Annotated in this window: 385 protein-coding genes, 3 tRNA genes, 1 other RNA gene, 1 pseudogene and 1 riboswitch (2 of these 391 cut by a window edge); of the genes and pseudogenes, 156 read left to right on the top strand and 234 right to left on the bottom strand. The window is 63.2% G+C overall.

Annotated elements, in window-relative coordinates; genetic code table 11:
• The 4 genes from AT302_RS17885 to AT302_RS17900 all read right to left on the bottom strand — a co-directional run.
• Positions 1-389, bottom strand: the 5' end (the start) of a protein-coding gene (locus tag AT302_RS17885) for an MFS transporter (RefSeq protein ID WP_058379592.1). Its footprint begins 949 nt before the window's first position; only the first 389 of its 1,338 coding nucleotides appear in the window; the start codon lies at positions 387-389; the stop codon falls past the left edge of the window.
• 153 nt (positions 390-542) lie between these two features.
• Positions 543-1,709 carry a DUF5624 domain-containing protein gene (locus tag AT302_RS17890; protein WP_058379593.1) on the bottom strand — a complete coding sequence of 389 codons (1,167 nt, stop codon included), beginning with the start codon at positions 1,707-1,709 and terminating at the stop codon, positions 543-545.
• A 12-nt stretch (positions 1,710-1,721) separates the two neighbouring features.
• Positions 1,722-2,609 carry an amidohydrolase family protein gene (locus AT302_RS17895; RefSeq protein WP_058379594.1) on the bottom strand — a complete coding sequence of 296 codons (888 nt, stop codon included), beginning with the start codon at positions 2,607-2,609 and terminating at the stop codon, positions 1,722-1,724.
• Positions 2,610-2,660: 51 nt separating this feature from the next.
• A complete protein-coding gene (locus AT302_RS17900) occupies positions 2,661-3,449 on the bottom strand; it encodes an HpcH/HpaI aldolase family protein (RefSeq protein WP_058379595.1) in 789 nt (262 codons plus the stop codon).
• Between the two features lie 134 nt (positions 3,450-3,583).
• Here AT302_RS17900 and AT302_RS17905 point away from each other — a divergent pair, with 134 nt between their 5' ends.
• The 3 genes from AT302_RS17905 (at position 3,584) to AT302_RS17915 (ending at position 7,942) form a co-directional block, all read left to right on the top strand.
• Positions 3,584-4,549: a LysR family transcriptional regulator gene (locus tag AT302_RS17905; RefSeq protein WP_058379596.1), complete on the top strand. Its 966-nt coding sequence runs from the start codon at positions 3,584-3,586 to the stop codon at positions 4,547-4,549.
• A 186-nt stretch (positions 4,550-4,735) separates the two neighbouring features.
• Positions 4,736-7,426 (top strand): autotransporter family protein, encoded by a 2,691-nt coding sequence (locus AT302_RS17910; RefSeq protein WP_058379597.1) that lies wholly within the window; start codon positions 4,736-4,738, stop codon positions 7,424-7,426.
• A 192-nt stretch (positions 7,427-7,618) separates the two neighbouring features.
• Complete coding sequence (locus AT302_RS17915; protein ID WP_237171955.1) at positions 7,619-7,942, top strand: type II toxin-antitoxin system HicB family antitoxin; 324 nt, start codon at positions 7,619-7,621, stop codon at positions 7,940-7,942.
• 70 nt (positions 7,943-8,012) lie between these two features.
• On the opposite strand, the gene AT302_RS27685 is transcribed toward AT302_RS17915, so the two are convergent.
• The 10 genes from AT302_RS27685 to fdnG all read right to left on the bottom strand — a co-directional run bounded on the left by AT302_RS27685 (position 8,013) and on the right by fdnG (position 19,836).
• Positions 8,013-8,090 (bottom strand) — tRNA-OTHER (locus AT302_RS27685).
• Positions 8,083-9,648, bottom strand: a complete 1,566-nt coding sequence (locus AT302_RS17920) for a T6SS phospholipase effector Tle1-like catalytic domain-containing protein (RefSeq protein WP_084656310.1) — start codon at positions 9,646-9,648, stop codon at positions 8,083-8,085. The genes AT302_RS27685 and AT302_RS17920 overlap by 8 nt, the downstream gene beginning before the upstream one ends.
• Position 9,649: 1 nt before the next feature.
• Positions 9,650-10,180 (bottom strand): DUF3304 domain-containing protein, encoded by a 531-nt coding sequence (locus AT302_RS17925; protein WP_058379599.1) that lies wholly within the window; start codon positions 10,178-10,180, stop codon positions 9,650-9,652.
• A gap of 276 nt (positions 10,181-10,456) precedes the next feature.
• A tRNA-Sec gene (locus tag AT302_RS27690) sits at positions 10,457-10,552 on the bottom strand.
• Between the two features lie 93 nt (positions 10,553-10,645).
• Positions 10,646-12,556 (bottom strand): selenocysteine-specific translation elongation factor, encoded by a 1,911-nt coding sequence (selB, locus tag AT302_RS17935; protein WP_058379601.1) that lies wholly within the window; start codon positions 12,554-12,556, stop codon positions 10,646-10,648.
• A complete protein-coding gene (gene selA / locus AT302_RS17940; RefSeq protein ID WP_058379602.1) occupies positions 12,553-13,983 on the bottom strand; it encodes an L-seryl-tRNA(Sec) selenium transferase in 1,431 nt (476 codons plus the stop codon). The genes selB and selA overlap by 4 nt, the downstream gene beginning before the upstream one ends.
• Before the next feature lie 4 nt (positions 13,984-13,987).
• Positions 13,988-15,055: a formate dehydrogenase accessory protein FdhE gene (gene fdhE / locus AT302_RS17945; protein WP_237171956.1), complete on the bottom strand. Its 1,068-nt coding sequence runs from the start codon at positions 15,053-15,055 to the stop codon at positions 13,988-13,990.
• A gap of 42 nt (positions 15,056-15,097) precedes the next feature.
• Positions 15,098-15,802, bottom strand: coding sequence for a formate dehydrogenase subunit gamma (locus AT302_RS17950; RefSeq protein ID WP_237171957.1), 705 nt, complete (start codon positions 15,800-15,802; stop codon positions 15,098-15,100).
• A gap of 2 nt (positions 15,803-15,804) precedes the next feature.
• Positions 15,805-16,758: a formate dehydrogenase subunit beta gene (gene fdxH, locus AT302_RS17955; RefSeq protein ID WP_058379604.1), complete on the bottom strand. Its 954-nt coding sequence runs from the start codon at positions 16,756-16,758 to the stop codon at positions 15,805-15,807.
• Between the two features lie 9 nt (positions 16,759-16,767).
• Positions 16,768-19,836 carry a formate dehydrogenase-N subunit alpha gene (gene fdnG, locus AT302_RS17960; protein WP_157125824.1) on the bottom strand — a complete coding sequence of 1,023 codons (3,069 nt, stop codon included), beginning with the start codon at positions 19,834-19,836 and terminating at the stop codon, positions 16,768-16,770.
• A gap of 259 nt (positions 19,837-20,095) precedes the next feature.
• Here fdnG and AT302_RS17970 point away from each other — a divergent pair, with 259 nt between their 5' ends.
• From AT302_RS17970 to AT302_RS17985, 4 genes are read left to right on the top strand one after another with little or no spacing between them, the layout of a single operon-like run.
• Positions 20,096-20,719: a paraquat-inducible protein A gene (locus tag AT302_RS17970; RefSeq protein ID WP_237171958.1), complete on the top strand. Its 624-nt coding sequence runs from the start codon at positions 20,096-20,098 to the stop codon at positions 20,717-20,719.
• Complete coding sequence (locus AT302_RS17975; RefSeq protein WP_058379608.1) at positions 20,716-21,360, top strand: paraquat-inducible protein A; 645 nt, start codon at positions 20,716-20,718, stop codon at positions 21,358-21,360. Before AT302_RS17970 ends, AT302_RS17975 begins: the two co-directional genes overlap by 4 nt.
• Positions 21,353-23,023, top strand: coding sequence for a PqiB family protein (locus tag AT302_RS17980; RefSeq protein ID WP_058379609.1), 1,671 nt, complete (start codon positions 21,353-21,355; stop codon positions 23,021-23,023). Before AT302_RS17975 ends, AT302_RS17980 begins: the two co-directional genes overlap by 8 nt.
• Positions 23,020-23,694: a PqiC family protein gene (locus AT302_RS17985; RefSeq protein WP_084656312.1), complete on the top strand. Its 675-nt coding sequence runs from the start codon at positions 23,020-23,022 to the stop codon at positions 23,692-23,694. Before AT302_RS17980 ends, AT302_RS17985 begins: the two co-directional genes overlap by 4 nt.
• A gap of 85 nt (positions 23,695-23,779) precedes the next feature.
• Here AT302_RS17985 and AT302_RS17990 read toward each other — a convergent pair whose 3' ends face one another.
• The gene (locus AT302_RS17990) at positions 23,780-24,724 is read right to left on the bottom strand and encodes a M14 family metallopeptidase (RefSeq protein WP_058379611.1); all 945 of its coding nucleotides are present in this window, start codon (positions 24,722-24,724) and stop codon (positions 23,780-23,782) included.
• A 194-nt stretch (positions 24,725-24,918) separates the two neighbouring features.
• On the opposite strand from AT302_RS17990, the gene AT302_RS17995 reads away from it, so the two are divergent.
• Positions 24,919-26,166, top strand: a complete 1,248-nt coding sequence (locus AT302_RS17995) for an ABC transporter substrate-binding protein (RefSeq protein WP_058379612.1) — start codon at positions 24,919-24,921, stop codon at positions 26,164-26,166.
• A 97-nt stretch (positions 26,167-26,263) separates the two neighbouring features.
• On the opposite strand, the gene mdtD is transcribed toward AT302_RS17995, so the two are convergent.
• The 5 genes from mdtD to AT302_RS18020 all read right to left on the bottom strand — a co-directional run bounded on the left by mdtD (position 26,264) and on the right by AT302_RS18020 (position 32,890).
• Positions 26,264-27,676, bottom strand: a complete 1,413-nt coding sequence (mdtD, locus tag AT302_RS18000) for a multidrug transporter subunit MdtD (protein WP_058379613.1) — start codon at positions 27,674-27,676, stop codon at positions 26,264-26,266.
• A 135-nt stretch (positions 27,677-27,811) separates the two neighbouring features.
• Complete coding sequence (locus AT302_RS18005) at positions 27,812-28,414, bottom strand: FlxA-like family protein (protein ID WP_058379614.1); 603 nt, start codon at positions 28,412-28,414, stop codon at positions 27,812-27,814.
• A 204-nt stretch (positions 28,415-28,618) separates the two neighbouring features.
• Entirely contained in the window at positions 28,619-30,484 is a 1,866-nt protein-coding gene (locus AT302_RS18010) for a glycoside hydrolase family 15 protein (RefSeq protein ID WP_058379615.1), read from the bottom strand.
• A gap of 386 nt (positions 30,485-30,870) precedes the next feature.
• On the bottom strand, positions 30,871-32,109 hold the full coding sequence (locus AT302_RS18015; RefSeq protein ID WP_058379616.1) for a CaiB/BaiF CoA transferase family protein: 1,239 nt from the start codon (positions 32,107-32,109) through the stop codon (positions 30,871-30,873).
• Position 32,110: 1 nt separating this feature from the next.
• Positions 32,111-32,890: an enoyl-CoA hydratase-related protein gene (locus AT302_RS18020; RefSeq protein ID WP_058379617.1), complete on the bottom strand. Its 780-nt coding sequence runs from the start codon at positions 32,888-32,890 to the stop codon at positions 32,111-32,113.
• A gap of 206 nt (positions 32,891-33,096) precedes the next feature.
• Between AT302_RS18020 and AT302_RS18025 the strand changes: the two genes are divergently transcribed.
• Complete coding sequence (locus AT302_RS18025; RefSeq protein ID WP_058379618.1) at positions 33,097-33,771, top strand: GntR family transcriptional regulator; 675 nt, start codon at positions 33,097-33,099, stop codon at positions 33,769-33,771.
• 10 nt (positions 33,772-33,781) lie between these two features.
• On the opposite strand, the gene AT302_RS18030 is transcribed toward AT302_RS18025, so the two are convergent.
• Complete coding sequence (locus AT302_RS18030; RefSeq protein WP_084656627.1) at positions 33,782-34,510, bottom strand: GntR family transcriptional regulator; 729 nt, start codon at positions 34,508-34,510, stop codon at positions 33,782-33,784.
• 312 nt (positions 34,511-34,822) lie between these two features.
• Between AT302_RS18030 and AT302_RS18035 the strand changes: the two genes are divergently transcribed.
• Both AT302_RS18035 and AT302_RS18040 read left to right on the top strand, forming a co-directional pair.
• Positions 34,823-35,590, top strand: a complete 768-nt coding sequence (locus AT302_RS18035) for a 2-keto-4-pentenoate hydratase (RefSeq protein ID WP_058379620.1) — start codon at positions 34,823-34,825, stop codon at positions 35,588-35,590.
• Positions 35,591-35,618: 28 nt separating this feature from the next.
• Positions 35,619-36,131 (top strand): cupin domain-containing protein, encoded by a 513-nt coding sequence (locus AT302_RS18040; protein ID WP_058379621.1) that lies wholly within the window; start codon positions 35,619-35,621, stop codon positions 36,129-36,131.
• Positions 36,132-36,174: 43 nt separating this feature from the next.
• Here AT302_RS18040 and AT302_RS18045 read toward each other — a convergent pair whose 3' ends face one another.
• From AT302_RS18045 to AT302_RS18060, 4 genes are all read right to left on the bottom strand, one after another.
• The gene (locus AT302_RS18045) at positions 36,175-37,422 is read right to left on the bottom strand and encodes an MFS transporter (protein WP_058379622.1); all 1,248 of its coding nucleotides are present in this window, start codon (positions 37,420-37,422) and stop codon (positions 36,175-36,177) included.
• A gap of 328 nt (positions 37,423-37,750) precedes the next feature.
• Positions 37,751-39,196: an FAD/NAD(P)-dependent oxidoreductase gene (locus AT302_RS18050; protein ID WP_058379623.1), complete on the bottom strand. Its 1,446-nt coding sequence runs from the start codon at positions 39,194-39,196 to the stop codon at positions 37,751-37,753.
• Entirely contained in the window at positions 39,193-39,501 is a 309-nt protein-coding gene (locus tag AT302_RS18055; RefSeq protein ID WP_058379624.1) for a (2Fe-2S)-binding protein, read from the bottom strand. The genes AT302_RS18050 and AT302_RS18055 overlap by 4 nt, the downstream gene beginning before the upstream one ends.
• The gene (locus tag AT302_RS18060) at positions 39,479-40,582 is read right to left on the bottom strand and encodes an NAD(P)/FAD-dependent oxidoreductase (RefSeq protein ID WP_058379625.1); all 1,104 of its coding nucleotides are present in this window, start codon (positions 40,580-40,582) and stop codon (positions 39,479-39,481) included. Before AT302_RS18060 ends, AT302_RS18055 begins: the two co-directional genes overlap by 23 nt.
• 199 nt (positions 40,583-40,781) lie before the next feature.
• On the opposite strand from AT302_RS18060, the gene AT302_RS18065 reads away from it, so the two are divergent.
• Positions 40,782-41,732, top strand: a complete 951-nt coding sequence (locus AT302_RS18065; RefSeq protein WP_064675107.1) for a LysR substrate-binding domain-containing protein — start codon at positions 40,782-40,784, stop codon at positions 41,730-41,732.
• Between the two features lie 119 nt (positions 41,733-41,851).
• Here AT302_RS18065 and AT302_RS18070 read toward each other — a convergent pair whose 3' ends face one another.
• The 5 genes from AT302_RS18070 to AT302_RS18090 all read right to left on the bottom strand — a co-directional run bounded on the left by AT302_RS18070 (position 41,852) and on the right by AT302_RS18090 (position 46,270).
• Positions 41,852-42,835, bottom strand: coding sequence for a LysR family transcriptional regulator (locus AT302_RS18070; RefSeq protein ID WP_058379627.1), 984 nt, complete (start codon positions 42,833-42,835; stop codon positions 41,852-41,854).
• 92 nt (positions 42,836-42,927) lie between these two features.
• Positions 42,928-44,367 (bottom strand): NAD(P)(+) transhydrogenase (Re/Si-specific) subunit beta, encoded by a 1,440-nt coding sequence (locus AT302_RS18075; protein WP_058379628.1) that lies wholly within the window; start codon positions 44,365-44,367, stop codon positions 42,928-42,930.
• A 1-nt stretch (position 44,368) separates the two neighbouring features.
• Positions 44,369-44,707, bottom strand: a complete 339-nt coding sequence (locus AT302_RS18080; protein ID WP_058379629.1) for an NAD(P) transhydrogenase subunit alpha — start codon at positions 44,705-44,707, stop codon at positions 44,369-44,371.
• A gap of 15 nt (positions 44,708-44,722) precedes the next feature.
• On the bottom strand, positions 44,723-45,853 hold the full coding sequence (locus AT302_RS18085) for an NAD(P) transhydrogenase subunit alpha (RefSeq protein WP_058379630.1): 1,131 nt from the start codon (positions 45,851-45,853) through the stop codon (positions 44,723-44,725).
• A 42-nt stretch (positions 45,854-45,895) separates the two neighbouring features.
• The gene (locus AT302_RS18090; RefSeq protein ID WP_058379631.1) at positions 45,896-46,270 is read right to left on the bottom strand and encodes an HAD family hydrolase; all 375 of its coding nucleotides are present in this window, start codon (positions 46,268-46,270) and stop codon (positions 45,896-45,898) included.
• Between the two features lie 197 nt (positions 46,271-46,467).
• On the opposite strand from AT302_RS18090, the gene AT302_RS18095 reads away from it, so the two are divergent.
• Positions 46,468-47,445 carry a LysR family transcriptional regulator gene (locus AT302_RS18095; protein WP_058379632.1) on the top strand — a complete coding sequence of 326 codons (978 nt, stop codon included), beginning with the start codon at positions 46,468-46,470 and terminating at the stop codon, positions 47,443-47,445.
• A gap of 128 nt (positions 47,446-47,573) precedes the next feature.
• Here the strand turns inward: AT302_RS18095 and AT302_RS18100 are convergent, their stop codons facing one another.
• The 7 genes from AT302_RS18100 to oxlT form a co-directional block, all read right to left on the bottom strand.
• Complete coding sequence (locus tag AT302_RS18100) at positions 47,574-48,344, bottom strand: fumarylacetoacetate hydrolase family protein (RefSeq protein ID WP_058379633.1); 771 nt, start codon at positions 48,342-48,344, stop codon at positions 47,574-47,576.
• Positions 48,345-48,423: 79 nt separating this feature from the next.
• On the bottom strand, positions 48,424-49,671 hold the full coding sequence (frc, locus tag AT302_RS18105; protein WP_058379634.1) for a formyl-CoA transferase: 1,248 nt from the start codon (positions 49,669-49,671) through the stop codon (positions 48,424-48,426).
• A 15-nt stretch (positions 49,672-49,686) separates the two neighbouring features.
• Entirely contained in the window at positions 49,687-49,830 is a 144-nt protein-coding gene (locus tag AT302_RS27695; RefSeq protein WP_157125825.1) for a hypothetical protein, read from the bottom strand.
• A 414-nt stretch (positions 49,831-50,244) separates the two neighbouring features.
• Positions 50,245-50,694: a PAS domain-containing protein gene (locus AT302_RS18110; protein WP_058379635.1), complete on the bottom strand. Its 450-nt coding sequence runs from the start codon at positions 50,692-50,694 to the stop codon at positions 50,245-50,247.
• Between the two features lie 168 nt (positions 50,695-50,862).
• Positions 50,863-52,113 carry a formyl-CoA transferase gene (frc, locus tag AT302_RS18115; RefSeq protein WP_058379636.1) on the bottom strand — a complete coding sequence of 417 codons (1,251 nt, stop codon included), beginning with the start codon at positions 52,111-52,113 and terminating at the stop codon, positions 50,863-50,865.
• 25 nt (positions 52,114-52,138) lie between these two features.
• On the bottom strand, positions 52,139-53,929 hold the full coding sequence (gene oxc / locus AT302_RS18120; protein WP_217426772.1) for an oxalyl-CoA decarboxylase: 1,791 nt from the start codon (positions 53,927-53,929) through the stop codon (positions 52,139-52,141).
• Positions 53,930-54,077: 148 nt separating this feature from the next.
• On the bottom strand, positions 54,078-55,424 hold the full coding sequence (oxlT, locus tag AT302_RS18125; protein ID WP_058379637.1) for an oxalate/formate MFS antiporter: 1,347 nt from the start codon (positions 55,422-55,424) through the stop codon (positions 54,078-54,080).
• Positions 55,425-56,165: 741 nt separating this feature from the next.
• Between oxlT and AT302_RS18130 the strand changes: the two genes are divergently transcribed.
• The 7 genes from AT302_RS18130 to AT302_RS18160 all read left to right on the top strand — a co-directional run bounded on the left by AT302_RS18130 (position 56,166) and on the right by AT302_RS18160 (position 64,791).
• Positions 56,166-57,179: a 2-dehydropantoate 2-reductase gene (locus tag AT302_RS18130; RefSeq protein WP_058379638.1), complete on the top strand. Its 1,014-nt coding sequence runs from the start codon at positions 56,166-56,168 to the stop codon at positions 57,177-57,179.
• A 587-nt stretch (positions 57,180-57,766) separates the two neighbouring features.
• Positions 57,767-57,985: a hypothetical protein gene (locus AT302_RS18135; protein WP_058379639.1), complete on the top strand. Its 219-nt coding sequence runs from the start codon at positions 57,767-57,769 to the stop codon at positions 57,983-57,985.
• 29 nt (positions 57,986-58,014) lie between these two features.
• Positions 58,015-58,728, top strand: coding sequence for a GntR family transcriptional regulator (locus AT302_RS18140; protein WP_058379640.1), 714 nt, complete (start codon positions 58,015-58,017; stop codon positions 58,726-58,728).
• 673 nt (positions 58,729-59,401) lie between these two features.
• A complete protein-coding gene (locus AT302_RS18145; RefSeq protein ID WP_058379641.1) occupies positions 59,402-59,869 on the top strand; it encodes a formate dehydrogenase subunit gamma in 468 nt (155 codons plus the stop codon).
• Positions 59,866-61,467 carry a formate dehydrogenase beta subunit gene (locus tag AT302_RS18150; protein ID WP_058379642.1) on the top strand — a complete coding sequence of 534 codons (1,602 nt, stop codon included), beginning with the start codon at positions 59,866-59,868 and terminating at the stop codon, positions 61,465-61,467. The genes AT302_RS18145 and AT302_RS18150 overlap by 4 nt, the downstream gene beginning before the upstream one ends.
• A 13-nt stretch (positions 61,468-61,480) precedes the next feature.
• Complete coding sequence (fdhF, locus tag AT302_RS18155) at positions 61,481-64,345, top strand: formate dehydrogenase subunit alpha (RefSeq protein ID WP_087688431.1); 2,865 nt, start codon at positions 61,481-61,483, stop codon at positions 64,343-64,345.
• 212 nt (positions 64,346-64,557) lie between these two features.
• Positions 64,558-64,791, top strand: coding sequence for a formate dehydrogenase subunit delta (locus tag AT302_RS18160; protein ID WP_058379644.1), 234 nt, complete (start codon positions 64,558-64,560; stop codon positions 64,789-64,791).
• A 54-nt stretch (positions 64,792-64,845) separates the two neighbouring features.
• Here the strand turns inward: AT302_RS18160 and AT302_RS18165 are convergent, their stop codons facing one another.
• Both AT302_RS18165 and AT302_RS18170 read right to left on the bottom strand, forming a co-directional pair.
• Positions 64,846-65,694: an EamA family transporter gene (locus tag AT302_RS18165; RefSeq protein WP_058379645.1), complete on the bottom strand. Its 849-nt coding sequence runs from the start codon at positions 65,692-65,694 to the stop codon at positions 64,846-64,848.
• Positions 65,695-66,111: 417 nt separating this feature from the next.
• Positions 66,112-66,594, bottom strand: a complete 483-nt coding sequence (locus AT302_RS18170; RefSeq protein WP_058379646.1) for a hypothetical protein — start codon at positions 66,592-66,594, stop codon at positions 66,112-66,114.
• 309 nt (positions 66,595-66,903) lie between these two features.
• Between AT302_RS18170 and AT302_RS18175 the strand changes: the two genes are divergently transcribed.
• Positions 66,904-67,482, top strand: coding sequence for an SLOG cluster 4 domain-containing protein (locus tag AT302_RS18175; RefSeq protein WP_058379647.1), 579 nt, complete (start codon positions 66,904-66,906; stop codon positions 67,480-67,482).
• Here AT302_RS18175 and AT302_RS18180 read toward each other — a convergent pair.
• From AT302_RS18180 to AT302_RS27875, 5 genes are all read right to left on the bottom strand, one after another.
• Positions 67,466-68,713 (bottom strand): ShlB/FhaC/HecB family hemolysin secretion/activation protein, encoded by a 1,248-nt coding sequence (locus AT302_RS18180; protein ID WP_157125826.1) that lies wholly within the window; start codon positions 68,711-68,713, stop codon positions 67,466-67,468. The genes AT302_RS18175 and AT302_RS18180 overlap by 17 nt on opposite strands.
• 574 nt (positions 68,714-69,287) lie before the next feature.
• Positions 69,288-70,913 carry a bifunctional aspartate transaminase/aspartate 4-decarboxylase gene (locus AT302_RS18185; protein WP_058379649.1) on the bottom strand — a complete coding sequence of 542 codons (1,626 nt, stop codon included), beginning with the start codon at positions 70,911-70,913 and terminating at the stop codon, positions 69,288-69,290.
• A gap of 111 nt (positions 70,914-71,024) precedes the next feature.
• Positions 71,025-72,710, bottom strand: coding sequence for an aspartate-alanine antiporter (gene aspT, locus AT302_RS18190; protein WP_058379650.1), 1,686 nt, complete (start codon positions 72,708-72,710; stop codon positions 71,025-71,027).
• A 295-nt stretch (positions 72,711-73,005) separates the two neighbouring features.
• A complete protein-coding gene (gene aspT / locus AT302_RS18195) occupies positions 73,006-74,694 on the bottom strand; it encodes an aspartate-alanine antiporter (RefSeq protein WP_058379651.1) in 1,689 nt (562 codons plus the stop codon).
• A gap of 841 nt (positions 74,695-75,535) precedes the next feature.
• On the bottom strand, positions 75,536-75,859 hold the full coding sequence (locus AT302_RS27875; RefSeq protein WP_058379652.1) for a YXWGXW repeat-containing protein: 324 nt from the start codon (positions 75,857-75,859) through the stop codon (positions 75,536-75,538).
• A gap of 238 nt (positions 75,860-76,097) precedes the next feature.
• On the opposite strand from AT302_RS27875, the gene AT302_RS18205 reads away from it, so the two are divergent.
• Entirely contained in the window at positions 76,098-77,438 is a 1,341-nt protein-coding gene (locus tag AT302_RS18205; RefSeq protein ID WP_058379653.1) for an MATE family efflux transporter, read from the top strand.
• Here AT302_RS18205 and hisN read toward each other — a convergent pair.
• Positions 77,426-78,232, bottom strand: coding sequence for a histidinol-phosphatase (gene hisN, locus AT302_RS18210; protein WP_058379654.1), 807 nt, complete (start codon positions 78,230-78,232; stop codon positions 77,426-77,428). The genes AT302_RS18205 and hisN overlap by 13 nt on opposite strands.
• A gap of 267 nt (positions 78,233-78,499) precedes the next feature.
• Here hisN and rarD point away from each other — a divergent pair, with 267 nt between their 5' ends.
• The 3 genes from rarD to AT302_RS18225 all read left to right on the top strand — a co-directional run bounded on the left by rarD (position 78,500) and on the right by AT302_RS18225 (position 80,454).
• Positions 78,500-79,420 (top strand): EamA family transporter RarD, encoded by a 921-nt coding sequence (gene rarD / locus AT302_RS18215; protein ID WP_058379655.1) that lies wholly within the window; start codon positions 78,500-78,502, stop codon positions 79,418-79,420.
• A 93-nt stretch (positions 79,421-79,513) separates the two neighbouring features.
• Entirely contained in the window at positions 79,514-79,795 is a 282-nt protein-coding gene (locus tag AT302_RS18220) for a hypothetical protein (protein WP_237171959.1), read from the top strand.
• Positions 79,796-79,992: 197 nt separating this feature from the next.
• Complete coding sequence (locus AT302_RS18225) at positions 79,993-80,454, top strand: universal stress protein (RefSeq protein WP_058379657.1); 462 nt, start codon at positions 79,993-79,995, stop codon at positions 80,452-80,454.
• 105 nt (positions 80,455-80,559) lie between these two features.
• On the opposite strand, the gene AT302_RS18230 is transcribed toward AT302_RS18225, so the two are convergent.
• The 14 genes from AT302_RS18230 to AT302_RS18295 form a co-directional block, all read right to left on the bottom strand.
• Positions 80,560-81,468, bottom strand: coding sequence for a carbohydrate ABC transporter permease (locus AT302_RS18230; protein WP_237171960.1), 909 nt, complete (start codon positions 81,466-81,468; stop codon positions 80,560-80,562).
• Positions 81,465-82,340 (bottom strand): carbohydrate ABC transporter permease, encoded by an 876-nt coding sequence (locus AT302_RS18235; protein WP_058379658.1) that lies wholly within the window; start codon positions 82,338-82,340, stop codon positions 81,465-81,467. Before AT302_RS18235 ends, AT302_RS18230 begins: the two co-directional genes overlap by 4 nt.
• Positions 82,341-82,428: 88 nt before the next feature.
• Positions 82,429-83,733 (bottom strand): ABC transporter substrate-binding protein, encoded by a 1,305-nt coding sequence (locus tag AT302_RS18240; protein WP_058379659.1) that lies wholly within the window; start codon positions 83,731-83,733, stop codon positions 82,429-82,431.
• A 92-nt stretch (positions 83,734-83,825) separates the two neighbouring features.
• Complete coding sequence (locus AT302_RS18245; RefSeq protein ID WP_058379660.1) at positions 83,826-85,031, bottom strand: ABC transporter ATP-binding protein; 1,206 nt, start codon at positions 85,029-85,031, stop codon at positions 83,826-83,828.
• 137 nt (positions 85,032-85,168) lie between these two features.
• Entirely contained in the window at positions 85,169-86,038 is an 870-nt protein-coding gene (locus tag AT302_RS18250; RefSeq protein WP_064675108.1) for an alpha/beta hydrolase, read from the bottom strand.
• Between the two features lie 2 nt (positions 86,039-86,040).
• Positions 86,041-86,922: a DUF4118 domain-containing protein gene (locus AT302_RS18255; protein ID WP_084656314.1), complete on the bottom strand. Its 882-nt coding sequence runs from the start codon at positions 86,920-86,922 to the stop codon at positions 86,041-86,043.
• Positions 86,923-87,193: 271 nt separating this feature from the next.
• On the bottom strand, positions 87,194-88,012 hold the full coding sequence (locus AT302_RS18260) for a M55 family metallopeptidase (RefSeq protein ID WP_058379663.1): 819 nt from the start codon (positions 88,010-88,012) through the stop codon (positions 87,194-87,196).
• A gap of 92 nt (positions 88,013-88,104) precedes the next feature.
• Positions 88,105-89,226, bottom strand: a complete 1,122-nt coding sequence (locus AT302_RS18265; protein ID WP_058379664.1) for a DmpA family aminopeptidase — start codon at positions 89,224-89,226, stop codon at positions 88,105-88,107.
• 19 nt (positions 89,227-89,245) lie between these two features.
• Positions 89,246-90,151 carry a glutathione ABC transporter permease GsiD gene (gene gsiD / locus AT302_RS18270; RefSeq protein ID WP_058379665.1) on the bottom strand — a complete coding sequence of 302 codons (906 nt, stop codon included), beginning with the start codon at positions 90,149-90,151 and terminating at the stop codon, positions 89,246-89,248.
• Between the two features lie 10 nt (positions 90,152-90,161).
• Complete coding sequence (gene gsiC / locus AT302_RS18275) at positions 90,162-91,082, bottom strand: glutathione ABC transporter permease GsiC (RefSeq protein WP_058379666.1); 921 nt, start codon at positions 91,080-91,082, stop codon at positions 90,162-90,164.
• Between the two features lie 138 nt (positions 91,083-91,220).
• Complete coding sequence (gene gsiB / locus AT302_RS18280; RefSeq protein ID WP_058379667.1) at positions 91,221-92,780, bottom strand: glutathione ABC transporter substrate-binding protein GsiB; 1,560 nt, start codon at positions 92,778-92,780, stop codon at positions 91,221-91,223.
• Between the two features lie 137 nt (positions 92,781-92,917).
• Complete coding sequence (locus AT302_RS18285; protein ID WP_058379668.1) at positions 92,918-94,804, bottom strand: dipeptide ABC transporter ATP-binding protein; 1,887 nt, start codon at positions 94,802-94,804, stop codon at positions 92,918-92,920.
• Positions 94,805-94,899: 95 nt separating this feature from the next.
• Positions 94,900-95,880, bottom strand: a complete 981-nt coding sequence (locus tag AT302_RS18290) for an isoaspartyl peptidase/L-asparaginase family protein (RefSeq protein ID WP_058379669.1) — start codon at positions 95,878-95,880, stop codon at positions 94,900-94,902.
• Positions 95,877-97,037 carry a MurR/RpiR family transcriptional regulator gene (locus AT302_RS18295; protein WP_058379670.1) on the bottom strand — a complete coding sequence of 387 codons (1,161 nt, stop codon included), beginning with the start codon at positions 97,035-97,037 and terminating at the stop codon, positions 95,877-95,879. The genes AT302_RS18290 and AT302_RS18295 overlap by 4 nt, the downstream gene beginning before the upstream one ends.
• Positions 97,038-97,548: 511 nt before the next feature.
• Between AT302_RS18295 and AT302_RS18300 the strand changes: the two genes are divergently transcribed.
• Entirely contained in the window at positions 97,549-97,812 is a 264-nt protein-coding gene (locus tag AT302_RS18300; protein ID WP_058379671.1) for a hypothetical protein, read from the top strand.
• Positions 97,813-97,851: 39 nt separating this feature from the next.
• On the opposite strand, the gene AT302_RS18305 is transcribed toward AT302_RS18300, so the two are convergent.
• The 3 genes from AT302_RS18305 to AT302_RS18315 form a co-directional block, all read right to left on the bottom strand.
• Positions 97,852-98,409, bottom strand: a complete 558-nt coding sequence (locus tag AT302_RS18305; RefSeq protein WP_058379672.1) for a YggT family protein — start codon at positions 98,407-98,409, stop codon at positions 97,852-97,854.
• A gap of 64 nt (positions 98,410-98,473) precedes the next feature.
• Positions 98,474-99,595 carry an enoyl-CoA hydratase/isomerase family protein gene (locus AT302_RS18310; protein WP_058379673.1) on the bottom strand — a complete coding sequence of 374 codons (1,122 nt, stop codon included), beginning with the start codon at positions 99,593-99,595 and terminating at the stop codon, positions 98,474-98,476.
• 83 nt (positions 99,596-99,678) lie between these two features.
• Entirely contained in the window at positions 99,679-100,812 is a 1,134-nt protein-coding gene (locus AT302_RS18315) for an acyl-CoA dehydrogenase family protein (RefSeq protein ID WP_058379674.1), read from the bottom strand.
• Positions 100,813-101,244: 432 nt separating this feature from the next.
• Here AT302_RS18315 and AT302_RS18320 point away from each other — a divergent pair, with 432 nt between their 5' ends.
• From AT302_RS18320 to AT302_RS18330, 3 genes are all read left to right on the top strand, one after another.
• Positions 101,245-102,906 carry an acyl-CoA synthetase gene (locus AT302_RS18320; RefSeq protein ID WP_058379675.1) on the top strand — a complete coding sequence of 554 codons (1,662 nt, stop codon included), beginning with the start codon at positions 101,245-101,247 and terminating at the stop codon, positions 102,904-102,906.
• A 68-nt stretch (positions 102,907-102,974) separates the two neighbouring features.
• Positions 102,975-103,742 (top strand): 3-hydroxyacyl-CoA dehydrogenase, encoded by a 768-nt coding sequence (locus tag AT302_RS18325; RefSeq protein WP_058379676.1) that lies wholly within the window; start codon positions 102,975-102,977, stop codon positions 103,740-103,742.
• A 120-nt stretch (positions 103,743-103,862) separates the two neighbouring features.
• Positions 103,863-104,873, top strand: a complete 1,011-nt coding sequence (locus AT302_RS18330) for an AraC family transcriptional regulator (RefSeq protein WP_058379677.1) — start codon at positions 103,863-103,865, stop codon at positions 104,871-104,873.
• Between the two features lie 76 nt (positions 104,874-104,949).
• Here AT302_RS18330 and AT302_RS18335 read toward each other — a convergent pair whose 3' ends face one another.
• The 3 genes from AT302_RS18335 to AT302_RS18345 all read right to left on the bottom strand — a co-directional run bounded on the left by AT302_RS18335 (position 104,950) and on the right by AT302_RS18345 (position 108,592).
• Positions 104,950-106,311: an MFS transporter gene (locus AT302_RS18335; RefSeq protein ID WP_058379678.1), complete on the bottom strand. Its 1,362-nt coding sequence runs from the start codon at positions 106,309-106,311 to the stop codon at positions 104,950-104,952.
• Positions 106,312-106,347: 36 nt separating this feature from the next.
• The gene (locus tag AT302_RS18340) at positions 106,348-107,430 is read right to left on the bottom strand and encodes a porin (protein ID WP_058379679.1); all 1,083 of its coding nucleotides are present in this window, start codon (positions 107,428-107,430) and stop codon (positions 106,348-106,350) included.
• Positions 107,431-107,788: 358 nt separating this feature from the next.
• The gene (locus AT302_RS18345; RefSeq protein ID WP_058379680.1) at positions 107,789-108,592 is read right to left on the bottom strand and encodes an IclR family transcriptional regulator; all 804 of its coding nucleotides are present in this window, start codon (positions 108,590-108,592) and stop codon (positions 107,789-107,791) included.
• A 361-nt stretch (positions 108,593-108,953) separates the two neighbouring features.
• On the opposite strand from AT302_RS18345, the gene AT302_RS27705 reads away from it, so the two are divergent.
• A complete protein-coding gene (locus tag AT302_RS27705) occupies positions 108,954-109,727 on the top strand; it encodes a transposase (RefSeq protein WP_141118733.1) in 774 nt (257 codons plus the stop codon).
• A 203-nt stretch (positions 109,728-109,930) separates the two neighbouring features.
• On the opposite strand, the gene AT302_RS18355 is transcribed toward AT302_RS27705, so the two are convergent.
• The 8 genes from AT302_RS18355 to AT302_RS18390 all read right to left on the bottom strand — a co-directional run bounded on the left by AT302_RS18355 (position 109,931) and on the right by AT302_RS18390 (position 118,005).
• Positions 109,931-111,043, bottom strand: a complete 1,113-nt coding sequence (locus AT302_RS18355; RefSeq protein ID WP_058379681.1) for an NAD(P)/FAD-dependent oxidoreductase — start codon at positions 111,041-111,043, stop codon at positions 109,931-109,933.
• 122 nt (positions 111,044-111,165) lie between these two features.
• Positions 111,166-112,098 carry an electron transfer flavoprotein subunit alpha/FixB family protein gene (locus tag AT302_RS18360; RefSeq protein WP_058375461.1) on the bottom strand — a complete coding sequence of 311 codons (933 nt, stop codon included), beginning with the start codon at positions 112,096-112,098 and terminating at the stop codon, positions 111,166-111,168.
• A gap of 12 nt (positions 112,099-112,110) precedes the next feature.
• Complete coding sequence (locus tag AT302_RS18365; RefSeq protein WP_058379682.1) at positions 112,111-112,860, bottom strand: electron transfer flavoprotein subunit beta/FixA family protein; 750 nt, start codon at positions 112,858-112,860, stop codon at positions 112,111-112,113.
• Positions 112,861-112,935: 75 nt separating this feature from the next.
• The gene (locus tag AT302_RS18370) at positions 112,936-114,165 is read right to left on the bottom strand and encodes an MFS transporter (protein WP_058379683.1); all 1,230 of its coding nucleotides are present in this window, start codon (positions 114,163-114,165) and stop codon (positions 112,936-112,938) included.
• An 82-nt stretch (positions 114,166-114,247) separates the two neighbouring features.
• The gene (locus tag AT302_RS18375; protein WP_058379684.1) at positions 114,248-115,138 is read right to left on the bottom strand and encodes an amidohydrolase family protein; all 891 of its coding nucleotides are present in this window, start codon (positions 115,136-115,138) and stop codon (positions 114,248-114,250) included.
• A gap of 134 nt (positions 115,139-115,272) precedes the next feature.
• On the bottom strand, positions 115,273-116,694 hold the full coding sequence (locus tag AT302_RS18380; protein WP_058379685.1) for an FAD-binding oxidoreductase: 1,422 nt from the start codon (positions 116,692-116,694) through the stop codon (positions 115,273-115,275).
• An 81-nt stretch (positions 116,695-116,775) separates the two neighbouring features.
• Positions 116,776-117,510, bottom strand: a complete 735-nt coding sequence (locus AT302_RS18385; protein WP_058379686.1) for a FadR/GntR family transcriptional regulator — start codon at positions 117,508-117,510, stop codon at positions 116,776-116,778.
• Positions 117,511-117,705: 195 nt separating this feature from the next.
• The gene (locus AT302_RS18390) at positions 117,706-118,005 is read right to left on the bottom strand and encodes an antibiotic biosynthesis monooxygenase family protein (protein WP_058379687.1); all 300 of its coding nucleotides are present in this window, start codon (positions 118,003-118,005) and stop codon (positions 117,706-117,708) included.
• A gap of 407 nt (positions 118,006-118,412) precedes the next feature.
• Between AT302_RS18390 and AT302_RS18395 the strand changes: the two genes are divergently transcribed.
• Positions 118,413-119,615: an ammonium transporter gene (locus tag AT302_RS18395; protein WP_058379688.1), complete on the top strand. Its 1,203-nt coding sequence runs from the start codon at positions 118,413-118,415 to the stop codon at positions 119,613-119,615.
• A gap of 96 nt (positions 119,616-119,711) precedes the next feature.
• On the opposite strand, the gene AT302_RS18400 is transcribed toward AT302_RS18395, so the two are convergent.
• The 4 genes from AT302_RS18400 to AT302_RS18415 form a co-directional block, all read right to left on the bottom strand.
• Positions 119,712-120,317 (bottom strand): hypothetical protein, encoded by a 606-nt coding sequence (locus AT302_RS18400; RefSeq protein WP_157125828.1) that lies wholly within the window; start codon positions 120,315-120,317, stop codon positions 119,712-119,714.
• Between the two features lie 75 nt (positions 120,318-120,392).
• Complete coding sequence (locus AT302_RS18405) at positions 120,393-121,466, bottom strand: M14 family metallopeptidase (RefSeq protein ID WP_322788712.1); 1,074 nt, start codon at positions 121,464-121,466, stop codon at positions 120,393-120,395.
• A 27-nt stretch (positions 121,467-121,493) separates the two neighbouring features.
• A complete protein-coding gene (locus AT302_RS18410) occupies positions 121,494-122,684 on the bottom strand; it encodes a M20 aminoacylase family protein (protein WP_058379691.1) in 1,191 nt (396 codons plus the stop codon).
• Positions 122,685-122,872: 188 nt separating this feature from the next.
• Complete coding sequence (locus tag AT302_RS18415; protein WP_064675109.1) at positions 122,873-124,216, bottom strand: MFS transporter; 1,344 nt, start codon at positions 124,214-124,216, stop codon at positions 122,873-122,875.
• A gap of 207 nt (positions 124,217-124,423) precedes the next feature.
• Between AT302_RS18415 and AT302_RS18420 the strand changes: the two genes are divergently transcribed.
• Positions 124,424-125,278 carry a LysR family transcriptional regulator gene (locus AT302_RS18420; RefSeq protein ID WP_237171961.1) on the top strand — a complete coding sequence of 285 codons (855 nt, stop codon included), beginning with the start codon at positions 124,424-124,426 and terminating at the stop codon, positions 125,276-125,278.
• Between the two features lie 43 nt (positions 125,279-125,321).
• On the opposite strand, the gene AT302_RS18425 is transcribed toward AT302_RS18420, so the two are convergent.
• The 3 genes from AT302_RS18425 to AT302_RS18435 all read right to left on the bottom strand — a co-directional run bounded on the left by AT302_RS18425 (position 125,322) and on the right by AT302_RS18435 (position 127,041).
• Positions 125,322-125,684 (bottom strand): nuclear transport factor 2 family protein, encoded by a 363-nt coding sequence (locus tag AT302_RS18425; RefSeq protein WP_058380412.1) that lies wholly within the window; start codon positions 125,682-125,684, stop codon positions 125,322-125,324.
• Positions 125,685-125,768: 84 nt separating this feature from the next.
• The gene (locus AT302_RS18430) at positions 125,769-126,191 is read right to left on the bottom strand and encodes a DoxX family protein (RefSeq protein WP_058379693.1); all 423 of its coding nucleotides are present in this window, start codon (positions 126,189-126,191) and stop codon (positions 125,769-125,771) included.
• Positions 126,192-126,264: 73 nt separating this feature from the next.
• The gene (locus AT302_RS18435; RefSeq protein ID WP_058379694.1) at positions 126,265-127,041 is read right to left on the bottom strand and encodes a pirin family protein; all 777 of its coding nucleotides are present in this window, start codon (positions 127,039-127,041) and stop codon (positions 126,265-126,267) included.
• 185 nt (positions 127,042-127,226) lie between these two features.
• Here AT302_RS18435 and AT302_RS18440 point away from each other — a divergent pair, with 185 nt between their 5' ends.
• Positions 127,227-128,135, top strand: coding sequence for a LysR substrate-binding domain-containing protein (locus tag AT302_RS18440; protein WP_058379695.1), 909 nt, complete (start codon positions 127,227-127,229; stop codon positions 128,133-128,135).
• A 32-nt stretch (positions 128,136-128,167) separates the two neighbouring features.
• Here AT302_RS18440 and AT302_RS18445 read toward each other — a convergent pair whose 3' ends face one another.
• Positions 128,168-129,673 (bottom strand): hypothetical protein, encoded by a 1,506-nt coding sequence (locus AT302_RS18445; protein WP_157125829.1) that lies wholly within the window; start codon positions 129,671-129,673, stop codon positions 128,168-128,170.
• A gap of 547 nt (positions 129,674-130,220) precedes the next feature.
• Here AT302_RS18445 and AT302_RS18450 point away from each other — a divergent pair.
• The gene (locus AT302_RS18450) at positions 130,221-131,189 is read left to right on the top strand and encodes a flagellar brake protein (RefSeq protein ID WP_058379697.1); all 969 of its coding nucleotides are present in this window, start codon (positions 130,221-130,223) and stop codon (positions 131,187-131,189) included.
• Positions 131,189-131,974: an IclR family transcriptional regulator gene (locus AT302_RS18455; RefSeq protein WP_058379698.1), complete on the top strand. Its 786-nt coding sequence runs from the start codon at positions 131,189-131,191 to the stop codon at positions 131,972-131,974. The genes AT302_RS18450 and AT302_RS18455 overlap by 1 nt, the downstream gene beginning before the upstream one ends.
• Before the next feature lie 115 nt (positions 131,975-132,089).
• Here AT302_RS18455 and dmpG read toward each other — a convergent pair whose 3' ends face one another.
• Together dmpG and AT302_RS18465 are read right to left on the bottom strand one after the other, a co-directional pair.
• Positions 132,090-133,109: a 4-hydroxy-2-oxovalerate aldolase gene (gene dmpG, locus AT302_RS18460; RefSeq protein WP_058379699.1), complete on the bottom strand. Its 1,020-nt coding sequence runs from the start codon at positions 133,107-133,109 to the stop codon at positions 132,090-132,092.
• A 32-nt stretch (positions 133,110-133,141) separates the two neighbouring features.
• Positions 133,142-134,023, bottom strand: coding sequence for an acetaldehyde dehydrogenase (acetylating) (locus AT302_RS18465; RefSeq protein WP_237172201.1), 882 nt, complete (start codon positions 134,021-134,023; stop codon positions 133,142-133,144).
• A gap of 742 nt (positions 134,024-134,765) precedes the next feature.
• Between AT302_RS18465 and pagP the strand changes: the two genes are divergently transcribed.
• A complete protein-coding gene (gene pagP, locus AT302_RS18470; protein WP_058379701.1) occupies positions 134,766-135,461 on the top strand; it encodes a lipid IV(A) palmitoyltransferase PagP in 696 nt (231 codons plus the stop codon).
• On the opposite strand, the gene AT302_RS18475 is transcribed toward pagP, so the two are convergent.
• The gene (locus AT302_RS18475; protein WP_084656315.1) at positions 135,437-136,765 is read right to left on the bottom strand and encodes a sugar MFS transporter; all 1,329 of its coding nucleotides are present in this window, start codon (positions 136,763-136,765) and stop codon (positions 135,437-135,439) included. The genes pagP and AT302_RS18475 overlap by 25 nt on opposite strands.
• A 315-nt stretch (positions 136,766-137,080) precedes the next feature.
• Between AT302_RS18475 and AT302_RS18480 the strand changes: the two genes are divergently transcribed.
• The 10 genes from AT302_RS18480 to AT302_RS18525 all read left to right on the top strand — a co-directional run bounded on the left by AT302_RS18480 (position 137,081) and on the right by AT302_RS18525 (position 144,975).
• A complete protein-coding gene (locus AT302_RS18480; protein WP_058379702.1) occupies positions 137,081-138,115 on the top strand; it encodes a hypothetical protein in 1,035 nt (344 codons plus the stop codon).
• 303 nt (positions 138,116-138,418) lie between these two features.
• Positions 138,419-138,883, top strand: a complete 465-nt coding sequence (locus AT302_RS18485) for an HU family DNA-binding protein (protein ID WP_058379703.1) — start codon at positions 138,419-138,421, stop codon at positions 138,881-138,883.
• A 211-nt stretch (positions 138,884-139,094) separates the two neighbouring features.
• Positions 139,095-139,772 (top strand): amino acid ABC transporter permease, encoded by a 678-nt coding sequence (locus tag AT302_RS18490; protein ID WP_058379704.1) that lies wholly within the window; start codon positions 139,095-139,097, stop codon positions 139,770-139,772.
• Positions 139,773-139,793: 21 nt separating this feature from the next.
• The gene (locus AT302_RS18495; RefSeq protein ID WP_058379705.1) at positions 139,794-140,447 is read left to right on the top strand and encodes an amino acid ABC transporter permease; all 654 of its coding nucleotides are present in this window, start codon (positions 139,794-139,796) and stop codon (positions 140,445-140,447) included.
• 92 nt (positions 140,448-140,539) lie between these two features.
• The gene (locus AT302_RS18500) at positions 140,540-141,466 is read left to right on the top strand and encodes a transporter substrate-binding domain-containing protein (RefSeq protein ID WP_407668787.1); all 927 of its coding nucleotides are present in this window, start codon (positions 140,540-140,542) and stop codon (positions 141,464-141,466) included.
• Positions 141,463-142,263, top strand: a complete 801-nt coding sequence (locus AT302_RS18505) for an amino acid ABC transporter ATP-binding protein (protein WP_084656316.1) — start codon at positions 141,463-141,465, stop codon at positions 142,261-142,263. The genes AT302_RS18500 and AT302_RS18505 overlap by 4 nt, the downstream gene beginning before the upstream one ends.
• A 260-nt stretch (positions 142,264-142,523) precedes the next feature.
• Positions 142,524-143,183, top strand: a complete 660-nt coding sequence (locus tag AT302_RS18510) for a PadR family transcriptional regulator (RefSeq protein WP_058379706.1) — start codon at positions 142,524-142,526, stop codon at positions 143,181-143,183.
• The gene (locus tag AT302_RS18515; protein ID WP_058379707.1) at positions 143,183-144,022 is read left to right on the top strand and encodes a siderophore-interacting protein; all 840 of its coding nucleotides are present in this window, start codon (positions 143,183-143,185) and stop codon (positions 144,020-144,022) included. Before AT302_RS18510 ends, AT302_RS18515 begins: the two co-directional genes overlap by 1 nt.
• Before the next feature lie 62 nt (positions 144,023-144,084).
• A complete protein-coding gene (locus AT302_RS18520) occupies positions 144,085-144,435 on the top strand; it encodes a cupin domain-containing protein (RefSeq protein WP_218918967.1) in 351 nt (116 codons plus the stop codon).
• A 192-nt stretch (positions 144,436-144,627) separates the two neighbouring features.
• Positions 144,628-144,975: a hypothetical protein gene (locus AT302_RS18525; protein ID WP_058379709.1), complete on the top strand. Its 348-nt coding sequence runs from the start codon at positions 144,628-144,630 to the stop codon at positions 144,973-144,975.
• 128 nt (positions 144,976-145,103) lie between these two features.
• Here the strand turns inward: AT302_RS18525 and AT302_RS18530 are convergent, their stop codons facing one another.
• Positions 145,104-145,859: an SDR family oxidoreductase gene (locus AT302_RS18530; RefSeq protein WP_058380416.1), complete on the bottom strand. Its 756-nt coding sequence runs from the start codon at positions 145,857-145,859 to the stop codon at positions 145,104-145,106.
• A gap of 421 nt (positions 145,860-146,280) precedes the next feature.
• Here AT302_RS18530 and AT302_RS28480 point away from each other — a divergent pair.
• The 8 genes and pseudogenes from AT302_RS28480 to dxs all read left to right on the top strand — a co-directional run.
• Positions 146,281-146,994: pseudogene (locus AT302_RS28480) on the top strand (CDP-alcohol phosphatidyltransferase family protein); the annotation flags it as partial.
• A gap of 15 nt (positions 146,995-147,009) precedes the next feature.
• Positions 147,010-147,816 carry a HalD/BesD family halogenase gene (locus tag AT302_RS27715; RefSeq protein ID WP_150790265.1) on the top strand — a complete coding sequence of 269 codons (807 nt, stop codon included), beginning with the start codon at positions 147,010-147,012 and terminating at the stop codon, positions 147,814-147,816.
• Positions 147,817-148,839, top strand: a complete 1,023-nt coding sequence (locus tag AT302_RS18540; protein WP_058379710.1) for a flippase-like domain-containing protein — start codon at positions 147,817-147,819, stop codon at positions 148,837-148,839.
• Between the two features lie 15 nt (positions 148,840-148,854).
• The gene (locus AT302_RS18545; RefSeq protein ID WP_058379711.1) at positions 148,855-149,619 is read left to right on the top strand and encodes a phosphocholine cytidylyltransferase family protein; all 765 of its coding nucleotides are present in this window, start codon (positions 148,855-148,857) and stop codon (positions 149,617-149,619) included.
• Entirely contained in the window at positions 149,616-151,313 is a 1,698-nt protein-coding gene (aepX, locus tag AT302_RS18550) for a phosphoenolpyruvate mutase (RefSeq protein WP_058379712.1), read from the top strand. Before AT302_RS18545 ends, aepX begins: the two co-directional genes overlap by 4 nt.
• Positions 151,306-152,484: a phosphonopyruvate decarboxylase gene (gene aepY, locus AT302_RS18555; protein WP_058379713.1), complete on the top strand. Its 1,179-nt coding sequence runs from the start codon at positions 151,306-151,308 to the stop codon at positions 152,482-152,484. The genes aepX and aepY overlap by 8 nt, the downstream gene beginning before the upstream one ends.
• A 40-nt stretch (positions 152,485-152,524) precedes the next feature.
• Positions 152,525-153,598, top strand: a complete 1,074-nt coding sequence (locus AT302_RS18560) for a 2-aminoethylphosphonate aminotransferase (protein ID WP_058379714.1) — start codon at positions 152,525-152,527, stop codon at positions 153,596-153,598.
• Between the two features lie 22 nt (positions 153,599-153,620).
• Positions 153,621-155,537: a 1-deoxy-D-xylulose-5-phosphate synthase gene (gene dxs / locus AT302_RS18565; protein ID WP_058379715.1), complete on the top strand. Its 1,917-nt coding sequence runs from the start codon at positions 153,621-153,623 to the stop codon at positions 155,535-155,537.
• 126 nt (positions 155,538-155,663) lie between these two features.
• Here dxs and hpnN read toward each other — a convergent pair whose 3' ends face one another.
• A complete protein-coding gene (gene hpnN, locus AT302_RS18570; protein WP_058379716.1) occupies positions 155,664-158,291 on the bottom strand; it encodes a hopanoid transporter HpnN in 2,628 nt (875 codons plus the stop codon).
• 281 nt (positions 158,292-158,572) lie between these two features.
• Between hpnN and AT302_RS18575 the strand changes: the two genes are divergently transcribed.
• The 5 genes from AT302_RS18575 to AT302_RS18595 all read left to right on the top strand — a co-directional run bounded on the left by AT302_RS18575 (position 158,573) and on the right by AT302_RS18595 (position 163,857).
• A complete protein-coding gene (locus AT302_RS18575; RefSeq protein ID WP_058379717.1) occupies positions 158,573-159,220 on the top strand; it encodes an MlaC/ttg2D family ABC transporter substrate-binding protein in 648 nt (215 codons plus the stop codon).
• 337 nt (positions 159,221-159,557) lie between these two features.
• On the top strand, positions 159,558-160,517 hold the full coding sequence (gene ispH / locus AT302_RS18580) for a 4-hydroxy-3-methylbut-2-enyl diphosphate reductase (RefSeq protein WP_058379718.1): 960 nt from the start codon (positions 159,558-159,560) through the stop codon (positions 160,515-160,517).
• Positions 160,518-160,540: 23 nt separating this feature from the next.
• Positions 160,541-161,662 carry an adenosyl-hopene transferase HpnH gene (gene hpnH / locus AT302_RS18585; RefSeq protein WP_058379719.1) on the top strand — a complete coding sequence of 374 codons (1,122 nt, stop codon included), beginning with the start codon at positions 160,541-160,543 and terminating at the stop codon, positions 161,660-161,662.
• Entirely contained in the window at positions 161,663-162,658 is a 996-nt protein-coding gene (hpnA, locus tag AT302_RS18590; RefSeq protein ID WP_058379720.1) for a hopanoid-associated sugar epimerase, read from the top strand.
• Positions 162,655-163,857: a glycosyltransferase gene (locus AT302_RS18595; RefSeq protein WP_058379721.1), complete on the top strand. Its 1,203-nt coding sequence runs from the start codon at positions 162,655-162,657 to the stop codon at positions 163,855-163,857. The genes hpnA and AT302_RS18595 overlap by 4 nt, the downstream gene beginning before the upstream one ends.
• Before the next feature lie 83 nt (positions 163,858-163,940).
• On the opposite strand, the gene AT302_RS18600 is transcribed toward AT302_RS18595, so the two are convergent.
• The 4 genes from AT302_RS18600 to hpnD form a co-directional block, all read right to left on the bottom strand.
• Positions 163,941-164,633: a phosphorylase gene (locus AT302_RS18600; protein WP_058379722.1), complete on the bottom strand. Its 693-nt coding sequence runs from the start codon at positions 164,631-164,633 to the stop codon at positions 163,941-163,943.
• A gap of 118 nt (positions 164,634-164,751) precedes the next feature.
• A complete protein-coding gene (shc, locus tag AT302_RS18605) occupies positions 164,752-166,725 on the bottom strand; it encodes a squalene--hopene cyclase (RefSeq protein WP_058380418.1) in 1,974 nt (657 codons plus the stop codon).
• A 136-nt stretch (positions 166,726-166,861) separates the two neighbouring features.
• Positions 166,862-168,115 (bottom strand): hydroxysqualene dehydroxylase HpnE, encoded by a 1,254-nt coding sequence (gene hpnE / locus AT302_RS18610; RefSeq protein ID WP_058379723.1) that lies wholly within the window; start codon positions 168,113-168,115, stop codon positions 166,862-166,864.
• Positions 168,115-168,963 carry a presqualene diphosphate synthase HpnD gene (gene hpnD, locus AT302_RS18615; protein WP_058379724.1) on the bottom strand — a complete coding sequence of 283 codons (849 nt, stop codon included), beginning with the start codon at positions 168,961-168,963 and terminating at the stop codon, positions 168,115-168,117. Before hpnD ends, hpnE begins: the two co-directional genes overlap by 1 nt.
• Before the next feature lie 336 nt (positions 168,964-169,299).
• On the opposite strand from hpnD, the gene hpnC reads away from it, so the two are divergent.
• The 3 genes from hpnC to AT302_RS18630 all read left to right on the top strand — a co-directional run bounded on the left by hpnC (position 169,300) and on the right by AT302_RS18630 (position 172,583).
• Positions 169,300-170,166: a squalene synthase HpnC gene (gene hpnC, locus AT302_RS18620; RefSeq protein ID WP_058379725.1), complete on the top strand. Its 867-nt coding sequence runs from the start codon at positions 169,300-169,302 to the stop codon at positions 170,164-170,166.
• Between the two features lie 164 nt (positions 170,167-170,330).
• Positions 170,331-171,308, top strand: coding sequence for a DMT family transporter (locus tag AT302_RS18625; protein ID WP_237171963.1), 978 nt, complete (start codon positions 170,331-170,333; stop codon positions 171,306-171,308).
• An 81-nt stretch (positions 171,309-171,389) separates the two neighbouring features.
• Entirely contained in the window at positions 171,390-172,583 is a 1,194-nt protein-coding gene (locus AT302_RS18630) for an NAD(P)H-dependent flavin oxidoreductase (RefSeq protein ID WP_058379726.1), read from the top strand.
• Here the strand turns inward: AT302_RS18630 and AT302_RS18635 are convergent.
• The 8 genes from AT302_RS18635 to AT302_RS27355 form a co-directional block, all read right to left on the bottom strand.
• Positions 172,502-173,194, bottom strand: coding sequence for a hypothetical protein (locus AT302_RS18635; protein ID WP_157125830.1), 693 nt, complete (start codon positions 173,192-173,194; stop codon positions 172,502-172,504). The two genes, AT302_RS18630 and AT302_RS18635, sit on opposite strands and share 82 nt — an antisense overlap.
• 121 nt (positions 173,195-173,315) lie before the next feature.
• Positions 173,316-174,281 carry a LysR family transcriptional regulator gene (locus tag AT302_RS18640; protein WP_058379728.1) on the bottom strand — a complete coding sequence of 322 codons (966 nt, stop codon included), beginning with the start codon at positions 174,279-174,281 and terminating at the stop codon, positions 173,316-173,318.
• A 2-nt stretch (positions 174,282-174,283) separates the two neighbouring features.
• Positions 174,284-174,664, bottom strand: coding sequence for a cytochrome o ubiquinol oxidase subunit IV (cyoD, locus tag AT302_RS18645; protein ID WP_058379729.1), 381 nt, complete (start codon positions 174,662-174,664; stop codon positions 174,284-174,286).
• Positions 174,661-175,302 carry a cytochrome o ubiquinol oxidase subunit III gene (cyoC, locus tag AT302_RS18650; protein WP_058379730.1) on the bottom strand — a complete coding sequence of 214 codons (642 nt, stop codon included), beginning with the start codon at positions 175,300-175,302 and terminating at the stop codon, positions 174,661-174,663. The genes cyoD and cyoC overlap by 4 nt, the downstream gene beginning before the upstream one ends.
• A complete protein-coding gene (gene cyoB / locus AT302_RS18655; RefSeq protein ID WP_058379731.1) occupies positions 175,302-177,308 on the bottom strand; it encodes a cytochrome o ubiquinol oxidase subunit I in 2,007 nt (668 codons plus the stop codon). The genes cyoC and cyoB overlap by 1 nt, the downstream gene beginning before the upstream one ends.
• 3 nt (positions 177,309-177,311) lie before the next feature.
• On the bottom strand, positions 177,312-178,241 hold the full coding sequence (cyoA, locus tag AT302_RS18660; protein ID WP_237172203.1) for a ubiquinol oxidase subunit II: 930 nt from the start codon (positions 178,239-178,241) through the stop codon (positions 177,312-177,314).
• Between the two features lie 269 nt (positions 178,242-178,510).
• Complete coding sequence (locus tag AT302_RS18665; RefSeq protein ID WP_237171964.1) at positions 178,511-179,185, bottom strand: hypothetical protein; 675 nt, start codon at positions 179,183-179,185, stop codon at positions 178,511-178,513.
• A 906-nt stretch (positions 179,186-180,091) separates the two neighbouring features.
• On the bottom strand, positions 180,092-180,724 hold the full coding sequence (locus AT302_RS27355; RefSeq protein WP_084656319.1) for a hypothetical protein: 633 nt from the start codon (positions 180,722-180,724) through the stop codon (positions 180,092-180,094).
• A gap of 366 nt (positions 180,725-181,090) precedes the next feature.
• On the opposite strand from AT302_RS27355, the gene AT302_RS18670 reads away from it, so the two are divergent.
• On the top strand, positions 181,091-181,693 hold the full coding sequence (locus tag AT302_RS18670; RefSeq protein WP_058379732.1) for a response regulator transcription factor: 603 nt from the start codon (positions 181,091-181,093) through the stop codon (positions 181,691-181,693).
• A gap of 108 nt (positions 181,694-181,801) precedes the next feature.
• On the top strand, positions 181,802-183,337 hold the full coding sequence (locus AT302_RS18675; RefSeq protein ID WP_058379733.1) for a sensor histidine kinase: 1,536 nt from the start codon (positions 181,802-181,804) through the stop codon (positions 183,335-183,337).
• 28 nt (positions 183,338-183,365) lie between these two features.
• Here AT302_RS18675 and AT302_RS18680 read toward each other — a convergent pair whose 3' ends face one another.
• Genes AT302_RS18680 through macA form a run of 3 tightly spaced genes read right to left on the bottom strand, consistent with a single transcriptional unit; the run spans position 183,366 to position 188,169 of the window.
• Positions 183,366-184,808, bottom strand: a complete 1,443-nt coding sequence (locus AT302_RS18680) for an efflux transporter outer membrane subunit (protein ID WP_058379734.1) — start codon at positions 184,806-184,808, stop codon at positions 183,366-183,368.
• A 38-nt stretch (positions 184,809-184,846) separates the two neighbouring features.
• Positions 184,847-186,907, bottom strand: coding sequence for a MacB family efflux pump subunit (locus AT302_RS18685; RefSeq protein ID WP_058380422.1), 2,061 nt, complete (start codon positions 186,905-186,907; stop codon positions 184,847-184,849).
• A gap of 59 nt (positions 186,908-186,966) precedes the next feature.
• The gene (macA, locus tag AT302_RS18690) at positions 186,967-188,169 is read right to left on the bottom strand and encodes a macrolide transporter subunit MacA (protein WP_058379735.1); all 1,203 of its coding nucleotides are present in this window, start codon (positions 188,167-188,169) and stop codon (positions 186,967-186,969) included.
• A gap of 416 nt (positions 188,170-188,585) precedes the next feature.
• On the opposite strand from macA, the gene AT302_RS18695 reads away from it, so the two are divergent.
• Entirely contained in the window at positions 188,586-189,221 is a 636-nt protein-coding gene (locus AT302_RS18695; protein ID WP_058379736.1) for a trimeric intracellular cation channel family protein, read from the top strand.
• Between the two features lie 68 nt (positions 189,222-189,289).
• Here AT302_RS18695 and AT302_RS18700 read toward each other — a convergent pair whose 3' ends face one another.
• The gene (locus tag AT302_RS18700) at positions 189,290-190,612 is read right to left on the bottom strand and encodes a citrate synthase (RefSeq protein ID WP_237171965.1); all 1,323 of its coding nucleotides are present in this window, start codon (positions 190,610-190,612) and stop codon (positions 189,290-189,292) included.
• Positions 190,613-190,838: 226 nt separating this feature from the next.
• On the opposite strand from AT302_RS18700, the gene AT302_RS18705 reads away from it, so the two are divergent.
• The 3 genes from AT302_RS18705 to AT302_RS18715 all read left to right on the top strand — a co-directional run bounded on the left by AT302_RS18705 (position 190,839) and on the right by AT302_RS18715 (position 194,079).
• Positions 190,839-192,203 (top strand): MFS transporter, encoded by a 1,365-nt coding sequence (locus AT302_RS18705; RefSeq protein WP_058379737.1) that lies wholly within the window; start codon positions 190,839-190,841, stop codon positions 192,201-192,203.
• Positions 192,204-192,273: 70 nt separating this feature from the next.
• Positions 192,274-193,263: a substrate-binding domain-containing protein gene (locus tag AT302_RS18710; RefSeq protein WP_058379738.1), complete on the top strand. Its 990-nt coding sequence runs from the start codon at positions 192,274-192,276 to the stop codon at positions 193,261-193,263.
• Between the two features lie 48 nt (positions 193,264-193,311).
• A complete protein-coding gene (locus AT302_RS18715; RefSeq protein WP_084656321.1) occupies positions 193,312-194,079 on the top strand; it encodes a class II aldolase/adducin family protein in 768 nt (255 codons plus the stop codon).
• A gap of 42 nt (positions 194,080-194,121) precedes the next feature.
• On the opposite strand, the gene AT302_RS18720 is transcribed toward AT302_RS18715, so the two are convergent.
• From AT302_RS18720 to AT302_RS18745, 6 genes are all read right to left on the bottom strand, one after another.
• The gene (locus tag AT302_RS18720) at positions 194,122-194,679 is read right to left on the bottom strand and encodes a TetR/AcrR family transcriptional regulator (protein WP_058379739.1); all 558 of its coding nucleotides are present in this window, start codon (positions 194,677-194,679) and stop codon (positions 194,122-194,124) included.
• Between the two features lie 86 nt (positions 194,680-194,765).
• Positions 194,766-195,191: a type VI secretion system baseplate subunit TssE gene (gene tssE, locus AT302_RS18725; RefSeq protein ID WP_058379740.1), complete on the bottom strand. Its 426-nt coding sequence runs from the start codon at positions 195,189-195,191 to the stop codon at positions 194,766-194,768.
• A gap of 24 nt (positions 195,192-195,215) precedes the next feature.
• Entirely contained in the window at positions 195,216-197,996 is a 2,781-nt protein-coding gene (gene tssH / locus AT302_RS18730; RefSeq protein ID WP_058379741.1) for a type VI secretion system ATPase TssH, read from the bottom strand.
• Positions 197,997-198,132: 136 nt separating this feature from the next.
• Positions 198,133-198,630: a type VI secretion system tube protein TssD gene (tssD, locus tag AT302_RS18735; RefSeq protein ID WP_058379742.1), complete on the bottom strand. Its 498-nt coding sequence runs from the start codon at positions 198,628-198,630 to the stop codon at positions 198,133-198,135.
• Between the two features lie 9 nt (positions 198,631-198,639).
• A complete protein-coding gene (locus tag AT302_RS18740; protein ID WP_322788713.1) occupies positions 198,640-200,472 on the bottom strand; it encodes an OmpA family protein in 1,833 nt (610 codons plus the stop codon).
• Entirely contained in the window at positions 200,469-200,834 is a 366-nt protein-coding gene (locus tag AT302_RS18745) for a DotU family type IV/VI secretion system protein (RefSeq protein ID WP_084656628.1), read from the bottom strand. The genes AT302_RS18740 and AT302_RS18745 overlap by 4 nt, the downstream gene beginning before the upstream one ends.
• A gap of 14 nt (positions 200,835-200,848) precedes the next feature.
• On the opposite strand from AT302_RS18745, the gene AT302_RS18750 reads away from it, so the two are divergent.
• From AT302_RS18750 to tssJ, 8 genes are all read left to right on the top strand, one after another.
• Entirely contained in the window at positions 200,849-201,946 is a 1,098-nt protein-coding gene (locus AT302_RS18750; RefSeq protein WP_058379744.1) for a hypothetical protein, read from the top strand.
• A 71-nt stretch (positions 201,947-202,017) separates the two neighbouring features.
• Entirely contained in the window at positions 202,018-202,275 is a 258-nt protein-coding gene (locus AT302_RS27360; protein ID WP_084656322.1) for a PAAR domain-containing protein, read from the top strand.
• Between the two features lie 3 nt (positions 202,276-202,278).
• The gene (locus AT302_RS28165; protein ID WP_058379746.1) at positions 202,279-203,424 is read left to right on the top strand and encodes a hypothetical protein; all 1,146 of its coding nucleotides are present in this window, start codon (positions 202,279-202,281) and stop codon (positions 203,422-203,424) included.
• The gene (locus AT302_RS18765) at positions 203,408-206,647 is read left to right on the top strand and encodes an ImcF-related family protein (RefSeq protein WP_058379747.1); all 3,240 of its coding nucleotides are present in this window, start codon (positions 203,408-203,410) and stop codon (positions 206,645-206,647) included. The genes AT302_RS28165 and AT302_RS18765 overlap by 17 nt, the downstream gene beginning before the upstream one ends.
• Positions 206,647-208,257: a type VI secretion system protein TssA gene (tssA, locus tag AT302_RS18770; RefSeq protein WP_058379748.1), complete on the top strand. Its 1,611-nt coding sequence runs from the start codon at positions 206,647-206,649 to the stop codon at positions 208,255-208,257. Before AT302_RS18765 ends, tssA begins: the two co-directional genes overlap by 1 nt.
• Entirely contained in the window at positions 208,257-210,065 is a 1,809-nt protein-coding gene (gene tssF / locus AT302_RS18775) for a type VI secretion system baseplate subunit TssF (protein ID WP_058379749.1), read from the top strand. Before tssA ends, tssF begins: the two co-directional genes overlap by 1 nt.
• Positions 210,062-211,165, top strand: a complete 1,104-nt coding sequence (gene tssG, locus AT302_RS18780; RefSeq protein ID WP_058379750.1) for a type VI secretion system baseplate subunit TssG — start codon at positions 210,062-210,064, stop codon at positions 211,163-211,165. The genes tssF and tssG overlap by 4 nt, the downstream gene beginning before the upstream one ends.
• Positions 211,158-211,736 (top strand): type VI secretion system lipoprotein TssJ, encoded by a 579-nt coding sequence (tssJ, locus tag AT302_RS18785; RefSeq protein ID WP_084656323.1) that lies wholly within the window; start codon positions 211,158-211,160, stop codon positions 211,734-211,736. Before tssG ends, tssJ begins: the two co-directional genes overlap by 8 nt.
• 7 nt (positions 211,737-211,743) lie before the next feature.
• On the opposite strand, the gene AT302_RS18790 is transcribed toward tssJ, so the two are convergent.
• Complete coding sequence (locus AT302_RS18790) at positions 211,744-212,409, bottom strand: HAD family hydrolase (protein ID WP_058379751.1); 666 nt, start codon at positions 212,407-212,409, stop codon at positions 211,744-211,746.
• 59 nt (positions 212,410-212,468) lie between these two features.
• Positions 212,469-212,828, bottom strand: a complete 360-nt coding sequence (locus tag AT302_RS18795) for a winged helix-turn-helix transcriptional regulator (protein ID WP_058379752.1) — start codon at positions 212,826-212,828, stop codon at positions 212,469-212,471.
• A gap of 60 nt (positions 212,829-212,888) precedes the next feature.
• On the opposite strand from AT302_RS18795, the gene AT302_RS18800 reads away from it, so the two are divergent.
• Positions 212,889-213,653, top strand: a complete 765-nt coding sequence (locus AT302_RS18800; RefSeq protein WP_058380426.1) for a sulfite exporter TauE/SafE family protein — start codon at positions 212,889-212,891, stop codon at positions 213,651-213,653.
• 52 nt (positions 213,654-213,705) lie between these two features.
• Here AT302_RS18800 and AT302_RS18805 read toward each other — a convergent pair whose 3' ends face one another.
• Positions 213,706-214,869 (bottom strand): enolase C-terminal domain-like protein, encoded by a 1,164-nt coding sequence (locus AT302_RS18805; RefSeq protein ID WP_058379753.1) that lies wholly within the window; start codon positions 214,867-214,869, stop codon positions 213,706-213,708.
• Here AT302_RS18805 and AT302_RS18810 point away from each other — a divergent pair.
• Genes AT302_RS18810 through AT302_RS18835 form a run of 6 tightly spaced genes read left to right on the top strand, consistent with a single transcriptional unit; the run spans position 214,868 to position 219,739 of the window.
• The gene (locus AT302_RS18810) at positions 214,868-215,866 is read left to right on the top strand and encodes a helix-turn-helix domain-containing protein (RefSeq protein ID WP_167365813.1); all 999 of its coding nucleotides are present in this window, start codon (positions 214,868-214,870) and stop codon (positions 215,864-215,866) included. The genes AT302_RS18805 and AT302_RS18810 overlap by 2 nt on opposite strands.
• Complete coding sequence (locus tag AT302_RS18815) at positions 215,863-216,327, top strand: Dabb family protein (protein ID WP_064675112.1); 465 nt, start codon at positions 215,863-215,865, stop codon at positions 216,325-216,327. Before AT302_RS18810 ends, AT302_RS18815 begins: the two co-directional genes overlap by 4 nt.
• Positions 216,328-216,357: 30 nt before the next feature.
• Complete coding sequence (locus tag AT302_RS18820) at positions 216,358-217,344, top strand: ABC transporter substrate-binding protein (RefSeq protein WP_058379755.1); 987 nt, start codon at positions 216,358-216,360, stop codon at positions 217,342-217,344.
• A complete protein-coding gene (locus AT302_RS18825) occupies positions 217,341-218,228 on the top strand; it encodes an ABC transporter ATP-binding protein (protein ID WP_322788714.1) in 888 nt (295 codons plus the stop codon). The genes AT302_RS18820 and AT302_RS18825 overlap by 4 nt, the downstream gene beginning before the upstream one ends.
• Positions 218,225-218,977 (top strand): ABC transporter permease, encoded by a 753-nt coding sequence (locus AT302_RS18830; RefSeq protein WP_058379756.1) that lies wholly within the window; start codon positions 218,225-218,227, stop codon positions 218,975-218,977. Before AT302_RS18825 ends, AT302_RS18830 begins: the two co-directional genes overlap by 4 nt.
• A gap of 15 nt (positions 218,978-218,992) precedes the next feature.
• Complete coding sequence (locus AT302_RS18835) at positions 218,993-219,739, top strand: ABC transporter permease (RefSeq protein WP_058379757.1); 747 nt, start codon at positions 218,993-218,995, stop codon at positions 219,737-219,739.
• Between the two features lie 10 nt (positions 219,740-219,749).
• Here the strand turns inward: AT302_RS18835 and AT302_RS18840 are convergent, their stop codons facing one another.
• The 7 genes from AT302_RS18840 to AT302_RS18870 all read right to left on the bottom strand — a co-directional run bounded on the left by AT302_RS18840 (position 219,750) and on the right by AT302_RS18870 (position 227,314).
• Positions 219,750-220,694 (bottom strand): NAD(P)H-dependent flavin oxidoreductase, encoded by a 945-nt coding sequence (locus AT302_RS18840; RefSeq protein WP_058379758.1) that lies wholly within the window; start codon positions 220,692-220,694, stop codon positions 219,750-219,752.
• A 104-nt stretch (positions 220,695-220,798) separates the two neighbouring features.
• Positions 220,799-221,353, bottom strand: coding sequence for a MarR family winged helix-turn-helix transcriptional regulator (locus tag AT302_RS18845; protein WP_084656325.1), 555 nt, complete (start codon positions 221,351-221,353; stop codon positions 220,799-220,801).
• Between the two features lie 66 nt (positions 221,354-221,419).
• A complete protein-coding gene (locus AT302_RS18850; protein ID WP_058379760.1) occupies positions 221,420-222,802 on the bottom strand; it encodes an MFS transporter in 1,383 nt (460 codons plus the stop codon).
• A 48-nt stretch (positions 222,803-222,850) separates the two neighbouring features.
• On the bottom strand, positions 222,851-224,530 hold the full coding sequence (locus AT302_RS18855) for an AMP-binding protein (protein ID WP_157125832.1): 1,680 nt from the start codon (positions 224,528-224,530) through the stop codon (positions 222,851-222,853).
• Entirely contained in the window at positions 224,523-225,308 is a 786-nt protein-coding gene (locus AT302_RS18860) for an enoyl-CoA hydratase/isomerase family protein (protein WP_058379761.1), read from the bottom strand. The genes AT302_RS18855 and AT302_RS18860 overlap by 8 nt, the downstream gene beginning before the upstream one ends.
• Positions 225,309-225,359: 51 nt before the next feature.
• Positions 225,360-226,553, bottom strand: a complete 1,194-nt coding sequence (locus AT302_RS18865; RefSeq protein WP_237171966.1) for a CaiB/BaiF CoA transferase family protein — start codon at positions 226,551-226,553, stop codon at positions 225,360-225,362.
• Complete coding sequence (locus tag AT302_RS18870) at positions 226,550-227,314, bottom strand: enoyl-CoA hydratase/isomerase family protein (protein ID WP_058379762.1); 765 nt, start codon at positions 227,312-227,314, stop codon at positions 226,550-226,552. Before AT302_RS18870 ends, AT302_RS18865 begins: the two co-directional genes overlap by 4 nt.
• Before the next feature lie 248 nt (positions 227,315-227,562).
• Between AT302_RS18870 and AT302_RS18875 the strand changes: the two genes are divergently transcribed.
• The 3 genes from AT302_RS18875 (at position 227,563) to AT302_RS18885 (ending at position 230,020) form a co-directional block, all read left to right on the top strand.
• A complete protein-coding gene (locus tag AT302_RS18875; protein ID WP_058380431.1) occupies positions 227,563-228,501 on the top strand; it encodes a hydroxymethylglutaryl-CoA lyase in 939 nt (312 codons plus the stop codon).
• Positions 228,498-228,905, top strand: a complete 408-nt coding sequence (locus AT302_RS18880; RefSeq protein ID WP_058379763.1) for a PaaI family thioesterase — start codon at positions 228,498-228,500, stop codon at positions 228,903-228,905. Before AT302_RS18875 ends, AT302_RS18880 begins: the two co-directional genes overlap by 4 nt.
• Positions 228,906-228,967: 62 nt before the next feature.
• Positions 228,968-230,020, top strand: a complete 1,053-nt coding sequence (locus tag AT302_RS18885; protein ID WP_058379764.1) for a porin — start codon at positions 228,968-228,970, stop codon at positions 230,018-230,020.
• A 25-nt stretch (positions 230,021-230,045) separates the two neighbouring features.
• Here the strand turns inward: AT302_RS18885 and AT302_RS18890 are convergent, their stop codons facing one another.
• Both AT302_RS18890 and AT302_RS18895 read right to left on the bottom strand, forming a co-directional pair.
• Positions 230,046-231,329 (bottom strand): Zn-dependent hydrolase, encoded by a 1,284-nt coding sequence (locus tag AT302_RS18890; protein ID WP_237171967.1) that lies wholly within the window; start codon positions 231,327-231,329, stop codon positions 230,046-230,048.
• Positions 231,330-231,349: 20 nt separating this feature from the next.
• Positions 231,350-232,705, bottom strand: coding sequence for a dihydroorotase (locus AT302_RS18895; RefSeq protein WP_058379766.1), 1,356 nt, complete (start codon positions 232,703-232,705; stop codon positions 231,350-231,352).
• A gap of 112 nt (positions 232,706-232,817) precedes the next feature.
• Between AT302_RS18895 and AT302_RS18900 the strand changes: the two genes are divergently transcribed.
• From AT302_RS18900 to AT302_RS18940, 9 genes are all read left to right on the top strand, one after another.
• On the top strand, positions 232,818-233,762 hold the full coding sequence (locus AT302_RS18900; protein WP_058379767.1) for a LysR family transcriptional regulator: 945 nt from the start codon (positions 232,818-232,820) through the stop codon (positions 233,760-233,762).
• A 133-nt stretch (positions 233,763-233,895) separates the two neighbouring features.
• Positions 233,896-234,987, top strand: coding sequence for a DUF917 domain-containing protein (locus AT302_RS18905; protein WP_058379768.1), 1,092 nt, complete (start codon positions 233,896-233,898; stop codon positions 234,985-234,987).
• Between the two features lie 10 nt (positions 234,988-234,997).
• Positions 234,998-236,656, top strand: coding sequence for a urocanate hydratase (locus AT302_RS18910; protein WP_058379769.1), 1,659 nt, complete (start codon positions 234,998-235,000; stop codon positions 236,654-236,656).
• Positions 236,657-236,778: 122 nt separating this feature from the next.
• A complete protein-coding gene (locus AT302_RS18915; protein ID WP_058379770.1) occupies positions 236,779-237,822 on the top strand; it encodes a porin in 1,044 nt (347 codons plus the stop codon).
• Between the two features lies 1 nt (position 237,823).
• Positions 237,824-239,242, top strand: a complete 1,419-nt coding sequence (locus tag AT302_RS18920) for a UbiD family decarboxylase (RefSeq protein WP_058379771.1) — start codon at positions 237,824-237,826, stop codon at positions 239,240-239,242.
• A gap of 143 nt (positions 239,243-239,385) precedes the next feature.
• Positions 239,386-240,714 carry an MFS transporter gene (locus AT302_RS18925; protein WP_058379772.1) on the top strand — a complete coding sequence of 443 codons (1,329 nt, stop codon included), beginning with the start codon at positions 239,386-239,388 and terminating at the stop codon, positions 240,712-240,714.
• Positions 240,715-240,834: 120 nt separating this feature from the next.
• On the top strand, positions 240,835-242,007 hold the full coding sequence (locus AT302_RS18930) for a CaiB/BaiF CoA transferase family protein (RefSeq protein WP_058379773.1): 1,173 nt from the start codon (positions 240,835-240,837) through the stop codon (positions 242,005-242,007).
• Positions 242,008-242,053: 46 nt separating this feature from the next.
• The gene (locus AT302_RS18935) at positions 242,054-243,250 is read left to right on the top strand and encodes an acyl-CoA dehydrogenase family protein (protein WP_058379774.1); all 1,197 of its coding nucleotides are present in this window, start codon (positions 242,054-242,056) and stop codon (positions 243,248-243,250) included.
• Positions 243,251-243,257: 7 nt separating this feature from the next.
• The gene (locus AT302_RS18940; RefSeq protein ID WP_058379775.1) at positions 243,258-244,382 is read left to right on the top strand and encodes an acyl-CoA dehydrogenase family protein; all 1,125 of its coding nucleotides are present in this window, start codon (positions 243,258-243,260) and stop codon (positions 244,380-244,382) included.
• A gap of 89 nt (positions 244,383-244,471) precedes the next feature.
• On the opposite strand, the gene AT302_RS18945 is transcribed toward AT302_RS18940, so the two are convergent.
• From AT302_RS18945 to AT302_RS18955, 3 genes are all read right to left on the bottom strand, one after another.
• Positions 244,472-245,650 (bottom strand): GGDEF domain-containing protein, encoded by a 1,179-nt coding sequence (locus tag AT302_RS18945; protein WP_058379776.1) that lies wholly within the window; start codon positions 245,648-245,650, stop codon positions 244,472-244,474.
• Positions 245,651-245,779: 129 nt separating this feature from the next.
• Positions 245,780-246,682, bottom strand: coding sequence for a pirin family protein (locus AT302_RS18950; protein ID WP_058379777.1), 903 nt, complete (start codon positions 246,680-246,682; stop codon positions 245,780-245,782).
• Between the two features lie 6 nt (positions 246,683-246,688).
• Positions 246,689-247,444, bottom strand: a complete 756-nt coding sequence (locus tag AT302_RS18955; protein ID WP_058379778.1) for an isochorismatase family protein — start codon at positions 247,442-247,444, stop codon at positions 246,689-246,691.
• Between the two features lie 207 nt (positions 247,445-247,651).
• On the opposite strand from AT302_RS18955, the gene AT302_RS18960 reads away from it, so the two are divergent.
• Positions 247,652-248,569 (top strand): LysR substrate-binding domain-containing protein, encoded by a 918-nt coding sequence (locus AT302_RS18960; protein ID WP_058379779.1) that lies wholly within the window; start codon positions 247,652-247,654, stop codon positions 248,567-248,569.
• A gap of 45 nt (positions 248,570-248,614) precedes the next feature.
• Here AT302_RS18960 and pgm read toward each other — a convergent pair whose 3' ends face one another.
• The 5 genes from pgm to pgi all read right to left on the bottom strand — a co-directional run bounded on the left by pgm (position 248,615) and on the right by pgi (position 256,027).
• Complete coding sequence (gene pgm, locus AT302_RS18965; RefSeq protein WP_237171968.1) at positions 248,615-250,312, bottom strand: phosphoglucomutase (alpha-D-glucose-1,6-bisphosphate-dependent); 1,698 nt, start codon at positions 250,310-250,312, stop codon at positions 248,615-248,617.
• A complete protein-coding gene (tkt, locus tag AT302_RS18970; protein ID WP_058380432.1) occupies positions 250,309-252,471 on the bottom strand; it encodes a transketolase in 2,163 nt (720 codons plus the stop codon). Before tkt ends, pgm begins: the two co-directional genes overlap by 4 nt.
• Before the next feature lie 25 nt (positions 252,472-252,496).
• A complete protein-coding gene (locus AT302_RS18975) occupies positions 252,497-253,198 on the bottom strand; it encodes an HAD family hydrolase (RefSeq protein WP_058379781.1) in 702 nt (233 codons plus the stop codon).
• A gap of 24 nt (positions 253,199-253,222) precedes the next feature.
• Complete coding sequence (gene gnd, locus AT302_RS18980) at positions 253,223-254,296, bottom strand: phosphogluconate dehydrogenase (NAD(+)-dependent, decarboxylating) (RefSeq protein WP_058379782.1); 1,074 nt, start codon at positions 254,294-254,296, stop codon at positions 253,223-253,225.
• 69 nt (positions 254,297-254,365) lie between these two features.
• Complete coding sequence (pgi, locus tag AT302_RS18985) at positions 254,366-256,027, bottom strand: glucose-6-phosphate isomerase (protein ID WP_058379783.1); 1,662 nt, start codon at positions 256,025-256,027, stop codon at positions 254,366-254,368.
• 262 nt (positions 256,028-256,289) lie between these two features.
• Between pgi and AT302_RS18990 the strand changes: the two genes are divergently transcribed.
• Complete coding sequence (locus AT302_RS18990) at positions 256,290-264,995, top strand: GH36-type glycosyl hydrolase domain-containing protein (RefSeq protein ID WP_064675114.1); 8,706 nt, start codon at positions 256,290-256,292, stop codon at positions 264,993-264,995.
• Positions 264,996-265,034: 39 nt separating this feature from the next.
• Here AT302_RS18990 and AT302_RS18995 read toward each other — a convergent pair whose 3' ends face one another.
• The 9 genes from AT302_RS18995 to AT302_RS19035 form a co-directional block, all read right to left on the bottom strand.
• Positions 265,035-266,063 carry a zinc-dependent alcohol dehydrogenase gene (locus AT302_RS18995; protein ID WP_058375342.1) on the bottom strand — a complete coding sequence of 343 codons (1,029 nt, stop codon included), beginning with the start codon at positions 266,061-266,063 and terminating at the stop codon, positions 265,035-265,037.
• A gap of 45 nt (positions 266,064-266,108) precedes the next feature.
• Positions 266,109-266,798, bottom strand: a complete 690-nt coding sequence (locus AT302_RS19000; RefSeq protein WP_058375343.1) for a DUF4286 family protein — start codon at positions 266,796-266,798, stop codon at positions 266,109-266,111.
• Positions 266,799-266,839: 41 nt separating this feature from the next.
• Complete coding sequence (locus tag AT302_RS19005) at positions 266,840-268,210, bottom strand: MFS transporter (RefSeq protein ID WP_058375344.1); 1,371 nt, start codon at positions 268,208-268,210, stop codon at positions 266,840-266,842.
• A gap of 41 nt (positions 268,211-268,251) precedes the next feature.
• Complete coding sequence (locus tag AT302_RS19010; protein WP_058375345.1) at positions 268,252-269,394, bottom strand: porin; 1,143 nt, start codon at positions 269,392-269,394, stop codon at positions 268,252-268,254.
• Positions 269,395-269,586: 192 nt separating this feature from the next.
• Entirely contained in the window at positions 269,587-270,498 is a 912-nt protein-coding gene (locus AT302_RS19015; protein WP_058375346.1) for a LysR family transcriptional regulator, read from the bottom strand.
• Between the two features lie 54 nt (positions 270,499-270,552).
• Positions 270,553-271,710: an acetylornithine deacetylase gene (gene argE, locus AT302_RS19020; RefSeq protein WP_058375347.1), complete on the bottom strand. Its 1,158-nt coding sequence runs from the start codon at positions 271,708-271,710 to the stop codon at positions 270,553-270,555.
• Positions 271,703-272,380 (bottom strand): DUF1028 domain-containing protein, encoded by a 678-nt coding sequence (locus tag AT302_RS19025; protein WP_058375348.1) that lies wholly within the window; start codon positions 272,378-272,380, stop codon positions 271,703-271,705. Before AT302_RS19025 ends, argE begins: the two co-directional genes overlap by 8 nt.
• 44 nt (positions 272,381-272,424) lie before the next feature.
• On the bottom strand, positions 272,425-272,862 hold the full coding sequence (locus tag AT302_RS19030) for a RidA family protein (RefSeq protein WP_058375349.1): 438 nt from the start codon (positions 272,860-272,862) through the stop codon (positions 272,425-272,427).
• Between the two features lie 10 nt (positions 272,863-272,872).
• Positions 272,873-274,138, bottom strand: a complete 1,266-nt coding sequence (locus tag AT302_RS19035) for a flavin-containing monooxygenase (protein ID WP_058375350.1) — start codon at positions 274,136-274,138, stop codon at positions 272,873-272,875.
• Between the two features lie 190 nt (positions 274,139-274,328).
• Between AT302_RS19035 and AT302_RS19040 the strand changes: the two genes are divergently transcribed.
• From AT302_RS19040 to AT302_RS19065, 6 genes are all read left to right on the top strand, one after another.
• Positions 274,329-275,294, top strand: a complete 966-nt coding sequence (locus AT302_RS19040) for a LysR family transcriptional regulator (RefSeq protein WP_058375351.1) — start codon at positions 274,329-274,331, stop codon at positions 275,292-275,294.
• Positions 275,295-275,464: 170 nt separating this feature from the next.
• Positions 275,465-276,607 (top strand): aromatic ring-hydroxylating oxygenase subunit alpha, encoded by a 1,143-nt coding sequence (locus tag AT302_RS19045; RefSeq protein WP_058375352.1) that lies wholly within the window; start codon positions 275,465-275,467, stop codon positions 276,605-276,607.
• 46 nt (positions 276,608-276,653) lie between these two features.
• Complete coding sequence (locus AT302_RS19050) at positions 276,654-277,862, top strand: ABC transporter ATP-binding protein (protein ID WP_058375353.1); 1,209 nt, start codon at positions 276,654-276,656, stop codon at positions 277,860-277,862.
• A gap of 1 nt (position 277,863) precedes the next feature.
• Complete coding sequence (locus AT302_RS19055) at positions 277,864-278,910, top strand: ABC transporter substrate-binding protein (RefSeq protein ID WP_058375354.1); 1,047 nt, start codon at positions 277,864-277,866, stop codon at positions 278,908-278,910.
• 27 nt (positions 278,911-278,937) lie between these two features.
• Positions 278,938-280,191: an ABC transporter permease gene (locus AT302_RS19060; RefSeq protein ID WP_058375355.1), complete on the top strand. Its 1,254-nt coding sequence runs from the start codon at positions 278,938-278,940 to the stop codon at positions 280,189-280,191.
• A 27-nt stretch (positions 280,192-280,218) separates the two neighbouring features.
• The gene (locus AT302_RS19065; RefSeq protein ID WP_058375356.1) at positions 280,219-281,052 is read left to right on the top strand and encodes an ABC transporter permease; all 834 of its coding nucleotides are present in this window, start codon (positions 280,219-280,221) and stop codon (positions 281,050-281,052) included.
• Positions 281,053-281,068: 16 nt separating this feature from the next.
• Here the strand turns inward: AT302_RS19065 and AT302_RS19070 are convergent, their stop codons facing one another.
• Together AT302_RS19070 and argC are read right to left on the bottom strand one after the other, a co-directional pair.
• Positions 281,069-281,533, bottom strand: a complete 465-nt coding sequence (locus AT302_RS19070; RefSeq protein WP_058375357.1) for a YaiI/YqxD family protein — start codon at positions 281,531-281,533, stop codon at positions 281,069-281,071.
• A gap of 72 nt (positions 281,534-281,605) precedes the next feature.
• The gene (gene argC, locus AT302_RS19075) at positions 281,606-282,532 is read right to left on the bottom strand and encodes an N-acetyl-gamma-glutamyl-phosphate reductase (RefSeq protein WP_058375358.1); all 927 of its coding nucleotides are present in this window, start codon (positions 282,530-282,532) and stop codon (positions 281,606-281,608) included.
• A gap of 129 nt (positions 282,533-282,661) precedes the next feature.
• Here argC and AT302_RS19080 point away from each other — a divergent pair, with 129 nt between their 5' ends.
• Positions 282,662-283,597, top strand: a complete 936-nt coding sequence (locus AT302_RS19080; protein WP_058375359.1) for a LysR family transcriptional regulator — start codon at positions 282,662-282,664, stop codon at positions 283,595-283,597.
• Here AT302_RS19080 and AT302_RS19085 read toward each other — a convergent pair.
• From AT302_RS19085 to AT302_RS19110, 6 genes are all read right to left on the bottom strand, one after another.
• Complete coding sequence (locus AT302_RS19085) at positions 283,555-284,397, bottom strand: intradiol ring-cleavage dioxygenase (protein WP_058375360.1); 843 nt, start codon at positions 284,395-284,397, stop codon at positions 283,555-283,557. The two genes, AT302_RS19080 and AT302_RS19085, sit on opposite strands and share 43 nt — an antisense overlap.
• A 204-nt stretch (positions 284,398-284,601) precedes the next feature.
• Positions 284,602-285,615: a proline racemase family protein gene (locus tag AT302_RS19090; RefSeq protein ID WP_058375361.1), complete on the bottom strand. Its 1,014-nt coding sequence runs from the start codon at positions 285,613-285,615 to the stop codon at positions 284,602-284,604.
• 44 nt (positions 285,616-285,659) lie between these two features.
• On the bottom strand, positions 285,660-286,448 hold the full coding sequence (locus AT302_RS19095; RefSeq protein ID WP_058375362.1) for an ABC transporter permease: 789 nt from the start codon (positions 286,446-286,448) through the stop codon (positions 285,660-285,662).
• Positions 286,445-287,341 carry an ABC transporter permease gene (locus tag AT302_RS19100; RefSeq protein ID WP_058375363.1) on the bottom strand — a complete coding sequence of 299 codons (897 nt, stop codon included), beginning with the start codon at positions 287,339-287,341 and terminating at the stop codon, positions 286,445-286,447. The genes AT302_RS19095 and AT302_RS19100 overlap by 4 nt, the downstream gene beginning before the upstream one ends.
• Positions 287,338-288,408: an ABC transporter ATP-binding protein gene (locus AT302_RS19105; RefSeq protein WP_058375364.1), complete on the bottom strand. Its 1,071-nt coding sequence runs from the start codon at positions 288,406-288,408 to the stop codon at positions 287,338-287,340. The genes AT302_RS19100 and AT302_RS19105 overlap by 4 nt, the downstream gene beginning before the upstream one ends.
• A gap of 14 nt (positions 288,409-288,422) precedes the next feature.
• Positions 288,423-289,511: an ABC transporter substrate-binding protein gene (locus AT302_RS19110; protein ID WP_058375365.1), complete on the bottom strand. Its 1,089-nt coding sequence runs from the start codon at positions 289,509-289,511 to the stop codon at positions 288,423-288,425.
• A gap of 215 nt (positions 289,512-289,726) precedes the next feature.
• Between AT302_RS19110 and AT302_RS19115 the strand changes: the two genes are divergently transcribed.
• Entirely contained in the window at positions 289,727-290,815 is a 1,089-nt protein-coding gene (locus tag AT302_RS19115) for a GlxA family transcriptional regulator (protein WP_084656328.1), read from the top strand.
• A gap of 94 nt (positions 290,816-290,909) precedes the next feature.
• On the opposite strand, the gene mctP is transcribed toward AT302_RS19115, so the two are convergent.
• The 10 genes from mctP to AT302_RS19165 all read right to left on the bottom strand — a co-directional run bounded on the left by mctP (position 290,910) and on the right by AT302_RS19165 (position 301,079).
• Positions 290,910-292,403 carry a monocarboxylate uptake permease MctP gene (gene mctP / locus AT302_RS19120; RefSeq protein WP_058375366.1) on the bottom strand — a complete coding sequence of 498 codons (1,494 nt, stop codon included), beginning with the start codon at positions 292,401-292,403 and terminating at the stop codon, positions 290,910-290,912.
• Complete coding sequence (locus AT302_RS19125; protein ID WP_058375367.1) at positions 292,404-292,583, bottom strand: DUF3311 domain-containing protein; 180 nt, start codon at positions 292,581-292,583, stop codon at positions 292,404-292,406.
• A gap of 227 nt (positions 292,584-292,810) precedes the next feature.
• Complete coding sequence (locus AT302_RS19130) at positions 292,811-294,004, bottom strand: M20 aminoacylase family protein (RefSeq protein ID WP_058375368.1); 1,194 nt, start codon at positions 294,002-294,004, stop codon at positions 292,811-292,813.
• Positions 294,001-294,489: a 6,7-dimethyl-8-ribityllumazine synthase gene (locus tag AT302_RS19135; protein ID WP_058375369.1), complete on the bottom strand. Its 489-nt coding sequence runs from the start codon at positions 294,487-294,489 to the stop codon at positions 294,001-294,003. The genes AT302_RS19130 and AT302_RS19135 overlap by 4 nt, the downstream gene beginning before the upstream one ends.
• Before the next feature lie 89 nt (positions 294,490-294,578).
• Complete coding sequence (locus tag AT302_RS19140; protein ID WP_058375370.1) at positions 294,579-296,054, bottom strand: sodium:solute symporter family protein; 1,476 nt, start codon at positions 296,052-296,054, stop codon at positions 294,579-294,581.
• Positions 296,055-296,056: 2 nt separating this feature from the next.
• The gene (locus AT302_RS19145) at positions 296,057-296,236 is read right to left on the bottom strand and encodes a DUF3311 domain-containing protein (RefSeq protein ID WP_407668790.1); all 180 of its coding nucleotides are present in this window, start codon (positions 296,234-296,236) and stop codon (positions 296,057-296,059) included.
• 170 nt (positions 296,237-296,406) lie between these two features.
• On the bottom strand, positions 296,407-297,840 hold the full coding sequence (locus tag AT302_RS19150) for an NAD-dependent succinate-semialdehyde dehydrogenase (RefSeq protein ID WP_058375372.1): 1,434 nt from the start codon (positions 297,838-297,840) through the stop codon (positions 296,407-296,409).
• Between the two features lie 48 nt (positions 297,841-297,888).
• On the bottom strand, positions 297,889-299,127 hold the full coding sequence (locus tag AT302_RS19155; RefSeq protein ID WP_058375373.1) for an MFS transporter: 1,239 nt from the start codon (positions 299,125-299,127) through the stop codon (positions 297,889-297,891).
• Positions 299,128-299,140: 13 nt separating this feature from the next.
• Positions 299,141-299,656, bottom strand: coding sequence for a flavin reductase (locus AT302_RS19160; RefSeq protein ID WP_058375374.1), 516 nt, complete (start codon positions 299,654-299,656; stop codon positions 299,141-299,143).
• A 46-nt stretch (positions 299,657-299,702) separates the two neighbouring features.
• Positions 299,703-301,079 carry an LLM class flavin-dependent oxidoreductase gene (locus AT302_RS19165; protein WP_058375375.1) on the bottom strand — a complete coding sequence of 459 codons (1,377 nt, stop codon included), beginning with the start codon at positions 301,077-301,079 and terminating at the stop codon, positions 299,703-299,705.
• 212 nt (positions 301,080-301,291) lie between these two features.
• Between AT302_RS19165 and AT302_RS19170 the strand changes: the two genes are divergently transcribed.
• Both AT302_RS19170 and AT302_RS19175 read left to right on the top strand, forming a co-directional pair.
• Positions 301,292-301,858, top strand: coding sequence for a helix-turn-helix domain-containing protein (locus tag AT302_RS19170; RefSeq protein ID WP_058375376.1), 567 nt, complete (start codon positions 301,292-301,294; stop codon positions 301,856-301,858).
• Positions 301,859-301,901: 43 nt separating this feature from the next.
• A complete protein-coding gene (locus AT302_RS19175; protein ID WP_058375377.1) occupies positions 301,902-302,600 on the top strand; it encodes an aspartate/glutamate racemase family protein in 699 nt (232 codons plus the stop codon).
• Positions 302,601-302,666: 66 nt separating this feature from the next.
• Here AT302_RS19175 and AT302_RS19180 read toward each other — a convergent pair whose 3' ends face one another.
• The 5 genes from AT302_RS19180 to AT302_RS19200 form a co-directional block, all read right to left on the bottom strand.
• A complete protein-coding gene (locus AT302_RS19180; protein ID WP_058375378.1) occupies positions 302,667-303,161 on the bottom strand; it encodes a hypothetical protein in 495 nt (164 codons plus the stop codon).
• A gap of 118 nt (positions 303,162-303,279) precedes the next feature.
• Entirely contained in the window at positions 303,280-303,867 is a 588-nt protein-coding gene (locus tag AT302_RS19185) for a TetR/AcrR family transcriptional regulator (RefSeq protein ID WP_058375379.1), read from the bottom strand.
• A gap of 175 nt (positions 303,868-304,042) precedes the next feature.
• Complete coding sequence (locus AT302_RS19190; protein ID WP_058375380.1) at positions 304,043-304,678, bottom strand: flavin reductase family protein; 636 nt, start codon at positions 304,676-304,678, stop codon at positions 304,043-304,045.
• A 9-nt stretch (positions 304,679-304,687) separates the two neighbouring features.
• Positions 304,688-305,575, bottom strand: a complete 888-nt coding sequence (locus AT302_RS19195; protein WP_084656329.1) for a GntR family transcriptional regulator — start codon at positions 305,573-305,575, stop codon at positions 304,688-304,690.
• Positions 305,576-305,642: 67 nt separating this feature from the next.
• Entirely contained in the window at positions 305,643-306,620 is a 978-nt protein-coding gene (locus tag AT302_RS19200) for a polysaccharide deacetylase family protein (RefSeq protein WP_058375381.1), read from the bottom strand.
• A 542-nt stretch (positions 306,621-307,162) separates the two neighbouring features.
• On the opposite strand from AT302_RS19200, the gene AT302_RS19205 reads away from it, so the two are divergent.
• Genes AT302_RS19205 through AT302_RS19220 form a run of 4 tightly spaced genes read left to right on the top strand, consistent with a single transcriptional unit; the run spans position 307,163 to position 313,481 of the window.
• On the top strand, positions 307,163-308,314 hold the full coding sequence (locus AT302_RS19205) for an ABC transporter substrate-binding protein (protein ID WP_058379786.1): 1,152 nt from the start codon (positions 307,163-307,165) through the stop codon (positions 308,312-308,314).
• 57 nt (positions 308,315-308,371) lie between these two features.
• The gene (locus AT302_RS19210; protein ID WP_058375382.1) at positions 308,372-309,250 is read left to right on the top strand and encodes a branched-chain amino acid ABC transporter permease; all 879 of its coding nucleotides are present in this window, start codon (positions 308,372-308,374) and stop codon (positions 309,248-309,250) included.
• Positions 309,247-311,844: a branched-chain amino acid ABC transporter ATP-binding protein/permease gene (locus AT302_RS19215; RefSeq protein WP_084656330.1), complete on the top strand. Its 2,598-nt coding sequence runs from the start codon at positions 309,247-309,249 to the stop codon at positions 311,842-311,844. Before AT302_RS19210 ends, AT302_RS19215 begins: the two co-directional genes overlap by 4 nt.
• Entirely contained in the window at positions 311,841-313,481 is a 1,641-nt protein-coding gene (locus tag AT302_RS19220; RefSeq protein WP_058375384.1) for a gamma-glutamyltransferase family protein, read from the top strand. Before AT302_RS19215 ends, AT302_RS19220 begins: the two co-directional genes overlap by 4 nt.
• A 27-nt stretch (positions 313,482-313,508) precedes the next feature.
• Here AT302_RS19220 and AT302_RS19225 read toward each other — a convergent pair whose 3' ends face one another.
• The gene (locus AT302_RS19225; RefSeq protein WP_058375385.1) at positions 313,509-314,228 is read right to left on the bottom strand and encodes a response regulator; all 720 of its coding nucleotides are present in this window, start codon (positions 314,226-314,228) and stop codon (positions 313,509-313,511) included.
• A 233-nt stretch (positions 314,229-314,461) separates the two neighbouring features.
• On the opposite strand from AT302_RS19225, the gene AT302_RS19230 reads away from it, so the two are divergent.
• The 7 genes from AT302_RS19230 (at position 314,462) to AT302_RS19260 (ending at position 320,996) form a co-directional block, all read left to right on the top strand.
• Positions 314,462-315,097: an energy transducer TonB gene (locus tag AT302_RS19230; RefSeq protein WP_058375386.1), complete on the top strand. Its 636-nt coding sequence runs from the start codon at positions 314,462-314,464 to the stop codon at positions 315,095-315,097.
• Positions 315,098-315,189: 92 nt separating this feature from the next.
• Positions 315,190-315,966 (top strand): MotA/TolQ/ExbB proton channel family protein, encoded by a 777-nt coding sequence (locus tag AT302_RS19235; protein WP_407668852.1) that lies wholly within the window; start codon positions 315,190-315,192, stop codon positions 315,964-315,966.
• 4 nt (positions 315,967-315,970) lie between these two features.
• On the top strand, positions 315,971-316,405 hold the full coding sequence (locus AT302_RS19240) for an ExbD/TolR family protein (protein WP_058375387.1): 435 nt from the start codon (positions 315,971-315,973) through the stop codon (positions 316,403-316,405).
• Positions 316,406-316,436: 31 nt separating this feature from the next.
• Complete coding sequence (locus AT302_RS19245; protein ID WP_058375388.1) at positions 316,437-316,865, top strand: ExbD/TolR family protein; 429 nt, start codon at positions 316,437-316,439, stop codon at positions 316,863-316,865.
• A gap of 57 nt (positions 316,866-316,922) precedes the next feature.
• A complete protein-coding gene (locus AT302_RS19250; RefSeq protein ID WP_058375389.1) occupies positions 316,923-318,275 on the top strand; it encodes an MFS transporter in 1,353 nt (450 codons plus the stop codon).
• A gap of 6 nt (positions 318,276-318,281) precedes the next feature.
• Positions 318,282-319,298, top strand: a complete 1,017-nt coding sequence (locus AT302_RS19255) for a dipeptide epimerase (protein ID WP_058375390.1) — start codon at positions 318,282-318,284, stop codon at positions 319,296-319,298.
• 15 nt (positions 319,299-319,313) lie between these two features.
• Complete coding sequence (locus tag AT302_RS19260; RefSeq protein WP_167365814.1) at positions 319,314-320,996, top strand: serine hydrolase domain-containing protein; 1,683 nt, start codon at positions 319,314-319,316, stop codon at positions 320,994-320,996.
• Positions 320,997-321,081: 85 nt separating this feature from the next.
• On the opposite strand, the gene AT302_RS19265 is transcribed toward AT302_RS19260, so the two are convergent.
• Positions 321,082-322,716, bottom strand: coding sequence for a serine hydrolase domain-containing protein (locus AT302_RS19265; protein WP_058375392.1), 1,635 nt, complete (start codon positions 322,714-322,716; stop codon positions 321,082-321,084).
• A 29-nt stretch (positions 322,717-322,745) separates the two neighbouring features.
• The gene (locus AT302_RS19270) at positions 322,746-325,034 is read right to left on the bottom strand and encodes a TonB-dependent receptor (protein WP_237171969.1); all 2,289 of its coding nucleotides are present in this window, start codon (positions 325,032-325,034) and stop codon (positions 322,746-322,748) included.
• Positions 325,035-325,317: 283 nt separating this feature from the next.
• On the opposite strand from AT302_RS19270, the gene AT302_RS19275 reads away from it, so the two are divergent.
• Together AT302_RS19275 and AT302_RS19280 are read left to right on the top strand one after the other, a co-directional pair.
• Entirely contained in the window at positions 325,318-326,430 is a 1,113-nt protein-coding gene (locus AT302_RS19275) for an ATP-binding protein (protein ID WP_237171970.1), read from the top strand.
• Between the two features lie 119 nt (positions 326,431-326,549).
• Positions 326,550-328,007: a M81 family metallopeptidase gene (locus AT302_RS19280; protein WP_058375394.1), complete on the top strand. Its 1,458-nt coding sequence runs from the start codon at positions 326,550-326,552 to the stop codon at positions 328,005-328,007.
• Positions 328,008-328,166: 159 nt separating this feature from the next.
• Here the strand turns inward: AT302_RS19280 and AT302_RS19285 are convergent, their stop codons facing one another.
• Positions 328,167-329,399: an NAD(P)/FAD-dependent oxidoreductase gene (locus tag AT302_RS19285; RefSeq protein WP_058375395.1), complete on the bottom strand. Its 1,233-nt coding sequence runs from the start codon at positions 329,397-329,399 to the stop codon at positions 328,167-328,169.
• 1 nt (position 329,400) lies between these two features.
• Positions 329,401-329,754, bottom strand: a complete 354-nt coding sequence (locus tag AT302_RS19290) for a RidA family protein (RefSeq protein ID WP_058375396.1) — start codon at positions 329,752-329,754, stop codon at positions 329,401-329,403.
• A gap of 198 nt (positions 329,755-329,952) precedes the next feature.
• On the opposite strand from AT302_RS19290, the gene AT302_RS19295 reads away from it, so the two are divergent.
• Positions 329,953-330,594, top strand: a complete 642-nt coding sequence (locus AT302_RS19295) for a helix-turn-helix domain-containing protein (RefSeq protein WP_058375397.1) — start codon at positions 329,953-329,955, stop codon at positions 330,592-330,594.
• An 8-nt stretch (positions 330,595-330,602) separates the two neighbouring features.
• Here the strand turns inward: AT302_RS19295 and AT302_RS19300 are convergent, their stop codons facing one another.
• Both AT302_RS19300 and AT302_RS19305 read right to left on the bottom strand, forming a co-directional pair.
• Positions 330,603-330,941 (bottom strand): hypothetical protein, encoded by a 339-nt coding sequence (locus AT302_RS19300; RefSeq protein WP_157125833.1) that lies wholly within the window; start codon positions 330,939-330,941, stop codon positions 330,603-330,605.
• Positions 330,942-330,946: 5 nt separating this feature from the next.
• Positions 330,947-331,990 (bottom strand): alcohol dehydrogenase catalytic domain-containing protein, encoded by a 1,044-nt coding sequence (locus AT302_RS19305; protein WP_084656331.1) that lies wholly within the window; start codon positions 331,988-331,990, stop codon positions 330,947-330,949.
• 127 nt (positions 331,991-332,117) lie between these two features.
• Here AT302_RS19305 and AT302_RS19310 point away from each other — a divergent pair, with 127 nt between their 5' ends.
• On the top strand, positions 332,118-333,023 hold the full coding sequence (locus tag AT302_RS19310) for a LysR family transcriptional regulator (protein WP_058375399.1): 906 nt from the start codon (positions 332,118-332,120) through the stop codon (positions 333,021-333,023).
• 60 nt (positions 333,024-333,083) lie between these two features.
• On the opposite strand, the gene AT302_RS19315 is transcribed toward AT302_RS19310, so the two are convergent.
• The 3 genes from AT302_RS19315 to AT302_RS19325 are packed head-to-tail and all read right to left on the bottom strand — an operon-like array spanning position 333,084 to position 335,180.
• Positions 333,084-334,088: a CobW family GTP-binding protein gene (locus AT302_RS19315; protein WP_058375400.1), complete on the bottom strand. Its 1,005-nt coding sequence runs from the start codon at positions 334,086-334,088 to the stop codon at positions 333,084-333,086.
• Positions 334,058-334,378: a hypothetical protein gene (locus AT302_RS27720; RefSeq protein ID WP_167365815.1), complete on the bottom strand. Its 321-nt coding sequence runs from the start codon at positions 334,376-334,378 to the stop codon at positions 334,058-334,060. The genes AT302_RS19315 and AT302_RS27720 overlap by 31 nt, the downstream gene beginning before the upstream one ends.
• Before the next feature lie 28 nt (positions 334,379-334,406).
• A complete protein-coding gene (locus AT302_RS19325; protein ID WP_058375402.1) occupies positions 334,407-335,180 on the bottom strand; it encodes a GntR family transcriptional regulator in 774 nt (257 codons plus the stop codon).
• A 115-nt stretch (positions 335,181-335,295) separates the two neighbouring features.
• On the opposite strand from AT302_RS19325, the gene AT302_RS19330 reads away from it, so the two are divergent.
• The gene (locus AT302_RS19330) at positions 335,296-336,693 is read left to right on the top strand and encodes a dihydroorotase (RefSeq protein ID WP_058375403.1); all 1,398 of its coding nucleotides are present in this window, start codon (positions 335,296-335,298) and stop codon (positions 336,691-336,693) included.
• Between the two features lie 88 nt (positions 336,694-336,781).
• On the top strand, positions 336,782-338,248 hold the full coding sequence (locus AT302_RS19335) for an MFS transporter (RefSeq protein ID WP_084656335.1): 1,467 nt from the start codon (positions 336,782-336,784) through the stop codon (positions 338,246-338,248).
• A gap of 65 nt (positions 338,249-338,313) precedes the next feature.
• Here the strand turns inward: AT302_RS19335 and AT302_RS19340 are convergent, their stop codons facing one another.
• From AT302_RS19340 to AT302_RS19385, 10 genes are all read right to left on the bottom strand, one after another.
• Positions 338,314-338,844 carry a hypothetical protein gene (locus tag AT302_RS19340; protein ID WP_058375405.1) on the bottom strand — a complete coding sequence of 177 codons (531 nt, stop codon included), beginning with the start codon at positions 338,842-338,844 and terminating at the stop codon, positions 338,314-338,316.
• A 381-nt stretch (positions 338,845-339,225) separates the two neighbouring features.
• Complete coding sequence (locus AT302_RS19345) at positions 339,226-351,489, bottom strand: filamentous haemagglutinin family protein (protein ID WP_058375406.1); 12,264 nt, start codon at positions 351,487-351,489, stop codon at positions 339,226-339,228.
• A gap of 173 nt (positions 351,490-351,662) precedes the next feature.
• Positions 351,663-352,685 (bottom strand): FecR family protein, encoded by a 1,023-nt coding sequence (locus AT302_RS19350; protein WP_058375407.1) that lies wholly within the window; start codon positions 352,683-352,685, stop codon positions 351,663-351,665.
• Between the two features lie 117 nt (positions 352,686-352,802).
• Positions 352,803-353,315, bottom strand: coding sequence for an RNA polymerase sigma factor (locus tag AT302_RS19355; RefSeq protein WP_058375408.1), 513 nt, complete (start codon positions 353,313-353,315; stop codon positions 352,803-352,805).
• On the bottom strand, positions 353,312-354,088 hold the full coding sequence (locus tag AT302_RS19360) for a TonB family protein (protein ID WP_157125834.1): 777 nt from the start codon (positions 354,086-354,088) through the stop codon (positions 353,312-353,314). Before AT302_RS19360 ends, AT302_RS19355 begins: the two co-directional genes overlap by 4 nt.
• Positions 354,089-354,371: 283 nt before the next feature.
• A tRNA-Ser gene (locus AT302_RS19365) sits at positions 354,372-354,462 on the bottom strand.
• Positions 354,463-354,563: 101 nt separating this feature from the next.
• Positions 354,564-355,868, bottom strand: a complete 1,305-nt coding sequence (gene serS / locus AT302_RS19370) for a serine--tRNA ligase (protein ID WP_058375410.1) — start codon at positions 355,866-355,868, stop codon at positions 354,564-354,566.
• Positions 355,869-355,981: 113 nt separating this feature from the next.
• On the bottom strand, positions 355,982-357,424 hold the full coding sequence (locus AT302_RS19375) for a replication-associated recombination protein A (RefSeq protein WP_084656336.1): 1,443 nt from the start codon (positions 357,422-357,424) through the stop codon (positions 355,982-355,984).
• A gap of 92 nt (positions 357,425-357,516) precedes the next feature.
• Entirely contained in the window at positions 357,517-358,167 is a 651-nt protein-coding gene (gene lolA / locus AT302_RS19380; RefSeq protein ID WP_058379790.1) for an outer membrane lipoprotein chaperone LolA, read from the bottom strand.
• Positions 358,168-358,172: 5 nt separating this feature from the next.
• Positions 358,173-360,494, bottom strand: a complete 2,322-nt coding sequence (locus tag AT302_RS19385) for a DNA translocase FtsK (protein WP_058375411.1) — start codon at positions 360,492-360,494, stop codon at positions 358,173-358,175.
• A 362-nt stretch (positions 360,495-360,856) separates the two neighbouring features.
• Here AT302_RS19385 and trxB point away from each other — a divergent pair, with 362 nt between their 5' ends.
• The 3 genes from trxB (at position 360,857) to AT302_RS19400 (ending at position 363,327) form a co-directional block, all read left to right on the top strand.
• Positions 360,857-361,813, top strand: a complete 957-nt coding sequence (gene trxB, locus AT302_RS19390) for a thioredoxin-disulfide reductase (protein ID WP_058375412.1) — start codon at positions 360,857-360,859, stop codon at positions 361,811-361,813.
• 88 nt (positions 361,814-361,901) lie between these two features.
• Positions 361,902-362,585, top strand: coding sequence for a Smr/MutS family protein (locus tag AT302_RS19395; protein WP_058375413.1), 684 nt, complete (start codon positions 361,902-361,904; stop codon positions 362,583-362,585).
• Positions 362,586-362,703: 118 nt separating this feature from the next.
• Positions 362,704-363,327 carry a trimeric intracellular cation channel family protein gene (locus AT302_RS19400; RefSeq protein WP_058379791.1) on the top strand — a complete coding sequence of 208 codons (624 nt, stop codon included), beginning with the start codon at positions 362,704-362,706 and terminating at the stop codon, positions 363,325-363,327.
• 147 nt (positions 363,328-363,474) lie between these two features.
• Here the strand turns inward: AT302_RS19400 and AT302_RS19405 are convergent, their stop codons facing one another.
• The 5 genes from AT302_RS19405 to AT302_RS19425 form a co-directional block, all read right to left on the bottom strand.
• Positions 363,475-363,813, bottom strand: coding sequence for a P-II family nitrogen regulator (locus AT302_RS19405; protein WP_058375414.1), 339 nt, complete (start codon positions 363,811-363,813; stop codon positions 363,475-363,477).
• A 129-nt stretch (positions 363,814-363,942) separates the two neighbouring features.
• Complete coding sequence (locus AT302_RS19410; RefSeq protein ID WP_058375415.1) at positions 363,943-366,063, bottom strand: NAD(+) synthase; 2,121 nt, start codon at positions 366,061-366,063, stop codon at positions 363,943-363,945.
• 91 nt (positions 366,064-366,154) lie between these two features.
• Complete coding sequence (locus AT302_RS19415) at positions 366,155-367,285, bottom strand: GNAT family N-acetyltransferase (protein ID WP_058375416.1); 1,131 nt, start codon at positions 367,283-367,285, stop codon at positions 366,155-366,157.
• 228 nt (positions 367,286-367,513) lie between these two features.
• Positions 367,514-368,041, bottom strand: a complete 528-nt coding sequence (gene ppa / locus AT302_RS19420) for an inorganic diphosphatase (RefSeq protein WP_058375417.1) — start codon at positions 368,039-368,041, stop codon at positions 367,514-367,516.
• A gap of 103 nt (positions 368,042-368,144) precedes the next feature.
• A complete protein-coding gene (locus tag AT302_RS19425) occupies positions 368,145-369,320 on the bottom strand; it encodes an alpha-hydroxy acid oxidase (RefSeq protein ID WP_157125835.1) in 1,176 nt (391 codons plus the stop codon).
• A gap of 83 nt (positions 369,321-369,403) precedes the next feature.
• On the opposite strand from AT302_RS19425, the gene AT302_RS19430 reads away from it, so the two are divergent.
• Entirely contained in the window at positions 369,404-370,249 is an 846-nt protein-coding gene (locus AT302_RS19430; RefSeq protein WP_058375419.1) for an IclR family transcriptional regulator, read from the top strand.
• Positions 370,250-370,388: 139 nt separating this feature from the next.
• Here AT302_RS19430 and AT302_RS19435 read toward each other — a convergent pair whose 3' ends face one another.
• The 5 genes from AT302_RS19435 to AT302_RS19455 form a co-directional block, all read right to left on the bottom strand.
• The gene (locus AT302_RS19435) at positions 370,389-371,294 is read right to left on the bottom strand and encodes a dihydrodipicolinate synthase family protein (protein WP_058379792.1); all 906 of its coding nucleotides are present in this window, start codon (positions 371,292-371,294) and stop codon (positions 370,389-370,391) included.
• Between the two features lie 91 nt (positions 371,295-371,385).
• On the bottom strand, positions 371,386-373,110 hold the full coding sequence (locus AT302_RS19440) for an ABC transporter permease subunit (protein WP_058379793.1): 1,725 nt from the start codon (positions 373,108-373,110) through the stop codon (positions 371,386-371,388).
• Between the two features lie 105 nt (positions 373,111-373,215).
• Positions 373,216-374,319 carry an ABC transporter ATP-binding protein gene (locus AT302_RS19445; RefSeq protein ID WP_058375420.1) on the bottom strand — a complete coding sequence of 368 codons (1,104 nt, stop codon included), beginning with the start codon at positions 374,317-374,319 and terminating at the stop codon, positions 373,216-373,218.
• A gap of 45 nt (positions 374,320-374,364) precedes the next feature.
• The gene (locus tag AT302_RS19450) at positions 374,365-375,408 is read right to left on the bottom strand and encodes an ABC transporter substrate-binding protein (RefSeq protein ID WP_058379794.1); all 1,044 of its coding nucleotides are present in this window, start codon (positions 375,406-375,408) and stop codon (positions 374,365-374,367) included.
• Between the two features lie 269 nt (positions 375,409-375,677).
• The gene (locus AT302_RS19455; protein ID WP_058375421.1) at positions 375,678-377,114 is read right to left on the bottom strand and encodes an FAD-binding oxidoreductase; all 1,437 of its coding nucleotides are present in this window, start codon (positions 377,112-377,114) and stop codon (positions 375,678-375,680) included.
• 321 nt (positions 377,115-377,435) lie between these two features.
• Between AT302_RS19455 and AT302_RS19460 the strand changes: the two genes are divergently transcribed.
• From AT302_RS19460 to AT302_RS19485, 6 genes are all read left to right on the top strand, one after another.
• Positions 377,436-378,875, top strand: a complete 1,440-nt coding sequence (locus tag AT302_RS19460; RefSeq protein ID WP_058375422.1) for an aldehyde dehydrogenase family protein — start codon at positions 377,436-377,438, stop codon at positions 378,873-378,875.
• Between the two features lie 136 nt (positions 378,876-379,011).
• Positions 379,012-379,770 (top strand): SDR family oxidoreductase, encoded by a 759-nt coding sequence (locus AT302_RS19465; protein ID WP_058375423.1) that lies wholly within the window; start codon positions 379,012-379,014, stop codon positions 379,768-379,770.
• A 143-nt stretch (positions 379,771-379,913) separates the two neighbouring features.
• Positions 379,914-381,230, top strand: a complete 1,317-nt coding sequence (locus AT302_RS19470) for an MFS transporter (protein ID WP_058375424.1) — start codon at positions 379,914-379,916, stop codon at positions 381,228-381,230.
• Between the two features lie 196 nt (positions 381,231-381,426).
• Positions 381,427-382,941, top strand: coding sequence for an MDR family MFS transporter (locus AT302_RS19475; protein WP_058375425.1), 1,515 nt, complete (start codon positions 381,427-381,429; stop codon positions 382,939-382,941).
• A 146-nt stretch (positions 382,942-383,087) separates the two neighbouring features.
• Complete coding sequence (locus AT302_RS19480) at positions 383,088-384,395, top strand: hypothetical protein (protein ID WP_157125836.1); 1,308 nt, start codon at positions 383,088-383,090, stop codon at positions 384,393-384,395.
• Positions 384,396-384,493: 98 nt separating this feature from the next.
• A complete protein-coding gene (locus AT302_RS19485; protein ID WP_071358932.1) occupies positions 384,494-385,657 on the top strand; it encodes a hypothetical protein in 1,164 nt (387 codons plus the stop codon).
• 43 nt (positions 385,658-385,700) lie between these two features.
• On the opposite strand, the gene AT302_RS19490 is transcribed toward AT302_RS19485, so the two are convergent.
• Genes AT302_RS19490 through hemC form a run of 4 tightly spaced genes read right to left on the bottom strand, consistent with a single transcriptional unit; the run spans position 385,701 to position 389,925 of the window.
• The gene (locus AT302_RS19490) at positions 385,701-386,873 is read right to left on the bottom strand and encodes a heme biosynthesis HemY N-terminal domain-containing protein (RefSeq protein WP_058375428.1); all 1,173 of its coding nucleotides are present in this window, start codon (positions 386,871-386,873) and stop codon (positions 385,701-385,703) included.
• 10 nt (positions 386,874-386,883) lie between these two features.
• A complete protein-coding gene (locus tag AT302_RS27370) occupies positions 386,884-388,029 on the bottom strand; it encodes a uroporphyrinogen-III C-methyltransferase (RefSeq protein ID WP_058375429.1) in 1,146 nt (381 codons plus the stop codon).
• Positions 388,016-388,966 (bottom strand): uroporphyrinogen-III synthase, encoded by a 951-nt coding sequence (locus AT302_RS27375; protein ID WP_058375430.1) that lies wholly within the window; start codon positions 388,964-388,966, stop codon positions 388,016-388,018. Before AT302_RS27375 ends, AT302_RS27370 begins: the two co-directional genes overlap by 14 nt.
• Complete coding sequence (gene hemC, locus AT302_RS19500) at positions 388,966-389,925, bottom strand: hydroxymethylbilane synthase (RefSeq protein ID WP_058375431.1); 960 nt, start codon at positions 389,923-389,925, stop codon at positions 388,966-388,968. The genes AT302_RS27375 and hemC overlap by 1 nt, the downstream gene beginning before the upstream one ends.
• An 82-nt stretch (positions 389,926-390,007) precedes the next feature.
• Between hemC and ppc the strand changes: the two genes are divergently transcribed.
• From ppc to argH, 3 genes are all read left to right on the top strand, one after another.
• Positions 390,008-392,980, top strand: coding sequence for a phosphoenolpyruvate carboxylase (gene ppc, locus AT302_RS19505; protein WP_058375432.1), 2,973 nt, complete (start codon positions 390,008-390,010; stop codon positions 392,978-392,980).
• A 157-nt stretch (positions 392,981-393,137) separates the two neighbouring features.
• On the top strand, positions 393,138-393,998 hold the full coding sequence (aroQ, locus tag AT302_RS19510) for a gamma subclass chorismate mutase AroQ (protein ID WP_058375433.1): 861 nt from the start codon (positions 393,138-393,140) through the stop codon (positions 393,996-393,998).
• Positions 393,999-394,191: 193 nt separating this feature from the next.
• A complete protein-coding gene (gene argH / locus AT302_RS19515) occupies positions 394,192-395,589 on the top strand; it encodes an argininosuccinate lyase (protein WP_058375434.1) in 1,398 nt (465 codons plus the stop codon).
• A gap of 99 nt (positions 395,590-395,688) precedes the next feature.
• Here argH and gltS read toward each other — a convergent pair whose 3' ends face one another.
• The 4 genes from gltS to apbC all read right to left on the bottom strand — a co-directional run bounded on the left by gltS (position 395,689) and on the right by apbC (position 401,544).
• Entirely contained in the window at positions 395,689-396,918 is a 1,230-nt protein-coding gene (gltS, locus tag AT302_RS19520; RefSeq protein WP_058375435.1) for a sodium/glutamate symporter, read from the bottom strand.
• Between the two features lie 436 nt (positions 396,919-397,354).
• Positions 397,355-399,649, bottom strand: a complete 2,295-nt coding sequence (locus AT302_RS19525; protein WP_058375436.1) for an arginine/lysine/ornithine decarboxylase — start codon at positions 399,647-399,649, stop codon at positions 397,355-397,357.
• 106 nt (positions 399,650-399,755) lie between these two features.
• Entirely contained in the window at positions 399,756-400,325 is a 570-nt protein-coding gene (gene dcd / locus AT302_RS19530; protein ID WP_058375437.1) for a dCTP deaminase, read from the bottom strand.
• Between the two features lie 136 nt (positions 400,326-400,461).
• Positions 400,462-401,544, bottom strand: coding sequence for an iron-sulfur cluster carrier protein ApbC (gene apbC / locus AT302_RS19535; protein ID WP_058375438.1), 1,083 nt, complete (start codon positions 401,542-401,544; stop codon positions 400,462-400,464).
• A gap of 273 nt (positions 401,545-401,817) precedes the next feature.
• On the opposite strand from apbC, the gene AT302_RS19540 reads away from it, so the two are divergent.
• Positions 401,818-402,474 (top strand): OmpA family protein, encoded by a 657-nt coding sequence (locus AT302_RS19540; RefSeq protein ID WP_058375439.1) that lies wholly within the window; start codon positions 401,818-401,820, stop codon positions 402,472-402,474.
• Between the two features lie 348 nt (positions 402,475-402,822).
• On the top strand, positions 402,823-404,931 hold the full coding sequence (metG, locus tag AT302_RS19545; RefSeq protein ID WP_058375440.1) for a methionine--tRNA ligase: 2,109 nt from the start codon (positions 402,823-402,825) through the stop codon (positions 404,929-404,931).
• A gap of 129 nt (positions 404,932-405,060) precedes the next feature.
• Here metG and AT302_RS19550 read toward each other — a convergent pair whose 3' ends face one another.
• Both AT302_RS19550 and AT302_RS19555 read right to left on the bottom strand, forming a co-directional pair.
• A complete protein-coding gene (locus AT302_RS19550; protein WP_058375441.1) occupies positions 405,061-405,789 on the bottom strand; it encodes a class I SAM-dependent methyltransferase in 729 nt (242 codons plus the stop codon).
• Positions 405,790-405,836: 47 nt separating this feature from the next.
• Entirely contained in the window at positions 405,837-406,298 is a 462-nt protein-coding gene (locus tag AT302_RS19555; RefSeq protein ID WP_058375442.1) for an Lrp/AsnC family transcriptional regulator, read from the bottom strand.
• Between the two features lie 117 nt (positions 406,299-406,415).
• Here AT302_RS19555 and AT302_RS19560 point away from each other — a divergent pair, with 117 nt between their 5' ends.
• Complete coding sequence (locus AT302_RS19560; RefSeq protein ID WP_058375443.1) at positions 406,416-406,661, top strand: DUF6356 family protein; 246 nt, start codon at positions 406,416-406,418, stop codon at positions 406,659-406,661.
• Between the two features lie 76 nt (positions 406,662-406,737).
• Here AT302_RS19560 and bamE read toward each other — a convergent pair whose 3' ends face one another.
• The 3 genes from bamE to AT302_RS19575 form a co-directional block, all read right to left on the bottom strand.
• Entirely contained in the window at positions 406,738-407,274 is a 537-nt protein-coding gene (gene bamE / locus AT302_RS19565) for an outer membrane protein assembly factor BamE domain-containing protein (protein WP_058379795.1), read from the bottom strand.
• 147 nt (positions 407,275-407,421) lie between these two features.
• Positions 407,422-411,654, bottom strand: coding sequence for a translocation/assembly module TamB domain-containing protein (locus AT302_RS19570; protein ID WP_084656341.1), 4,233 nt, complete (start codon positions 411,652-411,654; stop codon positions 407,422-407,424).
• Positions 411,654-413,384 (bottom strand): autotransporter assembly complex protein TamA, encoded by a 1,731-nt coding sequence (locus AT302_RS19575; RefSeq protein WP_058375445.1) that lies wholly within the window; start codon positions 413,382-413,384, stop codon positions 411,654-411,656. Before AT302_RS19575 ends, AT302_RS19570 begins: the two co-directional genes overlap by 1 nt.
• Positions 413,385-413,761: 377 nt before the next feature.
• Between AT302_RS19575 and AT302_RS19580 the strand changes: the two genes are divergently transcribed.
• From AT302_RS19580 to panD, 4 genes are all read left to right on the top strand, one after another.
• A complete protein-coding gene (locus tag AT302_RS19580; RefSeq protein ID WP_058375446.1) occupies positions 413,762-413,944 on the top strand; it encodes a DUF3460 family protein in 183 nt (60 codons plus the stop codon).
• A 238-nt stretch (positions 413,945-414,182) separates the two neighbouring features.
• A complete protein-coding gene (locus tag AT302_RS19585; protein ID WP_084656630.1) occupies positions 414,183-415,085 on the top strand; it encodes a segregation and condensation protein A in 903 nt (300 codons plus the stop codon).
• Positions 415,086-415,348: 263 nt separating this feature from the next.
• Entirely contained in the window at positions 415,349-416,185 is an 837-nt protein-coding gene (gene panC / locus AT302_RS19590) for a pantoate--beta-alanine ligase (RefSeq protein WP_058375447.1), read from the top strand.
• A 147-nt stretch (positions 416,186-416,332) separates the two neighbouring features.
• Entirely contained in the window at positions 416,333-416,746 is a 414-nt protein-coding gene (gene panD / locus AT302_RS19595) for an aspartate 1-decarboxylase (protein ID WP_058375448.1), read from the top strand.
• Positions 416,747-417,148: 402 nt separating this feature from the next.
• Here panD and AT302_RS19600 read toward each other — a convergent pair whose 3' ends face one another.
• Positions 417,149-417,772, bottom strand: coding sequence for a ParA family protein (locus tag AT302_RS19600; RefSeq protein WP_058375449.1), 624 nt, complete (start codon positions 417,770-417,772; stop codon positions 417,149-417,151).
• Between the two features lie 101 nt (positions 417,773-417,873).
• Positions 417,874-419,385: a cobyric acid synthase gene (locus AT302_RS19605; protein WP_058379797.1), complete on the bottom strand. Its 1,512-nt coding sequence runs from the start codon at positions 419,383-419,385 to the stop codon at positions 417,874-417,876.
• A gap of 40 nt (positions 419,386-419,425) precedes the next feature.
• On the opposite strand from AT302_RS19605, the gene cobU reads away from it, so the two are divergent.
• The 4 genes from cobU (at position 419,426) to AT302_RS19625 (ending at position 422,550) form a co-directional block, all read left to right on the top strand.
• Positions 419,426-419,977 carry a bifunctional adenosylcobinamide kinase/adenosylcobinamide-phosphate guanylyltransferase gene (cobU, locus tag AT302_RS19610; RefSeq protein ID WP_058375450.1) on the top strand — a complete coding sequence of 184 codons (552 nt, stop codon included), beginning with the start codon at positions 419,426-419,428 and terminating at the stop codon, positions 419,975-419,977.
• Between the two features lie 6 nt (positions 419,978-419,983).
• On the top strand, positions 419,984-420,964 hold the full coding sequence (gene cbiB, locus AT302_RS19615) for an adenosylcobinamide-phosphate synthase CbiB (RefSeq protein WP_058375451.1): 981 nt from the start codon (positions 419,984-419,986) through the stop codon (positions 420,962-420,964).
• 71 nt (positions 420,965-421,035) lie between these two features.
• Entirely contained in the window at positions 421,036-422,055 is a 1,020-nt protein-coding gene (gene cobD / locus AT302_RS19620; protein WP_058379798.1) for a threonine-phosphate decarboxylase CobD, read from the top strand.
• 273 nt (positions 422,056-422,328) lie between these two features.
• Positions 422,329-422,550, top strand: a complete 222-nt coding sequence (locus tag AT302_RS19625; protein ID WP_058375452.1) for a hypothetical protein — start codon at positions 422,329-422,331, stop codon at positions 422,548-422,550.
• Positions 422,551-422,725: 175 nt separating this feature from the next.
• Here AT302_RS19625 and AT302_RS27725 read toward each other — a convergent pair whose 3' ends face one another.
• The gene (locus AT302_RS27725) at positions 422,726-422,905 is read right to left on the bottom strand and encodes a hypothetical protein (RefSeq protein ID WP_157125837.1); all 180 of its coding nucleotides are present in this window, start codon (positions 422,903-422,905) and stop codon (positions 422,726-422,728) included.
• Positions 422,906-423,238: 333 nt separating this feature from the next.
• Here AT302_RS27725 and AT302_RS19630 point away from each other — a divergent pair, with 333 nt between their 5' ends.
• A complete protein-coding gene (locus tag AT302_RS19630; protein ID WP_237171971.1) occupies positions 423,239-424,120 on the top strand; it encodes a cobalamin-binding protein in 882 nt (293 codons plus the stop codon).
• 4 nt (positions 424,121-424,124) lie between these two features.
• On the opposite strand, the gene AT302_RS19635 is transcribed toward AT302_RS19630, so the two are convergent.
• The 7 genes from AT302_RS19635 to AT302_RS19665 all read right to left on the bottom strand — a co-directional run bounded on the left by AT302_RS19635 (position 424,125) and on the right by AT302_RS19665 (position 431,388).
• Positions 424,125-424,730 carry a histidine phosphatase family protein gene (locus tag AT302_RS19635; protein WP_058375454.1) on the bottom strand — a complete coding sequence of 202 codons (606 nt, stop codon included), beginning with the start codon at positions 424,728-424,730 and terminating at the stop codon, positions 424,125-424,127.
• Positions 424,721-425,596 (bottom strand): adenosylcobinamide-GDP ribazoletransferase, encoded by an 876-nt coding sequence (locus tag AT302_RS19640; protein WP_084656346.1) that lies wholly within the window; start codon positions 425,594-425,596, stop codon positions 424,721-424,723. The genes AT302_RS19635 and AT302_RS19640 overlap by 10 nt, the downstream gene beginning before the upstream one ends.
• 18 nt (positions 425,597-425,614) lie before the next feature.
• A complete protein-coding gene (cobT, locus tag AT302_RS19645) occupies positions 425,615-426,703 on the bottom strand; it encodes a nicotinate-nucleotide--dimethylbenzimidazole phosphoribosyltransferase (RefSeq protein ID WP_084656347.1) in 1,089 nt (362 codons plus the stop codon).
• Between the two features lie 69 nt (positions 426,704-426,772).
• Positions 426,773-427,432 (bottom strand): cob(I)yrinic acid a,c-diamide adenosyltransferase, encoded by a 660-nt coding sequence (cobO, locus tag AT302_RS19650; RefSeq protein WP_058379801.1) that lies wholly within the window; start codon positions 427,430-427,432, stop codon positions 426,773-426,775.
• 96 nt (positions 427,433-427,528) lie between these two features.
• Positions 427,529-428,377 carry an ABC transporter ATP-binding protein gene (locus AT302_RS19655; RefSeq protein ID WP_058375455.1) on the bottom strand — a complete coding sequence of 283 codons (849 nt, stop codon included), beginning with the start codon at positions 428,375-428,377 and terminating at the stop codon, positions 427,529-427,531.
• Positions 428,374-429,369 carry a FecCD family ABC transporter permease gene (locus AT302_RS19660; protein ID WP_058375456.1) on the bottom strand — a complete coding sequence of 332 codons (996 nt, stop codon included), beginning with the start codon at positions 429,367-429,369 and terminating at the stop codon, positions 428,374-428,376. Before AT302_RS19660 ends, AT302_RS19655 begins: the two co-directional genes overlap by 4 nt.
• Before the next feature lie 27 nt (positions 429,370-429,396).
• Positions 429,397-431,388, bottom strand: coding sequence for a TonB-dependent receptor plug domain-containing protein (locus tag AT302_RS19665; RefSeq protein ID WP_058375457.1), 1,992 nt, complete (start codon positions 431,386-431,388; stop codon positions 429,397-429,399).
• A 167-nt stretch (positions 431,389-431,555) separates the two neighbouring features.
• A riboswitch (cobalamin riboswitch) is annotated at positions 431,556-431,807 on the bottom strand.
• An 88-nt stretch (positions 431,808-431,895) separates the two neighbouring features.
• Here AT302_RS19665 and AT302_RS19670 point away from each other — a divergent pair.
• From AT302_RS19670 to ssrS, 3 genes are all read left to right on the top strand, one after another.
• Complete coding sequence (locus tag AT302_RS19670; RefSeq protein WP_058375458.1) at positions 431,896-432,207, top strand: hypothetical protein; 312 nt, start codon at positions 431,896-431,898, stop codon at positions 432,205-432,207.
• Positions 432,204-432,515 carry a cell division protein ZapA gene (locus AT302_RS19675; protein ID WP_058375459.1) on the top strand — a complete coding sequence of 104 codons (312 nt, stop codon included), beginning with the start codon at positions 432,204-432,206 and terminating at the stop codon, positions 432,513-432,515. Before AT302_RS19670 ends, AT302_RS19675 begins: the two co-directional genes overlap by 4 nt.
• Before the next feature lie 45 nt (positions 432,516-432,560).
• Positions 432,561-432,741: non-coding RNA, 6S RNA (gene ssrS, locus AT302_RS19680), on the top strand.
• Between the two features lie 143 nt (positions 432,742-432,884).
• Here ssrS and AT302_RS19685 read toward each other — a convergent pair.
• The 3 genes from AT302_RS19685 to AT302_RS19695 all read right to left on the bottom strand — a co-directional run bounded on the left by AT302_RS19685 (position 432,885) and on the right by AT302_RS19695 (position 436,600).
• Positions 432,885-434,666 carry an acyl-CoA dehydrogenase gene (locus AT302_RS19685; protein WP_058375460.1) on the bottom strand — a complete coding sequence of 594 codons (1,782 nt, stop codon included), beginning with the start codon at positions 434,664-434,666 and terminating at the stop codon, positions 432,885-432,887.
• A gap of 239 nt (positions 434,667-434,905) precedes the next feature.
• Positions 434,906-435,838 carry an electron transfer flavoprotein subunit alpha/FixB family protein gene (locus tag AT302_RS19690; protein ID WP_058375461.1) on the bottom strand — a complete coding sequence of 311 codons (933 nt, stop codon included), beginning with the start codon at positions 435,836-435,838 and terminating at the stop codon, positions 434,906-434,908.
• Positions 435,839-435,850: 12 nt separating this feature from the next.
• Positions 435,851-436,600 (bottom strand): electron transfer flavoprotein subunit beta/FixA family protein, encoded by a 750-nt coding sequence (locus AT302_RS19695; protein ID WP_058375462.1) that lies wholly within the window; start codon positions 436,598-436,600, stop codon positions 435,851-435,853.
• Positions 436,601-436,998: 398 nt separating this feature from the next.
• Between AT302_RS19695 and AT302_RS19700 the strand changes: the two genes are divergently transcribed.
• Complete coding sequence (locus tag AT302_RS19700; RefSeq protein WP_058375463.1) at positions 436,999-437,895, top strand: alpha/beta hydrolase; 897 nt, start codon at positions 436,999-437,001, stop codon at positions 437,893-437,895.
• Between the two features lie 101 nt (positions 437,896-437,996).
• On the top strand, positions 437,997-438,770 hold the full coding sequence (locus tag AT302_RS19705) for a ferredoxin--NADP reductase (protein ID WP_058375464.1): 774 nt from the start codon (positions 437,997-437,999) through the stop codon (positions 438,768-438,770).
• Between the two features lie 29 nt (positions 438,771-438,799).
• Here AT302_RS19705 and AT302_RS19710 read toward each other — a convergent pair whose 3' ends face one another.
• A complete protein-coding gene (locus tag AT302_RS19710; RefSeq protein ID WP_058375465.1) occupies positions 438,800-439,600 on the bottom strand; it encodes an enoyl-CoA hydratase in 801 nt (266 codons plus the stop codon).
• A gap of 185 nt (positions 439,601-439,785) precedes the next feature.
• Positions 439,786-440,709 (bottom strand): histone deacetylase family protein, encoded by a 924-nt coding sequence (locus AT302_RS19715; protein WP_058375466.1) that lies wholly within the window; start codon positions 440,707-440,709, stop codon positions 439,786-439,788.
• Between the two features lie 531 nt (positions 440,710-441,240).
• Between AT302_RS19715 and mltB the strand changes: the two genes are divergently transcribed.
• The gene (mltB, locus tag AT302_RS19720) at positions 441,241-442,395 is read left to right on the top strand and encodes a lytic murein transglycosylase B (RefSeq protein WP_084656631.1); all 1,155 of its coding nucleotides are present in this window, start codon (positions 441,241-441,243) and stop codon (positions 442,393-442,395) included.
• A 114-nt stretch (positions 442,396-442,509) separates the two neighbouring features.
• Here mltB and cysM read toward each other — a convergent pair whose 3' ends face one another.
• From cysM to cmk, 10 genes are all read right to left on the bottom strand, one after another.
• Positions 442,510-443,412, bottom strand: a complete 903-nt coding sequence (gene cysM / locus AT302_RS19725; protein WP_058375468.1) for a cysteine synthase CysM — start codon at positions 443,410-443,412, stop codon at positions 442,510-442,512.
• 216 nt (positions 443,413-443,628) lie between these two features.
• A complete protein-coding gene (locus AT302_RS19730; RefSeq protein WP_058375469.1) occupies positions 443,629-444,453 on the bottom strand; it encodes a ComEA family DNA-binding protein in 825 nt (274 codons plus the stop codon).
• A 422-nt stretch (positions 444,454-444,875) separates the two neighbouring features.
• Positions 444,876-445,880, bottom strand: a complete 1,005-nt coding sequence (rfaD, locus tag AT302_RS19735) for an ADP-glyceromanno-heptose 6-epimerase (protein WP_058375470.1) — start codon at positions 445,878-445,880, stop codon at positions 444,876-444,878.
• Position 445,881: 1 nt separating this feature from the next.
• Positions 445,882-446,865, bottom strand: a complete 984-nt coding sequence (gene rfaE1 / locus AT302_RS19740) for a D-glycero-beta-D-manno-heptose-7-phosphate kinase (RefSeq protein WP_058375471.1) — start codon at positions 446,863-446,865, stop codon at positions 445,882-445,884.
• 25 nt (positions 446,866-446,890) lie between these two features.
• Positions 446,891-448,264 carry a UDP-glucose dehydrogenase family protein gene (locus tag AT302_RS19745; protein WP_058375472.1) on the bottom strand — a complete coding sequence of 458 codons (1,374 nt, stop codon included), beginning with the start codon at positions 448,262-448,264 and terminating at the stop codon, positions 446,891-446,893.
• Between the two features lie 21 nt (positions 448,265-448,285).
• Positions 448,286-449,461 (bottom strand): lipopolysaccharide assembly protein LapB, encoded by a 1,176-nt coding sequence (lapB, locus tag AT302_RS19750; protein WP_058375473.1) that lies wholly within the window; start codon positions 449,459-449,461, stop codon positions 448,286-448,288.
• A gap of 67 nt (positions 449,462-449,528) precedes the next feature.
• The gene (locus AT302_RS19755; RefSeq protein WP_042115054.1) at positions 449,529-449,822 is read right to left on the bottom strand and encodes a LapA family protein; all 294 of its coding nucleotides are present in this window, start codon (positions 449,820-449,822) and stop codon (positions 449,529-449,531) included.
• Positions 449,823-450,057: 235 nt separating this feature from the next.
• On the bottom strand, positions 450,058-450,351 hold the full coding sequence (locus AT302_RS19760) for an integration host factor subunit beta (protein WP_017232087.1): 294 nt from the start codon (positions 450,349-450,351) through the stop codon (positions 450,058-450,060).
• A gap of 12 nt (positions 450,352-450,363) precedes the next feature.
• On the bottom strand, positions 450,364-452,067 hold the full coding sequence (gene rpsA, locus AT302_RS19765) for a 30S ribosomal protein S1 (protein WP_058375474.1): 1,704 nt from the start codon (positions 452,065-452,067) through the stop codon (positions 450,364-450,366).
• Between the two features lie 116 nt (positions 452,068-452,183).
• Positions 452,184-452,879, bottom strand: coding sequence for a (d)CMP kinase (gene cmk / locus AT302_RS19770; RefSeq protein WP_084656348.1), 696 nt, complete (start codon positions 452,877-452,879; stop codon positions 452,184-452,186).
• Positions 452,880-452,989: 110 nt separating this feature from the next.
• Between cmk and AT302_RS19775 the strand changes: the two genes are divergently transcribed.
• Complete coding sequence (locus AT302_RS19775; RefSeq protein WP_058375475.1) at positions 452,990-454,306, top strand: Nramp family divalent metal transporter; 1,317 nt, start codon at positions 452,990-452,992, stop codon at positions 454,304-454,306.
• Positions 454,307-454,341: 35 nt separating this feature from the next.
• Here the strand turns inward: AT302_RS19775 and aroA are convergent, their stop codons facing one another.
• The 6 genes from aroA to gyrA all read right to left on the bottom strand — a co-directional run.
• Entirely contained in the window at positions 454,342-455,664 is a 1,323-nt protein-coding gene (gene aroA / locus AT302_RS19780) for a 3-phosphoshikimate 1-carboxyvinyltransferase (RefSeq protein ID WP_058375476.1), read from the bottom strand.
• Complete coding sequence (locus tag AT302_RS19785; RefSeq protein WP_058375477.1) at positions 455,664-456,536, bottom strand: prephenate dehydrogenase; 873 nt, start codon at positions 456,534-456,536, stop codon at positions 455,664-455,666. The genes aroA and AT302_RS19785 overlap by 1 nt, the downstream gene beginning before the upstream one ends.
• Positions 456,537-456,557: 21 nt before the next feature.
• Positions 456,558-457,640 (bottom strand): prephenate dehydratase, encoded by a 1,083-nt coding sequence (gene pheA / locus AT302_RS19790; RefSeq protein ID WP_058375478.1) that lies wholly within the window; start codon positions 457,638-457,640, stop codon positions 456,558-456,560.
• Positions 457,641-457,744: 104 nt separating this feature from the next.
• On the bottom strand, positions 457,745-458,860 hold the full coding sequence (gene serC / locus AT302_RS19795; protein ID WP_058375479.1) for a 3-phosphoserine/phosphohydroxythreonine transaminase: 1,116 nt from the start codon (positions 458,858-458,860) through the stop codon (positions 457,745-457,747).
• 282 nt (positions 458,861-459,142) lie between these two features.
• Complete coding sequence (locus tag AT302_RS19800; protein ID WP_058375480.1) at positions 459,143-459,736, bottom strand: DUF2059 domain-containing protein; 594 nt, start codon at positions 459,734-459,736, stop codon at positions 459,143-459,145.
• Positions 459,737-459,892: 156 nt separating this feature from the next.
• On the bottom strand, positions 459,893-461,373 hold the 3' portion of the coding sequence (gene gyrA, locus AT302_RS19805) for a DNA gyrase subunit A (protein ID WP_058375481.1). It continues 1,141 nt past the right edge of the window; only the last 1,481 of its 2,622 coding nucleotides appear in the window; its start codon lies off the right edge, out of view; the stop codon is at positions 459,893-459,895.

A 461,373-nucleotide genomic window follows, 5' to 3' on the forward strand; every position in this document is an offset into this window, starting at 1 on the left:
GGAATCGCGCCGCCCATGCCCAGTCCTCCGAGCAGGCGAAGGATCGACAATTCCGTGGCCGACGTGGCCCATGCGCAAGCCAGCGTGAATACGCCGGTCATGATCAGCGCAGCGACCAGCGTCGGGCGGCGGCCGAAGCGGTCGGCGAGCGGTCCTGCGATGAGCGAGCCGACGACCGTGCCGATAAAGCCCGCGCCAAAGACCCGCCCCAGCGACGCCGGGTCGATATTCAATGACTTGGACAGCAACGGTGCGACGAAGCTGAGCATCAGCGTGTCGAAGCCGTCGATCATCGAGACGGCGAAGCACACCAGCGTGATCGCGACGATCCGTCGTACGGGTAGCGCAGCGGAGACACTGGGTGTCCCCTCGTTCTGCATCAGATTCATGGTTGTCTCCTGATGGGGCTATTTGATTTCGTGTTTAAACCGTCTTGAAGCGGTCCCTTCGGACAATGAACGGTGCAGCGCCCCTGCGGCCCGTTTCTCGTTTTGTCCGTAGTTGTCTCTTTGGGTTAATCAGCTCATGCGCCAGCGCGTTTTTCAACGAACGCGCACCGGGTAATTCACATGCGTAAATCCGGGGATGACCGCGCGCGACGGGTCGTTATCGCAGCGGGCTAACTCATCGACGATGTAGTCGGCCACGCAGTTGGAGAGCAGTTGCGCCGGGTCTTCCATGATGCGACGCAGTCGTGCCACCATGACGTTGCGGTCCTGTGCGTCGGCCAGCGGCGGCATGGCTTCGTCAGGCGACGGCGCGAATGAAAACCCGGGCGCTTCCGGAAACATCTTGCGAGCGACTTCAATGCTGGCGCGTGTGTTGTGCCACAGCTCGCGGTACCCCGCCTCAAGGGATTTAAGGTCGTCTGCCGTCCCGAGGTTCGCCACGGAAAAGCCCGGTGCGTGCGGTGCCACTAGCAGGCGCTCGGGCGGCAGTTGTTCGCCTGAAGCCCGCCAGATGAGATGGCACATATTGTTCGACGACCATGTCGCCCCCGCCGTCGGACGGCCCGAGCGCCCCGAGACGATGACCATCGCGCGCGACCAGTCGATCGGTTGCGCGCGCAGCCAGTTGCCGATGCGATAGACAATGTCGAGATACGCAAGACCGAAGGTCGCAAACATCACGTCGTTCATCGGCACCGGCAAGTCGCTGCCCGGTGCTGCCTCGAAGTAGTCTGCGACGAGGCGGTCGAAATCCAGCCGAGCCGGGTCGGCCAGTGCTTGCGTGAGCCAGCGAATGGAAACGTCGCACGTGTAGTCGATCAGATCGACCAGCCGGGCTTCGTTGCCGCGCAGACTCTGCACGGCAACGACGTCGCGCCAGTGCGCCAGGGTATTGGCCTCGCGCACGTGTCCGGCATGTTCGATCAATCGCTTCGCTTCGGCGCGCCATGCGGCCGCTTCGCTGTCGCCCTGCCTTTCGTCGTCCAGTTCGCGCAACCGGGCGAGATAGGCCAGCGCCAGCGGCAGATGCGAGACCGCCGTCAGCTCGATGAACCCCCGCGTCGACTTACGAAAACTCTCGATCTGCGCAGGTGCGCCAGCGCCCGGGAACAGCGCGATATCCGAGCCGGTTGAGACCAGCAGCGGCAGTGCTGCGTCGCGTGCCGACATCGTCTTCGCCAGCCGGTTGCCAAGGCTATTCGGGTCGGAGGTGAAAGCGTGAAACAGCCCGGCGAAGGCGGAATGAGGTTGATAGCTCATGAGCAAGCTCGATCAGAAATCGTAGAGGCGGGCCGGATTATCGACGAGGATCCGGCGACGCGTCACGGCGTCTGTCGTCCAGTCACCCAGCAGGTTCAGCAATTCACCGGTATCGCGCTCACCCATCGGGATATGTGGCCAGTCCGATCCCCAAATGACCTTGTCAGGTGCGGTCTCGATGATCGCCTTTGCCATCGGCGCGACCGAGGACAGCGGTCGCCCTTTGGCCACGCGATACGGTGCCGACAGCTTGAGCGTGCAGTTGCCGTCCTTCAGCAGTTGAAGCAGGCGCGTGAAGTCATCGCTCGTGAGCCCGTCTTCCTGCGTCATGTAGCCCATGTGGTCGATCACGAACGGTGTGCGCACGTCGGCCAAAAACGGAATCAGGTTTCGCACGATCGGACCCGGCGCGTAAAACTGGAGATGCCAGCCGAGGCTTTCGCACAGCGCCGCCATGCGGGTGATATAGGCCTGAATTTCTTGCGTGGGTTGTTCCGCTCGCGAGAACAGATCGAGCCGGATGGCCCGCACGTTGGCGCGATGCCATGCATCGAGCGTGGCGGCGGGCATCCCCTCCTCGATCATCACGACGCCACGTGCGGCATCGCCCGCTTTGGCCAAGGCGTCGAGCAGACAACGATTGTCCGTGCCGTAGAAGCTGGGCTGGACGATGGCGAAGCGGCGAATCGAGAGCGCATCCATCACTTCGCGGTACTTGTCGAGCCCGCCATCGGGCAAGGTGTATTGCGGATTGCCCACGCTCGGATATTGCGAGAGCGGCTCGAATACGTGCATGTGCGCGTCGCAGGCGTTCTCGGGCATGTCGAATGCGGGGCGGGTCAGCGAGCTTGCGGCGCGCATCGGGGTAGAGGTCAGTTGGCCGGCGTATTGGGTTGCCATGTGAGTGAGTTCTGTGGGGTTGGCAAAAAGGGGATCGGGTGAGGCGACCGCTCAGGCGGGCGTCAGCGCGTTGCGATCGGCCGCCACGCGACGCCGCATCGCGTCGAGAAACAGGTCGCCGTCGATGCCACTGAAAACGAACGGCGCAGCGCCGTCGGCACGCAGTTGCGTCAGGGCCTCGCCTTCCGGCATGCCGCCGACGATGGCGATCTTGCCTTGGGCGCGCACGGCGGCCACGACTTGGCGGCAGGCCGCCAGCACATCGGGATGAGTCGGATTTCCGGTATGGCCGAGGTCGGCGGACAGATCGTTGCAGCCGAGAGCCACGATGTCGACGCCGGGCACTGCCGCAATCGCCGCAGCGTTTTCCACGCCTGCGCGGCTTTCGATCAGCAGCTTGACTGCGGTGACCGCGTTCACGCGGCGATTCATTTCGGCAGCCGGCAATTTCTCGTAGCCGACGAATGGGAGCGTGGCCAGTTGGGAGCGTTGACCGTGCGGGGCAAAGCGGCTCGCCGTGACGATTTCGCGGGCCTGTTCGGCGGACTCGATACGGGCAGCGATGATGCCCAGTGCGCCGCCGTCTAGCACGCGGTTGATCATGCCGTAGTCGCGCTCCGGCACGCGCACCCAAGGCATCAGGCCGAGATCGACCGCGCACAGGCAAAGCTGCGAGACGGTGTCGACCGGCATCGGGCTGTGTTCCATGTCGATCCACACCGTGTCGTAACCGGCGGCGCGCGCCCAGCGCACAACGTCGGGTGAGCGTGCGGCGCGCATGCCCAGTGCAAATACGGGTTGACCGGCGCGCAGGCGCGCCATGAGTTCGGTACTTTCCATGCTGTCTCCGAAGCCCTTGGGGCTTGGTTTCGTTTGAGTGGTTTCGTGACAGTATGGCCCCGCCAATCGATTTCATTTATTCTTTGAAATCACGTTAATGATTTGCAAATCAAATCAATGAAAGGCACCGGGCGATGATGAATATTCGGCATCTGGAGTACTTTGCGGTGCTGGCGGAGGAGCTGCATTTCCGGCGCAGTGCCGAGCGGCTGGGGATAACACAGGCACCGCTGAGTCTGGCGATTCAAGCGCTTGAAGAATCGTTGGGAGCGCGGTTGTTTCACCGCACCCGGCGCTCGGTCTCGCTGACCGAGGCGGGTATTGCGCTGGCGGCGCAGGCACCGGCGATCCTGGCGCATATCGAACATGCGCGTGAGTCGGTGTGGCAGACGGTGAGCGGAGAAGTGGGCCGGTTGCGCGTGGGGTTCACGAACGCGTCGTCGCTGTCGCCCGTGTTTCCGCAATTGATTCACGCCTATCGCAAGCAACGGCCGAAGGTGCAGGTTCAGTTGCACGAGTTGCCGTCGTCGCGACAGCTTGATGCGCTGGAAGCGCGCGAAATCGACGTTGCGTTGTTGCGTCTCGATGCGCAGCAACCGGCGCCGTCGTCGTTAGTGCTGACGCCGCTGGTCGTCGAGCCGCTGGTGTTGGCAATGCACGCCGGACACCCGTTGGCAAAGGCGGCCAAGGTGCGCATTGCCGACTTGCGCGACGAGGCGTTCATCGCCTATCCGCGCTCGGCGGGCGTGGTGATGTTCGCGCAGATTCATGCGCTGTGCGCGAAACGCGGGTTCGAACCGAAGATCGTGCAGGAGGCGCAGCAGGCCTCGACGCTGATCGGGCTTACGGCAACCGGGCTTGGCGTCACCATCGTGCCCGCGTCGCTGAACGCTATCGCAGTCCCCGGCGTCGTGTTTCGCGATTTTGCGGATACGGACACGACGACGACGCTTTACATCGGCCATCGGTATGGCGACGCAAACTCACGGGTGAAATTGTTCGTGGAGCTGGCGGGGACATTGCGGGAGCAAGGGGCTGGTAGCCCGCCAGCGACGATGGGGAAGAAGGTGTCGGCGAGGAAGCGCAAGGTGGGTGGGTGAGGACGTTTCCAGTGAAGTGTGAGTGGCCAATTACTTCAAGACGGCATCGGCATCAAGGCAAAAATCGAGGTAAAAACCACCTGTGACACGGACACAACAGGATATTGAAATTGGCGCGCGCACGGCATAGATTTCAGCCACGGGGACTGCTTCTTCAATTAAGAAAATTGTCCTGGGAGCGTGCCTATGAATGCCACGGCGCTTGCAAACCGTACCTGCCCTGCCCCCTTAAAACCGCTTCTCTTCGCCATACCGCTTTGCACGCTCGGCACCGCCCATGCCGCTTGCGACAATCTGAATCCGTCCAGCAACACCACGGTCACCTGTACCGGCAGCGGCGGCGCGGTCCTCGCGCAGAGCGGCAGCACTAACGTCACCGTCAACGTCACGCCGGGAAGCACCGTTTCCCTGATTCGTGGCACCCCCAATCTCGCGATCATCACGGTCGACACCGCCAGCACGATCTCCAACGCCGGCGCACTCAGCCTGTCCGGCTCATCGTCGTCGGGACGTGGTGCCGCGATGCTGGGCCAGAACAACGGCAACACCCTCGTCAATACGGCAACCGGCACCATTACGACCAGTGGCGCCAACAACGACGCCATGGCGCTGAACGGCAACAACGGGTCGATCACGAACAACGGGACGATCACGCTCTCGGGCCCCGGCAGCTATGGCATGACGGCGTCATGGGGTCAGGCGTCGTCGCTCGGACAGTTCACGACGTTCTTGAACACCGGGACCATCACCGCCACCGGCTCAGGCAGTCGCGCGATGAGCTCGACGGGCGGGCAGAGCACGCTGACCAATACCGGCACGCTGATCACCACGGGCGGCACGCCCTCCAGCCGGTCGTTCACCGTCTTCATGCAGGGCAACAACATCACGTTCACCAACAGCGGTTATGTCGAAGCGCGAGGCATCAACAGCGACGCGGTGGTATCGAATACCGGCGGGGGTTTCACCGGCACTATCGTCAATCAGGCGGGCGGACAGATCATCAGCCAGCAGGGTTACGGTGTGCGCACGGTCAACGGCACGATTTCGATCACCAATGCCGGCCTGATCCAGAGCAACGTGGGGACCGCCATATTCATGAACCCGGCGGCCCGCTCGAACACGCTGACGTTGCAAACCGGCTCGCAGATCGTCGGCACCGCGGATGGGGGTGCAAGCGCCGTGAGCACGCTCGTGTTGCAAGGCACGGGGACGGCCAGTAATCCGTTCATCAATTTCGGCACCCTGCTCGCGCAAGGCGACAACTGGACGTGGAGCGGCAGCGGCAACTTCAATAGCGCCCAACTGCAAAGCGGCATCTTCAACCTGACCGGTACGTTGGGTGGCGCGACGACGACGGTCGCGTCGGGTGCCACCCTCACGGGCACCGGCACCCTGACCGGCAACGTCACGAATCTGGGCACCGTCCATCCCGGCGATGGCGCGGGCAACGGCACGCTGACCATTGCCGGCAACTACACCGGTCAAGGCGGCAAGCTCCTCGTCGACTCGGTGCTTGGCAACGACAGTTCACGTGTTGCGCCGCTCACGGTCAGCGGGGGCACCATCGGTGGCAGTACGACCGTTGCCATCAATAATCTCGGCGGTCTTGGTGCGCTCACCACCGGCAATGGCATTCCCGTCGTGCAGGCCGTCGGTGGCACCACGTCGTCAGGCTCGGCTTTTTCATTGGGTGCGCCGGTCAGCGCGGGTGCCTACACGTACTTTCTCTATAAAGGCGGCACTACCGCCAACAGCACCAACAGCTGGTATCTGCGCTCGACGGTCCCTACGTCTGAGGAAGTCGTCGTGAACGTCATCGATCCCGTCACCGGAGAACCGGAAACCGAAGTCGTTCCGCCCCCGACGGCAGCCGTTGGCACCCCACCGACCGCGACGCTACAGCCGGGTGATGATCCTCTGCCCATCTATCGGATTGAAGTCCCCGTGTACTCGATGATGCCGGAGTTGGGCAGAACCGCAGGCTTCGCCCAACTGGCGACATTCCACGAGCGGCAGGGCCAGCAAGGATTGCTCGACGAGCGTGGGTGGCTGACCGATGGCTGGGCCCGCGTCTGGGGCCAAACCGAGCAGCTACGCACGAAAGGCGACGTGACGCCCCAGTTCGACGGCAATATCGGTGGCGTACAGATCGGGCACGACCTCTTTGCCGGACGCAGCGACACGGGCCATGCCGATCACGTCGGCGTGCTCGGCGGATGGACTCGCGCGTCGGGCGACGTTCAAGGGCTGGCGCTGGGCATGCCCGACACCCACGCGGGCACGCTGGCGCTGGACATGTACAGCGCTGGTCTTTACTGGACGCACGTCATGCCGGGCGGTGCCTACACGGACGCCGTGGTCCTCGCATCGGCGATGCAGTTTCAGTCGAAACCGATCAGCGGACTCAACCAGAGCGTTCACGGCAAGGGGCTCGCGGCCTCCCTCGAAACCGGATGGCCGATGGCGCTGACCGAGACGTTGGCACTCGAACCGCAGGCGCAAATCGTCTGGCAGCGTCAGGCAATCGACGATTTCAACGATGGGATTTCGACCGTTGGATTCAACAACGTGAATAGCTGGCTGGCCCGCATCGGGGCGCGGCTGGAGGCAAACTACGACGGTGCGCGGGGTCTGCTGCGGCCGTATTTGTTATTCAATTTGCTGCACGCATTCGGCAACGACGGCCGCGTTCTCTTTGGCGGCACGACGCCGGTCGTGACGAGCGCCAACAGCACGTCAGCGCAATTCGGAATCGGCGTGGCAGGCCGCTTCAATAAAGCCGCCAGCGTCTACGCCACTCTTGCCTACCTGACACAACTCGACGCGACGAGACAGCAGTCGGTGTCCGCCACGCTTGGTCTGCGTTGGACGTGGTGATGCAGGGTGAGTGACTACGGGAGATCACCACAAACCCGGGGCACCCGCTCGATAAGCGCCCGTGTCGATAGACGCGAGGCGTGCAGCATGCGATGTACCCGGGTATGAACTGTCTGATGCTACGCGCGCCGAAGATCGCCGCGCGATTCTCAAATCTGCCTGACCAGCGCCGCGTTCCCGGATCTTCCCGGCGTGAACACCGCCGCCGATACGCTCGACGAGCTTGAGCGCATGGCGCAGGAAGCCGTCGAGCTTATGTACGAGGACAGCAGCGATGCTATCCCGGCACCGACCTATGACATCCACAAGCTGCACGCGCACGAAGTGGACGACGGCACCGGCTGCTGGATGTTCGTTGACATTGATCTTGCGAAGGTCAGCAGCAAGGCTATTCGCTTGAACATCAGTCTGCCCGAACGGCTCGTGCATCAAATTGATGCTGTGGCCGAGAAGCGCCAAATGTCGCGCTCGGCATTCCTGGCCATGGCGGCTCAGCGCGAGATGGAACACGCGTGAAGCGCTAGGTATTGAATCACGACTGACACATACGACCGAGGCCGGGATAGGTGAACCGCCGGAAGCCCTATGGCGGAAAGCAGCAGGAGTCGAACCTACCTGGGAACGGCTGACGCCCCCGTGACCGCCCAATGCGCACATCAAATCCCTATCGAATTGGCGGTGCCGATTCGAGACATGGACGTAGCGGACCATCCTGGCGACAGCGCCGTTTCAGGTGAACTGCCAGCTCGACGAACGGCTTCCGATGCCGCGTCTGGATTCGCGGCTGGCGTGATATCCCACGGCACATCCATGATCCGGCGTGGCCGCAGGTAGCCGCTCGAGTCGACGTCAAGGAATCCCGCCCGAGAATCGTGCATATATCGATCAAAGAATCGGAGAAGATTTGGGGAGAGCGCCGGGGGATTGAGCCAGGCGTTCCAATAAGCTAGCTGCTTTTCATCGAGTGGCTTGTTGAGCGGGTGCTCGCCCCCGGCCCCGTCGATCGTACGCCCGTACTCATCTCGATCTGTGTGCCAAAGATGCGTGAGCCAAGCGCGCCAATTCATCGTCTTGGACTCATTGGTCATGCGCCCATGAAGCTGTCGAATCCGTTCGAGTTCTGCATCGATGGTGGGATTGACGCAGCTCACGCCCTTGTAAATGTCGAACGGACTGTGACCGAAACGAATCTTCAACCAAGCGTAGTAATACCGCATGTGCTCGAAAACCTGCTGCTCTAGACTGCCCGCAGCCCCCACCGTACGCATGTACTCGTCGAAGAGCGATTTGACTTCTTCGTCGTACTCGAACAACTCCGATAGCCCCGCCTTCTCGGCCTGCTTAGGCGAATGAAATTTCACGCCACTGATGATCGCTTCCAGTCGCATCTTATTCAGCGGAATTCGCGCGTAAAGGTCTGAACGCGCCTGCTCTTCGGGGCGATAGCCACCACCGACATCCGAATGCACACCAGGCATCACGATCTCTTCGTATGTCGCGTCGGCGCCGCGCACCGGTGTGAGGGGAAAACACGCCCGAAGTTCGTGAGCAGCCACAATGTGAAAACATCGCTCGACCTGAGGAGGCACATGCGTTTGCATGTCGGAGAGGTTGCTCGCAGGTAAACCCACCGATTCGACCGTATCGAAGATTCCCAAGAAGCGGAAATGGAGTGGTGCGGACTCTCCATCGACAGCTGTCGGACAAGGCCAGTGGGGAACGCCGTCCTTCATCGTGCATTTGTCCAGCAGTCGATTCACGAACGCTCGGGCTAGCGTCGCGCCCCGTGAAAAACCAAAGACGGCAATGTCGATTCGACTCACTTTTCGGTTGTACTTCAAAAGGTCTCGAAAATCGCCCTCAGCCTTGGACAGGCGAGCATCCCATCCCAGGCCAGCACCTCCACCCAGTGCTTCACTGTCGCGCAGCTTCTCCCACCAGCCAGCGTTGCTCGCGTCAAGCGGAGTGCCGACCCCCGGATAGTACTTCGGGACGATCAGTGGAGACTCGTCACGATGCGCCCAATATAGTCGGGCGATGTTCGACAGCTTCTTCGGTTTCTCATCGCGTTCCAGATTGTTACCCGTTCCGTCAAAGAAGAAACTAAACCAAGGTTGCTGTTCGCAAGTTGAACAGGTCAGGAAATTTTCCTTGTAAAGCCTAGTTCCATTCTCGAGCATGCGAAGCAGGTTCATCGGGTCGTCAGTGATCAAATCCTGCATGTCACTCCCCCTTGTGACGCATCACTCGCTCGCCCGTGAATAGCCTGTCCACGCGCGGATTCTTTGGATCGAAATCGTCACCCGAAAACAATTCGGCTTCTACCTCGTACCCCGGGAAAAACCTCACAAGAAGATAATGGTGTCGGCGCAAATCCGTCGGCATCACCCCGGATATTTCAACGTTGCGGCTATGGACCATCAACTGACGCTCGCTGCCCTCAATCGTCGCTATCCGCCAAACAACCTGGACAGTCTGCCCGACGCCCCGGATGGGGGCGCAGCACTGAGTTTTTCCGGTTCCTCCGTCTGAGAACTCCTTGACCTGAAATCCCGCTACGCCGGTGCGCTTGCCATCCAATGTTCGAATCGAAAAGTCATGAATGTAATCCTCGGTGTAGTTCGTACTCCACGCGGAGACGTCCACGTTGCCGTTTGATATCAAACCGCCTGCACATCCCCCCAGCGCGCCCAGCATCGCTGCGAAACAAATCACGCGTATCCACTTCACTGTTACTTCTCCCTTGTGATCCATTCCCGCGTACGGTGTGTACGAGACACGTGAAGGTACGCAATGCGCGCTTCGCCAGCAATGAGCAAAGGCCCAAAATGAAGTTTGGGAAGTTAAACAGATTCAGCGTTGATTGCCTTGCAGCCGACACGAATGCTATGGACTTGATTTGCCTCACCGTCCATAGACCGCAGGGCGAGCTTAATTTCGACAAGCGACACATCTACGTGTCGGGAGAGTTGGTGGTTCAGCAAACAGGACGAAGCTGAAGTTGCGAAGAAGAAGCCACAGAAAGCCTTGTGGCGGAAAGCAGCAGGAGTCGAACCTACCTGGGAACGGCTGACGCCCCCAACCGGGTTTGAAGCCCGGCCGCATCACCGGATACGGATGCCTTCCTTCGTGCAACGAAATGACTGTCTAACGATTACGTATCGATATCGCGTTGATCTCGATAAAAACGCCACGCGAAACCTCGCGTGGCGTTTTTTGCTATGCCGTGCCCCAAACCACGCCGGGACGCCGCACATGCGTATCGCCAACGCGGCGAGTATAGCCCGCGCGGTCGAAGAATTCCAGAATCTGCACCGCCCGTTTGCGCCCTAAACCTGTCGCATCCCGGAACCCGCCCGCTTCGATCCGGCCATCACCCTGCGCTACCAATTCGGCTAGCGCCTGCACGCAGGCATCGTCATAAAACAGATCCTTGACGATCTGATGCACCCGCCCCTGTCGCGCCAATTTGCGCAGCACCGCGCGCACCCGCTCTTCCGGCGCGCTCACGTCGCGCCCGAGATCACGCACCCACGGTGGATCGAATCGGCCCTGCGCAATGCGCGGCAACAACGCCTCTGCCAACGCCGTCTCTTCCGCACTCATCTCCACGCGGTGCGTCGGCAAATGCAACCATGCGCCGGTACGTGTCAACGAGCCGTCCGCCACCAGCGCCTGCACGATCGCACGCCAACGCGTCGCCTCCAGCGCAGGCCATGTCATCCGCCCCAGACGCGCCGCATCAAGCCCCGGCTCGTCGGACAATCGCGCATGATAGTCGCGCAGCACGTCGAGCACGCGCGTGCGCATCGCCTCCCACGGCTGCGGCGCAAACGCCAGCGACTCGCCGTCTGCCGCCGCCAGTACCACGGCATCCGACGGCCATTGCCACGTCGTCGATGACAACCCGGTCAGCGCCGTCACCTGTGCACTCGTCAGCCCCTGCGGCGACTGCGCCAGCAACCCTGAGAGCCCTTCTCCATCCAGCGTTCTCGCCATGGCATCGAGCCACGCCAGCCGCGCCACCGACCGCCGCTTTCGCTCCGGCCCCGCCGGATCCAGCACTCGCCCGCCACCCACGGTCGCCGTCGCCTGCGGATTGCGCACAATGAACCGGTCACCCGGCATGGTGCACACCGGCGTGTCGAACACCAGTTGCACCCGCATCGTGCCGCCCGGCGCAAGCGTGTCGCCATCGAGCAGTACCGTACGTGCCTGCACGTGGGTCGTGCCCAGATGTACGTGCAGCGGAAACCATTGCGTCAGCGGCGCATTACCGTCGAGCCAATGCAACTCGACGTCCACATGCGTAGAAGGTGCCGAGAGTCCCGGTGCGACGATCCAATCGCCACGGTTGATCTGATCGCGCTCCACGCCCGCCAGATTCAACGCGCAACGCTCCCCTGCCCGGCCGGCTTCGACGGCACGATTCTGCGCATGAATGCTACGCACGCGTACCGGCAAGCCCTGCGGCATCAGCGTCAACGTATCGCCCACACGCACGGTTCCGGCGAACGCGGTGCCGGTGACCACCGTGCCATGACCCGCCAGCGTGAATACCCGGTCGACGGCCAGACGAAACAACGCGTCGTCACGGCGCGCCGCATTGCCCGCCGCCTTCAATGCCTGCGCCGCGTGCGTCAATTGATCACGCAACACCGCGACGCCCGCATCGCCCGGCGTGGTTGCTGACACCGGTACGATCTGCGCGCCCGCCAGCGGTGTGTTCGCAAGCCACTGCGTGATCTCGCGTTTGACCCTGCCCAGGCGGGGGATATCGACCCGATCCATCTTCGACAACGCCACCACGCCCTGACGTACGCCCAACATCGTGAGAATCGCCAGATGCTCGCGCGTCTGCGGCATGACGCCGTCGTCCGCCGCAATGACCAGCAGCGCAAAGTCGATGCCGACCGCACCCGCCGCCATCGTATGAATCAACTTCTCGTGGCCCGGAACATCGATGAAGCCGAGGACTTCACCATCGGGCAGCGGTGTATACGCATAGCCCAGTTCGATGGAAATGCCACGCGCCTTTTCTTCTTTCAGACGATCGGTGTCAACGCCGGTCAGGGCACGCACCAGACTCGTCTTGCCGTGGTCGATATGACCCGCCGTGCCGACGATCATGCGCGCAACTCCGCGAATTGCAGCGTCAGGCACGCCTCGTCGCTCGCCTCAAGGCAGCGAAGATCGAGCCACAACGTCTGGTCGGAAATGCGTCCGATGACCGGATACGGCAGCCCGCGCAACGCCGCCTCAAGCTTGGCCAACGCGCGTCCGCTGCCGCGCTTGCCACCACCCGCCGGGGCAATCGCCAGTCCATAGCTCGGCAGTTGTTCAACAGGCAGCGCACCACTGCCGATCTGACTCACCATCGGTGCGGCGGCAACGGTATAGGCGTCGCCCAGCGACTGTGCCAGCACCGGCGCGAGCCGCTCGGCCTGCGCCGCCATTTCAGCGCGCGTACGTGTCAGCAAACGCAGCGTCGTCAGGCGCTCGGGCAGATGTTCAGGATCACGATACAGACGCAACACCGGCTCAAGCGCCGCCAGCGTGAGCTTGCCCACGCGCAACGCCCGCTTGAGCGGGTGCTTCTTAATTTTGGCGATGAGATCTTTGCGGCCTACGATCATGCCCGCTTGCGGACCACCGAGCAGTTTGTCGCCCGAGAACGTCACCAGATCGGCACCGGCGGCAATGGTCTCCTGCACCGTGGTTTCATGCGGCAGGCCCCAGCGCTCGAGAGGCGTCAGGGTGCCGCTGCCCAGATCCACCGCCACCGGAATGCCATGCGGCTTCGCAATGGCTGCGACTTCCGCGACCTCCACGCTCTTGGTGAAACCCGTGACCTCGTAGTTGCTGCAATGGACCTTCATCAGCAGCGCCGTCTTCTCGCCGATGGCGTTGCGATAATCCGCCGCGTGCGTGCGATTGGTCGTGCCGATTTCAACGAGCTTGGCGCCCGCGTGGGTCATGATGTCGGGAATGCGGAACGCACCGCCAATCTCCACCAGTTCGCCGCGCGACACGACGACTTCGCGTCGCTTGGCCAGCGTCGCCAACATGAGCAATACTGCCGCCGCGTTGTTGTTGACCACCGTGGCCGCTTCACCGCCTGTGAGCTCGCAGAGCAGCGGCGAGATCAGATCGTCGCGATCGCCCCGTCCGCCCGTCGCCAGATCGAATTCAAGATTGGCAGGCGACGTCAGCGCCTGCATGACCGCGTCGACCGCAGCCTCAGGCAACAACGCGCGTCCAAGATTGGTGTGCAACACCGTGCCCGTCAGATTGAACACCGGACGCAACGTCGCACGATTGCGTGCGACCAGCGTTCGCGTCACACGCGCGGCAAAGGCTTCGGGCGCCAATGCATCGCGCGCCAGCGTTCCCGCGAGCGCTTCGGTGCGGCAAGCGTCCAGATCGGCACGCAGTGTTGCAGTCACCTGCGTGCGTCCGAAGTCGGCGAGCGCCGCCTGAAAGTCGGGCATGCCCAGCAACCGGTCGAGCGACGGCAACTCTGCCGCGCCTACCGGCGCAAGATCGTCCTCGGCCATGTCGTTACTCCTCGGCGTTTTGCCAGAGCAGCGGATTGCCGTTGGCGCGTGCGTAGCCCGCTTCGCCCATCAACACGTCGAGCGCCAGGCTCGCCAAGTCGTCGGCAACCGGTTCCACGAACGGGTCTTTGTCCTGATAGAAAATCTTGCGGTAGCTGTGACAGTCGTCGCATGACTCGGCACGGCTCGGCGACGACGCCACGCGCTTGGCGGCTTCGTCGAGTTTGGGCCGGCCGGATTCCGTCAACTCGGGGGCTTGGGCCGCGCCAGCCACATCGTCGGCAGCCTGCGCCGGATGGGCTGCCTGCGCGAAAAGATCGGCCTTGGCACTGGCTTCGCCCTGCTTGTCGACCACGTGATACGCCACGTGCTCGCTCGCTTCGCAATGCGTACATTTCACGCGCACCATGTGCCATTCGGTCGAACACAGACCACACGCGAGATAGCGATAACCTTCGTGAGCGCCGCCAATGCGCACCACGCTCGCCACCGGCAGCGTGCCGCACACGGGGCAGATATTCGGCACGTCGAGCATCGGCACCTCGCCGGCATCGAACGTGCTCGCCACACCGGTCCACAGCACTTGCAGCGCCGCCATCAGAAACGGTGCGCTCGCGGCATCCACGCCCTTGCCATGCCCGGCCAGCAGCGACTGTGCGGCGGTGTCCAGCGTGGCGGCGTCAGCGTTGCGAATGCGATCGAGCACGCCGCGCACCGCCGGCGGCGAGTCGGCTTGTGCAGCCACCGCGTCGAGCAGCGGCGTGAGCAACGGCTTCCAGCGGCCGACTTCATAGCCGCTATTGGCCGGCACGAGCGGCATGCAATGCTGCTGCGCCTGCGCAATCGATTCCGCGGACGGACGTTCCGCCACGAAGTTCTCGATCTCGCTGCGCTGCGCGTCGACCAGTGCGGCCATTAGCCGCAGGTAGTCGCCCAGCGGATGCCCCTCGGCAAGCTGACGCAAACGCGCCGCACGCGTCGAAAAAATCTCGGCGCGTTGCGGCATGCGAAGACGGGGGATAGCGGTGCGATCGAGGGACTCGATCTGTCCGGGTTGAAGGATGCGTTGCAAGGTGGCTGGCCTCGTAGGAGCGTCCAGCCACCGGGGCCGGACTTACTTGTTGAGCTGCTTGTACCAGGCGCGATGGTGTTTCCACGCCCAGCCGCGAGTCACGGTGCCACGTGTCATGGCACCCACGGACCCTTTGATCCAGATCGCCGCGTAGATGTGCGTAATGATGCCGCAAATCAATACGAATGCACACACCGCGTGCACGTCGGAGGCGAGTCGAATCACCCAGATCGGGAAGTAGAACGCGAAGTACGCACGCCAGATCACGATCCCCGACGCGAGCAGTCCGAGCATGCACAGCACCATCACGTAGAAGAGCAGCTTCTGCCCGGCGTTGTAACGCCCGACTTCCGGCAGATTCTCCTCGCGATTGTTCAGCACATCGCCGATCTTCATCATCCACTCGCGGTCGCGCGTCTCGAACTTGTTGTAGCGGGCAAGCCGCAGTGCGAGCCACACAAAACCGGCAAACATCACCAGACCGACAAAGGGATGCAGAATCCGCGTCCACGGCCCGCCACCGAACAGGTTGGTGAGCCAGAACATCGACGGATGGAACAGCGCCAGTCCGGACAGCGCGAGCAGGATAAACGTGCCCGCGACAATCCAGTGGTTGATGCGTTCCGCCGCGTTGTAACGCTGAATCAGATCGTCCTTCGGATGGCGTTCATGCCCGGTGTACGACGGATGACCCTCATGGTCCGGCTGACCCGGACGGACCTCACGTTCGCTAGGTTCGTGCGACATCGTCAGACCTCCTCGTGCGTGGCAACACCCTTCGGACCGTTGCCGGGGTCATCGCCCTTGCGGGACGCATCGTACCGGCGGGCTTCCTCTTCATCCTCTTCGGTCGTCTCGTTCGGACCGGTCTTGATGTAGTGGAAGAAGCCGGCAATCGCGGTGAACGCCATCGCGGCCACGCCCAACGGTTTCGCAATGCCCTTCCAGAACGTAACCATCGGGCTGATGCGCGGATTATCCGGCAGGCCGTGATACAGCGACGGCTTGTCGGCATGGTGCAGCACATACATCACGTGCGTGCCACCCACCCCAGCCGGGTCGTACAACCCGGCGTTATCGAAGCCACGTGACTTCAGGTCTTCGATGCGCTCTTCCGCCTGATCCTTCATGGCGTCTTTGGTGCCGAACATGATCGCGCCGGTCGGACACGTCTTCACGCACGCCGGCTCAAGCCCCACGGACACGCGGTCGGAACACAGCGTGCACTTGTACGCCTTGTGGTCCTTCTGCGAGATGCGCGGAATATTGAACGGACACCCGGTGATGCAGTAGCCGCAGCCGATGCAGTTCTCTTCGTGAAAATCGACGATGCCGTTGGCGTACTGCACGATCGCCCCCGGCGACGGGCAGGCCTTCAGGCAGCCCGGGTCCTCGCAGTGCATGCAGCCGTCCTTGCGGATCAGCCATTCGAGGTCGCCCTTCGGGTTTTCGTACTCGGTGAAGCGCATGAGCGTCCACGAGTCTGCCGACAAGTCGCGCGGGTTGTCGTACACGCCCACGTTCTCGCCGACTTCGTCACGCAGATCGTTCCACTCCATGCACGCGGTCTGGCAAGCCTTGCAGCCGATGCACTTCGAGACGTCGATCAGTTTGGCGACGTCGCCCGTGTGCGATTCACGCACCGAGGGCGACGGCAGCGTGGTCGCCGAGCGCCGTTTGATATCAAGTGATTGCAATGCCATGGCGCCTCCCTATGCCTTCTCGACCTTCACCAGGAACGACTTCACTTCCGGTGTCTGCGAGTTGCCGTCGCCGACGATCGGAGTGAGCGTGTTCGCAAGGAAGCCCGGTTTGGCAACCCCCTTGAAGCCCCAGTGAATCGGAATGCCCACGTGATGGACGGTCTTGCCGTCGATCTGGAGCGCCCTCAACCGCTTGGTCACCACCGCCTTGGCCTTGATGAAGCCGCGGTTGGACGACACCTTGACCGTGTCGCCCGCCACCACCCCGACCTCCTTGGCCAGCGCTTCGCCAATTTCGACGAATTGCTCGGGCTGGATGATCGAGTTGAGCAGCGCGTGCTTGGTCCAGTAGTGGAAGTGCTCGGTCAGACGATAGGTCGTCGCCACATACGGGAATTTATCCGCAGTCCCCATCGTCGCCAGATCGTCCGGGAACACGCGGGCGCCCGGGTTGCTGGTGACCTTGGGGTTCTTCGGATGCAACGGGTTGTAGCCCAGCGGCGTCTCGAACGGCTCGTAGTGCTCGGGGAACGGCCCTTCGGCCATGCCCGCCTTTGCGAAGAAGCGCGCCACGCCTTCGGGGTTCATGATGAACGGGCCCATGCCGCCGGCCGGATCTTCATCCACCTTGAAGTCGGGCACGTCGGCGCCCACCCACGACTTGCCGTTCCACGAAATCAGCTTGTGCTTCGGGTTGAACGGCTTGCCGGCCACGTCGGCCGAGGCGCGGTTGTACAAGATGCGCCGGTTGGCCGGCCATGCCCACGCCCAGTTCAGCGTCTGGCCGATGCCGGTCGGGTCGCTGTTGTCACGGCGCGCCATCTGGTTGCCAGCCTGCGTCCACGAGCCCGCGAAGATCCAGCAGCCCGACGACGTACTGCCGTCGTCCTTCAACTCGGCGAAACCGGCCAGTTGCTCGCCAGCCTTGCGCGTGACCTTGGTCGGGTCTTTCGGATCGACCAGATCCTTGAGCGCTTTGCCGTTGTACTCCTTGGCGATTTCTTCAGGCGACGGGCTCTCTGCCTGTGCATACGGCCACGAAAGATTGACGATCGGGTCGGGATACTTGCCGCCCTGCGTCTTGTACATCTCGCGCAGACGCAGGAACAGGCCCGACATGATCTCGATGTCGCTGCGTGCCTCACCCGGCGGCTCGGCACCCTTCCAGTGCCACTGCAACCAGCGCCCGGAGTTGACGAGCGCACCGTCTTCTTCCGCGAAACAAGTCGTCGGCAGCCGGAACACCTCGGTCTGGATCTTGCTCGAATCGACGTTGTTGTGCTCGCCGAAATTCTTCCAGAACTCGGACGTCTCGGTCGCGAGCGGGTCCATGATGACCAGGAACTTGAGTTGGGCCAGTGCGGAATCCCACTTGACCTTCGCCGGGGCCGCCGCAATCGGGTTGAAGCCCTGTGCGATGTAGCCGGTGATCTTGCCCTTGTTCATCAACTCCAGCACTTGCAACAGATCGTACGGCTTGTCGAGCTTGGGCAGATAGTCGTACGCCCAGTTGTTCTCGGCCGTGGCCGCATCGCCCCACCACGCCTTCATCAGGCTGACGTGGAACTTCGGGTAGTTCTGCCAGTAGCTGAGCTGGTTCGGGCGCAGCGGTTTCTGCGTGCGCGCCGTCAGGTACGTCTCAATCGACTGCTCGGCCTGCTTGGGCAACGACATGTAGCCCGGCAGCAGGTCGGTCATCAGCCCCAGATCGGTCAGCCCCTGAATGTTGGAGTGACCGCGCAGCGCGTTCATGCCGCCGCCCACCGCACCAATATTGCCCAGCAGCAACTGCACCATGGCACCGGTACGAATGATCTGCGAGCCGATCGAGTGCTGCGTCCATCCCAGTGCATACAGGATGGTCATCGTGCGCGTAGGCGTCGAGCACTCGGCAATCTGCTTGAAGATGTACTCGACCTTGTCGGCCGGCGTGCCGCACACCCGCTCGACCATTTCGATCGTGTAGCGCGAGTAGTGCTGCTTCATCAGTTGGAAGACCGTGCGCGGGTGTTGCAGCGTGGGGTCGGTGAGCACGAAGCCGTCCGCGCCCTTCTGGTAATCCCAGGAGCTGCGGTCGTAAGTGCGCTTCTCGGCGTTGTAGCCGGAGAAGAGCCCGTCTTCGAACTGAAACTCGTCTTTCACCAGGAAGGTGAAGTCGGTGTAGTTCTTGACGTATTCGTGTTGAATCTTGTCGTTCGTGAGCAGGTAGTTGATCAACCCGCCGAGGAAGACGATATCCGTGCCGGTACGAATCGGGGCGTAATAATCCGCGACCGATGCCGAACGGTTGAAGCGCGGGTCAACGACGATCAGGCGCGCTTTGTTGTGCGCCTTCGCCTCGGTCACCCATTTGAAACCGCACGGGTGTGCCTCGGCTGCGTTGCCGCCCATGATGAGAACCAGATCCGCGTTCTTGATGTCGACCCAATGGTTCGTCATCGCTCCACGGCCAAACGTCGGGGCAAGACCTGCCACCGTCGGGCCATGTCAGACACGTGCCTGATTATCGAATCCCAGCATCCCGGTACTGCGGATGACTTTATGAGTGAGATAACCGACTTCGTTGCTCGACGCCGACGCGGCCAGCATGCCGGTCGTGGTCCAGCGGTTGACCGTCATGCCGTCGTCGGTTTTCTCGACGAAATTGGCATCGCGGTCGGCCTTCATCAGCTTGGCGATGCGATCGAGCGCGTCGTCCCAGGAGATGCGTTCCCACTTGTCGGAACCGGGCTTGCGGTACTCGGGGTACTTGAGGCGGCTCGGACTATGGATGAAGTCGATCAGGCTGGCACCCTTCGGGCACAGGGTGCCGCGATTAACCGGGTGATCGGGATCGCCTTCGATGTGGAAAACGCTCTTCTTCGCGTTCTTGGCACCGTCGCCGTAGCTGTACATGAGGATGCCGCAAGCGACAGAACAGTACGGACAGGTGTTGCGGGTCTCGGTCGCACGCGCGAGCTTGAACTGGCGAACTTCGGCCAGCGCAGCGTCGGGTGCGAACCCGAGCATTGCCAGGCTGGACCCTGCCAGCGTTGCGCCACTCACTTTGAGGAACTGGCGCCTGGACATATTAAGCATGGGGGAATTCTCCTCAAATCTTTGGAAACTTTGCGGGAGTTTGTTGAGTATAGAGCAAAGTGTTGAGCGTTTTCCGTGACTTAGCACAAACCATGCCGAAAATGTCGTTGCAGTGCACAACGTGGGAACTTCCCCAACAATTTGGTATTCTGAGCGTCACTTTGGTCACCGTCCCCCGAAGGTAATGGATACATTGCCCCCTGTAGATGATGTGACGGACCTGATCGCCTGTCCCAATTGCGACACGCTGCACCGTCGCATGGATCTCCCGCCGCACGAGACCGCCCGCTGCGTACGCTGTCACTCGGTGCTCTATCGCTCTCCCGACCTTCGCCTGTCGCGCGTGCTCGCGCTCACGGTGACGTGTCTGATCGTCTTCGCCATTGCCAATGCGTTCCCGATCGTCGAGATCGAGGTGCAAGGCATCTATACAGAGACCACGCTCATCGGCGCCGCCTGGGCGCTCTATCGCGAAGGCATGTGGCTGGTGGCCCTGCTCGTGTTCGCGACGACGGTGCTGTTTCCCCTGTCACAGCTGCTCGCGCTCGTGCACCTGATCGCACCACTCTCGGTCGGCCGCCGGCCGCGCGCCGTGTTTGCCGTGATGCGCGCCATCGAGTTCTGCCGTCCGTGGGGCATGATCGAAGTCTTCATGCTCGGCGTGCTGGTGTCGCTGGTGAAGCTCTCGGCCATGGCGAGCGTGTTGCCGGGCATCGCGCTCTGGGCCTTCTGCGCGCTCACCGTATTTCTCGCGATGGTGCTGTCGTACGACCTGCGCAATCTCTGGCAGTTGATCGACCGCACGCCGGACCCTGTTGCCCAGGACGCCCACGCCAAGGCCATTGCCCGTTCCCGCAACGATCGCGGGACGGTGCCCCGATGAAGTACCTCACCGCGAAAGCGGCCGGGTTGGTGGCCTGCCACGTCTGCGGCCGGCTCGCACGCGAAGTCAAAACGGTGGAAAAGGAGCGCTGCCCGCGTTGCGGCGCGGTGCTGCACCAGCGCAAGGTCGACAGTCTGGCGCGCACCTGGGCCTTGCTGATCGCGGCGGCCATCCTGTACATTCCCGCCAACCTCCTGCCCATGATGCAGACGCGCTCGCTGCTGGGTAACTCCAGCGACACCATCATGAGCGGCGTGATCTATTTCTGGACCAGCGGCGAATACGATCTGGCCATCGTGGTGTTCACGGCCAGTATTCTGGTGCCCATGCTCAAGCTCATTGCGCTGTCGCTGCTGTGCTTCACGGCGCAGCGCGGTGCCCGCTGGAAACCGCATCAACGCACGAAGCTCTATCACATGGTCGAATTCATCGGCCGCTGGTCGATGCTCGATGTTTTCGTCGTGGCACTGATGGTCGCGCTCGTGAATATCCAGTCGCTGGCCGTGATTCAGGCTGGCCCCGGCATCGTGGCCTTCGGCTCGGTGGTGGTGCTGACCATGCTGGCCTCCATGCAGTTCGACCCGCGCCTGATCTGGGACCAGATCCGCGACGACGACACCGAACAGGACGACCATGACTGACCCGAAAGACGAGAAAAACAACAGCGACGCGAAGCATCCGCCGGCCGGTGCCGACGATTTGCCCACGCCCGCCATCGAGCGGCGCAAGCGCTGGGCCCCGTCGCTCGTCTGGTTGATCCCGCTCGTGGCCGCCGTAATCGGGCTCTCGCTGGTGGCCAAGGTCATCGTCGAGCGCGGCCCGACGGTCACCATCGACTTCAAGACGGCTGAAGGCCTGGAAGCCGGCAAGACCAAGGTCAAGTTCAAGGAAGTCGATATCGGCACGGTGAAAAACATCGAGCTCTCCGACGACCTCTCGTATGTGCGCGTAACGGTCGATCTCACGAAGAACGCCAAGCGCTTTGCCGTCAAGGATTCGCGCTGGTGGGTGGTGCGTCCGCGCGTGGCCGGCGGCAGCGTCTCGGGCCTCTCCACACTGCTCTCGGGCGCTTACATCGGCGCCGACGCCGGCAAGACGAAAGACACGGCGGATCACTTCGTCGGCCTCGAAGTGCCGCCGGTCGTATCGAGCGGTCAGCCCGGCAAGCCGTTCATTCTGCACGCCGCCGATATCGGCTCGCTCGACATCGGCTCGCCGATCTACTACCGCCGCATTCAGGTCGGGCAGGTCGAAGCCTATTCGCTCGACGCCGATGGCAAGGGCGTCACGCTGCGCGTCTTCGTGCAGGCGCCTTACGATCAATATGTGGGCACGAACACGCGCTTCTGGCATGCCAGCGGCATCGATCTGCGACTCGATTCGAGTGGCTTCCAGGTGAACACGCAGTCGCTCGCGTCGGTCGTCATCGGCGGCATCGCCTTCCAGGCACCGTCGGACGCCGGGGCAGGCGTGATGGCCAAACCGGGGCAGGAATTCCGCCTCGCGCCGGACGAATCGACCGCCATGAAGGCACCCGACACGCATCCGGTGCGCGTGGTGTTCCGCTTCCAGCAATCGCTGCGAGGCTTGGCAGTGGGCGCGCCGATCGACTTCCGGGGCATCACGCTCGGTGAAGTCACTTCCATCGGCGTGGAATTCGATCAGGCCACCAAGCGCATCGCCATGCCGGTGACAGTCGAGTTGTATCCGGACCGCTTGCGCCGTCGCGACGCGAAGAACAACCTGCCGCAAAACGAACTGGCGAGCCATCAGATTCTCAACGCGCTGGTGGCGCGCGGCCTGCGCGGTCAGCTGCGCACGGGCAACCTGCTCACCGGCCAGTTGTACGTGGCGCTCGACTTCTTCCCGAATGTCGCGCCCGCCAAGGCCGAGGATGTCGACGGCGTGCTCGTGCTGCCGACGGTGCCCAACACGCTCGACCAGTTGCAGCTTCAGATTGCCGACATCGCCGGCAAGCTCGACAAGATTCCGTTCGACACCATCGGACAGAATCTCAACTCGTCGCTGGCCAAGCTCGACAAGACGCTCGACAGCGTGCAGGGCCTGTTCAAGCAACTCGATACCGAGATCGCGCCGGAAGCCAAGGCAACGCTGGGCGAAGCGAAGAAGAGTTTCGGCGCCGCCGAGCGCACGCTGTCCGAAGACGCCCCGGTGCAGCAGGATGTGCGTCAGGCCATGCAGGAACTGACCAAGACGCTGCGCTCGCTCAACACGCTCGCCGACTATCTGCAACAGCACCCTGAAGCGTTGTTGCGCGGCAAACCGAAGGATCCGCAACCATGATGAGGCCGACCGATATGTTCCGTAGCTCCCGAAGCATGTTGGGTCGCCGCGCCGTTGCGTCGGCTGCCACCGTCACGACGGTTGGGCTGGTGCTGGCGATGGCGGGTTGTGCGTCGCCAACGCCGAGTTTCTACACGCTTGCGGGCGCAGGTGGCGCGTCGAACACAGCCAATGTGGGAACCAACGCGCCCGCGACGCCGTATGCCCTCGAAGTGTCACCGGTGGCGGTGCCCGAGCAGGTCGACCGCCCGCAGATCGTCGTGACCAAGGGCGGCGGACAAGTCGATATTCTGGAAGCGTCGCGCTGGGCGGCACCGCTCAAGAACGAACTGACGTCGACGATCTCGCGCGGCTTGACGCAACGTCTTGGCGCAATGGATGTGTATGGGCTGCCGCGCGCCGACGGCGTGACGGTCTATCGCCTGTCCACGTCGGTGCAACGCTTCGAGTCGGTGCCCGGCGAACAGGCTGCGCTCACCGCCGTCTGGACGGTGCGCCGTGTGCCAGGCGACGTGGTGCTGACCTGCCGTTTCAACGGCACTGAGCCCGCATCTGGCGGCATTCCCGAGGTGGTCGCCGCGCAGCGCAAGCTGGTCGGCCAACTGACGGACAGCATCGGCCGCGCCATCGCCACCAGTGCGCAAGGGACGACGCCCCGCTGCGACGGGTAATACCGCCGAAGCACACTAGAAATGAAGCGCAGGGCATCGGAAATATCCGATGCCCGGCAAACTCCATCGGCGCATCACGCGTCGCTCAGACGCGCTCACGCGCCAGATACATTGCTTCACGGCCCACGATGGGCTCACGCGTCGGCATGATGACCGTGCAGCCATCGAAAGGCGCGACAATCTGCTTGTCGCCGTCCGTCGCCACTAGTTCATCTTTGCCGAACACTTCGAACCCGATGACCGGGCGCGCGAAGCGAAACTCCGGCGTCTGCACCACGTGCGTCTCCACCAGTTCGAAACGGCGTCGCGCGCTCGCTTGGGGCTCGGCGTCGCCTGCCTCACTCGCTTCAATGAGCCCGAAGTGCGTGAGGAATTTCGTCGCGGCGGCAATAGCAACTGCGGCGCTCGAAGGCTTGAAGTGTTGCCCGCACTCGATCACGACGGCGGCGCCCGCTGTTGAGGCTGCCTCGCCAAATCGCCCGAACTGGATCAACGGCGTGCCGGACCCAAGCCCCTTGGGCATGATCAGATGCAAGCCGCACACGTCGATGGCTTCGGCCAGCGTGCTGTTGCGTTGCGCGTCCGGGTACACCCAGAACGGCGGAACATCGAGCGACGTCGAGTGAATGTCCAGCACGTGATCTGCCGCGTCCACGAACGGGGCCAGTTCTCGCATGCGCCGGATTTCCGGGCTATCCGATTCCCCCTGCAAATACTCGTCGGACCAGATCCGGTTCAGGTTATGCACGAGTTGACGGCTCGCGAAGGGTTTCGATTCGTCAAAGCTCTCGTAGGCTTCGACGTTGGCGAAAAGCAACGTCAGTTTGCCCCGCGCCGGACGCACGCCCCGGTCGAGCAAATGCGTCACGGCATGCATGCCGCAAAACTCGTTGCCGTGCACGAGCGAACTGATCAGCAAATGCGGCCCGGGCAGCCCCGAATCGAAATGATGAACGTAGTCGGTGCCCGTGTTCCCCGCTTTGTACGCGGAGATATCTCGATACATTGCCTTGCTGTTTTGTGTGTCCATGGTGACCAGAGTGCCCGACGAATCGACGGCATTATAGGGTGCAACAGGTCACGGCCGGGCACTGCACCCGCCTTGCAACGCCTAGAAAATTTACGGATTGCGCAATCGATTACGAGATGTTTAAGATATTCGAGACCTTGCCCGCATCACGACGGTGCGGCGGGTCGACATAACTCGAATATCGGAGACAAGCCATGCCCACCCTTATCCGGCGCGCGATTGCGTGTGCCGCTTCTGCGCTCGCCCTCGGCGCATTCACCGCCAGCTTCGCCCCGGCTGCCCACGCGGCAGCCATTTCCGACGGCGTCGTCAAGATCGGCGTGCTCACCGACCTGTCCGGCGTGTCGAGCGATAACGCAGGCAAAGGCAGCGTGCTTGCCGCCACCATGGCTATCGACGACTTCGCCAAGGACCACAAGGTACTCGGCGCGCCCATCGAACTCGTCTCGGCCGACTCGCAAGGCAAGACCGACACGGGCGCGACCATCGCGCGCGAGTGGTACGACCGCGACAAGGTCGACATGATCACCGACCTCACCTTCTCGAACGTCGCCCTCGCCGTCGACCGCATCGCCGACGAGAAGAAAAAGATCGCCCTGGTCACGGGCGCCGGTTCGTCGGCCATCAGCAACGAGCAGTGCACGGCGCATAGCGTGCAATGGATGTACGACACGTACGCGCTGGCCAACTCCACATCGCAGGCATTGCTGCGCCGAGGCCTGAAGTCGTGGTACTTCATCACCGCCGACTACGCCTTCGGTCAGGCACTGGAAAAAGACGCTAGCGAAATCCTCACGCGGCAGGGCGGCAAGGTCGTCGGCTCGGTCAAACACCCGGTCAACTCGCCCGACATGTCGTCATACCTGCTGCGCGCGCAAACCTCGGGCGCTCAGGTCATCGCACTGGCCAACTCGGGCACCGACACGCTCAACACGGTCAAGCAGGCGTCGCAATTCAACATGATTCAGGGCAGCAAGCAGGTCTTCACGCCGCTGCTCTCGCTCATTACCGAAGTGCACGGCATGGGCCTGAAGAACGCCCAAGGCATGATTCTGACGAACGGCTATTACTGGGATCAGGACGACCGCTCGCGCGGCTTCGCGCAGCGCTTCTACGCGCAGCACAAGAAGATGCCGACGATGATGCAGGCAGCCGTCTACTCGGCGGTGCTCAACTATCTGAAGGCGGTTCAGGCGGCCGGCACCGACGAAGCAGACGCCGTGATGGCCAAGCTCAAGACGATGAAGATCGACGACCCAGTAATTCGCAACGGGCATATCCGTGCGGACGGCAAGCTCGTGCACGACATGCTGCTCGTGCAGGTCAAGACGCCCGCAGAGTCGAAGGGGGACTGGGATCTTTACAAGATTCTCGAAACGATTCCGGCCGATAAGGCATTCGCGCCACTGGCCGAATCGAAGTGCTCGCTGGTGAAGAAATAAGCCCGGCGTGACCGGTCCGCTGTGCGCCGTTGCAGCGCACAGTGCGACGCACGGGCAGTCATCGCTGTGATGACTGCCCGGGGTACTGCGCTATCCGTTACTGCCCTGCCACACCCGCGACTGCCGGACGTTGCTCCTCCACCCGGCGGAACACCAGCGCCGAGGCCAGTGTAATCAGGCCGACGCACACGAACGTCATCCGGAAGCCAGCCACGGTGCCGCCCACGCCAAGCTCGCCCGCCTCGCCCGCCAGATGGCCGAAGAGTGCCAGCAGTTGACCACCGATGGTCACACCCAGCCCTAGTGCGAGCATTTGCGCCATGGAGAACAGGCCGTTGCCCGCGCTGGCACGACGCGCGCCGAGATCCTTGAGCGTCACACTGTTCATGGCCGCAAACTGCATCGAGCCCGCGCCGCCGAACACAGCCAGTTGCACGATGCCCAGCCACATCGGCCAGCCCGGCCCGAACAGCGCGAAACTGGCAATCGAGCCGCCCACCACGGCCGTGTTGACCATCAGGAAGCGCGTGTAGCCGTAGCGCTTGACCAGCGGCGTGACCATCCGTTTGACGACAATTCCGGCGAGCGCCATGGGCAACATCGTGAGGCCCGAGATGAGCGGGCTGTAGCCCATGCCGACCTGCAATAACAGCGGCATCAAAAACGGCACGGCGCTGCTGCCGATCCGTGCGACCAGATTGCCGAGCAGCCCCAGACTGAAGCTACGTGTCTCGAAGAGTTCCAGCGGAAACAGCGGCGCGGCACTACGGCGCGCGTAGGGCCAGTAGCCGACGGTCGTCGCCACGCACAGCAGCGCCAAGGCCACAGACGGCGCCCAGCCAGCTTGTGGAAACGGATGATCGAGCGCCAGCGTGAACGACACCATGGCCACCGACAGCATGGCGAAGCCAATCCAGTCGAAGCCGGTCTCGATGACATCTTCCTTGGCAGGTCGTGGCAGATAGCGCCGCACTGCCAGACTGCCGATGACGCCGATGGGCACGTTGATCAGGAAGATCCAGTGCCACGACGACACCTCGACCAGCCAGCCGCCCAGCACCGGCCCCATCATCGGGCCGACCTGTCCGGCAATCGACACAAACGCCAGCGCGGCGAGATATTGCTCGGCGGGAAAGGTGCGCAGCACGGCGAGCCGGCCGATCGGCAGCAGCATCGAGCCGCCTGCGCCTTGCAGCACGCGCGCGACAACCAACTGCGGCAGCGTGTGCGCCATGGCGCAGCAGATCGAGCCCAATACGAAGAGAAGAATCGCCACGAAGTACACGCGGCGTGTGCCGAAGCGGTCAGCAAGCCAGCCCGACGCGGGCGTGAGCATGGCCATCGTGAGGGAATAGGCGACCACCACAGGCTGCATGCGCAGCGGGTTCTCGCCGAGGCTGGCGGCCATGGCCGGCAGCGCCGTGTTGACGATGGTGCCGTCGAGCGCCTGCATGAAAAAGCCCGCCGCTACGATCCACAACAGGGCGGTGAGTGACTTGTCTTGCTTCATGCGGCGAGGGGAGAAGGCTGGGACGGCACGCGCGAAGGCCGTGCCGTCTCAAGAATTAAGCGAAAGCCGAATTCTATCGCGCCAAATCTCCCGGGGACAGGGGAAAAGACGGGGGGAAAGGACGGGGGAAGTCTGTCAGGCCGTGGTGTTCACGCGCGTGCCGGTGGTCTTGCTCGGGTCCATCAACGTCTGGATCTGTGCGCGAATCGTCATCGCCTGTGCCGACAGCGTCTGCACTTCCGCCATCTTTTCTTCCGGCGGGATCGAGTCGTTGTTGCGCACGGCTTCGAGTTGCGCCATCACCTTGGCCAGCATGTCCTTGAGCTTCTGGATGGTCTGCTCGACGATGCCGTTGGCGGCAGGGCCAGCGTTGCCCGCACCACCCGCCGCGCCTGCCCCACCGGCCGCTGCGCCGCCGATCGCCTTCGCGGCATCGCTGGCGTCGCGCACGGACTTCACCATATCGGCGTCGATCTTGCGCGAACTCGTACCGTTATTGTTGGCGTCAGGCGTGGTGGTGGACGCCACCGGCGCCATCGTCGTGCTGCCGTCGGCGGGCTTTGCCGCCTTGTCAGACGTGCTGGAAGTATTGGCCGTGGCAGCCGTCCCGGCCTTCTGACCGGCGACGTTTCCGCCCCCCGCCGCCTGCGCCTTTTCGGCCTGTTGCGACTGGATGTGGGCTTGCCAGACGTCGAGCAGGCTGGAAGTCGAGCTGTTCTTGACCGCGATGATAGTCATGGAGAGGGGGGCACTCCGCAAGGAAAAATGGTAAGGATTCGAAAGTTATTACGGCATCCTTTACGAATACCTTTAGCGATTCGTTATTCCCCTGTGAGATTTCGCAGTGCGCGCCGAAATCCACCTGCATGCTGCCTGCATGCCCCCTACATGACACGGGCCCGTGCGAACACGGGCCCGGCAACGGTAAAGCCAGAGGTTCGATCAGGCGCGAACCGCCCGATACCCCACATGCTCGTAATGCGCCTCGTCGTCGGCGTCCTCGGCATCGTTATCGGCCCGGTCGTCATCGGTGAGCGCTTCGAGCCGAATCGCAGCATGTACCAGCGCGATATGCGAAAAAGCCTGCGGGAAGTTGCCGACCTGACGCTTGTGGTGCGTGTCGTACTCCTCAGCAAGCAACCCGACGTCATTGCGCAAGGACAGCAATCGTTCGAACAGCTTGCGCGCGTCACCCTGACGGCCCAGCATCACCAGACAATCGACCATCCAGAAGCTGCACGCGAGAAACGCGCCCTCGCCCGCCGGCAAGCCGTCGTCAACGCGGCTGGTGCGGTAGCGCTGCACCAACCCGTCGCGCATCAACTCGCGCTCCACCGCCTCGACCGTCCCGATGACACGTGGGTCGTCCGGCGGCAGAAACCCCACCAACGGAATCATCAGGGCACTGGCGTCCATCTCGTCGGAGCCATACGCCTGCATGAAGGCGTTGCGCGTCTTGTCGAAGCCATGCGTGCAGACGTCCGTGTGAATCTCCTGACACAACTTGCGCCAGTGGTCGACCGGCCCCGGCAGATTGAAACGCTCCGCCGATTTGATCGCGCGGTCGAACGCTACCCACGCCATCACCTTCGAGTAAGTGAAATGCTGGCGCCCGCCACGCACTTCCCATATGCCTTCGTCGGGCTTGCGCCAGACCGTCTCAAGATGCGCGACCAGCTTGGTCTGCACCTCCCATGTCGCGTCGTCCGGCGTCAGCCCGCCAAGGCGCGCCTGATGCAGCGCGTCCATGACTTCGCCGTACACGTCGAGCTGAAGCTGGCCGACCGCGCCATTGCCCACGCGCACGGGTTTCGCACCCTCGTAGCCGGGCAGCCAGTCCACTTCCCACTCGGGCAGCCGCCGCTCACCTGACAGCCCGTACATGATCTGCACCTGCGACGGCGCGCCCGCCACGGCGCGCACCAGCCAATCACTCCAGTCGTTGGCTTCCGTGTAGTAGCCGCCGAGCATGAGCGCCTGCAACGTCAGCGTGGCGTCCCTGAGCCAGCAATAGCGGTAGTCCCAGTTGCGTTCGCCACCGAGTTGCTCGGGCAGTGACGTCGTGGGCGCGGCCACCACGCCGCCCGTCGGCACGAACGTCAGCGCCTTAAGGGTGATGAGCGAACGGCGGATCGCGTCGGTCCAGCGGCCGTCCAGTTGGCAGCGTCCCGCCCAAGTACGCCAGTAGCGCTCGGTATCGGTGAGCGCCGCCAACGGGTCGATCTCGCGCGGATCGGCGTGATGCGAGGCCACCCGCGACAACACGAATGGCACGGTCTCGCCGGCCTTCACCTGAAAACTGGCCCGCAAACTGCCCGGCACATCCTGAATGGGAACCGGTGTGCGCAATACCACCTTGTCAGGCCCGGCGATCAGGCGCATGCCCGGGCCGGTGGCGTCGTCTTTGTCCAGCGGGCGTGCCCACGGCACCGATGCGCCGTAGTCGAAGCGCAGAATCAGTTCCATCGACATGGTGATCGTGCCGTGGATGCCTTTGACTAGCCGCACCAGATCGGCCGCGCCATCGCGCAATGGCATGAAGTCGATGATCGACACGCAGCCTTCGCACGTTTCAAAACGTGTTTCCAGAATCAGGGTGTCGTCGTGATAACGGCGTGTGACGGTGGCCTTGGGATCGTCGGGGGCGAGTTTCCAATGACCGTGCTCGGGACCGCCGAGCAACGCCGCAAAACAGGCGGGAGAATCGAAATATGGCCAGCAGAGCCAGTCTATCGAACCGTCGCGCGCGACCAGCGCAGCGCTTCGGCAGTCGCCAATCATGGCGTAGTCTTCGATGCGTGCCGGCATGCTCACCTCGCGAACGTCGATACGTGAAGCCCAATGGTACGCGCGTCGTTCTCGCGCGACCACCCTCCTGCAAAACGGCTTTTACATCGCTTGCGCCGTTCATGAAACCCGTTGCCAGCCCTGCTCAACTGCATGCGATCAGTCATCCCTTCCCTCCTTACGGCCTTGCCGTGTGGTGAGGTTCGTCGGTGGCCCGTGTTGCGCCAATGAATGCCCGGCTAACGATCAATTCACAATCCGTTAATGACCGACCGGCCCATCCGAGGGAAGTTCGGATCAATTTTCGTCGCGACGCGAATTAGCGCCGTAATTCCACTTCATGAAAAAACGCCGGGCACCTCGGCGGTGCACGGCGTTTCTGATGATTTTCTACGTGGTCTCAAATATCAAGCTGCGGTGGCGCGCTCCGCCGCCAACGCATGAATCGCGCCCTGCGCCAGCAGGTCACGGATTTGCGCAGCGTCATAGCCATATTCACCGAGCACATCGAGCGTGTGTTCGCCCAGCCTCGGTGCCGGGCCGCCGGTCTGCTTGGGCGTTTCCGAGAAACGGATCGGCAACCCGATGCTGCGCGTGGGCCCATCGAGCGGATGCACCGTCTCCACAACCATCTCGCGCGCGACGATTTGCGGATGCACGGCGGCCTCCGAAATCGGCAACACCGGCCCGACGGGCAACCCGACGGCGTCGAGCCGTTCGACCCATGCCTGCGTCGTGTCGCGTATCAGATATGTGGTAATCCGCTCGACGAGTTCCGCGCGATTCGCCGTGCGGCCGGCGTTCGTGGCAAAGCGCGGATCACCCGCGATCTCGGGGGCATCGAGCACTTGCAGCAGCCGCTCGTAGTTGGCCTGATTTGCCGCACCGATGTTGATCCAGCCGTCTTTCGTGCGAAACGCCTGATACGGCGTGCTGGTCGGGTTGGCCGAGCCGAGTTTCGGCGGATTCTCGCCACTGGCGAAGAAATTGGCCGCTGCCCAGTACATTTGCTGAAACCCCGCCTCAAGCAGCGACGTGTCGACCACCTGCCCCTGCCCCGTGCGCAACCGGTGCGCATAGGCGGCCGAGATGCCGAGCGCCGCCAGAATGCCCGCATTGATGTCGGCAATCGGTGAACCTGCCTTAATGGGGGCCTGCCCCGGCTCGCCCGTCACGCTCATCAGACCCGAAAGGCCCTGCGCGATCAGATCGAATCCGCCCTTGTCTGCATAAGGTCCCGTGCGGCCGTACCCGGAGATTGCGCAGTAGATCAGCGCCGGGTTGGCCTCGCGCAGCGTCTCATAGCCGAGCCCCAGCTTCTCCATCGTGCCTTTGCGATAGTTCTCGGTCACCACGTCAGCCGTGGCCAGCATCTTGCGCAACACCGCCTTGCCACCCTCGGTTTTGAGATTGAGCGCGATGCCGCGCTTATGGCGGTTGAGCATCATGAACGATGCCGATTCGCCATGCGAGAGGATGGGCGCAAAGCGGCGCGCATCGTCGCCTTCCATCTTCTCGACCTTGATGACGTCGGCGCCCATGTCGGCCAGCATCATGCCGCACACGGGGCCCGACATGATGTGGGACAGCTCGATCACCTTCACGCCCTGCAACGGGCCACCCTTGGGTTGAACGGTCTCGGTCATCTCAGCGCCCCTCGAACACCGGGGCCGTCTTCGCGAGAAACGCGCGATAGCCCGTCTGGAAATCGGCCGTGCCGAAGCACGCAAAGCCCTCGTCGATCTGTGCCGCCGTCAGCGGCTCGCCGCTCGCCAACTCACGCACAAACCGCTTGTGCCAGCGCGCCACCAGCGGTGCTCCGGCAGCAATGCGCTCGGCACTGGTCAGGGCTTCCTCTGTGACTTTCGAATCAGGGACCACGCGAGTGACGAGGCCAATGCGCTGCGCTTCCTGTGCATCGAAAATTCGCCCTTCCAGCAAGATTTCCAGCGCGCGTGTGGGACCGAGCAGTCGCACCAAGCCCGACAACTCCGCATGCGCCATCACCAGCCCCAGCTTGTTGATCGGTGCACCGAAGCGGCTCGACTCGCCACAGATGCGCACGTCGCACGACGCGGCGATTTCCATACCGCCGCCCACGCAAATGCCATGAATCATGGCCACGAGCGGCACCGGGCAATTGGCCAGCGCGTCGAGCGTTCTGTGCATCAGTGCGCCGTACGCCCGGGCCTGTTCCACGTTGGCACGATCGGTCTCGAACTCGGCGATGTCGTTGCCGGGCGCGAACGATTTTTCGCCCGCACCGCGCAGCACGATGCAGCGCACGCCGGGCGCCTCGGACAGCGTAAGAATCGTGTCGCCCAACGCCTGCCACATCGGCTTGGTCAGCGCGTTGAGTTTCTCGGGACGGTTGAGCGTCACCAGCGCCACTGCGCCGCGTTGCTCGGTCAGAACGGTCGATGTCACATTGCCTCCTTCTTACGCCGGCTCGCACCCCATGTGTCGAAGCCATTTTGGTATACCAATTTTTGTTAACGATAGAAGTATTGATGTAGAACTGGCAAGTGATAACCGTATAAATCAGGGTTAACGTGTGATTTACCGCCCTAAGCGATTGACGGAACACTTCACCCCAATCAGAATTGGCATTCCATTTCAGAAATCACCGGCTCATGGACACGTCAGCATCGCTCAACGCCACCGCTTACGAAGCGCTCAAGGCGCGCATCGTCCGTGGCGAACTCCGCCCGGGCGCGCCGCTGTCCGAGCGGGCGCTGTGCGACGAACTGGCGGTATCGCGCACGCCGCTGCGCGAAGCGCTCAAGCGGCTGGCGAACGAAGGACTGGTGGAAATCTCGGAGACGCGCAGGGCCCGCGTGGCGCGCGTGAGTGTCGACGAGGTGGTGAATCTGCTCGCGGTGATGGCGGTGTTGGAGGGACTGTCAGGTGAACAGGCCTGCGAGAAGGCGACGGACGCCGATCTCGATGAACTCGCCCGCCTGCAAGTTGAGATGGAAGCGGCCTTTGCACGCACGGATCATGAAGCGTATTTCTCGCTCAACCAGCAAATTCACCTGAGCATCTTGCGCATCGCCGATAACGGCCCGCTGGCGGAATACTTCCACAATCTGAACGCGCGGTTGCGGCACGTGCGTGAGCGTCTGACGCCCACGCCCGAGCGCTGGCGGCAAGCGGTGGATGAGCACGCGGAAATGCTCTCGCTCATGCGCCGGCGCGACAGCAAGCGGCTGCGCACGCTCATGGAGACGCATCTGCGCAGCAAGACCGACGCCTATGTCGCGGCCATGCTCAATGAAGGACTGGTGAGTATGAGTCGCGCAGCTTAAGCGCGACTTGTCAGGCGGCGGCGCGTACGTGGGCCAACACGACGTCGCACTTGGCCATCAGATGCGCGCGCAGCAGGCGGCCGAGCGTGACGCCGTCACGCTGATGCAACGCTTGCAGCATGGCATCGTGTTCCGCGATGGCGCGCTCCCACTTGCCCGCATGCAGGTTCGAACGAAAACGAAGCGCCTGCAAGCGCCGGTTCACGGCCTGATACATCTGCATGAGCGACGGATTGCGCGCGGCGGCATTGATACGCTCGTGAATGCGCCGATTGCATTCGAAGTAACCGGGCAGATCGCCGTGCGCGTGGCACACGCCCATGGTGGTGTGCAGCGCTTGAATCTCGTCAATTTCCGCCTGCGTGATGCGCTCGCAGGCCAACTCCCCCGCCAGCGCCTCAAGGCCGCTGAGCAGTTCGAACGCGTCCGCAATGTCGCCAGCCGAGAGCGTCACGACGCGGGCACCGCGATTAGGCAGTAATTCGATCAGGCGCTCGACGGCCAGCGCCTTGAGCGCCTCGCGCAGCGGTGTGCGCGATACGCCGAGTTGTTCGCACAATGCGCGCTCGTTCAGATGCGCGCCCGGCACCAACACTCCCTCGGTGATCATCCTGCGCAAGCGGTCCCCGACCGCGAGATGCAGCGCCTGACGGCTGATCGGCAAGTTCACGGCAGCCTCAGTGACAGGCGGGCCATGGGACGCGTGATCCGGAAAAACATTCAACGGGACAGAGTGCATAGGCTCGGCAAGGTCGCTCGCTTTTGGAAGAATGTTATCGACACCAGGCACGGCACTTTCGTGGGTGGCGGCGTAGCTCGCCAAGGACTTGTTGCAACGGACTCCACGAAATATTACGAACAATTACACGAAACTGATTCTCGCAGATCGATGTCACTTTGACTACGTTGACTGTTGTTTTCGCGCGGTAGACACCACGTTCGCTGCACTGCGCCATTGGCGTTGAATTATGTATACGATTCGTCTGTCAGACACACCGGCGTTCGCCCGACATACGGGCATCGCCCGCCCCATACACCGGAGACCTGCTTCATGCCCGACACCCACGATACGCAAGCTGCCGTCGAGTCCCTCGCCCGTCTGTTGGCGGATACGCGCCGTGGCGACACGCCCATCGATTCGCCCGCGGCCGAGTTGCGCCCCATCGACGCCAACGGCGCTTACGCCGTGCAGTTGCGCACGCTCGATCTGCTCGGCGAGACGATTACCGCGTGGAAAGTGGGCGCCAAGGCACCGACCGATCTGCCGAACTGCGCACCAATTCCCGCGTCCGTCGTCAGCGAAGCCGGCGGCTCGCTCCCGCTGAACGATTTCTTCCGCCCGGGTCTGGAACTGGAAATTGCGTTCCGTCTCTCACGCGATATCAAGCCGGGCCGTCACGACGAGCGCGATATCTTCATGCACGTGGGCGAGACGCTGGTGACCATCGAAATCACCGACAGCCGCTACGCCGCAACCGGGCTCGATTCGCGTTTCGTGCTCGCCGATTTGCAGAACAACGGCGCATTGGTGATCGGTAGCGGCCGTGATTACAGCGCGTCGCTCAACTACGACTCACCGAAAGTGACTTTCACACTCGACGGCAACAACATCGCCCCTGCCCGCACGCGCAACCCGGCGGGCGATCCGCGCGCATTGCTCACGTGGCTCGTCAATCACAACGGCAAGCGCGGTATCACGATGCGCGCCGGTGCCGTGATTACGTGCGGCTCCTATGTCGGCATGATTCCCGCCAATAGCACCGGCGTGTTGCGCGGCACCATCGACGGGATCGGTGAAGCATCGATCACGTTGCGTTAAGTTTCCCCGGATCTTTCAGGAATCCGCCATGCCGTCTGCCGCTGAACTCGTCACGTCGCTGGGGCTACAGCCGCACCCGGAAGGCGGGCACTACCGCGAAACCTACCGCGCCGCCGACACCATTGCGGCGCAGGCGCTGCCGCCCGGTTTCTCAGGCGCGCGCAACATTTCCACGGCGATTTTTTATTTGCTCGAAGCCGGTGATTTCTCTGCGTTCCATCGGATTCGCAGCGACGAGATCTGGCATTTCCATCTCGGCGGCACACTCTGGATTCACGAGATCGACCCGGCGGGCAAGTTGACGACGACATGCCTCGGTGCCGATGTCGTGAACGGCGAGCATCTTCAGCACGTGGTTCGCGCCGGGCATTGGTTCGCGGCGCAGCCCGCACCTTCGACGAGCTACTCGCTGGCGGGATGTACCGTCGCGCCCGGGTTCGCGTTCGAGGACTTCGAGATGGCCGACCCGGCGACGCTCGCCGCGCAATGGCCGGCGCACCGCGCGCTGATCGAGCGCCTTGGGCGCGGCGCACCTGCGTAACCTCAATGCGACGCGTCGGGCATCGCAAGACTTCTGAATGACGTCAGTGCTGTGCGGTGCGCCCATCGGCGCCCGCCAGCATCTTCGGTGCGAGCAACGCAATCGGCACGATACACAGCAGGCCCGCAGCCAATGCCACCGGCAGGCTGATGCCATGTGCGATCGCCCCGATGAGCACCGGCCCCACGAGCAGGCCGAGATAAGCGAGCCGCGCCATCACGGCAATCGCTTCGGCGCTCGCCATCCCCGCGCCGCGCGCCACTTCACCCGACGCCGCAAACATCACCGGCATCACATTCGACAGGCCCAGTCCGGCCAGCGCAAAACCGGCCACGGCCGCCGCAGGTTCGCGCCAGACCAGCGCGAGCATCACCCCGCCGACACACAACAAGCTGCTCACGCGCAACAGGCGAGCGCCGCCCATGCGCGCCCGCACTGGGTCACCACCGAAGCGCCCGCCCGCCATGCCGAGTGAGAACGCGGCATAGCCTGCGCCAATCCATGCACCCTGTGCGGCCACCACTTCGCGCATGTAGACCGCTGTCCAGTCGTACATCGCGCCCTCCACCACCAACCCGAGAAACGCGAGAATGCCGAAGCCGGTCAGGCGGCGATGCAACTTGCGGCGCGACGCGTCGTCGAGCGCGGGCGGCGGAACCGCTTTGCGCGATGAATCATCCGACGACGCAGCCACCGGCGCCTCGCCCGGCAACATATCGGGTTGCATGAAGCGCGCGCCGACCAGCATCACGACCGCGCAGCCCATCGCCGCCAGACCGATATGCCACTGCGGCGAACCCTGATGCGCGAGCCATGCACCGCCCACGAGCGCGCCCGACATTCCGCCCAGACTGAAACACCCGTGCAGCGATGCCATGATCGGCTTGCGGTAGCGCGCCTCCAGCGTGGCGGCCTGTGCGTTCACGGCGACGTCATAGGTGGCGTTTGCTGCCCCATACAACGCGAGCCAGCCCACGAGGCCCCAGTAGTTCGGCATCGACAGAATGAACGCGCTGGTAACGGCCAGCGCCATGCCCGACACGAGGCTGGCGCGCTGGCTGCCCGCGCGACCGATCCAGCGGGCCATGCGCGACATCGTGACGATGGCCCCGCCCGCGATGGCAAACATCGCCACCGACAGGCTGGCATCGTTCAGATCGAACATCGCCTTGACCGTGGGCACGTGCACGCCCCACGTCGCATAGAGAAAACCGCTGCAAAACAGTAATGCCATCGTCGCCGCGCGCGCAGGCCAAAAGCCCGAGCGTGGCTTCGCAGATGCTGAAGTCATGGGAGTCTTGAAACTTGGGGGTGACACGGCGCAGTTGTCTGCCGTGTCATGACGAGAAGAGAGATCGTCAGGCCGTCGGCGTATAGCGCGGCCTGCGAATGAAGGGAATTCTAGCGCAACCTCGATGACATTGCAGTGAACCGCCCCGGCAATGCCACGGCGTCCGAAGCATCAACGCTTCACTGAAAAAAGCTGGCCGCCGCGACGCGCCGGTCAAGTACGCGGGCGGCAGCCAGACAGGGGAAATAGTTCAGTGCGGGTTCAGTGAGGATTCAATACGGATTTGGTGCGCGATCAATGCCGCATTTAACGCATTCGCCCCCCAAACTCAGCGCGGAAACTCCTGCCGCTCGGCGGGTTGTGTCGGCGCGGGTACGGCCGTCGCCAGATCGCCAAGCATCACAGGTTTGAGTGGCGCACGGATGCGGTAATAGCCCACGTCCGCCACATCGCGCCCTTGCGCCTGCGCGAGCAGTTCAGCCACTGTCAGGCCGCACAGGCGTCCCTGACAAGGCCCCATCCCGCAGCGTGAGAATGACTTCGTCTGGTTCGGCCCCACGCATCCCAGCGCCGCCATGTGCCGCACGTCGCCCGCCGTCACCTCTTCGCAGCGGCACACCACCGTGTCATCTTCGGCGGGCCGGCGCAAAGCATCGGATGGCCGATAGTACGCATCGAGAAACGGCCGGATCGCCGTGTGGCGAGCAAGATCGCGTCGCAACGAGAATGCCGCCGAATCTCGACGTGACGTGTCGATGCGGCCAAGCGTATGTGCCGCTTGCAAGGCAGCAAGCCGCCCCGACGGTTCCGCAGCGCGCGCCCCGGCAATACCACCGCCATCGCCTGCCACGAAGATGCGCGGCACGCTCGACTCACCCCACGCATCGGTACGCGGCACCCAGCAAAGTTGTGCGTCGTGCCACACGTGCTCGCACCCAATCGAGCGTGTGATCTGCGTGTTGGGCACCACGCCCTGATGCAACAGCACCATCGGCGTGTCGATGCGCTTTGATTCGCCAGAGACCCCGGCCACGCGATATTCGATGGCTTCCACCCGGTCTCCGCTCGCGCTGCCGAGCACTCGCAGGGCGTCTACATCCTTCACGTGCTCGACACCCGCTGCCCGGATGGCACGCAGCAACTTGATGCCCTTGGCGAGATACCCCGGCGCACGCAATGCGCCGCCAAGATGACGCAAAGCTTCGCGTCGGGCACGGCGTTGTGTCGTATCGAGGATGGCGCGAACGGGTACGCCAGCGCGCAACAACTGCCACGCAAACAGGTAGAGCAACGGCCCGCAACCCGCGAGCACGGCACCGTGTTGCGGCGCAAGCGCCGCCGACTTGAGCAGCGTTTGCGCGGCCCCCACGCCCATCACACCGGGCAGCGTCCAGCCGGGAATCGGAAACGGACGCTCCATCGCACCGCCCGCCAGCACAATCGCCTGCGCGTCGATCTGCCACGTGCCCGCGCCTTCGCGGGTCGCAAACACGCGCCGGTCTTGTCCGATCTGCCATACCAGCGTGCGCGGCCAATAAGCGATGTCCGCGTCTTCGAACGCCTGCACAAGCGTGTGGCCGTACAGATAATCTTCGCCGAGCAACTCGGGGTCGGCCAATGGCGACGCGCTGACATTGCGATAAATCTGTCCGCCCGGCAGCGGGTTCTCATCGATTACCAGCGGCGTGAGGCCGTGGCGCTTGGCTTCCAGCGCGGCCGCCAGCCCCGCCGGGCCCGCACCGACGACGAGCAGGTCAACTGTCTTCACCGTCATGCCAGTTCCCTCGCGCCTTGCATGCGACGCACGCGCATGCCATCGCGCACGGGCGTCATGCAGCCCTGTCGATTGGGCACGCCGTCGATTTCCACCAGACAGTCGAAACACACGCCCATCAGGCAATACGGTGCGCGCGGCGCGCCCGTCACGGGCGTGGTGCGGCAAACGGTATCGCCTGCGGCCAGCATGGCGGCAGCCACGTTGACACCGGCCGGGGCATCGTACGGCGTGCCGTCGATGACGATGCGCACCGTCGCGCCATCGCGGCGCGCGAGCGACTTAAACAGCGAATCGCTGGGCATGAAATGGCTCCAGAAGGTCGGGGCGCTCGCCGCCCATGATCCACGGCACGATTGTGTCGCAGTGCGCTGCGGCCAGCGTCACGCCGCTATGGCAGGTGGTGAGAAACGCGCCGGGGCAATCGCGCGACGCTTCGTAAATCGGCAGGCCATCGGACGTCATGACGCGCAACGCGCCCCACGCACGCACGACACGCACGTTGCGCAGCAGCGGAAACGGCGAGATGGCGCGGCGCGCGATATCGGCGATGACGTCTGGGGTTACCCCGTCGTCGAAGCCCACGTCTTCCGCCGAGTCGCCCAGCATGACCGAGCCTTCGACCGTCTGTCGGACATAGATCGTGGGGTTCGATAAGAACGGCGCGACGCGCTCCGTCACAAGAATCTGCCCGCGCATCGGGCGCACCGGTGCCGACAGCCCGACCATTGGCGCGAGATCGCGATTGGCGAGACCCGCCGCGAGCACGACGCGACCGGCATCGAGCGTACGGCCGCCTTCGATATCGAGCCGAAACGCACCGGCACGCGGCGTGATGTTCGTCACACGGGCATTCGGCACATACGTGCCGCCCGCCTGCGCGAAGGCAGCAAAGAGCGCGCGCAAGGTGTAGAGCGGACTGACGTGGCCATCGTGCGGCGAGTAGATCGCTCCGGCGACGTGATCGCCAATCGCAGGAATGCGTTCGGCGAGCGCGTCGTGATCGAGCACGTCGTAGGTCAGCGCAGGCTCGCTGGTTTTGAGTTGCTGCATGACGGCGGCCTTGGCCGCCAGTTCCTGCGCCGTCTCGGCGATGTTGAAGCCCCCCGGGCGCTCGAAGCCGACCGACACACCCGTGCGGGCTTCCAGTTCGTCGGCGAACGCTTGCCAGCGATTGGCTGAGTGCAACGACCAGCGGGCATAAGACGGGCAACTCGCACCCTTGCCCTGCACCCACACGAGCCCGAAGTTGCCACGCGCGGCACGCAGCGCATCGTCGGCACCGTCGAGCACGACGACCGACTCACCACGCCGGGCCAGCCCGTACGCGATGGCCATGCCGACCAGCCCGCCGCCAATGACGGCAATCTCGCTTGTCTTTTGCATCGATGGGGAAACGACCGGCAACATGGGCAATGCCAGATGTTATGACTTGCCGATGCCGCAATATTGCGCGCGGGCGTCTTGATTTATTTGAGAGTACCCAAGAATCGCTGACGCGCGCGAGCCCGTCAAATCACATTTTCTGCGACCAGTATGTTTGTATATTATGGCGACGTCGCCGCCTCCCCCGCCCCCGCCGATCATGAAGATTCGCCAACTTGAAGCCTTTCGCGCCGTGATCCTGCGCCAGACGGTCACGCGCGCCGCGCAGATGCTGCATGTCTCGCAGCCCGCCGTCACACGACTGCTGAACGATCTCGAAGCCGATGTCGGATTTGCCCTCTTCGACCGGAGCAACGGACGTTTGCAACCGACGCCCGAAGCGCTGGTCCTGTTCGATGAAGTCGAGCGGTCGTTCGCCGGAATGGAGCGCATCGCGCAGACGGCGGAGCAGATCAAGTCGCTGCGGCGCGGCTCGCTGCACATCGCTGGCGCGCCCGCGATTGCACTCGACTTTCTGCCCATCACGCTCACGCATTTTCTGCGCGACCACCCGGGCATCAACACCACCCTGCTCGTGCATGCGTCGAACATCGTGGTCGACATGGTGCTCGGCCGCCGTTGCGATGTCGGCTTCGTTGCGCACCCGCTCACCCGTCCGGGCTTGCAAGTGCAGCCGTTGCTGCGGGTACCGATGCGATGTGTGCTGCCGAAGGGGCATCCGCTCGCCGCGCACGACGTCATCACGCCGGAAGATTTGCGTGGCGAAGCGTTCGTGTCCTATCCCACCGAATCGGATGCGCGGCTCGATATCGACCGCGTGTTTGCCGAACATGGTGTGGATCGCGTCATGAATGCAGAGTCGCAACTCTCCGCCGCCATTTGCACGCTCGTGGAGCATGGCGCAGGCGTCTCGATCATCGATGGCATCACGGCGTCGTTCGCGACGCAGCGTGTCGAAGTCAGACCGTTTGCCCCGCAGGTCCTGTCGACGGTCTCGGCCGTGACCTCGCTTCAGCACCCGCCGTCGCAACTCGCGCAGGCGTTCGTACAGCAGGTTCGCGCAGCACTCGAAGCGCGAAGCTTATCCACAGATTTTGTTCACAAGCCTGTGGACAACCCAACACAAAGCGATGGCAAATCGTTGATTTAATTAGGAATGCGGGTGGAATGCGCGGCCGCGGTCAGCCTGACGCCACCGACGTCATCGAAGTGTTCGCTAACTTTCAGCGGAAGTGGCGCGCAGAACACGCGCCACGACAGATGAAGTTTTCAGGCCTTGCCACCGGCGGCTTCAGCAGCCGTCGCGGCAGTGGCAGCCGTCGCAGCGGTCACAAACGCCTGAGCGTCGCCACGCAGTTGCCCATTGCGTTCGCGTACGACGCGATGGATCAATTCCCAGGTCGTCTGCGCGACCGGCGAGAGCGAGCGGTTCTTGCGGCGTGCGAGCACGATGGCCCGCTCGAATGCCGGCAGCAGCGGCCGCACGGCCAGCGTCGAATTCTCCGGCAGCGGCAGCGCAAACGGCGGCAGGATGCTGACACCCAGCCCTTCCTGCACCATGCGGAAGATGGTGCTCACATGCCCCAGCTCCTGCGTGATGGTGCCCTGCACTTTCTGCGTCGTCAGTGCGCGGTCGATCAGCGGACGACTGCCCGAGCCCTGATTGAGCAGCACCAGATTTTCACCTGACAACTCCGACCAATGCACCGCCGCCTGCGTCGCGAGCGGGTGATCGGTGCGGCACACCAGACAGAACGGCTCGCTCATGAGCAGTTCGGTGTAGAGATCGTCGGCGCCTTGCGGGGCGACGACAATGCCGAAGTCCACATCGCCCGCGCGCACGCTGTCGAGCACCGCGCGTTGCATCTGGTCGACGAGTGCGAGCGCGATGTCCGGATACGTCGCCTGCGAGGCGAGCAGCACACGCGGCATGAGCGTTGCGGAAATCGTCGGTGCGGCGCCGACACGGACCCTGCCCGTGGTGCGGGCTTCGGCACCGTGCGTTTGCAGCAGTGCAATTTCCAGTTCGTCGAGTACGCGATCGAGACTGCCCGCGAGCGTCACACCGGCGTCGGTCAGCGAAACTTCTCGCGTGGTGCGATCCACGAGCCGCAGGCCCAGTTGCGCTTCCAGTTCGTTGATGCAACGGCTGATGGCCGGTTGTGTCAGGCCGATCTCGGCGCCCGCGCGGCTAAAGTTCTTGCTGCGCGCCACGACCATGAAGACCTTGAGTTGTCTCAGCGATACGTTCATGTGCTAGTGCCCTGCCAGTAAGTAAGCAAACCAGCCACCGCAGTGGCGCTGGCGCGCCGTTGAAGCCGGCGCGCCCCGAGACCCCTGCTGCGTCAGGCCGCCGCCTTGACCATCTCCTCCACCACCTTCTTCGCGTCGCCGAACACCATCATCGTCTTGTCGAGATAGAACAGTTCGTTGTCCAGCCCGGCGTAGCCGGCGGCCATCGAACGCTTGTTCACGATGATCGTCTTGGCCTTGTAGGCTTCGAGAATCGGCATACCGGCAATCGGCGATTGCGGATCGTTCTTGGCCGACGGGTTCACCACGTCGTTCGCGCCGAGTACCAGCACCACATCGGTCTGGCCGAACTCACCGTTGATCTCGTCCATTTCCAGCACTTGATCGTAGGGGACTTCAGCTTCCGCGAGCAGCACGTTCATGTGGCCCGGCATACGGCCCGCAACCGGGTGAATGGCATAACGCACGGTCACGCCCTTCTCCACCAGCTTGTCGGTCAGTTCCTTGAGCGCGTGCTGGGCACGTGCAACTGCCAAGCCGTAACCCGGCACGATCACGATCGATTCTGCGTTGCTCATCAGGAACGCGGCGTCGTCAGGCGAACCTGATTTCACCGGACGTTGTTGCTGTTCGCCGCCTGCCGCTGCTGCGCCTGCCTGTGCACCGAAGCCGCCGAGAATCACGTTGAAGAACGAGCGATTCATCGCCTTACACATGATGTACGACAGAATCGCACCCGACGAACCCACCAGCGAGCCTGCAATGATCAGCATCGGGTTGTTCAGCGAGAAGCCGATACCTGCCGCTGCCCAACCCGAGTACGAGTTCAGCATCGACACCACCACCGGCATGTCGGCACCGCCAATCGGGATGATGATCAGCAAACCCAGCACGAACGCGATGGCCGTCATGGCGACGAACGGCGTCCAGCTTTGCGACACAAAGAACGCACCGCCGAAGGCCAGCATCGCGATCGCCAGCGCCAGATTCACCATGTGCTGGCCTTTGAAGACCACCGGTGCGCCTTGGAACAGACGGAACTTGTACTTGCCCGAGAGCTTGCCGAACGCGATGACCGAACCCGAGAACGTGATCGCGCCGACAAACGTGCCGATGAACAGCTCGATGCGGTTACCCGGCGGCAACGCTTCACCCGCGGCCACGATACCGAACGCTGCCGGTTCTGCGACTGCCGCAACCGCGATACACACCGCCGCCAGACCGATCAGCGAGTGCATGGCCGCGACCAGTTCCGGCATCTTCGTCATCTCGACCTTGCGAGCAACGTAAGCACCGATACCGCCACCCACCACGAGACCCGCGAGGATCAGGCCGAGGCCCGAGTAGTTGCCGTTCGAGAGCTTGCGCAGTTCGAAGATCAGCGCCAGCGTAGTGAAGGCCGCGATAGCCATGCCGATCATGCCGAACGCGTTACCGCGTCGCGCCATGCGCGGATTCGACAGGCCCTTGAGCGCCTGAATGAAACAGATCGACGCGACCAGATACAACAGCGTCACAAGATTCATGCTCATGTCAGTGGGCTCCCTTAGCTGCCGAATCATTGGCAGCCTTAGCAGGTGCCTTGTCTTTCTTCTTGAACATCTCAAGCATGCGCTGCGTAACGAGGAAGCCCCCGAACACGTTCACCGCTGCCAGTGCCACGGCGATGACACCCATCGTCTTGCCGAGCCCGCCTTCGGTCAGACCAGCGGCGAGCATGGCGCCCACGATCACGATGGCCGAAATGGCGTTCGTGACCGCCATCAGCGGCGTGTGCAGTGCCGGTGTGACGTTCCACACCACGTGATAGCCGACGTACACCGCCAGCACGAAGATGATCAGATTGATCACCGTGTGATTGATCATTTCCATTGTTGTGTCTCCCCCTTAAGCGGCGCGCAGGACTTGGCCGTCGCGGCACATCAGGCACGCGGCGACGATGTCGTCGTTGGTATCGATGACGAGCTTGTTTTCCTTGTCGATCACCAGCTTGAGGAAGTCGAGCACGTTGCGGGCATATAGGGCTGACGCGTCAGCGGCGACCATGCCAGCCAGATTCGTGTAACCGGCAATCGTCACGCCGTGTACCTTCACGATTTCGTCGGCCACCGACAGCGGGCAATTGCCGCCGCCGTTTGCACCACGCCCAGCGGCCAGATCGATGATCACGGAACCGGGCTTCATGGCTTTGACCGTGTCTTCAGCGATGAGCGTCGGCGCAGCACGCCCCGGAATCAACGCGGTGGAAATGACGATGTCAGCTTGCGTCAGACGCGTGTGCACGAGCTGCGATTGACGTGCGAGCCAAGCCGCAGGCATCGGGCGAGCGTAGCCGCCCACACCCTTGGCAATCTCACGCTCTTCGTCGGTTTCGAACGGCACGTCGATGAACTTCGCGCCAAGCGATTCGATCTGCTCGCGCACGGCCGGACGCACGTCCGACGCTTCGATCACCGCGCCGAGGCGCTTAGCCGTAGCAATCGCTTGCAGGCCTGCAACGCCAGCGCCCAGAACAACGAGGCGCGCGGCTTTGACCGTACCGGCTGCCGTCATCAGCATCGGCATGAAGCGCTGATACAGATTCGCGGCAAGCATCACGGCTTTGTAGCCCGCAATGTTGGCCTGTGAAGACAGCACGTCCATGCTTTGCGCACGCGTGGTACGCGGCGCGGCTTCCAGTGCGAAGCCGATGATGCCAGCGGCCGCCATGCGGGCGTTGTTCTCGGCATCGAACGGGTTGAGCATGCCGACCACGGCCGCGCCACGCGCGATCTGGCCGACTTCGGCAATCGACGGCGCACGTACCTTCAGCACCAGTTCCGCGCCGAATGCGTCAGCTGCGCTACCGGTGGCGGCACCCGCAGCGACGTAGGCCGCATCGGGGACGCTGGCCGAATCGCCTGCACCTCGCTCTACGGTGACGCGATGCCCTGCGCCCACCAGCTTCTTCACCGTTTCCGGTGTGGCCGCGACGCGGGATTCGCCGCCGACCGTCTCCTTCGGAATGCCAATATGCATGGTTATTGTCTCGGGGTCTGGGCCCCTGTCGTGTTGTAAAACTCAGGCCAGCACGGAGCGCGGCGGTTGCATCGAACGTCCTTCATTGGCCGCTTCGAAGCAGCGCACCTTCGTGCAGTGAATCAGGTCACACAGAAATTCCGGCTCGTAGGCACGCAGCAGGTGCGGCTGATGCCCATCGAGATACGCGCCGATCAGCACAAGCTCGGCATGGCGCAGCGCTTGCGCCGACACCCCTTCGAGATAGGCCAGCGGCAGGTCGTCGTTGCCCGTCGTGCGCAACAACCAGTGGTAGGTGGGGTGATCCCAGTGCCAGTCGAGACCCAACTCGACAAACGCGTTGTTGAACGCATGCAGATGAGCATTGGCAACCGGGGCCAGGGCGGCGGGTTTGATATGCGTTTCGATGACAGACATGTTGGCGCTCTCCCAAATCAGTGATCGTCTCCAGAACACGCGGACCCGCCTGTACCGTGCGTGATCGGGTGGTTTTTATGACCCCCTCGTTCACGCTTCTGTCATGCGGGCTGCCATTGCAGATTACGCAGCCCCACCTATAAAAGACAGTTAAAGTTAATTATGCAAACCATCTACGATTGCTTATACTTCATCGCATGAAAAACGCCACGCTCCGCCAGTTGAAGGTCTTCGAAGCTGTGGCGCGCCATCTGAGCTTCTCGCGCGCCGCCGAAGAACTCCACCTCACGCAACCGGCCGTCTCGACCCAAGTCAAGCAACTCGAGACGCACGCCGGACTGCCGCTATTCGAACAGCTCGGTAAAAAGATCTTTCTCACGCCGGCGGGCAGCGAAATGCTGCACTACAGCCGCGCCATCATTGCCCTCTTCCGCGAAACCGAAGAGGCGATGGATCACCTCAAAGGCATTACCGGTGGCAAGCTCAACGTGGCCGTCATCAGCGCGGGCGACTACTTCTTTCCGCGTGTGCTGGCCGCCTTCACCGCCCAGCATCCCGGCATCACCCTCAACCTCACGGTGCATAACCGCGAGGAACTGCTGCATCAACTGACCGAAAACCTGACCGATCTGGCCGTGATGGTGCGCCCGCCGCACGAGATCGATACCGTCAACGAAGTTTTCGCGCCGCACCCCTACGTCATCGTCGCGCCGCCCGACCACGCGCTTGCCGGACTTCGGCAAATTCCGTTCGCACGCCTTGCGGCCGAGCCGTTCATCTGTCGCGAGCGCGGCTCCGACACATGGAACTCGATGCAGGACGCCTTCGGCCATCGCATGTCGCAGTTGCAGATCGCGATGGAAATATCGAGCACCGAGACCATCAAGCAGGCCGTCATTGCCGGCATGGGCGTCTCGTTCCTGTCAGCTCACACCGTCGGCATGGAGCTTCAGACCGGCAACCTCGTCGTGCTCGATGTGCAGGGCTTTCCGGCGTGGCAGAGCTGGTACATCGTGCATCGGCGCAGCAAACGCCTGCCGCCCGTCGCCCACGCATTCCGCCAGTTCCTGCTCACCGAGGGCGCGGCCCTGATCGACGGCATGATGGCTTACAAGAGCCCGCTGCCGCCGCCCGAAGCGGCTGACCGGCCGGACAGGTCCGACACCGCTCGCTGATATCCCGGATGCATGCGGCAGTCCGGCCGTTCGCGCGATACGCCTCGCGAAATGCCGGACTGCCGAATGAAAAAGGGCGATCGACTCAGGCCATTGCCACCCCGGCCGACCACCGTGAAATCAGTGCATCAGCCCATGCGGTTGGCGAGCGTGCCCAGACCGTCGATGCTCACTTCCACCAACTGGCCTTCCTTCATCGAGCCCACGCCGACCGACGTGCCCACGGCGATCACATCGCCGGGCAGCAGCGTCATGTCTTGCGAGATGCGCGAGACCTGCTCCCACGGGTTGAAGATCATGTCCGCGAGCGGATAGCGCTGGCGTTCCGCGCCGTCCAGTTGCGTGACCAGTTCCGCTTCACGCCAGTCGAAATCCTGCGCGATCACCGGGCCGATGCAGCCGAACGTGTCGTAGCCTTTCGCGCGGGTCCACTGCGCAAAGTTCTCGTCTTCGCCGATGATTTCAGCGGCCGTGACGTCGTTGACCAGTGTGTAGCCGAGGATGTGATCGCGCGCCGCTTCCACGCTGACGTTGCTCGTGCGCTTGCCGATCACGACGCCCAGCTCGCCCTCGAAAACAATCTTCCCCGCATACGCGGCGGGACGGCGAATCACCTCGTTCGGGCCGAGCAGCGTCGTGGCAGGCTTGATGAGAAAGAGCGGGTGCGAGGGCGCGGCCTTGCCGAGCTTCGCGCCGAGCGCGTGGTAGTTGTTCCACAGCGCCACGATCTTCGACGGCTCGCACGGGCACAGCAGATCGACCGAGTCGCGCGCGATCGTGGCGCCCGTGGCGATCGGCGTGTCGTAGAGACTGCCGCGGTGTTCGAGGATTTGGTCGCCCTTGAGAAGGCCAAAGCCGATGCGGCCTTGGGCGGTCTTGAAACGGGTCCAGAGCTTCATGCGTTTGCCATTCCGGTAACGGTCCGGCGACGCGGCACACCTGAGCATGCGCGCGCCGGACGCGACTTCTTGAAGTCATTCACACTGCGCCGACTTCGCGCAGTGCCGCGATCTGCTGCGAGCTGTAGCCGAACTCCGAGAGCACATCGTCCGTGTGTTCGCCGAGCAGCGGCGAGCGCTCCACGTGCGTCGGGCTGTCGGAAAGCTTGATCGGGTTGCCCACCGTGAGGTACTTGCCGCGCTTCGGGTGATCCACTTCCACGATCGTGCCCGTCTCGCGCAGCGACATGTCCTCGGCGATTTCCTTCATCGAAAGAATCGGGCCGCACGGAATGTCGTACTCATTGAGAATGTTCATGACCTCGAACTTCGTCTTGGTCATCGTCCAGAGTTCGATCGTGTCGAAGATCTCGCGCAGACGCGGCAGACGCGCACGCGGCGTGGCGTATTCCGGATGTTCCACCCACTCCGGCTTGCCGATCACCTTGCAGATCGAGCCCCACACCGGCGCTTGCGTGATGAAGTAGATATAAGCGTTCGGGTCCGTCTCCCAGCCCTTGCACTTCACGATCCAGCCCGGCTGACCGCCGCCCGAGGCATTGCCTGCGCGGGGCACCGCATCGCCGAACTGACCGTTCGGGTATTGCGGGTACTCTTCCATCACGTTCGTGCGTTCCAGACGTTGCTGATCGCGCAGCTTCACGCGGCACAGATTCAGCACACCGTCCTGCATGGCTGCCAGCACGCGTTGCCCCTGCCCCGTCATCGTGCGCTGATAGAGCGCCGTCACGATGCCGAGTGCCAGATGCAGGCCGGTGCCCGAATCGCCGATCTGCGCGCCTGTCACCATGGGCGGGCCGTCGTCGAAGCCCGTCGTCGAGGCCGCGCCGCCCACACACTGCGCCACGTTCTCGTAGACCTTGCAGTCCTGATACGGGCCGGGGCCGAAGCCTTTCACCGAGGCCACGATCATGCGCGGGTTCAGCGAGTGGATGTGTTCCCACGTGAAGCCCATGCGATCGAGCGCGCCGGGCGCGAAATTCTCCACCAGCACGTCACAGTCGCGAATCATGCGCTCCAGCACCGCCTTACCTTCCGGGTGCTTCGTGTCGAGCGTGATCGAGCGCTTGTTGCTGTTGAGCATCGTGAAATACAGACTGTCGGCGTCCGGGATGTCGCGCAGTTGATCGCGCGTCACATCGCCGTGGCCTGCCCGTTCGATCTTGATGACGTCCGCGCCAAACCAAGCCAGCAGCTGCGTGCAAGTCGGTCCCGACTGCACGTGTGTGAAGTCGAGGATGCGCACGCCTTCGAGTGCCTTGCTCATGATCGACCCCTGTCGTTAGCGAATCAGCGCCTGCGCAGCGATGCCGTGCGCAGGAACGGGTCGATGGCCCTGAAGATCCGCCTCGCGGCACATCTGCATCAGGGTGTCGCCAGCGAAAACGCTGACGGTATTCGGACATGCGATGGCGATGAGTGCCATGGTTGTCTCCTCCTCGGGCTCGGCTGCAAGGGCCGTTATGTTGGTATTTGGTTGTGATATACAGTATTTCATACACGATATTTTATCAACGGCTATTTTTTGCCAATGCAAGATGCTGCACTGCGAAACGAACGGAAGAATTCCGGCCAAATGCCTATGTTTAAAGGGATTTGCGCCGCAGCATTTAAAGAACCCCTAGCACTGGCTACGGGTTTACAGGCATGCCGCCAACGGTGGACGAGACAGATCGGGGCCCCTTCTCGAGGCGAGTTGAACACTGTCTGAGCAGCGAGAAGGGGCCCCGGTCTGTCTGGGGGGAGGTTTTAAAGGGGGGATGGAACGCGGAATGGAAAGCGAGAAAAACAGAACCTGCCGCGAGTGCGGCAGGCGTGCATCAATACATGAGGGGCAGAATCAGGCGCGGGAGCTGGTCAGCTCGCCGACTTTGGCTTCGAGTTCAGCGAGCCGTTTGCGGAGTTGGCGGTCTTCCTGAAAGCGTGCGGTTTCATCGCGAATGACGGCGACGATGCCACTCACCTGCCCTTGCGCGTCACGCAAGAGTGCCACGGTAAAAGCGATCGACATGGCGCGCCCATCTTTATGGGTAGCAGGCACCTTGAGCAAATCGCTGCCGTACTTCGTCTCGCCGGTGGCCATGGTTTTTTCATAGCCTTCGTTGTGACGATGACGCAGGCGTTCCGGGATGATGATGTCCAGCGGTTGCCCGACGGCTTCGCTTGCCGAGAAGCCGAACATCTTTTCGGCGCCGGCGTTCCACAACGTGATGATGTTCTTCGGGTCGGCCACGACGATCGCGTCGCCGACGACCTGAACCAACTGTGCTGCGTCCACCGATGCACTCATGGTGTCTCCTGCTGTTCTATGGGGGATGATGCGCTGCTGCTAAAACATGCCACAAAAATACATGAATCAAAAGACAATGCGGTCCCGAAAAAGCGACAACAGGTGCCGCCCCCGAAAAAGGTGCGGCACCTGCACAACTACCAAACTACGTCAGTTCACGACAACCGCTCAGATCGCCTTGGCGGTATGCAGCTTGCCAATCTGATCCTTGCTGTAGCCCAGCTCGGCCAGAATCTCTTCCGTGTGCTCGCCCAGCAGCGGCGAACCCGTGATTTCCGGCTTCAGGCCCGAGAACTTGATCGGGCTGCCGACCGTCAGGTACGAACCACGTTCCTTGTGCGGCACTTCCACGATCGTGCCCGAAGCGCGCAGCGACGGATCGTTCGCGATTTCCTTCATCGACAGCACCGGCGCGCAAGGAATATCGAACTTGCGCAGGATGTCCACTGCTTCGAACTTCGTCTTGTCGGCGAGCCACTCTTCGATCGTCTTGAAGATGTCGAAGATGTGCGGCTGACGGGCTTGCGCCGTGGCGTAGTTCGGATCGCTGATCCACTCCGGCTTGCCCAGTGCGCGGCAAATCGGTTCCCAGGCGTGGCCTTGGATCGTGAAGTAGATGTAAGCGTTCGGGTCCGTTTCCCAGCCCTTGCACTTCAGCACCCAGCCCGGTTGGCCGCCGCCGCCGGCGTTACCGCCACGGGGCACCACGTCGCTGAACTCGCCGTGCGGGTACTGCGGATACTCTTCCAGGAAGCCGACACGGTCCAGACGTTGCTGGTCGCGCAGCTTCACGCGGCACAGGTTGATGACCGAATCCTGCATCGACACGGCAACCTTCTGACCACGGCCCGTCTGGCCGCGACCGATCAGCGCCGTCAGAATACCGATCGCCAAGTGCATACCCGTGTTGCTGTCGCCCAGTGCTGCGGCCGACACCGTGGGAGGACCGTCCCAGAAGCCCGTCGTCGAGGCGGCACCGCCGGCGCACTGCGCCACGTTTTCGTAGACCTTCAGGTCTTCGTAGTGGTGACCGTCCGAGAAGCCCTTCACCGATGCCACGATCAGCTTCGGGTTCAGTTCGTTCAGACGCTCCCACGTGAAGCCCATGCGGTCCAGTGCGCCCGGTGCGAAGTTTTCCACCAGCACGTCCGATTCACGCACCAGCTTCTCCAGCACTTCCTTGCCTTCCTGCGTCTTCGTGTCCAGCGTCAGCGAGCGCTTGTTGCTGTTGAGCATCGTGAAGTACAGCGCGTCGGCCTCGGGAATGTCGCGCAGTTGATTACGCGTCACGTCGCCCGAACCCGGGCGCTCCACCTTGATCACGTCCGCACCGAACCATGCCAGCAACTGGGTGCAGGCCGGGCCGGCTTGCACGTGCGTGAAGTCGATGATCTTGATGCCTTCGAGGGGTTTGCTCATGTCATGTCTCCTTAATTGACTCGAGTTACTTTTTCATCGCCGCGCTTTGCGGATTCAGATTGGTCAGGCGGCCGCTTTCCGTGCCCGCCGCTTCGTCGATCACGGCGTTGATCAGCGTCGGCTTGCCCGACTTGATGGCGTCTTGCAACGCCTTCGTCAGTTCTTCCGGCGTCGTGACGTGGTAACCGATACCGCCGAAGGCTTCGATCATCTTGTCGTAGCGCGCGCCCTTCACGAACACCGTCGGGGCCACGTCCTTGCCACCCGTCGGGTTCACGTCGGTGCCGCGATACACGCCGTTGTTGTTGAAGATGATCGTCGTGACCGGCAGGTCGTAACGGCAGATCGTTTCCAGTTCCATGCCGCTGAAACCGAAGGCGCTGTCGCCTTCAATCGCCACCACCGGCTTGCCGCTCGTCACGGCTGCGCCGATCGCGAAGCCCATGCCGATACCCATAATGCCCCACGTACCCGAGTCAAAGCGCTTGCGCGGCTGGTACTGGTCGATGATGCTGCGGGCATAGTCCAGCGTGTTCGCGCCTTCGTTCACCAGGTTGATGTCCGGGTACGCCTTCAGCACGTCGCGAATCGAGCGCAGTGCGCTGTGGAAATTCATCGGCGACGGATTCTGGTCGAGCGTTGCCGCCATCTTGGCCAGATTCTTGTTCTTGCGTTCCGCAATCGCGCCAGTCCACTCAGCACTCGGCTTGCCGAAGTTGCTGTCGATGCCGGCCAACAGTGCCGACACGCACGAGCCGATATCGCCGATCACCGGCGCGGCAATCGCCACGTTGCTGTCGATTTCCGTCGGCGAGATGTCGATCTGCACGAACTTCTTCGGTGCGGCGCCCCACGTCTTGCCCTTGCCGTGCGCGAGCAGCCAGTTCAGGCGGGCACCGATCAGCACGACCACGTCAGCTTCTTGCAACACGAACGAGCGTGCGGCGGCAGCCGATTGTTCATGCGTATCGGGCAGCAGGCCCTTGGCCATCGACATCGGCAGATACGGAATGCCCGACTTTTCCACCAGCGCACGAATATCCGCGTCGGCTTGCGCGTAGGCTGCGCCCTTGCCCAGCAGAATCAGCGGACGCTTGGCGTTCTTGATCACGTCGAGTGCGCGCTTCACCGAGTCCGGTGCCGGGATCTGACGCGGTGCTGCGTCGATCACACGAATCAGCGAATCCTTCGCCTTCTGCGCATCGAGGGTCTGAGCCAGCAGCTTGGCCGGCAGATCCAGATACACGCCACCCGGACGGCCCGACACGGCCGCGCGAATCGCACGGGCCACGCCCACGCCGATGTCTTCTGCATGCAGCACGCGGTAGGCGGCCTTGCAGTACGGCTTGGCAGCGTTGAGCTGGTCCATCTCTTCGTAGTCACCCTGCTGCAAGTCGACGATCTCGCGCTCGCTCGAGCCGCTGATCAAGATCATCGGGAAGCAGTTGGTGGTGGCGTTCGCCAGTGCCGTCAGGCCGTTCAGGAAACCCGGTGCGGACACCGTCAGGCAAATGCCGGGCTTCTGAGTCATGTAGCCAGCAATGGCGGCAGCGTTGCCGGCGTGCTGTTCATGACGGAAACCGATGAAGCGCATGCCTTCCGCTTGCGCGAGGCGGGCCAGATCGGTGATGGGAATCCCCACCAGACCAAAGATAGTGTCAATGTCGTTCGCTTTCAGGGCATCGATGACCAGATGGAAACCATCAGTCGTTTCTGCCTCGGACACGATGTTCGCGTGTCGGCTGCTGTCTTTGAGCGTGTCGCCCGCGGTGTTGTTTTCCGCCTTGCCGACTGGCACGGTCATCGCAATGGACATAATTCTCTCCTCCAATTTTTCCGGTTTCAGTGTTGCGTCGTCTTTCGCTGACGATTACTTTAGGACTTCAATACTGTCTTGCATGCCGCGCGCGCTACCCCGTAACTCTGGTGGTATCGCGCGCGGCACTCCTGCCGGCGCCTGTTCCTCAGGTCGTACTGCGGGACAAGTCTGCTGGTTTGGTCATGACTTCCTCGGCAGCGCGGGCACTGCTGTCCGCGTAGCGTTGGGCCAGTCGGGCGCGCATCGGCTTGAGCACGAAGAGCGCAAGTACGGCGGCAGTGGCATTCATGACGACTGCAATCATGAACACGGCGTGCCAGCTACCTGTTGTGGCGGTGATGACGCTGGTAAATGGCACCAGCAATGCGGCCGTTCCCTTGGCGGTGTAGAGCATGCCGGCGTTGGTCGCGGCGTACTTCGAACCGAAGGTGTCGGCGCAAGTGGCCGGGAACAGGCTGTAGATTTCACCCCAGGCGAAGAACACGAGGCCCGTGAGAATCACGAACGCGACCGGGTGTTGACCCCAGACCGACAGTGCGTAGATACCCGCGGCTTCCATCGCGAAGGCGATGAACATCGTGTTTTCACGACCGATCTTGTCGGAAATCCAGCCGAAGATCGGACGCGTCACCCCGTTCAGTACCCGGTCGATGGCCAGTGCGAAGGTCAGTGCCGGCAGCGTCAGGCCCATCAGCGAGACAGGCGTGCCGTCCAGGCCGTAGTCCTTGGCGATCGGGCCGAGCTGAGCCGTTGCCATCAGACCGCCAGCGGCCATCAGCACGAACATCAGATACATCAGCCAGAACACCGGGCTGCGCATGACTTCGGTCGGCTTGGCGTCGTAGCGGCGTGCGCCCGGAGCAAGCTTCTTGAGTGCCTCGAAGGCGGCCGGCGGCGAAGCGAGCGCGAGACCCAGTACCAGCACGATGATGCCCTGGCCAAGACCGAACACCAGGAAGGTGTTTTCGTAGCCGCTGCTCTTGATCATGTTGGCAATCGGCACCACGGTCAGGGCCGAGCCTGCACCAAAGCCCGCTGCCGTCAGCCCTGCGGCCAGACCCCGGTTTGCCGGGAACCACTTGAGCGCGTTACCCACGCAAGTGCCATAAACAGCACCGGCACCGACACCACCCACTGCCGCAGCGAAATACAGCATCGCCAGCGAATCGGCATAGGCATTCAACGCCCACGCCACCCCGCAAAGCAGACCGCCGCCCACCACCACCGGACGCGGACCGAAGCGGTCGACCAGATAGCCTTCAATCGGCACCAGCCACGTCTCGGTGACCACGAAGATCGTGAATGCCACCTGAATGGCCGTGCGGCCCCAGTGATACTTTTCATCGATCGGATTGACGAACAGCGTCCACCCGTATTGCAAGTTGGCGATCATCGCCATACAAATCACGCCGAACGCGAGCTGAACCCAAGGGCTCGCGAACACGGATGTCTTACCGTGTTGATTTGTCGTCTCCACTTGTACCTCCTCCATCGGTTTTCAGTTGTTTGACAGCTTCACAACAACAACACCTTCCGGATGGGGTCTATGCCCCCTGGGTATGCTTTTACGAGGTCTTGGCCTCGTCGACTTTGTCTCTGATGCTTGCGATGCGACGTCGTCCACCGCAAATATACCGAACGAAATATACGATATATCAGATATAAGTCAACACTAATTTATTGCTTTTCTCGCTATCCCCCTCGCGTGCCGCAGGCGTTTTCGGTCCATTGCTTCGAAAACGTCCACGGCACGCGAGGCACTGTTCCAAGTGGCGGCTAGATACAGTAAGGCAACTGTAGGCCGGAGCGCCGCAACAACGCAATGCGAAAATACTAAGGAGTTAACCTGATCCGGGAGGCACGCCGAATAAGGCGCTCCGCCCTTTTATATCGGCGTCCTTGAGGATTTTTAAAACGAGCACAAGACGATATTTTTGATAATTTCTCTCACAAGAGAGATGTATCGACGAACGCTCGACCTCGCTGTAACACACCGTAATAATTCACTCGCCCACCGCTTTTTGCGTCAATTCGCCGAGGCGCAATGACGGTCGCGCTCACACATCCCTCCCCCATCCTTTAATGCCTTAACCGATCGACCGCGGGGAAACCATGACACGTTAAGTGACGGGAAAGCTTGGTGCTTCCCGCCTTGTGATATACGATATACAACATTTGATATTAGAAAAATAAAAGGCCAAGTTTCGATTGACCATTTGTGGAGGGAGACTTCATGAAGATTTGCATCTATGGCGCCGGTGCCATCGGTGGTTATCTCGGCGTGCAGCTTGCGCGCGCCGGGGCCGATGTCAGTCTGGTGGCGCGCGGACCGCATCTCGCGGCGATGCGCGAGCACGGACTCAAGTTGTTGATCGACGGCGAGGAACGCGTCGCCCAGCTGCGTTGCACCGACGATCCGCGTGAGCTCGGTCCGCAGGACTACGTCATCATCGCGCTCAAGGCGCACTCAGTGCCGGCGGTACTCGACGCCATGCAGCCGCTCATCGGGCCGGACACTGCGGTGGTGACTGCCGTGAACGGCATTCCCTACTGGTACTTCTATAAGCACGGCGGCGCGCTGGAGGGCAGCACCCTCGAGAGCATCGATCCGGGCGGCCGTCAGTGGCGCCAGCTTGGCCCCGAGCGCGCCATCGGCTGCGTCGTTTATCCGGCCACCGAAGTCGTTGCGCCCGGCGTGATTCAGCACGTGTACGGCAACAAGTTTCCGCTCGGCGAAGCCAGCGGTGAACGTACGCCTCGTGTGGAAGCGCTGGCAAAGATCATGACCGAAGGCGGGCTCGATGCCCCGATTCGCGAAAACATCCGCGATGAGATCTGGCTCAAGCTGTGGGGCAACCTCTGCTTCAACCCGATCTCGGCGCTCACGCACGGCACGCTGGACATCATCGCCAGCGATCCGGGCACGCGGGCCGTCGCCCGAGCCATGATGCTCGAAGCCAAAGCCATCGGCGACAAGCTCGGTGTGCATTTCCGCGTCGACGTCGAGCGTCGTATTAATGGCGCGGGTGCCGTCGGTTCGCACAAGACGTCGATGCTTCAGGATCTCGAGCGCGGCCGGGCCATGGAAATCGATCCGCTCGTCTCCGTCGTTCAGGAAATGGGCCGCCTCGCTGGCGTGCCCACGCCCACGCTCGATGTGGTGCTCGCATTGATTCAGCAACGCGAGTTCATGACCCAGCCCGATGCTGTCGCCGCTGCGCAGGCACGGCTGGCCAAGGCCGCCTGAGCGAACTTGCTCGAACTGGGGCGAGCCCGAGCCGTTAGCGGGAAATCGCTACTGATATAGAGTGCGTGGCAGGTGGGCGTTGTACTTCGCTTGTCACGCACCCTATCTATATAGAAGGGCCGGTTGCGGCAACAACCTCAGGGCGGGTCCCGCCGCAGTCGGCCCTGCCCCGCCGGTCCCGATTTGTATTTGGCCCTTTTTGGGTGCCTTCGCCGCTTGCCTGCTGAATGTACGCAATACCGGCTGTGGTTTCGCGGCAACGCAATATCACCGTTTTCCCCTTTTTGAGGACACCTTCGAGCACGCGACTGACAGCGCACGATCATCGCGTCCCGAAATCCACACTCTTGCACGCCAACCGGACACTTGAGGAGGTCAGCGCCGCGCATCGACCCGCCCGGCACTATCGGAAAAAGAGACAAAATCGGCCCATCGACTGGGGGTGACACCCATAGAACGTCCCGAAAAACGATAAATTTTGATATTCCGTATGTGGTATATCTTGAGACTTGCTGCGTTGCGACATACAATGCAAAGCAAGTTCTCCCCCACGTACTGATCAATTTTCGTCTTTCAGGAGTGTCATCATGTTTGTCGCTGCGCTGACTTTGCTCGCCCTCGCTGCCGCCCTCGCCACCGGTATTGCCATGGTTCATCTGTATGCATCGCTGCCGGCGTCGATGCTTGAAAAGGCCGAGAAGAACGGCCGCTTCGCTTACCTGGCGGAAACCACGCAGGCAATCGAATCGGGTAAACTCGTCACGAAGCCGGCAACCGTCGTGGGGCAGCAAGCATTGCGCCTCTGAGGAGGCCGTAATACCTAGGAGACTATTGCATGTCCCTGATCACCCCAACTCCGGAGCGAGTGACACCACTCGCGCTGGGGCCGATCGATACCACCACGAGTTTTCGTAATCAGGCGTATGCGCGGCTGAAAAAAGCCATCGCAGATGCTGATATCTATAACCGGAAAGAAGAGATCCGCCTGGACGAGCGTCAGCTCATCCAGGAGCTTGGCGTTTCGCGCACCCCGATTCGCGAAGCGATGACCTTGCTGGAACAGGAAGGTTTTCTGCGTACTGTGCCGCGTCGTGGCATCTTCATCATCCGCAAGACCAAGCGTGAAATCGTCGAGATGATTCAGATGTGGGCCGCCCTTGAGGGCATGTCGGCCCGTCTGGCAACGCTGCATGCGTCGGACGACGAAATCGCGAAGCTGCGCCATCTGTTCGACGAATTCGTCAATGCACCGCCGACGGACCACATCGAAGAGTATTCCGACGCCAACATCGACTTCCATCAGGCGCTGATCAATCTTGGCGGCTCGCAAGCGATTGCGAACACCATCAAGAACCTGTTCATTCACGTACGTGCCATTCGTAAAGTGACGATCGCTCAGAACGACCGGGCCGCACGCTCGATTGTCGACCACCTGAAGATCATTACTGCGCTGGAAAAACGCGATACGGAACTGGCCGAGAAGCTTGCGCGCGACCACACCCTCGGTCTGGCCGCGTTCGTCGAAGAGCATTGCGACTTCCTCGACTGATCGGTATGACCGGCGGCTGACGTCCGCCAAGCGCATCGCATCTGCGCACAAAGAAAGCCAGCCGCACACTCGTGCCGCTGGCTTTTTTGTTTCCCCGCCCTTCCCGCCCGACTCCACGGCATACTCTATTAGCCGCACTCTGCGCGTCGCGCTCGCCGACGCCCCGCATCACCCCGTCGTTCACGTCATTCGCATCATCCAAGTCACCCGACCCCGGCCACCTCGGCCACCTCGGGTAAACGAGCCTGCCAAACGCCCTCTCAAGCTATTGCACGTATACCGTATATCATATATCGTGTTTCACATACTGATGCTTCGGCACCGACAAGACGGCCACTCCCCATGCCGCCCCTGACGTGACGAAGCGCCGCCCGGGAAAGTGGGCGACAAGCCGCTCGCGGATCAGCGAGGCTTGGCAGTTCCGGTTCATGATGTAAGCAACGGGCGAGAGGCCAGCTCGTGCGGCATATGGTGGGGGCTATGTGCCGCACACGCATCCGGCGTCAACGCTAATCGCTAGACCCGAGCCGCGTCTTCCGGATGCGTTTTTATCGGGCCTCTCGCCCCGGGGCAAGCCGAACAGGTTTGCCGGAATTTAATTGCGGTAGACAAAACATATTCATACCCGCAGGTGCGCCGTTCCCCCCGGCAAGCCAAACAGGAGACAACTGCCATGCGCGAGGCTTATTCCGTCGCGACGGTGCAAGCGATTCTGGACGCTCATGCAGCGCAGGAAGGGCCGCTATTGCCCATCCTCCACGACGTTCAGGAAGCCTTCGGCTTCGTGCCCCCGGACGCCGTGCCCGTTATCGCCAACGCCCTCAATCTCTCGCGCGCCGAAGTTCACGGCGTGATCACGTTCTATCACCACTTCCGCACCAGTGCGCCGCCGCGCCACGTGGTGCAGATTTGTCGTGCCGAAGCCTGTCAGAGCATGGGGGCCGACGCCCTCGTGGCGCATGCCGAGCGCGTCATCGGTTGCGCGATGCACGCCCATAGCGGCGATGTCGCGCTAGAACCCGTGTTTTGCCTTGGCCAGTGCGCCACGTCGCCGGCCATCACCATCGACGACAAGCTGCACGCGCGCGTCACCCCCGAGAAATTCGACCGCCTGCTCGCCCGCGCGAAGGATGCCGTATGAGCCAAGCTCCCGCCCAATCCAGCCCATCGACCGGCACCGTGCGTCTCTACCTGCCGCGCGACTCTGCCGCCCTCGCCCTCGGTGCCGACGAAGTCGCCGAGGCCATCGTCGCTGAAGCGGCCGCACGCGGCATTGCCATCGAACTGGTACGCAACGGCACGCGCGGCATGCTCTGGCTCGAACCGCTGCTCGAAGTCGCCACGCCGGCAGGCCGCGTCGCTTACGGCCCGGTCGAGGTCGACGACGTGCCGGCCCTGTTCGATGCGAACGTCATCACCGGTGGCGATCACCCGCTCGCACTCGGCCTGACCGAAGAAATCCCGTATCTGAAGCAGCAGGAACGTCTCACGTTCGCCCGCGTGGGCGTGACCGATCCCGTCTCGGTCGACGATTACGTCGCTCACGACGGCTATCGCGGCCTGCGCAACGTCCTCGCCATGGACGGTGCCGCCATCGTCACGCAAGTCACCGATTCGGGCCTGCGCGGCCGAGGCGGCGCAGCCTTCCCGACCGGCATCAAGTGGAAGACAGTACTGAACACGCCGTCGGCACAGAAGTACATCGTCTGCAACGCCGACGAAGGCGACTCCGGCACGTTTGCCGACCGCATGCTGATGGAAGGCGACCCGCTCGTACTTGTCGAAGGCATGACCATTGGCGGCATCGCCGTCGGCGCCACGCGCGGCTACATCTACGTACGTAGCGAGTACCCGCATTCGATTGACGTACTCAACGAAGCCATCGTCAACGCGAAGGCCGCCGGCTATCTCGGCGAGAACATTCTCGGCTCGGGCAAGACGTTCCATCTGGAAGTGCGCAAGGCCGCCGGCGCGTATGTCTGCGGCGAAGAGACCGCGTTGCTCGAAAGCCTCGAAGGCAAGCGCGGTGTGGTGCGCGCCAAGCCGCCGCTGCCCGCCATCGAAGGTCTGTTCGGCCAGCCGACGGTCATCAACAACGTGATCTCGCTGGCCTCGGTGCCGATCATCATGGATCGCGGCGCCGACTTCTATAAGAACTTCGGCATGGGCCGCTCGCGCGGCACGCTGCCGATTCAGCTGGCGGGCAACATCAAGTACGGCGGCCTGATCGAGAAGGCCTTCGGTGTCACGCTGCGCGAGATTCTGTACGACTACGGCGGTGGCGCCATTACCGGCCGCCCGCTGCGCGCCGTGCAAGTCGGCGGCCCGCTCGGCTCGTATCTGCCCGAATCGCAGTGGGACACGCCGCTCGACTACGAAGCGTTTGCTGCGCTGTGGGCCGTGCTCGGTCACGGCGGCATCGTGGCCCACGACGACACCGTCGATCTCGCCAAGCTGGCGCGCTACGCGATGGAGTTCTGCACCATCGAATCGTGCGGCAAATGCACGCCGTGCCGCATCGGCTCGACGCGCGGCGTCGAAGTGATGGACCGCATCATCGACGGGCGCGACCGTCCCAAACAGATCAAATTGTTGCGCGACCTGTGCGACACCATGCTGGCCGGCTCGCTGTGCGCGATGGGCGGCATGACGCCCTACCCCGTGCTGTCGGCACTGAACCATTTCCCCGAAGACTTCGGCGCGGCTGAAGCATCGAACCAGCCGACTAAGGCCGCCTAGGAGAGCCCTCACCATGATGGACCCGATGTTCGAAAAGGATTACGGCACGCCGCGTCGCGAGTCGCAGAAAGAAGTCACGCTGGAAATCGACGGCGAGCAGATCACCGTGCCCGCCGGCACGTCGATCATGCGTGCGGCGTCCGAAGGCGGCGTGAACGTGCCCAAGCTGTGCGCCACCGACTCGCTGGAGCCGTTCGGCTCGTGCCGCCTGTGTCTGGTGGAAATCGAAGGCCGTCGCGGCTTCCCCGCGTCGTGCACCACGCCGGTTGAGCCGGGCATGAAAGTGCGCACGCAAACGCCGAAGTTGCAGGAGCTGCGCAAGGGCGTGATGGAGCTGTACATCTCCGATCACCCGCTCGACTGCCTGACCTGTGCGGCGAACGGCGACTGCGAATTGCAGGACATGGCCGGTGTCACGGGCCTGCGCGAAGTGCGCTACGGCTTCGACGGCGCCAACCACTTCGACAGCCAGAAAGACGAAACCAACCCCTACTTCACCTACGACGCCTCGAAGTGCATCGTTTGCAATCGCTGCGTTCGTGCGTGTGAAGAAACGCAGGGCACGTTTGCGCTGACGATCTCGGGCCGCGGCTTCGAAGCCCGCGTCTCACCGGGGCAGGATCAGCCGTTCATGGATTCGGAATGCGTGTCGTGCGGCGCCTGCGTGGCCGCCTGCCCGACCGCAACACTGCAAGAGAAGTCCGTCATTCACCTCGGTCAGGCCGAGCACGCCAAGGTCACCACCTGCGCCTATTGCGGCGTGGGCTGCTCGCTCAAGGCGGAGATGAAGGGCAATGAAGTCGTGCGCATGGTGCCGCACAAGGACGGTCAGGCCAACGAAGGTCACGCCTGCGTGAAGGGCCGCTTCGCATGGGGCTACGCCACGCACAAGGACCGCATCCTTACGCCGAAGATCCGCAAGAAGATCACCGACCCGTGGCAAGAAGTGTCGTGGGACGAGGCGCTCGACTACGCCGCGTCGGAGTTCAAGCGCATTCAGGCCAAATACGGTCGTGACTCGATCGGCGGTCTGGTGTCGTCGCGCTGCACGAACGAGGAAGACTACCTCGTGCAAAAACTCGTGCGCGCCGCCTTCGGTAACAACAACGTCGACACCTGCGCCCGTGTGTGCCACTCGCCGACCGGCTACGGCCTGAAAGCCACGCTCGGTGAATCGGCCGGTACGCAAACGTTCAAGTCGGTCGAACACTCAGACGTGATTCTGGTGATGGGTGCGAACCCGACCGACGGCCACCCGGTGTTCGGCTCGCGCATGAAGAAGCGTTTGCGCGAAGGCGCCAAGCTGATCGTGATCGACCCGCGTCGCATCGATCTGGTGAAGAGCCCGCACATCCACGCCGATTACCACCTGCAACTGCGCCCCGGCACGAACGTGGCGATGGTCAATGCCCTCGCCCACGTGATCGTCACCGAAGGTCTGATGGCCGATGACTTCATCGCCGAGCGCTGTGAAGACCGTGCCTTCGGCCAATGGCGTGACTTCGTCTCCCGCGCAGAAAATTCGCCGGAAGCCACCGAAGTGCACACCGGCGTGCCGGCGCATCTGGTGCGTGGTGCCGCGCGTCTGTACGCCACCGGCGGCAACGCAGCGATTTACTACGGGCTGGGCGTGACCGAGCATGCGCAAGGCTCCACGACTGTGATCGGCATCGCCAACCTCTCGATGGCCACGGGCAACATCGGCCGCGAAGGCGTGGGTGTCAACCCGTTGCGCGGTCAGAACAACGTGCAGGGCTCGTGCGACATGGGCGCCTTCCCGCACGAACTGCCGGGCTATCGCCACGTCTCGGATGCCAGCGCACGTGCGCTGTTTGAAGCCGAATGGGGCGTCGAACTGCAATCGGAGCCGGGCCTGCGGATTCCGAACATGTTCGATGCCGCGCTCTCGGGCACCTTCATGGGCCTGTACTGCCAAGGCGAGGACATCGTACAGTCCGACCCGAACACGCAGCACGTGACCCACGCGCTGGAGCAGATGGAGTGCATCGTCGTGCAGGACATCTTCCTGAACGAAACCGCCAAGTACGCCCACGTGCTGCTGCCCGGTTCGTCGTTCCTGGAGAAGGACGGCACGTTCACCAACGCCGAGCGCCGTATCTCGCGCGTGCGTCAGGTGATGCCGCCGCGCGGTGGTTACGCCGACTGGGAAGTGACGATCATGCTCGCCAAGCGTCTGGGCTACGAGATGAACTACTCGCACCCGTCGGAAATCATGGACGAAATCGCACGCCTGACGCCGACGTTCAGCGGGGTGAGCTACGCCAGACTCGACGAGTTGGGCAGCGTGCAATGGCCGTGTAATGCCGAAGCACCGGAAGGCACCCCGGTCATGCACATCGACGAATTCGTGCGCGGCAAGGGCAAGTTCCTGATCACGCAGTACGTGCCGACCGACGAAAAGGTGACGCGCCGCTTCCCGCTCATTCTGACCACGGGCCGGATTCTGTCGCAGTACAACGTCGGCGCACAGACGCGTCGTACCGACAACAACCACTGGCACAGTGAAGACCGGCTCGAGCTCCATCCCCATGACGCAGAAGAACGCGGCGTGAAGGATGGCGACTGGGTCGGCATTCAGAGCCGTGCGGGCGAGACGGTGCTGCGCGCGATCGTGAGCGATCGCATGCAGCCGGGCGTGGTGTACACGACGTTCCACTTCCCGGAGTCGGGAGCCAACGTCATCACGACCGACAACTCGGACTGGGCGACCAACTGCCCCGAGTACAAGGTAACGGCGGTGCAGGTCACGCCGGTGGCACAGCCGTCGGATTGGCAGCGCCAGTACTCGGACTTCAATCGTCAGCAGGAAGCGTTTCTGGGCCACGCACAGGGCGCGGCTGAAGCGAACGCGGGGTAAGAGTTTGGCCGGGTTTGCTTAAGGGGAACCAGGGCAACCAAGACAATCCGCGTCCATCGCCGGGTGCCGGCGGGCTTCATCGTCCAACGCCATGAGACGATGCGGCGGACGCAGGATTGTCCACGGGACTGCCCCGTGCAGCAGGCCCGTAAAGCGACGGACTAGCGGACCAACGGAAAGACAGCGGATTACGAGAGGGGACAGAACAGATCATGGACACCGACAATCTGGTCAAGATGGCCAATCAGATCGGCGATTTCTTCGAGACGATGCCCGACCGCGACGAAGCGCTCGAGAGCATTGCGGGGCACTTGCGTCGCTTCTGGGCACCGCGCATGCGCATGACGATTCTCGAACATCTCGAATCGACCGACGGTCACGGCATGCGCGAAATCGTGGTGGCAGCCATCACGGCCCATCGTGCGGAGCTTTGGCCGCGCAGCTGAACGCAGAAAAAACCGGTGCCGGAGAACGCCTCAGACATCGGCTCATTCACCGGCTCATGCACCGAGTTTGATCAAGACCGCGCCGCCTACGACCAGGCTGCATGCCACCAGGCGGCGCGCGTTGAGCTTCTCGCGCAGGAACAACCAGCCGAGCAGCACGGCAAAGATGGCACTCGATTCGCGCAGCGCCGACACCACACCCATCGGCAGAAATTGCAGCGCGAACACCACCATGCCGTAAGCGCACTGCGCGACCACACCGGCACCGAGCGCCTCGATCACGCGTCGGCGCGGCGCCAGGAACATCCCGCGCCAACCGCCCCGCAACTTCCACACGCCCCCGACAAGCGGCACGCTGGCAAACAGGTAGGCCCACGCGATATAGCCGAAGCCATTGCCGTTCGACATCCGCACGCCAAAGCCATCCACGACCGTGTAGGCCGCAATGAACACGCCGGTGAGCAAGGCGGCAGGTACGCTATCGCCCGAGAAACGACGCCCGCGCAGGGCGAGCGTCAGAATGCCGCCACAGATACACGCGATGCCGAGGGCGGCGGTGCCTGTGGGCCACTCCCCCGCGAGCAACAGCGCCGCCCCTGAGATCAATAAGGGGGAGATACCGCGTGCAATCGGATAGATCTGCCCGAACTCCCCCACGCGATACGCGCGGATGAGCGCCACGGTATAGCCGACCTGCGCACATGCCGACAGTAAGATCAACGGCCAGACCTGCATCGGCGGCAGCGGCAACAACACGATGCCGACCACAGCGGCAAGGAATTGCGGCACCGCCATCAGGCCGATTTGCCAGACGCGGTCGGGACTTGCGTGGAGGAAGGCGTTCCAAGTGGCGTGCATCAGTGCAGAGAGCAGCACCAGCAGCACGATAGGCGTAGTGGTCATCAACGGGGTGACGGGTCGGTCGGGGCGACGGCAACCGGCGGCGTGTGATTGCGACGAATGCGTGCTTTCGATGGATGGGCCGCCGGGCAAGACGCTATTGTGGCAGCAGCGCACGCGCCGCCATAGAGCCAGCGTCCAACATTCCCACGGGGCCAGACGATTTCGGTGTGCATGCCGAAACGGTCCCGAGGCGCAATCAGGGAAAAAACACGGAAGGGTTCGCGTCTCGCGAGAAAAGTTGTCCACACCCTTTGTGGATAACCCACTGGATAACCTGACCCTTCCCGCTCAAATCGCCCGTGCTTAGGGGCTGTCAAGAGCCTTGCCCAAAAAACGATCAGCGTCGGAACAAATATTCGGCTTGACGGTCTGGCATCACCCTGCTCAAGCGCTATCGCCCTCGTTTTCGGCCCGGTGCTACGACTTCGGGGATGTGTCGGCGTCCTTTTGACCCGATGCACCCGATGCTGAAGGGGGCGATGCCGGCGACTGCGGCACGGTGCGCAGCGCGGCGACGACACGGCCCTGTCCCATCACGGCCTCGGGAGCCTGTTGCAGCGCCAGACGATATCGCTCGCCAAACTCTTCGTCGGCATCCCTAAACAATTTGGCGGCCATGTCCGCCAGCGCGATGCCACTGGCAGCCGTCGGCGGCGTCTGCTCCTGCCATTCGTCGATCGCAACGATCAGGCGCGAGAGCGGATCGAGCCAACGGAACCAGGGATCTTCCGTCAGCAACTGGACGAAGCGACCCGTCGGCACGGCACCGAACACCGCCTCGTACTGCTGACGGTCATTGGCGATCAGCACTTTGTGTTGTGCCAGCAGCGCCGTACGCAGGCTTTGCATGGCCGCAATTTGTGCAGCATCAGCGGCGGCGGATTCGATCGATTCAGTCATGGAAAGACTCGCGGCGTCAGAAAGTGTACGAAATGGAAATGGAAAGCGTCTGACATGCACTTTAGGACTTAGCCCATAGCCAACGCCCTAGTAGATCACGATACTAACGCATCTCGCATACACCTCGCGAGATCAGGCTTTCACTTCCCCGTGGGAGGCCTGCTTCCTCACCCGCCCATCCGGCGGGTTTTTTTTATCTCCGATTTACCTGCGATTTGCCAACGCGTTGCGTGCGGTCCAGCACGCGTGTGCTCGTCGTTGTGCCGCGAATTCGTTTATGATCGGCAGCGCTCAAATCCCGCTTCCGATATGACGGCGACTCCCCTCCCCCAACGTTCCAAAACCATCGGCGTGATGGGCTCCGGCAAGCAGCCGTGGGCCGAACTTGCCGCCCCGCTCGGTCACGCGCTTGCGGTGGCCGGATACCACTTGCTCACGGGCGGTGGACAAGGTGTGATGTCCAGCGTGAGCGAAGCGTTCTGCGCCGTGCCCGGGCGCGTGGGGCGCAGCATCGGCGTGGTGCCCACAGAAGCAGTGGAAAGTGAATTAGGCGAAAGCGGCGCGGCCGATGTAGGAAAAGGCTACCGTCCGCTGCCCGGTTATCCGAACCCATTTGTGGAAATCACCATCGTGAGCCCGCTGCCGCGTCATCTGCCCGACGCGCCGCCGGGTACGCTCTCGCGCAACTCCATCAACGTGCTGTCGAGCGATGTCATCGTCGCGCTGCCGGGCAGTCATGGCACGCGCGACGAAGTCAGGCTTGCCGTGCGTTACGGCAAGCCTGTGATTCTCTTCGGGGAGCGCGACCATTTTGCGGACCTGCCGGCCTCGCTCGTACGCACCACGTCGCTCGACGTGGTGATGGCGTTCATCAGAACGGCACAGTGAGCTTCGCGTCGATCGACTGGAAGCGGTAGGACCAGCCCGGCGTCCCGCCAGTGGACGGCATCCACGGCGCATTGAGCCGTTGCATGACCGACAGATCCAGCTTGGACGTGCCGAGATAGTGGGTGTGATTCAGGCCCACTTCGGCGTAACTGTCATAGGTATGGAGGGCGTTCGGGTCTTCGGTACGGCTGCGGTTGTAGCGCAACTCGATCCCGGTCGTACCGTTCGACGTGACATCGAACGCACGGCGCACGCGCCATTGCAACGTCTGCGTCTGCGTGGTGCCGGTAGCAATCTGGTCGGTCGCCGCATTGGTCTTGCCCGTCAGCCCGACCGTCCAGTCGGCATCGAGCGGCACGGAGTAGTTGGCCGTGAGGTCGCGATTGGTCGCATCGCGGCGCGCGTTCTGCAAGTCCTGACTCACCGTCGTATTGAACTTGCCATACATGCCGAGCGGGTTATTCATCAACAGATTGGCCGTGCCCTGCATCTTGCCGGTGGTCGTCATGCCGCTGTTGTTCATGCCCAGATTGAACTGATACGGCTGCTCGTTGAGCACTTGCAAGCCCACGGCCCCTTCACCCGGTGTCTTGCTGCGCGAGGCGATGAGCGGCAGGTTCTCGTTGCGCACCACCAACCCGTGGCGCATCAGCATGCGGATATTGCGATCGGCGTAGCTCTCGCGGCGCGGCTGCCCGCGCAGGCACGAGGCTCGTGCAAGGAATCCGTTGGGCGGCACGATATCCGGCGCTGGAGGGGCGGCGGCCGGCTCAGGTGCCACCTCACCCGGTGCGAGCAGCGCCTTGGCAGAAATCGCCGTACCGTCGGCGCTCAATTCCGGGGCGACGGCAAAGTCGGCGGCAGGTAATGGTGGCGATGGCGGTGACGGTGGCGGTACGTCAGCCTGTGCGGAGGCTTCACTTGCGACGCCATCGGCATCCGCAGCCTGCGCGGCACTGGCAACGCCTTCCTGCCCGGCGGCCGCCGCAGCACTGGCAACGCCCTCACCCACGGCAGGCCCTGCCGCTTCGGCCGCCTGCGCGGCTGACGCGGCGCGCTGTGCCGCTTCACGATCGACGGTGGCAGCGACGGCGTTCGGATCGTCGCCAGCGAATAGCGCAATGGGATCGGATGAGACGCCCGGGTCCTGCGCAGCAGGCGCCGGTGCAGGCTCGGGGGGCGGCACGAAATACTGAGGCGAAAGACCGCGATCCCACAACCCGTAGGACAAGGCATTCTGCTCAGTGAAACACGGTGGATTGGGATCCGAGAACAATGACTGTGCGTGAGCGCCCGACGACGTGACGGCGTTGAGACACGCGACCATCGTCAAGCCACTGCGCACGACTGACTTTACCGACATTCGACACCCGAAGACCCCCCCCCGCGCGCGCGTCGTTTCGCGAGCTTCGTGCGCCGCTGACGACATCGGGGGGTGTTTAGCGACAAGCGTCCATTTTACGTCGATCGGATGACACGCTGCCAGTCACTTTCCTTGGGAACTCTTTCACGGGTTTGACGCTCATAACGCGTGACTTCCCCTGTAGTGACTTCTGCCCGCCTCGTGCGGGCATTTTTATTGGCGCGACGAAATGTCGCAAAACAATGTCGCAACGCGCCGCAACCCTGCCACCCCGGCAAACATCCGGGAGATCGCCCACGGATTTCACATCGTAAAAAAGCCCGGGAAGGTGGTTCCCGGGCAATGGTCGATCGCCATGGAGGGGCGATCGAGGGGGGGCCTGCCGGTGCCGCACGCAAAACGTGCGGCACCGTGGTCGAAGTTTGTGACGTGAAGGTACGGCTTACTTCTTCTTGCCGCCCTTGCCCGCACCACCGGAGCCACCGGCCAGATACCGCTCGTTGTACTCGTCCATGAGCTTGCGCACCGTTGCACCAATCTGGATGTAGTCCGGCTCGTTCAGGTTGGCGAGCGACACACGGCCCGACGGGTGGAGCGTGCCGAAGCCACGGCCCGGCAGCAGCACCACGCCGCTTTCCTTGGCCAGACGGAACAGCACTTCCGACGGGTCGATGTTCTTCATGAACCAATCGACGAAACCCTTGCCGTAGATCTTCGTGCCCGAGACTTCCAGGTCGAGGATGTTGTAGTAGTCGACGGTGTTCGGACCGGTTTCCTCGGTGATGCCAGCGGCGCGGTACATCACGGCCTTGCGGCGGCGGATGATGCGCTTCACGGCGTGCTTGTAGGCGTCCGGCTCGTCCATCAGGCAGAACAGCGAGAAGAGCGCCATCTGCACCTGTTGCGGCGTGGACAGACCGGCCGTGTGGTTCAGCGCCACGGCACGGCTGTCGGCCACCAGACGGTCGATGAACTTGAGCTTCTCGGGTTCGGTCGTGATCGACGAGTAGCGTGCATTGAGCCCTTCGCGTTGCGCCTTGGGCAGCTTGGCGATCTTGTCGTCGAACACATTCTTCTCGTGCGTGGCGATCGCACCCAGACGCCAGCCCGTGGCGCCGAAGTACTTCGAGTACGAGTACACGAGAATCGTGTTGTACGGCGCGATGGCGAACAGCGAGCGGAAGTCGTCGGCAAACGTGCCGTACACGTCATCGGTGAGGATGATCAGGTCCGGGCGCTTCTTGACGATGGCGGCCAGGTGGTCGAGCGAGGCGTCGTCGAGCTTGACCGACGGCGGGTTGCTCGGGTTCACGAGGAAGAACGCCTTGATCTTCGGATCGAGCAGCTTGTCGAGTTCCTTCTTCGAGTACTGCCAGCCCAGCTCCGGATCGGCGTTCAGGTTCACTTCGTGAAGCTGATAGTCGGCCAGTTCCGGAATTTCGATATACGGCGTGAAAATCGGCATGCCGAGCGCGATCGTGTCGCCGGCTTGCAGCAGATGGTTGGTCTTGAGCGTGTTGAACAGATACGTCATGGCCGCCGTGCCGCCTTCGACCGCAAACAGGTCGAAGTTGCCGGTGAACGGATGCTTGCCGACCATCTCGCGGCGCAGGTACTTGGCCGAAATCTTCTCGGTGTTCTTGAGCATGCGATCCGGCACCGGGTAGTTACAGCCCAGAATGCCGTGCACCATTTCCGTGAGGAAATCCTCCACGTTCAGGCCCATCTGATCGCGAATGTACGAGATGGCCTTCTCGAGGAATTTCACCCCTTCGGCTTGGTGATTCTCACGCGCAAAATCCTGCCAGCGTGCTTCGACGCCCTTGCCCGGGGGAATACCGCCGACGCCTTCGGGCATGTACGTGAACTGACGCGAGGCTTCCGACAGCGCGAACAGTCCCAACTGGAAGAAGCCGTGACGCGGTTCGAGCGCGAGAAAGTTCGGGTTACCGCGCCCGGCATTGAGCATCGAGCGCTGTGCGCCATTCTCTTGTGCGAGTTCGATCAGCGTGTCCTTGAATTCGAACGGGCTGAGTTTGGCGAGTGCGTCGAGTTCCTTCGATTTCATAGCGTTATCTCCATGAACAACCAATTGCGATCAGACATTGACTGGCAATGACAAACGATCGGGCAAAGACATTCGCTGTCCCGGGCCCCAGGGGAAGGGCCCGATACGGCATTAGGAAAGCGACACCACAAGCGGTCCAAGCAACGTGAGCAACACGTTGGCAATGGCATAAGTAATGGCGAACGGCACCGTCGGCACGTTGCTCTCGGCCTTGTCGAGAATTTCACCGAAAGCCGGGTTGGCACTGCGCGAGCCCGACAACGCACCGGCCAGAATGGCCACGTTGTCGTAGCGCAGCACATAGCGCCCGAAGAGATACGTGAGCAGCAGCGGCACGATGGTGACGATCACCCCGGCGACGAAGATCGAGACCCCGCTCTGTTGCAGCGTCTGCCATGCCTGTGCACCGGCAGACAACCCCACGCAGGTCACGAAAGTCGCAAGCCCCAGCTCTTTGAGCAGCGAACTTGCCGCCAGCGGCATAGCGCCGAAGGTCGGGTGCTTGCCGCGCAGCCAGCCGAACACCAGACCCGCCAGCAGCGCACCGCCGCCGCTGCCGAGCGTGAGCGGAATGCCGCCGACCTTCACCACGATGTAGCCGATCAGCAGACCGAACACGATGCCGATGCCCATGTAGACGTAGTCGGTCTTGACCGAATACGCGACCGGGTAGCCGGCTTCCTTGGCGGCGCGTTGCACATCGCTGTCGGCACCGTAGAGCGTGACCACGTCGCCGTGGTACGCGATGGTGTCGTCGAGCACCGGCACGGGTTGCCCCATCCGCGTGATCTTGGCGATGTACACACCGTGCTTGGTATCGCGCTCCACACCGGCCTTGAGCTCGCCCAGCGTCTTACCGTTGCCGCCCTTGCGGGCGAACACGACGTCTTGCAAGCGCAGCGGAATGTCGAGATCGCGTGACGGCGGCTGTTCGTCGCCGAGCAGACGCCAGGCTTCGGTGGCGGCTTCGCGGCGGCCGATGAGCATCACGTCGTCGCCCGTTTCGAGCACCAGATCGTCGGTCGCGATGATGATCTTGCCGTTACGGCGCAAACGCTCGATGGTCACGCCATCGGAGAGTTGCTTCTCGATGTCGACCACGCGTTTGCCGGCACCGGTCGTCACGCGATAGACGCGGCCCACGAGGGCGGGCAGCGAATCGACCTGATCGGCGTTGAGCACCTGCTGGCCGCCGGCCATCGCGAGTTCGGCCTTCTTGGCGTCTTCCTTGAGCGTGCGGCCCATGAGCTTGGGCACCAGCGAGGCGCACACGATGATCGCGCCGAGGCTGCCGAAGATGTAGGTCACCGCGTAGCCGATGGCCACTTCGGATTGCAGCCGCTTGACCTCGTCGACCGGCAGACCCAGACGCGAAATCGCATCGCCTGCCGTGCCGATGATGGCCGACTGCGTGAGACCGCCACCGGCCACACCGGCCGCGAGCCCCTTGTCGAAGCCAAAGATCTTGGCGCAGATCAGCACCGTGACCAGACCGGACGCCGCCAGAAAGATCGCCATCGCGATTTCACGCAAGGTCTTGCGCGAGAGCGAGTTGAAGAACTGCGGGCCGCTTTCGTAACCCACGGCGTAGATGAACAGCGCGAACATGATGCTTTTCACGCCTGCGTCGACCGAGATACCGATCTGCGAGACGATCACGGCGACGAGCAGCGAACCGCCCACACCGCCTAGCTGGAAGGAGCCGAACTTGATCGCCCCGAGTGCGTACCCGAGGGCGAGCGATAGAAAGATCGCCACCTCGGGGACATGGTTAAGAATGCTATGCACGATATCCACGGCAGAACCTCCGTCAGAAATAGGGGTGGGGTCTATTCACATGAGTTCCAGGCTCGTGTTGCCCGGCCAAAGGGGCGAGCGCAAGGAATGAGCCGAAGCGAATATCGGGAATATTCGCGAGGGTCATGACGCAGCGATCGCCCCTTTGGGTGGGCAACCCGGAGGGAACGTGCCCTACCGGCCGTCTGGCGGCGTTGCCCGCAGCTTGCTTGGAACGACCAAGCGGCGCTGCGGGCGCCTTGCCAGCCAGCCGGTAGAACACGTTCACGAGCCTGGAACTCATGTGAACAGACCCCTAGTGCGAAAACTGATGAGCGACGAAGACCACCGCCGGGCCCATCAGCGGCAGCAGCACGTTCGACAGGGCGTAGGTCACCGTGTACCCCACGACCGGCAACGCGCTGTCTGCCGTTTGAACCACTGCGCTGATCGCAGGCGTGCTGGCCTGCTGACCTGCGATGGCGCCGATCAGGATCGGACCGTCGATGCGCAGCAACTTGTGGCCGACCCAGAGCGAAACGAGGGCCGGAATGAGCGACACACAAATACCCACGACCGGCAGCGCAAGCCCGTGTTCGCGAAGCAGCACGGCCGCCTGCGGCCCTGCGGAAAGCCCCACGCACACGACAAACACTGCCAGCCCCAGATCCTTGAGCAACTCGTAAGCCGCCGGTGGGAACGTGCCCCACGTGGGCCGGCGCGAGAGCAGCCAACCGCTCGCCAACCCCGTGAGCAGCGCCCCGCCACCGCTGCCGAGCGTCATCGGCACGCCACCGATGCGCACCGACAGGTGGCCGATGCAAAGACCGAGAATCAGCGCCAGACCGACGAACACCAGACTCGTCTTGTTGCCATGCGGCACTTCCTTGCCCAGCACCGCGCCCGCGCGCTCGATGTCTTCCTGCAAACCTTGCAACGTGATCACGTCGCCGCGTTGCAGCGTAATCTTGCCCAGCGACGGCAACTGCATACCCATCCGTTTCACGGATTTCACGAACACGCCGTGCCGCAATTCAACCGGCGCTTCGCGGCGCAGATCGGCGACGGTGCGCCCTTCCGCTTCCTTGTTCGTCATGACGAAATCGCGCTCGACGAGCACGATCTCGTTCGTCTCGGTGCCCGCCACTTCCGGGCCGACGAGCGCATGCGCTTCGAGCATGGCGTCGCGGCGCCCGACCAGCAGCAACTCGTCACCGGATTCAAGCGTCAGGGCCTGTGCTACCGGCACCGCCGCCGTGGCACGCCGCACGCGCTCGACGGCAACACGCCCTTCGAGTGCCGCTTCAAGCGCGGCCACCGTGAGACCGGGGTGCGCCACCCGATAGCTGCGGCCGACGATATCCGGCGCGGCAGGCGCACCGGCATCGGCACCGTTCTCGTCTTCCATCTCGCGGGCCAGACGTGCGCTGTCCTGCTTGAGATCGATGCCAAGCAAACGGGGGGCCAGCAGATTGGTGAACAACACGATGGTGATGAGACCAAACACGTAGGTCAGCGTGTAGGCGGTCACCACGTTGGCCTGCAAGGCCTTGAAGGCCTCCGGATCGAGGCCGAGGCGGTTGAGCGCTTCGATGGCCGTACCGACCATGGCGGACTCAGTCGCCGCCCCAGCAGCCAGACCGCCAGCCGTGCCCGGGTCGAGCCCGAGAAACTTCACGGCGATCATCACGATGCCGAAGACGAACACGACTTCGATGATCGACAGCACGCCAAAGCGCAGGCCGCGCAGATTCAGGTTTTCGACGAACTGCGGCCCGGCGGAGAAGCCCATCGCAAAGATGAACAGCGCGAACGCAAAGTCCTTGAGCGAGCCCTCGACCATGCAACCGGTCTGCCCAATCAGCAGCGCTACCAGTAGCGCACCGCACACGCCACCGAGTTGAATCGGTCCGAGTTTGATGCGGCCAAGCAATTGGCCCAGTACAACGCATACGAATACCGTGATCAACGGCACAGCATCAAACAGCGGGACAGAACACTGCATAAATGCTCCAGCGACTTGTCACGCTAAGGTGACGGGGCCGCGCCAATCAAGCGACGGCGCGTGAGTTACGAATGCAAAAGGCAACAGTCAGCCCTACCCGGATGACAGGTACAGAGCAATTCGATCGGAAAGACCGGCTTTACGTTATGCGCCTGGACGTGACGCCGCCAGGCGTTGATGTGGGGACAGGGAAAAGCAAAGTAACCAGAGCGGCACTCAGGCCGAAGCGTACGGTGTTCATAGCGGATCCCAAAACGTTGAGACAACCCGATAATCGATGACGCCCGCCTCCTCCCTCAGAAGCCTCAGGCGCTACACCATAAGCCGCATGACACGTGTTCCTAACGCTCGAAAACGGTTTGGTTATTCCCAAAACTCGTTTGGAGAGTTATTTAAATTACGCTATCTGCGACTGTTCCGCATTTCGTGGTGACGCGGTGTCGGCATAGTGTTGTTCAACGTTCCGGGCGTGTCAATATGTTTTGCGTAGCGGCTCAAGCTTGTGCCCGTCAAGTCTGCATGCAAATAGATACATAGCATTCCTGATTAAATTTTATAAATCCTTGGCAGTCCGTTGTCCGATCAGGGTTGAAGCAACTCGGCGTGATGGCGTGGCCGTAGCGCCCGCATCAATATGACATTTGCAATCGCAAATATTCGAAGGAAAAGATGAAAAACTTTCAAGTGCTGCGGCACGATGCCGCAGCACGACTGCCAGTCGTTTTTGAGTGATGAATCACCCATCGTTCAACGACTCGCTTAGCTGATTTTTGATAGCCAATCAGTTTTGATAGCTGATGCATTTAACAGCCGATGTGCGCCCCATCCGAATATCGGCCGTTTATTTGGGGGCGCGAATCTCGTGAATGGTGCCCGGCCCCCAACTCGTGGGCGCCCATTTACCGTCGCGCAATGTCCATTCGTGCGACGCCGTTTCTTCCCAATGCGGGGGGGTGTAACGCATGCCCGGGCGCTTGGTTTCCATGTGACCGTCGATCCAGTCATAGCGTCCGGCGCTCCACTGCCAATACCCCGGCACCCAGAACTGTTTGCCGGTCGCAGATGGCGGGTTCTCGACACGCGGCGGCGGCGGTCCGCGATCGACCGTGACGTCGGCTAGCACCGGCAGACTTGCCAGACACAGGGCGGCGGTGAGCGTCGCCATGCAGGCACGCACGACGCTTGAGCGAGTGGAAGGTGGCAGAGAGGACGACGAGGAGGACGATGACGAGAACGGCATGCGCAGTCGGTGAATCACGAAAGAGTGGGCGGGCGTGGGCGAGGGGTCATTGTACCGTCCGCATCCAACGTAGCGTCCAACGTATAATCGGCGCCATCTTAAATTCGCCGCCCCGTGCGGATGACGACGGCGCCGCCATGAACGGTTGCCGCACCTCTTCGACATGAACCCTGCCCCTGCGAGCGTCGGTCACCGGCAACTCCTTCGTTTGGCCGTGCCCATTGTGCTCGCCAACCTCACCCAGCCCCTGCTCTCGGCCGTAGATACGGCGGTCGCGGGTCATCTGCCGGGCCCTGCCTATCTGGGGGGTGTCGCCCTAGGGGCACTGCTGCTCAATCTGATCTTCTGGGGCTTCTCGTTCCTGCGAATGGGTACCACCGGACTGGCCGCGCAGGCGTTCGGGTCGCGTGACGCCGTCGCATTGCGCGATACCCTGTGCCGCGCACTGGCGCTGGCCTTTTCGATCGGCGCCGTTCTGTTGCTGTTTCGCGAGCCGTTGGTGTCGCTTGGGGTCTCGTGGCTGGGCGGTAGCGCGCAAGTGCAGGCGCTCGGGCGCGAATACGCGGGCATTCGCATCCTCGCGGCGCCGCTGGCACTCGGCAATTACGTCGTGCTCGGCTACCTGCTGGCCTGCCAGCGCGTGCGGCAGGGGCTGATGGTGCAGGTGTTCATCAATGTGGTGAACATCGTGGCGGTGATCGTGTTCGTGCGCGCGCTCGACTGGGGCGTGGCGGGTATTGCCATCGCCACGGCGCTGGCCGACGTGCTGGGCTTTGCGCTTGGCGCATGGTTGCTATGGCTGGCCCGCACACCGGGCCTGCCGCCGCTGCGACTGGCTGCGCTGGTCGAGCGCAGCGCGCTGTGGCGGCTGCTGCGGCTCAATCTCGATATCTTCCTGCGCACGCTGTTCTTGCAGCTCGCGTTCGCGTGGTTTGCCCGCGTCGGCGCCCGCCTTGGCGATACGACGCTGGCCGCCAACGCGCTGCTGCTCAACTTTCAGACGTTCATGGCTTATGGCCTCGACGGCTTCGCGCATGCCGCCGAAGCGCTGGTCGGCGCCTACGTCGGCGCGCGTCAGCGCGAGGCGCTGCTCCATGCCATTCGTCTATCGCTCGGATGGGCGCTCGGCTGCGCCGTGGCGTTCGCACTGGTCTATGCCGTGGCGGGCGGGGCGATCATCGACACGCTGACCGATCAGCCGGTGCTGCGCGACGCAGCGCGCGAGTTCCTGCCGTGGGCGGTAATTTCGCCGATCGTTGCCGTGTGGTGCTTTCAGCTCGACGGCGTGTTTATCGGCGCGACGCGCACGCGCGAGTTGCTCAGTTCGTCGTTGATCGGACTCGTGGTGTTTGGCGCCGTGATGCCGTTCACGCTCGATGCGTGGGGCAATCACGGGCTCTGGCTCGCGCTGATGTCATTTCTCGCCACGCGCGGTGTCGTGCTTGGCGTGCTGCTGCCGCGCATCTGGCGCGGCATGCCGTCAGCCGGGCTTCAGCGGCCCTGAATGCAGGCCAATGCGGCGGCGTGCAGTTCTGCGTTCGCGGCGGCCAATACACGGCCTTGTGAGGCCAGCGTAAGCGGCTGACCGTCCCAGTCGGTAATGACACCACCTGCCGCCTCGATCACCGGTGCTACGGCCAGATAGTCGTAGGTCTGCAAGCCGGCTTCCATCACCAGTTCGATATGCCCGCTGGCCAGCAGGCCGTAGGCGTAGCAATCGCCGCCGAAGCGACGGCGGCTCACCGCCTTCGTCAGGCGTTCGAACTGGGCGTACTCGGCGGCATCGAAAATGTCGGGCGACGTGGCGTACACCGTGGCTTCGGCCAGCGATGTCACCGGGCTCGTCGCACAGCGCTCACCGTCGAAGCGCGCTTCGCGCACACCGCTGGCGGCATCGTTCACGCCGACCCAGCGCTCGCCCGTGGCGGGCATGTCGATCACCCCGACCACCGGCTTGCCGTCATGCAGCAGGGCCAGCAAGGTGCCCCACAGCGGGTGGCCAGTGATGAAGCTGCGCGTGCCGTCGATGGGATCGACCGACCAGACGTATTCCGCATCGGGATTGTGCTTGCCGAACTCTTCGCCCCAGATGCCGTGGGACGGGTAGCGCGCGGTGATCTGCTGGCGCAGCGCGGTCTCGACTTCGCGGTCGGCGATCGTCACCGGGCTTTCGTCCGCCTTATCGTCCACCGCGAGACGGCGGCGAAACCAGCCGAGCGAAAGCGGTCGCACAGCGTCGGCCAGCGTGGCGGCAAAGGCGGCGTACTCGGCAACAGGGGTAACGGGGGCGGACGACATGCGTGGGTCTCCTTGGCACTTTGCAGCGCGGCCATTGGGATCAAGGCCTGCGAAAAATAAGAGGGATCGGCGCAGCGCAAGGCGCTGGCCGATATCGGCGTTGAGCGCCACCAGCGAGGCACGTCAACGCCTCGCGATCATACAAGGTGCCGAAGTCATGCGCCTGCATTACGCACCAATCCAGCGCAAAACGACACAAATTTGCTATGCTCGCGGCCTGACTGCCGGGCAAGCCCCGGCCTCCCCCCGCCTTCCCTCAGGATTCTCATGCTTTCCGGTCGCGGCGTGATGCTCTCCGTCTCGGCATCCGTCTTGTTTGCAGTGATGCCTGCGCTTGTCTCGCAGTTGGCCCCGTTGTCGGGGCTGGACGTGTTCGCCTGGCGCATTCTGCTCACACTCCCCGGCGCACTGGTCATCGTCACCGTGCTCCAACGCTGGCCCGTGCTCAAGCACACGATGTCGCACGTGCTGCACCGCCCTGCGGCCCTTGGTGCGTTGGTGCTGTGCGCGATGTTGCTGGGCGTGCAACTCTGGCTGTTCGTCTGGGCACCGTTGCAGCAGCGCATGCTCGACGCTTCGCTCGGCTACTTTCTGCTGCCGCTCACGATGGTGCTGGCCGGACGCACGGTGTACAAGGAACGCCTGAGCCCGTTGCAAACGCTCGCGGTGACCTTCGCGATCGTCGGGGTCGCCCACGAGTTGTGGTCCACGCGGGCGCTGTCGTGGGTGACGGCGCTCATCATGTTCGGCTATCCGCCGTATTTCATGCTGCGCCGCCAACTGCGGCTCGACGCCCTGTGCGGCTTTGTGCTCGAAATGCTGCTGATGACCCCGGTTGCCGCCGTTCTGCTCTGGCACGCATGGCCGCAGAACGCCATGGTGCTGGCCGAGCCGCGTTTCTGGCTATGGTTGCCCGCCCTCGGCCTGCTGAGCGCCAGTGCGCTGGCCGGCACCTTCGGCGCGGCACGGCTGCTGCCCATCGGGCTGTACGGCATTCTGGGCTACGTCGAGCCGGTGCTGCTCTTCGCGGTGTCGCTGTTCGTCCTGGGCGAACCGTTCACCTCGCAAGGCCTGTGGACCTATGTGCCGATCTGGATCGGCGTCGCGCTGGTGGTGTTCGACAGTCTGCGCACCCTGCGCCGCCAGCGGCTGGGCCGCCCTGCCCCGGCAGGCGTGCCCGAGGCCTGACGAAAATAAGCCGAACGACGACCTCGGGCGGCCTCGCCCGGGGCGACGGCAAGCCGTGCAGTGGGCACTGATGAGGCGGCAGGCTATACTCGCGTGAGCCAGTCAGGTCAGACCAATACGATGAAAAAACTCGCCAAGATCGCTATGTTGTTGTCCTCGGGGATGCTGACACTTTCGCTCTCCGCGTGCGGGACTTCCGCGCCGCTGTTCACGTCGGACGGCCGCCCCACGCAGCAGATTCAATGCTCCGCCGCGTCGAGTGGCGACTGCGATCAACGCGCCCGCACCCAATGTGCCGGCAAGAATTACGATGTGCTCACCCGCGATGTGAGCAGCAATGTCGCCAATCTGGTGATTGCCTGTCAGGCGAACTGATTTCCGCTTCAATACGGGACTCCCGGCCGGCCCAGCGCCCTGACGTGCGCGCGCCGGCCGTTGGCATTACGATGCGTTATTGCGTGCCGTCAATTCCCCCGCATCTGGTTGCATGACTTTCGATGCGTGCGGTGCGAGAATAAAAACATCCCGGATTCCCAATCCGCCAGCTCACCAGCCCTCAAGAGGACGCCATCATGTATGACCGCATTCTGGTATCGATCGACGGTAGTACGCCTTCCAATCGCGCTATCGACGAGGCCGTGAAACTCGTTGCCCTGAGCCAGGGCAAGATTCGTCTGGTGTCGGTGGTGCCGTCGCTCGCCAACGCCTACGCTGCCGGTGCCTACAGCGGCTTTGTGCCGCTCGAGAGCCAGGAATCGTTCGAGAAGGAAACGAGCGAGATTCTCGCCACGGCGCAGGCCGATTTGAAGAAGCGCGGTGTGGACGTCGAAACGAAGCTGGTCACGCTCGACGCCGGTACCGACGAGATCGCCGATGCCGTGCTGCGCGAAGCGCAGGAATGGAGCGCCGACGTGATCGTGCTCGGCACGCATGGCCGCCGCGGTATCAACCGCCTGTTGCTGGGCAGCGTGGCCGAAACGCTGCTGCGTATTACCACTGTGCCGGTGCTGCTCGTCAAAGCCGCCGACAAGTAATCAGCGTCGGCTGCTCCGGCAGCAGCGCCCGCCTGAAGCAAAACGGCACGCCCCTGCGGCGTGCCGTTTTGTTTTGTGTCCTCAGTGAATCGCCAAATCAGCGCATCAACGAATCCCCGCGCGCATGAACGACTGCACGAACTGACGCTGGAACAGCAGGAACGCGATGAACAGTGGCGCGGCAGTCATCAACGTAGCGGCAGTAATCAGCGACCAGTCGATGCCCTGATCGGTCGACGAGAAGATCTGCAAGCCCACGGTGAGCGGACGCGTCTCAACCGAGTTCGTCACGATCAGCGGCCACAGAAAGTTGTTCCAGTGATGGCTGATCGACACCAGCGCATACGCCACGTACACCGGGCGCGCCAACGGCACATACACGCGCCACAGCACCTGCCACGCATTCGCCCCTTCCACGCGCGCCGCATCGTCCAGTTCTTTGGGCACCGTCTTGAACGCCTGTCGCAGCAGGAAGATGCCGAACGCCGAGGCAAAGTACGGCAGCGCGATGCCGAGAATCGAGTCGCGCAACCCCATCCACGCGATCGTGCGGTAGTTCTCGACGATCAGCACGTCGGGCATCACCATCAATTGCAGCAGCACGATCATGAACGCGACTTCGCTGCCACGGAACGTGAAGCGCGCAAACGCGTAGGCCGCGAGCGTCGCGAGCACCAGTTGCGCCGCGAGAATTACCGTGACCAGCACGAAGGTATTGATCAGATACCGGCCAAACGGGGCCGCCTGCCACGCGTGCACGAAGTTATCGAGCGTGAGCGGTGCCGAGAGCGAGAACCGCGTCGCATAGGCCGACGGGTGGAACGCGCTCCACAGCGCATAGAGCAATGGCAGCAGCCAGAGCAAGCCGAGCAACCAAGCCCCGGCGATGTCGATAAAGCGGGTGTCGCCGGTGGCGGAGAACGCCGGCAACGCCGCGCGCGGCTTTTTCCCGCCAGTGGCAGTCGCCGGATCGATCGGGCGGGAAGTCTGAAGCGGCTGTGCGGGTATCGTCATTGGTAGTGCGTGCGCGAATCGAGCAGACGGAATTTCACGAAGGCAACCACGGCCAGCAGGGTGAGCAATACCACCGTGAGCGCTGCCGCGTACGACGTGTCCCAGAAGCTGAACGCCACCTGATAGATGTAGTACAGCAGCAGTTGCGTGGCGTTATCGGGCCCGCCACGCGTCATCACCACCACGTGATCGACCAGACGGAAAGCATTGATCACGGCGTTGATCACCACGAACAGCGTCGTGGGCATGAGCAGCGGCCATTGCACCCGGCGGAAGAACTGCCAGCGCGACGCGCCTTCCAGTGCAGCGGCTTCCGCGAGCGTCGGCGAGATCTGTTGCAGCGCCGCCAGATAGAAAATCATGAAGAAACCGGCTTCTTTCCAGATCGTCACGATCATCAACGCAGGCAACGCCGTGCCCGGCTGACCCAGCCAGTTGTAATCACTGCCGCCGAACGCTTGCGAGATCTGCGCAATCAGGCCGTATTGCGGCGTGTAGAAGAAGAGCCAGATGTTCGCCACCGCAATCATCGGCAGAATGGCGGGCGTGAAATACGCGAGACGCAGCAGCGCGCGCCCCGGCACCTGACGGTGCACCCAAAGTGCCATGGCAATCGAGATCGCAATCGCGAGCGGCACGGTAATCAGCGCAAACAGCACGTTGTTACGCAACGCTTGCCAGAACACCGGGTCATCGAGCAACAACTGATAGTTCTCGGCCCCCACGTAGACCGAAGGCGCCCCCGCACGTGCTGTCGAATAGAAGCTGTGCCACAAGGTGGCGACTGCCGGATAGTGCGTGAAGGCGACGAGCAGCACCAGCGCCGGTAACAGCAGCAGCCAGGGCACCCACGAGGAGGAAGAGCGGTTCATCGACAGTCCATCGATTCGGTACTCGGGACCGGACACCCCTGCACGTCGTGACATCGATGTGCCGGCATGCCGCGGTCCCGCATTTCAATTAGCGAGCGTAAGCACGCAGGATGCGATCCGATTCGCGTTGCGCATCGTCAAGCGCCTGCTTCGGCGACTTGGTACCCGTCAACGCGGCTTGCAGCGCGTCGTTGAGCGCCTTGGTCACGCGCTGGTTGTCGTGCGTCGAGAACTCGGCGACGCTGCTGCCCAGTTGATCGCGAGCGACCGCGGCGGCGGGCACCTTCTGCACGTATTGCTTCATCGCCGGGGTCTCCCACGCGGCCGGCGTCACGGCCACGTAGCCCGTGTCGATACCGAACTGCGCCGCACGCTCCGGCGTGGTGGCCCACTTGATGAAGGTCATCGCTGCCTGCTTCTCTTCCGGCGTGCTCTTCTTGAACACGTAGAAGTTGCCGCCGCCGGTCGGGCTGCCGCCACGCACCTTCGCCGGCATCTTGCCCACGCCGAACGGGAACGTGGCGTTGGTGCGAATGTTGGTCAGGTTGCCCGTGGTCGTGTAGATGATCGCGGCCTTCTTCTCGAGGAAGTCCTTCGGCGTAGTGCCCCACTCGATCGACCCCGTCGGCATCGCCTTGTACTTGGTCGCGAGATCGACCCAGTACTGGAGCGATTCGACCGCTTGCGGCGCATTCAGGAACGTCTTGGTACCCGACGCGTTCATCAGCTCGATACCGGCCGGCGTGGTGAACGCCTGGAACAGCCAGTAACCGAAGCCCGTCGACGGCACCTTGATCCCCCACTGCGTCACGTTGCCCGACGCATCGCGCTTGGTCAGCTTTTGCGCGTAGGTGGCAAGTTCTTCCCAGTTGGCCGGGGCACGATCCGGGTCGAGACCGGCTTCGCGGAACAGGTCCTTGTTCCAGTACATCACGATGGTCGAACGCTGGAACGGCACGCCCCACGTATGACCGTTGATGCGCGAGTTCATCATCAACGCCGGGTAGAAGCCGTCGAGCCACTGCTTGTCGGCCGACGTGCTGGCGATGCTGTCGATCGGCACCACGGCATCTTCGTCGATGAGCGTGAAGACGTCGGCGGCGGCCAAGACGGCCAGTTGCGGCGGCGTGCCGGCCTTGGCAGCCGTCAGCGCCTTGACCACCGAATCCTGATAGGTGCCTGCGTAGACCGGCTTGACCTTGATGTTCGGATGATCTTTTTCGAAGTCGGCCACCAGATCGTTGATGATCTTGGTCACCGGGCCGCCAACGGCCACCGGGTAGTAGAACGTCAGTTCAACCGGCTTTTGCTGCGCCATGGCCGAGGTCGTCAGGCCGCCCATTGCCATTGCGGCAAGACTGGCCGCAAACGTTTTCAGAATCGTGCGTCGCATGTCGCTTGGTTCCCCATGAAAGCGTGGTGGTGTGACTCGTAGTTTTGTGGTGATTCGCCGAAGCCGTGCGCGTGGTGCGCCGGTCAGGCGTGTTATGCGGTGGTCGCGGCGGAGGTGGTCGCGGCCGTCGTGGCTTGCAGCGTGGCCGGAGGCACCATCGTCGCGAGCGACGCAGGCGTATCGGCCACGTGAGGCGCGTCATCCGCATCGGCAGCGTGATGCCCCTGCCCTGCCGTCACACTCGTGCGCAGGCCGGTTTCGGCGTCGAACAGGTGCTGATCGGCGGCGTCCCATTGCAGGCCGATGGCGTCGCCCGGCGCGAACGGGCGATGCCCCGGTACGCGTGTGGCGATCTCACCGGCCGCGCCCAACGTGCAGGCAACCAGTGTGTCTGCGCCGAGGTATTCGACCGCGCTCACGGTGGCGAGTACGGCACCGACCGACGTCGGCGGCACGGCGCAAACGTGTTCCGGGCGAAGGCCCAGCAGCGCGCGCTCGCGGGTGCCCGCCGAGGCAAGTGCGGGGCCGGTCTGGCCCGCCGGCACCAGCGCTTCGCCATGACGCACCAGTTGCAGCAACTGCATCGGCGGCGTGCCAATGAAGCTCGCGGCAAAGCGTGTGGCGGGGGCGGTGTAAAGGGATTGCGGCGCGCCGGCTTGTTCGATACGGCCATCGCGCAGCAGCACGACCTGATCGGCCATGCTCATCGCTTCGGTCTGATCGTGGGTCACATAGACCAGCGTCATGCCGAGCTTCTGTTGAAGCGCGCGAATCTCGCGGCGCATCTCCTGACGCAGTTGCGCGTCGAGATTCGAGAGCGGTTCGTCCATCAGACAGACCGACGTTTCGGCAATCACGGCACGGCCCAGCGCCACGCGTTGCTGCTGACCGCCGGAGAGTTGCGATGGTTTGCGATCGAGGTAGGGCGCGAGGCCCAGCAGGTCGGCCACGCGGGCCAGACGCTGCGGGTAGCCGCTCGTCGGCTCACCACGTACGCGCAGGCCGAACAGCAGGTTCTCGCGCACCGACAGATGCGGGAACAGCGCATACGACTGGAACACCATCGAGAGCTTGCGACGTGCGGGCGGCAAGCCGGTCACATCGGTGTCGCCGAGCAGAATACGGCCGCTGCTTGGCGTCTCGAGGCCGGCGATCATACGCAGCAACGTCGATTTGCCACAACCCGACGGGCCGAGCAGCACCACGAGCGAACCAGCCTCAGCGGAAAAGCTCACATCGTGAAGCGCGTGTGTATCGCCCCACTGCTTGCTGACGGAATCGATGGTGAGCGATGACATGGCCGGATATGCAGGAGCCCTGACGGGCGCCGGGATCGTAAAACCCCGACCATAACCGGCCATCGATGGCAGTTTGATGACATGTCACATCCCCGGTATTGCACCGGGTTAGGGCCTGCTCTGCCTAACGTTGTGACTTACGCTGCCGCCTGACGGCGCTTGGCGCGCAGCAGCGCCTTGGAGATGATGCGCGTCTCGGTCGACGATGCACCGGTGCGGCGCGCCACGGCGTCGCGGAAGAAACGGCGCGTCTCGTCAGCCACGGTCTCGCGCTCGTTATCCATCGTCAGGATGTGATAGCTCTCGCTGAGCAGGCATTTCTGCTTCACTTCCGACGACACACCGTCGTACACGATGCGCGCGTTGTGCGGGCTCGACGTGTCGTCGTCGACGGCGTGAATCACCAGACAGTCGGCAGTGACGCGATCCAACCGGCGACGCACATGCGCCGCCAGCCGGCGCGCGTGATACAGATGCGCGAGCGGCAGCGATGCGGCGCCGATTTCCGACGCGTCGTGCTGCGACATGGACTTGGCCACGCGCGCACGCAGCGCTTCGTTCTTCAGCCCGTACGGCGCCTTCTCGTGATAGCGATAGCGATGACGGAACGGCGTGTGGAAGACCAGATCGATGAGCGGGTAGTACCAGGGAATGGTCCAGCCGTCGTACACCAGCGTGACCGCCAGCAGCGAGAGCGCCGCCACGTCCTCTTCTTCCTGCGCGACGGCCAGACTCAGCGTGGCGCCGATGCACAGCCCGCACAGCGACACGGTCTCATGCGTCTCGCGCAACTCGCGGTACTTGGCCCGCGCGGCGGCGATCCACGAGCGCCAGTCGCTGCAAGGCGCGCCGAGGCCGTAGCCTTCGATATGCGGCACCGAGACGGTGTAGCCCTCACGATGCAGCGCACGTGCGACGGGACGCATTTCGAGCGGTGTGCTCGAGAGTCCCGGCAGCAGCAGCACCGCGTGTTCGCCACCCTTGTAATAGATATCTTCTTGAAACATGCTCAAACTCCGCCCGAGACGACCGGCGCCTCTTTAACTTCGCGCGCATTCGCAGCGGGCGTGAGCGTATGCAACGGCGTGACCGGACGTACCGCCGGCCCCGAATGCAGACGCAGAATGACATACGTACCCAGATGGGCCTGGAAGTATTGCAGTTCGCAGGCAAACATCTCATAGCCGCCATCGCGGCTCAGCATGCGCAGGTTGTGGGCGCCGTGTTGCGGGCGCTGCGCATCGGGATTGAACAACCCGGCCAGACGCCGTGCGTCTTCCGGATGCAGCAAGGCACGCAGGCCGTCGCGCTTGACGACGTCCGGCGCAACACCGGTCGCACGACGAAAATGCTCGTCGATAAACTCGTAGTGGGTGGTCGGGTTCGCCAGATAAAAAATCGTATCCAGATGCTTGGTCAGATACGTCATCAGCGCGTTGCTCAACTGCACCGAGTCGGACAGCACCATGCGTTCGTTCTCGGCACGCAGCAGCATTTCGTAGCGCGTCTGGGCGACTTCGGCGATCAGTTCAGCCCGGTATTGCGCGCGGCGCAGGCGTTCGATGAGCACGACGGCCAGCGGCGTAATCGTCAGAAAGCCCGTGACGATCATCACGTCGCGACGGTCGAGCATCGCGATGTCGCGAAACGGCGGCACGAAGAAGAAATCAAAAATGGGGATGCTGATGACCATCGCCATCAGGGCCGGGCCCAGGCCCCAGATGAATTCGACGATGATAACGGCGCAAGCGAAGAAGATACCCGGCATCGAGTGATCGAGCACCGGATGCAAGAGGCTGCGAAAGAGAAACGCAGCAAATACCACCATCAATGCCCCGGCATAGCGCTTGGCACCGGGCTCCGCCCAACGTCGGGCGTTTCTGATATCCATGATTCCCCGTCGGTCATGGCCGACGCTCAACAATCCACAGACATGACCGCAGCGGTCGCCTGTTACAAAATATTACGGATTATCGCACGGCACCAAAAACGCGTCGGCTGTCCCAAACCCTAACTCAGTCGCTTCTTAACAACAGGGCAGTGGATGCCCGGCTGGCATGGGTTTGCCGCAGGTTTCCCGGCTTGGCACCCGGCCGTTGCCCTCATGGCAAAGACACTGGCGGCATTAGGGTCAGGGGTAGTCGAGAGGGGAACCCGGGCGATTACCGCAGCATCGACGACATCGCCGAGAGGCAGTTGAGCATGCGTACGGCGGCCTCGACCGTGGGCGCCGTGAACTGGAGTGTCACGCCATCGACACGTTCCAGCGTGGGCCACTGACAGAACAGATCGGCCAGCGCGGTGGTTTGCGCTTGCACGCGCACCTCCACCGGCACCGCCACTTGGTACGGATGCCATTTGCGCCGGTCGCTCAGCGACTCTCGGGCGGCCTCGCGAATCAGCTCGCACGACTCGCGCGGGTTGAGCGTCATGCCACTGCCCTGCCCCCATGCGGCCTTCGTCTGGACGAACCGCACGTGCGGGAAGATCAGTTGCGTCTCGTCGCAGAACACGTCGTCACCGCTGGCCATCACCACCGGCACGCCGCGCTCACCAGCCAGTGCGCCATACAGGCGCGCTTCGCTGGCTTCTTCGCCCGCCAGCCAGACCCGTGCAAACGCGAAGCTGTTGATCGTGTGCGCGAGAATCCCCGCGCTCTGGGCTTTGCCGTGATAACCGACCATGAAAATGGCGTCGCAACCGGCTTCCACACCGGCCACCATGCCCAGATAGCGCGGTTTGCCGAGCACCAGACGGGCGCGCGGGTCGAGCTCGTCTGGCAGCAGGTTGCGGAAGCCGCCGTGCGAGTCGTTGACCATCACCTCGGTCGCCCCGCCCTCGAACGCCCCGAGGACGGCGGCGTTCGCCTCCTGCGTCATCCAGCGCCGGGCGCGTTCGTACTCGCCATTACCGGCGCGGGTCTGTTCGGGATGGAAGACGCCGGCGACGCCCTCGATGTCGGTAGAGATCAGGATTCGCATGATGTCAGCAATTCGGGGTGGCCATAAGTGGCCGCAATCGGGTGGACGCGAGATTCCAGTTCAAAACTGGGATCAGGCAGGAATCAAGGGGTTCAGAGCGCCGCCCAGTCGGGCAGCACATCGGCGAGCGCACGGCGCACATGGCCGTTGCGCCCCAGCACCGACTCGGCGGCAAAGAGCGCGTGCAGAATGGCCTGCTCGGTCGCATCGGCCGTCGCCTGAAAAATGGGGTCGAGTAACGGGTCCGGCACCAGCGCCGCAGGGGCAACCCGCCCTTGCGCGTCGTGCGCCGTCGTATAACCGGTGGTGAAAGCCAGCGCGACATCGCCGCTGCCGTGACCATAGACCGAGCCGGTGCGGGCCAGCCCGGCGGCCGTGCGCGTGGCGACGCGGCGCAACTGGCGGGCGTCGAGCGGGGCATCGGTGGCCACCAGCATGATGATCGAGCCGCGCTCGGGCGCCGCGCTCTGCTCGGGTTGGGCCAGACGTTCGTCGAGCACAGCGCCGACGTGGCGCCCGGCAATGGTCAGTTGCGACGGGCGGCCGAAATTGGAGAGCACCAGCACACCCACGGTAAAGGTTGCCCCCGCCGTTTCGACCACGCGCGAGGACGAGCCGATGCCGCCCTTCAGACCGAAGCTCGACATCCCGCGCCCTGCCCCGACGGCCCCCTGTGCAAAGTCGACCGAGGCGCTGGCGAGTGCCTCCGCATAGTGGTCTTCGGTCACGGCGAACGCCTGCATATCGTTCAGATAGCCGTCGTTACATTCGAGCACGGTGGGGTTGAGCGACGGCGCACCGCGCCCGATCGTCGGGTTCGCCTCGATGGCAGCACGCAACTGCCCGAGGACGACGTGGCTGACAGAGAACGTATTGGTCAGGGCGATAGGCGCTTCGATCACGCCGAGTTCGTCGATCTGCATCAGACCGACGCTCTTGCCGAAACCGTTGATGACAGCGGCGGCGGCGGGAATTCTGGCGCGGAACGGGTCCCAGGCGGGCGGCGGCACGGTGTCATGTGCACTTCCCGGCAGCCCTTCAGCCGGTGTTGGGCAGACCACCGTCACCCCCGTCTGGATCGCCCCCTCGGCGAGGGTGGCATGCCCGACGAATACGCCGGGCACATCGGTGATGGCATCGCGCGGGCCGGCCGGCAGAAGCCCGACGTGCGGCGCGCCGAAAGAGGTTTCGCGCAAGTCTGGCGTCTGCATCATGACAAGCCCTGTCAAATGCTCAGTGTCGGTCGAGCTTCGGATCGAGCGCGTCGCGCAGGCCGTCGCCGAGCAGGTTGAACGCGAGCACGGTCAGGAAAATGGCCAGGCTCGGGAAGATGGCGATATGCGGTGCGTTGACCATGTCGGCGCGCGCCTCGTTGAGCATGGCGCCCCACTCCGGCGTGGGCGGTTGCGCGCCCAGACCGAGGAACGACAGACTCGCGGCCGTGATGATCGACGTGCCGATACGCATCGAGAAGTACACCACAATCGACGATACCGTGCCCGGCAGAATGTGCCGCATGATGATCGTCCAGTCGGACGCACCGATCGAGCGCGCCGCTTCGATGTACGTCATGTGCTTGAGCACGAGCGTATTGCCGCGCACCAGCCGCGCAAACGCCGGGATCGAGAAGATCGCGACGGCCACGATCACGTTGACCATGCCGTTACCCAGCACGGCCACCACGCCGATGGCCAGCAAGATGCCCGGGAAGGCGAACAGCACGTCGGAGATACGCATGACGATGCGGTCCCACCAGCCTTCGTAATAGCCAGCCAGCAGCCCCAGCACCGTGCCGATGATCGCACCGATGGCCACCGAGCCGAAGCCCGCCGCCAGCGAGATGCGCGTGCCCGCGAGCACTCGGCTGAAGATGTCGCGGCCGAGCGAATCGACGCCGAACCAGTGTTTGGCCGACGGCCCGGCATTCAGGGCGTCGTAATCGAAGAAGTTCTCCGGATCGAACGGCACCAGATGCGGCGCCAGAATGGCGATGAGGACAAGCAACAGCACGAAACCACCCGCGACGAGCGCGATGTGCTGCTTCTTGAACTTGCGCCAGAATTCGCGCCACGGAGTGCGCACGCGATTGGCATTGGCCGCGGCGGCCGGTGTTGCAGTCGTAGGTTGACCCGCGCTCATTATGCGTGCCTCACTTGTAGCGAATGGTCGGGTTGATGACGGCGTACAGCACGTCGACCACGAGGTTGATCAGAATGAACTCGAGCGAGAACAGCAGCACCAGCGCTTGAATCACGGGGTAGTCGCGCATCTCGACCGAATCGACCAGCAGGCGCCCAAGGCCCGGCCAGTTGAATACCACCTCGACGACAATCGAGCCGCCGAGCAGAAAACCGAACTGCAACCCCATCATCGTGATGACGGGAATCATGGCATTGCGCAGCGCATGCTTGAACACCACGCGCATTTCGTTCAGGCCCTTCGCACGGGCGGTGCGCACAAAGTCTTCGTGCAGCACTTCGACGAAGGCCGAGCGGGTGAAGCGTGCCATCACGGCGGCCACGGCCGCGCCCAGCGTGATCGAGGGCAGGATGTAGCTCTTCCACGAATCGGCGCCCATGGTGGGCAGCCAGCCGAGTTGCACCGAAAACACCTGCATGAGCAGCATGCCCATGGCGAACGCCGGGAACGAGATGCCCGAGACCGCCAGCGTCATGCCGAGCCGGTCGGGCCAGCGATTACGCCACACGGCCGAGGCCACGCCGATGCCCATGCCGATCACCACCGACCAGATCATGCTGACCAGTGTGAGCCACAGCGTGGGCATGAAGCGGCTGCTGATTTCTTCCGAAACCGGTTGCTTGCTGCGCATCGACAGGCCGAAATCGCCGCGCACCGCGTGCGTGACGAAGTACGTGAACTGGGACAGCAGCGGCTTGTCGAGGCCGAGGTCCTGACGCACCAGCGCCACGGTCGCCTCGTCCGCCTGCGGACCGGCCGCCAGACGCGCCGGGTCGCCCGGCAACATGTGCACGAACGCGAACACCAGCACCGCCACGATCAGTAGCGTGGGGATCAGGCCGAGCAGGCGTTTGAAAAAGTAATTGAGCATCGCAGTCTTGCCGAACGTCTTACCAAACCAGGTCTCTCTCGCGGCTATCGGTGGCGCAGTGCCTGCCGGGTTGCCGGTAAATCCGCGCCGCCACCGTGTGTCGGTGGCGGCGCGGGCACTTCAGACTCGCCGTCCTGCTTACTTCATCGAAATATCGGTGAAGTTGAACGAGCCGTCAGGCATGGTGTACACGCCCGTCAGGTTCTTATTGCGTGCGTACAGCAGCTTTTCCGTCACGAGGAACGCCCACGGGGCATCGTTCCAGATCTTCTGTTGTGCGTCGGTGTAGAGCTTCGTCTTCTCGGCACGGTCGGTCGTGAGCAGCGCCTTGTTGAAGTCGGCATCCACCGCGTCGTTCTTGTAGTACGCGGTGTTGAACAGCTTCGGCGGGAACGACTCCGAGCTCAGCAACGGACGCAGCGCCCAGTCGGCTTCACCCGTCGACGACGACCAGCCCACGTAGTACATGCGCACCGGTGCCTTCTCGGGATCCGGCGCCGACTCGACCAGCTCGACACGCTGACCGGCTTCGAGGGCACGCACTTGCGCCTTGATGCCGACCTGTGCCAATTGCTGCTGCACGAACTGGATCACCTTCTGGGCGGTCGTGTACGTGTAAGCCGACCACAGCGTGGTCTCGAAACCGTTCGGGTAACCGGCTTCCTTGAGCAGTTCCTTCGCCTTGGCCGGGTTGTACGGCCACGGGCCCGTCTTCGTCGCGAAGTCCACGCCCTGCGGCACCACACCATCGGCCGGCGTCGCGTAGCCAGCGAAGGCCACCTTGACCAGTGCTTCCTTGTTGATGGCGTAGTTGATGGCCTGACGCACGCGCACGTCGTCAAACGGCTTCTGCTTCGTGTTAAAGCTCACATAGCGCTGAATGATCGACGGGCCGGCGATCACGTCGACCTTGCCGCTGGCCTTCAGGCCGTCAGCTTGTTCGTACGGCACCGGGAAGGCAAAGCCGGCTTCGCCGGTCTGCATCACGGCAGCGCGCGTGTTGTTGTCGACCACCGGCTTGAAGGTGATCGTGTCGACCTTCGGGTAGCCCTTCTTCCAGTAGCCGTCAAACTTCTTCACCTTCACGTAGTCGGTGCGGTTCCATTCGACGAATTCGAACGGGCCCGTGCCGACCGGGTGCGAGGCGATGTCCTTGCCGTACTTCTTGAGCGCTTCCGGCGAGATGATCACGGCCGACGGGTGGGCCAGCGTGTTGATGAACGGCGAGAACGGCTCTTTGAGCGTGAACTTCACCGTGTGGGCATCGACCGCTTCCGTCTTGGCGATTTCCTTGTACAGGTTGTAGCGCTTGAGCTTGTTGTCCGGGTTCGTCACGCGGTCGAAGTTCGCCTTGACGGCGGCGGCATCGAAGTTCGTGCCGTCCTGGAACTTCACGCCCGACTTGAGCTTGATCGTGTAGACGAGGCCGTCCGGCGAGACCGTGTAGCTATCGGCCAGCACGTTGACGAGCTTCATGTCCTTGTCGAAGCCGAACATGCCTTCGTAGAACGACTTGGCGACGGCCTGCGACAGCGTGTCGTTGGCGTCGTAAGGATCCATCGTCGTGAAGGTCGACTGCACGGCCATCACGACATCCTTGGCGGCAAACGCCGGAGCTGCGCCGAGCACGGCGGACGCCACGGCGACGGACGCGAGCGCGGTTTTCCAGCGAGCGCCCAGCAAAGCGGTTTTCGACATCTGTCTTTCTCCTTCTGGTCTGACGGGGTCGCCGCGAGCGGAGCCTCTGGACTCCGGCCCTTGGCGGGCATTGTTATTACTGAAACAAAGTACTGCCTGAACCACCGGGGAAACCCCCGAAACACTCACAACATCAATCAGTAAGCACCGGCCACGCGATGACGTGCCACGTAGTGCCCCGCGCCCACTTCCACCAGCGGCTGCACCTGGGGCTCGTCGCCCACGGCGCGAATCGGGCTCGGAATTTCTTCCGTGAGCAGTTCGCGCTTGGCGTGACGACGTGACGGGTCGGCAATCGGCACCGCCGACATGAGCTTCTTCGTGTACGGGTGCTGCGGATTCTCGAAGATCGCCCGGCGCGGGCCTATCTCGACGATCTGGCCAAGGAACATCACCGCCACCCGGTGGCTGATGCGCTCGACCACGGCCATATCGTGCGAAATGAACAGGAACGCGATGCCGAACTCTTTCTGCAAGTCGAGCATCAGGTTGATGATCTGAGCCTGTACCGACACGTCGAGCGCCGAGACGGATTCGTCGGCGATCACGACCTTCGGCTTGAGTGCGAGGGCACGCGCAATGGCAATACGTTGACGCTGGCCGCCCGAGAATTCATGCGGGTAGCGCTGTGCATAATCGGCGGGCAGACCTACGCGCTCCAGCAGTTCGGCCACGCGCTTTTCGGCTTCGGCACCGCTGGCGACCCCGTGCACGAGCAGCGGCTCCATGATCGAGAAGCCGACCGTGAGGCGCGGATCGAGCGAGGCGAACGGGTCTTGGAAAATGAACTGGATATCGCGGCGCAGCGTCTGCAAGGCACGCCCGGCGAGATCCTGAATCGGCTTGCCATTGAATTCGATCGAGCCGCCCTGACTTGCCACCAGACGCAGCAACGCACGCCCTGTCGTGGACTTGCCGCAGCCCGACTCGCCCACGAGACCGAGTGTCTCGCCCGGATACAGATCGAAACTCACGCGCTCGACGGCGTGCACACGCTGCTTCACGCTGCCGAAGAAACCCGACGGCACATCGAAGCGTGCGATCAGATCTTTCACGCGCAGAATCGGGCCGGCGTCGGTCTTGACGGTCGGTTGGGGTGTCTCGGCGACGGGCTTGGCGTCAGCCGGTGCGTCGTAACGCAGCAGCGGGAAACGCGCCGGCAGGTCGGTGCCCTGCATCGAGCCCAGACGCGGCACAGCTGAGAGCAACGCCTGCGTGTAACGCTCGCGCGGCGCGCTGAAGATTTCCTGCGACGGACCGGCTTCCACCTTGTCGCCACGGTGCATCACGAGTACGCGGTCGGCCACTTCGGCCACCACACCCATGTCGTGCGTAATGAAGACCACGCCCATATGCATCTCGTCTTGCAGCGCGCGAATCAGTTGCAGAATCTGCGCCTGAATCGTCACGTCGAGCGCAGTCGTGGGTTCGTCGGCGATCAGGATGCCCGGCTTGCACGACAAGGCCATCGCGATCATCACGCGCTGGCGCATGCCGCCCGAGAGTTGATGCGGAAAGCGGCCCAGCACGCGGCGGGCTTCGGGAATGCGGACGAGTTCGAGCATGCGCAGCGCCTCGGCACGCGCGGCGGCGTGGTCCTTGTGCTGGTGCAGGCGAATCGATTCGGCAATCTGCTCGCCCACCGGGAACACCGGGTTGAGCGAGGTCATCGGCTCCTGGAAGATCATCGCCATGTCGGCACCACGGATGGTGCGCATGGTATGACCGCTGGCCTTGGTCAGATCGACCAGCTTGCCGTTACGGCGCCGCATGATCATCGAGCCTTGGATGATCTTGCCGCCGCCGTTCTCCACCAAACGCATGGCGGCGAGCGAGGTGACCGATTTGCCGGAACCGGATTCGCCGACGATGGCGAGGGTCTCGCCGCGATCGACGTGGAATGACAGGTCGCGCACCGCCGTCACCACGCGCTCTGAGGTGGCGAACTGCACGGTGAGGCCGTCGACGGCGAGCACGCGCTCATCGGGCAACGAAATCGTAGGGGTTGTCTTGCGCTCTGCCACGCCTGTCCTCGCTAATCTACGCTTGCTGATACTTGTTGATGCTTGCTGATGCCGACGAATACTGACTTGATGCGGTACTGATGGTGAATCCGGGGTTACTCGTGGATCGCCGTCACGGGCGTCTCGCCCACGCGTGCAACACCGCGATACATCCCTTCGGTATTGAACGGCAGCGCCACGTTGCCCTGAGCATCGACGGCGATCAGACCGCCTCGGCCCTGCACGCGCGGCAGACGCTCGTTGACGACACGATCGGCTGCATCGGTCAGCGACAGGCCCGCGTACGCCATCAACGCGCCCACTTCATAGCAGGCCACCGCGCGAATGAAGGCCTCGCCCGTACCGGTGGCCGACACGGCGGCCGTGGCGTCGTTGGCATAGCAACCGGCACCGATGAGCGGCGAATCGCCCACACGGCCCACGGCCTTATTCGTCATGCCGCCTGTCGACGTGGCCGCGGCCACGTGACCGTGGATATCGCAGGCAACAGCACCGACGGTGCCGAACTTCGTGTCCGGGTCGATGGGCTCAATCGGTTCGCCCGATGCGCCGTCACGCTTGAGCGGCATGTCGTGATCGAGCGCCACGGCGGCGTCGGCCAGTGCGCGCTGCCATTGGGCGTAGCGCGCATCGGTATGGAAGTATTCCGGCCCGACCATCTCGGCGCCGTGGGCCTCAACAAAGGCTTCGGCACCTTCGCCCACCAACAGCACGTGCGGGCTGTGCTCCAACACCGAGCGGGCGGCAAGAATCGGGTTGCGCACGCGATGCACGCAAGCGATGGCACCAGCGTCGAGCGTCGTGCCGTCCATGATCGCGGCGTCGAGTTCGTGCGTGCCTTCGTGCGTGAACACGGCGCCGCGCCCGGCGTTGAAACGCGGGCAATCTTCCAGACGGCGCACGGCTTCGGTGACGGCATCGAGGGCCGAGCCACCGGCGGCCAGCACGGCCTGCCCGGCGCGCAGCACGTCGGCCAGCGCCTCGTGGTAAGCCTTGAGTTCTTCGGGCGACGTGTCGCGGCTGATCGTGCCCGCCCCGCCATGAATGGCGATGACGGCGCGTTGTGGGGTGCTCATGATGCCTTGTCCTTTCTTTCCTGACCGCCCTGCGTCGTCTTGGGCAGCGCGGTCGATGAGGTCGGGTTCGTGACCGTCGCAGCCGTAGCGGCAGATGCAGCGGCGTTCGTATGCGGGGCGGTGGCGTTGGCGGCGATGGACGCAATCGTTGCGACAGTCGCGCCCTGCGGCGTGGCGACGCGCCCCACCACCGAGCCGACTGAGGCGACTGAACCGACAATCGGGGTATTAGCCGGTACGTTGACGGGGGCATTCGCCGACGCGGCGGCCGAGGCCACCGATGCCGAGTCGAGCCACGGCAACAGGAAGTCGGTCAGCTCGGTCGCACGGTCCACCGCGTGCTTGGCGCGCTGCGCGACGGCGTCGCACAACGCGTCGATCATGGCGAGCACGCTCGCTTCCGAGTTGCTCGACAACCGGGGTTTGCTTCGCACGAAGATGACGATGTCGCCGAGTGGCGCCAACGGCGAGGTCGGGCTGTCGGTCAGCACCAGCAACGGTACGCCGCGCCCGCGCAACCGGCGGCACAACGTGATCGTGTCGGTCACATAGCGCGGGAAGCCGAGCGCAATCACCAGATCGCCTTCGCGCAGCTTGAAGAGTTGGCGCGCCGCGTGCGTCGAGCCGCCCGCCCCCACGACGGCCTGCACGTTCTCGCAATACGGGTCGAGGCCGTGGTGCAGCAAACCCGCCAGATAACCGCTGGCACCCAGCCCCAGCACATGAATGCGACGCGCCTGCAAAATCGTTTCGACAGCGCGCTCGCACGTGCTCGCGTCGAGCGTGCGGCGAGTCCAGTCGAGGTTTTCCATGGCCTGCGCAAGCGACGCGGCCATGACATCGGCGCTGGCGCTCATTTGCGCCTTGCTTGTGCGCAGGCTTTCGATGGGGGCCAGCGTCGCTTCGAATCCGCGCACCATCGCGGCGCGGCATTGCGGGTAGCCGTCGAAACCCAGCGCGCGGGCAAACCGGTTCACGGTGGCGAGCGAGACGCCAACTGCGGCCGCGAATTCGTCGATGCGCATGGTCGCCGCCCGGAACGTGTTGTCCAGCACAAACGCCGCCATGCGCTGCTGCGCGGGCGTCAGTTCGGGCATGGCACGCACGATGCGCTCGGTAAGCGGCAGATCGGCAGGCAACGAGTCGGCGTCAATCATGGGAAAAGCGGGTCGTCCGTGGCACCGGCGTCGTCACCGGTGTAAGCAAAAGTACGTGAAAGAAATTGATCGCGAATCCCTGCAACGAATCGGTCAGGGCGCCAGTCATACCGTTAGTTTTTTCGTCGACTATCGGTGACCTTCACGAAGTGGAAGAAAGTATATTTTCATCACGCCCTAGTCAAAAGAAAAAAAATTGATCAAATGGGGTGACATCGCTCGTCAAAACCCGGGCGATGTCCCGCAAACCCTGTCAAAACAAGGGGGAAGCTCGTCAAGCTACGTAAAATGCGGGCATACTAGGGGAAACCCGAATTCACGAACTCGCCGTACCACCGGGAGCCCGTATCGAACATCAGGCAGCAGATTCACAGGACAGTCGCATGACCGCCTGGGGAGGCTTGGTCGGAGGCGAGTCGTAACGTCGTAACACGCAGTAATCATGGCGTAGCCGTGGGCTTACATCTGCCCCGTACGCTGACGTGAAGCCATCGCCTCAAGGAGTACGACCATGCTGAGCCCGCATGAAATCGCCACGTTGATACTGGCGGCCGCATCCCTTGGACCCATCGATGCCGATGCGCTCGAACCGCCCGAACTCGCGGCGTTGGAGCAAGCCCGCCTGGTGCACGTGGCCGTCGATGAGGGACAGACAAAAGTGACGGTGACCGAAGACGGTCATCGGGTGTTGCGTCGCCTGGGGATCGAGCCCTCGGCCGGCGAGCGTTCTGAAGCGCCGCGCATGGCTGCGCGGCGCGAGATGAAGGTCAGTTGATCGAGTCGTCGAACCGGCAGTTACGCCGGTCGTTCCAGATCAGAGCGTTGCGAAGAACAGACTCAGGCGTGCGAGCACGATCAGCAGAATCTGCATCAGCAGGAACAGCGCCAGCGGCGACAGATCGAAGCCGCCGAGTTGCGGGATGACACGACGCAGCGGGCGCAGCAACGGATCAAGCAGGTGTTGCAGGATGGGCATGGCCACGGCGCGCGGATTCACCCACGACAGCACGGCCATCAACAGCGTCATCCACATCACCAGATTGGCGCCCCACTTAGCGACCAGCACCAGCGCCACCAGCAAGCCTCGCGGGAACACCGCGAGCGGCGACACCCCCACCACGGCAGTGATCAGCACCAGGTAGACGATTGCGCTCAACCAGGCGCCGATCACGCACGCCCAGTCGATCCCGCCCACGCCGGGCACGACTCGCCGCAACGGCAATACGAGCCAGTTCGTGAACTGGAAAATGCCCTGAGACAGGGGGTTGCCCGGAGGCAGTCGTGTGGCTTGCATCCACACGCGAAGCAACAGCAAGGCGCCGAACAGCGAGAAAACGAGATCTAGCAGCAGACGGGCGATTTCGACGAGCATCTGGACTCCAACGGATTGAGCGGTGCCCCGCAAAACCGGCATTGTCGCATGCGTTCGCCCGAGTTCACTCGTCTTTGCCCAACCCTGCCAGCGGATGTGCGCCGTCAGCCCAAGGCGACGTAAAAAACGCGTCGACCTGCGCCACCGGCACGTCGGCAATCGACGCGTAACGCCAGCGCGGCTGTTTGTCCTTGTCGATCAAGAGGGCCCGCACACCTTCCACGAAATCCCCCGATTCGAACGCGTGGTAGCCGAGCACCAGTTCCATGCGAAACGCGTCGGCCAGATCGAGCCGTCGGCCCTTCTGCAACTGCCGGTCGGTCACACACAGGCTCAGCGGCGAGCGTTGCAGCAACAGGGCGAGCGTCTCGGCGGCCCACGGCGTTGCGGTATCGGCCTGCAACGAGGCGAGGATTGCCGGCACGTCGATTGCGCTGAAATGCCGGTCGAGCGAGGCGCGCACCGGGATCAGCGGTGCGGCATCGGTCCACGTACGACCTAGAGGAAGAATGGCCGCACGCAGTTGGCCCAGCGGATCGGCCGTGTCGCCCTTCGACCAGTCGAGTTGCCAGAGCGTCTCGCGCAGGTGCAACGGCGCATCGCCTTCGAGCCAGACATCGGCCAGCCCGCAGTAAAGCGCGTCGGCTGCCCCAATCGTCGGGCCGACCAACCCGAGGTAACGGGCGAGCGTCGGTGCAAGGTGACCGAGAAACCAACTCGCCCCAACGTCCGGGAACAGGCCGATGCCCGTTTCCGGCATCGCGAGCCGGGTCTTGTCGGTCACGATACGCAGGCCCGCGCCTTGCGCGACCCCCATGCCCCCGCCCATCACGATGCCGTCGAGCAGCGCGAGATAGGGTTTCGGGTAGCGGTGAATCAGGTAGTCGAGCCGATATTCGTCGATGAAGAAGTCGCGGTGGTGCGTGGCGTTGGTCAGACGGCTGTCGTACAAAGCGCGCACGTCGCCGCCCGCGCAGAACGCCTTCTCACCGGCCCCCTCGATCAATACCGCCCGCACGGCCGGATCGTCGGCCCACGCCGTCAACTGCTGCCACATTGAACGCACCATGCCGTGCGTGATGGCATTGAGCGCGCGCGGCCGGTTCAGCGTGATGACACCGAACCCATTGATCACTTCGAACAACACTTCGTCTTGCGCCTCAACGGCGCCGTCATGCAGATTCACGTGCCCTCCTCGCGGTGCGCGGGGTTGTCGTGCCGGGTGGTCGTGCGCGCCTGTCGCACCTACGCACGTAAGCCCATACGTTCTCAGTCCAGATTGCGGGCGATCACCTGACGCTGGATCTCGCTCGTGCCCTCGTAAATTTGAGTGATGCGTGCGTCGCGATAGTGGCGCTCGACCGGATAGTCCTGAAGGTAGCCGTACCCGCCATGAATTTGAATGGCATGCGTACACACCGATTCCGCCAATTCAGAGGCAAAGAGCTTGGCCTGCGACGCCTCCGACAGACAAGGCAACCCTTGCGTACGAAGCGCCGCCGCGTGAAGGATCAGGAACCGAGCAGCGTTGATACGCGTGGCCATGTCCGCGAGCATGTTGGCAATGCTCTGGTGCTCCCGGATCGGTTTGCCGAATTGCTGACGCTCTCCCGAATAGCGCAACGCCGCTTCGAATGCCGCCCGCGCCACACCCAGCGCCAGCGCCGCGATACCGATACGCCCGCCCTCCAGATTGGACAGCGCAATCTTCAGCCCCTGCCCCGGTTCGCCGAGTAGCGCGTCATCGTCGACGGCACAATCCACCAAGGTGATCGGGCAAGTGTCGGAGGCTCGGATACCGAGCTTGTGCTCGGGCGGTCCCACTTCGAAACCGGGGGTATTCGTCGGCACGATGAAAGCCGAGATGCCGCGCTTGCCGGCCGCCGGGTCGGTGACAGCGAAGACGATCGCCATGGCCGCCCGTTTCCCATTCGTCACAAACTGCTTGTTGCCGTTGATGACCCACTTCCCGTCGCGACGTTCGGCGCGCGTGCGCAAGTTGTTGGCTTCCGACCCGGCCTGAGGCTCCGTCAGACAGAAGGCACCGATCTTTCGCCCGGCGGCCAGATCCGGCAGCCAGCGCTGCCGCTGCGCCTCGTTGCCGAACTTCAGAATCGGCGCACAACCGACCGAGTTGTGGACAGACATCATCGTGGCGGTCGATGCGCACCCGACGGCGATCTCCTCCATCGCCAGCGCATAGGCCGTGTAGTCGGTGTACGAGCCGCCAAACTCCTCGGGCACCATCATGCCGAGCAGGCCCAGCTCGCCCATCTGCGCCACCATGGCGTCGGGCAGTGCGCAGTCACGATCCCACTGGGCAGCATGCGGCGCGAGCTGCTCGCTCGAGAAGCTGCGCGCCATGTCGCGAATCATGCGTTGGTCTTCGGTATAGAAATCCATGCTCTGTCTCCCGCACCGTGATGGCCACTGGCGCTTTTTCGATGTCGATGGACTAAGTTTAGGGATGCAGGCGGCGCGACACCATAGCCAAAAGCGGCAAATTGGCTGAGCGGAATTGCCATCGGAAACGTCTGGCCTCGGCCTCGGATAAACCCCTACGCCTTGCCCGCCGGGCCAGATCGAGGCTGGCCGGCGCCGGCATCCAGTGGATAAATCCCTCACCCAATCTGACCCGTTTGGACATTGCCTGCCGCCGACGGCACGCATTACGATGAATTTCGCCATCGCCCCGCGAACACCGCGCCTCATCAAGACGGTGCCCGGGGAGGCCGATACGACACGCCGTAGTCCGCCGGGCCCGTCTTGCTGGCACCGGCGCCTTCATCATAGGCGCGTTGTTACCGGCCAGCATCCGACTACAGGAGACAAGCCATGACTGCGGATTACGCCAATGCCTACGCGGCATTCGATCTCGACGCGACCGTAAAGGCCACGCTCGACGGCAATCTCGATGCGATGAATGCCTGCATCGAATCTTGTGACCGGCATGCCCTGCCCGGGCGCATCGCGTTGTTCTGGGAGGGACGCGACGGCACGAGCCAGACGTGGACCTTCCGTCAGCTTCAGACGCTCTCGGCGCGCTTCGCCAACTTTCTGCGCGAACAAGGCGTACAGCCCGGCGACCGCGTGAGCGGTCTGCTGCCACGTACGCCCGAATTGCTGGTGACGATTCTTGGCACGTGGCGTGCGGGCGCGGTCTATCAGCCGCTGTTCACCGCGTTCGGTCCGAAAGCGATTGAGCACCGCCTCCAAGGCGCGCAAAGCAAGCTCGTGGTGACCGACGCCGCTAATCGCACCAAGCTCGATGAAATCGAGAACTGCCCGCCCGTGGCCACGGTGAGCGGGCCGCGCGGCGAAGGCGTGCGACGTGGCGATTTCAGCTTCTGGCATGAAGTCGAGCAACATGCCGAGACGTTTGCGCCCGTGATGCGGCGCGGCGACGATCCGTTCCTGATGATGTTCACCTCGGGCACGACCGGCGCCGCCAAACCCGTCATGGTGCCGCTGCGCGCGATCGTGGCCTTCGTGGGCTACATGCGCGACGCCGTCGACCTGCGTCCGACCGACACGTTCTGGAATATCGCCGATCCGGGCTGGGCCTACGGCCTCTACTACGCCGTGACAGGGCCGCTGGCCATGGGTATCCCGACCACGTTCTACGACGGTCCCTTCAACGTCGAAAGCACTTACCGGGTCATCCGCAAACTCGGCATCACCAACCTTGCCGGGTCGCCCACGGCGTTCCGTCTGCTGATTGCCGGTGGCGACAAGGCCGCCGCGCCCGTCAAAGGGCAGTTGCGTGCCGTGTCCAGCGCGGGCGAACCGCTCAACCCAGAGGTCATTCGCTGGTTTGCCGAGCACCTCGGCGTGACAATTCACGATCACTACGGCCAGACCGAACTGGGCATGGTCGTGTGCAACCACCACGCTCTCAACCACCCGGTGCAGGCGGGCGCCGCCGGTTTCGCCTCGCCGGGGCATCGTGTCGTCGTGCTCGACGACGACGGCCGCGAATGCCCGGTCGGGCAACCCGGCGTGCTGGCCCTCGATCGCAAGCAATCGCCGCTCATGTGGTTCGGCGGCTACTGGGAGCGCGAAACGCCGTCGTTCGTCGGCGATTACTACCTTTCCGGCGACACGGTCGAGCGCAACGACGACGGCAGCATCAGCTTTGTCGGCCGCAACGACGACGTGATTACCTCCGCCGGTTACCGCATCGGGCCGTTCGATGTGGAGAGCGCGCTCATCGAACACCCGGCCGTGGTCGAAACGGCGGTGGTCGGCAAGCCCGATCCGAAGCGCACGGAACTGGTCAAGGCGTTCGTCGTATTGCATCCGCAGTACGCCCCGAGCGAAGCGCTCGCCTGCGAATTGCAGGAGCACGTGCGGCATCGGCTTTCCACGCACGCCTATCCGCGTGAAGTCGAATTCGTCAGCGAGTTGCCCAAGACACCGAGCGGCAAGTTGCAGCGCTTCATCCTGCGTAATCAGGAAATCGCCAAGGCGCAGCAGGCGGCAGCAAACGCTGCCTGATATCTGAGGCTCGAACCTGAATCTCGAACCTGAAGCTCGACATCCATTTTTTACAGGAAGCGCAGTCAATGCAGATCAAGGATCACGTATTCATCGTCACCGGCGCGTCGTCCGGTCTGGGGGCCGCCACCGCGCGCATGTTTGTCGATGCCGGCGCGAAAGTCGTGCTCGGCGACATCAACGCCGAGGCCGGCGCCAAGCAGGCTGAAGCACTGGGTGACGCGGCACGCTTCGTCGTCACCGACATCACGCGTGAAGACGATGTGCAACGTCTGGTCGATACGGCAACGACCGCCTTCGGCCGCCTGAACGGCGTCGTCAACTGCGCGGGGCTCGTCATCGGTGAGCGCATTCTCGGCAAGCAGGGACCGCATCGTCTCGACAGCTTTGCGCGCATCGTCAACGTCAATCTGATCGGCACCTTCAACGTGTTGCGTATCGCGGCGTCGGCCATGGCCGAAGGCACCGCTGACGCCGAAGGCGAGCGCGGCGTGATCGTCAATACCGCCTCAGTGGCAGCGTTCGACGGGCAGATCGGGCAAGCCGCCTATGCCGCATCCAAGGGCGGCGTGGCCGCGCTGACGTTGCCGGCCGCCCGCGAACTGGCGCGCGTGGGCGTGCGAGTCGTGACGGTAGCTCCGGGCATCTTCGAGACACCGATGATGGCCGGCATGACGCCGGAGGTGCAAGCGGCGCTCGGCGCATCGGTACCCTTCCCGCCGCGTCTGGGCCGCCCGTCCGAATACGCCGGTCTGGTGCGCCATATCGTGGAGAACACCATGCTCAACGGTGAAGTCATTCGCCTTGACGGCGCATTGCGCATGGCACCGAAGTAAGTTCCGCTGGCGAATTAGGAAACCGCCGATCCGATTTTCGGACGGCAGTCGAAGCGATGGCGGGGGCCGCACTGCTAGAATCCCTGCGTCCCCCTGCTCCGACATCCCGGTTCGCCACGCATGGAAAAAGGCAGCATCTCGATTCACTTCGTCATCAACGCGCTCGCTCACGTCGAGCGTCTCGGCGGCGATTCGTACGCGTTGTTGCGCGCCGCGGAAATCGCCCCCGCGCTGCTCGCGCATCCGCAGGCCCGTGTGCCGGCCGACCGTTACGCCAGACTCTGGCGACTCATCAGCATTGCACTGGACGACGAATTTTTCGGGCAGGATTCGCGCCGCATGAAGGTCGGCAGTTTTGCGATGCTGTGCCACAGCGTGATCGCTTGCCGCACGCTGGAACAAGCGCTATTGCGGGCCGCACGCTTCTTCGGCTTGCTACTCGACGATCTCGAAATGCATCTCGTGCGCGACGGCTCGCTTGCCCGGCTTGAGGTGCATGAACGCGAGGATGCGCAGGCACCGCGCGTCTTCGGGCATGAAACGTTGCTGATCCTCTTTTACGCGCTCACGTGCTGGCTTATCGCCCGCCGCGTGTCACTGAGTACCGCGTACTTCGCCTTTGACGAGCCGGTCTATAGCGACGAATACCGCACCATGTATTCGCCGCGACTGGTCTTCAATGCCGAACACACCGGCATCGAGTTCGACGCGGCATGTCTTGATCTTCCCGTGGTGCAGGACGAAGTCACCGTCAAGGACTTCCTGCGCGCCGCACCGGGCAACATCATCCTCAAATACAAGAACACGAAGGGGATGGTCGCGCGGGTTCGGCGACGATTGAAGACCATGCCGACCGACAGCTGGCCGGCGTTCGAAGCGCTCGCGGGCGAGTTTCACACGACGGCGTCCACGCTGCGACGGCGGCTCGAAGACGAAGGACAGTCGTATCAGTCGATCAAGGATCAACTGCGACGCGACCTTGCCATCCACGCGCTGTGCAACACGTCCAAGCCCATGCTGGATATCGCCCTGTCACTGGGCTTTGCCGATCCGAGCGCGTTCTTTCGCGCGTTCCGCAAGTGGACCGGCGTACGCCCCGGTGACTATCGGCGACAAGCCGTCGAGGCATGAAAAAAGCGGTACGACCGGCAGGGTTTCTGCCTTTCGTACCGCCTTTCTTTGCACCACCTGAGAATAAGACGCCGACTCAGGCCGCCTTGGCCTTCACGTCAACACGCTGCTCCGCGCCGTCGTCATCGTCGTCCAGCTCGATACGCTTTACCTCACCGAGCAACAGCAGGTAGCAGAACACACCTGCAATGGCGAAAAGGCTGATCAGCCCCAACGCCCAGCCGAACGAACCGGTGGCTTTCACGATGAAGCCGATCGCAATCGGCGTCACGATGCCCGACAGATTGCCCGCAAAGTTGACCGCGCCGCCGGTGATCCCGACCATGCCCTTCGGGGCGATATCAGCCACCAACGACCACGACGCCGACGCAACACCCTGCGCGAAGAACGCGAACGACATGATGGCGATGACGAGCCAGTTGGCATCGGTCAGCACGCACAACGACATCGTCGGCACGAGCATCAGGCCGGTCACGATCGGTGTCTTGCGCGCCGTGCCCACGGCCACGCCACGTCGCAGAAGCCAGTCGGACAGCAGCCCGCCGCACACCACACCAATCGATGCGGCGACAAACGGCACCGACGTCATGCCGCCCGCCTTGAGCACCGTCATCTTGCGCTCGGTGATCAAGTAAGTCGGGAACCACGTCAGGAAGAAGTACAGCGACGAGAGCGACGCGAACTTGCCCACGCAAATGGCGATGATCTGCCGGTTACGGAACAGCGCGAACAACTTCCTCCAAGGGAATTTCTGCGCGGCGGCGTGATCCGCAGACTTCACCTCGACGAGCGCACCGCCACTGCGGATGTGCTCCAACTCCGCCGCATTGACCCACGAGCACTTGTCCGGATCGCGATATCCGAGATACCAGACACCGGCCCAGACAATGCCGAGCAAGCCGGTCGCGTAGAAAATCTCACGCCAGCCCCACGTGTGCGCAATCCAGAACAGCAACGGCGTGAGTGCCGCCATGCCGATGTACTGGCCCACGAGATAGACGCTGGTCGCCACGCCCCGCTCACGCTGGGCAAACCAGATCGAGACCACGCGGTTGTTGACCGGGAACGTCGGCGCCTCGGCAATACCCACGCCAAGCCGCATGCCGAACAGCGTGACGAAACGCGTCGCGAAGCCCTGCATGAACGTGAGGACCGACCAGCTCAGAATGGCCACACCGTAAATGGCACGTGTGCCGAACCGGTCGATGACCCAGCCGCCCGGAATGTTGGCGATGACATACGTCCACGCGTACGCGGAGAAGATGAAGCCCAGTTCGACCGGGCCCAGACCGAACTCCTGTTTGAGCATCGGCGCGGCCACCGACAGGTTGGCGCGGTCGACATAGTTGATCACGGTGCCGACGAACACCAGAAAGAGCATCCAGTAGCGCACGCGCGACGGGCGCTGCGCGGATGAGGGGGACGGTGAGACTGACATGTTGATTCTCGTTTTGATTCTCGCGGGGGGCCGCAATCAGAAGCTGTGATACATGCCCAGGCGCACGAGCACCTGATCGTGGTTGCTCGACGCACCGATCGGGTACGACGCTGCCTTGTTGTTGCCGTTGGCCGCGATGTACGTCACCTGCGCTTGCAGTTGCGTGCGCTTCGAGAACGAGTACAGATCGCCCGCTTCCACCTGGTTGTAGTGCGTGTGGTTGAACGACGAGTACGAGTAGCCGAGCGTGAGCGCGTTGGCATCGGTCACGCGATACTCGCTGCCGACGTCGTAGTTAAACATGTTGCCCGAGCCTCCCACCGCGCGCACTTCGCTGCGGGTGTAGAGCGCGTGCACGTTCCAGCGCGACGAGATGCGGTACGAGGCGCCGATACCCGTGTTGTTCACAGCGTCCGACTTGAACACGTTGGTCGCCGAGAGCCCTGTCTGGCCGAACAGCGACGTGAGCCCCAGACGCGACGAGAAGTCGAACGTGCGCTTGTTGATGCTCACGTAGGTGGCCGCGACGGACAACGGACCGTTGTCGTATTTCACGTAGCCGCCCATCGTGCGGCCCAGCGCATTGCCGCCCGCAAAGCCGTACATCAGACCACCGGTCAGGCCGAGATAGCTGGCGCTATTCCACTTCACGGCATTGTCGATCTGCGACGAATTCGCCAGATTGTCGAGGTTGCCCGGGTGGTAGGCGTACAGGTTGTGCTGCCAGAAGCCGTTCGAGTAACGAATCGACACGTCTTGCATGAAATCGGTCTGATGGCCGATCGAGACGGTGCCGAAGCGATCGCTCGCCAGTCCGACCCACGCCTGACGGTTCCACTCGACGCCGCTGTTGATCAGCGCCCCGGTACTGGTGTTGAAGCCCTGCTCCAACTGGAACACCGCAGCGAGCCCGCCACCGAGATCCTCTCGCCCTTTCAGGCCGAAGCGGTCGGGTTGGCCGATACCGGCGTCCATCTTGAACAAACGACCGCCGCCCGAGTTGCTCACATAAGTGAGGCCGTCGTCGATGGTCCCGTAAATCTGCAACGAATTGCCTGCGGCATGGGCCGCGCCGACGCATGCCATCAGGCACGCTGCGACGATACTGCGTCTCTTCACCTTCTACTCCTGTTCTGCTTCTTGATGCTTCCGGCGCCATCCAGCGGCCCCGCACCGATCACGTCGCCGCCAACAAGGACGTTGCAGGACGTCACGGCTTACATCGTTATATTGTCTTACCTATGAAACAATGGTTAATAGGTGAGACAATTATGGCGAAGAGGATAAGGTGAGACAAGCAGAAAATAAGCCAGCGTTTATTGATGTTGCGCAAATGCTAATGACTAAGCGCTCGCCCGTCAGTGCGGAAAAAATTGCTTCCGACGCGCTGAGAACGCTGGCGCGCGGGCATAACAAAGGGGCCCCGTGGGGCCCCTTTGTTCACTTCAATCCTTGCCGCCTGATAGCGGCCTCCACCTTATCGAACCGCCGTCAGCGACTCGCCCCGGTAGTTGAGTTTGTGCGATAGCTCGTCGGCGGCTGACACCACTTTTTCGACGATGCCGTTTTCCAGCAAGTCGGCTTCCACGCGCGCTTGCGGAATCGTGACGCTGATCACCGCCGCGATCTGCCCACGATGGTTGCGCACCGGCGCTGCAATCGTCGAGATGTTCTGCTCGAAGAACGCCTGACTCATGCTGTAGCCGCGCGCGATGTCTTCCTGCACGACGCGGTACAGCGCGTCGACCGTGGTCGGCGTGTGCGCAGTGTAGGCCTCGAGCTTGCGCTCGGGATACAACTGCTTGAGCGATGGCAGTGAATAGTCGCCAAGCAGAATATGCCCCACCGCTGTCGCATGCGCCGGCAACCGCGTGCCGACACGCACGGTGCCGAACACCAGTTCGCGGCTGGCGGCCTTGGCGACGAAGACGGCATCGCGCTGATCGAGAATCAGGATGTGACTCGAGAAGCCCGTCGCGTCGCGCAGCTTCTCGATCACCGGCGTGCCGAGATCCGTCAGCTCAAGTGAGTTCAGATACTCGAAGCCCAATCGCAACACGGCCACGCCGAGCCGATAGTGACGGTCGTCGCCTGCCTTCTCGATGAAACCCTCGGCTTCCAGTGTCTGGAGCAGTCGGAAGACAGTCGAGCGCGGAATATCGAGTCGTCGTGCCAGATCGGCCCCACCCAACACCGGCTCGCGCGCGGAGAAGGTCATGAGGATGCGCAGGCCGCGCTCTAGGCCTGGGACGGAGTATTTGTTATCGGTATCGTTGCTCATGCCGTTTGCGCACACTGGCGCCGACCGGCATGCGAGCGTTTCGCGCAGCCGATAGACGACAAGTCAGGGAAGGCGCACATTATAGGCCACGCATCGCAGCACCGGCGACGGCAGCATCGAGCCAAGCATCAAGCTGACAGATTCCCACCTCGCGAGACACCGGGTTGCGCCGATTTGCCATGGGTTGCGACGGGTTGCGCCCGTTCTGGCAGCACGCTGCCCTTTGACGGCGCAGGCGGGCACCCTTCTTGGGCGATTCGCCTCGTCGCGGGTCCATGCACCGCAATGGGGGTAATTCCGAAGCGCGTCGACGCTCACTTTTTGTCATCATTGCGCCTGCAAGCTTGACAAGCTGGCGCATGTGGAGCGAGACACTCTGGCAGGCACCGAGAACAACAAACGATCCGGACCTGCCAAACGCACGTATCCCTTTTCTCCTGACGCTTTTGCGATTGCCTATCCCAATAGCCACCAGGAGCTGCGCCCACCTGCCAAGTGGGCGTTTTTTTGCTGGTTAAACGCTCCCTTCGCCGTGTGGTCCGACCCGCCCGCCGCGTTCTTCACGAGAGAACCCGATGACCTGGCATGCTTGTTGCTTGTATTTCCAGCATCGGGGATCGACGCCGCCTTGGCCGAGGTTTCGACGATAAGCACGCACCAGATTGCACCGGTAAGTGCCAGATCGCGAAGTCCGGACTCGCCCCCTGCGGCGCCTCCGTTTGTTTTGGGTCGAGGTGTTATGTTTAATGAACTGAGCGACGTTGAATGGCACGCCCTGCGTGATCTGATTTGCGACCGTCCGGTCCGTACGGAACGACGTGGTCGCCCTCAAGTCGAGCAGCGCACGCTGACCAATGCTGTCTTGTGGGTGCTGTTCACGGGAGAGAGCTGGTCGAAACTGCCCATGCAGTATCCCTCCGTGCCGACTTGCCGCCGCAAGCTGAACGAATGGCGCGAATCGGGCATGCTCGATACGATTTTGAAACGCCTGCAACAATCGGGCCGCGATATCAGCGCCTGTGCAGGTCAGATCAGCAAGCCGGCCCGCAGCACGCCGTGTGGCGATACCGATCGTCTGCGCGGTGTGTTCTGGACGAACCCGGCTTCGTGGAAGCCCCCGGTGGCCGTGCGCTGATCGATATCGTCGATATCGGCAGCAACGCATCACCACCAAGCAACGACTTCGATCCGACAGGAATGCCGCGCAATGCTCGCGGCACCGTCAGTCAGAATGTCAGGCTGGCATCACGGGGTTAGCTCAAGCGGCGCTGTCTGGGCCCTTGTGCGAGAAAAACGCGAGATCGCGCGAGATTGCGACCGTCTGGCCGCGATCTCGCGTCAAAGTAGTGCGTGCACCGCGTCGGCAATCGCCAGCGATGCCGTCAAGCCGGGTGACTCGATGCCGAACAGGTTGACGAGCCCTGACACGCCATGCACCGCCGGACCGTCAATACGGAAGTCCGCCGCCGGTTGCCCTGGCCCACTGATCTTCGGTCGAATGCCTGCATAGCCCGGCTGTAATGCGCCGTCGGCCAAGGCCGGCCAATAGCGACGCACGGCAGCGTAAAAGCCATCGCCATCCGCCGGATTCACCGTGTAATCGATGTCGTCGACCCACTCGACATTCGGGCCGAAGCGCGCCTGCCCGCCGAGATCGAGCGTCAGGTGAACGCCCAAGCCGCCGGGTTCCGGCACCGGATAGATCAGGTGCGTGAACGGCGCGCGCTGCGCACAGGTGAAGTAGCTGCCCTTCGCGTAGTACCGCTGCGGGATATGCGCCGGGTTCAGCCCTTCGAACGTGCGAGCGATATCAACGGCGTACAGACCCGCGCTGTTGATCACCGTGTTAGCGAGTAGCGTCGAGGTCTCGCCGCCCGTCTGCACGGTGAGCTCGATACCTTCCGCACTCGCAGCCCCACCCACTCGCCCACCGACGACACGCGCATCGAAGGCCAGCATCGCACCGGCGTTCTCAGCATCACCCTGCAACGCCAGCATCAGGCCATGACTGTCGATGATGCCCGTTGACGGTGAGAGCAATGCACCAAAGGTGTGCAAATCGGGCTCGCGTTGGGCCACTTCGTTGGCGGTCAGCCATTGCAGATCGTCGACGCCGCTTGCGCGCGCGTTGGCGGCAATCGCTTCGAGTTCGCCGACCTGATGATCGGTGGTCGCCACGATGAGTTTGCCGCAGCGCCGATGCTCGACACCGTGCGAGGCGCAGAAGTCATACAGCTTGTGCTTCCCTTCCACGCAGAGCCGGGCTTTGAGCGAGTTGGGCGAATAGTAGATACCGGCGTGAATGACTTCGCTGTTGCGTGAGCTCGTGCCGGTGCCGATCGCACGCTCGGATTCGAGGATGACCACCTCGCGGCCCGCCATGGCCATGGCGCGTGCGACCGCTAGTCCCACCACGCCCGCGCCGATCACGACGCAATCGACTTTGTCCATTGATCTTCCTTGGTTGCCTTCCGATTCGGATAAAGACGCAGGCAGCCCCGCATCCTCATGCGAATCGGCTGCGGAACCCGTCTCTCGACTCACTCCGCAGCGCGATTTCGTTACAGCGTTACTTACAGCGCGCTCACCAGTTCCGGCACGACGGTGAACAGATCGCCCACCAGACCGTAATCCGCCACCGAGAAGATCGGCGCTTCCGGATCCTTGTTGATCGCCACGATCACCTTCGAATCCTTCATCCCGGCCAAGTGCTGAATCGCGCCCGAGATGCCCACCGCCACATACAACTGCGGTGCCACGATCTTGCCCGTCTGACCGACCTGATAGTCGTTCGGCACGTAACCGGCATCCACTGCCGCGCGCGAAGCGCCCAGTGCCGCACCCAGCTTGTCGGCCAGCGGCTCCAGCACCTTCGTGTAGTTCTCGCCCGAGCCCAGACCACGGCCACCCGAGACGATGATCTTCGCGCTCGTGAGTTCCGGACGGTCCAGCTTCGTCACTTCACGGCCCACGAATTGCGACAGACCGGCGTCCGGCGTAGCAGCGATGGTCTCCACTGCGGCGCTGCCACCGGTAGCGGCTGCCGGGTCGAAGCCCGTCGAGCGCACGGTGATCACCTTCACCTTGTCGGCGCTTTGCACCGTCGCAATCGCGTTACCCGCGTAGATCGGACGCTCGAACGTGTCGGCGCTGTCGACCTTCGTGATATCCGAGATTTGGGCGACGTCCAGCAGTGCGGCCACGCGCGGGGCAATGTTCTTGCCGTAGGCGGTCGCCGTTGCGAGGATGTGCGAATAGTTACCTGCGATCGACACCACCTCGTCGGCGATGTTTTCCGCCAGACCGTCGGCGAAGTAAGGTGCATCAGCGAGCAGCACCTTCTTCACACCCGCGATTTGTGCGGCAGCGTCAGCAGCGGCCTTGGCATTGCTGCCAGCGACCAGCACGTGAACGTCGTCACCGCATTGCAGTGCGGCAGCGACCGTGTTCAGCGTCGCCGCTTTGATCGATTGATTATCGTGTTCGGCAATTACCAGAATGCTCATCTCGTCGTCTCCTTACAGGACCTTGGCTTCGGTCTTCAGTTTGTCGACGAGCGTTGCCACGTCCGCCACCTTCACCCCTGCGCTGCGCTTGGGCGGCTCGGCCACCTTCAGCGTCTTCAGACGCGGCGCCACATCCACGCCCAGATCGGCAGGCTTGACCGTCTCGAGCGGCTTCTTCTTCGCCTTCATGATGTTGGGCAGCGTCACATAACGCGGCTCATTCAGGCGCAAGTCGGTCGTGATGACCGCCGGCAGCGACAGCGAGATCGTTTCCAGACCGCCGTCCACTTCGCGCGTGACCTGTGCGCGGTTATCCGCCACGGTCACCTTCGAAGCAAACGTCGCCTGCGGCAGCTTCGCGAGTGCCGCGAGCATCTGGCCGGTTTGGTTCGAGTCGTCGTCGATGGCCTGCTTGCCCAGGATCACCAGTTGCGGCTGCTCCTTGTCGACCACGGCCTTGAGCAACTTGGCCACGGCCAGCGGTTGCAGTTCTTCGTCCGATTCGATCAGGATCGCGCGATCCGCACCGATCGCCAGCGCCGTACGCAGCGTCTCTTGCGATTGCGCCACACCCGCGGACACCGCAATCACTTCCGTCGCCACGCCCGCTTCCTTCAGACGCACCGCCTCTTCCACCGCGATTTCGTCGAACGGATTCATCGACATCTTCACGTTCGCAATGTCGACGCCACTGCCGTCGCTCTTCACGCGAACCTTTACGTTGTAATCCACTACCCGTTTGACCGGAACCAGAACCTTCATGCGGACTCCCTTGATTCAGAAAAACCGGGCGGCAGGCTGCTCATGCAGCCCCTGCCGCCCGCTAAAAATACGAACTTACTCGATCTCGCGCCCTTTCGTCTCGGGCAACAAGAAGGCCGTGACCAACACGACGAAATAAGCGCCGCCGGCAAACATGCCGATGGCCGTGCCCAGACCGCTCGTCTTGGCCAGATAGCCGACCAGACTCGGGAACAGCGCACCGATGCCGCGCCCGAAGTTATACGCAAAGCCCTGCCCATTGGCACGCACGGCCGACGGGAACAACTCCGTCAGATAGGCGCCCATGCCGCTGAAAATACCCGAGGCGGCAAACCCCAGCGGGAAGCCCAGAATCAGCATCTGATCGTTGCTCAACTGGAATTGCGTGTAGGCGTAAATGCTCGCCCCAGAGAGTACCGCGAAGATCAGCAGGTTTGCACGGCGGCCCAGCTTGTCGGTCAGGTACGCGCCGGTGATGTAGCCGATGAACGAGCCCAGAATGATCACCAACAAATAGCCGCCCGTACCGATCACCGACAGGTGACGCTCGGTCTTCAGGAACGTCGGCAGCCACGTCGTCACGGCGTAGTAACCGCCCTGCACGCCCGTGCACAGCAGTGCCGAGAGCAGCGTCGTCTTGATCAGCGCCGGCGAGAAGATCGCCCACGCCGACGTGCGGTTGGCCGAGGCGGCCTCACGCTTGCGGGTGCGCTCGAACAGTTCCGGCTCGGGCACGTTCTTGCGGATAAACAGCACGAACAACGCCGGGATCACACCGATCCAGAACAGCGCACGCCACGCATATTCTTCCGGCAGATACGAGAACGACAGCGTGTAGCACAGCGCCGCCACGGCCCAGCCGATGGCCCAGCCGCTTTGCACCGTACCGACGGCGCGGCCGCGATACTCGGTGCGCACGATTTCGCCCATCAGCACCGAGCCCACGGCCCACTCGCCGCCGAAGCCCAAGCCTTGCAGCGCGCGCAGCACGAAAATCTGCTCGAAATTCTGCGCGAAGCCGATCAGCACCGTGCACACGGAGAACCACAGAATCGTGGCCTGCAAGATGCGCACGCGGCCATAGCGGTCGGCGAGCACGCCGGCCAGCCAGCCGCCGATCGCCGAGAACAACAGCGTCACGGTCGCCAGCATGCCGGCTTGTCCCTTGTCGATGCCGAACACGGTAATCAACGTGGTGATCACAAACGTGAACACCATGAAGTCGAGCGCATCGAGCGCCCAACCGCCGAAGGCGGCGATAAACGTGCGCCGCTCGGTCTTGTTCATCTGACGATACCAATCCATCCCTGTCTCCCCATTCATCCTTGGTGATGCAAGGGCGCCCAATGCGCCCGGGTACTACTGCCACTACGGCCTATTGTTGAATTCAGCCCTTTGCCGGAAAGCCGTACAGGCGCGCCGGGTTGTCGACGAGAATGCGGCGGCGCGTGTCGGCATCGGGCGCCCACTGCGGCAGCAGATTGCGCAGCGTGCCGGTGTTCGGCATGCGCGTGAGCGACACGTGCGGCCAGTCGCTGCCCCACACCATGCGCTCCGGCGCGTCGTCGATCAGCGTCTGTGCGAACGGCGTCACGTCGTCGAACGACGGAAAACGCTCGCTGATCCGGTACGCCCCGGACAACTTCACCCAATAGCCGTGATCGCGCACCAGCGAGCGCAACGCCGTGAAGCCCGGCGAGTCGAGCCCTTGCGCCACCGGTGTGTGGCCCATGTGATCGACGATGCCCGGCACGGGCAGCTTCGTCATGCGCGGCATGAGTTCGGGCAAGGTCTTCACATCCATCAGGAACTGCATGTGCCAGCCCAGATCCTTGATGCGATGCGCGAGCGTTTCCATTGCCGTGAAACCGATGCCACCGCCAAACAGCACGTTGATCCGCAGACCACGCACACCGGCTGCGTGCATCGCTTCGAGTTCGGCATCGGTCACCTCGGGCGCCACCACGGCGATACCGCGCAGGCGGTCGGGGTGACGCTTCAGCGTTTCGAGCATGTAGCGGTTGTCGGTGCCGTAGACACTGATCTGCACCAGCACGCCGTAGGTCATGCCGGTGGCGTCGAGCATCGCCAGATACTTGTCTTCAGGCGCGGGCGGCGGCGTGTAGCTGCGCTCGGCCACCATCGGATAGGCGTCGCTGGCGGCGACCACGTGGGCATGCGTGTCGACGGCACCGAACGGCACGTCGAACGTCGGCGGATCGATCTCCGGTAGCGGGCCAAGGCACAACGGTGCCCCGGCAGCGGAAGTTACAGTCATGACGACTCCTCAAAGGGCGCGAGGCGTCAGGCTGGACGTCGGGCTCACGCCGGGAAAAATTCGGATGAAACACTGGTGAATCACGGTTGAAGCTCGTCAGGCACCGACGTTGCCGATGCCTGTGAACAGCAGCCTCACTGCACCTTGAGCAACTTGCCCGGGTTCATGATGCCGGCCGGGTCGAACACGGCCTTGATCTCGCGCATCAGGCGCAGTTCGAGCGGCGACTTGTACTTCGCGAAGTAGTCGCGCTTGAGTTGCCCGATGCCGTGCTCGGCGCTGATGCTGCCGCCGTAGCGTGCCACTTCGTCGAGCACTTCGGCGGTGATCGCCTCGCCATGCTTCGCCATGAAGTCGGCCGCCTCACCCGCCGGGCGCGAGAGGTTGTAGTGCAGGTTGCCGTCGCCAAAGTGACCGAAGATGAACGGCCGTACTTGCGGGCACACGCGGCGCACACGCGCCTCGGCGCTCGCCATGAATTCGGGAATGGCCTCGATGGGCAGCGATACGTCGTGCTTCAAGTGCGGGCCATCGGCGCGTTGCGCTTCGGAAATTTCTTCGCGCAGCTTCCACATTTCTTCGACCTGACCGAGCGTGGACGACACCACTGCGTCGGCGCACAGATCGCGCTCGATGGCGGTCTCGATCACTCGCTCAAGCAGCGCGGCGAGCGCCTGCTCGTCGGCCGTGTCGGCCAGCTCCACCAGCACGTAGCCCGGATGACGCTCACCGAACGGTGCACGCACACCCGGCACATGGGCCATGACGAGGTCGACGCATTCCCCGGTGAAGAATTCGAACGCCTGCATGCGCGAGCCGCACTCGGTGAACAGCAATTCATAGAGTTCGAGCGCCTGACGCGGCGACGTGACGGCAGCGATCACGACCTGACGCACGGGCGTCGGCGCAAACAGCCGCAACGCGGCGGCCGTGATGATACCGAGCGTGCCTTCTGAGCCGATCAGCAATTGCTTGAGGTCGTAACCGGTGTTGTCTTTGCGCAAGGTGCGCAGGCCGTGCAGGATTTCGCCATTGGGCAACACGGCTTCGATGCCGAGTACCAGCTCGCGCGTCATGCCGTAGCGCACCACGTTCACGCCACCGGCGTTGGTGGCGAGATTGCCGCCAAGCTGGCACGAGCCTTCTGCCGCGAGACTCAGCGGAAACAGACGATTGACGTCACTCGCCACGCGTTGCAGGTCCTGAAGAATGCAACCGGCTTCGGCCACCATCGTGTTGGCGATCGTGTCGAGGCTGCGCACGGCGTTCATGCGATCGAGGCTCAGCACGACGTTCTGCGCCGCGCTGTCGGGCGTCGCGCCACCACACAAACCGGTGTTGCCCCCGCGCGGCACGACCGGCGTTGCCGTTTGCTGGCACAGGGCGAGCACTTTCGAGACTTCCTCTGCCGAGCGCGGACGCACCACGGCCTGCGCGCTGCCACGGTACATGCCGCGCCAGTCGGCCAGCCATGGGGCGATGTCGTCGGGAGCGGTGAGCACGCTGTCGGCACCGATAGCGTCGATGAGGCGTTGGGCGAAGGCAGTGATTGTCATGGGATCACGCGTCGGAAGTTAGGGGGCGAGAAGTTGGGGGTATTCGATGCTGGGCGACGCTTGCAAGGCGGGCCGTCAGCCCTACGCCAGAACCGAGGGCGCAATGGCCCCGGTGATGATGTCGCGACCGGGCAGCGTCAGGCCAAGGCGCGCCGACGCGCGCAACAAGTGCGAGAGCGATGCGGCGCGTGCCAGTAGCGGATCACGCGCCTTGATGGCGTTGAACACGGCGACGTGCTCCTGATGCACCTGTGCGGCGAGCCCTTCATGGCGCAATGTGTTCGTGCGCGCGGCCTGCACCACTTGCCGGATCTGGAGATTCAGGTACTGCAACAGGTCGGCGTAATAGCGGTTGTGTGTAGCGCGTGCGATGGCGGCGTGAAACGCCGTGTCGTACTCGACGCCGTTTTCCGCGTGATAGAGATTGGTTTCGAGTTTTCCGAGAATCTCGCCCAGCAGGCGGATGTCCTCTTCGGTATGACGCACCGCTGCCAGCGCCGCCGCCGTGCTTTCGAGATCGAGGCGCAGTTCATACACGCTCGCGAGGTCGGCGGCGTCTTGCCCCACAGGCACCTGAAAGCCGCTCGACGGCGTGCGTGCGCGTACGGTCACGCCCGCGCCCTGACGGCTGTCGATCAGCCCCTGTGCGCGCAACCGTTCCGTGACTTCACGGATCACCGCCTGACTCACACCGTAGGTTTCGGAGAGCTGCTTGCCGGTCGGCAACTTGGTGCCGACGGGATAAATCCCCTGCCGGATCGCGTCGTGCAGTTGCTGCGAGACCTGTTCGGTCAGGGTTTTGGGCTTGGTTGTCATCCTCTCACGTCATCTCATGCTTTTCTGGTTTGCATGTTATCTGAAAACTTTTGAGGGATTACACCGCGTTAACCCTTGGTTTTGCCTTGATTTTGCCTTCGTGTTCCTTGCTATCTCACATCATGAAAAAACTTGGGCGGTGCCGGTCGTGTTGACCGGGCACCGCCCTTTGTTCTGCCGTCTGCCTGAGCCGGCTTAGAAGCCGATCAGCGCTTCCGTCACGTGGCTCACGTTCGGCGGCGCGGCGAAGCAATCGCTCACGAGGGCACGCCACTGGGCGAAGGCTTCCGAGTTACGGAAATCGACGGTGTGGTTTTCCAGCGTTTCCCAAGTGACGACGAGGCTGTAATGCGTCGGCTGCTCGATCTGCTTGAGCAGGCGCATGCCGTGGCAGCCTTTCGATCCCTTGAACAGCGGCGCGGCTTTGGCGACGCCTTGCTCGAATGCCGCTTCCGTGCCGGGTTTGACTTCGATCTGGGCGATTTCAAAGATCATGGGTTTTCCTCAGTGGTTGGCTCGTGTGTGACTGGATGTTTTGATGTGGTCACGCGGTTGCAGCGCACGCGGCACGATACGCGATAGACGGTACGTCCCGCTGCGAGAACGCTCGATTCTATACCGCGCCCTGCGGCCACGCATCGCGCGAGCCATCGCGTATCGCTTACAGAGTTTTATCGACGGCATTGCCGGCCCTGCCGATCACCCCGCTGAGGACGCCATCCACTGTGTCGATGCACCGGCGTCGCTCACGATCGTCATCGCCGCACCACGAACGTGCCGAGATTTGCCCCTCAGGCATTTCCATCTGGCAAAACATCCATACAAATCAGTGACCTGAAAATTCTGGCATCGGTCTTGCTCATCCTCTTTCTTCTTCCTGTTTGCACCAAAAGAGCACATTCATGCCCAATACCAATACACCCGGCGACGTGCTGTTCCTGTTACTCGGCGCGATCCTGGTGCTTGCCATGCACGCCGGCTTTGCCTTTCTCGAGCTCGGCACGGTTCGCAAGAAGAATCAGGTCAATGCACTGGTCAAGATACTGACCGACTTTGCCGTCTCGGGGCTGGCTTACTTCTTCATCGGCTACCCGCTCGCGTACGGCGTGGACTTCTGGTCGAGCGCCACGGTGCTGTCCGAGCACAACGGATATGCGCTCATCCGGTTCTTCTTCCTGCTGACGTTTGCCGCGGCAATTCCGGCCATCGTGTCGGGCGGGATCGCCGAGCGTGCGAAGTTTCATCCGCAGTCGGTGGCGACGTTCTTCCTCGTGGGTCTGATCTATCCGTTCTTCGAGGGCATCGCGTGGAACGGCCATTTCGGCATTCAGGACTGGCTGACGCGCACGGTGGGCGCACCGTTCCACGACTTTGCAGGGTCGGTGGTCGTGCACGCGGTGGGCGGCTGGATCGGACTGGCAGCCGTGCTGCATCTGGGCGCACGCCGCGGACGCTACAACGGGCAGGGTCAGGTCGCAGCGCACCCGCCGTCATCGATTCCGTTTCTGGCGCTCGGCGCGTGGATTCTTATCGTCGGCTGGTTCGGCTTCAACGTGATGAGTGCGCAGCGTGTGGGCGGCATCTCGGGGCTGGTCGCCGTGAATTCGCTGATGGCGATGGTGGGTGGCACGCTGATCGCGATGTGGGTCGGCAAGGACGACCCGGGCTTTATTCATAACGGCCCGTTGGCTGGTCTCGTTGCGGTTTGCGCGGGTTCGGACGTGATGCATCCGCTGGGCGCGCTGGTGGTGGGTGCGGTCGCCGGTGGGCTGTTTGTATGGCTGTTCACGGTGACGCAGAACCGCCTGCGTATCGACGACGTGCTTGGCGTGTGGCCGCTGCACGGCGTTTGCGGCATCTGGGGCGGACTGGCGGCCGGTATCTTCGGCCAGACTGCACTCGGCGGTCTGGGTGGTGTGAGCTTTATCGCGCAGGTCGTGGGGACGGTATCGGGTGTGGTGATCGCCTTCGTCGGCGGCTACGTCGTCTATGGCGTGTTGAAACGCACTGTGGGGCTACGACTCGACGACGAGCAGGAATACTACGGTGCGGACCTGTCGATCCATAAGATCACCGCGACGCCGGAGCGGGAGACGAACTGGTAACTATCGGTGAGAACCACATCGTCAAAGCAAGGCTGAATCGAATCTCTCCAGAGTTCTTCGATTCAGCCGGACTGCGCAGGGCTCGTCTGAAGGGCACTATTTGCAGAGCATTCGGCCGACAAACTTGTTTATGAATTCGTCAATTTCCACAAAGGTTAATTTAATCCCCTTACTCACCGACCCTTTGATAGAAAAACCTGCCCCGAAGGTTGAATAGTAAGAAAATGCCGCCAAATGGCCATCGCCATCTACAAATAATACATTTCGGCCATCCCGGGACTTGAACGCGAAGTATCGCGTCACGCCTCCATTTTTATTGCTAATAACAAACTCGCGAACACCATCGGCTCGCGTTCCTTCGATTGGCTTCGCGTTTTGATCTTCAATTAGAGCGACTTCTAGTCCGTCTCCATCGGGAAAACGTCCCAAAAAATTCAAGTGAATTCTGTCGTTTCCAATGACGCCCTGTGCCGGCGCAGCTTGCATGGAGGGAAAGGTTACTGTGATGCCAAAAAAAGCATCCCCAACGGTCGGCTCAAACTCGCTTGGAACGCAAAACTGCAAGCGCCGATGTTCTTTTTTATCGATCAGAGATAATTTGTATTCACCAAATGCGTGACCACAATTAATCGCCGCGAACGCCACCATCATCCATAGCGTGCCGCGCACGCGACGTCGATTGATTGCGAATTTCCCTGTCAATTTTCACTCCTATTTTATTTATCGAAAATTGAGAGGCTGACGAAATCGGCGTTCAGCCCGGTGATATTCGCGATCTTACACGCCCTCCCCCCGCCCCAACCCCAACACCGCCTGAAGAATCGCAACGCGCGCCTGACCGAGAATCTGGCCTTGCCATCCAGCGTCGTCGAAGCAGAACGCTGCGCGCACCTGATCGCGGATCTTTGCCGCCTGTTGGGACGGTGTTTCCGGGTTTCGACGCAGCCATGCGTCCGCACGCAACATATGCAGCATGTCGATGAGCGGCACCGTGCCGTACTCGATGGCCATCGCCGTCACTTGCGCATCCGGACGGGCGAAGCGCAGCGTGTCGAGCAACGGACCACCAACGTTCGACGCCACCGTCGTGCCGTCCATCGGACTCGCCACATCGGCGCCCCACCAACGGCGTGCCCGTTGCAACTCCGCCGCATCCAACTGCCCCACGCTGATCTTCTCGCCATGTCCCGGCGGACCCAGCCCGGTATGGAAGTCGATCCAGCCGATGGCATCGCAGCCCTTCGCGTGCGTGTCGATCAGCGTGCGCATCAAGCGAGTGCTCCACACCGGCCCACGCCCGCCGTAGAACAACCCGTCGGCGAAGCTGTACTGCCCGATCGTCAGCGCACGCTGATACGCCGTTTCGCCATGCGTCGCGATGTAGTCGGCAATCGCCGCCGCATTCACATCCGATGGCGGCCAAATCGGTGGCACGAGCAGCGCATGCAGGTCAGCGTAAGCATCGTTGACTGGCAGCGGTTGCGTGAAATCGATGCTGTTGCGGTTCAGGTCGACGTTGTCTTCATTCGTGCGCGACAGCCACGAAAATCCATACGGATTGATCGCATGCACCACGAGAATCGCCACATCCGCTGCCGCCAGACGCGCCTGCAATCCCATATCGCCCAGCAAGGCAATCTGCGCCGCACTGCCGCAGAAGCCTTCGACGCCATGCGTGCCGGACGTCAGGATCAACAAGCACCGGGCATCCGATGAACCGAGCCGCACAACATCGGTGGCCAACGCTTCACCTTCGCGCCCGATGATGCCCTGAATGACATGGCTCTCGACGTCGACACCCGCAGCGCGCGCGGCGGCAGCAAACCGCTTGCGCGCCTGCGAATAACTCACGGAAAAAAGTCCGGTCGTCATGGCGCGTCAAGCCACCAAAAAGGCTTCGGCCAGCCGCACCCAGTAGGTGGAGCCCAGCGTCAGCACGTCGTCGTTGAAGTCGTAACTCGTGTTGTGCAACATGCACGGCCCGAGTCCGTGACCATGCGCGCGGTGATCGCCCAGCCCGTTGCCGATATACGCATAGCAGCCCGGGCGCTCCAGCAGGAAGAACGAAAAATCTTCCGCGCCCATGGTCGGATCGATCGGGCTCACCACGTGATCGCGACCGACGATCTCCTGCATCACATTCACGGCGAACTGCGTCTCGGCGGCCGTGTTGACCGTCGGCGGGTAGTTGCGAACAAATGAAAACTCGACCGTGCAGCCATACGCCGCCGCCGTCGCTTCGCAGAATTCGCGCATGCGCGTTTCCACCAGATCAAGCACTTCGAGCGAGAACGTGCGTACCGTGCCCGCCAACGTGGCCGTGTTCGGAATCACGTTGATCGCCTCGCCCGCCTGCATCTGCGTAATGGACAGCACGGCGGCATCGATCGGGCGCTTGTTGCGCGTCATGATGCTTTGCAGCCCCGTGCCGATCTGCATGGCAGTCAGCACCGGGTCGATACCGTCGTGCGGCATCGCGGCGTGCGCCCCCGTGCCCTTCACGACAATCCGGAACTCGTTGCTCGATGCCTGCGTCGCCCCCACGCGTGCCCCAAAACTACCGGCGGCAAGCCCCGGCCAGTTGTGCAGCGCAAACACAGCATCGACCGGGAATTTCTCGAACAACCCATCCTTGAGCATGGCCTTGGCGCCACCACCGCCCTCCTCCGCCGGCTGGAAGATGAACACGATGGTGCCGTCGAACGTGCGATGCGCCGCGAGATGCTGGGCCGCGCCCAACAACATGGCCGTGTGACCGTCGTGACCGCACGCGTGCATCTTGCCGGCGTATTGCGAGGCGTGCTCGAAGGTGTTCAGTTCCTGAATCGGCAACGCATCCATGTCGGCGCGCAGGCCGATAGTCTTCGTGCCGGTGCCGTTGCGCAGCACGCCGACGACACCGGTTTTTCCCAGACCGCGCGTGACCTCGATGCCCCACGATTCAAGCAGGCGCGCGACGATATCGGCCGTGCGTTCCTCTTCGTAGCGCAGTTCCGGATGCGCGTGGATATCTCGGCGAATCGCCTGAAGTTCTGCCGTGCGTTCGGCAATTTCGGGAATGATGGACATGGGAGTGGACTCTGATTGGACGTTATCGGATGGCCCCAATGCAGCGGCGACTACCCCCGGTTTAAGGGCAGCAATGCGTGTCGTGCTTTACCGGGGAATGGGGTAATGGGGCCGGTTACGGGAATTCGTCAGGCAAGACACGCGCGGGAATCATGGAGTCAGACGCCCGCGCGATGGTGAGTGAAGGGTTACGCCAGCGGCTGACGCGAGCGGTCTTTCAGCATCAGGATGGTGATGAGGCCCACTGCCGCGCCAAACAGGCCGTAGTACACGACGGCGAGCTTGTCGCCCGTCCAGCCGATCAGCAGCGTAGCGATCGCCCCGGCAAAACCGCCGAAGATCATCACCGCGAAGTTGTAGCCGATGGCCATCGACGTGGCACGCACCCGCGACGGGAACAACTCGCACACGAACGCGCAGTACGACCCTTGGAACAAGCCGAGCGAGAGCATCAGGCAGCACTGCACGAAGATCAGCATCGGCAGCGTCGGCACATGGCTCACCGCGAGAAACAGCGGATACGCGATGATCAGGCTGATGAGCGCCGAGGCCACCATTGGCTTCTTGCGACCGATCGAGTCCGAGATGCGGCCCGAGGCGAAGGTGCCGATGATGTATGCCACGGCAGCGCACAGCGACGCGATGACGCTGCTCTTGAACGGAATGCCCAGCGACTTCGTGGCGTAGCTCGGCATGTAGTAATAGAAGATGTACGTGCCGATGGTGCCGTACACGGTGAGCCCGAAACCGGCCAGCACCTGACGCCAGTGCTGCGTGACCGATTCGATGAACGGCGAACGCTCCGGCGCAGCGCGCTTCGCCGCATCCTTGAACACCGGCGACTCATCGAGGCGCGAGCGCACATACAAGCCGACCGGCACGATCAACAGGCCGATCACAAACGGGATACGCCAGCCGAACGAATCGATCTGCTCCGGCGTCAGCGTCTGCGTAATGCCCACCGAAACGATGGCCCCAAGCAACATGCTGCATGCCTGCGCAATCATCTGGAAGCTGCCGTACACACCGCGGCGCTCGACCGGGGCATGCTCGACCAGAAAGGCCGTGGCACTGCCCACTTCACCGCCCGCCGAGAAGCCTTGCAGGAAGCGGCCGATCAGCATCAGGATGGGCGCCGCCATGCCGATCTGCGCATACGTCGGCGCAAACGCGATGACGGCCACACCGAGCGCCATAACCGAAATGGTCAGCAGCAAGGCGGCTTTTCGGCCATGTTTGTCGGCGTAGTTGCCGAGTACGATGCCGCCCAGCGGGCGCGTGAGGAAGCCCACGCCGAAGGTGGTCCATGCCGCGAGCAAGGCGGCGGTCGGGTTATCGCTGGGGAAGAACTGGCGGGCGATGTTCGCCGCGAAGAAGGTGAAGACAGTGAAATCGAACCATTCGAGCGCGTTGCCGATGGTGGATACCGCGATGATGCGGGCGTCAAAACGTTTGCCCGATCGCTCGGGCACTGCCGGGTTGGCAGCATTCGCCGAATTCGAGGCGCTGTCGCGCCCAACCGAAACTTCCATGGTGATGCTCCTGTCTCGAAGTTTTACCGTGGCAAGCCGACTGCACTCGCATCGACCCATTCTGCTTGTGCCAAAAAACCAATAAAAGCTAGAATTTGTGATCCGTCATCGCAACTTTTTTGTTGAATTGAACGACGCCGACGGCCCCCACAACCCAGCTAAATCAGGCAGAACCTGCGAGGCACCCCCGTGAGCAACCTGCGATTCATGCGCACTTTTACCGCAGTCGCGCGCTACGGCTCGTTCGCGTCAGCCGCCGAGCATCTGGCGATGACGCAATCGGCCGTGAGCATGCAGATGCGTGCGCTGGAAGAAGAATTCGATCACGCGCTGTTCGACCGGGTGGGCCGGTCAGTGGCGCTCAATGCGATGGGCCGGGCGTTGCTGCCGCACGCCAAACAGTTGCTGGCGCAATACCAGAGCATGCAGATGCTGGCGTCGGGCATTGAAACCCCTGCCGGGACGGTCAGCATCGGCACAGTCGAGTCAGCCGTCAGCGCGCTAGCCGCCGCCGTCTCACAGATTAAGGATGCGCAACCGCATCTCGACGTCCTCATCCAGACGGCGCGATCGATCGAGTTGACCGCGCAGCTCGATGCGGGCGATATCGATTGCGCCGTGCTCGTCGAGCCCTCGGGGCGCCGGCCGGCAGGCGTGCGCTGGACACCGCTATACAAGGAGTCGCTGGTGCTGCTCACGCCAGCAGACATGAAACCCGCACCAGCGGCACGGCTACTGTCGACGGAGCGCTTTCTGCGCTTTGATAAAACGCAACGCACTGGCGCGCTGATCGATCGCGCGGTGCGACGTCAACGCGTCAAGGTCAATGAGTATCTGGAACTGAGTTCGATCGAAGGCATCGTGGCGCTGGTGCGCCAAGGGCTGGGGGTCGCCGTGGTGCCCATGCTGCGCAACGCCACGTGGGCCCAGGAGGAAACGCTGCGCATCATCGCGTTGCCCGGCGTGACCGAGCAACGCAGCATCGGCCTGCTGGAGCGCGTGCGTCACGACAAGATCGGCATTACGACCGCCATCGCGCAACAGGTCATGGCGCAGGGGTGACGGAGTCTTCCGCACCGAATCTGCATCGTGTGCTGTATTGCCATCAAGGCAGCGGATCAAAGAAAAGATAGATTGCGGCAATCCGGCCGTCGCGCGCCAGAATCACATCCGTCCCGGCGTATTCCGGGGCATAACCGGGACGCCCGGAGACCCAGCGAATTCGCCCGCCGTCGCCTGACACATCCGGCAACGCAATCGGCTGATACTTGAATTCGGGATGCGTAGCCTTGATCGCACCTGCGATCCGGTCGAGTTGGTCACGCCCGCGATAGACACCCATGTTCGGGTCGTAAAACACGCAATCGTCGGTGTAGAACGCGTCGATGAGCGCACGTCGGCGCACCGGGTCGTTCTCGCCGAACATATCGAGGTTGCGTTGCAGCAGCGTCGGAATATCGTGGGTCATGATCTGGGCCTCTTGAAACTCGTTTCGACCGGACGTGGCGCACGTTTTGACGTCCGTCATACGTGCGCCACTACCCGGCTAAATTCACGACGCGCTCGGCACCGAGCCACGCAACGTAGCGGCCTTGGCACGCGCATCAAGACTGTAGGCACCCGCGCCGAAATAGGTGATCTGGAGCAAACCGCCGGCCATCATCACGTTCTTCAGGAAGTGGATCATCTGGTTCTGATCGGCGAAGTTGTGATGGAAAAACACCGCTGTAGCGACCGAAAAGAGCGCCAGCACCAGCGACACCGGGCGCGCACGGAAACCCGTGATCAACAGCAAGCCGCCGCCCGCTTCAACGAGTACCGCCACGAGATAAGCGAGCGAAGGTGCGGGCAGACCAACCGCGCCGATGTATCCGACCGTGGCGGCATGCGCGCCGAGCTTGCCCAAACCGCTCATGAGAAACGGTGCGCCGAGCAGAATGCGGCCCAGCAACGGGAGAAATTTGTAGTTGTTCATCGCAAAAAGTCCTGAGAAATCGAAAAAAGAGAGGAAAGAGAGAAACCAAGAGGTGGAGTGAAAAAGTCGAGGCTCAACCGGTCTCCACCATGACCAGTTCAGCGTCTTCGAAAGCGGTGATCTCGGCGGTCGAAACGTCCGTCATTGCGACGCCGTCCAGCGGCCCCATTGGCTCACCGTTGAGCGCGATGCGACCGGCTGCGACCACGAGATAGGCACTGCGCGACGGCCCAAGCGTGTGCCGGACCGTTTCGCCAGCCGCGAGTGTTGTCCCCAGCAGCCGTGCATCCGCGCGAATGGGCAGCGCGCCCTCGTCGCTCGCGTAGTAGCCGCTGGCGAGGACAGTGAAGCGCCCTTTGTCGTCTGCACTCGACGGCGCGTTGGAACCGTTGGCGCCATTGGCACGATGGAAACCATTCGCACCGGTGGAAATCACCTTGGCCTTGGGGAACGCCCGGGTGTCCCAGTGCGGTTTGCCGCCGTCCGCACGTGGCTTCAACCAGATCTGGAAGAGCTTGAGCGGCACGTCGCCCTTGTTGAACTCGGCGTGACGAATGCCGGTGCCCGCGCTCATCACCTGAACGTCGCCCGCATGGATCGTGCCTTCCGAACCCAGCGTGTCGCGGTGTCCGAGCACGCCCTGCCGGACGTAAGTGATGATTTCCACGTCGCGGTGCCCGTGAAACGGAAAACCGCCGTCCACCGCAATTTCGTCGTCGTTCCAGACGATCAACGGACCGAGCGCCTTGTGCGCCGGGTTTCCTGCCGGGCTGACCTGAAAGTGATACTTCGCCCGCAGCCAACCGTGGTCGACGCTGTCGAGCATTTCCGCACGCCGATGAGCAAGCATGACTATCTCCTTGATTCACGCGCCTGAACCACTCGCTGATGTCTACGGGGGCTCTGGCAATGGAGAGAATGCTATTCGGGCAAAGATAGCCTGCATATCTCCCATATTGAAAAGCATCGTTGCTTCCTGTAGAACGATACGGACGTAGGAAATCGTATTTGGACGCCAATGGAGCCTTCGCCGCGATGGACCCGATCTCGGATCTCAATGACCTCAGGCTCTTTGCCGAAGTGGTCGAGCACGGCAGCTTTACCGCCGCTGCACGCAATCTCGGTCTGCAAACCTCGAAGCTGAGCCGGCGAGTGCGCGCGCTGGAAGAAGAGCTGGGCGTGCGTCTGCTCAATCGCACGAGCCGAAGCCTGTCGCTTACGGAGACCGGGCGGCAGTTTCATCAGCACTGTCTCGCGCTCGTCGCGGAGTCACGCGCCGCCAAAGACCTGATCGATCAGACCCGCAGCCAGCCGCAGGGCACGGTGCGGATCAGTTGTCCACTGGGCTTATTGCGCTCCGGCATCACCGGGATCATCTCGCGGTACGTACAGGAGAATCCGCAGGTTCAGGTGCTGCTCGATGCCACCAACCGCCGCGTGGACGTCATTGAAGAAGGTCTGGATTTCGCCATTCGCGTCAGGCTCCCGCCGCTGGACGACACCGACCTCGCAGTTCGGCAGCTTGGGCAATCTGCGCTGGTGCTCGTCGCTAGCCCGGCGCTGGTGAAGCAATACGCCGCACCCGCCTCGCTCGACGCACTGAAGGACTGGCCAACGCTTTCGATGGCCAGCAAGCAGGAGCGCCATACGTGGCAGTTGATCGATGCCGAGGGTCAGGTTGCGTCCCTCACCCATCGGCCTCGACTGGCGACGGACGACCTGGATAGTCTGCGCATGGCGGCCATGAGCGGCGTCGGCGTCGCGCTGCTGCCCGCCGAGTTCGTGAAGGAAGACTTGCTCGCCGGGCACTTGCGCCGGCTATTACCGGGTCTGTCGACGGCGCCCGGGCTCGTGCATGCGATCTTTCCAACGCGGCGTGGCATGGTCCCGGCGGTTCGCCAGCTACTCGATGCGCTCGTGGCCGGATTTGAACAACCTGTGTGACGACACGCCCCTCGTGATGACGCCGAATGCGCTTACAGGTGCGTTTCGTGGACCCCAATGTCGTCGATATCGATGCACACCGTCGCTGCGGAAGCCGAATTCGACCCGACACCGCCCATGCGGGCGTCAGGCGCCGACGGTGGGCTTTCACCGCTACCCGGTCCACTTGCCATCAACCACTCAGGCAACATCGCGCCGTAGTGCTGATACGCCAGCAACACCCGATACGCGGCGCGTACCGACGTTGCACCGCTCCATCGCCACCCGTCGTCGCGCCAGCGTTTGCCCCACGAGCTCTCCGCCGGTTGCAGACTCAGGAACGACATGCTCCTCGTAATCGATGCGTGGCTTTTCACGCCGAAACGCTCACATGACTGCGCAATCGCATTCACGGTCAGCGGATCGGGATGATGAAGAAGGAAGTCGCACAAGCCCTTATCCGAGGCGATTTTTGCAAGCAACGACGTGTCGCAGTGGATCGAGAGCTTCATGACGCGCGCCACGCGCCGCATCACCAGCGCCAGTTCCGCCTCCGGCACACGACCTACCGCATCGCCCAATGCCTGCCACCGTTCACGTAAATTGCGTGCGTCGTGAGTGAACGCCACCTTGCGCGCCCACGTGCCTGCGAGACTCGTCACCGCGCGGCAACTGTCGAGCACAAGGCCGGCCACCCGCAGTACGCCCCGATCGCTATCAAGGCCATGCGTTTCGGGCCCCAGCCACGACGACACCCAAAGAATCAACCGTGCCGGGGGTACCGCCGAATTCGCCAGCGTGAACAGCGTTGCCACGTCACGCAACCGCGTGAGCGTGCCCAACGCGTCACGCCATGAAGAAGGCGGTGACTTAGCCGCGCTCGCCCCGCCCCGCATGTCCTCAGGCAGACACGCGGCAAGCAACCGGCAACCGGCATCCATACGTTTGAGCACTTCATCGACCGCGTGGTGACGGATCATCGTTGGCGAGCCCAGCGACTGCGTGATCAGGCCCTTCAGCCCTTCGACGCTCAATAGCGTCCAGTCGGCCCATGGAATATCGAACGGTGTGTTCGCGGCCGCAGCGCCCGGCCACAGACCACCGGCCGGCTCGGGCGAAACCTCTGCCAGTGCCGCGTCGCGATATAACCGTTCGCCAATGATCGCGAGCAGTGACACGTTGCCTAGCAACGACAACAGGTCGCGTGCCACGCGAAAATGCCATCCCCGGTCACCGGTCTTGCTCATGAGCGCCAACCACGTAGCGATTTCGCCCGCGACCGCGTCGAAAGGGTCATTGACCGCCGGGTACTTCGCGCCCGTCTCTGCGGACATCGGGCCGGTCAGCGCCGCCTCGATTTTTTCAAGTTGGGTGGCCAATCTCGCATCCCGCTCGTGGGCGAGATCAAACTCTTTGCGATAGAAGTGCTGGCAAGGACCGGTGGTTACCCAGAGGCCCGCCCATGCGCGCATGAAGGCATCCGTCAGCTCGCGACGCATTGCGCGTCGCGTCGACAGTACGTCGGGGCAGAGATCGCGCATGCTGTTGGAGGCGCGCACGAGACTGTCCGCAATGTCGGCATGCCGCGAACTGCGGTGCGCGACCTGCTCATGTGTACGCGCAAAACTCGCCCCGCGTGCGCCGTTCCAAGAGCAACCTCTGCGTGCGTCGCGTGCCCCTTGCGCACGGATGGCGACCTGATGTGGCATGACGTCCCCCTTTGCCTGATGGTGTCGACCAGCGCCAACCGAAGCTCGCTGGCAAACCGTCGACCATAGGGCGACGATGGGACCACCTGCGACAGCCCATCGAGCGGGCACGCGGTGGGCGCAGTACCGGACGTGAGTCCCCGGCAAAAATCCGACAAAGTACCGCCGAAACCGTCAAGCCAAAGGCACCCCAGCGAGTACCCACTTACGCAAGCTGCATACACAGCCAAAGCGTGATTGCCGTTGCCATGGCGCGTCGCCTCTCGCCAAGTGCCAATGCGGCGCGGTAGACTTCGGACCACTGACGTCCACCGTGTCTGCCCTGTCTTGCCACGGTTAGACGCCGCACGACTTCTGCTGCGCGCATGACGCGCGTCACGCTCACTCGCTCACTGCCATGTCTTCTGCCACGTCATCGTCGTTGCCACTCGTAGCGCTCACGCCCGCCGACATCCCCCTCGGCGAACCCTTGCTCTGGGCCGTCGTCGATCGTAACGGCGACCCGCTGCTGGCAGAGGGCGATATCGTCCCGACCCAAGCGGGTCTCGACTGGCTGTTCACGTCATTCGCGCCGCATCGTGTCGCGACACTCGGCGCCGACACCGAAGTGGGCACTGACGAAGGCGCTGCCGCCGACGCCGAAGCGAGTACTGACATGCCAGCCGCAGGCGCAGCGGCGGCCGCCACCGCCACCGCCACCGATGCTGCAGGCGGCGCACAAACGCAGTACGGACTCACCGACCTCAATCTGCGCCCCGGCGACTGGCTTCAGATTCAGTTGCCGCCCGGGGCCGGTTCGCTGCGCATTCGCACGCGTGTCATCGGCCATGCACCGAATCAGATGCTGTTCGTCACCGCGCCAACCGGACGCTCGGCGCCGCCCTCGTTGCAAGCCAGCGAGCGTCTCGAACTGTGGACGTTCTCGGGCGAAGACATCTATCACTTCGTCTGCACGGTCGAACGTGTGGAGCGCATTCCGTTCGAGTACGTGGTGCTGTCAGCGCCCGCACAGATCCGCCGCAAAGTGCTGCGCCGTTCGCAACGCGTTTCCGCCCGTCTGGTCGCCTCGATCACGATGGGTGAAGTCAAACATCTCGCCCTGTTGCAGGACGTGAGCGCCGAAGGCGTATCGTTGCTGACCGACGCCCCGCTTGGTGCCCCCGGCGAGACGATGCAACTGGCCTTCCGTGTGCGGGTCGGCGATATCGATATGCCCGTGGAAGCCACCGGCACAATTCGCGGCATCCAGCAAAACGACGACGGCGCGCACCTGCACGGCATCGAATTGCCGTCGCTCGAACCCGCGCACTACGTCGCGCTCAAGTGCTACGTGTACGAGCGCTTGCTTGCGCTCGGAGGCGCGTGATGGCGAAATCTTCGGAAGGAGAACGTCCGCGCACGCTCGCGAGCCAGACGCTGTTTCGCGGCCTCGACATCGTCGAAGCCGTTGCCGCCGGTGTCGATACCGTGCCCGCGCTCTCCGCCCATCTGGGCATCACGTCGTCGACCACGCATCGCATTGCGTCGGCGCTAGTGCATGCCGGGTATCTGCGCTTTGAACCGCGTCGCGGCTACCGGCTCGGCAACAAGCTCATCGAACTCGGCTTTCTCGCCTACCGGCAGATCGACCTGCCACGCGTGGCACGCCCCACGCTCGAGGCCCTCGCCAGCGAAACACAGGACACCGTGCATCTGGCCGTGGCCGATGGCTGGGAGGTGATGTATCTCGACAAGCTGCCCGGTCAACGGGCGGTGGAAATCAGTTCCCGTATCGGCGGTCGCAAGCCGATCTGCGTGACGGGCGTGGGCAAGGCGCTGCTGCTCGATCAGGACGACGCCGAATGGCGGGCGCAGCTTGAGCACTATCAGACGCGCGTGCCGTCGCATCCGATAGACACAGCCGCGTGGCTCACGCGGATGCGCGACTATGCCCGCCAGGGGTATGCGTTCGATCTGGAAGACGACACCCCGACGATTCGCTGCGTGGCCGCACCGATCTATGACGCCAGCCAGCGCATCGTGGCGGCGATCAGCGTGTCGAGCACCACCAAGTACATGAGCCGCGAGCGCATGCAGGAACTCGTGCCGCGCGTGAAAGACGCCGCCGCACGCATCAGCCAGCAACTCGGCTGGTCGGGCAACGCGCGCTGAGCGGTGCCCCACTCTCTCTCATTCGCGAATCATCGCGCATAAAAAACGCCGGCCCTTCGTGAGAATGGCCGGCGTGAAGACTTGCCGAGATGCTACAACTGCTTGGGTGAAATCGTCAGGCAGCGCGGCGCTTGAGCAGGTCGAGCGCAACGTCCACGATCATGTCTTCCTGACCGCCAACCATGCGGCGCTGACCCAGTTCGACGAGAATGTCGACCGTCTTCAGGTCATAACGCGCCGCTGCCGCTTCGGCGTGACGCAGGAAGCTCGAATACACACCGGCATACCCCAGCGCCAGCGTCTCGCGATCCACACGCACCGCACGATCCTGCAACGGACGCACGATGTCGTCGGCCGCATCCATCAGGGTGTACAGATCGCAGCCGTGATTCCAGCCCAGACGCGACGCCGCCGCAATAAATACTTCCAGCGGCGCATTGCCTGCGCCCGCGCCCATGCCCGCGAGGCTCGCGTCGATACGGTCGCAGCCCTCTTCCACGGCCACGATCGAATTCGCCACGCCCAGACTCAGGTTGTGGTGCGCATGCATGCCGGTCAGCGTGTCGGCGTTAAGCACGTCCTTGAACGCGCGGAAACGATCGCGCACGTCGGTCATGCCCAGTGCGCCGCCCGAGTCCACCACGTAGATACAGGTCGCGCCGTACGACTCCATCAGCTTCGCCTGCTCCGCCAGATGCTGCGGCGTGGTCATGTGGCTCATCATCAGAAAACCGACGGTGTCCATGCCCAGTTCGCGGGCGTATTCAATGTGCTGACGCGAAACGTCGGCCTCGGTGCAATGCGTGGCGATACGCACTACGCGAGCACCAGCGTCATAGGCTTCGCGCAGGTCGTGCACGGTGCCCACGCCCGGCAGCAACAGCGTGGCGACCTTGGCGTGCTGAACGGTTTCCGCGACGGCGGCGATCCATTCCAGATCGGTGTGCGCGCCAAACCCGTAGTTGAAGCTCGATCCCGACAAGCCGTCGCCGTGGGCGACTTCGATCGAATCGACACGGGCGGCATCGAGCGCCGCCGCAATCGCCTTCACGTTGGCGATGCTGTACTGGTGACGAATGGCGTGGCTGCCGTCGCGCAGCGTCACGTCAGAGATATAAAGTTTTTTCTGCGTCATGGTGAGGTGTCTTCCCGAAGAGCGTGCGGCGTTCAGGCCGCGAGGGCCAGACGAGTGGCGGCGATACGATCGGCACACGCCAATGCTGCGCTGGTCATGATGTCGAGGTTGCCTGCATAGGCCGGCAGGTAGTGCGCGGCCCCTTCCACTTCGAGGAATACCGACGTCTTGAGGCCCGTCAGCTTGCCGAGGCCCGGCACGTTGAGCGGACGCGACGCGTCGAACAGTTCAAATTGCACTTTCTGCTTGAGGCGATAGCCCGGCACATAGGCGTGCACTTTGTCGACCATCGTCTGGATGCTGGCTTCGATGGCGGCCTGATCGCCCGGTTCGGACAACACGAATACGGTGTCGCGCATGATGAGCGGCGGCTCGGCCGGATTCAGCACGATGATCGCCTTGCCGCGCGACGCGCCACCCAGCACTTCGATGGCCTTCGACGTGGTTTCGGTGAACTCGTCGATGTTGGCACGCGTACCCGGGCCGGCCGACTTGCTCGAAATCGATGCGACGATTTCGGCGTAGTGCACCTTCGCCACTTGCGAGATAGCCGCGACCATCGGAATCGTGGCCTGTCCGCCGCACGTGACCATGTTGATGTTGGTGGCGTCGAGATGCGCGTCGAGGTTGATCGACGGGATCACATACGGCCCGATCGCGGCCGGCGTCAGATCGATCACCTGCACGCCGCGCGCTTGCAGCAGTTCGTTGTGGTGCGCATGCGCTTTGGCCGACGTTGCGTCGAACGCAATGCGGATGTCTTCAAAGCCCGGCATTGCCAGCAGACCTTCGATGCCGCCGGAAGTCACCGGCACACCGAGGCGCTGTGCGCGCGCTAGCCCGTCGGACGCCGGATCGATACCGACCATTGCGCCCATTTCCAGATGCTCGCTGTTGCGCATCACCTTGATCATGAGGTCGGTGCCGATGTTGCCCGAGCCAATGATCGCCACTTTCTGTTTGCGTCGTTCCGTCACTGTCGTCTCCTGAACGTATCCGTCCACCGCTTACCGGTATGAGGCGCATCGTAATTCCGTCGCCGCTTTAATGTCAATATGTAAACATTGATCTCATATATTGAGATATTGAAAGTCGGCGAATTTGGCCTCGGCTTATCCACACTTTTTGTTCACAAGCCCGTTGATAACTTGCGGAAAAGCATCGCAAGTGACTGATTCAACAGGGAAGAAATGCAGAGCGCGAAAGTTGTGCCAATCGCTGCAAATCGAGGCACGACGCGTGTTTCGGCGGGGTAACGTTATCCACAGAATTTGTTTGCAAGCCAGTGGACAACTTGCGGATAGCTATCTCAAGTGCTTGATGCAAAGAGGAAAAAGTGCGGCGCGCAATAGATGCGCCAATATCGAGGCAGACGATGGCAGCGGTGACACGTTTGTCGACGCAGGCGCCTCCGGATGTTGTGGCCTACGGTTATCCACAGAAAATGTTCACAACCCGGTGCATAACCCGCCCATATCTGACGTATCTGCTTGATACGAAAGCACTTATGAACGAAGCAGCAGGTTCGGTCACCGAACGCTTCTTGCGTGGGCATCTTCCCAATTAGCCAGAAGGCCGAACTTTCGCGACGCAGAGCGAGTCTAGTTAGTCGTCTTTTCTCCGCCGCCTTTTTACAGCGAACCCACGCCTTTCTTCATGACGTCTACGAACCCCCAGAACAACGGGCGGCTCGCGCAATCGATTTGTGTCGTACCGCCCCCCTCACGCTTTCCGCTTTCTCGCCCTGCCAGTCGTCCCTCGCGTGCGTCGCTGCGCGCCGTCCCCACACTTGCCGCACTGACGACGGCGCTGGCGCTGTCGTGGTCCATCGAAGTCGGTGCTGAAGAGCGCAAGCGCAGCGGCATCGCCTCGTGGCCCGGCGCCATCGTCGACGAGTTCCGCGACATCGCGGTGGAAGGCGCGAGCGATCTTTACGTGCCGCTGCACACACACCATTTGCGCTTCGCGTACACGCCCGAAAAAATCTCGCAGTTCAATGAAAACCCGTGGGGCATCGGCTACGGCCGCGTGCTCTCCGATGGCAACGACGGCTCGCGAATGTTGTACGCGATGGTCTTCAAGGACTCGCACAACGACTGGTCGCCGATGATCGGCTACGGGCGGATCTGGAATCTGGCGAACGCCGGGCCCGTGCGTTTCGGGCTCGGCTACACCGCCTTTCTGATGTCGCGCACCGATACGCTCGGCGGCTTCCCGTTCCCGGCCGCGCTGCCCATTGCGGAAATCGCCGTGGGCCGCGCGTCGGTGGCGACCACCTACATCCCCGGTGGCAAAGGCAACGGCAACGTACTGTTCATCTTCGGCCGTTACACGTTCGGCAAAGCCGGCTGACCGGCCAGTTCCGGCGAGGTGCGTGCGCACCACGCGCCGAAGCCGGCGATATAGCAATAGGCCGCGGCTGGCATGAGAAACGACATGACCACACCGATGCCGTCCGCGAGCGCACCTTGCAAATACGGCAGCACGGCACCACCGACGATGGCCATGCAGATCAGTCCTCCACCTTCGCTCACACGTGTGCCGAGACCGCCCACCGAGAGTGAGAAGATCGTCGGGAACATGATCGCGTTGCCCAACCCGCACGCAAGCAGCAACCACATGGCGAACGATGCCGGCAGCGCGAACGACGCGAGAATTAGCAGCAAGTTGTACAACGCGCACAGGCTCAGCAACTTGCCGGGCGAGACCTGCCGCAGCAGCCACGCGCCGATGAACCGGCCGGCCATCGCCCCGCCCCAGTAAAACGCCAGGTAGCGGCTCGCGTGACCATGGTCGGTAATACCGGTATCGGTATGCGTCAGGTAGACGATGAGAAAGCTGCCGATGCTCACCTCCGCTCCGACATAAAGAAAGAGTGCCACGATGCCGTACCGCAGCGGTCGATGCGCGAGCAGGCTGCGCACGTTGCCGATCACCCCCGGCGGCGTGGCGGCTTCGGCACGTTGCTCGGGTAGCGTCAGTCGCCACAGCACGACGCCCCCAAGCATCAGTACGGCAGCCAGAATGCCGTACGGCAGGCGCACACTATCGACCGCGTGCCCGGTGGCCGTTGTCACTTGCGGCGCGAGAATCCACAGCGCAGCTAACGGCGGCCCGACCGTCGTGCCCAACGAATTGAATGCCTGCACCAACGTGAGGCGACTCGCCGCCTCACCGCGCGAGCCCAGCGTTTCGACGTACGCATTGACGGCCACTTGCAGCAGCGTGATGCCGCTCGCGAGCACGAACAGCGCGGCAAGAAAGCACGAATAGGACGCCAATGCCGCCGCCGGGAAGAACAGCGCACAGCCCAAACCGGCCAGCCAGAGCGAACTCGCCAGCGCTCGCCGATAGCCCACACGCGCCGTGTATTGTCCGGCCGGATACGACACCACGAAGTAAGCCGCGAAGAAACTCGACTGGATAAGCGCAGCGTCGCGATACGTCAAATCGAACGCGGCCTTGAAATGCGGCACGAGAATGTCGTTAAGCGAGGTGATCAACCCCATCGCGAAGAACAGCGTCGCGAGCATCGCAAGCACGCGCTTTGCGGAGGGTAGAACGTTGGGAATGCCGGATAAATCCGCGCTTGCGGCGGCATGTTGCGAGGCGGCTTCTGACGGCGGGGGCACGTGGGACGGGCGATTGACGGACATGCATGTCTCCAGTGGGCAGTGGCTCGCAAGGCCAGGAATCGCCAGTGTAGACCGCTCGATCGGCGACGCACACGCGCTAAGCGTCACATCAGGATGACGCTGAAATGGCACGCGATCCATCGACAACTTGCGATTTCCACCCTCTGTTCGTCGTTTATTTTCCCTTTGTTTACAGCGTTTTCCACCTGTTCGACTCTTGTCAGCGGACGCCTTTTGATTGACTATCCGCAGCATAGGACACACCGCCACATTCGGGGAAACGTCATGCGGGGATTCAAGTCATGGAGTATCGCGACAGGATGGCTCGTCGCGAGCATGCTCGGTACGCTTGCTACGGCCGGTCTTGCACAAGCGCAGGCCGGTGGCAGTGCGCCCGAGCCGGTCGCCGGATGCGACTGCGCGCGCATCATTGCCGATTGTTCGGCCTCCGTCGCGGTCATTCCGGTGTTCGCGAGCAACGGGGCTTACTCGGCCGACGTCACGCTGCAAACCAATGCGCCGTCGTGCGCCAAGGTCGATTACCGGTTGGACGACACCGCCTACGTCACCATCCTGCGTGACGGTTCGCAAGGCGGCCAGCGCATGTTCGGCACTCGCCCGCTCACGCGCAACAGCTTGTCGAGCCTGTCGTGCCACGTCTGCGCTGCGGCCACCACGCCGGTGCCGAACGACGGTCTGTCGCCGGACATGGCTCGGTTGAGCGGTGCCCCGGGCACGTTCAGCGCTGCGCCGCTGGCCCCCGCACCGGCAGCTCCGGCCAACAACGCCACCACTTACGTACCGGCCTCGGCGATGCCCTCGGCCCCCGCAGGTACGGCGCCATCGTCCGCCGCGCCCACGCCGACGGCGACGCCCATGCCAAGTTCCATTGGCGACACGGCCGGCCTGAATGCCGTCAACGCGTCGACCTCCGGCTCGCCGGAAGTCGCACGCGATGTCGCCGCAATCAATGCCCCCGCACCTGCCGGCGCAACCATCGTCACGCCGCCGATCCCGCCATCGGCAGCCACGCCGGCCACCGCCGCCGCACCGATGCGCGTAGTAAATCCGTCGGGCCGCTGGCGCGGCCTGTGCACGAATGCACCGCCGTGGTGGGGTTTCTGGGGCTCGCCGATGACGCGTCTCATGGCGTTGGCGCTCAATGGCGCGCAGGTCACCGGCAACGTCGACGACGTCGAACCGAACATCCACACCACCGTGCAGGGCACGCTCGCGGGCGACCGTCTGCAACTTGCCGGCAGCTACGGCGCGAAGCACGACATCACTTTCGGGGCCGATGGCACGACGCTCACCGACGCCTGGTGCAACCGCGACGGACGCTGCGAAACCTGCCAGATGCAGCGCTTTTGAGCGCGCTGCGGGCAAGTTTCCGGACGCATTCAGGACAAAGTAAGACAAAGAAAAACGACGGCGCGGAACCCGCGAGTGACACAACGCGACAAAGACGCTGTGTCACGTCGCGAACGAAACACTCGCAAAACACTTCGAAATACGGCTCGCGCGCTGAGAAACCTTGTGCGGCAAGCGCGCAACATAATTTGCGCACTACTCGCAGAAAGCGATTTCTTAGGTAGAATCGTCGGCGCAGCAAGACGTATCATTCGGGTGGCCGTTCTACGACGGCACTTTCTTATTCTCATCGATTGGATCGATATGGCAACGGCAAAGAAAGCAGCAGCTAAGAAGGCCCCTGTGGCAAAAAAAGCTCCGGTAGCGAAAAAGGCTCCGGCCGCTAAAAAGGCTCCGGTGAAGAAGGCAGCAGCACCGAAGGCAGCTCCGAAGGCAGCAGCGACCGACAAGGTCACGCCGCTCAAGGACTCGCTCAACAAGACGCAACTCGCCGCACACCTCGCAGAGCGTGCTGCTGTCGAAGTAAAGACCGTCAAGGCAGTGCTGGCCGCGCTCGAGAACACCATTCTCGGCGCACTGCACAAGAAGGGCGCTGGCGAATTCACGCTGCACGGCCTGTTCAAGGTCACGACGCAGAAGATCGCCGCCAAGCCGAAGCGCCGTGGCATCGACCCGTTCACGAAGCAAGAACGTGAGTTCGCCGCCAAGCCGGCTTCGACGCGCGTGAAGGTTCGCTCGCTGAAGAAGGTGAAGGACGCTGCACAGTAAGTCTTGCGCGATGCGCTGCCGCCCCACCGGCAGCAGCGAATATCGCAAAACTTGCAGATATGCAGTCAAACGGTGCCGAGATTCGGCACCGTTTTTTTTCGTCCACCGAATCACCCCTCCGCCATTTCGCTCGGGTTTGTGCTGAGTGGACGCATGGTGCGTCGCCCGCTACCATCGCTCCGGGCACCGTCAGCGCTCGCGGGGGACTTCCTTGCATTACACGTTTGCGTTCGGCGACGTCTTCGCGGCGTGGCCACTGCTACTCAAGGGCACCTGGATCACCATCGAACTGTCGGCCACCGCCATGGTGCTCGGGCTGGCGCTCGCCATCGTCTGCGCGTGGGGCAAGACCTCAGGCCCCGGACCCGTGCGATGGCTCGTGAACGCCTATATCGAGCTGATCCGCAACACCCCCTTCCTCGTTCAGCTGTTCTTCTTTTTCTTCGCGCTGCCCGCCGTCGGGTTGCGCTGGAGTCCGCATACGGCAGCGCTCACGGCAATGGTCGTCAATCTGGGCGCCTACGCCACCGAAATCATTCGCGCCGGCATCGATGCCGTTCCGCGCGGGCAGATCGAAGCCGGGCTCGCGCTCAACCTCAAGCCTTGGGAAATCTTTCGCTTCGTTATTCTCAAGCCTGCCCTTAAGGCGATTTACCCCGCGCTCACCAGTCAGTTCATCTTGCTGATGCTCAGCTCGGCGGTGGTCTCCGTGATCTCGGCGGACGACCTGACCTCGGTAGCGGCCAACCTGCAATCGCAGACGTTCCGCAGCTTCGAGATCTATATCGTGGTCGCCGCCATCTATCTGCTGCTCTCGCTGGCGTTTTCCGCGCTCTTTCGTGTGATCTACCGCCGCACGCTCGATTTTCCCGAGCGGCGCCAGACCTGAACCCGATACGGAGCGCACACGATGCGGACATTCGGTTGGCCGGAGTTCTGGTTCATCGTCGAAGCGGCGCGCTGGACGCTCGCCTTGTCCGCCATCGCCTTTGCGGGGGGCGCCGTCCTCGGTCTGGGCATTGCCCTCGCCCGCACCTCGGGCATCGTCGGGTTGCGCAACGCCGCCCTCGCCTTCATCAAGCTGTTTCAGGGCACGCCGCTGCTGCTGCAACTGTTTCTGATTTTCTTCGGCGCGCCGGTGCTCGGGCTGGAAATCGATCCGTGGATCGCTGCGGGTATCGCACTCATTCTGAATAGCGCCGCGTTTCTCGGGGAAATCTGGCGCGGGTGCATCGAAGCGGTGCCGCACGGTCAGGTCGAAGCGGCGCAAGCACTCTCGTTGTCGTGGTTCAACCGCATGCGCGACGTCGTCCTGCCGCAAGCGGCCCGCATCGCCATCGCGCCGACGGTGGGCTATCTGGTGCAGATCGTCAAAGGCACATCGCTCGCCGCCATCATCGGTTTTACCGAAATTACCCGCGCCGGCCAGATCATCAATAACGCCACGTTCCAGCCACTCATGGTCTTTTCGGTGGTCGGCGCGCTTTACTTTGTCCTGTGCTGGCCGCTGTCGCGATTGGCCGCTCGGCTTGAGCGCCGACAGGCCAGCACATGGGCAAGGTAATGGAAAGACACTTGAACGACCATTGAACGACCATTGGACGAGATAACGAACGACAGATCGCGACCTATCGATGTCGCACAAGGAGATCGAGCATGACGCGCAAAACCCCTCCCACAATTACGCCGCCTTCGCAGCGCCGCGTGCACCCGGCCAACGAACCGCGCACGACGGCGGCTGCGACCTCGCGCCGCCATTTCATCACCACCGTCGGTATCGCGGCGATGCCCGCCGGTTTTGCCGGTTCGCTGGGCGGCACGCTCGGCAGTCTGCTTACCGGCACGCTGTCGCTGTTCACGACGCCCGCGCACGCGCAAAGCGTGGCCGACATCAAGAAGAAAGGGACGATCAATGTCGGCATGCTGGTCGACTTTCCGCCGTACGGCACCACGAATGCGCAGAATCAGCCCGACGGTTACGACGCCGACGTGGCCAAACTGCTCGCGAAAGACCTCGGCGTGAAGGTCAATATCGTGCCGGTCACCGGGCCGAATCGCATCCCGTTTCTGCTCACGGGCAAGGTCGATGTGCTCGTCGCGTCGCTGGCCATCACGCCGGAGCGCGCCAAACAGGTGCAATTCTCGAAGCCCTACGCCGCCGCGACCATTGTGCTGCTCGGCAAGGCCGGTGCGCCCATCAAGGCCGCCGCCGATCTGAAAGGCCTGCGCGTCGGCGTGGCGCGCGCGAGCACGCAGGATGTGGCTGTCACCAAGACCGCCCCCGAAGGCACGGAAATCCGCCGCTTTGACGACGACGCGTCCGCCATGCAGGCGCTGCTCTCGGGTCAGGTCGATGCCATCGGCTGCTCGGTGACAGTGGCCAGCGCGATTCGCCAGCGTGCCCCGGGTCAGTACGAGCCCAAGTTCAATCTGTTGCAACAGTCCATGGGCATCGCGCTGCGCCCGAACCAGCCCGAGCTTCTCGCCGCCGTGAACGACTTCGTGACGCGCAACACGGCGAACGGCGAATTGAACAAGCTCTACCGCAAGTGGCTCGATACCGATCTGCCGAAACTGCAATGAGTGACGTGAGCCAGAGGAGTGATCCCGCACGCACCCCGGGCAGCAAATCGCCCGGGCCGATCATCGAACTCGATGGCGTGAGCAAGTGGTTCGGGCAGTTTCAGGTGCTCACGGATATCGATCTGCGCGTCGCGCCGGGGGAGCGCATTGTCATTTGCGGGCCGTCGGGCTCCGGCAAATCGACGCTCATTCGTTGCATCAACCGGCTGGAGCCGGTACAGCGCGGGCGCATCGTTGTCGATGGCATCGACCTCACGGCTGGTGGCGCCAATGTGGCCTCCGTGCGGCAGGAAGTCGGCATGGTATTCCAGCAATTCAATCTCTTCCCGCATCTGACGATTTTGCAGAATTGCACGCTGGCACCGATGCGCTCGCGCAAGCTCTCGCGCGCCGATGCGGAGGCGCTCGCCATGCAATACCTCACGCGCGTGCGCATCCCGGAACAGGCGCACAAGTATCCGAGCCAGTTGTCAGGCGGGCAGCAGCAGCGCGTCGCCATCGCTCGTGCGCTGTGCATGACGCCGCGCATCATGCTGTTCGACGAACCGACGTCCGCGCTCGATCCCGAGATGGTCAAGGAAGTGCTCGACACGATGATCGGCTTGGCCGAAGACGGCATGACGATGCTGTGCGTGACTCACGAGATGGGGTTCGCGCGCCGTGTGGCCGATCGCGTCATCTTCATGGCCGACGGCAAGATCGTCGAGCAAGCGCCGCCCGCGCAGTTCTTCGATGCCCCGCAACACGAGAAGACCCGCAACTTCCTCGGACAGTTGTTGAGTCATCCGGGACAGTAACCTTCGCGACGAGGCTGTCGGCTCGACAGCCCTCCCCCGCTGACTCTCCCGCTGACTCCCCCCGCTGACTCACCCTCGCCCTTCCCTACACCGTCGCTCAATCCCGCATTGACGACGACGCATCCGTGCACCCCGACGCCCGCGTCACACCCCCGCCGAATTCCCCTAACCAAGCCAGGGTCATTCCACAAAAAACTTGGTTTAGATGCAATTTAGATATATCGTAAACACGTCTTAACTACATCTGAAGGGGTCGCATCATGCGTGGATCACGAGGCGATTTCATGGGCCGAGGCCCGCTGGGCCTGGATAGCATGGATTTTGACGAGCGCCGCGGCGAGCGTCATGGCCGTCGCGCAAGCGGCGAAGCGATGGGCGAAGGTTTCGGCGAAGGCCGCCGGGGCCGGGGGGATGGCGAGGGCCGCGGCGAACGCGGTGGCCGGGGCGGACGCGGCGGTGGCCGGCTCTTCAGCCACGGCGGGCTGCGCATGGTGCTGCTGCACCTGATCGCACAACAACCGCGCCACGGCTACGAACTCATCAAGGCCATCGAAGAAAGCGTGAACGGGACCTACAGCCCGAGCGCTGGCGTGGTGTATCCGACGCTCACGCTGCTCGACGAGATGGGTTACATCCGTGTGCAGGAAGGCACGGGCGAAAGTCAGCGCAAATCGTACGAAATCACCGACGCCGGGCGTGAATATCTGGCCGAGAACGAAGCCGCCGTTACCGAGCTGCTCGCGCGGCTGGCCACGCGCCGCGAGCGTTCGGAAGACATGCCGCCGCAAGTCCAGCGCGCGCTGCACAACTTCAAATATGCGGTTCACTTGCGTCTGGGCGGCGAGCCGCTCTCGACCGAGCAAGCCAACGCGTTCGCCGCGATTCTCGACGCGGCCGCACAACAACTGGAGCGACTTTGATGCAAGACAACGCTGCACTGAACGCCACCCCCGATCGCACGCCGCGCCGCGTGCGCCACGAACTGCGCATGCGCCTGCTGGAAGTGCGCAGCGTGGAATCGATCACGCCGCACATGCTGCGCGTGACGCTCGGCGGCAACGATCTTGAAGGATTCACCAGCCCGGGCTTTGACGACCACGTCAAACTCTTCTTCCCGAACCCCGAGACGGGCGAATTGTCGATGCCGCAGGTCGGCCCGGAAGGTGTCAGCAAGCCCGCCCCCGGCGATGCGCCGCGTCTCATGCGCGACTACACGCCGCGCCGCTTCGACGCCGAAACGAAGACGCTGGTCATCGATTTCGCGATGCATGAATCCGGTCCAGCCACACAATGGGCTCGCTCGGCCAAGCCGGGCGACCGTCTCGGTGTCGGCGGCCCGCGCGGCTCGTTCGTCATTCCGATGAACTTCGACGGCTATGTGTTGATCGGCGACGACACGGCACTGCCGGCCATTTCGCGCCGTCTCGCCGAGTTGCCGGCCGGTGCGCTCGTTTTCGTTTTTGCGGAAGTCGACAGCCCGGCAGACCGGCTGCGTTTCACGAGCGAAGCCGACGTCGTGGTGGAGTGGATCTACCGCGAAGGCACGCCCGCAGGCGAAAGCACTGCGCTGATCGACGCACTGAAGGTCGCCACCCTGCCCGCCGGTGATCTGCACGCGTGGGTCGCCGCTGAATCCGGCGTCGCGAAAACCCTGCGCCAGCATCTGGTCGGCGAGCGCGGGCTCAATCCGAAGTGGGTCAAGGCAGCCGCATACTGGCGTCGCGGTGACGCCGCCGTGCACGAGAACCTCGACGACTGACGTTCGCCGTGTACGCTTTCTACCCTCGTCCGATGCATGAACGTATAGAGCGCATAGAACGTATGGCACCACCACTGCTGCCCGACACCTGTCTTTTCGCCGGTCTGCCCGCCCGCCCCGATCCAGCGGCGGCGGAGCAGTTCGATACGCTGATTGCGCGCCCGGGCATGCGCGTCGAGCGCATTGTCTCCACCGGTCAGGCATCGCCACCGGACTTCTGGTACGACCAGCCGCAACATGAGTGGGTGGTGGTGCTCACCGGCTCGGCCGGACTGGCCTTCGCCGATGCCCCGGATCAGACGCTGACGCTGCGTGCGGGCGACGCCGTAACCATTGCCGCGCACCGGCGTCACCGCGTCGAATGGACGGCACAGGGCGAAGTCACGGTCTGGCTGGCGATCCACTACAACTGAGACCGGCACGTCGAGGTGGCCGACGGGGCGCCGGGTGAAGGCGCCCCTCGAAGTTCTTTGGAGAAATTCCCTGCCGCTTTTCGGAATTGCCTGATGGAAATACCGGGAACAACTTCCGACTATGAAAAAACGCCCGGGGGTGTCGGTTCTCGGCACCCAGAAGGCGTTTCATCATAAAGGGGGAATACAACAATGGAGCCACACAAACGGCATGACGGGTTCGAGCGTTGGGCCACTGGCGCGACGGGGCGTCAATCAGGACGGGACGACGCCCGCTGGCGTGTGTTTCGCGCCCCGGAGCAGGCAGATTTTCACGGGTTCGTCGTCTGGTGCTACACCCAAGGCGTGTTTCTCGGGCAGGAGTTCGACCGCCGCACCGACACCATCACGCACTGCTACGTGCGAAATGGCGCTTGGGCGGTGCAGTTCGACTCTTATAACGAAGCCTGCGAACGCGCCTTCGACATTCACGCGCCCACGCTCATCCTGTTTGCGCCGGAGCGTAACGGGGGTGTCTTCATTACCAGCACGGAACAGTAGCGCCAGTCGGTACGAAAGTCTCGTGCCCAAACGAAAAGGCACCGGTCCGGCAAATGCCGGCCGGTGCCTTTCGACTTTCCGCCCCCGGATGAGCGATCCGCTACCCGGGCTTTACCGTCTTAACTGTCTTAGCTGTAATTGCGGATGTCGTCGATCTCGGTCTGACCGAAATCGTCGCGCTCGGCATAGGCAAGAATGCGCCGCGCCACGTCGTCCGGCGTAGACAGCTTGCCGGCGGCCTTCATTTCCTGAAAACGTGCCAACGCCGGGAAGCTCTCGACGCTGCTGCTGCGAATCGTTTCCTGCATGCCGGTATCGACCACGCCCGGCGCCATCGACACGGCTTGCACGCCATGTTCGCGATGTTCCGCGTTGACCACACGCGTATACATATCCAGTGCGGCCTTGGTCGCGCAGTACACGCCCCAACCGGCGTTCGGATTGCGCCCCGCACCGGAAGAGATGTTCACGATCTGGCGACGGGCGCTCAGGCCCTGCGTGGCGGCGAGAAAGCGAGCGGTCAGCACCATCACGGCCGTCACGTTGAGTGTGAAAGCGGCGCCAATGGCCGCAACGTCCGTCAGGGCCGCCGTATTTGCCACCGGGTTGACCGTCCCGGCGTTGTTGATCAGCAGATAACGCGACGCGTCGCGCGGGAGCGACGCAAAAATGCGCTCGGCCACACTCGCAGCGGCCTCGGCATCCGACAGGTCGACCGGCACCTGTTCAAGGGTGACGCCCTGCTCACGGGCGAGGGCGGCAAGATCGCCGTCCGTGCGACGTGCCAGCGTGACGAGATGCGTGCCGGGAGCCAGCAGACCCCGGGCGAGCGAAGCGCCGAGGCCGCGCGAGGCACCGGTAAGAATGGCAATCGTTTGGGACATGTGGAGAAAGCGGTCGGATAACACCGCGAAAATGACCAACGGGATCGCCATTATCCGCGTAACGGCAACGCACCGCTATCCCGAACTCAAGTCGTTTTATCCCACGAAAAATAACGAATTGCGGCGTTTTTTGCCATTCTGCGTCGGATTGCGGCGGCATTCTCCCGCGCAGTGCGTCAAAACGACGCGTCGACTGTGTGCGAAAGCGAAACAGACTATTGCAGAATATAATCGCGAATTCGCCGCGCTTATAACCTAAGGTGTTAAGCAAGGCATCCGGCACCAATCGCACGCGACAATACGTCTCATTTCACGCGCGTCAATGTCCGTGAGCGCCAACGTTGTCGCGCGTTGTCACAGTTAATACAGGCGTTTCAGGTGCACTGCACATGACCGCCTTATGGGTATATATTCCCCCCTCATGGAAACGATACCGAAACTCATTTCGGCGCCTTCTGCTGCGCCCGCCACAAGCAAAACTGCACGCCCGGTACCGCCGCGTCCGCGTCAATACGACGCCCGGCTCGCCCGCTGGATGGTCACGCCGCTCGTCAATACGCGCGTCAGTCCGAACCATCTGACCACCCTGCGTCTGATCGTCGGGCTGGCCTGCGCGTGGGCGTTCGCCAAGGGCGGCTATGCGATGGCCAACCTCGGCGCGGTGCTGCTCGTGCTGTCGAACTTCATCGATCACACCGATGGCGAACTCGCGCGCGTGAGCGGCAAGACGAGCCGTTTCGGCCATCTGTATGACCTCGGGTCGGATGCGTTCGTGACCGTGCTGCTCTTTGGCGGCATCGGCATGGGTGTCGAAGCGATGGCGCCCGGCAGCCTGCCGGTGTCTGCGTCGGTGCTCGGCTGGATGGCCGGCGTTGCCGTCGCGCTGATCTTCTTCCTGCGCATGCGCATCGAAGACCGCGTGGGCAAGGCCGGTACCAAGCAAGCCTCGGTCGGCGGCTTCGAGACAGAAGACGTGCTGTATCTGATGCCACTCGTCACGCTGTTCGACGGCACGCGCGGTTTTCTGATCGCTGCCGCCATTGGCGCACCGCTGTTCGCCTTGCTGGTCGTGGCCGATTACGTGCGCGTGATGCGCCGTCCGTTGCCCGCGCAGGCCCAGACAAACAACAACACGAACACCACCACCGACATGACCGATACGACGGCCGCGAGCGCTGCTGCCCTTGCCCCTTCGACCGTGGCCCCGCTAGCCCCGGCCGCCTTTGCCGCCGACGCGGAAATCGAGCGTGCGATGGACGCCATCGACTTCGACGCGGTCACGTCCGAGTTCAAGTCGCAGGACGCGTTCATCTATCTCGAAAAGTTTTTGCCGCGCACGGTCACCGATCAGTTGATCGCCGCTGCGCGCGCGGTCACGCCGAACGTGAACCGCAACTATCTGCCCGGACACAAGCAGGGTGGCAGCGTCAGCCGTCACACGCTCGACGAGCTTGCTCCGTTCGTGGCCGAGTTGTATCGCTCGCCTGCCCTGATGCGTTTTCTCGAGCGTCTGGCCGGCGAAAAACTGCTGCCGTCGCCGAAAGAAGACCCGCACGCGTACGCGCTGTACTACTACACGCGTCCGGGCGATCACATCGGCTGGCACTATGACACCTCCTACTACAAAGGCCGCCGTTATACGCTGCTGCTTGGCGTGGTGGACCAATCGAGCTGCAAGCTCGAGTACCGACTTCACACGCGCAATTCGGGCGCGCCGCAAGTCGATGGCGCCGTGGCTTATCCGCCGGGCGCGCTGGTGTTCTTCGACGGGGACAAACTGCATCACCGGATCACGCCGCTCGGCGACAACGAGGAGCGCATCTCGCTCACGTTCGAGTATGTGACCGACCCGCGCATGGGCACTTGGCAGCGCTTCATATCGAATATGAAGGACGCCATCGCTTACTTCGGTTTCCGGCAAGTGTTTCGTCAGGTATTGCAACGGACGAAGCGCTAAATGAACCGGACTGCCATCGTATCTCTGACCCTCGGTATTGCCCTGTTCGTCGCCCTGCTCATCTGGCAGGGTACGGGCTCGGTGATGTCTACGCTGGCCATGGCCGGCTGGGGGCTGCTGCCCATCGCCGCGTTCCACATCGTGCCGCTGGTGCTCGATGCCGCCGCCATTCAGGTGCTGGTCACGAAATCGTGCTCGCTGCGCCGCGCGGTCCTCACGCGCTGGGTCGGCGAGTCGGTCAACAGCCTGCTGCCGGCCGGTCAGATCGGTGGTCCGATTGCGATGGTGCGTCAGATGAAGCAAAGCGGGATGGCCGGGCGCGAAGCCGCCGCCGCCATTACCGTGAGCACCACCTTGCAGGCCGTCGCGCAGATCGTCTTCGCGCTGCTCGGTCTGACCGTCTTCGGCATCAGTGCCACGCATGACAGCAATGGCGGCCTGTGGGTGCCGATGCTGCTCGCCACGGCCCTGATCTCGGCCCTGCTCTACGCGTTCTACATCGCGCAGCGTCGCGGCATCTTCGGCTGGGCGTTTCGCATGCTCTCCAAAATGTCGTCCAAGCGCGACTGGTCGTCCCTGCTCGACCGGGCCGACGCCGTCGACGAAATCGTGCAGCGCATGTACGGCCAGCGCCGTCAGGTGCTGGCGAGCTTCGCACTCAGTCTGGTGGGCTGGATCGTGGGCACGGCCGAAGTCTGGCTGATCCTGCAATTCATCGGCCATCCGGTGAGCTGGGTCGACGCCATGTTGCTCGAAAGCCTCGGGCAGGCGATTCGTGGTGCCGCGTTCTTCGTGCCGGGCTCGCTCGGCGTACAGGAAGGCGGCTATCTGCTGCTCGCACCGCTCGTGGGTCTGCCGGCCGATGCCGCGCTGGCCCTGTCTCTGGCCAAACGTACGCGCGAGTTGTTGCTCGGCGTACCAGGCCTCGTCTATCTGCATTTCTCCGAACGTGGCTGGCGCCGCCGGCGCGCCTCGCAACAAGGCGTGTCGCTGCCCACGGCCACGGATACTGCACCGCTCTAAAGAAGGATACCGACCATGCGGGCCATCATTCTCGCAGCAGGCATGGGCCTGCGTTTGCTCCAGCCCGAAGACAAGCAGTCGCCCAAGTGCCTGCTCAAGTTCGACGGCATGTCGCTACTCGAGCGCCATCTGCGTATGCTCGCAGCGGTCGGCATCACCGACGTGGTGCTGGCGCTCGGCTTTCACCACGAACAGGTGAGCGAAGAACTCGATCGCCTGAACTGGACCCCGCGTCCGCAGATTTGCCTGAACCCCGACTACCAGCTCGGCAGCGTGCTCACGCTGCACACGGCCGCCGCGGCAATGACTGCCGGTGGCGACGTGCTCGTGATGGACGCGGACGTGCTCTACGATCAACGCATCTTCAATGCGCTGGTGGCGGGCAAGACGGCCAACCGTCTGCTCATCGACCGCGATTTCGAAGTGGGCGACGAGCCGGTCAAACTGTGCCTGCGCGACGGCGTACCGGTCGAACTGCGCAAGCAGGTCATGGTCGGCCTCGAATACGACACCGTGGGCGAGTCGGTCGGCTTCTTCCGTTTCAACGAAGCCACGGCCACGCGTCTGGCAGAAATCACGCGCGATTACGTCGAATCGGGCCGCGCCAAGATGCCGCACGAAGAAGCTGTGCGCGATCTGCTGCTTGAGCGCGGTGCGCAATTCGAAACCGCCGATGTCACGGGTTTCCCGTGGATCGAGATTGACTACCCTGAAGATGTGAAGCGCGCCGCCGACCAGGTGCTGCCGCAACTCGAACCGCTCACGATGGTGTCCGAATGAACGCTCCCGACGCATTCACCTTGCCGCCGACCGCCACGCGCGCGGCACAACTGCGCGCCATGCTGCGCAGCAATCAACTCGAATTCCTGATGGAAGCCCACAACGGCTTGTCCGCACGCATCGTGCGCGAGGCAGGCTTCAAGGGCATCTGGGCCTCGGGTCTCGCGATCTCCGCCCAGTTCGGCGTGCGCGACAACAACGAAGCCAGCTGGACGCAAGTTGTCGACAACCTCGAATTCATGGCCGATGCCAGCGATCTGCCGATCCTGCTCGACGGCGACACCGGCTACGGCAACTTCAACAACATGCGTCGTCTCGTGCGCAAGCTCGAACAACGCGGCGTGGCCGGCGTGTGCATTGAAGACAAGGTCTTCCCGAAGACCAACAGCTTCATCGGCGGCGAGCGCCAGCCGCTCGCCGACATGGACGAGTTCTGCGGCAAGATCAAGGCCGGCAAGGATTCGCAGGCCGACGACGATTTCTCGATCGTGGCGCGTGTCGAAGCGCTGATCGCCGGCTGGGGCATGGAAGAAGCCCTGCGCCGCGCCGAGGCTTATCGTCTGGCCGGTGCCGACGCCATCCTGATTCACAGCAAGCTCAAGCGTGCCGACGAGATCGTGCAATTCGCCCGCGAGTGGGATAACCGCTGCCCGCTGGTGATCGTGCCGACCAAGTACTACAGCACGCCGACCGACGTGTTCCGCGAAGCCGGCATCAGCGTCGTGATCTGGGCGAACCATCTGATTCGCTCGGCCACGTCGGCCATGCAGGCCGTGGCTGCCGAGATTCATCGCAACGAGACGCTCATCAACGTCGAAGACCGCATCGCAACCGTCGACGAGATCTTCCGTCTGCAAGACGCCGACGAGTACACCGAAGCCGAAGACCGCTATCTGTCCGCCGCCAACGCCCCGCGCTCGGCCATCGTGCTCGCCGCGAGCCGTGGCAAGAACCTCGAGAGCGTGACCACGGACCGTCCGAAGGTCATGCTGCCGGTCGCCGGCAAGCCGCTGCTGCGCTGGCTGGTGGACGGCTTCAAGAAGCAGAACGTGAACGACATCACGGTCGTCGGCGGCTACCGTGCCGACGCGATCGACACGGCCGGTATCACGCTGGCGATCAACGAACGCTTTGCCGAGACCGGTGAACTGGCCTCGCTCGCCCGTGTTGGCGATGCGTTCGCTCACGACACCGTCATCTCGTATGGCGACCTGCTGTTCCGCAGCTACATCGTGCGCGATCTGGTCGAGAGCGACGCCGACATCACGGTGGTGGTTGACTCCACCGCCGCCACGACGGCCAACGCCAGCGTGCGCGACTTCGCGTACTGCTCGTCCGGCGACGATCGCGGCCTGTTCGGCCAGCAAGTGCTGCTCGAGAAGATCAGCGGCGACGCGACGGATGCCGGGCGCACGCCGAACGGCCGCTGGATCGGTCTGCTGGGCGTGCGTGGCGAAGGCCGCGCGCAAGTGCAACGCGTGTTCACGACGCTTCAGGCCCGCGCCGATTTCGACCAGCTTGGCGTGCCCGACCTGATCAACGCATTGGTTGCCGATGGCGCGAAGATCGACGTGCAGTACGTGCACGGCCACTGGCGCGGCGTGAACGACATGGAAGAATTCCGCCGTGCGGCAGACTTCGCCCATGGTCAGACGCCGTTCAGCGGTGCCGATACGGAGACGCAAGGTGATTGAAGCGGGTCAGTTCGTCGAAGCCGCGCGCAAGCACGGCTTCACGTGGTACACCGGCGTGCCGTGCTCGTTTCTCACGCCGTTCATCAACTACGTGCTGCAAGACCCGACGCTGCATTACCTGTCGGCGGCCAACGAGGGCGATGCGGTCGCCATCGCGGCGGGCGCAACTCTCGGTGAAGGCCGTGGTGCGCGCGCCGTGACGATGATGCAGAACTCGGGCCTCGGCAACGCCGTGAGCCCGCTCACGTCGCTCACGTGGACGTTCCGTCTGCCGCAGTTGCTGATCGTGACGTGGCGTGGCCAGCCCGGTATCACCGATGAGCCGCAGCATGCGCTCATGGGCCCGATCACGCCGGCCATGCTCGACCTCATGGAAGTGCCGTGGGAACTGTTCCCGACCGAGCCGGAAGCGATTGCCCCGGCGCTGGAGCGAGCCGTGCGTCACATGGACGAAACGGGCCGCCCCTACGCCCTCGTGATGCAAAAGGGCAGCGTGGCCTCGTTCCCGCTGCAACCCACGGAACGCCCGACGCGCCCCGCGCAGCCGGCGCCAGCGTCGCTCGTGCGCGGCGTCGCACCGGCCGACCTGCCGACGCGCCGCGATGCGCTGGAGCGGGTCATCGCCCATACGCCGCTCGACGGCACCGTGGTGCTCGCCTCGACCGGTTTTTGCGGACGCGAACTCTACGCGCTCGATGACCGGGCCAACCAGTTGTACATGGTCGGCTCGATGGGCTGCGTCACCACGCTCGCCCTCGGGCTGGCGCTCGCCCGCCCCGATCTGCGCGTGGTTGCGGTCGACGGCGACGGTGCCGCATTGATGCGCATGGGTGCGTTCGCTACGCTGGGGGCTTATGGCCCGTCGAATCTGGTGCATCTGCTGCTGGATAACGCGTCGCACGACTCGACCGGCACGCAGGCCACGGTCTCGCCGACGGTGTCGTTCGCCGGTGTGGCTGCCGCCAGCGGCTATGCACTCGCATTGGAAGGCGATACGCTCGACGTCATCGAACAATTGTTCGACGGCCGTTCTGCGAGCCTTTCCGACGGCCCACGCTTTGCCTGCCTGACCACGCGCCCCGGCACGCCCGATGGCCTGCCGCGTCCGAAGGTCACGCCGGAAGCCGTCAAGTCGCGTCTGATGGACCACATCGCTCAAGCCCGCGCCTGAGCGTTCCCCCTATAACAATATCCGCCGAGGAAGCTTCGCCATGCTGTTACTGAACCCGGGCCCCGTTACCCTGACCGAGCGTGTCCGCAAGAGCCTGCTGCAACCCGATCTGTGCCACCGCGAGCCCGAGTTCTTCGACTTGCAGGACGAAGCCCGCGCGCGCCTGACGGCCGTCTACGGTCTGGACCCGGCGGTGTGGACGCCGGTGCTGATGACCGGTTCGGGCACGGCAGCGGTTGAGAGCATGACGGCGGGTCTCGTGCCCGAAGGCGGTCGACTGCTGATCGTGGAGAACGGTGTGTACGGCGAGCGCATTTCGCAAATCGCCAAGCAGTACCGCATCGATCACGACGTCATCCATTTCGAATGGATGCAGGCGCCGGATCTGGCACAGATCGTCAACAAGCTGGACACCGCCGGTGACCGTCCGTACACCAACGTGGCGATCATCCACCACGAGACGACCACGGGCCGCCTGAACGATTTGGGCGGCATTGCGCGCGCCTGCCGCGAGCGTGGCATCGACCTGCTGGTCGACGGCGTGAGCAGCTTTGCCGCCGAAGCCATCGATTTCAACGACTCCGGCATCGTGGCCGTTGCCGCCACCGCGAACAAATGCGTGCACGGTGTGCCGGGCGTGTCGTTCGTGATGGTGCGCAAGGATGCGCTCGCCAAGGCATTCAGCCGCACGTATTACCTCGACATCGCCCGACTGGCCAAACTGCAAGCCGAGCGCAACACGCCGTTCACGCCGTCCGTGCATGCGTACTACGCGCTGGTCGAAGCGTTGCGCGAACTTGACGAAGCCGGTGGCTGGCAGAAGCGCCACGCCCACTACGGCGCACTCGCCGAGCAGGCTCGTGCCGGACTCGCCGCGCTGGGCATGGATGCCGTGCTGCCGCCGAACGAATCGTCGGTCGTGCTGCGCGCCTACAAGCTGCCGGCGGGCGTGGATTATCCGCGTCTGCACGACTGGCTCAAGGCCGACGGCTTTGTGATCTACGCAGGCCAAGGCGGCCTGTCGAAAGAACTGTTCCGTATCTCGACGATGGGCAACCTCACGTCGGCCGACATCGATCGCCTGCTGGCGTCGTTCGCCCGGTTAGTGAAGTAAGCGCGGGGACGGACGTTCAGCCATGGCCGATCTGCTAGCCACCCTCCGCTCCCCTGCCGACATGCGCGCGCTCTCGCGCGCCGACCTGCGCCGTCTGGCCGATGAACTGCGCGCCTGCGTGCTCGACAGCGTGTCGCGCACCGGCGGGCATCTGTCGTCGAACCTCGGCACGGTCGAACTGACGATTGCGCTGCATTACGTGTTCGACACGCCCAACGATCGCATCGTGTGGGACGTGGGCCACCAGACGTATCCGCACAAGATCCTCACCGGACGCCGCGAGGCGATGCCCACGCTGCGTCAGTGGCAGGGCTTGTCGGGCTTTCCGAAGCGCGACGAATCGCCGTACGACACGTTCGGCACGGCCCATTCGAGCACGTCGATTTCTGCCGCGCTCGGCATGGCGCTCGCCAGCAAGGTCAAGGGCGAGAAGCGTCACGCGATTGCCGTGATCGGCGACGGTGCCATGACCGCTGGCGAAGCGTTCGAGGCCTTGAACAACGCCGGTGTGTACGACGACCTGCCGTTTCTCGTCGTGCTCAACGACAACGATATGTCGATCTCGCCGCCGGTGGGCGCGCTCAACCAGTACCTCACGCGACTGATGTCGGGCCAGTTCTACTCGGCCGGCAAGGAAAGCGTGCGTAACCTGCTGCGCAATGCCCCGGCACCGATGCGCGAGTTCGCGCACAAGCTCGAAGAACATGCCAAGGCGATCGTGTCGCCGACCGGCACGATGTTCGAAGAGTTCGGTTTCAACTATCTGGGCCCGATCGACGGTCACGATCTCGATGCGCTGATTCCCGCGCTTGAGAACATCAAGGCGCTCAAGGGGCCGCAATTCCTGCACGTGGTGACACGCAAGGGTCGCGGCTACAAGCTCGCCGAGGCCGATCCGGTGCTCTATCACGGACCAGGCAAGTTCAATCCGAGCGAAGGCATTCGCCCGGCAGCGCTCGGCACGGCCGCGCCGAAAACCTACACGCAGGTGTTTGGCGAATGGCTTTGCGACGCCGCAGCGGCCGATTCACGCGTTGTCGGCATTACGCCGGCCATGCGCGAAGGGTCGGGACTGGTGGAGTTCGAGAAGCGCTTTCCGGAGCGCTACTACGACGTGGGTATCGCCGAACAGCACGCGGTGACGTTTGCGGGCGGGCTCGCCACCGAGGGGCTCAAGCCGGTCGTCGCGATTTATTCGACGTTCCTGCAACGCGGCTACGATCAGGTGATTCACGACGTGGCGCTGCAAAACCTGCCGGTCGTGTTCGCCATCGATCGCGGCGGTCTGGTTGGTGCTGACGGCGCCACGCATGCCGGTGCCTACGACATCGCGTTCCTGCGTTGCATCCCGAACATGGTCGTGATGACCCCGGCCGATGAGAACGAGTGCCGCCAGTTGTTGCAGACGGCACTCGGCATCGACGGCCCTAGCGCCGTGCGCTATCCGCGTGGCACGGGGCCCGGTGTAGCACTGGAAACCGGTCTTTCGACGCTGCCCGTGGGCCGCGCCCAAGTGCGCCGTCAAAGCGCCGCCCCGGCGGGCCGCCGTGTGGCGTTGCTGGCGTTCGGTCCGATGGTGGCGCTGGCCGAGCAGGTGGCCGGCGAGTTCGACGCGAGCGTGGTGAACATGCGATTCGTGAAGCCGCTCGACACGGCCACCGTGCTGGCAATGGCCCGAACGCACGATCTCGTCGTCACGCTGGAGGAAGGTGCCGTCATGGGCGGTGCAGGCTCGGCGTGCATCGAAGCGCTCAATGCGAACGGCGTGCAAGTGCCGGTGCTGCAACTGGGACTGCCCGACAAGTACATCGATCAGGGCACCCCAGCACAGCAACTGGCGTCGGTCGGTCTTGATGCTGCGGGCATTGCGGCATCGATTCGCCGTGCCCTCACCGAGCGTCTTGGCGGCAAGGTCGAAGCGGTGCCTTCGTCGCAATAAATCGGCGAAAAGTCTCCCGGCACCTGCGGGAATGCAAAACGGCACCTTGCGGTGCCGTTTTGCATTGTGCCTTTGGGTTTGCGGTGTCGTATCAGACCCGTCGTCAGCGTCGGGTCCGACTCGGCCTCAGACCTTGCCCGGCGTCTTCGCCGCCGCCTTCTCACGCGGCTTGCCCATCAGCACCGGCTGGAAGAACACTGCGCCGATCAGCGTGCACACGAGCGAGAGCGCCAACAGCTTGCCCATGCTCGACGTGCCCGGGTGATGCGACAGCCAGAGACTGCCAAACGCGATGCCCGTGGTTGCCGCCGACAGCACGACAGCCTGCGTCAGACTCGACGCGAGCAGGCGCGTCTGCCCGTGACGCCACGCGATCACGTAGTAGATCTTGAACGCCACGCCCACGCCCAACAGCAGCGGCAGCGCGATGATGTTCGCGAAGTTCAGCGGCAACCCGATCAACACAGTAATCTCGAGCGTCACGGCCGCCGACACCAGCAGCGGCACGAGCGTGCGCAGCACGTCGCCGAAGTTACGCAGTGCGAGCCACAGCAGCACCGTGATCGACAGCAGCGCCCAGATACCCGCTTCGATGAACGAGCGGATGATCGTATCCGCCGAGCGCAGGATCGAAATCGGACCGCCCACGGCGTCCGGTGTCGTTGCCAGCACGGCGGCACTGAACTTGCGCAGCATCGCGTCGTCGCTCGGGTCGGCGCCCTTTGCTACCCGCGGCGAAATGTTCACGAGTGCGCGTCCGTCGGCGGCGACCCATTGGGCCACGATGTCCTTCGGCAGCGATTCGCGCGTGACTGTCTGCGGTTGCAGCGCATCGCGCAACTGGCCGAGGGCGAGCTTGAGCGGCCCGGCAATCGCACGGTCTGCACGGTCACGCAGCGCGGCGTCGCCCGCAGCAAGCTTGCGCAGTGCGGCGGCAAGTCGTTGCGCTTCCTTCGCGCCCTCACCCGGGTGATCGAGCGCAGCGTCTTCCAACTGCCCTGCGGCCGTCTTGAGGGACGACACACGCGCGGCGTCTGCCACTGGCGGCAGCGGTGTTTGCGAGAGCGTCGGCAGCAGCGACGTCGCTGCTGCACCGATCAGGGCGAGCTTCGCCGGCTGCTCGGCCGGCATGAAGGTCGTGAGCGTGACCACACGGCCGATCTCCGGCACCGCACGTAACTTGGTGGCCTCGGCATCGGCGGCGTCGAGATTGGCGGCGAGCAACTGCACGTCGTTCACCCCGGCCTCCGGCGAATTGGCGAGATCGAGCAGCGTCGCCATCGACTCCGTATGCGGGTCTTTCAGGTGCAACGGGTTGAAATCGAAATGCAGATGCGCGAGCAACGGCAACCCAGCGACCACGAGCGCCAACGTGCCGTACAGCAGCGGGTTACGGTATTTGTCGGTGAAATCGTCGACCCGGCCCAGACTGCGAAAGCCCGGCGGGCTCGCTTCGCCACTCGGCTTGAACACGCTGATTAGCGCGGGCAGCAGCGTAATCGCCGACGGGAAGGCCACGCACAAAATGCCCACGCCCGCGATCAGGCCCAGTTCCGATACGCCACGATAGTCCGTGGGCAGGAACGAGAAAAAGCTTGCAGCGGTGGCCGCCGCGGCCAGCGACAACGGCATGGCGATGGCCTTGCCGGCACCGGCGAGCGCCCCTTGCAGCGCGCCTTCGTCGTTGCCCAGGCGATGCCGCTCTTCGCGATAGCGCACACCGAACTGAATCCCGAAGTCCACGCCGATACCGACGAACAGCACCGCAAACGCGACCGAAATCATGTTGAGTGCGCCCACCATCATCAGGCCCAGCGCAAACGTGATGGCCAGACCGGCGAGCAGGGTGATGAACACCGCGACGATCATCTTGCCCGAGCGCACCGCGAGCCACAGCACCACCAGCACGGCCAGCAGTGTGATCACCGCGTTAGGGCCGGCGTCCTGACGCACCGACGCAAACTCCTCATCGGAGAGCGGGCGCGGGCCCGTCAGGCGCACCGTCGCGCCATAGCGTTCTTCGAGCTTCAGATCGGCTGCCGCTGCGCGAATGCGCGACGCTGCATTGGCACCCGCTTCAAGTGCCGCGTAGTCGAGTACCGGCTGCACTTCGACATAGCTGCGTGCCACGGTATCGGGCGCGACCAGCGCACGCCACGACATGGCAGCCGGCTTACCGGCCAGCACCGCTTCGGTCGTATCGGCGGCATTGCCCAGCAGACGCGCCATTTCCGGCAGCTTGACCTGACCGGTGAGCAACGGCGTCTGCAACGTGACGGAAAGCAGATTCGACAGCCCGGTCAGACTCGGGTCCTGAGCGAGCCGGTTGAGCAGCGGCTTGGCATCGCCCAGCTTGCTGGTGAGGCTCTTCACATCGTCAACGGACGCGAACAGCAGCGCATTGTGGGCAAAGAACTCACCCGCGCCCGGGCGGCTCACCGCACGGAAGACATCTTTTTCGTTGGCGAGCTTCTCCGCCAGTTCGGCGGCAGCGCGATCGGCGAATTCGATAGCGGGCGCCTGCACGACGGCCAGCGTGACGTCAGCCTTCTGCGGGAAAGCACGGTCGATCTCGCGGCCACGCTCGGCGGCGGGCGTGTTGGAGTCGATCAGGCTGGAGACATCGGTGTTGATCGCGAAGTGCTTGGCGACGTACACGCAACTGGCCACTGTCAGCAGCAGCGAGGCGAAGATGACTGGGTACGCGTGCTTCGCCGAAAAACGGACGATGCGCACGACGAGCGAAGTCAGCATGTAGCGGTTCCGGAAGAGAAATGCAAAACGAATGGAAAGGCAACCGCGCCGGCCATCCCGTCATCCCCCGCCTGCGCCCCACTTATCACGCCATTTAGGCATAAGCGATTGAGACATCAGGTAAATTTTGCGGGACGCGTCGGGAACCAATCGGCGATAAAGACCGTCGATCTGGCCATTGAAACGGTGAATTTACAAAATCGAAGCAGTATACAGGGCCTCGTGCACTACACTACGGCCTACCCGATTTAAACCAACGAAGAGAAGCTGGGTTCCTACGTATGAAGAAATTTCTGGTGACGGCAATGGCCGCGGCCACCATGGCCCTTTCAACCGTTTCATCGGGCGTCTGGGCACAGACGAACAGCGCCAATCCCAACGACATGGTGAAAACCGCCGTCGAGACGGTCGTCAAGGCAGCCAAGGCTGACCCGGCCGCACGCGATGGCGATATTGCCGCCACGGCCAAAGTGGTCGAGCGCGACTTCCTGCCCTACACCGACTTCCGCCGTACCACGCGCTACGCCGTCGGCCCGAAGGCCTTCGACGCCGCCACGCCGGCCCAACAGCAGCAGGTCTTCGAGCAGTTCCAGCAATTGCTGGTGAACACCTACGCCCTGCAACTCTCGCAGGTGCGTGGCTCGCAGCTCTCGTTCAAGTACGATCCGGCCAAGGTTTCGGCGGGCAGCACCGACGCGGTCGTAGGTGCGCAGGTCAACGGCACCGGCGACACGCTGGCGGTGGCCTATCGTCTGGGCAAGACCGACAAGGGCTGGAAAATCTACGACATCAACATGATGGGCGAGAACGTGGCCGACGCGTGGCTCATCCAGTTGTACCAGCCGCAGTTCAAGGCCCGCCTTGCCAATGGCGGCATGGACAGCCTGATCGCGTATCTGCGCGAAAAGAACGAACGTTTCGGCAAGTAAAAAGCAAGGGTCCGGCACGGGATGTCTGACCCGCCACTCTCCTCGCAGGGACTTTGTACCGATTGGCCACCCGATCGGCGCGAATTCGGCCCAGATCGGCGCCGATTCGTCAATCTTTATGTAACAAGTGCTGGCTGTTCCCCACAGGGGGTCGCCAGCAATAATTGGCGGCGGCGGTTACAATCGTCTCTTGTCAAACGACCGGACGGCGGTCCCCCCGCGGGCATGCTCGACGAGCCATCGAAAATGGCGCGGAGAGTCCCATGAGGCCAATGTAATAACGACATGGACTCCCCGATTAAACCGCCATCCCGGCCGACCTGAGCCGGAGAGCTGAATGCAAGTCATCCTTGCCCAACCCCGCGGGTTTTGTGCGGGTGTCATACGTGCCATCGAGATCGTCGAACGTGCCCTTGAAAAATATGGCGCGCCGGTCTACGTGCGCCATGAGATCGTCCACAACAAACATGTGGTCGATTCTCTCAAGGCCAAAGGCGCGCGCTTTATCGCCGAGCTTTCCGAAGCCCCGGCGGGTGCGGTCACCATTTTCAGCGCTCATGGCGTTGCCCGCGTTGTCGAGCAGGAAGCGCAGATTCGTGGTTTGAAAGTGTTGAACGCGACCTGTCCGCTCGTCACTAAAGTGCACATCCAGGGCAAGAACTACGTTTCCGCCGGACGCGAAGTCATCCTGATCGGTCACGCCGGTCACCCGGAAGTCGAAGGCACGATGGGCCAGATCGACGGCCCGGTGCATCTGGTGCAAACCGAAGCCGACGTGGATCTGCTGCCGTTGCCGGTGAACACGCCGGTGTCCTACGTGACGCAGACCACCCTGTCGGTCGATGAGACTCGCGGTATCATTGCTGCACTGCAACGACGCTTCACCAATATCGTCGGGCCGAATACCAAAGACATTTGCTACGCCACACAAAACCGCCAGACCGCCGTGCGCGAGCTGTGCGAGCGCGTGGACGTGCTGCTGGTGGTCGGTGCGACGAACAGCTCGAACTCGAACCGCCTGCGCGAAATCGGCTCGGAAATGGGGTTGCCCAGCTACCTCGTGGCCGACGGCTCGGAAGTGAACCCTGAATGGGTTCGCGGCCAGGCCCGCATCGGTATCACTGCCGGGGCGTCCGCGCCCGAGCGCATGGTCGAAGACGTGATCGACGCGCTGCGCCGCATCGACACCGTCGAAGTGACTCTCATGGACGGCATCGAGGAAACCATCCAATTCCGCTTGCCGTCGGAATTGACCAAAGACGAGCCGGTCGCCGCGCAACACGCGGTCGCTGGCTAACGCAACACGAACAGGAGCCGAACTTGGCCATCCCCTTCCTGCAACAGGCGTATGTTGGCGCCTACCTCATGAAGCAACGCTTCAAGGGCAACAAGCGTTACCCGCTGGTGCTCATGCTTGAACCGCTTTTCCGCTGCAATCTGGCCTGCTCGGGCTGCGGCAAGATCGACTATCCGGATCCCATTCTGAATCAGCGCGTCTCGCTCAAGGACGCCCTCGATGCCGTGGACGAATGTGGCGCACCGGTGGTCTCGATCGCCGGCGGCGAGCCGCTGCTGCACAAAGAAATGCCGCAGATCGTCAAGGGCATCATCGAGCGCAAGAAGTTCGTCTATCTCTGCACGAACGCCCTGCTGCTGGAAAAGAAGATCGACGACTACGAGCCGAGCCCGTTCTTCGTCTGGTCGATCCACCTCGACGGCGACCGTGAAATGCACGACGCGTCGGTGTGCCAGGACGGCGTGTACGACCGTTGCGTTGCCGCCATCAAGCTGGCGAAGTCGCGCGGGTTCCGCGTGAACATCAACTGCACGCTGTTCAACAACGCCGATCCGGAGAAGGTTGCCAAGTTCTTCGACACGACGAAGGAAATGGGTCTGGACGGCATCACCGTGTCGCCGGGCTACGCCTACGAACGTGCCCCGGACCAGCAGCACTTCCTGAACCGTTCGAAGACCAAGCAACTGTTCCGCGACATTCTCAAGCGCGGCAACGGCGGCAAGGACTGGACGTTCAGCCAGTCGAGCCTGTTCCTCGACTTCCTGGCCGGCAACCGCACGTATCACTGCACGCCGTGGGGCAACCCGACGCGTACCGTGTTCGGCTGGCAACGTCCGTGCTACCTGCTCGGCGAAGGCTATGCCAAGACGTACACCGAGTTGATGGAAACCACCGACTGGGACAAGTACGGCGTGGGCAACTACGAAAAGTGCGCGGACTGCATGGTCCACAGCGGCTTCGAAGCGACCGCCGTGAACGACACGCTGTCGCGTCCGCTGCGTGCCCTCGGCGTTGCCCTCAAGGGCGTGCGTACCGAAGGCCCGATGGCTGACGACGTCTCGTTCGCCAAGCAACGTCCGGCCGAGTTTGTGTTCTCGAAGCACGTCGAGATCAAGCTCGACGAACTGAAGCGAGCCAAGGCGTAAATGCCGACGCGTGTGCTGGTCACCGGCGCCTCCGGGTTCGTCGGTTCTGCGGTAGCACGCACGGCGCTCGCGCGCGGTCACGAGGTTCGCCTGCTGGTGCGTGGCACCAGCCCGCGCGCGAACCTCGCCGACCTGCCCGTTGAAGTCGTCGAAGGCGACATGCGCGATGCGGCCTCGATGCAGCGCGCACTCGCCGGCGTGGACGCCCTGCTCCACGTTGCGGCCGACTACCGCCTCTGGGCGAAAGATCCCAACGACATCATGCGGGCCAATATCGATGGCACGCGCACGGTGATGGAAGCCGCGCTGCGTGCAGGTGTTGAGCGCGTGGTGTACACGAGCAGCGTTGCCACGTTGCGCGTGCAAGGCGCGACCGGTCCGGTCGATGAAACCTCCCCGAACGACGAAGCCACGACCATTGGCGTGTACAAGCGCAGCAAGGTCGCGGCCGAGCGTCTGGTCGAGCGCATGATCGCCAACGACGGCCTGCCCGCCGTGATCGTCAATCCGTCCACGCCCATCGGGCCGCGCGACATCAAGCCCACGCCGACCGGCCGCATCATCGTCGAAGCGGCGCAGGGCAAGATTCCGGCCTTCGTCGATACCGGGCTCAACCTCGTGCACGTCGACGACTGCGCCGAGGGCCACCTGCTGGCGCTGGAGCGTGGCCGCATCGGCGAGCGCTACATTCTGGGCGGCGACGACGTGTTGCTGCGCGAGATGCTCGGCGCCATTGCCGGCCTTGTGGGCCGCAAGGCACCCACCGTGGCATTGCCGCGCTGGCCGCTCTACCCGCTCGCGATGGCTGCACAAGGCGTGGCGCGCTTCACCGGCAAAGAACCGTTCGTCACGGTCGATGGCCTGAAGATGTCGCGCTATCACATGTTCTTCTCGTCCGAGAAGGCCAAGCGCGAACTGGGCTACACCGCCCGCCCCTACCTCGATGGCCTGCGCGACGCGCTCGCCTGGTTTCGCACCGCCGGATATTTGTCATGACTGTTTTGGCCTGGATCGCCGCGCTCTCGCTGGCCATCTGGATCTATCTGCTGATTTCGCAGGGCGGCTTCTGGCGCGCACGCGAACGCGATGATCTCGACGACGATCAACTGCCTGTGCCAGATGTCTGGCCGACTGTGGCGGTCATCATCCCGGCGCGTAATGAGGCCGAGTCGATCGGTCAAGTCGTTGAGTCGCTGTGCAGGCAAGACTACGCGGGGCAACTGCGCATTGTCGTCGTCGACGATCAGAGCAACGACGGCACCGCCGATCTGGCGCGTCAAGCGGCGGCCCGTGCGGCAGCCGACGGCCTCACACGGCGCGTGGATGTCCTGAGCGGCCAGCCGCTGCCCGGCGGCTGGACTGGCAAGATGTGGGCCGTGCGTCAGGGCGTGGCGTTTGCCAGCGATCCGGCGACCAACGACGACGGCATTGCGCCCGAGTACCTGCTGCACACCGATGCCGACATCGCTCACTCGCCCGACAACGTGCGTCACCTCGTGACCCGCGCCACGGGCGACAATCGCGTCCTCGTGTCGCTCATGGCGAAGCTGCGCTGCACGGCGTGGTTCGAGCGCACGCTGATTCCCGCCTTCGTGCTGTTCTTCCAGATGCTCTACCCGTTCGCTTGGGTCAACGATCCGAAGAAGCGCATGGCGGCGGCAGCCGGTGGATGCATGCTAATCCATCGCCGGTCGCTGGAAGCAGGTGGCGGCATTGAAGCGATTCGCGACGAGATCATCGACGACTGCGCCATGGGGCGCCTGCTCAAGAAGCAAGGTTCGATCTGGCTGGGACTCACCGAGCGCGCGATGAGCGTGCGGCCGTACGACAACCTCGGCGAGATTCGCAAGATGGTCTCGCGCACGGCCTACGCGCAGTTGCAATATTCGCCGGTGCTGCTGGCGGGTACGATCGTGTCGCTGCTGCTCACGTTCATCGTGCCGCCTGCCGTGACGATCTTTGGTTCCGGCATTGCCCAGTGGCTGGGGTTGTTCGCGTGGGTCGCGATGACGATCTCGTATGTCCCGATGCTGCGCTTCTACCGCCAGCCGACGAGCTTCGGCCCGATGCTGCCGCTGGTGGCCGCGCTCTACACGGTCTTCACGTTCGACTCGGCGCTGCAACACTGGCGCGGCCGTGGTGGTATGTGGAAGGGGCGCGCGCAAGCGCGCGGGCAGCAGTCGTCGGACGTATAACGCCGCGTCAATTCACGCTGCCCCATAGAAAAAGCCAGTTTGCCGACAACGCAAACTGGCTTTTTTGTTGAGACTCGACGCCTTCAGATCTTCGCAGCTTCCGCGCCGAATCCATCGCCAAGCCGCAGCGTAATGGCCTGACGCCCATAGCGCATCGCATCCTTCGCCCGGCCTGCATCCTTCCCCACGCGAATCAACGCCGGCAGTTGCAGCGGATGCTTGGCCAGCGAACACAACACGCCGAGAAGATTGACCGACCCATCGGGACGCATACCGGCGAGCGCCGCCGGCGGCAGCGAGCGTTCTGCCGGGTCGATGACCACGCGTGCCACCACGAATGGCAGCCCATGCGCCGTCGCCACACGCGCAACGATATGCGACTCCATATCGGCCGCCGCCGCCCCGCTCTCGCGGCACAGCGCCGCCTTGTCGTCGGCCGTCACCACCGGCGCCGTTACACCTGCCAGATCGGCTCGTAGCGCCGCCGGCAAGGCCCGGCGCAGTGCGTCGGCCCACACAATCGACGACACGTATTCGCGCGCGTTGTCGGGCATGTCGAGCACCTTGTGCGCGATGACCCACTGCCCGGCTTTCACCCCCGGCACCAGACCACCGGCCGTCCCGAAGCTCACCAGCCCGCGTGCGCCCTGCGCAATCGCGGCTTCGAGTTCGTCCGCCAGCGTGTTGTTCTGCGCGCACACCACGCGCACGCCATTGCCGCGCGCAATGCGGGCTTCGAAGGGCATGCCGGTCACAACGATGATGGGCGAAGTCATGGGACTCGTCACTGGACTCATTAGCCTGCCTTGAGAAAACCGAGGGAATATCGAAGAAACCGCCCCGGTGGCAAACCTCTGCCGCCGGGGCGTGCGATGCGCATTGCGCGCATCGATATTACATGCCGCAGGGCACCGGGCAATCGTTGCGCACGCTCAGATTGCGATAGCGTGCCAGCGCCCACAGCGGGAAGAACTTGCGATAGCCGTGATAACGCAGGTAGAACACGCGCGGGAAACCCGTCGCCGTGTACAACTCCTCGTCCCACAGCCCTTCATCGTTCTGCGTGTTCAGCAGATAGTCGACGCCGCGCTTGACCGCCGGGTCGTCAGCCTTGCCCGCCGCCATCAGGCCGAGCAGTGCCCAGGCCGTTTGCGACGACGTGCTCGGTGCCGCCTCATAGCCCTTGTATTCGAGCTTGTAGCTGTCGCCGTCCTCACCCCAGCCGCCGTCGGCGTTCTGGATCGAGAGCAGCCACTTCGCCGCGCGCGCCATGACCGGATGCTCCGGTTGCATGCCCGCCGCTTGCAGACCGCACATGGCCGACCACGTGCCGTACACGAAATTCATGCCCCAGCGGCCGTACCAGCTGCCGTCGGGTTCCTGATCGTCGAGGATGTACTTGAGCGCCAGATCGGCGGAAGCCTTGCGCTCCGGCGACGTCGGCAACTGCGCCAGCATCGACAGGCAACGCGCGGACACATCGACCGTTGGCGGGTCAAGCAACGCCCCGTGATCGGAGAACGGAATGTTGTTCAGATACAGATGCGTGTTCTCGGGCTCGAATGCGCCCCAGCCACCGTTGCTGCTCTGCATGCCGATGACCCATTCCGTGCCGCGATCGATCGCGTAGCGCATCGCCTGCGACTTCGGGTCCGCCTGATCCACTTTAGCGTTATCGAACTTGCCCGCGAGCTTTTCGTAGCGGTCCATCGCCATCGCCACCACCGCCGTGTCGTCCACGTCGGGGTAATGCGGGTTGGCGAACTGGAATGCCCAGCCGCCCGGACGCACGTTCGGACGACGTGAAATCCAGTCGCCGCGCACGTCGAGAATCTGCAACGGAATCAGCCATTCAAGCCCCTTCCCGGCTTGCTCGATGGCGCGCTTGTCGCCCGTCTCCAGCAGCGCATGCGCCGAGAGCGCCGTATCCCACACCGGCGACAGACACGGCTGCACATACGTCTCGTCGTCGGCCGGCGTCACCAGCTTCTCAACCGACTTGCGCGCAATCGCGCGGCTCGGATGGTCTTCCGGGTACCCGAGCACGTCGTACATCATGACCGAGTTGGCCATCGCCGGATAAATCGCCCCGAGGCCGTCTTCACCGTTCAGGCGCTCTTCCACAAACTCGACCGCGCGTTTGATCGACTTCTTGCGCAGCGACTTCGGGAAGTACGGATCGAGGGCACGCAGCACATGATCGACGCCCGAGAAGAACGTGAACCAGAAGCGGCTCTGATGCGGCGCGCGCTTGGGCGGGCCCACATCCTTGGGGCTGCCGATGAAGAGCTCATCGATGCCCACCCCCTTGGGGTTACGCGCGAGCGGGCGCTTGGCCTGCAATACGAGCAGCGGCACGATCACCGTGCGCGCCCAGTACGACACCTTCGAGAGATGGAACGGGAACCACTTCGGCAGCAGCATGATCTCGACCGGCATCATCGGCACTGCCTTCCATTCGAGCACGCCGTACAACGCCAGCAAAATACGCGTGAACACGTTCGAATTCTGCGCACCGCCGCGCGAAATGATGGCCTCGCGCGCACGCACCATGTGCGGCGCGTCGATCGGCTCACCGATCATCTTGAGCGCGAAGTACGCCTTCACGCTCGCGCTCATGTCGAACTTGCCCTGATGGAACAGCGGCCAGCCGCCATGCTCGCCCTGAATACGGCGCAGATAGACGGCGATCTTGGCTTCGAGTTCGGCGTCGACCTTCTCGCCCAGATGGTGGCGCAGCAGCACGTACTCGGCCGGAATCGTCGAATCGGCTTCGAGTTCGAACAGCCAGTGGCCGTTGTCCTGTTGCAGATCGAGCAGAGCCGTGATCGAGCGATCGATTCCCGTCTCGAGCGTTTGCGTCGCCATTGCCGTGCTCACCTTCTGGGCAAGTTCGGTATGCAGTTTGAGGTCCACTGCGGTAGCAGTGGCCGTGCGTCGAGCTTCCTTCTCGGAAGCGTCGCGAATCGTATCCATGACAGTCTTGCCTTTTCAACCGGCCGTATCAGGCCGGGCTCAGTAAATCGGCGGCGCGGTTGCCGCTTCGCAACGCGCCCTCGATGGTCGCTGGCAGGCCGGTGGCCGTCCAGTCGCCGGCGAGCAAGAGATTGCGCCAGCGCGTCTTCGCCGCCGGGCGGCGTTTGTCCTGCGCCGGCGTCGCCGCAAACGTGGCGCGCTTTTCGCGCACCAGTTGCCACACCGGCATCGGTGTGGACGGCACCTGACACGCCTTCGCGACCTCTTCCCAGATGCGCAGCGCGAGTGACTCGCGCGATTCATCGAGCAGATGGTCGGCGCCGCTGATCGTCACCGACAAGCGGTCTTCGAACGCGAAAATCCAGTCGCTCACGCCGTTCACCACACCGATCATCGGCGGGCAGCCCGGCGGGGGCGGCACCTGAAAATGTGCGTTGACGATGGCGCGGTATTCGTCCGGCGTCGTCAGCTCAGGCACCAGCGAGGCCGCCACGTTCGGTGGCACGGCCAGTATCACGGCATCATCCGCCCCGAGCATTTCCGGGCCGTCGCCAAAGTCGATCGATTCGACACGGCTGCCGTCGGCCGAGTAGGCCAGCGCACGCACGCGGTGCTGCATCATGACCTGCGCGCCCTTCGCTTCCAGATACGCCAGCGCCGGGTTGACGAACGACACGTCGAGCCCATCGCTCGCAATCAACGGATGGCAGGCTTTGCCGCCCGCCGCGAGCGTTTCGCGAATGACCGCAGCGGCCATCTGCGCCGAACCTTCCGCCGGATCGGCATTGAGTACGGCTAAGAACAGCGGATGAATCAGCCGCTTGTACAGCGCCGGCGGACAATTCATCGCGTCGGTCATCGTCGCGTCGGGGCCGGCGCGCAGCAGCGGCGCGAGCGACAGATAATCCGACCACTTCGTGCCCGGCACGCGCGCGTTCTTATCGAAAATCCACCACGGCAGGCGACCTTCCGAGAGCCGTACGGTCCAGCGCTCGTCGCTATCGAGATCGACGAAAGCGAATTCGGCGCGGCCCGGGCCGGTCAGCGTGTGCTCCGAGCCGATCGTGCGGGTGAACTCACGCATGGTCGTGTTGCCCGAGAGCACCAGATGGTTGCCGTTATCGATCACGGCATTGAGCGTGCGATCGAAGTACGACCGGCAACGCCCGCCTGCCTGCGGTGCGGCTTCGTGCAGCACGACCGGCACGCCGCGCGTGGCAAGTCTTACCGCGGCGGCCAGGCCTGCGAGGCCGGCGCCGATGACATGAACCTTGCCTGCCATCAGAAAACCATCTGCCGCAGCAGCATCAGAATCAAACGCCAGCGCGGCACACGCACGCGCTCACGCGGCGCGGCAAAGCCGCGTGCAATCAGTTTGTCGAGAATCGCGCCATAGGCCTTGGCCATCACCGCCGGGGCGATGACCACACGGCGCGGGTGGCGCGTCATGATCGCGCGCGCCTTCGCGTAATGCTCATGCGCTTGCGCCACGAGCGGCGCACAGGCCCGGTCGAGCCGGGCGTCGGCCATCATCGCAGGCGTGGCGTTGACGATACCGGCTTCTGCCAGCGTCTCGCGCGGCAGGTAGACGCGGCCGATGGCGGCGTCTTCGTCGATATCGCGCAGGATATTCGTCAGTTGCAGGGCACGGCCGAGGTGGTACGACAGGTCGATACCTTCCTGCTCGGGCATGCCAAATACCTTAACCGACAGACGGCCGACGGCACTCGCCACGCGATCGCAATAGAGATCGAGCGTCGGCAGATCAGGCGCAACGATGGGACCGCACGCGTCCATTTCCATGCCGTCGATGACAGCCAGAAAATCGTCGTGCTTCAGGTCGAATTGCTTGACCACGTGTGCCAGATTGGCGAGCGAGGGCGCGGGACGGCCTTCGTAAAGGTCGGCCAGATCGCGGCGCCAGACCGCCAGACGCGCCATGCGGCTCGCCGACGTGTCTTCGCCGTCGTCGGCAATGTCGTCCACGGCGCGGCAAAAGGCATAAATCTCGAACATGCCTTCACGCTGTGCGGGCGGCAGAATGCGCATCGCAGCATAAAAGCTGCTGCCGGACGCCACACGTGCGCTGCTTTGCTCAGGCGAAATTTCGATCGGTTCGGCGACGCTCACGAGGCTCCTCGTCGTGCAGGGGAACAGGGTGACACCACAGAAAAACCCAGGGGATTCTTGCAAACCGGCAAGTATACCGGGGATTGGCGTGACTTTCCCGCCAGGATTGGGAACGATAGCATAGAATCTCGGGGCGTTCGGGGCAGGCCCGAGGGCTGAAAACCGCCCCATCGCCCTGATTTCCCGACGTTTTTTGACAATTGCGTCAGTTGGCGCGCCACCTGTCGAACGGTGGCCGGCCCGGCACAATGGTTATCCCAGTTTTCGCAACAATCGCGGCGGCTGTCGGCCTCAGGCAGACACGCTTCGATTTGCCCCAATTGCCTCACCAGCCCGATGACTTCCGACGCCAAGATCGAGCATTACGAAAACTTCCCCGTAGCCAGTGTCCTGCTGCCGCGCGAAATGCGCGCGCCGGTGGGCGTGATCTACAACTTTGCCCGGACCGCCGACGACATCGCCGACGAGGGTGACGCGACCAACGCCGAGCGTCACGCGGGGCTGGCCGCCTATCAGGCCGAACTCGACAAGATCGCCGCCGGGGTGCCCACGTCGCCCGACCAGCCGCTGTTCGCCGCCCTCGCGCAAGTGATCGCCGAGCACAAGCTCTCGGTGCAGCCGTTCTCCGACCTGCTCTCAGCCTTCGATCAGGATATCGAGGTCAAGCGCTACGCCACCTTTGCCGACCTGCGCGACTACACGCGCCGCTCTGCCGACCCGGTCGGGCGCATCATGCTCGGTCTGTTCAAGCTCGACACGCCCGAGAACATCGCCTGCTCCGACGACATCTGCTCGGCGCTGCAACTGATCAACTTCTGGCAGGACGTCGAAGTCGACTGGCGCAAGGCGCGCGTGTATCTGCCGCAGGACGACATGGCACGCTTCGGTGTCACCGACGCCGATATCGACGCGAAGACGCTCGACGATCGCTGGCGCGCGCTGATGCGCTACGAAGTGGATTTTGCCCGTCGCATGATGCTGCGCGGTGCGCCGCTCGCCAACCGTGTGCCGGGACGCTTCGGACTGGAACTTTGCTGCGTGGTCCATGGCGGCCTGCGCATTCTCGACATGATCGAAGCGGCCGATTACGACGTCTTCCGCCGCCGTCCGCAGTTGGGCAAGGGCGACGGCGTACGCGTGTTCCTGCGCGGCCTGTGCATGAAGCTGAGCGGCCGCCCGCCCAAGGCACTCGCGACGGCCTAAACCCGTCCCGCCCTGCCACGCAGAGGGGCAGTGGCACCATCGATCCGCGCTCTGCTGGCGCTTCTCCTGCGGCCACGCTTGCCCTAACGTGATGCATTGGCGCGTCCTGCCCCAAAGGGCGACGCGCCCTCCCCTCACGTTCTGGAGCTTCGGAGCCGCGCGCCGTGAATCTGCCTGCTGCCCTACAACGTCTTGCGTCGCCACGGCGCGATGCCCGTGGCAGTCACGGCGCGCCCACTCGCACGAACGCCGGCCTGATCTTCGCCATCGTCATCGTCATGTGGGGCGTGAACTGGCCGGTCAGCAAAGCGTTGCTCGCACATGTCTCTCCTTGGTGGAGCACAGCGTTTCGCTCGACCGTCGGCATGCTCACGCTCTTCATCATCTGCGCGGTTACCCGGCGGCTGGTCTGGCCCAAACGTGGCGACCTGCCCGTGATCCTGAGCGTCGGTCTGCTGCACATGACCGTCTTCTCGCTGCTGGTTGCCATCAGCCTGCAATACGTAAGCGCCGGCCGCTCGGCAGTGCTCGCCTACACCACACCGCTGTGGGTCATGCCTGCGGCACGCCTTTGGCTGGGTGAAGCGCTGACGCCGCGCCGACTGGTCGGCATCGCCTTCGGCCTGCTCGGCATCGCGGTCATGTTCAACCCGCTGGCGTTCGATTGGCACGACCGTAATGCCGTCTTCGGCAACGCGCTCGTGCTCGCCTCGGCGCTTGTGTGGGCCATCGCCATCGTCCACATGCGCGCGCATCGCTGGGTCAACGGTCCGTTCGAACTGAGCCCGTGGCAATTGCTGCTCGCAAGCGTGATTCTGAGCACGCTCGCCCTCCTCTTCGATGGCGCACCGCGCATCACCGGCGTGGCCGGATTTGCGGGGCTGATGACGTACGGCGGCATCGTCGGTGGCGGCATTGCCTACTGGCTCGCTGGCGTCGTCACGCGGCAGTTGCCTGCGGGGGTCACGTCACTCGGCCTGCTCGGCGTGCCCGTCGTCGGCACGCTCGCGTCCGCATTCCTCCTGCGCGAATCGCTCGGACTCGATGTCTGGCTGGCCCTCGCGCTCATCGTGGGCGGCATTGCACTGGGCACGGTATCGAAGCCCGCTGCGACGCCATGCCGCACCGACCCCGCCGCCTGATCTCCCCGCGCTTGACCCATCGCAAACGCCGTTCGCCCGAGGCATGACAGACTGCCCTCACGCATGACGAATGGAACTGACATGAACGAGCAATGGCTGACGCTGGCCGGCCGCCGGCTGGTGCCGGTGGTACAGGGCGGCATGGGAATCGGCATCTCCGCGCACCGGTTGGCGGGTACTGTCGCGCGCAATAACGGCATGGGCACGATTGCGAGCATCGACCTGCGGCACCACCACCCTGACCTGCTGGCTCAGGTCGAAGGTACACGCGACAAGGCGGCCATCGAAGCGGTCAACCTGATCGCACTCGACCGCGAAGTCCGGGCTGCGAAGACACTCGCCGAGGGCCACGGACTGGTCGCCGTGAACGTCATGAAAGCCGTGAGTGCCCACGCGTCGCTCGTGCGTCAGGCGTGCGAGAGCGGCGCTGACGCCATCGTCATGGGCGCCGGTCTGCCGCTCGACCTGCCGGAACTCACGGCCGCGCACCCGAACGTTGCGCTCATCCCGATTCTGTCGGATTCACGTGGCGTGAGTCTAGTGCTGCGCAAGTGGATGAAGAAAGGCCGCCTGCCCGACGCCATCGTCATCGAACATCCCGGGCACGCGGGCGGCCACCTTGGCGCATCGCGCATCGAAGACCTTGGCGACGGGCGTTTCTCGTTCGACCGTGTGCTGACCGAATGCCGCGAGATCTACGCATCGCTTGGCATCGAGTGGGCGCGTGTACCGCTGATCGTCGCAGGCGGCATTCATCGGCACGAACAGGTGAAGCATTGGCTGGGTCAAGGCGCGGCGGGCGTGCAATTGGGAACGGCATTTGCCGTGACCGAAGAATCGGATGCCCATCCGGCCTTCAAGGAAGTGCTGGCCACCGCCCGCCCCGAAGACATTGCGGAGTTCACCAGCGTGGCGGGCCTACCGGCGCGCGCGGTCCTCACGCCGTGGCTCAAGCGCTATCTCTCGCGTGAGACGGCATTACAAGCGAAGGCGAAGGTGCGGCAGTGTCTGGAAGGCTTCGACTGTCTTCAGGCGTGTGGTCTGCGCGACGGCGTGGCCCGTATCGGTCAGTTCTGCATCGATCTGAAGCTGGCGCAGGCCGTGCGCGGCGATGTGGCGCGCGGGCTGTTCTTCCGGGGACGCGATCCGCTGCCGTTTGGCGAGCGCATCCGGCCCGTGGCGGACCTGATGCGCTACTTGCTGACCGGCGAGTCGCCCGCGGAAGGGGTCGATGCCGCCGACGCGGCTGATGTCGCGCCGGTCGCCGCCGCCTGATCGTTGTTGGCTGTGTTGCCGCCGCTGCCGCTAGTGCTGCTGGCGCCGGCAGCGCCTGACGTCCCGCTATTGCGCGCCGCCATCCGCTTGTCGAAGAAGGCGGCCAGTGCGGGATCGTTCACGGTCAGGTCGAACTGCCGGTCATCGACCGCGTTGAAATAGTTGTCACAGAGATCGGCTTTGGCGCTCTCGGTCGTCTGATCGTCGATGCTTCGCGCGTAGACGGTGAACTGCCGCTCGACCAGCATCGGCAATTGCGTGCGCAGCAACTCGTCAAAACTCTGCCGCGCCTGCGGGTCGGTGTAGGTTGCCTGCAACTCGGCGCGCACGCGGCGGCCTTCGAGCAGGTATTCGCGATGACGCGACTCCCAGGCGCGTAGTGCTGCATTGCCGTGCGCGCGCGTTGCCTCGCCATACAGGCCGCATTTCTGCACCAGTTGACCGAGCACCTGCCCCACGCCCTCGGGAGAGGCAATGGCGGCCCCCATGAGTTCGGCGTCGTTCTTGTACTTCGGCGGCTGCGCCCACACCGTGGATGCCTGTGCGAACACCGCTGCACCGACGAGCACGCTTGCGCATGCCCGTCGCCATGACTTGCGTTGTCGAGTCATTACCGGGTCATCAGGACGGCGTGCTTGGGTGGCCACGCTCTGGGTGATATCGCTTCGGCCGCGATTGAATAACGGCATCTTAGCCGAAGTCGCCGGGCGCGTCCGGGACGCCTCGCCAAGCCTACGCCGCACAGGCCTCCGGGCCGAGACGCGCCACCATATACCCGACGAAGTCTTCCAGTTTTGCCGACACGTAGCGCCCGGCCAGATGCACCAGATGCATCGGCTCGCTCACCGTCGCTTCGGCTTCCAGCACGCGAACCAGACGCCCTGCCGCCACTTCAGGGGCCAGCAGATACTCCGGCAACAACGCGATCCCCATGCCACATACCGCCGCTTGCAACTGCGCAAACGGGTTGTCGGCAATCAACCGGACATCGTGCTGCAAAGGCTGCAACGCCGACGTGCCAGTGGCAGCACGCGGCCCCTCCGCACGGAGCCATTGCCCATGCGCATCGTCATAGCGAAAGCCCAGACAATCATGCCCGGCCAGATCGGCCGGTTGGCGAGGCACACCGCGCCGCGCCAGATAGGCGGGCGACGCACAGGCCACTCGCGTCACGCCGCGCAGGGTGTGCGCGACGAGTCCCGGCTCCGGTAATCCACCGGCCTGAAATGCGGCGTGAATGCCCTCTTCTTCCAGATCGACGGCGCGGTCCTTGAGATCGAGATCGAGCGCCACATCCGGGTGCGTGCGCAAATACTCGGCAAACAGCGGCATGAGCAGGTGCGCGCCGACGGTCGTTGGCGCACTGACCCGAAGCTGCCCAAGCGGGCGACGGGCCGCCTGCATCGCCGACGAAGCCGACGTTACCGATGACATCGACGAAACACCCGCCACCCCGGCGTCCGCGTTCTCCACGCGCGCCAGCACCTCGGCGCACTCGGCGAAATAACGCGCGCCCAACGCTGTCGGCACCTGCCGCCGGCCGCTGCGATGCAGCAGTGGTTGCCCGAGCCGCGCCTCCAGCGCCTGCACATGACGCGATGCGGTCACTGCCGACATCGCGCAGGCGGCGGCACCGGCGCTGAGACTCCCGGCACGCACCACCTGAACGAACACCTCCATGCATTTGAGGCGGTCCATGTTCAATCGCGCAGCTTGGCCCGTTCGATCGACATGTGGGTCGGCATCATGTTGGTGTTCGCGTTATGCATCACCCACAGCGAGCCCGCCACGATGATGGCAATCAGCCCGGCCGTGCACAGGAAGATAGCCGAGTTCTGCCGCTGATCGCGCTTCGCACCGATGTGCAGGAAGTACACCAGTTGCACGATCAACTGCGCGACGCAGAGCACGACGATGGTGGCGAGCCCCATACCGCGCGGCACCACGCCGAGCATGACCGCGCCGAACGACGCGAAGGTCAGCACCAGCGACAGGAAGAAGCCGATCACATAGTCGCGCAGGCCGCCGTGCGAGGCGCTCGCCGCGTGGGTTTGTGAAGTGGGTGAATGAGCGCTCGTCATACGAACTCCCGCAGATAGACGAAGGTAAACACGCAGATCCAGACCAGATCCAAAAAGTGCCAGAACAAGCTCAGGCATTGCAGGCGGCGGCGTACCACATCGTCGAAACCGAAGCGGCGAATCTGGTCGATCATCACCACGAGCCACAGCAAGCCGCACGTCACGTGCAGTCCGTGCGTGCCCACGAGCGTGAAGAAGGCCGACAGGAACGCACTGCGCCCCGGCCCGGCACCTTCGTGAATCAGTGCCGAGAACTCATACACTTCCATCGCGACGAAGGCGGCGCCCAGCGCGAAGGTCAGCCACAGCCAGCGCTTCACGTTGGCTTCGTTGCCCGGGCGAATCGACAGCGATGCCAGCCCGAACGTGAAGCTCGAGAGCAACAGCAGCATCGTTTCGCCAAGCACGAACGGCAGCTCGAACAACTCGCGCCCGACCGGGCCGCCTGCCGTGTTCTGCGCGAGCACACCGAAGGTGGCAAACAGCACGCAGAAGATGAGGCAGTCGCTCATCAGGTAGATCCAGAAGCCGAGCGTGGTGTTCACGCCCGCATCGTGGTGCCCGTGCGCGGTGTCGTGGAGATGGGCCCCGGCGTGCGCGCCGTGCCCGTGTGTGGGGTTGAGGGTTGCGCCGGACATCAGGCTGCCTTTGGAATGGATTGAGACTGGGGCTGCGCGGCGCGCAGATCGTCATAGCGGGCTCGCTCGATGCGTGCGACTTCCGCCGCCGGGACGTAGTAATCGACGTCGCGGTCGTAGGTACGCCACAGGAACGTGGCAATTGTCGCCACCAGACTGGCGCCGGCCAGCCACCAGATATGCCAGATCAGGGCAAAGCACATCACCGCACTGAACACCGAGACCACGAAGCCCGCGCCGGTATTACGCGGCATGTGGATGTCTTCGTAGTGCTTCGGCTCACGCCAGGCGAGGCCGCGCACCTTGTCGTCCCAATGCTGTTCGAGCGAATCGATGTTTGGCACGTGTGCGAAGTTGTAGAACGGTGCGGGCGATGACGTCGCCCACTCCAGACTGCGCGCGTCCCAAGGGTCGCCCGTCAGGTCGCGATTGTCCTTGCGGTCGCGAACGCTCACCACCAACTGCACGATGAACGCCAGAATGCCCATCCCGATCACGGCGGCGCCTACGGCGGCCACGATCAGATACGGCTGCCAATCGGCCTGCACGTAGTGGTTCATGCGGCGCGTCATGCCCTTGAAGCCGAGCACATACAGCGGCATGAAGGCCAGATAGAAGCCCACCAGCCAGCAGAAGAACGAGATCTTGCCCCAGCGCTCGTTGAGCGTGAAACCGAACACCTTCGGGAACCAGAACGTAATCCCGGCCAGACAACCGAACACCACGCCGCCGATGATCACGTTGTGGAAGTGCGCCACGAGGAACAGCGAGTTGTGCAGCACAAAGTCCGCGCCCGGCACGGCGAGCAGCACGCCGGTCATGCCGCCGATCGCAAACGTCACCATGAAGCCGATGGTCCAGAGCGTGGACGAGTGGTAGCGAATGCGGCCCTGATACATCGTGAAGAGCCAGTTGAACAGTTTCACGCCGGTCGGTATCGAGATGATCGTCGTCATGATGCCGAAGAAGGCATTCACGTTCGCGCCCGAGCCCATCGTGAAGAAGTGGTGCAGCCACACGAAGAACGACAGAATGCCGATCGACGACGTCGCGTAGACCATCGACTTGTAGCCGAACAGCGGCTTGCGCGAGAACGTGGCGATGATCTCCGAGAACGCCCCGAACGCCGGCAGAATCAGGATGTACACCTCCGGGTGCCCCCAGATCCAGATCAGGTTCACGTACATCATGGCGTTGCCGCCCAACTCGTTCGTGAAGAAGTGCATGCCCAGATAGCGGTCGGCGGTGAGCAGCGCGAGCGTGGCGGTCAGCACCGGGAACACGGCAACGATCAGGATGTTGGTGATGAGCGCGGTCCACGTGAACACGGGCATCTTCATCAGGTTCATGCCGGGCGCACGCATGCGCAGAATCGTCACGATGAAGTTGATGCCGGTGAGCGTGGTGCCAAGCCCCGATATCTGTAGCGACCAGATGTAGTAATCCACCCCGACGGTTGGGCTATAACCCAGTTCCGACAATGGCGGATAGGCCACCCAGCCCGTGGCCGCGAAGTCGCCCACGAACATCGACATCATGACCAGCACGGCGCCCATGGCGGCGAGCCAGAACGAGAGCGAGTTCACGAACGGGAACGCCACGTCGCGCGCGCCGATTTGCAGCGGCACGATCACGTTCATCAGGCCCAGCACCAGCGGCGTGGCCACGAAGAAGATCATGATCACACCGTGTGCGGTGAAGATCTGGTCGTAGTGGTGCGGCGGCAGATAGCCCGCTTCGCCACCGGCCGCAACGGCCTGCTGGGCACGCATCATGATCGCATCGGCAAAGCCGCGCAGCAGCATGATGAGCGCGAGCACGATATACATCACGCCGATGCGTTTGTGATCGACGGAGGTAATCCACTCCGTCCAGAGGTACTGCCACTTGCGGTAATACGTAATGGCGCCGAGCAGCGCCGCGCCGCCCAGCAACACCACCACCAGCGTGCCCATGATGATGGGCTCGTGCAGCGGGATGGCGTCGAGATCGAGTTTTCCGAGCATGACTTACTCCGTGAGCGAATTCGGCGCGATGGCCGGCGACCTGACGCCTGCCAGTTGCTGCGTCTCTACGCGGCAATTGGCGGCGGCGATGATGTCGTCGAGTGCGCTGCGCGTACCGTTAGCGGCCACGCTGCCGTCCATCGGCCCCATGTATTTGCCGACGATGGCGTCGAACAGCCCCGGCGTCACGTTCGCGTAAATCGGCACCGGCACGCCCGTGCCCGGCTGTTCGAGCTTCACGTAGGTAGGCGCGTCGAGCGTGTCGGGCGCGCCTTGCGCTTCGTGCACCCATTTCTCGAAGTCCTCGCGCGAGGTCACGTGCGCCTTGAAATGCATGTCGGAGAAGCCTGCGCCGCTGTACGCCGACGACATGCCGGCATAGGTGCCGGTCTGGTTGGCGATCAGGTGCAGCTTGGTCTGCATGCCCGACATCGCGTAGACCATGCTGCCGAGTTGCGGGATGAAAAAGGCGTTCATCAACGACTCGGCCGTGAGCTTGAACTCGACGGGCGTGTCCACGGGCAGCACCAGCCGGTTGACGGTGGCGACGTGGTAGTCCGGATAGATGAAGAGCCACTTCCAGTTGAGCGCGACGACTTCCACGCGCACGGGCGGCTTGTCGGACGCCACCGGCTCGATCGGCCGGTACGGGTCCAGCTTGTGCGTGGTCTCCCAGATCATCACGGCGAGTGCGACGACGATGATCACGGGAATCGTCCAGACGACGACTTCGATCTTGGTGGAGTGCGACCACTTGGGCGAATAGGTCGCGGCCGTGTTCGATTCGCGGTAACGCCAGAAGAACACTAGCGTGAGCACGATCACGGGCACCACGACGAGCAGCATGACGCCGAGCGCGATCAGGATCAGATGCTTCTCCTGTTCGCCGACACTGCCCTTCGGGTCGAGCAATTCGAGCGTGCAACCGCTCATGGGCACCGTCGCGAGCAGCGCGCCGGCCCGGGCGCACCACCGGGCGAACCCCGTTTGCCAGCGCGTGCCGCTTATTGTGTCCGCCCTCTCGCGCGAGATGGGCCAGACGTTATGCATGGGCATTTCGAACCTCTATGTATGGATACACAATTTGCGTTTCGAATGCTACTCACACGCATAATCCATACATCGCGACATAATGACGCAGGGAGGAACCTGTTGGCCCGGCACGTGGTGCGCGAGCGCCTCATTAGCTTGCCTACATGGCGTCAGCGCTGTCCGGCGGCCCGGGGCGGGGCACAGCAGTTTTGGGTATCGATCTTGCGCCCCCGGCACGACGGCAATGCAGGAGACGACTTGCACATCAGCGCGTTGGCAGGCCACGTGTAGGTGAAATGCCGGTCGAGCATGCATAGCTCGGCAGCGGCCACGTCGTCCGCTTTCATCAGGTCGACGCCCGGCTGCGTGACGCTCGCGAAGCCACAAGCGCGCATGGCCTGCTTCACGCCGTCGGTATCGGTATTCGCGCGCTGCCAGAACGTGTAGGGCGGCGGCAGCGCGGTGCGCGTGCTGTGCTCGGCAGGATCGAAGTCCGGATCGGTGCCGAAGGTTTTACCGCGCGGCACGTTGGCGCAGGCGGGCAGTTCCGGCGAATCGGTGCAAAGGATGCGGCGGCCCTGATAGCGGAAGCCGATTTCAAGCATGCACAGTTGTGCCTGCGCGGCGTCGTTGGTGGACATCTCGCGCGGGGTGAAATTGGCAGGATCAGGAAATCCGCAATCCACCATGGCGCGTCGCACGCCCAACTCGCTCACGCCCGGCTGCGTCCACAGCGTGTATGCCGCAGGGGGCGGCTGAAACGGCCGCGTGGTGCAAGCGGCAGCGCCAAGACAAAGCAGGACGGCACAAAGTGTTGTGCGGGTGAAGGAGACGGTTGGGAACATTGGCATAACGATTAAAAAAGCGCCATTGAGTCGCGCCGATTATAGCGACGCCTTTTCCGCATCCTTTTGCGATTCCCAATGCCGGGGCGTATGAAACGGGGCACTGTGATTTATACGGGCCAGCAATCGCGGCCTTCGTCGGATCCGCGAAAAGCCCCACCGGACAAGGCATTCAGCCCATCACACCTGCCCCCGACGCGTCGGCTTTTCACCGACTTGTATTAATCACAGTTTCGGCGCGGCAGGCCGATGACGATACTTCATTCAACGGCCAACGCAACACAGCAGCCGCGAAACACCGAAGCCAAATCGACCCCTGAACCGCAACTTGAATCGCTGAAAAAAGGAGCCACACCATGTTCCCGTTCGCCTACCTCTTCGACACCTACGCCGAACCCGCCACCAACTATGTGATCACCGTCGGCCACTTCTTCGGCTACTGAGCCGAACCAACCGAACCAACCGAAACACCCGCCTCGCCCTTAAATCGCCACACCACTGACTCAGGAGAAACACCATGGCAGCTATCGCTTACTACATCGGCCGCGACGTCGTCCCCTTCATCGCCAGCCTGCCGATTTTCAACTAAAGCGCGCAGCGCACCCACAACTTCGCATCTGAACAAGGAGAAACAAAACATGGCCATGACCTTCATGCTTCAAGCCGCTGCGCTCGCCGGGATGATGATGGACTGCAACTTCACCGATATCTTCTGATCGGTGGCGCCCCCCGGCCTCCCTACCCCGCCGACACGAAAAAGGACCACTTCACGTTGTGATGCCACGCAGTCAAGCAGGTCTGACGTTCAGCGCTGCTAGCGAACAGCCACGAAATCCCGTAAAAAATGCCGCTTCGATCTGCGTCGAAGCGGCATTGCGACCTTCTGGAGACTCACCGCAACGCGGTTCAACTTCTTGCCGGAATCGATACCAGCATCCCTCGTCTTGCATAGAATCGCTCGGCTTCTTTGATAGGAAGACTGACATCCATCTGGTAGGGAGGCACGCCAGATGGGTTATGAAACCGAATGTGATCGAGGTCCGATCCGTGTATGAGAACGAGATGTCCGCCCTTGCGAGAGTTTGGCGTCTTCGGATTTCTGATTTCCGGACTCACCGAAACCAATGCCATGCAAAATGGTGAAATTTCGTTTGCGACGTAGGAGAGTGGCATGTCTTCGAATACGCTGATATCGAGATGAAAGCGCACACGCACCCAATGGCAAAATGGTCGGTAAATCAGCCCCGTCACCGAGTTGTCGCCGTGTTTGATGTATGCGCCGATCGATAGCGCTTCACAGAGCATTTCAAAGCGAGTTCCGTGCGGGATTGACAGAAAATCGAGAATCGACTCGAGGCATGCAATGCCGCAGAGCCGTCTAGCCCAAAAACGGTAATCAGCCTCCGAGGAGAAACCCGAAAGGGTCCACGTGGGATCATCACAAGGATCGATCAAGCCCGCGATGATGCCCTCGTTTAGCTCCGGTGATGCCCATTGCGATCGATAGGGAACGCCTGTGTGATGAAATTTATTGTTCATTCGTGGAACCGACGTTGTTCGCTAAGTTGCAACCGATTGGGCGGTTCCACATAGCCTTCCCCCTCGCGTTTGAACGCGTTATTGAGCGTCCGGCGCCGGGGCCCTGGGGAAGTATTTAATCAGAAAACATCGTGACTTCTATCGTTTGACCGTTGGGAATTGGCCGAGAAACGCTGGCAGTGATGATGCGATAGGAGCGATGTCGCAGGGGAATTCATTGCCGAAACGAATTTGGATGGGCAGCATTACCCTCCGCGAGAACCACTTCACGCGGTCCTTTTTCCTTTGGTGGACGGCACAGGAATTTCGTCATCCGGCATTTCCTAGTACGATTTCGGCATTACACGAAAAACCAGGGCCAGCGGGATGACTTCTCCCACCAAAGTGTTCTGCATCGAAGACGATCACGATTCGGCAGACCTGATTCGCGAAGACCTGACCGATCGCGGTTATGTCGTCAAAGTCGCACACGATTTCACGGCAGCACTCGCCACTCTGGCGTCATTCATGCCCGACATCATCGTGTGCGACGTGAACGTGCCGGGTATGACCGGCTTCGAGTTTCTGGAAAGCGCACGCAGCATCATTCAGGGCGAGCGCAGGATTCCGTTCATCTTTCTGACGGGCAACGCCGATAAGGCCTCGATCATGCGCGGGCACAGCACCGGCGCCGACGAATACATGCTCAAGCCGGTCGATTTCGACGTGCTCGATACGGTGATCCGGAAATACACGCACCATGACGAGCCGGACGACGGCGCTTCGCTGCCCTTCGGCATCACCAAACGCGAAGTCGAGATTCTGCAATGGTCGGCGCGCGGCAAGACCTCCGCCGAAATCGCGATCATTCTCGATCTGAGCAAACGCACGGTCGACTTTCACATCGACAACGCCCGCGAAAAACTCAACGTCGCCACCCGCACCGAAGCCGTCGTGCGCGCCGCGCTGCTCAATATCATTCAGCTTTGACGGCAGACGACTTCGGTCGCCCCGCCCGCCTACGCCCAGTCAGAACGGATCCACCGCATGCCTAAAGCGTCTAAACAGCCGAACACGAAGCTCCCCGTTCGGGGGCGAATGTATCTTCTGCTCGTCATCTGCCTTGTCGTCATGGTCGCCGTGGGCGTCGTGGTGCACCGCGAAGTCGACACCGCACAACGCACCGCACTCGCTGCCGAGCGTGCGCAGATCGACAATCTGAGCGTGCTCGAAGAACTCAACGACTACATCTCCGACTTCCGCACCGTCGAATCCGAAGCGCTCGCCCCGATGTCGCCCAAGGCGCTCGCGGCCATTCGCAGCGCCGCCGATGAGTTCGACGACAAGATCAAGAACGCCTCCGACCGCTACCAGAAGCTGCTGGTGCACGACGAGTACCGTCTGGCCTTCTCGAAATTCCAGACGCAATGGGCGCAGTACCGCCGTATTTCGAATCAGGTCTTTCAGCTCGCACAGAACGGCAAGCTGGGCGACGCCGCCAAACTCTACCGGGGCGAATCGAACAATAAGTACACGCTGGCCAACAGCACCTTCGGCGCCCTGGTATTCCGCAGCACCGAAGGGTTGATCAAGAACGTCGAGACGAAGGGCAACGCCGCGCATACCCGGTTGCTGCAAATCGATGCGCTGATCGCCGCGATGATTCTCGTCACGCTGGGCTGCCTCGTGTATGTGGATGCGGCGATGCTGCGGCCATTCACGCGCCTGATCGCGCTGGCCGGCAACGCCATCTCCGGCAAAAACAAGGCACGCCTGCCTTGGCTCACGCGGGGCGACGAGATCGGCACACTCTCGCGCACGATTGCCAAGTTTCAAGAGAGCACGTCGTCACTGGTGCGCAACCAGAAGCTCACGACGGCCAAGAACACCATTCTCCAGCGGGCGCTGGCCAACGAAGAGCGGCTCAACAACTTCCAGAAGACTTTCCGCTCGATGGCGTCGCACGAGTTTCGTACCCTGCTCAATGTGATCGACGGCCATGCGCAGCGATTGCTGAGCCCGCGCAACGAAGAAACCGATTCGCGCCCGCGCTACACGAAGATTCGCGAAGCGGTGGCGAAGCTCAACAACGTGATCCAGAACTGGCTAGAGGCCGCGCAAAGCGCCTCGCTCGACGATCCGAAGTTCGGCAAGCGCAGCGAGTTGTCGCTGGTGGCCTTGCTGGAAGATGTGCGCGATGTGGGCTCGGACATGTTCCCCAACGCGACCATTACGGTGACCCCGACACCGGGCCTCGACAGTCAGATGATCGGCGACAGCAACGTGCTGTTCCACGCATTCATCAATATCGTAAGCAACGCAACGAAGTACACGATGCTGCCGCCCGCCATCGATATCGGTGTGGCAGACGCGGGCGACGCCTTGCGCGTAGTGCTGCGCGACAACGGCACCGGTATCCCGGAGGAAGAACTCAAGGAGATCTTCCAGATGTCGTTCCGCTCGCGCAGCAATGCCGTGCTCGAAGATGGTTCGGGGGTCGGGCTGGCCGTCGTGCACGCGGCCATCGAATTCCATCAGGGCACGATCGAGGTGACCAGCCAGGTCGGCGTGGGCACCACGTTCACCATCACGCTGCCGAAGGCCCCGGTGCTTCAGGAAGCTGCCGAGGCCTGAGTTTGCGATTGAGCCACGTCGGCTGGCATCAGCCCGCCGGCGGCGGCACGTCGCTGGCGGTGCCGCCACCGCCCAGCGTCTTGTACAGCGCCATGCGATTGTTAAGGCGATTCAGGCGCACCAGCGAATCGGCGCTTTGTGCATCACGCACACGCTGCTGCTGATCCAGCCATAACTGCACGCCCGTCGCCCCCGCCAGAAAACGCGAGCGCGCCAGCGTCTCGGCGCGCTGCGCCTGCGCGAGCGACAGCGTGCGCTGCTCGCCTTCGCGGGCTAGTTGTTCACGCGCCGACAATGCGTTCTCGACTTCGCCGAGCGCCGTGTAGAGCGTCTTGCGGAACAGGATCACGGCCTCGTCAAACTGCGTTTGCGACACCTTGATCTGCAACTGCATGGTGTTCCACTGAATGAACGGCAGTGCCAGCCCCAACCCCAGCGAGCCCACCGGATTCATCAGTGCACTCGAGAGATTCGTGCTCGTCGTACCGGCCTGCCCCGTCAGCGTGAACGTCGGATAGAAGCTAGTGCGAGTGACATCGACATTCGCCAGAAACCCGCGCAGGCGCCATTCAGCCGCACGCACATCCGGGCGGCGGCCCAGCAACTCGGCGGGCAATCCGGCCGGCACCACCGGCAACGCAGCATTCGGCAGGGCCGACGGTTCGGGCGCCGACTGCTCGGGCGGCCGGTCGAACAGGATGGCCAGTGCGTTACGGTTTTCGGTGCGCTGCTGCACGAGTTGCGTGATCGCGGCACGTTGCTGCGACAGGTTCTGCTCGGTCTGCGCCACATCCAGCCCCGAGACCGCGCCTGCCGCATACCTCGAGCGCACCAGCGCCAGCGTACGTTCTGCATAGGCGATGTTGGCTTCGGCGTAAGCAATCTGTTGATTCAGATAGCCGATCTGCCAATAGAAGCCCGCCGTCGAACTGATCAGCGACAGCCGGGTGGCCTCGCGGTCGGCGTCGGTGGCGTCAGCTTCCCAGCGGGCAGCGTCGCGCTGTGCGGCCAGCTTGCCCCACAGATCCAGCTCGTAGCTCACCTGCACCTGCATCTGACTGCCGCGCGACATCTGATGTGTGTCGAGCGTGCGGCTGACCTGACCATTGCCCTGTACGGCAACACCCGGCGTGAGATTCGTATTGGCAAGCCCCGCCTGCAATTGCGCGCGGTAGACGCGGATACCCGCCGCCGCCAGATCGTTGTTGGCGGCGAGTACGTCGGCGATAAGACGGTCGAGCACCGGGTCGCCAAAGGCGCGCCAGAAGTCCGGTGCCATGAGAGGCGCCGCGGCGGGTGCCGTGCCGGTCGGCGCTGCGGCGGACACCGGCGTCGCGGTGCCGCTCCATTGCGCAGGCACCGGCACCGCCGGCAGCGGGTCGTGGCGCACACCGGCGCAGCCGGAGAGCAACACCGTCGCGCTCGCCGCAAGCGCAAGCAGCGTGCGGGAAACCATGGGAAACGTTGCCATCGCAGAAATTGTGGAATTACGGATCATCAGTCGCTACCTCAATCGCGCGCGAGCGCTTCAACCGGATCGAGCCGGGCGGCGTTGCGCGCCGGCATGAAACCGAAGACCACACCGATGAGCGTCGAACACAGGAATGCCGTGACGATCGAACCCATCGAAAACACCATCTTCCATTTGGCGACGAACAGCGAGAACACGAAGCTCGCCCCAAACGACAGCGCAATACCGATCGCGCCGCCCATCAGACACACCATGACCGCCTCGACCAGAAACTGCTGCATGATGTCGCTCTGACGCGCACCGACGGCCATGCGAATGCCGATCTCCCGCGTGCGTTCAGTCACCGACACGATCATGATGTTCATCACGCCGATGCCGCCCACGACCAGCGAAATCACGGCAATCAGTGAGAGCAGCAACGTGAGCGACTGGCTGGTCTTCTCGACCGTCTTCACCACGCTGTCCATGTTGTAGGTGAAGAAGTCTTTGCGGCCGTGGCGCTGCGTCATCAACGTCTCAAGACTCTTTTCGGCAATCTTGCTCGGCTGACCGTCGCGCACCCGCACGGTGATGCTGTCGACGTTGCGTTGCCCGAAGAGCCGCCCGCTGGCCGTGGTGTACGGCACCCAGATGTTCAGGCTCTTCATGTCGCCAAAGGCGCTCTTCTTCTCTTCCGTCACGCCGATCACCACACACGGCAGGTTGTCGACGAAGATCACTTCGCCCAGCGGATTCGGGTTCGTCGGAAAGAGCTTGCGGCGCGTGTTCTGATCGATCACTGCGACCTGTGCCTGACGGCGCACCTCGTCGGGACCGAAGGCGATGCCCTGCGCGATCTTCATGCCGCGCACTTGGAAGAAACTCTCCCCGACGCCGGTCACGGTCGCGTTGGCGTCCACGTTGCGGTAGCGCAGCAACAGGTTGCGCGCGGTCTCGGGCGTCACGCTGTCGACATAGTTCTGCTCGGTCAGCGCGTACACGTCTTCCGGCACCAGCGTCTGAATCGTGCCGGCGCGGCTGTCGCCCCAGTCTTTGCCGGGATAAATGTTGATGGTGTTCGTCCCGATGCTGCCGATCTCGGCGAGCATGTAGCGCTTGGCGCCTTCGCCAATGGCCACGATCGACACTACCGACGTGATACCGATGATGATGCCGAGCATCGTGAGAAACGTGCGCAGACGGTGTGAGACCAGCGCAATCCACGCCATGCGGAACGCCTCGGCAAAGCGGCCGACGCCACCGGTCCACCGACGCTCGGGCATGGGTGACGTGTTGGCGAGTGCATCGCCGGTGGCTGCCGCCGTGGCCGCGTTTGCGTCTACCGTCGCCTTCGCGGCATTGGCGGCATTGGCGGCTTCGTCACCGTCTTCGTCCGACGCCTCGGGCGCCACCGCATCGTCATCGGTCACCGGCGTGTTCTGCCGGTCGGCGACCACTTCGCCGTCGCGAATCTCGATGATGCGGCGCGCATGCGCGGCCACGTGCTCGTCGTGCGTAACGATGATGACCGTATGCCCGAGCGCGTTGAGTTCGCGCAGGATACGGATGACTTCCTTGCCGCTACGGGTATCGAGCGCCCCGGTCGGCTCGTCGGCCAGAATTACGTCGCCGCCGTTCATCAGCGCACGGGCAATACTCACGCGCTGCTGCTGACCACCGGACAACTGGCTCGGCCGATGGTGCGTACGATCCGCCAGTCCCAAACGGGAAAGCAGTTGCTCGGCCCGGGCGCGGCGAGCCGCGTGCGGTGCACCGGTGTAGACCGCCGGCATCTCCACATTCCCCGCAGCCTCCAGATGGGGCAACAGGTGATAACGCTGGAAGATGAAGCCGAAGTGTTCGCGGCGCAGTTGGGCCAGCGCGTCGGCATCGAGATCACGGGTCTCACGCCCGGCCACGCGGTAGCTGCCTTCGCTCGGGTGGTCGAGACAGCCAAGAATGTTCATCAGCGTCGACTTGCCGGAGCCCGACGCGCCCATGATCGCAACGATCTCCCCCGCCTCGATGGTGAGGTTCACGTTGCGCAGCACGACGACGTCGCGATCACCCGCCGGAAACCGCCGCGTGATGCCGGTCAGTTCGAGCATGGGATGCGCCATCGGGTGCGACGGGGCCGGGTGTGTCGCGCAGGGGGGCGTCATGGTTTCAGCCATTGCCATTACCCCACGCTGACCGAAGCACCGGACGCATCGTTGCGTGCGTCCTTGACGTCGCCGGCCTCACCGATCACGACCTGATCGCCAGCGGCGAGCCCTTCCTTCACCTCGACCTTCACGTTGTTGTTCAGCCCGGTGCGGACCTGACGCGTGACGACCTTGCCGTCTGCACCCACTACCCGCACGTCGTAGCGCCCATCGGCCTGCTTCTTGCCCAGCGCGGCCACGGGAATGCTCAGCGCCTGCTTGGCGGTGCTCAGCAGCACATTGACCTGTGCGGTCATCGAGATGCGCAGCTTGTGATCGGGGTTGGGCACTTCGAACAGCGCGTTGTAGAACACCGCCGTGTTGCTGCGCGACCCGCCCAGCCCGCCGAGCGAGCCCTGCGTGTCGAGGAAGTTCTGCGGTGCCGGTTCGATCGCGCGCAGCTTGCCGTAGTAACGCTTGTCCGGCTCGCCAAGAATCGTGAAGTACGTCGTCTGGCCCGGCGCGATGCGAATCACGTCGGCTTCCGACACCTGTGCCTTGATGGTCATCGTGTCCAGATCAGCCAGCTTCATAATCACCGGTGCCTGCTGCTGGGCAATCACGGTCTGGCCTTCCTGCGTGACGATGGCCACGACCTGACCGTCCATCGGCGCGACGATACGCGTGTAGCCGAGGTTGGCGCGGGCCGATTCGATCTGAATCGCCGCCGAACGGATCTTCGCTTCCAGCGCCGCCAGATTCGCCCGTTGTGCGTCGAGATCGGCTTGTGCCGCTTCGAAATCCTGACGCGAGGTCGCGTCGTCCGGCAGCATCTGCCGCTGACGCCGGAACGCCAGATCGGCCTTCGCCAGCAACGCCTGTGTGGCGCGGCGTTGCGCTTGCAGGTCCTGCTCGTTGGCTTCGGCCTGACGCAGCGTGTTCTGCGAGAGCACCGGATCGATCTCGGCGAGCCACTGGCCCTTGGTCACCTTGTCGCCCAGCTTGACCTTGAGCGACTTCAACTGCCCCGACACCTGCGCGCCGACATCCACCTGCGTGAACGCCACCAACGTGCCGGTGGCAAGCACGGAATTCTCGAGGTCGCTGCGCTCGACCTTGGCGGTCAGATACTGCGGCGGCTTCGGCGAGACGACACTGCGAATCCCGAGAATCAGGAGAACGGCGAGCACGGCAAGACTGGCGACGAGATAACGCCGGCGTCGAATGAACTGGATCATGGAGCGATGTGAACGATCAAAGAAGGCGCGTCGAAGAAAGCGGGTTGCCCGGGCCGGCACCGCGCAGAGGCCATCTGAAGATCAGACGGGTGGGACGTGGCGCCGGTGCCGCTTGCCTGCCGGCCGACCGGCCAGCCAGAGCAGTGGCCAGTTCCACGCCTCCCCTCGGCAGCACCGTTCGGAGCACGAAAAGTAGAGAGTTTAAGGGCTTTGCTGCTTTTGAAAGAAGATCACCGCACCAAACGCATCAGAAACTCTCCTCGTTGGAAGCAGTGTCTCACTGGCCCATGACGCTGAAAACTTGTACAAATCACAGTTGGCCGGATCGCGTGAGTCCGGCAACGTGCCCGGCAGACCGTTGCCGCCGGACGCAGTGGTACGCGGTGGTATATTCCCCCCGCACTTCAGGGAACCTTATGAAAACCGAAATCTTCTACGCTCTCTACCTGATCGCCATCGTGACCGAAGCGATGTCGGGCGCGATCATGGGGATGCAACGCGGCATGGACCGCTTCGGACTCGCCTTCGTCGGCATGGTCACCGCGCTCGGTGGCGGCACGATTCGCGACGTATTGTTCGGCCGCCATCCGCTGGTTTGGATCGCACATCCGGAGTACCTCTTGCTCACGCTCGGGGCGGCCACGCTCGCGTCCATCGTCGCGCGCCACATTCACCGGCTGCGCATGACCTTCATCACCGTGGACGCCATCGGGCTCGCCGCCTTCACGATTCTCGGCTGCGACATCGGCATGACCGTGAGTACCAGCCCGGTGATCGTCGTGTTGGCAGGGGTGCTGACCGGCATCGGCGGCGGGATGCTGCGCGATCTGCTGTGCGGACAGGTACCAATGGTGCTGCGCCGCGAAATGTATGCGAGCGTGGCGTGCATCGCCGGTGCGCTCTACGTCGCCATGCTGCACTTCGGCGTCGAGAACGGCATCGCCACGGCCATCGGCTGCGTGGCGGGCTTCGTCATCCGCATGCTGGCCGTGTGGTTCGGCTGGCGCTTCCGCACCTTCGAGAACGACGCGCCGGCGGAACCGCTGCATTGATCGGTACACGCATCGCATCAAAAGCAAGGCGACGCCCAGCAAAGGCGTCGCCTTTTTTCATTGTGCGATCACGGCTGACGTGGATCGACGGGCGGTGCGACCGCTGGCTCGATAGGTCCGCCAAAGCCGTACTTCGCGCGCGGGCGCAGCATGAACGCCTGCGTGCGCTGTTCCATCACATGTGCCACCCAGCCAGCCGAGCGACCAACGACCCAGATCGCCGTCGCGGTGCCGTCCGGCAAGCCGAGGGCACGCGCCAGCACAACAATGCCCATGGCCAAACCCGGATGTGCACTCAACTCCAAACGCATGCGCGCCAGAAAATCGAGCGTCAGGCGAGTCCCCACCGCGCGCTGCGTGTGGATACCCGCCGCCTCGTCGCGCTGTGCAGCGAGTTCAGCCAATTGCAGCATCAGATCGGCACGCGCATCGCCGCCCGGATAAAGCGGATGGTTGAAGGCAAACAGGCTCGCGCCATATTCGCGCACTCGGTCCTTGCGTGAATCGAGCGCGTCGAGCGGTTCGCACAGCAGCAGCGTCTCGATCTTCTCGGTGCTGGTGCCCGTTGAAAAACCGATGTGCGAGCCGATGGCTGCGGCCACGCAACTGAACAGATCAGCATTGGTCGATGCCGCCACCCGTGCCGCAAACGTCGCCGGGGCCAACTCGTTATCGGCGGTCAGCACCAGCGCTGCATTCACCGCGCGCAGGTTCTCCGGCGTCACCTCGGCACCGGCCGCGCGCAAGATCTGCGCCGCCACGGTCTCGTCGGCGTTCCGTGCCACGTATGCGCGCTTGGGTCCGAGAAACCCCACGCATCCCGCCATGCAATGCAGCATCAGACGCGCCGCCTGCACCGCGCTGCCGTCGGCAATTTCGCGCGGCCCGCGCCCCTGCATCGCCAGCGCAAACGGCACCATGCCGAGCAGATTGCCGATGTCTGCGCTGGCCACTTCGCCGTTGTAAGTCGAAAGAAAACGCAGCACGTCGGGCGGCGTCTCCTGCGGCGACCAAACGGCGAGGCTGTCCTGCCAGATGCCGGTCATCAGCAAGTGCACCACCGACTCGAACGACGCCCCGGCACTCGCCAGATCGGTCGCCAGCCGGTTGCGATAACGCGGCCCGTGCGGCGTGATCTGGGTAATCGCCGAATGCAATACCGGGTCACCGAAGCGCATGGTCGATTCAGCCACCGAACCGGTCGGTGCGCGCCCACGCTTGCGGGTGCCCAGACGCTCAACGTCGCGGCGCAGGTAGAGGCTCTTACGGCCATCCTCGTGCGGACGCGCCCGGATCAACCCACGGCTCACATAGGCGTACAACGTGGCCGGTTTGATCTCCAGCAGCGCGAGCACTTCCTCACGCGTCATCAAGTCGTTTTGTTGCGTCATCGTAGTCCCCGGGGAAACCCGTACCCTGCGCAACCCCTTGCCGGATAAGGATTCCCGTCGAGCATTCGTTAAAGATTCGTCACATGATGCCACAGTGATATTGACTTTAATAATCAATATTGATAAACACAAAATCGGCCAGTAAAGTCAACTCCGAACACACAACAAAGGCACTGCGGGACCGGGTTCGTCCGGTGCTCAGCAGGCCGACCATCGGAGACAAGGCATGGCCCAGAACAACCCATCGGGGTACGCCGAACGCATCGACGTTCGCGACACCCTGCAAGCCGCCCCGCTAGGGGCGTATCACTTCAAGCTGGCGATTCTGCTGGCGCTCATCCTGCTGTTCGACGGCTACGACCTCTACAACGCCGCCTACATCGTCCACGACGTGGCCTCGCTCTGGCATATGTCGCCGAGTCAGATCGGCGTGCTGCTGTCGTGCGGACTGGCCGGTTTTGCGGCGGGCTCTGCCGTCTCGGGTCTGTTCAGCGACCGTATCGGACGCCGCCGCGTGCTGCTCACCGGCATCTGGCTCGCGGGGCTGTTCAGTCTGGCGATTGCGCTCTTCGCACACGACCTGACCACGTTCATTGCGCTGCGTTTCGTGATGGGCATCTCGCTCGGCCTGCTCATGCCAGTGGCCGTGACTTACATCAACGAGATCGCCCCGAAGCGCAGTGCCAACGTCTTCACCATCGTGTTCTTCACTTGCGGCTGGATCGGCGGCGCCACCGCGTCGGGTTTCATCGCGGCGTGGCTGATTCCGCAGTACGGCTGGCAGAGCATGTATTTCGTCGGCGCACTGTCGGTCGTGCTGGCGCTGGTGTTGCAGTTCGTATTGCCGGAGTCGGTGTCGTTTCTCGCCAGTCGCGGCCATCAGGACGCCGTGCGGGCGCAACTCACCCGGTTGTGGCCTGCCCGTGCAGCGGAGTTTGCCAACGCCGTATTCACGTCGCCCGACGCAGGCGTGAAAGCCGGTTCCGTCGCGGCACTGTTCTCTGGAGCCTTCCGCCGTCAGACGTTGTGTTTCTGGGCGATGGGTGCACTGTCGCTGTTCTCGTCGTACGGGCTGTCGGGCTGGCTGCCGACCATCATGTTGAAGCGCGGCGAAAATCTCTCGACGAGTTTTGCCTACGGCTCACTGCTGGTATTCGCATCCGCCTTCGGCAGCCTGATCTGTGGTGTCGTCGCCGACCGCATCGGCAACCGCCGTCTGGCCATGTCGCTGGCGTGGCTTGCCGGAGCGGCCGCCATCGGCGTGCTCGCCGTCGCGACCGGCGGCAAGGTGACGTTTCTGGGGATCGTCGTGGCGGGCATGTTCGTGATCGGCACGCAGACGGTGCTCAACAATCTCGTCGCCGTGAGCTACCCGACAGAGATTCGCAGCACCGCCGTCGGCCTGTATCTGGGTATCGCACGCGTCGGCGCCATGTGCGGCCCGGCTATCGCGGGCGTGCTGCAACAGGCCACCGGCGGCGCAGGCGCCATGTTCGTGGTGCTGGGCGCTGCGCTGGTGAGCGCCGCCGCGCTCGTGTTCCTCGTGGCCCGGCCCGAAAGCCTGCCGAAAGCGCCCGCCTTCGGTCACTGAATCTGCCCATGCAATTCGGCGCGGGCATCCGAGCGATGTCTGCGCCCCTCCCCCGACATTGGAACGCGTCATGTCCAAGCTCACACTCTCGCTCGCCGTCAACGATTACGACCATGTGCGCGACCTGCTCACCGGTCGTGTCACCGCCGAAGGTATCGAACTCGTGCCGTCGGTGTTACCGGTTGAGGAGATCTTTTACCGCACCACCCACTTTCAGGAGTGGGACCTCTCGGAGATGTCGCTGGCGAAGTACGCTTCACTACGCTCGCAGGGCGACGACCGTTTGATCGGCTTACCGGTGTTTCCCTCTCGTGTGTTCCGGCTCTCGTCACTGTATGTGCGCAACGACGGCAGCGTGCGCTCGCCGGCCGACCTGCGCGGTAAATGCGTCGGCGTGCCCGAGTGGGCGCAGACCGCCGCCGTCTATTCACGCGGGTGGCTGGCCCACGAGCAGGGTGTCGCGCTGGAAGAAATCGAGTGGGTGCAAGGCGGCGTGAATCAGGCGGGCCGACGCGAAAAGGTGGATGTGCAACTTCCGGCCGGTGTGCGTTACCGGCCGTCGCCCGATCGATCGCTTACCGCCCTGCTGCTCGACGGCGAGATCGACGCCATCTTCAGTGCGCGACCACCCACGCCGCCTCTCGGACGGGAAGGCGAGGTCGTGCGTCTGTTCAAGGATTTTGCGGCGGAAGAACGTGCCTATTTCGACAAGACCGGCATCTTCCCGATCATGCATCTGATCGTGATGCGTCGTGATGTGTTTGCCGCCAATCGCTGGATCGCGGGCAACTTGCTGAAAGCCTTCACGCAGGCGAAGGACGCCAGCATCGCGCGGCTCGACGACATTACCTGCTCGCATTTCCCATTGCCGTGGATGAGCGAGCACGCGGCGTCAGCACGCGCCATGTTCGGTGCCGACCCTTGGCCCTACGGCATCGCCGCCAATCGCACCACCCTCGACGCCTTCCTGCGCTTTGCCTTCGAACAAGGCGTTTGCCATTGCCCGATGCAGGCTGACGACCTGTTCCCGCCCGAAACGCACGCGGCCGTCAGGGTCTGAGGCACGTCCTGCCATCCCCATTTCTGTAGCAATTTTTCGCTGAACACCATGACGCAAACCACCACCATGCCCTACACCCCCGCCGTCACCGAGCACGACGCGCAATCCATCGCGCAACTGTTGGAAGACCTCGCCTCGGCCAACCATATCCTCGCGCATCACGAAGTGCTCGACGGCTTCGGCCACGTAAGCGCGCGCGATCCGCGCAATTCGCAGCACTTCCTGATCGCGCAGTCGATGGCCCCGGAGTTGGTCACCCCAGACGACATCCTCACCCTCGACTTCGACTGCCAGCCGGTCGACGGCGACACCCGAAAGCGCTATCTGGAAACGTGGATTCACAGCGAGATTTACCGCGCGCGGCCCGATGTCATGTCGATCGTGCACAGCCATGCGCCGTCGGTGATTCCGTTTGCGGCGTCGAGCGTGCGCCTGCGCCCGGTGTATCACATGGCGGGTTTTCTCGGCAGCGGCTCGCCGGTGTTCGACATCCGCCATTGTTTCGGTTGCACCGACATGCTCGTGCGCAACAGCGATCAGGGTAAGGCGCTCGCCGACACGCTGGGTGACTTTGACGTTGCGCTGATGCGCGGCCACGGTTTCGTGACCACCGGCCCATCACTGCCCGCGTCGGTGTATCGCGCGATCTATACCTCGCTTAACGCCGACATGCAGTACAAGGCCGTCACGCTCGGCGGCGATGTGACCTATCTCGATGAAGAGGAAGGCAAGCGCTCGACGGCGACCAATCTCGGCGTGATGGAACGGCCGTGGACGTTGTGGAAACGTCAGGTCGCGGCGCTCAGAAAGGATTGAGACGTTCGGGAGTCGGCGGGAGGTGGCGCGAAATGACTGGACTCAGCGCTTGCCGTGACCGAGCGCTTCCATGGCGGCCTGCGTAATGATCGGCCGCCACTCGCGCTTCTGATCGGCGCGCACGGCCTGCAAGGCCGTTGCGCCCAGACCGGCGAATGCGCTGGTCACGCGCACGATACGTTCGAGATCGAGCTTCGTCAGATCGATGCCCAGCGCGTCGTACAGAATCATGCCGATTTCGATCAGCGCCGGATCGCCGTCCGGCGCGTTGTCGGAAATCCGGTTGGAAAACGCCGACACGCCCGGCCAGTCGTAGGTAAATTGCACGGCATCGTCGACCAGTGCCCGGTCGCGCTCGATGCCGACCGGAATCCCTTTCACCCGCTCGCGCAACTCGATCATGTGGTTGCGCACCACGCCGACCGCCGCTTCGTAGATCGCCAGTTTGCTCGGGAAGTGATGCAGCAGTCCGGCCTTGGAGTAATTGACGGCGTCCGCGATCTGCTGGAGCGACGTCTGCTCGAACCCGTGGCGGGCGAACAGACCGGCGGCGCGTTCAATGATATCGGCGTTGATTTCGGCTTTCGTCGGCTTGGGCATGCGATCAGGAACTCGGAAGCAATGGCAGGTGATAGACGGATTCTATAACTTCACAGGTCTCACCGATCAATCGCGCCACTGCGGCGTCAACACCCCTCCGGCTGCCGGCGCATCAGCAACACGCGCCCGCGCGGTTCGAAGTACGTGCCAAACCGCACCAGCCCGCTTTTTCTGAGATGGCACGTCATCTCGAAACTCATGACCATGCCGGGGTCGTCGTTCGGCAGCACATCGACGTCAATCGCACGAATACGTGGCTCATATTTGAGCAACGTCGCCTCCATTTGCGCCTGAAGCAGGCTCGCCGACGCAGGCAATGCGCGATAGATCTCGGAAAGATCGGGAAGACCATATTCCGGCAAGTGCTTGAGCGCCCCAGCGCGCGTATTGAGTACCCGCTGCACGTTTTGCTGCACGCTCATGAACTCCAACGTCCGGTCGTCGTAGGCATGTAGCGGCTCACCGCCAATATGTCCCAGCAGCATGTCGTAAAGCGATGGGCCAGCCGGCATATGTGTTCCCCTATCAGGCAGTTGTCATTCGGTGATCAGGCAGGTGGACGGTGTCTGTGACGCCGTACCCGCCGGCAAGGCATTTGGATCGACGGCTGCGGCGAAATCAATATCGAGCTGCCCGTCTTCCGATGCCGTCAACACGATGCTCGCGGGTTTGTCGCCGGCAGCCAGCCGGGTCAGCAACTCGTGCGACAGCGCCGGCAGGATGCGTTGATTGATGAAAGCATCGACGTTGCGCGCGCCCGACTCCCGCACCAGGCAGCGCTGCGCCATGAGGCCGGCGAGTGCGTCGTTCCAGGTGAGCTCGATACCATGCTGGCGCCGCAAACGTGCTGCCGTCTTGCCCAGCTTCATCGTCGCGATGCTGTGCAGTGCCGATACGTCCAGCGGGCGATAGATCAGCGTCTGGAAGCGCGCGAGCAACGCCGGCTGGAAGTGCGCGACCAGTTCGGGACGTACCGCTTCGAGCAGTGCCGCGTGGGCAATGTCGGGGGTGTCTGCGGTCACTGTGTCGATCGTGCTGCTGCCCAAATTCGAGGTCATCAGAATGACGCAGTGGCGGAAGTCGATTTCGCGTCCCTCGCCGTCGCGCATCATGCCGCGATCAAAGACCTGATAGAACATGTCGAGCACGTCGCGATGGGCTTTCTCGACCTCGTCGAGCAACACCACGCTATAGGGGCGTTGCCGGACCGCTTCGGTCAGCACCCCGCCTCGCCCGTACCCCACATAGCCCGGCGGCGCGCCCTTCAATTGCGACACCGTATGCGCTTCCTGATACTCGGACATGTTGATCGTTGTCAGCGCCGCCTCTCCCCCGAAGAGCAGATCGGCGAGCGCCAGTGCGGTCTCCGTCTTTCCGACACCGGACGGCCCCGCCAGCAGGAACACGCCCATGGGCGCACTCTCCGGCTTCAGCCCCGCCTTGGCGATACGAAGACTCTCGGCCAAGGCATTCAGCGCATCCTCCTGTGCGACAACGCGCTCGCTCAGCCCCGACTGCATCGCGAGCAAGCCGCGCAATTCGTCTTCGAGCAGATTGCCTGCGGGAACACCGGTCCACTCGGACACCACCCGCGCCACCGCTTGCGCATCCACATCGGCATAGATCAGCGGGTGCTTGCCCTGTGCATCGGCCAGTGCCTCGCGAGCGGCACGAAATGCCACGGCATCGCGTGTCTCGGGTGGTAAATCGCTTTGTTCACGCACGGCGCGAACCAGATCGCGTTCTCGCGCATAACGTGCCGCGAAGACCTCCGACGCCGCGTTGGCCGCGGCAACGCTCGCCGCCAGTTCCGCCAGACGTGTGACCCCGTCGTCGCCGCGAGAAGCCCCCTTGGCTACATCAGCCTCAAGGGCCGCCAGCTCGATCTTCAGCGCGTTGACGGTGGCGGCAGCGTGCTGCAATTCGGACGGTGGCGATTCGAGACCCACCCGCACGCGTGCAGCGGCAGTATCGATGAGATCGACCGCCTTGTCGGGCAACTGCCGCGACGGGATATATCGCCGCGAGAGGTTGACGGCAGCGACAATGGCCTCGTCGCGGATATGCACCTGGTGGTAGCTCGCATACCGCGCCTTGAGTCCACGCAGCATCAGGCAGGCGGCAGCATCGTCGGGCTCTTCCACTTTGATCATCTGGAAGCGGCGTTCAAGCGCAGCGTCGCGTTCGAAAAATTCCTTGTACTCCGCCCACGTCGTTGCGGCGATCGTGCGCAGTTCGCCGCGTGCGAGCGCGGGTTTGAGCAGATTGGCGGCATCGGCGCCGCCTGCCGCGTTACCCGCGCCAACGAGCGTGTGAGCCTCGTCGATAAACAGCAGCACTGGCACGTCGGATGCCTGCACCGCGTCGATCAGCGTTTTCAGGCGCTGCTCGAACTCCCCTTTCACACCCGCACCGGCTTGCAACAGACCGAGGTCGAGCGTCAGCACGCGTACGTTGCGGATGGCCTCCGGCACATCGCCCTGCACCACTCGCAGCGCAAGCCCTTCGACCAACGCCGTCTTGCCGACACCGGGTTCACCCACGAGAATCGGGTTGTTCTTGCGACGGCGGGCCAGCACGTCGACCATTTGTTGAATCTCACGGTCGCGGCCGAAAACGGGGTCGATTTCGCCCCCCATCGCCTTTTCCGTCAGGTCGATGGCATATCGCGCCAAGGCGTCGGCGCGTTGCGCGTTGTCTGCGGCCGGTGTCGACGGGAACCGTTTGCCTGCGCCAGCCGGCGCTGCCGGCTCGCCGTTCGTCTGCGACGGATGCGCCGCAGGCGAAAAGGCATCGCCCGCGTTTGCGCTCATTGCGTCATCTGCCCCCGCCAACGTGGAAAGATGCTCGCAGGTACGCGCGCCAAGCCGGGGCATGAATCGTGCAATCTGTGCGCTGCCAATGCTTAGCAATGGCCACGCGTCGCGCACGCGCAGCACATGCGGTGCGTCGACAACGGCTTGCAGCAGGTTGGCCGAGCGGATGGGCCATTGCGTGTCCTGCGAGCGCGAGTGCGTCCATGCATCTGCCAGCACGGCAGCAAGTTGAGGAGACAAAGCCGGTTTGCCCCGTAAATTGCGCGGCAGATGATCGATCGACGACACCAGCGCGTCCCAGATGGCATCGATACCGATGCCGTAATGCGCGAGGATGGCCGGAATATCGCCATCTCCCGCCTCCAGCAGCTTCAGCAGCCAGTGCTCGACGGTAATCTCGTCAGCGAGACGCATCCGGCAAAGACTGGCGGCGGCTTCGAGAGCGCTCGCACAGTGGGGATTGAGATGCTGGAGCAGGACGGTGGTATCGCGAGAGATCATGTCGGATGGGCAATATTGTCGTGGCGCAAAGGCCGCGGGAAACCTGCCGGTGCCGGGGTGTCACCGACAATCCCGGCGGCCGGCAGGTAGTCATCAACGCGCTACGTCAGGCGTTGCCTTAGGGCTTGACGCCCAATCAGGCAGCCTTGTCGCCGCGTTCGTTCCACGTGTCCTCATACTCGTGGTGGCCGTCGACAAACGTCCATTTGATCGCTTCGTAACGCAGTTCCACCGTTTCCATGTGATTGAATTTCTCAAACAACGGATCCTTGATGTTCTGCATCGTCGCCTTCACGCGCACGATCTTCACGTTGGTCATGACGATCGTGTGATAGATCTCTTCCTGACCGGCGCTGTTGACCGCGTACTCCTGAAGCGTGACCTCTTGCAGCGTCTTCCCCGAAGACATGGCCTTCTGGAGTTCCGTGCTTGAGCGGTCCTTCTCCTTGAGGAAGATAAACGGCTGGTGCACGCGCTTGCCTGTCAGCTTGCCGGTATTACCGTCGGTCGGCACAAAGATCTCGTGGTCGTATGAGATGACTTCCACTGAACCCTCACGCCCCTTGATGGTGACCGAGCCTTGAATCTTCTTGCCCGCGTTGTCCGTGAGGTACATATAACCCGGAATTGCCATGCTCTACTCCTAGATTGCTACTTCGACAGATACCCGGAGATCGCTCCCCGGGCGGTGATACCCCGAGACCAAAGGCCCCGGGAAAATGGAGGATCGATCGGGGCGCTCGACGTCGGGGATCAACGTAATCTCGACACGCCGGTTCTTCGCACGGCCGGCCTCGGTCCCGTTACTGGCGATCGGGCGGTGGGTGCCGTATCCCTGAATGGCGAACTGCGTCGCAGGAATGCCTGACGCTTCGACGAGCCAATTGCGCACCGCTTCCGCGCGGGCCGCGGAGAGCTTCAGATTGAACGCGGCATCACCCACGTCGTCGGTAAATCCGGCAATCAGAATCCGCTTGCCGGCATGCGCCTTGATCATCGCGAGCGCATCGACCATGCGCCGCGTCGAGCCCGGCTTCAACGTGGCCTTGCCGCTATCGAACATCGACAGGCTGTCGAGCGTGATCACCGACGGCGGCATCGGCGGCGGGACATAGGACGCAATCGCTTCGTTGAGCACCGGAATCAACGCCGCGCCCCGATACATACCGAACGACATGCGCAGGGGTGCCCCGAGTCGGGCATAGCGATCCAACCGATCACGCTCCGCCATCAGTACCCGTAGTGCTTCGCGCTTCGCAGTGTCGTTCTCTGGTGGTATCTGCGCGTACCGCACGAGATGCGAATGCACCTGAGCGAGCATTCGTTCGTTGTGTGTCGCCGCGCCCCAGAATGCAGCGCCGGCGGCACACGCCAGCAAGGCCACGCAATGCGTGAGCGTCCTCGTCAATGGCGATACCGGGCGTCGCCGCTGTAGCGCGGCAATCAATTGCTGCGGGAGGGGCCACGGGTTGGCGCTTGCTGCGGCGCGTGCTCGTGTGATCCGGGTCTGCACGCTAACGTCGGACGCCCATACCGAGTCGCCCTCGCTCGCGGGGCCGCAGTCGATCCACGCCACACCATGCAGCGCCACCGGCGGCGACGGTAGATCGGTTGCCGAGAGTTGTTTCAAGACCACGCGCTGCGTCCATGAAATCACCGACGCCAGGCTGGCCGCAAGTTCTGCCGCCCCGAGGGCACCCGCTGCATTTTGCGCATCCTGTTCAGCGGCGCGAACGATGCTTTCAAACCGTCGGGCATCTACGGGAAACGGTGCAACGCTCATCCCGTACCAACGCTCGGCGGTCTCTGAAACCACCTGTCCCTGCGCTTGCGCGGCAGCAGGCAAATCAGCAGGGATGCCCGACGTCAGGCGCTGATAAATCGCCACATACGCCGGCAAACGCCCCCCCTGCAATCCCGACGTATCCGCCACCGCCTGGCGCACCGAACGCAGCCGCTGCTCGATCGCGTCGCCGTGCGCGTGCAGCCCCGGCGCCACCGAAATCAACACGCCATCGGGCGGCGCACCGTCTCGGTACGCACCGACCGCCAATGCCGACTGCGGCAAATCCAGTGGATCGTCGACACGCAGCCAGATCGCGCCAAATCGCATGTGAATGTCGTTCGAACGGTCAAACGTGTCGAACAGCGCGGACAGGCCGTCGCCCGTCACCAGCAGCACCGGCGTGTCGCTCAGTTGCTCGAACGGCACCTCGGCAAGCAAGGCCTCCAGTCGAGCAAGCGTCGGGCTCGCGCCGGTGGCTGCGCGCGTCGGCCCGCGCCCACCCAGCCACAGCACCAACCCGCTGAGTGCGACGACCAGCACGCTGCACAGCCATGCGAGTTCTGTCTCGAACGGCATCACCCACCAGAGCACCGCAAGCGCCAGCACTGCGGCAACCACGACCATGCCACGTCGTGGATAAGCGACCCAGACCGCGCTGCCCGCATGGCGGCGACGTTGCGCGTCGCTCACCGATGCCCCGCCGTCACCGGGGTGATCTCTGCGAGTTGAGCGTCCAATGCCGCCGTCCAGACACCCCACACCAATGCCGCAGCCACGCAGGCGAACCCCGCAATGGCCCACGGTGACGCGCGATAAAGCCAGTCGGAGAGTCGCCGCTCACCGCGCTCGATGACAAACCGAGGTTCGTCCCACGGACGAAGGGCTTCGATCCGAGTATCAAGCGCCGTCATGAGCTCACGCCGCGCCGTCTCTCCACGCAGGGCGTAACGCCCGACGAAGCCAAGGCCGAGTACGACGGCATAGCACTCCAGCAAGTCCACCGATCCAGACGGCGAGTGAAGGTGCCGATGAAAATCTTCGCGTGCCGGCATCGGTAGGACGATGTGTGCACTTTGCTGCCGCACACGAACTCCGCTTCTACCAGAGACTGGATAGTCTGGAGAATACCCGCGGCGTTCAATATCTATATCCGGGTACCAGCGAGGACATTACGGGTGGCGCTCCCCCCGGAAAACTCGGTGCTCGCGCGGAGCTTCAGCGCGTGGTGCTTCGCGACATGCTGATCGAAGCGTTCTCTCATGGTGTAGCAATAGACTCGATCGAAGACATGGTCGTCCACAAGGGCGGGACCTACACAAAGTTCACCCTCGCGAACTCGATCAATTACGGAAGCAATACCTACCAGATCCCCGAACTCGTCAAGGCATACCAGCAAATCGTCCCACCAGCATCTCGGCTTAATTTCCTTGAACACATGCAGGTGTTCCTGCGTTGGATGGCGGTTCGATATCAATCGCCTGAGTTTCGATCGTCTGTTAGGAACCGCCTCGATCACCTGATGGATCAGCACAAGGTGCTTGTTAAAGAAGCTGACGATGCAGAGGCCGCCTACACGACATTGCGCCGTCAAAGGCCGCCGCCCGAAGCGATCACACTGGGACACGCACAAGCCCGATGGACTAAGGCCGTAGATCTCACGACGAAGTCGATGCACGAAATCGCTCTGGAAAAAGGGCGCCCGACCGAAGCTATTTGGGAGCGCATCCAGCGCGAAGCGGCTGATGTTTTGAAGCACGATTCGCGTCAGGAGGGATTGAGGCGCTCGGCAAACTTGCTGCGAGAGGCCAAGACCAATGGCGATTCTACGTGGGAGGCGTCCCTCGAAATGAGCGTTTCCACCCTCGAATCGATGCTATCGACCCCAGAACAGTTGGCCCTCGCCCAAGCATGGTCAATGGGTCTTAGCGGAAATCACCCGCTGCCCCCAAAAGTGATGGCGCTTTTCGATCTACTGGTTCACGACGCGTTGTTGACAAGCTGGCACGACCATCTGCTGTCTTCGTCACTTTATTTCAAAACCCGCGCGACCGATAAGTTCGGCGAGACCGATTACCTTGCCGAGGCCGAACAGGTAAAAGCGTCCGTCGCAGAAACGCAGCGTTTGCGGCGAGAAAACGACCCATCTTTGGTTGTTCCTCAATAGCCCAAGTCCCCAAACGGACGGCCTCCTCATTCTTTCAGCCCTCGTGCTGACGATCACTCGTACACATCACCATGGCAGGAATCATTCGCGTCGGCGATGGCCACACGGGCGGCGGCAGCGTCGTCGCTGGCTCCACGACATGCATTTTCATGGACCGCGCGGTCGCGCGTCTTCACGACCCGGTCACATGCCCCCGGCACGGCGACAACCGAATCGCCACCGCGACCTCCGGCGCACACGATCACGGCATTGAACTCGCGCAGCACAACGATCTGTGCGCCTGCGGCTGCCGTCTAATCTCGTCGTTGCCTAACGGCGGGTCTCGTTGACCGATGGCGCTCAACTTCAATGCGCTACCCCCGGTCGAACCGGTGCCAGATACTTCGCCATCGCGGACTGTCTGGTTAGTTGTCTTTCTCGTGCTCACATTGATTGGCGTGCTCGCGGCGATCCTGCTTTGGCCGCAGCGGGAATCGACTCGTGGTCTCTGGTTCTGGGTATGCATCACGCTTTATCCGGCGGGTATTGCGGTGTTTATCGTTTCGCGCCGCTACAGCGCCTATGAAGGCCGACGCCTCGATGCTCAGGCGTGGAACGGCGCGCGCGACAAATACATTGCCGAGGCATTCGCCCGCGAGAGTATTCCGCTCGTCGTATTGGCCACGACCGTTCGTGTTACCGAGACCGAGGTGGAAAGCGGTATCGACGAAATTACCGGTGGCACGTTGACGATGGGGGCGCAAGCCGCCAGCCTCGGGGATAACGCATCCGTGACCGCGCGCTGGTTCAAACCGATCGCGGCGCGACTGGCAGCCGACGATGACGAACGCCACGAATTCCTTATCGAATGGCTCTATGACAAGCTGATCGCCGATCTCTCGCCAACCCTTTCAGCGCTGCCGCAGACGCTGCCCCTGAACGTGCTTCTCGATCTGCATGGCTACACGGGCAACCTTGACGCCAAAGACCTCTGGGATGCGCGTTGGGAACACCATCAATTGCAGCCGGCAAGGGTTGAGCGAGTAAGGCAAGCGCTCGATCTCATGACGATTGATGCGTGGCTGGACGAACCGGAGCGTGCCGCCGTCCATAGCCACGCAGTGCTTCTCATATCGATAAATCTGGGCAGCGTGCTTCAGGCACCACCGACCGCGGGTGCGGCAGAGGCAGGCGTAGGCCTTCTGATGACTTCGCAAGCCCTCGCTGATCGATTCGAACTCTCTCCTATCGCCGCTGTTCACCGGCCGTTGCCGTGCGCAAGCGACGCATTCGATCACGCGCTCACCTACGCGTTCCGATGGGCGAACACGACGCCGGCCAAACTTAGCCAAACGAGGCGTCGGAGGAGATACCTCTTCCCACGACGCCTACGTCGACGAACTTCGGGCGCGCACGGCAACGCTCACGGGCACGCTCAAAGACCGCCACCGCCGCCGCGGGCGCTACCGCGAGCGCTGGATCTTGATTACCGGCGATGAGCCGACGATCAAGCGTTTGTCCCCGGGTCTCGTCTCGGCAGGTTTTCAGCTCACCGCCGACGCAGTGCTGCTCTATGCCAACGACACCGATGGCGTGGCCGGAAAAGCATGGCTCACCCAAATCCGCCGTCTGCGTCGCCGCCGTCCGGTAGATGCGGTCATCGCGCTGACCAGCGACACCAACGCTGCCTCCACCCTGCTTACGCCGGAAGACCTCTCGCATCGGCTCACCCGGCTCTGCCGAACCTTGCGCTGGGCCGCGCCCGTCTATCTGCTCAACGTCGCCGACCTGCCCCATGATGAAGCCGCGTCCGACGAGTCTGTCGGCTTCACGTGGGCCAGCGAGCGTACCAGCGCCAGCGACGTCAGCGCGTCTCTCAGCGCGCTCACGCAACATCTTGCAGAAACCGGTGTCGTACGGTTGTCCAGCCCGTCACGGGCCCCTCACGATCACCCCAATCGCTTCGCCGCCGCTCTGTCGCAACGCATCGCACAGACGCACGATTCGCTCACGTCGTTGATTGCGGAAACGGCAGCCTCGCGGTTCTGGCGTCATCCGGTTCACGGGGTACTGTTTGTCCCCCTCACGCCTGCCACCGCGGCAACAACCTCCGACGACGCTGCGCAACCATCGCCAGCGGCACGCCGCCCAGCACAACACGAACATCACCGCAGTCTCTGGCAAACCGTCGCCCAACATAGCCGCAAAGTCCACGGCCGCCGCGTCGGTTTCTCGCTTTCCAGTGCGCTCGCATGGATGACCACGACGCTCATCGTCGTCTTGATCGCAGGCATCACGCTGTCAGGCTTCACCAACCGGCACGCCATTCAGAACGTCGCCGATACGATCAACCAGCTATCCGGCGCCAACGACCGAACACAGCAAATGCTCGCGCTCGATAGCGTCAGCCGGCAGATAGACACGCGCGAAACACGCCAACGCGATGGCGCGACGTGGTCGTCCCGCTTAGGCCTGAATCGCGACGACGCAATGCTCGACCTGCTCTGGCCCGGCTATGTCCGCGTGGTGCAAACGTTCCTCGTGCCCCCCGTGCAACAGGCGCTCGAAACCCGTCTGCTCGCGCTCGCGTCCCTCTCCGACGCCGAGATCGCCAACCACGGCAACGTGGAGGCCGACACCGCCTACGACTCGCTCAAGGCCTACCTCATGCTCGCCAAACCCCATCGAACCGCCACCGACTTTCTCACGCCTAAACTCGTGAAGACCGGCGAACCTGCGTGGCCCGCAGGATCGACACTGTCCATCGGCGCGTGGGAAGACCTCCGCGAACACGCGCTCGCCTTCTATGCCAGCCACCTCGGCAAACCCCGCGACGGTTTGTCGCTCGCCATTTCACCCGACCGAACCCTCGTCGCATCGACACGGCAAACCATCATCAGCGTTCGAGGCATCCAGAACTCCACCGATGCCGTCTATCAGAAGATCATCGACGACGCGCAAGCCAAATACCCGCCGGTGTCTCTCGCATCGCTACTCGGAGACACCTCCAGCCGCGGCATCTTTTCCACCGCCGAGACAGTCCCCGGCGTGTTCACCCGCGCGGCATGGGATGAACGCATTTCCCAGCTCATCGACGACACCAGCGCACGCCAGAGCGACAATCGCGATTGGGTGCTCGCCGAAGCCAGTGCCTCCGATGCCAACACGTCGTCGCTCAAGGCAGACCTTCGTCAACGCTACTTCGACGACTACGCCCGGGCATGGGAACACTTCCTCAACAGCCTTCACTGGCAGCCCGCCCCGACGCTGACAGGCACCGTCGACCAGCTTCGCCTGCTCGGCGATCCGCGACGCTCGCCGATGATCGCGCTCATGAACGCCGTCACCTATCAGGCCGGCACAGGAGCCACCGGCCGGTCCCTTGCCGCCGGTCTGATCGACAAAGCCCATCAGTTAGTCGGCAATGAACGCGACCCATCAACACAGGATCGCATCGCCATCGCGCCCCTGGCGGACGCGTTCGGCCCGATCATCCGACTGACGGGAAACGCGGCCGGTGCCGCTTCGACCAACGCGCCGACAGGTGCCGCCGAATTGCTGCCCGCCAGCGATCTCAGCCTGGCCCGCTATCTGGAGCGCATCACCGCCATGCGTCTCAAGCTCCAGCAGATGGTCGCGTCGGCCGACCCGGACGCCATGTCGCGCGTGGCGGCACAGGCGGTCCTGCAAGGCAGAACGTCCGAGATCGCCGATAGCCGTGACTACGCCAGCCGTGTTTCGGCAAGCTTGGGTGAACAGTGGGCCGGCTTCGGCAACCTGCTGCAAGCCCCCCTCGATCAAGCGTGGCAGGTCGTTGTACAACCAGCCGCCACCAACCTGAACGAGATCTGGCGCAGTGCCGTTGTCGCCGACTGGAACCGGTCATTCGACGGACGATATCCGTTTGCCGATTCGGACAACGACGCCTCGCTCCCCGAGATGGCCCGCTTCATGCGCGCCGATAGTGGTGTCATCACGCAGTTCGTGACAACACAGTTGGCCGGTGTCGTCGAGCGCCAGGGCGACCGCTGGGTCGCGACACAAGGCACAAATCAAGGGGCGCTGGCGTTGGATCCGGCGTTTCTCGCCGCACTCAATCGCCTCACACGGGTCTCGACAGCGCTCTTCCTGTCGGGAGACGCACGCGTGCGCTTCGAGTTGCGGGGTGTGCCGACACCCGGTGTCACCGACGTGACGATCGCACTCTCCGGCAAGCACTTCCGGTATTTCAATCAGCAGGAAGCATGGATGCCGTTCGAATGGCCCGGCCAAGCGCTAGAGAACGTGACACACATCGAATGGCAAACGGCACAAAGTGGTCTTCGCTCGACACTCGACGCACAAGGGCGCTTCGGTCTTATCCGCCTGCTTGAACGCGCACACGTATCGCAGCAGGACGGCGCTCGCTTCGTCCTGACATGGACGCCTGACCAGAGCGCAGGCACCGCGCTGCGCGTGCAAATGCGCAGCGAAGTGGGTACCGGGCCGCTCGGCATGCTGCAACTGCGTAATTTTTCGCTGCCCACGCGCGTTTTCTCAACCGGGCCGGCAAGGCCGCCGGGAAAACGGTCAAAGCTCCCCGCGCGCGCCGCCGAAGCCGCGCCGCCGATTGCCAGTACCGCGAGTCTGTTCGATTCATTCGACGCCTTCGACTGGACGGGAAAGCCGCGCAAAGTGCTCGATTCCGCGCAGCAGGCTGTGCCACACACGGAGGTCGAGTGATGTTGCACGGCCTGTTCAAGCGCTTGTTCCCCGCACGCCACGACGCCGAGCAATTGGCTCGTGCCCGCCTCGACGTGTGGGCCGACTGGCTCGTCCCGCTGTCTGGCGATACCGGCACCGGGCGTGACCCCGGTTACGAAGAAGCGTTCTTCACGCTCAAAGACGAAGCCGGCAAACTCTCCGGCATCGATGACGCGCTGATTGCCAGTACCTGCGAGCAACTCCTCAAGGAGGTCGGCAAGGACCTCCGTCTCGCCGGGTACTACGCGTCGGCACGGCTGCGGCGCGACGGCACCGCCGGGTTTGCCGACGGACTGGAACTCGCCGCAGCGCTGGTAGAACGCTTCGCAGACGCGGTGCTGCCTGCCCGCGCAGAGGCGCGCAAAGGCGCGCTCGAAATGCTGACCACGCCCCGGGTGTTTGAATGGATCGAGACGCGCGGCGGCTTCCAGCCGTTCGACCTTGAGCGTGCGCTCGCAGCGCTGGACGTCTTGCTCGCACAGACGGGCAAGTGGCCCGAAACCGCGCGCCCCGATCTGCAAGCGCTAGTCGCATTGTTCGAACGCACGGGGGTAGTAAATGCGAACGCGCACGGCAACGGCCCCGCCGATACACCGCCTCGCGCAGGACTCGCGGGACTGACGACACTCGCCCCCACCTCGATCCACTCAACCCGCGACCTGCTCGAACAGGCACGCGTCATGACCAAGTGGCTCCGCGATCAGGAAAACGGCTACTTGCCGGCCGCACGCCTCGCACGCACGGTTCGATGGGACACGCTGCATGAACTACCTGCGGCGGACGCCACCGGACTGACCCTCTTACCGCCGCCGCGCCCCGAGCTTCGGCAGCACCTGAAACGGCTCGTGCTGCAAAAGCAATGGCCGGAGCTGCTCGAGCGCGTCGAAGATGCCTTCATGGAGGGGACCAATCACTTCTGGCTCGACCTCCAGTATTTTCAGCACACCGCACTGGAGAATTCCGGCCAACCTCACGACAGCTGGCGTGATCTGCTGCGTGCCGATCTGGCGCTGTTTCTCGAACGCCTGCCCGATATCGAGCGACTCGCCTTTCATGAGCGCACGCCATTCGCCGACGATGCCACGCTCGAATGGATTTCCCGATACGCGGTCGTGCGCGATCTGGCTTCCGGTGAGGGGCCCGCACCACTGCCGGTCTCGGCGGATGGACCGTCGGGGGTGGCCGGCGACTGGCCTGAGATCGAAGCGCAGGCCCGTGAGAAAGCCCTATGCGATGGAATAGACACCGCCTTCGCCTGGCTTGAGACGTTGCCCGGCATGAAAACCGCGCGTCATCGCTTCCTGCAACGGCTCGTGATGGCCAGAGTCGCCGAGTCGGCCGGGCGTATGGATACTGCCGTCGCACTGCTGACCGATCTCGATGTTGCCACGCCATCGGTGTCGATCGCGCGCTGGGAGCCCGCACTGGCCTACGAGGTCAAGCACCAGTTGGCCCGAGGATTGAAGGCCTCCATCAACCGCAAAGACGCCGACAAACCAGCGCTCACACGCCGCATTGCCGAACTCCAGGCGGAAATGACCGTGTTGGACCCGACACGCGCACTCGCCACTCACCCTCACGCCATCTGATGCAAAACGACGACCCCATCCTGCGTTACTACGAAGCGGAGATGCGTTATCTGCGCGAATCCGGTAAGGCGTTCGCCCGCGCCCATCCGGACCGGGCGCGCATGCTCAATATCGATCGCGTCGGCGACCTTGATCCTTATGTCGAACGTCTCCATGAAGGCTTCGCGTTCCTTACCGGCCGGCTTCGTCAGAAGCTCGACGATGAACTTCCCGAACTGACCGAAGGGCTGGTCAGCCTGCTCTGGCCGCACTACCTGCGCATGATTCCGTCGCTTTCGGTCGTTGAACTGATGCCGATCGACGCAAAGCTGCAAAACTCCGAGCAGGTGGCGGCGGGCGTCGTGGTTCGCTCGGCGCCCATCGTCGTGCCTGCCGAACGCGAAGGGGCCGCACCGACGACGCTGCAGTGCGAGTACCGCACCACACAGCCCGTCGGCCTGCATCCCATCGCGCTCACGCATGCGGAACCCGACGTGCGTCACGACGGCCGATCGGTGATCCGCATCGGGTTTTCACTCGACCCGACGGCGCGGCGCGAAGAGACCGATCTCTCACGTCTGCGCCTGTACCTGAGCGCCGAACTGCCGACGGCGTTTGCCATGCATCTGGCCTTGACGCGACAGATTGACGATGTGCTCTGGCGCGTGCCGGAGGTGCGCAACGGCGAAGCCCTGCCACTCGCAGGCGTCACCGTGGAACCCGCAGGGTTTTCGGCGCAAGAGCGGCTATGGCCAAAGGCTGACAACGCATTCTCGGGCTATCAACTGCTGCTTGAGTACTTCACGTTCCGAGAGAAATTTCTGTTCGTCGATCTGTGCGGCTTCAATCTCGCGCAACTGCCCGAAGCCGCGACGACGTTTGAGCTGGAGTTTGTGCTCTCGCAGGCATTCCCCCCCGAGCAACGCTTCGATGCCAGCAATGTGCGCCTGTTCTGCACACCGGTCATCAATCTGTTCGAGCTCGATGCGGAACCGATCGACATCAATCACCACGAGTCCGAATACCGCGTGGTGCCGGCCGGACACTTCGGTGAACATGTCGAAACGTATTCGGTCGATGCGATCGAGGCGTTCGATCATGCGTCCGCGCATCGCTATGAATACGTGCCGTTTTCGACCTTTCGCCATCGCGGCGGCATGTTGCGCCATGAAGCACCTGAACGGTATTTCCACACCCGCGTGCGACCCGGCGTCTCAGGTCTGCACGAAACGTGGCTCGCGCTGGGCGGACATGCGTGGGAGTCCATGGAGGCGCTCCCGGAAGAAAGCCTCTCACTGCATGTGACGGGCACGAACGGCATGCTGCCGCGCAAGGCTATGCGGTTGGCCACGCTCTCGGAGATCGCCTCCAACACACCGAACGTGGCCGGCGTGCGCAATCTCGTTGCACCGACGCTGCCGCTCTACCCGCCCACTGGCGATCGATTTCAGTGGCGCGTGCTGTCGCATCTCGCGCCGAATTTCCTCTCGCTCATGGACGCCGAGGTGTTGCGCGGCACGCTCGCGCTCTACGACTGGACCGACAACGAGTTGAACCGCCGCCGGCTCGAAGGCATTCGCTGGGTGTCGCAGTCGCTGCTGGAGGAAGTGTCGGGCGGTGCCGTCGAACGGGGCGTGTTGATCGAGGTCACGCTGGACTCGCACGCATTCTCGGGCGAAGGAGATCTGATGCTCTTCGGCGAGTTGCTGCACCGTTTTTTTGCGATGTATGCCGAGATCAACTTGTTCACGAAACTGGCCGTCATCAGCCTGCCGACGCAAACGCGTATTACCTGGCCACGCAGCAAGACATTTCGGGAACCGCTATGAGTCCGCGAGATTTCCCTGATCTCGATCCGATGGTGCGCGCATTGCTGGCGCATGCGCCGCAAATGAGTTTCATGCAAATGTGCCGTCTGATCGAGTTACGCGCGCCCGCCGCGCCGGGGCTGGGCACGCGCGATACTCCTGCACATGAGGCCGTGCGATTCCGGCCGTGGCCGAACATGGGATTCCCGTCAGCGGAAGTCGTCGCCGTCGAGCGCGACGAAGACTTACCCGACACGCCGCCTACCGTGAGAACCACGTTCATGGGGCTATATGGCGTGGACGCCGCCGTGCCGTCGCACATGGTCGACGACATCGCCCTGCGAGAAGAAGGACACGAAGCCGTCGCTGCGTTCCTCGACCAGTTCAATCATCGCTCGGCCACCCTGCTTTACCGCGCATGGAAGAAGTATCGCTACCCGGAGAGTTTCCGCTCAGGCGGCACTGACGAGCACTCCCGCAACCTGTTGGCCCTCGCCGGCTTTGCCGAAGGCGACAAGCCTCGCCGGGCCGGACTGCCGGGCGTGCGCATGCTCGCGTTGCTGGGCCTGTTGATCCAGCGGACACGCACCGCCGAGGGGCTTGCCGGGGTGATCGCCACAGGTGCCCCGGGCGTCGACGTTCGCGTGGAAGAGTTTTTCCCGAAGCGGATCAGCGCCGGGCGACCCCGGCCGCTGGGCGTCAGACCAAAGCGCGCGGCCCTGAGCGGCGCTAACGCATCAAAGCGAGTCGGACTCGGCTTCGACTATGTGGTGGGCTCGCACGTCGTCCACCGTTGCGGTGCTGTGCAAGCCGTCCTGCGTCCGGTCAACGCGCAGCAGGTCACGGCGCTGTTGCCGGGGGCACCGTTGCACGGCGAACTCATGGCGCTGCTCAAGCTTTACATGGGGACGAAAGCGGACGTTTATCTCCGCATGGCGTTGCCCTCGACGCTGGCACCCGCGCCCGTCATCGGCAACGTCGCCAATGGCTCCGCACCGCGTCTCGGCTGGACGACAGTGCTGCCGAGCCGCGAAGCCCGCGAAATTCGAATCACGCTTGGCGTTCACGAAGCCGTGGCACCGCCTGCGCCTAACCCTTATCTGTCACCGAAACATGACTAACCGCCGCCTCTCGACTTTCCGTCACGCCAAAGCGCTCACCCTGCTCCCCGTCCTGCTCTGTACCGCACTGCTGAGCGGGTGCGGTGCATGGCAATCGGTTGCTAACGGCACGACCGACGCGTTCGATGCCGTTTTCTACAAGCGAGTGGAGGTGGTCAAGGTCGACGTCACCGCGCGGGAATCGCTGAATCCCGACGACGCCGGTCGCGCAACATCGGTCACCGTGCGCGTGTATCAACTCAAGGACCGCAAACAGTTTGATGCGACCTCGTACAGCGACCTGTTGATCCAGGACCGCACCGTCCTCGCCGGTGAGGTGCAGGCGAGCGTGGCAGGCGTGTTGAATCCTGCGGCAGCGCTCAGTCTCGCCCAACCCATGGAGACGGACGTGAACTATGTGGCCGTCGTTGCCTTCTTTCGCAAACCGGACCGCCAAGGGACTTGGAAGTTTGTGATTCCGGCGAAACAGCTCGATGCCGACGCGCCGCTCAAACTTGAATTGGTCGACTGGCAAATTGATCAGGTCAACGGCAAGCCGCTCGATATCGACTATCGGTCTGCCTCGCGCTGAATCGCCGTCACTGCATCGCTCGGACGAGGTCAGCCACTTCTCCCACGTGACACCCCACCGCCATTTTGCCGGCAGCGGACCACGCGTCGAACGACGTGGTCCCGCTCACCATGCCGATAAACCCGGTGCCCGCCCCCTCGGCCGCTTGCGCATCGACCGCGTGATCGCCCACGTAGATCGCCTGCGCCGCCACAAGGCCCAGATGCCCCAGCGCCTGCGCGATCCCCTCAGGGTCCGGCTTGTGGCGCTGAACGTCGTCTCCGCCGACGATCACGTCGACCTGCGAGCGCAGCCCGGCCAGCGTGAGAATCGCATCGATCCGGTGGCGGAACTTGGTCGAAACGATCGCGACCGCCAGCCCCTGTTCGCGCAGCGCCGCCAGCAAGCCGGGGACTTCCGGATAGATGCGCGTCGATTGCACCATGATCTCGTCCGCGCGCGACACGAAAAACCGCACGAACGCCTCCGCGCGGGCAGCATCCTCATCCCCGCTCAGCGTGCGAAACATGACCGGCAGCGGCAGCCCGATCACGCCGCGAATCTGCGCCGGTGTCGCCATCTCGCATTCGAGACGCGTCAGCGCGTATTGCGTGCATTCGACAATGGCCTCGGAGGAATCAGCCAGCGTCAGATCGAAATCGAAAATCACAGCCCGGATAGCTTGCGTCGGCATACGTCGTGTCGTTGTCTTGAAGTGATGAGTTGTGAGGCGGCGTGATGGAGATCACGGCATCAGTCGGATTTCTCGTGGTCGGCTGCGTCGAACCCGGACGGGTCCCGCGTGGCCCATTGTTTCGCCCAGCCCAGCAGCGGCTGTAGCGCCGCCTCCAGCCGACGGCCCTCGTCGGTCATGCGATACCCGCCTTCAGCGTGCTCGACCAGCCCAGTCGCTTTCAATTCCGTCAGCCGGGTATTGAGCAAACGCGCATTCGTCTCGCACGCCTCTTGCAGCGCCCGAAACGTCATCGGCGCACCGCGCAGCTCCCACAGGATTCGCAACGCAGTGCGCCGTCCCAGCAAATCGAGCACGACCATGATGGGTCGGCCCGACTTCGATCCGCGTACGGATTGTCCGATTTTTGGCGTCGTCATGCTTTACAAAGTAAAGCGTCATGCCTAAGCTGTCAATCGTTGCGAGCCATGGACATCTCCATGCAATCACTGGTTCTTATTTCCGGCGCGGGCTTGCTGGCCGGCGCCATGAACGCGCTGGCGGGCGGCGGTTCGTTCGTGAGCCTGCCCGCGCTGATCGCGGTCGGCGTGCCTCCTGTGCAGGCGAATGCTTCCAGCACCGTCGCGCTGTTCCCCAGCGGCGTCGCCAGCGCCTGGGTGTACCGCCACGACATCAGCCCGATTGGGCAGGTGTCGATGCGCGCCCTGCTGATTACCACCCTATTGGGCGGATTCGCGGGCGCCGGATTGCTGCTGCACACGTCGTCGCAGGCGTTCTCGTTTGCGCTGCCGTGGTTGCTGCTCCTTGCCAGCCTTGCACTGACCTTCGGCCGGCGACTCGGTGAAGCGTTGCGCGGACGTTGGACCATTCACGCGCCTGCGGTGCTGGCTATCCAGTTCCTGCTGGGTATCTACGGCGGCTACTTCGGCGGCGCGGTCGGCATCATGATGGTGGCCGTCTGGGGGCTGCTCGACGGGCGCGACATCAAGGGCCTGAACGCGCTTCGTACGCTGCTCGTGACGGTCGCCAACGCGAGTGCGGTCTCTATCTTCATTGGCGCACACGCCGTGCAATGGCCCGAGACGATCACGATGCTGATTGCCGCGACCATCGGCGGCTATCTCGGCGCCCACGCCGGACGCCGCGCCCCATCGCATGTCATCCGCGCAGGCACCCTGCTGCTGACGTACTGCGTCACGCTCGTATTCTTCGTGCGGACTTACGGGCCTTCGTTATGGCATTGACGTCAAGCGCCCACGCGTTACGCGAAACCGATGACGATACGGTCAGGTCACCTCAATGCAGCGCCTGAAAAGCTCGGCAGATCGCAGGATTCGTCTCGAACCCGATGCCGGGCGCTTGTGGCACGCCGGTATGCCCCTGCATCACTTGCAAGCCCTCGGCCAATCCGCAGAACGGTGCGAAAGCGAACGGCGTGACCTCCGCGCCACCCAGTCCGAGCGCCGCGCAAAGATGCAGCGAGAACAGATGCCCCCCATGCGGCCAGAACGCACCGCGCGCCCAACCGGCCGCCGTCATCGTCTCGATAATCCGCAGATAGCCGGGCACGCCATAGCAATGCACGGGGTCGAACACGAGCACGTCTCGGGCCGGACTCAGCCCGCCGTGGCGTGCGAGCAGTCGTGCCTCAGCCTGCGCGAACAGCGCCTCGCCAGCCGCAATCGCGCCGCCGTACGCCGCCGCAATGTCGGTTTGCGTCGCGAAGTCGAGCGGGTCGCAAATGTCCTCGAACCAGTGGAGTCCGTATCCGGCGAGCGCTCTGGCGACAGTCAGTCCGGCCTCAAGATCGAACCGGTTCATGGCGTCGATGGCCAGATGATTTGCGCCCGCCAATTGACGTGCCGCCGCTTCGATACGGCGCAGATCCTGATTCAGCGGCGCGCTGGCAATCTTGATCTTCGCGTGCGTAAAGCCGAGATCCACACAGCGCTTTATCTCGTCGGACAAGCGCGCCAGATCATCGTGCGGATACTGATAACCGCCACCCGCATAGACGGCCACGCGGGGCGCGTGCGGCACTTCCCGGCCAAGCTTGTCGGCGAGAACGCGATACAGTGGCAAGCCTGCGATCTTCGCTGCGGCATCCCAGATCGCCATGTCCAGCGTGCCCACGGCGACGCATCGCTCGCCATGACCGCCGGGCTTCTCGCCAGCCATCATCACGTCCCATGCGCGCAACGGGTCCAAGTTGCTGCCGCTGTCGTCAGCAAGTTCACTGTCTCGGGCCGCCAACAGACGCGGGGCAAATCGTTCGCGAATCAATCCGCCCTGCCCGAAACGTCCGATGGACGCATAGCCGTAGCCGATCACCGGTTTGCCATCGCGTATCGCGTCAGTCGTGACGGTGACCAGACTCGTCGTCAAACCGCCCGAGGCAATGGCTGGGTCGGCGTACCGGGAAACGGGGATGGTGTGCTCGCGAATCGCCGTGATGCGCATGGACAACCTCGTAGTGTCGAAAACCGACGTGCCGGGCAATGGGGCTGCATGCACCTGCCCGTCTCAATTTGCCGTCAATACTAACGACGAACGCGAGAACATGCAGACCAACGCCACGCGCGCCTCCCTGCGCATCACACACCAGCGCCCCGCTGCGGCGCTACAGTCCACCATCGACCGCTACTGGGGATGGGACGCCTGCCGCGAACCCGGCACGCCTGCGGCACCTGCTGTGCAACTCATGCCGCTTATGCCCGGGCCGGGCGGCATGGAGATCTTCTTCCACTTCGGCGAACCCTTCGCCACCCAATCGGGTGCTCACCTGCCTCGCGCGCACATCACCTGCCTGCGAGGCGCGCCGGTCACGCTTGACGCACCGGTGGCCCTCGACTTCATCGCCGTGCGCGTGAGATCTGGCGAAATTCCGTCGCTGACCGATGTCCCCGTCGGCGACTTTGCCGACACCTTCATCGACGCCGCAGACCTGTGGGGCACCGCCGTCAAGGAACTGCACGCTCACATGGCCTGCGCCACGACCTTCGACGCACGGGCCTCGCTGCTTGACGCCTTCTTTCTGAAACGGCGGCGGTCCCAGCTACCGGGCCGCGACATCCGCCCGGCGATTGCGCAACTTCACGGCGGCCAGACGCGCATCGAAGACCTGTGCGCCGTGACGAACCTCGGCCGCCGACAACTCGAAATACGTTTCCGGCAAATGACCGGGGCATCGCCCGTGCGGTTTCGGCGTCTGGCGCGGCTGCGCCGCTCCCTGCGCGAATTGTTGCTCGCGCCGCACTCTCACACGCTCACGCAGTTGCTCGATGCGGGCTATGTCGATCAGGCACAGCAAGTCCACGAATTCCGGGCGCTGACGTGTCAAACCCCGTCGCAACTGCGCCGCGCGGCGCTTGCCGGCGGTGCGCATTTCTACAATCCGTCTTGGCAGGCGCCCGCGATACTGGAGGCCCACCCTCGCCCGAACGGACTCCGACGATGAATGCCCCCGCAGAACACCCTGCCCTGCCAGCCGCCGAGCGCCTCGCACACCGTTGCGCACAAATCGGTACAAAAGCCTTTACCGCGCGCGACTACGAGCCGGGTTTGTTGCGGCATATTGTGTTGCTGCGCTTTGCGAACGACGTACCGGCAAGCGAGCGTGAAGGTATGATTGAGCGCTTTCTGCGCTTGAAGGACGACTGTCGGCGCGACACGCGGCCCTATATTCACAGCATCGAATACGGCCGGCAGGCGAGCGGAGAAGGCAATGCGCTCGGATTCGAACATGCGTTTGTCATGACATTCGATTCCGAAGGCGATCGCAACTTCTATGTCGGGGAGCCGATCGTGCTTGATGCGACCTGTTACGACCCCGTCCATCACGCCTTCAAGGCGGCCATTGGCCCGATGCTTGCGCCACAAGGCGCACTCGTCTTTGACTTTTTTCCCGGCGCGCGGTGATGCGCCGGCTGGTTTGACCCGGAGTAGATGATGAAAAGGCTGTTCCAACTCGCTCACCTGTTTGCATTGGCGGGCGCCCTCCTTCTGCCGGCTTCGCGTGCCGCCCACGCCGAAGAGATTTCCGTCACCCAATGGGGCAGCAGCCTGTATGGCCTGCCCTACGCGGTGGCCATGGACGGCGGCCTGTTCAAGAAGGCCGGGGTCGACATCACCGGCATTCTGAGCTCGGGCGGCGGTGGCACCACGGTGCGCAACATCCTCGCGAGCAAGACCCCGTACGGTGAAGTCGCCGTGTCGGCCGCACTCGCCGCCGCGCGACAAGGCCTCGACATCGTGATCGTAAACGTCGGCACGCGCAGCGTGGCCGAGGCGTCGATGGTCACGATGCCGGACAGCGCCATCCACTCGCTGAACGACCTCGTCGGCAAGAAGGTGGCCATCACTTCGCCGAAGAGCGTGTCTGAGATGCTCTTCCTCATGGTGTTGCGCGAAAAAGGCATCGACGCCTCGAAGATCACGCGCGTGGCCTCTGGCGGCTACGTCAACGGCATGACCATGCTGGAACAGGGCGCAGTGGCGGGTGCCGTCGCGATCGAGCCGCTGTCGATCTTGCGCAAATCCCAATACCGAACGCTCTACCGTGCGGGCGACGTGCTCAAGCCGATGACGACCTCCGTGGGCATCACCACGCGCGCGTTCGCTCAATCGCACCCGGATACGCTGCGCGCGATCATTGCTGGCCGCCGTGCCGGGGTGGATGCCACGTACGCCAACCCGGCCGGTGCAGCAAAACTGCTCGCGGCCCAATTCAAACTCTCGCCGGACGTTGCCAAAGAGGCCGTCGACAACATGGTGCGCTCGCACATGTGGAGTCAGGGTCAATTCGACCGCGCCGAGCTCGATCGTGTCGCCAGCGGGCTCAAGCTCATCGGCGAAATCAAAGACGATGTCGACTGGCCGAAGCTGATTGACTCGCGCTTCCTGCCGGCCGACATTCGCGCGAAGGGCCAGCTATGACTTCGCCGCACCCGGGCCCGCATCTGCATCTGGTGGACGGCGTCGCGACACCGCTCGCCAGCCACGAGCCGCACGCCGTGCTGGCAGGCGTGACGAAAGACTTCGACACGCCCGACCAAAAAACGGCCAGAAAGACGCGGATGCAGGCGCTCGGCCCCGTCGATCTGACGCTGCGCAAAGGCGAGTTCTTTTCGGTCGTGGGGCCTTCCGGCTGCGGCAAATCGACCTTGCTCGAACTAATTGCCGGGCTGACGAAGCCGACATCCGGCACTGTGCATTTCGAAGGGCAGCCGGTGAATGGTGTGCCCGACGGCGTCGGCGTGGTGTTTCAGGAAGATGCGTCGTTTCCGTGGCTGACCGTGCGCGAGAACATCGGCTTCGGCCTGCGTATGGCAGGCATCGACGGGGCCGAGGTCGCACGCCGCGTCGGCTATGCGCTCGGTTTCATGGGACTGCGCGACTTTGCCAATGCGTATCCCGCCCAGCTTTCGGGCGGCATGCGTCAACGCATGTGCATCGCACGAACGCTCGTCATTGCTCCGCGCCTGATTCTGCTCGACGAGCCGTTTGGCGCGTTGGATCAGCAGACCCGCATGCTCATGGGCGACGAATTGCTTCGGCTGTGGCGTGAAACTTCTGCCACCGTGCTGTTGATTACGCACGCGCTCGATGAGGCAGCCGTGCTGTCGGATCGCGTCGGCGTCATGTCCGCTCGCCCCGGGCGCTTTATCGACGGCATCGACACCGGGTGGGCGCCGCAACGCGACAGCCGGGTTGTCACCACACCGCGCTTCGGCGAAATCACAGCGCGCCTGTGGGAGACGCTGCGCGCCGAGTCGCTCAAAGCGATGCAGGACGGAGAGCGCCCGAATACCTTGTCATGATTCGCACTGAACGTCTCATCCGCACCGGCATCGTCGCCGGGCTAGTACTGCTTGTCGAAGCCCTGTGCCGTGTCGGCACGATCCCGGCATCGGTCATGATCGCCCCGAGCGCAATGGCGGCGCACGCCATCGACGTGCTGCGTGAGGGGCGCTTTACGCACGACATCCTCACGAGCTTCGCCAGCATCGCCGTCGCCTCGGTTTGCGCCGTGGGGTTTGGCTTTGCCGCCGGACTCGTCATTCACACGTTGCCGGGCGTACGCCGCGCACTGGAACCCCTGATCGCCAGCTATTACGCGGTGCCGACGTTCGCGTTCTATCCCGTGTTCATCGTGCTGTTCGGCGTCAGCGCGCTGCCGATCATCGTCATCGCCACCTTGCTGGCAATCGTCTCGATGATTACGGCGACGATGACCGGACTCGATCGCATCCCTCGCTCGTTTTCAAAAACGGCCCGCGTGATGCGACTCTCGCGCTGGCAAGCTGTCTGGCACGTGAAATTTCCAGCGGCCCTGCCCCATCTGTTTAGCGGCGTGCGCCTCGCGGTATCGCACGCCTTCATTGGTGTGATCGCGTCCGAGTTCATCCTGTCGGGCTCGGGCATCGGTTACGCCATCAGCTACGCGTATAACAATTTCGAGAATGCCGACATGTACGCCCTGATGCTCACGGTGCTGATCACGGTGACGTTGGTCAACGGCGTACTCAACCACGTCGATGCGCGCTTTCAGGCGCGCAGCCGCCGCTGATCGGCACCGATTCGCATGGAAACGAAAAAACCCAACCCGCTCGGCACACTGGCCGTCCTGCTCGTTTTGATTGGCGTGTGGCAAGCGGTGCACTGGCTCAACGGCGCAGCACTCAGTTCCCCCTCGGCCACGGTGCAAGGGCTCTGGCAGATGATGGGCACGGCGTCGTTCTGGGACGACGCGGCGGAGACTGGCCTCGCGCTGATCTACGCACTGGTGATCGCCGTCGCGGGCGGCATTGCCTTAGGACTGGGGCTAGGGGCGAATCGCCTCGCCGCCAACGTGGCCGAGCCGATTCTTATCAACTTGTATTCGCTGCCGAAGGTGACGCTGTATCCGCTGGTGCTGCTGATCTTCGGTCTGGGGCTCGCGGCCAAGGTGGCCTTCGGGGTGATGCACGGCTTGATCCCGATCCTCATCTTCACGATGAACGGCATCCGGCAGATCAAGCCTGTGTATTTTCGCGCGGCCCACGCAATGCATCTGTCGCGCCGCCAGATTGCACTGCGCGTCGTGCTGCCTGCCGTGCTGCCCGAAGTGTTGTCGGGCGCGCGGTTGGGATTCTCGCTGTCGCTGCTCGGCGTGTTGATCGGCGAGATGTTCGCCTCGCAAAAGGGGCTCGGCCATCAGCTATCGAATGCGATGAATCTGGGCAATATCGACACGATCATGGCCGTCGCGCTGTTTTTGATGTTGTTTGCGCTGGCGGGCAACGCACTGCTCTCGGCATTGAGCCGGCGTTACCGCGCCCTCGGGGCTTGAGCCCCGTAGTTCAACCGGCAATCCGTCGCGCTGCGGCTTCGTATTCTTCCACCAACCGCGCCATGACGTCGGCCGCACCGGGCAGATCGTCGATGAGCCCGGCTGACTGCCCCAGCTCCACCTTCCCCCATTCGATGTCGCCATCGAGCGCTGCCTGCTTGAGCGAGCTGGATTTGAACAGCGCATCGTAGGCGTCGGCGTCCGGTTCGTCACGGTCGGCTTGCAGCACGCGCTCGGCAAAACGATTGCGCGTCATGCGCACCGGCAAGCCGCGCACGCCGACGAGCGCCGTCGCATCGATATCGGTATCGAGCACTGCACGCTTGTAGTTCTCGTGGACACCGGCCTCGCGGGTTGCCAGAAAACGTGTCCCCAACTGCACGGCATCGGCACCGAGCGCGAGCAGCGCCGCCACGCCATAACCATCGGCGACACCGCCGCCCGCCACGATCGGCAGGTCGAATGCCTGCACCGCGCGACGCACGGCTACCAACGTGCTGACGCCGTTAGCGGGGGGATGCCCACCCGCTTCCGCGCCGACAACAACAAGCGCATCGACACCGGCATCTGCTGCCTTACGGGCATGCGCCATCGTCGAAACCACGTGAATCCATCGGACACCACGTGCATGAAAACGCGCCAGATGTGCTTTCGGCCCGCCTTGCGAGGCGATGACCACCGGCACGCCCTCTTCTTCGATCACGTCGAGAAATAGCTCGGCTTGCGGACGATAGAGCGGAATGTTGACGGCGAACGCGCCGTTGGTCGCGGCTTTGACTTCGCGCACGGTCGCGCGAAACGCGTCGAGGTACATCGGCCCGGCGGCAATCACCCCGAGGCCACCGGCCTTCGACACCGCAGCGGGCAGCGCCGCATTTGACGAGGCCCAGCTCATCCCGGCCTGAATGATGGGATATTGAATGTTCAGCAGGCGGGTGAGTCGGGTCTGAAGCATGAAGAGTCCCTGGAATTGCCGCGCGAGCGCGCATTGACGATGCACGTCAATCTAAGGGACATATGATACAAAGTCAAATAATTTACAACGATAATAACGGTGAATTAATCACCATCACCCGCCTCTTCCCGCTCCTGATCAAGCATGATCCTCGCCTGATACGTGAGCTTATCAAGTATTTTCGGCAAGGCATCCCGCTCAGCGCGTGTGAGCACCGACAGCAGGCGATCGTTGAGCTCCTCAGCCACGGGAAAGACTTGTTTGACGAGATCGCGGCCATGCGCCGTCAGCGAGATCACCACGCCGCGCGCATCCGAGCTGTCGGTGCTGCGCTGGAGAATGCCACGGGCTTCAAGCGTCGTGACAGTGCGGCTCATCAACCCACGATCAAATTGCGCTTGCTCGGCGAGCCGATTGAGCGACATGCCGGAGATGCTGTGCAGCAGCGCGATGGAGCGCCACTCGTTAAGCGTCAGACCGAAGTTTCGCTCGTAGACGCTCGACGATCCCTTCGTGTAGATGTTCGTCAGTTGACGCAACTGAAACGACGTGAGCTGCCGCAAGTCGGAAGGTGCTGCGCTCACCGGTTCAGGTGAGCCCGAAGGCTTGGGGTTGGACTTGGGCATGTGACGGGAGCGCCGGGATTGGGATGGCGTCATGCTATCGCCTCGCCAATGCCCGGTCAAACGCGCACCCGTGCGAGCACGGGTGCGCCTGACTTCACGTTACGCGCGGCCCGTGCCAGTCTTGGGCAGCAGGCGCGCAGGAATCCCTACCAGCAGCAAGAAGCCACCGAAGAGCACGATGCAGCCCGCCACCTGCAACCCCAACGCCAGATTGCCCGTGACCGATTTGATATAGCCGATGACACTCGGCCCGACCAATCCGCCCAGCGCCCCGATGCTGCTCACCACGGCGATACCGGCGGCCGCGCTGGCCGGGGCGAGATATGTCGACGGAATCGTCCAGAACACAGACAGGCTCGACAAATGCCCCGCCGTGGCAATCGCCAGCAGCAGCACCGCCAGCACGAGGTTGTGCGACATATAGGGCATGACCATCAGGCTGATCGCCGCACACATCAGCGGCAACGCTGCGTGCCAGCGACGCTCGCTATGGCGGTCGGAATGACGGCTCACGATCAGCATGGCAACGATACCGACGACCGGCGGCAGCGCCGACAGCAACCCGACGTGGAAGGTGTCGCGCACGCCCGTGGCCTGAATCACCACCGGCGCGAAGAATGCGATGGTGCTGGCCAGCACATAGGCGCAGAACGATACGAGCCCCGCCACATAGACACGCCAGTCGCCGAGTGCTGCCAGCGTGCCGCCTTTCCCGTGGCCGTGCGCGGTCTTACCCGCCTTCTGCGCACGCTCAACGCTCAATGCCTGCGTGAGTCTCGCCTTCTCATCGGCAGTCAGCCACTTGGCCGATTCCGGGCGGTCTTCCAGACTGAAGAACACCACCACGCCCAGCACAATGGCCGGCAACCCTTCAAGCAGGAACATCCATTGCCAGCCTGCCAAACCATGCACTTCGTGAAACTGACGCATGATCCAGCCCGAGGTCGGCGCACCGATCATCGTCGCAATCGGAATGGCAACGAACGACAGCGCCGTCACGCGCGCCCGGCGCTCCGCCGGAAACCAGTAGCTCAGATACAGGATCAGGCCGGGAAAGAAACCCGCCTCGGCCGCACCGAGCAGCATGCGCGCGACGTAGAACTCCATGGGCGTGCGCACGAACATCATCGCGCACGAGACCGCACCCCACAGCGTCATGATGCGCAACAGCGTCTTGCGGGCGCCCATGCGGGCGAGCATCAGATTGCTCGGCACCTCAAAGAGCAGAAAGCCGACAAAGAACAGCCCGGCGCCGATGCCGTAGACCAGATCGCTGAAATGCAGATCTGCCTTGAACTGAATCTGCGCGATGCCGATATTGGCGCGGTCGATGTAGTTGATGATGTAGCAAACGAACAGCAACGGCAGAATGCGCCACGCGATCTTGCGATACGTCGCCTCCTCCACACCCTGTATATCTGGCACAGCGGCGTGCGCCGCGGCGGCGAACGGCTGTGAGGCCGTCGTCGTAGATGAAGTCATGTCTCCTCCAATATTGTTTTGATGAGCCGGTTCAGATGCTCTCTGGCATCAGGACAAACCGAACTCCCGTATGGCGTACTCGCGCAGCTTGTTCTTCTGCACTTTCGAGCTTCCCGTCATGCCGATACCGTCGAACGAGTCGACGAAGCGCAGGTAACGGGGCACCTTGAAATTGGCGGCGCGCGACTTGCACCAGTCGATCAGCGCCTCGCTCGTGACCTCGGCGCCCGGGCGCAGCACGACGAATGCCGCCGGCACCTCGCCAAGTCGCGCGTCGGGAACGCCCACCACTTGGGCGAGTTGCACGGCGGGATGCGTGAACAGCGTCTCTTCTACTTCGGCCGGTGCGACGTTCTCACCCCCGACACGAAACACGTCCTTGAGCCGCCCGATCATGCGCAAACGCCCCTCGTCGTCGATGACACCGAGATCGCCCGTGCGCAACCAGCCGTCGTCGCCCAGCGCCTGCGCGGTCTCCTTCGGCTTGTTGTAGTAGCCCTTCATCACGCCCCAGCCGCGCACCTGAATCTCACCCGGCGCGTTGGCGGCGGTGACCTCGCCGGTTTCGGCCGACACCGTGCGGATCTCGACACCCGGATGCGGGCTCGCCCAGCCACCGACGCGCAGCGCCAGCGGGTCGCGCCAGTCGTTAAGCACCACGTTGGGCGAGGCTTCCGACTGCCCGTAGGCGCCAACCATGTACGGCACGCCCATCACGTCGTGAATCTTCTGCATGATCTCGGGGCCAGCCGCCGCCCAGCCGCCGCGCAGATGAATGCGCTCGCGCCGGAATTCGGGGTGCCCCATCATCATCAGGAAAATCGTGTCGTTGCCCGACGTGAGCGTGCAGCGCTCCTCATCGAGAATGGTCAGCACACGCGCCACGTCGAACGACGGCACCGACAGCAGACAGGCCCCGGTCACGAGCGAGACCAGCAGCGACATCGTGGTGCCCGCCACATGGAAGAACGGACGCACGCTGAAATACCGGTCGTCGGGCTGCACGCCGATCCGCAAGGCGGATGCGGCAGCATTCATCAGCATGTTGCGATGGCGCAGCAGCACCCCCTTCGGGAACGACGTGGTGCCCGATGTGTACTGAATCAGCAAGACGTCGTCAGGATCTACCGCTGCGGCACGGCGCGCGGCCTCGGCACGCAGCACCGGGGTATCGGGCAGCGCATCGAAGCGTTCGACACCGGCAGGCAGTTCGCGCGCACTGTGCTTACCTTCACCGACCATCACAGCACGGCGCAGCAACGGCAGCACATTGCCCGGCAACTGGCTGTCAAAACCGGGCTCTACGCCGCGCAGCAGTTGCGTGTAATCGATATTCAGGAACGTGTCGACATAGAACAGCACGCGCACATCGCCCTGACTCAGGCAGTAATTCAGCTCATCGGACTTGAAGCGCGTATTGACGGGCACCGCGACCGCGCCGATCGACGCTGCCGCGTAGAACAGCACCACCCAATCCACCGAGTTTCCCATCAGAATGCCCACGTGCTCGCCGTGGCCGATACCCAGCCCGACCATGCGCGCAGCCGCCTGCTCCACGCGCTGCGCGAGCGTGCGGTAATCGATTCGCTCGCCATCGATGACCAGCGCCTCAGCCGCAGGCGTCAAGCGCGCCCGGTCGGCAAGCACGTTCGGCAACGTGACCGGCCCTTCCAGTCCGAACTGGCGCGCATACACGTCATGTCCCACGCCGCTCTGATCCTCATGCATGGCGGCCTCCCGTCTTTTCACCATTGCCAGCGACACTGCCGAAGTTCGCGATTTTCTTGCCCCAGTCCGGGCTTTGCAGCAGCGTGTCGATCGCCAGCAGTTCGATGGCAAGCGCGCCGGCCGCGTCTGTCTCGACGCCCCGGTCGATGCAATCCTTGGTCAGATGCATCGCCAACGGCGGGGCACCGGCAATCGCTTGCGCCATGCCGCGCACGCACTCAAGCGCCTCGTCCGCCGGGACAACGCGAGCCACGAGACCGGCCTCGCGCGCCTCTTGCGCGTTCAGCGTGCGTCCGGTGAACGCCATGTCCTTGGCGAGACGCTTGCCCACCGCACGGGGCATGCGCTGCGTCGCGCCTACCGTGCCCCAAAGCGCTTCAGGCGTACGGAATGCCGCAGCTTCGGTGGCAACGATGAAGTCGCATGCCATGGCGATCTCGCCGCCCGACCCGATGGCCGGACCTTCCACCAGCGCGATGCACGGCTTGCCGATCTGTTCGATCGCGTCATACGCCGCGAACGCCTTGACGCGGCGCGCGCGCACCTCGTCCGGCCCCATCCCCTGACGCTCTTTCAGATCGGCGCCCGCACAGAACACCGGTCCGTTGGCGCGCACGATCACGCAGTGCACCGTGGCATCGTCGCGCAGCGCTTGCACGCACTCGCGCAACTCGTCGCACATGACGGCATTGAGTGCGTTGCGCTGCTGCGGCCGGTTAAGCACGATCTCGACCACGGCGTCGCTGCGCTCGATCTGCAATGTCTCCCAAACTTTCATACGTCTTGCTTCCCTGTTCGCCCGCGGCGATAGTCAAACGAAATAGCGAATTCAGATCGCGCCGTCACGGCGCAGCCCAGCGATTTGCTCGGGTGTGTAGCCAAGTCCGGCAAGCACCGGCTCGGTGTGTTCACCCAGCAGCGGCGGGCGGCCGACTTCCGGATCGGCGAATCCATCGAATTTGAAGGGCACCGGCAGCGCACCGAATTTGCCCACGCTCGGGTGATCGAACTCGCCCACCATGCCGCGCGCCAACACGTGCGGGTCGGCCAGCACCTCGTCGACGTGCTGAATCGGGCCAGCGGGCACACCGGCGGCGTCGCAGGCATCGCACAGTTCGCGGCGCGCTCTCCCGGCGATAGCCTCACTCAGCGCCGCCATGACGCGCTCGCGATGCTCGACGCGGCCCGCATTGGTTGCCAGCGTCGCATCGGCGCCCAGCGCGTCCAGCCCGAGGAGTTCGCACAACGGCAGCCAGTGCTGATCGCTACAGGTGATATGCACGTAAGCCCCGTCGCTGCACGCGAACGTTGCCGACGGCACACGTCCCGGGTGCTCTGTCCCCAGACGCGGCGGCACTTCGCCCAGCGCGAAGTAGCGACCGGCAGCCAGCGTGAGCAGACTCACCTGACCGTCGAGCATCGAGAAGTCGACATGACAGCCAGTGCCCGTCTGCGTGCGGCCTTGCAACGCGCTCAGAATCGCAATCGCGATCCACAAACCCGACGACAGATCGGCAATCGGCAGCCCCGGCTTGACTGGGCCGCCACCGCGCTCGCCCGTCAGGCTCATCAGCCCGCCCATCGCCTGAAAGACGGTGTCGTAGCCCTTGCGCTTCGCATACGGGCCGGTCTGCCCGAAGCCCGTGCACGAGACGTAAATCAGCTTGGGATGTGCGGCACGCAGCGTTGCCTGATCAAGGCCATAGCGCGCCAGCGTGCCGACGGGAAAGTTCTCCAGCACGATATCGGCGCGTGCCGCGAGATCGCGAATGATCTGGCGTCCCGCCTCGGTCTTCATATTGGCCGTGACCGATTGCTTGCTGCGATTGCAGGCGAAGTAGTACGCCGACTCGTCACCGACTTTCGGCTCGAAAGTTCGCGTCTCGTCGCCGCTGCCCGGCTGTTCGATCTTGATGACCGTCGCCCCTAGCTCCGCCAGAATCATGTCGGCGAATGGGCAAGCCAGCACGCGCGCCAGTTCGAGAATGGTGACGCCCGCGAGCGGTTTCATCGGGCCGCTCATGACTGCTTCGGCGCGGGCTTGCGGAAGCTGCGCATCATCATGTTCGTGTCGAGCGAGACGTCAAACGCCTGCGTGAGCGGCAAGTCGACCACGCGATGGAACAGGCGCTTGGTTGCGGTCATGGCCACTGGGTCGTAATCCGCGAGGCGCGCCGCAAGTGCTACGGCATCGTCCACCAACGTGGCGTCGGGACTGACACGATTGGCAATGCCGAGCGCCATCGCACGTGATGCGTCGACGGTATCGCCCGTCGAGACCAGCTCGAAGGCCGTCTTACGCCCCACCTGCCGCACCAGATTGGCCATCACGATGGCCGCCACGATGCCGTGCTTCAGTTCCGGGTAACCGAGCTTGAGACTCTCGCCGACGACCAGCAGGTCGCACGCCAGCGCCAGCCCTGCACCACCGCCCATGGCGTATCCCTGCGCTGCGCCGACGACCGGCGTACCGATCTCGGTGAACGCGCGGTGCAACGAGGTCGTCAGGTGAGCGCGCTTGAGCGCCGACTGCGCGGCGTCAGCATCAGTGCCGCCCGCCACAAAGCCACCAAATTCCTTGACGTCGGCCCCCGCGCAGAAACTCTGCCCGGCACCGGCGAGCACGATCGCGCCCACTGCGGGGTTCTGGTCGGCGTCTCGCAACGCCTCGAGCAAACCCTGCGTGAGTTCGTTATTCAGCGCGTTGCGCTTGTCGGGACGGTTCATGGTGATCACGCGCACGGCGCCGCGATCTTCTACTAGCAACGATTCGGGAAGGGTCATGGATCGGGACATCGGGTTCATCGACAGAAGGTCATTCAGGTATGGCGCCCAGCCTAATCCACTAAACGTGACTTCGTCAAACAAAATAATCAACCATCCATCTCGAATCGCCAAACAACGCCATAAAACAAAACGAACAAACAATTCACCACCGCTCATCGATTTATAAATTATTTGACATTGCATCACATTAGATGATTTCATTCGTGCCATCAGAACCCGAATTGGCGCATTGCGCCGGCGAGAACATGTCCGACATCACCCTGTGCGAGTGCTTTGCCCGAGACGGCCTGCAACACGAGAGCGAATTCGTTGCGACCGAGACGAAGCGTGCGTTGATCGATCAGTTTGCGAAGGCTGGCTTTCGTCGCGTGGAAGCCACGTCCTACTCCAACCCGGCGGTCGTCCCGCAGTTCGCCGATGCCAGCGCGCTGCTCGCACAGTTGCCGCGTGTGGACGGCGTGCATTACAAGGCGACGTGTGCGAATACGCGCGCCGTCGAACGTGCGTTGACCGATCTCGACGCCGGTTTCGGTGTGAACGAAATCAGCCTGCTCGTCTCGGCCAGCGACGCGCATTCCGAGCGCAACCTAAAGCAGTCTCGTGAGGACCAGTGGCAGCGCGTTGCCGAAATGGCCAGCGCTGCACGAGGCCAGTTCCGGATGGTGGGGACGATCTCGGTCGCGTTCGGCTGCCCGTTCGAAGGGGCCATCGATCCGGCGCGCGTGATGCAGGACGTCGAGCGCTTTGCGGCACTCGGCGTGAAGTACGTCACGCTGGGCGACACCATCGGTGTCGCGACACAGGCGTCGACGAAAGCGTTGTTCGCGCAGATGCTTGCGGCCTTCCCCGACGTGCACGCCATTGCCCATTTCCACGACACGCGTGGCACCGGCATCGTAAATTACCTCGCGGCGCTTGAGGCCGGGGTGACGCATTTCGACGTAGCCTTCGGCGGCGTCGGCGGCCACCCTGCGAAGGTGAAATACGGGGGCGGCGTCACCGGCAACGTCTGCACGGAAGATTTCATCAACGTGCTGGAAACCATGGGCGTGGCCACCGGTATCGATCTGCACGCGATGATGGCCGCCTCGCAAGCCTGCGAGACAGCGCTTGGCCGGCAACTCGCCAGCCGCGTGGCGCGCACCGGCCTCAACCCGCTGCTGTGCGTCGCCACCGCGCAATGACACTGCCCGCCGCTACGCTGCGCATCGAATCGCAGTTCTGCCTCGATCAGGGCTTTACGTTGGTCGAAGCGGGAGACGGTCGCGTCGTTCTGACTTGCGAGGTCCTCCCGCGACACACCAACCGCCATGGCAACGCCCACGGCGGCCTGATCGCCACGCTGCTCGACACCGCGATGGGCATGGCCACCCGGGCGAGCGGTGCGGTCGATAACCTCGGCACCGCCAACCTGACGATCAACTACCTTCGCCCCGCGCGCGGGCGCATCACGGCCCACGCGCAGGTGCGGCGCAGTGGCCGCACGCTCGCGTTCTGCGAGGCGCAGGTGCTGGACGACGACGGTCAGTGGCTTGCCACGGCCAGCGCCGTTTTTGCCGTTGCGGCACGTACTGCGCCACCGAAGTAGCCTCCCCGTCTGACCCGCATCGCAACACGCCACACAACTAAAACATTCCGGAGACACCCTTCATGCCTTTCGCAACACGACGCCGCCTCGCGTACGCCGCGGCCTGCCTGTCACCCCTGATGCTCGCCCCTGTCAGCGCGCACGCCGATGTCACGCTTTACGGTCTGATCGACAATGCTGTTCGCTACGAGACGAATGCCAACGCCAGCGCCTCACGCCAGTTCGGCGTCGCACAGGGGTCGTTCACGGGGTCTCGTTTTGGCATCAAGGGCACGGAGCAGATCGCCCCGGATCTCGAATCGTTCTTCGTGCTGGAGAGCGGTTTCAATCTAGGCGACGGCACGTCGTTGCAAGGCACCAAGGCCGCAGGCTTCGGGCAGGACTCGTCGAACGGCGTCGGCCGGATGTTCGGGCGGCAGGCATTTGTCGGCTTGCGCGGCAGCTACGGCGCGCTGTCGATCGGGCGGCAGTACAGCGTGGGCTATCAGGCCATGGGCGCTGCGCAGATCTTCAACAATCCGAATCTCGACACGCTGATCGTGGCGAGCAACTACGTCGGCAGCCGGCTCGACAACACGGTGAAGTACACCCTCGATGCGGGTGGCTTTTCGCTGGGCACGGCTTACACGTTCGGCAACGCAGCCGGCAACGAGCATGCGAATTCCGGCGTAGGCGTGACTGCCGGCTATACCGCCGGCAGCGTCAACGGCACGCTGCTCTATCAACGCCTGACCTCGGCCGACGGCACGCAGTCACGCAACACGTACGGTTTTTCGACCGGGGCGGCGGTCGGGCAGTGGCGAGCCACGGCGGGCTATTTGCACAGCCTGTTGAGTGAAGTGGAAACGCGCAACGACGTGATGCTGCTCGGCCTGAGCTACAACCCGATTCCCGCACTCACGCTTGGCGTGGGCGGCTTCGTCGACTGGCAGGCGCAGCCGGGTGGCAAACGCACTGCCGTCTACGGCATGGCGGACTATCAATTGAGCAAACGCACCGACGTGTATCTGGAAGTCGACCGCAACAACATCAGCGGCCGGTACACGCTCATTGCCTCGCAAGGCACCTACGGCAGCAAGGTAGGTGTCTCGCTCGGCATTCGTCATACGTTCTGACGGAGATTGGAGGAAGGCGGGACCGCTAGGCGGCGAGTGTTTCGTCCAGTTCGCGAATCGTCTGGAAGAGCACGCGTGTCCCGTCGAGCAACTGCTCGGGTTCGATCCATTCCTCCGGGCAGTGGCTGCGGCCGTTCAGGCATGGGATGAAGATCATGCCGATCGGGCCGGTCGGCGCCACGTAGACGGCGTCATGACCGGCGCCGCTCGGCAAGCGCATCGACGGGTAGCCCAGACGCTGCGAAGCGCGCTCCACCGCGTCCATGACCACCGGCATGCAATCGGTCGGCTTCGAGCGGCTCAACGGCGTGCTGGTGCAATGCACGCGCAGCGCGACGAGATCCGCCGCCACCGCTTCGAGCACCTGCTCGGGGAACCCGGCAAGCACGTCATCGTTATCGCTGCGCACCTCAAGCACCAGATCGACACTCCCCGGCACCGCGTTGGGCACGTTCGGCGTCATGGCGATGCGGCCTACGGTAGCCACCACGTAGTGCGGATTGCCGCTGAGTTCGCTCGCCAGTCGATGGGCTGCGTCGATGATGCGGGCGGCGCCAACGAGCGCATCGCAACGAATGTCCATCGGCGTCGTGCCAGCGTGATCCGGACGACCGTGCACAACAAGTTGCACACGGCGAATACCGACGATGTTGGTCACCACACCGATCGGCAGCCCACGCGATTCCAACACGGGGCCCTGTTCGATATGCAGTTCCACGAACGCGGCCGTCTCGCCCGCACGGCGCAGCGGCTGCGATAACCGGTCAGGGTCGCCGCCGACGCGGCGCATGCCATCGGCCAGCGTCTCGCCCTCGGCATTGCGCGCGGCGAGCATCTCGGCAGACAGCACGCCTGAGAGCGCGCGGCTGCCCACGCAGGAGATCCCGTAATCGCTCGGCTCTTCCGAGAGGAAATCGATCACTTCGAACGGGTGCGCCAGCGTGATGCCTTGCTCCTTGAGCGTATGGGCAACTTCAATACCTGCGAGCACGCCGATGATGCCGTCGAAGCGCCCGCCGCCCACCACCGTGTCGCAATGCGAGCCGGTGACCAGCGGCGCTTTCGAGGCATCGCGCCCGGGCATGCGCCCGATCAAATTGCCCCCTTCGTCCTGATGCACGTCAAGGCCGGCCGCTTCCATCTCGTGACGCAGCCATGCGCGCGCTTCGAGAAACATCGGTGAAAACGCGCGGCGCGTCCACGGCACGTCCGGGCGTGTGAACTTGGCGAGCGTTTCCACGCGGTCCCAGAGTCGCTTTGCATTGAGCGGCGGCATAGGGACGATGGCGTCCTGATTCATTGTCGACATAGATTCGTTTTCCCCGCTGTTCAACGCAAACGCGGACGCAGGAACTGCCCGTCGCCCTGCTGATTCACAATGCCCTTCCCGTCGAACACCTGCTGTCCACGGCACCACGTCCCCGTGACACGCACAGTGAACTCGCGGTCTTCGAACGAACTCCAGCGCACGGCCGACAGGCTCGTCGACGGGTCGTAAGCGTAGCGCTCCGGACGAAGGATCACGACGTCCGCATCGGCCCCCACATTGAAGGTGCCTTTGCGGTCATCGAGCAGGAAGTGTTGCGCCGGGTTACGGCACAACTGCTTGACGACCATCGTGGGCGAAATGCCGTGTTCTTCGCAGCCGGTCCAGAACGCGGGCAACAACGTTTCCAGCCCCGGGCCACCCGACGAATTGCGAAACACGTTGGGGTTCTCCTTGCGCTCCAGCCCCCAGCTCACGTGATCGGACGACACGAACGTGCATTCGCCCGCAGCGATGTGCGTCCAGAGCAGGTCAACTTCGGCCTTGGGGCGAATAGGCGGATAGTGTTTGGTCTTCGCGCCGAAGCGGCGCGTGTGTTCTTCGTGATTGAGCATCAGGTACTGCACGCACGTCTCGATGCTCGCCTGATGACCGGCGCGCCGATACATGTTGCAGATCTCGAAACCACGCGAGGTCGATACGTGCACCGCATGCGCACGCGCTCCCGTCTCGGCGCCGATCTCGTAGATCAATGCCGTCGCGAGGTTCTCGATCAGCGGCGGATGGGCGCGCAGGAAGGCATCCCAGCCGGTATCGCCCGCCTCGATCAGACGCGCGACGTTCTTGCGCGTGAGGTCCTGCATCTGGTTGTGCACGCCGCACACGATGCCCGATGGCGCGATGCGGCGGAAGGCTTCGTACAGCATGTCTTCTTCGACACGCGGAAAACGCCCCGGCGTCGCTTCGAACGTCGAGAACTTGAACGCGCACACGCCGCCTTCGATCAGCCCGGCCGCCGCATCGAGCCCATGCGTATCGTTGAGCGTGCCGAACAGCGCCACATCCACATGGCAGTCGCGCTCCACTTCCGCAATCTTGGCGTCGAGCTGTGCACGCGAAGCCACCGGCTCCGGGTCGTCGTACGGCATGTCGACCATCACCGTCACCCCACCGGCCGCCGCCGCGCGTGAGGCCATGCCGAGCCCTTCCTGATCGCGCTGACTGCCCGAATGCACTTGGCCGTCGACCACGCCCGGCATCACCCACTGCCCGCGCGCATCGATCACTTCTTTCGCCGACGGTGCCGTGCCTTGGCCGCGTGCGGCGATCTTGCCATCGCGCACTGCAAGCCAGCCATCCACCACGATTGCGTCGGCATCGACGAGATTGCCGCGCATCACCCAATCAAAATCGCTCATCGTTTGTCCGCGTTATTCCAGCGTGTTGAAAAGATATGCGCCAGTGTAATGAGTGGTTCGGCCAAACGTCTTATGCTTAAATATGCGCACCAATTAACAAAAAGTTAAGGGTATGAAACTCAACCTGCGGCAGATCGAGGTCTTCCGGGCCATCATGCTGAGCGGATCGATCAGCGGGGCATCGAAGCTTCTGTTCGTGTCCCAACCGGCCGTCAGCCGCCTGATTTCCTATACCGAGCAACGGCTCGGCTTCACGCTTTTCGAGCGCATCAAGGGGCGGCTGTACCCGACGCCCGAGGCACGGCGCCTCTTTACCGAGGTCACCACGCTCTATCAAAGCGTGCAGCGCGTGAACGAGGTGGCAGAGAATCTGGCGGAGAACCGCGACGGGCAACTACGCCTGTCGTGCAGCCCCAGCCTCGGGCAGTCGCTGCTGCCGCGCGCCATCGCCGCGTTTCGCCGCCGCTATCCGGAAGTGCGCGTGGTGCTGCAAACGCTGATCCCGAGTGTGATGCTGCAATCGCTGCTCAGTCAGCAGGTCGAGCTGGGCGTGGCGTATATGCCGGTCGATCACCCGAGCCTCGCGACCATCCCGCTCTACGAAAACAAGATTGTCGCGGCCCTGCCCTCCGACCATCCGCTCAGCACCCGCGAGAGTGTGACGATGGCCGAACTCGCCAAAGAGCCGCTCATCGGTTACAGCCCTGATATCCCATTCGGGATGCTGACCCGCAACATGTTCGGCGGCCCCGACCAGCAGCCCGAACCGGTCGTGGAAGTGCAGCAGGCGCACGTGGCCTGTGCGCTGGTGCAGGCCTCTGCGGGCGTGGCGCTGGTCGACGAAATGACCGTGAAAGGCCCGGTCTGGACCGACGTCGTAACGGTGCCGATCGTCGACACCGTCAATGTGCCGGTCAACGTGTTCCATCTTCAACTGGAGCCGATGTCGCGGCTCGCGCAGGAATTCGTGCGTGTGCTGCGTGCCCTCGACGCCGGCTGGCGGCCGCGCCATACCGGCAATCCCAAGAAAAACGACGAACACGAGCCCACCGACTGACGTCCCGCGCACCCTTAACATGAAGTTATATGGTGCGTATAAATGACGCGACGACATTATCCGGGTGCTTTCTCATAATCTCCTCGACGCAACGCGCTTTGGGCGTTGCCAATGAACGAGGAGAGCAATTCGGATGGGACGCGTATTGACGTTGAAGGATGTCGAAGCCGCCGTGCTGGGCGGTTCAGTGTTTGCGTGCGGCGGTGGCGGCTGGGCGGAACATGGCCGCCAGCTCGGCACGCTGGCCGTCACCCTTGGCCGCCCGGAACTGGTGACGATGGACGAAGTGCCGGACGACGCGTGGATCGCCACGGCCGCCGCCATCGGCGCCCCCGGCGGGCTCACCGACTGGGAGATGCTCGGCATCGACTACGTGAAGGCCGCCCAGCGCGTGCAAGACGCGCTGGGTGAATCGCTGTACGGCCTCATCATCGGGCAGAACGGTATGTCGAGCACGCTCAACGCGTGGCTGCCGTCCGCAGTGCTCGGCACCAAAGTCATCGACGCCGTCGGCGACGTGCGTGCGCATCCCACCGGCGATATGGGGTCGCTGGGGCTGGCCAACTCGCCCGCGCCGATGATCCAGAGCGCCGTCGGCGGCAACCGCGCCAACAACGCCTATATCGAACTGACGGTGCACGGTGCCACGGCCAAAGTCTCGCCCGTGCTGCGCAAAGCCGCCGACATGGCGGGCGGCTTCATCGCCAGTTGCCGCAACCCAATTCGTGCCGAATACGTGCGCCGCCACGCGGCACTCGGGGGCATCAGCATGGCACTCTCGCTCGGCGAGGCCATTCTCGCCGCGCAGCCCAAGCGCGGCGCCGCCGTGATCGACGCGATCTGCAAAGCAACGCGCGGCAGCCTCATCGGCACCGGCAAAGTCGCGCGCAACACGCTGGCCTACACGCAGGAAGCCTTCGACATCGGCACCGTCGAGATCGGCGAAGGCCCGAACCGGCGCGTCATTCACGTGATGAACGAGCATATGGCCGTCACCGACGTGCATGGCGAGCGCATTGCCTGCTACCCCGACGTCATCACCACGCTCGACACCGACGGCAACCCCGTGTCCGCAGGCAAGCTGCGCGAGGGCATGGAGGTCGTGATTCTGCACGTGCACAAAGGGGAGATTCCGCTCTCGTCGAGTGTGCGCGACCCGTCGGTCTACCCCGTGGTCGAGAAAGCACTCGGCATGAACTTCACCGATTACGCACTGGCGAGCTGAGGGCACAGGCATGAAACGAGAATTCCCGATTCCGCACGGCACCACCCTGCGCTGCAAGGGCTGGCGTCAGGAAGCGCTGCTGCGCCTGCTGGAAAACGTGCTCGCCGTTGGCGAAGATCCCGACAATCTGATTGTGTACGCGGCGATGGGCCGTGCCGCGCGCGACTGGCCGTCGCATGACGCGATGGTGCGGGCGTTGCTCACGCTCGAAGACGACCAGACGCTGATCGTGCAGTCGGGCAAGCCCATCGGCGTGCTGCAAACGCATGACCGTGCGCCGATCGTCATCATGGCCAACTGCAATATGGTCGGCCAATGGGCGCGCGCAGAGAACTTCTACCGCTGGGAGAAGGAGAACCTGATTTGCTGGGGGGGCCTCACCGCCGGTGACTGGCAATACATTGGCTCGCAAGGCGTGATTCAGGGCACTTACGAGATCTTCTCGCGCATTGCCGAGCGGCATTTCGACGGCGACCTGCATGGCCGCTTCATTCTCACCGCCGGCATGGGCGGCATGGGCGGCGCGCAACCGCTTGCGGGCCGCTTGGCTAACGCGGCCATCCTGACCGTCGAGATCAACCCCGAGCGCATCGAGAAGCGCATGAAAGCGGGCTACCTCGAATGCCGCGCCGACGATCTCGATCACGCACTCGCCCTGATTCGCGACGCACAGGCACGACGCGCGCCGATCTCGGTCGGCTTGCTCGGCAACGCGGCCGACGTGTTCTCCGAAATCCTCGCGCGCGGCATCGTGCCCGACATCGTCACCGACCAGACGTCGGCACACGACCTCGTCTACGGCTACGTGCCGCACGGCTACACGCTCGCGCAGGTGGCCGAACTGCGCAAGACCGACCCCGACACGCTCATGCGCGAGAGCCGCGCGTCCATCGTGCGCCACGTCACCGCCATGCTCGGCTTTCAGGACAAGGGTGCCGTGGTGTTCGACAACGGCAATCTGATCCGCACGCATGCCAAGGAAGGCGGCGTGGCGCGGGCGTTCGACATCCCGGTGTTCACCGAAGCGTTCCTGCGCCCACTGTTCGCCCGCGGCATCGGGCCGTTCCGCTGGATTGCGCTGTCGGGCGACCCGGACGATATCCGCAAGATCGACGACTTTCTGCTCCGGCGCTTCGCCGACAACCAGATTGTCGCGAACTGGATTCGCCTCGCACGCGAATACGTGCCGTTCGAAGGACTGCCTGCCCGCATCGGCTGGCTGGGGCACGGCGAGCGCACCGAGCTGGCGCTGGAGGTCAACCGGATGGTACGTGACGGGGAACTGAGCGCACCGATCGCCTTCACGCGCGATCACCTCGATGCAGGCGCCATGGCGCATCCGAACATCATGACGGAGAACATGCGCGACGGCTCCGATGCCATTGCCGACTGGCCCCTGCTCAATGCCATGCTCAACTGCGCGTCGAGCGCCGATCTGGTCGCGATTCACTCGGGCGGCGGCGGCTACAGCGGCTACATGACCAGTGCGGGCGTCACTGTCGTGGCCGATGGCACGCCGCAGGCCGACGATCGCCTGCGCCTGTCGATGACCAACGACACGGCCAGCGGGGTGCTGCGCTATGCCGATGCCGGTTACGAAGAAGCGCTCGATGAAGTCGGATTGAAGGGCATCGGCCGCATCGATACCGCCTCAACGCCGCAGCAATGACGGCACCCGCGGACTGACGCAGAAACCGCAGACGGTCCACGCCCGCCCGGCGCCCCGAGAGGGGCGCGATAACCATATTCCATCCCTACGATTATTTAATTAATAGTACTAATCATAAACTCATGAAAAAAATCAAACATTGGTGGATCGGGGCGGGCGTGGCGCTTGCCACAGCAGGGGCGAGCCAGATGGCCGCCGCGCAATCGAACGTGTCGCTGTACGGGGTGGTCGACGTCTACGTCGCGGCGCAAAAGGCCCTTGGCAAAGAGCGCGCGTGGAACGTGAGCCCGGGCGGCATGGCGACCAGCTTCTGGGGCATGGGCGGGCGAGAGGATCTGGGCAACGGTTATGCAGCCGTCTTCGCCCTCGAAGCGTTCTTTCAACCGAACAACGGCGGCACGGGCCGCTTTGCCGGTGACACATTCTTCGGCCGCAATGCTTACGTCGGCCTGTCGACACCGGCTGGCGCGTTCCTGCTCGGACGCAACACCACGCCGTATTACGTCTCGGCGTTACGCTTCAATCCGTTCGCGACCTCGTTCGCCTTCTCCCCGGTACTCAACCACATGTACAAGGGCGTCTCGGGTCAGGGGCTGGCAGGCGACAACGGCTGGAACAACTCGTTGCTCTACACGACGCCGGGCGGCACCGACTGGCAGGCGAGCCTGATCTACGGCACGGGCAACAAGGCCGGTGCGCAGGGGCAGAACCAGTGGGGTGGCAACGCCATTTATGCGCATGGTCCGTTCTCGGCGACGGTAGCGTATCAGCAAGTGCGCTACGACAAGACGCCGGGCGATCTGAACACGCAAATCGCCGGGTTCAACTTGCAGTCGGCAGTCATGGCCGCCGTGGGTTACGACTTCTCGGTAGTCAAGATCACCGCGCTCTATCAATACTTGCACGACGGCATCGACAGCGGCGACCTGAATACCCACAGTGGGCAAATCGGCGCATCGGTGCCGATCGGCAATGGCGCCCTGCTCGCCTCGTGGATGTACGCCAAGAGCCACGGCCGGGGCGACCCGATCCGCTCGACGTGGTCGGTAGGCTACGACTACCGTCTCTCTAAACGCACCGACCTGTACGCGGCCTACATGCAAGATCGCGCAACCAATTACTCCAGCGGCAACACCGCCGGTGTCGGCATGCGGATGGCCTTCTGATATGTCCCCACTTCATGCCCCGGCAGCAGCGAACGGCTCGACCGATCGCAACCCCGATGACGCCCAGTCGATGCGTCCGTTCATCGCAGTTCTCGCACAACGCGGCGAGTTATTGCGGGTCGGCGAACCCGTGGATCCGCAGTTCGAAATCTCGGCGTGGCTCGCGCAGTTGGCCGAAGGGCCTGCCGTGCAGTTCGACAGCGTGACCGGTCACGCGCAGGCGGCCATCGGCAATCTGCTGAACTCGGTGGAACGCATTGCGCTGGGCCTCGGTATCTCGCGTACCGACATGCAACAGCGCATCGTCTCGGCCATCGAGCACGGCATTGCGCCGGAGCGGGTGGCACACGGCGCCTGTCAGGAAACCGTGATCCACACGCCTGACCTGCGGCGTGAAGTCCCTGCGCCGCTGTTCTTCCCGGGTGAGACCGGGCCGTACATCACGGCGGGCGTCATCTTCACGCGCGACAGCCGCACCGGCAAAGGCAATGTGTCGTTTGCGCGCGTCAAACTGCTCGACGGTAACCGGGGCATGGTGGGCATCGCCCCCAATCATCACCTTGCGGTCATGGCGCGCGAAGCCAAGGCACGTGGGGAGACCTTGCCGATTGCGGTAACCGTCGGCAACCATCCTGCGGTGCTGATCGCCGCCGCGCTGTATTTGCGTCTGGGCGATGACGAACTCGACTGCGCCGGTGCGCTGCTGGGTGAACCGGTTCGCACGGTCGCCTGCAAGACTATCCCGCTGGACGTACCCGCAGCCTGCGAGTGGGTGCTGGAAGGCACGCTCGATATTGACGAGCAGCACGACGAGAAGCTCGTCTCGGAATTTCACGGCATGTACGAACCGTATGGCAGCGGCCCGGTAGCGACGTTCCATTGCCTGACCCGCCGCAACGACGCGTTGTTCCAGATCATCGAGCCAGGCTATTACCCGGAGCACACATTGATTGGCGGCGTCGCCATCGCTGCGGGGCTGGCGCGCACGCTGCGCGCCGTCGCGATTCCCGTGCGCGAGGTGGCCGTCGGCCACGGCGGTTGCGGGCGTCTGAACGCCGTCGTGAGCCTGAGCGCCCATCGGGCAGGTGACGCCCAGAAAGCGATGTTCGCGTTGTGGGGCAGCGTCAATTTGATCAAGAACATCACGGTCGTCGACGACGATGTCGATCCGTGGAACGCCTCGCAAGTCGAATGGGCCGTCGCCACCCGCATGCGGCCCGACCGCGACATGCTGGTGATTCCCGGCGGGCGCACCGACCGGTCCGAGCCGATCAAGCAGGACGGTGTGGCCACCAAGCTCGGGCTGAACGCGACACGCAGGGCATGCGACCGCCCCGACTGGACGCGTGCAGTGCCGCCACCCGATGTGATGGAGAAGGTTGCGCAGCGGATTGCCGCGCAGCCCTTAGCCAAGACCTAGCAAGTGCCTAGCCAACCCTTAACGTGGTGTTATGTCTTTCGAATATTAAGTCGCACGACGTCATCCCCGAACTTCCCTAGCATCCTGATTATCCCGGCGGCGCAAGCGCTTTGCCGGAACGACATCCGCCTGGAGACCTTTACATGAAAGACGTGCTTATCGACCCGGCTGCCGAGCCTGTGCCGCGCGCCCACCCCAAACAGGGGAACGCGGGCCGCCGCGCCATCATCGCCGCGTCGGCCGGTAACGCGCTGGAGTGGTATGACTTCACGATCTACGCACTCTTTGCCGTCTATATCGGGCAGAACTTCTTTCACGACAGCAACCCGACCGTGCAGTTGATGGGGTCGTTTCTCGCCTTCGGGCTCGGGTACGTCGCCCGCCCGCTGGGTGCGCTGTTGATCGGCTCGTATGGCGACCGCAAGGGCCGCAAGGCCGCCCTCACACTCACCATCATGCTGATGGCGTTCGGCACGTTGCTCATCGCCATTGCGCCGCCCTACACGGCCATTGGCGTCGGTGCGCCGCTGCTCATCGTCTGTGGCCGCGTGCTTCAGGGCTTCTCTGCCGGCGGCGAAGTCGGCAGCGCGACCGCGTTTCTTGCTGAACATGCCCCGGCCGACAAGAAAGGCCAGTATGCGTCGTGGCTGCAAGCCAGCATGGGCATCTGCAACATCTTCGGTGCGCTGGTGGCCACCCTCGTCACGACCGTGTTCACGCATGATCAGATCACCGAATGGGCCTGGCGCATTCCGTTCATCATCGGTCTGGCGATTGCACCGGTTGGCCTGTGGATGCGCAAGGCGCTCGACGAAACGCCGCACTTCAAGCTCGAAGCCCAACGCATGAAGCAACAGGGTGACGTCAAGAAAACCCCGTTGCTTCAGGTGCTGCGCGAGCATCCGGCGCAACTGCTGATCGGTTTCGGTCTCTCGGTGCTGTGGGCTGCTGGCCCGTACGCCCTCATCATCTTCATGCCGATTTACGTGCAGAAGTCGATGGGCTTCACCAGCTCGCAGGCGTTTCTCGCGGCATTCATCGGCAACTTCTTCCTGACGGCAGGCTGCGTGTTGTCCGGCACGCTCTCCGACAAGTTTGGCCGCCGCACGATGCTGCGTCTCGGCGCAATCGCGCTGCTCGTCGGCGTGTATCCGCTGATGATGTGGCTCGGCGCATCGCACACGACGCTCACGCTTGTCATCGTGCAATCAGCCTTCTGCGCCATGATTTCGCTCTTCGTCGGCGTGGCGCCCGCCGCACTCTCGGAAATCTTCCCGACGGCTGTACGCTCCTCCGGCATGTCGCTGTCGTATAACGCGGCCGTCACGCTGCTCGGCGGCTTTGCCCCCGCCATTCTCACGTGGATCACCTACACCACGGGCATCGCGTTCGCACCGGCCTTGTACGTGATGGGCGCCGCCGTCGTGACGCTCGTCGCCGTGGCCTTCATGCCCGCGCGGCGTGCCGACTAAACGCTGATTTGGCACTGATCTGACGCTGCCCCCAATCGACGCATCACACGCGTCAGGCGCACCGCCCGCCACCATACGGGCCGTGCGCCGCCTCACTTCTCACAAGACAGGGAGTCCGACATGCAGGCTGGCATGCTGCAAGGCGTTCGCATTCTCGATTTCACGCGGGTACTGGCCGGGCCGTATTGCACCGCCATGCTGGCCGATCTCGGTGCGGAGGTCATCAAGATCGAACCTCCGGCCGGTGACGACCAGCGCTACATGGGGCGGATGGTTCAGGGCGAGAGCGCCAACTTCGTGCTGAACAATCGCGGCAAGCAGAGCCTTCGGCTCGATCTCAAGCATCCTGACGGGCAGCAACTCGCCCAGCGGCTCGCGCAAGTCTGCGACGTTGTCGTAGAGAACTTCAAACCGGGTGTGGCCGGGCGTCTCGGCATCGGCTACACGCAACTCTCCGCGCTCAACCCCAAGCTCGTTTATTGCAGCATCTCGGGTTTCGGCCAACAGGGGGTCAACGCCGGACGTCCCTCCTACGACGTCGTCGCGCAAGCCATGAGCGGCATCATGAGCGTGACCGGCGAACCCGGCGGTGCCCCCACGATGGTAGGCGAATCGATCGGCGACATCTGCGCCGGGTTGTACGCCTCGTGGGCCATCATGGCCGCGATGTTTTCGCGCGAACGCACCGGCAGCGGACGATATATCGATGTCGCGATGCTCGACTCGCTGATTGCCATCCAACCCACGGCACTCTCGCAATTCCTGTTCGGCGGCAAGGTGCCTGCACGTGTTGGCAACCGGCACCCCATGAGTTCGCCGTTCGGGGCCTACGAGGCCCGCGACGGCCATCTCGTCATCGCCGCCGCCAACGACAAGCTCTTCCACGCCGTGGCCCTGCTGATCGGCGCGCCTGATCTGTGCACCGACCCACGTTTCGTCACGGACACGTCGCGCAGCCAGCACGATCACGAACTGCGTGTTCACATCGAACGTTGGTCGAAGACGCAGCGGGTGGTCGATGCTGTCGATGCGCTGACCCGCGCTGGTGTACCTGCCGCGCCCATTCAAGATATTGCGCAGGCGATCGAGGGCAGCCACGTCGTCGCCGATGTCACCCACCCGGTACTCGGCGCAAGTCAGGTGATGCGCCAGCCCGTGCAGTTTTCGGGCATGCCGCAAACCGACGCGTCGCCCGCGCCGATGCTCGGCCAGCACACCGACGACGTACTGGCGCGAGTGCTTGGCCTGTCGTCCGACGCCATCACACAACTGCACCGGGACAACGTCGTCTAGCGTGACGCGGTGTCGCCGTACCCGATAAAAACAAGGAGACCCCATCGTGGACATGCGTTTCAGTCCCGAGGAAGAACAGTTTCGTCTCGAAGTCCGGGACTTCCTCACGCGTCATCTGCCGCAAGACATCCGCCGGAAAGTCGAACACGGCAAACGCCTGCACAAACAAGACTACGTGCGCTGGCAGGACATTCTGCGCACCAAGGGCTGGTATGCCGTGAACTGGCCCGTGGCCTTCGGCGGCCCGGGCTGGAGCCCTGCGCAGAAGTATCTCTTCGCGCAAGAGTACGGTGCGCTGCCCTGCCCGCCGCTCGTGCAGTTCGGCGTCAACATGGTCGGCCCGGTGATCTACACCTACGGCAACGACGAGCAGAAGCAGCGGTTTCTGCCGCGCATTCTGGCCAATCAGGACTGGTGGTGTCAGGGCTATTCGGAACCCGGATCGGGCTCCGATCTTGCCTCGCTCAAGACGAGTGCAGTGCGCGATGGCGACCATTACGTTGTGAACGGATCGAAGATCTGGACCACGTGGGCACAGTGGGCCGACTGGATGTTCGCGCTCGTGCGCACAAGTCATGAGGCGCGGCCGCAGCAAGGCATCTCGTTCCTGCTGCTCGATATGAAGTCGCCGGGCATCACAGTACGGCCGATTCGTTTGCTCGATGGCGACGCCGAGGTCAATGAGGTCTTCTTCGACAACGTGCGCGTACCGGTATCGCAACGCGTTGGCGATGAAGGGGTCGGCTGGTCGTACGGCAAGTTCCTGCTCGAACACGAACGCTTCGTGATTTCCGGCGTGGCGCGCTCGCGGCGACTGCTCGGTCAACTCGAAAACCTTGCGCGCGAACGCACGGATGGCACCGGCGACAGCCTGTGGGCCAGTCAGGCCATTCGCCTTCGCTTTGCCGATCTGCAAACGCAGTTGCGTGTGTTGGAGCTGACCGAGTTGCGCTTTCTCAGCGCGATGAACGCCGGTCAAAGCCCGGGTGTGGCCGCGTCCATCCTGAAGATTCGCGGCACCGAAATCGAGCAGGCCATCAGCGAGCTCGCACTCGAATGCATGGCGCTCGACATCGCGGCGTTCGACGAGGCGTTTCTCGACGGCCAGCACGACGCCTCGGTGACTGCCGAAGGTGCGGCCGCCGCAGGCCCGGCGTACTTCAATTTGCGCAAGGTCTCGATCTGGGGCGGGTCCAACGAAATCCAGCGCAATGTGCTGGCCAAGCAGGTATTGGGATTGTGAGCGCGCCATGAACTTCTCGACAAACGAACTGCAACGCATGCTGCAAGACAGCGCGCTCGACTTCGCGCGTGCTCACGGCGACTACGAGCGCCGCCGCAAGCTCATCGCCAGCCCCGCAGGGTTCAGCGAAGACGACTGGCGACTGATGGCGGAACTGGGCTGGTTCGCCGTGTTGCTGCCCGAGGCCATGGGCGGCATCGGGGGCGGCCCGGTCGAAGCCATGCTCATTACCGAAGCGCTCGGGCAGTCACTGGCCACCGAGCCGTTCTTGTCCACGGGAGTGCTCGGCGCTCGCGCCATCAGTGCGCATGGCACGCCCGCGCAGCAGGCAGTCCACTTGCCGGGTATCGCAGAAGGCAAGCTGCGCACCGCATTCGCATATTACGAACAGGGGGCGCAGCAGAACCGGTACTGGTCGCAGACATCAATGAGCGCGGTGGCTGGTGGCTGGGTTCTCAGCGGCGACAAGCACATGGTGTTCGACGGTCCCTCAGCCGGTCTCTTCATCGTGGTGGCCCGTAGCGCAGGGGCAGCGCACGAGCGCGACGGGCTTACGGTGCTGCTGGTGCCCGCCGATGCACCGGGACTCACGCAGCACGCATTCACTCGTCTTGACGGGGGCCGTGCGTGTCATCTGTCATTCAATCAGGTCGCACTCAGTCAGGAGAGCGTGCTGGGTGAGCCCGGGCGTGGTGCCGAGGTGATCGACGATCTGTTCGGCTGGGGCATTGCGGCGCTGTGCGGTGAGGCGATGGGGGCAATGCAGGTGCTGCACGACGCGACGCTCGATTACCTCAAGACGCGCCAGCAATTCGGCCGGCCCATCGGCAGCTTTCAGGCCCTCGCGCATCGGCAGGTCGATATGTACGCGGCACTGGAGCAGACCCGCTCCATCGCGCTCGCCGTCAACATGGCCATTGCCGACGACCTGCCAGAAGCCTCACGCCTGCAATCGATGGCGAAGTTGCAACTCGGGCGGGCGGCCAGCATCGTCGGTCAGGGCGCGATTCAACTGCATGGCGGCATTGGCATGACGGAGGAGTTGAACGTGGGGGCGTACTTCAAGCGGCTGAGCGTCATGAACGTGCAATTCGGCACCGCCGAGCATCATCTTGCGCGTCTGGCTGAGTGAGCTTTTGGGTGACCGGAGAGCCGCATCGTATCGCGCGGCTGACCGCGCTTACACGCTTACACACTTACACACTTACGCGCTTACGACGCTTACGACGCTTCCATCAACGCGAGCGACCGGTACGCCACCGATGGCGCGACGACGACGCAGTTTCTGCCGTTAGCTTTCGCGGCATAGAGGGCCGCGTCGGCTCGCGCCATCACGGCGGCCAACGTATCGCCGTCACCGAATTCATCGACACCGGCACTCAGGGTCGACACCACGTCGCGCCCCTGAACGCCCGCCCCGGAAGCTGCCACGATGGCGCGCAACCGGTTGACGAGGCGGCCGGCGTCTTCGCGCGTCGTCGACGGCAGCAGCAGCGCGAACTCCTCGCCGCCGATGCGGCCAACCAAATCCCCTTGCCGGACTTCGCGAGAAATCACTGACGCCACGTGGGCGAGCGTCTTGTCGCCCGCCGCGTGCCCGTACCGGTCGTTGGTGACTTTGAAGTTATCGATGTCGAGGATCGCAATCGATAACGTGGACCGGGTCGCGACGGCGGCTTCGAGGATGGCCTCCGCCCGCGCGATGAAGGCACGTCGTGCCAGCACGCCGGTCAGGTCGTCGAACGTGGCCAGTCGCTCCATACGGTCTGCCAGACGGTCATGCGCCAGCATCACCATGCCGACCGACAAACACGGCAGCGTCAGCGTCGCCATGCCGAGGAACATGACGTTCAACGGCGTCGCCTGCAAGAACACGGTTTCGTGGGCAAACCCCAGTCCGTAGGCAATGCAGCGCACGCCATGCACGACGGCACCCAGCACGGCTGCGATCGACACGAAGTAGTAAGCGTATTTGGGTCTGCCGAGGGGCCGGTACTTCAACACCATCCAGCCGATCTGGAACCGCACATAGGCGATGAACCCGGAGACCATGGCGCTGCGCGCGTCCACGTGGGGCGACAGGAAGGTCCAGTAGACCAGCAGCACGAGAATGGCGACGACCGCCACGTATTCCCAGGCGAACGTGGTTCGGGTATGAAGAAATTGCCGGAAGCCGTAAAGCCCGAGCATCGAGGCGCTCACCAGCAGACTGCTTGCCACCACGACGATCATGTCGGTCGGCCCGGCCAGCAGTAGCCCCGCCGTGACGGCTAGCATGGCGCTGGCGACGCCCCATAAGCGTATTCCCGGGACGCCCGTCTGGAAGAGCGAGCCAAGAATGGCAACGCTCATGACGCACGACAGAATCGCAATGCTGATGAATACGGCCGAAATGGACATAGCTACGGGACGGGGGGTCTGTGTTTCACATATGTCCGCCAGCATAGCCGAAGTCGATGACCCCGCATCGCCGTTGATGAGAATTGCAACGAAACGGGATGCACCGCCCCATGCGACCCCGGCATATCGCTACCGTGGTTCGTGGTTAGTCGGAACCGGTGGCATCACAAGCTGCCCGAGCTCACCTCGCTGATACGCCTTGATCCGGTCCTCAAGCTGTTCACGGGTGTTCATGACAAACGGGCCATGCTTGGCGATCGGCTCGTGCAGGGCAGGACCGGAAAGCACGACAAAGTGGCTGTCCCCCTCGGCGGCGAGCCGAACGGCAATCGCCTCCTGCGTCGCGTGTTCGTCGAAAGCCACGGCGATGGCCTCGCCCTCGCTCAAGTGCCGCACGTCCTCATCGACCGTCACGAGCAAGCCGCCCGAAACCGCATAGATCATCGCGCTCCACCCCCGCGGCAGATCATGGCTGAATTCGGCCAACGGCCAGAGAAAACCATCGAGCAGCGTGAACGGCTCGGGCAGTTGCTGCGTGTGAGGTGCTACCACGCCATTGCTGCTGCCTGACGCCACCCGCACACGCACGCCCTTCGTCCTGAACTCCGGAGTTTCATGGGGCTCTGCATGCACGGCATAGGGCGCATCGAACTTCTTGCTGGCAGGCAGATTGACGAAAATCTGCAACGCATGCACATGCTGATTCTCGCCTTCGGGCTGCTCCGTATGTACGGCACCACGCCCCGCCGCGAACCAGTGCAACGCCCCCGGATGAATCGGCCCGTGATTGCCGAGCGAGTCGTAGTTGACGTGAGCCCCCACGGCGTCCTCGAACATATACGTCACCGCCGAAATGCCCGCATGCGGATGCGGTGCAAACGTGGGCCCGGTCATGTGGAAGTGATCGAGCATGACGACCGGGTCCATCAGGCCGTCGAATGCCCGCTCTTCAAAGTGCTTGGCCCGAAAGGCGTCGCCAATGGTCATGTCATGACCGGTGACGACTTTCGAGATACGTGCGAACGGATTCATATCGGCTTACTTGCTCAGCGCGCTCTTGTACTGCCACACGAGGTTGGCAAACGGCATATCCAGATCGGCGTAGACCTGTGCAGCCTTGGGATCGTCGTTGCCGTGCAGCATTTCCACGCCCGCCGTGGCGTAGTCGGTGACGGGAATGCCAGCACCGGCGAGTCGTTGCAGGCCGACTGTGCGCTTCGCATCGGTGAACGTGCCCGAGGCATCCAGCACGACACGCGGATCGTAGCCTGCCGCCTTGAGCGACAGTGCCGGGAACGTGGCACAGACTTCCAGCGACACGCCCGCAATCAACACCTGCTTGCGGCCAGTCTTCTCGATGGCGGCACGCACGTTGGGATCGTCCCACGCGTTGATCGACGTCCGGGCAATCACCGGCACGCCCGGCAATGCGGCGGTCAGTTCGGGGATGGTCGGGCCCCACATGCCGTCGGGTACGGTGGCCGTCATGATGACCGGAATGCCGAGCGTCTTCGCGGCCTTGGCCAGCGCCACGACGTTGTGCTTGAGTTGGCCGACATCCATATCGCGCACGCCGGTGAACAGGCCGATCTGATGATCGACCAGCACCAGCACGGTGTTATCACGCGAGAGCAGCGAGTACGGTGCCCCCGAGGGAGCTAGAGCGCTGGCAGCGTTGGTGGCATTGGCAGCATTAGCGACAGGGGCTGCGCTGGCGGTAGTCGCCGTCACAGCGGAAGTGGTGGCGACGGCAACGGCGAGCGCAGCGGCTTTCAGGAGAGGATTGGTTTTCATGGTCTTTGGGGAAACGTAGGCATCTGGATCTGGAAAAGGCCCGGCACCTCTGCATCTCTGTGCCGCCGCCTGACTGTCCGGTACCCATCGGCACCGGTTGAAATGAATCATATTTACGCAACGACAATAGATAAATATGTCATTTGACAACCAATCGTTGCATGTATAGAACGATGAATATTGCCCACCTGTCCCTGCGGATGCCCGATGAACCCCGTTTCTGTCGATTTGAATGACCTCTATCTGTTTGCGCAGGTGGTTGAGCAGCATGGATTTACCGCGGCGGGAGACCGGCTCGGCATCAGCAAGTCGCGAATTTCCCGCCGCATTACCGATCTGGAAACCAACCTTGGTGTGCGCCTGCTCCACCGCACGTCGCGGCGGCTGAGCCTGACCGACGCCGGTCAGGACCTCTACGAGCATTGCAAAGCCATGATCGCGGAGGCCCGCGCGGGTGAAGATGCGGTGCGGCAGCGCACCGTCGAGCCCTCAGGCCTCGTGCGCGTGAGCATGCCGGTCGTCGTGACCGACATCGTGCTGGCCAAGCTGCTGCCCCGCTTCATGCAGCAGTACCCCAAGGTCAGGCTGGCCGTGCAGGCCAGTAACCGGCAGGTGGATCTCATCGAAGAAAACATCGACGTCGTCGTGCGAGGGATGGCGGTAGAAGTGGAGTCGTCGAGTCTGGTGCAGGCCCCGTTATGCACGGTGCGCTGGGGGCTGGTCGCGAGCCCCGCCTATCTGGCGCGTCACCCGGCGATCGATCGTCCGGATGCGCTACCGCACGGCGACCTGATGGTCTACGCGTCGATCAACGAGCCGGTCACGTCGTTGCGGCTGATCGGCGGGGACGGCACCGTCACCACGCCGATCGCTCACACGCGGTTGCAAAGCGACAACATTGCCGCGTTGAAGGAAGCCGCTTTGGCCGGCATGGGCATCGCCAGCATGCCGTTGTATGCGTGTGCGAACGAAATGGACGCCGGTCTGTTGCAGGGGGTGTTGCCGGAATGGCGCTCCCGGGAAGGCCGCCTCGCCATCCTGTTCCCCACACGGCGAGGCATGATGCCCGCCGTGCGCGCGCTGGTCGATTTTCTGAAGGAGGCGCTGCCCCCGCTGCTGCAATAGGCGGCGGGTGGCGGCGGGTGGCGGCGAACGGCAACGCCCATGCGATCACGTCGACGTATTGGCCGCGTCCCCCGCCAATGCCTGATCGACGAGTGCCTGTGCCTCACTCAGCAATTGCTGCAAGTGGCTGTCGCCCAGAAAGCTCTCCGCGTAGATTTTGTAGATGCTCTCGGTGCCTGAAGGACGCGCCGCGAACCAGCCATGATCGGTGATCACTTTCAGCCCGCCGATGGGCGCATCGTTGCCGGGGGCGCGTGTGAGGATCGCGTTGATGGGCTCACCTGCCAACCGTGTCGAATGGATCTGGCCGGGCGACATCGCGGCGAGGCGGGCTTTCTGTGCCGGCGTGGCGCTCGCCTCGCGACGCGCCTCGACGGGCGCCCCGAGGGTTTCGGTCAACTTCACGTAAAGCTCACCGGGGTCGCGCCCGGTGCGCGCCGTCATCTCACCCGCCAGTAATGCCGGAATCAAGCCGTCCTTGTCTGTGGTCCAAGCCGTGCCATCCCGGCGCAGAAAACTCGCGCCTGCGCTCTCCTCGCCCGCGACCGCCAGCGAGCCGTCGAGAAGCCCGGGTGCGAACCACTTGAATCCAACCGGGACTTCGTAAAGCCGCCGCCCGAGCTTCGCCGCCAGACGATCGATCAACTGGCTGCCGACCACAGTCTTGCCAATTGCTGCGCTAGCTGGCCAGTCCGGACGCTCGGCAAACAGGTACTGAACCAGCACCGAGAAATAGTGGTTGGCAGGCAGCAGGCCAACGCTCGGCGCCACAATGCCGTGGCGGTCGTGATCGGTATCGCACGCGAACGCCACGTCGAATTTGTCTTTCTGCGCGATGAGGCGCTGCATCGCGTAGTGCGACGACGGGTCCATACGAATCTGCCCGTCCCAATCGGCCGGCATGAAGCGGAAGGTCGGGTCGACCGTCTGGCGCGTGACTGAGAGATTCAGGTCGTAACGATCGGCGATCGCCTGCCAGTAATGCACGCCCGCCCCGCCCATCGGATCGACCCCCATGTGAATGCCCGTATCGCGCAGCAACGTCATGTCGACGACGTGACGCAAGTCGTCGACATAGCTGTTCAGAAAGTCGTAGCCGTGTGTCGTCGAAGCGCGCATCGCCTTGTCGAAACTGACGCGAGGCAGCGTGCGCAGCCCGTCGCGCAGCAGATCGTTGGCTTGCGCCTCGATCCAGCCGGTGATTTCGGACGACGCCGGACCGCCATTCGGCGGGTTGTACTTGATGCCGCCGTTGTCCGGCGGATTGTGCGACGGTGTGATGACCACGCCATCGGCAAAGCCAGCAGTGCGCCCGACGTTGTGCGTCAGGATTGCGTGAGAGACGGCGGGCGTCGGCGTGTATTCGCCGCCGGCGGCCACCATCACATCGACGCCGTTGCCGGCGAACACTTCCATCGCACTGGCGAACGCGGGTTCCGATAGCGCATGGGTGTCGATGCCGAGGAACAACGGGCCATCAATGCCGTGCGCACTGCGATAGCGGCAGATTGCCTGACAGACGGCGAGCACGTGTGTTTCGTTGAAGGTCGCGAGTGACGACACGCCGCGATGGCCCGACGTGCCAAACGCCACGCGCTGCGCGGCCACTTCCGCATCGGGGATTCGCACGTAGTAGGCCGTGACCAGCCGGGCGATATTGACGAGATGATCCGGCGACAGCGTCTTGCCCGCGAACGGACTGTCCGGCGGACTCGTTTGCGTCGGCATTAACAAATCATTCATGGTGTTTTCCCTGCAATGTTGGCGGGTGAGCGAGGCTTGACGCCATGGCTCATGATCTGCGCCTTGGCGGCGGCGACGACATGGGTAACATCGAAGCCGAAGTGGCGCGCAAGCGCTTCACGCGGTGCCGACATGCCGAAGGTGTGCAGGCCCAGAATGGCGCCACCGATGCCTGTATAGCGCTCCCATCCGAACGACGACGCCTCTTCGACGGCCACACGGGCTGCGAGCTCGGGCGGCAGCACGCTATCGTGATACGCCTGCGACTGGCTTTCGAACACCTCCCACGACGGCATGCTGACCACACGCGCCAGAATGCCTTCACGCCGGAGTTCGTCGTAGGCAGCCACGCATAACGCGACTTCGCTGCCCGAGGCGAGCAGCAATACGTCGGGCGTCGTGTCTTCCAGACCGGCGTCAACGCAGGCGTCGATCAACACATAGGCGCCGCGCGAGACCCCGCTGGCACTGGCGTAGCGAGTTCGGTCCAGCACGGGCAACGGCTGGCGCGTCAGGGCCAGACAGACCGGCGTGTGGCGCAGCGTCATGATGAATCGCCACGCCTCCACCACTTCGCCGGCATCGGCCGGGCGCATGACGATCATGCCCGGCATGGCGCGCAGCGACGCCAATTGCTCCACTGGCTGATGCGTCGGCCCGTCCTCTCCGAGACTGATGGAGTCGTGCGTCCAGATGGTGATGAGCGGCAACTCCATCATCGCGCCCAGCCGCAACGCTGCCCGGCAGTAATCGGTAAAGATCAGAAAGCTGGACACAAACGGGCGCAGCAACGACAGACTCATGCCATTGGCAATGGCGCACATGGCATGCTCGCGCACGCCGAAATGAAAATTCCTGCCGGCATACGTGCCGTCGTCATCCGGCGCAGGCGGCTGGAAATCGCCCGCACCGTCGAACGTCAGCCGTGTGAGCGTCGAGGGCGACAGGTCGGCAGCGCCGCCGATCAGCCACGGCACACGTGCGGCAATGGCATTGAGTACTTTGCCCGATACGGCACGCGTGGCGATGTCGGGTGCCGGTGCATCGAAAGTGGGTAGCAAGGCGTCCCAGTCCGAGGGCAACTTGCGGGCGCTCATCTGCGCCAGCGCGTCCGCCAGATCGGGATACTGCGCGCGATAGGCTGAGAACTGAGTCACCCATTCGGCGTAGGCCTCGGCTCCACGGCGACCGAAGTTGTCGCGCAAGTGTTCTGTCACGCCGTCCGGTATGTCGAACTGTTTATCCGGATCCATGCCGTAGAACTGCTTGGCCAGCCGGACTTCGGCCTCGCCCAGAGGCTCGCCGTGCGCTTCGCGGGTGTCTTGCCGGTGCGGTGCACCGTAGCCGATATGGCTTTGCACAACGATCAGGGTTGGCGCGTCGTCCGTATCGAGAAAACGCTGATACGCCGCGCTCAATTGCGCGAGGTCGTTCGCGTCGCTCACGCGTTCCACATACCAGCCGTAAGCGACGAACCGTGCCGCGACATCTTCAGTGAATGCCAGTCGCGTCGAGCCTTCGATGGTGATGTGGTTGTCGTCGTAGATCCAGCATAAGTTGGCCAGCTTCAGGTGGCCCGCCAGCGACGCCGCTTCCGCGCCCAGCCCTTCCATCATGTCGCCATCGCCACATAGCGCGTAGACGTTATGGTCGAACAACGCAAACCCGGGGCGATCGTAGGTGGCACTGAGCCATCGCTGCGAAATCGCCATGCCGACGCTGGTGGCAATGCCCTGCCCCAGCGGCCCGGTGGTGGTTTCCACGCCGGTCGTCCAGCCGTACTCAGGGTGCCCGGTGCAATGGCTGCCCGCCTGACGGAACGTCGTCAGGTCCTGCATCGTGATGGCCAGACCGTCGTACGTTTGCGGTGTCGGCGCGTCGGGGTCCTCCCCCTTCACATCGCACAGGTGCAGCAGGCTGTAGAGCAAGGCGCAGGCGTGACCATTGGAGAGCACAAAGCGGTCTCGATTTAGCCAGTGCGGATGGCCGGGGTCGTAGCGCAGAAACCGTTGCCACAGGCAGTAAAGCGTCGGGGCTGCATCCATGGGCGTGCCCGGATGCCCCGACTGCGCCTTTTGCACCGCATCGATCGAAAGCGTGCGCAGCGTGTTGATGCACAACAGGTCGGGATCTTGTTGTTGTATGACTGACGGCTCCATCGAATCACCCCGCATTGGAAATCGACTAGCGTGAGCGTGCGGCAACTGGCTCGGTGCTGACATTTAGCGCAGAGAAGTCCTCTGCCAGCAGGTCACCGATGCGCTCGATGGTGATGTCCGGCGGGGCGTAGCGGGCGATCGCTTCTGCGTCGAGCGCGTAGTGCCCCTGACGCGGGAACACCGTTGTCAGCCGTTCTCCCCAGACACCCTTCATGATCGACAACAGCCGCAGCTTGTCGTCCACCATCACGTAGCGCCGCGCCGGAAAATCTTTCTCGATGGCGTCGAGCATCAGTTCCTTGTGCACGTAAATGCGCACCCGACCTTCGACGGCATCCCAAAAGCCCGCACGCGCAATCTTGCGTGGTTGGAAAACGGCGTCACCGTCAGACACGATGACGGTCGGTCCCCATCGATGCAGATGCGCGATGACTGCCAGTGCGCTCGGATACCGAAGCGTCTCGAAGGGATAGTCCAGCAGGAACGCCGACATCGACAACATGCGCGGGTCGTTGATGTCGTCCAGCCGAAAACACTGAAGCGCGCCAAGGTAGTCGACGTAGCCGATCTGCAAGCGCAGCGATTCGAGAATCGAGAAATAGCGCGCGCACATGGCGTCGTCAAACGATTCGGTCAGGCGCGTTTTCAGGTCGGCCAGAAAGCGATCGTTGTCCAGCAGGGTGTTATCAACGTCGAGCAGGAAAACGACGTCATGCGGCGCGCTCATCATGCGATTCCTCGATTGGCCCTTTCAGGCATCTTTTGCGGGCGGCGACGATGGTGACGGGGACGATGCCTCTGCATGGCCGCCGAATTCCTGCCGCATGGCCGACAGCACTTGGTTCGCAAACCCCGCCTGCCCGCGCGAACTGAAGCGCGAGAACAGCGCCGCACTCAACACAGGGGCCGGTACGGCTTCGTCGATGGCGGCTTCCAGCGTCCAGCGGCCCTCGCCCGAATCCGAGACGTGTCCGGTGAACTGGTCAAGGGCAGGGTCTTTGCGCAACGCGTTGGCAATCCGGTCGAGCAACCACGAATCGATCACACTGCCGTGCCGCCACACTTCGGCAATCTCGGGCAGCGCAAAGTCGTATTGGTAGTACTCGGGATTTCGCATCGGCGTCGTCTCGGCACCGACCTCGTGCGTGTGCTTGCCGATGCCCGCCTGCTTGAGGATATTCAGGCCTTCGGCGATGGCGGCCATCATGCCGTACTCGATGCCGTTGTGGACCATCTTCACGAAATGCCCTGCGCCATGCAGGCCGCAATACAGATAACCGTATTCGGCCGTGGCGCTATCGTCGTCCCGCGCATGTCCGTTGGGCGACGGCGTGACGTTTGCCGCCCCGGGGCCGGCGTTTCCGCCCGGCGCAAGGGCACGAAAGATCGGCGTCAGGTAAGTCACGATGTCTTGTTCGCCGCCGATCATCAGGCAATAGCCGCGCGTCAGTCCGGCGATACCGCCGCTGGTGCCGACGTCGACAAAATGAACGTTCTTTTCGGCGAGTTCGGCACCACGCCGAATCCCATCGCGAAAACTGGAGTTGCCGCCATCGATGACGATATCGCCCGGCGAGAGCATCGGGGTCAGTTCTGCAAGCGTCGCTTCGACGGCGCCCGCCGGCACCATCAACCAGAGAATGCGAGGCGCTTTCAACATCGACATCATCGCGGCGAGCGATTCTGCGCCGGTGGCACCCTCGGCTTGCAATGTCTCCACCGCCGCGGGGCGCACATCATGAACTACACATTGATGACCGTGACGTGTCAGACGGCGCACAAGGTCTGCGCCCATACGCCCCAATCCAATCATGCCAACTTGCATAGCGTTCCTCCTGTCGTTGATCAAGCGAGTGAAGATGCTGAGTGCTGCAATGACGACGTTGGCATTCGGCTACCGTGCGCGGCGTTCGCGGCAGTATCGAATCAATGCGCGGCTGGAACTGTCGAGCGCGGGTGCCACCGAGCCGTTGAGCGCGGCCAGCGTGCGCTCGGCCAACGATTTTCCTAACTCTACGCCCCATTGGTCGAAGGCGTCGATATGCCAGATTGTGCTCTGCGTGAACACGCTGTGTTCATAGAGCGCCACCAGCGCACCGAGTGTGGCGGGATCGAGCGCATCGGCCAGCAGGGTATTGGTTGGCCGGTTGCCTTCGAATACGCGATGGGGCACCAGCCAGTCGGGCACGCCCTCGGCCCACACCTCGTCGTTGGTCTTGCCGAACGCCAGCGCTTCGGTCTGCGCAAACAGATTCGCCAGCAGCAGTTCCTGATGATTGCCGATTGGATGCGTGGCCCGGCAAAATCCGATGAAGTCGCACGGCACCATGCGTGTGCCCTGATGCAGCAGTTGATGGAACGAATGCTGGCCGTTGGTCCCCGGCTCGCCCCAGTAGATCGGGCCGGTCTGGTAGTCGACGGGCGCACCGTCGAGCGTCACGTGCTTGCCGTTGCTCTCCATGGTCAATTGCTGCAAGTACGCCGGAAAGCGTTGCAGGTCGTGCGCATAGGGCAGCACAGCAGCGGTTTGCGCATCGAAGAAGTTGTTGTACCAGACGGACAACAGCCCCATGAGCACGGGCAGGTTCTGCGACAGCGGCGCCGTGCGGAAATGCTGATCCATGGCGTGAAATCCTCCGAGCATCGATCGGAAATTTTCAGGCCCCACTGCGAGCATGGTCGACAAGCCGATGGCCGAATCCATGGAATACCGGCCGCCATCCCAGTCCCACAAGCCGAACAACTGCCGCGCGTCGATGCCGAACTTCGCGGCGGCTTCGACATTGGTCGACACGGCGACAAAATGCCGGGCCACCGCGCGCTCGTCGCCCAGCGAGCGCACGATCCATTCACGTGCCGTGGCGGCGTTGGTCAGTGTTTCCTTCGTGCGAAAGGTCTTCGAGCAAACGATAAAGAGCGTTTCGGCGGCGTCGAGGTCCTGCGTCGCTTCGAGAAAGTCGCTGCCGTCCACATTCGAGATGAAGCGGAACACCATCTCTTGCGACGCGTACTGCCGCAGCGCGTGATAGGCCATTACCGGGCCGAGGTCCGACCCACCAATCCCGATGTTCACAACATTGCGTATACGTTTGCCGGAGTAGCCACGCCATTCACCGCGATGCACGGCCGAGGTGAAGGCGCTCATCCGGTCGAGCACAGCGTGCACCTCTGCCACGACATCGCGGCCATCGAGCAGGATCGTCTCCGTGCGCGGTGCGCGCAACGCAATATGCAGCGCCGCGCGGTCCTCGCTCACATTAATTTTCTGCCCCGTGAACATCGCTTCGATTTGCCGGGGCAGCCCGCAGGCGTTTGAGAGCGAGACGAGCAGATCGATCGTCTCGGTGGTGATCAGGTTCTTGGAATAGTCGAGGTACATCCCGCAGGCTTGCAGCGAAAAACGCTCCCCTCGGGTGGCATCGGCCGAGAAGAGCTGTCTCAAATGCACCCGTCGCATGCGCTCAACGTGTTGCGTCAGGGCATGCCACGCGGGTAGCTCGGTCAACCTCGCCTTTAATTCGGGACGTCCGGCATTGGCATATGCGTCTTCGCTCATGGTGTTTAGCGTTCTCACTGCGTTGAAGTTTCGGACTGCGTCGTTGGTTTCACGCTCGCTCGCCACGGGCAATAACGAACGGGAAGACGCCTGCATCGAGCCTCTCCGATTCGACACGCGTCGTCGGTCCGCTGGCGTACGCACATCGACATGAGGCGTGTCCGTCCGCTAGCGGACGGACATCCCAGCGACGCCAGCGGATAAAGGGCGGATGCCCTTTTCACCGAAAAGGGCCGATGCTTGCCGCTCCGGAGACGTCAATATGTGGGAATTGCCGCGCATTTCGCGCTTTATGGGCGTGAATCATGCAGCCAACGACTTCGGTCCCTCAGAGTCACCGATTCGGGCGGAATTGTTCAGCCGTGAACGGCTTGAGCAACACGCCGTCAGTCTTGCCCAGGCCCAGCGAATCTCGCCGCGCGCCCCCAATGCACGTGCCCTCGCCTCTCGCGCCGCCGACAATGAGCGCGTGTTGCGCCATTGTTACGACGCCACCGCGCAAGCCACCTTGCGCCGCCGCTCGATCACACCCGCTGCCGAGTGGCTACTCGACAACTTCCGGGCCGTATCCGGCCAGTTCACCGAAGTGCGCCACGGGCTTGGCGCGCGCTCCTATAGAAATCTTCCGCAGTTGCTCGATGGACCACTCAGGGGGTATCCACGCATCTACGGCGTGATGTGGGCGTTTGTGGCGCACACCGACAGCCGGTTCGACCCCACACTGCTGCGTTGTTTTGTGCTGGCTTATCAAAAGGTAGAGCCACTGACGATGGCCGAGCTATGGGCCATGCCGCTGACCCTGCGCGCCGTGATGATCGAGAACCTGCGGCGCCTGAGTGTTCACGTCACACGCACGCAAGCCAGCCGCGAAGCCGCCGACAAGTACGCCGACGACCTGCTGGCCCTCGACGCTCGCATTCCGCAGGCGGCGGGGCCGCCGGTCAGCAGCCCGCCGCGTTTTGTCGAACCGTTCGAACCCGCATTCGCCGTGCAGTTGATTCAGCGCCTGCGCTATCAGGACACCTCGCTGCAATGGCTAAACGAGCAGTTGGCGCGGCAGGGACATTCGTCGGACGACGTCGTGCAGGCAGAGCACGCGAGTCAGGCGGCGGCCAACATGTCGGTGCGCAACCTGGTCGGCAGCCTGCGCGATATGCGCTCGTTCGACTGGCAGCCGCTGTTCGAGGACGTGAGTCTTGTCGACGCGCAGTTGCGCCGCAACCCCGGCTACGCCGAGATGGATTTCGCCACGCGCGACCAATACCGGCATGAGATCGAGACACTGGCCGCGCGTTCGCCGCTCGCCGAGCTGGCCGTTGCCGACGCGTTGAATGCCAAGGCCGCAGCCGCCGCCCACGCGATGGCGCACCCGTCCACGCGCCCGCCGAACGGACTCGATCAGGCAACCGCTAGTCATGACATGCAACGGCGCGCTGATCCGGGCTATTACCTGCTGGCAGCGGGGCGACGCGAATTCGAGCGCGAAATCGGCTATCGGGTGCCGTTCGCGCAACGCTGTCTTCGCGCCTACACGTCACGTGGATCGGCGCTCTACATCGCCTCGATCGTCGGCCTGAGCGCGTTGATTCTGGCCAACCCGCTGTGGCTGAGCCATCAGGCCGGCGTGAGCGTACTCGGGCTGCTGCTGCTCGCCATCTTCGCCGCCATCCCTGCCTCCGATCTGGCCGTCATGGCGATCGATCAAATACTGACCAAGTTGATCGTGCCGCGCCATTTGCCCCGCATGGCGCTCGCGCAGGGGGTTCCTTCAACGCTGAAGACCTTTGTCGTGGTACCCACGCTGCTGACGAACGAAGCGGGCATTAACGAGCAAGTCGATCAGCTCGAACTGCACTATCTCGCCAATGCGGCGGGCGACGTGTACTTTGCGCTGCTCTCCGATTGGAAAGACGCCGATTCGGAGCATCTCGAGAGCGACCTGCCGCTGCTGACGGCTGCGAGTGAGCGTGTCGCGATGCTTAACGCCCGGTATGCCCATGTGAGTGGCAACTCGCCGCGATTCTTCCTGTTCCACCGTCGCCGTCTGTGGAACGAGGCGCAGCGCAAGTGGCTGGCGTGGGAGCGCAAGCGCGGCAAGCTCCACGAGTTCAATCGTCTGTTGCGCGGCGCCACCGACACGTCATTCGTGGACATCGACGGCGTGCCACCGCAAGCCCCCACTGACGTGCGCTACGTCATCACCCTCGACAGCGACACGCGGCTGCCGATCGATGCGGTGCGCCAACTGGTAGGCACTGCCGCCCATCCGCTCAATCGACCGGGGATCGACCCGGTGACGCGTCGTGTCGTCGAAGGCTACGGCGTACTTCAGCCGCGCATTACGCCGTCGTTGCCGACGCTTCACGAAGGGTCGGTCTATCAGCGTTTGTTCTCCGGCCCGTGCGGTATCGATCCGTATGCGGGTGCCGTGTCGAACGTCTATCAGGACCTGCTTGGCGAAGGCAGCTACATCGGCAAGGGGCTGTATGTCGTCGACGCATTCGAAACGTCGCTCACGGGCAGAATCCCCGAGAACACCATTCTCAGCCACGACCTGTTCGAAGGTATCTTCGCGCGCTGCGGGCTGGTGACCGATATCGAATTGTTCGAAGACTTCCCGTCGAACGCGCAGGTCGCTGCGGCCCGTCTGCACCGCTGGATACGCGGTGACTGGCAACTGTTGCCGTGGTTGTTCGGCACGAACGGTGAGAAGCTGCCTGCTGTCGGGCGCTGGAAGATGCTGGATAACCTGCGGCGCTCACTGTCGGCACCTGCGATGCTCGGCACGCTGCTCTGCGGCTGGATGCTGACGAATGCGCCGGTCGGCGTATGGACGAGTCTGGTGTTGCTCGCTATCAGCGCCCCCGCAATCGTGATGATCGGTCACGGCCTGTTTCCGGGCGAGCGAGGCATTTCGCTGCGCAGTCATTGGCGGGCGGTGGGACGCGACGTGCTCTGGGCCATCGGCCACACAGCCATCGTGGTCACCATGCTGGCCAACCACGCTTGGCTGGCCGCCGACGCCATCGCGCGCACCCTCTACCGCCTGCTGATCTCGCGCCGGCGCCTGTTGGAGTGGGTCACGGCCGCGCAGACCAAGTTGTTGGCCGGGCGCTCGGTCGGTGAGTTTTTCTGGTCACTGCGCGGTGCCATCGTCATCGCCGGGCTGGCCGCTGCGGCCGTGGCGTACTGGCGGCCGCACAGTCTGTTTGTTGCCGCGCCCTTTCTGCTGGCGTGGGCGGTCTCGCCACTGATTGCGCAATGGATCAGCCACGCTGCGTGGCTAAAGCCGCTGCCCCGCCTTGCCGCCAGCGACGTGCCCGCGATGCGAATGGCTGGCCGGCGCATCTGGCGCTTCTTTGCCACGTTCGTGAGCGATGCCGAGCACCATCTGCCGCCGGACAACTTTCAGGAAGACCCGCTGCCCGTCGTCGCGCATCGCAGTTCGCCGACCAACTTCGGCCTCTATCTGCTGTCAGTGCTGTCGGCACGTGACTTCGGCTGGATCGGCACGATGGAAGCCATCGAGCGGCTGGAGGCGACGCTGGGCACCTTGGCGCAGTTGCCCCGCTACCGGGGACATTTCTTCAACTGGTACGACACGCAAACGCTTGAGCCCCTGCTGCCGCAATACGTATCGACCGTCGACAGCGGCAATCTGGCGGCCCATCTGCTGGCCGTCATGGGCGGCTGTGCAGACATGGCCCGGCAATCGGTCTGTTCGACGACCCAGCTCGATGGCGTGCGCGATGCCGCCCGGCTGCTGCGCGACGCCATCGACCGCGAGCGTGACGACCGGCGCACGCTCACCGTCAATCGCAGCCAGTTGCTCGAAGGACTCGATGCCTTCGAACAAACGCTGATCGCACCGCCGAGCGCCACCGCGACGGTCGGCGGCCCGTCCACGCCCCCTGCCACGGCGACCGAGGACTGGCGCTGGCGCTGGCATCTGCTGGACTCGCTGGCGACCACGCTGGTCGATCTGGCTCAAACCTTCGCCCAAGAGCGCGGGGACGCCGCGCACAGTGAGGTACTCGCGTGGGCGAATGCCATCCGTGCCGACGTGAGCAGCCATCTGCGCGACCTGCCGCTGCATGCGGCGCCTGTCACAGACACTGCGCCCGACGATGACGATGAAGCCAGCGCCGCCGAGCCGGTCGACACCACCGCGCGTGCGGCGATCGTCGCACGACTGGGTGCGGTGTCGCAGATGGCCCGCAAGCTGTTCGACGAGATGGAGTTCCAGTTCTTGTTCGACACCGACCGACGGCTGTTTGCCGTCGGCTTCCGGGTGCACGAGGTCGAACTCGACAATTCGTACTACGACCTGCTGGCTTCCGAAGCCCACCTGACGAGCTTTATCGCCATTGCGAAAGGCGACGTACCAGCCACGCACTGGTTCCGGCTGGGACGCAGCATGATCCCGTATGGCCGGTCGGCGGTGCTGATGTCGTGGTCGGGGTCAATGTTCGAATATCTGATGCCCTCGCTGGTGATGCAATACCCGAGGCACAGCCTGCTGGACCTGAGTTGCGAATTGGCCGTTGCGTGCCAACGGGCGTATGGCCGCGAGCGCGATGTACCTTGGGGCATCTCGGAGTCCGTCTATAACGTGCGCGACCGGTCCCTGACCTATCAATACGCGGCGTTCGGCGTGCCGGAACTGGCGCTCAAGCGCGGCCTTGCGCAGAATCTGGTCATCGCGCCCTATGCCACGGCCCTCGCGGCCATGTTTGACGCGCCCCACGCCGTTGCCAACTTTCAGCGCCTCGACGCGGCCGGTGGTCGTGGCGTCTACGGCTATTACGACGCGGTCGACTACACGCCCTCACGACTGCCGCAAAACTGTACCGCTGTGCCTGTTCGCACTTACATGGCCCATCACCAAGGCATGGCGCTGGTGGCCATGGCCAACGTGCTGCTCGGCGGCGTCATGCGTCAGCGCTTTCATCGACAGCCGCTGGTGCACGCCGCCGACCTCCTGCTGCATGAGGCCAACCCGCGAGAAATCGGCGTCGTCGACCTGACCCCCGATGTGGCCGATACCGTGCGCGCCGCCCAGACGACCGTGCCGGTAGTGCGGCGCTATCAGTCCGCCAATCAGGCCATCCCGTCGACCCACTTGCTGTCCAACGGCGAGTACTCGGTGATGGTCACCACGGCCGGTTCGGGCTACAGCCTCTGTGCCGGCCTCGCCGTCACACGCTGGCGCGAAGACCCGACCTGCGATGCGTGGGGCAGCCACCTGTTCCTGCGCGATACCGCGAGCGGCGAGGTGTGGTCCGCCGCGTTTCAGCCGCTGGGCCTCGACCCCGAACGCTACGAGGTGTCGTTCTCGGAAGACCGTGCCTGCATCGTTCGTCAGGAAGGCTCGATCATCACGTCGCTGGAGATCATGGTTTCGCCCGAAGACAACGCCGAGATCCGGCGTCTGTCGATTACCAACGCGGGCGCCGACAGTCACGAAATCGAAGTGACCTCCTATGCCGAAGTCGTGCTCGCCCCGATGGCGACCGACGCGGCGCATCCGGCCTTCTCCAACCTGTTTGTCCAGACCGAATATCTGCCCGAAGTGCACGGGCTGGTTGCCATGCGACGCCCGCGCAGCAGCACGGACACCCCCGTCTGGGCCGCACACGTGCTGGCAAGCGCAACGCCGGGCGATAACGTCGGATACGAAACCGATCGGGTCTGCTTCCTAGGGCGTGGCCGTTCAATCCGCAATGCCGTTGCGATCATGGACGGCCGGCCGCTGTCGAATACCGTCGGCTCGGTGCTCGACCCGATTTTCAGCCTGCGCAAGCGCGTGACCATTGCGGCAGGCGCGACCGAACATATTGTCTTTGCCACGATGGTGGCCGACTCGCAGGACGCCATCCGCGATCTGACCGACAAGTACCACGACCCCGCGTGCTTCGAGCGCGCCTCGACGCTCGCGTGGACGCAAGGTCAGGTCAATCTGCATCACTTGGGCATCACCGCCGACGAGGCCCACCTCTTCCAGTACCTCGCCAATCGCGTGCTTTATTCAGACCCCGTGATGCGCCCCGGCGGCGACCTTCTCAAGCGCAACACGCTGAGCGTGCAGGCGCTATGGAAGTTCAGCATCTCTGGCGACCTGCCGATCGTGCTGGTGCGGGTGGACGATATGGATGACCGCGACACCGTCAGACAACTGCTGCGCGCGCATGAGTACTGGCAGGGCAAGGGGCTGCCGGTCGATCTGGTGATATTGAACGAGCGCAAGGTGTCTTACATTCAAGAGTTGCAAGGCGCGCTGCAAACGATGGTAAGCGGCGCGCAGGTGACGCCGGCCCCCGGATCGCGTCATGGTGGCATCTTCGTGCTTCGCGCCGATGCGATGGCGCCCGACGAACTGACCTTGTTGCTCAGTACTGCACGCGCGGTGCTGGCGGGTGCCAAGCAAGGCAGTTTGGAAGAACAGGTGGTGCGTATGCGTCGCGTCGAGAGCCGCCGCGTCGTGCCCGTCGCCCACGTTCATGCGGAACGTGCACAAGACGTCGACGACACCCCCGCCGCGCTGCCGGTGCTGGAGTGTTTCAACGGGCTGGGTGGCTTCGCCGAACAAGGTGCGGAATACGTCACCGTACTGGGCCGGGGCCAGCGCACGCCGGCGCCATGGATCAACATCGTGGCCAACCCGAATTTCGGCTTTCAGGTCTCCGAGTCGGGCGCCGGCTACACGTGGGCGGAGAACAGTCACGAGAACCAACTGACGACGTGGTCGAACGACCCCGTCGCGGACCCTTGCAGCGAAGCGTTCTACCTGCGTGACGACGAGAGCGGCGAGCTGTGGACGCCAACGGCGTTGCCGATTCGTCTGGAAAACACGCGATACATCGCAGCCCACGGTCACGGTTACAGCCGATTCGAGCACACCGCGCATGGCATCAGAAGCGAGTTGACGCAGTTCGTCAGTTGGCACGACCCGGTCAAGCTCTCGGTGCTCACGCTCGAGAACCGGTCACGGCATCATCGAAAGCTCTCGGTGACGGGCTATGTGGAATGGGTGCTTGGCAGCGATCGTGCCGCCAATGCCCCGTTCATCGTGACCGAGATCGATCCGGCGACCGGCGCCATGCTGGCAAGCAATCGCCGCAACGCCGAGTTTGGCGAGCGCATCGCGTTTATCGACTGGCTCGGCAAACAAACCGGCTGGACCGGGGATCGAACCGAGTTCATCGGCCGAAATGGCAATCTTTCACAGCCGGTGGCGCTCGCGAGAGAGGTATCGCTAAGCAACTGGACCGGCGCGGGTCTCGACCCGTGTGGTGCACTGCTCACACAGGTTTCACTGGCACCGGGTGAGCGCGTGCAATTGACGTTCATGCTCGGTCAGGCGGCCGATCGCGACTCGGCACGCCAATGGATCCAGCAATACCGCCGGCAGCCACCGCTCGACGTGCTGGCCGACGCCAAGACGCAGTGGCACGACATCCTGACTCAACTACAAGTGGAGACACCCGATCGCACCGCCGATCTGATGGTGAACGGCTGGCTCCTGTATCAGGTCATCGCGTGCCGCATGTGGGCGCGCACGGCGTTCTATCAGGCGAGCGGTGCCTACGGATTTCGTGACCAGCTTCAGGATTCGATGGCGCTGACGCTCACTCGCCCCGACCTGACACGCGCCCACTTGCTGAAAGCTGCGGCGCATCAATTCGCAGAGGGCGATGTGCAGCACTGGTGGCATCCGCCGGCGGATCGCGGCGTGCGCACCCATATTTCCGACGACCGGTTGTGGCTCCCTTACGTGCTGGCGCACTACCTCGACCAGACCGGCGATCTGGCCGTACTCGACGAGCGCGTGCCATATCTGGAGGGGCCGTCGGTCCCGGCAGACGATGAGAACGCGTACTTCGCACCGACAGTGAGCTCGGTGACCGGCACCTTGTTCGAGCATTGCGAGCGCGCTATCGAATGCAGCCTGACCACGGGCATGCATGGTTTGCCGTTGATCGGCGGCGGCGACTGGAACGACGGGTTGAATCGCGTGGGTTATCAAGGCAAGGGCGAAAGCATCTGGCTCGGCTGGTTTCTGTACGCCACGCTGAGCGCATTCGCCCCCATCGCCGACGCACGCGGCGCAACACTCGCCGCCAAGCGATGGCGCGAGCACGCTCGGAAGCTGAAAGCGGCGTTGAACAACGGCGCTTGGGACGGCGCATGGTATCTGCGCGCGTACTTCGACGACGGCACGCCGCTGGGCAGAGCCGGTGACGCCGAGTGCCGTATCGACTCGATCGCGCAAAGCTGGAGTGTGATTTCCGGCGCGGGAGAAGCCGAACGGCAGCGCCGTGCGATGGAATCGGTCGAGCATTATCTGGTGCGCTCCGGCGACGATCTGGTGCTGCTGCTGACACCGCCGTTCGACAAAACACCGCTGGACCCCGGGTATATCAAGGGTTACGTGCCGGGTGTGCGGGAGAATGGCGGCCAGTACACCCATGCGGCTGCGTGGTGCATGATCGCGCACGCCATGCTCGGCGACGGCGATCGGGCGAGCGAGATGTTCAAGATGCTCAATCCGATCAACCATGCGAGCACCCGCGCGGGTGTACACGCCTACAAGGTGGAACCCTACGTGATGGCGGGCGATGTCTACGCCGCCCCCGCCCACGTGCGGCGCGGCGGATGGACGTGGTACACGGGTTCCGCCGGATGGATGTATCGCGGCGCGGTGGAATACATCCTCGGCGTGAAAAAGCACAGCGAGTCGCTGACACTCGCCCCTTGCATCCCGCACGAGTGGCGGCAATTCCGACTCACTTACCGGCATGGCAAGTCGCGCTATCTCGTGACGTTCACGAACCCGCAGGGGGTGACTCAGGGGATTGCTTCGATCGATGTCGACGGTGAACGACTGCCGCCGGGGTCGAAACGCGTCGCCTTGGTCGACGACGGTCGTGAGCACACTGTCAGCGTCGTGATGGGGGTGGTGAGTTGAATCGCCCTCCCCCATGACGCCAAATTGCACGGCCCGCTATCAGGGCACCAGCACGATCTTCGAGCCGATCTTGTTGCGTGCCATCTCGAACCCATCGATGGCCTGCGCCAGCGGCAACCGGTGCGTGACCATCGGTGCGAGCGCCGCGTGGTTCGCCACCAGAAAATCGCGCACTTCCTGCCACGTCGCGCGTGTCGCCCGATACGTCCCGCGAATCTGGTGACGCTGGCGTACGAGCTTCGCGCCATCGAAGCTGATCGGCTTGCCGTGGATGCCACAGACCACGAACACGCCCGACGGACGCAACACATCCAGCCCGGCTTGCACCGCCGCGCCAACGCCCGTCGCCTCAATGACGACGTCGTATTCGTTCTCGCCCAATAGCGTGCGCATCGCGCCTTCAGGGGCGCCGTCGAGATCCAGCGTGGCGTCGATACCCAGCGCACGGGCCGTCGCGAGACGTTCTGCGTCGTTGTGCCCAACGATCGCCACGCGAGCACCGCGCGCCTTCGCCAGCACGGCAATGGCCTGACCGATCGTGCCGGGGCCCATGACCAGCACACGGTCACCTGCGCGCACCTGCGCCGTCTTCACCGCCGACATCCCGATGGACAGCGGCTCCGCCAGCGACGCGACACCGGCATCCAGCCCGGGGGGCAGCGTCAGACAGTTGCGCGCGGGGACTCGCACACGGCTGGCAAATGCACCGTCGCGCATCATGCCGATACCCCGGCGGTCACGGCATTCATCGACGCGTCCGGAAACGCAGTATTCGCACACGCCGCATTCGACCGAAGGGATAACCACGACAGCATCGCCGACTTGCAGCGTATCGACCGCCGCACCGAGGGTCGCGACGCGGCCCGCGAATTCGTGGCCCAGCGTCACGGGGAATGCGGATCGCAGGAAGTCATAGCCGCCCGACCAATCGTAGATGTGAACATCGCTGCCGCAAATACCGGCGGCTGTCACGTCGACGATGACATCGAGCGCGCCGGGCTGGTCCGGTTCGGGAACGTCGCGCCACTCAAGGCCAAAGGCAGCGGTCGTTTTCTGAAGGGCTTTCATTCGGGGGGCTCCATCAATCTTGTTTCTTTGCATCGCCACACACGATTACCGTGTGCGGCGCAGCGACGCATCGACATCATCGTGGCCGATCGCGAAGATCAGCGAATACACATCGACGGCAGGCGGTGCCAACACCGGCAGCGCATCCGCTGCGAGCGACGCAATGCGCTCACGCAATGCCTCCGCCGCCGCAATATCCTCCGTCTCGACTAGCAGAACATGCGTGGGCATGTCGGCCGCCGTCCAGTGGGCAAAGGCGTTCGGCTGTGCGTCGAAAACCTCACCCAGATGCGCGGCGACGGCACCGTCCAGTGCTGCACACGCCTCCAACAATGGCGGGATGGCGCCTAGCGACGACGACGCCGGGGTATCTGTTTGCAGGCGAACGCAAGCAACTGCTCCGCCAGTGCCACCACCCACCGACCCGAGCGTCCGGCAAGGTGCACGCAGCACGTTCGTCAAGGTCGAGCGCATGTTGGCCGACCACGGCGTCGGCTCGTCGATCACGTTCAGGTACGCCATCGAACGGAAGACTTCGGGCGACACCGCACCGTAGGCGGTGAAATACTCCCGCTGTCCCGGCAGCGCATGCCGATAGCGCCGCCCCTCGATAAAGCCGTCGATACCGACGCGCTCCGGCACATGCTCGCGCGTATGCCAGCGGTTGTATTCCTGCGCATGCTGCGGCGTAACGTCGTTCCAGAGAGCGAGAAACGCCGGACCGGGAAATGCCATGAGTCGTGGTGTCCAGTAGTCGTGAAAGAAGTGGTCAGTGATCAGCGGCTGACGGGTGCCAACGCCGGGGCGGGTTCACGGCGGGCGGCGGGCATCGCGAACATGCAGAACGCGGCGGCCAGCGCAGGCACACCGACGATCGCGAATAGCACCGGATACGCCATGCCCGAGCCGAGCAACAAGCCGCCCACGCTCGAACCGAGGATCGAACCGAAACGCCCGATGCCCGTCGCCCAAGCCACCCCGGTCGCCCGGTTCGCCGTCGGGTAATACGTTGCCGCGAGGCCATTGAGACCGACCTGCGTGCCGCTGATGCAAACCCCAGCGATGTACACGAGCGGGGCAAGCACGGCCGCATTGCCGAAAGTGCGGCCGATGCAGATCACCGTCACGAACGCCACCGCATAAGCCGCGCCCAGCACCCACGCCGGTCGCGCACTGTCCATCACTCGCCCGAGCAGCAGACCGCCCGTGGTGCCGCCAATCGACCACAGCGCGGTGATGAGTGCCGCGTTGCGCATCGAGCCACCGGAATTCGTAATGATGGTCGGCAACCAGCTTGCCATCAGGTACAGCACCGAAAGGCCCATGAAGAACGCAGCCCACAGCAGCAACGTGCCGCGTGCATAAGGCGCCACCAGCAATTCACGTACCGGCGAGCGGCTTTGTTTCTTTTCAAGGGCAACGAAGGTGGTCTGCGGCGTCACAACATCGGGAGCGATGCGGCGACCCAGTGCGCGCAGGCGGTCCTGCTCATGGGGTCGGCGCAACGCGAGAAAGCGCATCGACTCAGGCAACAGCCCCCACAGCACCGGTAACAGCAGCAGCGGCAATACCCCGCCCACGAGCACCATGGCGTGCCAGCCGTGCCGCTCGATAATCTGTGAGGCCACTACGCCACCGAACGCGGACCCCATCGAATTGCCGCACATCATCAGCGTAATGATCGACAGCTTGCGCTTGCCCGACGCGTACTCGGCCGTCAGCGTGACCGCTGCGGGCGAAGCGCCCCCGATGCCCGCACCGGCGATGAAGCGCAGGATCGATAGTTCGGTGACGTTGGTCGCGAACAGCGTGGCCAGCGTGGCGAGCCCAAAGGTCGCCACCGACGCCAGCAACACAAAGCGCCGCCCGCGCCGGTCGGCCAGCGGCCCGAACAGCAGCGAGCCGGCCATCATGCCGATCAGTGCCGAGACGAAAATTGGCGAGAGTTCCGCGACCGACAGGCCCCACTCCCGGCGCACGGCCGGTGCGATGTAGGCTGCCAGCCCGATGTCGATGCCGTCGATGGCGACGATCAGAAAGCACAGGACGACAACGCGCCACTGAAGCCCCGACATGCGGCGGCCGTCGAGAAAAGATTGCAGATCGAGCGGCGCCGGCGCGTTCGGGGAGGTGTTGGTGTTTGGCATGCGAGTTCAGATTCCGTCGAGATGTCGATAGACCGATGCGGTCAGAACAGCTTGCGCAAACCCACGCGCACGGCCATTTGATTCGGCGTGGTCGATGCCGTCAGACCGAAGATGTCGGCCACGGCCACATTGCCCGTCGAATCGTGCCCGCTCGCGTGCTGCCAGACGACGATGCCGTAGAGGTACGTCGTCTTGGAGAAATTGTAGGCCGCGCCGCCTTCGACCGACTGGTAATGTCCGCCCGGCGCAAAACTGTACTGGTAGCCGATACCCGCCATGGTGCGCGGCGAAAACGAGTATCCGTAGTTGATTTGGTAGTTGTTGAAGACGGCGTTGGGCGGTGCCAGCGGGTTGGCTGCCGTGCGCACGATATCGAGAAAGCGCACGTTCTCGTACATGGCCGACACCTGCGAATTGCCCCACGTGTACTTCGCGCCGCCGCCAACCACCTGCTCGCTCGTGGCCGTGACGTAGTTCTGGAAGATCGGGTTGGTGACCGGGTTCGAATAGGCCGCCCCCGGCTGCGCCGAAGTGGCCGCGCCAAAGATCGACGTGCCCGGCGTGCGCATGTTCATGTACGCGCCAGCCACTTGCAGACCGCCGCTCGTGTACGACGCGCCGAAGCCGTACGTCCGGTCCTGTGCGAAATTCCCCGCCACGTTACCCAGCGAGAGCATCGTACTGAACTTCAGTCCGGCGTAAGTCTGGCTCTCGTACTTGATGACGTTGTTGATCTTGTTGTAATTCCACGAGCCGTCGATATCGCCCAGCGTCGCGCCCAGACCACCGGCAAACATGAACGACGTGGACAGCGGCACAAAGTAGTCGTTGGTCATCGAATACTGGTGACCGATCGTCAGCGTGCCGAGCCGCTTGTCCGAGAAGCCGACGAACGCTTGCCGGCCGAACATCGTGTTGGCGGGCTGCGAGGCGCCGTTCATGATGTTGAAACCCGCTTCGAGCGTGAAGATCGCCGACAAGCCGCCGCCCAGATCCTCGACCCCGCTGAAGCCGAACTTGTCACCCGCGCGCCCGCCGCTGGCCGCCTGCCATGCAGACTTGCCGCCGCTGTTGTTCACGTAGGTCATGGCGGCGTCGACCGCGCCGTAGATAGTCACGTTGCTTTGCGCGAACGCGCTCAGCGAGCATGCCGCAAGGGGCAGGCAAGCGATCCAGTGCTTCACGGTTGTCTCCTGTATCTCTTTTATTGTCTTGGGTACCGCGCGACTGGCAGGCAGCGCACGGCTGGCCCAGATAATGGGCGAACGCGGCCCCGCAATATAGGGGCGAAGTGGAAGTTCAGAACACGCGATTCGGAAATAATCGCGCGTCACCCGATGACCGGGATTGGCAGACAAAACACGTGACGTGCGAGGTCACAGGTAAGTGCCCTGCTCCTCCAGTCGGGCGAGCCCTGCGACGAGGTAATCGAGCAAGGCATGGAACAGCTTGGGATTGTGGTGATTGGCCGGACGCAGCACCTTGATCCAGTAGTCCGGCAGCCCGAAACCGGGCAGCAACTGCACCAGACGCCCTGCCCGCACGCTGTCATTGGCGCGATAGCGCGGGAGTATCGCTACGCCCATGCCGTCGACGCAGGCGTTGTGCATGGCGTCGATATCGTTGGTCGCAAAGCCGCCGTCGACGCTCACCTGAATGTCGCCGGCGCGCGCATCGGTGAACGTCCACGTGCGCACGGTGCTTTGATACGAGTAGAGCAGGCAGCGATGGCCGGGCAGGTCTGACGGGTGTTCGGGCGTGCCGTGCTGCGCCAGATAGTCGGGCGACGCGTAGACCAGCCGTTTGAACGGGCACAGTGGAAACTCTTCGACACCGTCGTAGGTAACGGGCAGCCCGGTGATGACGAAGTCGAAATTTTCCAGCACCGGATCGACGGCCCGGTTCGCCAGTTGCAGTTCGAGACTCGCCTTGGGATGGGTGAGGAAGAACTCGTTGAGCAACTTGCCGAGAAAGTGGTTGGTGAACGACGCGGGCGCTTTAACGCGCAAGCGGCCGCCGAGCGAGCGATCATCCACCGCCGCGCGCTCGGACAGCCGCTCATAGGCCGCCAGAAAATCGCGGGCGCTGCCCAGCATGTCGCGCCCGGAGGCGGTCAGCGTCAGGCTGCGGGTGGTGCGTTGAAAGAGCAGAACCTCCAGTTCCTTCTCCAGCGCACTGACCCGCTTTGTCACCACTGGCGCCGACACGTCCAACCGGCGTGCGGCCGCCGTGAAGCTCCCCATTTCGGCCACCGCGAGGAAGGCTCGCACGTTCTCTACACTATCCATCGCTCACTGCCTCGTTGCGCTGATGGAAGTGAATTGTATAGATTGCGGCGCCGCTCAGGTCGCAAGGTGATCGGCGAGGCGGTGCAGCATCGCGTCGCAGCCTTCGAGTTGTTCGAGGCTCACGAACTCATCCGGCTTGTGCCCCTGATCCATGCTGCCCGGGCCACACACCACCGTCGGAATGCCCACTTCGTTGAACAATCCGCCCTCGGTGCCGAACGCGACCGTACCGAATTCCCGGGAGTCGCACAGCATCGCCAGCAGACGCGCGGCGTCGCTATCCGGTGGCGTCGCCAGCGCTGGATATGCCGATAACTCGACCAGACGAATGTCGGTGTCCGGTTTCACAGCGCGCATCTTCGGCAGCAGATCGGTCTCGGCGTAATGCTGCAATGTCCGGGCAACATGCGTCGCATCGAACCCCGGCAACGCCCGCACTTCAAAATCGAACTCGCATTCGGCGGGCACGATGTTCAGCGCGCGTCCGCCCTTGATGACGCCAGTCTGCACCGTGGAAAACGGTGGATCGAAGCGCGTGTCGTGATACTCGGGGTCGGCAAGTTCTTCGCCGATATCTTCCAGACAGTTGATGAGCCGTGCCGCGTACTGAATGGCATTGACGCCATAAGGCGCATACGCCGAATGGCACGGTGCGCCCTTCACGCAGCATCGCATCGCCAGCTTGCCTTTATGCCCCAATACGGGCTTGAGCGCCGTCGGCTCGCCGATCAGGCACAGCACCGGTTTGTGCGGGCGCTTGGCCAGCTCTGCGAGCATGGGGCGCACGCCAAGACAGCCGATCTCCTCGTCGTACGAAAACGCCAGATGCACAGGGATGCGCAAGTCACGCGCGACGAAGATCGGCACCGCCGCCAATACCGAAGCGATATAGCCCTTCATGTCGGCGGTACCACGCCCGTAAAGACGGCCCTCTTTCTCGATGAGGCGAAACGGATCGACAGTCCACGCCTGTCCATCGACCGGCACGACGTCGGTGTGCCCCGAGAGCACAATGCCGCCGCGATCTTGCGGACCGATAGTCGCGAACAGATTGGCCTTGGTGCGCTCGTCGTTGTAGAAGAGTTCGCTCTGCACCCCGTGTTGCGCAAGGTAATCGCGAATGAACTCGATCATCGCCAGATTGGAATCGCGGCTGACGGTGGGGAATCCGATCAGCGTTTCCAGCAATGCGCGGCTCGACACGTCATTCATCGCCCGGCACTCCATAGCTCGGTGCAGCCGTGGGGTTCAGCGCCCGGGTCACGTAGTCCTGCATTTGCGGCTTGTAGGCTTGCCAGAGCCCGTCCAGCTTGCCGATGGGGTCCTCGTCGGCCCAATCGACGCGCAAGTCGACGATCGGCCAGATCAGGTCGCCCACAATCTTCAGCGCCGCCGAGTGCACCGGCCCCGCCTCGCCACCACTGGCCATTGCCGCATGCATCGCAGCGAGCAACCGGTCAGCCAGCGGGCCAGGCGTGTTCTCGAACGCCGGGATCATGGCGTCGATGACCTCGCGCCCCCGCAACATGTTGCCTGCGGCCACGCACTGCACCCCGGCCACGGCGTTATATATCCCCAGCGTTTGCTGGCCGCTGAAGAACGCCGTGCGGCCCTGCGCATCGAGCACGGTGACTTGCCGGTACTCGCTCCAGTCGCTGGCGGCCAGCGTTCGGCTCAGCGCGGTTGCCGGATCGACCGCTTCCTCGGCGAGACGGTCCAGAATCTGCGGCCCCAGCGCAGGCAGCGTCACGTTCTGTGTGGACACTGCACCAACGTTCGCGCGCAGCCACGGACACCGTGCCCCGACAGCAATGCTCGACGAACTGATCGCAATGCCGAGTTGTCCGGTCTTTTCACATCGTCCAACGATAGAGAAGGTCATGTTTGCTCCTTACCTCGCTTACGTGCCTTATGCGCCTCACTGCCTTACGCGCCGGGACGCGTGCAGCCATCGGGAATCACGGCGATGACGTCGATTTCCATCAACCACTCGGGCTGCCCCAGCGCGACCACGGTCAGCCCCGTGGAAATCGGAAACACGCCTTTGAGCCACTTCCCCACTTCGCGATAAACCGGCTCGCGAAAGCGCACGTCGGTCAGGTACGTGGTCGTCTTGACGATGTGCGACAAGTCGCTGCCGGCCTCTTCGAGCAGTTGCTTGACGTTCTTCATCGCCTGCTCGGCCTGCGCACGCGGATCGCCCAGCCCGACTAGATTGCCTGCGAAGTCGGTACCGATCTGCCCACGCACGTAGACCGTGTTTCCCGCACGCACTGCCTGACAAAGATCGTTATCGAGCGATTGATTCGGATACGTCTCCTTCGTGTTGAACATGCGGATACGGGTATGCGTCGGTTGGCTCATGGCGTGCCCCTCAAATCGTTGGCGAGTCGTAATAGGCGAGATATTTGCGTTGGGTGGCGATGTGGTCCGCGATATGCCGCGCGTCATGCCACACGCCCCAGATGAACGACGATCCGCGACGCGAGAGCCACGGCAGACCGAGGAAATACACGCCCGGCTCCTGCGAGACGCCGCGTTGATGCTTCGGTTTGCCGTTCTCGCCGAAGGCATCGACTTGCAGCCAGCGGAAATCGACGGCGTAGCCCGTCGCCCAGACGATCGACGTGACGTTGGCTTGAGCCAGATCGAGGTCGCGCAGCGGGTTCGTCAGGCACGCCGGATCGGGCGGAATGACGCGGGCTTCCGGCTCTTCGGGAAGGTCGAGGCCGTTGCGGGCGGCGTAAGCATCCGCAGCATCGAGCAGCGACAAATAGTTTTCGTCGCCGCGCGCGATGTTCTGTGCCAGATCGTCCTGAAAACGCACGACACCGGCCTCGAACGACTGCGTCAGCCCGGTGAGCATGACGCCCTGATGCGCCAGACGTCGAAAGTCCACCGTATGACCGCCGTGCGCACCGCTCACCGCGATGGTCACGTGCTCGCGGCCCGGCCGCATGATTTCCGCATCCCATTCGCCGAGCACACCGAGCCACCAGCAGAAGTCGCGTCCACGATAGCCACGTGGGGGCCGGTCATGCGCGCCGACCGACAAATAGACCTGCCGCCCGGCGCGCTGCAACTCATCGGCGATCTGCACGCCCGACGAGCCAGCGCCGACGACGAGCACATTGCCCGGCGGCAATTGCCCGGGGTTGCGGTAGTCGGCGGAATGAATCTGCGTCAGCCGCGCGTCGGCAGGCGCGATGGCGGGAATCACCGGACGCTGGAACGCGCCGGTCGCCACCACCACGCGCAGCGCTTCGAGCGTGCCGTCCGACGTTTCCACGGTGAAGCCCGGCCGGCCTTGGTTGCGCACGACCTTCGTCACTTCGACACCTGTGCGAATCGGCGCTTCGATCTTTCGCGCGTATTCGACGAAGTAGTCGGCCACCTGCTCTTTCGAGGCAAAGCTATCAGGGTCGATCTCCGCAAAAGTCAGGTTCGGAAAGCGGTCGTGCCATGCGGGGCCATTCGCTACCAGCGAGTCCCAACGTCCGGTGCGCCAGCGCTCGGCGATACGTGAGCGCTCCAGCACGAGATGCGGCACACCGTGCTTGCTCAGGTGCTCGCTCATCGCCACACCGGCCTGCCCGGCGCCGACGACGAGCGTATCGATTGACGTTGTTTGCACTGTCATGGCTTGCGTCCTTCAGAAGGCAGATTGATTCCGAACGCCCCGCGGGGGTAGGTCATTCGCGAAAATCTACGCGCCTCGACAGAATCCGAAAAATATATTTAAAAAATGCAAAGCATCGGATTTGACTATGCAGACTTTTTTTTCGATTTCACAATGCCATCACCCCATGCCGCCTTATGGAGCGATGCCGATGGATAACCTGGCTACCTTGGCAACGTTGGAGACGTTAGATACGCAGCCCCTGCGGTACTCGCTGCGTCAGCTGCGTTATTTCGTGGTCACGGCGGAAGCGCTGTCCTTCACGGCGGCCGCCAAACGGCTGCATATCTCACAGCCCTCCATTTCCACCGCGCTGGCGGATCTCGAAGTCTCGTTCGGGGTGCAGCTGTTCATCCGGCATCACGCGAGCGGCCTGTCGCTGACCCAAGCCGGGCGTGATTTGCTCGGGCAGGCGCGCAACCTGCTGAAAACCGCCGAAGAGTTGCAGATGGCGGCCAAAGAGATGGATGGCGGCATGACAGGCTCGATTGCGCTGGGCTGCCTCGCGTCGCTGGCCCCGCCCCTGATGCCGGGGCTCATCAGCCGCTTCACGCAAGAGCACGCGGGCATCGCCTTTCGCACGGTGGAAGCGCATCAGGACGGGCTGCTGCGCGGCCTGCACGATGGCTCACTCGATCTGGTGCTCACGTACAGCCTCGACCTGAGCGACGACATCGCGTTCACGCCGTTGGTCTCGCTGCCGCCCTATGCCATCCTGCCGCGCACGCACCGGCTGGCCCGCGCTCGCAAGGTATCGCTTGCCGACCTGCTGCCGGAGCCTTACGTGATGCTCGATCTGCCGCACAGCCGCGAATACTTTGCCGCCCTCTTCGACGCCGTGGGCAACCGGCCGGTCCCCGCATTCCGCTCGTCGCAGCCGGAAGTCGTGCGCGGCATGGTGGCCAACGGTCTGGGCTACAGCCTGCTGAATTTCCCGCTCAAGTCGAACCGGACAGTCGATGGCGAAGAGTTCGTCATCAAGCGCTTCAAAGACAACGTCAACGCGATCATGCTGGGCGTCGCGCAATCGCGCACGATGAAGCCCCGCCGGGTCGTGCAGCGTTTTGCCTCGTTTGCCGAGAACTACATCCAGCGGCTCCATCTGGCATCGCAGTAGGCAGCGTCGCGTTGACGAATCAGGCCCTGCATAGGCAAAACCTTTGCCCTGTATCCAAAAACAATATTTTGGCTTGCAATTTGGCTTGATAGATTGATGTTCATGTTGAGTGCGGTGCGTGAGGGCTGGCAGCGTTGCCCGAGCGTCATGGCGAATGAGCGGAGGGCTTCATGGCTGAGCAGACAGGGACGATCGCAGGGCAGGCGCTCATCGACGCGCTGCGGACCGGTGGTGAACGCCCGTTCGACGACGCACGGGCCATGCCGCCCGGCGTGTACACGTCGCCGGACTTTCTCGCCCGGGAACAGCGCGACATCTTTGCGCACGAATGGCAGTGCGTCGGCCGCGCGAGCGCCCTCGCCGAGCCCGGCGACTACCTGAGCGCGCAAATCGGCGATCAACCGGTCGTGGTGGTGCGCGACGAGCAAATGCAGTTGAAGGCCATGTCGAACGTCTGCCTGCATCGCATGTCCGTGCTGCTCGAAGGTCGCGGCAACGTCCGGCGCATCGTGTGCCCCTATCACGCGTGGAACTACTCGCTCGACGGCGCCCTGAAAGGCGCGCCGATGATGGACGAGCAAGCGGGCTTCTGCAAGGAAAGCTACCGGTTGCCAGCGATTCGCTGCGAGCAGTGGCAAGGCTGGATTTACGTCACGCTCGACAACGATGCGCCGCCGGTGGCCACCCAGCTTGCCGAGCTCACCGGGTTGATTGCGCAGTACGGCATGACCGACTACATCGAAACTTTCTATGAAGAACACGTCTGGGATACCAACTGGAAAATCCTCGCCGAGAACTTCATGGAGAGCTATCACCTGCCGATGCTGCACCGCGCGACGGTAGGTCCGCATTCGAAGCTCGAAGAGATGGAATGCCCGCCCGGACACGCGGCGTTCAACTACCACTGGATCACCAAGGAAGCGACGCTGCCCATCGGCAACGCGCATCCCGACAACACGCGACTGGAAGGCCACTGGCGCAAGACCACGGCGCTGCTTGCCATCTACCCGACGCATCTCGTCACGCTCACGCCGGGGTACTTCTGGTATCTCGTGTTGCAGCCCAGAGGCGTGGACCGCGTGCACATCCGCTTTGGTGGCGGACTCTCGCCTGAGTTTGTCGCTGACCCGGCCGCGAATGCGCACATGGTGTCGCTCAAGAAGCTGCTCGACGAAGTGAATGCCGAAGACCGGCGCGGCGTGGAAGCGGTGTTTCGCGGCGTGCATGCGCCGCTCGCGAAGCCCGGACACCTGAGCCGGCTCGAGCGCCCGAATTACGATTTCGCACGCTATCTGGCCGCCAGGATGGCCTAGGGCCTGTTCGCCCTAACGTAAGCCACGAACACAGGACGCAATCACGATGCCGAACCCATCCTTCATTTCGTTCTCGGGTGTGAGCAAGTCTTACGACGGCGCGAGCTATGTCGTGGACGACCTGAACCTCGATGTGCGCAAGGGAGAATTCCTGTCGCTGCTGGGCCCGTCCGGCTCGGGCAAGACGACCACGCTCATGATGCTCGCCGGGTTCGAGTCGCCCACCCACGGCGAGATTCGTCTGGACGGCAAGCGGCTGGACGACAAGCCGCCACATCAGCGCGACATCGGTATGGTGTTTCAGAACTACGCGCTGTTTCCGCATCTCACGATTGCGCAGAACGTCGCGTTCCCGCTGTCGGTCAGGCGCGTGGGCCGTACCGAGCAAAACGCACGGGTCAAGCGCGCGCTGGAGATGATCGAGTTGTCGCATCTGGCCAATCGCCGGCCCTCGCAACTCTCAGGCGGCCAACAGCAACGTGTAGCGCTCGCACGGGCGCTCGTGTTCGAGCCGAGCGTGGTGTTGATGGACGAGCCACTCGGCGCGCTCGACAAGCGTCTTCGCGAAACGATGCAGTACGAGATCATGCGGCTGCATCGCGAACTGTCGCTCACCATCGTCTACGTGACCCACGATCAGGCCGAAGCGCTGACCATGTCGGATCGCGTGGCCGTGTTTTCCGATGGCCGCATTCAGCAAGCCGCACCGCCCAGCGAGCTCTACGAGAACGCGCAAAACGCCTTCGTCGCGAACTTCGTCGGCGAGAACAACGGACTGACCGGGCACGTCGTGCAGGCCCACGACGGCTGGGCGACGCTCGCCCTCTCGGACGGCAGCATGATTCGCGGCCGCTGCGAACAAGGACTGAGTGCGGGCGACGACGCGATGCTCGCGCTGCGCCCCGAACGTGCGCATATCCCTCAAGTTTCGGCTGCATCCCCTGCCGTGGGCGGGCAAGCCACGCCCTCGGACCCGAACAGCAATGTCGTGCGCGCCCGCGTCGAAGACATCGTGTATTGCGGCGATCACCACCGCGTGCATCTCACCCTCGGCTCCCACGACGCGATTGTCGTGAAGGTGCCCAACACGCAGCGCCATGCCCTGCCCAACGCCGGCGACACGATCGATGTGGCCTGGCGTCACGATGACTGCAAGATTCTCGCGACCTGCGCGCCACTCGCAGCGCCCGCCATCGATTCCCCAGCCGCACCTTCCCCGTCCCTCATCTTGACCGCACCCGCAGGAGCCAACTGACATGCGCACTTCCCTGAAAACCCAATGCGCCGCGCTTGCGGTACTCGCGTTTGCCGCCACCGCCTCACACGCCGCGGAAACGCTCAGTGTGGTGACCTTTGGCGGCGCGTTCGAAGCCGCGGCCAAAAAGGCGTGGTTCGATCCGTTCACGCAGAAGACTGGCGTCACATTCGCCACCGAGTCGTATGACGGTGGTCTCGCCAAGCTCTCCGCCATGGAGCAGGCGAAGAACACCACGTGGGACCTGATCGATCTCGAAACCAACGACGCGATTACGGCGTGCGATGAAGGCTTGCTCAAGAAGTTCGACAAGAAGTCGCTGGGCAACAGCAGCGATTTCATTCCCGGATCGATCAGCGAATGCGCGGTTGCAAGCATGGTGTGGTCCACCATCTACGCGTACGACGCGAGCAAGCTAAAGGCCGCGCCGACCACCGTCAACGATTTCTTCGACTTGCAGAAATTCCCCGGCAAGCGCGGTCTGCGCAAGTCGCCGAAGGTCACGATGGAATGGGCGCTGATCGCTGACGGCGTCGATCCGAAGGATGTCTACAAGGTGCTGGCCACGCCGGCCGGTGTCGATCGGGCGTTCAAGAAACTCGACACCATCAAGAAGAACATCGTGTGGTGGGAGTCCGGCGCGCAGGCCCCGCAGTTGCTCGCCGACGGCGCCGTGGTGATGGTGCAGGCCTACAACGGCCGTATCGACGACGCTGCGAAGAAGGACAAGAAGCCGTTCAAGGCCGTCTGGGACGCGCAAGTCTATGACTTCGAATGGTGGGCAGTGCCGGCCGGTGCGAAGCACGCCGATACTGCGGCGAAGTTCATCGTCTCGGCATCGCAGCCGAAAGCGTCTGCGGATCTCTCGAAGTACATCGCCTACGCGCCGCCGCGCAAAGATGCGATCCAGTACGTCGACAAGCAGCGGCTGGCCGACATGCCGACCGCGCCGGAGAACTTCAAGCGCGCCGTGCAGATCAATGCCAACTTCTGGGCCGACAACGCGGATGCGATCAACAAGCGCTTCCAAGTGTGGCTGACGCAGTAACGCGACGGCCAGCACGAGAGGACCGACATGCCCGCATCGACTCACGCCACGTCACCCGGCGCTCACACGAGCGCCGAAGGAATGGTTTCATTCAGGAAAGTGCAACGGCGCGCGTCGATGCGGGCGCTGTGGCTGGCCTTACCGTTGATCGTGTTTCTGCTCTCGACGTTTATCGCGCCCATTGCGCTGCTGCTTGCCCGCAGTGTGCAGAACCACGAGATCTCCGACGGTATGCCGCAGTTGGCGCAGGCACTGGTGGCTTGGGACGGCAGCGGCGTGCCCGGTGAATCGACATTCGCAGTGCTGGCTTCGGGCTTGAAGCAGGCGCGCGAAAGCGGGCAACTCGGCACGATTGCCCGACGGATGAACTTCGCGCAGCCGGAGTTCCGCAGCTTGCTCATGCGGACCGCACGCGCCGTCGGCGATGAAACGCCGCCCGCGTGGAAACCCGCAATGATCGCCATCGACGAGCGTTGGAGTTCGCCCGAAACGTGGCGCTTGTTGAAGCGCGCCGCGACCTCCCCCACGCCGGACTATCTGCTCGCGGGTATGGACGCACAGGTAACGCCGCAAGGTGTCATTGCCTCGCTGCCCGAGAACGCGTCGGTGTATCGGGCAGCATTCGTGCGCACGATCACGATCAGCGCGACGGTGACGTTGCTGTGTCTCGTGCTCGGCTACCCGGTGGCGTGGTTGCTCGCTAACTTGCCCGAGAAGCAGAGCAATTGTCTGATGCTCTTTGTGATCGTCCCGTTCTGGACGTCGCTGCTCGTGCGCACGACCGCTTGGTATGTGCTGCTTCAGCCGGGGGGCGTCATCAACAGTCTGTTGTCAGGTCTGGGGCTGACGACGCACCCGGTGCCGCTGATCTTCAACCGCACTGGCGTGCTGATCGGTATGACGCACGTGCTGCTGCCCTACATGATTCTCGCCATCTACTCGGTCATGAAGGGCGTGCCGCCGGTCTACATGCGCGCAGCAAAGTCGCTTGGCGCGCATCCGTTCACGGCGTTCGTGCGGGTCTACATTCCGCAGACACTGCCGGGCGTTGGCGCCGGGTGTTTTCTGGTCTTTGTGCTGGCGCTGGGCTACTACATCACGCCGTCGCTGCTCGGTGGTGCGGGCGACGAGATGATCAGCCAGTTGATCGCCATGCAGACCAATACCCAACTGAACTGGGGACTCGCGGGTGCGCTCTCGGCGTTTCTCGTGATCTTCACCGCCATCTTCTACTTCATCTTCAACCGCATTGTCGGCATCGACCGGCTGCGTTTCGGTTGATTGGCTCGTTGATCGGGAGACGCAGGCATGCCCAAGCAGGACAAGCGCAATACGGTACTGGCGGAGCGCGTCGCGTGGCGCTGGGTACGCCTGCACACCGCGCTCACGCTGTTCTTCCTGATCGCGCCGATTCTCGCGATCGTGCCGTTGTCGTTCAACGCCGGCTCGTATTTCTCTTATCCGCTGACCGGCTTTTCGATGCGCTGGTACGAACAGGCCCTCACCAGCCCCGATTGGCAACGTGCGTTGCTCAACAGCATCGGCATCGGTGCGGCGTCGACGGTGATCGCCACCTGTCTGGGCACGCTCGCCGCGCTGGGTTTGAGCCGGTCGCAGTTTCCGCTGCGCTCGGTGATCATGCCGATCATCATCTCGCCGATGATCGTACCGATCGTTGTGGTCGCTGCGGGGTTCTATCTGATCTTTGCGCCGCTCGGGCTCGTGAACTCTTATCCGGGGGTGATTCTGGCGCACGCGGCGTTGGGCACGCCGTTTGTCGTGATCACCGTGACGGCCTCATTGCTGTCGTTTGACCAGAGTCTGCTGCGCGCCGCCGCTGGGCTGGGCGCGACGCCATGGACCACATTCCGTCGCGTGACGCTGCCGCTCATCACGCCAGCCGTGGCTACGGGAAGCGTGTTCGCGTTCGCCACGTCGTTCGACGAGGTGATCGTGATTCTCTTTATCGGCGGACCGGATCAGAAGACCGTGCCTCGCCAAATGTGGAGCGGCATCCGCGATTCGATCGATCCCTCGATTCTGGCGGTCGCCACCATGTTGATCGTGTTCGCGGTGCTGCTATTCGCGAGCATCAATTGGCTGCGCGGGCGCGCAATGGCGGCGAACCGGGTGATGGAGTGAGGGTGTGTTCTGCTGATCAGCCCTGACGGGGCTGCGTGCGGCGGCGGGCGAGAAAACGGTCCAGTTCACCGGCAAACGTCTTGCTGTCACGCGGGCTGAAAGGGGCCGGGCCGCCCGTTTCGATACCGGCATTGCGCAGTTGATCCATCATGTCGCGCACCGACAGGCGCTCTTTGATGTTGTCGCGGGTGAACCAGCTTCCCCGGGGATCGAGCGCATTCCCGCCCTTATCGATGACGGCGTCGGCGAGCGGGATATCGGCCGTAATCACCAGATCGCCCGGTTCGACCATCTCGACGATGCGGGCATCCGCCACGTCGAAGCCCGAAGGCACTTGAACCGATTTGATGAACGGCGACGGCGGCGTGCGCAGAAATTGGTTCGCGACGAGCGTGACCAGCAACTCCTCACGGCGCGCGGCGCGAAACAGGATTTCCTTGATGGGCGCGGGACAGGCGTCCGCGTCGACTAGCACTTGCATGAGGGTGTTTTCGGGAGAGGAAGCCCCCATGATAAGGCAATGGCGGCTCGCCCCTCCCCTTCGACCACACGCTTACCGGGTCAGCATCAGTTCCAGATTCTGAATCGCCGCGCCCGACGCCCCTTTGCCAAGATTGTCGAGCACCGCGGCGAGCAACACCTGACCGCGTTCCTGATTGGCAAAAACGCTCAACTGCATGACGTTGGTGCCATTCAACGCTTCCGGATCCAGTTGCTTTACGACACCGGGCGCTTCCATCGGCATGACGCGAACGTATTCCTGACCGGCGTAGTGATCGACCAGACGCTTGTGCAGCGTGGCGCCGTCCACGCCGCGCTTCAGGAGGCGCGTCTCTAGCGGAATCGTCAGCACGATACCCTGACGATACGAGCCGTACGACGGCACGAACAGCGGGCGATACGCGAGGCCCGCGCGCTGCTGAATTTCCGGCGCGTGTTTGTGTGCCAGTTCCAGACCGTAGACACGGTATTGAGAGCGGGGGGACGCGTTTGGTCCTTCGTTTTCCTCCACGCCAGCACGGCCACGGCCGGAGTACCCGGACACGGCGTGGACGCTGATCGGATAGCCGTCAGGGATCAAACCACCCTCCATCAGGGGGCGAAGCAGACCGATAGCCCCCGTCGGGTAGCAACCCGGGTTGGACACACGGTTCGCTTGCGCGACACGCGCCGCCTGACCTTCCGTCATTTCGGGAAAACCGTAGACCCAGTCGGGATGCGTGCGATGCGCCGAGCTCGCATCGATCACGCGCACACGCGGATTGACGATCGACTCGGCCGCCTCGCGCGCCGCAGCGTCCGGCAGACAAAGAATCGCGATGTCGCAGCTGTTGATGGCTTCCGCACGATGTTTAGGATCCTTGCGATGCGCGTCAGGCAGCGTGATCAGCTGGATGTCCTTGCGGTCGCGCAGTTGCCCGTGGATCTGCAACCCAGTGGTGCCCTGGTCACCGTCGATAAAGATAAGCGGAGAAGACATGGTCGGAATCCCTCGTCAGTCGGTCGTGGATATTGCTCGGTCCCTTATGATCCGGCCACGGGTAGAATAAGAAAAGTTGAATTCCGTGAATCTGAAATTCCATTTTTCTGAATCAATGAGGGGCGTGGCATGAGAGAGATCAGTCTGGACCGCCTGAAGACGCTGGTTGCCGTGGCGGACAGCGGCTCGTTTGCCGACGCAGCGCAGGCACTGCATCTCTCGCCGCCGACCGTAAGCCTGCACGTTGCGGATCTTGAGGCGCGGGTTGGCGCGCTGCTGCTGACGCGCAAGCGCGGCGAGGTGCGGCCAACGTCAGTGGGAGAAGTATTGGTCGAGCGGGCGCGACGCTTGCTGGCCGACGCCGAACAGACGCTGGAAGACATCGAGCGTCATGCGCAGGGGTTGGCGGGCCGGGTCAGGATCGGGGCGTCTACCGGCGCGATTGCACACCTGTTGCCTCAGGCGCTCGAAGCGGTTCGGCTGGATCACCCTGACATTGACGTTCAGGTGGCCATTCTGACGTCGCAGGAGACCCTAGATCGGCTCCGGCGGGGGGCGTTGGATGTGGGCTTGGTCGCGCTACCGCAAACGCCGGTAGCAGGCGTCGTCATCAAGCCTTGGCGGCGCGATCCGGTCATGGCGTTTCTGCCAGCGCATTGGGATGGCCCCAAACAGGTGACGCCTGAATGGCTGGCCTCGCAGCCGCTGATTCTGAACGACAGCACGACGCGTCTCTCGCGGCTGACCACTGAGTGGTTTGCCGCTGCCGGGCATCACCCGACCCCACGGATTGAGATCAACTACAACGACGCGATCAAGAGTCTGGTGGCGGCCGGTTACGGCGCCGCGCTGTTACCGCAGGAAGGACAAAACGCCGTGCTGGACGAGCGAATCGCCATGCGCGCGCTGCGCCCTGCGCTCTGGCGACAACTCGGTATTGCTCACCGCACTGGCTATAGCGAACAAGCGACGCAATACGTGCTCGATGCGCTATGGACGTTGCAGGAGGGGCGGAAGAACGCTCAGCCCCGGCGTTCGCCGACGGGATTGAGCACGAAGTCGTAGTGAAGGGCATAGCTGCCGTCGTCGCGCTGCACCCACGGCGCAATCAGCGACTGCCGCACACCGAATACGGCATCCGAGTCGAGCCACTCGTCGTCCGAGCGAAAGACGTGAGTGACCAACGTCTCGTACCCCGGTGCCTCGATACGGAAGTGAAGATGCGCCGGGCGCCATGGGTGGCGTCGCGTTGCCGCCAGTAGATCGCCCACCGGGCCATCCGTCGGTATCGGATACGCCTCGGCCAAGACGCTATGGAAGTGGTATCGCCCTTCGCTGTCGGCGTGCAGCACACCCCGCCCTTCGGGATGATCCAGCTCGCTGCGCTGCACATCGTACTTGCCTTCCGAATCGGCCTGCCAAACGTCGATTTTCGCGCCCGCAATGGGCTGCCCCGCTAAATCGCGGATCGTACCGCTCACTTCGCAAGGCTCGCCAGCGGCACCGTTCGCCACGTCGTCGCCATTCTCGTAGTGCGGCGCGCCCTCGACATAAAACGGCCCGAAGACGGTTGCCTCGGTGCACTGCGGCGGCTTCGCGTTGTTCATCGCTACGGTGAGCATCGACAGGCCCAGCACGTCGCTCAGCAGAATAAATTCCTGTCGCTTGTCGTCGCACTTCTGGCCGGTCGCTGTCAGGAAAGCGATGCCCTTCGCCCACTCGTCTTCGGTCAGTTCGACCTCTCGCGCGAAGTCATGCAAATGGCGAACCAGACTGGTGACGACTTCCTTGAGCCGGGGGTCGGGCGTGTCGGCAAACCGGCCGATCACCTCGTCGGTAATCGTGTGCTGGTCGAGATTGCGCATTTAATGTCCTCGATGACGTGAATGCGTGCACTGCGACACGCGCCGGAATGCGGACATTATTGCGCAACTGATCAGCCGGTGCAGTCGTGCACCGCACGCCGCGACGTGATTCCGAAGCGTCATGGTGCAGCGCGCGTGCACGTCACCAGGAGGGGCAAAAAGGACATCTATCCCTCATAGCCCCCCCTACCCCCCCACGGGGTTTTACCGCACCAAGAAGCCCGCGCCGACCGGGTCCTTGCGATCGATCACCCAACGCGCGGTGCCCAGCACACTGGCCGTGCCCTTGACCGTCGGGCGCACGGCACGCGTACCGTTCAAATCGACTTCACCGAGCAGGCAACCTTCGAACGTGCCGCTGCCGAGCAACCCTTCGGTCAGAATCGGCTGGTTCATCTTCAGTTTCCCGCGCGCTTCGAACATCGCCATCATCGCGCTGGTGCCCGTGCCGCCGGGCGAACGGTCGAGCTGACCGGCGCTGAAGACGTGCACGTTCTTGTAGAACGCGCCTTCGATCGTCGGAGAATGCCAGAACGTCACGTAGTTGAGGTTGTTGACGTGTGCCTGCGTCGGGTGCTGGATGCGCATCTTCGCGTTGATCTGGTCACGCACCAGCAAGCCCAGACGCGACAGTTCGCTGCCGTTCTCGGGCGAAATCCGCAGGTTGCAAGGGGTCAGATCGACGATGCCGAAATAGTTGCCGCCCCACACGATGTCGGCTTTCAGATCGCCGTACCCCGGCAAATGCACCGGCACATCCTGCGCCGCAACATAAGCGGGCACATTCTCGAAGCGCGTCCACAGCACTTCGTCGCCTTCCGTGGCCACTTCGGCGACCACTAGCCCTGCCGTGGTCTCGAAGCGAATGCGGGTGATGCCGTTCGGGCCACGCGGCACGAACCCGTGCGCGACCATCGCCATCGCCACAGCAATCGTGCCGTGACCGCACATGTGCGAGTACTCCGTGCCGTCGATGTAGATCAGACCGGCATCGAATTCCTGACTCGACGGCGGCGTGAGGAACACCCCGAACATGTCGCGGTGACCGCGCGGCTCACGCATGAGCGCCATGCGCAGCCAGTCGTAGTTCGCTTCGAGGAAGGCGCGCTTTTCCAGAATGCTGGAACCGGCCGGGTACGGAATGCCGCTGTGGATGATGCAAAGCGGCTCACCTTCGGTGTGGGTGTAGATAACGTCGAACGCGTCTTGCTTGCGCATGGCGATTGCTCCAGAAAAATCGGTTGAGAGTGAGGAGTTACGAATTAACGCCGGTCAGACAACATGTCGAGACCGATGGTGAGATCCAGAATCACGATCGCCACAACGGCTACCAGAATCGTCGCGCCGGACACCGCGGCGATCGTCGGGTCGATCGTGTACTGCACGTAGTTGAACAACTTGACCGGAATGGTGTTGAGGTCCGCCGTCGTATTGAAGATCGACAGCTCGACGTTGATCCATGACGAGATGAACGCGAAGATCGATCCCGTGACAATCCCCGGGCGAATGCGCGGCAGGATCACGAGAAAGAACGTCGTCCACGGGTTCGCCCCCAGATCGCTCGACGCTTCCTCCAGCGCCCGCTGCTCCGGCGTCATCATCGAGAGCACCGAGCGCAGTACGAACGGCGCGACGATGATGGTGTGACCGATCAGCAAGGACAGGAAGCTGCGCGTGAGCCCGAAGTACCCGCCAAACTGCAACAGCGCCGCGCCGAGCACGATGTGCGGCAACGTCAGCGGCGCCATCAGTACGGCGGTGAGCGCCGCCTTGCCGCGAAACTCGTAGCGCGCCAGCACCAGCGATGCCGGCACCGTCAGCAAGAGCGACGCCGCCGTGGCCGCCAGCGCCAGCATCGTGCTCGTCGAGAAGGCGGCCAGATAACTCTGGTCGTGCAGCATCTGCTGATACCAACGCAACGTGATGCCCTGCGGCGGGAACGCCAGAAACTCGGTGGCCGTGAGCGAACTGCCCAGAATCACGACCAGCGGCAGCATCAGGTACGCGAGCACGGCCCACGCGACCAGACGGATGGAAACGCGCGCGATCATCGGACACCTCCGCGTACCGTGCCCACACGGCCGGCCAACACCACCATCACCAGCGTGAACACCAGCAGCACGATGCTGAGCGCGCCGCCGTAGTGGACGTCGAACGTGGTGCTGTATTGCTGGAAGATCAGCATCGACAGCACGGTGATGCGACCACCCGAGAGCAACGCAGGCGTCACGTACGCCGACACCGCGAGCGTGAAGACCATGATGGCGCCCGCCACGATGCCGGGCATCGTCAGCGGCAGCGTCACGTGAAAGAAGGTTTCCCACGGCTTGGCGCCAAGGTCCGCCGACGCCTGTTCGAGCGACACATCCACCCGGGCCAGCGAATTACCCACGGCGAGTACGACAAACGGCAGCAGCACGTAGACCATGCCGATGAGAATGCCCGTCTCGGTACCGAGAAAGCGAATCGGACGCTCGATCTGGCCCGTCATCAGCAACGTCTCGTTGACCAGCCCGTTGCGCCCGAGCAGCACCATCCAGCCGAACGAGCGCACGATATTGCTCGTGAGCATCGGCACCACCAGCAGAATCACACATGCACGGCGCCACGCCTGCCAGCGAACGATGCGCACGAGGTACCACGCGAGCGGGTAGCCAAGCAGCACACTGAACACGGTCGTCAGACACGCAATGCGGAAGGTGACGAGTGTGACCTCCCAGTGGTAGCTATCCGCGAGCACGCGGGCATAGTTCGCGAAGGTCAGCGCCGAGAGACCGGCACCGTGACTTTCGGTGACGCTCGCCACCAGCACGACAGCCAGCGGTGCAAGAAAGAACGCTGCGAAGAACAGCAACGGCACACCGATCATCCAGACCGGCGCCAGTCGCAGCGAGCGCGTTGTCTCGCTATGCGCGGGCAGCCTCAGGGCCGGGGTCGGGGTCATGCGGCGTCCCCGATCAGATGTACATCGGCCGGATCGAAACCGAGATGCACCGGTGCCCCGGCACGCAGCGTCGCAGCGATACCGCTCGTCGTGCGCGCCACGATGCGTTGCGCGCCCACGTCGGCATAGAGCACCGCGTGGCTGCCAATGTCGACGATATCGACCAGCACGCCGCGCAGACGGCAGGTCGCGGTGTCCTGCGATGCATTGGCCGCGTCCGCCACTACGTGAAGATGCTCCGGGCGAAGCACGGCGACACCGCGCCCCGGCACCGTCGCCGACACGGGCCATTGGGCCGGCCTTGCCATATCGAGATGCAGTGCACCGTCGCGCACGTCGAAAGCGATCATGTTGGCGTCACCGATGAATTCGGTGACGAAGCGTGTCGCCGGGCGGCGGTAGATGTCGATGCCTGCCCCCACTTGCTCAATGCGCCCCGCATTCATGACGACAATGCGATCCGCCATCGTCATCGCTTCTTCCTGATCGTGAGTCACGAAGACGAAAGCGATGCCGAGCTTCTCCTGCAAATGTTTCAACTCCAGTTGCATGCGCTTGCGCAACTTCATGTCGAGCGCGGAAAGCGGCTCGTCGAGCAGTAGCAACTTGGGACGGTTCACGATGGCACGCGCCAACGCCACGCGCTGCTGCTGCCCGCCCGACAACTCGCGGGGGTAGCGCTCACCGAAGTTCTCGAGGCCGACCATCGCCAGTGCTTCTCGCGAGCGTTTGGCAGCTTCGTCGCGGGCGACGCCCTGACGGCGCGGCCCGAAGGCGACGTTCTCCAGCACCCGCATGTGCGGGAACAGCGCGTACTGCTGGAACACGGTATTGAGCGGGCGACGATACGGGGGCAACTGCGTGACGTCTTCGCCGTCGATGGCGATACGGCCGCTGTCGGGCGTCTGAAAACCGGCGATGGCGCGCAGGAGCGTGGTCTTGCCGCAGCCGCTCGGTCCGAGCAACGCGATAAATTCGCCTTGCCGCACGTCGAGGCTGATGCGGTCGAGCGCCTGATACCCGCCAAAGCGCTTGGAGACCGCGTCCAGAGATAGCAATGCTGTCATGACACTACCCTTCCTCACCGCTTCGCGGACACCTGACGGTTCCACGCGGACGTGATCTCCGCGCGGCGCGCGTTGATCATGCTCCAGTCGAACAGCTTCAGATCGTCGACCGACCCGTTCGCGCCCCACGGCAGCTTGCGGGCCACATCGGGCGACACCTTCACACCGGCGACCGCCGGGCCGAGGTACAGCTTGCTCGCCAGACACGAAGCGGCTTCAGGCGTCAGCGCCGTGTTGATGAACTTCTCGGCAGCGGCTTTGTTGCGCGCGCCCTTCACGAGATGCAGACGGGCATCGGTGGCCCACACGCCCTCTTTGGGGACGACGAAGGCAATCGGCACGCCCTTGTCGATCAGATCCCATGCACCGACGTTGAAGTGTGCGCCGATGATCGCCTCGCCGCTCTGGAACGCGTTGGTCGCAGCGCCCGAGCTATCGTAGAAGAGCGAGGCGTCGAGCGACGCGAGCTTGCTGTACACCGAGCCGAGGTTCGACGGATCGACGCCCAGCACGTGCGCCAGAAAGATTACGAACGGCACGCCCGCCGAGTTCGACGGCGACGGCACGGTGACCGCGCCCGCGTATTCGGGCTTCCAGAGGTCTTTCCAGCTCGTCGGCGGGGTCTTCACCGATTTGGTGTTGTACGTGAGGCCGAGCGAGTAGTAGCCGGAGCTCACCGCATACGTCGTGTTGCCATTGCGATAGACGCCCTTGGTGCTGACGTTCTTCAGATTGGGAATGGCTGCGGGGTCGAGGTTATCGACCACGCCGGCATCGAAGGCCAGTTCGCTGATGCCGCCGTCGAGCCATGCGACGTCGATGGTCGGCGAATTCTTTTGCTGTTGCAGCTTGGCGAGCGTTGTGGTGGACGTGCCGATCTCGGGCGTGACGGCAATGCCGGTCGCCTTGGTGAACGGCTCGGCCACGCAGGATTTGAAGGCGTCTCCCCAGTTACCGCCGTACATGGCGACGGTAATGCGCGATGACTCACGTGAGCCCTGTGCGTATGCCCCGAAGGAAACTAAAGACGCGGTCGTCGCGATTGCCGTAGCAGCCAAGGCAATGGCGGACTTCCGTAAGGTGTTGCGGTTGCAGAATTTCATGTCGTCCCTCGAGGAAGGTGTGGCCAGTCATTCCAACGCTTGCAAGCATTACGTCCATCTCGTGCATTCAGTGCTGAGCGCTGAATCACTGTGATGCATGGTAGCGAGCAAGGGTTGTCGCCAACTTGCAAGCGTCGGTCAAAAACTTGTATAAACGCGACATCCGAAACGCTATCAATACGGCAAAAACGCCCGACAGGAGACCGCAAAAAAAAATGAAGTCCACGACGCGTGCCCCGAACTGGCTGGTGCCCGATGTCTCGCCGCGAGGCGATGACGGTGGCGATGTCGTGGATGCCGCGCGCGTGGCCACCCCACCGTGTACCGAAGCCAAGCTGTCGATCGGGCTCGTTTTGCTCCACCAGTTCACGCTGGCCGCATTCGCGGGGCTCATCGACGTGCTGCGTCTGGCAGCCGATCACGGCGGGCGCAGCCGTCAGATCGACGTGCACTGGCGCGTGATGAGCATGGACGGTCTGCCGCGTCAGTCGAGCGCAGGCGTAGCGATCAACGTAGAGAGCGCGTTGCCGGACGATCCGTCGTGCTTCGATTACATCGCCATGTGCGGCGGCAACGACTACCCGAATACCTACTTGCCGCCGCCATTGCGCGACTGGTTGCAGCGGGCGAGCGCGCAGCACGTTCGCATGCTCGGTATCTGCACGGGGACGTTCACGCTGGCGCAGGCGGGGCTGGTCGGCTCACGCACGGTGTGCGTTCACTGGAATGTGCTGGACGCGTTTCGTACGCGCTTCGGGCAGACGAAGGCCGTCGTCGATCATCTGTTTGTCGACGAGGGCGACCTGATAACGTGTGCTGGCTCGACGGCCGCCATCGATCTGGGGCTGTATCTCGTGGCCCGTCATTGCGGTCAGGCCAAAGCGCAACAGGTGGTGCGCCACATGATGCTGCAAGGCATCCGGCCCGCGAAGCTGCCGCAGGCGCACTTTTACGCGGATCTCTCGCATATTGCCGATGTCCGGGTGCGTCAGGCGGCGCACTTCATCGAGCAACGCATCGATAACCCGCCGACGCTCGACGCCATCGCCCGCTATGTGAACGTGGGGCGGCGACAACTGGAGCGGGCGTTTCATGAGGCGCTCGGCGTCTCGCCCATGTCGTTCCTTCGCAGCATGCGGCTCGACTACGGACGATGGCAGTTGCGCCACGACACCCGCAGTATCACCGACATTGCGCTGGAATGCGGCTTCTCCGACGGCGCACACTTCTCGCGCGACTTCCGGGCACGATACGGCGTATCGCCGCGCGAGTTTCGTCAGCACGAGGCTACGGCAGGGGGCTGAGGCGAGGGCTAAAACGACAATGCCTCACGGCGGATTTCCCGCACGTGAGGCACTGTGATTGGCCGCGCCTGAGCACGGCCTGAACAAAACTTCCTTACGCGTTACGCAGCGCCGGGCGCGAGCCCTTGCCGAGCAGCACATTGGCGACCACCGCAACGACGATGTTCACCACCAGCGCAATGATCCCGGTGTAGAGCGAGTACTTGTCGGCACCCAGCGTGAAGGTGTGCACCGGCTTGATCCCGTCGGCAAACGCGAGCCAACTGCCGCACACGATGCCGACGGCCCACCCGCACAGCAGCGCGCGTGCGCCGAACCAGCCCACGAACAGACCGAACACCAGCGCCGGGAACGTCTGCAAGATCCAGACGCCGCCGAGCAATTGCAGGTCGAGCGCGAACTGCGTCGGCAGGAACAGAATGAACACCAGCGCGCCCAGCTTCACGACCAGCGACACGATCTTGGCGACCTTCGCCTCCCCTTCATTCGTGATGTTCGGGTTGACGTACGGCTTCCAGAAATTGCGCGTGAAGAGGTTGGAGGCGCCGATGGACATCACAGCAGCCGGCACCAAGGCACCGATGGCGATCGCAGCAAACGCGAAGCCCGCGAACCAGCTCGGGAACAGGCCGTTGAACAACGCCGGCACGACGTCGTTGTTGGTCTGCACCTTCACACCGGCGGCGTAGGCCATGAAACCGAGCAGCGCGATCAGGCCGAGCAGCACGGTGTAGGCGGGCAGGAACACGGCGTTCTTGCGAATCGTGTTTGCGTCCTTGGCGGCGAAAATGCCCGTCAGCGTGTGCGGATACATGAACGCGGCCATCGCCGAGCCGAGCGCCAGTGTGGCGAACGGCAGGAACTGCGCCGGCTTGAGCGTCAGACCGGTGGCCCCGCCCTTCTTGGCAAACACGTCACGCGCCGTATCGAACACCACACCGTAGCCGCCCAGCTTGGCCGGTACGACCACCACGGCGACGAGGACGACGATGTAGATCATCAGGTCCTTGACGAACGCGATGAGCGCCGGTGCCCGCAGACCCGCCGAGTAGGTGTACAGCGCCAGAATGACGAATGCGGCCAGCAGCGGCAGCTCGCCCGTCAGCCCCAGCGCCTTGATCACAACTTCCATACCGATCAGTTGCAGGGCGATGTACGGCATCGTCGCCACCACCCCCGTGATCGCAATGGCAAGTTCCAGCGGACGCGACTGATAGCGGCCGTAGACGACGTCTGCCGCCGTCACGTGGCCAGCCTTGTGTGCGGCGTGCCACAGCTTCGGCATGATCAGGAAGACGATCGGGTAGACGAGAATCGTGTAGGGCAGCGCGAAGAACCCATATGCGCCGACGGCGTAGACCAATGCCGGAACAGCGATCACGGTATAGGCGGTGTAGAAATCGCCGCCAACGAGGAACCAGGTGATCCACGCGCCGAAATTACGCCCGCCCAGACCCCATTCGTCCAGATGCGCGCCCTTGTTCGACGGGCCCGCCATCCAGCGCGACGCCCAGAAACCCATGACGGTCACGAGGACAAAGAAAAACACGAAGACCGCTAGCGCGGTCCAATTGATACCGGCGCTCATTTACTCTTCCCCTTTCTTCAGACCATCGCGAAATACGATCCAGATCAGCAGCGATGTGACCGGCACCCAAGCAAACTGGTACCAGTAGAAGAACGGAAATCCCCACAGCGACGGCAGCTCACTGTTGTAGAACGGCACCCACAACAAACCGATAAACGGCAGCAATAGCAATAACCGCATTTCAGCAAGTCTCCTCTTGTTTTAATTCGTCGGAAGCGCATATCAACTACGCGTAAATACACTCTAGCCGAACGATGTAGGATTTGCTGAACACCCCCGAAAGCCCACCAGCAGCGGGTTTCGGGGATTTGAAGCGATGTTGTGCGTGTTAAAACTGAATACCGAATTTCAATCGTTTTACTTTGGTTTTATTCATCGAAATCGGCATCAGCGTTGTTTCACCGACTTCAGTCGTTGCTTTTCGTCTGGTAATAGCCCTGTGCCAGCGCGACCCAATAGCGAACGCCATCGTCAATGATGTCGTCGTTGAAATCGTAGGCCGGATGATGCAGACCGACGCCGGTCTCGCCGCGCGGTGCGTTGCCGATAAGCACGTACGCCCCCGGTTTCGCTTCCAGCATGAAGCCGAAATCTTCCGACGTCATGTTGGGCGGCACATCCGCGTGCGTCGCCGCATCGCCGAAGGTGTCGCGAATGACCTGCTCGCACAACGCCGTCTCGGGCTTCGTGTTCACCGTCGCCGGGTAGTACTGGAAGAACTCGGTCTCGATCGTCGCGCCGAAGGCCGTTGCCAGACCGTCGCCAATACGGCGGATGTCGTCTTGCAACTGGTTGAGCACGGCCGACGACAGCGTCCGGATCGTGCCGCGCAACTCCGCCGTGTCGGGAATCACGTTGTCGGTGTCGCCCGCGTGCATCATGCAGACCGAGACGACCGCAGGCGCGACCGGGTCCTTGTGACGGGCCGTGAGCGTCTGGCACTGAAGCACCATCGAGCATGCCAGCGGGATCGGGTCGAGTCCGAGGTGCGGTTGCGCAGCGTGGGCGCCCTTGCCGCGAATGGTGATCCGAAAGCGCACGCCTGCGGCCATGATCGGGCCCGTGCGCAGGCCGAACTCGCCCGCCGGGAGCGTCGGCCAGTTGTGCATGCCGAAGACTGCCTGCGTCGGAAAGCGCACGAACAGGCCGTCGTCGATCATCTTCTTCGCCCCCGCGCCGCCCTCCTCTCCCGGCTGAAAGACAAAGTGCACCGAGCCGGGCAGTTGTGGAAGTTCGCGGAGTACCCGGGCCGCACCGAGCAGCATCGTGGTGTGGCCGTCGTGTCCGCAGGCGTGCATCACGCCGTGATGGCACGACGCGTGGGCAAACGTGTTGGCTTCCTGAATCGGCAGCGCGTCCATGTCGGCACGCAACACGATGCCACGCGTGGGGTCTTTCCCCGGCAGACTGGCGACGACGCCCGTGCCTGCCATCCCCCGATCCACCGAGTAGCCGAACGCCGTCAGGTAGTCGGCGACGACATCGGCCGTCCGACGTTCTTCGAAGCGCAGTTCAGGATGCGCGTGCAAGTCACGGCGCAGAGTGCGCAACGCGTCGCCGCCTTGGGCGAGCAAGGCGTCCAGATCGCTTGAGGGCGTCATGTCTGAGATTCCTTCTGAGTGGGCTCGGGAGCGATATTGGCGAGGGCACGCAGCATGCCGAGGCAGGCGTCGGCGACCTCACGCCCCTTGTGACGAAGGTGCTCGTCAAAGAAGCCGTAATGCTCGTCGTGCGAGTGAAAGTGATGCGGCGTGAGCGACATCGAGAAAACGGGCACATCGGTGTCGAGTTGCACACGCATCAGGCCATCGACGACCGCCTGCGCCACAAACTCGTGACGGTAGATGCCGCCGTTGACGACCAGTGCCGCCCCGACGATGGCGTCGTACTGCCCGCTTTGCGCGAGGCGTCTCGCGAATAAGGGGATTTCGAAAGCACCCGGCACATCGAAATGGCGGACGCCATCGGCGGGCACACCCAGCTCTGCCATACGCGTCAAAAACGCGTCGCGCGCGCCGTCGAGCAAATCGGCGTGCCAGCCCGCCTGCACGAAGGCGATGCGGGGAATATTCAGAGGATTCGTCATAGCTTGTCTGTCACGCAAGACGCCCGTACCCGGCATGACCCGATGGCACAGGCGTCTCGCTCACTTCATTAGTGCGTCGTCAGTGCATGTCAGGACGCATCGGCCGACAGCCGCGCAGCGCCTGCCGTGCGACGCGTGAGCAACGTCACGACCACCAGCGTGATCACGTTGAACACCAGTGCGACGATGCCGACGTTGAGGTCCTTGAGCGCGTCCGGGAAGAACGGGAACAGCGCAGCCACCGACTTCTTGGTGATCGACACCCATGCCACCGTCGACACACCGACGATGATGCTGGCGAACGCCGCCGGACGCGTCACGAGATGCTTACCGATCAGGCTGGCGAGCAACACCGGGAACAACTGCGTCACCAACGCATAGGCCATCAGTAACAGCGCGACGATGGTCTGCCCGCCGTTCAGCGTGAACAGCACCGCCAGCGCCATCACGACCGGTGCGAGCCACTTCGCCAAGCGGGCCACATCCGCATCGGTGGCTTTCGGCCGCAGGGGGCGATACACGTTGTTCGCGAGCAGCGTGGCGGAGGTCATCAGAATCATCGATCCCGGCACCAGCGCCGTCAGAATCCCGGCCGCACCGATCACGCCGACGAACCACGGATCGAACGTCTTGAGCGACACCTTGAACAGCGCCAGATCGATATCACCGCCCGTCAGGCCCGGCACCGCGAGTACTGCCGAGAAGCCCACGAACAGGATGAACAGCAGCATCAACTGGTAGATCGGCAGCACGAAGGCGTTACGGCGCAGCACTTCCTCGCGCTTGGCCGTGTACGTCGCCATGAACATGTGCGGCCACATGTAGAAGCCCAGCGTCGACAGAATCACCGTGGAAACCATCCACACGGGGCTCTCGCCGACATCGCGCAGTGCCAAGAAGCCGGGCTTCGCCTTTTCGATAGCCGCGAACATGTCGCCCACCCCACCGTAGTAGTGGTACGGCAGATAGAGACCAAGGAACACGGCGACGAACATGACGAGCGCGTCCTTGACGACGGACGTCCATGCCGAGCCGTGCACACCGGACAGTGCGACATACACCGCCACCACGACGGCGCCGATCAGCACGCCCTGATTCGAGGAGATGGCCGAGTACGACGACACGCTGACGATGATGCCCAGCCCCTTGAGTTGGAGCACGAGGTACGGCACGAGCGCCGCAAAGCCGACGATGGCGACCAGCACGCCCAGCACCGGGCTGTCGTACTTCGACGCGAAGAAGTCAGGCTGCGAAATCAGCCGGCGCTCCTTGGCATAGCGCCAGATCGGCGGCAGCAGAAAGTACGACAGAATGAACGGCAGGCTGCCGTAGCCGAGCAGGTAGTACGCGCCTGCGCCGTGCCCGTAGGCATAGCCGCTGCCGCCGAGGAATACGAACGTCGTATAGATTTCGCCCGCCATCAGCAGGAACACGATGGCTGCGCCGAAGCCGCGTCCGCCGACGGTCCACTGCTCCAGACTCATGTCCTTGCCGCGACGCGCCCGGATACCGAGGAACAGCGCCAGCGCGACCGCCAGAAAAATAAAGATCAATGCGCTATTCATGCTCAGGCTCCTTCGCCACCGTGATCGGACGACGCGAGTCGCGCCTGATCGGCATAGAAAATGATGGCCATCACAATCGACGTGAGCACGAGCGCCCCTGCCAGCCATGCCAGCAGAAACGGCATGCCGAGTACGTACGGCGTGACGCGATTGACGAAAAACGGACCTACCAGAACTGCCAATACAGGTAGGAGTGCTAATAGATATATGGACCGCATGCACATCTCCAGGTTGTTCCCGTTTGCTTGTCGTGCCGAACGGCGGATCACAAAAGTGATCGTCGCCGTGCGGCGCTTCACGAATGCGGCGAAGCGTGTCCCGTACGATTCCCCGCGTCGGAGCCGTCGTCGGGTTACGCCGGTTCCATCAGGTGAGAGATGCTCTTGACGTGCGTGTAGCACTCAAGCCCCTCGGTGCCGCCCTCTCTGCCGTAGCCGCTGTCTTTCACGCCGCCAAACGGGGTTTCGGAGACGGCCGAGACCAGATGATTGATCGCGAGGTTGCCGACTTCGAGTTCGTCGCCCAACCGGTACGCGTTGGCCGCCGAGCGCGTGAAGGCATAGCCTGCGAGGCCGTACGGCACTTCGTTGGCGCGTGCGATGGCGTCGTCCAGACTATCGACCGGCACGATGAGCGAGAGCGGGCCGAACGGTTCTTCAAGCATGGCGCGCGCATCGGCCGGCACATCGGCCAGTGCCGTGAACGGGAATACGTAGCCCGGGCCGTCGTTGCGCTCGCCGCCGCAGACCACACGGGCACCGCGCGCGACGGCATCGTCGACCAGTGAGTGCAGTGCGTCCAGACGACGTTGATTCACGACGGGGCCGATATCGCTCGACGACTCCAACGCGTGGCCCGCACGAATGGCGCCGCCTTGACGCGCAAAGGCATTCACGAAGGCGTCGTAGACGTTGCGATGCACGAAGAAGCGCGTGGGGGCCACGCAGACCTGCCCGGCGTTGTTGAGTTTGCCTTTGACGCAGGCGAGCGCCGCCGCTTCGGGATCGGCGTCGTCGCACACGATGACCGGCGCATGGCCGCCCAATTCCAGAATGGCCGGCTTCATGGCCTTGGCCGCGAGACCCGCGAGATGCTTGCCGACCGGCGTCGAACCGGTGAACGTGATGCCGCGCACGACCGGGCTCGCGATCAGGTGCGACGAGATCATCGCCGGATCACCGAATACGAGATTGAACACACCATCCGGCAAGCCAGCATCCTGAAACGCCTGCGCCATCAGCACGGCACCGGCGGGAGTTTCCTCTGCCGCCTTGAGAATGATCGAACAACCGGCGGCGAGCGCACCACCGACCTTGCGGGCCGGTGAGCTCATCGGGAAGTTCCACGGGGTGAACGCCGCGATCACGCCGACGGGTTCGCGCACCACCGTGTGACGCATGCCCGGCTCGGCGGGAATCACGCGGCCGTAAAGGCGCTTGCCTTCATTGGCATCCCACGTCATCAGATCGCAGCCGCGCAGCACTTCGGCCCGTGCCTGTGCCAGCGTCTTGCCCTGCTCCAGCGAGATCGCGAAGGCGATGCTCTCAACACGCTCCTTGAGCAACGCGATGGCGCGCAGCATGATCTCGGTGCGTTGGGCGGGCGACATGCGCCGCCAGACGCGGAAACCCTTGTCGGCGGCCGACAGCGCGTCGTCGAGGTCGGCGGGCGTCGCCGTCGGCACCATGCCGATCGTCGTGCCCTCCGAAGGGTTCGTCACGGGCTGGCCGGGCGCGCTGCGCCACAGACCACCGATCAGCATCTTGATGTCAGGGTAGGAATACATTTCAACGTCTCGAAAACAGGAAGGAGAGAACGAAAGAAGACGAATGCGCTATCGCTTGCCGCCCGCCATACGGCGCGATGCGGGGTGCTGGCGCAACCGCCACATCGCCACGCAGCCGAGTACCGGACCGATCGCCAGCATGCCCATGCCGCCCGCCCAGCCGAGATGGGACACGACGACGGGAACCAGCCGGATGCTGGCGAGCGTGAGCAGGAACCCGGCGCATGTTTGCGCGGTGAGCAACGTGCCGACCGAGGTCGGGTCTGCCAGCTCGGCCACGGCCGCCGAGAACTGCGCCGAATCTGCGATCACCGAGAAGCCCCACACGAACGCCACGCCCACGACGATCGCCAGCGGCGCACCCGGCAGCCAGCCGATGAGCGCTGCGCACGTCGCGCTGATCGCCATCGCGCCAATCGTGACGAGCGTTCGGCCGATGCGGTCGGCGAGCAGCCCCCCGGCCCACGCACCGACCGCACCGAACGCAATCACCGCAAAGGTCAGCACTTCCGCCTTCTCGTGAAAATCGGCAACACCATGCAAATGCAGCGTGTATTGCAGGAACAGCCCCAGCCAAGCCCACATGGCGTACAACTCCCACATGTGGCCGAGATACCCCAGATTTGCCAACCGCACGGCGGGATCGCGCCACGCTTGCGTCACCTTCGAGAAGTCGACACGCGACGCGCGCTTGATGTTCGGACCGATGTTGGCGAACACGATCGCCACGCCCGAGATCACCGCCAGCATCGCCGCGACCAGATAGACCCAGCGCCAGTCGAGGTCCTGCCAGCCCCCGATCAGATGGGGGCTCGCCGAGCCCAGCGTGAGCGCCGCCACCAGCAAGCCGATCAGCAGGCCAAGGTCGGCTTTCGCCCACGTGGCGACGAGCCGGATACCCACCGGATACACGCCTGCCATACATACGCCGGTGAGCAGGCGCAGTGCGATGACCAGCGGGCCGGTCGGTGGCAGCACCGCCAGCGCACCGGTCGTGATTGCCGCCATCAGGGCCGACGCGGCGAAGATCTTGCGCAGGTCGTACCGGTCCGGCAGCGCCAGCGTCGCCGACACGACAGTGCCAATGACAAAGCCAAGCTGCACGGCGCCCGTGAGCATCGCCTCGTCGCCCGACGCAATCGCCTGCGTTCGCTTGATAAGCGCGACGGCAGTCGTCGACGAGAACCAGACGCCCATCGCCGCCACCTGTGCCAGCAGCACGATCGCCAGCGATGCGAGTCTGCCGCGTGGTGCGCGGTGGTGGCGGGCGGTGCTCATTGAGTCCATGACGCGTCCGTCCTCACGCGCTCGCCGACTGCGCGACCATACCCACGCGGTGGAAACCTCGTGCGAAGTAGATCAGTCCGTCGAGCGCGCTGGTGGAGCGGGCCGCTTTCACTTCACAGAAGAAAACCGTATGCGTGCCCACTTCCGTGACCGATGCCACCTCGCAATCGAGCACGCTGACGGCGCCGCGCAACGCGGGCGCGCCGGTCTCCATCGTGTCCCAATCGCCGCTGGCAAAGCGGGTTTCGATGGAGAGGTCTTTGCTGGCGAACTGCATGGCGATATCGCGTTGATCGGCCGAGAGCACGTTCACGCACAAACGGGCGTTCTCGCGCATGACGGCGTTGTTACGGCTCGCCCGGTTGATGCACACGAGCAGCGTGGGCGGATCGTCGGTGACGGCGCACACGGCCGACGCCGTGCAGCCGGCGAGACCGCCGGGGCCGTCGGTGGTAATGACGTTGACGGCAGCGCCCAGCCCCGCCATCGCTTCGCGGAAGATCGATTTATCCACCGTGCTCTTGTCCATGTCGTTTTCCTCGTTCACAACGTGACGGTTGCGATTCACGGCGGGCTTACTTCGTGCCCGTGTTGTTGCCCGAGCGGTATTGCGCGGCGCTGTGCGACGGCGGCAGACGGTCGTGGCCGAAAAGCTTCTTGCGATAGGTGCCTTCACCGTACGAGGTCTTGTACGCGCCGCGCTCCTGCAACAGCGGCACCACGAGATCGATCACGTCTTCGAAGCACTCCGGCACAACGGTGCGCGACAGGTTGAAGCCGTCGATGCCGGTAGCTTCGCTCCACGACATCATCTGGTCGGCAATGCTCTGTGCGGAACCGACCCACGGCGTCTGGCGGCTGCCCAGCACCATCTGTTCGAGCAGCTTGCGGCGCGTCCACTGCGGACCGGCTGCACGCGTCATGGCCGTGACGTTCGACACAATGGCCTGACTCTTGCCGGTGTCGATCGGCTCGTCGATGTCGTACTTGGCGAAGTCGATGCCGAGCGACGCTGCCGCATGCGCGAGTGCCCCCTCGGAGCTCACGTAACGACGATACTCTTCGAACTTCTCTTTTGCCTCGGCATCGGTACGGCCGACGATGGGCGTGGCACCCATGAAGACCTTGACGTCTTCGCCATTGCGGCCGTGCGCCACGGCTTGTGCGCGGATCGTGTCGACGATCTCCTTCACGCCGTCCATCTTCTGACCGTTCACGAAGACGCACTCGGCGTGCGTGGCAGCGAACTGGCAGCCGCGCGGGGACGAGCCGGCCTGATAGAGCACGGGCGTGCGTTGTGGCGACGGTGCGCTCAGATGCATAGCATCGACCTTGTACTGCTTGCCATGGTGATGAATGACCCGCACCTTCGACGGGTCGGCGTACACGCCGCCCGCACGGTCGGCCACCACGGCATCGTCGTCCCAACTGCCTTCCCAGAGCTTGTAGACGAGCGACATGTATTCGTCGGCGAGGTCGTAACGATCGTCGTGCGCGATCTGGCCTTCGATGCCGATGGCGCGCGCCGCGCTGTCGAGATAGCCCGTGACGATGTTCCAGCCGATGCGCCCGCCCGTCAGGTGATCGAGCGTGGACATGCGGCGCGCGAACAGGAACGGCTGCTCGTACGTGAGGTTGGCCGTGACGCCGAAGCCGAGGTGTTGCGTGGCCGCGGCCATCGCCGGGATGAGCATCAGCGGGTCGTTGACCGGCACTTGCACGGCATTGCGCAGTGCTGCGTCGGCGTTGCCGCCATACACGTCGTACACGCCGACCACATCCGCGAAGAACATGCCGTCGAAGAGCCCCTTCTCCAGCTTCTTCGCGTAGTCCACCCAGTACTGAAGCTCGCCGTAGCGCGTGGATTGATCGCGGGGATGCGTCCAGAGACCTTGCTGAATATGACCCACGCAGTTCATCTCGAAAGCGTTCAGCCGAATTTCACGGGGCATGTTGACTCCTTGTCTGCAACAAATTTGAAAGCGGAATCGACGGCTGTCGAATCGTCGTTGCCGTTTACTATAGTAGACGTTTGACTACGATCAAAAATGTTTCAGATGGGGGTTAACACGGAGTTCGGGCGGGAGAAGGCGTCGTATTTCGATGGGTTTGTGCGAGAGTCGACTTGTATAATTTCGCAACTCGACACCTTTGGAATCACAGCATGACGCCCCCGATGGCCGATCCGACGCCGGCGATTTCGCATCGCATCCGAATCGAACGCGAGTCTCGCGGCTGGTCGCTGGGCGACCTTGCCGAGCGCTCCGGCGTGTCGAAAGCGATGATCAGCAAGATCGAGCGAGGCGCGGCCTCGCCGACCGCCACGTTGCTGGGGCGCCTGTCAGGCGCGTTCGGCCTGCAACTGTCCATGCTGCTATCGCTCGCAGAACAGTCCGGCGAGCGGTTGAGCCGCGCCGACGAGCAACTCGTCTGGCAAGACCCGGAGACGGGCTACCTGCGCCGCGCGGTGTCGCCGCGCAATGGCGGCATGCTGGAACTGCTGGAGGTCACGCTGCCACCGGGTGTGAATGTGTCGTATCCGTCATCGGCGTTCACGTTCCAGCATCAGCAGATCTGGGTGCAGCAAGGCACGTTGATGTTCGACGAGGGTGAGTTGACTTATGAACTGAAGGCGGGCGACTGTCTTCAACTGGGACCGCCCGCGCCTTGCACGTTCCGCAATCCGGGCAAGCAGCCTTGTGTTTATGTTGTGGCGTTGGTGCGGCGATAAGTTGATCGGCCCATTTGTCTAGCCCAGTGCAGAAGGAGTTTTCATGCGCACCATCGGCCTTATCGGCGGTATGAGCTGGCAGTCCAGCGCCGAGTACTACCGCATCATCAACGAAGCCGTTCAGACCCGGCTCGGGCCGTTGCGCTCGGCCGAGATGCTGATGTTCAGCGTCGATTTCGGTCCGATCGAGCGCGCCCAGCACGAAGGACGTTGGGACGATGCCGGTGTGTTGCTGCAACAAGCGGCGAAGCGCCTTGAAGCGGGCGGTGCCGAGTGTGTGGTGCTTTGCACGAACACGATGCACAAGCTTGCGGGTTTTATCGAGGATGCGGTATCCATCCCGCTGCTGCACGTCGCCGACCCGGTTGGTGACGCTGCCAAAGCACGCGGCATCACCTGTGTCGGACTGCTGGGGACGGCATTCACGATGGAGCAGGACTTCATCAAGTCGCGGCTGCGTGAGAAGTTCGGTCTCGACGTGCTCGTCCCGGATGCCGACGATCGTGAAGTGGTCCATCGCGTGATCTACGACGAGCTTTGCGTCGGCGTCGTCAAAGACGCGTCGCGTGCCGCGTATCAGGACGTCATGGCACGACTGGCTTCACGCGGCGCGCAAGCCATCGTCCTCGGCTGCACCGAAATCTCGCTGCTGGTGAAGCCAGAGGACAACGAATTGCTGCTGCTCGATACGACCGCGCTGCACGCCAAGGCGGCGGTGGAATTTGCGCTGGCAACAAGCTGACTCGTGAGTCGAGGTGTCGCGACCGCCAAGGGTCGCGACACTCCGGCAATGCCACGCAAAGGCCGTTCACGCACGGCTGCGCTGCGCACGCAGCCACAGAAACTGCACGACGGCCCCGATCACGAAGATACCCAGCCATGCCGTCAGCGCGCCACGCACCAGCGGCGATTGCGGACCGCTCGCGAGCGGATGACCGGCCGGCAGCCGCGTCAACGTCTCGTTGATACCCGGCACCATCAGCAGGAAGAAGCTGAACGCGAAGGCGAACTGAGACAGGTAGTGCCGCGAGCGTCCGAGAAAATCGATGCGCGGGATGACCAGCCCGCCCAGCGTCGCGAGCAAGGCCAAGATGCCCAGTGCATGGCCCGCATTAAAGCCGCCCGTGCTGGACAGCCCGAACGACGTCAGCACCGAGATCAACATCCCGGCCAAATAAAGCTTGCCCGATCGGCTGGTGCTTTCGATCTGCCGATACCGGACGAAGCTGATCAGCCCCGCAGCAAATGTCACGAGACTGACGGCGGTGTGACCCGCGCCCAAGGTGGAGATGGGATGAGGCATGGCAATAGACTCCGTCTAAGAAACGTTCATCAAATAATCAACCAACTAGTTGGTTGATAGAAAGATCCAAAAATTGGGCGCCAAAGCGCCCTTCCTTCCGAATAAGCCCGAGCGATGCTCAGTCCGTCGCGCGCAAGCGGTGGATCGCCGCCTGCGAAATGGCCTGAAACGCATCCGCGCTGCCCAACGCACGCGCGGTCAGCATGGCACCGTGTACCGTCGACATAAACGTTTGCGACTCCACACGTGCGCTATCGCGCAACTTGAACTGCCCCTTCGCTACGCCAGCCGAGAGCACCGTCGCAATCCACGCGGCCAAATCGTCGAAGTAGCCGCGAACCTCGTCGGCAATCTCCTTGGGGATCATCGGCAGCTCGGCGGCAAGCATGGCGCAAATGCACACGGGCATCGAGCCGTCACGAATACACTGCGCCCAATAGTCGGTGTAAGCGCTCAGCCGTGCCGTCGGGTCCGGCACATGCTGGTCCAGCGCCGCCAACCCGGCTTCGGCTTGTTCCCGATGTCGCCTGACGACCGTCAGCACCAGTTCCGCCTTGCTCGGGAAATGGTGGTGAATGCTGGCCTTACCAATGTTCACGCGCTCGGACAGATCCGCATAACTGAACCCGTGATACCCCCCCGCCGCCAGCAATTGCTTGGTGTGATCGGCAATTTCGGTTGCGCGCGGTGACAGCTCTACGGTCATGGTCCTTGGCTCGATTGACGTCAACGGGGCTTGGCATGCGCCGCCCGAACACGCCATTGACGCAGGGGAAAACGGCGAATGACGGCCAATCTACTAGTTGGTTGGTAATTTGTCAAATCGACGCTGGGGATACCGGCCGCATCAAGATCACGGGTCGATAAACGGGGCGATGCCCTCACATCTCGTCGACGGCCGTCGCGGCCGTAGGCTCCCCGTCGCTTTGCTCCAGCGAGAAGCGATTGCGTGTGTCGACGTAGAAGCTCGCGCCGAAGCGCCCGACCGGGAAGTAGTTCTGCAAGCGCACGCGCCAGTTTTCCGTATCGATCAACTCGTCGCGGGCGTGCATGCGCTCAACACGTCCAATGAAAATGTGACGGCTTGCCGTCTCTAGCGTCTCCCACAAGGTGCATTCGAACGCGACCGGAGCTTCTGCAATGCGGGGCGGCGCCACGAGGCTGCTCGGCACCGGCGTGAGTCCCGCATGCGCCAGTTCGCTCTCGGTCGGCGGCAGACGCTCGCCGCACGCGTGCATGCGGGCCGTCATCGCCTCGTCCGTCAGATGCACGACGTACTCCCGGTCACGCAGGATGTTCGTGGCGGTGTCCTTGAGCGAGTCGTCTTCAAGCCGGTTGATCGAGAGCATCAGGATCGGCGGCTCTTCTCCCAGCATGTTGAACATCGAGAACGGCGCAGCGTTGACGGTGCCGCCCTCGTTGATCGTCGTGACGAGCGCGATCGGGCGCGGCACGATCAGGCTGGCCATCAGTTTGTAGCGCTGATACGCCGTGATTTCACGGAAGTCGATTTCCATGCGATGTCCTCAGGCGCGTTTGCGGGCGGTGCGTTGGGGGCTAGTGCGTTTGACTGGCGCGGGCGACGGGGCGTCGTCTTCGACGTCAGCGACCTCAGGCAAGCCGAGCAACGACGCCAGACTCTTTTGCCCGCGCATCCGGGTCGTCTCGATGCGACGCTCAAGTTCTTCGAGATGCGACTGCATGCGGGCGATGGCACCGGCGGCGTCGCGTTGCTCGATGCACGCCACGATCGCGGCATGTTCGTCGTGTTCGCACGGGGCATAGCCCGGCGGCTCGTACAGCCCGACGATGAGCGAACAGCGCGAGATAAGTTCGGTGAGATAACGCTGCAACACGGCGTTACCCGCCAGCGCGGCGACACGCAGATGGAAGTCGCTCGCCAGCCTTGCCCATGACGGTTGATCGAAGCGGTGCATCGCTTCGTGTTCGGCATCGAGTTGCCGGCGCAGCATGGCGAGGTCGTCTTCGGTCACGCGCGACACCGCCAGCTCGACCAACGAACGCTCCAACGCCCGGCGCGCTTCGAAAATCTCCCGCGTTTCCTCCGGTGTCGGCTCGGCGATCACGGCCCCTTTGTTCGGGCGCAACGTGACGATGCCGTCATGCGCGAGACGCTCCAGCACGCGGCGCACGACCGCACGGCCCACGTCGAAGAGTTGGCAGAGTTCCGGTTCGGGGAGCTTGGTGCCGGGCGTGAGGCGGTGCGCCAGCACGCCATCGACGATGGTGCGGTAGATGTTCGTCTCGATGCGCGTCTCGGCGCTCTGTTCGTCAGCGTCGTTGGCGACCGGCGAGTGCAAAGAGAGCAGACGGGATTCGGTGTCCTGCGGGGCCGTGGGGTTGGCGGCACCACGGCGCGCGCGCGGGGGCGTGGATTTGGAAGAAGCTGGCATAAGCGACAAAGGCAATAAGGTCGAGGTCTGGCAATCCGGGCAATACGGTTTGAGCGTCATGATGCGCTCATCCCATGACGGTGTCAGGCTGGTCGACACTGACCGAGGCGACGTGCGAGGCAATTTCGCCGGGCGTCGCAATCCAAATCTCGCCACGCTGCGCCGCCTGTGCGATGGGGGTCAGCGCACGCCGCAAATGCCGAAGCCGATACGGCTGTCCCACGAGATACGGGTGCAGTGCAATCCCCATCACGAGCGGCTGCCCGCGCGTCGGGTGCTCCGCCTGCGCGTACATCTCGTCGAAGTTGTCGACAATCATGTCAGCAAAAGTCGCACCGTCCATCTGACGTCCGACGATCATAGGGATGTCGTTGACCTCCTGCGGATACGGCACCGACCACAGCGTGCCGTGAGCGGTGCGCATGCGCACCGGGCGGGTGTCGTGGCACCAGTTGAGCGTGTAGCGATAGCCCGTGCGCGAGAGCAGATCCGGCGTGTGATGCGTCTCCGAGATCCATGGCGAGAGCCACCCGGTCGGGGTGTGGCCGGTTGCCTCCATCAGACGCGCGCGGCAATGCGCCAGCAGATCGTGCTCGTGCGCGTACTCGAAGTCGCTTTGCCGATGCGCGTTCGTATGGCCATGCCCGATCAGTTCGTGTCCGCGCGCCACGCACGCGTGCACAAGCTCGGGGCAGTGATCGAGCAACGACGTATTGAGCACCGCCCCCACAGGCATCGACAGGTCGTCGAACAGATCGAGACAACGCCACGCGCCGACCCGGTTCCCGTATTCGCGCCAGCTGTAGTTGAGCACATCCGGCTGCGGCGAGGCAGGGCCGAGATTCGCGCCCAGTCCTTCCCCGAAGGCGAAGTGCTCCAGATTGAAACCGAGATAGACGGCCAGCCGTGCGCCGTTGGGCCAGCGATACGTGTCGCGTGCCGTGATCGGCAGATAGTCGAAGCGGTCGTGCGAGCGCAGTGCGCCGAAGCGCGCGTCGTCGGTTACGGCGTCATCACGTTCCGGAAGGGTCAGGGCAGAGGTCATTGTGTGTCGTCGTTGCGGTATGGCGTCGCAAGGGGCTCAGGTTCTGAGGCCGTTCATTCGTCGTCGGCGTGTGCTTTCTTCCGTTCGGATCGCTAAAGGCTTGCACGGTCTCGCGCAAATCCCCGTCGTGAGCCGTCTTGAAACATTTGCGCACCGCCGCAGTGCGGGCGCGTTCCGAGTTGGCGCAAAACACATCGTCTACGAACGCTACACACAATCGTTCGCAATTTCGATGCCAGATCGTCAACACGTTGCCATTCATATCGTACAGACCGATATCGGAGAAATGTCGACGAGGTGGCACACCTCTTGCGTACGGGCTGCATATCACGGGCTGTGCCCGATGCCGGGCGGTGATTCGCCCCTTCCGATTCGCTTCTGATACGTCGTCTGTGCCCTTACGGAGATTGCTCATGTCTGCCTCTGCACGTCCCAACGCCGCCCCCACTACCGCTGCCACTGACTCGACGCCGGTATCCGCCCTATCCGGCTCCCGCCGCCAGTGGCTTCGCATCGGTGCGTTTGCACTGACGGCGGCCGGCATGTCGTTCGCCAGCATCGCGAGCTACGCGGCGGACACGGTCAAGATCGGACTCGTCACCGCGCTCTCGGGGCAGTCGGCGCGCGCCGGTGAAGCGCTCACGCGCGGCATGACGATCGCCATCGATGAGATCAATGCGAGTGGCGGCGTGCTCGGCGGCCGCAAACTCGAACTGGTGCGCCGCGACGACGAAGGCAACCCCGCCAAGGGCGTGCTCGCCGCGCGCGAGCTGATCTACAAGGACAAAGTAGCGGTGCTCTTCGGCGGCTTGGATACGCCGGTCTCGATGGCCATCGTGCCGATCGCCAATCAGGAGAAAGTGCCGTTCATGGGGCCGTGGGCCGCCGGCACGCCGATTACCCGTAACGGGGCCAATCCGAACTATGTGTTCCGCGTGTCGGCCGTCGATGAGATCGTCGACGGGGCCATGGTGAACTATGCGCAGCAGACGTTCGGCGCGAAAAAGCTCGGCCTGATTCTCGTGAACAACCCGTGGGGTGAGTCGAACGAGAAAGGCATCGTCGCGGCGCTCGCCGCCAAGGGCATGAAGCCCGCCGCCGTCGAGAAGTTCGAGGCGAACGACGTAGATGTCACGCCGCAACTGGGGCGTCTGAAAGCTGCGGGCGCAGACACTTTGCTGATGGTCGGGAACGTCGGCCCGTCGGCGCAGGTGGTGAAGTCGCTCGACCGCATGGGCTGGAAGGTGCCTATCGTCTCGCACTGGGGGCCCGCAGGCGGTCGCTTCACCGAGTTGGCCGGCCCCAACGCCAAGACCGTGCATTTCGTGCAGACGTATAGCTTCTTCGGCGCGACGTCGCCGGTGAGCACACGCGTCGTCGCCGCCCTCAAGGCGAAGTATTCGGACATCAAGGGCGCCGACGACATCACCCCGGCCGTGGGCGTCGCCAATGCCTACGATGCGATGCGTCTCACCGCACTCGCCATCGACAAAGCCGGTTCGACCAATGGCGATGCGATCCGCACGGGCTTCTACAAGATCGACCGCTACGACGGTCTCATCAAAACCTACGTGAAGCCCTTCAGCGAGCAGCAGCACGACGCGCTGTCGGCACAAGACTACGTGTGGGCGCAGTTCATCGACAACCGCATCGTGCCGGTGGCACCGGCCGGCGCGAAGGTCGCGGCGAAGTAAGTCACTCAACTGCGCTAACGAACGGGCGCCGCGATGCGGCGTCCCGGAGGACTTTTCATGCAATGGATCTCGGCGCTGGTCGCCGGCCTGGGGCTCGGCAGTATGTACGGCCTCATGGCGCTCGGCTTTCATCTGACGTTCGCCGTGAGTGCGACGGTCAATTTCGCGCAGGGCAGCTCGATGATGCTGGGTGCCGTGCTGGCGTACACGTTCGCACAGACGCTCGGCTGGCCGATGCCGCTGGCCATCGTTGCAGCACTGGCACTTTGCGCCGTCTATGGGCTGGTGGTCGAGCGGCTCGCCGTGCAGCCGTTCGTGCGGCGCGGGTCCAGTGCCTGGCTGATGGCGACCGTAGCGCTGGGTATCGTGCTCGACAACCTCGTCATGCTGACGTTCGGCACGGAGCCGCGCAGCCTGCCCTCGCCGCTGGCGCAAAGTTCGCTGCAAATTGGTGACGCCGGTCTGGGTGTCTATCCGTTGCAATTGCTGATCCCGGTCGTCGGTCTCGCACTCGCCGCGCTGCTGCATTACGTGTTGCGCCGTTCGCGCTGGGGTGTGGCCATGCTCGCTGTGGTGCAGAACCGCGATGCTGCCCGGCTCATGGGCATTCCCATTCAGCGCACGATCGCCGCCGCGTTTGCCGTCTCGACGCTACTCGCCGGTATCGCGGGCGTGCTGATCGCGCCGCTGTTCAACGTGCAGGCGGATATGGGTACGGTCTTTGGTCTCAAGGCGTTCGCCGTGGCGATTCTCGGCGGGTTGTCGAGCGCGTGGGGCGTGATGATTGCCGGGCTGCTGTTCGGTGTGGCCGAAGCCATGATCACCTCGACGCTCGGGTCGGGCTACACGCAAATCATTACGTTCGGTCTGGTCATCGTGCTGCTGGCCATGCGGCCGGACGGCATTTTCGGTCGCGCGGAGGTGCGCAAAGTATGAGTGACTCTCCTTTGCGACTGGCGTCGCCCCCTGCCGTCTCTCTCCCGCCAATGAAGACGCGACCCTCGCGTGATGGTCTGGCCCTCGGCACCGCACTTGCCGTCGCGCTGCTGGCGATGGCCGGTGCGGCGTGTGTGGTGAACGGCTATTTCGTGGTGGTGATCGCCGGAGTGGCGTTGCTGGCCATCTGCGGCGTGGGTCTGAATCTTCTGCTGGGCCTTACGGGACAGGTGTCGTTCGGCCATGTCGGTTTCTATGCCATCGGGGCGTACGCCGTGGCGATTCTGACGACGCAGGCGGGCTGGCCGTTCTGGCCAGCGTGGTTGGCGGGTGGCGTGATTGCGGCGCTTACCGGTGCATTGCTCGCGTTGCCCGCGCTTCGTGTGCGCGGGCCGGGGCTGGCGATGGTGACGATTGCGTTCGGCTTCATCGTCGAGCATGGCGCAGTCGAGTGGCGCGGATTGACGGGCGGCCAGAACGGCCTGATGGGTGTGCTGCCGCCGGGTGTCTTCGGCATCGCAGGCAGCGAGCGTGTGGTCGCGGTAGCGGCGCTGGCGGTGCTCGCCGTCTCGTTGCTGGTTTACGCACGTATCTCTCGCGGCGCGTGGGGCGCGGCCATGCGTGCCGTGCGCGATAGCGAAACGGCGGCAGCATCGATCGGCGTCAATCCCATTGTCGTGAAGGCGGTAGCGTTCGCGTTCTCCGCTGCGCTGGCCGGACTTGCGGGCGGGTTGTTCGCACCGCTGCAAGGCATGGTCACGCCGGGCATGTTCTCGTTCCTTCAGTCGATTCTGTTCGTTCTCGTCGTGATGATCGGCGGCGCGGGCACGATTGCCGGGCCGCTCGTCGGCGCCGTGATCGTCGGGCTGTTGCCGGAGTTTCTGGCCAGCCTCGAAAATCTGCGCTTGCTGTGTTTCGGCGTGTTGCTGCTCGTGGTGTTGTGGGGCGCGCCCAATGGTGTGATCGGGGTGCTGGGAAATTGGTGGACGTCGCGCAGACGTGTTGCATCTAGTGATGCCAGCCTCGGGACGGCATCCACGTTGACCTTGCCGATGCTCGCGCCATCGCAGCGCAAGGGGCTCGCGGCGCAAGGGTTGACGATGACCTTCGGTGGCGTGAAAGCCGTGGCCGATCTCTCGTTCGAATTGCCTGCGGCGGGCGTAACCAGCCTGATAGGCCCGAACGGTGCAGGCAAGTCGACCGTGCTCAATATGCTGTCCGGTTTCTACCGGCCGCAGTCAGGCACGCGCTCGCTCGGCGGGGACCGACTCGCGACACGCGGTGCTTGTGACAGCGCTCGGCACGGCGTGGCGCGCACGTATCAGACGTCGCAACTGTTCGCGGGCATGAGCGTGCTCGATAACGTGACCCTGGGGTTGAGTGCGGGGCGTCTGGGGGGTTTGCTCGGCGTCGCCCGCATGCGAGGCAAGACGCAACGCGATGAGGCGATGGCATTGCTGCGCGCCTGCGGCTATCACGGCGACGTCAATCTGATGGCGGCTGATCTTGCCCACGTCGACCGTCGTCTTGTGGAAATCGCACGGGCGCTGGCGACGCGTCCGACGGTGCTGCTGCTGGATGAACCGGCCGCCGGTCTGTCGACACAGGACAAAGCGCAACTGGGCAAACTGCTGCGTCAGATTGCCGATAGCGGCGTGGCGGTGGGACTCGTCGAGCACGACATGTCGCTGGTGATGGGCGTATCCGATGGCATCGTCGTGATCGACGCGGGGCGTTTTCTCGCGCAAGGCACGCCCACGGCGATTCGTCACGACGAGCGTGTTCGTCAGGCATACCTTGGGGCTGCGTCTGCGGATGCTGCCAAGCCGGTCGGGCGCGCCGCTGCGACCACGCCGGAAGTGCTCGGTGTCGGCAAGCTGACGGCAGGCTATGGTGCCGCGCCAGTGCTGCACGACGTATCGATTCAAGTGCGAGACGGCGAACTCGTCGCGCTACTCGGCGCCAATGGTGCCGGTAAGTCGACCCTCATGCGCGCGCTGGCAGGGCTGCATCGTCCGGTCAGTGGCGGCATCACGTTCAATGGTCACGACCTGTCACGGCTCGATGCCGCGAAGATCGCCGCGATGGGTGTGGTGCTCGTGCCCGAAGGGCGTCAGGTGTTCCCGGAATTGTCGGTGCTCGATAACCTTCGGCTCGGGGCGTTCCCCTGCGGCCGTCTGCCGCGCGCGACGCTCGACGCCCGTATTGCGCAGATGTTTGCACGGTATCCACGTCTGCATGAGCGGCAACATCAGCGCGCCGGTCTGCTCTCCGGTGGCGAGCAACAGATGCTGGCGATTGCACGCGCGCTGATGTCGTCCCCGCGTGTGCTGTTGCTTGACGAGCCGTCGCTCGGCCTCGCCCCGAAGGTCATCGCTGAATTGTTCGCGTCGCTTGATGCGTTGCGCCGTGAGTCGCTGTCGATGCTGCTGGTCGATCAGATGGCTGTCATGGCGTTGTCGATTGCCGACCGTGGCTACGTGCTTGAAGAGGGGCGCGTGACTGTCAGTGGATCGGCGAGCGAGTTGGCCGCCGACACGCGTCTCGCCGCAGCGTATCTCGGTGGCGAGCACGAGGCGGGGGCAGCCGCATGACCGCGCGCGACGTGGTGAATATCGCTTCATCGGCCCCCGCCAGCGGGCGGGCCGGGTTGGTCACGAGTCCGCATGCGTTGGCGAGCATGGCAGGCCGTGACGTGTTGCAACAAGGCGGCAACGCCATCGAAGCGACCATCGCGATTGCCGCGATGTTGTGCGTGACGATGCCGCACTTCACCGGTCTCGGCGGTGACGGCTTTTGGCTGGTGGCCGACGGTACGTCAGGCAGCAAGGCACCGCTCGCCATCTCCGGCATCGGACAAGCGGCACGCCATCTGCCGTCTGGATTGCTGAATGGCGATGCGATCGCGGTGCGCGGTCCGGCGTCCACATTGACCACGGCGGCGACGGTCGCGGCGTGGGAGGCGGCGTATCGCGTCAGTCGCGAGCAATGGGGCGGCACGTTGTCGTGGGCGTCGCTGCTCGCACCGGCCATCGCGGCGGCGGAAGATGGCTTCGCCACGAGTCGTTCGCAGGACTTTTGGTATTCGTATCGCGCTGACGAGATGGCGAACACGGCGACATGGCACGGCTTTGCGCAAACGTTTCTGCCGGGCGGACGCGCGCCCGCCGCAGGCGAATCGTTTCGGCAACCGGTACTGGCGGCGACGCTGCATCAGCTTGCCGATGGCGGGCCACGTGAGTTCTATGAAGGCGAGTTGGCCGCCCGTCTGGCGGACGGCTTGCAGGCGGCGGGTTCGCCGCTCACGCGCGATGATCTTGCCGCCACGCGCGTGCACGTGTCGGACGCATTGACGATGCCGTATGGCGACGGTGTGCTGGCAACATTGCCGCCGCCGACGCAAGGGGTAACGACGCTACAAATTATGGGGATTCTCGCGCGCGTCGGACTGAAGGACTGTGCTCACGGCAGCGCGACGTATTACCACCGGCTTGTGGAGGCAGTGAAGCAGGCGTTTATCGATCGCGACGGGTTCATCGCGGACCCGGAGTTCGTGGATATTCCCGTCGAGACGATGTTGTCGGACGGGCATCTTCGCGCCGCAGCGTCACGCATTGACGATCGGTTGGCACTCGACTGGCCTCATCGTTTTCGTGAAGGCGACACGGTGTACTTCGCGGCAACGGACGCAGCCGGGCGCGCCGTGAGCGTGTTGCAGACGATCTACTTCGATTGGGGGAGTGGTGTGATGGCGGGCGACACAGGGGTGCTATGGCACAACCGGGGCGCGGCGTTTCGCCCGGCGGGCAGTGCACATCCGAATGCGCTCATGCCCGGCAAGCGGCCGTTTCATACGCTTAATCCCGGCATGTATCTGAAAGGTGGGAAAGTGCGATTGCTGTATGGGACACAGGGGGCGGATGGACAGCCTCAGACATTGAGTGCGTTGCTCACCCGATTGATCGATTACGGGATGTCGCCACACGAAGCGCTATCCCATCCGCGTTTTCTGCTAGGCCGGACGTTCTCCGACAGCCGGGACAACCTCAAGCTTGAGAGCGACGCAGGGGAAGCGGTGTTCGCTGCACTCGCAGCACGCGGGCATGCGGTTGCGTCATTGCCGAAGCATAGTCCGCTGGCAGGTCAGGCCGGGGTGATCGCTATTGCGGAAGACGGTCTCGCGAGTGGTGCGCATGACCCACGCAGCGATGGGGCGGCGTTGGCGGTGTAGCCCTGTACGGGCCAGACCCGCCGACACCTAGCCTTCGACATCGGATCGCGCGCGAACGTCGAGCATGTAGCCCTCCCCGCGAATCGTCCGCAGTAACCGTGGCTCCTTGATGTCCTCTCGTAATTTATGCCGCAGCCTGGATATCTGTACGTCAATGCTGCGATCAAACGCATCGATGGATTTCCCTCGGGCGGTATCCATCAAGTACTCACGGCTTAGCACGCGTCCCGGCGCGGAAAGAAAGGCATTCAACAGTCGAAATTCCGCGTTTGAAAGCGGGATGACAGTGTTATCGGGCGCAATCAGATGGCGACCGATCAGACTCAGGCGCCATCCCGCGAACTTCCGCTCGTCCTTGGGTTCGGGTATCGCCCGCGCCTGCGCACGTGTGCGGCGAAGAATCGTCTGAATTCTCGCCACCAGCTCTCGCGGTTCAAACGGCTTCACGACGTAATCGTCCGCACCGAGTTCCAGACCGACAATTCGGTCGGTCATCTCGCCACGCGCAGTGAGCATCACAATGGGAATCTCCGACGAGGTGCGCAATTCCCGGCATAACGTCAGGCCGTCGCTGTCGGGAAGCATCAGGTCGAGCACGACGATGTCGATATCGTTGTGCTCGAGCACGTCGTGCATCTCCTCCCCACTGGCCGCCTGCATACAGGTCATGCCAAAACCGGCAAGACAATCACAGAGCAGAGTCCTTATCTGCGCATCGTCGTCGACTACAAGTACGTGCGTTGCCATGGTTTTTTCCTCTTCTCATCCACCGCCGCGTCGATTCAGTGTCCCCAAGTTCCGGATTATCGGCGACAAACGTGCCGGCAATCTTGCGGCTTTGTTGCAGTCCTGAAACATTCGGCGCCCGCGCATCGACTCGGCTATGTATCAAACCCGATACAAAGTCGAGATGAAACAGAAATACCCGCGCCGTAACGTGACTCCACACAAGACCTATGCAGGTAGGAGACACGTAGTCCATGAATTACGCTCAGCCCAAACCACCCGCTCGGCGGCTGCTCGGCATCGGCGTGGCACTGCTGCTGCACGCCCTGATTCTGTATGCCTTGCTTAGCGGGCTCGCAACGCGTGTTGCGACGATCATTCAGGCGCCCATCGAGACGCGAATCATCGAAGAAATCAAACCGCCGCCCCCGCCTCCGCCGCCTCCGGTAAAGAAGATCGTCCCGGCGCCGCGCCCCATCGTTCAGCCCAAGGCTTACGTACCGCCGCCCGAAGTACAGGTGCCAGCCATCCCGCAACCCAATGCCATGGCCGTGCAGACCGACAAGCCCGTCGCCACGACGCCGGTCGCCCCTCCGGCGCCTGTCGAGAGCAGGCCGGTGGCGGGCAACGTCGGCGTCGTTTGCCCGAACTCCGCGCAAGTCCGTTCCGCCATCCGATACCCGCGTGAAGCGCTCCGCGACAACATCACCGGCAGCGTACTCGTCGAGTTCGTTGTTGGCACCGACGGGCAAGTCAAACAACTTCGTGTCGCCCGATCGGCAGCCCCCGTGCTGGACCGAGCCGCGGAGAGCGCGGTGCGGCAATTTCAGTGCGTCGCGCAAGGCCAGGAAGTCCGCGTCCAGGTGCCGTTCGATTTTCAACTCAATTGAGGCGGTCTTCAACCGCCCCCCTCTGAACTCACGTCAAGGAGACGACCATGCTTCAGTTCCAGTATCGTGCCATGCCCTGTAAGCGCCGCCTTATGGCGCTTATGGCAGTCGTATCGACGATCACGGCGTTCGCCTCGTTGAGCGCACACGCAGCATCGACCGTAACCAACCCCTACGGGCTGCAAGCGCTATGGGAAGGCGGCGATATGATCGCTCGCGGAACCCTGCTCATCCTCGTGATCATGTCCATGGGGAGCTGGTACATCATCGTCGCCAAACTGCTCGAACAGGCCAAGGTCCTGCGTCGTGCCCGTGCCGCGGAAAAGACGTTCTGGAATGCCGCGTCGCTTTCCGAAGGCGTCCGGTCGCTCGATGCGGGAAGCCCGTTTCGATACATTGCGGAAACCGCGCTGTCTGCCCGTGATCATCACAGCGGCGCACTGCTCGATCAGGTCGATTTGAATACTTGGGTCGCGAGCGCCATCGAGCGTGCGATGACCGGCGTATCGAATCGCCTTCAGGATGGGCTGTCGTTCTTGGGCACGGTCGGTTCGACAGCGCCTTTCGTTGGCCTTTTCGGCACCGTCTGGGGCATCTATCACGCGCTCACCGCAATCGGCATTGCGGGCCAAGCCTCCATCGACAAGGTCGCGGGCCCCGTGGGAGAAGCGTTGATCATGACGGCAATCGGTCTGGCGGTCGCCGTTCCCGCCGTGCTCGGATACAACTGGCTTGTCCGTCGCAACAAAGCGGTCATGGAGCGTGTGCGCGATTTCGGCAGCGAAATACACAACGTGCTGCTCACCGGTAAAACGACGGCGTCCGCCATCGTGGCGACCCGGTCGTCTCAAGTCGCGCGCGTGGGGTGATGCCATGGCGATATCCCTGTCTGGCGGGAGCCGTGGCGCAGAGCACGACGAGGTCATGGCGACCATCAACACGACGCCGCTGGTCGACGTCATGCTGGTGTTGCTCATCATCTTCCTGATCACGATTCCCGTGGTCTCGCACACCGTCCCCGTCACGCTTCCGAAGGAAGCCGTTCAACCCTTGCAGACCACACCGCAGAACGTTGTTCTTGCCGTGACAAGCGACGGCGAGGTGTATTGGGACGAGCGACGTATTCCCGACGCCGCAACGTTGCTGGACAAACTCAAGACGGTCGCTGTATTGACGCCCCAACCCGAAGTGCATATTCGCGGCGATCTCGACGCTCGCTACGCCGCGATCGGACGGGTTGTCCTGGCATGCCAGCGTGCGGGTATCGCCAAAGTCGACTTCATCACCGAAGCGCCGCCGCGCCAATAGCGCGCGAGACGCCCTACATCAGGAGACTTCCATGGCAATGACCATGCCATCGGGCGCTGACGAAAACGGCGACATCATGGTGGAGATCAACACGACGCCGCTCATTGACGTCATGTTGGTGCTTCTGATTATGCTGATTCTCACCATCCCGATTCAGACGCATGCCGTGAAACTCGACATGCCCACCCCTTCCAATGCCTCACCGCCGACGCTTCCGCTCGTCGTACAAGTCGACGTCGATGCGAGCGGAGTCGTGGCATGGAACGGCTTGCCGCTTAGCGACCGCGCGCAATTGGAGACCCACCTTGCCGAGGCCGCATCGTCCACACCACCAACTGAGCTTCACCTTCGCGCCGACGCGACGGCACCCTATCGGTCGGTCGCCATGGTCATGGCGTCGGCGCAGCGGCTAGGGGTGACGCGCATCGGGCTGGTTGGCAACGAGCGCTTCGCGCAATGACATCACGTCGGAGCGCCGATGTCCTCACGCGCTGACGCACTCAATACTGGACTTCAAATGTTCGATTCGAATACCGAAAGGCCGCGGTATGCACCAACGTCAAGCCGCGAGCGATATGCGGGGATCGGAGCGTGGCTCGGACTTCTCGCCCTCGTCCTCGTGACGTTTTTCGCCAACGTCGATCGCCAGATGTTGGTGCTATTGGCCGAACTCATTCGCACCGAGTTCGGCCTCGCCGATATTCAGGTGGGGCTTTTGCAAGGCGCCGGCATTGCGCTATTTGCAGGCGCGGCAGCCATTCCGATCGGATGGCTCGCAGACCGCGTGGATCGTCGTGCCGTGCTGGTACTCTGCATCCTGCTCTGGAGCGCCGCGACCGCCGCCTGCGGTTTCGCGACCGGATTCTGGACGCTCTTCATCGCATCGATCGGCCTGGGCATCGGCGAAGCAGGCCTCATGCCTATCATCTACGGCTTGCTCCCCGACCTGTTTCCGGCGCGCCAGCGCATCCTCGCCAACTCGGTCTTCGCACTGGTCAATCTTCTCAGCGCGGGCGCGGGCATGGCACTGGGCGGGTTACTCATCCAGGGGATCGACACCATGCATGGCGTATTGCCCTTCGGTCTGGGAAACGCGTCCACGTGGCGGATTGCATTCTTTGCCGTCGCGATCCCCGCGCCTCTGCTGGTATTGATTGTCGCGATGATCCGGCCCCGCTATGCCCATTCGGACACTCAGCGCTCGACCGGCAACGTGCCGGTGCCTGGGCTCGCCGCGGGTGAATACTTTCGCCGGGAGATGCCGATGATGATTCGCTTTTTCGGTGCCATCGCGCTGATCAACATGGCCTTTGCCGGTATCACCACCTGGATGCCGGTCGTCGCCGTCCGCTTCTTTGGTGCAACGCCTGCAACGGCCGGTGCCGGACTCGGCAGCGCCGCAATGACGGGGAGCGTCATCGGATGCGCGCTCGGTTGGCTGCTCGCTCGCCGCCTGAGTTCGCGACTCGGCGTGCTCGCCCCGCTACGCGTATGTGAGTGGGGGGCCCTGGGGGCATGCGTCGTCAGCCTCGGGTATCTGATCGCACCATCCGTGTCCTATGTCTACGTCCTGTTCGGCGCTCAATTCATGTGCGTCGTGGCGGGCATGATCATGTTTCCGGGACTGATGCAGAGCATTTGCCCGCCTTATCTAAGGTCGAGAGTGGCGGCCATCGGTGTGCTGACGACGGTGCTAATGCAGTCCGGCAGTCCTGTGGCCATTGGCCTGATGTCGGATCACTTGCATCGCACCGAGTCCGGTCTCATATGGGCCATCGTTGCCGTGGCGTTGCCCGGATTCATCGTGGCCTGCCTCTTAATGCGCGGTGCGGCCAATGCCGTACGTCTTGCCATCGAACGCTACGCCTAAGCGCCAATGACCATTCCCTGCAAGCTTTCCGTTCGTATCGAACAGTGGCCGCTGGCCACCCCCTTTCACATCTCGGGCCACACGGTCGACGCGGCCCGCGTCCTGGTTGTCTCGTTGCGATCCGGGCAACACCGAGGCCGAGGAGAGGCCGCCGGCGTCTACTACCGTGGAGAAACGCCTGAGGGCATGGCCGAGCAGATTGCCGCCGTACGCCCCCTGATCGAGCAAGGCATATCCCGCGAGGCCCTCATCGGGTTGCTGCCTGCCGGCGGTGCGAGAAACGCCCTCGACGCGGCGCTATGGTCATTGGCCGCTCAGCGCTGTGGCATGACGGTCGCACGACTGGCCGGACGCGCCCGGCTGCGCCCACTGCGGACGTCATTCACCGTCGGTGTTGATGCCGCCCCCGCCATGGCCGAGGCGGCGCGTGGCTTCGAGGGCGCCGTTGCGTTGAAGATCAAGCTCGACGGCAGCGCAACCGACGTAGATCGACTTGTCGCGATTCGCGCGGCTTGCCCTGGCGCTGCGCTTTCCGTCGACGCTAATCAAGGGTGGACGCAAGAACACATGGTTCGGATGCTGCCGGTCATGCAGCACGTTGGCGTCGACCTGCTCGAGCAACCCCTGCCGGCAGGCGAGGATGAGTGCCTTGAATCCATGCGATATCCGATCCGCATGGCGGCAGATGAATCGTTTCAGGATCTAGACGATCTCGCCACGGTCGCCCGCCGGTACGACGTCGTCAACGTCAAGCTCGATAAGTGCGGCGGCCTCACACGTGCACTCTCTCTGGTCGCGCCGATTCGAGAGCTCGGACTGTCGGTCATGGTCGGATGTATGCCCTGCACATCGCTCGGTGTGGCCCCGGCCTACATTCTGGGGCAGCAGTGCGACCGGGTAGACCTCGACGGGCCCTGCTTCCTGGCTGAGGATCGTGCGCCCTCGTTCCAATACCTGAACGGTTATCTGCAAGGCCCCGAGAGCGTCTGGGGTCGCGACGACGCCCCGTATGAGATGCATTGATCCAGGAGGATGGCCGTGTCGGCACAGGAACAATTTGACGGTACTGCTCTGAAGGCGCTGTTTGATCCGTTCAACCGAAGCGATTCACCGGGCGTCGTCGCCGCCGCCGCCATTGACGGCGAGGTCGTGTTGCGCAAGGCCTTCGGTATGGCGGACGTCGGACTGGGCGTGGGGTTGAATGTGCGAACCCTGCTGCGTATCGGATCGACGAGCAAGCACATGACTTGCCTCGCGGCCTTGCTGCTCCGGGAAGCGAAAGCGCTGGATATCGATGTGCCGGTCCGCCGCTATTTACCGGAACTGACCGGGGTGGCCGGCGACGCGACGTTACGCGCGTTCATGTTCCACACAAGTGGGCAACGGTGCGCGCTCGACGTATCGCTCCTTACTAACGGGTTGGCGGTGCCGCAGACCGGCTACCTGCTCGACATCATGCGCCGGCAAACTAGTGTCAACTTTCCCACGGGCGAGCGGATGATGTATTGCAACGGCGGATATCACCTGATTTCGCTGGCCATCGAGCGTGTCAGCGCACAACCTCTTGCAACGTTTCTCGCCGCCGAAGTCTTCGACCCATTGGGCATGAACGATACGTTTCTCCTGCCCGACGACTATCGAATCCGCAGCCATATGGCCGCCTGCCATGTCCAAAACGGCGAGGGTACTTACGATCGGGGGATATTTCCTTCGCGAGAAATTCTCGGTGAAGGCGGTGTCGTCTCGTGCGCGGACGACATGCTGAAGTGGTGTTCGCATTTGCGTGGCGAAAAACGCATAGGCAATCCCGACACATGGGACTTGATGTTCTCTTCGCCCATCTTCTCCAGCGGTCTGCGCAGCGATTACATGATGGGCTTAAGGCGCACGCAATATCGCGGATGCGAACTGATCCAGCATGCGGGCGGTGTCGTCGGCGGATCGTGCCAGATGCTCTGCGTCCCCGAGCACGGCATCGATATCGTGTTGCTTGGCAATGGGGCAATCCCGGCGCCGGCCGCGTTTTCGCTTCGCATGCTCGACATTCTGTTGGCGCCCCCGATGAAGCGCTACGCCGCTCCAACGCCCGCCAGCATGGGCCGCTGGCCCGGACGCGCGGGGACCTATCGCGAGGAGAACAACGACATGGTGTACGACATCACCGATCGCGCCGGAGACATGACGCTTAGCGGGCCGCTTGAACCGAGCAACCCAATGCTCTATCCGTACGATCGCGCCGAAACTGGCACCTGCGAGTTTTCCTTGGAATCGAGTGGCGACGGCACCTTTCTGCTTCAGTGGGGAAGCGCCGTCAATCCGGATGATGCCGAGGCTTTGCGCATCTCTCATTGCGGCCACACGGCAATCTATCGGCGTGTCGAGGTATCGGCGTCGGTAAGCGTCGAAGTTATCGATTCGCTAAGTGGCGCCTATGCCAGCGAAGAAGCCGATGCTCGCGCTACGCTGCGCCCTTCGGTGTTGGTAGATGAATCGCGTGACGACGTTTGCGCGATTATGTCGCTCGAGATAGTGGGACGCGCGGGCGAATGCCACTACGACATCTTTCCAGTCGACGTCGATCTTTTTCGCTTCTCGCCCCGCGCACCGAATGCCGTCAGAACGGGAACGCTTTCCATCGTGAGGCACCCCGGCACGGGGCGTGCCGAGGGATTCTCCGTCAACACCAACCGTACTCGAAACCTTCGATTTGCCAAGTCTTGAGCGTACACGGCAGATACCACAGAGCGCATCGCAGAGGTGGGAACTGACGTTCACAGTTGTTCTCAGTTCCCACCGTCCCCCAACGTCAGTCAATACGAGAGAACGCCAGCCCTCGCGTGCGGGATGTGGAGAGCGAAAAGCGGATGGCCTTGTCTGCGCTGCGCTCCACCCGTGCCGTGCCTGTCGAGAGTGCTGAAGCATCGGCAGGCGCGAAGGTCCAGACATCGCGGGTTATCGCACTCAGGCGATAGCGCACACTTCCCGTAGCACCGCGAATGGCCAGCGTCAACTTCCCGTCCTCGATTGAGACGACGGCGTGGGCGTCGGCATCGTGGCTAAAGTATCGACCACAGATTCCGTCCATTTCCAACGCCTCATCCGGCAGGACAATGTCGTATCGGCGCAGAGTCACGGCATGCCCGCTCTCGATAACATCGATGGCCGAAACGTCGCCCGCCGGCGTACGCGCATGCGGCACCACACGAGTCTGCGCACCCGCACCATCGTCGATCCGGTATCCGAGCTCAGCCGCGATGAGTGGTTGCGGAAGGTGTGTCTGATTATGTGTCGTTGCGTACCAACCGTCGTCCCGCTCGATGATTTCCACCCACTGAAGCGGGTCGACGGAAAGATATTTCCCGCGCAAACCGGGATTGTCCGACGTCTGTGCCGGCCCTTGCCGCGGCGGACCGAGGACGTCATCGCCAAGGACGATATCGACAATCTCGGTCGCGAGCGCGACGGGATCGACTGGGGCGCCGTTGCTCATCAGCACAATATCCAGAGCATGTGAGGGAACCGTCAACATCTGACTGCACCCACCAAAAACGCCGCCCGCATGATGAATGGTTTCCACGTTACGATATCGGGTGCGTATCAGGCCCAGCGCGTAGACGCCGAGTTCTCCACTCGAATACCGAGGCATCGTCAGCATCTCACGCCACGTATCGGGACTACCCAGCTCGGTGGGATGACGAAGATGTCCGGCCCACTTCAACATATCGTCGATCGTGGAGACGATACCGCCCTCCCCCAGTACATCGACACTCGGAAACAGTCCGCGCAAATACCCGCCATCGCCATCAGGAACATGCTGTGTGGCCATGCGTGGCCTGATCCGCAAATCGTCACTGACGGATTCCGTGTCGTTCATGCCCATCACGCGGAAAATCCGCTGCTTGAGAAACCGTTCGAACGACATGCCGCTGACGCGCGCAATGACCTGCGACAGGAGGTGATATCCCCCGTTGCAATAGATCATGCGCTCGCCCGGCGGGAAATTAACATCTTGCTGACGAAGCTCGATCGCCAGCGGCACACCCGGCCCGATCGTGGCAACGCCTTGCGTCATCACTGACAAGTCCAGATAGCATCGATAGCCACCGGTGTGCGTCATCAACTGACGCAGCGTTGGCGCCCCCTTCAATTCCGGCAATTCGGGAATATAAGTGCGCACGCCCGCGTCGATATCCAGTTTGCCGTCCTCTGCGAGCAGCAGGGCCGCAAGACACGTGAAATGTTTGCTGGTCGACCCGATGCGCATGCGGGTCGCCGAAGTGTTCGCGACGCTGTGCTCGAGGCTCGTCATGCCAAAACCCTTGCGGTACAGTGCCCGTCCTTCATGGGCAACACCGACCACGAGCCCCGGCGCGTCGCCTCGGTTGAACTTCGCCAGATGGGCATCAAGGCGAGCGTGCAGGTCTTTCTGCTGCAAAGTCATTGAGAGTCTCCGGTATTCGGTCACGGGATTCAGAACGGCACGGTGAGCACAGCGCCGATAGTGCGCGGCTGTGCCACGCTGACCAGCGCCGGCCCGCCGAGTGGCATCAGTGCGGTGCCTGCGGCTAGAAGCGCGCGGCGGTCAAACAGATTGCGCACGTAGAAGTTCAAGCTGGCGCGGCCGAAGTCGATCCCCGCCTGAAGGTCGGTCACGGCGTAGCCCGGCAGCAGGTAATCGGGCCTGCCGCTGCTGCCGCTAAATCCAGAGTGGCGACGGCCGACGAATCGTTCGCTAAAGCCGACGTACGAGGCGTACGTCCCGAGCGAGAAGTGGTAGGTCCCGGTCAGCGTGGCCGAGAACTTCGCCGAGTTCGGCAGCGGGTCGCCCGATTGCGTCCCAGTTGCGGCGTTGCCTTGCGTCAGCTTGGCGTCGATGTAGGAAAAGCCCAGGCCAAAGCTCCAATGCCGATCAGGGCGGAAGCTGCTCGCCAGCTCGAACCCTTTAACGCGTGCATTACCCGCGTTGAGCACCTGATTGACGCCGTCCACGGCACCGAGCTGCTGAATGTTTTTCCACTCGATGTCGTAAACCGTGGCTGAAAACGAGAGACGTTTGTCGAACAAGTCGGCCTTGTAGCCTGCCTCGTAGGTCCAAAGCGTATCGGGCTGAAACGTTGGATTGCCATTGCCGGGAAGCCCTGTGATCGGGCTGATGAGCTGTGCGTTCGGCCCACCGGGACGATAGCCGCTGGCCGCGCGAACGTACACGTTGCTGTTATCGGTTAACCCATAGCTGGCCGTCAGCATGTAGGTCTTACTGGTGTCGGACGACGGCGACGAAGTCGATTGCGGCGGGCCACCCAGAAGCCCCGACGTGGTTTGATCGTAATTCTGCTGGTTGTGGGCAATTCTGACGCCACCCGTGAGTGCCAGACGTGGCGTCACGTGGTACGTCAAATCGCCATACGCCGCGTATTCGGTGTAGGTACTCGGTGCCACCAGCCCAGAGAGGGTGGCCTGCGTCCCGTTAGGGAATCCCGCGAGAATGCCTTGATCCGATTCACTTCGTTCTCGGGTAAAGAAGAGCCCGCCTAACCATTCGAGGCGTTGGTTCGCCGCCGATGTCAGACGAAACTCTTGCGTCACCTTGTTCGTTTTCGCAAAGTTTGCCGCGACGACCGAGTTCAAATTGAGCCCTTGCGCAGCGAGCGCCGGCACGTAGACCACCGACAGATCCTGAGGCTGGTCTGTCTTGACCGATTGATACGACGTGATCGAGTTCAGGCGTGCCCAGCCGAAGTCGTACTCCACGCCGAGGGAGTAGAGCTGAACGTTTTGATGGAACGGCTCCGGGGCATAAACGCGCGTTGTCAGATCGCCATCGATGGGTTGGCCACTCTTGTCGTAGGCAACGTAGTTAGGGGCGTTGCGATTGATGTTCTGCGTGATCGCGCTCAGCCGCACGGTGAATTGACTCGTGGGTGTCAACAGCAAAGACGCGCGCGCGCCGTACGTATCACCTCTGTCGATGCGGCTCCCCGCCTGCGGGCCAACGGCGTCGATGTAACCGGCATCATGCTGGCTAAACGCCGACACACGCACGGCGGCTACATCGCTCTTGATTGGAATATTCAGGACCGCGCTGGCCGTATTGCCGATGCCACCATGTTTTGTCGCCGACATTCCCGCGCTCGCCTGCCCGGAGAATGCGTTGGTATCCGGCTCGTTCGTAACGTACTTCAACAACCCGCCCATCGCCCCTGCGCCGTAGAGCGTGCCCTGCGGCCCTCGCAGCACTTCGATGTGATTCAGATCCAGCAGGCTCATGTCCAGTGCAAACGTGGCGCCTTGCGAGAAGACCGTGCTTCCCCCAAACGCGACATCGTCGACGTAGACACCCACTGTGGGTCCGGTTTGTTCTCCGGTCGTCACACCACGCATGCTGATTTGTCCGGCACCGCTTCCGCCTTGGGTATTGAGATCGACTCCAGGTTCCGACGCCAGAAAATCGGACATCGTCTTCGCGCCGCTCTTCTGCAACTCGTCCGCCGAGATGACGTTGATCTGCATCGGCACTTCGCGCGCAGGCTCGCGACGACGCGTGGCGGTCACCACCACGGTGTTGAGTGTCGCGCCGTCTTTCGCCGACGCTGCGGTCTTGGTTTCTGCGCTTTCTGCGGTATTGCCCGGACTTGCGTTGGTCTGCGGTGCCGGGTTAGCGCTCTCCGCGTCGGCACTCACCGCCGACGCCGCACCGGGCGGTGCTACGGTTTGCGCATGTCCATAGGCCGTCGCCAGCCCCAGCAGCGAACCGACCAACCAGGTTCCTCCGCGCGGACGCAGCCTGAATCGGTGCAAAGTGACTGCGGTATGCCTGCGATGTTGTCTGATTGCCACTGTCGTCTCCTCCGGGATTTCCGCACTTCGGTCATCACGAATGCCTTCGCGGTTTGGATCGTTTAGCGTTGTGTGTCCACGCTGATTCGAGTCTTAGCTCCGGGATAGACGTTATTTGCGCGATATTTCTGGTTCATGTGGACTTTGTATCGCCCGTGAAACATAGCCACGTGAACGCGGCTTCCGAATCCACGGGAATTCGAACGTGAGGTATGCACCGGAGGATGTTTCCGTCCTGAAACAATCTGTTGACGAAGCCGCTACATGGGCGCGGGATAATGGCGGCATGTTCGAGTCCTCTTCCACGGCACCTGCCGCAACCATCATGCAAAAGCCATCGTTCGACTCTGCGTTCTATCGGTTGCTGTTTGTCATGCTCGTCATGGTGGCCCTGACACAAACCGGTACCGCGACACTGATGTACACGCTGTACTCCGCAGCGGCTTTTAAACCACCGCCCGGCATGTCAAACACGCAGCAGTGGGCACTCGCCACCGCTGTGCAGATCGTTCCGCTGCTCGTCTCCTCCTGGGTCGGCGCGCGAATGCTGTCGATACCGTTTAAGTCGCTGGCTGCGGGCGCCGCAGAGCTGTCACGCAACATGGACGCGCCACCGATTCCGGAAGCCGGCCCCATCGAAGCGCGACAGGCCGCTCGTGTTTTCAACTCGATGCAGGCGGCGATACGCCGTCAGGTGAACGATCGCAATCGCTTTCTCGCAGCCGTCTCGCATGACTTACGCACACCGCTCACGCGAATGCGTCTTCGGCTTGGGGCGCTCGACGCCTCGGAGTTCAGTGATCGACTGGTTGCCGATATCGATGAGATGACGCAACTGCTCGATGCAACGCTCTCGTTTCTGCGCAATGAAGCTGTCACCGAAGAAGTCAGCCCCATCGACATCGATGCGCTCGTGGACGCCATTGCGGAAGACGCGATGGAGCGTGGCCAGAAAGTCTCTGTGCATGGCGCCATCGCGCCGCTGCTTGCGCAGCCACTAGCATTGAAACGTTGTCTCAGCAATCTGGTGGCGAACGCTATCCGCTACGGCGGCGAGGCTCGAATTGAACTCATCGACGGCCATGACGCCGTTCAGATAGATATCGTCGATCGTGGCCCGGGCATTCCGGAGCGTGATCTGGAACGGGTGCTGGAGCCATTTTTTCGGCTCGAACAATCCCGCAACCGGGACACTGGCGGTACAGGGCTCGGGCTGGCCATTGCCCACGACGTAGTGAAGCGGCACGCCGGATCGTTGACACTGATCAACGGCAGAGAGGGCGGGCTGATCGCACGCGTTGTGCTGCCGAGGCGATAGCGCTCGCAAAGTCGCCTTCCGGGGCTTCTGTGTCAATGTGGATACACATTGCTCACAATCCGGCAATGCGGTCCCAATAGAGTGTGTGTCATGGCATCCATCACACCTCTGGACTCGCAATGAAGATCTTCGCGGCACAGCTATCGACCGAAACCAATACCTTTGCGCCGTGCCCCACGGGCTGGGGCGGATTCCAAGAATTCGGGATCTTTCGAGGCGACGCAAGCCTGCGCGCACCGGAAAGCGTGGGCTATCTGATGGCCGAACTTCGACGACTCGCCGAGTCGGACGGAAACGAAATCGCGGAAGGGTTAAGCGCAGAAGCGCAGCCTTCGGGCCCGGTGATTCGAGAGGTCTACGAAACGCTACGCGACGAGATCGTCGCCGGCGTACGCGCAGCGCTGCCGCTCGATGCCGTTGTACTCATGCTCCACGGTGCCATGGTGGCGCAGCATCACGACGACTGCGAAGGCGATCTCCTCGCGTGCATTCGTGAAGTTGTCGGCCCCGATGTACCGATCGCGGCGACGCTCGACCCGCATTGTCATTTCACCGAGTTGATGCAGTGTGCGGCCAATATTCTCATCGCGTACAAGGAGTATCCGCATACCGATGCGATCGACCGATTGCGCGAAGTCTATCGGCTGGTGACGCAGGCGGTCGACGAGAAAGTCACCCCGGTGACAGCCGTGCACGATTGCCGCATGGTCGGGGCATGGCATACCACGTCGGAACCGATGGCCGGTTTTGTGCGGCGCATGAAGTCCTTCGAGGGACGCGACGGCATTCTCTCCGTATCTCTCGGTCACGGATTCCCTTGGGGCGATGTTCCCGAGGCGGGCGCGAAGCTTTGGGTGATTGCGGACCGCGACCCCGCACGCGCCCGTGCGTTAGCGCGTCAGCTCGGTGACGAATTCTGGGCGATGAGACACGAGGTTCAGCCCCAATGGCATGACTTGAATCACGGGCTCGACTTGGCATTGGCCGTGGGCGCTGGTCCGGTGGTCGTGGCGGATGTGGCGGACAATCCCGGCGGCGGCGCCCCCGGGGATAGCACCTTCGTCCTTCGGCGGATCGTCGAGCGCGGTATCCCTGATGTCGCGCTGGGTTGCTTCTGGGATTTGGGTGCCATTCAAATCTGCGCCGATGCCGGCGTCGGTGCCACGCTCGATCTTCGCATCGGCGGCAAATGCGGGGTCACTTCAGGTGACCCTGTGGATCTGCGCGTAACCGTCCGAGCCGTACACGATACACATTCGCAAAGCATCCAAGGAATGTCGATGCCACTGGGCCGCTCGGTTTGGGTCGAAGGGCCGAACGGGTTGGACATCGTGCTCGTTTCTGTGCGAACCCAAGTCATGGGTGTCGATGCGTTTACCGGCATAGGCATCGCCATGGACGCCAAGCGGCTCGTGATCGTGAAGTCAACTCAGCACTTTCAGGCCGAGTTTGCGCCTCGGGCGAAGGCGATCTTTCACGTCGCGGCGCCGGGCGCACTGACGCCCGACTTCGCGGCAATTCCGTACCGCCGCCGCGATCTCAATTACTGGCCACGCGTCGAAAACCCGTTCGTGTAATCCGAAGTGCACCGACGCCACGGACGGCCGTTCCGATCGTTTGCCGGGAATCGCCAAAACCCCGGCAAATTTTGCCCTTCTTATCGAAGGGCTTTTTTTCGTCTGAAGCGCCGCAGGGCGGAGGCATGTCTCGAACGAGGGGAACGGTGCTGCACAAAGTCAGAATCGGTCAGCACGAAATGGTGAGGGGTCGACCAACGTCGGTGTGCCGGTGAGCATCTCGGCAATTAAACGTCCTGTCACAGGACCGAGCGTCAGGCCATGGTGGGCATGACCGAAGGCGAACCAGAGGTCGCGATGCCCAGGCGCCGGGCCGATGATCGGAAGCATGTCGGGCGTGCAAGGGCGGCAGCCCATCCATGGGGTCGGTTCGACCGGCGTTCCCAATGGGAACAAACGTCTCGCCAGCGGCTCGACTGCCGCGAGCTGCGCCGGTGTCCGAGGTGCGTCGCGTAACGCGAGTTCGACGCCCGTGGTCAGACGAATTCCCTGACGCATCGGTGCGATCAGGAATCCGCTTTCGGCATCCAGTACCGGTTGATTCAAGCTTGCGCCGGAATCGGGCCGGAAATGCCGGTGATAGCCGCGTTTGACCATCAACGGCAGCCGGTAACCCAGCGCTTTCGTGATCTTATCGGACCACGGCCCCATGGCCACTACGGCGTGCCGGCCTTCAATTTCGCCTTCGGTAGTCTGTACGCACCAGTGGGGACTCAGCGTAGTCGCGTCGCCGCGAATGATGCGCCCGCCTATCGACGTAAAGTACTGCGCATAACGAGTCACCAACTCACCCGGATCGCGTATCGAATTCGAGGCGGTATGTCGAATGGCACCTGCGAGGGTTGCGGAGAGCGACGGCTCATCGCGCTGAAGCTGCGTCGCTTCGAGCCGCTCGAAGGGCACGTCGTACTCACGTTGCCACCGCTCGGCTTCAAGATGAGCGGCGTCGAGTGCAGCACGTTGATGGAAGACCTTGAGCCACCCGCCTTCACGTAGCAGGTCATCGGCGCCCGCAAGGCTGATGAGTGTCTTGTGCTCAGTCACGCAATGCTCGATCAGGGTGCTGTATTGACGGGCGATGCGAGCATGGCGATGTGGCGCTGAGTGATGCCAGTAGCGCGCGAGAAACGAAGCAATGCCCGGCAGCGCCGACGGGTGATAGCGCACGTCCGTCGATCGATTACGCGCGTAGTGAAGCAACGCACCGAAATGCCGAGGAAACGCGTAGGGATACATGCCCTCACGCTGTATCAATCCGGCGTTGCCAAACGATGTTTCCCGCCCGGGCGCTTCACGGTCGATGAGGACTGTTGTCAACCCACGGCGCTGGAGATGGATTGCCGTCGACGCGCCGACGATCCCCGCTCCGAGTACGAGAACGTCGTATTTCATGCTAGGCCAACGCCGTCACGGCAATTTCTACGTCGAAACCCGCTCGCATCAGTGGCGACTGAACGCACGCGCGCGTAGGCGCATTTCCTTCTGGAATCCAGACATCCCATATGCGGTTGAATTCATCGAAATAACGCGCATCGGAAAGCCAGATATTCGCGGTGAGAAGATGGGTTTTGTCCACGCCTGCCGACGCTAGTAGCCCATCGATTTGCTTCAGGACTTCGATCGTCTGCTCGGTAATCGTGGCGTGCTCCGTCATCGGCACCTGACCGGCCAGATAGACAACACCACCAGCAACCACCACCTGACTCATACGGGCATTCGTTTGCAAACGCGTGATTTCTTTCTTCATTGTTGGACTCGGAAAAAAGTGACGATGCGGTGAATGACGATGCGGCCGTCAACGCCGACGCTAAGTGTGTGCGGCTATTCCGGTTATCATATATGAGAATTTTAATTCTCGTATACGAGAAAACACTGAGAGATTGACACCATCAGCTATGCAGGGCCGGTTCGCATCGCCGGGTCACGCGTGGCCTATATCAGCCCTATGACGCCATCGACACGAAAGAAGCCCGCTTCGGCAGGCAAACAGAAACGCAGCGATAGCCAAGTCAGTCACGAAACCGTGGGTGCACGATTGCGAAATGCGCGCAAGGCGAACGGGCTGACACTCAAGGCGTTGAGCGAGCGCTCAGGCGTTGCGGTATCGACGATCTCGAAGGCGGAGCGTGGCGACATTGCCCTCACCTACGATAAGTTTGGCGCACTGGCATCTGCCCTTGGTCTGGATTACGCCACCCTCTTCGGGCAAGGCGACGCCGAACCCGCCGAAGGGATCCGCCCATGCTTCACCGAAGCGGGAAAGCAGGCGATATACGAAACACCCAACTATCGCTACGGCATGATCGCCTCGGATCTTGCCCACAAACGCATGGTGCCGATGCGCGCCCACATTCGAGCGCGCAAACTGGAAGATTTTCCCGATTACATTCGCCACGAGGGCGAAGAGTTTGTTTTTGTTTTATCGGGCAGCTTGCTTTTGCAGTTTGAAAATAACAGCGAATTCCGTCTGGCGCCGGGAGATAGTCTGTATTTCGACAGTGGCGTGGGGCATGTCTATCTGAGCGAGCACGATGGCGGCGTGGACGCCATCGTCTGCTGCGTAGATGTGAATCGCGCGGGCGCATGAGCGAGACATCACTCCTCTTCCGCAATATCCCAGTACCGGTCATTCCAGAATACATAGTAGGAATGACCGGCATCCAGTGTGTAGGTCTTGATGCGTCCGCTCCTCGTCCCGTTGTCGGTGGATATTGATGCCGTAAACGTTCTGCATCCGGGGTCGCCGATGTCCATTCGCTGCCCCGGCTGCAAGGTAATTTCATTCGACCCGGATTTTCCGGATCGGTCACGGCACTCCACGACGAAGCTCACTCTCGTATCCGGATCGTTTCTAATCGAAAAGTCTGCCGCGAAAGCTAGCGTCGGCAGCACGGAAAAGGCAGCGCAACACAGGGGAGCCGTCAGTATTTTCATGGCGCTCATCCTTGATCGCTATGGATTGCCGAGGGCGTGAATACCCCGCGAAAGCGCATCTTCCCCGTCGCGAGACGGTCGTACGCTTCGGTCGCCTGCTCAAGCGCAAACGTCTCGACGATGGGCTTCACTTTTCCGTTGGCGGCGAGATCGAGTACCTCGCTCAAATATCGCAATCCCCCATGCGTGGAGCCGACAACTCGTTGGCGCATCATGTGGAATGGCTTGCCCGCGGACGAGATCGAGAATGGCCGGCTGAAATCCAATCCGCAAAGCACGACGCGACCGTCAACACGCAAGCCCGCCATGGCTTCCTCTGCCGAGCCGAAATCGTTGGAGGTCACCAGCAGTACATCTGCCCCGCCGATATCGCGAAGTTCTGCGCCGTTGGCAACGACGTGTTGCGCGCCCAACTGCGTTGCCAACGCGTGTTTGTCCGCAGAATGTGTGATCGCAATCGTCTCGAACCCGCACGCGCTCGACAACTGCAAGGCCACGTGCCCTAAGCCACCAATGCCCAGCACAGCGACTTTTTCATGCGGTTGCGGCGCGGCATCTCTGAGTCCGCTCCATGTGGTGTAGCCGGCGCACATCATCGGCGCAGCATCCACGTAGGCCAGCGCATCGGGTAACAGCACCGTCCCTTCTGCGGCCACGGCGATGTATTCCGCGTGTCCGCCTTGGGACGCGAAGCCGGTGGTGCGCGGTGCATCGCAATTCATCGCCGTTTGCCCGGACAAGGGGCGATTCTCCCGACAATACGGACAGCGCCCGCATGCCGACTGCACCCACGTCGTGCCGATTCGGTCACCCACGCGTCGCGTGTGTACACCGGCGCCCACTTCGACAATTTCGCCAACGACTTCGTGACCCGGTGTCTGCGGGTAAATGTCACCGCCATAACCTTGCGTCGACCACACGTCGGTGTAGCACATCCCCGAGGCATGAACCTTGACCAACACCTGACCCGGCTCCGCCTTCGGGACTGGAACTTCCCACAGCTCCCAAGGCCGATTGCCCCCCGTCATCACGACTGCCTTCATCTTCATTGCTGGCTCCTTGTACGACCTGAATTGCGGTCGGTGGTCGGTGGTCGCTGATTACGTAGCGCCGAGAAACCAGCCCAGTCTAAAAAGGACGCATTATTATTACAATCTCGCCAATCTTGATACAAACATGAGTGCCATTCACCAATTGAGAAGCGCCGACATCTTCTCGCTCAACGTGTTTCTGGCGGTGGCCACGCACCTCAGTTTTCGGACAGCGTCGATCGAGCTGGACATCACGCCGTCGGCAGTCAGTCACTCGATCAAGAGTCTCGAGCAACGACTCGGGGTTCGCCTGTTCAATCGCACCACGCGAAGTGTGTCGCTAACGGACGCTGGATCACGCCTCGCTGACAAACTTCGCCCTGCGATTTCATCGGTCGCCGAGGCGATGCAGACCGTTGACGGGCTACGCGACGAACCGAGTGGTACGGTACGTATCAATGCGAGTGAGGGAGCAATCGATATGGTGTTGAAGCCGGTACTCGCACGCTTTCTACGCGAGTATCCGAAAATTCATCTCGATATCGTGACGGACGGAAAGCTCAGCGACATCGTCGCAGGCGGGTTCGACGCCGGTATCCGGCTCACCGAAGCGGTGCCACAGGACATGATTGCGGTTCAGGTGTCGGGGCCGGTCACGTTTGCGGTCGTCGGGTCTCCGGCGTATTTCGCTTCGCATGGCCGCCCCAAGGTGCCGCAAGACCTCTATCGGCACGACTGCATTCGCTTTCGCTTTGATAGCGGTGCCATCTACCGATGGGAGTTCGAGCGCAAGGGCGTTGTTGAAACGGTGAACGTCACCGGCCCGCTCACGCTAAATCATCAACCGCTCATGGTGAGCGCAGCGCTCGACGGTATCGGCATCGCTTTTGTACCGGATCACCTCGCCGAACACGCACTGGCCGATGGCCGTCTCGAGCGCGTACTTGCCGATTGGTGCCCGGTCATGCCCGGGCTGTGTCTCTACTATCCGAGTCGGCGGCACGTAGCGAGTGGTCTGCGTGCGCTCATCGATATGATGCGCATTCCTTGATGGGGATTCGGGGTCGCCAACGCCGGACGTGTGTCAGGTTTTGCCGCTCGCCGCGCGTTGTTACTGCATCGTCAGCGCGCTGAAACCCGGGTCGATCAGCCGGGCATCGGCAAACCGATGCAGCGATTCGAGGATGCGCGATTTATCGAGTCCATCAGTGATGAACACGAGTCGCGATGTCGACGATTCGCCTTCGATTCGTGGCAAATGGCTGGGCGGATAGACGCGATGACGCACGCCCTGCACCACCAGTTGCCCGGGTGTCGAGCGTATCGACAAGACAGATTTGAAGCGCAGAATGCGGTCGCCGTGACGGTTGAGCAGCGCGGTGAGCCAGACCGAAAATGTGGCCCAGTCGAGCGACGCGTCGAGCGCGGTGGAAAAACTCTGCACGGAACTCGTGTGCACATGCGCGCCCGTCGGACGTGCGGGGACGATCTCACCAATGGCCGTGGCTTGTCCCGGCGCAAAGAGCCGATCGGGCACTTCGCTGGTCATGATGGCGCACGCCGGATTGACGGCACGCACGGCGTCGACGAGCGTGCTCAAGTGGCTCTCGTCGAGTAAATCTGTCTTGGTGAGTGCCACCCGATCGGCTGCGGCAAGTTGCGCCGCAGCTTCGGGAAATCGCGCCAGCGACTCAATCCCTTCCAAAGCGTCGAACGTCGTGATGCATGCGCCGACGCGCAGGTATTCATCGAGATTCTCATCCGACAGCACCGTCCCCAGAATGGGCCCCGGGTCGGCCAGACCGCTGGTCTCGATGATGATGCGCTCCAGTTCTGGCAGTTCACCGCGTGCACGACGAGTCAGCACGTCGAGCAGCGTCTCGCGCAGGTCGTCGAGTACCGTGCAGCACAGGCACCCGTTGGCGATGGTCGCAATCTCCGAATTGAGATGCAACGTCAGACGGTCGTCGATCGACTCGCGCCCGAACTCGTTGATGATGACCAACGTCGACGCGGGCGGACGTTGCGCCAGAAAGCGCTTGAGCAGTGTGGTTTTTCCACTGCCGAGAAAGCCCGTGACGATATTCAGTTCGAGACGCGGTACGAGTCTGACCATGACGATTGCGCGACCGTGAAGTCGCCCTCCAGAGGATCGATGAGGGTGTGGCCCAGACGCTCGGCAACACGCCATAGCGACGACAAATCGGAAGCCAGTTGACGGCGGCCGCTAACGTCTTCCACGCTGTACGACTCGCCGTCCCAGTCTTCGGCTTTCAAGCCGTGCGGACGCAGAATTCGGTTGATCAGCCGCAGCCGGCGAGCGCGCTCGCTGCGATTCTCCAGAATGCCGGCGGCAACGGAGTGCTGGCCCATCGGGTCGGCGGCGTCCGTCCAATGTTCACTCACGCCAAAGACGGCGCACACTTCGCACATTTCAGATCCCTCCGGTAAGCCCCGGTACATTCGCCAGCGTGCCCACGGCCATGCTGCCCAGCGCACTCAGCGAGATGTACTCGGTCACGCGTTTGCGCGCGAGATTGGTGTGGGAGGCGGCGAGCTGGTCCGCCCGCTCGGCGTCCCGCACGCGAATGGCTTCCAGAATCTCGCGGTGTTCTTCCAGAATTCTGTTCAGGTGCGCCTGCCGGGCCTCTTGCGTCGGGAAGGTCTCGTAGCTCATCGCCAGCCGCGCGATCCGCAAATTTTCGGTGAGTAGATTGGCGTAGATCTTGGCGAGCACCCGATTGCCGCAGGCGTTACCGATGGCCAGATGCAACTCCCAGTTGCCATCGATCATGCCGTTGACGTCTTCCTTCTCATGCGCTTGCTCGAACGCGACGACCAGTGCCTCGATGCGAACCAGATCAGCGGGCGTACGCCGTAGCGCCGCCAGTCGCGTGGTGGCGCGTTGCGTCAACTCGAACGCCTCTAGATGCTCCTGCAACTGTGGGATATCCATCGACGACACTCGCGCACCGCGATTCGGCAGCAACGAGATCAGCCCTTCTGCGGCCAGACGAATCATCGCCTCGCGCAGCGGCGTGCGCGAAATACCTAGTTCGTCGACAAGCGCCTGCTCGTCGATGTCGTCGCCGGGATGCATTTCGAGCGAGACGATGCGATCGCGCAGCAACTGATAGGCCTTGGAAGCCCCGGAACCCTTGACGTGTTTGGTCGCCGCGTCTTGAGCGGCCTCTGCTTTCTTGCGCATGGTGAGACGGAAAGTGATCGATTGGCAGCCAGTGTAGCGAACAATCCCCACTTGACACAATATTTTTATACACAAACAATTTGTTGTGTATTTACTGTGTATTTTGGAGATTGAGATGAACGAACAACCCATGGATCTGGTGATCAGGCGCGGCCGAGTGCACACGCCGGAGGGGTTCTCGACGCTGAACATCGGCATACGGGGCGGGAAAATCGTGGCATTGACGGACGACGCGAACACGCCCCCGGCGCTGCGTACCATCGACGCGAATGGTCTGGATGTGCTGCCGGGAATGTGGCACGTGCATTGCCACTTTCGCGAGCCGGGGCACACGTACAAAGAGGATTTCACGTCGGGCACGACGGCCGCGGCGGCCGGCGGCATTACGTTCTGCATCGACATGACGAACAATGATCCGCACCCCACGACGCTCGAGTCGTTCATGCTCAAGCGCGAAACCATCGCGCCGAAAGCGCTGGTCGACTATGCGTTGTATGGCGGCGGTTTGTATCCGAAGACAGTCGAGGCGCTGGCCGAGGCCGGGGCAATTGGCATCAAGGTGTTCAACACCCGGCACGTGAAAGAGGTGTATCCGTACATTTCCGAGTTGGGCGTAGTCGATCACGGCATCCTGCATGAACTGTACGAAGCGGTCGCCGACAAGGGGCTGGTCTGTGCCGTACATCACGACGACAGCGAGTGGTGCAAACGCCTGACGTTTCGCGATTACATCAATCCGGGAAAGACCAGCAATCGTGACTACATGGAGGCGTACGAGCGCGGTTACATGTACGGCCACGGCATGGCGGCAGGCTTGGCCGCGTCGATTTATTACGCGCGGCTGACCGGTGTTCGTCTGCACGTTCTGCACATGGGGGTGATGCCGCCGGGGGCGAACGAACTGGTGAGACAAGCAAAGGCACAGGGGCAGGACATCTCCGGCGAGATGGAGTCTGCAACGCTGTTCATGACACGTGCGCAAGCGGAGAAAGTGGGGCCGGGTGCCTATGCGTGGGCCTACGCGCCGGAGAGCCATTGGGCGGCGGTTCGCGACGGCACGGCCGACATGCTAGTCGGCGAGCATGCGCCTCACACGCTCGAAGAAATCACACCGGGCTGGCAGGACAACTTCTCGGTCCCGCTGGGCATTACAGGGGCGCAGGAATTCATTCCGCTGGTGCTCAATGCCGTGAACGAAGGAAGGTTGACGCTTCAGGATGTCGCGCGCCTTTGTGCCGAAGCGCCGGCCAAACGCTTTGGTCAATACCCGAAGAAGGGCCGTATTCAGTGTGGCGCCGACGCCGATTTCACCATCGTCGACATGGCGCAAGCGCAAACGTTTACCGTTGCCGACATGCACACGAAAGCCGGATACACCGCATGGGAAGGTATTCATACCACGGGCATGCCGGTCTACACCATCGTGCGTGGCGAGACGGTGATGGACCACGGCAAGATCGTCGGCACGCCGGGGCATGGCCAATTTCACCCGGGCACTGGCGCATCGGCCTGACGAAAATCGACCTGATACGTAGCGACGCAATGCTTCCCCATGACAACGGTGTGGGCGCGCAGGCCTGCACCCACAGACAGACCAGAACATGACGACTTCTCAATTCGACGCTCGCCAGACCGGCGATGCCGGCAGGATCTCCGGTAGCGGTGCTGTCCCGGGCTCCGCCACTTCGGTGCCGACGCATTCGGTACTGACTCAGCAGGACATTGCCCGGCGGCTCGACCGCTTGCCGGTGTCGCGCTTTCACCTGACGGTGCTTGTCGTTGCGGCGCTCTCGCTGTTTTTCGACACGCTCGACACCGTGATCACCGGCTTCGTGCTGGCCACGTTGCGGCCGCTGTGGGGTTTCGACGCCGCGACGATCGGCGTGATTTCCGCCATTGGGCTAGGCGGCTATCTCGTGGGTTCCGCGCTGGCCGGTTTCGCCGCCGACCGGTTCGGGCGCAAACGGATGATTATGCTCACGCTGGTGCTGTATTCGCTGTTTTCCGCATCGCGTGGGCTGGCGAACGACGTGTGGTCGTTTGCGGCGCTGAACTTCTTTACGTGGTTGTTCGTGGGGGCGGAAAGCTCGATCGTCCCCGCGTATCTGGCCGAACTCTGGCCGACACGCGTGCGCGGCAAGCTGGGCGGCTGGATGATGGGCTTCTTTGCGTTGGGTATTGCCGTGTCGCCACTCTGGGCATTGAACATCATCCCGCATTGGGGCTGGCGCGCTGCCCTGTTCCTGACGCTGCCGTTCGCCATCGTGGTCGGCCTGATGCGCTCGGGTCTGCCCGAGTCGCCACGCTGGTTGTTGCTTCGCGGACGAGCGGCCGAAGCCGAGGCCGTGCTGGCGTCGATCGAGCAACGTGTCGGGCGACAGTTACCCGACGACGCGGGGGTGACCCCCGTTGCGCCCGCCGTTGCCGCCAAACCGGCCAAGACCTGGCGCGCCCGGGATTTGTTGAGTCCGCGCTTTCGCAAGGTGACACTGATGTTGTGGGCGGCGTGGTTTGCCGAATACGGCGTGCTCTATACGTTCATGACCTTCGTGCCGACGCTGCTTGCCATGGAAGGGTTCAGCATCGTCAAGTCGTTCGAGTTCTCCATTGCGATCTACGCATCGGTGATCCCGGGGTATGTGTTCGGCGGCTACGTGGTCGATTGGCTCGACCGTAAGCCGACGGCCATTCTCGCCTTCATCGGCACCGCTATTTTCGGCACGTTGTTCGGATTGTCGACAACATCGGGGGCGCTCATGGCGTTTGGCGGACTGACGGCATTCTGCCTCGCCCTTGGCTCGACAGCGATCTACAGCTACACGCCAGAGCTGTATCCGACGGAGATTCGCGCGACGGGGATGGGCCTTGCGTCGGCTTGGGGGCGAGCCGGTGCGATTCTGTTGCTGCTGGTCTTCGGCGTGTTCGCCGTGCTCAAAGGCAAACTGTTCGTGTTCATCATCAGCGACGTCATCCTGCTGGTAGCAGCGATTTGCATCGCACTTTACGGTCCGTCGACCAAAGGAAGGTCGCTGGAAGACGCATCGACCGGGGCGTTGCCGGAGAAATGACAGCAAGGGTTGCGAGGGCGATTCGCCTCGCAACCCTTTTTACTCTGCGTCGCAATGCAGACGAATTAACGCGTCGTCATACCGGGAGGCGGCTGAACACGTTGAATCGTGTTTACCGTCACACCCGCAATAGTGGCAATGCCGTTGGCCACATCCGAGCCAACGTTCTGCGCGACCAAATCGATCCCGTTGATACTGCTGCGCGCCGAATCCTCAACCGTATAGGTCTTTCCCGACACTTCCACCCGGGCTTTAATGCGATCGCTTTCCCCGAGAACGCCAAGCAGCACACGCGCGGCAGCCGAACGGGCGTTGTACTCCTGCACCGTGACCTTTACCGGGATGCCGGCAGGCGACACCAGCATTCCGTTCTTTTCGGCTTGCGTCTTAAACGCTTGGATCATGCCCGACTTCACGTCTTCGGCAATGTCGTGACCATTCGATTCGATGGTCGGCACCGCCACCCCCTGCTTCAACGACGCCACAAGTGCCGGATCGGCCGAGCGGACGAGATCGGGATTCGACGTTGATGCGCACCCCGAGAGTGCCAGCAGCAGACTGGCAAGCGCGACGCTAGAGAGATTACGAACCTTCATGTTATTGATTGTCCTGGTCGATTAGATTTGTACAACTTAACAACCGGAAGCCACCGACGTATGGGACGTGAGACGCCACACGGCGGCTTTCCCCGCAACGCAGCTCGTGCGCCGACTGTTGCTGAATGTCAGCAGTACGCACGATCTGCAGCGCGCTCCGGATTCTCAGCCAGCAAGAACTGGCTCAGACAGAGCTTTACGGAAGGACATCGACATTTCTTTAATCGAAAGGACCAGATTTTCTCCGAAACTTAGCCGCTCGCGCTTGCCCACGCGGCTCAGACACGCGGCTCAGAATAAAGTCGAGGCAGCGCACCACCGCACAGACCGACTTAAACAGCACCGCCTGTGTTGGATGACGGCGCCGGGGCCTCATACCACTCAATGCGTGTTCAGCGCCCGACGCTCCTCATCGGTCAGCCGTGCGAGTTGACGCGGATCGAGATGACTCCCGCTACCGACCAGTTGCAGAAGACTCGACCGGTCGTAACCAAGCGTGCCTTGTACGCGAGATCCGGCAGGCGTGTCGCTGCCCCCGGTGCCGTCGGTAGCGCCGCCCCCGGTGCTCAGCATCCGCACCGAGAAGATCGACGGCGTGTTCTGGCGTTGCGCGACACGCTCGCGCGCCATGGCATCCTGCGCGGCCGACGCTGCCTGCGCCGCCGTCGCGCTCGCATTGGTGAGCGCACCCACGTTGACGGCCGCCACGATCGGCAAACCCGTCGACTTGCCCTGCACCTGCACGTTGGCGGCATTCACGACGGCGAGCGCAGCGAAGTTGACGTTCCCCGATACGCGCACGCCCGCCTCCCCTGCATCGATCGTGCCCAGCGGTGCCACGAGGTCGACGTCACCCGGCGGCACTTCCGGCAACGGTGCGAGCGTAGCAATGCCGGCGCCGCTCGATGGCACCGAGGGCGACAACGTCACGTTGCCACTGTCGTCGTACACGCGCTTGGGCGGTGTGTAGAGCACCGTTGTCTTCGCGCCGCGACCGGCGTTGATGTCGCCCTGCGCCGACCACGCCTGAATGCTGCCGCCGAAGGTCGTCAGCACCCGTGACAGCCCGAGCAGAATGCTGTCGCGGCTGTAGAACTGAATATCGCCATCGCCCTGCGTGACGACACCCGCCACCGCGCCCGGTGTCACGCCTTCCACACCGACGAGCGTGCGCCCGCCCGGATTCAGCATCTGGATATCACCGCCGAAGTTGGTGCGTACCGTGGCGTCGGTCGTCACGGGCACGGGCTTGCCGTTGACCGTCGTCGATCCGGTGACGCTGCTAAACAGCGTGATCGCACCGTTGTAGTTCACTGCATTGCCCTGCGCATCACTCGTGGGGAACAGCGTGGCGATGGCCTCGCGGCCACGCAGATAGCTGCCGTAGCGCGGACTCGACGTGTCGTTGTACTCGCGACCACCCAACAGCAGTTCCTTGAAATAGACCTGACGCACGAACACGCCTTGCTGGGTCTGCGGCAACGCGAGGAAGTAAGCCAGCGCGTCCGATGCCTTGCCATCGTAGCCAAAGCGGCTTTTGAGCCATGCCAGCAGTTCATCGCCGTAGGCGTGAACCACCTTGCCGCTGTCGGCCAGCGGTGAGCCGCTCGCCAATTGATTGACCGGGTCGAAGTAAAGCCGTGCGAAGCGCGAGTAGTCCGGGCCATTGGCCCCGACGCCAGCCAGCACGGAAATCCCCGCGCCGCCGTTGGTATTAGACGGATGCGTGACGTCGCCGATGCTTTGCAACTGACCGTAGAAGCCCTGATACACGTTGCGCCCGGCCTGAATCTGTAGCAGGCCCGGCCCGACGATGCTCGCCGATTGATAGATGATGTCGCGCCCCGCCTTCATCATCGAGACGTCGCTGGCCGACTGATTCAGGAAGGTGCTCGGCAACGTGCCGGTGCCCACGATGTCACGTCCCGCGATCACCTCGAACGGCTTCGCGGCGACAAACCACTGCGCATGGCTCGGCGTAAATCCACTCGACCCGACCCGAAAAACCGAATTGGAAAGGCCAATCTGCAAGTCATCGATGTCGATACCCGCGTAGATCCGGGCCGGCGTCGCATCCTGCGCATGCAGACTGCCGGACGGATAATCCTCGCCGAACGCGAGCGGGCTGTTGTCGTTGAGACGCATCGCAGCGTTCACGCTGGCATTTGTCCGGGTGTTGGGATTGAAGCCCCGCATCGTCGAAAAGAGCGGATGACCCGGTGTTGCCACGCTCGCCATATCGGCGCCCGACATGGCAATCGACGAGCCCCCACCGTAGATCGAGCCGGCCGCAAGCACCTGAAGCTGTCCGATCGGCGACGGCATCAACTCGATCGTCTGCCCTTCGCTAAAGCGCACGTCGCCGTTCAGCGCCGCAGCGCTCAGGCTGCCAGGGTAAAAGCCCGTGGAGTTCTGCAACTCGCCGCCACCACCGCCCGAGAGCGGCGCAACATCGCCGCCCGCCGATAACAGGCGAATGCCGGTCGACGGCGTCCAGAGGGTGTACTTCGTGAAGCCCCCTTTCGTGACCGACGCCGAGGCGCCCGTTCCGGATGTCGTGAAATAGCCGCCCCCCACGTCGGTGAAGACCGCCATCCCGGGGTCACTCGCGCCGGCAAGCACCAGATCGCCTCGCGACACGACGCTCGCCGAGCCATCCCCGGTCACCAACGTCGGCCCTGGCGCGCGCGAGGTCAGCTTGATCGCATTGGGATCGAAGGCGCGCGGGTCATAGGTTGTCCAGGAGACGCCCCCCGATTGCGTGACGATGGCACCGACCGCGCCGGCCTCGACCGAGGTGTCGCCACGCAACGCCGTCAACGAACCGAAATAGTCCCGCCGGAAGGTGCTGACGGCCACCGGATCGGCGTCGTTGAGCCGCCCCCCCACTTTCAGCGTGATATCGCCGCCGCCGGTCTGCACGAGTGTGCCGTCGGCAAGCACGCGCCCGGTCGATGCCACCGCCAGATCCAGACCGCTCGACGTCAACCCTCCCGGTGCGGCAGACGCCACCCCGGCGTCGCGCCCGGCGATGACGGTCAGGTTGCCGCCGCCAAGCGTCCCGATACCCTGGAAGCCGATCAGTTGCAGACCGTTCGCGTTAGGGTCCGTCTTCGCGAGCGAGCCGAAGTTGATCGACCACGCAGCCGGGTCCGTCGTCACACCGCCGCCGCCCTGCCGGTTGAGCCAATTGCCCACCAGATTGCTGTTCACATAACGCAGCGGATTGTTGGTCAACTGGATGTTGCCGCGCACGTCTTGCTGCGCTGTGAGCAACACGTCGCCGCCATGCTCCGGAAACCACGCCTGTAAGAGATTGCCCGTTCCCGCACCGGGCAAGTTGTACGCGTTGCGCCCGTCGGCCGACAGGATCGGGGCCGATTGCGTGCCCGCGGTGTAGACGCCATACGGCGTGGCCTCGTTGAAGCTGCCACCGGCGAGCAGGTCGAGATTGCCCGTGCCGGTGCGCAGCACGCTGAAAAACGTGCCCGTCTGCGACGGGTCGTAGACGCTGTCGTTCAAGGTGAGATTGCCGGCGCCGCCAAGCGCTGTCACTGACTGCAATGCGCGCTGATCGGCGCCGGCCAAATCGGCCCCCGCCACCAGCCGCAACGACGCAGAGCGTGTCCCGGGCGCCAGCAGGCTCGCACGCGCCGACGTGGCGGCAGCGGCGGGCGAACCCGGGTCCGTTTGCAGCGACAGACTGGCCGCCGAAGGGGTTTCCGAGCCCACCGGCACGTACAGGCGGGTCAACGTCGTGCCGAAAGGAATGACCGTGCCCGAGGCATAGGTCGTGCCATTCGCCGACATCGGCCGGAACGGGAGCGGAAGGGCGACCCCAGTGTTGAGCGTCGGCACGACCCAGCCGGCCGGGTTACTCACGACCATCTGGTTGCCGGCGATCATGCGCCAGAGAATGACACCCTGCTTGACGAAGTGCGCCGTGTCAGTCGAGAACGTGCTCGGCGTGATGGTCGAGAATACCGGCGAGCCCGCGCGGGTCGCGGTGAACCCGTCGGAGATGCTGCCACCGATCTTCAGATTGCCGGCAGCGCGAAGGATCAGTGCCATTGGCTCCCCCGCACCATACGTCGCCGAATTCGGATCGCGATCTGCGCCCGCCCCGTAGCGGTACTTCGCGAGATCGATGTCGCCGGACGTCGCGAGATCGCCCAACGACGCAATCTGCACCCCCGGACGAAGATGGTAGGTGTTGCCGTAGGCAGCCAGTCCAGCGGTTCGCGCGCCCAGCGCCGTGTTGCCCAACGCCAGATTCATGAAGGTGGTGCTCGCCGCATCGTAGCCGTCGAGCGCCGATTGCGTGACTACGCTGCCCGAAGGCAACATGTACGTCCATACACCGTTCAGAGCGAGGCTGTCCGCACCGCGAATCGTCAGCGGACCGGCCGCGCTGATCGCGACATCGCCAGCGGTCTCTGCGGTACGCATGGCGTTCAGGATCACGTCGCCGTAATGCTTGCCGCCCGGCGTGCTCACGTCGATGGTAGCGCCCGGCGCGAGCGTCAGCGTGCCACCTGCGGCCGTGAGCTCGACGTGTCCACGATTCTTCGCCTCGATGGGCGCACCGTAGCTGTCGACTTGCAGCGACGTGCCGTGTGCATCGAGCACCGCGCTGCTGCCGAGCGTCAGTCCGTTGCCCCCCGACAAACGAATGGTGCCCGGCGCTGCGCCAGACGCGTCGATAGTGCCGTTGACCGTCAAGGTCCCGCGATCGGCGGCGATGCCGATGTTGTGCGCCTTCACCCCATCGCCAACGACCAGATCGCCCTGCTTCTGGTCGAAACTACGGGCGTTGAAGAAGCCGCCTTGGGTGAGCAGCGCGTTCAATCCGGCGAAATCCGAAAAGGTGCCTGCGGACGCCCCGAACGCACCACTCGTATAGCCGTCGTTGGCGCTCGCCAGCATCTTGCCGACCAGCGAGACGGTGCCCTTGCTGGCGTCGATGGAGATCGCGCCGGCGTTGGCTTGTTGCGCCGACACGTCGACGACCGATCCGGTCATTTGCCGGACGTCGCCTTGCGCACTATTGAAGCTGGCGGTGCCGCCAAATCCGTAGGCGGTGGCGGTCTGGATCATCGTCGGCTGACCGCGAAGGTCGATCCGGCTATTCCCGTCGAGCACGATGTCGTTCGCGGCATTGACCACGAACTTGCCGCTCGGCAGGCGCACGGTACTGCCGATATTCACGTTGTTGCCGGAAAGATCGATCTCGGCCCCGGCAACGCTCGACGTCGCCGCCCCCGGTGTCGCGCCAGCAGGTGCGGCCACGCTCAGTGTGCCGCCCGCCGTGTAGTTCATGATCGACTTTGCCGCACCGGTCAGCACCGGCGTGGTCAGCGTGAGATTGCCCCCTGTACCGCTCTGGCCGAGAACGCTACCCGGTTGCGAACCCGGTGCCTGATAGACGTACAGCGCCCCGCGGCCGGCCGAGACGATCCGTTCGCTCGCCGCGAAATCGACGTTGCCAAAGCCATAGATCGTGCGATTGACGTTCGACGTATCGAGCGTCACGACCTGCCCGAGGTCGATTTCCCGGGCGACGAACCGAAGCGAGCCGTTGCCCATCCCCGGGCCGCCGGCAGCTACCGCCGGTGCGCTGGCGCCGGGTATGCCGTTCCAGGTAATGCGATCGGCGGCGACGATCGCCTGATCGGTCGACGCACCGATACCGTAAATTGCGGCCGAATTGAGGACGAGATCGACACCCGTTCCCCGTGTGTCCAAACCGTTGTTGCCAAATAGATTGAGGGAATTTGCCGTACTCAGCGTCAGACGTTGCAGCGCAGGTGCGCCATGCGCCGGATCGCCCTGCAACAGCGTGTTGAGCACTGACTGATTGAACCGCACGCCCGCCGGATCGCCGGCTGCCGCGATCTGCGTCGCATCGCCAACATTGAGCGTGCCGACGGCCAACGCAATATTGCGCGCGCCGAAATGCGCGCTGTTATCGATGTTCGACGCGCCGTTGGTGGCAAGCGCCAGCGTGCCCTCGGCATACAGCCCGGAACCCGCGCCGATGTTGATCGATCCGTTGCTGGCGGTCGATCCGAGGAACTGGATGTCACCATTGGACAACCCGAGCACCGTCGACGTCCCTGACGAGTACTTCATGCCGGTCGACGCCGTATCAAAGGTGGCAGGCCCACGGCCGACCGTACTCAACGTCACACCGTTACCAATATTGAGGTTGTTGCCGACGAGGTAGATTTCTCCTGCACTGAGCGTCACGCCGTCGCGCACATACAGGTCTGCGGCCCCGGAACTCGGCTGGAAGTAGAAGACACCATTGAGTGGCCCGGCACTTCCGTTGATGTTCAGTCGCGGGGCGCCGATCGCGTTCAGGTCCGCAGCACTCACCGACAGACCATTGAAGCCCGGCGTCACGCCACCGTTTGTAATTTCGCCGATGTTGAGCACGGCGACCTGCCCCGCCACACCGCCGGTCGTGGGCTGGAACACCGCCTTGCCGCCGAACGACAGCACGCTCGTCGCGGGCATCGGGTCCGGCGCATACGGAATGTCGAACAGGAATTGCAGCCCCTTGCCGTCGCGCGGCAGCATGGGCATCAGCCCCCCGAACTGCTGCACCCGGCTCGTCATGAACTCGCTATAGCCCTGCTCGTTGAACTGAGAGTACTTGCGCACCGCCGTGCCCGGCGTGACCAGCACAGTCGACGGCAACTGACTGCGTGTCGATGTGTTCGCGATGCTCGTGTACCCGGAGACGAGGTACGTGCCGTTGCCGGCAGCGGTCGCCGTGGCCGGCAGATTCTGTCCCGTACCGCCGATCTCTACGCGATAGGCCCCGGGCAACAGCGCATAGTTCGACGGCAGCAAGGTGTAGGTGCCGGGTGGCAGCCCGGGAACCCCGTCGCCGAGGGTGATGCGCTGACCGACGACCGGATCGCCCGCGCCGTTCTCTGCGGCGACGGGTGCGTAGGCCGACGTGTAGCCCGGCAGGATGGCGTAGACCTTGTCGCTCGCGCGACTGAGCTTCATGGTCGGGTTAGCGTTGACCAGTGGCGTGTTGAGCACGTTGACCGACCCGCCACGTCCCGAGACGAATCCCGCGCCAGCGATGGTGCCCCCGCCCGTGAGGTCGAGCACGGCACCGTTGTCGACACGCATCGTCAATCCTTCGAGCGAGATACCCGATCCGCCCGCACTCAACGTGAGTCCCAGCCCGTAGCCGATGAGCGGGGCCAACGCCGCGCCGTTGTACGCGTAAGTCACGCCATCCACCGTACCGCCGTAAGGCACGGTCATGCCGTTCATCGACACGGAGGTAAGACTGCCGGGCAAGAACTCGATGTCCTTCGTGTAGACGTTTCCGCCCTGTAATGCCGCGGGTGTCGCCGCGATCATCAACTTACCGAACGGTGCGCGCAACACGCCCCCCTGACGAACGTTTGGCGCCGACAGGAAAAGCGTGCCGAAGACTGACAGCGGTGCGTCGGGGATCGTCGCCGTGGTGCGTCCCAACGTCAGCGTGCCCGCGTAGTCAGTCACGCGCTGTTGTCCCGCGACAATGCTCGCGACAGCCCCGGTCGTCGGATAAACCTGCGCGGCTTCCAGGTCGAAATCCCAGGATGTGATCAGGCTGGTGCCTTGTTGCACGGCGGGCGTCGGCAGGAAACGGATATCGCCCTGACTGACGAGCCGCGTCGTACGGAACCCCGGCGACGAAGTATCGACGTTGACGTAGTTCACCGAGTCGTAATAGCCGGTGCGCGCCGAGAATAGCACCGGGCCTTGCACATCGATCAGGTTGGCGTCGATTTCGAAGGTCGCCGTCGTCGGCCGCCCCGACGCGCCGGGGTTGGTAATCGAGCCGCTGACCACACCGTCCGGCGGCGCGACAACTTTGCCACTGAGCAGGACATACGGCGCCGACAGACGGACGGTGTTGCTGCTCGCTTTCGTGGCAGGGTCGTCGCCCGCCACCAACTTCTCGCCCGACGTGTAAGCGTTGGCATTGAGCTTCAGGCTCTTGTCCATTGCGAGCGACACGTCGCCTATGAACATCATGTAGTCGCCCGAGGTCAGGGAGAGCGAACTGAAGCCGCCCGCCTTGACCATGTCGACACCGACGGTGGCACGGCCCAGCGGCAACGCCGCTACCGGCGAGCCGGGGCCGCTCAGGCTGGGAGCGGCCACTCGCGACTGGGTGAGCGTCAGCACACTCGGGACGAGTACGCTTTTGGGTATCGCGTTGGACAGATCGGGGTAGAACGGCGTGAGCATCGAGACCGAAAGATCCCCGCCCGACGCCCCCTGACCACCGGAGAACGCATGGAGATTGCCGTCGAGTTGCAGGCCACCCATCGAACTGAGCGCAATGGCACCGCCATTGGAAGTGCGCGACATGCGGCCGCTTGCGCTCACCGGCTGGCCAGCGACGGTGGCCGTATCGACCGTCACATTGGCGCCATCGGCGTTGAGTTCCGCACCGGGGCGGATGACGACAAACGACGTACCACCGCTCAGACTGATCGTGCCGCCATCGAACACCGTGCCGTAGGTGCGCCCGGACCCGTCGATGGCCGAATAGCCCACGCCCGAGACGTCGAGCTTCGCGTTCGAACCCAGCCAGAGCGAGGTGCCGCGAACGACGCCGTTCTCGTCGAAATTGCGCGAGGCCGAGAAGGCACCGTCGGCGTCGCCAATCAGATTGATCTTGCCTGCCCGTGCGCTGAGTGTGCCGTCGACCATCATCTGACCGAAGGCGTCGAGCGTAATGTTCTGTCCCGGATCGACCGTCACGGAAGCCCCCGGCGCAACGACGATACTGCCGCCCGCCGGATTGCCTTGGTCATCCTTGCGCAGCGATCGCAGCGCGATGCTCGCGCCTGCGCGCTGCGTGAGCGCGTCGGTCTGCGGACTCTCCACAAATACGGGCGGCGTCCAGAGCGTCATCGCTTTGGACGGATCGCTGCCCGTCACCGCCTTCAGGCTATCCGCCGTGAATCGGTAGACCGGCATGACAGGCGCGAGCGCGACGCCATTGTCGACACGCACCCCCTGTCCGCCATTGATATCGAAGTTGGAAAATCCGGCATTGAAGAGCGAATTCCCGCTGCCCGATGTGCCGGCGTTGAACGTCGGGACCGGGGTGACGGCAATCGTCTGCGTGAGCACCACACCGGCAGGAACGATCGAGCCGACGGTGTAGGTCTTCGGCACGGTGAGCACCGAGCCCGCGGTGAAGACGAACTGATATGGATCGACCGGAATGCCGTTCGGAAAGACGTTGGAGGGCACCACCGTCCCCTTCGCGATGACGCCGCTTCCGCCCCATCCCGTGAGGACGGTCCCCTTCGGAATCGTATCCCCAGCGAAAAAGTAAGTGTCTTGATTGTTGATATCCCGGGACTTGAGCAGCAGCCCTTTCGGCACAATCCAATCCGCGAGTGTCGCGCCCACCGGCACGCCTGACATCGCGATATCGGCCAGCGTCGGCGTGTCGTAGACCATCGTCGTATGTTTTTCGACAAGGTCCATCGGCAGCGGCGTACCCGCCGCAATCGTCAGTGTCTGCGCGAGTTTCACCGACACGGCAGCCGGTGTCCCCGCCGCAAGCGTGCCACCCGCGATACCGGCGTTGTTGCCAATCAGAATACTGTCCGGCGTCGACAGTGTCAGTGTGCCGCCCCCGTTCACCCCGTAGGCCGCGACATTGCCATCGAAGGTCAGCGTGCCGACACTTCTCCCGACGCCGCCGCCAGCGTCTCCCGCAATGAGCGTGACGTTGCCGCCGGCGCCACCTTGGGTTTTGCCGCCCGCCAGAATTGCGCCACCGGAAGACACGTCGATCAAGCTGCCTCGGCCGATCGTCAGATCTCCCGTGGAATCGAAGGTCACGCTGCCGCCGTTGAGATAGGCGACCTGCGACGTCGAATTCGGATCGAGCGCGGCATTGACCCAGACGCCGCGCGTGCTCACGGTGTACCCGGGGGCCAGCGAGAGACTTACCGCGCCCGAGGCAGGCAGCAATGCGATCGGGCCAACGTCCCCAGCCCGGAGGAAAAGGTTGGAGATATTGACCGTGCCACCCGGCACGGTGACGTTGGCCATCACATCGATGTTTGGCGCGGCCAGCGCGAGACGACCGCCATTGTCGAGTTGGAGATCCGAGCGAACGGCAATGGCACCGCGCGTCGCGAGATCGATTTCACCAAAACGCGTCTGGTTCATCAGCGCAGCATCGAGCCACACTGTGTTTTTCCGCGTGTCTGCGAGAGTGTCGTTGACACCTATGCCGTCGGTGATGCGGCCAATATCGCCGATCACGACATCGGTGGCAAACGCTTCTCTTCGGCCTACGCCCGAGTATTGGCCCAGCGTCAGCGAACCCGAGCGGGCCACGGCGAACTGGCTGAGCGCATAACCGTCGGTGAGTGCAGCCGGACGTGCCTGCGTCTGTACCGGCCCGGTGTAGACGTTGGCGATCACATCGCCTTCGAGCACGGCGGTCGGTGCCGAGATCGTCAGGCGCCCTGCATCGCGACCTACGGTATAGCCGTTTTGCAGCACGCGCGTGGGTGCGATGAGCGGATTCGCGTAGGACTCCGTCGTAGTCTTTCCCCAGCGTGGGTGCTCCACCTCGAAGCCGGTGTACACGCCGGTGTAGAGCACGTTCGACGGGGCGGTGTTGACGTTGTACACCTGACCGTCCGCCCCCTTGAGCCACGATTGGTTCAGATAGCCGGTCTGCACGTTGAGCGAGCCGCCCGACAGGTTGATGGACGCGCCCTTTTGCGTCACCACCTCATTGCCGCCGATCGTCACCGTGCCGCCCTGCGCCGCCCATTCACCAATGCCATGCGTTTGATTCGCCAAGTAGCCGCCCACTTCCAGCAGCCCGCCCGGCGTGTACCAACGCTCGTTCGCGTAGCCCCCTAGTGCCGCCGGAACGTAGACCAAACGGCGGCGATCGACATAGACGTTCGCATTGTTCAGTGCCGCGTTATCGCGGTTGCCGGGCGCGTCTCGCTGTTCGTTGCCCTGCACGTTGATCTTGACGTTGTTGCTGTCCATCGACAGCGATACGCCGAGCGCGCCAGACACATCGAGTCGCGCACCGCTCGTTACAAAGCTGCGCCCCGTGGCACTTACGGCGAGTTGGCCGCCGGTGGCAAGCGTGAGCGAGTTGCCCTGAAATTCGACATTGCCACCGCTCACGATTTCGACGCGCGATTGATCTCGACGATCCGAGAGTCTCGATAGGTTGTCGAACAGTCCGGCCGTCATGCTCGCGCGCAGTACATCCTGCGTGGCGGAATCCTGAATAAGGGCCGCGCGTTGGCTGTCCAACGCCGTTGCACCGTTGTCGCTGACAAGCACCGACGTGAGCGCCCCGCTGCCCAGCGTCACCTTGCCCAGCGTGTCGCTCGCCGAGTTCAGCAAGTGGATCGTGCCGCGCGTGTTGACGGTCGTGGTCGACACCGCCGTGCCCAGTTGCTGAACGTCGCGGCCCGCCATCGTCACGTCGCCTTCCGGCACCATCAGCAAGCCCGTATTAACCACCTTGCCTGCCGTGCTCTGCGCGACGAACTGCGGTGATATCTCGTTGCCACGCGTGGTCGACGGCGTGTTCGCGTCCGTGCCCACGCCCTTGCGAATCACGAAGCTGTCACCGGCGGCCAGCGCCACTTGCCCTTGCGGCGTGACGATCGTCCCGGCGTTGCTGACCTGATTGCCGAGCAACAATACATAGCCGCCGCCTTGCGTCACGGACGTGGGCGTGCGTGTCGTGATGTTTGCGCCCGCCTGGACTTCGACCTTGCCCAACGCATCGGTGAATGTCGGCGTCGTGCCGTTCGCCCCATAGATCCCGCCAGTCTGGAACTGCGCGTCGCTCATTCGTGCCGCCGCGACCACCAGATTGCGCGTATCGACCTGACTGGTACCGCCGAAGATCACCCCGTTGCGGTTCAGGATCAGCACGGTGCCATCGCCGTGAAGCTGCCCTTGAATCTGACTCGGGCGTGCGCTCGGATCGTTGATGCGGTTGAGCACCGCCCAGTCGCTTTGCTGCGCGAAGTTCACCGATGTATTGCGACCGACGTTGAACGTCTCCCAGTTCAGGATCGCTTTGTTGGCGGTCTGCTGGATGTTGACGTTGGTCTTGCCATTCGCTGTGGTTTGCGTGGGCGCTTGGGCATTGATCCAGCCTTTGGTCAGGCTGTTCGTGTCGACCTTCAGGCCGCCTTCGGTCAGGCCGTCGGGGATCGTGGTGACGCTGTTGGCTGCCGCCGTGCGCGCATTGGCCTGCGCGGCCTGCATCGCCGCAATGTTCTGCGCCGCCGAGGCGAGATTTGCGATCGAGCGTTGAAGTTGTGCGTTCGCTTGCTGCTGCTGTGCCGACGGGTCCATGAGCGACGACACCGGCACGCCGTTGGGCAAGCGCCCCGTCTGCGACGCAGTGGCCTGTGCGGCACCGCGTGAGGCAAACCATGCATTACTGAACGCTTGCTGGGCGTGTGCCGCCCCCATCGTGGTGAGCAACAGCGTGATCGCATGTGCGACGGGGGCCGCCCTGCGCGAACGGCGCACACGTTCTTTGCCGATTCTGCGACCGCTGCTTCCCATTGCCGTTGCCCCTTGGCGTTCACGCGTGCTCATGCCCGAATCCTCGCTGATAGTTAAGCGTTTCCGGCAAATTCGCCATCGGCGACCCCGTTGCCGGAAACGTGCACATCGCCGCTTTTGGCGTTGTGTTGGCTTCCCGAGTCGCTAAGACGAATGGGCAGTGCGGAAACCCTCAACTATTTCCCGATCTTCGACACGCAAGATCGTCAGCTCAGAATCAACAGTCCTCCCGGCAAGGACCTGGCATTCAGATCGAACGTGCTCTCCAGTTGTGCCAACGCTGCGTCGAGCGAGGCGATACGAAAGCGCCCCGTCACACGTTGGTTCCGGGCCGCCTCGTTGACCAGCACGACCCGCCCCGAGCGATAGCGATTGATCTCTGCAACAACATCGACAAGACGAATCTGGTCAAACACCAGTTCGCCACGACGCCATGCCGCCACGGCCAGCGCATTGACATTGCCGACGTCGCTCAGCACATGGTCGTTGTAGGCGACCTGCTGATGCGCCTGCAAGGATCGTTTGCCGGCGGGATGCGAAACCTGAACCGTGCCGTCGATGCATGTGACACAGGCCTTGCCATCGAGATAGCGGACTTCGAAGCGTCCGTCCTGCGCACGGGCGCTACCTACGCCAGCCGATACCGTGAACGGCTCGGCCGAGCCCCCCAGATCGACGGCGGCCTCGCCAGAGAGCAACGTCACGCTCACGGTCCTGCCGTTTTGAATACCTTGGCGGATGCTGGTCTGCGTGTTGAGCGTGACCACAGTCTGCGACGCCAGCGTCAGCGTGCGCTGCTCGCCCACGGCCGTGCGCTCGTCGGCGCCCAACGAGTCCGGCATCACGCGGCGCAGCACATCCGGATAGAAACCGGCGACGGCCGCCGCCGCGCCTACCGTCAGCGCACCGCCGATGAACGCGCGACGGCCTGCCGAGCGCTGTCGCACGGCAGGACGTGGCGTTTCGGGCGTTGCCGGCACCGCTACGGCGCCTGGCATCGCGTTCGGATGCCGCTCGACGTACATGCCGCTTGCCGTGCGCAGTGTCGCCCAGCGGTGCTTCACCTCGTTGAAAGCGAGCTTGTGATCGGCGCTCGCGTCGAGCCAGCGCCGGAAGGCTTGCGCGTCGACTTCGGTCACATCGCCGGAATCCAACAGCCGCAGCCAGACGCGCGCCTGCCGTTGCAGGTCGTCCGAGAGAGGGGCCGGAGAAGTGTCGCGTGTATTCATTGCATCAACATGGGTGCCCTGCCGGAGGCGGGCAATCTAGCGGTATCGATAACGCGGAACCGCGCTTCGTCGGATGCCGCCAGTGTATGGACGAACGGCATCGCACAAATCCCTCAACTATTTTTTAGCTTTCAGTTTTTCATCCAGAAAATCGTGCGCGCGACGCAGCTCGTTCTCGACGACGCGTAGCGACACCCCCAGACGCTCGGCCACCGCCTTCTGCGGCAGCCCTTCCCATCGAACCAGCAGCAACACCTGACGGCGCCGTTCGGGCAGCCGCTCCATCAACTGCATGAGGGCATCGAGTTCCGAGCGGTCTTCCGCAACGCGCGCCGGGCCGGGCGCCGTATCCGACAGGTGCATCAACGCATCGACCTCGTCGAACGAGAGCGAGCGGCTTTGCTTGCGCTGCGCGTCGAGCGCGATATTCACGGCGACGCGAACCAGATAGCTGCCCGGGCTCTGCACGGTCTCACCCGCCGTCGGCTCTTGCGTTTGGAGCTTGACCCAGGCGTCGTGCAAGGCGTCGCCCGCCAGATCGCTGTTGCCCAGCAGGCGCGTGAGGCGCCGCTTCAGATTGTGATAGTGGCGGGTCAGGTATTCGGGCAGCGGTCCGACGTTCTCCGTCATGAATGCCCCTCTTTGCCCGGCGACCGGCAGACGGGGGACGCATCCGCGTGATACGGATCGCGCGGCAACAGCACCATCGTCAAGGGTTGGGCCAGATCGTGGGGCGGCGCACCGTCGACGCGCACGCTGGCGAGCACCCGAAGCACGGCGGCGTCGCGGGCACGCTCCCCGGTCGAGGTCAGCAGACGTGCCTGACGCAAGACGCCGGTCGCGTCGATCTCGAAACGCAATAACGTCCGGTATTGTCCTGGCCGGGTCAGCGCATTGGCGCAAAGCGCCGCCCAGACGCCCGCCTGTACCCGGCCGGCATAGGCGTTGGCGGGGGTGTCGTCGCCCGCAGGCAGCGCTTCGGCCGGCAGTGCTTTGAGGACGAAAGCCTCTGCGGGCCCCGAGCGTGCATGCTGAATGGCGAGACCGGTGCCCGCCAGCAGGCGCTCCAGTGCGGTGTCGGCGGGAAAGTCCCCGCGCACGGGCGACGAGGTCAGGCCGGCCACCTGTGCACTACTGAAGAGAGCGGGACGGCCGGAGATCATGGCGTAACGTTGCAGGGCATCGGCCAGTGGCTGCGCAGGGATATCGAAGAAGAAGGACGTGGGTTCGGCATCGGCCCCCGGCGTCTGCTGCGCAGGCCGTACCGGCACCGTGGGTTGTCCGCGCTCACTGTCTTTGCCGGTCACGGTGTCGGCCGGTGCACCTCGCGCGGGAAATGTTCCCGCGCTCAACACCAGCAGCAGCGCGCCATAGCGGCTCAAACCCAGCAAGTACAGACGCAAGATGCATGCTCCCGGCTTCCGAACCAACGGCGCGTCACGCCGCCGATCGCCAGCCTCGGTGCGCACCGGACGGCATGCGTCCATCGCCCATGCAGCACGCAACTCTGGAAAGTACGGATGATGACATCGGAGTACGACAATTCTGTTACACCCCGTGAGCGCCATCCATCAATACCCACCGCACTCGGCCCACCACATCGAATAAGCGCTGGCACACCCGATGGCATATCTGGCGCGCAAAAACAAAAAAGCCCTTGAATGATCAAGGGCTGATTTGTTTGCTTGGCGGAGAGGGTGGGATTCGAACCCACGGTACGGTATAACCGTACACCAGATTTCGAGTCTGGCGCATTCGACCACTCTGCCACCTCTCCAAGCACACTTTCTGCTTTGAGTCGCTGCCTGAGTGGCCTCAAGCAGCGAGAAGGAGATTATAGCCGAATTTTTTCGGCTGCCAAGTCTTTTTTGAAAATTTTTACGCGGCGGGCTCAAGGCGTTCAATGCCGCCCATGTACGGACGCAGCACGTCCGGCACCGTGATCGAACCATCGGCGTTCTGATAGTTCTCCAGCACCGCCACCAACGCGCGCCCCACCGCAAGACCCGAACCGTTCAGCGTGTGCACCAGCTCCGGCTTGCCCTGCGCATTGCGGAAGCGTGCCTGCATGCGACGCGCCTGGAAGCTCTCCATGTTCGAGCACGACGAGATCTCACGGTACGTACCCTGCGCCGGAATCCACACTTCCATGTCATACGTCTTGGCCGCACCGAAACCCATATCGCCCGTGCACAACACGATCGTGCGGAACGGCAGTTCTAGCTTCTTCAGAATCGCTTCGGCGTGACCGACCAGCATCTCCAGCGTGTCGTACGACTCTTCCGGACGCACCACGTGCACCAACTCGACCTTGTCGAACTGGTGCTGGCGAATCATGCCGCGCGTGTCCTTGCCGTAGCTGCCCGCCTCCGAGCGGAAGCACGGCGTATGCGCCACCATGCGCATCGGCAATGCGTCGTTCGTCAGCAATTCGTCACGCACCAGATTCGTGAGCGAGACTTCCGCCGTCGGGATCAGATAGAAGTTCTCGATGCGCTCGCCATCGTCACCGCCCACCTTGCGCGGCACCTTGAACAAGTCGTCTTCGAACTTCGGCAATTGACCCGTGCCGCGCATCGACGCCGCGTTCACGATGTACGGCACATACGTTTCCGTATAACCGTGCTCGCCCGTGTGCGTGTCGAGCATGAATTGCGCCAGTGCGCGATGCAGGCGGGCAATGCCGCCCTTCATCACCGAGAAACGCGCGCCCGCCAGCTTGGCTGCGGCGTCGAAGTCGAGACCCAGCTTGGCGCCCAGATCGACGTGATCGCGCGGCGTGAAGTCGAACTCGCGCGGCGTGCCCCAGCGGCGCACTTCCACGTTCTGCGTTTCGTCGTTGCCCACCGGCACGCTTTCGTGCGGCAGGTTCGGCACGCCTAGCAGCACGTCCGACATGCGCGTCTGAATCTCTTCCAAGCGTACCGACGATGCCTTGAGCGTGTCGGCAATACCGCCGACTTCGGCGATTTCGGCCGAGGCGTCTTCGCCCTTGCCCTTCTTCATGCCGACCTGCTTCGAAAGCGCGTTGCGGCGGGCTTGCAGCTCCTCGGTTTGCGTCTGGATCTGCTTGCGCTCTGCCTCGAGCGCAGCGAACGTCGCCACGTCCAGCGTGTAACCGCGCGCCTTGAGCCGCGCCGCAACGCCGTCGAGATCCTTGCGAAGAAGTTGAATGTCGAGCATGGTGGGAAGTCTGTCGTTAGCGACTCACTTCAGTGAGTCATAAAATTCGTTCTGGCCGCAAACGGTGCGCTCATCGCGCCAAAAACGGCATCAAGCGGGTGATTTTACCAAACTCACTCGTCGTCGCTGGTATCGGCCGGTGGTGATTTTTCCGAAGATGGCGCGGAAGACGACGGTGCAGAGACGGATGACGCGCCGCCGGACGCCTTGGACTGCGGTACCGAATCGGTGCCATTGCCCGCTTTACGCCCCTTGGCATTCGCACGGCGCCAGTCAGCATCGAGCGACTTGAGCCAGTTCAACTTCTCGCCAATCTTGCCTTCCAGCCCGCGCGGCACCGGACGGTACCACTGCTGCGCCCGCAGATCATCCGGGAAGTACGTCTCGCCAGCGGCATAGCCGTCCGGCTCGTCATGCGCGTAGCGGTACTCGTGACCGTAGCCCAGTTCCTTCATCAGCTTGGTCGGTGCATTACGCAAATGCACCGGCACACCACGAGATTTGTCTTTGCTGACAAACGCGCGCGCCTGGTTGTAGGCGTTGTAGCCCGCGTTCGATTTAGGGGCGGCCGCCAGATAAAGCACCGCCTGCGCCAGTGCCAACTCACCTTCGGGCGTGCCCAGACGCTCGTAAGTTTCTGCCGCGTCCAGTGCGATGCGCGCTGCGCGTGGATCGGCCAGCCCGATGTCTTCCCACGCCATGCGCACGATGCGCCGCGCCATGTAACGCGGATCGGCGCCGCCATCGAGCATGCGGCAGAACCAGTACAGCGCACCATCCGGCGAGCTGCCGCGCACCGACTTGTGCAGCGCGCTGATCTGGTCGTAGAACGCGTCGCCGCCCTTGTCGAAGCGACGCAAGTTTTCGGCCAGCACGCTAGCAAGCAACGCGTCGTCGATGGTGTCGATACCCTGCGACGTCGCTGCCTGCGCCACGATTTCCACGTTATTGAATAGCTTGCGCCCGTCGCCGTCGGCCGAGTCGATCAGCCCCTGACGCGCCTCGTCGGTGAACGTGATGTCGCCGAGCTCATGGGCCGCGCGCGTGACCATTTCGCCCAGTTCGTCGTCGTTCAGACTCTTGAGCACGTACACGGCCGCACGCGAGAGCAATGCGCCATTCACTTCGAACGACGGGTTCTCGGTCGTGGCACCCACGAAGATGAAGAGCCCCGATTCCACATGCGGCAAGAAAGCGTCCTGCTGCGCCTTGTTGAAGCGATGCACCTCATCGACGAACACCACCGTCTGGCGCCCCTGCCCGCGCTGGATCTGCGCCGCTTCCACCGCGTCGCGAATGTCCTTCACGCCGGAAAGCACAGCCGAGAGCGAGATGAAATACGCCTTGAATGCGTCGGCCATGAGCCGCGCGAGGGTGGTTTTCCCCACACCGGGCGGGCCCCACAGGATCATCGAATGCGGACGACCTGCTTCAAATGCCACGCGCAAAGGTTTCCCCTTGCCGAGCAGATGGCGCTGGCCGATCACGTCGTCAATGGTATGGGGGCGCAAGCGCTCGGCAAGTGGCACCGAGGCAGAAAGAGGTGCGTCTGGCATGGTAAGAAGCAGTGCGGCCGGGGAGTCCCCGGCCGCAGATCAGATTTCGGATACGCCCATTATGCCAGTCCACCGGCATCGGGGCCGTTCGCTCACCCCTTGATCACGTCGGCCCCCTTGGGCACGGTGAACTTGAAGTTGTCCGGCGACATCGGTGGATTCTTCTGCATATTCGCAAACGTCAGCAGCGTCACGTTGCCGAATGCATCGTAGAGCTCCATCGCCGCCAAGTTGCCATCGCGAAAGCCGATGCCCACGCGCTGAAACTGTGTGTCCTGCGACTTCGGCTGGAGCTCGACCCAATCGATGCCGTTCTTCACGCCCGCATCCTTGAGGGTGAAGTTCTTTTCGACGTCGTTGCTGCCGAAGAGAATCGCCGCCGGACTCGCGCCCAGCGACGCGCCCAGCTTGCGCTCGGTGACCTGATTCAGGTCCTTGTCATAGATATAGAGCGTCTCGCCGTCGGCTTGCAGCAGTTGATCGTACGGTTTGACATAGCGCCAGATAAAGCGGCCCGGGCGCGAGAATTCGAAGGTGCCCGATGCCAGGTTCGACACCGCCACATTGCCGTCCTTCCCCTGCTTGACCTGCTTTTGCTCGAATTCGCCACGCGCGGACTTCACCTGCGCCGCGAAGGCCTTGAGTTGCGCCGTGCCGCTGGCGTAAGCCGGTGCGACCAGCGCCGCCAGCGTTACCCCCACCACACCCGCCATGAGCGGCAAACTGCGCTTGAATCCCAGCATGTTCTTCATTCTCCTTCGCGATTGGGCACCAGAATTTCCCGGTTGCCATTGCTCGCCATCGCCGACACGACGCCGGACTGTTCCATCTGTTCGAGCAGCCGCGCTGCCCGGTTGTAGCCGATGCGAAGATGCCGCTGCACCAGCGAGATCGACGCGCGGCGCTGCTTGAGCACCACCGCCACCGCCTGATCGTACAGAGGATCGGACTCGCCGCCCCCCTCGCCGGTTCCGCCACCCGCGCCGTCGACACCACCGTCCTCGCCTTCGATCGCCCCATCGAGCAGGCCTTCGACGTAATTCGCCTCACCCTGCTCCTTGAGCCGCTGCACCACGCGGTGCACTTCATCGTCGGCCACGAACGCCCCGTGCACGCGCAACGGCAGGCCGGTGCCCGGCGGCATGTAGAGCATGTCGCCCATGCCCAGCAGCGTCTCTGCGCCCTGCTGGTCGAGAATGGTGCGGGAATCGATCTTCGACGATACCTGGAACGCCACACGGGTCGGCACGTTGGCCTTGATCAGCCCCGTAATCACGTCGACCGACGGACGCTGCGTCGCCAGAATCAGGTGGATACCGGCCGCACGCGCCTTCTGTGCAATGCGGGCAATCAACTCTTCGACCTTCTTGCCGACCACCATCATCAGGTCCGCCAACTCGTCGATCACCACGACGATGTACGGCAGACGCTGCAACGGCTCAGGTGCTTCCGGCGTCAGCGAGAACGGGTTCGGAATGTGTTCTTCGCGCTTGGCGGCTTCGTCGATCTTATTGTTGTAGCCCGCGAGGTTGCGCACGCCAAGCTTGCTCATCAGCTTGTAGCGGCGCTCCATTTCGGAGACCACCCAGTTCAACGCATGCCCCGCCTGACGCATATCGGTCACGACCGGGCACAACAGATGCTGAATGCCTTCGTACATGCTCATTTCGAGCATCTTCGGATCGATCAGGATGAGTCGCACCTGCTCGGCCGTAGCCTTGTAGAGCAGCGACAGGATCATCGCGTTGATCCCCACCGACTTGCCCGAGCCGGTCGTACCCGCCACCAGCAAGTGAGGCATCTTGCCCAGATCGGCCACGACGGGCTTGCCGCCGATGTCCTTACCCAGCGCAAGCGTCAGCAACGACGACGAATCGTTATAGACCTCGGAGCCCAGAATCTCGGTCAGACGAACCGTCTGACGGCGCGGATTCGGCAACTCCAGCCCCATGAAATTCTTGCCGGGAATGGTCTCGACCACGCGAATCGATACGAGCGAGAGCGAACGCGCCAGATCCTTCGCCAGCGTCACGATCTGGCTGCCCTTCACGCCCGTGGCCGGCTCAATTTCATAGCGCGTAATGACCGGGCCCGGGTAGGCCGCCACCACGTTCACTTCGACGCCAAAGTCCTTGAGCTTCTTCTCGATCAGGCGCGACGTGAATTCGAGCGTCTCGCCCGACACGGTCTCCTGCACGGCTGGCGGCGAATCGAGCAGCGCCAGCGGCGGCAGGATGGAATCGGGCAGATCGGCAAACAGCGGCGCCTGCTTTTCCTTCTCCACGCGCTCGCTCTTGGGCACTACCTTGACGGGCGGCACGATCTGCACCGGCTCATGCACGTCGGCGCGCACGCGGTTCTGCACCACAGCACCTTCACGGGCGATGGCCGCTTCTTCACCCAGACGGCGGTCCTGACGCGCCTCACGGCGCCGGCGGATCACGGTGCCGGTATCGAGAATCAGCGCACCGAGTTTTTCTGCCGCCGACAGCCACGAGAAATGGAACAGCAGCGACAGACCAAACGCCAGAATCAGCAACAGTGCGAGCGTGCCGCCGGTAAAGCCGAGCGCATGCTGGAAGAATCCGCCGACGGTCTCGCCGATCACGCCGCCGGATGCGCGCGGCAGTTGGGCTTTCATGCGGTACAGACGGAGCGATTCGACACCGGCGCTGGCGAGCAGCACCATCAGGAAGGAGACGATCTCGACCCAGCCGCCGCTCGCGAGCCGTTCGCGCAGCGGGGGCGCTTCGCGCTTGGTAGAAATACGCCGGTAGCCGGAAATGACACGGCGGGCAATGAATACGACCAGCCAGTAGGCGGACAGGCCGAGCATGAGCAGCAGCATATCTGCCACCCATGCGCCGACGCGCCCCGCCCAGTTGGCGATGCGCTCCACGTGCGCCGCATGCGTCCAGCTGGGGTCCAGACGGCTGTACGAGAACAACGCCATCAACAGGAACACCATCAGCGCGACTTGCGCCATCCAGCGGATTTCATGGAAAAGATGCGTCACCCGGTTGGGTAGCGACGATCCGGCACCAGCAGAGTAGGAAGATTTCGTCGTCATCAAGCCAGTTGGTTGGGCGGGCAGACGGGCGGCCTGCCGCGCGGCAAGCCTCCATTCTAAACAACTATTACAACGCTTAATGCACGAAAAGGTGACAAGGGGTAACGCCAGACGCCAGCCAGACGCCCGCCAGACTGCCGCCGAACGCCCCCCGGACACCCGCCCGGCACCCCGCCCCGGGGCTATCGGACCGATTGCAAGGCTCCATCAACGAAACGACGCCGGCCCTTTATAATGACGGATTGCGCCGATTCCCTGCGCCCGCCAATCCGCCTCTGCCACCCGCTGGCTGATGCGCTTCGGCCCCGGGGCGCACGGAATACAGCGCCAGCCCCCAATGCCCATTTACGGTGAGTTCGTCCATGTCCGCTGCCAAGCACGCTAAAGTCCTGATTCTCGGTTCCGGCCCCGCCGGCTACAGCGCCGCCGTCTACGCCGCACGCGCCAACCTCAAGCCCGTGCTGATCACCGGTATCGCCCAAGGCGGTCAATTGATGACGACCACCGACGTCGAGAACTGGCCCGGCGACCCGACCGGCGTGCAAGGCCCCGAACTGATGGCCCGCATGCAGGCGCACGCCGAGCACTTCAATACCGAAATCATCTTCGACCACATTCACACCGTGCATCTGACCGAGCGCCCGCTGCGCCTCATCGGCGACTCGGGTGAATACACGGCCGACGCCCTGATCATCGCGACCGGCGCCTCGGCGCAGTACCTCGGCCTGCCGTCGGAAGAAGCGTTCTCGGGCCGTGGCGTGTCGGCTTGCGCCACCTGCGACGGTTTCTTCTACCGCGGCAAGGAAGTCTGCGTGGTCGGCGGCGGCAACACCGCCGTGGAAGAAGCGCTCTACCTGTCGAACATCGCCAGCAAGGTCACGGTGATTCACCGTCGCGACAAGTTCCGCGCCGAGCCGATCCTGATCGACCGTCTGCTGGAGAAAGCCAAGCAAGGCGTGGTCGAACTCAAGTACGACAGCGTGCTCGACGAAGTGACCGGCGACGACTCGGGCGTGACCGGCGTGCGCATCAAGAACACCAAGACCGGTGCTTCGGAAGACATCGCGCTGCACGGCGTGTTCATCGCTATCGGCCACAAGCCGAACACCGATATCTTCGAAGGTCAGGTCGAGATGAAGAACGGCTACATCGTCACGCACAGCGGCCTGAACGGCAATGCCACGGCCACCAACGTGCCGGGCGTGTTTGCCGCCGGCGACGTGCAGGATCACGTGTACCGTCAGGCAATCACCAGCGCCGGTACGGGCTGCATGGCCGCACTCGACGCGCAGCGTTTCCTCGAAAACCTCGATCAGTAAGCTGACTTAGCAACTGACTTCGCAACTTAGTCAGCGCTGACCAACGGTACCGCCCGGGCTCCCGGGTGGTACCCGACTCCGACATCTCATGAGCAAGAAGCCCCCCAAGCTCAGCCTCAACGACCTCGCCGGCCTGCGCGACACCCTCGCCAAGGAAACCGCCGCCCGCGAAGCCGAGCGCATCGAGGCCGCCAAACGCGCCGCACAAGCCGAGCGCGACGCCAACGTGTTTCGCGACAGCATCGGCGACATTGCTCCGATTTCCCGCAAGCGTTCGGTCGATCGCGTCGAACACCCACGTCAGCCGCCGGCCCCCGTTGCCCGTCAGACCCAGGAAGACGAAGCCGCCGTGCTCTACGAGTCGCTCTCGGACGAGTTCGATCCCGAGGCGCTGCTCGACACGGACGACCGCCTGTCGTACCGTCGGCCTGGCATCAGTCAGGACACCCTGCTCAAGCTCCAGCGCGGCGACTGGGTCGTACAGGCACAGGTCGATTTGCATGGCCTGCGTCGCGACGAGGCCCGCGAAGCCCTCTCCGCCTTCCTGCACGATGCCGTCAAACGCGGCCTGCGCTGCGTACGCGTGATCCACGGCAAAGGGCTGGGTTCGGTCGGACGCGAACCGGTGCTCAAGGAAAAAGTGCGCAGCTGGCTCGCCCAGAAAAACGAAGTGCTTGCATGGGCGCAGGCACAAGGACGCGACGGCGGCAGCGGCGCACTGGTAGTATTGCTACAGCCTTCGCCGGGCAAGTCGTCGCGCGCGGGCTACTGACCCCGGCGGGGCACGCCCCCGCCACACCGTCTCAACGTCAGTTCTGACGCTTGTCACGACGCTTGTCACGACACCAATCACGACGTTTCACCCGAAGGATTCGCCGATGATTCATGAGATGAGCAGCCAGCTGCATACGATTCTGGCCATCACCGAGGCCATTGCCGTATTGTCGTGCGCCATCTCAGGTTTCGCCGAAGCCCGCAAACAGCATCTCGACCCGGTCGGCGCCTTCGTGCTGGCCTTTGCGACGGCCTTCGGCGGCGGCACTCTGCGCGACGTGCTGCTCGACCACCGCCCCTTCTACTGGGTGCAACACCAGTGGTACACCATCATCATTCTCATTCTCTCGCTCTCGACGTCCGGCGTGCTGCGGCTCGTCTCGCGCGTGGCCACCGAGCGTGTGCTGCTCATCACTGACGCGATCGGGCTGGGGACGTTCAGCGCATCGGGCACATCGCTGGCGCTTCAGACCGGCATGTCGCCGTTCATGTCGGTGATGATGGGCGTGATCACCGGGGTCGGCGGCGGGGTAATGCGCGACATTCTCTGCAACGAGGTGCCGCTGGTGCTGCGTGATACGCGCCCGTATGCGGTGTGCGCCTTTATCGGCGGATGGATCTACATCGCGCTGACCTACGCCGATCTCGATCCTGTCTACACGCTCTCGATCAGCGCTCTATCGGTGATCCTCGTCCGCTTGATCACGGTCGCCTTCGACGTGCGGCTGAAGGCCGAATAGCCGGGCACGCACCGGCCCCGCAGGGAAAATCACGCCAGAAACGCCAAAGGGCGACGCTGCACTCGCAGCCTCGCCCTTCGTCATGTCTTGCTGATGCCTTGCCGGTGTCTTGCTGATGCCGTCCACTTGACGGCATCGCATCTAACCTTAAACGGCCTGCTCGCCCTCTTCACCGGTACGGATACGGATCACGCGCTCCACGTCGGTCACGAAGATCTTGCCGTCGCCGATCTTGCCGGTGCGCGCTGCGCCCAGCACGGCGTCGATGACCTGCTCGGCCTGTGCGGCGCCCACGACCACTTCGATCTTGATCTTCGGCAGGAAGTCGACCACGTACTCGGCGCCACGATACAGCTCGGTGTGCCCCTTCTGGCGGCCAAAGCCCTTCACTTCCGTCACGGTCAGGCCGGTCACGCCGACTTCGGCCAGGGCTTCACGCACTTCGTCGAGCTTGAAGGGTTTGATGATGGCAGTAACGCGTTTCATTGTCGCCTCGATATCTTGGTTTGAATGTTCTGGAAATTCGCTGGCCTATTGTACCGGTCCGGCGGCAACACGCTGATGACAGCGCGAAACCGCCTCGCCGGCGCCCGTACGCACGTCAGGCGTCAGGCGTCAGGCATGCGGATCGTCGGGCACGGTGTCCAGATCCGCCAGCCACACCACCGATTCCGAATCGCTCGGCGCACGCCAGTCGCCGCGCGGCGACAGCGACCCGCCCGTGCCGACCTTCGGCGCATTCGGCACGCACGAGCGCTTGAACTGGCTGGTGCGGAAGAACCGATCGAGGAAGATTCGGAGATTGCGCTTGATGGCGACCATGTCGTACGCATTGTGGGCGCGTTGTCCTTCGTCCGGCCAACGTCCGGTCGACGCGTCGTGCCACGCGCTCCACGACAGGAAGGCCACCTTACGCGGCGCGTAGCCGAAACGCAGCGTGTAGTACAAGTTGAAGTCTTGCAACTCGTACGGCCCGATGAAGTGCTCGGTGCGCTGCTCCGGCGCGCCGTTGGCCTTGCCGGGCACCAGCTCGGGGCTGATTTCGGTCTCGAGAATGTCGATGAGGACGTTGCGACGGCCCGCAGCTTCCTTACCGTCCTTCGTTTCCTTCGCGCCCTTCGCCGGTGCCGTCTGTCCAGCCGCCTGACTCAGTTGCCCCGTCTCAGCGACCCAGCGCACCAGATGGATGATGAGCGTCTTCGGCACGCTGGCGTTCACGTTGTAGTGCGACATGTGATCGCCCACGCCGTAGGTGCACCAACCCAGCGCCAGTTCGCTCAGGTCTCCTGTGCCGATCACGATGGCACCAAGGTGGTTGGCCAGACGGAACAGATGGTTGGTCCGCTCGCCTGCCTGCACGTTCTCGAACGTGACGTCGTAGACCTCTTCCCCCTTCGCAAACGGATGGTCGAGGTCTTTCAACATCTGCATACAACTCGGGCGGATATCGATCTCGCGCGCCGTGCAACCCACGGCTTCCATCAACTCACGCGCCTGACGCAGCGTGCGCTCGCTCGTCGCGAACCCCGGCATCGTGTAGGCGAGGATATTCGTGCGCGGCAGCCCGAGCCGGTCCATGACCTTCGCGCACACGAGCAGCGCGTGCGTGGAATCAAGGCCGCCCGACACGCCGATGACCACCTTCTGGATCTTCGACGACGCGAGACGCTGCATCAGCGCCTGCACCTGAATGTTGTAGACCTCGTGGCAGCGCTCATCGCGCAGACGCGGGTCCGCCGGCACATACGGAAAACGGCCGATGGCACGTGCGAGCGGCAACTCGGCATCGCGCGGCATCGTGACGTCGACCTTAATGGTCCGGAATCGCGCCACTTCCTCGGCATGACGCCGCACCGACACGCCGAACGTGGTCTGGTGCATGCGCTCGCGGGCGAGGCGCTCCAGATCGACATCCGCGTAAATCAGGTGCGATTCACTGGCGAAGCGGGCCGACTCGGCCAGCATGTCGCCGTTCTCATAGATGAGTGCTTGTCCGTCCCACGCGAGATCGGTCGTCGATTCCCCCTGCCCGGCCGACGTGTACAGATACGCCGCAAGACAGCGCGCCGACTGCTGACCGACGAGTTGATGACGGTACGCCGACTTGCCGACCACAACGTTCGACGCCGACAGGTTGACGAGCACGGTCGCCCCCGCGAGTGCGGCAAACGACGACGGCGGCACCGGCACCCAGACGTCTTCGCAGATTTCGCAGTGAAAGCGCAGCAGCGGTTGGTCAGCGGCTTCGAAAATCAGAGCACCGAAGGGGACGTCGTGACCGAGCAAGGTGACCGAGTCCACGCCCGCGTCGTCTGCGGCGTTGAACTGGCGGGCTTCGTAAAACTCGCTGTAGTTCGGCAGATAGGTCTTGGGGACCACGCCGTGAATGCGTCCACGCGCGACCACGACTGCGCAGTTGAACAAGCGCTGTTGCACACGCACCGGCATGCCGACGATGAGCGCAGCGCCCAGTTCGCGGCTTGCGGCAACGATCTCGGCGAGCGCGGCATCGCACGCGTCGAGTAGTGCGCGTTGTTGGAACAGGTCTTCGCAGCTATACGCGGGAATCCCCAACTCGGGGAACGCCACCAGCACGGCGCCTTGGGCATCGGCTTCGCGGGCGAGCGCAATGGTCTGCTGGGCGTTGTACGCCGGGTCGGCGACGCGGCATTGCGGCACGCCAACGGCGACGCGCGCGAAATCGTGGTTATAGAGATTGAGAAATCGGTTGGTCATGTCGGCGGCTACCCATGCATCGCTCGTGGGCCGGTGCAGCGGCAGGCTGGCAGGCCCGGCGCGACCGGCGGGCGGTCAGATCGCCAGTATATTACGTGCGCTTGAAAGGCGTATGCGCTTCCAACTCGCCGATGTGCTCGTCCATGGCCGAGGTCTCCGCATCGAGAAACTCGGCAATCGCGTCAGCAAACCGCGCGTCGCCGATCCAGTGTGCCGACCACGTCGGCGTGGGCAACAACCCGCGCGACATCTTGTGCACGCCCTGTGCCCCGCCCTCGAAACTGCGCAACCCGTGCACGATGCAGTACTCGATGCCCTGCGCGTAGCACGTCTCGAAGTGCATACCCGAGACGAAATCCGTCGTGCCCCAATATCGCCCGAACATCGTGTCGTCGGTCACCACGTTGAGCGCACACGCCAGTGGTGCGTCATCACGCATCGCCATCACGAGCAGCAGCGTGTCGGGCATCGTGGCATGCACCTGTGCGAAGAATTCACGCGACAGGTAGGGTGCGTTCCAATGCTCGCGGTAGGTGTTCTCGTAGCACTGGTAGAAAAAATCGAGCGCGGCGTCATCGATATCGGCACCGCGCAACCAGCGATAGGTCACCCCCGCCTCGCGCACGCGCCGCCGGTCCTGCCGCAGCTTCTTGCGCTTCTCCTGATTCATCTGCGCAAGGAAGTCGTCGAACGTGGCGAAGTCCTGATTTTCCCAATGGAACTGCACCCCCTCGCGCAGCATATAGCCCGCTTCGGTAAGCGCAGCCAGATCGTCCTCGTGCGTGAAGAGCACGTGAATGGACGACACATCCAGTTGCTTGGCAAACGCGATGGCCCCACGGGCGAGCGCCACACGGTCGGCATGCGTGCGCGCCAGCAAACGCGGGCCGGTCACCGGCGAGAACGGCACGGCGCTGAGCAACTTGGGGTAGTAGCGCAGCCCATGACGCGCAAAAGCGTCGGCCCACGCATGGTCGAACACATATTCGCCGCGCGAGTGCGACTTGACGTAAAGCGGCATGGCCCCGGCGAGCGTGTCGCCCGCGTGCATGAGCAGATAGGCCGGTTGCCAGCCGGTGCCTTTGCTGGCACAGCCGCTGGTATGCATGGCGTGCAAAAACGCGTGCTGCACGAAGGGATTGCTGCCGGCGAGCGCGTTCCACTGGTCCGCTGGCACGTCTTCAATCGATTGGACTACCCGAATCACTACGTCGCTGCTCACCCGTCACCTCATTCGCGAAGCCGCCGGCGAGAAGTCGCTGCCGGACTGCCCGTCATTGTCGCCGAACTCGGCGAAGCTTTCAGGCTCCACCGTCGCGATGCGCTCCCGCGACGCCCCGGCAGGCTTTCAGCGGGCAACAAAAAACCCGGCAATCGTGCCGGGTTTCGATGACGTCGGATCACGGCGGCTATGGCAACCGTGACCTCGACGTCGCAAGCCGAAAATCGCTTACTTCTTGGCGTTGGCCACGCCGTCGACGATTTCCTTGTGGGCGGCATCGATGCCTTCCCAGCCTTCGATCTTCACCCACTTGCCCTTTTCGAGCGCCTTGTAGTTCTCGAAGAAGTGCTTGATCTGGTCCTTCAGGTAGCCCGGCACGTCGTCGATCGACTTCAGGTGCGCGGTCATCGGGCAGATCTTGTCGACCGGCACGACCACCAGCTTGGCATCCACGCCCGACTCGTCGGTCATGTTCAGCATGCCCAGTGCACGGCAGCGCACGATCGAACCAGCCAGCAGCGGGAACGGGGTGATGACCAGTGCGTCGACGGGGTCGCCGTCGCCCGCCAGCGTCTGCGGAATGAAACCGTAGTTGGCCGGGTAGCGCATGCCCGTGCCGATGAAGCGGTCGACGACCAGCAGGCCCAGGTCCTTGTCAGCTTCGTACTTCACCGGGTCGCTTTGCGCCGGGATCTCGATGATGACGTTGAAATCGGTGGGGATATCCTTGCCGGCCGGCACGTGGTTGAAGCTCATGATGACGTTCCTGTGTATGAAAGATGGCATACCGCCGCGCGACGCACTTGCCCCGCTCACCTGCCGGATGCCGCGCCGCCCGAGGGTATTCGGGCGCGAAACATTATAGCGGGTTTGCCCCAAGCGCCGGCAGCCGTGCCACACACTGGGGCACGAGTGCGCCGACTTGCGCACAACCCAGCAGTTGCATCGTCGTGCGCAACTCGCCCAGCAACATCGCGAGCACGTCGGCCGCGCCCGCGCTGCCACGGGCTGCCACGCCATACAACGGAGCACGTCCCAGCAGCACACCCTTCGCCCCCAAGGCCACGGCCTTGGCGACATCGGCACCGCGCCGCACGCCGCCATCCACAAACACGTCGAGATGCCGTCCCCGCCCGTTCACCGCCTCGACGATCGGGGTGAGCGCCTCGATCGGGGCGAGCGTGTTGCCCAGTTGCCGGCCGCCGTGGTTCGACACCACGATGCCGTCCGCGCCGTAGGCCTGCGCCAGTTTGGCGTCTTCCGCCGTCAGAATGCCCTTGACGAGCACTTCGCCCGGCCAATGACGCCGCACCCACGCCAGATCGTCCCAACCGAGCGACAGGTCCATCTGACGGCTCAGCATGGCCGCATGACGGGCCAGATCGGCCCGCTCTCCCACGCTCTGCGCGATGTTGCGCAGTTGCGGCGCGCCGTTGGCCAGCATCTGCCAACTCCAATGGGGATGGCGTAGGCAATCGGCCACCAGCTTCGGTGTGAACCGCAGCGGCAGCTTGAAGCCATTACGCGTGTCGTGATCGCGCTTGCCGTGCACGGGCGTATCGACGGTCAGCAACAGCGTGCGATACCCCGCCTCGCGAGCGCGCCGCATCATGCTCTCGGCGATGCTGCGGTCTTGCTGCACATAGAGTTGCAGCCAAAGTTCGCCATCAGGCACCGCCGCGCGCACGTCTTCGAGCAATGAGGTGGACGCCGTCGACAGCACGAACGGCAGACCGGCATCGGCCGCCGCACGCGCGAGCAATTCGTCGGCACGGGGCCAGAACAGCCCGTTCAGGCCGGTCGGCCCCACGGCCATCGGCGCCGCCGCCTCGCGCCCCCAGAACGTCGTAGCACTCGAGACTTTTGACGTATCGGTGAGCACACGCGGGCAAAAACCCCATTGCGCGAAGGCGTCGCGATTGCGGCGCAGCGCATGGCCGTCTTCCGCCCCGCCTTCCAGATAGTCGAACGCGATCTTCGACAACCGCCGCTGCGCAGCACTGCGGTAATCGTCCACGCAGGAAAACGCGGCCATGCCTCCCCCTATTCTCATGACTTGCTCATAAACAATTGCATTACAATCACAATCATTACAATACGCACACTCACGAACCGCTCATGCCGCGCCTGCCCGCCCCGTCGAACGACAAGACCGCAAAGACCGATGCCAAAACCGGACGGGACGCCACGCGCTCGACACTGTTCGTCGGCTCGACCGAGAAGACGTTTCAGGTACTGCATGCCTTTGACGGCCCGGCGCGTTACATGACGCTCAGCGACATTGCCAAGGCGGCCGATCTGGATCGCAGCGCTACCCAGCGGCTCGTGCATACGCTCGAAGCCCTGGGTTACCTCTTTCGCGTGCCCGAGACCCGCACCTATGGCCTGACGACCAAGGTGTTGCAGTTCTCGTACAACTACATTCGTGCGAACGAGCTGGTCGACAAGGCATCGCCGTATCTGCTCGACATCAGCCGCCGCGTCGGCGAGACGACCAACCTTCAGGAGCTCGACGGCCACGAAATCGTGTTCGTCGCCCGCTTCCCGGGCCAGCATCTCGTGAACATCGATATCGTGGTGGGCGCGCGCCTGCCGGCCATGTTCACCGCATCGGGTATCGCCATCCTGTCGCGCCTGCCCGACGTGCGTGTGCGAGAAATACTCGCCAGCACGTCGCTCGAACCGATGACGCCGTACACGCTCACCGACGAGAAGAAGCTGATCGACCGGATTCAACTGACGGCCCGGCGCGGCTACGCCATCGTGGAGAACGAGACGGTCATGGGCGACATTTCGGTCGCCGCCCCCATCACCGATCACGACGGCCACGCCGTGGCAGCCATCAACATCTCGGTGCCGACGTCGCGCTGGTCGCGCGAACGTGTCGAAGCCGAACTCGCCCCGCACATTCAAGTAGCCGCGACCTCGATCTCGAAGTCGCGGCTCTCGACCTTCCGGCGGTAACACCACTCAGGCATTCGGTCGCGACGCCAACAGCGTCTACGTCGATCACCCTCGGTGACTTACGCGTGACTTGCGCGTGACTTACCGCGTGAGTCACCGGAGGCAGCATCGGGCGTGGCGCAACTCGATGCCCTTCGAATCAACGTCCTTCGAAAATCGCCAGTTGCTTCTTCAGTTCCGTGCGCAGGTCGGCTGACAGCGCCGGTGCAGCTTGCACCAGCGGTGCGAGCATCGCGGGCGCATCGACGCCGATCAGATCCATCACCGACTTCATCGGCCCCGGGTTGGTCTCGGCAAACGCCAGATTCATCAGCGGAATCAGCGAGCGGTGCAGCGCAATCGCCTCGGCCGTCTTGCCTTCGGAGGCCAGCGTGAAGATGCGCTGCCACGCGGTGGGCAACAGCGACGCCGTCACGACGATGCCGCCGCGCGCACCTGCTGCCACGTGCAGCGGGAACAGCGAGTCTTCGCCGCTCAACACCGCAAACGATTCATCGACACCCGCCACCGTGCGCAGGAAATGCCACATGTCGGTGTTGCACGCCTTCATGCCGATGATGTTTTCATGACGCGAAAGCTCATGCAGCACTTCCGGCGCAATGGCGATGCGCGTGCGATACGGAATTTCGTAAATCAGGATCGGCACCGGCGATTCGTCGGCATAGCGCAGGAAGTAATCGCGAATGCCGGCTTGCGTCGGGTTGGTGTAGTACGGCGTGAGCACAAGCAGGCCATCGACACCGGCAGCGGCAAAGTCGCGGCCGGCGGCAATCGCGTCGTGATAGCCGGGATCGAGCACGCCGGCAATCACCGGCACATCGCGGCCTTCGACTTCCTGTGCCGTGAGTTCGGCCATGCGCACGCGCTCGGCGCGCGAGAGGGCACCGTATTCACCGGTGCCGCCCAGCGGCACCACACCGTCGATGCCCTGCCCCAGCAGGTAGCGCAGCAAGGCGCGCGCCGCGTCGGTGTGAATCGTGTCGTCGGCATGCACCGGCGTGGGAATGGCCGGCAGAATGCCTTTGAGTTGTGCAGAGCGAAGCATGAGTTTTACGTCCATCAAGCGTGAATCGGATCAATCGGTTGACTGCACCGCCGAGGCATCACGGGGCAACCCGCGACGCCTCGACGATGAATCAGGCAGCCTCGGCGGGGGCGGCCGTCAGACTGCGACGGCGCAGCCGCTCGGCCACCCAGATCAGTGCGGCAATGAAGAGGAACAGGCAGGTCGAGACGGCGGCGATCACCGGCGAAATCTGCATCGTGATTTCGTCCCAGAACTGCTTGGGCAAGGTGGTCGACAGACCGCCCGAGCTGAACAGCGCAATCGTGAGTTCGTCGAACGACGTGGCGAACGCGAACAGGAACGACGACAGCAAACCGGCGCCCAGAATCGGGAAGGTCACGCGACGCAACGTCGCCCACGGACGGGCCCCCAAGCTGTAGGCGGCGAGATCGAGACGCGTGTCGTAGTTGCGCAGCACCGCCATCATCGTGATGACGACATACGGCACGGCCACCACGGTGTGGGCAATCGTCAGCCCGATGCTCGAACCGACCAGACCGATCTTGGCGAAGAAATAGAACACGCCCACGGCCAGAATCATGCGCGGCACGACAATCGGGGCCAGCACGAACGCCAGCATGCCCGCCTTGCCTCGCATGCCGCCGCGCACCAGCAGGAACGCCGCCGGCGTGCCGATCAGCATCGACAGCACCCCTGCGCCGATACCGACGAGCATCGAGCGCGTGATCGCCTGCATCCACAGCGGCGAATCCCAGATCATCTGGTACCACTGCAACGAGAAGCCCTTGGGCGGCCACGTCAGTCCCGATGCCGAATCGAACGAGATCGGAATCATCAGCATCGCAGGCGCCGCGAGGAACACGATCAGCAGGAACACCACCACGCGCAAGCCAAGCCCATCGCCCTGCGCACTGCGGCTGCGCGGCAACGCACGCAACAGCAGATCGGTAACGTTGCCCAGCGCCGCCAGCACGTGCTCGCCCAGCACGCGGGTCCAGCCGCCGCGGCGCTTGCCCGGCTTGCTGTCACCCGCGCCACCGGCCATCGTCGAGAGCCCGACCATGCGGTCGTAGATGAAGAACACCACCAGCACTACGGCGAGCAGTAGCACCGAAATTGCACCGGCAAAGCCCCAGTTCAGCGCTTGCATCACCTGATCGATGATGAGCTGCGTGATCATCGTTTCATGACGTCCGCCCAGCAGCGTCGGCGTAATGAAGAAGCCGATCGAGGTGACGAACACCATCAATGCACCGGCAGCCACCCCCGGCAGCGACAGCGGGAAATACACCCGCCAGAACACCGTGCCCGGGCGCGCACCCAGCGTCGATGCGGCGCTCGGCAGGCGACGGTCGATGTTCTCCATCACCGAGAGCATGGTGAGCACAGCCAGCGGCATCAGTGCATGCACCATGCCGACGATCACCGAGGGGAAGTTGTAGAGCAGCGACAGCGGCGCATCGATGATGCCCAGATCCATCAGCGTGCGATTGACCACGCCGTTACGGCCGAGCAGCACGACCCATGCGAAGGTGCGCACGAGAAAGCTCGTCCAGAACGAGAGCAGCACCCAGAACAGCAGACGCTGCTTGCGCGCGCCGGTCAGCGTCGAGAGCCGGTAGGCGATCGGGTAACCGGTGAGCACCGCAAAGAAGGTGGTGTAGAGCGACACCTTCAGCGTGATGAGCAACACCTCGACGTACACCGACGAGGCAAACAGCCGCTGATATTCGGCGAGCGTGAAACCGGCCTCGCCACGAATACTCAACAGCAGCAACTGGCCGACCGGATACACCAGGATCACCATCAAAAGGATGACGATGGGCGCAGCCATGAGCACCGGGCGCAACCGGCCACGCCAGCGCGGACGGCGCGGCGCGGGGTGCACGGGGCTCGATGAAGGCGAGGAAGGACGGACCACGGCGGAAGCACTCATGACTTACCCCGCGATGGCCACAGCGTCGTCGGCACGCCACGCGAGGCCGAGCGTCTGCCCGATCTCAAAGCGGTTGCCGCGACGATGCGTCGGAAATGCCGCGATCAGCGACTTGCTCGTGTCGCTGCCCGTGGCCTGCGATTGCAGATACAGCTTGGTCATGCCGCCCGTGACCATGATGTCGGTGAGCTTCGCCGAAATCGTCGCCACGCCGTCAGCACTCGCCGCCCCTTCCTGCACATGCAGGTTCTGCGGACGCAGCATCAGCTTGACCGGTTTGCCGCGCTCGACCTGCGGGTCGTAGACCATCGCGGCACCGCCTTCCACGCCCGGCATCGCCACGCGTACCTGATCGCCGGCACGCTCCAGCACCGTGGCATCGAGCAGGTTCGACTCGCCAAGGAAGTCGGCCACGAACACACTCTTCGGACGGAAATACAGATCGTCGGGCGTACCCAGTTGCGCGATCTCGCCCGCGTTCATCAGACAGATGCGATCGGACATCGTCATCGCTTCTTCCTGATCGTGCGTCACGTACACGATGGTCGTGCCCAGTTCGCGGTGAATGCGCTTGATTTCGAGCTGCATGTGATCGCGCAGCTTCTTGTCGAGCGCTCCCAGCGGCTCGTCCATCAGAATGATCGACGGCCGGTAGACCATGCAACGCGCCAACGCAATACGTTGTTGCTGACCGCCCGAAAGCTCGCGCGGATAACGCTCGGCCACGTGCGGCAGATGCACCATCTCCAGCGCCTGCATCACCTTCTGGCGCGCGGTGGCGCTGTCGGTGCGACGCATTTGCAACGGGAACGCGATGTTCTCCGCCACGGTCATGTGAGGGAACAGCGCGTAGTTCTGGAACACCATGCCGATGTCGCGCTCGTACGGCGCACCGTACGTGACATCGGCCCCGTTGATGCGGATAGCGCCCGCATCGGGCTGTGACAGACCGGCGATCAGCGAGAGCAGCGTGGTCTTGCCCGAGCCGCTAGGCCCGAGCAAGGTCAGAAATTCGCCCTGGGCGACGTCGAGATCGGTCGGTGCAAGTGCGACGAAATCGCCGTAGCGCTTGCAGAGGCCCGAAACTTGGAGATTGGCAACGGTCATGAGATCAGCACCCGTAAAAACGTGAAACGGAACCGCAGGTGAGGATCAGGTCAGGATCCAGCGATTGAAACGCTCGAGCGCCGCGCTCTGGTTCTGTTGCCAGAACTTTGCGTCGATATGCACGCCGCTCTTCATGTTCTCGGGGAACGTCGGGCAATTTTTGGCGATCTCGGGCTTGACGTAATTGAACGCCTCGGGCTGCGTCATGCCGGCCGGGAAATACCTGGTCAGCTCGGCCTGGCGCTTCGCGTCGCTCGCAAACTTGATGAACTCACGGCAGGCAGCCGCGTTGGGCGTGCCCTTGAGAATCGACCAGTTGTCGCAACCCCAGATGTTCTGATTCCACACGATCTGCACCGGCACGCCGTTGGCTTGTGCCGACTGCGCGCGCGAGGCCCACGTGGCCACCATGTCCACTTCGCCCGAACCGAGCATCTGCTCGACTTGTGCGCCGGTGGTCCACCACACGTCTACGTGCTTGGCGATCTTGTCCAGACTCTTGAACGCCCGATCGAAGTCGGCCGGATACACCGAGCCCGCTGCCACGCCGTCGGCGAGCAGCGCTTCTTCGATGGTGTCGAACGGATACTTGCGAATCGAACGGCGGCCCGGGAAATCCTTCACGTTCCAGAGATCGGCCCACGACGTCGGTGCCTTGCGGCCCTTGAACGCATCGGTGCGATAGGCGAGCACCGTGGAATACACATTGGTGCCCACGCCGAACGGCGACATGTATTGCGGCGGAATCTTGGCGATGACCGGGTCGGCTTCGAGACCGTGACGCTCCAGATACTCCTTGCCTCCCGAGGTCAGCAGCAGAATGGCCGGCTGGCTGATCTTGGCCATGTCCCACGTGTAGCTGCCCGCATCGACCATGCTCTTGATCTGCGCGGTCGGCTCGGCGTTGGCCTGCACGCCCACCACCTGAATGCCGGTCTTCTCGAAGAACGGCTTGTAGTACACGGCGTCGTACGCCTTGGTGTAGATACCACCGTCGTCGCGCACCACGATGCGCTTGGTGGCGGCGCGCGAGGGCGTCCACACGAACGGGAAGGCTACGGCAGCGGCGCCCACAAGCGCCGTCTTCATGGCGGTGCGGCGACCCGGTTGCGCGAGCGCGCCGGTGCTTTGGTTGTCTGCGAGATCGCTTGGATTACTGGGGAGTGCGGAGGTCTTGCGTTTCATCGTGGTCTCCGGTCTGGGAGGGTTGGGCGCGGCGACGATCGGTGCAGTCGGTACGGTCAGGAACTTGGGCACCGGCCGCCGCGCGCGCATTTATGGCAACTCAATAACAACACTTGCACAACACCTGCAATAAAGCTGTGAAACGAGGGGGATGAATTCAGGGGATCGGTGAATCAGGGAATCAGGCGGCCCGGGTTAAGCAACTGCTGCGGATCGAGGGCCGCCTTCACGGTGCGCATGAGGGCGAGCTCAGCCGTCGACTTGTAGCGCGCCATCAGCGGCAGGCCCGTCTGGCCCACGCCGTGCTCGGCGCTGAACGTGCCCGACAGGCGTGCCGCCACGTCGTTCACGCAGGCACGCATCGCGTCGCCCATGCTCGCCGAATCGCTGAGCGCTTCCCAGGCGTCGAAGGAGAACATCGGGATGAAGTGCACGTTGCCGTCGCCCATGTGGCCGACGATCGCAATGTCGAGACCCGGCACGATGTCATGCACGGCGCGCGTGGCCGCCGCAATGAATTCAGGCACGCTCGAGACCGGCACAGCGCAATCGGTGGTCAGGCCGACAGCGGCCTTCTTATTGGCTTCGCTCACGCTGTGACGCACTTCCCACAGATCGGCGCGCTGGGTCTCGTTCGCGGCGATGACCGCGTCTTCGACCAGTCCTTGTTCGATAGCCACACCCAGCGTCTCGGTCAGCACCGCTTCGAGCACGTCGGCGTCGCGGGTGTCGCCCAGTTCGACCAGCACGTTCCACGTGTGCTCCCCCGTCAGCGGATTGCGGCGATTGGGCACATTGGCGAGCACCAGATCGAGCTGGTGACGGTTCATGATTTCGAAGGCCGACAGGCGCGAGCCGCAGGCGCTCTGGAACATGCCGAGAATTTGCAGCGCGGCCGCCGGATCGCGCGGCGCAAACCACGCGAGCGAGTGATGCGTGGGCAATGGATGCAGTTTGAGCGCCGCCGCCGTGATGATGCCCAACGTGCCTTCCGCACCGATGAACAGATGTTTGAGATCGACACCGGTGTTGTCTTTGCGCAGTGCGCGCAGCCCGTCCCAGACGGTGCCGTCGGCCAGCACGACTTCGAGGCCGAGCACGTTCTCGCGGGTGTTGCCGTAGCGCAGCACGCTGGTGCCGCCCGCATTGGTCGAGAGCGTGCCGCCGATCTGGCACGACCCTTCCGCGCCGAGGCTCACCGGATACAGACGGCCGACGTCGGCGGCGGTGTCCTGCACGGTCTTCAGAATGCAACCGGCTTCCACCACCATCGAGCCGTTGGCGGCATCGACTTGGCGAATGTGGCGCATGCGCGCCAGATTGATGATGACGGGTGCGCGGCCATCGTTGGCCGGGACCGAGCCGCCACACAGGCTTGTGTTGCCGCCTTGCGGCAGGATGGGTACGCCAGCGGCGGCGCAGAGCTTCACGACGGCGCTGACCTGTTCGGTCGACGACGGCAGCACGACGCACAGCGCTTCGCCGTGGTAACGGCCGCGCCAGTCTTCGGTGTAGCCGTCGGTGTCGGCGGCGCCGGTGAGCACAGCCGTCGTGCCCAGCGTGGCCTGCAACTGCCCAATCAGCGTCTCATGCGTTACAGCGTCGTTCATTGCCCACCCGCTCCTGAATGAATCCACTCGTCTGCCCTGCCGCCTATCTGTTTGTCTTCGCACATCGCGTCGCGTTGTCGTCGATTTACAGGCACTGCGCGGGAGATCACGCCACCGGAGAACACCCGTCTGGCGATCCGATGTGATCAAGGATAGGCGAGAAAAAATTGCAATAAAATCTCTTTAATTGCATTGCGATTGAATTAGGTGTTTATGCGGATGCGCCCCATACGACGGTCAATGCCCTCGTGAGTTAAGTGATAATGACCGACGTCATCCGAAATCATCCGATCGTCCAACCCGGCGCGAGGTGCAGTCGACATGCCAGAAGCTACACACTTCATCGGCAACCAATGGGTCGCTCCGGCGAAAAGCCCGGCGATTCCCGTCATCGACCCGTCCGATGGTCAGCCGTTCACGCAAATTGCCCGTGGCGACGCTGAAGACATCGACCGTGCCGTGAAAACGGCCCGCGCGGCGTTCGATGGCGAATGGGGGGCCTTCTCCGCGGCAGAGCGGGGCCGCGTGCTCTACGCCATTGCCAACACCCTCGCCAAACACCACGAAGCGCTCGCGCAGCTCGAAGCGCGCGACACCGGCAAGCCGCTCAAGCAGGCGCGCGCCGATGCGGCGGCCATCGTGCGTTACTTCGAGTTCTACGCCGGTGCCGCCGATAAGCTGCACGGCGAAACCATTCCGTATCAGCAGGGCTACACCGTCTTTACCGTGCGCGAGCCGCATGGCGTGACGGGGCACATCATTCCCTGGAACTACCCGTTGCAGATCTTCGGGCGCAGTGTCGCTGCGGCGCTCGCGACCGGCAATGCCTGCGTGGTCAAGCCGGCCGAAGACGCCTGTCTGTCGTTGCTGCGCGTGGCAGAACTGGCCGCCGACGCCGGACTGCCGCCCGGTGCGCTCAACGTCGTGACGGGTTACGGCGCCGAGGCCGGCGCCGCGCTGGCCCGGCACCCGGGCATCGATCACATCTCGTTCACGGGCTCGCCTGCGACCGGCATGCTGATCTCGCAGATGGCCGCCGAGAATCACACGCCGGTCACGCTGGAGCTGGGCGGCAAGTCGCCGCAGATCGTGTTTGCCGACGCCGACATGGACGCCGTGTTACCGGTCGTCGTGAATGCCATCGTGCAGAACGCCGGGCAGACGTGTTCTGCCGGCAGCCGTCTGCTCGTCCAACGCGACGCGTATGAAACGGTGCTCGCGCATCTGGCTGAAGCGTTTGCGAAGCTGCGCGTCGGGCCCTCGGGCGACGATCTCGATCTCGGACCGCTCATCAACGCGAAGCAACAGCAGCGCGTGTGGGATTTCCTCTCCGAAGCGCAGCACGACGGTATCGCGCTGATGTCGCAAGGCGAAGTCGTCGGCAGTGCGCCGGAAAGCGGTTTCTATCAAGCGCCGACGTTGCTGCGCGACGTACCCGCCGAGCACCGGCTCGCCCGAGAGGAAGTGTTCGGGCCAGTGCTCGCCGCGATGCCCTTCACCGATGAAGCCGATGCCGTGCGGCTCGCCAACGGCACGCTTTACGGCCTCGCCGCTGGCGTGTGGACGCAAGACGGCGGACGCCAGATGCGTCTCGCCCGCGCGATTCGCGCGGGGCAGGTGTTCATCAACAACTACGGCGCAGGCGGCGGCGTGGAGTTGCCCTTCGGGGGCATGCGGCACTCCGGCCACGGACGCGAGAAAGGTTTCGAAGCGCTGTACGGCTTCACCACGCTCAAGACCGTTGCCATCCGGCACGGATGATCCGTATCGAATACACGCAGCAAGCAGTCGCAGTTCAAGCAGCACGCAACCTGACATAGATCGGCGCGAAGCGCGTAAGTGGCCACCACGGGATCACCTCGCGCTTTGACAGACAAGGCAACTCAGGAGACAAGGCATGCGTTTGCAAGACAAAGTGGCGATCGTCACAGGGGCGGGTTCGGGTTTCGGTGAAGGTATCGCCAAGACGTTTGCGCACGAAGGCGCCGCGGTGATCGTCAACGATCTGAACCGCGAAGCGGGTGAGCGCGTTGCCAACGAGATCACCGAAGCGGGCGGACGCGCCGCATTCGTCTACGGCGACGTGTCTCGCGAGGGCGATCACGTCACCCTGCTCGACGAGGCGGTGACGCGCTTCGGCCAGTTGGACATCGTGGTGAACAACGCGGGCACTACCCATCGCAACAAGCCGCTGCTGGAAGTGACGGAGGCCGAGTTCGATCGCGTGTATGCGGTCAACGTCAAGAGCATCTTCTGGAGCGCGCGCGCCATGGTCCCCTATTTCCTGCAACGCGGCGGCGGCGTGATGATCAACATCGCCTCCACCGCAGGCGTGCGCCCTCGCCCGGGGCTCGTCTGGTACAACGGCAGCAAAGGCGCCGTGATCACTGCCAGCAAGGCCATGGCCGCCGAATTCGGGCCGAACAACATTCGCGTGAACTGCGTCAATCCGGTCATCGGCGACACGGGCCTGACCGCCGACTTCATGGGCGTGCCCAACACCCCCGAGAACCGCGCCAAATTCCTCGCCGGCATTCCGCTCGGACGCTTCTCCACCCCGCAGGACATCGCCAACGCCTGCCTTTATCTGGCCAGCGACGACGCCGCCTTCATCACCGGCGTCTGCCTCGAAGTGGACGGCGGGCGCTGCATCTGACATCGCTTTTGCGTTTGCGTTTGCTTTTGCTTGTTTTGCTTTTCTTGCTATTTGCAGTTTGTGCAGTTCATCGCACCGAAGCACCGTAGTTGTCGAACACACATAACGACAGACAACACAACGTCATTCCGGAGGAGATCCGTATGAATAGCATTCCGACGCCCCCCACGCCGATGGCAGACTCGCTACCGGCGGGCTTCGAAGAAGCCACCTACCGCAAGGTGGGCTGGCGGTTGATTCCGTTTTTGCTGCTGTGCTACGTGGTCGCGTACCTCGATCGCGTGAACGTGGGCTTTGCCAAGTTGCAGATGGTCGGCGATCTGCAATTCTCCGAGACGGTGTTCGGCCTCGGCGCCGGCATCTTCTTCATCGGCTACTTCATCTTCGAAGTGCCGAGCAACGTGATCCTGCACCGCGTCGGCGCACGCGTATGGATTGCCCGCATCATGATTTCGTGGGGCATCATCTCGGGCGCGACGATGTTCGTCACCACGCCCTCGATGTTCTACGTCATGCGATTCCTGCTCGGCGTGGCCGAAGCGGGCTTCTTCCCCGGCATCATTCTCTACATCACCTATTGGTACCCGGCCTCGCGGCGCGGACGCATGACCGCATGGTTCATGACGGCCGTGGCGCTCTCGGGGCTGATCGGCGGACCGATCTCGGGCTGGATTCTCAAGGACATGACCGGTGTCTCGGGGCTGGCCGGCTGGCAGTGGATGTTCCTGCTCGAAGCAATTCCGTCGGTGATCATCGGCATCGTGGTGCTGTTCGTACTCGATGACCGCATTCGCGATGCGAAGTGGCTGGGCGAGGCCGAGAAGTCCATGCTGGAGCGCAACATCGCAAGCGACGTGCTCACCAAGGAAGATCTGCCGCTCGCGCAGGTGTTCTCGAGCCCGCGCGTTTGGATGATGAGCCTGATCTACTTCTCGTTCGTGATCGGCCTCTACGGCGTGGGCTTCTGGCTGCCGACGATCGTCAAGGGCACCGGCGTGACCGATCCGCTGCAAATCGGGCTGCTCACCGCGATTCCGTATTTCTTCGCGGTGATCGCGATGGTGCTGGTCGGCCGCCGCTCCGACGTGCGCGGCGAGCGGCGCTGGCACATCGCCATCCCGGCATTCATCGGTGCGGTGGGGCTGTTCCTGTCGACGACGTGGAGCCACAACACGCAACTGGCCATGCTGGCGCTCACGTTCGGCACCATGGGCATCATGATCGTGCTGCCGCTGTTCTGGAGCCTGCCCACGGCGTTTCTGGGCGGAACCGCTGCGGCAGCCGGTATCGCGATGATCAACTCTCTGGGTAACCTCGCGGGCTTCGTCGGCCCCTACCTGATCGGCTTTCTCAAAGACACCACGCAAAGCACCAACAGCGGTATGTACCTGCTCACCGCCTTCATGGTGATCGGCGGTCTGCTCACGCTCGCCGTGCCGGCGCGGCTGGTGAACCAGTGACGGCGGTGTCTCTTCGAGGCGAATCCGGCGTACTAAGCGGAAGGTTTTTTCGACGCGCCGCCGGATCGCTGTATAAAACAACGTCTTGATCGCCGAGACCGAGACGCGGCGGGCGTTGTAGTCGAGTGCCCGCCTTGGGAGTAACATGCATCAGGCCATCCGCTCCGGGATGGCCTGTTTTTTTCCCCGAAACCGCATGCCCGCCAACGACTCACAGACGACGCCGGCCGGCGTCTCGCTCACGCCCGCCGAGATCAAGTCGATTCTCTCCGGCCTGCTGCTAATCATGTTTCTCGGTTCGCTCGACCAGACCATCGTCGCGCCGGCGCTGCCGACGATTGCCCGCGATCTGGGCAGCTTCGACGCCGTCTCGTGGGTGGTCACCGCGTATCTGCTCTCGTCGACCGCGATCACACCGATCGTTGGCAAACTCTCCGATCTGTTCGGGCGGCGCGGCATCATCGCCCTGAGCGTCGCGGTGTTTCTGGTCGGCTCGATTCTGTGCGCGCTCGCGCCCACGATGCTCACACTCATCATCGCGCGCGGCGTGCAGGGGCTGGGCGGCGGCGGGTTGATCGCGCTGTCCAATACGGTCATCGCCGATATCGTCTCGCCGCGCGAACGTGGCCGGTATCAGGGCTATATCTCGGGGATGTTCGCGGTCTCGGGCGTCGCCGGGCCAGTGACGGGCGGCGTGTTCGCGCAGTACCTGAACTGGACGCTCATCTTCTGGATCAACATCCCGCTGGGCTTGCTCGCGATCTACCTGAGCGACCGCGCGCTGCGCCGTCTGCCCCGCCGTGTGGGGCGTCCGACGATCGACTATCTGGGCTCGCTGCTGTTGATCGTCTCGACGGTCGCCCTGTTGCTCGCGCTCACGTGGGGCGGTCATCGTTACCCGTGGGCGTCGAAGGAAATTGTCGGGTTGGTCGTGGTGACGGTCGTGATGGGTGCCGCGTTCCTGCGACGCCAGCGCAGCGCCGCCGAGCCGTTGTTGCCGCTCGCCTTGCTGGCCAACCCGGTGTTTCGCGTGACCTCGACAATGGCCGTGCTGGTGATGATGGTGAACATCAGCATCGGCATCTACGTGCCGCTCTATCTGCAATTGCAGCGCGGCCAGTCGGCCAGTAGTTCTGGCCTGATGCTGATTCTGCCGTTGCTTGGCATCGTGATCGGCGCGCTGTCTTCCGGGCACTACATGCGCGCGACCGGGCATTACAAACGCCCGCCGCAAATTGGGTTGCCTGCCGCGTTGCTGGGGCTCGCGGTGATCGCTATCGGCGTTGAGTCATTGCCGCTCGTGGTCATCGGTGCGTGTCTGGGGCTGGTCGGCATCGGCTTCGGCTCGGCCATGCCGGTCATGACGGTGGCCACGCAGAACGCTGTGGCGCCACGCGATATCGGTATTGCCACCGCCGCGCATGCGTTCTTCCGCGCGCTGGGCGGGATGATCGGGGTCGCCCTGTTCGGGGCGATCATCGTCGGGTTGCTGGTGATGGGCGGCGACGGTTCGGCACCGCACGAGCTGACCGACTTCCTGCGCCCCGGCGGCGCACCGGCCGGGATGGAAGATCATCTGCGTCTCGCATTCGGCGCATTCTTCGGCGGCAGCGCACTCGTCGCGGCACTCGCCATCGTAGCGCTCAGCCGCTTGCCGGAGATTCCGCTGCGGCAGAGTTCGGCGAACGAGGCGGTGGCGGCGATCGACTGAGCGTCAGGTGGTTTGGGTGAAATGGCTGGAACGGGTAATTGAGGGGACGGCTCTACGGCGAATGAGCGCTGCATGAAAGTGACGAAGCAAGCGCGGCGGCACGATGTTTCTCATCGTCTCCGCCCTCCTTGTCATAGGACTCTGCCGTGTTTCCAGTCAATGCTTACCATGTCACCCCGCCCCGTACACCAGCGGATTCCATCGCAGACAACTCGTCTTCGACGATCTCCGGATCCACCGATAGCGGGAGGCCGGCCGTCGATGACCACGACACGGCGCGTGACCGGCTGCCCGGCGGCTTCGGCGGACCGGACGATGGCAACTGCACTGACGCGACGCGTAGGGATGCGCAGCGAGAGCGTAGTGCCGCGTTATCGCGTATCTCACCCGCCATCGCCCTGAACGCGAGCGCCAATGCGGTCATGCGCGATATCGCCGATCTGCCCGATTCCGCACTCGACGCGACACTGCAAGCCATCGCCACAAATCCGAACAGCCTGCAATTCCACACCTTGTGCGAAAGTCTCAAGCACCTGCCCCTAGCCGACGCACAACGTCTGTTTGGCCGTCTGGCGGGAAGACTCGAAGCGTCGCCCCTGATCAGGGAATGGGGACAGGCGTTCGAACAGTTGGCGGCGTTGCGTATTCCCCTGCAACACCGTATCGCCGACGCCATTCTGGCCATCCTTCCCAGCTCGGAAGACGATCGCCACGGACATGCGTTCTCATTGGCTTGCGAGACGGTCGAGGCGCGTCTGGACGCCGCGTTGCTGCAACATACCCACGCCCTGGCGCACTGCGCCATGCCGGCAGCATCGACACTCGCCTCTCCCGATGCTGCGCAGACCGCGACGCCGCAGCCTTCACCCGCGCCGATAGTCGCTTCGCGACACGCACAATTGTGGGAAAACACGCTCACCGGTTTGCGGCGCGCGGGCGACTATTGCGACGCGGGCCGGTTGACCCGGCTTGCACGGGCAATCCCCTCGTTGCCGGAGAGTGAGCGAACAGCGGCTTCCACGGCAACGTTGAGTGCCGCCCTGAATGCCGACAACAGCGAGACTACCTGGGGCTGGGGCGAACTGGCGACGGTGCTGATGGACGTCACCCCGGAGAGAGATCGCGTGCCCCTGGCGCAAACGTTGCTCGATGCCGTCGCGTTCGCCTCACATCCGAACGCAACCCTGGACGTTCTGAAAGCGCTGGCACAGGCAGTGCCGCAGTTCCCCGAGGACCACGTCGACGTGATCGTGAGCACGCTCACGAACCTCGCGGCGATGCGCGCGGAATACGCGCAACTGCCGATCTTCACGAAAGAGCAATCGCTCGACGCCCTGCAAGCAGTGCGCAACGCCACCGAGTTGGACCACGCGCGACATTATCCGCGGCCCGATTTCGACGCGCTTCTCAGCGAAGCGCTGGAAGACCTTGCTGAGCGCGTATATGGGACGTAAGCGCGGAACGTAATCGCGGGATTTGACCACGGGACGTAATCGGTTGACCGAACACCATAGCCCGGGCGCTAGCATCGTGACACCCTGCCGCTCCCCTCATGTCATTGGAGTTCGACTTGTTCGCTATCGGCCCTTCAAGCAGCACCCCGCAACGACTGACACACCCGACGCAGGAAGGTGAACCGCCGGCGAAACGGTATCAAGCCGACCTGCCCTCGTTCGTCACTGACTTTGATGGCATCAGTGATACGAATTTCTGCTTCGTCACGACGTTCGCCCCCACCTGTGTGCCGACAACCGCGCCCCGGCTCACGCAAGTCGTCACGCCCCAGCTAGCGCTCGACGTCGACAACGTCGTGCCGGCAGGTGTCACGGATGGGACCTTGATCACTATCGCCAGTGATCCGAAAAGCTTGTCAGCGCTGGCCACGCACGTTCATCTGACAACGTCCCCGCTGCCTGAAGCGAAGCGGCATTTCGAGCATCTCTTACGTTCGCTCCAAGCGAACCCGAATCTGACCTGCTGGAATTCAGCGTTCGAAAATTTGCTGGCCTTGCACAACACGCTTGAACAAAGAACGACACAAGCAATGGTCGACTTGATGTTCGACACATCTGCCGAACAGCACCTGCCGGACGCCAAAGTGCTGGTGCGTACCGCACGTAACACGCGTTTTGACTGCGTACTGCGTAGCCGTCTCGATGCTATCGCCGCAATGCCGCAGGCCGCGCGATTGAATGCCTGGCGCGACACGTTTGCCAGTGTCCAGCGCTGCGAGGGGTACTACGAGACGTCGACAGCCAACCAATTGGCGAAATGCATCGCTGACTTGCCCGATGCGGATCGGGAGGTGGCCATACTTGGGATGTTGAGTAACGGGGCAAAGGTCATACGCGGGCCCGGATGGGATGCGCTGGCGACGACGTTGTACGGAGCCTGTGCGGCCGGCTCGCTTCCTCAGATCATGCGCGCGACGTTGGACGCCTCTACCCGCGCCCACGATGCCGATATCAAGGATGCGGTAATGGCGACGGCCCGGCATATCGATCGTTGCCCGCCACAGGATGCCGAACAGGTGCTGGCGAGACTGGTCGCGATCACGTCACTGGAAGACGAGTACGACCAGTTGGGCTTTACCGATCTCGAAGCGATTTCGATGTTGCGCGACCTGCGCCATTTCAGTAACGACGACAGACGTGACTACCCTCGCCCGAACTTTGACTATCTGATCCAGCAACAATGTAACTACGCAGCCGATTAACGCAAAAGCGCCAGCCGCAATGGCTGGCGCCGTCTTATGTCACTCAGGCCGTAGCACACGCCCGGTAATGGCGATTGGCCTGTTCCATCTGGCCAAGCCCTTCGAAGAGCTGCGCGAGCGCCAGATGCAGACGCTGTTGCAGATGACGGTCGTCGGTGTGACGCAACGCCCCTTCGAGGAACGTCTGCGCCTTGCCCCACAAGCGTTGGTGCTGGCAGAGCTTGCCGAGTGCGTAGAGCAGGTCGGGATCGTTCGGGTGGCGTTGCTGCCACGCTTCGGCCTTCTGGATGAGCGGCAGTGCGTCGCCCCCCGCACAGTCAGCGTAGCGGCGCAGCAAACGCGGGTCCCAATGTTCGGCCAATGCTGCCTCGACGATGTCGCGGGCTTCACGCGGGCGATCGAGCGCAATCAGCAACTCCGCCGCCACATCAGCCGTACGCGACGACGTGCGCGCGTCGGCCGGCAGTTCGTGCCAGCACTTGAGCAAGGCGTCGGCATCGTGGCGGTGATCACGCAAGATACCTTCACTGGCCGTCTGCTTGAGCTTGGCCGCCAGCGCCGGATGCAGCGCTTCGCGCTTCTCCAGTACCTTGAGCAGACTCAGCACTTCAGGCCAGTGCTTCAGATGCTGATGCGCCCGCAGGGCCACCAATTGCGCCTGCATGCGCCGTGCGCCTTGCGCCCGCATTTCAGTCAGCGCTTCGAGTGCGCCTTCTGCATCGCGCGTGTCGACGCGCAGCTCGGCCGTCTGCAACAGACGGGCTTCTTCGAGATTCGCGCCCTGCGCTTCGGCCAGCCACGTATCGCGACGCGCAAACTCTCGCATGCGATGCGCCGCACGCGCGCCGATGATGGCCGCCACGCCGCGGTTATCGTCCTGCTCTGCCGCTTCACGCGCGGCTTTTTCAGCCCGCGTGTAACGGCCGGCGAAGAGATTGGCCACGGCGTCGCGCAACGCGATGTTTGCGCGACGGCTGCGTTGGCGATTGCGGTACGCCGCGACGCGCTCCGGCATCTTGTAGATGTTGCGCAGCACGCGAATGATCACGTATAGCGCGAAGAACAGTGCCAGCAGTGCCAGCACGAACAGGTTCAGCGAAACGTCCACACGGTACGGCGGCACCAGCATCACCACCTGCCCGTGATTGAACGTGGCCAGCACGGCAAAGCCGGCCGCCACCGCGAACAGGAGCGTCAACCAGATCAATCCTCTCATCCAGGGCTCCTTACGGCTTGTCCTTGACGTCCTTGACCTGACCGATGGCGGTCAGGCTGGCGTCAAGCGTGGGCAGTTCGATGGTGCGGGCACCCGAATCGACCTGATCGAGCAACGTTTTGACCGCACCGATGCGACGCGACTTGCCGTCGAAGTACTTGTCGAGGGCGGCCTGTGCCACCAGCACATCGGTGTGCACGGCGGCCGCATTGCGTGCGAGCAACGCCAGACGCGCGTTCAGCAGGCGCAGCTTCAGGTTGGCCCGCAGGAACGCCCCTTGCTCCGGCGCGACGAGCATCACGTCCGGGTCGTCCAGACGGCGCACCTGCACCAATTGCTTGAGACTGCCGAGCATCTCGCCCGACAAACGGTTCAGTGTCTCGCGCCAGCCGGTGTCGCCGGCCCCGCTCGGGCCCGTGGCGTCGGACTTCGGCGCAGCACGTTGCTCTTCCGCTTGCAACGGCAACGTATCGATCATGGCGATGGCCTGATCGAGCTTGCCGGTCAGTTGCGGCAAATCGGCCGCCGGTACCGCCTTCAGACGATCGATATCTTTCTTGAGCGCATCGCGCACGCCAGCCAGTTGCGGCGCGCCAGTGCGCGCCAGACGCGCATCGGCGCCTTCGAGCGCAATCAGCGCGCCACGCACGTTACCGGTGAGCTGCAACTGCTGGTTGGCACTCGTGACGATCTGCTCGGTCTCGGCCAGCACCCACTCATCGCGGTTGTGTGCGAGTTCCTGATAGAGCTGTTCGAGCGACGCCTGCTGACTGCGCGAATCGGCCACGCGGCCTTCGAGCGCTGTGAGCCGGTTCTGTAAGTCGCGCTGGTTATCGAGCGCCTGTGCGGTGCGCACCTGCGCCTGCATGACCTGTGCGTCGCCAGCCTGCGCACGGCGGGCCATCTCTTGCTGTACGCGGTCGAGCTTCTGATTGAGAGACCAGCCGCCGATACCGGCGCCGGCCGACACCAGCACGAAGAGCAGCCACGGCAGGGCTGCCCCGCTGCCGCGACGCTTTTGCGGCGGCTCGGGCGGTGTCCACGCGGGCGGAACACCCGCCGTGCCGTAAGGCGCAGCCGAGGGGCTCGACGCCGCCGGGCCGGTCGATGCCGGCGAATTTGGGGAAGACTCGGGAACGCGATTATCTGTCGTCATGCTTGACTTGAATGGGATCCGCCCATGTTTTGAGTGCCGCCAGCAAGTTCTCGTCGCCAGCCGCGCACTGCGTAATCCTATCAAACCCCGCAGCCCGCGCGGCATCGGCGATGCGCGCATGCGACGTAAAGCACGGCGCAGCAAGGATTTGCGCCAGAACGTGCGGGGTGCCGGGCGTATGTACGCCTTCTTGTGTTCCGTATCGGGCCGCCAGCATCGACGCCAGATGGCGCACGGCTTCAGAGCTGGTCAGCACCCAAGCGCAAGGCACGCTTGAGGTCAGTCGGGCTTCAAGCGCCGCCCAAGCGGATGCGTCCGGGGCCGGGGCACGTCGAGTGTACGCGCTCACGATGTCGACCTGAGCGCCGGCGGCACGAAACGTGTCGGCGAGCAACTCGCGCCCGCCGTCACCGCGCACGATCAGCACGCGGCGTCCGGCCAATGCAGCGACATCGAGTTCTGCCAGCAACGCTTCGGAATCGAAGCGCGCGTCGGGGCCGCCCGGGGGCACGATCACCTGATGCTGCGGCGGTGCGATGCCCGCTTCTGCCAATGCCTGTGCGCTGCCCGGGCCGACGACAGCCACCGGCAGCGCCATCGGCCAATACGCCGTTGCAGTACTCGCAGCACCCGTAGCCCCCATGCCCACCGATGTGGCGCTCGCGCCCGACTTCAGAAACACGAGCCGCGACAACGCGTGTGACACGGCATTCGGCGAGACAAACACCGCCAGTGCGTACGTGGAGAGATCGTTCAGCGCGGTATCGAGCGCCGCCAAGGCATCGGCGTCGGCTTGCGCCGCAATGTGCAGCAGCGGGAAGGCGAACGAGTCGATGCCTTCCGCTTGCAGAGCGGCGGCGAGCGCACCGCTCTGCCCGTCGGGGCGCGTCAGGATGACACAGCGTGAAGGAACCGGCGCGCGCGGGCCCAAACGCATCAGTCCTTTGACTCGGACGGCGGCACCAGTGCCAGCCCACCCGCGTCGATGAGTTCCTGCGCAACACGCTTGCCAAGGGCTTCGGCACCGGCCACGTCGCCTTGTTCAACCGTTGCAGCGCCTTCGGCGCGCAACACCGTGGCGCCGTCCGTCGAGGCGATGAACGCGCGCAGCGACAGCGCGCCCTGTGCGTCGAATTCGGCGAACGCACCGAGCGGCACCTGACACGAGCCACCCAGCGCACGCGACACCGCGCGCTCGGCGCTCACAGCCAATGTGGTGCGGGCGTCATGCAGCGGGGAGAGCCATTGCAGGATTTCGGGACGTCCGGCACGCACTTCGATGCCCAATGCGCCCTGACCGGCCGCCGGCAGGCTCGCTTCCGGTGGCAGAATGGCACGGATACGCTCACCCAGACCCAGACGCTTCAAACCGGCAGCGGCAAGAATGATTGCCGAGAAGTCGCCACGGTCGAGCTTGCCCAGACGCGTATCGAGATTGCCGCGCAACGGCGCCACTTTCAGATGCGGATACTGCGTGCGCAAGCTCACCTCGCGACGCAGGCTCGACGTGCCGACCACGGCACCGGCGGGCAGCGCATCGAGGCTGTCGTAGTCATTGCTCACGAACGCGTCGCACGGATCTTCACGCTCGAGCACCGCAGCAAGCGTGAAGCCCTCGGGCAGTTGCATCGGCACATCCTTGAGCGAATGCACGGCGAGATCGGCGCGTCCGTCGGCGAGCGCGAGTTCGAGTTCTTTGACGAACAACCCCTTGCCGCCGACCTTGGCGAGCGAGCGGTCGAGGATCTGGTCACCGCGAGTAGTCATGCCGAGGATACTCACGTGACACTGCGGATATAATTTGTGCAGCGCGTCACGCACGTGTTCGGCTTGCCACATGGCGAGTCGGCTCTCGCGCGATGCGATCACCAGGGTTTCAGGAGCAGCGAAGTTCATTCAGCAACCGCGTGAAGACCAAAAGAAAAAATGGTATCACGCTTGGCCGGCGGCTCAGACTGCCGGCTTCGAGAGGAGCGACATGAAGAGCAGCGCAACGGCAGATACCCCGCAAGAGGGTCTCGCCCCGTCGGTCGGCAACACGTCACCCGCAGAAGCAGCATCGGCGGCCACATCCACTACTGGTGAGGCCGCAGCCGCTTCGCCGCCGGGCAAGGAACGCGCCCGCCGCTCTCGCGAGGACAAAGACGCCCCGCTGCGCGAGGACATCCGCTTCCTCGGCCGCCTGCTGGGCGACGTGCTGCGCGAGCAGCAAGGCAGCGACGCCTTCGATCTGGTCGAAACCATTCGCCAGAACGCCGTGCGCTTTCACCGCGAAGACGACCGCAGCGCCGCCCAGGCGCTCGATACGCTGCTCAATGGCCTGTCGAACGAACAGGCCATTCAGGTGGTACGCGCCTTCAGCTACTTCTCTCACCTCGCGAACATTGCCGAAGACCGCCATCACAACCGCCGCCGCCGCGTGCACGCGCTTGCTGGCAGCAAGGCACAGCCGGGCAGTCTGGCCGCCGCACTGCAAAGCCTGAAAGACGCCGGTCTGGCCGATCCCGCTACGCTGCAAGCGTTCTTCGCGAGCGCGCTGATCGTACCGGTGCTGACCGCTCACCCGACCGAAGTGCAGCGCAAGAGCATTCTCGACGCCGAGCGCGAGATCGCCCGCCTGCTCGCCCATCGCGACGACGCCCTCACCGAACGCGAATCGGCCCGCAATACCGAAGCGATGCGTGCCTACGTGACCACCCTCTGGCAGACACGCATGCTGCGTAGTTCGCGCCTGACGGTGGCGGATGAGATCGACAACGCGCTGTCGTATTACCGCAGCACGTTCCTGACCGAAATTCCGGGCCTGTATGCCGACGTGAGCGCCGAGTTGTCGGAAGCCGCGCCCGGCGTTCGCCCGCAGGCGCTTGGCCGTTTCCTGCAAATGGGTAGCTGGATCGGCGGCGATCGCGACGGCAACCCGAATGTGACGGCGCAGACGCTGCAACTGGCGATCACGCGTCAGGCCACCGAGATCTTTGCGCACTATCTGGAACAGGTGCACTTGCTCGGGGCAGAGCTGTCGGTGTCGCAACTGCTGGCCGGTGCCAGCGACGCGTTGCTCACGCTTGCAAAGCGCTCGCCCGACGATTCGCCGCACCGCACCGACGAGCCGTATCGCCGCGCGCTGATCGGCGTCTACGCTCGTCTGGCAGCCACCGCGCACGCGTGGGTCGGTCACGTGCCGCATCGTGGCGCCGTGGGCGAGGCCAGCCCGTATCTCGACGCCGCCGAGTTCGTCTCGGACCTGAATACTGTCGTCGCATCGCTCATGTCGCATCACGGCGGCGCGCTGATTTCGCAGCGCCTCGGGCCGCTGGTGCGCGCGGCCGAAGTGTTCGGCTTCCATCTGGCCAGCATCGACCTGCGCCAGAGTTCGGACGTGCATGAAGCCGTTATCGCCGAACTGTTCGCCAAGGCGGGCGTCGAGGCGAATTACGCGCAATTGTCGGAGGACGAAAAGCTCGCGTTGTTGCTGCAAGAGCTACGCGAACCGCGTCCGCTGTTCTCGCCTTATCTCGACTATTCGCAACGCACGCGCGACGAGTTGGCCGTGTTCGGCGCAGCGCGCGAGATCCGGGCGCGCTTCGGCGCACGTGCGGTACGCAACTACATCATTTCGCACACGGAAACGGTGAGCGATCTGGTCGAAGTCATGCTGCTGCAAAAAGAGACCGGGCTCTTCCAAGGGGCGCTCGGTACTGCCAACGTGACCGACGCGGACGGCGAGCCCACGACCGGCATCAAGGTTGGCGCAATGGTCATCCCGTTGTTCGAGACGATTGCCGACTTGCGCAACGCGCCGGTCATCATGCGCGCGCTGTTCGACATCCCCGGCATGGCCGACGTGGTGACGCAGCAAGGCGGTGAGCAGGAAGTCATGCTCGGCTACTCGGACAGCAACAAGGACGGCGGCTTTCTCACGTCGAACTGGGAGTTGTACAAGGCCGAACTGGCGCTGGTGCACCTGTTCGAAGAAAAAGGCATCCGGCTGCGGCTCTTCCATGGCCGTGGCGGCACCGTGGGCCGTGGCGGCGGCCCGACGTATCAGGCCATCCTGTCGCAACCGCCGGGCACGGTGAAGGGGCAGATTCGCCTCACCGAGCAGGGCGAGATCATCGCGAGCAAGTTTGCCAACCCCGAAATCGGGCGGCGCAATCTTGAGACCATCGTCGCGGCCACGCTCGAAGCCACGCTGCTGCCCAGCCGCAACCAGCCGCCGCAGCTCGACGCCTATGAAGCCGTCATGCAGACGCTCTCGGATACCGCGTTCAGCGCCTATCGTCATCTGGTCTACGAGACGCCCGGCTTCACCGATTACTTCTTCTCGGCCACGCCGATTGCGGAGATCGCCGAGCTCAATATCGGCTCGCGCCCCGCGTCGCGCAAATTCTCGGACCCGAAGCAACGCCGCATCGAAGACCTGCGGGCGATTCCGTGGGGCTTTTCATGGGGACAATGCCGCCTATTGATCACCGGCTGGTACGGCTTCGGCAGCGCGGTCGCCGCATATCTCGACGCCGCGCAAGACGACACGGCACGCAATGAACGGCTGGAGACGCTGCGCCAGATGGTCAAGCACTGGCCGTTCTTCGCGAACCTGCTGTCGAACATGGACATGGTGCTCGCCAAGACCGATCTGGGCGTGGCGTCGCGTTATGCCGAGCTGGTGCCCGACGAGGCCCTGCGCAAGCACGTGTTCGACCGTATCGTCGCGGAATGGGAGAGCACGTCGAAGGCGCTGGCCCTGATTACCGGGCATGAAGAGCGTCTGGCCGACAACCCGATGCTCGCCCGCTCGATCAAGAATCGCTTCCCGTACCTCGATCCGCTCAATCACTTGCAAGTGGAACTGCTACGCAGACACCGTGCGGGTGAATCGGACGAACGTGCACGACGCGGCATTCATCTGTCGATCAACGGCATCGCCGCCGGCCTGCGTAATACGGGCTGATCAGGCGGCCCGGGCATCCCCGGGACATGGCGTCGGCGCAGCTGGAATCGCGTCGACGCCAGCCGGTTCCTTGGGATTCTCCCCAACGACAAAACGGTCGATAGGGCGGTATATTGCGACGCATCCGATTCGATTGTTGCCGGGGGGCCAATCCATCATGCATTCCCTTCTGTTGTTGCCGCATGCGCGCCGCGTGCAGACCACGTTGCAACGTGCACGGCCACGCGGTACCGTTCCCGCCGCTGCCTTCGCATCAGTCTTTGCTTCCGTCCTCGCATCTCTGTGCTTCCTGAGCGCTCCCGCGCATGCCGGTGCCCCTTCCGCGGGCGATATTGCCGACACCGCCGCCCCATCCACCGCCTCTCCCGCTACGGCGAATGCCCAACAGGACGCGGGCGTATTTACCGCCGCACCGCATGGTCTGCGGGGGTTTGCGGTGCGGCTGGTCTCACAAGCATTGGCGGGCAAGGTGACGCAGCCGTCGCCACCACCAGTCATCGACCCCATCCTTGACCCGCTCATGCGCGGCATTCTGGAGCGTCTGGCGATCAGCGAAGCGGTCGCACGCACGAAATTCGGCTCCGGCAAACCCGTGCAGGACACACCCCGCGAACAGGCCCTGCTCGACAGCGTCGGCGAGCGCGCCAGCCAGTACGGCCTGACGCCCGCGCAGGCACGCACGTTCTTCCGGCTGCAAATCGAAGCGGGCAAGCTCGTGCAGACCGCCCTGCTCGCCCGCTGGGCACGCGAAGGGCACGCGCCGGGGCAACCGGTTGATCTCGCAACGCGCCTGCGCCCCGCGCTCGACCGGCTCGGCGGCTCGCTGATGCACGACCTCGGCCGTCTCTGCGCGCTACCCGACGACCCGACACGGCTGGCCCGCATTCATCAGGCACGCGAGCGCATCGCCAAAGCGGCGAAACTCGAAGCGCTGCAACGCGCCGCGTTCGACGAAGCGACCTCCGGCCTTTGTCTGTCGGCGCCGCCGCGCATCTGGACGCTGTCGATGGCGCAGTGACGCTGGGAGGCGTGACAGCTCGGGTAACAGTCGAACAGGTGAGCCGGTGAGCGGGCGAACAGGTGCCCAAGCACCCGCGATCGACCCCAAGACCTGACGGGGCGCGGGCGTTGGTATAATCACGGTTTGCCGTGTTTTCACTACGGTCCGCTTCAATCTGCCTCGATTGGCCTCGATTAGCTACGCTACGACAATGACCTCCCAACTCCACAAGAAGGGCGAAGCCTGGTCGGCTCGCTTTTCCGAACCCGTTTCCGAACTCGTCAAGCGCTATACCGCGTCGGTATTCTTCGACAAGCGTATGGCCCTGTTCGACATCGAAGGGTCGCTCGCCCACGCCGACATGCTGGCCGCACAGGGCATCATCAGTGCCCAGGATCTGGCCGATATCCAGCGCGGCATGACGCAGATTCGCGGCGAAATCGAGCGTGGTGAATTCGAATGGCAACTGGATCTCGAAGACGTTCACCTGAACATCGAAGCGCGCCTGACCGCGCTGATCGGCGACGCCGGCAAGCGCCTGCACACGGGCCGCTCGCGTAACGATCAGGTCGCCACCGACATCCGCCTGTGGCTGCGCAGCGAAATCGACCGCATCGGCACGCACCTCGGCGACCTGCGCAGTGCGCTGCTCGATCTGGCGGAACAACACAGCGCCACGATCCTGCCGGGCTTTACCCATCTGCAAGTCGCACAGCCGGTGACCTTCGGTCATCACCTGATGGCGTATTTCGAGATGTTCAGCCGCGACGCCGAGCGCATGATCGACGTGCGCCGCCGCGTGAACCGCCTGCCGCTGGGCGCTGCCGCGCTGGCCGGCACGAGCTACCCGATCGACCGCGAGCGCGTCGCCGCCACGCTGGGCTTCGAAGAGGTCTGCACCAACTCGCTGGACGCCGTCTCGGACCGCGACTTCGCGATCGAATTCACCGCTGCCGCCGCACTCGTGATGACGCACATCTCGCGCTTCTCGGAAGAGCTGGTGTTGTGGATGAGCCCGCGCGTGGGCTTTATCGATCTGGCCGACCGTTTCTGCACGGGCAGCTCGATCATGCCGCAGAAGAAGAATCCCGACGTGCCGGAACTGGCCCGTGGCAAGACCGGCCGCGTGAACGGTCACCTGATTGCGCTGCTGACGCTGATGAAGGGCCAGCCGCTCGCCTACAACAAGGACAATCAGGAAGACAAAGAACCGCTGTTCGACACGGTCGACACCGTGATCGACACGCTGCGTATCTTCGCGGACATGGTGCCGGGCATCAAGGTGCGTGAAGAGAACATGCGCAACGCCGCGCTGCAAGGCTTCTCGACGGCGACCGATCTGGCCGACTATCTGGTCAAGAAGGGCCTGCCGTTCCGTGACGCGCACGAAATCGTGGCCCACGCCGTGAAGATCTGCTCGGATCGCGATATCGATCTGGCCGACCTGTCGCTGGCCGAACTCCAGAAATTCTCGCCGCTCGTGGGCGAGGACGTGTTCGGTTTCCTGACGCTCGAAGGCTCGGTCTCCAGCCGCAATCACATCGGCGGCACGGCCCCCGAGCAAGTGAAGCGCGCCATCGCCGCCGCCCGCGCGAAGCTGGCGAAGTAAGCGGACGAAGTCAGCTGAACCGCAACGCCTCGCAACGATGAAAAAGCCACCCGATTGGGTGGCTTTTTCTTTGCCTGCTCGACTTTGCAACGACCGATATCAGAAGATCGGTAACGACAGAAAGCCCTTGATCACGATGGCGTTGACGATGTCGATGAAGAACGCTCCAACCATCGGCACGATCAGGAAGGCGAGATGCGACGGCCCGAAGCGTTCCGTGACCGCCTGCATATTCGCGATAGCCGTCGGCGTCGCCCCAAGTCCGAAGCCGCAATGGCCAGCCGCCAGCACTGCGGCATCGTAGTTACGTCCCATCACGCGGAACGTGACGAAGATCGCATAAGCGGCCATCGCCACCACCTGCACGCTCAGAATCACGATCATCGGCACCGCCAGCGTCGACAGATCCCACAGGCGCAGGGCCATCAGCGCCATCGCGAGGAACAGCGACAAGCTGACGTTTCCCAGTACCGACAACGACCGGTCGAACACCTCGTAGCCGACCAGCGCCAGCGCATTGCGCACCACCACGCCCGTGAACAGCACGCACACGAAGGTGGGCAGCTCGAAGGCCGTGCCCGACAACCACGCCGCGATGACTTCCCCACCCAGCAGGCAGATCGCAATCATGGCCACCGTTTCGATCAACGCCTGTGCGGTGATCAGGCGAACCGTATGCGGCTGCTCGAAGCCTTCGGGGGCCGGGGCTGACGTTGACGTATCTGCACCGGGTGCGTGGGCGCCATAGCGCCCCAGACGCCCTACGAGATACCTTGCCACCGGGCCGCCGAGCAGACCGCCGAGCACGAGGCCAAACGTGGCGCAGGCCATCGCGATTTCGGCGGCAGACTGCACGCCGTAACGCTCGGTCATGACGTGCCCCCAAGCAGCACCGGTGCCATGACCACCGGCCAGCGTGATCGACCCGCCCAGCAGCCCCACGCCGGGCGGCAGCCCAAGCAGCATGGCCAGACCGACGCCGATCGTGTTCTGCATGACCAGCATGCCCACGACCACGGCGAGAAACAGTGCCAGCGTACGCCCCCCCGCCCGCAGGCTTGCCAGATTGGCAGACAGCCCGATGGTCGCGAAAAACGCCAGCATCAGAGGGGTTTGCAACGAGGTATCGAACTTCAGTTCGAAGTGCCCGAACTGACGCAGGGCCAGCGTGGCGAATGCCACCAGCAGGCCCGCCGCGACAGGTTCGGGAATGCTGTACGTCCGAAGCGGCCCGATCCATTCGACCAGCTTGCGGCCTAGCAGCAGGACCAGTGTGGCGCAAACGAGCGTGCCGTAATTGCTGAAGACCAGTTGTCCCGTAACACCCATGATCCCCCCTCCGACATCCGAAAAGCGACGAGTTTAGCAACGGGATTACGTCACATTCTTGGGTAATTTCCCAAAAATAGGACGACCAAGCATACCCTTAACGCCATCGATTTACACCGGGATCGGGGTGTTTGCCATCGTTTTCCCGGCATCTCGGCGGGATTTTGACGACATTGGGAACATTCGGGCAAAGCGGAGACACGCGTTTGGGCGATATCCGCAAGTTGCGATGCGAGAAAGCGGCGTATGGCCAGTGACAGCAGGCATCGGAATTCACTCAGGAAATCACTCAGGAAATCACTCAGGCAGCCGCTCAGGCAGCCGCTCAGGAGGCCGCCCAAAACGACAACACCCTGCGAACCAGATGGCTCGCAGGGTGTTGTGGGTGCCATCACAGCCCCGCGCACGGGCACGGGGCGGTCAAGGCAATCGCCGATTAACTGGCGTCTTGGCGCACGCAGTCCACGAAGTATTCCGGACGGCCGTCGACCTCTTCGACCACCAGACCGTGAATATCGGTGTGGAAGCCCGGGAAACGCTCGTTGAAGTCACGTGCGAAGCGCAGGTACTCGATGATCGCGGCGTTGAAGCGCTCGCCCGGAATCAGCAGCGGAATGCCCGGCGGGTACGGCGTGAGCAGCACGCTGGTCACGCGCCCTTCGAGTTCGTCGATCGACACGCGGTCGATCTGGCGGTGTGCCAGCTTCGAGAACGCGTCGGTCGGCTTCATCGCCGGCTGCATGTCCGAGAGATACATCTCGGTCGTTACGCGCGCCACGTCGTTGGCCTTGTACACGCTGTGAATCTGATCGCACAGGTCGCGCAGACCGATACGCTCGTAACGCGGGAATTTCGCCACGAACTCGGGCAGCACGCGCCACAGCGGACGGTTGTGATCGTAGTCGTCCTTGAACTGTTGCAGCTCGGTCACCATCGAGTTCCAGCGGCCCTTGGTGATACCGATCGTGAACATGATGAAGAACGAGTACAGACCGGTCTTCTCGACGATGATGCCGTGCTCGGCAAGGTACTTGGTGACGATAGCGGCCGGAATACCCGATTCGCCGAACTCGCCGTCCACGTCCAGCCCCGGCGTGATGATCGTCGCCTTGATCGGGTCGAGCATGTTGAAGCCTTCGGCCAGATCGCCGAAGCCGTGCCAGCGCTCGTTCGCGCGCAGCACCCAGTCGTCGCGCTGAATCGTGCCTTCGTCGCCCAGATTGTCCGGGCCCCAGACCGAGAACCACCACGAGTCGCCGTACTCGTTCGCCACCTTGCGCATGGCGCGGCGGAAGTCGAGCGCCTCGACAATCGACTCTTCCACCAGCGCCGTGCCGCCCGGCGGCTCCATCATCGCGGCCGCCACGTCGCACGAGGCGATGATGGCGTACTGCGGCGACGTCGACGTGTGCATCAGATACGCCTCGTTGAAGCGGTACGTATCGAAATTGCGTGTGTCCGCTTCTTGCACCACGATCTGCGAGGCCTGCGAGATACCCGCGAGCAGCTTGTGCGTGGAGTGCGTGGCGTAGATGGTCGCTTCCGACGAGCGCGGGCGGCCTTCGCCAATGGCGTGCATGTCGCGATAGAACTCGTGGAACGTCGCGTGCGGCAGCCAGGCTTCGTCGAAGTGCAGCGTGTCGATCGTGTTGCCCAGCACTTCCTTGATCATCTCGACGTTGTAGATCACGCCGTCATACGTGCTTTGCGTGATCGTCAGGATGCGTGGCTTGGCGTTCGGGTCGCGCTCCAGCACTTCGCGGGCGAACGGGTTGGCCTCGATCTTCGCGCGGATCACTTCCGGGTCAAATTCCGACTTCGGAATCGGGCCGATGATGCCGAGGTGATTACGCGTCGGCGTGAGGAACACCGGCACGGCGCCCGTCATCGTGATCGCGTGCAGGATCGACTTGTGGCAGTTGCGGTCGACCACGACGATGTCGCCCGGGGCGACGGTCGCGTGCCAGACGATCTTGTTCGACGTCGACGTGCCGTTGGTCACGAAGAACAGGTGATCGGCGTTGAAGATGCGCGCAGCATTGCGCTCCGACGCGCCCACCGGACCGTTGTGATCAAGCAGTTGACCAAGCTCTTCCACGGCGTTACAGACGTCAGCGCGCAACATGTTCTCGCCGAAGAACTGGTGGAACATCTGGCCCACCGGGCTCTTCAGGAACGCCACACCGCCCGAGTGCCCCGGGCAGTGCCACGAGTACGAGCCGTCGGCCGCATAGTGCGTGAGCGAGCGGAAGAACGGCGGCGGCAGCGAGTCGAGGTACGACTTGGCTTCACGGATGATGTGACGCGCCACGAACTCGGGCGTGTCTTCGAACATGTGAATGAAGCCGTGCAGCTCGCGCAGGATGTCGTTCGGGATGTGACGCGACGTGCGCGTCTCGCCGTACAGGAAAATCGGAATGTCAGGATTGCGGCGGCGCACTTCCTGCACGAACGCGCGCAGGTTGATGATGGCCAGCGCCAACTCGCCCTCGCCTTCACCGCCCGCTTCGCTCGAGAACGTGCCGAACTCATCGTCGTCGATCGACAGAATGAAGCTCGACGCGCGGCTGGCCTGTTGCGCGAACGACGTCAGATCGCCGTAGCTCGTCAGGCCATTGACCTCCATGCCCTCGGCTTCGATGGCCTCCGCCAAAGAACGAATCCCGGATCCGGAGATATTTTCGGAGCGGAAGTCCTCGTCAATGATGACGATCGGAAAACGGAATTTCATTGGCGTCCCTTCGACAAAAGAACGAGCCACGGTCCGACATGGCCGTGGCTCTTGGGCAGTGCAATAGAGAGGATGCTCACCGGCGGCGAGTCACTAGCGTAATGGGCTAGGTTTTCGGCAGCGTGACACCACGCTGTCCTTGATACTTCCCGCCGCGGTCCTTGTACGAGGTCTCGCAGACTTCGTCGGACTCGAAGAACAGCACTTGAGCAACGCCTTCGTTGGCGTAGATCTTGGCCGGCAGCGGCGTCGTGTTCGAGAATTCCAGGGTCACGTAGCCCTCCCATTCGGGTTCGAACGGCGTCACGTTCACGATGATGCCGCAGCGGGCATACGTCGATTTGCCCAGACACACGGTGAGCACACTGCGCGGAATGCGGAAGTACTCGACGGTGCGGGCCAGCGCGAACGAGTTCGGCGGAATGATGCAGACATCGCTCTCGACGTCGACAAAGGACTTCTCGTCGAAGTTCTTCGGATCGACGATCGTCGAATTGATGTTCGTGAAGACCTTGAATTCAGGCGCACAGCGGATGTCGTAGCCGTAGCTCGACGTGCCGTAGCTGACGATCTTCTGCCCGTCCTGGGAATAGCGGATCTGCGTCGGCTCGAAGGGCTCGATCATGCCGTGCGCTTCGGCCATTCGCCGGATCCATTTATCGGACTTGATGCTCATGTGTGGGCCTGAACTGGGGTAGTACGTAAAAAGTGGGCGTATTTTACGCGATTGTTGCGGTGCGGTGATTTTTTCACACGCACCGCCCGGCAGCCCGCCCCAACAGCCGCGCCGTCAGCCTGCGCAGTCAACCCGCTTACGTGTTCTGAACCACGATCGACGGGAACTTGCTCGTCATGTCCTTCTGCTTCGAGGCGATCTTCACCGCGATCTTGCGGGCAATGGCCTTGTACAGCTCGGCAACGCGGCCGTCGGGGTCACCCACCACGCTTGGCATGCCGGCGTCCGCGTGCACGCGGATGCTCATCTCCAGCGGCAGCTTGCCCAGCAGATCGACATCGAAGTCGTGGCTCATGCGCTCGCCGCCGCCCACGCCGAAGATCGGCTCTTCATGACCGCAGTTTGAGCAGATATGCAGGCTCATGTTCTCGATCAGCCCCAAAATCGGGACGCCAACCTTCTCGAACATCTTGAGACCCTTGCGCGCGTCAAGCAGCGCCAGGTCCTGCGGGGTGGTCACGATGACCGCGCCCGTGACCGGCACCTTCTGCGCCAGCGTGAGCTGAATGTCGCCCGTGCCCGGCGGCATGTCGACGATCAGGTAGTCGAGATCCTTCCAGTTGGTCTGGTTGAGCAGTTGCTCGAGCGCCTGTGTCACCATCGGGCCGCGCCACACCATGGGGTTGTCCGGCTCGATCAGAAAGCCGATGGAGCTGGCCTGCAAGCCGTGGCCGACCATCGGCTCGAGCGACTTGCCGTCCTTCGACTCGGGCTTGCCGTGAATGCCCAGCAGCGTGGGCAGCGACGGGCCGTAGATGTCGGCATCGAGAATCCCGACATTCGCCCCTTCGGCCGCCAGCGCGAGCGCCAGATTGACCGCCGTGGTGCTCTTGCCCACGCCGCCCTTGCCCGAGGCAACCGCCACAATGTTTTTCACATTGGGAAGGAGCTTGACGCCACGTTGAACGGCGTGCGCGACAATCTTCTGGCTGATTTCGACAGCAACCCGCTCTACCCCGGGCAGTTTGCCGACGGCGTCGGTGATGCGCGCGCGCATGGCTTCGAACTGACTTTTCGCCGGGTAACCGAATTCGATGGCGATGCCGACATGACCGTGCTCGGCGTCGACTCGTTTCACATACTTGCCGGCGACCAGATCCAGCCCCGTATCGGGGTCGACGATGCCTCGCAGTACGTCGTTGATTTGCGCTACTTCCATGTCGGTCTCTCGCTCTGTAGCGGCACGCGGACGGGCCGGCGCATCGCTAACAACTTGTAACATCCGTGGCGCGCGCTCTCGATTAGCATGCGAGGCGCACGTGTTTTGGGGAACCAGTCACCGTGGCAATCTGTCCTTGCCAGCGGTTGACACTCGGCACTATTGTAAAAGACGTCGCGCCGGCTGGCGTCAAAACCCATGCCAGGCGCGCGTGCTTCCGCGAAGTGCTCACGTGTGTCTCATCACAGCAAGCTAATCGAGAAGGAGCCTTATATGAATAAGAACACTCTGCGCGCTTCGGCGCTTGTCCTGGTCGCCGCCGCCATGCTGGCCGGCTGCCAGACGCCGCAGGGCACCAACACGGCGGTCGGTACCGGCGTCGGCGCGGCGGTCGGGGCGGGTCTGGGTAACCTCATCGGTGGCAACACGACGGGCACGTTGATCGGCGCTGCGGTAGGTGCCGCCGCCGGTGGTGCGGCGGGTTACAACTGGCAGTCCATCAAGAACACGCTGGGCGGCCACACGGCCGGCACCGGCACGCAAATTACCGAACGCCCGGACGGCCAGCTTCAGGTCAACGTGCCGAGCGACGTGACGTTCGATACCAACCAGTACGCCATCAAGCCCAATTTTGCTGCCGTGCTGACCGACCTCGCCAATTCGCTCAATCAGAATCCGGGCATTACGGCACGCGTGATCGGGCATACGGATAGCACCGGTGGCGACCGTATCAACATTCCGCTCTCGCAAAACCGTGCCAATTCGGTCATCCAGTTCCTGACGAGCCGCGGTGTTGCCGCGAACCGTTTGCAGGGTGTGGGCGTGGCGTCGAGCCAGCCGGTCGCGTCGGATGCCACGGCCGAAGGCCGCGCGCAGAACCGCCGCGTCGAAATTCTGCTGCAAGCCCCGCAGCAACAGGCCCCGCGCTGATCAACGCGATCGGTGCGGCGTAGCCGATGATGTGCCGGCCGCATGTTGCGCCGCAGCATCAAAAAGTTGGCACATCGGTTGAACTAATCCCGCGTCACGTCGCTCTGACCCTTCGGAAGTGCCTACCGTGGGCGCTTCCATCTCCTCTTTGTTATTGACGTTACGTGTGCCTAGTTATGCCGGAACCTGGTTCCGGCTTTTTTTTGGCCGAACGCTTTTCAGTCGAACCCTTTCTGGCCGAACCCGTTTGAAGCCGTTATTCCCGCCAAGTGGCCCCGTTTGGGCGGCAACGCGCCGCGCCTGCTAGAATCGTCCTTTCCCCGCCACTACAACCCACACGCAAACTCCATGTCCCGCCGCATTCTTGTCACCTCCGCCCTGCCGTACGCCAATGGCCAGATTCACATCGGTCACTTGGTGGAATATATCCAGACAGATATCTGGGTGCGGTACATGCGGATGCAGGGCCATGAGGTGTATTACGTGGGTGCGGACGACACGCACGGCACGCCGGTCATGCTGCGTGCCGAAAAGGAAGGCCTCACGCCCAAGCAACTGATCGAGCGCGTGTGGACAGAGCACAAGCGCGATTTCGACAGCTTTGGCATCTCGTTCGATAACTACTATTCGACGGATTCCGAAGAAAACCGCGAATTGTCCGAAAACGTCTATCTGGCGCTCAAGGAACAGGGGCTGATCGAGGCGCGCGATATCGAACAGGCGTATGACCCGGTCAAGGAGATGTTCCTGCCGGACCGCTTCATCAAAGGCGAATGCCCGAAGTGCGGCGCCAAGGACCAGTACGGGGACTCGTGCGAAGTCTGCGGCTCGACCTACGCGCCGACCGACCTGCTCAACCCGTACTCGGTCGTCTCGGGCGCTACGCCCGTGCGCAAGACCTCGACGCACTACTTCTTCAAGCTGTCGGACCCGCGCTGCGAGCAGTTCCTGCGCAAGTGGGTGGCAGGTCTCGCCCAGCCGGAAGCCGCGAACAAGATGAAGGAATGGCTGGGCGAAGACGGTGAGTCGACGCTGGCCGACTGGGATATTTCGCGCGACGCGCCGTATTTCGGTTTCGAAATCCCGGGCGCGCCCGGCAAGTATTTCTACGTCTGGCTCGACGCGCCGGTCGGCTACTACGCCAGCTTCAAGAACCTGTGCGCCCAGCGCGGCCTGAACTTCGAAGAGTGGGTCAAGCCGGGCTCGACCACCGAGCAGTACCACTTCATCGGCAAAGACATCCTGTACTTCCACACGCTGTTCTGGCCGGCGATGCTCGAATTCTCGGGCCATCGCACGCCGACCAACGTGTTTGCACACGGCTTCCTGACCGTCGACGGCCAGAAGATGTCGAAGTCGCGCGGTACGTTCATCACCGCACAAAGCTTCATCGACACCGGCCTGAACCCCGAATGGCTGCGCTATTACATCGGCGCCAAGCTCGGCAACACGATGGAAGACATCGACCTGAACCTCGATGACTTCATCGCACGCGTGAACAGCGATCTGGTCGGCAAGTACGTGAACATCGCCAGCCGCGCCGCAGGCTTCCTGCTCAAGCGTTTCGATGGCCGCGTCTCGGCCGACGCCATGCAAGCGCCGCTGCTCGTGCAGTTGCGCGGCGTGGCACCGCAGATCGCTGCCCATTACGAAGCGCGCGAATTCGGTAAGGCCTTGCGTCTGGTGATGGAACAGGCGGACGCCGTGAACGGCTACGTCGACACGGTCAAGCCGTGGGATCTGGCGAAGGACCCGGCACAAGCGGGCGCGCTGCATGAAGCCTGTTCGGTGTGTCTGGAAGCGTTCCGCCTGCTCACGCTGTATCTCAAGCCCGTGTTGCCGACAACGGCCGCGGCGGTCGAGCAGTTCCTGAGCATTGCCCCGCAAACGTGGCAAGACGTCGCCACGCCGCTGACCTCGGCCAGCGCCATCTCGGCTTACAAGCACCTGATGACGCGCGTCGAAGGCAAGCAGGTCGAGGCACTGGTTGCCGCCAACCGCGATTCGCTGCAAGCGACGGCGGCCCCGGCCGCAGCATCGGCTGACGCGGGCAAGGCGAAGGGCAAGGACAAGGCCGCCACAGCGGCAGCCGCCCCGGCGGCGGCAGACGACGGTGTCATCACCATCGACGACTTTGCCAAGATCGATCTGCGCATCGCGCGTATCGTTGCCTGTCAGGCCGTGGAAGGCTCGGACAAGCTGCTGCAACTCACGCTGGATGTGGGTGAAGCCCAGACGCGTAACGTCTTCTCGGGCATCAAGTCGGCGTATCCGCAACCGGAAGCGCTGGTCGGCAAGCTCACCGTCATGGTGGCTAATCTGGCCCCGCGCAAGATGAAGTTCGGTCTGTCGGAGGGGATGGTGCTCGCGGCTTCGGCCGCAAACGAGAAGGCCGAACCGGGCATCTACATTCTCGAACCGCACGACGGTGCCAAGCCGGGTATGCGCGTGAAGTAAGCACGAGCGCAATCGCCGCAACAAAGTCGTACCCGTCACCCCAAGCGCCGGAGATCATCCCGGCCTTGGGGTGAAGTCTTTTGGGGCGCTGGCGCTCAAGACATTGCCCCTCGCCCGCTGAGACAAAGCCTACGTGTGCGCTGAGACCATCAGCATCATGGGGCGCTCCAGTTCTTCGGCCAACGCCGGCATTTGCTGGATTTGCTCAGGCGTCGGCGCAAACTCCTCCACCCGCTGCAACTGAAAGCCCACACGCATCAGCGCGTTCAGCGTCGTGCCGAGCGTGCGGTGATACTTCAGCACGCCCTTGGCAAACCAGTCAGTGCGGCGTTCGCCCTCAATGCTGTAGCCGTTCACCGGCCACGTCTTGCGCCCGTCCGCTTCGGCCAGCCAGTGGGGATGGGCTGCCGCCATGAAAATCGGATGTTCGACAGTGAACACGAGATGTCCGCCGGGCGCGAGCGACTGATGAAGATGCTTTGCCAGACGGTCGAAATCGCGAACGTAGTGAAAGGTCAATGCGCTGTAGGCGACGTCGAAGGCCGCCGCAGGCAGATCGAGCGTGTCGAGGTCGGCAATGCGGTATTCGATCGCAGGGTCGGAAGTGTCCGCCCTCGCCCGCGCAATCATGTTCTGCGACAGATCGAGCCCGAGTACCGACGCCGCCCCTTGCTCGCGCATCCAGCGCGAGGCCCAGCCGAAGCCACAGCCAAGATCGACCACGCGCTTGCCGCGCAGGTCCGGCAGCATCGCCCGGATGGCCGGCCACTCGGGTGCGCCGTCCAGTCCCAGCACTTGCCGGGGTAGCTGGCTGTAGCCCGTAAAGAAATCCGGGTTGTCGTAGATGTTCTGTGCCATGTCGGTATTTCCGGTCAAGCCGCTGGCGTGAGCAAGGCAAGCGACGCCTAGCGCAAATGCTCCACTGGCAACGCTGTGGTGAATTTCACCGTCTCCATCGAGAAACTGGCGCTGATGTCCTGCAAATCGGCTACGCGGATGAGCTTCTTGTAGAAACGATCGTAGGCGGCGATATCGGGGAGATACACCTTGAGCAGATAGTCGATGTCCCCCGCCATGCGGTGAATCTCGACGATTTCCGGGAGTTCGCGCGCGCCGGAGACAAACCGCACCATCCACTCTTCGCTGTGTGTCGCGGCCTTGATGAACACGAACGCCGTGACGCGCAAATCGAGTTGCTGCGGGTCGCACAGCGTGACCTGCCCGGTGATCACGCCGTTCTCGCGCAGGCGTTGCACGCGCCGCCAGCAGGGCGTTGGCGACAGGTGCACGGCTTCGGCCAGCTCCCCCAGCGAACGCGAGGCATCCACTTGCAGGTTTTCGAGAATCGCTAGATCAGTTTTATCCATGATCGCCACATGAAGGGAAAAATTTTCTCAATCCTACTCGATTTGAGCCAAACTTTGAAAGCCTTTACCTGTGGCTGCCCGGTAGACTGGCCAGACATTTCGAAAACGGGCGATGCCATGAAAATCTTTACCGAACACCCCGCTTCCGTCGGCGAAAACTACGCCCAGCATATGGGCTCTGCCGTCTCGTTCGCGTTGCCGTTGCTCGGCGCCGGCCTTGCGTGTCTCGTCCATGCGCTGCTGCCGTTCGCCTTCGAGAAGACCGGCAGCAAGATCATCGTGCGCTTGCATGAGCGGATGGTGACGCATCGCCATCGTCATGGAGCAGCGCCCGCGCAACCCGCTCAGTCCACGCCGGAATAAGCGAATCCAGCAAATCCAACGAAAAGACCGGGTCTCGTGGATCGAGCCAATCACTCAGCCTCGATCCACCCGGCGTTCAAGGCCGCTCCGACGCCGGGTCGGGCGAGCGTGACGTCACCGTTACGCGGCCATCCGGGCCGAAGTGCGCGTTGAACATCCCCGCCGTATTCACACCGTCTTCGAGCCAACGCCAGCTCCACACCACTTCCTTCTTGAGCCGGTACTCCGCGACCGTGGTCGGTTTGCCGAGCAAACGACGCACATCGTCCTGCGACATCCCCGGCTGCACCTGTTCGAAGTTCTCTGCCGTCAGCGCCTGCGTGACGGCGCGCAGCTTGCCGTCGGGCGCGATATCGACCATGTACGTACGCAAGCCACCGGGCGCACGCGGATACTCCAGCCGGCGCGAGCCGTCGCTGTTCTCCCACACGATCTCGGGCTTGCCCATCTGATCGCGCACCTGCGTCTCGGTCGTGACACCCGGCTTGAGATCGCGCAGCAGCATGTCGTCGGGCTTGACGGCATTGAACGTATCGCGCGCTTTCTCGCGCACCTTGTCGATTTGCTGCTGATCGCAGCCGAACAGGCCCAGCAGACTCGCGAACAATCCCATGGCGACTCCCCAACGAACGCTGCGGCGCAGACCCTGCGCCGGTTGAATCGAATTACGCGACGTCATCATCGATGGCACCTCCCTCTTCTACGTTGCGCCGTGCGCTCACCGCTGCCTCATTGCTTTGCCTCGGCGCCCACACGGACATCAATCGAAACGACGGTTGAACAGCACGTCGAAGCCCGACAGCGAACCGGTACGCAGCGCCAATTGCCAGCGGCGCGACACCTGCCACGTGATCTTCACGATACTCGCCGAGCTCGTCAGTCCTTGCTCGAAACCGAGCGCGAAGTTGTCCGAGATCGCCTTGCCCACTTTCACCACCTGCTCGTCGTCCGACAGGCCCGACTCGCTGGTGCCGATGCTGAATTCGTCGATCCCCAGATCCTTGATGATGCGCTTGCCGCCCGTCGCGCCCAGCAGCACCGTCGCCGCACCGGCCATCGCCTGACGCTGGCCGAGCCCGGCGCCATCCGGACCGTGGCCGAACATCAGCCACGAGAGCTTTTCTTCGTCCGACACACTCGGCTCAGACACCAGCGACACGCGCGGCTGACGCACCGTGCCCGTCACCAGCACGCCCGCCGCCACTTCCTGATTGCGGCGCATGGCCTGAATGTAGAGGTCCGGGTTGTCGAGCGGACCGACAAAGTTGATCTGACCGCGCTCGATAGCGAGCTTGCGGTCAAACGCCTCGTAGGTGCCCTCGGCCACCGTGATCGTGCCCGTGGCACGCATCGGCGACAGCGGCGCGCTCTGCACGTGCATGCTACCGCGCAACAGCAGATCCGCCCCTGCGCCGACAAAGCGGAAGTCGCGGCCCAGATTCAGTTCGATATCGATGCGCGGCGAGAAGCGGCTCGCGGGTTTCGCACTGATGCGCGCGGCCTCTTCCTTCGGATCGAGCGGCTTGCTGCGCGACTGCGCGCCACCGCGCACGACGAGCACGTCGTCGCCCAGCTTCGGTGCACTCGTCGGCGGCAATGCGAAGCGGGCCCGATCGACGGTGAACTTGCCGGTCACCGACATCGTGTCGCCACTGCCCACTGCCTTCGCGTCGCCCGTGAGCGAAAGCTGGCGATCCGGGGCCGCAAACAGTTGCAGCTTGTCGGCGGCGAGCGTGATGCCCAGCGTCGGTTCGGGCGTGTCGATCCGAATACCGCCCGTGGCGCGTGCCGTGCCGCCACCGCCGCCGGTGAAGACCACATCGCGCAGCACGATCTCCGACGGTGTAAGGGCAATGCGCACGTGGCCATCCTTCACGCTCACGCCCGTATCGAACATCTGTACCGACAAGTCGTCGGCGGTCAGTTCCCCCGTCGGACGCGGCTTCGCCACCGTGCCCGCCAGCGTCATCTGCAAGTTCGCGCGCCCCTTGAAGGCAAACTGCGCACCGGCCAGATTCTCGAACTTGGAAATGTCCGGGATGACCATCGCCACACGGCCGGTGAGCGGCGCGTCGTCCGGCAGGCTCGGAATACCGTCGGCGACACGCAGGCCGGTCTGCACGTCGGCGTCGAGCGTGCCGATCAGTGCCGACGCCGCCTTCACCGTCGCGCGCGCCGACTGTCCGGACAAGTCGATGCGCGCACGCATCTCCGAGATGCCCAGTGGCACGCGTGCGCCGATGCCGCCCTTTTCGGCACTCAGTCCCGGAATGCCGGTGATGGTGACCTTCACGTCGTCGTTGACGCCCCCACGGCGCAGCGTCACGTCACCGCTGCGGCGCACGATTTCGACGAAACCGTCGGCCCGTTGCGCCATGCTCACATTCCATTTGCCATCGAGCACCAGATCGCTGGCCAAGGCCGGTTGCTCACCGGTGAAGGATGCGACCACGCGCAACACCTGACCGATATCGAGCGTATCGATGGTGCCGGCCGTCTTCAGTTGTCCCGCGCCGTAATCGAAGTTCGTGAGCGACAACGCGCCGACGCCCGTGACGAGCTTCGCCGCGCCCAGATGCACGCGCTCCGCGCTCGCTTCGACTTGCCACGGCGAAGCGAGTGTCAGCTTCGGCATGCCCCGGTTTTCCAGCGCCTGAATCGTGCCGCGCCAGCCCGGTTTGCCACGGGTATCGGTCACGGCACCTGCGGCATCGACGTTCAAATCCAGCGGGGCTTCGCGCAACTTGCCTGCGGCCTTCAAGTGCAGCGTGTGGGCACCTCGTGTGCCCGCCAGCGCCACCGACAACTTGTCGAGACGCGCCACGTCGCTCGCGAAGCCATTGCCATCGAGCGTCACATTCAGGCGATCGCCCGGCGCGCCGGGCAGCCCGCCGCTCACATCGACCTTACCGGCAAGGTGATCCAGCTTTTGTGCGCCGAACACCAGTTTGTCGGCGGCAAGCGTTGCCACCACCGCCGGACGCTCGATCGTGCCCGAGACCTGTCCATCGAGTTGCAGACGTCCCGCTAATCCGAAGCCGAGTTTGTCGAGCGAGGGCGCGTCGATGTTCACGGCCATCTTGTCGCCTGCGGCGCCGAAACTGCCGCGCAACGCAACCTTGTTGCCCGCGACGAGCAAGTTGGCATCGCTGGGCAGCAATCGCTTGCCTGCCACCTTCACGGTGCCCGTGCCGCTCATTGGCAGGTCAGCATAGACGCTGTCCTGTAGCGCGAATTTGAGCGTCACGCCCAACTCGGGCCGCAACACGCCCTGCGCGTCGAACTGGCCGGTAACGCTGGCCGCAGGCGGCTTGGCCGCGCCCTTCTTCGCGTGCGCGGCGTCGTAGAGGTCGTACCAAGCCGCCGGATCGAAACGCGTCAGCTTGAGTTGCGCCTGATACGCACCGGTGTCGCCGTTCTCCAGCACGCCGGTGGCCGCTGCCTTGCCCTGTCCGGCATCGAGCGAAAGGGTGTGAATCGTCGTGCCCTTCGCGTCGAGTCCGACGTCGGCCAGCACGCGACGCGTCGCATCTCGCCAGTCGAGCACGATGCGCTGTCCAGTGGCGTCGAGCTTGATGTTGAGCGGCCCCGAGAGTTTCGTCGCAGGCAACTTGCCGTAAAGCGCGCGCAGATCGAGGTCTTGCATCGCCAGCGCAAAGCCACCGACGGTGACCTCGGCAGGGGCGTCACCGGCGGCCGCCGTGTGGGCGCTGGCCGCCGACGCCAGCGATGCCGATGCCGATGCCGATGCCAGCGCCGGTGCCGACGCGGTGGCGGCGACCTTCTCGCGACGCACGTCACCGCTGCCGGTGAGCAGCGCACGTCCGGCGAGCTTCAGTTCGATGCCTGTGAGCGCCTGACGCGTCGCGTCGAGCAATACCTCGGCACGCAAACTCTCGACCGGCAGCAATTCCGCATCGATCGCGCCGGGTTTCGCATTCGTCACCGAGACCGGCCCCAGCACGCGGAACTCCTTGGCGCCCGGTGCCGGTCGAAGATCGGCATTCACGGCGAGATCGGCTTGCGGCGCACCGGCAGAAAAGTCGCGCGGGTTCAGGTGATCGAGCGCAATCTGCGCTCGCGACAGCGGTACCGCACCGAACGGCGCCGCGGCAATATGCGCCGTGCCGTTGAGCTTCTCACCGGTCGCGACCAGATCGACGATCAATGCATCGAGCGAACCCGACAGGTCCGCCTTCAACGACACGGGGATATCGCCCGCTTTCGCTTGCAAACCGATGTTGCCGCCCAGTGCGAACGGGCGTTGCCCGTTCAATTGCAGATTCGCTTCGGCCTCGCCATAAGGTGTGCCGAGGTGTTCGATCTGCACGGTGTGCTGCGTGCCGTCACTGCGCGCCGCGACACGAATGTCGTCGAGCACGAGCGCTGGTGAATCGAGCGTGAGTTTCGCCACACGCACGTCGTTCAGCGTGAGGCCTAGCCCGAGTGGCAGACGCAAGCTGGTCGGCATCACCGTCGGCTTGTTCGACGGCGGCGACGGCGCAAACGCCAGCGCCACGTCACCCGCATGCAGCTTGTCGACGGTGAAATGCAGCGGACGCAGCGACAGTTGCCAGCGGCTTTCGAGACGGCTCACCGTGATGCGCGTGGCACCGTCGAGGTAACGCACGTCGTTCACCGTGAAGCCGTGCGCAAAGCTGCCGCTACGCCAGTCGCCTGCGAGCTTGCCGCCGAGCGAGGAGACCGCCGTCTGCCAGAGCCAGCGGCTGCCGCGCTCGGAGGACATCGCCCACAGCAACGCGCCGATGGCCAGCACGACGATCAGCAACAGCGTGAACAGCACGCCCGCGAGCCAACGGCCCCAACGCCTGCGCGGTGGCGGGGACACAGGCGGTGGCGTATTGGACGACGGCGGCGATCCACCCGTGCCGCCAGCGCCCCCGGCGCCCGATGGCGCGGCAGGTGCAAGCGTAGGTTCACGCTCAGCCGGTGGCGGCGAAGACATCATGGAATTGAGTGGCAAGGTCGTCATCAGAAGGCCACTCCCAGCGAGATCGACGGCCGGAACTGACGATCGTTGACGCCGTAGCCGAGATCGACGTTAACCGGCCCGACCGGGCTGCGCCAGCGCACGCCCAGACCGACGCCGTGATAAAGCGGCGTGGGGTGACGATAGTCGTCGGTGGCCGTGCCCACATCCCAGAACGCCGCCCCGCCCCAGTCGCGCGTGAACCAGCGTTGATATTCGAGACTGCCGGTGCCGAGGTATTTCGTCGGGAACGTCGTGCCGTTCTGCTGCCGCCCGAGGCTCTGGTACGTATAACCGCGAACCGACGACGTGCCGCCCGCGAAGAACAGCAGCGACGACGGAATGCGGTTGCTGTTGCCGTTGGTGATCACCGCGCCCAGTTCCAGCCGCGCAATGACGATATCGCGCTGGCCGACCGGGAAGTACTGGCGAATGCGGCCATAGACACGGCCGAACGTCTGATCTGTGAGCACCGGTTTGGCCGCGAAGCCGATCTGCGTATTGATGATGTTGCCGGTGCGCGGGAAGATCAGGTCGTCCACGTCGCGCCGTGTCCACGCGAAGGCCGGTACGAGGGCTTTGTTGACGAAGCGCGTGCCGCCGTCGGGGCGTTCATCCGTGTGATAGAAGTCCAGCGAATAGGCCCAGTCGTAGCGCTCGCGCGAGCGGGCTCGCTTGATGCCGACTTGCAGCGCACGTTGATCCAGACCGTTCAGGTCCGTGCGGTCGTACGAACCGCGCAGGCTGTTCGTGTAGGCGTCCGGGTCCGGTGGCATGGCCAGTTCGGCGTAACCGCCCTGCCGGAATTGTTCGAGACGCGCCTGCGTGTCGAACGTCCACGCACTGCCGAACACGTTGTAGTACGAGTAGCGGCCGTTGACGCTGCCGCCGGTGTCCGTCGTATAGCCCACACCGCTTTGCACACGCTGCGTGGGGAATTCGTTCACCCTCACCTCGACCGGCGCGTTCTCCGCCTTGGTCGGGTCTTCCGTCACCGAGATGATCACGTTCGAGAAGTACGGCGTCGCCTGAATCTGGCGCTGCAACTCTTGCAACCGGCCCGCATCGAACGCCTCGCCCACCGAGAGCGGGTTCACGTTGCGGATGATCTGCTCCGGATAGCGGCGCGTGCCGGTGATGATCAGCGGCCCGAGCGTGAACGGCGGGCCGCTGTCATAGGTGGCCGCGAGCGACGCGGCGTCGTTATCGGCATCGACCACGGCGCGCGAGAACGTCATCTTCGCCGCGTGGTAGCGCTTCTGGCCGAGATTGAACAGCGTGTCGCTCTTCGCCTTGTCCCAGTCGGCCTGCCGGAACGGTGTGTCTACCGGCAGCCCCCAGCCGTTGCGCAGTTGCTCGACGCGTTGCGGGTCTTGTTCAGCGATGGGGCCGGTGAACTTCAGGTCCACGTCCTTGATATGGGTGCGCGGGCCCGAGTCGACCGTGACATGCACGTCGCGCTTGCCGTTGATCGTGGCCACGTCCACGTGGGTGACCGGCGAAAAGTAGCCTTCCGTGGACGTGAGTTCCTGAATTTGCTCGCCGATTGTGGCGATCAGATGCTCGAACTGCGCGTCGCCGATGTCATCTCGGTCGGCGTAGCGCACGAGGTCGAGGTTCGCGTTCAGCAGTTTGGCGAGGCCATTGGGGGCGTCCACGCGAACGCGATAATCGGCCCGGGCGAGCGTGGGCAATGCGAGGGCGCAGGCCAGCGCGACGAATACGGCACGCATCCGGCGCATTGGGTGCATCTGGCGCCTGGCGTGCAAGGGGCGCGCGCGCGACCGACGGCGTGCGTCGTAGCCGGGTTTGATCTGTGCGACGGTCAAAACCTTCCTTATTGTCATGGCATCCGCCGCCGATACTTTGGCGTGCGGCATATCGGCCTGTTCGGATGATGCTTATGGGCAATGCGCATGAAGCGTATTGCCGTATTTGACCATATCCCCGGTGTCACTTCACCCACGATGCCCAAACCGGCCCAAACCGGTCCGAAGCGACGCGTGGCGACCGGTTTGCGGTAGAATCAGCGTCGTTTGGCACGGCTGCGGCTGTGCCGCTTTGCTGATTGCAGGCCGAATTGCCTGCCTAATTTTTGCGCAGACCGATCATGTACGAGTCCGACATCACCCAATTCATCAACCAGTTGAAGAGCGAGAAGCCGACGCTGGAAGCCGAACAGCGCCAAGGCCGCTCCCTGCTGTGGGACAAGCAACCGATCGATATGGAAGAGCGCCGTCGCGCCCAACAATCGCGCGTTGCCCAGCAGCCGTACGTCTACCAGAGCGAGTAAGCCGTGCCGGCGGGCTTGATGCGCGGCCATTCCAGCCATTAGCGCCATCGCCCGCCACGCCAAGCGCCCTCCCGCCTACCACCGCCAGCCCTGTATCGCGTTGAATCACACCACGCCTGACGATCCGTCGCAAACGCCCGAGCCCGTCCCCGAGACCGCGCCGGCGCCTTTGCACGTCGATCCGCCGGTCGATTCAACGGATGAGTCCGAAGTGGCCGAAGTGACCGAGGTCGCGAACGTGACCGAGGCGCCCGCCAGTGCCGGGGCCCCGCCCCGGGCAGCAAGCGGTGCCGTCGAAGGCAAGGCCGCAGAACTGCCGGCGCCCCCCGAAGGACAGGACACCACGCCCGACACCGTCGACGGTGTTGCGCGGGCGCGTCTGTACGGCGAGCCGTTGTTCGCGATGCCGAACGACCTGTACATCCCGCCCGACGCACTCGAAATCTTCCTCGAAGCCTTTGAAGGCCCGCTCGACTTGCTGCTGTACCTGATTCGCAAGCAGAACTTCAACGTGCTCGACATTCCGATGGCGCAGGTGACCAAGCAGTACCTGCTCTACGTCGAACAGATCCGCACCACCAACCTTGAGTTGGCGTCGGAATATCTGCTGATGGCGGCCATGCTCATCGAGATCAAGTCGCGCATGTTGTTGCCGGTCAAGAAGGCCGACACTGGCGAAGAAGCGGAAGATCCGCGCGCCGAACTCGTCCGCCGTCTGCTTGAGTACGAGCAGATGAAGCTGGCTGCGCAGAAGCTCGACACCTTGCCGGTGTTGGGCCGCGACTTCCTGCGCTCGCAGGTGTACATCGAGCAGAGTCTGCAACCGCGCTTCCCCGATGTCGATTCCGAGGACTTGCGCGCGGCGTGGGCCGAAGTGCTGCGCCGGGCCAAGCTGGTCCAGCATCACCGGATTTCGCGCGAAGAGTTGTCCGTTCGCGAGCACATGAGCCAGATTCTGCGGCGTTTGCAGGGTGCGCGGTTCATGGAGTTCAGCGAGTTGTTCGACGTCGGGCGCGGCGTGCCGGTCGTGGTGGTCAACTTCATCGCCATGCTGGAACTGGCGCGCGAGTCGCTGCTCGAGATCACGCAGGCCGAGCCGTTCGCGCCGATCTACGTGCGCCTCACTTATTCGCCGAACTGAGTCGTCGTACTGAGTCGTCGTACTGAGTCGTCGTACTGAGTCGTCGTACTGAGTCGGCAAACCGAGTCGCCCAACTGCGGCATCGAACTTAGCCACCGGGACGAGTCCGCTGATGGAGGCCTAGCCGGGCTTGTGGTTTTGCGCACGCCCGTTGAGATTTCCTCTACAATCCCCCGGACGTTTTGGCGGCCAGGCTCCAATATCGGGCCAAGCGCACGCCAAAGCTCGACGTAACCCACACGTACGCCACGCACGGAACCTCAATGAAAGTCATCCCCTCGATTCACGAACTGCGCGATCAACTGCGCGGACAGAATCGCGTTGCCTTCGTGCCCACGATGGGCAATCTCCATGAAGGGCATTTGTCGCTGATGCGACTCGCGCGCCAGCACGGTGACCCGGTCGTGGCGAGCATCTTCGTCAATCGTCTGCAATTCGGGCCGAACGAAGACTTCGACAAATACCCGCGCACGATGATGGATGACGTCGAGAAGCTCACGCGCGAGAACGTCTACGTGCTCTTCTCGCCCGACGAGAAGGAGATGTATCCCGAGCCGCAGGAGTATCGCGTCGAGCCGCCGACCGATCTGGGCGACATTCTCGAAGGCGAGTTCCGCCCGGGCTTCTTCAAGGGTGTGTGCACCGTCGTCACCAAGTTGTTCTCCTGCGTGCAGCCGCGCGTGGCCGTGTTCGGCAAGAAGGATTACCAGCAACTGATGATCGTGCGCAGCATGTGCCGACAGTTCGCACTGCCAATCGAAATCATTGCTGCCGAGACCGTGCGCGCCGACGACGGCCTTGCGCTGTCCTCGCGCAATCGCTACCTGTCCGAAACCGAGCGCGCAGAAGCGCCTCAGTTGTATCGCCTGCTGGGTCAGATTCGCGACGACGTGGTCAGCGGCAAGACCGATTACGAGGCGCTTGAAGCTGCCGCCATGCAGACCTTGCGCGAGCGCGGCTGGGCACCGGATTACGTGTCCATTCGCCAGCGTGCCAATTTGCGCGCACCGGCCCCGGGCACTGCACCGGCCGACAGTCTCGTCGTGTTGGCTGCTGCCAAGCTGGGTGCAACGCGACTGATCGACAATCTGGAAATCTGAATCCGAGTGCCGGCAACGACTGGCGTCTGACTGCGCGGTGTCGCAGGGCGGGCGAGAGGCGAGGCTGGCAGATATCGTGCGCGTGTCGGATGCGCGTGCTTAATTCGTCGCGCGGAGTGCGCGACATTGCAACACAAGAGGCAAGCCATGTACCGCACCATGCTCAAGTCGAAGATCCACCGCGCCACCGTGACGCATTGCGAATTGCATTACGAGGGCTCGTGCGCCATCGACGAGAACCTGCTTGAAGCGTCGGGTCTGGTCGAGAATGAGCAGATCGACATCTTCAACGTCAACAACGGCGAGCGTTTCACGACGTATGCCATTCGTGGCGAGCGCGGCAGCGGCATGATTTCGTTGAACGGCGCGGCGGCCCGTCGCGCGCAGTTGGGCGACATCGTGATCATCGTGTCGTATGCGCAGGTCGACAACAAGGATGTGCTGGCGGGCTTCAAGCCGCAGCTCGTGTTTGTTGACGAGAAGAACGTGCAGAAGGGCGAGCGCGATCACGTGCCGCTGCAAGCGTGGGAAGAAACCCGCGCCTTCGACGCAGCAAAATAAACAAGAAGTAAGAAAGCGCAGCACAAAAAAACCGGCCGAAATGGCCGGTTTTTTGTTTCAGGAAGAGAAACCCAAAAAGACGCCGACAGCAAGCGCGGTTGCAACGGACAGGGGGAGATGAAACGAGTCGACGGCGCGCCCGACCGTTTGCAGATGCGAAGTGACGCAAATGGTTGGGCGTGTCGGCGACCGACCTTGAGGGTGGAAGCACGGGGCATGGGGAGGTACAGGGGGGTTAAGCGCAGGGGTGGGTGGCGACGGACAGGGGGAGGATGACGAGCCGCCGGTGCGCTGCCCGTTTTCCAAAGCGAATTACGTGGAGCGACGAAAACGGGTAGCGTGCCGGCGGCCGACCGAGAGACTAGGCGAAGGGGGGGAGAGCGCGAGCGATCCTACCCAGCCTTATTCACCTACAAACTTAACGATCCCCTGCCACTGCGGCAGATCGCGTTCAACACGGCTGGGAGCAACATCCCACAGCGTGAGCCCGTGCGCGGCGAGTTGCACGTAGTTTTGCGTATCGCGCAGCATACCGAGCACCGGCAATCCGGCTTCGTCGCAATAGCGGGCGAGTTGATCGGCGGCGCGGGTACGGGCATCGACACGCATGCCAACCACGCCGATACGCACGTCGCCCTGACGGACCGCCTTCTCTTCCTGAAGTTTTTGGAGAAAATCGCGCGTCGCGAGGATATCGAAAATTGACGGTTGCAACGGCACCAGCACATGATTGGCGAGTTTGAGCACCGTCTCCAACCGTTTGCCGTGCAGACCGGCGGGGGTATCGAGCACCGCGTGCGTCGTGCCCTTGGGCGGACGGGCAACCTCACTATGATCCACGTCCCAAGTCGCAATGGGCCGTAGCGCCGGCGGACGCAGCCCCAGCCAAGCCCGGGAGGACTGCTGGCGGTCAGTGTCGCCCAGCATCACCGCGTACCCTTGAGCGGCCAGATAGCCGGCCAGATTCGTTGCCAGCGTGCTCTTGCCCACGCCGCCTTTCGGATTCGCCACCACGATCACCGGCATTACGCACTCCCCGAGGTCGATTTTCCGCACATCTTACAACGGCTGCGTGACGGCTTCCGGCGGCAACCGGCGGCATGTCTCAGGCGCTCAGCCCGCCAGCCTCACCGCAGACACCCCCACACACGCGGCAAATCCAGATGCGCAGCGAACGAATCGGCAAGGCGATCCAGCGACGCCTCGCGCAGCGCGTTGTAGTCCTGCGCTTCGATATCGCGTGCGCCGGCCCATGTCAGCAGCGCTTGCAGGGCTTCCGGAGTATCGAACAGGCCGTGCAGATACGTGCCCATGACCTGATCGTCCGCCGAGCGGGCGCCGTCGGGTACTTCGCCGCCCTCGCCTGCCAGCAGCGCCGCCGGACGCGCCAGCGCCGCCCCGCGCGTCACGCCCATATGGATCTCGTAGCCACGCACCGGTGCGTCGCCCGCGCTCAGACGTCCGCTGACCACGCGCAACTGCTTCTGCGCCTCCATCGTCGTCTCGATTTCCAGCCAACCGAGGCCCGCCGTCGTGCCCGCATCGCCTTCCAGAGCGTCCGGATCGTGAATCGCTGTCCCGAGCATCTGCAAGCCGCCGCAAATACCGAGCACTTTGCCGCCGTAACGCAAGTGGCGCGCAATTGCCGGCTCCCAGCCCTGCGCCCGCAGCCACGCCAAGTCGGCACGGACATGCTTGCTGCCCGGCAGAATCACAAGATCCGAGGGCGGCCACGGCTCGCCCGTACTCACATAGCGGAAGTCCACTTGCGGATGCGCCCGCAACGCGTCGAAATCCGTGTGATTGCTGATACGCGGCAGTGCAGGCACCGTCACGCGCAAACGCGTCTCGCCGCTGGCCGCCGTGTGACGCTCGCCGGGGAGCATGTCCTCGCCATCGAGATGCAGCCCGTGCAGATACGGCAGCACTCCCAATACCGGAATTCCCGTGCGCGCCTCCACCCATTCCAGCCCGCTCGTGAGCAACGACGGATCGCCGCGAAAGCGATTGATGACAAACCCCTTGATGCGCGCGCGCTCGCTGTCCGACAAACACGCCAGCGTACCGACCAACTGCGCGAAGACGCCGCCCCGGTCGATGTCCGCCACGAGCAACACCGGCGCATCGACGGCTTCGGCAAAACCCATGTTCGCGATGTCGCGCGCTCGCAGATTCACCTCGGCCGGACTGCCCGCCCCTTCCACGATCACGGCGTCGTAGCCCGTGCGCAGCCGCTCATACGCGGCCAGCACGGCCGCCATCGCGCGCGGTTTGTATTCCTGATAAGCCCGCGCGTCGAGATCCGCCACCACCTTGCCGCCGATGATCACCTGAGCGCCGCGGTCACTGCTCGGCTTGAGCAGTACCGGATTGAAGTCCGTATGCGGCGCAATACCCGCCGCTTGCGCCTGCAACGCCTGCGCGCGCCCGATCTCGCCGCCATCGGCCGTCACGGCGCTGTTGAGCGCCATGTTCTGCGGCTTGAACGGCGCAACGCGCACGCCCTCGCGATAGAGCAGCCGGCAGAGCCCGGCCACCACCGTGCTCTTGCCCGCGTCGGAGGACGTGCCCTGAATCATCAAGGTGCCACGGGGATGGCGCAAGGACAGCGCGCTGGAATTGGCAGGGATTTCACTCATGGTGCGGATTATCGCATCGGGCGCTCGTACAATATCGCCCATGAGTGCCCACGACCTGACTTTCGTGCTGGGTGGCGCGCGCTCCGGCAAGAGTGCGTTCGCCGAACGCCTCGCCTCGGAGAGCGGCCTGCCAGTCAGCTATCTCGCCACCGCTGCGGTGAGCGACGAACCCGAGATGCGCGCCCGCATCGCGCACCATCGATCCAGCCGGCCAGCCCACTGGCCCACCGTGGAAGTCGGCCGCGATCTCCCCGGTGCCGTGCGTGAAACCGCCCGCGAAGGACGCTGCCTGCTCATCGACTGCCTGCCGCTGTGGCTGGCCGGGTGGCTCTGCCCGCCTGACGACGGTCCTGACGCGCCAGCAGACGACACACAATGGCATGACGTTGTGAACCAACTGGCGCAGGCGCTCGCGACCGCCCCCGGCAAACTCATCGTCGTGAGCAACGAGATCGGACTCGGCGTGATCCCGATGGGCTCGCTCACGCGACGCTATGTCGATGAACTCGGCCGTCTCAACCAGCGCGTTGCTGCGCTGGCACCGCAAGTGCGATTTGTCGTCGCCGGCCTGCCCATGGCCGTCAAAGGATGATGGCGGATGCTCACCGGACTCGCCCCTGAATCTCTCTGGCTCGCCGGCCTCATCGGCGTGCTGCTCGACGCGTGGCTCGGTGAGCCAAAGCGCTGGCATCCGCTGGTCGGCTTCGGCTTCATCGCCAACGGCGTAGAAGCGTGGCTGAACTCGCCCGACATCCGCGACAAGCCCTTCACCGCGATGGTGCGCGGCACGTGGGCGTGGACACTCATGTTGCTCGTGCCCGTCCTCATCACGTGGGCACTGAGCTTCCTGCCCGGCTGGGGCGGCATCCTCTGGCAGGCGCTGGCCCTGTACGCGGCGCTCGGTGCACGCAGCCTGCGCGAACACGTCATGCCCATTGCCCGCGCGTTGCAAGACGGCGACCTCACGCAAGCGCGCGAGCTGACCGCACGCATCGTGTCGCGCGACACCGAAGACGCGAGTGCGTCGGACATCGCACGCGCCGCCGTCGAATCGACACTGGAGAACGGCAACGACGCCATCTTCGGCGCCCTCTTCTGGTTTGCCATTGCCGGGGCGCCCGGCGTCGTGCTGTTTCGCCTGGCCAACACGCTCGACGCCATGTGGGGCTACCGCACCGAACAGTTCCTGTATTTCGGCCGTCCCGCGGCACGCATCGACGATCTGCTTAACTGGATTCCGGCCCGTCTCACGGCGGCGAGCTACGCCATCTTCGGCGACGTGGCCCGCGCCATCGACTGCTGGCGCACACAGGCCAGCGCATGGTCGAGCCCCAATGCCGGGCCCGTCATGGCCGCCGGTGCCGGCAGTCTCGGCGTGCAACTGGGTGGCCCCGCCCGCTATCACGGCGAGTGGGAAACCCGCCCGCCACTGGGGTGCGGCATGGAACCGTCCGCGCAACACATCAAGGCCGCGTGGCGGCTCATTTCACGTTCGATGTGGATGTGGCTCTTGGTGAGCGGTGCGCTCGCGCTGTTCGCCGCATCGCAGGCCGACGCCGCCACCGTGGGGGTGTTGTGAGCGTTTCGGCAACATCTGCAACCGCTGCTTTCGCGCCATCGTCATCCCCTGCCCCTCGCCATGGCGGCAATCTGGGCGAAGCGATTGCCCGCTACGGACGGCCACGCGAAGACTGGCTCGACCTGTCGACCGGCATCAATCCGCTGGGTTATCCGGTGCCGATGCCGCCGCCCGAGGCGTGGCGCGACCTGCCCGACGCCTTCGACGATCTGACCGGCGTTGCCGCCAACTACTACGGCGTGCCCGCGAACACCATCGTGCCCTGTGCCGGGTCGCAGGCGGTCATCCGGGCAATACCGACGCTGTTGCCCCCGGGACGCGTGGCGGTGGCCTCGCTCACTTACAGTGAATATGCACCCGCCTTTGCGCGTGCCGGCCATACGCTCGTACCGTGGATCGGTCCCGAAGCCGGACTCCCGGATGTCGATTACCTCGTCTGGGTGAATCCCGATAATCCGACCACGCGGCACGTCTCGCGCGAAACCTTGTCATCGTGGCAAGCTTCGCTCGCGAGCCGTGGCGGGATGCTGATCGTCGATGAAGCGTTCGCGGATGCGTCGCCTGCGGCGTCGATCACATCGCAGGTCGGGCGGGACGGGCTCGTCGTGTTGCGCTCCGTGGGCAAATTCTTTGGACTGGCGGGGATTCGGGCGGGGTTTGCGCTGTGCCCGCCGACGCTCGGCGCGTCACTGGCGCAGACTCTCGGGGCATGGACGGTCAGCGGCCCCGCGCGTTTTGCGGTGCGCACCGCGTTGCGTGACACTGCGTGGCAAATTGCCGCACGTGAGCGCTTGCAGCGCGACGGCGAGCGGCTTCTCGCGCTGTTACGCCGCCATGGCTGGCCAGCGCTGGGCACACCGCTGTTCGCATGGACCCCGCATCCGCTGACCCCCGTCTGGCATGAAACGCTGGCCGCACAAGGCATCTGGACGCGTCTGTTCGATGCGCGTCCTGTCGTACTGCCCGCGCCGGATGCCGCCCTCGCAACGGCCGACATCCAGTGCCTGCCCAGCCTCCGATTGGGCCTTCCTGCGGACGAATCCGGCTGGCAGCGCCTCGCCGCCGGGCTGGCCGAATTGCCGGTGTCCTGAATTTTCTGGGAACTGCCGTGCCCGGCGGGTATCAAATTTCCCCGTTATGCTTCTGAACGGACGTGCCCTTCCCGTTCAACCGACGGCGCACGGCCTCACGGGCACCATCAGTGCCATCGGCGCCTTACGCCGTATTAAACGACGTGCGTTTGCCGCCGTTTTCGTTACAAATTGAAGCATTTCTGCAACAAATGCACACAGCCTTCGCCTCAGGGCGCCGTTAGACTGAGGGTTCTTTCGCAAGGGCTTTCCCTATATCAAAAGGACGACCAAATGAAAAAACTTCCGCTGTTGCTCGCTACGCTCGTAACCGCCACCGTCGTGATGGTGGGTTGCTCGAAGAAGGACGATCAAACCGCCGCCCCGGCCGCCGACACGTCGGCATCGGCACCGGCAGCTGCCCCGGCCGATAGCGCCCCGGCCAGCGATGCAGGCGCCGCCATGGCACCGGCTTCGGATGCAGGCGCTGCCGCCCCGGCTCCGGCTTCCAACTAACGCTTCACAGCGCTGCCGCGGGCTTCGATCGGGCATCCGATCGATCCTGCGGTGCGCTGAAACGACTACGCCCCCTGAACTCACATGAGTTCAGGGGGCGTAGTCGTTTACATCGTTATGACGTTACGTCGTTACATCGTTATGGCGTTTTGTCGCCGGGTCGCGACGATCCGACTTACTTGACGATGGTCACACCGCCATCGATGACACCGTAGGCTTCCACCTTGCCCGTACCGCTGCCGCTGCGGGCCGACGAACTCGAATCGCCCGTGCCGCTACCGGTATTGGCGCAAGCGCCGAGCATGACCGTCAGCGCCACCATCAGCGCACTCAACATCCCGAAATTTCGTTTCACGTCTTCTGACTCCTTGGCTCGCCCGGGCCTGATGCCGGGCACGTTACGCATCGTTCGACCGCAACCCGGTGACGTCAGTTCGCCACGGGCGCATCTTACCGTGCCTGCCGTCAGCGTGAGGGCCATGCGTCGCCGTCCTTGCAGCAACAAGGCAACCCGTCGAAAATGGCGAGGCTTTGTCGTCCTCACGGTCGGCACTCCGCCTTGCTCTGCTCCCCATCACCCCTTTCCGCCTCCTACCGCCGGTCAATGTCGCTCACTCTTCCGCCTGCCTCCCGTCGCCGCGCACACCATGCCGCCGCTGTTTTTTCGACTGTGCTTTCGACCGCTGTTTTGGCGTTCGGCTTCGCCGCAAGCGCGCATGCCGCCATCTCTGTGAAGGACGACACCGGCGCCACCGTCACGCTGACGGCCCCTGCACAGCGCATCGTGAGTCTGGCACCGCACGCGACAGAGTTGCTATTTGCTGCCGGTGCAGGCGACCGCGTAGTCGGTGCCGTGGCCTACTCCGATTACCCCGAAGCGGCCAAGCGCATTACCCGCGTGGGTGACAACAGCGCCCTCGATCTCGAACGCATTCTCGCGCTCAAGCCGGACCTGCTGGTGGTGTGGATGCATGGCAATTCGCAGCGGCAAGTCGAAGCACTGCGTCAGTTGAAGTTGCCCGTGTTCTATTCGGAACCCAAGCATTTGACCGACCTGCCCGACGCCATCGAGCGTCTGGGTGCGCTCACTGGCACCCCCGCAAAGGCGCAGGCGGCCGCCAACGCGTTCCGCGCGCGCTATGAGGCGCTACGCACGCAATACTCCTCGCGCGCGCCGGTGTCGGTGTTCTATCAAGTGTGGACGCAGCCGCTGATGACGCTCAACGGCACGCATATGGTCAGCGACGTGATTCGTCTGTGTGGCGGCGTCAACATCTTCGCCGACGAGCCCGCGCTGGTGCCGCGCGTGTCGATCGAGGCCGTGCTCGCCAAACGGCCGGAGGCGATGTTCACGGCCACACCCGGTGCGACAAAGTCGGACAAGCCGCTCGCGACGCTCGACAGCTGGCGCAAGTGGACGCAATTGCCTGCCGTGGCGAACAACAATCTCTTCGGCATCGACGGCGATCTGATCAACCGCCCCGGCCCGCGCATTCTCGACGGCGCCCGCACGATGTGCGAAGACCTCGATATCGCGCGTCAACGACGCACGCAGGCGCACGCGCAGTAATCGCTCAGGCGTTCCAGCGAACCAGCCGTGCGTGTCCGTCGCCGCTGAAGTGCAACTCACAAGCGGCACCGAAGCCGAGTGCCCACGACAGGCACGCAGCGGTCGGCAGGCGTAGCGCCGTCGCCGTGTGCAGCCGAATCGGTCCGGCGTGCGTCACGGCGATGTGCACGCCTCGTGCGGAGTGCGCCGTCGTGGCAACCAGCGCCGCCCTCGCCCATGCGTCCATCCGCACCACGACATCGCGAGCCGACTCGCCACCGGGTGGCGCAAAGCCTGCGACATCGTGTGCCCAGTCATCGAGTTGCACGCGATCGATGGAGTCCCAGCGCTGCATTTCCCACTCGCCGAAGTGCATCTCCGACAAGCGGGCATCCTCAGTCACCGGCAAACCCAACGATTCGGCAATCACGTTCGCTGCGCGGCGGGCGCGTTGCAAAGGGCTGCTATGGACAGCGACGGGCACGCGGCCATCGAGCCAAGTCGCGACGTTCTCCCGCATAGCCGCTACATACGCATCGAACTGCGCCGCGTCGACCGGCAGATCGGTCTGCCCGTAGCAGGTGCCCGGGGCAACGTCGGGCGGCGGATGCCGCAGCAGAATCAGATCCATGCGCACACCGTCAGATACAGCGCGAGTTCGCCGATCTGTTGTGCGAAGCCCAACGTATCGCCGGTGTAACCGCCCAGCCGTCGGCGCAGATACCGGATGAACGCAGCGCGCAGCACGATCAACACCACCACGCCGGTCGCGCCAGCGCGCCAATCCGGCCAGAATGCCCACGGCACGCTGCACGCCACGCCGAACAGCAAACCCTCGAGACTCAGACGTTGTGCGACCGGCTTCGCCTTGCCCTGTGCACGCACATAGTCGAGCGCGCGCAACAGACTGATCGCCATGCAGCGGCTTGCCGCGTGCGCCCCGATCAGCACGACCGCAAAGCCACTCCAGCCGAATGCCGTTTGCACGTCGACCAGCGCCTGCCATTTGATCGCGAGCGCCAACCAGAGGGCAACCGCCCCATAGGTGCCGATGCGCGAGTCGTGCATGATCTCCAGCACGCGCTCTCGTTCGAACGCACCGCCGAAGGCATCGACCGAATCGGCAAGACCGTCTTCATGAAACGCGCCGGTCAGCAGCACGCTCACCGCAAGCCCCAGCGCAATCGCCAGACGCGGTGACCAGAGCATGCCCATCGCCACCGTCAACAACGCCACGAGCACGCCGACGAACACCCCGACCATCGGGAAGTAGCGTGTTGCCGCGTTCAGTTGCGCGGGCGAATAGCCCACCCACGAGGGGATCGGCACGCGCGTGAAATAGCCGAGTGCCGTCAGGAACAGCCGCAGTTGCTGCTTGCCCCATCCGTCATGCGCATCCGGGCCGGGCACTGCCGGCACGACCGCGTGCGACGCCGTCGCCTCGCCGGGAAGCGGTGCGGGATTCTCGTCAGACGGATCGGGGCGAGATATCGTCATGTCGTCGTCATGTCGTCGTCATGCTGCCGGTGTGTCGCGATCGCTCACGCCTGCGCCTTCGAACGTAGCCATCTCGCGCAGGAACGCCGCAGCCGCCTGAATCAGCGGCATGGCCAGCGCCGCGCCGGTGCCCTCGCCCAATCGCAGCCCCAGTTGCAGCAGCGGCTTTGCACCCAGTGCATCGAGCATGGCGCGATGACCGGCTTCGTCCGACGCGTGCGCAAAAATGCAGTAATCGAGGACTGCCGGGGCGAGACGCGCAGCCACGAGCAACGCCGACGTGCTGATGAAACCGTCGACCACAACGACGAGGCCCAGTTTGGCCGCCGCCAGATACGCGCCGGTCATCATTGCGATCTCGAAGCCGCCGAACGTCGCGAGCACGTCGAGCGGATCGACGTCACCGCTCAACGGATGGGCGTCGAGCGCCAGCGCCAGCACCGCCGTCTTGCGCGCCAGTCCTGCATCGTCCACGCCGGTGCCACGTCCCACGCAGGCAGCCAGCGGCAAACCGGTCAGACGCTGCATCACACAGGCCGCTGCCGAGGTGTTGCCGATGCCCATTTCGCCAAAGCCGATCATGCGCGTGCCACGCTGCGCATGAGCGACCACGCGCGCGGCACCGGCAGCGAGCGCCGCTTCGAGCTGCTCGCGCGACATGGCCGGGCGTTCGAGAAAATTCTGCGTGCCGCGCGCGACGGGAATATCCACCAGCGAGGCATGCGCCGGGAAGTCGGCCGCCACGCCCGCGTTGATCACTTCCATCTCGATCTGATTGGCACGGCAGAACACATTGATCGCCGCGCCACCTCGCAGAAAGTTGAGCACCATCTGCGCCGTGACCGCCTGCGGATACGGGCTCACGCCCGACGCCACGATGCCGTGATCGCCCGCGAACACCAGCATGGCCGGACGCGCGAGATCAGGCGTCACGCTCTGCTGGATGCGGCCGATTTGCAGCGCGATTCGCTCTAGCGCGCCGAGGCTGCCGGGCGGCTTCGTCTTGATATCGATGGCGTGCTGCAACGCGGCGTCCATGTCGGTGGACGGCGCGGCAACCTCGAACAATTCGGCCAGCAGCGGGCTGTATGCGGTCATTGCGGTCATGCGTGAGACTTCCTGAAACGAAAACGAAAAACGGCGGCGTGCCGGTTGGGTCGAGCCGGGGGACGTCGCTTACATTTCCACGCCGGGCTGCGCGCGAATGCCCTGCGCGAAGGCGTGCTTAACCGGCGTCATGTCGGTCACCGTGTCTGCCGCGTCGACGAGCGCCTGCGGTGCGCCCCGGCCAGTGATCACGACGTGCTGCATCTCCGGGCGCGACTCCAGATCGGCGATCACGGTGTTCACATCGAGATAGCCCAGCTTGAGCGCGATATTGAGTTCATCGAACAACAGCAGGCCGAAGGATGCATCGGCCAGCATGCGGCGCGCCTGCTCCCATGCCGCTTCGGCCTTGGCGATGTCGCGCATGCGGTCTTGCGTATCCCACGTGTAGCCTTCGCCCATCACGTGAAACTCGCATTCTTCCGGGAAACGGCGCAGAAATTTCTCTTCACCGGTCGGGATCGCGCCCTTGATGAACTGCACCACGCCCGTCTTCATGCCGTGGCCCATGGCGCGCACGACCATGCCGAAGCCCGAGCTGGACTTGCCCTTGCCGTTGCCGGTGGTGATGACGAGCACGCCGCAATCGTGTTGCGCCTGCGCAATCTTGCCGTCGATCAGCGCCTTCTTGCGCACCATGCGGGCGCGATGGCGCTCGTTGCGGGCCTCGTCGGCGTTGTTGCCCTCGGGGGTGGCGTTGGGATCGGGTTGTGGCGTTTCAGTCGTCATGAACAGCACCTGTGGAATCTGTGAAATCTGTGGAATCTGTAAAAACGGGCGCGCGGCGCGGTGCCACGCGCGGAAATGATGCGAAAAACCGGCGCCTCAGCCACGGCGGGCGGGCACGAGTGCCTCGTCCTCGCCATCGCGAATCAGGCGCAGCGGGTAACCGAACGCGTCGCTGCAATACTCGGCCGTGAGTACGTCGCGCACGGGGCCCGCGCGCCATGCCCCCCGCCCGTCGAGCAACAACGCATGGGTGGCAAAGCGGCGGGCGAGATTCAGATCGTGGCAGGAAAAGACCACGGCGGCATCGTCACGTGCCGCATGGTCGGCGAGACGTTCGAGGGCATCCATCTGGTGATGCAGATCGAGATGCGAGATCGGTTCGTCGAGCAATAGCAACGGCGTCGCCTGCGCGAGTACTGCCGCCAGCGACACGCGCTGACGCTCACCGCCCGAGAGCGTAGTGACATCGCGCTGCGCAAACGCGTCGAGCCCGACCTGCGCCAGTGCGTCGAGCGCAGCGGCGATATCGTCGTCCGATTCCCATGCGCCCCAACGGCCCTGTGCCAGATACGGATGCCGGCCTGCGAGGACGACCTCGAGCGCCGTCGCGCCGAACGCATCGCGGGTCTGCTGCGGCATGAGCGCGCGCACCTTGGCGAGTGCGCCGACGCGCCACTGCGCGAGTGGTTTGCCCGCGATATCGACGCGGCCGGAGGCGGCAATGGCGTCGTCGCGATGCGGGGTTTCGTCGATGCTGCGCAAGCCGGCGAGCGTGCTGAGCAACGTGGTCTTGCCCGCGCCGTTCGGACCGGCGAGACACCAGCATTCGCCCGGGGAAACGGCAAAGTCGAGCCAGTCCACCAGCATCCGTTCGCCCGCGCGCAGCGTCAGCGCGTGGGTGTGCAGCAGCGGGGTCGGTGCCTTTACCGAAGTCGGGGCACTCATCGAATCACCCGTCGCGAGAGCAGCCAGAGGAACAGCGGCACACCGATGATCGCCGTAATCACGCCGACCGGCAGTTGCGTCGGCGCAATGACGGTGCGTGCGACCAGATCGGCAACCATCAACAGCACGCCACCGGCCAATGCCGCAGCGGGCAGCAGCATTCGCTGGTCGTTACCGAAACGCAGTCGCAGAATATGCGGCACCACGAGGCCGACAAAGCCGATGCTGCCGGCGGTGGTCACCGCCACCGCAGTTGCCAGCGACGCCGCCAGATAGATGCGCGCACGCAGCGGCCCGACCGACACACCGACGGCCTGTGCCACGGCTTCGCCGCGCAGCAGCACGTTCAACCGATGGGCCACCGGGCAGACGATGAGCAGCGTCGCGCCCAGTGCCAGCAACGGCAACGTGGCACGGTCGACGCCATTGAGATCGCCCGTGAGCCAGAACAGCATGCCGCGCAGGCTGGCGTCGGGCGCCAATGTGAGAATCAGCATGGCGAGCGCGCCGAAACCGGCGGCCATCATCACGCCGGTGAGCAGCAGGCGTGCGCTGCTGTCTTGTTCACCGGGACGGAAAAAGCTGCGGTGCGAGAGCGCCATCACGAGCGCAATAGCCGCCAGTGCACCGAAGAAGGCGCTCGTCTGCACCCAGAAGAAAGGCAGCATCAGCGCAAGCGAGGCCAGTGCCGCGACGGCCGCACCGCCGGAGATACCGAGCACGTAGGGGTCGGCCAGCGGATTGCGCAGCAGCGTCTGCATGAGCGCGCCCGACACCGCCAGTAATCCGCCGCAGGCAAAAGCGGCCAGCGCACGTGGCAGGCGCAGACGCCAGACCACGTCGCCGGCCAGCCCGACGTCGTGGCCGAGGATCAGACCGCCGATCTCACGTAGCGAGACCGGCACACTGCCCAGCATGAGCGATGCCACGAGCACTGCCAGCGCGAGGCTGGCGAGTGCCGTCCAGATGGCGAGTGCGCGACGCAGCGTCATGCCGCTACGCCCCGCGATGCCGGTGCGTCAGAACTGCTTCCAGCCGAGCGTGACGTAAATCGCGCGCCCGATCGTGTTGTAGGCATAAACCGTCTGGTAGTTTTTGTTGAAGACGTTGTCCAGGTGCGCCGAGACGTACCAGGATTTGTCGATATCGTAACGCGCTTGCAGGTTCACGAGCGTGTACGCACCGAGATGCTGGCCACCGCTGTCGTAACGCTCGCCACTGTAGAACACGTCGCCGCCGACGGTGAACTTGTCGAAGCGCTTGGACAGGCCGACCGAGCCGAACTGCTTGGCACGGCGCGCGAGTTGCTTGTCGGCATCCAGATCGGTCGGGTTCTGACGCGTGAACGAGGCCCGCACGTCAACGCCGAAAATCGGACGGCCGGTGTACGTCAGCTCAAGCCCTTCGACACGCGCCTTGGCCACGTTCGAGGCCGTGTACGGAAACACCGTCAGGCCCTGAATCAGGTTCGTGTACTTGGTCTGGAAGCCGGTCAGCTTGACCAGACCCAGACGCTCGCCGCCGTTGAACTGCACGCCGAGTTCCTTCGAGATCGAACGCTCGGGTTGCAGGTTCGGATTGCCGTAGCCCGGGTAGAACAGGTCGTTGAACGTCGGTGCGCGGAAACCGTCCGACGCGTTGGCCATCAACTTCCATTGCGGCGTCAGGTTGTAGCCGTAGCCGACCCAGTAGCTGTTGGCGCCGCCGAAGTCGGAGTACACGTCGCGACGCACGTTGGCCTGCACCTGATGCTTGCCGAAGGTGCCTTCGTAGCCGACGTAGCCCGAATCGACGTGGCGGTTGTTACGGCCATAGTTGGTGCTGCTCTCGACGGTTTGCTCCAGACGGGTGTAGCCGGCGATGAGCTTCTGGTCGGGCATGAAGGCGTATTCGTTACCCCAGTCGATCTGATTGCTCGACGTGTGGAAGTTGCCGTTGCCCTTGCCGTTCAGGTAGTTGTAGCTGTAGTCGTCGCCCTGCGTGACCGAGAAGCGTGTGCTCCACTTGTCGGTGACGTTGCCCTTCGCGTAGCCCGTGATCTGACGCACGCGGGCGTCGGTATCGTTCAGATCGGTGGGCTTGCCGTAGGCGTTGTCGTAGCTGCTGCTGCCGTCGCTCTGGAACAGGCGCGCGCCAACTTCCCACGTGTCGCCGAGCTTTTGCGAGATCGACGCGCTCACGCTCGTGTTGTCGTCACCGTTTCGGTTCGGATTCACATTCTTCGGATAGAAGCGTGGGTCGATGGCCGTGATGCCATTCGTGTGAAAGCGCGACACATCCAGCGAGAAGTTGGTCTTGCCGTCATTGAACGCACCCGCAATACCGGCGTTGGCTTGCGTGGTGTTGTTCGTGCCGTAACCGATTTCCGCGTAGGCACGCGGCGGGCCGCCGTCGCCCTTGCGGGTAAAGATCTGAATCACGCCGCCCACGGCTTGCGAACCATAGAGCGCCGAAACATTGCCGCGCACGATTTCGATGTGGTCAATTTGCGACACCGGAATCTGTGCGATGTTGGTCGTGCCCGTGGTGGCCGAGTTGACCGGCACGCCGTCGATGAGCACGAGCGACGCGTTCGACGCAGCACCGCGCATGAAGATGCTGGCCGACGTGCCGAAGCCGCCGTTCTGCACGATTTCCACGCCGGCCTGACCGCGCAGGAGCGTCGGCAGGTCTTGTGCCTGGCTTTGTTCGATGTCTTCGCGCGTGATCACCGAGGTGGCGGCGAGCGTGTCGGCCAGCTTCTGCTCGGTACGCGAGGCCGTCACGACAGTGGTCTTGAGCTGTGCCGCCGTGGTGTTGTCGCTGGTGGCTGTGTTGGCCGCGACGATGACGGGAGCGGCCGGTGCGGCGGTCGTTTCAGCCGAGGTTGCAGCAGCGGCCGGCGTGGCCGACTGGGCGTGCACGGCAAAGCTCAGTGAGGCGGCAAGCGAAGCACAAACGAGGGCGACGGTGCGCGGGGCAGGTGCAAAGGCAGGCGCGTGCGGCGCCATAGCGCGAACGTGGGAGCGCATGATCTGGTGTGACTTCCGTAGTTTTCTTTTTTTGCCTTGACCCGTTCCCCCGCGGGTCGTCAGCGCACGGGGAGCGCCGGCGACAGGTCACGGATGCAAGTCGCATGGAATCGCATCGACACATGAAAACGACGGCGAGCCGCCGGCGGCAGCGCCGGGCAGCATGACTTTTCCCCACTCGCTTGGCCGGTATCCGGGCTGGTCATCGTCGCGCCTGACCAGCCTTCCCACAAGCGAAACACTTGCAGTGGCGATTGAGGCGAGGTGCGTTTTCGGAAACCTTTATGGCCGAAATGATGACTTACCGTTGCGGGGGCAGCACAGGTTGGCCAGCCCGTGTGGGGGCGCGGCTCCCTGTTTCCCGTTTAACTGCGCATGCCGGGGGGCGTGCGCGAGCACCGAAGCGCCGCAAGTGTAGGGGTCAATCGGACGAGCGTCAATGCTCGTTCATCGGGCATTGGCCGCCGATTCCGTTAGAATGTAGGGCAATTAAGAGGACGCAGCCCGATGCTCACCGATCTCGACAATCTCACTGACAAAATCGAACAGTTGGTTGTAATAAGCCAACGTTTTCATCAACACAATCAGGCACTGCTAAGTGAGCTTGAGCGCACACGCGCCGAATGCGACGATACCCGCGCCGCGATTGAACAATTACGCGCCGAGCGCGACGCCCTGCGTTTGCAGCGCGATCAGCTCGCCGCCAAGATCGACGAGGCTCAGGTTCGCCTGAATGCCATTCTGGAAAAGCTTCCGTCGCAAAACCCTGCTGAGGGTCAGATGGATCTGCTCGGTACCCCCGGTGGAGAACACGCATGACGATCAAGCAGCTCGAAGTTCATATTCTGGAACAGTCTTACCGTCTCGCGTGCCCGCCGGAACACGAGGCCGATCTGCTCTCCGCCGTCTCGCGCGTCGATGCCGAAATGAGCAAGGTTCGTGCACAAAGCAGCGTGCGCGGCACCGACCGGATTGCCGTCATGGCAGCGTTGAGCCTGGCATCCGAATTGCTTGCACTGGAAAAAAGTATTGCTGCTGGACAATCTTTCCCCGCTGAAGAAATTCAGAGTAGAATGCAACGCATGAACGATCGATTAAGCGCTGTGATCGACCAGTATCAAAGCTGAGTCAACGTAGAAATTCACAGGCTGTCGCGCGATTCAAAAGGTTAGTTTTCCCTGCCTGGTTTGCGAAAGTCATAGATTCCTTGAACCAATGCTTTTTGCAGGTTGCGGAAGTTTGTAGTGCTGGCGTGAGCGTCACTCTGTCTGATGAACCCAAAGCGCTACTAACCGCGACCACCTTGAACCTCCCGGTTCAGGATGCCGGCTTAGCGGCTGTGGCGGGGACCCAATACACGGCACTGCGTTCGCGCAGTGCCGTTTTTTTCGCTCGATGATTGTCGTGCGATGAATGTGTCGTGCGATGACGGCAAAAAGAAAGGCGGCCCGCAGGCCGCCTTTTTTATTGCTCGCTACTGACGCTAAAGCTACCGCTCAGAACTGCGCTTCACTCAGCGACAGCGCCGAATCTGCGCCCTCGGTGATCGACTGTGCCAGTCCCGGTGCTTGCGTCAGGATGTGGTCGGCAAAGAAACGTGCGGTGCCGATCTTGGCACCGAAGAACGCCGGATCTTCCGCACGACGCGCCTGCGCTGCCAGCAACGCGCGGCCCATCTGCCAGCCACCCAGCACGATCCCCGCCAGCTTCAGGTACGGCACGCTGCCGGCAAACACGGCATTCGCGTTGTCTTGCGTGTTCGCGATGACGTAATCGACCACGATCGACAACGCTTCACGGCCCTTGGCCAGACGCTCGGCCACGCTCGTCGCCACGCCGCCTGCGGCGCGCAATTCGTTTTCGGTGGCCGCCACCTGCTCGAACAGCGAACGGGCCACGGCGCCGCCATCACGCAGCGTCTTGCGACCGATCAGGTCGTTGGCCTGAATGGCCGTCGTGCCTTCGTAAATCGGCAGAATCCGTGCGTCGCGATAGTACTGTGCAGCGCCCGTTTCTTCGATGAAGCCCATGCCGCCATGCACCTGCACGCCGAGGCTCGTGACGTCGAGCGACATCTCCGTGCTCCAGCCCTTCACGATCGGCACCAGAAACTCGTAGACGGCCTGTGCGCGCTTGCGCTCGCCCGCATCGGCGGCATTGTGTCCGATGTCAGCCTGCGCCGCCGCGACATACGCCAGCGCACGCGCCCCTTCGGTGAGCGCGCGCATCGTCATGAGCATGCGCTTCACATCCGGGTGATGAATGATCGCGACCGCATCGCGCGACGAACCATCGACCGGACGGCTCTGCAAACGATCACGGGCATACGCCACCGCATGCTGATAGGCGCGCTCGGCGACCGCGACCCCTTGCATGCCCACGGCGAAACGCGCGGCGTTCATCATGATGAACATGTACTCGAGACCGCGATTCTCTTCGCCGATCAGGTAGCCCGTTGCGCCACCGTTGTCACCGAATTGCAGCACGGCGGTCGGGCTCGCCTTGATGCCGAGCTTGTGTTCGATCGACACGCAGTGCACGTCGTTACGCGTGCCGAGCTTGCCCTCGGCATCGACGTTGAACTTCGGCACGATAAACAGCGAGATGCCCTTCACGCCCGGCGGCGCATCGGGCGTGCGGGCCAGCACGAGGTGCACGATGTTCTCGGCCATGTCGTGTTCGCCGAACGTGATGAAGATCTTCGTGCCGAAAATCTTGTACGTACCGTCGCCTGCGCGGTCGGCACGTGTGCGTACCAGCGCGAGATCGGAGCCCGCCTGCGGCTCGGTCAGATTCATCGTGCCGGTCCATTCGCCAGAGAGCAGCTTGGGAACGTAGAGCGCGCGTTGTGCATCGCTGCCTGCCGTGAGCAGCGCTTCGACAGCACCGTCGGTCAGCAACGGGCACAGGGCGAACGAGAGGTTCGCCGCATTGAGCATTTCGGTGCAGGGCGTGGCCACCAGTTTCGGCAGGCCTTGGCCGCCGAATTCCTGCGGGTGCAGCACCCCTTGCCAACCGGCTTCGGAGAACTGCTTGAAGGCTTCCTTGAAACCCGGCGTCGTGGTGACGACACCGTCTTTCCATGTGCTCGGCTGCTGATCGCCGATGACGTTCAGCGGCGCGAGCACTTCCTGGTTAAAACGTGCGGCTTCTTCGAGCACGGCCTGTGCGATTTCGGGCGAGGCATCCTCGTAGCCCGGCAGCGCGGCAATACTCGACAGGTCCGCCAGCTCGTTCATCACGAACTGCATGTCCTTGATCGGGGCCTGATAACTCATGTCATTCCTCCAGGGGATTCCGTTTGCCTGCGGATGGTGGCGAATGCCGGGATTCTTGTTTTTTATTGTCTTGTGTCTGACCGATTCATATGAGGACGCACCATGTTGCCCGCCTCCTCATGTGAATCGGCTGCGAAGCCAGTCTCTCGACCCGCTCCGCAGCGCGATGACTGCGCCACCTTGTGAGTGGCCTTATCTAACGTATCGGATGTATCCGACGTATCTGCTTGTCCAGCGGCTTACAGCGCGCTCACCAGTTCCGGCACAACGGTGAACAGATCGCCCACCAGACCGTAATCCGCCACCGAGAAGATCGGCGCTTCCGGATCCTTGTTGATCGCCACGATCACCTTCGAATCCTTCATCCCGGCCAAGTGCTGAATCGCGCCCGAGATGCCCACCGCCACATACAACTGCGGTGCCACGATCTTGCCCGTCTGACCGACCTGATAGTCGTTCGGCACGTAACCGGCATCCACTGCCGCGCGCGAAGCGCCCAGTGCCGCACCCAGCTTGTCGGCCAGCGGCTCCAGCACCTTCGTGTAGTTCTCGCCCGAGCCCAGACCACGGCCACCCGAGACGATGATCTTCGCGCTCGTGAGTTCCGGACGGTCCAGCTTCGTCACTTCACGGCCCACGAATTGCGACAGACCGGCGTCCGGCGTAGCAGCGATGGTCTCCACTGCGGCGCTGCCACCGGTAGCGGCTGCCGGGTCGAAGCCCGTCGAGCGCACGGTGATCACCTTCACCTTGTCGGCGCTTTGCACCGTCGCAATCGCGTTACCCGCGTAGATCGGACGCTCGAACGTGTCGGCGCTGTCGACCTTCGTGATATCCGAGATTTGGGCGACGTCCAGCAGTGCGGCCACGCGCGGGGCAATGTTCTTGCCGTAGGCGGTCGCCGTTGCGAGGATGTGCGAATAGTTACCTGCGATCGACACCACCTCGTCGGCGATGTTTTCCGCCAGACCGTCGGCGAAGTAAGGTGCATCAGCGAGCAGCACCTTCTTCACACCCGCGATTTGTGCGGCAGCGTCAGCAGCGGCCTTGGCATTGCTGCCAGCGACCAGCACGTGAACGTCGTCACCGCATTGCAGTGCGGCAGCGACCGTGTTCAGCGTCGCCGCTTTGATCGATTGATTATCGTGTTCGGCAATTACCAGAATGCTCATCTCGTCGTCTCCTTACAGGACCTTGGCTTCGGTCTTCAGTTTGTCGACGAGCGTTGCCACGTCCGCCACCTTCACCCCTGCGCTGCGCTTGGGCGGCTCGGCCACCTTCAGCGTCTTCAGACGCGGCGCCACATCCACCCCCAGATCGGCAGGCTTGACCGTCTCGAGCGGCTTCTTCTTCGCCTTCATGATGTTGGGCAGCGTCACATAACGCGGCTCATTCAGGCGCAAATCGGTCGTGATGACCGCCGGCAGCGACAGCGAGATCGTTTCCAGACCGCCGTCCACTTCGCGCGTGACCTGTGCGCGGTTATCCGCCACGGTCACCTTCGAAGCAAACGTCGCCTGCGGCAGCTTCGCGAGTGCCGCGAGCATCTGGCCGGTTTGGTTCGAGTCGTCGTCGATGGCCTGCTTGCCCAGGATCACCAGTTGCGGCTGCTCCTTGTCGACCACGGCCTTGAGCAACTTGGCCACGGCCAGCGGTTGCAGTTCTTCGTCCGATTCGATCAGGATCGCGCGATCCGCACCGATCGCCAGCGCCGTACGCAGCGTCTCTTGCGATTGCGCCACACCCGCGGACACCGCAATCACTTCCGTCGCCACGCCCGCTTCCTTCAGACGCACCGCCTCTTCCACCGCGATTTCGTCGAACGGATTCATCGACATCTTCACGTTCGCAATGTCGACGCCACTGCCGTCGCTCTTCACGCGAACCTTTACGTTGTAATCCACTACCCGTTTGACCGGTACAAGGATCTTCATGAACTCGCTCCAAAGTTACGTTTACGTCAATCCGCTGCCATTATAACCACAGGGTTACTGACGCATTTATTGCATATTTATGGCATTTTGTGGCAACAGCCTAATGCACCCTCTGGATGTGCCACGCATGCGCGATCCTCGCGATAGCGTTGCCGGAACTGCGGTGGCACTTGCCGATACGCCATCACTGCCCCGAACGATCGTGCTATTTTTATGCAAATCGTGACGCTCAACCAGTGTCTTCGTGGTGCATTTCCTCTAGAGAAATCCACCCGTCGCACAGACGCCTATGATCGAATGGCGCACCCGGAATTCAGACTGTCACACGCATGACGGCCCGCCGGGGATCCATTCGGAATTCGGTGACAAGCGCCCTGCCGCCGGGCGAGGAGGAAGACATGACCACGCATTCGGAATCGCGTCTGAAGGCCAGCGACGGCCTCGATCTGCACGTGCAGAGCTGGCGCCCGGACAACACAGGCACCACGGGTACGCCGCTGCGCGCGGTGGTCGCCATCGTGCACGGCATGGGCGAACACGGCGGGCGTTACGCGCGGCTCGCCGAGCACTTCGCCTCGCATCAGATCGCCACCATCACGTACGATCTTCGGGGACACGGCCGCTCGGCTGGCGCACGCGTCTTCGTCAATCACTTCGACGAATATCTCGACGACACCGAGATTTTCCTCACCCACGTGCGCCACACCTTCGGACAAGTGCCGCTGTTCGTGCTCGGCCACAGTATGGGCGGCGCCATTGCCGCGCTCTACACGATCACACGAGCGCCCGCCCATGTGCGCGGGCTGATTCTGAGCAGCCCCGCCCTTGCGCCGGGGGAACCCGTTGCCCCGTGGCTCGCCAAGGCCGGGCGCTGGGTGTCACGCTGGTTGCCGAAGGTGCCGGTCTTCAAGATCGATCCGGCGATGATTTCGCGCGACAAGTCGGTGGTCGACGCGGCCAAGCAAGATCCGTTGAACGCCTATCGCGGCACCCCGGCACGCACCGCCGCCGAATTGCTCGACGCGATGGCGCGTATTCACGCCAACGCCGATGCGCTGCATCTGCCGCTGTACGTCTTTCACGGCACCGCGGACAAACTCACCGCGCCGTGGGCCAGCGAGCAGTTTCATGACAACGCGGGCTCGCAGGACAAGACGCTGCATCTCTACAAGGGCCACTTTCACGAAACGCTCAACGATCTCGACCGCGAGAAAGTCATCGGCGATCTCACACAGTGGATGTTGCAGCACCTGCCGGTCGCGAAAACGCCCGAGCCGGCCCACGATAGCGTCTGAGCTCGCTGGCCCTGCGATCCCAACACGGGAGCAGGGTCTCACCCCGATAGGCCGCGCTGCGCGTTACACTGGGTTCGTACGAATTCGCGAGGAGCCCCGGCATGCAAGCGCAGACGAAATACTCGCCGCAAACCGTCACCGGCGTGCACTTCTGGACGCCGACGATCTTCAGCATCAAGACCACACGGCCGCCCGGCCTGCAATTTGCGCCCGGGCAGTTCGTTCGGCTCGGCCTGCCCGGCGATGACGGACAACTGATCTGGCGCGCGTATTCTTTCGTGAATTCGCCTGCCGAAGATACGTTGGAGTTCTACGTAATCACGATTCCCGAGGGGCTGCTGACGCCACGCATGGCGAAGCTCAAGGTCGGCGATGAGATGCTCGTCGATCACTCCGCCTACGGTTTTCTCACGCTCGATCGATTCACCGGTGGCGACGACCTCTGGCTGCTCGCCACGGGCACGGGCCTCGCGCCGTTCGTGTCGATATTGCGCGATCCGGCCGTGTGGCAGCGTTTTCAAAAGATCTACGTGGTGCACAGCGTGCGCTGGGAGCGTGATCTCGCCTATTACGAGGAACTGCGCCACTTCTCGCATCCTGACGTGGATCCGGCGCTGGTCGAGAAACTCCACTTCGGTGTTTGCGTGACGCGCGAGCAGACGCCCGGTGCGCTTTATGGCCGCATCACGTCATTGCTCGAATCGGGAGAACTGGAAACATCGATGGGCGCGACGCTCGACCCTGCCACGTCGCGCATCATGGTGTGCGGCAATCCGGACATGGTGAAGGAGCTGCGTGCGTGGTTCACGGGCAACGGCTATGCCGTAAGCCGCACGGCAACGCCGGGGCCGCTGGTGCTGGAGAAACAGTGGTAAATCGCCGGTAGCGACAGCGCTATCGTCGCCTATGACTTCGCCCAACCCGGTGCGCGCTTTTCGATAAAGGCCTGTACGCCTTCGAGCGCGCTATCGTCCATCATGTTGCACGCCATCGTCTGGCCGGCCATCTGGTAGGCCGCTTCGATGCCCGTCTCCAGTTGCCGGTAGAACAGGCCCTTGCCGGCGGCGACTGCCGCCGCAGGCTTCGCGAGTATCGAAGCACATAGCGCCGCCACTTCCGTGTCGAGCTGCTCCATCGGCACCACGCGATTGATGAGGCCACGTTCACGCGCGGTTTCGGCGTCGATGAAATCGCCCGTCAGCAGCATCTCCATCGCTTGCTTGCGCGACAGATTGCGCGAGAGCGCCACGCCCGGTGTCGCGCAGAACAATCCCACGTTAATGCCGGACACCGCGAAGCGTGCCACCGACGCTGACACCGCCAGATCGCACATCGCCACCAACTGACACCCTGCCGCCGTCGCTATGCCATGCACGCGTGCGATAACGGGCTGCGGCATGCGCTGCATGGTCATCATCACGCGGGTGCATTGATTGAACAGTCGACGGTAGTAGTCGAGCGACGGCTCGGCGCGCATCTCCTTGAGATCGTGCCCGGCGCAGAACGCCGCCCCCGCTGCGGCCAATACGACAACACGCGCGCTGTCGTCGTTCGCGATGGCATCGAGTGCGTGTTGCAGCGCATCGAGCATCGCTTCGGACAGGGCATTGAACTGGCGCGGACGATTCAACGTGAGCGTCACGACGCCTGCAAGGTCACCTTCACCGCGCGTGGTGAGAACCAGCGATTCGTCAGTGGCGCTCATGATCGTCTCCTGTGCCACGTCATGCCGCGCGGCATCGAATAGGGTGAAGTGCAGGCGCCGCGCGATAAGCCGATCGAAGCAGGCCGCTCGAAGCAGGCCCCTCGAAGCAGGCCCCTCGAAGCAGGCCCCTCGAAGCAGGCCCCTCGAAGCAGGCCCCTCGAAGAAGGCCACTCGAAGAAGGCCGCTCAAACGTCGGCGAGCACCTTCAGATGCGCCACAACGCTGCGGCCAAGTGCCGAGAGGTTGTAGCCGCCTTCGAGACAACTTACGATGCGCCCCTTCGCGTGACGATCGGCAATGACCTTCACGCGTTCGGTCATCCAAGTGAAGTCTGCTTCGGTCAGGCCGAGGTTACCGAGATCGTCTTCCCGATGCGCGTCGAAGCCCGCCGAGAAGAAAATCATTTCGGGACGGAACGCGTCGAGCTGCCCGAGCCAGCCGTAGTCGATGGCCTCGCGCGCGGCCATGCCCGATGTCCGCGCCGAGAGCGGGATATTGAGCATGTTCGGTGCGGGGTGATCGGCGCCCGAGAACGGATAGAACGGGTGCTGGAAGATGCCGCACATCAGCACGCGATCGTCGTTGGCGAACGCCGCTTCGGTGCCGTTGCCGTGATGCACGTCGAAGTCGACGATGGCCACGCGCGACAGTCCGTGCACTTCCAGCGCATGAGCCGCCGCAATCGCCACGTTGTTGAACAGGCAGAAACCCATGGCGCGCGTCGGCGTCGCGTGATGGCCCGGCGGGCGCACGCTACAGAACGCGTTGTCCAGTTCGCCGCGAATGACCGCATCGGTTGCCGCCACCGCCGCCCCTGCCGCGCGCGTGGCAGCACGCCACGAATACGGATTGAGCAATGTGTCGGGATCGATGGGGAAATAACCCGTTTCAGGGATATTGTCGCGGATGAAGTCGATGTGATCTTGCGTGTGCACGAGTCGCAGGCTGGCCTCATCGGCCGCTGGCGCTTCACGGCGCTCGAGCAAGCCGTCGATGCGCCCGGCGATCAGTTGATCCTCGATGGCGCGCAGCCGCTCGGGACATTCCGGATGCCACTCGCCCATCTCGTGACGGACGCAATCGGGGTGCGTATAAAACCCGGTAGCCATTCGATGTGTCGCGTTCGTATCGTTATATTGGAACGAGGCGGGGGATACCCGCCGCGCCGTAGTCTCCACGTCCGGTAGCGGCCGGGCAAGGAGCCTGGCGAGCGTGAGCCGGATTGCACGGGTCTTCATTGGCAAACACTGGCAAACGCCTGCCTATGGCGGACATCCCCCATGAGCCTGTCACTGACAGTGCACAGGCCTAAAGGTATCACAGGTGCACTCGGTTATACTGCCTGCAGTCTCTTTCCAGCAGACCCGTGTCAGTTGGCGAGGGCCGTTCGTAGTGCAATATGCGAGACGGCCGGAACCGACACGAATGACCGACGCTCTAGACGTAACCGCTAGACGAAACGCTCACGCGACACCGCCGGCCCACGCCGGCATGTCGCATTCGGACTTCATACAGGCCTGACAGACAGCATGACATCACCGGTACGGATGCAAGACTCTCTCGCGCCGGCGCAATCGCGCCTCGCCCAACGACCGGACAACGGCCGCACCTCCTACGACGCCCAGCCACTCGCGCGCTCAATGCGCGCGCTGGGAACGACCTTAATCACCACCTTAAGCACCACCTTAGGCACCACCTTAGGCACCGCGTTGTGCGTCGGCGTATTTGCCGTGACGACGCTGGGCGCGTCCAGCGTGCACGCGCAGACATCGCGCCCCAAGCAGGTCGCACAGCAATCGACAGAATTCGAGGAAGAAGTGGTGCCGCAACGCTACGCGGCCAACCCCGACGTCGACGCGTTCATCAACGACGTGGTCGCGCGCGACGGTTTCAATCGCGCCGAATTGCAGAAGATTTTCTCGCGTGTGGTGTTCTCACAAACCGCAGCACGTCTCGCGGCCCCGCCCGCCACGCCGGGACAGAAGAACTGGATCAACTACGAGAAGCGTTTTCTCGATAACACGCGCATCAACGGCGGCGTGCGGTTCTGGAATCAGAACGCCGACACGCTCGCCCGTGCGGCGAAGCAGTACGGCGTGCCGGAAGAGATCATCGTGGCCATCATCGGCGTTGAGACGATCTACGGCCGCAACATGGGCAACTTCCGCACCATCGACGCGCTCACCACGCTCGCGTTCGACTACCCGCCCGCGCGCAATCGTTCGGAGCGCATGGCGCTCTTCCGTAACGAACTCGAGAACCTGTTGCTGTACGCACGCGAGCGCGCCGTCGATCCTTTCAGCATCTATGGCTCGTATGCGGGCGCCATCGGCATTCCGCAATTCATGCCCTCGTCGATCCGCAACTATGCGGTGGACTACACCGGCGACGGCAAGATCAACCTGACGACCGACGTTGCAGACGCCATCGGCAGTGTCGCCAACTTCCTCAAGCAACACGGTTGGCAATCGGGTCAGCCGATCGTGTGGAATATCGCGAACGACCGGGGCAGTCAGGGGCTGGCGGAAGCCGGTGCCGACGGTCAACCCGAGCCGCACTGGAAGCTCAGCGACTTCATCAAGGCCGGTATGCTGATGAACGAGCCGCGCCTCGATGTGGGCGCGAAGCTCGACACGCCGGTACTGATCGTCGATCTGCCGACACCGGGTCAGGCAACGCAGTACCGCATGGGCTTGAACAACTTCTACGTGCTCACGCGCTATAACCGCAGCTTCTTCTATGCGATGTCGGTGTATGACCTCGCCGATGCGATCAAGGCGGCACGCGCGCCGTGACAGGTCACAGGCCGTCGTCATGCGGCGGCTTGAACAGCACCAACGAAAACGGGACCGCGAGGTCCCGTTTCTTCATTCTCAAGCTGTCGTGCGTGCACTCACGCAACTACGCGATCACGCCGGGAACACACCCGTCGACAGATAGCGGTCGCCACGATCGCAGACCACGAACACGATGGTCGCGTTCTCGACTTCGTGCGCCAAGTTCAGCGCAATCTGGCAGGCACCTGCGGCCGAAATACCGCAGAAAATGCCTTCTTCAGCGGCGAGGCGGCGCGCCATGATCTCGGACTCGGCCTGCGTCACCGATATCGTGCGATCCACGCGAGCGCGATCGAAAATCTTCGGCAGATACGCCTCCGGCCACTTGCGAATGCCCGGAATACGCGAACCTTCGGCAGGCTCGGCACCGATGATTTGCACCGCGTCGTTCTGTTCCTTCAGATACTGCGACACGCCCATAATCGTGCCCGTGGTGCCCATGGCCGACACGAAGTGCGTGATGCGGCCTTCGGTATCGCGCCAGATCTCCGGGCCGGTGCTTTCGTAGTGCGCGAGCGGATTGTCCGGGTTGGCGAACTGGTCGAGGATCGTGCCCCGGCCGTCGCGTTGCATCTGCTCGGCGAGGTCGCGCGCGTATTCCATACCGCCCTTCACGGGGGTCAGGATAATCTCGGCGCCGTACGCACCCATGCTCTGGCGACGCTCGATCGAAAGATCTTCCGGCATGATCAGCACCATCTTGTAGCCACGGATGGCGGCCGCCATGGCCAGCGCGATGCCTGTATTGCCCGAGGTCGCTTCGATCAGCGTGTCGCCCGGTTTGATACGCCCGCGCTGCTCGGCGCGCTTGATCATCGAGAGTGCCGGGCGGTCCTTCACCGAGCCGGCCGGGTTGTTGCCTTCGAGCTTGCCGAGAATCACGTTGTTGCGGCGGCGGATTTCGTCGTCGGGCAAACGCACCAATTGCACCAGCGGCGTATTGCCGATGGTGTCTTCGATAGTCTTATAGGCCATTGCGCTAAGCTTTTTCGGTCGGGAATCGAAACATTCTAATCCACCGGCCATGTCCGCGCTCAGGGTAAGGGCTTAGCGGGAATCGGTTACGCAATGCGAGGGGGAAAGCGAAAGGCCGATCCGGGCGTGGTATTGCCCGGATCGGCCTTCAATATTGGTGACCTGCCGTTGTTCCCGATTGAGCAAGAACAAGTGCCGGATCACTGCATCACTGCATCACGCTTTGGGTGCGCTCGCTGCCGCCGGTGCCTTGGCCTTCTTAGATTTGCTGGGCTTGGCCGGTGCAGCGTCGGTCGAAGCACCCGGTGCCGAGGCTGCCGACGGCGCAGCGGCTGCGGTTGCCTTCGATTTGCTCGACTTCGTCGCCTTGGCCGCATCGGCTGCCGGTGCGGCAGCGCCGGCCGCAGAAGCGCCGGCCGGTGCGGCGGCAGCATCCTTGGCTTTCTTAGACTTCGACGACTTGGTCTTGGCCGTCGAGTCAGTCGCGGAGGCGGCGGCCGCGCCCGTTGCTGCCGCTGCCGGTGCCGCCGTCGGGGCGGGGTTCGCCGTCATGGCCGGTCCGGGCGACGTGGACTTCATCGCGGTGCCGGGGGCCGGTGCAGGTTGCATAGTCGTCGACGGCGCAGGCTTCATGGTCGTGGCAGGGGCCGGGGCTGCGGGTGCCTGTGCGGTGGCTGGCGCGGGCTTGGCAGGGGCGGCAGGCGCCGGTGCCTGAGCCGCAGGGGTCGCGGGGGCAGTTGCGGGCTTGGTTGCCGCCACCGGGGCAGCACCGCCGCCCTGCCCGTTGATGGTCATGCCTTCAGTTTGCAGCGTCGAGACCGACTTGGCGCCGAGTCCTTTGACGCGCTTGGCGACATCGGCGGCGTCTTTATAAGGGCCGTGCGCGTTGCGCTCGTCGATGATGGCCTTGGACTTGACCGGGCCGATGCCTTTGAGAGATTCGAGTGTCGCCTGATCGGCGGTGTTGATGTCGACGGCGGCCATGGCCAGGCCGCACAGGGCAAAAAAGGTAACAACTGCCAGCAAGAGCTTGCGGAGCATGGTGCAATCCTTTTTGAGACAGTCGGCAACTTGCCGCGTCCAACGTCCGGCGCCATGCGCGACGTTGGGAAAAACGGCGTGGCTCGACGAACCAGACCGGCGATGGCGAGCGGATCGTGATGTCCTCCCGGCCACCTCCTCCCTTTGCTGCCCGCTCCCGAGTTCCGGTGTTCCGGTGTTCCGGTGCTCCGGTGCTCCGGTCAGGCAGCCCTACGCGCCCTTCTCCATCCTTGCGTAGTCAGAACCCGTCCACTCTCTGGCCGATGCGCCCTTACCCGGGCGCACGCCGGAAAATGATACGTATAACGAGGTTAACGCACCCGAACGCTTCCGGATGACATCCGGCGTCAGGTGGCGCGCAAAACAAAACGGGGAACCCACTGGGTTCCCCGTCGTTCAAGCGAATCGCTTCGTGGCGCCGCTCATCGCGCCAGCAACCAGCGGACGTAACGCGAGACGCCTTCGCCCACCGTATAGAACGGCTGCGTATAACCACCCGCCTGACGCAGATGGTCGATATTCGCCTGCGTAAAGCTCTGGTATTTACCGCGCAGCGCATCCGGGAAGTCGATGTACTCGATCAGCCCCTGACGCACGAGTTCGTCGAGCCCCAGCGGTGCTTCGCCCTTCTCTTCGCGCAACGTGTTGATCACCGCCACGGCGATGTCGTTGAACGGTTGCGCACGGCCCGTGCCCAGGTTGAAGATGCCGCTGCGCTCCGGGTGATCGAAGAAGTGCAGGTTCACCTTGACCACGTCTTCCACCGACACGAAGTCGCGGCTTTGCGTACCGGCGGCGTAGCCGTTGTACTCGCCGAAGAGCTTCACGCGGCCATTGGCGCGGTATTCGTTGAAGTTGTGGTACGCCACCGACGCCATACGGCCCTTGTGCGCCTCACGTGCACCGTACACGTTGAAGTAACGGAAACCGGCCACCTGACTCGGCAGCTTGCCGCCCGCGTCACGCATGGCACGGCGCACAATCTGGTCGAACAGAAACTTCGAGTAGCCGTAGACGTTCAGCGGCTTCTCGTACTCGCGCGTCTCGACGAACGTCTCGGATGCACCATAAGTTGCGGCCGACGAGGCGTAGAGAAAGGGCACGGCTTGTGCCAGCGACGCGTCGAACAACGCCCGCGTGTAGCGGAAGTTGTTCTCCATCATGTAGCGGCCGTCGGTCTCCATGGTGTCGGAGCAGGCGCCTTCATGGAAAATCGCACGCACACGGCCGAATTCACGGCGCTGAAAACGCGCGACGAAATCGGTCTTGTCCAGGTAGTCGCTGATCTCGCAATCCACCAGATTGTGAAACTTGTCAGCGCGAGTGAGGTTGTCGACCGCCACAATGTCGGTTTCACCACGCTCATTGAGGGCTTTGACGATGTTGGCGCCGATGAAACCTGCGGCGCCGGTCACGATGATGGTCATGTCAGTTCGGGAAAAGTTCGGTGTAGTCCACGCTCGCCGTGCCCAGCTTGCCAACGACGATACTGCCGGCACGGTTAGCCAGCACCACTGCCTGCGGCAGCGACAAGCCAGCAGAAAGTGACGCCGCGAGCGTTGCGATAACGGTGTCGCCAGCGCCCGAGACATCATACACTTCGCGCGCCTGCGCCGGCACGTTCAACGCCCCGCCCTTGGTGAAGAGAGTCATCCCTTCTTCCGAGCGCGTGAGCAACAGGGCATCGAGGGCCAACGACTCGCGCAGATTCTGCGCGCGCTGTGTCAAATCGTCTTCAGAGCGCCATTCCCCCACGACTTGCTGCAATTCCGAGCGGTTCGGCGTGAGGATCGTCGCACCGCGATAGCGTTCGTAATCGCTGCCTTTCGGGTCGACAAGCACTGCCTTGCCAGCCGCACGTGCCGCTTCAATCATCGGCTGCACATGTGTCAGCCCGCCCTTGGCGTAGTCCGACAGCAGCACAACGTCATAGTCGTTCACCAGTTGGCGGTACTGATCAAGCACGACCAGCAACACTTCGCGTGCCGGCATGTTCTCGAAATCAATGCGCAAGAGTTGCTGCTGGCGCGAGACGATGCGCAGCTTGATCGTCGTCGCCAGGTCCGCATCGCGCGTGAGATACGTCGTCACACCGCTCGCTTCGAGCAGATCCGCCACTCGGTTGCCCGGTTCGTCCTGCCCCAGCACGCACAACAACCCGGCTTGCGCACCCAGCGACGCGGCATTGAGCGCGACGTTGGCCGCGCCACCGAGGCGCTCCTCGTTACGCTTGACGTGAACGACCGGCACCGGCGCTTCAGGAGAAATACGATTCACATCACCGAACCAATAGCGGTCAAGCATCACGTCGCCAACGATCAGCACGCGAGCGCTCGCGAACGCTTCACGAGGCAGGCGGGGCACATCAGGCACCGGCACCGTACCGGAGATAGAAGTTACCGTGAAAGTCATCAATCGTTCCTTGGTTCCTTGAGTGTTATGCCGGCACGTGCAAGCCGCGGCCGATGGCGTGGTACTCCACACCCAGTTCGCGCATCGCTTCCGGATCGTAAAGATTACGACCGTCGAAAACCAGCGGCATCGACAGCGATGCCTTCACGCGGGCGAAGTCGGGGCTGCGGAAGGCCTTCCATTCGGTGACGATCACGAGCGCATCGGCACCGGTGAGCGCATCGTTCTGCGAGGTGCAAAATTCAATGCGGGCGTGGGCCGTCGGATCGTCCGCAAAGTCGAGCGCAATCACGCGGCGCGCTTCTTCCAGCGCCACCGGGTCGTACACGCGCACGCGCGCACCACGCGCGACCAACTCGGCGATCACGCGGCGGCTCGGGGCCTCGCGCATGTCGTCGGTGTTCGGCTTGAAGGCGAGACCCCAGAGGGCGAACGTCTTGTCCGAGAGATCGTCGCCCAGGCGCTTCACGATCTTGCCGATCAGCACAGTCTTCTGCGTCTCGTTGACGGCTTCCACCGCGTCGAGAATCCGCAGCGGCAGCCCGTAGTCGTCGGCCGTGCGCACGAGTGCCTGCACATCCTTCGGGAAGCAGGAGCCGCCGTAGCCGCAGCCGGCGTAGAGGAAGTGGTAGCCGATGCGCGGGTCCGAGCCAATGCCCTGACGCACGTTTTCGATGTCGGCGCCCACGCGGTCGGCCAGATTGGCCAGCTCGTTCATGAACGAGATACGCGTCGCGAGCATCGCGTTGGCCGCGTATTTCGTGAACTCTGCCGAGCGAACATCCATATACAACGTGCGCTCGTGGTTGCGGTTGAACGGCGAGTACAGACGCTTCATCATGGCGCGCGCCTGCTGGCCGTCGGCATCGTCATCCACGCCGATCACGATACGGTCGGGGCGCATGAAGTCGTCCACGGCCGCCCCTTCCTTCAGAAACTCGGGGTTCGACACGACGGAGAACGACACGGCTTCACCGCGCTTGGCGAGCTCGTCGCTCACGGCGGCGCGCACCTTGTCTGCCGTGCCGACAGGCACCGTCGACTTGTCGACGATGACCTTGAAGTCTTTGGCGTAGCGGCCGATGTTACGGGCAGCGGCGACCACGTATTGCAGGTCGGCGGAACCGTCTTCGTCGGGCGGGGTACCGACGGCGATAAACTGCACGTCGCCGTGTGCGACCGACGCTTCGATATCCGTCGAAAAATGCAGGCGGCCCGCTTCACGATTGCGCGCGATGATCTCTTGGAGACCCGGCTCGTGAATCGGCACGCCGCCGTTGTTCAGAATCTCGATCTTGCGCGGATCGACGTCAAGGCAGAACACGTCGTTGCCGACGTCTGCCAGACACGCGCCCGTAACGAGGCCGACGTAACCGGAGCCGATGATGGTGACTTTCATGATTGCGCGAACTTTAAAAAATTAGGAGGCCGCCGGCACGTCGGCACGTCGCGGCGTATAGGTCTCCCAGCCATTACAGCCGGGGCACTGCCAGTAAAAGAGTCGGGCACGGAAGCCGCACTGGTCGCAAACATAGCGCGGCAGCGACTTCGTGCGCTGCGTGATGAGCTTGCCCATCAGTTGCAGGTCGCTCTGCGTGTCGCCATGGGCCGTCGCGGCGTGCGCTTCGAGCAAACGCGCCATTCCCGGCGCGCTCGGCGCCCGCTGCATCTGCTCGCGCATCGCCCCCAGCGCGGCTTCGGGACCATTCAGGGACAACGTCTTTTCGTAGACGATTTCGAGCAAGTCGTCAGACGGATTTCGCATCAGCGCGTCATGCAGCAAGGCCAGCCCTTCCGGCGCACGGCCCAACGCTTCGTAAGCACGCATCAGACGCTTGGCTGCCAAGCCCAGATAGACGGGGTTTTGCTCCTCTATCGTGCGCAACACGCGTAGCGCGCCCTCGGCGTCACCGGCCGCCAGCAGCATGTCACCACGCAAGAGCGGTGCGCGTACATTGGCCGGGTTGATGTCGAGCGCTGCGTCGAGCTCGCGCGCGACGGCTTCGGCGTCCTTGCGTTGCAGCGCTTCCTGCGCCAGTTCGCAATGAAACTGTGCGATTTCCTTGCGGTACGACACGGCCGGATCGAGATCGCTAAGCGTCTCGGCTTCGGTGAGCGCCTTGCGCCATTCCTTTTCGATCTGATAGATCGTGAGTTTGGCGTGCTGCGCCGCCTTGGCGTAGTTGCCGGTTTGCAGCCGGCCGAAGGCTTCTTCAGCGCGATCTAGCAACCCCGCCTTCAGAAAGTCATGACCGAGTTCGTAGAGCGCATGCTCCTGGTCGGTCTTCGGCAGATCATCACGCGAAAGCAGGTTTTGATGCACGCGAATGGCGCGCTCGGTCTCGCCGCGTCGGCGAAACAGGCTGCCGAGCGCGAAGTGCAGTTCGGTTGTCTCGGGGTCGAGCTTCGCGACTTCGATGAAGGCATCGATCGCCTTGTCCGGCTGCTCGTTGAGCAGGAAGTTCAGCCCGCGAAAATAGGACGCCGGCAAGTTGCGGCTCTCGGAGAGCAGGCTGCGCAAATCCAGCCGCGCAGCGACCCAGCCGCAGCCGAAAATCACCGGGATGGCCAGTAGCCACCAGACCTCGAATTCCATGGATGCGTGTTGTCTTTGAAACAGTCGATGAGGATGGCGAAGGTCGCCAGCTTGCGCGCCTGCCGGTTCAGACCGGCGGCAGCATCGGCGGCTGGTCGCTCGCCTCGGGGTCGCGCTGCGCCCGCGCCAGATCCCGGCGGGTGCGACGCAGCTCAAGCCGCTGACGCATCAGGCTCGGCAACGTGGCCAGCACACCGATGACGCCACCGACCACGAAAAACGCCAGGCCGATCATGATGAGCGGTGCCGTCCACGTATGGCCCAGGAACAGGTTCAACGTGACCTCGCCCGTGTTGGCGAGTGCGAGACACAGCAACACCACGAAGACGATGAGACGAACGATCCAAACAATCAGCTTCATGCCGAAAGGCTCCTGCGGCAGGATTGCCGTATGTTTTGCGACTTGTTCGGCCCGCGTAGCACATGGAGACTGCCCACGCGCGGGCCGGCACGTGCGCGTATTGTACCGGATGTGCCCTGGGAGGCGGCGTTCATGCAACGCGCTTCACATTTCCGGGAATTGTGTGCATCTGCCCTCCCGGAAACAAAAAAAGCGCCCTGAGGCGCTTTTTTTGCGTAGTAGATCCCAAAGGGCCTTATTGGTCCGACGCCTTGTGATCAACCCGCTCTCGCAGCTCCTTGCCGGGCTTGAAGTGAGGCACGAATTTCTCCGGCACCATCACTTTCTCACCCGACTTGGGGTTGCGGCCGACGCGCGGTGGCCGACGGTTGAGCCCAAAACTACCAAATCCGCGGATCTCGATACGGTGGCCGCGCGCAAGCGCGTCAGCCATCGCGTCGAGAATCGTCTTCACCGCGAAATCGGCATCCTTGAGCACCAACTGGGGAAACCGCGCCGCCAACTGGTTGACCAATTCAGACTTGGTCATAGGCCTTGGACCTTACTGATTCTGGCTGTCCAGCTTGGCCTTGAGCAGCGCACCGAGGTTGGTGGTGCCGCTCGCTGCCGAGCTGTCCGACGACAACTTGCTCATCGCTTCCTGTTGCTCAGCCGAATCCTTGGCCTTGATCGACAGGTTGATGTTGCGCGACTTGCGGTCGATGTTGACGATCATCACGTTGACGGCGTCACCATCCTTGAGCACGTTGCGGGCATCTTCCACGCGATCTTGCGAGATTTCCGAAGCACGCAGGTAGCCTTCGACGTCCTCACCCAGCGACACGACAGCACCCTTCGGATCAACCGACTTGACCGTACCGTTGACGATCGAACCCTTGTCGTTGATAGCAACGAACGTGTTGAACGGATCGCCTTCGAGCTGCTTGATACCCAGCGAGATGCGTTCCTTCTCGACATCGATACCGAGAACCACGGCTTCGACTTCGTCGCCCTTCTTGTACTTGCGGACGGCGTCTTCGCCGGTTTCGCTCCACGACAGGTCCGAAAGGTGGACCAGGCCGTCGATGCCGCCAGGCAGACCAATGAACACGCCAAAGTCGGTGATCGACTTGATGCCGCCCTTGATCTTGTCGCCCTTCTTGAAGTTGCGCGAGAAATCATCCCACGGGTTCGGCTTGCATTGCTTCATGCCGAGGCTGATACGACGACGGTCTTCGTCGATCTCGAGAACCATGACTTCGACTTCGTCGCCCAGCTGGACAACCTTGGTCGGTGCAACGTTCTTGTTGGTCCAGTCCATTTCCGACACGTGAACCAGGCCTTCGATGCCCGATTCCACTTCGACGAATGCGCCGTAGTCGGTGATGTTGGTGACCTTACCGAACAGGCGGGTGCCTTGCGGGTAACGGCGAGCAATGCCTTCCCACGGATCTTCGCCGAGTTGCTTAACGCCCAGCGAGACACGGCCCTTCTCTTGATCGAACTTGAGGATCTTGGCGGTGACTTCTTGGCCAACCGACAGAACTTCGCTCGGGTGACGCACGCGACGCCATGCGATGTCGGTGATGTGCAGCAGGCCGTCGATACCGCCGAGGTCCACGAATGCGCCGTAGTCGGTGATGTTCTTGACCACGCCCTTGACGATCGCGCCTTCCTTCAGGGTTTCGAGCAGCTTGGCGCGCTCTTCACCTTGGGTGGCTTCGATCACGGCACGGCGCGACAGCACAACGTTGTTGCGCTTGCGGTCGAGCTTGATAACCTTGAATTCGAGGGTCTTGCCTTCGTACGGGGTCGTGTCCTTGACCGGACGCGTGTCAACCAGCGAACCCGGCAGGAATGCACGGATGCCGTTGACCATCACGGTCAGGCCGCCCTTGACCTTGCCGGTGATCGTACCGGTCACGAGGTCGCCCGATTCGAGAGCCTTTTCCAGTTGCAGCCACGAAGCCAGACGCTTGGCCTTGTCGCGCGACAGCACGGTGTCGCCGTAGCCGTTTTCCAGGGCGTCGATCGCCACGGAAACAAAGTCGCCGGCCTGAACTTCGACCTCGCCCTGATCATTCAGGAATTCTTCGATGGGGATGTACGCTTCGGACTTGAGCCCGGCGTTGACGACCACGAAGTTGTGGTCAACCCGAACGACTTCAGCGCTGATGACTTCACCAGCACGCATGTCTTGACGGGAGAGCGACTCTTCGAAAAGCGCCGCGAAAGATTCGTTGGTCGAGGTTTGCAGGTCGGACATAAATGTGGATTACGCCGCTGGCGTCTCAGATCCCGAAGGGGGGGCTGACAAAAACGCACAACGGTTGGGTTAAAGGTTAGACAAATCCGGACTGAGTGACTGCATGAAACACTCGGTCAGGCGCCTTGCGGGTACTGCACTTGCGCGAACCATTCGAGCACCTGAGCCACCGCCTGATCGACGTTGAGTCCAGAAGTATCGAGTACCCGCGCACCCTCAGCTGGCCGGAGCGGCGCTTCGACACGGTTTCTATCCCGTGCATCACGCGCCTCAAGATCCAGCATGAGACTGTCTATGTTAGCAGAAAAACCTTTTTCTATCAATTGCTTATACCGCCTCTCGGCACGGGCCTGTGGCGATGCCGTCAAAAACACCTTCAGTTCCGCCTCGGGGAAGATCACCGTGCCCATGTCGCGACCGTCCGCCACGAGTCCCGGCGCGGTCTTGAAGCCCCGCTGCAAGGCCACCAGCGCCTGGCGCACCGACTTGTGCACCGCAATACTCGACGCCCGGTTGCCGATCGCCTCGGCCCGGATCGCGTCGGTGACATCCTCACCTGCCAGCCAGATACGCTGCTCCTTGAACCGCACATCGAGCGTCTCGGCCAACACCGTCAGCCCGTTGGCGTCTTCCGGTTCAATGCCGTGACGGGCGCTTGCCAGCGCCGTCAGGCGGTAGAGCGCACCGCTGTCCAGATAATGGAAGCCCAACGCGTCGGCAACACGGTGCGCGACCGTTCCCTTGCCGGACGCCGTCGGGCCATCCACCGTAATTACCGAAACCGAATCGTCCACGAACATCGAATCAGGCATCCCTTCGTCTCTGTCTATCCAACGCATTGAAAAATAAAACTTCCGAACTAAATAATAATGATTATCATTTAGATATAAACGCAACTCGCGTTCCGGAAGGTGTCACTGCCATGCAAAGCCGCGATTATCCCTTAGTCGGCCCCGAGTGGGCCCCATCACCCGACGAACCGCCGCGCCGTCCGCAGCGCTGGCTGGGGTTCGCCGGCGCGGGCACGCTAATTGCCGTTGGCTATATGGATCCGGGCAACTGGGCCACGGCCATCGCCGGGGGCGCCCGATACGGCTACACGCTCCTGTCCGTCGTCCTGCTTTCGAGCATGATGGCCTTGCTGCTGCAGTGGCTTGCCGCGCGCGTCGGTCTGGTGACCGGGCGCGACCTTGCCCAACTCTCACGTAGCCAGTATAGCCGCCGCACTTCGCTGGCGTTATGGGCGCTTTGCGAGATCGCCATCATCGCCTGCGACCTCGCCGAGATCATCGGGAGCGCCGTGGCGCTGCAACTGCTCTTCGGCCTGTCGTTGCCCGTGGGTGTGCTGCTCGCCGGGGCACTCGCCTTTGCCATGCTCGGTTTGCAAGGTTTCGGACAACGCCGCCTGGAAGGTGCCGTCGCCGCGCTCATTCTGCTGACTGCCGGCTGCTTTGCCGCCCAACTGGCCCTCGCCAATCCGGACTGGAGCGCCGTGCTCGCCGGGATGCGCCCACGCAGCGAAATCGTCGCGCAGGCAGGCATGCTCTGGCTCGCGACCGGCATTCTCGGTGCGACGGTCATGCCGCACAACCTTTACCTGCATTCCGCCCTGCTTCGCATGCGCGGCGAGGCCATGCCTGAGCGCACGCCGGTCACGATGGCGCGCGCGTTGCGCGCGACGCAATGGGACACCACGCTCTCACTCGGCTTTGCGTTTCTGATCAACGCGGCGCTGCTGATTCTCGCGGCGGCTGTATTTCACGCCAGCGGCAACACCGGCGTGGAATCGCTCGGCGACGCTCACAAAATGCTCGCCCCGTTACTGGGGAATCAGTGGGCCGGCGTGATGTTCGCCGTTGCGCTGCTCGCCTGTGGCCTCAATTCAACAGTGACGGCCACGCTCGCCGGTCAGGTCACGATGGAGGGCTTCCTAAATTTGCGCATGAAGCCCTGGCAACGGGCGCTGATCACACGCGGGCTGGCCTTGATTCCTGCGCTGCTGATCGTCGGCCATGGCGGTGAAGCCCAGACGACCAACCTGTTGATCTTCAGTCAGGTGGTATTGAGCCTGCAATTGCCGTTTGCCGTGGTTCCGCTCGTTCGCTTTGCCGGCGATGCCAAGCTGATGGGGCAATGGCGAGTCCGCGGCCTGCTGCTGGTGCTCGCCTGGGTCATTGCCGCGGCCATTGTGGCGCTCAACGGTGTGCTGCTCTGGCAAACGATGACGGGACAAGGCTGATCACCACTGCCGTCATCGCCATCACATCGAATCGTTCAAGACGCTACGCGGGCAAACTCGTCGAAATAGGTCGGGAACGTCTTCGCGACGCACTTCGGATCGTTGATGGTCACCGGCACGCCTCCCAGACTCACCAACGAGAAGCACATCGCCATACGATGATCGTCGTACGTGTCGATGGACGCATTCGGCGTCAGCGCTGCGGGCGGGGTGACGCGAAGGTAATCCGCGCCCTCTTCCACCGTCGCCCCCACCTTGCGCAGTTCGGTCGCCATCGCAGCGAGGCGGTCCGTTTCCTTCACCCGCCAGCTCGCGATATTGCGCAGGGTCGTCGTGCCATCGGCGAACAACGCCGCGATGGCAATCGTCATCGCCGCATCGGGAATGTGATTGAAGTCCATGTCGAGTGCACGCAGCTTGCCGCTCGGCGTATCGATGCCATGCACTTCGATAGCGTCGTCGTGCAACGTGACACGCGCGCCCATCGCGGCGAGTGCGTCGACAAACCGCACGTCCCCCTGAATGCTGTCGCGCCCCACGCCTTCAACTCGCAGCGGGCCGCCGCCAATCGCCCCTGCGGCGAGAAAATATGAAGCCGACGATGCATCGCCTTCCACACGAATCTCACCGGGACTAAGGTACTTCGCGCCATCAGCCCCTGCCGCCGGCAGCGTAAAGCGCTCCCAGCCATCCTGCCGTACGTCGATGCCAAACCGGCGCAGCAAGCGCAAGGTGATGTCGATATAGGGCTTGGAAATCAGTTCGCCCTCGACTTCCACCACAATCTCGCCAGTCGCCGACGGCAGCAGCGGCAGGGTGAGCAGAAGCGCCGTGAGGAATTGACTCGACACGTCGCCACGCACGCGAATCGGCGCAGCAGGTGCCATAACGTCGGCGGGCTTAATGTGCAACGGCGGATAACCGTCGTTCCCGAGGTAATCAATTTGCGCGCCAAGCTGTCGCAGCCCGTTCACCAGATCGCCGATCGGACGCTCATGCATTCGCGCCACGCCCGACACGTCGTAGTCGCCGTGACTGAGCGCGAGTGCGGCCGTCAACGGGCGAATTGCGGTCCCTGCGTTGCCCATGAAGAGCTTGGCCGACTTGACGGGAAACACGCCCCCGCAACCTTCCACAATGAAGTCACGCGTATCGCCCACTTGCGTGCAAGGAACGCCGAGCGCAGCAAGCGCATCGAGCATCACGCGGGTGTCGTCGGATTCAAGCAAATCGCGTACGCGCGTCGTGCCGCGCGAGAGCGCGGCGAGCAGCAGTACACGGTTTGAGATGCTTTTCGAGCCGGGCAGGCGCAGCGTGCCTTCGGCGTGCCCGTACGGGCCGAGATCGAGCGTTTCCATTACTTTTCCTGTTGCTTGGCCCAGTCGGTGCGCGCTTGGCTGGTACGCTCAAACACGGCCTCGAGACCGGCACCGTCACCGGTATCAATCAGTTGGCGCAGCGTGCCCAGCGTTGCCAGATAGCCGTCGAGCTCGGCAAGCAATGCTTCGCGGTTGGCGACACAGATGTCGCGCCACATTTCCGGATTCGACGCGGCAATACGCGTGAAATCGCGAAAGCCACCGCCCGCGAAGCCGAACTTCAGCGCGGCATCGGGGGCATCGAGAATCTGCGCAATCAGCGCATAGGACAGCACATGAGGCAGATGACTGACCGACGCGAACACGCGATCGTGCTGCGTTTCGGTCATCTCTGACACACGCGCCCCGGTGGCCTCCCACATGGCGCGCACACGCGCCACATCGTCGCCACGGTTATCGGGTTGCGGACACAAGACGACGCGCCTGTCGCGATACAAATCAGCCTTCGCCGCATCGACACCCGACAACTCGGCCCCAGCAATCGGATGCCCCGGCACGAAACGCCAGACTGCATCGCCCAGCGAAGCACGTGCAGCGGCAACCGCATCGCTCTTGGTGCTGCCCGCATCCGTCACGATCGTGTCGCCGTGAAGATGCTCTCGCATCGCAGCGAGCAACGCCGGCGTCTGCGCGACCGGTGCGGCGAGCACCACGATATCGGCACCGGCTAACGCATCCGCCATCGATGTGGCAGCGCGGTCGATCACGCCGAGTTCGCAGGCGCGCGCCAACGATGCCTCGCTGCGCCCGACACCGACCACTTCCTGCACGGCCCCTGCAGCCTTGAGCGCACGCGCCAGCGAGCCGCCGATCAGGCCGACACCGCAGATAACGAGTTTATTCAGACTCATGGATCTCTCGCCTGCCACGCGTCAGGCCGAGCGCGGGTAGGACCCGAGCACCTTGCAATACGCCGCGTTCTGCCGCAGCGAATCGAGCGCCTTGGCGACGTTCTCATCGTCACGGTGCCCTTCGAAGTCGACGTAGAAGTAGTACTCCCACGCGCCGCTCTTGGCCGGACGCGACTCGAAGCGCGTCATCGACACGCCGTTATTGGCCAACGGTTCGAGCAGTGCGACCACAGCACCCGCGCGGTTGGGTACCGACAGAATCAGCGACGTCTGGTCGTGACCGCTAGGCGACGGATCCTGCGTGCCGATCACGACAAATCGCGTGCGGTTGTGCGGATCGTCCTGTACGTGCGAAAACGCGATCTGCAACCCGTATTGCGTCGCCGCGGAATCGCCAGCAATCGCGGCAATGGCCGGATCGGCCGCCGCCATGCGCGCAGCTTCGGCGTTGCTCGACACGGCCTGACGCTCCAGCGTCGGGAAATGCGCCGTCAGCCAGTGCTGACACTGCGCCAGCGACTGGGCATGCGAACAAATACGGGTCACGCCGTCGAGCGCACCCGATTGCGACATCAGATTGTGATGAATCGGCAACGCCACCTCACCGCCGATCGTCAGCGGGCTTTGCAGCAGCAGATCGAGCGTGCGCGACACCACGCCTTCGGTCGAATTCTCGACCGGCACGACGCCGAAATCGGCACTGCCGGCTTCCACCGCCCGAAACACTTCGTCAAGCGACGGACACGGCAAGCCTTTGACGCTCTGCCCGAAATAGGTGAACGCGGCTTGCTCGCTGTAGGTGCCTGCCGGGCCGAGATAGGCCACGGTCATCACCTTTTCGAGCGCGCGGCTCGCCGACATGATCTCGCGCCAGATCGACGCGAGATTGTCGCCATACAGCGGGCCATCGTTGGCTTGTTGCAGTCGCGAAATCACCTGCAATTCGCGCTCGGGCCGGAACACCGGCGCGCCAAAGCGCTTCTTCACCTCGCCCACTTCGAGGGCGACGGCGGCGCGTTGATTGAGCAGCTTGAGCAGTTGCTCGTCGATGGCATCGATTTTCTCGCGCAGGGGGCGAAGCGATGCGTTCAGATCATCATCCATGGAGCTTGTTGTCTTTTTGCGGTAGGACATAGTCAGGCAGCTTGCGGCGCGGCGTTCTTGCCGAGCTTTCGGGAGAACGCCTTCGCGCCGGTCATTTGCCCTCGTCAGCCGTGGCTGCGCTCGAATTCGCGCAGATAGTCGACCAGCGCCTGGACGCCGGCAAGCGGCATCGCGTTGTAGATCGAGGCGCGCATGCCTCCCACGGACTTGTGGCCCTTGAGTTGCAGCAGACCGCGCTCGCGAGCGCCGGTCAGGAAAGCTTCGTTGAGTGCGTCGTCGTGCAGGAAGAACGGTACGTTCATGCGCGAGCGGCAGTCCGCCTCGACCGCCGTGCGATAGAACTCGCTGCTATCGAGATAACCGTAGAGCAGCTCAGCCTTGGCCTTGTTCTGCGCTTCCATCGCGACAAGACCGCCTTGGCGCTTGAGCCACTGGAACACCAGCCCGGCAATGTAGATCGCGTAAGTCGGCGGCGTATTGAACATCGAATCGTTCTCGGCGACCGTCTTCCAGTCGAAGGCGCTCGGGGTGAACGGCAGCGAGCGGCCCAGCAGGTCGTCGCGAACGATGACAAGCGTCAGGCCCGACGGGCCGATGTTCTTCTGCGCCCCGCCGTACAACACGCCAAACTTCGAGACGTCCATCGGACGCGACAGGACGTGCGACGACACATCGGCCACAAGCGGCGTGTCAGCCGGCAAGCCGGCGGCGGCCAGATCGGGTGTCCAGAAGTATTCGACGCCGTGAATCGTCTCGTTCGTGCAGATGTGCACGTACGCCGGGTCCTTCGACAATTGCCACTCCGACACCTGCGGCAGGCGCGTGAACTTCTCGGCCTCGGTCGTGGCTGCGATGTTGACGTCGCAATACTTGCGCGCTTCCTTCTGCGACTTCACCGACCACGAGCCTGTCACCACGTAATCGGCCGTGCGACGCTCGCCCGCGCGCTCGCCACCAAGCAGGTTCATTGGCACGATGGCGTTTTCCGCCAGCGCGCCACCCTGCATGAACAGAATGCGATAGTTGTCGGGAACCGCCAGCAGCTCGCGCAGATCGGCTTGCGCCTGCGCCAGAATGCTCATGAACTCCCGGCCGCGATGGCTCATTTCCATCACGCCCATCCCGGCACCGTGCCAGTCGAGCATCTCTTCGGCTGCCTGCGTGAGAACCTCGGCGGGCAGTGCCGCCGGTCCGGCGGAAAAGTTGAAAGGGCGCGTCATAGTCTTTTGCTGCGGTAAAAGTGAAACGCAAGCCGTCGGATTCGATCCCGGGCGGCTTGCGTTTCACATCTGGCGTCAATGGCTTGCGCAGCAGCGGTAAGGGCCAACTATACCGCCAGTTGCCCGTCCCGTGCGGGTGCTCGGCCAGATTCCCCGGCAAAACGCCGACTTTCAGCGATTTCCGAGCATGTCATGCCGATTTGCCCATGCAATGCAAAATGGCCGTTTGCGATCTCTCGCAAACGGCCATTATCGGTCAATCCCTGAGGGACCGGCCGGAATTTACTTCTTGGCCGGAGCCTTCGGTGCCGACTTCGACGCCGCAGCAATTTCCTGGTCAGCTTGCGAGCTGGTTGCCTGGATCGATTGCGGCATGTACTTCTGCATCAGACCGCCAACCACTTCCTGGCCGACCTGATCTTGCACCTTGATGTACTTCTGGCCAACCGGGCTCTTGTAGAACGCCGTCAGACCCTTGATTTCATCGGTCGTGTAGTACTTGCCGTAGGCGGAGTATTGGGCCTGCACGGCGTCGTTCTTGAACGCGTCCGAAGTGAAGATCTTGCCTGCGCCGTCAACCAGCTTCTGCACCGAATTTTGTTGCAGGGTCGGCACGATGGCTTGCTTCTGCGCATCGCTCAACGTCTTGTTCTCGACCAGTTGGCGTTCCAGCACTTGCGGAGCCAGTTGCTTGGCTTGCTGCTGCGCGCCTTCACCGATGGCCGTCACGAGCTTGTTCGAGTCAATCGCGTCGAGCAGTTCCTTGATGGCCGCTTTCTTGTCAGCGTCCAGCGGAGCGCTCGCCGGGGCCTGAGCCATTGCCATTGCCGGGGCTGCCAACAGCAGCCACATCCACTTCTTGACGTTGTGTTGCATAGTAATAGTCACTCCAAAATTCGCCGGCTCCCGCCAACGATAAATAGATGCATCCTCGCCTGGGCATTTCACTGCATCGGGCCAGATTCTACTGACTTTTCGGGGTAATGCACCTACAGCTTACAACGAGTTACGGTTACAACCAGTTACGGCGCGTCACTCGGTAGCGTCAGCTTCCGCCGCATCATCGCCGCCTTCCGCGTCGCCGTTCTCTGCGACTTCGGCGTCGGACTCAACGATGCGTTGCAGACCCGAAAGCGTCGTGCCCTCGTCCAGGCTGATCAGCGTCACCCCTTGCGTGGCCCGGCCCATTTCGCGAATTTCAGACACTCGCGTACGGATCAGCACCCCGCCCGTCGTGATCAGCATGATCTCGTCATCCGGCTCAACCAGCGTCGCCGCGACCACCCGGCCGTTGCGCTCGCTCGTCTGGATCGCAATCATACCCTTAGTGCCACGGCCGTGGCGCGTATATTCGGTGATCGAAGTCCGCTTGCCGTAGCCGTTTTCGGTCGCCGTCAGCACCGACTGCTGCTCGTTTTCGGCGACCAGCAGTGCGATGACTGTCTGACCGTCCTCAAGCTGCATACCGCGCACGCCGCGAGCCTCACGGCCCATCGGACGCACGTCGTTCTCGTCGAAACGCACAGCCTTGCCCGAATCGGAGAACAGCATCACGTCGTGCGCACCATCGGTAATGGCAGCGCCGATCAGCACGTCGCCGTCATCGAGATTCACGGCAATGATGCCCTTCTTGAGCGGTCGGCTGAAGGCCGCCAGCGGCGTCTTCTTGACCGTGCCCAAGCTCGTTGCCATGAACACGAAGCGATCTTCCGTGAACTGCTTGACCGGCAGCACCACGTTGATCTTCTCGCCATCCTGCAACGGGAACATATTGACGATCGGACGGCCACGCGAGTTCCGCGAACCTTGCGGCACTTCCCAGACCTTGATCCAGTAAACCCGGCCGCGGTTCGAGAAGCACAGGATCGTATCGTGCGTGTTCGCGATGAACAGCGTATCGATCCAGTCGTCGTCCTTGGTCGCCGCCGCCTGCTTGCCTCGGCCGCCGCGCTTCTGCGCACGGTATTCGGACAGCGGCATCGACTTGATGTAACCCGTATGCGACAGGGTAACCACCATGTCCTGCGGTGTGATCAGATCTTCGGTATCCAGTTCCGTGGCGTTGTGTTCGATGGTCGAGCGGCGGGCATCGCCGAACTCGGCACGCACGGCGGTCAGCTCTTCGCTGATGATTGCCGTCACACGTTCCGGGCGGGCCAGAATGTCCAGCAGGTCGGCGATCTGCGCCATCACTTCCTTGTACTCGGAAACGATCTTGTCTTGTTCCAGGCCCGTCAGGCGTTGCAGACGCATCTGCAAGATTTCCTGCGCCTGCGTTTCCGACAGACGGTACAGGCCGTCGAGCTGCATGCCCACGGCGGCGTCGAGCCCTTCCGGACGATAAGCCGCACGGCCGCCTTGCGTTTCGCTCTCGGCACGCGCGAGCATGTCGCGCACCACCGACGAATCCCACGCCTTTTCCATCAACGCGGCCTTCGCGATCGGCGGCGTCGGGGCCGCTTTGATGATCGCGATGAAGTCGTCGATGTTAGCGAGTGCTACTGCCAGACCCT

It is taken from the genome of Pandoraea norimbergensis, from assembly GCF_001465545.3.
Taxonomy (GTDB): Bacteria; Pseudomonadota; Gammaproteobacteria; order Burkholderiales; family Burkholderiaceae; genus Pandoraea; species Pandoraea norimbergensis.

What these genes read in the sequence shown, in the direction of transcription:
- AT302_RS18110 (WP_058379635.1), bottom strand. Translation starts at nt 50,694, where the DNA reads ATGAGTGCATCGGTGGACGCAGCACAGTTGGTTCAGGTCGTCGGCGAC.
- AT302_RS19670 (WP_058375458.1), top strand. Translation starts at nt 431,896, where the DNA reads ATGCTCACCGATCTCGACAATCTCACTGACAAAATCGAACAGTTGGTT.
- ispH (WP_058379718.1), top strand. Translation starts at nt 159,558, where the DNA reads ATGCAAGTCATCCTTGCCCAACCCCGCGGGTTTTGTGCGGGTGTCATA.
- cyoA (WP_237172203.1), bottom strand. Translation starts at nt 178,241, where the DNA reads ATGAGCGGTTGCACGCTCGAATTGCTCGACCCGAAGGGCAGTGTCGGC.
- cyoB (WP_058379731.1), bottom strand. Translation starts at nt 177,308, where the DNA reads ATGCTCGGAAAACTCGATCTCGACGCCATCCCGCTGCACGAGCCCATC.
- AT302_RS19150 (WP_058375372.1), bottom strand. Translation starts at nt 297,840, where the DNA reads ATGTATTCCTACCCTGACATCAAGATGCTGATCGGTGGTCTGTGGCGC.
- AT302_RS18880 (WP_058379763.1), top strand. Translation starts at nt 228,498, where the DNA reads ATGACACTGCCCGCCGCTACGCTGCGCATCGAATCGCAGTTCTGCCTC.
- AT302_RS19475 (WP_058375425.1), top strand. Translation starts at nt 381,427, where the DNA reads ATGCCCGCCAACGACTCACAGACGACGCCGGCCGGCGTCTCGCTCACG.
- hpnE (WP_058379723.1), bottom strand. Translation starts at nt 168,115, where the DNA reads ATGGCAGGCAAGGTTCATGTCATCGGCGCCGGCCTCGCAGGCCTGGCC.
- AT302_RS18250 (WP_064675108.1), bottom strand. Translation starts at nt 86,038, where the DNA reads ATGTTTCAAGAAGATATCTATTACAAGGGTGGCGAACACGCGGTGCTG.
- rfaD (WP_058375470.1), bottom strand. Translation starts at nt 445,880, where the DNA reads ATGACCATCATCGTGACCGGCGCCGCAGGTTTCATCGGCGCCAACATC.
- AT302_RS19715 (WP_058375466.1), bottom strand. Translation starts at nt 440,709, where the DNA reads ATGGCTACCGGGTTTTATACGCACCCCGATTGCGTCCGTCACGAGATG.
- cyoD (WP_058379729.1), bottom strand. Translation starts at nt 174,664, where the DNA reads ATGACGAGCGCTCATTCACCCACTTCACAAACCCACGCGGCGAGCGCC.
- AT302_RS19655 (WP_058375455.1), bottom strand. Translation starts at nt 428,377, where the DNA reads ATGAGTGCCCCGACTTCGGTAAAGGCACCGACCCCGCTGCTGCACACC.
- AT302_RS18325 (WP_058379676.1), top strand. Translation starts at nt 102,975, where the DNA reads ATGCAGATCAAGGATCACGTATTCATCGTCACCGGCGCGTCGTCCGGT.
- AT302_RS19210 (WP_058375382.1), top strand. Translation starts at nt 308,372, where the DNA reads ATGCAATGGATCTCGGCGCTGGTCGCCGGCCTGGGGCTCGGCAGTATG.
- AT302_RS18055 (WP_058379624.1), bottom strand. Translation starts at nt 39,501, where the DNA reads ATGCCCAGCGATTCGCTGTTTAAGTCGCTCGCGCGCCGCGATGGCGCG.
- AT302_RS19695 (WP_058375462.1), bottom strand. Translation starts at nt 436,600, where the DNA reads ATGAAGATCCTTGTACCGGTCAAACGGGTAGTGGATTACAACGTAAAG.
- AT302_RS19290 (WP_058375396.1), bottom strand. Translation starts at nt 329,754, where the DNA reads ATGAAGAAAGAAATCACGCGTTTGCAAACGAATGCCCGTATGAGTCAG.
- oxlT (WP_058379637.1), bottom strand. Translation starts at nt 55,424, where the DNA reads ATGGAGGAGGTACAAGTGGAGACGACAAATCAACACGGTAAGACATCC.
- AT302_RS18720 (WP_058379739.1), bottom strand. Translation starts at nt 194,679, where the DNA reads ATGCCCAAGCCGACGAAAGCCGAAATCAACGCCGATATCATTGAACGC.
- AT302_RS28165 (WP_058379746.1), top strand. Translation starts at nt 202,279, where the DNA reads ATGGCGCTCAACTTCAATGCGCTACCCCCGGTCGAACCGGTGCCAGAT.
- AT302_RS18260 (WP_058379663.1), bottom strand. Translation starts at nt 88,012, where the DNA reads ATGCGAATCCTGATCTCTACCGACATCGAGGGCGTCGCCGGCGTCTTC.
- AT302_RS19080 (WP_058375359.1), top strand. Translation starts at nt 282,662, where the DNA reads ATGAGAGAGATCAGTCTGGACCGCCTGAAGACGCTGGTTGCCGTGGCG.
- AT302_RS18410 (WP_058379691.1), bottom strand. Translation starts at nt 122,684, where the DNA reads ATGTCCATCATTCCCGAAATTGCCGAACGCACGGCAGAACTTCAGGCG.
- AT302_RS18930 (WP_058379773.1), top strand. Translation starts at nt 240,835, where the DNA reads ATGCAGGCTGGCATGCTGCAAGGCGTTCGCATTCTCGATTTCACGCGG.
- AT302_RS19140 (WP_058375370.1), bottom strand. Translation starts at nt 296,054, where the DNA reads ATGAATAGCGCATTGATCTTTATTTTTCTGGCGGTCGCGCTGGCGCTG.
- AT302_RS19690 (WP_058375461.1), bottom strand. Translation starts at nt 435,838, where the DNA reads ATGAGCATTCTGGTAATTGCCGAACACGATAATCAATCGATCAAAGCG.
- AT302_RS19195 (WP_084656329.1), bottom strand. Translation starts at nt 305,575, where the DNA reads ATGCCAGCTTCTTCCAAATCCACGCCCCCGCGCGCGCGCCGTGGTGCC.
- AT302_RS19640 (WP_084656346.1), bottom strand. Translation starts at nt 425,596, where the DNA reads ATGACGATATCTCGCCCCGATCCGTCTGACGAGAATCCCGCACCGCTT.
- AT302_RS18355 (WP_058379681.1), bottom strand. Translation starts at nt 111,043, where the DNA reads ATGGACAAAGTCGATTGCGTCGTGATCGGCGCGGGCGTGGTGGGACTA.
- AT302_RS17905 (WP_058379596.1), top strand. Translation starts at nt 3,584, where the DNA reads ATGATGAATATTCGGCATCTGGAGTACTTTGCGGTGCTGGCGGAGGAG.
- AT302_RS19305 (WP_084656331.1), bottom strand. Translation starts at nt 331,990, where the DNA reads ATGAAGATGAAGGCAGTCGTGATGACGGGGGGCAATCGGCCTTGGGAG.
- cmk (WP_084656348.1), bottom strand. Translation starts at nt 452,879, where the DNA reads ATGCCTGATTCGATGTTCGTGGACGATTCGGTTTCGGTAATTACGGTG.
- AT302_RS18030 (WP_084656627.1), bottom strand. Translation starts at nt 34,510, where the DNA reads ATGCACTCTGTCCCGTTGAATGTTTTTCCGGATCACGCGTCCCATGGC.
- AT302_RS19730 (WP_058375469.1), bottom strand. Translation starts at nt 444,453, where the DNA reads ATGCTCCGCAAGCTCTTGCTGGCAGTTGTTACCTTTTTTGCCCTGTGC.
- AT302_RS19485 (WP_071358932.1), top strand. Translation starts at nt 384,494, where the DNA reads ATGTCATTGGAGTTCGACTTGTTCGCTATCGGCCCTTCAAGCAGCACC.
- gsiB (WP_058379667.1), bottom strand. Translation starts at nt 92,780, where the DNA reads ATGTCGAAAACCGCTTTGCTGGGCGCTCGCTGGAAAACCGCGCTCGCG.
- gltS (WP_058375435.1), bottom strand. Translation starts at nt 396,918, where the DNA reads ATGGGTGTTACGGGACAACTGGTCTTCAGCAATTACGGCACGCTCGTT.
- AT302_RS19340 (WP_058375405.1), bottom strand. Translation starts at nt 338,844, where the DNA reads ATGAAGGTTCGTAATCTCTCTAGCGTCGCGCTTGCCAGTCTGCTGCTG.
- AT302_RS18630 (WP_058379726.1), top strand. Translation starts at nt 171,390, where the DNA reads ATGAACGAGCAATGGCTGACGCTGGCCGGCCGCCGGCTGGTGCCGGTG.
- dmpG (WP_058379699.1), bottom strand. Translation starts at nt 133,109, where the DNA reads ATGACGCAGAAAAAACTTTATATCTCTGACGTGACGCTGCGCGACGGC.
- AT302_RS17890 (WP_058379593.1), bottom strand. Translation starts at nt 1,709, where the DNA reads ATGAGCTATCAACCTCATTCCGCCTTCGCCGGGCTGTTTCACGCTTTC.
- AT302_RS18305 (WP_058379672.1), bottom strand. Translation starts at nt 98,409, where the DNA reads ATGCTCGTCGAAATCGCCCGTCTGCTGCTAGATCTCGTTTTCTCGCTG.
- AT302_RS27360 (WP_084656322.1), top strand. Translation starts at nt 202,018, where the DNA reads ATGGCAGGAATCATTCGCGTCGGCGATGGCCACACGGGCGGCGGCAGC.
- AT302_RS18025 (WP_058379618.1), top strand. Translation starts at nt 33,097, where the DNA reads ATGGACACGTCAGCATCGCTCAACGCCACCGCTTACGAAGCGCTCAAG.
- AT302_RS19005 (WP_058375344.1), bottom strand. Translation starts at nt 268,210, where the DNA reads ATGCCAAACACCAACACCTCCCCGAACGCGCCGGCGCCGCTCGATCTG.
- AT302_RS19665 (WP_058375457.1), bottom strand. Translation starts at nt 431,388, where the DNA reads ATGCGCTCCCACGTTCGCGCTATGGCGCCGCACGCGCCTGCCTTTGCA.
- AT302_RS18905 (WP_058379768.1), top strand. Translation starts at nt 233,896, where the DNA reads ATGGGACGCGTATTGACGTTGAAGGATGTCGAAGCCGCCGTGCTGGGC.
- AT302_RS19155 (WP_058375373.1), bottom strand. Translation starts at nt 299,127, where the DNA reads ATGGACTCAATGAGCACCGCCCGCCACCACCGCGCACCACGCGGCAGA.
- AT302_RS18040 (WP_058379621.1), top strand. Translation starts at nt 35,619, where the DNA reads ATGCCGTCTGCCGCTGAACTCGTCACGTCGCTGGGGCTACAGCCGCAC.
- frc (WP_058379636.1), bottom strand. Translation starts at nt 52,113, where the DNA reads ATGAGCAAACCCCTCGAAGGCATCAAGATCATCGACTTCACGCACGTG.
- AT302_RS19405 (WP_058375414.1), bottom strand. Translation starts at nt 363,813, where the DNA reads ATGAAACGCGTTACTGCCATCATCAAACCCTTCAAGCTCGACGAAGTG.
- AT302_RS18010 (WP_058379615.1), bottom strand. Translation starts at nt 30,484, where the DNA reads ATGCCGGCACGCATCGAAGACTACGCCATGATTGGCGACTGCCGAAGC.
- tssD (WP_058379742.1), bottom strand. Translation starts at nt 198,630, where the DNA reads ATGGCAATTCCGGGTTATATGTACCTCACGGACAACGCGGGCAAGAAG.
- AT302_RS19105 (WP_058375364.1), bottom strand. Translation starts at nt 288,408, where the DNA reads ATGACAGCATTGCTATCTCTGGACGCGGTCTCCAAGCGCTTTGGCGGG.
- AT302_RS18485 (WP_058379703.1), top strand. Translation starts at nt 138,419, where the DNA reads ATGGCAACGGCAAAGAAAGCAGCAGCTAAGAAGGCCCCTGTGGCAAAA.
- AT302_RS19710 (WP_058375465.1), bottom strand. Translation starts at nt 439,600, where the DNA reads ATGAGCGCCACTGACGAATCGCTGGTTCTCACCACGCGCGGTGAAGGT.
- AT302_RS19540 (WP_058375439.1), top strand. Translation starts at nt 401,818, where the DNA reads ATGAATAAGAACACTCTGCGCGCTTCGGCGCTTGTCCTGGTCGCCGCC.
- AT302_RS18160 (WP_058379644.1), top strand. Translation starts at nt 64,558, where the DNA reads ATGGACACCGACAATCTGGTCAAGATGGCCAATCAGATCGGCGATTTC.
- AT302_RS18060 (WP_058379625.1), bottom strand. Translation starts at nt 40,582, where the DNA reads ATGCAAAAGACAAGCGAGATTGCCGTCATTGGCGGCGGGCTGGTCGGC.
- AT302_RS19350 (WP_058375407.1), bottom strand. Translation starts at nt 352,685, where the DNA reads ATGAATACACGCGACACTTCTCCGGCCCCTCTCTCGGACGACCTGCAA.
- AT302_RS19040 (WP_058375351.1), top strand. Translation starts at nt 274,329, where the DNA reads ATGGATAACCTGGCTACCTTGGCAACGTTGGAGACGTTAGATACGCAG.
- pgm (WP_237171968.1), bottom strand. Translation starts at nt 250,312, where the DNA reads ATGAATGATTTGTTAATGCCGACGCAAACGAGTCCGCCGGACAGTCCG.
- AT302_RS18395 (WP_058379688.1), top strand. Translation starts at nt 118,413, where the DNA reads ATGCCCAATACCAATACACCCGGCGACGTGCTGTTCCTGTTACTCGGC.
- AT302_RS18975 (WP_058379781.1), bottom strand. Translation starts at nt 253,198, where the DNA reads ATGAGCGCGCCGCATGACGTCGTTTTCCTGCTCGACGTTGATAACACC.
- AT302_RS17980 (WP_058379609.1), top strand. Translation starts at nt 21,353, where the DNA reads ATGACTGACCCGAAAGACGAGAAAAACAACAGCGACGCGAAGCATCCG.
- AT302_RS18665 (WP_237171964.1), bottom strand. Translation starts at nt 179,185, where the DNA reads ATGTTCCCAACCGTCTCCTTCACCCGCACAACACTTTGTGCCGTCCTG.
- hpnA (WP_058379720.1), top strand. Translation starts at nt 161,663, where the DNA reads ATGCCGACGCGTGTGCTGGTCACCGGCGCCTCCGGGTTCGTCGGTTCT.
- AT302_RS18135 (WP_058379639.1), top strand. Translation starts at nt 57,767, where the DNA reads ATGTTTGTCGCTGCGCTGACTTTGCTCGCCCTCGCTGCCGCCCTCGCC.
- AT302_RS19400 (WP_058379791.1), top strand. Translation starts at nt 362,704, where the DNA reads ATGAGCAGCCAGCTGCATACGATTCTGGCCATCACCGAGGCCATTGCC.
- apbC (WP_058375438.1), bottom strand. Translation starts at nt 401,544, where the DNA reads ATGGAAGTAGCGCAAATCAACGACGTACTGCGAGGCATCGTCGACCCC.
- AT302_RS18205 (WP_058379653.1), top strand. Translation starts at nt 76,098, where the DNA reads ATGAACCCTGCCCCTGCGAGCGTCGGTCACCGGCAACTCCTTCGTTTG.
- argH (WP_058375434.1), top strand. Translation starts at nt 394,192, where the DNA reads ATGACCTCCCAACTCCACAAGAAGGGCGAAGCCTGGTCGGCTCGCTTT.
- cobT (WP_084656347.1), bottom strand. Translation starts at nt 426,703, where the DNA reads ATGACCGCAATGACCGCATACAGCCCGCTGCTGGCCGAATTGTTCGAG.
- argC (WP_058375358.1), bottom strand. Translation starts at nt 282,532, where the DNA reads ATGTCTTCTCCGCTTATCTTTATCGACGGTGACCAGGGCACCACTGGG.
- AT302_RS18830 (WP_058379756.1), top strand. Translation starts at nt 218,225, where the DNA reads ATGATTCGCACTGAACGTCTCATCCGCACCGGCATCGTCGCCGGGCTA.
- AT302_RS19465 (WP_058375423.1), top strand. Translation starts at nt 379,012, where the DNA reads ATGCGTTTGCAAGACAAAGTGGCGATCGTCACAGGGGCGGGTTCGGGT.
- AT302_RS19035 (WP_058375350.1), bottom strand. Translation starts at nt 274,138, where the DNA reads ATGACAGTGCAAACAACGTCAATCGATACGCTCGTCGTCGGCGCCGGG.
- AT302_RS27715 (WP_150790265.1), top strand. Translation starts at nt 147,010, where the DNA reads ATGACCGATACGACGGCCGCGAGCGCTGCTGCCCTTGCCCCTTCGACC.
- AT302_RS17910 (WP_058379597.1), top strand. Translation starts at nt 4,736, where the DNA reads ATGAATGCCACGGCGCTTGCAAACCGTACCTGCCCTGCCCCCTTAAAA.
- AT302_RS19170 (WP_058375376.1), top strand. Translation starts at nt 301,292, where the DNA reads ATGACGCCCCCGATGGCCGATCCGACGCCGGCGATTTCGCATCGCATC.
- AT302_RS19675 (WP_058375459.1), top strand. Translation starts at nt 432,204, where the DNA reads ATGACGATCAAGCAGCTCGAAGTTCATATTCTGGAACAGTCTTACCGT.
- AT302_RS19135 (WP_058375369.1), bottom strand. Translation starts at nt 294,489, where the DNA reads ATGACGAATCCTCTGAATATTCCCCGCATCGCCTTCGTGCAGGCGGGC.
- AT302_RS18840 (WP_058379758.1), bottom strand. Translation starts at nt 220,694, where the DNA reads ATGCTTCAGACCCGACTCACCCGCCTGCTGAACATTCAATATCCCATC.
- tssJ (WP_084656323.1), top strand. Translation starts at nt 211,158, where the DNA reads ATGACTAACCGCCGCCTCTCGACTTTCCGTCACGCCAAAGCGCTCACC.
- cyoC (WP_058379730.1), bottom strand. Translation starts at nt 175,302, where the DNA reads ATGTCCGGCGCAACCCTCAACCCCACACACGGGCACGGCGCGCACGCC.
- AT302_RS18335 (WP_058379678.1), bottom strand. Translation starts at nt 106,311, where the DNA reads ATGTCAGTCTCACCGTCCCCCTCATCCGCGCAGCGCCCGTCGCGCGTG.
- tssG (WP_058379750.1), top strand. Translation starts at nt 210,062, where the DNA reads ATGAGTCCGCGAGATTTCCCTGATCTCGATCCGATGGTGCGCGCATTG.
- AT302_RS19605 (WP_058379797.1), bottom strand. Translation starts at nt 419,385, where the DNA reads ATGAGTGAAATCCCTGCCAATTCCAGCGCGCTGTCCTTGCGCCATCCC.
- AT302_RS17985 (WP_084656312.1), top strand. Translation starts at nt 23,020, where the DNA reads ATGATGAGGCCGACCGATATGTTCCGTAGCTCCCGAAGCATGTTGGGT.
- serC (WP_058375479.1), bottom strand. Translation starts at nt 458,860, where the DNA reads ATGACGCGCCCTTTCAACTTTTCCGCCGGACCGGCGGCACTGCCCGCC.
- AT302_RS19240 (WP_058375387.1), top strand. Translation starts at nt 315,971, where the DNA reads ATGGCGATATCCCTGTCTGGCGGGAGCCGTGGCGCAGAGCACGACGAG.
- AT302_RS18865 (WP_237171966.1), bottom strand. Translation starts at nt 226,553, where the DNA reads ATGAGCGGCCCGATGAAACCGCTCGCGGGCGTCACCATTCTCGAACTG.
- AT302_RS19685 (WP_058375460.1), bottom strand. Translation starts at nt 434,666, where the DNA reads ATGAGTTATCAGGCCCCGATCAAGGACATGCAGTTCGTGATGAACGAG.
- AT302_RS18520 (WP_218918967.1), top strand. Translation starts at nt 144,085, where the DNA reads ATGGCACCACCACTGCTGCCCGACACCTGTCTTTTCGCCGGTCTGCCC.
- AT302_RS18670 (WP_058379732.1), top strand. Translation starts at nt 181,091, where the DNA reads ATGACTTCTCCCACCAAAGTGTTCTGCATCGAAGACGATCACGATTCG.
- AT302_RS18685 (WP_058380422.1), bottom strand. Translation starts at nt 186,907, where the DNA reads ATGGCGCATCCCATGCTCGAACTGACCGGCATCACGCGGCGGTTTCCG.
- AT302_RS18295 (WP_058379670.1), bottom strand. Translation starts at nt 97,037, where the DNA reads ATGATTGACGCCGACTCGTTGCCTGCCGATCTGCCGCTTACCGAGCGC.
- AT302_RS18435 (WP_058379694.1), bottom strand. Translation starts at nt 127,041, where the DNA reads ATGCTTGCTCATCGGCGTGCGGAAATGCTCGACAGCGTCGACCACGGT.
- AT302_RS18380 (WP_058379685.1), bottom strand. Translation starts at nt 116,694, where the DNA reads ATGACAATCACTGCCTTCGCCCAACGCCTCATCGACGCTATCGGTGCC.
- AT302_RS18360 (WP_058375461.1), bottom strand. Translation starts at nt 112,098, where the DNA reads ATGAGCATTCTGGTAATTGCCGAACACGATAATCAATCGATCAAAGCG.
- AT302_RS19310 (WP_058375399.1), top strand. Translation starts at nt 332,118, where the DNA reads ATGAGTGCCATTCACCAATTGAGAAGCGCCGACATCTTCTCGCTCAAC.
- hpnN (WP_058379716.1), bottom strand. Translation starts at nt 158,291, where the DNA reads ATGCTGACTTCGCTCGTCGTGCGCATCGTCCGTTTTTCGGCGAAGCAC.
- AT302_RS19375 (WP_084656336.1), bottom strand. Translation starts at nt 357,424, where the DNA reads ATGCCAGACGCACCTCTTTCTGCCTCGGTGCCACTTGCCGAGCGCTTG.
- bamE (WP_058379795.1), bottom strand. Translation starts at nt 407,274, where the DNA reads ATGGGATTGTTCGCGAGTCTGCTGGGCCTGTTCGGCTGCGATCAGCAG.
- AT302_RS18495 (WP_058379705.1), top strand. Translation starts at nt 139,794, where the DNA reads ATGCGGACATTCGGTTGGCCGGAGTTCTGGTTCATCGTCGAAGCGGCG.
- selB (WP_058379601.1), bottom strand. Translation starts at nt 12,556, where the DNA reads ATGATCGTCGGCACGGCGGGTCATATCGACCACGGCAAGACGAGTCTG.
- AT302_RS19235 (WP_407668852.1), top strand. Translation starts at nt 315,190, where the DNA reads ATGGCGCTTATGGCAGTCGTATCGACGATCACGGCGTTCGCCTCGTTG.
- AT302_RS18095 (WP_058379632.1), top strand. Translation starts at nt 46,468, where the DNA reads ATGAAAAACGCCACGCTCCGCCAGTTGAAGGTCTTCGAAGCTGTGGCG.
- hisN (WP_058379654.1), bottom strand. Translation starts at nt 78,232, where the DNA reads ATGTCGTCCGCCCCCGTTACCCCTGTTGCCGAGTACGCCGCCTTTGCC.
- AT302_RS19775 (WP_058375475.1), top strand. Translation starts at nt 452,990, where the DNA reads ATGCAAAGCCGCGATTATCCCTTAGTCGGCCCCGAGTGGGCCCCATCA.
- AT302_RS19265 (WP_058375392.1), bottom strand. Translation starts at nt 322,716, where the DNA reads ATGACTTTGCAGCAGAAAGACCTGCACGCTCGCCTTGATGCCCATCTG.
- AT302_RS19625 (WP_058375452.1), top strand. Translation starts at nt 422,329, where the DNA reads ATGAAAAAACTTCCGCTGTTGCTCGCTACGCTCGTAACCGCCACCGTC.
- hemC (WP_058375431.1), bottom strand. Translation starts at nt 389,925, where the DNA reads ATGAACTTCGCTGCTCCTGAAACCCTGGTGATCGCATCGCGCGAGAGC.
- AT302_RS18810 (WP_167365813.1), top strand. Translation starts at nt 214,868, where the DNA reads ATGGACAACCTCGTAGTGTCGAAAACCGACGTGCCGGGCAATGGGGCT.
- AT302_RS19705 (WP_058375464.1), top strand. Translation starts at nt 437,997, where the DNA reads ATGCAAGCGCAGACGAAATACTCGCCGCAAACCGTCACCGGCGTGCAC.
- AT302_RS18165 (WP_058379645.1), bottom strand. Translation starts at nt 65,694, where the DNA reads ATGACCACTACGCCTATCGTGCTGCTGGTGCTGCTCTCTGCACTGATG.
- AT302_RS18315 (WP_058379674.1), bottom strand. Translation starts at nt 100,812, where the DNA reads ATGGATTTCTATACCGAAGACCAACGCATGATTCGCGACATGGCGCGC.
- dxs (WP_058379715.1), top strand. Translation starts at nt 153,621, where the DNA reads ATGGCCGATCTGCTAGCCACCCTCCGCTCCCCTGCCGACATGCGCGCG.
- AT302_RS19220 (WP_058375384.1), top strand. Translation starts at nt 311,841, where the DNA reads ATGACCGCGCGCGACGTGGTGAATATCGCTTCATCGGCCCCCGCCAGC.
- AT302_RS19315 (WP_058375400.1), bottom strand. Translation starts at nt 334,088, where the DNA reads ATGGTCAGACTCGTACCGCGTCTCGAACTGAATATCGTCACGGGCTTT.
- AT302_RS18145 (WP_058379641.1), top strand. Translation starts at nt 59,402, where the DNA reads ATGCGCGAGGCTTATTCCGTCGCGACGGTGCAAGCGATTCTGGACGCT.
- AT302_RS19205 (WP_058379786.1), top strand. Translation starts at nt 307,163, where the DNA reads ATGTCGTTCGCCAGCATCGCGAGCTACGCGGCGGACACGGTCAAGATC.
- AT302_RS27370 (WP_058375429.1), bottom strand. Translation starts at nt 388,029, where the DNA reads ATGACGACAGATAATCGCGTTCCCGAGTCTTCCCCAAATTCGCCGGCA.
- AT302_RS19015 (WP_058375346.1), bottom strand. Translation starts at nt 270,498, where the DNA reads ATGGATAGTGTAGAGAACGTGCGAGCCTTCCTCGCGGTGGCCGAAATG.
- frc (WP_058379634.1), bottom strand. Translation starts at nt 49,671, where the DNA reads ATGAGCAAGGCACTCGAAGGCGTGCGCATCCTCGACTTCACACACGTG.
- AT302_RS19000 (WP_058375343.1), bottom strand. Translation starts at nt 266,798, where the DNA reads ATGGCATTTCCCGGTCCGGCGTTTCTCGCTCTCTGGAACGACGTTACG.
- AT302_RS19175 (WP_058375377.1), top strand. Translation starts at nt 301,902, where the DNA reads ATGCGCACCATCGGCCTTATCGGCGGTATGAGCTGGCAGTCCAGCGCC.
- lapB (WP_058375473.1), bottom strand. Translation starts at nt 449,461, where the DNA reads ATGGAATTCGAGGTCTGGTGGCTACTGGCCATCCCGGTGATTTTCGGC.
- cbiB (WP_058375451.1), top strand. Translation starts at nt 419,984, where the DNA reads ATGCTCACCGGACTCGCCCCTGAATCTCTCTGGCTCGCCGGCCTCATC.
- AT302_RS18265 (WP_058379664.1), bottom strand. Translation starts at nt 89,226, where the DNA reads ATGATGCAGACGCCAGACTTGCGCGAAACCTCTTTCGGCGCGCCGCAC.
- AT302_RS18825 (WP_322788714.1), top strand. Translation starts at nt 217,341, where the DNA reads ATGACTTCGCCGCACCCGGGCCCGCATCTGCATCTGGTGGACGGCGTC.
- cysM (WP_058375468.1), bottom strand. Translation starts at nt 443,412, where the DNA reads ATGGCCTATAAGACTATCGAAGACACCATCGGCAATACGCCGCTGGTG.
- AT302_RS18175 (WP_058379647.1), top strand. Translation starts at nt 66,904, where the DNA reads ATGACGGCGACTCCCCTCCCCCAACGTTCCAAAACCATCGGCGTGATG.
- tssA (WP_058379748.1), top strand. Translation starts at nt 206,647, where the DNA reads ATGTTGCACGGCCTGTTCAAGCGCTTGTTCCCCGCACGCCACGACGCC.
- AT302_RS18640 (WP_058379728.1), bottom strand. Translation starts at nt 174,281, where the DNA reads ATGGACCGCCTCAAATGCATGGAGGTGTTCGTTCAGGTGGTGCGTGCC.
- mctP (WP_058375366.1), bottom strand. Translation starts at nt 292,403, where the DNA reads ATGAGCGCCGGTATCAATTGGACCGCGCTAGCGGTCTTCGTGTTTTTC.
- AT302_RS17925 (WP_058379599.1), bottom strand. Translation starts at nt 10,180, where the DNA reads ATGGATCACAAGGGAGAAGTAACAGTGAAGTGGATACGCGTGATTTGT.
- AT302_RS19215 (WP_084656330.1), top strand. Translation starts at nt 309,247, where the DNA reads ATGAGTGACTCTCCTTTGCGACTGGCGTCGCCCCCTGCCGTCTCTCTC.
- AT302_RS19435 (WP_058379792.1), bottom strand. Translation starts at nt 371,294, where the DNA reads ATGCTTCGCTCTGCACAACTCAAAGGCATTCTGCCGGCCATTCCCACG.
- AT302_RS18900 (WP_058379767.1), top strand. Translation starts at nt 232,818, where the DNA reads ATGAAACTCAACCTGCGGCAGATCGAGGTCTTCCGGGCCATCATGCTG.
- AT302_RS18330 (WP_058379677.1), top strand. Translation starts at nt 103,863, where the DNA reads ATGGAAAAAGGCAGCATCTCGATTCACTTCGTCATCAACGCGCTCGCT.
- AT302_RS17970 (WP_237171958.1), top strand. Translation starts at nt 20,096, where the DNA reads ATGGATCTCCCGCCGCACGAGACCGCCCGCTGCGTACGCTGTCACTCG.
- AT302_RS18710 (WP_058379738.1), top strand. Translation starts at nt 192,274, where the DNA reads ATGTCCAAGCTCACACTCTCGCTCGCCGTCAACGATTACGACCATGTG.
- AT302_RS17975 (WP_058379608.1), top strand. Translation starts at nt 20,716, where the DNA reads ATGAAGTACCTCACCGCGAAAGCGGCCGGGTTGGTGGCCTGCCACGTC.
- AT302_RS18505 (WP_084656316.1), top strand. Translation starts at nt 141,463, where the DNA reads ATGAGTGACGTGAGCCAGAGGAGTGATCCCGCACGCACCCCGGGCAGC.
- AT302_RS17895 (WP_058379594.1), bottom strand. Translation starts at nt 2,609, where the DNA reads ATGGCAACCCAATACGCCGGCCAACTGACCTCTACCCCGATGCGCGCC.
- AT302_RS18515 (WP_058379707.1), top strand. Translation starts at nt 143,183, where the DNA reads ATGCAAGACAACGCTGCACTGAACGCCACCCCCGATCGCACGCCGCGC.
- AT302_RS19190 (WP_058375380.1), bottom strand. Translation starts at nt 304,678, where the DNA reads ATGGAAATCGACTTCCGTGAAATCACGGCGTATCAGCGCTACAAACTG.
- gsiC (WP_058379666.1), bottom strand. Translation starts at nt 91,082, where the DNA reads ATGCTCAATTACTTTTTCAAACGCCTGCTCGGCCTGATCCCCACGCTA.
- AT302_RS18995 (WP_058375342.1), bottom strand. Translation starts at nt 266,063, where the DNA reads ATGAAAGCCCTTCAGAAAACGACCGCTGCCTTTGGCCTTGAGTGGCGC.
- AT302_RS19335 (WP_084656335.1), top strand. Translation starts at nt 336,782, where the DNA reads ATGACGACTTCTCAATTCGACGCTCGCCAGACCGGCGATGCCGGCAGG.
- AT302_RS27695 (WP_157125825.1), bottom strand. Translation starts at nt 49,830, where the DNA reads ATGGCACTCATCGCCATCGCATGTCCGAATACCGTCAGCGTTTTCGCT.
- AT302_RS18940 (WP_058379775.1), top strand. Translation starts at nt 243,258, where the DNA reads ATGAACTTCTCGACAAACGAACTGCAACGCATGCTGCAAGACAGCGCG.
- fdhF (WP_087688431.1), top strand. Translation starts at nt 61,481, where the DNA reads ATGATGGACCCGATGTTCGAAAAGGATTACGGCACGCCGCGTCGCGAG.
- tssH (WP_058379741.1), bottom strand. Translation starts at nt 197,996, where the DNA reads ATGATCTCTCGCGATACCACCGTCCTGCTCCAGCATCTCAATCCCCAC.
- AT302_RS18375 (WP_058379684.1), bottom strand. Translation starts at nt 115,138, where the DNA reads ATGACTGTAACTTCCGCTGCCGGGGCACCGTTGTGCCTTGGCCCGCTA.
- AT302_RS18450 (WP_058379697.1), top strand. Translation starts at nt 130,221, where the DNA reads ATGTCTTCTGCCACGTCATCGTCGTTGCCACTCGTAGCGCTCACGCCC.
- AT302_RS19460 (WP_058375422.1), top strand. Translation starts at nt 377,436, where the DNA reads ATGCCAGAAGCTACACACTTCATCGGCAACCAATGGGTCGCTCCGGCG.
- AT302_RS19115 (WP_084656328.1), top strand. Translation starts at nt 289,727, where the DNA reads ATGAAGTCCACGACGCGTGCCCCGAACTGGCTGGTGCCCGATGTCTCG.
- AT302_RS19575 (WP_058375445.1), bottom strand. Translation starts at nt 413,384, where the DNA reads ATGCGTGCCGTATTCGTCGCGCTGGCCTGCGCCCTCGCATTGCCCACG.
- metG (WP_058375440.1), top strand. Translation starts at nt 402,823, where the DNA reads ATGTCCCGCCGCATTCTTGTCACCTCCGCCCTGCCGTACGCCAATGGC.
- AT302_RS19450 (WP_058379794.1), bottom strand. Translation starts at nt 375,408, where the DNA reads ATGAAGACGGCGCTTGTGGGCGCCGCTGCCGTAGCCTTCCCGTTCGTG.
- AT302_RS19280 (WP_058375394.1), top strand. Translation starts at nt 326,550, where the DNA reads ATGAAGATCTTCGCGGCACAGCTATCGACCGAAACCAATACCTTTGCG.
- AT302_RS19440 (WP_058379793.1), bottom strand. Translation starts at nt 373,110, where the DNA reads ATGGCTGCGCCCATCGTCATCCTTTTGATGGTGATCCTGGTGTATCCG.
- AT302_RS19065 (WP_058375356.1), top strand. Translation starts at nt 280,219, where the DNA reads ATGCCCAAGCAGGACAAGCGCAATACGGTACTGGCGGAGCGCGTCGCG.
- AT302_RS18575 (WP_058379717.1), top strand. Translation starts at nt 158,573, where the DNA reads ATGAAGAAATTTCTGGTGACGGCAATGGCCGCGGCCACCATGGCCCTT.
- AT302_RS19225 (WP_058375385.1), bottom strand. Translation starts at nt 314,228, where the DNA reads ATGGCAACGCACGTACTTGTAGTCGACGACGATGCGCAGATAAGGACT.
- mdtD (WP_058379613.1), bottom strand. Translation starts at nt 27,676, where the DNA reads ATGAAGCAAGACAAGTCACTCACCGCCCTGTTGTGGATCGTAGCGGCG.
- macA (WP_058379735.1), bottom strand. Translation starts at nt 188,169, where the DNA reads ATGATCCAGTTCATTCGACGCCGGCGTTATCTCGTCGCCAGTCTTGCC.
- panC (WP_058375447.1), top strand. Translation starts at nt 415,349, where the DNA reads ATGAAAGTCATCCCCTCGATTCACGAACTGCGCGATCAACTGCGCGGA.
- AT302_RS18425 (WP_058380412.1), bottom strand. Translation starts at nt 125,684, where the DNA reads ATGACCCACGATATTCCGACGCTGCTGCAACGCAACCTCGATATGTTC.
- ppa (WP_058375417.1), bottom strand. Translation starts at nt 368,041, where the DNA reads ATGAGCTTCAACCACGTGCCGGCCGGCAAGGATATCCCCACCGATTTC.
- rarD (WP_058379655.1), top strand. Translation starts at nt 78,500, where the DNA reads ATGCTTTCCGGTCGCGGCGTGATGCTCTCCGTCTCGGCATCCGTCTTG.
- AT302_RS17990 (WP_058379611.1), bottom strand. Translation starts at nt 24,724, where the DNA reads ATGGACACACAAAACAGCAAGGCAATGTATCGAGATATCTCCGCGTAC.
- AT302_RS19785 (WP_058375477.1), bottom strand. Translation starts at nt 456,536, where the DNA reads ATGAGTCTGAATAAACTCGTTATCTGCGGTGTCGGCCTGATCGGCGGC.
- gsiD (WP_058379665.1), bottom strand. Translation starts at nt 90,151, where the DNA reads ATGAGCGCGGGTCAACCTACGACTGCAACACCGGCCGCCGCGGCCAAT.
- AT302_RS19060 (WP_058375355.1), top strand. Translation starts at nt 278,938, where the DNA reads ATGCCCGCATCGACTCACGCCACGTCACCCGGCGCTCACACGAGCGCC.
- AT302_RS18225 (WP_058379657.1), top strand. Translation starts at nt 79,993, where the DNA reads ATGTATGACCGCATTCTGGTATCGATCGACGGTAGTACGCCTTCCAAT.
- AT302_RS18885 (WP_058379764.1), top strand. Translation starts at nt 228,968, where the DNA reads ATGCCTTTCGCAACACGACGCCGCCTCGCGTACGCCGCGGCCTGCCTG.
- AT302_RS18945 (WP_058379776.1), bottom strand. Translation starts at nt 245,650, where the DNA reads ATGTCCATTTCGGCCGTATTCATCAGCATTGCGATTCTGTCGTGCGTC.
- AT302_RS18080 (WP_058379629.1), bottom strand. Translation starts at nt 44,707, where the DNA reads ATGGAAATGATCAATCACACGGTGATCAATCTGATCATCTTCGTGCTG.
- AT302_RS18875 (WP_058380431.1), top strand. Translation starts at nt 227,563, where the DNA reads ATGTCCGACATCACCCTGTGCGAGTGCTTTGCCCGAGACGGCCTGCAA.
- AT302_RS19385 (WP_058375411.1), bottom strand. Translation starts at nt 360,494, where the DNA reads ATGACGACGAAATCTTCCTACTCTGCTGGTGCCGGATCGTCGCTACCC.
- panD (WP_058375448.1), top strand. Translation starts at nt 416,333, where the DNA reads ATGTACCGCACCATGCTCAAGTCGAAGATCCACCGCGCCACCGTGACG.
- AT302_RS19745 (WP_058375472.1), bottom strand. Translation starts at nt 448,264, where the DNA reads ATGAAAGTCACCATCATCGGCTCCGGTTACGTCGGCCTCGTTACGGGC.
- pgi (WP_058379783.1), bottom strand. Translation starts at nt 256,027, where the DNA reads ATGAGCGAAGACGCATATGCCAATGCCGGACGTCCCGAATTAAAGGCG.
- AT302_RS18715 (WP_084656321.1), top strand. Translation starts at nt 193,312, where the DNA reads ATGACGCAAACCACCACCATGCCCTACACCCCCGCCGTCACCGAGCAC.
- AT302_RS18990 (WP_064675114.1), top strand. Translation starts at nt 256,290, where the DNA reads ATGTGGGAATTGCCGCGCATTTCGCGCTTTATGGGCGTGAATCATGCA.
- AT302_RS18835 (WP_058379757.1), top strand. Translation starts at nt 218,993, where the DNA reads ATGGAAACGAAAAAACCCAACCCGCTCGGCACACTGGCCGTCCTGCTC.
- AT302_RS18430 (WP_058379693.1), bottom strand. Translation starts at nt 126,191, where the DNA reads ATGAACAACTACAAATTTCTCCCGTTGCTGGGCCGCATTCTGCTCGGC.
- AT302_RS18695 (WP_058379736.1), top strand. Translation starts at nt 188,586, where the DNA reads ATGAAAACCGAAATCTTCTACGCTCTCTACCTGATCGCCATCGTGACC.
- AT302_RS17995 (WP_058379612.1), top strand. Translation starts at nt 24,919, where the DNA reads ATGCCCACCCTTATCCGGCGCGCGATTGCGTGTGCCGCTTCTGCGCTC.
- AT302_RS18860 (WP_058379761.1), bottom strand. Translation starts at nt 225,308, where the DNA reads ATGAAAGTTTGGGAGACATTGCAGATCGAGCGCAGCGACGCCGTGGTC.
- trxB (WP_058375412.1), top strand. Translation starts at nt 360,857, where the DNA reads ATGTCCGCTGCCAAGCACGCTAAAGTCCTGATTCTCGGTTCCGGCCCC.
- AT302_RS18800 (WP_058380426.1), top strand. Translation starts at nt 212,889, where the DNA reads ATGCAATCACTGGTTCTTATTTCCGGCGCGGGCTTGCTGGCCGGCGCC.
- rfaE1 (WP_058375471.1), bottom strand. Translation starts at nt 446,865, where the DNA reads ATGACTTTCACGGTAACTTCTATCTCCGGTACGGTGCCGGTGCCTGAT.
- AT302_RS19760 (WP_017232087.1), bottom strand. Translation starts at nt 450,351, where the DNA reads ATGACCAAGTCTGAATTGGTCAACCAGTTGGCGGCGCGGTTTCCCCAG.
- AT302_RS18700 (WP_237171965.1), bottom strand. Translation starts at nt 190,612, where the DNA reads ATGACGCAACAAAACGACTTGATGACGCGTGAGGAAGTGCTCGCGCTG.
- AT302_RS17950 (WP_237171957.1), bottom strand. Translation starts at nt 15,802, where the DNA reads ATGTCGCACGAACCTAGCGAACGTGAGGTCCGTCCGGGTCAGCCGGAC.
- AT302_RS18705 (WP_058379737.1), top strand. Translation starts at nt 190,839, where the DNA reads ATGGCCCAGAACAACCCATCGGGGTACGCCGAACGCATCGACGTTCGC.
- AT302_RS19045 (WP_058375352.1), top strand. Translation starts at nt 275,465, where the DNA reads ATGGCTGAGCAGACAGGGACGATCGCAGGGCAGGCGCTCATCGACGCG.
- AT302_RS18240 (WP_058379659.1), bottom strand. Translation starts at nt 83,733, where the DNA reads ATGCGACGCACGATTCTGAAAACGTTTGCGGCCAGTCTTGCCGCAATG.
- AT302_RS19660 (WP_058375456.1), bottom strand. Translation starts at nt 429,369, where the DNA reads ATGACGCTGCGTCGCGCACTCGCCATCTGGACGGCACTCGCCAGCCTC.
- AT302_RS19090 (WP_058375361.1), bottom strand. Translation starts at nt 285,615, where the DNA reads ATGCGCAAGCAAGACGCGTTCGACGTTATCTACACCCACACCGAAGGT.
- AT302_RS19325 (WP_058375402.1), bottom strand. Translation starts at nt 335,180, where the DNA reads ATGCGCAAGAAAGCAGAGGCCGCTCAAGACGCGGCGACCAAACACGTC.
- AT302_RS18910 (WP_058379769.1), top strand. Translation starts at nt 234,998, where the DNA reads ATGAAACGAGAATTCCCGATTCCGCACGGCACCACCCTGCGCTGCAAG.
- aroQ (WP_058375433.1), top strand. Translation starts at nt 393,138, where the DNA reads ATGCATTCCCTTCTGTTGTTGCCGCATGCGCGCCGCGTGCAGACCACG.
- cobO (WP_058379801.1), bottom strand. Translation starts at nt 427,432, where the DNA reads ATGACGACTGAAACGCCACAACCCGATCCCAACGCCACCCCCGAGGGC.
- AT302_RS19130 (WP_058375368.1), bottom strand. Translation starts at nt 294,004, where the DNA reads ATGACGCCCTCAAGCGATCTGGACGCCTTGCTCGCCCAAGGCGGCGAC.
- AT302_RS18150 (WP_058379642.1), top strand. Translation starts at nt 59,866, where the DNA reads ATGAGCCAAGCTCCCGCCCAATCCAGCCCATCGACCGGCACCGTGCGT.
- AT302_RS19055 (WP_058375354.1), top strand. Translation starts at nt 277,864, where the DNA reads ATGCGCACTTCCCTGAAAACCCAATGCGCCGCGCTTGCGGTACTCGCG.
- AT302_RS19425 (WP_157125835.1), bottom strand. Translation starts at nt 369,320, where the DNA reads ATGGCCGCGTTTTCCTGCGTGGACGATTACCGCAGTGCTGCGCAGCGG.
- AT302_RS18950 (WP_058379777.1), bottom strand. Translation starts at nt 246,682, where the DNA reads ATGAATCCGTTCGCACGTATCTCGAAAGTCGTCACCGGTCATGACATG.
- AT302_RS18245 (WP_058379660.1), bottom strand. Translation starts at nt 85,031, where the DNA reads ATGTCATCGCTCACCATCGATTCCGTCAGCAAGCAGTGGGGCGATACA.
- AT302_RS18075 (WP_058379628.1), bottom strand. Translation starts at nt 44,367, where the DNA reads ATGAGCATGAATCTTGTGACGCTGTTGTATCTGGTCGCGTCGATCTGT.
- AT302_RS18170 (WP_058379646.1), bottom strand. Translation starts at nt 66,594, where the DNA reads ATGACTGAATCGATCGAATCCGCCGCCGCTGATGCTGCACAAATTGCG.
- AT302_RS19250 (WP_058375389.1), top strand. Translation starts at nt 316,923, where the DNA reads ATGTTCGATTCGAATACCGAAAGGCCGCGGTATGCACCAACGTCAAGC.
- AT302_RS19085 (WP_058375360.1), bottom strand. Translation starts at nt 284,397, where the DNA reads ATGCGCAATCTCGACCAGCACACGATTACCGACGAGGTGATCGGCCGG.
- AT302_RS19525 (WP_058375436.1), bottom strand. Translation starts at nt 399,649, where the DNA reads ATGAAATTCCGTTTTCCGATCGTCATCATTGACGAGGACTTCCGCTCC.
- AT302_RS19700 (WP_058375463.1), top strand. Translation starts at nt 436,999, where the DNA reads ATGACCACGCATTCGGAATCGCGTCTGAAGGCCAGCGACGGCCTCGAT.
- AT302_RS19330 (WP_058375403.1), top strand. Translation starts at nt 335,296, where the DNA reads ATGAACGAACAACCCATGGATCTGGTGATCAGGCGCGGCCGAGTGCAC.
- AT302_RS19255 (WP_058375390.1), top strand. Translation starts at nt 318,282, where the DNA reads ATGACCATTCCCTGCAAGCTTTCCGTTCGTATCGAACAGTGGCCGCTG.
- AT302_RS18920 (WP_058379771.1), top strand. Translation starts at nt 237,824, where the DNA reads ATGTCCCCACTTCATGCCCCGGCAGCAGCGAACGGCTCGACCGATCGC.
- AT302_RS18385 (WP_058379686.1), bottom strand. Translation starts at nt 117,510, where the DNA reads ATGACAACCAAGCCCAAAACCCTGACCGAACAGGTCTCGCAGCAACTG.
- AT302_RS19410 (WP_058375415.1), bottom strand. Translation starts at nt 366,063, where the DNA reads ATGACCAACCGATTTCTCAATCTCTATAACCACGATTTCGCGCGCGTC.
- AT302_RS18365 (WP_058379682.1), bottom strand. Translation starts at nt 112,860, where the DNA reads ATGAAGGTTCTGGTTCCGGTCAAACGGGTAGTGGATTACAACGTAAAG.
- AT302_RS17920 (WP_084656310.1), bottom strand. Translation starts at nt 9,648, where the DNA reads ATGCAGGATTTGATCACTGACGACCCGATGAACCTGCTTCGCATGCTC.
- AT302_RS18560 (WP_058379714.1), top strand. Translation starts at nt 152,525, where the DNA reads ATGCTGTTACTGAACCCGGGCCCCGTTACCCTGACCGAGCGTGTCCGC.
- AT302_RS19600 (WP_058375449.1), bottom strand. Translation starts at nt 417,772, where the DNA reads ATGCCGGTGATCGTGGTGGCGAATCCGAAAGGCGGCGTGGGCAAGAGC.
- AT302_RS19635 (WP_058375454.1), bottom strand. Translation starts at nt 424,730, where the DNA reads ATGGATCTGATTCTGCTGCGGCATCCGCCGCCCGACGTTGCCCCGGGC.
- AT302_RS18845 (WP_084656325.1), bottom strand. Translation starts at nt 221,353, where the DNA reads ATGACGCCATCCCAATCCCGGCGCTCCCGTCACATGCCCAAGTCCAAC.
- AT302_RS18870 (WP_058379762.1), bottom strand. Translation starts at nt 227,314, where the DNA reads ATGACCCTTCCCGAATCGTTGCTAGTAGAAGATCGCGGCGCCGTGCGC.
- AT302_RS19200 (WP_058375381.1), bottom strand. Translation starts at nt 306,620, where the DNA reads ATGACCTCTGCCCTGACCCTTCCGGAACGTGATGACGCCGTAACCGAC.
- AT302_RS18440 (WP_058379695.1), top strand. Translation starts at nt 127,227, where the DNA reads ATGGACCCGATCTCGGATCTCAATGACCTCAGGCTCTTTGCCGAAGTG.
- gnd (WP_058379782.1), bottom strand. Translation starts at nt 254,296, where the DNA reads ATGCAAGTTGGCATGATTGGATTGGGGCGTATGGGCGCAGACCTTGTG.
- AT302_RS19300 (WP_157125833.1), bottom strand. Translation starts at nt 330,941, where the DNA reads ATGAAAATACTGACGGCTCCCCTGTGTTGCGCTGCCTTTTCCGTGCTG.
- AT302_RS18100 (WP_058379633.1), bottom strand. Translation starts at nt 48,344, where the DNA reads ATGAAGCTCTGGACCCGTTTCAAGACCGCCCAAGGCCGCATCGGCTTT.
- AT302_RS18320 (WP_058379675.1), top strand. Translation starts at nt 101,245, where the DNA reads ATGACTGCGGATTACGCCAATGCCTACGCGGCATTCGATCTCGACGCG.
- AT302_RS19550 (WP_058375441.1), bottom strand. Translation starts at nt 405,789, where the DNA reads ATGGCACAGAACATCTACGACAACCCGGATTTCTTTACGGGCTACAGC.
- AT302_RS18635 (WP_157125830.1), bottom strand. Translation starts at nt 173,194, where the DNA reads ATGACTCGACAACGCAAGTCATGGCGACGGGCATGCGCAAGCGTGCTC.
- pagP (WP_058379701.1), top strand. Translation starts at nt 134,766, where the DNA reads ATGACGTCTACGAACCCCCAGAACAACGGGCGGCTCGCGCAATCGATT.
- AT302_RS18005 (WP_058379614.1), bottom strand. Translation starts at nt 28,414, where the DNA reads ATGACTATCATCGCGGTCAAGAACAGCTCGACTTCCAGCCTGCTCGAC.
- AT302_RS19050 (WP_058375353.1), top strand. Translation starts at nt 276,654, where the DNA reads ATGCCGAACCCATCCTTCATTTCGTTCTCGGGTGTGAGCAAGTCTTAC.
- AT302_RS18805 (WP_058379753.1), bottom strand. Translation starts at nt 214,869, where the DNA reads ATGCGCATCACGGCGATTCGCGAGCACACCATCCCCGTTTCCCGGTAC.
- AT302_RS18525 (WP_058379709.1), top strand. Translation starts at nt 144,628, where the DNA reads ATGGAGCCACACAAACGGCATGACGGGTTCGAGCGTTGGGCCACTGGC.
- AT302_RS18815 (WP_064675112.1), top strand. Translation starts at nt 215,863, where the DNA reads ATGAATGCCCCCGCAGAACACCCTGCCCTGCCAGCCGCCGAGCGCCTC.
- AT302_RS19100 (WP_058375363.1), bottom strand. Translation starts at nt 287,341, where the DNA reads ATGACCCCGACCCCGGCCCTGAGGCTGCCCGCGCATAGCGAGACAACG.
- AT302_RS19755 (WP_042115054.1), bottom strand. Translation starts at nt 449,822, where the DNA reads ATGAAGCTGATTGTTTGGATCGTTCGTCTCATCGTCTTCGTGGTGTTG.
- AT302_RS19185 (WP_058375379.1), bottom strand. Translation starts at nt 303,867, where the DNA reads ATGACCGTAGAGCTGTCACCGCGCGCAACCGAAATTGCCGATCACACC.
- AT302_RS18235 (WP_058379658.1), bottom strand. Translation starts at nt 82,340, where the DNA reads ATGAACCGCTCTTCCTCCTCGTGGGTGCCCTGGCTGCTGCTGTTACCG.
- serS (WP_058375410.1), bottom strand. Translation starts at nt 355,868, where the DNA reads ATGCTCGACATTCAACTTCTTCGCAAGGATCTCGACGGCGTTGCGGCG.
- AT302_RS19110 (WP_058375365.1), bottom strand. Translation starts at nt 289,511, where the DNA reads ATGAAATTCTGCAACCGCAACACCTTACGGAAGTCCGCCATTGCCTTG.
- AT302_RS18475 (WP_084656315.1), bottom strand. Translation starts at nt 136,765, where the DNA reads ATGTCCGTCAATCGCCCGTCCCACGTGCCCCCGCCGTCAGAAGCCGCC.
- AT302_RS18915 (WP_058379770.1), top strand. Translation starts at nt 236,779, where the DNA reads ATGAAAAAAATCAAACATTGGTGGATCGGGGCGGGCGTGGCGCTTGCC.
- selA (WP_058379602.1), bottom strand. Translation starts at nt 13,983, where the DNA reads ATGGCCGAGGACGATCTTGCGCCGGTAGGCGCGGCAGAGTTGCCGTCG.
- rpsA (WP_058375474.1), bottom strand. Translation starts at nt 452,067, where the DNA reads ATGTCCGACCTGCAAACCTCGACCAACGAATCTTTCGCGGCGCTTTTC.
- AT302_RS18390 (WP_058379687.1), bottom strand. Translation starts at nt 118,005, where the DNA reads ATGATCTTTGAAATCGCCCAGATCGAAGTCAAACCCGGCACGGAAGCG.
- shc (WP_058380418.1), bottom strand. Translation starts at nt 166,725, where the DNA reads ATGGCGACGCAAACGCTCGAGACGGGAATCGATCGCTCGATCACGGCT.
- AT302_RS18855 (WP_157125832.1), bottom strand. Translation starts at nt 224,530, where the DNA reads ATGCATGAGGATCAGAGCGGCGTGGGACATGACGTGTATGCGCGCCAG.
- AT302_RS18675 (WP_058379733.1), top strand. Translation starts at nt 181,802, where the DNA reads ATGTATCTTCTGCTCGTCATCTGCCTTGTCGTCATGGTCGCCGTGGGC.
- AT302_RS19160 (WP_058375374.1), bottom strand. Translation starts at nt 299,656, where the DNA reads ATGGACAAGAGCACGGTGGATAAATCGATCTTCCGCGAAGCGATGGCG.
- AT302_RS18510 (WP_058379706.1), top strand. Translation starts at nt 142,524, where the DNA reads ATGCGTGGATCACGAGGCGATTTCATGGGCCGAGGCCCGCTGGGCCTG.
- AT302_RS18050 (WP_058379623.1), bottom strand. Translation starts at nt 39,196, where the DNA reads ATGACGGTGAAGACAGTTGACCTGCTCGTCGTCGGTGCGGGCCCGGCG.
- AT302_RS18415 (WP_064675109.1), bottom strand. Translation starts at nt 124,216, where the DNA reads ATGGAAGTTTCGGTTGGGCGCGACAGCGCCTCGAATTCGGCGAATGCT.
- AT302_RS19355 (WP_058375408.1), bottom strand. Translation starts at nt 353,315, where the DNA reads ATGACGGAGAACGTCGGACCGCTGCCCGAATACCTGACCCGCCACTAT.
- AT302_RS18955 (WP_058379778.1), bottom strand. Translation starts at nt 247,444, where the DNA reads ATGAAAACCAATCCTCTCCTGAAAGCCGCTGCGCTCGCCGTTGCCGTC.
- tkt (WP_058380432.1), bottom strand. Translation starts at nt 252,471, where the DNA reads ATGGAGCCGTCAGTCATACAACAACAAGATCCCGACCTGTTGTGCATC.
- AT302_RS18015 (WP_058379616.1), bottom strand. Translation starts at nt 32,109, where the DNA reads ATGACCGAGACCGTTCAACCCAAGGGTGGCCCGTTGCAGGGCGTGAAG.
- AT302_RS18895 (WP_058379766.1), bottom strand. Translation starts at nt 232,705, where the DNA reads ATGAGCGATTTTGATTGGGTGATGCGCGGCAATCTCGTCGATGCCGAC.
- AT302_RS18465 (WP_237172201.1), bottom strand. Translation starts at nt 134,023, where the DNA reads ATGATCAAGGTGATGCGCAACAGCGAGCATCTGGAAATGGGCGCAATG.
- AT302_RS19455 (WP_058375421.1), bottom strand. Translation starts at nt 377,114, where the DNA reads ATGAACGACGCTGTAACGCATGAGACGCTGATTGGGCAGTTGCAGGCC.
- AT302_RS27875 (WP_058379652.1), bottom strand. Translation starts at nt 75,859, where the DNA reads ATGGCGACGCTCACCGCCGCCCTGTGTCTGGCAAGTCTGCCGGTGCTA.
- AT302_RS19395 (WP_058375413.1), top strand. Translation starts at nt 361,902, where the DNA reads ATGAGCAAGAAGCCCCCCAAGCTCAGCCTCAACGACCTCGCCGGCCTG.
- AT302_RS18065 (WP_064675107.1), top strand. Translation starts at nt 40,782, where the DNA reads ATGAAGATTCGCCAACTTGAAGCCTTTCGCGCCGTGATCCTGCGCCAG.
- AT302_RS19285 (WP_058375395.1), bottom strand. Translation starts at nt 329,399, where the DNA reads ATGAAATACGACGTTCTCGTACTCGGAGCGGGGATCGTCGGCGCGTCG.
- aepX (WP_058379712.1), top strand. Translation starts at nt 149,616, where the DNA reads ATGAACGCTCCCGACGCATTCACCTTGCCGCCGACCGCCACGCGCGCG.
- hpnC (WP_058379725.1), top strand. Translation starts at nt 169,300, where the DNA reads ATGACTTCCGACGCCAAGATCGAGCATTACGAAAACTTCCCCGTAGCC.
- aspT (WP_058379651.1), bottom strand. Translation starts at nt 74,694, where the DNA reads ATGCAGTGTTCTGTCCCGCTGTTTGATGCTGTGCCGTTGATCACGGTA.
- AT302_RS19560 (WP_058375443.1), top strand. Translation starts at nt 406,416, where the DNA reads ATGAAAATCTTTACCGAACACCCCGCTTCCGTCGGCGAAAACTACGCC.
- AT302_RS18345 (WP_058379680.1), bottom strand. Translation starts at nt 108,592, where the DNA reads ATGAGCAACGATACCGATAACAAATACTCCGTCCCAGGCCTAGAGCGC.
- dcd (WP_058375437.1), bottom strand. Translation starts at nt 400,325, where the DNA reads ATGAGCATCAAGTCCGATAAATGGATCCGGCGAATGGCCGAAGCGCAC.
- AT302_RS18795 (WP_058379752.1), bottom strand. Translation starts at nt 212,828, where the DNA reads ATGACGACGCCAAAAATCGGACAATCCGTACGCGGATCGAAGTCGGGC.
- AT302_RS18255 (WP_084656314.1), bottom strand. Translation starts at nt 86,922, where the DNA reads ATGGATATCAGAAACGCCCGACGTTGGGCGGAGCCCGGTGCCAAGCGC.
- AT302_RS19180 (WP_058375378.1), bottom strand. Translation starts at nt 303,161, where the DNA reads ATGCCTCATCCCATCTCCACCTTGGGCGCGGGTCACACCGCCGTCAGT.
- AT302_RS19095 (WP_058375362.1), bottom strand. Translation starts at nt 286,448, where the DNA reads ATGATCGCGCGCGTTTCCATCCGTCTGGTCGCGTGGGCCGTGCTCGCG.
- AT302_RS18790 (WP_058379751.1), bottom strand. Translation starts at nt 212,409, where the DNA reads ATGCCGACGCAAGCTATCCGGGCTGTGATTTTCGATTTCGATCTGACG.
- AT302_RS18680 (WP_058379734.1), bottom strand. Translation starts at nt 184,808, where the DNA reads ATGGCAACGTTTCCCATGGTTTCCCGCACGCTGCTTGCGCTTGCGGCG.
- AT302_RS18140 (WP_058379640.1), top strand. Translation starts at nt 58,015, where the DNA reads ATGTCCCTGATCACCCCAACTCCGGAGCGAGTGACACCACTCGCGCTG.
- AT302_RS18035 (WP_058379620.1), top strand. Translation starts at nt 34,823, where the DNA reads ATGCCCGACACCCACGATACGCAAGCTGCCGTCGAGTCCCTCGCCCGT.
- oxc (WP_217426772.1), bottom strand. Translation starts at nt 53,929, where the DNA reads ATGTCCATTGCGATGACCGTGCCAGTCGGCAAGGCGGAAAACAACACC.
- AT302_RS18600 (WP_058379722.1), bottom strand. Translation starts at nt 164,633, where the DNA reads ATGACTTCGCCCATCATCGTTGTGACCGGCATGCCCTTCGAAGCCCGC.
- AT302_RS18300 (WP_058379671.1), top strand. Translation starts at nt 97,549, where the DNA reads ATGCTGAGCCCGCATGAAATCGCCACGTTGATACTGGCGGCCGCATCC.
- AT302_RS18540 (WP_058379710.1), top strand. Translation starts at nt 147,817, where the DNA reads ATGAACCGGACTGCCATCGTATCTCTGACCCTCGGTATTGCCCTGTTC.
- AT302_RS19345 (WP_058375406.1), bottom strand. Translation starts at nt 351,489, where the DNA reads ATGAGCACGCGTGAACGCCAAGGGGCAACGGCAATGGGAAGCAGCGGT.
- AT302_RS18530 (WP_058380416.1), bottom strand. Translation starts at nt 145,859, where the DNA reads ATGTCCCAAACGATTGCCATTCTTACCGGTGCCTCGCGCGGCCTCGGC.
- AT302_RS18130 (WP_058379638.1), top strand. Translation starts at nt 56,166, where the DNA reads ATGAAGATTTGCATCTATGGCGCCGGTGCCATCGGTGGTTATCTCGGC.
- AT302_RS27375 (WP_058375430.1), bottom strand. Translation starts at nt 388,966, where the DNA reads ATGCGTTTGGGCCCGCGCGCGCCGGTTCCTTCACGCTGTGTCATCCTG.
- aroA (WP_058375476.1), bottom strand. Translation starts at nt 455,664, where the DNA reads ATGGAAACGCTCGATCTCGGCCCGTACGGGCACGCCGAAGGCACGCTG.
- AT302_RS19030 (WP_058375349.1), bottom strand. Translation starts at nt 272,862, where the DNA reads ATGAGCCAACCGACGCATACCCGTATCCGCATGTTCAACACGAAGGAG.
- tssE (WP_058379740.1), bottom strand. Translation starts at nt 195,191, where the DNA reads ATGCCGGCTGGCCCATCGCTTTACGACATGCTGCTGGGACATATTGGC.
- lolA (WP_058379790.1), bottom strand. Translation starts at nt 358,167, where the DNA reads ATGCTGGGATTCAAGCGCAGTTTGCCGCTCATGGCGGGTGTGGTGGGG.
- AT302_RS19295 (WP_058375397.1), top strand. Translation starts at nt 329,953, where the DNA reads ATGACGCCATCGACACGAAAGAAGCCCGCTTCGGCAGGCAAACAGAAA.
- AT302_RS18045 (WP_058379622.1), bottom strand. Translation starts at nt 37,422, where the DNA reads ATGACTTCAGCATCTGCGAAGCCACGCTCGGGCTTTTGGCCTGCGCGC.
- pheA (WP_058375478.1), bottom strand. Translation starts at nt 457,640, where the DNA reads ATGGATGATGATCTGAACGCATCGCTTCGCCCCCTGCGCGAGAAAATC.
- AT302_RS19230 (WP_058375386.1), top strand. Translation starts at nt 314,462, where the DNA reads ATGAATTACGCTCAGCCCAAACCACCCGCTCGGCGGCTGCTCGGCATC.
- AT302_RS18290 (WP_058379669.1), bottom strand. Translation starts at nt 95,880, where the DNA reads ATGAGCACCCCACAACGCGCCGTCATCGCCATTCATGGCGGGGCGGGC.
- AT302_RS19070 (WP_058375357.1), bottom strand. Translation starts at nt 281,533, where the DNA reads ATGCAAGTGCTAGTCGACGCGGACGCCTGTCCCGCGCCCATCAAGGAA.
- AT302_RS18745 (WP_084656628.1), bottom strand. Translation starts at nt 200,834, where the DNA reads ATGCCGGCACGCGAAGATTTTCATCGGCACCTTCACTCGCCGTCTGGA.
- AT302_RS19245 (WP_058375388.1), top strand. Translation starts at nt 316,437, where the DNA reads ATGGCAATGACCATGCCATCGGGCGCTGACGAAAACGGCGACATCATG.
- AT302_RS18085 (WP_058379630.1), bottom strand. Translation starts at nt 45,853, where the DNA reads ATGCATATTGGCATTCCGAAGGAGACGGTCGGCGGCGAATCCCGCGTC.
- argE (WP_058375347.1), bottom strand. Translation starts at nt 271,710, where the DNA reads ATGAATGACGTGTCGAGCCGCGCATTGCTGGAAACGCTGATCGGATTC.
- AT302_RS18070 (WP_058379627.1), bottom strand. Translation starts at nt 42,835, where the DNA reads ATGAACGTATCGCTGAGACAACTCAAGGTCTTCATGGTCGTGGCGCGC.
- AT302_RS27355 (WP_084656319.1), bottom strand. Translation starts at nt 180,724, where the DNA reads ATGAACAATAAATTTCATCACACAGGCGTTCCCTATCGATCGCAATGG.
- AT302_RS18545 (WP_058379711.1), top strand. Translation starts at nt 148,855, where the DNA reads ATGCGGGCCATCATTCTCGCAGCAGGCATGGGCCTGCGTTTGCTCCAG.
- AT302_RS18850 (WP_058379760.1), bottom strand. Translation starts at nt 222,802, where the DNA reads ATGACTTCATCTACGACGACGGCCTCACAGCCGTTCGCCGCCGCGGCG.
- AT302_RS18230 (WP_237171960.1), bottom strand. Translation starts at nt 81,468, where the DNA reads ATGACGATACCCGCACAGCCGCTTCAGACTTCCCGCCCGATCGATCCG.
- AT302_RS18820 (WP_058379755.1), top strand. Translation starts at nt 216,358, where the DNA reads ATGAAAAGGCTGTTCCAACTCGCTCACCTGTTTGCATTGGCGGGCGCC.
- AT302_RS19570 (WP_084656341.1), bottom strand. Translation starts at nt 411,654, where the DNA reads ATGACGACCTTGCCACTCAATTCCATGATGTCTTCGCCGCCACCGGCT.
- AT302_RS19490 (WP_058375428.1), bottom strand. Translation starts at nt 386,873, where the DNA reads ATGAGAGGATTGATCTGGTTGACGCTCCTGTTCGCGGTGGCGGCCGGC.
- AT302_RS19555 (WP_058375442.1), bottom strand. Translation starts at nt 406,298, where the DNA reads ATGGATAAAACTGATCTAGCGATTCTCGAAAACCTGCAAGTGGATGCC.
- AT302_RS18960 (WP_058379779.1), top strand. Translation starts at nt 247,652, where the DNA reads ATGAACCCCGTTTCTGTCGATTTGAATGACCTCTATCTGTTTGCGCAG.
- AT302_RS18090 (WP_058379631.1), bottom strand. Translation starts at nt 46,270, where the DNA reads ATGTCTGTCATCGAAACGCATATCAAACCCGCCGCCCTGGCCCCGGTT.
- AT302_RS18890 (WP_237171967.1), bottom strand. Translation starts at nt 231,329, where the DNA reads ATGTCGACAATGAATCAGGACGCCATCGTCCCTATGCCGCCGCTCAAT.
- AT302_RS18925 (WP_058379772.1), top strand. Translation starts at nt 239,386, where the DNA reads ATGAAAGACGTGCTTATCGACCCGGCTGCCGAGCCTGTGCCGCGCGCC.
- cobU (WP_058375450.1), top strand. Translation starts at nt 419,426, where the DNA reads ATGAGTGCCCACGACCTGACTTTCGTGCTGGGTGGCGCGCGCTCCGGC.
- AT302_RS17900 (WP_058379595.1), bottom strand. Translation starts at nt 3,449, where the DNA reads ATGGAAAGTACCGAACTCATGGCGCGCCTGCGCGCCGGTCAACCCGTA.
- mltB (WP_084656631.1), top strand. Translation starts at nt 441,241, where the DNA reads ATGCGCGCGCTGGGAACGACCTTAATCACCACCTTAAGCACCACCTTA.
- AT302_RS18480 (WP_058379702.1), top strand. Translation starts at nt 137,081, where the DNA reads ATGCTCGGTACGCTTGCTACGGCCGGTCTTGCACAAGCGCAGGCCGGT.
- AT302_RS18185 (WP_058379649.1), bottom strand. Translation starts at nt 70,913, where the DNA reads ATGAAATCGAAGGAACTCGACGCACTCGCCAAACTCAGCCCGTTCGAA.
- AT302_RS19165 (WP_058375375.1), bottom strand. Translation starts at nt 301,079, where the DNA reads ATGCCCCGTGAAATTCGGCTGAACGCTTTCGAGATGAACTGCGTGGGT.
- AT302_RS19800 (WP_058375480.1), bottom strand. Translation starts at nt 459,736, where the DNA reads ATGCAACACAACGTCAAGAAGTGGATGTGGCTGCTGTTGGCAGCCCCG.
- AT302_RS18420 (WP_237171961.1), top strand. Translation starts at nt 124,424, where the DNA reads ATGCGCACTTTTACCGCAGTCGCGCGCTACGGCTCGTTCGCGTCAGCC.
- AT302_RS18370 (WP_058379683.1), bottom strand. Translation starts at nt 114,165, where the DNA reads ATGGATTGGTATCGTCAGATGAACAAGACCGAGCGGCGCACGTTTATC.
- fdxH (WP_058379604.1), bottom strand. Translation starts at nt 16,758, where the DNA reads ATGGCATTGCAATCACTTGATATCAAACGGCGCTCGGCGACCACGCTG.
- AT302_RS19430 (WP_058375419.1), top strand. Translation starts at nt 369,404, where the DNA reads ATGCCGCGCCTGCCCGCCCCGTCGAACGACAAGACCGCAAAGACCGAT.
- AT302_RS19125 (WP_058375367.1), bottom strand. Translation starts at nt 292,583, where the DNA reads ATGCGGTTATTGCTATTGCTGCCGTTTATCGGTTTGTTGTGGGTGCCG.
- AT302_RS19580 (WP_058375446.1), top strand. Translation starts at nt 413,762, where the DNA reads ATGTACGAGTCCGACATCACCCAATTCATCAACCAGTTGAAGAGCGAG.
- AT302_RS19025 (WP_058375348.1), bottom strand. Translation starts at nt 272,380, where the DNA reads ATGACCTTCTCTATCGTTGGACGATGTGAAAAGACCGGACAACTCGGC.
- AT302_RS18455 (WP_058379698.1), top strand. Translation starts at nt 131,189, where the DNA reads ATGGCGAAATCTTCGGAAGGAGAACGTCCGCGCACGCTCGCGAGCCAG.
- AT302_RS19470 (WP_058375424.1), top strand. Translation starts at nt 379,914, where the DNA reads ATGAATAGCATTCCGACGCCCCCCACGCCGATGGCAGACTCGCTACCG.
- AT302_RS19445 (WP_058375420.1), bottom strand. Translation starts at nt 374,319, where the DNA reads ATGACCGTTGCCAATCTCCAAGTTTCGGGCCTCTGCAAGCGCTACGGC.
- AT302_RS18595 (WP_058379721.1), top strand. Translation starts at nt 162,655, where the DNA reads ATGACTGTTTTGGCCTGGATCGCCGCGCTCTCGCTGGCCATCTGGATC.
- AT302_RS18500 (WP_407668787.1), top strand. Translation starts at nt 140,540, where the DNA reads ATGACGCGCAAAACCCCTCCCACAATTACGCCGCCTTCGCAGCGCCGC.
- tssF (WP_058379749.1), top strand. Translation starts at nt 208,257, where the DNA reads ATGCAAAACGACGACCCCATCCTGCGTTACTACGAAGCGGAGATGCGT.
- ppc (WP_058375432.1), top strand. Translation starts at nt 390,008, where the DNA reads ATGAAGAGCAGCGCAACGGCAGATACCCCGCAAGAGGGTCTCGCCCCG.